This window comes from Bradyrhizobium sp. YCK136 (assembly GCF_044570075.1).
Taxonomy (GTDB): Bacteria; Pseudomonadota; Alphaproteobacteria; order Rhizobiales; family Xanthobacteraceae; genus Bradyrhizobium; species Bradyrhizobium diazoefficiens.
In genome coordinates this window covers 2,070,940-2,524,460 of sequence record NZ_CP172424.1, presented here as the reverse complement: position 1 = coordinate 2,524,460, position 453,521 = coordinate 2,070,940, and the positions used below count along the sequence as shown (strand labels likewise).

Below are 453,521 nucleotides of genomic sequence, written 5' to 3'. Positions count from 1 at the left end.
AAGTATGAAATTCCGCAGACTGCTCGCGCTCGCGGGTGTGTTCTTTGGCATGAGCACCGTTGCGCTCGCTCAAACTCAGGCCGACGATGAGTGCCTGAATCCCGGAAACGACGAACTCTTGAAGCAGGGATGCTCCTATCTCGACGAGTTCATGAAGGCGTTCAACTCGCGAGACGCGGAAGCCTGGGCCAAGACGGTCCATTATCCGCACATCCGGATCGCCGCCGGCCAGGTTCAGATCTGGAACACGCCGGAAGAATATGCGCAATCGAACGACGCGAAGCAGTTGGCGCAGGCCTCGACCTGGGCGCGTTCGGCATGGACGTATCGCAAGCTCGTGCAAGAATCCGACGACAAGCTGCACTTCATCACGCGGTTCACGCGCTATGACGCCAACGACAAGCCGATATTGTCGGCCGATTCCTTCTATGTGATCGTCAAGAAGGATGGGCGATGGGGCGCCCTGGTGCGATCGAGCTATGTCGGCATCATCGGCAAGAAGACCGCGTTCTGATGCTCCGCTGGCTTCCGCTCGAACACGGGAGCTGGCGTCGAACCGAATGCTCCTGGCTTAGGCGCGCGGCGCCACGAGCATCTTTCGTCGGGCTCCCGATCGCGGGAGCCCGCCCCTCAGGGGCCGTTCGAAACAGCCGCGCTTACGGCGGACCGGCCTTGGAGGGATCGATCGAAATCTGGCGCTTCAGGGTGCGCAGGCCGAATGTCGTTCGCGACTGCCGAATACCCGGTATCCTGTACAACGACTGTCGCAGGAAGCGCTCGTAGTGATCGGTGTCTCGCACGACGACCTTGATGAGATAGTCGTAATCGCCGGTCACCAGGTAGGCCTCCATCACCTCCGGAATCCGCGACAGGGCAGTACCGAAGCGATCGAGCACCTTATCGTCATGCTTGTCCAGCGTGATCTCGACGAAGGCGATGTTGTTGTATCCGAGATTGGCGTGATTGAGCACCGCGACATATTTCTCGATCGCTCCGTTTTCCTCCAGGCGCTTCACTCTGGTCCAGCATGGAGAACTCGAGAGCCCGACCTGCTCCGCCAGCGCACTCGTCGTCAAGCGGCCGTTCTCGCAAAGCGCAGAGAGAATCCGGCGATCCAGATGATCGAGATCCTCGACGGGGCTGCGCTTGGAGGGCACGGGTCAATCCTTCTGTCTTTTTGCATTCCGGCGGGAAACTTTTCCGCGATTCCGGCCAATACACCGGAATTTTGGGAAATTTTCTCGAACCAGAAGATTATCATTGTGCGGCGGGAGAACATGACATGCAACCTCAACAGCGCCGATCCGTCAGCGTGATCGCCACCACATCCGACCCCTTTGACGGGATCGTTCGGCTCGTCCTCGACGCGGCGCGGTTCGGCTTCGGCCTCGACCAGGTCGCGATGACGACCTGCCCCGGTGGCGGCCGGACGATACGGATGGTCCTTGAAGTCCAGCCGTCGGCCGATTGCGCTGACATCGCGGAACGGCTGTCGCGCCATCCGGCGATCACGGACCTTCGCGTCGTGGGGCTCGCGCGCGAGGAATCCGGTCGGCCAGGCGTTGTCTCTGCAGAACCGGCAAACGAGCGGATGCTTCCATGAACAGCCCCACGCCACTTCGCTTTCACGTTCCGGAGCCTGCAAGCCGTCCGGGGGGCAAGCCGGATTTCTCCGGCGTCTCGATTCCGAAGGCGGGCTCGGTCCGGCGTCCGCCGGTCGACGTGCTCCCTGAGGAGATTCGTGACCTCGCCTACTCGATCATCCGCGTGCTCAATCACGAGGGCCGGGCAATCGGGCCATGGGTGCCGGACCTCTCCCTGGACGAACTGGTCGCCGGCCTGCGCCACATGATGACCCTGCGCACGTTCGACGCGCGCATGCAGATGGCGCAACGTCAGGGCAAGACGTCTTTCTACATGCAGCACACCGGCGAGGAAGCGGTGAGCTGCGCGTTCCGCATCGCGCTCGGCCCCGACGACATGAACTTCCCGACCTACCGTCAGGCCGGCCTGCTGATCGCGCATGACTATCCGCTCGTCGACATGATGTGTCAGATCTATTCCAATGAGCATGATCCGCTAAAGGGCCGGCAATTGCCCGTGATGTACTCCTCGAAAAAGCACGGCTTCTTTTCGATTTCGGGCAACCTCGCCACGCAGTTCGTCCAGGCGGTCGGCTGGGCCATGGCGTCGGCGATCAAGCGCGACAACCGCATTGCCGCCGCCTGGATCGGCGACGGCTCGACGGCGGAATCGGATTTCCATGCGGCGCTTGTCTTCGCCTCGACCTACAAGGCGCCGGTCGTCCTCAACGTGGTCAACAACCAGTGGGCCATCTCGACCTTCCAGGGCATCGCGCGTGGCGGCTCGGGCACCTTCGCGGCGCGCGGCCTCGGCTTCGGCATCCCCGCGCTCAGGGTTGACGGCAACGACTATCTCGCGACCTATGCCGTCGCAAAATGGGCGATCGAGCGGGCGCGGCTCAACCTCGGGCCAACACTGATCGAATACGTCACTTACCGCGCCGGCGCGCATTCGACGTCGGATGATCCTTCCGCCTACCGGCCGAAGCACGAATCCGAGGAGTGGCCGCTGGGCGATCCCGTGATCCGGCTCAAGCAGCATCTCATCGCAGCCGGCGCCTGGTCGGAAGAGCGCCACAAGCAGACCGAGGCCGAGATTCTTGCCACCGTCATCGCCGCGCAGAAGGAAGCCGAGACCTTCGGCACCCTGCATTCCGGCGGCAAGCCCTCGGCGCGCGATATCTTCGAGGATGTCTATGCCGAGCTACCGCCGCATCTGCGTCGGCAGCGCCAGCAGATCGGAGTCTGAGCCATGCCGCGCATGACGATGATCGAGGCAATCCGCTCGGGGCTCGACGTCTCGATGGCTCGCAACGACGACGTCGTGGTCTATGGCGAGGACGTCGGCTTTTTCGGCGGCGTGTTCCGCTGCACGCAGGGCCTGCAGCAGAAGTACGGCGTCTCGCGCTGTTTCGATGCGCCGATCAGCGAATGCGGCATCGTCGGCACCGCGATCGGCATGGCCGCTTATGGACTGCGCCCCTGCGTCGAGCTTCAGTTCGCCGATTACATGTATCCGGCCTACGACCAGATCGTCTCGGAGGCAGCTCGCCTGCGTTATCGTTCGGCTGGCGACTTCACCTGCCCCCTCGTCATCCGCATGCCGACCGGCGGAGGCATTTTCGGTGGACAGACCCACAGCCAGAGCCCCGAGGCACTCTTCACCCATGTCGCGGGACTGAAGACCGTAGTGCCGTCCAATCCCCATGATGCGAAGGGCCTCCTGATCGCGGCCATCGAGGATCCGGATCCCGTCATCTTTCTGGAGCCAAAGCGGCTCTACAACGGCCCGTTCGACGGTCATCACGATCGCCCGGTCACCGCATGGGCCAAACATGAGCTCTCCGAAGTGCCGGAGGGACACTACACCACGCCGCTCGGCAAGGCGGTGACGCGGCGCGCCGGAGAGGCCGCCACCGTCCTGACGTACGGCACCATGGTTCACGTCGCGCTGGCGGCAGTCGAGGAGACGGGCGTCGATGCCGAGGTGATCGACCTGCGCACCCTGCTTCCGCTCGATCTCGAGACGATCATCGCTTCCGTCGCCAGGACCGGCCGCTGCATCGTGCTGCACGAAGCAACCCTGACCTCCGGCTTCGGCGCGGAGCTCACGGCGCTGGTGCAGGAGCACTGCTTCTATCATCTCGAAGCGCCGGTGATGCGCGTCACCGGCTGGGACACGCCCTACCCGCATGCCCAGGAATGGGACTATTTCCCCGGTCCTATCAGGCTCGGGCAAGCGCTGCGCGACATCATGGAGACACGCTGATGGGTGAGCGCAGCGTCAAGCTTCCCGATATCGGGGAAGGCATCGCCGAAGCAGAACTCGTCGAGTGGCACGTCAAGGAGGGCGATCTTGTTCGCGAGGACGACCTGCTCGCCACCGTGATGACCGACAAGGCCTCGGTCGAGATTCCCTCGCCGCTCGCAGGCGAGGTCAGCTGGATCGGCGCCCGGATTGGCGATGCGGTGGCGATCGGCTCGACGCTCGTGAAGCTCAAGGTCGCAGGCGATGATACCTCGGAGCCGGTAGACGAGGCACCGACGGAAGACGTCGCCACACCATCGGCCGTGACGAACGCCGAAACCCCGGATGCTGTGCCAACGCCCCCTGCCCGCATCCGCCCCGCGGCCATCGAGGCCCGGCCGGCGACCACGTCTGCGGTCCGCCGCACGCCGGGCGAGAAGCCGCTGGCCTCGCCCGCCATACGCCTCAAGGCGCGGGAAGCCGGCCTGGACCTGCGCCAGGTCCACGGCACAGGCCCCGCCGGACGCATCACCCACGAGGACATCGACGCCTTCCTGTCGCGCGGGCCGGCACCGACCCATGGTCGCGGCATGGCTCCGAAGACCGCCGTCACCGACGTCAAGGTGGTGGGCTTGCGCCGCCGCATTGCCGAGAAGATGGCGCTGTCGAAGTCTCGCATCCCGCACATCACCATCATCGAGGAGGTCAACGTCTCGCCGCTGGAGGATCTGCGCGCGACGCTGAACAGGAAGCCTGCGCCGGAGCACCCGAAGCTAACGCTGCTGCCGTTCCTGATGCGGGCGATGGTCAAGGCGCTTACCGAGCAGCCCGCGCTCAACGCTCTCTATGACGACGAGGCCGGCATCGTCCACGAGCATGCCGGCATCCATATCGGCATCGCAACCCAAACTCCGTCAGGCCTCGTCGTGCCCGTGGTGAAGCATGCGGAGGCGCGCGACCTCCGGGACTGCAGCATCGAGCTGAACCGTCTCGCGCAGCGCGCCCGCGAGGGCACCGCGACGCGCGAGGAGCTGACCGGCTCGACAATCACCATCACCTCGCTCGGCGCGCTCGGCGGCCTTGCGACCACGCCGGTGATCAATCATCCCGAGGTCGCCATCGTCGGCGTCAACAAGATCGCGATACGTCCAGTCTGGGACGGCACGCAGTTCGTGCCATGCAAGATGATGAACCTCTCCTGCAGCTTCGATCACCGCGTCATCGACGGATGGGACGCCGCCGTCTTCGTGCAGAGGCTCAAGGAGCTACTGGAGAACCCGGCGACGATCTTCGTCGACCCCTAAGGCAGAGCAAGCAATGACCGAAATCACCTGTCAGCTCCTCGTGGTCGGTGCCGGGCCCGGCGGCTATGTGTGCGCGATCCGCGCCGGCCAGCTCGGCCTCGACACCGTTCTCGTCGAACGCGGCAAGCTCGGCGGAAGCTGCCTGAACGTCGGCTGCATTCCTTCGAAGGCGATGATTCATGTTGCCGAGGAATTCGAGAAGCTGGCGGAGGCAGCTGATGGCAAGACCCCCTTTGGCCTGACGGCGGCGCAACCTGCGCTCGACTTCAAGCAGGCGATCGCCTGGAAGGACGGCATCGTCCATCGGCTGAACAACGGCGTCGCTGCGCTGCTCCGCAAGGCCAAGGTCAAGATCGTCCAGGGCCATGGACGCTTCCGCGACGGCAAGACGATCGTCGTCGAGACCGAGACCGGCCCGAAGACGATCAAGGCCGAGACGGTGGTGATCGCGACCGGCTCGGCTCCTGTCGAGCTGCCGACCCTGCCGTTCGGCGGCAGGGTCATCTCCTCGACCGGTGCACTCTCGCTCGCGGAGGTGCCAAAATCCCTCGTTGTCGTCGGCGGCGGCTATATCGGGCTCGAGCTCGGGACCGCCTTCGCCAAGCTGGGGAGCAAGGTTGCGGTGGTGGAAGCGCAGGACAACATCCTGCCGCTCTACGACGTCGAGTTGACGGCTCCGATCGCCAGACGCTTGACCGCGCTCGGCGTCGAGGTGCTGACCGGTGCCCGGGCGCTCGGCCTGACCGCTCAGGGCGACGGATTGCGCGTCGAGACGCCCGATGGCCAGGAGAGCAGCCTGGCGGCTGACAGGATTCTCGTCACGGTCGGGCGCACGCCGGTCACCGAGGCATTGGGGCTGGAGCAACTCGTCCTCGACATGGATGGTCGCTTCATCCGTATCGGCCAGCATTGCGAAACCTCGATGCGCGGCGTCTACGCGATCGGCGATGTCACGGGAGAGCCGATGCTGGCCCATCGCGCCATGGCGCAGGGCGAGATGGTGGCGGAAATCGCAGCCGGCATGCCACGCGCGTGGGACAAGCGCTGCATCCCGGCGATCTGCTTCACCGATCCTGAGATCGTCTCCGCGGGCTTGTCGCCGGACGAGGCTCGCCGGGCCGGCATCAACATCAAGGTTGGACAATTTCCCTTTGCAGCCAATGGCCGCGCGATGACGCGCCATGGCGAGCCCGGCTTTGTGCGCGTCGTCGCCAGGGCCGACAATCAACGCGTTCTCGGTATCCAGGCGGTTGGACAGGGCGTCTCGGAGCTTTCTGCCGCATTCGGCCTGGCGATCGAGATGGGCGCGGTCCTGCAGGACATCGCCGGCACGATCCACGCGCATCCCACGCTGGGCGAAGCAATTCAGGAAGCGGCCTTCAAGGCACTCGGCCACGCGATCCACGTCTAGGCCGTCGCGAGACGAAGAGCACGTAGGCGCCTCTAGCGAAGAACGTCCGCGGGATCGCCGTCAAAGTGATGTTGACCGAGCTTGCTCAGAGCGCTTCGGTCTTGCCGCATAAGGATTCGTTCCCGTCGAGCCAATGAGGGGAGACAGAGTCGGTGGAAAACGGCTGGCCGACCTTCCGGCCGACCACAACGCCGCGCCCACGGCGCAACGTCATATGCGCGAGGCCCGGTCCAGCATCTCACCGCGGCACTAAGGAGATATCAACCGACGGGCGCAGTTCGGCGCAGACCGCAAGCACCTCGTGGATATCGCTGGCGAGGAACTTGTCGAACGGAGTGTTGTCGCCTACCGAGGCCCCCCCGATTATGGGGAAGGCCTGTTGCTTCAGAATATAATCAAAACGCGACGCCCACTTGCGGGCGCCGAGCCGCGCCGTGGTCGAGCAATTGTCGACCATGTATGACACGCCCTTATGGCTCATATAGGGATTGAGCGAGTCGACCGCCTCGATGATTGATTCATTGGCGATCTCCGAATACGGATGGCCGTGATCCTTTAGCACATCGACCTGCGCCATCATGCAGGCTAGATAGACACCGGCGGTTTCCGGATTGACTGGCGCATAGTTGCGCTCCTTATCGACGCGCACCTTATCGCCGACGGTCCACATTTCGGTGGTGTCGATGTTGCGCATCGGATAGATGCCGTGGCGGCGGGTTGCCTGTATGACGCTGCGCACCTCGTTGCCCGAGACAACGTCGTCGTAGATCTCCTCGAGAATCTCACGGCACGGATGGTACGAGGTGTTGTAGGCGGCGCGGAACGCCGCCTTCTCCTTGTCCTCAAGCTGCTCGTACACCGCCTTCAGACCGGAGCGCGAGATCGTCTTACTGATAGGCCCGGTGATCGACTCCGCGGTGTTGAGGAAGGCGTTGTCCTTCGACATTCCCTCCCCGACAAACCGCTCGTAGAGACTCTCCGCGATGCCATGCACAGCGCCTAGCAAAGCGCGTGGACTGGCCCTCGCGGCCCGTCAGATTGTCGACCGCCGCCATCGCCTTCAGCGTGCCGATCCCCGTGACGCTTTCGACGAGGAAGGACTGGTTCTCCGCGCCGCGTTTGAATTTCTCGTCGAGACGGGCGCGCAGCGGCGGCGTCACGATCACCGAGATCGCGACATAGAGGGGGATCGACAGCGTGACGACCAGGGTCAATAGCGGACTATAGGCGTACATGACGCCGAAGAAGACGATGGTGAAGAAGAGATCGATCACCACGGTGACGGCATTCGAGGTCAGGAACTCGCGAATGCGGTCGAGCTCGCGCACGCGGGCAACGCTGTCGCCGACACGGCGTGCCTCGAAATACGACAGCGGCAGGTTGAGAAGATGCCGGAACAGCTGCGCCGAAAGCTCGCTGTCGACGCGATTGGTGGTGTGAGCAAACAGCCAGTTGCGCAGCGCCGACAATCCGGTCTCGAAGATCAGCACTGCAGAGAGCCCCACCGCCAGCACGTCGAGCGTCGTCAGCGACTGGTGGACGAGCACCTTGTCGATGACGAGCTGGAAGAAGATAGGTGAAATCAGTCCCATCAGTTGCAGGAAGAAGGACCCGATCAGCACGTCGCGCAGCGGCCCCCGGTATTTCACGAGCGCAGGAATGAACCAGCTGATGTCGAAGGGGCGCGTCGCCCCCGCCATCAGCTCGCGCGTCGTCATGAGCAGCAGCCGTCCGGCATACCGGCCGCCAAAATCGTCCGCCGACCACACCTCGGGGCGCCCGCCATTGCCGCGCTGGATCAGGAAGCGCGATCCAGCCGGCTGCTGGTCGATCTTGAGCAGAACGACGGCTTCGCCGCCCTCCAATTCGGCGAGCGCAGGCAATGGGACCTTGTGAAGCGCCTCAGTGGCCGCAGGCTTCACCTTGGCGACGATCTTCAGCCGCCTGGCGATCCGGGCGAGGTCCTCAAGCTGGTATCGCTCGCCCGGCGAGCCATGGTCGTGAGCGATCTGACCAGCGTCGGCCGGGACGCCAAGGAGTTTGGCTACCAGAATGAAGGAAAGCAGCGACGCCGGAAGATCAGGATCATTGCCGCTCGTTATGTCTGCAGTCTCGTCAGGCGCTTTCGCAATCGCAATGGTCATGACCCAGACTTCACACCCAGCCAGAACAGCCTGAATCCCAACCGGGAACCATGCAGGATTTGCCTGGTCCCGCGACTCGCGCAACAGATTGAGACAACAACTTAACCACGGATAACACGATCGCTTACATCTAACGTTGTTCAATGGGCAAGCCAAGCCCTCGTTCGTCGCCCCCGACGAAGGTCGAGGTGGCCATACGATCGGTCCGGCGGCGTGGTGGAGGCGCGGCAACGCGAATGTCGAGGTCAGGAACAATCGCGACGATACGCGGCGACCTGCATCGATCGTCCGGGCCATTGCGGGCCCGAGCCGTTCGACGACAGTATCGCTGCGGGTCGCAAACACCTTGTGATGCAGGCGGTCGTCAGGCCCGCTCCCGACGGCGCCCTGCGTGGCGCGCAAACCGGCACCGCCCGCGACGACAACCTCAAACGTATGGTCGATGAGCTCGCACGCGGGTGCCGAACTCATGTTGGCTCCCGACGCATCAGGATTGGATGCCGACAGCCCGCGATGACATTTCGTTTAGATTAGATGTTTTAACTATCATATATTGACATTATAACATGACTAGTTACGATAGAAGGATGACGTTTGGTGTTCGTTCGAATCGGGTGGTGGGGCGATCGATGATCACAGCGGCTCAATTGCGGGCGGCCAGGGTGCTCCTCGGCATCGATCAGCGACGGCTCGCAGAACTGTCCGGGCTTTCAGTGCCAACGATCCAGCGCATGGAGGCGAGTGAGGCCATGGTTCGGGGCAATGTCGATTCGCTGGTGAAGCTGATTACAGCTCTCGACACCGCCGGCATTGAGTTGATCGACGAAGGGGCTGTCAGTAGCGCCGAGGGGCGCGGGGTGCGGCTGAAAGTCAATTCCGGATCGGCAAAAATCTATTTGAACAATCAGATAGAGAACAAAGCATCAAGCGGAATGAAGGCGCGCAGGTAATGTCGGCTGTCGTTTTGCAAATGCTGTGTGTTGCCGGAATGCTTGGATCGGCAGTTCTGGCGATTGTTCTGAGCCGCTCAACGATCGCCACGACCATCATCTACGGCGCGACATTAGCCGCGTCTGCGATTGCGTTGATAGGATCCATTCACTGGTTGCTGGGCGATACCGCGAGCGCCGCCGATCTGATTCTGCCAATCGGATTGCCGTGGCTTGGCGCCCATTTCCGCCTCGACGGACTGGCTTCGTTCTTTCTCGTCGTCGTCAATCTCGGAGGGGCATCGGCAAGCCTCTATGGTCTCGGCTACGGTCATCATGAGGAGGCGCCGCAGCGCGTGTTGCCCTTCTTCCCCGCCTTCCTGGCAGGAATGAATCTTGTGGTGCTGGCGGGTGATGCGTTTTCTTATCTGCTTTGTTGGGAATTCATGTCGCTCGCGTCCTGGGCGCTCGTCATGGCGCACCATCGTGAACCGGGCAACGCGAAAGCCGGTTACGTCTACCTCGTCATGGCGAGCTTCGGCACGCTCGCCCTGCTGCTAGCCTTCGGCCTCTTGGCGGGGCCGGCGGGCGACTACGAATTTGCCGCCATTCGCACGGCTCAACATGCGCCCTACGTGGCCACGTTGGTGTTGATCCTCATGTTGCTCGGCGCCGGTTCAAAGGCGGGCCTGGTGCCGCTGCACGTCTGGTTGCCGCTCGCGCATCCCGCGGCGCCGAGCCACGTCTCGGCGCTGATGAGCGGCGTCATGACCAAGGTCGCGATCTACGGCTTCATTCGCGTGGTATTCGATCTCCTGGGACAGCCGAGCTGGTGGGCGAGTGTGATCGTGCTTTCTCTTGGCGGCCTCACTGCCGTAATGGGGATCTTGTATGCGATGATGGAAAAGGACCTCAAGCGCCTGCTCGCCTACAGTACGATCGAAAATGTCGGCGTCATATTCGCAAGCCTCGGCCTTGCATTGGCCTTCCAGGCCAACGGCCTGAAACTACAGGCCGCGCTCGCGTTTGCGGCGGCTCTGTTTCACGTTCTCAATCACTCCTTCTTCAAGAGTCTGCTTTTCTTCGGCGCCGGTGCCGTGCTGACCGCGACCGGCGAACGGGACATGGACAAGCTGGGTGGCCTCATTCATCGCATGCCGTACACAAGCTTCGCCGTTCTCGTCGGCTGTGTCTCGATCTCAGCGCTTCCGCCCTTCAACGGTTTCGTCTCGGAATGGCTCATGTTCCAGGCTGTATTGCAGAGCCCGGAGTTGCCGCAATGGGCGCTGAAGATCACCGTGCCTGCGGTCGGAGCTCTATTGGCCTTGGCGGCTGCGTTGGCAGCGGCGTGTTTCGTGAAGGCCTACGGCGTGACCTTTCTCGGGCGTCCGCGCGGCGTGGCGGCGGAAACCGCAGAGGAAGTCGACCGCTACTCGCTTTCGGCAATGTTCATCCTCGCCGCACTTTGCTTGCTGGCCGGAATTCTGCCGGGACTGGTGATCGACGCGCTTTCGCCGATCACGCTGCAGATCCTCGGCGGCCGCATGCCGATCCAGGCCAACGAACCCTGGCTTTCGATCGCGCCGATTGCGGAGAGTCGCAGTTCATACAACGGGCTGCTTGTTATGGTGTTCATCGCGATATCCGCTTCAGCGGCCGTCGTCTTTATCCATCGCTTTGCCTCTCGTGCCTTAAGGCGGGGGCCGGCCTGGGGCTGTGGCTTTTCCGATCCGACACCCGCGGCCCAATATTCGAGCGGAAGCTTCGCTCAGCCTATCCGCCGCGTCTTCGGTACGCTCGTGTTCCACGCCCGCGATCATGTCGAGATGCCGCCCCCCGGGGATATCAGGCCAGCGCGCCTGCGAATCGAATTGCACGATCTGATCTGGGAGCGAATGTATGAGCCGATAGCAGGCGCCGTTGGCTTCTCTGCCGATAAACTCAATCGCCTACAGTTCCTGACCATCCGGCGCTATCTCAGCCTGGTCTTTGCGACCCTCGTCACACTCCTTCTGGTTCTCGCGATATGGTCGTGATGTCGGACATTCTTGTGCAAGGCATGCAGATGCTTCTGGTGCTGCTGCTGGCGCCGCTGCTGACCGGCTTTGTGCGCAAGATGAAGGCCCGCCTGGTGCGTCGCCAGGGAGCGTCGGTCTTTCAACCGTATCTTGATCTCCTGCGATTGCTCCGCAAGGAAGTGGTGCTGGCGGACAACGCCTCCTGGCTGTTCCGCGTGACACCCTATGTAACCTTCGCCGCGATCTGGGTTGCCGCCGCCCTGGTGCCGACGTTCGCTACCGGCCTCCTCTTCAACTGGACGGCGGACTTGATTGCCATCGTGGCGCTGCTGGGAAGCGCACGCTTCTTTCTTGCGCTCGCCGGGATGGACGTCGGCACCAGTTTTGGCGGCATCGGCTCCAGCCGCGAAGTCATGATAGCGGCGCTTGCGGAGCCGGCGATGCTGCTATTTGTATTTTGCACGGCGCTGATTGCCGGCTCGACCCAACTTTCGACGGTCGCAAATTTCATGGCCTCGTCCTATGTCGGCTTACGGGTATCGCTGGGAATGGCGATGATCGCGCTCATCATGGTGGCGCTCGCGGAGAACGCGCGAATACCGGTGGACAATCCCGCAACGCACCTGGAGCTCACCATGGTGCACGAAGCGATGGTTCTCGAATATTCCGGTCGTCATCTCGCAATGATCGAATTCGGCGCCTTCCTCAAACTGTTGCTCTATGTCTCGCTGATCGCGTGCGTGTTCCTTCCCTGGAAGATAGCAGTCTTCGGTACCGGGCCGTTTTCCTATGCCATCGGCGCCGTCGCCTACCTCGTCAAGCTCGCGGTTGCCGGCTTTTTCCTTGCGCTGTTCGAGACCGCCACGGCGAAAATGCGGGTCTTTCGTGTTCCGCAATTTCTCGGTGCGGCCCTCATGCTGGGCCTGCTCGGCACCCTCCTCCTGTTCGTGTCAAAGAGCTTCTGATGCAGATGCACAGCCTCTCCTTCGACGTCTCGCACACGCTGGCCGGTGGGCTCGTCCTGATCAGCTTCATGATGCTGTACCAGGACAGGCTCTATTCGCTGCTCAACGTTTTTGCGCTTCATGCCCTGGTGCTCGCGCTGTCCGTCGCTTGGCAGGCCTTTGTCCAGGACGCGCCTCATCTTTACATCACGGCTGCAATCGCGCTCGTCTTCAAGGCGATCGTCATTCCGGTGGCGCTGCATCGCATCGTCAAGCAGCTTGGGATACATCGTGACATCGAGTCCGCCGTGGGGATCGGCCCGACCATGCTGGCCGGGATGGCACTGGTTGCCCTCTCAATGGTGCTGATGCTGCGGGTGACCGCGGAGGCCGATCCATTGGCGCGCGAGGATCTCGCTTTTGCCTTGTCGGTCGTACTGCTCGGACTTCTGGTCATGGTAACCCGTCGCAACGCCGTCAGCCAGGTCGTCGGTTTCATGTCGCTCGAGAATGGGCTGGTGCTGGCGGCAACCGGCGCCAAGGGCATGCCGCTGGTGGTTGAGATCAGCGTCGCCTTCTCGATCCTGATCGCATTCATCGTCATCGGCATCTTCCTGTTCCGGATCCGCGAACGTTTCGATTCCGTCGACGTCTCCGCGCTCGATGACTACCGGGGCGAACGGCGATGAACATAGCTTCCTTCGATTCGGTCGCAGCCATCCTGGTAATTCCGATCGGCTCGGCAGCGCTGCTCGCCGTTCTGCCGGGTTACCGGCTGACGGCACGGTTGAACGTCGTGGCGAGCCTGGCGACATTTCTTTCGGCCCTCTCGTTACTCGTCATCGAACGTCCGCCGCCGGGGCCGTACGTGCTCGTCGACGATCTCAACATCGTCTTCATCGTGCTCAACACCTTCGTGGGATTCACGACCAGCATCTTCAGCGCCAGCTACATCGCGCATGAACTGGAGACTGGGCGGTTGACACCGGTTTATCTGCGTTTCTACCACGCCATGTATCAGACCATGATGTTCGGCATGAACCTAGCTTTCGTGTCGAACAATATCGGGCTGATGTGGGTCGCGGTGGAAATTGCGACGCTCACCACGGTACTGATGGTCGGCATATATCGTACCCACGCCGCTCTGGAAGCGGCATGGAAATATTTCATTCTGGGGAGTGTCGGCATCGCATTCGCCCTGTTTGGTACCATCCTGGTCTATATGGCGGCGCGTCCGGTCATGGGCGAGGGGCAGGACGGCATGGTCTGGACACTTCTGATCCAACATGCCGCGAATTTCGATCCTGCGCTTCTCAACGTCGCTTTCATATTCCTGCTGCTCGGCTACGGCACCAAGGTCGGTCTGGCGCCGCTGCACGCATGGCTGCCCGACGCCCACGCCGAAGGTCCGACGCCCATATCGGCGGTACTGTCGGGGCTGCTGCTGAATGTCGCGCTCTACGCGCTATTGCGCTTCAAGATATTGCTCGCCGCCAATCCGGCGGCAATCGCTCCCGGCCCCCTGATGGTGACGATGGGCCTGGTTTCGCTCCTCTTCGCAGCTTTCATGCTCTACCGCCGACGCGACATCAAACGGCTGTTCGCCTATTCCTCGATCGAGCACATGGGCATCATCGTGTTCGCGTTCGGCATGGGCGGCCCGCTCGCCAATTTCGCAGGGCTATTGCACATGGTGATGCACAGCCTGACCAAGTCCGCGATCTTCTACGCCGTCGGGCATATATCGCAGATCAAGGGCACCCAGCGAATCTCCCGGATCCGGGGCTTGACCGCGACCCATCCGGCGCTCGGCTGGGGTCTGGTAACGGGCGTCGTCGCGATCGCCGGCTTGCCGCCGCTCGGCATCTTCATGAGCGAATTCCTGGTCGTAAGCTCGACCTTCGCACGCCAGCCGCTGCTCGCGATCGTGCTGGTGTTCGGGCTGTTGTTGGCGTTCGGCGCTTTGACGTTGCGCCTGACGAGCGTCGCATTTGGCGAACCTCGAGGCAGCACCAAGTCAGCCGAGGCTTCCTACGTGCCGATGTTTGCCCATCTCTCGCTGGTTCTGATTGCGGGACTCTATCTTCCGGCGCCGCTCGTCACATGGTTCCAACACGTGGCACGCCTTCTTGGATAGTTTGGAGATCAACAGGATATGCCATCGCTGATCGATCTCATGCTGGAGGGCCGCCCGGTCCAACAACACAGCCCGTGGCCGCGAGCTACAGTCGATGCTTCCGTTTGGACATTTGCGGCAAGCGAGCTGGCACATGGACGCTGGAGCCTGCTTGGCCTTTGGGGAGAACCCTCAACGGTGCACATGGCGATTATGGATGGACATACGGCAGAAGTCGCCACCGTCAGCCTGGACTGCCCCGACCGCACTTATCCTTCGGTCGGCAAACACCACCCGCCGGCGCTTCGACTGGAGCGCGCCATCAACGATCTGTTTGGTTTGTCAGCGGAAGGCTTGCCCGACACTCGCCCGTGGTTCGATCACGACTGTTGGGCCGTTCGCTTCCCCTTGGGAGACCGTATCAACGCGTTGTCGAAGGCATCCCCCTATCATTTCCTGCCGGTGGAGGCCGACGGTCTGCATCAGGTCGCGGTCGGTCCGGTGCACGCGGGAATTATCGAACCGGGGCATTTTCGGTTTACGGCCAGCGGTGAGACTGTGGCCCGGCTGGAGCAACGGCTGGGATATACCCACAAGGGTATCGAGGGGCTCATGACTGGAGCCAATCTTGAACGGGCTGTCCAGCTCGCCGGACGCGTGTCAGGCGACAGCACAGTCGCCTACGCGTTTGCGTTTTCGCGAGCGGCCGAAGCAGCCTTACAGCTTGTCGTGCCCGATCGCGCGGTTTGGCTGCGTGCCTTGCTCGCAGAGCTCGAACGGCTCGCCAATCATCTCGGCGACATCGGCGCAATCTGCAACGACGCCTCCTTTACGCTGATGCACGCCCTTTGCGGCGTGTTGCGAGAGAGCATCCTGCGCGCGTCCGATACCGCATTCGGCCATCGATTGATGCGTGATATCATCGTACCCGGTGGCGTGACCCGCGACCTCATTGAGGAAGGGAGAGAAATCATCCGGACGACGCTGCATACCATCCGGTTGCGCTTTCCTGCTTTGGTCGAGCTCTACGACAATACGGCATCGCTACAGGATCGTACTGTCGATACGGGCGTACTCAAGGCCGCTCTGGCTAGGCAGTATGCCGTTGGAGGCTACGTAGGCCGCGCGTCCGGCCGCTCATTCGACGCACGCAGGACACTTGGGTATGCGCCGTATGACGCACTGCGCTTCGATGTACCGGTCCTGAACGAGGGTGATGTCAACGCTCGCGTCTGGATCCGCGTGCGCGAAGTTGAACAGAGTCTTTTGCTGATCGACCAGATATTGGACCGGCTTCCCGATGGCCCGCTGGGAACGCATGCGGGGCATCGGCGGGAGGCGCGGGAAGGCATGGCGATCGTCGAGGGATTTCGCGGCGACGTTCTGGTTTGGCTCCGCTTGCGGGATGGCAAGGTCGAACGATGCCATCTGCGCGACCCGTCGTGGTTTCAGTGGCCGCTTCTAGAGGCCGCGATCGAGGGCAACATCATCGCCGACTTCCCGCTCTGCAACAAATCCTTCAATTGCTCCTATTCGGGCCACGATCTCTGAGGAACGGCACCAGATGCGCAAGCTGCTTTTTGAGAGCCTGTTTCGCCGGCCGTTCACCGAGCAAGCACCGTCACCGGACGATGCCGCGGTGACCGAGCTCGCAACTGCCGTCGGTCGCGCGGCACGACGGCGCCTCGGCCGAAGCCTCTCGATACGCGAGGTCGATGCAGGATCTTGCAACGGATGCGAACTTGAAATCCACGCGTTGAACAATGCCTATTACGACGTCGAGCGCTTCGGTCTCCGGTTCGTTGCGTCGCCGCGTCACGCCGATGTGTTGATGGTGACCGGACCGGTGACGAAGAACATGCGCGACGCGTTGGAGCGCACCTATCATGCGACCCCCGATCCGAAATGGGTCGTCGCCGTCGGAGATTGCGCCCGGGATGGCGGCTGCTTTGCCGGCAGCTATGCGGTGGTAGGAGGGGTCTCGCAGGTGGTTCCCGTCGATCTTCATATTCCCGGCTGTCCTCCGCCGCCCACCACGATCTTGCGAGGACTTCTCGCCCTACTCGATCAGGCGGCCAAGAACACCAATTCCATTTGAGGCTGTGGCGGCGCCTTCGGCTATTCCAAGCCGGCGTGATCGCAGGGCGCGTTCAGACCGGGATAGTCCTTGCGATGACGCCGATCCTTTTCGCACAGTATCGGGATGACGTTTCCACCGCGTCTAGTCGCGATCCAACGCCGTCGGCCTCATCGCTGGCTCGGCCATCGGCGGCCAGCAAAATCCGTGCGTGCTTGAGCTTGCGGGACGCATGCTTGCCGCCGCCGAGCAGCGCCCTGAGTTCGGTACGCTCGATTCGCCTGAGTTCGACCCGATAGCGTACATTCATGGCGTGCCTCCTCGTTCGAGGCACACACGAACAACTGAATCGGATGGCCGGCGTGAGTCCTGCGGCAAAAACCTTCACGCCCAAGCAGGGGCAGGATCTGGCCTTTATCCCTCTATAGCCGGCTGCATCGCGGGCCCCCGGCCGAAACCGACATGCAGGAATATTTCCGCGTCAGCACGCCGTCGGTTCACCAGATGGTGCTGACGCTGCAGCGCGCTTGCCTCGTCAGAAGGCCGCCAAGGACCTCTCGCAGCATCGAGATCCTCGTTGATCCAAAGTTGCTGCCAGAGCTACTCTGCCCCCAAGACCAACCGGTCATAATCAATGTGCAGTGCTACTAGGCGCCTCAAGGCGTGAGAAACCGCTTGCAAGTACGCTTGTCTTCAGCGTTTTCATCATCCTCGATCGAGAAACCCGTCATTCGAATGGCTCGAGGGGTCATCGCACCCGTTCCAAACTCCGCGGCGTAGAGGGCTTGGACTGCTTCATGTTCTTCATTTTCGGCTTCGCGACGTGCTCCCTGAGACGGACGCCTCGACCACCGGCCGAACTCGTAACCCCCGGATTGATCAATTCGATCCCGGCATTCTCCAGGGCAGAAACCAATTTCATCAGAGAATCGACATTCCCACGGATAACTCCGTCACTTGCTTCCATGCGCTGAATGGTGGGGACTGAGAGACCGGCGAGTTCGGCCGTCTGCCGCTGGTCTATATTCAGGAGCGCGCGGGCGGCCCTGAGTTGATTGGCCGTGATCATGAAATGGCGGCCTTCGGCAAATTTCTCATCGAATATATTTACACCATCTAAATTACCGCTTCAAGCATCAATCTAGATACAAAATATATCACCGCCAGTTCTCGCGGGCTTGAACCGGATTGCGGCCAGAAACCTGTGTCGAATTTCTATCGAAGAATACGGGAAATACTATCAACGGCACCCGAAGTGATTGGTTCTTAGCAAATTACATGATAAGAGATGTTTAAAGCATGCGTTCTAATGCCCATATCTTAAGGTCTTTGTCTGCCGTGAAACTGCTGGGGCGTTATCAAGGAACGAACGGACAGATCGACATCGTCGAGTGTTCATGGGATGGAACACGCGTGTACTTCGAGGAGGGCGTAAGGCAAAGTCAGGCCACGCCCGACGGAGAAAGTGTCTTCACCTATGTGAAGCTCATGGACGAACTTCTGTCTCGGTCCGAACAGATCCTCGTCCTGGGTTGTGGCGGCGGAAATCTCGCGACACGGCTGTGGCGTCTCGGCAAGAGATTGACCATCGTCGACATCAACCCGATCAGTTTCTGCTCGCGCACAGGTATTTCGATCTACCGGACGATCTGCCCTGCGTCGTTTCCGACTTTCGAAAATTCGTATTCGATGACCGCGCATATTACGACGGCATTGCGATCGACGTCGGTGGACCGGGATTCCGATACGCGGAGGAGTTTGACGCGGAGACCTGCGACGCCATCCGCGCCCGTCTGGCACCGGGCGGCCGGATCGTGATGAACGTAACGGTCGCACACGACATCGATCCTACACCCGACCGGATCGCAGCCAGACTCGCCGGTGAAGAATTGCGGACATGGATCGTCGATGAGCAATTCGTCGAGGATCGCAATGCCGTCATCGCCTGCGTCCCCGAGAAGACCTTGGGTTCACCGGCAGCGCTCGATCGCGTGATGCGCCATAGCCATGAACGCTGGGCGATCCGCCGCGGGAGATTGCGAAATCGCGATCTCACAAATGGATCGCGCTAATGTCGCAGCTTCCGGCAGATCGACGTGGATAACCGGCACTGGGTTCGTCTCCTCCTTGGGGAACGGTTGGACGCGAACTGGGACTCTCTCCACAGCGGCCGCGTAAGCATCGATCTGGAAAACTAAGCGCGGTGGATGGTCCACCCTTTCGCGCCACTGCTTGCCGGCAACAGATCGATCGTCCACGGCGTGTCCGGATCGTCACGGACCTTTGGTTTCGCGCGGAAGCCACGATACCCCTACGATCCGTCCTGCCATCGACGGTTCTCGCGTGCCAGATTCCGGGCCGAGAACATTCAGAGCATCGGCAACTCGCGCATGGCGTGCGACGTGCGACCAAAAAAACGTCGCACGAGACCCATTTTCTCGGCATTGCCGCTTGTAACGTATTGATGAGGAAGGATTTTTAAATGGTGGGCGCACCAGGGCTCGAACCTGGGACCCGCTGATTAAGAGTCAGCTGCTCTACCAACTGAGCTATGCGCCCGAAAGGCGGTGAATGCCTTGCGAGGCCGGTCGTTTAGCAAAGCGATCCGGGTCTGGCAAGCGATGTGGCGCATGTTTTCCAAGGTTCTTCCACAGGCCCAAAAAAGCGAAAAGCCGCTGGATTCCAGCGGCTTCGCCAAGGTTAATCCCTGGAAAGTCCAGGTTGGCTCAGAGCCGGCCCTCGCGATCCCGGTCCGGGCCGCCGTCACGGTCGAAACGGTCGCCATGGACGTGGTCCATGCCGCGCTCCATCATGCGGTCCATGCCGCGTTCCATGAAGTGGCGGGGCGGGCCGTCCTCGCCGCCGCCGAACGGGCCGCGGTGACGGGTCAGCACGGCGAGGCGCCGCTTCTGGCCCTCGTCCAGGGTCTTGTAGAGGGGATCGGCGGCATCGGCGATCTTCTTCAGGGCCGCGGAGGAAGCCGCCATGTCCTCGGCGCGCTGGCGCAGGCCGGCGACCGGATCCTCCGGCTTGTCGGCGGCGCCGGGGACGGCACTCATGCGCGCATTGGCGCGGTCGATGCGCAGCTTGGCGAATTCGCGCACGGCGGCCTCGACCGGCGGCCACAGCTTCTCCTGGTCGGCGTTGAGCTTCAGCCCGGCATGGACGGCGGCGATCCGCGCGTCGACGAAGGCGGCGCGGTCTTCCGGGTTCATCCGGACGTGGCGGAAATGCTCCATCCACGGGCGATGAAATTGGGCATAGACCGCGCCCGAGCCGGCGATACTGAGCACGGCGATGGCTGCGATGGTGAATTTCCTCATGCGAACCTCCTCTGGAAGGATGCGCTGAGGATGGGCCCGGGGCATCTGACACGCAAATTACAACTTGGACAGGGAGGGCGTCCTTACGAAGATGTAACGCCTGATTTTTACCTCCAGCCGCAACCGGAAATCATTCGCAACAAAAAATGGGCTTCCGCGCCTGGCACGGAAGCGCCTTCATTCATGCATCCTTTGGATCAGTTCGTCGTGCTCTTCGATTCCTTCAGGAATTCGTCGATCAGCGGCTGGCCGACGCGGCTCGCGGCGTCCTTGTAGACCGGCTCCATCGCCTTGCGCATCGCCTCGTCCTGCTCCGGCGTGAGCTTGATGATCTCGCTCTTGCCGCCCTTCTTGATCTCGGCGAGCGCGTCGTCGTTCTCCTTCTGCGACTGCGCGTTGTTGAAGTCGGTGGCTTCCTTCATCGCCTTCGACAGCTGGTCGCGAATGTCGGCCGGCAGGTCGTCCCAGAACTTCTTGTTCACGATCACGACGTAGCCGATGTAGCCGTGGTTGGTCTCGGTGATGTACTTCTGCACCTCGTGCATCTTCTGGGTATAGATGTTCGACCAGGTGTTCTCCTGGCCATCGACCACGCCGGTCTGCAGCGCCTGGTAGACTTCCGAGAACGCCATCACCTGCGGCAGCGAGCCAAGCGCCTTGAACTGGGCCTGCAGCACGCGCGAGGACTGGATGCGGAATTTGACGCCCTGGTAATCGGCCGGCGCGATCAGCTTCTTGTTGGCGCTCATCTGCTTGAAGCCGTTGTCCCAATAGGCAAGGCCAGTGATGCCCTTGGCGTCCAGGAGCTTGAGCAGCCGCGCGCCGAGCGGGCCTTCCGTCACCTTCCGCAGCGTCTTCAGGTCGGGAAGGATGTAGGGCAGATCGAACACCTCGAACTCGCGGATGCCGAGCGGGCCGAACTTGGAGTTGGACGGCGCCAGCATCTGCACGCTGCCGAGCTGAAGCGCCTCGAGCTCTTCCTTGTCCTTGTAGAGCGTCGAGTTCGGGTAGACCTCGACCTTGACCTTGCCGCCGGTGTACTTCTCGGCGAGCTCCTTGAACTTCTCCGACGCCTTGCCCTTCGGCGTATCGGTGGCGACGACGTGGCTGAACTTGATGATGATCGGCGATTGGGCCGATGCCGGCATGGCCAAGCCAAGTGCCAGTGCCGCGACGGACGCCGCGATCGCGAAGGTGCGCATGATCTCTCCCTGTTGTTATTCTCTTGGGCTGCCCAACGCGGGGCGCCTTATCCAATAGCCGCGAGCATCAATAGCGGCTGGGAGACCGAGCCGCTATTGGCCCTTAGCAGGGCAGCTATTCGCCACCACAACCGGCGTCATTCCGGGATGGTCCGAAGGACCAGACCCGGAATCTCGAGATTCCGGGTTCGCCTCTTCGAGGCGCCCCGGAATGACAAGCTTCGCTTGTCAGCTCGCCGCGGCGGTCGTCACCGTGTCGCGCTGGCGCTTCATGACGATCTTGTTGAGCGCGCCGAGATAGGCCTTGGCCGAGGCCACCAGCGTATCCGGATCGGCCGCGCGCGCCGTCATCGAGCGGCCGTCATGCGACAAACGCACCGAGACTTCCGCCTGGGCGTCGGTGCCTTCGGTCACCGCGTGGACCTGGTACAGCTCGAGCTTGGCTTCGTGCGGAACGAGGCGCTTGATGCAGTTGAACACCGCGTCCACCGGACCATTGCCCTCGGCCTCCTCGATCTTGATCTGGCCGTCGACGTCGAGCTTCATGGTCGCGCGCTGCGGGCCATGGGTGCCGGCGATCACGGTCAGCGAGGTCAGCTTGATGCGGTCGTGGGAGGCCGCCATCTCCTCGTCGACCAGCGCCTCGATGTCCTCGTCGTAGATGTCCTTCTTGCGGTCGGCGAGCGCCTTCATCCGCGTGAACGCATCTTCCAGCTGGTTCGGACCGAGCTTGTAGCCCATCTCCTCCAGTTTGTGCACGAAGGCATGGCGGCCGGAGTGCTTGCCGAGCACCAGCGAGGACTGCTTCAGGCCGACCATTTCCGGCCGCATGATCTCGTAGGTGGAGGCGTCCTTCAGCACGCCGTCCTGGTGGATGCCGCTCTCATGCGCGAAGGCGTTCCGGCCGACGATGGCCTTGTTGTACTGCACCGGAAACGAGGTCGCCGCCGACACCACCTTCGAGGCGCGGGTGAGCTGCGTGGTGTCGATCTTGTTCCAGTAGGGGAATTTGTCGTTGCGCACGTTGATCGCCATCACGATCTCTTCGAGCGCGGCGTTGCCGGCGCGCTCGCCGATGCCGTTGATAGTGCACTCGACCTGGCGCGCACCGCCGACGACCCCGGCCAGCGAATTGGCAACGGCCATGCCGAGATCGTTATGGCAATGGACCGAGAACACTGCCTTGTCCGAGTTCGGCACGCGCTCGATCAGCGTCTTCATGAAGTGGGTGTATTCCTCCGGCACCGTGTAGCCGACGGTGTCGGGGATGTTCACCGTGGTCGCGCCGGCCTTGATGACGGCCTCGACGATGCGGCACAGATAGTCCATCTCGCTGCGGGTGCCGTCCTCGGCCGACCATTCGACATCGTCGATCTGGTTGCGGGCACGCGCGACCATCGCGACCGAGGTCTCGATCACCTGCTCCGGGGTCTTGTTCAGCTTCACCCGCATGTGCAGCGGCGAGGTCGCGATCACGGTGTGGACGCGGCCGCGCTTTGCGAATTTCACAGCCTCGGCGCAGCGGTCGATGTCGGCGGGATGGGCGCGGGACAGGCCGGCGATGACGGCGTTCTTGGAGCGGCGGGCGATCTCGCTGACCGCCTGGAAGTCGCCCTCGGAGGTGATCGGGAAGCCGGCCTCGATGACGTCGACGCCCATATCATCCAAGAGCTCGGCGACCTCGAGCTTCTCCTCGAAGGTCATGGTGGCGCCGGGGCACTGCTCGCCGTCGCGCAGCGTGGTGTCGAAAATGATGACGCGGTCCTTGTCGGACTTGTTCACGGGGGCCATTACTAGATTTCCTTTTGAGCTTTTGCGCCGTTCAATGCTGGGCGCTTGAGGTGTCCGGTGATCTCGACCAACCCCTGAGCGCCCAGGCGCGTGGCGCCCAGCCGGCCCTCAGGGGCAAGTAAGAAGAAGGCCGCCAAGAAGGAGGGTGGGCAGCAGCGCGGCCGGGATCGTGGCGGCGGCCAGAGCCACCTCCCCCGAAATCCCATCGATTTGGCCGCGAATCAGCATTGCCAGACCCTTTTGAGCCCTCAAATCCTCGGTCAAAACCGTTGACGGTTGGTTGCCGGGAGGCCCGATACGCCTGTTTCTAGACGAGAAATGGCCGCAACTGCAACGCCAAAAGATGGTCAGGAAGACTGACCTGATCGGCATCGCGTCGCGTGACGCGCACTTCTGGCTGACGGCGAGTAGATTGCGCCTCGCTCCATCCGAACGACGGAGCAACGTCAAGCTATCCCGCGCGGCGGGCACGGGCCCTGCTCTCCCAGCGATCCAGCATCTGGCCGAGTTCGCCGGTGGCCACCTTCGCAACCGCGTTGGAATTCGCAACTTCGTTGGTGTTGGCGGGCGTCGTGGCGCGCAGCCAGCCCGGCTCGCTGTATTCCCGCCAGCGCCGCGCCTCCGCCCGACGTTTGCGGGAGGCGAGATCGCGGGTGAAATAGCCGGCGGCGAATGCGACGGCGAGCGCAATGACCAGTGCAACAACGGCTAACACAGAGAACTCCGGTATTTGCCCCGCACACCGTTCTGCCAGCATCGCGCGCGAGGTCAAGGCTTGACAGGTCTCAAAACCGGTCCCGGTTAACAGCTCGCGGGCGAGGCGAATTGTCGACTTTCACCTCGCACAGCCCCGCAATGCGGCGATGTTGCGGCGATCTCGCGGCATCGCGCGGAGGCTGCGAACCTGCCACTCGCAACCTGACGCGGACCAGACTAACCTTCGCCGCGCTCGGCCGGATCAACCGGCCAGCCGAACATGACCGGGAGGACGCGATGACACGCCAGGAGGCTCGTGACCACGAGCCGCGTGACCAGGATGCTGCGCTTTCACGACGAACACTTGTCCGGGGACTGGCGCTCGGCGCCGCGGCCACAATGGCCGGCCCCGCGCTGGCCCAGACCGGGCCTGCCGCACCGCCGACGACGATCACGACCCCGCCCCGCGATTTCGGCCCCAACGGCGCGCCGACAACCTATTTCTGGGACCCCGACATCATCGCGGTCGATCCGTCCTTCGACGATCTCGCGCAGCCCAACACGGCGATCAAGCGCCTCTACACCGGCGTGCTATGGGCCGAAGGTCCTGCCTGGAGCGCGCAAGGCCGCTATCTGTTGTGGAGCGACATTCCCAACAACCGGCAGATGCGCTGGAGCGAGGACGACGGCCGCATCAGCGTGTTCCGCTCCCCGTCCAACAACTCCAACGGCAATTCATTCGACTTCCAGGGCCGCCAGCTCTCCTGCGAGCACCTGACACGACGCGTGACGCGTTACGAGCACGACGGCACCGCCACCGTGCTCTGCGACAACTACAACGGCAAGAAGCTGAACTCGCCGAACGATGTCGTCGCGCATCCCGACGGCAGCTACTGGTTCACCGATCCGCCCTATGGCGGCCAGTTGTACGAAGGCGAGCCCGATGTCGCCGGCGGCCCGAGCAATTCGGGCGGCAAGCTCAATCCGCGGATCGGACAGCCGGCCGGCTTCACACCGGGCAAGCGCGAGCTGCCGACCAACTGCTACCGCATCGATCCCTCAGGCCGCGTCGACCTCGTCGTCACCGAGGAGCAGGTGCCGGATCCGAACGGCCTGTGCTTCTCACCCGATTTCAAGAAGCTCTACGTCGTCTCGACCGGCAAGGGACCGGGCGACAGCGGCCCCGGCGGCAAGGGCGAGATTTTCGTGTTCGACGTCGGGACGGACAACAAGCTCTCCAACCAGAAGCGCTTCTCCGACTGCACGATCGACGGCGTGAAGTGCGGCCCGGACGGCGTGCGCTGCGACGTCAACGGCAATGTCTGGGCCTCCAGCAATGCCGGGCGCGCCGTCGGCTATAGCGGCGTGACGGTGTGGTCGCCGGAGGGCAAGCTGCTCGGCCGCATCCGCCTGCCGGAGGTGTGCGGCAACATCTGCTTCGGCAGCCCCAAGCGCAACCGCCTGTTCATGGCCGCGAGCCAGTCGCTCTACGCCGTGTTTACGGCGACGCAAGGCGCGGGGCCAGGCTGAACGGCACAAGCCTTTAATTGCGACACGGCGCCGGCGTGCCTCGCCGGCGCCGAATTGTTTCCATCGCTCCGTCGATGCTTGAATCGGGCGACAAAGGGTGACTTCCGGATCGAGCGCGTGATAATTGAGCCATGGCAGACAAAATTCGCGTCGTTGTTCTCTATGGCGGCAGGTCCGGTGAGCATGAGGTCTCGCTGAAATCGGCCGCTTCGGTATTCAGGCATCTCGACCGCACCCGCTTCGAGGTGATCCCGGTCTCCATCGACAAGACGGGCCGGTGGCAATGGAACGATCTTGGTTCGCTCGATCAGGCGCACGCGGCGGCGTTGCCGATCCTGCCCGATGCGCCGGAGATGCGGCTCGCGAGGGGACCCGACGGACGCGGCGTCCTCATGCCGATCACGCAAGGCGCGGCCGCCCCGATCGAGATCGACGTCGTCTTTCCTGTCATCCACGGGCCGCTTTGCGAGGACGGCACCGTGCAGGGCCTGCTGGAATTGGCCGACGTCGCCTATGTGGGGTCGGGCGTTCTCGCCTCCGCCGTCAGCATGGACAAGGATGTCGCCAAGCGGCTCGCTGAATTCGCCGGCATTCCGGTCGCGCCCTATCGCGTGCTCACCCGCAAGGCCTTCGTCCAGGACCGCATCTCATCGCTTGCGAAGGCGGTCGAGGGCCTGAACCTCCCGGTCTTCGTCAAGCCGTGCAACATGGGCTCCAGCGTCGGCATCCACAAGGTCAAGACGCAGGATGCGCTCGAAGCGGCGCTCGACGATGCGTTTCGCTATGACGTCAAGGTGCTGGTCGAACAGGGCATCGACGCGCGCGAGATCGAGGTCGCGGTGCTCGAGGACGAGACGCTGTTCGCCAGTCTCGCCAGCGAGCTGAACCCCAACGCCCATCACGAGTTCTATTCGTACGAGGCAAAATATCTCGATCCCGATGGCGCCCGGGTCGACCTTCCGGCCAGGCTCGACGCGGCACAGATGGAGCGCGTCCGGTCACTCGCAACCCGGGTGTTCGCGGCGCTCGAATGCAGCGGCTTCGCGCGCGTCGACTTCTTCCTCGACCGGAAAACCGGCGAGTTCTGCTTCAACGAGATCAACACCCTGCCCGGCTTCACGTCGATCAGCATGTATCCGAAGATGATGGAAGCGTCGGGCGTGCCGTATGGCGAGCTGCTGAGCCGCCTCGTCGATCTGGCGCTGGACCGGCACCGGCAGCGTCAATCGCTGGAACGGGGTTACGCGAGCTAGGCGCCGGCGCGATCCGCCGGCGCCCGATCTGACCGACCCCAGGCTGACCTCAGCTGAGGTCAGCACCGGAGGCGGCACGGCCCGCTAATCATCGCCACGCTTCGGCGGCGCTGGCACAGCGGTCCGATTGGCGGGTACGATCTGCGGCTGGAACGCGAACACCTCGCGGCTGCGGTCGTCCACGAACACCTTCAGCCAATGCACGTCGTTGTTGCCGTTCGCCTGATTGTCGCCGAAGGTCTCGACGCGGACGAAGTTTTCGAGCCGCCGGCCCTTGGCATCGAGGAATGGCCGGTCGATACGGAAGTAATGGGAGTCGCCATGAACGTAGGCGACGGGCTTGCCGAAGGCGACCACCTCATCGCGCAGCGCGACCAGGAAAGCCTGGAAACCATCCGGATTGGCGTCCGTTTGCGCAAGCGTCTTCGGGTCACGCAACGGCGCGCGGGTTCCGTCCGACTGATCCCAGCCCGGGTCCGCCTGCGAGATGAACATGATGGCCGCGGCGCGATATGTTCTCGCCATCTCGAAGGTCTGCTGCATCCAGAGGATGTTGGCGTTGTTGCGCGCGGCCCATTCGGCGTCGTCCGGCAACGTATCGCAACGATTGTTGCACGATCCCTGAATGTTGAGCGTGGCGTAGACGACGCCCTTCATGATCCAGCGGCGGTTTTCGACGCACCCGGTCAGCTGGTTGTTGTGATCGAGGCACAGCTTGTCATGCTGCACCTGCTGCTTGATCGGCCGCTGGCCAAGGGAATAGTCAGTGCTGAAGAAAACCTTCCGCTCGTGGTCGAGCCTGTCGCGCGAGTTGAACGAGCCGTTCGCCGGCCGGTCGCAGTCGGTCCAGTCATTGTCGCCGGGGGTCACCATCGCAGCGGATTTCAAGGCATTGAAATATCCGAGCCCCTGCTGATACAGAGCGTCACTGCACGTCGTGGGAGTCACGGATCCCGGCGTGCCGCTGCCGGCTTTCAGGTCGCCATCATGCACCGTGAAGGCCAGCTTCTGGTCGTTCATGTCGGCGATCAGATTCGGCACGCCGACCTGCGCCTGGAGGTCGGAATATGGCAAATCGCCCCACAGCCCGATGGCATAGGCCCGGCTCTCGCCTCCCCTGCCCCGGTCGTCATCGTCAGCATGCGCGCTGACGATCGAACAAATCGCAAAGCAGGCTGCAAGCACGAGAAAACTCATCTTGCGCAGCCTGCCGTAGACGTCTTCCAACTTCCCTTCGCGAAGTCTCGTCATCGTCGCTCCCCAGAACAGCTTTGGACAGAACAAGGCTCGCCGCAGGCAGCAACGTTGAATTGTCCTGCGCCAGACCCGATCTACGAAAATGAGAAGAAGCCCCCACCTGCGGCTTCAAATTGCCGCAGTGAACGTATCCACCGGGTATGACGCCCGCGTGAAACATTTTGAAACACGGCACAGCTGATGAAGTCGCGCGCCGCGGGATCGACAAGGGAGAGAACATGCGCGTTGTGGTCTGCGGCGGCGGCGTGATCGGGGCCTGCGCGGCATATTTCCTGCGCCGCCGCGGCATCGACGTGACCGTCGTGGAACGGACCGAGGTCGTGGCCGCCGCGTCGGGCAAGGCCGGCGGCTTCCTGGCACGGGACTGGTGCACCGGCACGCCGCTCGATGCGCTGGCCCGGCGCAGCTTTGCGCTTCACGCGCAACTGCCGGAGGAGATCTCGGGCGATTGGGGCTACCGGACGATGACCGCCTATAGCGGTTTCGTTGCGTCCGACGGCGACGCGCGCCGGGATGCACCGTCCGCGCTTGGCTGGCTCAGCGACGGCGTCGTCATTGCACAGCGCATCGGCACGGCGGAGACGACTGCGATCGTTCATCCCCGCAAGTTCACGTCGGCCGTGATGAACGCAGCGCTGGCGCAAGGCGCGGAGCATCGCCCCGGCCGCGTCACCGGCATCACGCGCGGCACCGACGGAGCGACAGCCACGGGCGTCGAGATCGATGGCGACCTCATCGAGGCGGATGCCGTCGTGATCGCAATGGGGCCGTGGTCGCTGCTCGCGGCGCAATGGATGAGCCTGCCCGCCGTCTACGGCCAGCGCAGCCCCAGCATCGTCTACGACACCGCCGCCGACGTGCCAGCCGAGGCGTTATTCCTGGAGTGCGAGGAAAACGGCAGCGCAGTGTCGATCGAGGTCTTCCCGCGCGCGGACGGCAGCACGCACGTCACGGCCCTTTCCGACATCGCGCCGCTGCCGCTCGATCCCGCCGCCGTGGCGCCCGATCGCGATGCGATCGCGCGGCTGCAAACCATGTCCGAGCGGCTATCGCCGCTGTTCCGTCCCGAAAGGATCATCGCGCAGCAGGCCTGTTTCCGTCCGGTGACGCAGGACGGCTTGCCCTTGATCGGCAAGGTGCCGCGGAGCGATGGCCTCTATGTTGCGACCGGGCACAATGTCTGGGGCATCCTCAATGCGCCGGCGACGGGGGAAGCGCTGGCAGAACTGATCGCTGAAGGCGCAACGCGGGAGATTGACGTGTCGCCATTCGACCCCGCCCGGCTGACACCGCTCGATCCATCCCTGCTGCAAGCACGCTGAAGCGCTCGCCGACATCGCGGCTCCTCAACCGCCGATTGCTCTCAGCCTTTGATACTCACGCATGCCCGCCGACGGAATCTGCATGCCTGCGGCAGGATCAGTGTCTCACGCCTCTTTTGCCTGCAATTTACGCAGCGCTAGACTTTAGTCCTCTCTCATAATCCTGAACGCAGTTTCACTTGCCGGGGAAGTCTCGGCCGGTATAGTCGCGACACAATGGCTCACAAGAGGCCTGTTCAAAGGGAGAGAACAACATGAAGAAACGACTCTCTGTTGCATTGCAATTGGCGCGCGACACGGCCACGGCCGGCGCGCCGAAGGACGTTGCAAAGGCCGACGTCTGGCTTCCCAGCCTCATCAAACCCATCACAGGCTGATCGGGACTGCTCTCCGGGCGTGAGCTCGGAAGCGTTCACATGCGCTCCATACAGCACCTTCCCTAAAGGAGGCAGCTCGTCTGCCCGGCCAATCATCAATGCGAGCTTTCCAGATCCTGATCGATGGCTTTGCCATCAGCGCTCTCTACGCTCTCGGTGCCACCGGCTTCACGCTGATCTTCGGCGTCTCCGGCGTGCTCAACCTCTCCCACGGTGCCATCATGGTAGCGGCAGCCGTCGCCGCCTGGGCCGCCGCCAGCATCCTGAACGTCGGCACCTATGCCGGCGCGCTGATCGGGGTCGCGGTCGCCCTCCTTACGGCCTTCGCCACCTATTTCGCCGTGGTGAAGCCGATCCAGGATTCCCGGCGCATTCCGAATGAGGAGAAGGAAATCTTCGTCCTCACCGGCACGCTGCTATGGGGCATCATGATCCAGGAGCTGATCGCCTATTTCTTCACCAACAACGCCAAGACCGTGCTGCCGATCGTCGAAGGCGTCGTCGAGATCCTCGGCGTGCGCACGCCGAAGAACGAGATCTTCACCGCGATCGTCTGCTGCCTCGTCATCGCGCTGCTGTGGCTGCTCGTGAACCGCACCCGCACCGGCAAGGCGGTGCTGGCGGCCTCGATGAACCCGCGCGGCGTCACGCTGCTCGGGCTGGAGCTCACCAACATCTACATCGTCGTGTGGGCGATCTACGGCATCCTCGCCGGCATCGCCGGCGTGCTGCTCGGCATGTTCCTCGGCGTCAGCTCCTACAGCGTCGGCCCTCTGACGGCGAGCGCGTTCTCAATCGTCGTGCTCGGCGGGCTCGGCAGTGTCTCGGGCTCGCTGATCGCGGCCTTCGTGGTCGGCTATCTCGAAACGCTGACGGCCTATCTGGTCTCGCCGGCCTATCGCACCATTCCGGCGCTGCTGCTGCTCGTGTTCGTGATGTACATCCGGCCCCAGGGCCTTCTGGGGAGGCGCTGAGATGTCCACCTTCTTCACTTCGCGCCTGTTCTTCGTCTCGCTGGCGCTGGTCGTGATCGCGGCGACGCTGCCGCTTTATGTCTCCGGCTACGTGCTGGGCCTGCTGACCGTCGCCTTCTATTTCGGCGTGTTCGCGATGGCCTGGGACCTGCTGTTCGGCTTCGCCGGCGAGGTCAATTTCGGTCCGACCTTCCTGATCGGCGTCGGCGCCTACACCGCCGGCATCCTCAACGCCCAGTTCGGCTGGTCGGTCTATCTCTGCATCGTGCTCGGCGCGCTTGCCTCGGTCATCGCCGGCCTGGTGCTGGCGCTGCCGGCACTGCGGGTGCGCGGGCCCTATTTCGGCCTGACCACGCTGGTCGCAGTCTTGATGCTGCAAAATTTCATCGTGGTGTTCGCCGACCTCACCGGCGGCGAGATCGGGCTCACCATCCCCGACGTCATCAGCATCAATGCCGGCACGAATTACTGGATCGCGCTCGGCTTCATGACCATCTCGGCCGCGATCCTCTATGGCCTGTCGCAATCGCCGATCGGCCTCGTGCTGCAGGCGAGCGGTCAGGATCCGGTGCAGGCCGGCGCGCTCGGCTTCAACATCGTCAAGCACAAGCTCGCCGCCTTCATCGTCAGCGCCTTCTTCTCCGGGCTGTCGGGTGCGCTCCTGGTGTTCTATTTCGGCACCGCCTCGGTCGGCACCGTCGTCGACGTCGCGGTCGGCGTGAACGTGATCGTCTCGGCCGTGCTCGGCGGCCGGCGCACCGTGCTCGGCGCGGCGCTGGGCGCGATCTTCCTGATCGTCGCCGGGGAATTCCTGAGGCCCACCGGCGAGCTTGCGACCTTCATCGTCTCGGCGGTCGCGCTTCTCGTCGTGCTGTTCTTCCCCGGCGGCTTCCTCGGAGCGGCCCTCTCGCGCGAGGCTCGCTCGTGATGGATATGAGGCTTTCAAACCGGGCCGTGCTCGAAGTCCGCGGTCTGACCAAGCGCTTCGGCGGCCTGACCGCGGTGAAGAATCTCGGCTTCGAGGTCAACAGCGGCGAGATCTTTGGCCTGATCGGGCCGAACGGCTCCGGCAAGTCGACCGCGATGAAGAGCGTGATGGGCATCGAGCGCCCGACATCAGGCGAAGTGGTCTTCGAGGGCGAGGACGTCGCGGGCCTCCCCGCGCACAAGATCGCGCGCAAGGGCTTTGGCATGGTGTTCCAGCACTCGCGGCCGCTGAACCGGCAGACCGTGCTGGAGAACATCATGGTGGCGCTGCTGCCGGACAGCCTGTTCATGCTGTTTCCGGACAAGGCGCTGGTCGAGCGCGCCAAGTGGATCGCCGACCGCGTGGGCTTAGGCAACGTCATGAACCGCCGCCCGCCGACGCTGCCGTTCGCTGATCTGCGCCGGCTCGAGCTCGCCAAGGCTATCGCCCGCGATCCAAAAGTCGTGCTGGTGGACGAGCCCTTTGCCGGGCTGACGCGGGCCGAGGTCGATATCTTCTCCGACCTGATCCGCAGCTTCCGCGATGACGGCCGCGCGGTGATGCTGGTTGACCACAACGTCAAGAGCGTCGCAGCGCTGGTCGACCGCGTGCTCGCGATGTATCTCGGCGAGGAGATCGTCACCGGCAAGGCCGAGGACGTCATGAAGAACGAGACGGTGCGACGAGTCTATCTCGGCGGCGCCATCGAGACCCATGCGCGGCCCGAGACCAGCTTCAAGGACAAGGTGCCGCTGCTCCAGGTCGCGAATGTCAGCGTGTTCTACGGCAAGGCGCAGGCGCTGGACAACGTCTCGATCCACGTCCACGAAGGCGAGTTCGTCTCGGTCGTCGGCCTCAACGGCGCCGGCAAGACCACGCTGTTCAACACTATCTCCGGCTTCCTGCCCTATAGCGGCGAGATCGTGCGCGGCGGCGACAGGCTGCGCGGCACCAGCCCGGCCAGGATCGCGCGCAGCGGTCTCGTGCAGTGCCCGGAATCGCGCGAGCTGTTCGGCGAGATGAGCGTGCGCGAAAATCTCGATCTCGGCGGCCAGCATCTGTCCGACGACAAGCGCGCGGCGCAGCTCGCCTGGCTGTTCGAGCTGTTCCCGATCCTGAAGGAGCGCCAGGGCCAGATGGCGCAGACGCTATCCGGCGGCGAGCAGCAGATGCTCGCGATCGGCCGCGCCCTGATGATGCAGCCGCAGATCCTGATCCTGGACGAGCCGACGCTGGGCCTTGCCCCCGTCATCCTCGAGCAATTGTCCAAGGCGCTGACGAAGCTGCGGCAGACCACGTCGATCACGGTGCTGCTCGGCGAGCAGAACGTCACTTTCGCGCTACCGCACGCCGACCGCGTCTATGTGCTCGAACACGCCAGGATCGTCTGGGAGGGCGATCCCGGCCGCTTCGCGAGCGAGGCCGGCGCTGATTTTCTTTAAGTCCGTCAACATCAACAAAAACCATAGAAGGGAAACGACCATCGACCATCCTGAGCGGCAGCTTCCTCGCCTCCGCGCTGGCGCTGTGCCTCGCCGCCCCCGCCTACGCTCAGTCGAACGATCCGATCAAGATCGGCGTCATCGCCGAAGTGCAGTCGATCGCGGGCGCGGCGACGCCGGGCGGCGCGCAGATCGCCGCCGACGAGATCAACGCCAAGGGCGGCATCCTCGGCCGCAAGATCGAGATCGTGACCTATGACAACAAGAGCTCCTCGGCCGACTCCGTGCGAGCGTTCCAGCGTGCGGTGAGCGAGGACAAGGTCTCCGCCGTGATCGCGAGCTATATCAGCGAGGTCGTGCTCGCGCTCGAGCCCTGGGCGGCGCGGCTGAAGATGCCGCTGATCACGCCGGGCGCCGCCTCGAACGAGATCACCAAGGCAATTCACAACGACTATGAGAAGAACAAGTACACCTTCCACGGCTGCCTGACGTCGGCGGCGCAGGCCCAGCTCGTCTGCGACGCCGCCAAGGACCTGCTCGTCGACAAGCTCAAGTTCAAGACGGTCGCGATCATGAGCGAGGACGCCGCCTGGACCAAGCCGCTCGACGTCGGCTACGAGGCGTGCCTGCCCAAGGCCGGGCTGAAGGTCGTCGAGCACGTGCGCTTCTCGCCGGACACCACCGACTTCACGCCGATCTTCAACAACATCGAAGGCAAGAAGCCCGACGTGATCGTGACCGGCATCTCGCATGTCGGCGTGCAGCCGACGGTGCAGTGGAAGAACCAGCAGGTGCCGATCCCGATGTTCGGCATCAGCGCGCAGGCGCTGAGCGACCTTCTGGAAGGACACCAATGGCGCCGCTGACGGCATCCCGTCGCTGGCGGTGGCCACTCCGGATGTCGCCGTGACCTCCAAGACGAAGCCGTTCGCGGCCGCCTTCAAGGCCAAGTTCGGCTCGCCGCCGGCCTATACCGGCTACACCGCCTATGACGAGGTCTACTTCATCACCGAGGCGATCAAGCGCGCGGGCTCGACCGATCCCGACAAGATGGTCGCCGAGATCGAGAAGACCGATTACGAGGGCACGATCGGCCGCATCCAGTTCTACGGCAAGGACGACGAGTTCACCCACGGCATCAAGTCCGGCCCCGGCGCCGTGACCGGTCTCGTCTTCCAGTGGCAGGACTCCAAGCAGGTCGTGGTCTGGCCCGAGAAGATCGCGGAAGGTAAGCTGAAGTTTCCGAACTTCGTGAAGCTGTCGCAGTAACCAGCTCGCACCGGCATCGGGCCCATCGCTCCGCAGGGAGCGGTGGGCTTTTTGCTGTCTTTCGCAGATGCGTTGTGCGGCGGAGCACCGCGTATCGACCTTGGGCGATGTTGACTTTCCGCCCTCCCCATACTTCGCAAAAGGATAACAACCAATCATAAGACGGTCTTGAGGGAGGATAGGATGCCGACTTCACGCAGGCAGCTGCTGAAGAGCTCGGCGGCTGCCGCCGCCGCACTCAGCCTCGATTGGACAAGGGCCCAGGCGCAAGCCGAGACATTGCGCATCGGCCTGATCTACGACCTCACCGGCCCGTTCGCCGCCGGCGGCTCGGTCGCCTCGTCAATCGGCGCGCAGATCGCGATCGATCTCGTCAACGAGAAAGGCGGCATCGGCGGCAAGACCAAGATTGCTCCAGTCGCTGCGGATTCCCAGAGCAAACCCGACGTTGCGATCAACGAGGCCGAACGCCTGATCAGCCAGGAGAAGATCGACATCATCAACGGCGTCTATGCGAGCTCGCATGCGGTGCCACTCGCGGCGAAGGTCGAGCAGCAGAAGAAGATCCTCTGGATCACGACCGCGGTCTCGACCGCCGTGTTCAAGGACAAGAACCTGCAATACGTGTTTCGCGCGCAGATCCATTCCGACCAGTATGGCCAGGCTTTTGCCGGTTTCCTCGCCGAGCATGCGAAAGCAAAACTCGGAATGGATCCCAAGGAGGTCAAGGTCGCACTGATCCATGAGGACGGCCCCTACGGTGTTGGCGTCGCCGCCGCCGACGAGGCCTACGCCAAGGAGGCCGGCATCCAGGTGGTGCTGCGTGAGGGCTATTCGGCCTCCGCGCCCGACCTCTCGGTGCTGGTGACCAAGATCAAGCGCGCCAAGGCCGACGTGATCTCTCATGCCGGCTACAACCCCGACATCACCCTGTTCCTGCGCCAGGCGCGCGAGAGCGGATTGCGCTTCAAGATGCTGTTCGGCGCCGGCGCCGGCTACAGCCAGCTCGACAAGCTGCGCGCCACCTTCGGTCCCGACATCGACAATTTCTGCAACATCGATCCCGTGCCGGCGCAATTGCTCGATCCGGCAAAGCTCGCACCGGGTATCGGCGATCTGACCAACGCCATGGTCACGCGCTACAAGGCCAAGACCGGCGCCACCGACGTGCCGCCGCACTGCTCGATGGGCTTCAACCAGACCTGGGTGCTGCTCAACAACGTGCTGCCGGTCGCCAAGGAAAAGTACGGCAGCTTCGAGCCCGAGGCGATCCGCAAGGCCGCGCTCGACGTCGACATCCCCGCCGGCGGCACTATCCAGGGCTATGGGGTAAAGTTCTTCCCGCCGGGCACGCCGCTCTCCGGCCAGAACGAGCGCTCGACGCCTGTCGTGATGCAGAACGCCGGCGAGCACATCTCGGTGGTGTGGCCGACCAACATCCGCACGCAGGACCCGGTGTTTCCCCTGCCGAAGGGCTCGACTTACGGGGCGTGAGGGGGTTCTTCGCCTCTCCCCGCTTGCGGGGAGAGGCCGGAATACGCGCGATGCGCGCGGATTCCGGGTGAGGGGGAGTCTCCGCGAACTCCGCTGTCACAGTCCCCGCGGAGACTCCCCCTCACCCCAACCCTCTCAGCGCGAGCGAAGCTCGTCGCGGCCCCGCAAGCGGGGCGAGGGAGCTCGGTCCCGCCGCGGTAACGATCTCCCCTACAACACCACCCGCCGTCCCTCTTCCGCGGCCCAATACCCCGCGTAGTTCACCTTGATCGTCTCATACGCCAGCGCGAGGTCCGACAGCGGCTGCCGGCCGGTCGCGGCGCATTCCATGAAGTCCTGGATTTCCTGCAAATAGCCGCGCGTCCACTCCTCCTCGATGCAGACATATTGCCAGCCGGTTTTGCGGTCGACCTTTTCGGTGATGTAGACGTTTGCGAGGTTCTCCTCGGAGGTCTGGTAGCTCATCAGATGCGTGTTCGGGGTGATGTTGGCGAACAGCGAGCCGCCGCTCGTATAGGTCTCGATCAGGTTGCGCACGCCGCCCATGATCATGTCGCCGGAGAACACGGTGGCCTTGGTGCCGTCGGAGAACGTCGCCGTCAGCGTGCCCCAATCCTCGACATCGACGGGGTTGGCCTTGATGTAGGTGCGCTCCTCCGGCTTCAGGCCAGCGGTGACGTTGCCGACATCGCCGGTGACGCTGGCGACGCGGATGATTTCACCGCGCGCCCTGGCCTCGACCTGCTTGAGATAGAGCACGGCGGAGAGCGGATGGCAGCCCATGCGGATAAGCGAGCCGCCGCCGGTCATCGCCCATTGCGCGGCGTGGGCCGCGTGCGAACCGGAATGGCTCTCCTCGCCCTTCATGAACAGGATCTTGTCCTTGGTCGCCTTGATGATCTCGGCGGTCTTGGTCACGGCCGGCGCGTAGATCCAGTCCTCGGCGTACATGAAGAGCTTCCCGGTGCGCTCGATCGCGGCGCGCGTCCTGTCCATCTCTTCGATCACGCGCTCATACATCAGCGCCTTCGGCACGTGCTTGCCGATCGGCTGCGTGTCGCCCTCGCGGCCGAAATAGCCGGCGAACGGCTTTTCGCAGATCACGTGCTTGCCGGCCTGCATGCTGGCGACGATCATCTCCGCATGAAGGTTCGGCGGCGTGCAGATGTCGATGACATCGAGCTCGCCGTCCGCGATCAGCTCGGCGAAGCTCCGATAAACACGCGGGATATTGTGATGCTGGGCGAACGCGACGACCTTGTCGCCGCGCGCAGCCACCGCCGCGACCTCGACGTCCACGCCATAGACGCGCCGGAACGCATACATGTGCAGCTCCGACACGAAGCCGCAGCCGACGAGTCCCACCCTGATCCTGGCCATAGCGCCCCCCTGCTTTGGGCGGCACTATAGCGCGCCCGGAGGCCTATTCCACCGAGACGCGCACCACGCCCGCGCTCATCATGCCGAGCGCGCGGGCGGCGGGCACCGAGAGATCGACGATACGGCCGCGGATGAACGGGCCGCGATCATTGACGCGACACTGGATCGAGCGGCCGCCGTAGGACACCCTGAGCACGCTGCCAAACGGGCGCGTGCGGTGGGCGCAGGTCAGGTCGGCGCCTTTGCCTTTTCCGTACCCGTAATATGAGGCAAGTCCGCTTTCGGCATGCGCCAGAGAAAATGTGGCAAGACAAAACAATAAAGTGGTCAGCGCTCGCACGGCACCGCTCCCCGGTTGGCCCTGCCCCGCGCTGCAAACGTCGCCTTGTTCCCCTAAGTTCCGGGAACACTGCCGGGTCACCCCGGCAGTGCCATCACACATTGTTACTGTTTGTGGAACACCAGCGTGCGCAGCTCGATGCTCTCACGTGGCGGCGCATCGGCGGGCGTGGTCGGATCGACAAAGGCGGTATGCGGCCCGAAGCGGGTGCGGCCGTCCGTTGCGGAATCGTAGCACTTGAGCAGAAGCGCCTCGTCCGGCGTCATCTCCGGGAAATAGAACCAACGGTGGTTCGGATTGTATTTCACCGAATAGGTCTCGCCGCGGCGATTGGGATAGATCAGGTCGGAGGCGATGAGATCCTCAGGCGCCACCGTGGTGCCGTCGGCCATCGCCAGCGGTGAATCGCGCAAGGGGCCGCGGATCGGCCGCCAGAGATTGATCACCTGCACACGCCCCTTCAGAAGCTCGTCGGCCTCGTCAGGCAGATGCTCGCGCACGCGGTTGGCGCCGGAGACGGCGGTCTGGTCGACATGGACACGCGTCGCCGGCTGACGCGGGCCACCATCGCGAATATCCGGGGCGCCCTCGACGCGCTTGCGCACGGTATGGTCGAAGATCAAGACGCGATCGGCCTTCAGCGTGGCACGCAGGAACGCCTCGACCGCGGGATAGTAGACCGCGCGTATTTCCTCGTCGTTGTAAAAATCCTTCACCTGGGTCGGATGGCGCACCAGCGCAAAGCCTTCGCCGTCGAGCGAGATATTGTTCGCGATCAGCCGCGCGTCGAAGATCGGCACCTGATGCGGCTCCGGCAGCGACGTGCTCTTCGGCTCGCCCGGCGGCGGATCGAACGCGTAGGTGCGCGGCTTGCCCCGAATCGGCGCGAGATAGTTGAGTTCGGCGGTGACGAAGGGAAGCGATTCGATTCTTGTTTCTTGCAGGCCCATGGCCGGTCTCCCGATGTGGTCGTGGGATTGATTTTTGACGGGGTAGAGCGCGCCGCAAGGGAGGTGACGCAAATAGCAATGCAGCTGTTGTTAAGCGGAGGGAACGCAGAACGAATCTGTCGAGAACGGCGGTCGCTCTGGCTACGTTCTTCTCGCTTCACGGATGCTTGAGGGCTTCGTCAGCCCTCGTACCCCGCCGCCGTCATTCCGGGGCGCCCGCAGGGCGAGCCCGGAATCCATCGGGCCGCAATCTTTGTAGATCAATGGATTCCGGGCTCGCGACTTCGTCGCGTCCCGGAATGACGCCGGTGCAGCACTTCACGCCAGAGCGCGTCCGGGACACGCGAGTGTGCCTAGCAGCTACAGCCCCGCCTTCGCGATCGCATCCGCAAAGGAGCGGTCGACGATCTCCGCCGCATCGAGCTTCTGCTTGATCAGGCCCCAGCGGAGGTACAAATCGATCGTGCCCTGCTCGTCCGCGACCACGCCGTCGTCGATTGGCGCGATGCGGATTTTTGCACGCGACAGCCAGTTTAGCGGCACGGCGGTCGGGATGTTCATCAGCCTGCCCCAGGTCGCGGCATAGCTATCAACGTTGTTCAGCGACCACGCCCGCGCGGCGGTGAGGCGGCGGATGAAGTCGGTCAGTTCGGCACGCTTGTTCCTGATAGCGTCGGGCCGCGCCACCTGAAAACTCAGGCCCGGCGTCAGGCCCTCCGAGGTGATGATGCGGCGCGATTTGAACAGTACCTCTTCCTGGCTCACATAAGGCTCCCAGGTCGACCACGCATCCACGGAGCCGTGCGTGTAGGCGATCTTGGCATCCGAGGGCGCGAGGAACGCGATTTGCACGTCGCTCTCACTCCAGCCGCTTTTCTCCAGCGCGGCCAGGATCAGCTGATGGCCGATCGAGCCGCGGCCGGTTGCGATCTTCTTGCCGCGGAGGTCGGCAAAACTCCTGATCGGCGAATTCTCGGGCACCAGGATGGCGAGCCCCTCGCGCGTCTGCCGGATCGCGGCGATCGCCTTCACCGGCGCGCCGGAGGCGGCAGCGAAGGTGAAGGGCGCGTCACCAACGAGGCCGGTCTCGATCGCGCCGGCGCTGAGCGCCTCCAGCAGCGGTGCGGCGGCCGGAAACTCCTTCCACTCGATCTTGTAGGGGACATCCTTGAGCTGGCCTGCCGCTTCCATCACAGCCTGCGCATTGCCCTTCTGGTCGCCGACGCGGAGCGTGGTTTGCGCTGCCGCCAGTTCCAACGAACCGAGCAGCAGCGCGCCGGCCAACATGAGGCGGATCATTCTGCCGCCTCGCTGCGAACGGCCCGGCGCTTGGCCACCAGCTCGCGCGTCAGCGGGATCAGCTCGCGGCCATATTCGATGGCGTCGATCAGGGGATCGAAGCCGCGGATCAGGAAATGGCTGATGCCGAGGTCGTAATAGTCGCCGAAGACTTCGGCCACCTGCTCGGGCGTTCCGACCAGCGCGGTGGTGTTGCTGTTGGCGCCGGTGAGCTTTGCGATCTCGGTCCAGAGCCGCTTGTCGATCCGGCTGCCCTGGTCGGCGAGCGCGAGCAGGCGCCGCGCACCGGCGGTGGCGTGGCCGTTGGCGGGCTTGCGATAGCCGGTCTTGTCCTGAAGCGCAGTGGCGCGCGCCAGGATTTCTTCCGCCTTCTCCCAGGCCTGCTTTTCGGTGGGCGCAATGATCGGGCGCACCGAGAGGCTGAAGCGCGGCGTCTGCCGGCCCTGCCGGACCGCGGCATTGTGAACGCGGGACGTGACGTCGCGCACCTGCGCATAGGATTCGCCCCACAGCGCGAAGGTGTCGGCGTGCTTGCCGGCGACGTCGATCGCCGCGTCCGAGGCGCCGCCGAAATAGACACGGATGCCCTCGGGACGATACGGCTTCACCTGCGAGAAGGCATTCTCGACCTGGTAGTACTTGCCCTTGTAGGTGAACGGCTTGTCGCTGGTCCATTCCAGCTTGAGAACATCGAGGAACTCGGAGGTGCGGGCGTAGCGCTCGTCCTTGTCGTCGAGCGTGTTGCCGTCCTGCCGGAGCTCGGTGGCGTTGCCGCCGGTGATGACGTGAAGCGCGACGCGGCCGCGGGAAAACTGGTCGAGCGCTGCGAACTGCCGCGCCAGCAGTGTCGGCGCGGTGAAGCCGGGCCGCTGCGCGATCAGCACGTTGAGGCGGCTGGTCGTGTTGAGCACGTGCTGGGCGACCTGGAGCGCGTCCGGCGTCGTCGAATGAAACGCCAGCAGCGCACGATCGAAGCCGGCATTCTCATGCGCCTTGGCCACCGTCTCGATGTGGGTGGGGTTGAGGACCGGCCCCTCGCGGACGACAGTTTCGGACGAATTGTTGTTGCTGATGAAGCCGATGAACTCGATCGACATGATCGTCTCCCTGATTGTTTTGCGGAAAAGCTAGAGGTCCAATGCGGCGCGGCCGAGGCCGGTGCGCGTGGAATCGTCCTGCGGCGTGTGCACGCGACCGCACAGCACGTCGCGATAGTGCCGCTCCAGTGGATTGGTGCGAGAGAGGCCGTGATTGCCGGTAAGCGACAGCGCGTCCTCGACGGCGGCCACGGCATTGTTGGTGACGGTGAGCTTGATCACGTTGGACTCGGCCGCCGAGAGCTCGACACCGTCGTCGAAGTCGCCGGCAAAAGAGGCGATCAGCCGCGCATTGACCGCGAGCCGGGCCTCGACGGCGCCGAGGATCTCCTGCGCACGCGGCAGAGTCGCGAGCGGCGCGCCAAGGCTGGCGGGGACGCGTTGCTTCAGGAACGAGATCAGCCAGTCGCGCGCGGCGCGGGCGACACCGTCATAGATTGCGGCAACGAAGATGGTGTGCACGGTCGCCTGCGTGACGTCAGGTCCGCGCCAATCGGTGGGCTTGCGGACATCGACCTCGGAATCGAGCGGGATCACGACGTCATCGAAGATGACGTCATGGCTGCCGCTGGCGCGCAGGCCGTGATGGTCCCATGTCTCGACGATGCGCGTGCCCGGCAGGCCCGCCGGCACCAGGAACTGTCCGACCCGCGGCTCCGCCTCGTCGGTCCGGGCCCAGACCAGATACCATTTCAGGATCGGCGATCCCGTCGAATAGATCTTGTGGCCGGTCAGGCGCCAGCCGGTCTCGGTGCGCCGCGCGATCGTCGCCGGCAGGCCGCCGCGCGCAGGCGAGCCGAGCTCGAGACGCGCAGCGCGTTGACGAGTGCAAGGCCTTCGACAGTCTCACGCGCAAGCTTGCGCGACAACCGGGCGGGCTAGGTCGGACTGCGCGCCATGACGAGATGATTGATGTAGTGCATCGACAGTACCAGCGCGGTCGACGGATCGGCCTTGCCGATGATGCCGATGACGCGCGCGGCGTAGCGCGCACCGGCGCCGGCCCCACCATGGACTGCGGGAACCGTCAGCGACAGCAGGCCGGCCTCGGAGAGCTCGCGAAAGTTCTCGAACGGAAAGCTGCCGGTGCGGTCGTGCTCGGCCGCGCGCGCGGCGAAGGCCTCGGCCAGCGCCTCGGCGCGGGCGACGTAGTCGGGTTCGCTATGAGCCAAGCGGCCTTTGGCTATGGAGGTCACCATGTCGCATCCAGTCCCAGAAGGCCGAGGATCTGGCGCCGCAGGTCGGCCAGATACGGATCGCCGCGATGGCGTGGATAGGGCCGGTCGACGCGGATGTCGGCCTTCACCCGCGCGGGACGGTCGCTGAAGACGATGACGCGGTTGGCGAGCACCAGGGCCTCCTCGGCGTCGTGCGTCACCAGCAACGTGGTAAAGCCCTTGCGCTGCCAGAGCGCGACGATCTCGGCCTGCATGGTGATGCGGGTGAGCGAGTCGAGCTTGCCGAGTGGCTCGTCAAGGATCAGGATTTTGGGATCGTTGACCAGTGCACGCGCCAGCGCGACGCGCTGCGCCATGCCGCCGGAGAGCTGGTGCGGATAGGCGTTGCGGAATGGCGCAAGCCCGACCAGGTCGAGCGCGTCATCCACGCGCTGCCGCTGACTCTTGAGGATGCCCTGGGCCTCGAGGCCCAGGGCGACGTTGTCCCAGACCGACCGCCAGGGAAACAGGGTCGGATCCTGGAACACGACGACGCGCGAAGGATGCGGCCGGGTGATGCGGCTCTCGTCTTCCCGCAAGCTTCCCGCCTTGGGCTTGTCGAGGCCGGCAACGAGCCTCAGCAAGGTCGACTTGCCGCAGCCGGACGGGCCGAGCAGCGCGACGAATTCGCCGGGCTCGACCGAGATGCTGACGTCGCTCAACACCGGCAGCTCGGCACCGTCGATGTCGAAGGCATGGCTGACCTGCTCGATGTCGAGCGCGGCGCCCGCGGCGGGATGCGTGGCGACTTCGGCCAGTGCGGCTGCGGCTACCATTTCACGGTCCCCTTCTGCCAGACCAGAAGGCGATCGCGGATCGAAAACAGCAGCGTGATCGCGCCGGAGCAGAGCAGCGACATCACGATCAGCGCCGCATACATGTTGGCATAGGCGGCCCAGCCCTGCGCCCATTGCAGATACCAGCCGAGGCCGGCCTTGACGCCGATCATCTCGGCGACGACGAGCACGGCAAAGGACGAGCCGAGCCCCATGAACAGGCCGACGAACACATGCGGCAGTGCCGCGGGGATCGCGACCTTCAGCACCAGGAAGGACGGCTTTGCACCCAGCGTGCGCGCGACGTCGTAATAGGCGTTGCTGACGCTCGCGACGCCCGACCAGGTCAGCACGGTGACGGGAAAGCCGGTCGCCAGCGCGATCAGGAAGGTCGAGGCGCTCCAGCTCGACGGGAAGGTGAAGAAGGCAATCGGCAGCCAGGCGGTCGCCGGCAGCGGGCCGATGAAGCGCAGCACCGGATGCACCCAATAGCCAACCGCACGCGACCAGCCGATCGAGACGCCGGTCAGGAATCCTATCGTGGCGCCGATCAGATAGCCGCCAAGCTGGAGCTTGACCGAGGCGAACACGCTGTCGAGCAGCTTGGGCAGATCGTCGGTATAGACCTCGATGATCGACTGCGGCGGTGGAAAGAACGGCAGCGGCAACCAGGCGAATTTTGCGGTGGCGACTTCCCACAAGGTCAGGAAGGCACCGAGCGCGACGAGCCAGGGCGCGCGCTTATGCAACGCCTTGCCCGCCGAGCCGAGATAGTCGGCACCGAAGGTGCCGAACAGCGCGACGGCCGCGATGACGAAGGCGGCGATGCCGAGCGAATGCGTGCGCGACCAGTCGCCGACATCTTCCCACCACAGGCAGGACAGGCCGAAGGCGATCCAGGCGACGCTGGCAAGAATACCGACACCGGATTCACGGACCCAGCTCGCAAGCAGCGGCGCGCGGGCGAGGCGTGGTGCGCCGGAGGCAAGGCCGTCAGACAGCGAATACGTCGACATAGATGCGCTCCGCGAATTTGGCAGTATCGGTGCTCTGCTTGAAGACCTGCACGCTCTTCAGGTCGTCGGCATAGGCCTTGAGCTCGCGCTTCAGCACTTCGCCGACGGGATGATGGTGGTGGGTGTGGTAGCGCACCATGCCCTCGATATCGGCGAGCGTCGCCGCTTTCGGTGCGTAGGGCTGGAACGATTTCGCGGCCACCGTCGGGTTCTGCGAGGTGAACATCGCGGCATCGAGCAGCGCCTGCGTGATGGCACGGGCGACCTGCGGCTCCTCGCGCACCAGGCTGCCGCGCAGGCCGACGATGCAGCAGCTCTTGTCGCGGTATTCGCCGTCGAGATTGGAGGCGACTTCCTTGTACTGGCTGTCCTTCAGCCAGAGATAGGCGAGCGGATCGGACGACAGGAAGGCCTGAACCTCGCCCTTCTCGACCGCGACGTTGAGGAGATTGCCGGGATAGGCGCGCCAGTCGACGTCCTTGACCGGATCGATGTCGAGCTTTGCCAGCTGGATCGAGAAGAAGTTCTTGTCGGGACCGGCGAGATCGCCGACCGCGACGATCTTGCCCTTGAGATCGGCGAGCCTGGCGACGCCGGAATCGGTGCGCGTCAGCACGCGCATGCAGCCTCCATGGGTGCCGGCGGCGATCTTGACGTCAAAGCCCTGCTCCAGCGGCTTCAGCCAGCGCAGCGCCATGCCGAGACCGGCATCGCTCTTGCCGGTCGCGATCGCTTCAAGGAGCTGGTCGGTCGAGCCGGAATAATTGACGAGCTCGACGTCGAGATTCTGCTTCTGGAAGAAGCCGTGCTCGATGGCGACGGGCAGCGGCGCGAGGCAGACCGCGCCGGCATTCCACGACAGCTTTAGCTTACGCGGGGCACCCGTCAGCGCGGGCGCGTCAGATGCCGTCCGGCACAACGGGAACTCGGAGAAATCGATGCCGGATCCGATCGGCTGCGGCGCGAAGGCCTGTGCGCCGAGCGCACCGAGCGGTGCGGCGAAAGCCGCAGCCAATCCCGCCTGGAGCAGATGGCGACGGTCGAGACTCGATCCGCCGCGCTTGTTCTCGTTGTTCATCGGCCCCTGGCTCCTGCGCTGGCACGTCTCCGCCGTTTGCGCAACGAATGTCGTTGCGCATGTTCCGTACGGAGCTGCGTTGAGAGAAAGTTTTTCCGTCGGCGCTTCCGGCACCGCGTTGATGCGATGCGCAAATCATGCGGCGCGCTCGCCGCATCGTCAATGAAATGGAATTTCGAATGTTGCGCGCAGCGAAGTCATTCTCTCCATCGTCGCGTGCAGGAACGGTGAAAGGATTTTCGCGGCCGGGTCCGTTTGTAATCTCCATCACGACTGCGGCATCCGCATCGTTGCAACACTGCTTTGCGCCGGCGCACGTCGCTTTCTCGAAAGCGATCGTTCGTTGAAACGTCCTTGCCGATCGCGCGCGCAATACGGTTGGCCATTTCATTGACTGCGCATCGCGCGCTCATAGACTTGATCGTCCCGCTGCATCGTTCGCTCACGCGCCGTGAGCAAACCAACAAGACAGATCACATGAGCATCAACTCTTCCTCTCTCGATCATTCCCTGACGCGCTGGCTTGCGGCGTCGCTGCTGGCGGCCGCCATCACCTTTTCGACGGCGGCCGCATCGCTCGCGGCCGACACCGTCGTGCTGCGCGTCGGCGACCAGAAGGGCGGCAACCGCTCGCTGCTGGAGATCTCCGGCTACGCGAAGGACCTGCCCTACAAGATCGAATGGTCGGAATTCCCGGCCGCAGCTCCGATCCTGGAAGCGCTCAATGCGGGCGCGCTCGACGTCGGCTACACCGGCGATCTGTCCTTCCTGTCGGTCTATGCGGCGGGTGCGCCGATCAAGGCGATCGGCGGCACGCGCTCGGATGCGAAGACGCAGGCGATCCTCGTGCGGCAGGATTCGCCGATCAAGTCGGCGGCCGACCTCAGGGGCAAGCGCCTCGCCGGCACGCGCGGCGGCTGGGGGCAGTTTCTGATCGACGCGACGCTGGAGAAGGCGCAGATCAAGCTGGAGGACGCGACCTTCGCGCCGCTCGGCCCCGTGGATGCCAAGATCGCGCTGGTGGCGGGCTCGATCGACGCCTGGGCGGTGTGGGAGCCCTACGTCTCCTACGCGACGCTGAAGGACAAGGCCCGCGTGATCGCCGACGGCGACGGCCTGACGCCGACGATCACCTTCATCGTCGCCTCCGACAATGCCATCGCCACCAAGCGCGCGGCGGTGCAGGACCTGGTGCAGCGGTTGAACAAGGCACGGCTGTGGTCACTGGATCATGTTGCCGAATACGCCAGGAGCACGGCCGAGCTGACCAGGCTGCCGGAGGACGTGCTGCAGTCGGCCTACACCGCGCAACGCACCAGCCCGATCGTGATCGACGAGAACGTGTTGAAGGAGATCCAGGCAGCTTCGGACCGCTCGACGCGCTACGGCATCCTGCCGAAGAAGCTCGACGTCAACCAAGCCGTCGACCGCAGCTTCACCGCGGCGGCCGCCGGGTCGAACTAGGCGGAGGCGGCGGGATGCACAGGCTTCGCCTCAAGGCCGGCCCGCTGCATCTCGCCGCCATCGTGCTCGCGCATCTCGCCTGCATGAGCCTGATCGTGTGGCTCTCGCTTTAACCGCGATCACCAATATCCGCGGTAGTACGGGCGCGCATACGGCCGGTAATAGCCGTAATAGGGCCGATAGACCCGGCGGTAGCCATAGTATCGCGGATAGGCATAGGCCGGCCCGTAGCCGTAATAGGCCGGCGCATAACCATAGCCATATCCAGGATAACCATAGCCACCGTAATACGGGCCGCCGCCGTAATAGCCGTAGCCGTAAGGCGCGCTGCTGGCGATGGCGCCGCCGATGATCGCGCCGACCGCGAGGCCGCCGAGGCCCCATCCCCAGCCGCCGCCGCGCCAATGCACCTGCGTGACGTCGTCGCCGGCCGCAGCCTTCATGGCCGCGACATTGGTCGGCATCGGGGCTGCTGCGGCCTGCCCGATTTGGCCGGCCATGACCGCACCTGCCAGCGAACAGGCAATTGCCGTTGTCCAGATCCTCATCGTCTTGCTCCCTCTCGGACGTTTCGCCTGGAAAAAGGATCGCAGGCGTATGATCGGGCATCCTTGCGCCAAGTCAAACGCTCGATTCTGCGTGCGGCGCACAAGAGAGCCCATGCATGCCTCAATTGTGGTCAGGCTCGCCGCGCCGGGATGACACCGATGCGACGGCACCTGCGCCGCGCACGACGGCAAAGCATTAAGCTTCCCGCGCGTTCGCAACCAACAACCACCTTCCCGATTTACTATTCGTACCGTTACTATTGGTTCCAATGGTGCGCGGCCGAGAGGCATCTCGCGAGGGCTCCGACTTGCGCCAGAAGAGTGGGAGGATGACATGAGTGCCGTCGGAAATGAGCCGCTCGCCCGTCAGGCGCTGGCGTTCGTCCTGGCTGGCGGACGCGGTAGCCGGCTTCTGGAGCTGACCGACCGGCGCGCCAAGCCGGCGGTCTATTTCGGCGGCAAGTCCCGCATCATCGATTTCGCGCTGTCGAACGCGGTGAACTCCGGCATCCGCCGCATCGCGGTCGCCACCCAGTACAAGGCGCACAGCCTGATCCGGCATCTTCAGATGGGCTGGAACTTCTTCCGCCCGGAGCGCAACGAGAGCTTTGACATCCTGCCCGCGAGCCAGCGTGTCTCCGAGAACATGTGGTATGTCGGCACGGCGGACGCGATCTACCAGAACATCGACATCATCGAGTCGCACAACGCCCGCTTCATTGTCGTGCTCGCCGGCGACCATATCTACAAGATGGATTACGAGGTGATGCTGCGCCAGCACGTCGATAGCGGCGCCGACGTCACGGTCGGCTGCCTCGAAATGCCGCGCGCGGAATCCTCCGGCTTCGGCATCATGCATATCGACGAGAACGGCTGGATCCAGGAGTTCCTGGAAAAGCCGGCCGATCCGCCGCCGATGCCGGGCAAGCCGGACGTCTCGCTCGCCAGCATGGGCATCTACGTGTTCGATGCGAAATTCCTGTTCGACCAGCTCAAGCGCGACGCCGAGGACCCGAGCTCGAACCACGATTTCGGCAAGGACATCATTCCCTACATCGTCAAGAACGGCCGCGCGATCGCGCACCAGTTCTCGACCTCCTGCGTCCGCTCCGGCGACGATCCCCGCGCCTACTGGCGCGACGTCGGCACGGTCGACGCCTATTGGGCGGCCAACATCGACCTCACCGACGTGGTGCCGGAGCTCGATTTGTTCGACCGCGCATGGCCGATCTGGTCCTACTCGGAGATCACGCCGCCCGCCAAATTCGTCCATGACGAGGAGAGCCGGCGCGGCCAGGCGGTGAGCTCGCTGGTCTCGGGCGGCTGCATCATCTCCGGCGCCTCGCTGCGCCGTTCGCTGCTGTTCACCGGCGTGCGCATCAACTCCTATGCCAATGTCGAGAACGCCGTGATCATGCCCTATGTGAATGTCGGGCGCGGGGCGCGGCTGAAGAACGTCGTGATCGACCGCGGCGTCGAGATTCCCGAGGGGCTCGTCATCGGCGAGGATCCCGAGCTCGATGCAAAACGCTTCCGAACCACCGAGCAGGGCATCTCCCTCATCACCCAACCGATGATCGACAGGCTGAATACATGACGCCTGCTCGCGTCCTCGCGGTCGCCTCCGAAGTCTATCCCATCGTCAAGACCGGCGGCCTCGCGGATGTCGCCGGCGCGCTGCCGATTGCGCTGAAGGCGCACGGCGTCGAGATGCGCACCCTGATGCCGGGCTATCCCGACGTGATGCGGCTACTCTCGGGCGCGGAGGAGATCCGGCGCTGGCCGGATTATTTCGGCGGGCCGGGCCGGCTGCTCGCCGGCGCGCATGACGGGCTCGACCTGTTCGTGCTCGACGTGCCGCATCTCTACGCGCGGCCGGGCAACCCATACGTCACGGCAGAGGGGGTCGACTGGCCGGACAACGGCGTGCGCTTTGCGGCGCTGTCGCGCGTGGCGGCCGACATCGGCCACGGCCTCGTTCCGGCCTTCGTGCCCGGCATCGTGCACGCCCATGACTGGCAGGCCGGGCTCGCGCCCGCTTATCTGCGCTACGACAATCGTCCGCGTCCCGGCACCGTGATGACGATCCACAACATGGCCTATCAGGGCAAGTTCGCTCCTGAGCTGATCGGTGCGATCGGCCTGCCGTGGAGCTCCTTCGACGTCAACGGCCTCGAATATTTCGGCGGCATCAGCTTCCTGAAGGCCGGCCTGCAATTCGCCGATCGCATCACGACGGTGTCCCCGACCTACGCGCGTGAGATCCAGAGCGACGAAGGCGGCATGGGGCTCGGCGGCCTGCTGCGCGCGCGCGCGGGCGCATTGAGCGGGATCCTCAACGGCATCGACATCGCGGTGTGGAATCCGCAGACCGATTCGCACATCGCCTATCGGTTCGGCGCGGAGGACCTTACGTTCCGCGCTGCGAACAAGGCGGTGCTTCAGCAACAATTCAATCTCGATTCCTCGGACGAAGCCCCCCTGCTCGGCGTCATCAGCCGGCTGTCCTGGCAGAAGGGGCTCGATCTCCTGCTCGAGGCCATTCCGACCATTTTGGGCGAAGGCATGCAGCTCGCGCTGCTCGGCAGCGGCGACCGCGATCTCCAGGATCGCTATCAGGCCGCGGCCCGCGCGCATCCCGGCCGGATCGGGGTCGTGATCGGCTACGACGAGATCCTGGCGCATCTGATCCAGGCCGGCTCGGACGCGCTCATCGTGCCGTCGCGGTTCGAGCCGTGCGGCCTGACCCAGCTCTGCGCGCTGCGCTATGGCGCCGTGCCGATCGTCTCGCGTGTCGGCGGCCTCGAGGATACCATCGTCGATATCGGCGAGGCGGACGCGTCCGGCCGCGAGGCCACCGGCTTCAAGTTCGGCCCGGTGACGGCGGATGCCCTCGCCGGCACGCTGCGCAAGGCCAACACGGCTTTCCACGACAAGCTGACCTGGCGGCAGCTGCAACGAAACGGCCTTGCGACCGACGTCTCCTGGCGCAGCCGCGCCGGCGACTATGCAGCGCTGTATCGGAGCCTGATCGAATCGCGCCGCGCCTAGCACGTACCGGCTGAGCCCACGCCGAATCCATGTTATAGGATCGGCATGGACCCGTTCTTGATCAAGCTGATCGGCTTTGCTGCCGCCACCTGCACCACCGTCGCCTACGCGCCGCAGTTCATCAAGGTCTTGAAGACCCGCTCGGCGCGCGACATCTCGCTCGGCATGTTCCTGGTCATGGTGCTGGGCCTGGCGCTCTGGCTGATCTACGGCCTGCTCAGCGGCGACGCGCCGCTGATCGCCTCGAACGCCGTCACCATGCTGCTCGCCGGCGGCATTCTGGTGATGAAGCTGAGATACGGCTGAGCTTCCTGATGCCTCGGATTCTTGTTCAGTCGGAAAAACGAAGCCGCTGGTATTGCAACTTCACCGCACGGTAGCATTCGCAGGTGGCCTTGTTGAGCTCGGCGACGTTGACGATCTCGATGTGGCCGCGGCTGAATCGAATGACGTTCGCCTCCTGAAGGGCATGGGCGACGAACGAGACGCTGTTCCGGCGAACCCCGATCATCTCGGCCATCAATTCCTGCGTAAGCTTGAAGCGATCGCGGCCGGATAGATCCCGAACGCGCAAGAGCCATCGCGCCAATCTCGCCTCGACGGAGTGGGATGCATTGCAGCCCACGGATTGCTGGGCCTGAACGAACAGGGCCTGGCTGTGACGCGTCAGGCCATCCCGGAACTCGACACTCCGCTGTGCGAGAGCGCGAAGGCGAGCAGCTTCGATCTGCAAAGCCAGACCCGGCACCAATACGACAGCGTGCACCAGTGCGACGGGTTCTCCCAATACGCCAAAAGTACCCAAAATGGTGTCGGAGCGCCGGCACCATCAATTTCTTCGGAAAAATCTTAGAGCAATAGACACAACCATAGAGCGAATGTGAATCGAGCGATACGGTCAGAAGCAAGCACCCGCATATGCACTGTGGCGGGCGGATGGGCTACGGGAGGGCGCGTGCGAATGTCACCCCGCCGTGAGGGCTCGTTACGAACAGCTCTGGGAACGGATCATGCCAGCAGGATCGACGCGACGTCGGCGTGAACCTTGATGCTTGCAGCCGCGCGGTTCAAGGCTGACCACCGAACATGTACGACGCCATCGCGACGCTTGCGACCTCGTCCACGAAGACACGATGGCCGACGTCGTTGCCGGCAGCGCCGGCCGCGACCATCAGCGGCAGCAGATGGTCCTCGCGCGGATGCGCCAGGCGCGCGCTCGGCGCGTTCTCCCAGTCGACCAGCATCGCGTTGCGGCGCGCCGCATCCGGCGCGCTGATCGCCTCGTTCAGATAGGCCTCGAAATCGTAGGAGACCGGCTTGGATTCCGGCCGGTTGAAGCCGCGCATGTTGTGATAGGTGAGTCCGCTGCCGACGATCAGAATACCTTCGTCCCGCAGCGCGGCGATCGCCTGCCCGGCCTTGATGTGCTCGGCCGCATCGTAGCTCGATCTCAGCGACAGCAGCACGATCGGCATGTCGGCGTTCGGGTACATCAAGCCGAGCGGCACGAAGGTGCCGTGATCAAAACCCTGATTGGCATCTTCGCGGCAATCGAGGCCGGCGTGCGCGAGCAGCGCCTTCACCTCCGCGGCGAGCTCGGGCTTACCCGGTGCCGGATATTTGAGGCGGTAAGTATGCTCCGGGAAACCGTAATAGTCGTACACCATCGGCGGATGCGCCGAGGTCGACACGGTGAAGGCGTCCGCCTCCCAATGTCCGGTGATGACGAGCACGGCTTTTGGTCTCTCGGGGAGAAGCTGTGGCAGCCGCCCGAACTCCTCGGCGGTCCTGGCATATTGCACCCGCCGGTCCTCCATGAACGGCCAGGGGCCGCCGCCGTGGGACAGGAACAGGGTCGGAAATCGCGTCATGGGCGAAAGCTCGTCTCGTTGGCAACATGCGCGTGCGAGCTGCCCGCGCAACCGGCGGCGAGCATAGGCAAACCCCTATGGTTAGCAAGTCGTTAACGATTTGCCTTCCAGAATCCCCGCCATGGTCGAAGGAGTCGGCCAGAAGACGAGGACGTGAGATGAGGAAGTTTGCGCTGGGGGACGTCGTCAACAGTGACAAGGGCCGCCGCGGCGTCGTCCGCGCCGCCTACAAGTCGCGGGAAGGCCAGCAGTTCTATGCCGTCGAGAAGGACGGCGCGATGGACTATCTGGAGGAAGACCGGCTGAGCCCGGCGCCGCGCGTCGAGCTCGCGGCCTAAGTCCAACTCATTTTCTGCTCTCACTTGCGAGCCGGTCGAGACGCTCCGCGAAGGGATCGTCTCCGCTCGCGGTGCGATCATTCGTGATCAGCAGCAGGCGATCGCCGCCTGCCGCCGCGTCCCAGCGTGGCAGGTCGGGACCGTTGGGATCGCCGCTCCTGGCGAAGTTGATCCAGTAGCTGCGCATGCGGCTTGCGAGCTCGCGATCGCGCCGTGAGAAGATGCCGGCACCGGGCACGCCTTCCACGCCGAAGATGAACTGCAATTCCCGACCGTGACCGCCGTCCGGGTTGGTGCGCCGGGCCTCCGGCACGTAGGCGAAGCGATAGCGGAAGGTCGGCGCGCCGCTTGCGGCGTGCAGACGAGCCAACAATCTCACCGGCTCGGAGAAGACCTTGTCGGTATAAAACCTTGCCGCGAGGTCCGAAGCTTTGGCGAGGTCGGGATAGAGCTTGCGCAGGTCGTCGACGGCGGTGCCAGACGATGCAAGCGCCTCGGCGATTTCAGGTTCGCTGTCGAAATCCGTCTCGTCATCGTTGGAGCCGATGATCAGGGGAATCTGCCCTTCATGCCCGGCCGCAAAACCCGCGGCGATATCTTCCCTCACGAGGCTTCCATCGATCGTTGGCGCAAAGCCGAGCGGGACTTTCGCGAGCAGCTTCTTTTCGGCGGCAAGCAGCCGTGCAGGCCCGATCGCACGCGCGTTGGTTTCCTGGGCATCCGGTCCGAGCGTCGCGACGAATTGCAGGCCCCAGGCCTCCGCCTCCTGCCGCGAGCACAGGCGCACGCGGCCGGGCACCGATTGCAGGATAGCTTTCTGAAACAGACCACGCACCTCGTCGCACAGCATCAACAGCGCGATCGACGTCGCGCCCGCACCATTGCCGAACAGGGTGACGTTCCCGGGATCGCCGCCGAACGCCGCGATGTTGTCGTGGACCCAATGCAGCGCCGCGATCTGGTCCATCAGTCCGTAGTTTCCGGAGCCGTCTTCCGAGAGCGCCGGATGAGTGAGCCAGCCGAGCGCGCCGAGGCGGAAATTCACGGTCACCACGATGAGGCCGGCCTGCGCGAGTTTCGCGCCGTCGAACATAGGATCGTTCGCGGTGCCGCCGACGAAGGCGCCGCCATGAATGAACATCATCACCGGCAGCGGGCCGTCGACGCCGAAGGGGCGGAACACATTGAGCGTGAGGCAATCTTCGCTCGCCTTTGGCAGCGACGGCTGTAGGCAGGGCGCGCCGTACTCGTAGGCGGTGCGCATCTCAGAACTCTCGGCCGTTGCCTCCGGCGGGCGCCAGCGCAGCGGGCCGACCGGCGGCGCTGCATAAGCGAGCCCCTTGAAAAACGCCACCTCGCCTTCGACGCCGCCGAGCATCTGGCCTTCGCGCGTCAACGCGAATGGAAACTGTCCGATCGGTTGGGCCATGGCCGAACCGGCGAGGCAAAGGAATGCGGAAACCACGATGAGCGCAAGCAGGGACCGCATCTTGGGGATCTCAATGCGCGGAGAAGTTCCCCGGAAGGTTACGTCTACGGCTGACGGAGAAGCAAGCTCCGGTCTTACCTCTCCCCGCGACAGCGGAGCGAGGGAGCGCACCTGCGCTGCGGCCAGAGCTCAACTCATTTACGGCCTCCGGCTAGCTGCCCTTGGCAATGATCTCCGCCAGCGCGCGCCGCGCGACGATGCCAAGCTCACCAAGCGTGGAGTGACCGGCCTGCGCCGCCTCGATCAGGCGCTCGGCGATGAATTTGCGGCTGTCGTGATCGCCACCATGCGGCAGTTGGCGGCACGTCTCCTCCAGGACGACGTCCATGTTCGCTTTCGTCCGCTCACTCAACTCTGTCATGACGCCCGGTCGGTACGCGTGGCTTGTAATCGCAAGCATACACAGAAGGATGTGGTCTGATTAGACCGGACAATCCCGGCGATTGTGCATCGCGGTGCGTGTATCGCCGCAACCTTCGCGCGGCCAAAATCACGCCGCGATCGACTACCGAAGATTGCACTTGTCCTGATGACAAGCCGAGCCTGCAGCGTTAGCCTGCCGGCAAAACAAAATACACGGGAGGAATGCCATGCCTGACGCAATGGTCGCCGCACGCGAGTCCAAAGCGGCCAGTGGAACAGCCCAGCAAGTCGACGTTGCGGTGGTCGGCGCCGGATTTGCCGGCCTTTATTTGCTTCATCGCCTGCGCCAGGCCGGCTTCACGACCGTCGCCCTTGAAGAGGCCGGCGATGTCGGCGGCACCTGGTACTGGAACCGCTACCCCGGCGCGCGCTGCGATATCCAGACCATCGACTACAGCTACACCTTCGATCCGGAACTCGAGGCGGCCTGGGCCTGGTCGGAGAAATACGCGACCCAGCCCGAGATCTTGCGCTATCTCGGCTTCGTCGCCGACCGCTACGAGCTGCGCCGCGACATCCGCTTCGGGACCAAGGTCACCGAAGCCAAATGGAACGAGGCGGCTGAGCGCTGGCAGCTCACCACCGACAATGGCGCACCGGTCTCCTGTCGCCATTACATCATGGCCACGGGCTGCCTCTCCGCACCAAAGCCGCCGGAGATCGACGGGGTCAAGGACTTCAAAGGCGAAGTCTATTTCACCGGCCGCTGGCCGCATGACGGCGTCAATCTTGCGGGCAAGCGCGTCGCCGTGATCGGCACAGGCTCGTCAGGCATCCAGTCGATCCCGCTGATCGCCGAACAGGCCGCGCATCTGACCGTGTTCCAGCGCACGCCGAATTTCGCGCTGCCGGCGCACAACGGCCCCGCGCCCTCCGATCGCATGAGCCTGCTGCAAGGCGACCGCGCGGCCTATCGTGAGCAGGCGCGCCAGTCGATGGCCGGCGTGCCCTATCCGCAGCAGACGGCCGTCAGCTGGCAGCTCAGCGATGCCGAGCGCCGCGCACGGTTCGAGGAGGCGTGGGGCAAGGGCGATCTCGTCTATATCCTCACCCAGCTCTGGGCCGACCAGGCGGTCGATGTCGACGGCAACAAGCTGATCTGCGACCTCATCCGCGAAAAGATCTCGGCGACCGTGAAGGATCCCGAGACGGCGGCGGCGCTGATGCCGCACGACCATCCCTTCGGTGCAAAACGCCCCTGCCTCGACACCAACTATTACGCGACCTACAACCGGCCGAACGTCACGCTGGTCAATCTGCGCCAGGAGCCGATCAAGGCGATCACCGCAACCGGCATCACCACGGCCAGGCGCAGCGTGGACGTCGACGTCATCGTGTTCGCGACCGGCTTCGACGCCATGACCGGCGCGATCCGCGCGGTGCATCCGATCACCGGGCGCGGCGGCAAGTCGCTATCGGATGTCTGGGCGCAGGGGCCGCAGACCTATCTCGGGCTCACGGTCGAGGGCTTCCCGAACTTCTTCATGATCACCGGTCCGGGCAGCCCATCGGTCTTGTCGAACATGGCGGTGTCGATCGAGCAGCATGTCGACTGGGTCGTGGACCGGCTCAAGACTTTGCGCGGTGCCGGCTTCACCACCATCGAGCCGACCGAGATGGCGCAGGCCGGCTGGGGCCAGCACATGGCCGACTGCGCGATGCTGACGCTGCACCGGCTCGCCAACACCTGGTACACGGGCGCGAACGTACCCGGCAAGGTGCAGGGCCTGATGCCCTATACCGGCGGAGTCGGCCCCTATCGCAGCATCTGCGATGAGGTCGTCAGCCGCGGCATGCTCGGGTTCAAGCTCACCGGCCCCGATGTCGCCGCGCAGTGCAATGACGGCGAGGTGGTGCGGCTGCAGCCGGATGTGCGGCTGGTGCTGAACCTGCTGGCAACGCTGAACCTGCCACCGATCGAGTCGATGGGCGCGCTCGGCGCCCGCGCCTTCGTCAACGAGTTCAACAAGGGCCGTCCGGCGGGACGACCGATCGGCGATGTCGTCGACGGCACGCTGCCGGGCACCGACGGCCCGCTTCCCTATCGTGTCTACAAGCCGGCAACTCCGGGGCCACATCCGGTCGTAGTCTATTTCCATGGCGGCGGCTGGGTGCTCGGCGACGAGCAGTCGGACGATCCGTTCTGCCGCGACATGGTGCGACGAACCGGGATGATGTTCGTCAGCGTCGGCTATCGCCACGCGCCGGAGCATCGCTTCCCGACCGCGGCTGAGGACGGCTATGCGGCGACGCGCTGGATCGCCGAGCACGCCGCCGAGCTCGGCGGCAAGCCGGGCCCGGTGCTGGTCGCGGGCTGGAGCGCCGGCGGCAACATCGCCGCCGTCACCTGCCAGCTCGCGCGCGATCGCGGCGGGCCCGATATCGCCGGTCAGCTCCTGGTGTGCCCGGTCACCGACTGCGACTTCGATCGTTCCTCCTACAACGACAATGCGACCGGCTACTTCCTGACGCGCTCGCTGATGTACTGGTTCTGGGACCTCTACTGCTCGCCGGCCGACCGTACTGATCCGCGTGTCTCGCCGCTCCGCGGCAAGGTCTCGGGCCTGCCGCCGGCCTTCGTCGTCACCTGCGAGTTCGATCCGCTGCGCGACGAAGGCATCGCCTATGCCGAAGCAATGGCCGCTGCCGGCGTCCCGGTCGAGCAGTTCACGGCGCGCGGCCATTTCCACTCGTCCTTCGCGATGGTCGACGTGGTGATCACCGGAGTGCCAGGCCGGGTGCAGATGGCCGAGGCCCTGCGGCGTTTTGCCGGGCTTCCGCCGGAGGTCAGCCTCGGCGACGAGCACAGCCACGGTCACACCAGCCCGGGACACAAAATCGCAGCGGCCGCGAGCTAGTCGCGACAAGGCAGCCGGGAACCTTTTCCCGGCCGCCGCGTTGGGAGATGTGGCATCGAGATGCAGCGATAGGTATGGGCCCCGGAGCGCAAGTCTGCGCGCTGGGGTTCTTTTTGCGTGAGGCGAGGCGATGGGGGACGTGGTTGCGGATTCAAAGGTCGATTTCGGAGCACGTGCAGCGCTGTATAAATGGCCGTCACTTGCCAACCAGCGCCGGCCGGACCGCGAGTCCTACCAGGTAAGCGAGGGCACGCTCGACGAATGCATCTCGGCGTTCATGGACAAGCCGGCGGCGACCCGGCATCTCTATGAGATCCGCACGGCGGCGCAGCCGCCGCTAGTCACGGATATCCTCTCGCCCGAGCACGTCATCGAGCTATCGCGCCTGAGAGAATTTCTCTGATTGCGTGCAGACGCCAGGGCTGCACGTGCCAAGGCTGCACGTGCACGACAAGCTTTTCCCACACATAGGAACCTTCTTCCGGTTTTTCCCGTTAACGGAGATCGGAAGCCAAGGCGTGAGTGTCCAAGATGCCGAGACCTGGCGTGCCATCCACGGTCGTGCCTTATGGCGCAGACCAGACCCTGTTCGTGGTGATCGATCGCCGCGACGAGGCGACCGAAATCCGCGTCGAGCGAAGCGATCTCGAGACCACGATCGGCGAGCTCGTCGCCGGCTGCTTCAACGACCCGATCAAGGTGATCTCGTTCAACACGCTCGAACACTGGATGAAGGACATCTCGACCGACGTCGCCGGCGAGATTCGGGCGCGATGCGACATCGATGGCGTGACGCTGCCCGACTATCTCAGCGATTTCGTCGAGAGCCACACCTGACCGCGCGTTATCGTTGTTGATACGCCGCAATTCGCAGGCAACAAAAAAGCGCCGCTTCCGCGGCGCTTTTCGTGTGGCAACCTCAGTGATGCCAGAACAATGCCAGCAGCAGAATGATCAGCAGCGGCACGCCAAGCAACCAAAGCAAAGCACCTCGTCCAAAACCCATGGCTCTCTCCTCCTCTTGCATCACGGACATGACGCGGGAAATGAGAGGAAGTTCCGAGCGCTGCAGTGAGGGCGAATGCGCTCAGAGCATGGTTTATGAGGGTTGGGCGCGCCGATACTTGCCGGCGATGACCTCGATCTCGCGGCGGCGTTCGTCGGCGAAGGCCAGGAGCTTTTCGATCGTCAGCGTATCCGTGATCCGTTTGGCGAGCCGCTCGGCACGCGCGGCCTGATCTTCGAGATACTGGATCGTGTTCAAGCGCCCGCCTCCCCAAAAGCCCCGAATTGTTTGGGCACCCATGGTGCTTGAGAAGCGGCTAACAGACGGTTAAGTGGCGGCTCGCATCGATGAATCGCCCCTCACCGCACGACGTCGAGCCTGACATTGGCGATGCCCTTGTCCACCATGCCGAGCGCCTCGGCCGCAGAAGGCGAGATGTCGACCACGCGTCCGCGAACATAGGGCCCGCGATCGTTGACCCTGACGGTCACGAAGCGGCCGGAGGAAACATCGGTGACGCGCAGCTTCGTGCCGAACGGCAGGCTGGGATGCGCCGCGGTCAATTCGTTCTTGTCGAACCTCTCGCCGCTCGCGGTCTCCGTATCCGAATAGAAGCTGGCAACGCCATGTGAGGCGGTTCGCTTGTCATCACCGTTGGGGACACGCGCCCGGCTGATCGGCCGTGGATGCAACGCCGCCACGCGATGCGGCCGCTCGATTGCGGCCTGCCGGCCGGTGCCGGCGAGATCGGCCTTCTGGCGGCCGACCGGAGATTGCGCGCAGGCGGCGAGCGAGGCCGCGCCAATGATGGCGAGCAGCAACCGGCACGAGGTCGCGGGGGAAATCCGGGCACTTTCGGCACGTGCAAAGCGAGACATGATACGCCCCTCCGAACGGCCTCAAGTTCGGTGGGCAATGAGGGCAGAACCTTGTCGGAACAAAAGCGGGCCTGAGGCCAGGGCTTTTTCCCAACCGGCTGTGACGATTCCACCACACTGGCATGTCCTGAATCGGGACAAATCAGCGAGAAATCAGCTTGATACGGCGCGCTTGGCGATCGGGCGCGCCCCCGGTTGAGTACCGTCCGGATCGGCCTCACACTTGTCCGTCACCCGGATCGCGCCGGACGATGCTGCGCGTTGCCTGATCCGCCCCTCCATCCTCTCTTTCGTTCTTACAGGGAGCGAGGGGCCGCCTCCGCGCGTTCGCCTCAGTATTTCGGCTTGTACATCTGCGACTGGACCAGAGCCTTCACGTCGTTGGGCGCGGGGCCGTCGGCGAGCCCGCGCTGATAGGCAACGTCTGCCACTGCGGCGGCAATGCGGGCCGAGACTTCGCGGATGCGGGGGAGTGCCGGATAGAGGCTGCCCTGCGCGAGGTCTTCCTTACCGACGCAATCGGCGAGCGAATGGGCGGCGGCCATGAACATCTCGTCGGTGACGAGACGCGAGCGGGTGGCGATGACGCCGAGGCCGACGCCGGGGAAGATGTAGGAGTTATTGCCCTGGCGCGGCACGAAGGTGCGGCCATTGAGCTTCACGGGGTCGTAGGGGCTGCCGCAAGCGAACAGCGCGCGGCCCTCGGTGTAGCGATAGGCATCCTCCGCCGAGCATTCGGCCTTCGAGGTCGGGTTGGACAGCGCGAACACGATCGGATGCTCGTTGAGCCCGGCCATCGCCTTGAGCACGTCGGGCGTGAAGGCGCCGCCGACCGCGGCGACGCCGATGATCGCCGTCGGCTTCAGCGTCTTGATCGCGGTGAGGAAGTCGGAGATCGGCGCCTGGCCGGCATGCGCGTAGCGGAGCTTGTGGCCGGACAGACCATCCCGGCCGCTGACGACGAGGCCGCGGGAATCCACCAGCCAGTTGCGGCGGAGCGCCTCGGCCTCAGTGGCGCCCTCGGCCATCATGGCGGAGACCACGAGATCGGCGATGCCGGTCGCCGCCTCGCCCGCACCGAGGAAGAGGATCTTCTGATCTTTCAGCTTGCCGCCGGAGATGCGCAAGCCTGAGAACAGGCCGGCAAGCGCCACCGCCGCGGTGCCCTGGATGTCGTCGTTGAAGACGCAGGCTTCATCGCGATATTTGTGCAGCAGCTTGAACGCCGAGTGATTGGCAAAATCCTCGAACTGGATCAGCACACCCGGGAACGTCTTTCGCGCGGCGACCATGAACTCGTCGACGAAGCTGTCATAGGCCTCGCCGGTGAGCCGCCGCTCGCGCAGGCCGAGATAATAGGGATCGTTCAACAGCTCTTCATTGTTGGTGCCGACGTCGAGCACGATCGGCAGGCAATGCTCGGGATGCACGCCGGCGCAGGCCGAATAGAGCGAGAGCTTTCCGACCGGAATACCCATGCCGTTGGCGCCGAGATCGCCGAGGCCCAGGATGCGCTCGCCATCGGTGACCACGATCAGCCTGGCCGGATAGGGCCAGTTCTTCAGGATCTCCGCGATCTGGCCGCGATCGCGCGAGGAGATGAACATGCCGCGCGGCCGCTGGAAGATCAGGCCGTACTTCTGGCAGGCGAGCCCGACGGTCGGCGTGTAGATGATCGGCTGGATCTCGTCGATATTGTCTACGACGACGCGGAAGAACAGCGCCTCGTTGCGGTCATGCAGCGCATTCAGCGCGACATATTTTTCGAGATCAGTCGGCAGCATACGCAGATTGGTGAGCACACGATCGACCTGCGTCTCCATCGTCAGCACGCAGGGCGGCAAGAGGCCGCGCAGGCCGAGCGCGGCGCGCTCCGCCTCAGTGAAGGCGGTGCCCTTGTTGAGCAAGGGATCGCGCAGCAGCGTCATGCCGTGCGATTGATCGGACGATGGCGACTGGGCAGCGACCCGGGCAGGTCTATTCACGAATTCCCCCAAGGAGTTTCTTATTGAACAACAAGCATTGTCGGCCAGCGCTCCCCGGAGATCAAGGACATAGGAAGTTCATGTGTCGAGCCTTGATCGCACCGTTCTTGTATTGCGGCAGCGAGTTCGAGGCCTGATCGAACATGATGTCGATCTGGCCTGCCACGAGATCGATCATTGCGGGCCCCGCGCCGCGATAGGGCACGAACTGGAAGTCGGTGCCGGTCCTTTCCTTGAAGAAGACGCCGGCCACATGGGCGCCGGTGCCGGCGCCGGCCGTCCCGGCAGTGGCCTTGCCGGGGTTGGCCTTCAGCCACGCGATCATGTCCTTCAGATTGTTGGCCTCGAGCGACTTCCGGCCGACGATGAGCTGCGTCCCCATCGCAATCGTCGCGACCGGCTCGAAATCGGCGATGACGTCGTAGGGCAGCTTGAAGATGGCACCATTGAGCACATGGGTGCCCCAATGGCCGATGGTGATCGTCGTGCCGTCAGGGGTTGCACGCGCGACGCGGGCGCCCGCGATGCTGCCGGAGGCGCCGGCGACGTTCTCGACCACCACCGTCGTGTGCAGCTCGGCAGCGATCCGCTCGGACAGGATGCGCGCCAGCGTGTCGGTCGGCCCGCCCGCTGCAAACGGCACCACGAGCGTAATGGGGCGCGATGGAAAGGGCTGGGCGCCTGCCGGCGCGGCCGCTGCCGCGCATCCGATCAACACGCCAATGACGATCAGGTGACCGCGCAATCCGGCCCACAGCCCCCGCATCGTTCTCTCCCACCCTTTTTGCCGCCCGCATGTTGTCAGCGCGCTGGAGCCGGAGTGAACGCTGCCGGAGGAGTGGAGGCAAGGGGGAAGTTTGTCGAGCCGTTATCCTGCGGCTCGCCGCGGCGTGAGGTTTGCGGCACTGTCAGCCGGCGGCGCGACGTGCATCAGAATGGTCTGGGTCGCCGATGCGACCTCGATGCCGTTCTGCTGGAAGCGCTGCTTCATGCGGCGGTTGAACTCGCGCTGGACCGGCCAGCGCCCGGCCTCGGTGCAGCGGATCTGGCCGACGATCGACACCATCGCGCCATCGACCTTGTCGACGCCCCAGAGCTCGAGGTCGCCGCGGATCAGCGCGCGGAATTCACTCTCGCGGCGCATCTCGTCGACGATGTCCTTGAGGATTTGGCCGGCGCGGTCGGTGTCCTCCTTGTAGGCCACGTTGACGCTGACGGACGCATTGCCCGCGCCGCGGCTGGCATTGGTGATGGTCGTGACCGCGCTGAACGGCACGATGTGCACGGCACCGTCGCCTGCGCGCAGGCGGATGGTGCGGATCGAGACGTTCTCGACGACGCCTGAGAGCCCCGACACGCTGACATTGTCGCCGACCTGCACCGTGTTCTCCAACAGCAGGAACAGGCCGGTGATGAGATCCTGCACCAGTTTTTGCGAACCGAAACCGATGGCGATGCCGACGATGCCGGCGCCTGCGAGCAGCGGGGCGACATTGACGCCGATCTCACTGAGCGCCGTGAGGCCGACGACGGCGGCGATCACGCAGAGCAGCGCGGTGCGCAGCATCGGCTGGAAGGTCCGCAGGCGCGCGGCGCGGGCGTAGTGCCCGTCGCGGGACAGCGCATTGATCTGGCGATCCAGCAGCGCGTTGCTGATCTCCCAGATAGCCGCAGCGACGAATACGGCAACGCCGATCGTCACCACGGCCGAGATCAGCCGTCCGCCGATCTGGCCGCCATAGAACCAGACGATGGCGTCCACGCCCCAGACTTCGAGCACGGCCACGAAGCCGATGAAGGCGATCACGCTGGACACGATCTTGCGCAGCAGCGGCAGATAGCGGTTGGCCCGGATTTCCAGCCCCGGAAAGCGCTGGAGGATCTCCGGCTTGATGCGGAAGCCGCGGTCGATCAGGCCCAGCGTCAGCATGATGGCAACGCGCGTGATCAGCGCCACCGCGATGGTGCCGACGAAATATTGCAGCAGCAGCGCATAGCCGTTGCGGATGTTCAGCGCCCACACCGCCCACAGCGCAAGATCGAGCGCGATCGCAAGATAATGCCAGCCACCGGCGATGCGGTTGCGCAGGCGCGCCGCAATCCCCGGCCGCTCGGCGGGCGCGCGAATGGCTTCGGCGACCTGGCGGCGGCATTGCAGGATGATGACGACGACGAAGAGATGCACGACCAGCATCACCATGCGCAGCAGCGCGGCGTAGCCGGCGCGATGCAGACCGAGCAGCAGCGCCACATTGGCAAAGGCGATGCCGGAGACGCCGACGCCGACGATGCGGCGCGCCCAGATCTCGATATAGGCCGCGGTCTCGGCCCGAACCGGAAACAGGCCGGACGGCCCCGCCAGCGCACGGACCACGCAGATGAGCCCGCGCGAGAACGCATAGGCGTTGACGACCGCGAGGATCACGAGGCGGACGGTCGTGGGCTCGCCGATCTCCGTTCCGAGCAGCGCGGTGGCGATGCCCACGAAGACGAACACGGGAAGCAGTTCGAACACCAGGCGCGCCAGCACAAAGGGCAGCCGCAGCACGACCTGCCAGATCCGCACGAGGCTGTGGCGGCGCTTGTGCAGTTCGGGCTCCGGGGTGACATCGGTCACCGATGACGGCGGATCTGCAATGGGCAGCGCCTGCGCCGGCAGATGCGCGGCCTGCGGCACGCGTCCTTCCAGGAACACGACCGGGCGGCGGATCAGACGAAAGATCACCCACTCGGCGGAGAGGGCGCAGCCGAGCACCAGCGCGAGCTTCCAGGCGATCTCGATCAGGAGGTTGTAGGCCGCGGGATCGTTCGCGGTTCGCATGATCCAGTAATAGAAGGCCGGGAAGTGCGTGAGCGTCCGCGCCACGCCGGCGATCTCGCCCGATATCTCGCCGATCTGCTCCGATACCGTGAGCAGGAGCTGCGCACCGAGGCCATCGGCCGAAAGCGGGATCGGCGATTTCTGCTCTGGCGCGGACGGCGCAGGCTGCTGCTGACCTGATACATTCGCGATCGCGCGCAGCGTGTCGATCATCTGCGCGCGTTTCTGGTCGTCCTGCAGCGTCTCCAGCGCGCGCCTGGCCTCGTCCGGCGACAGCGTGGCCGCACCATTGGTCGCCGGCGCACGCGCCTCGGCCTGGGCGCCGGAGAGAGATGAGATGGCGAGGAAGAGCGCTGCGAGAAGCGCCGAGGCAAGCTTATGCGACACGAGGATTCCTTGAAAAAATGAATGCGCAGGCGGCGACGGGGCCGTCACCGCCGAAGCACGTGCGTCATGTCGGATGGTCGTTATTCGCCCCGGCGCTGTGTCGGAAGTTGGCCAAGGAGGCGACATTCTCTTGGCATTTGCCGCGATGCAGGAAGCAGGAACCCCGTTTCCGACACGGCGAAATACCGGCTCGCGGGCGCGCGTCGATACAGCACGATGCTCACGCCAAAACCTCTCCCGTCATTCCGGGATGGCTCCGGAACGACGGTGAGGAGGAGGAGGAGAAATGAAGCGTGATGCCAATCGCTCTGCGAAGCACAGCGCCGGGCAGGTAGGGGCCTTGCCTCACTGATGGAGCCCTCTAAACCTTGACCCGGCGTGCCGTTCGCGGTTTCTGCCGCTATGCGATAGTCCGAACGAGCTCCATCGCACTTAACGCGGCTGGATCTGCGGAGGTGGTGTCATAGACCTCCCCTTGCTCATGAGGTGGACGTTGCGCGTCGCGTATTCGCGACCAACGTCATGCTCCTCCCGTGACATAGAACTGTCAAGCAGGATCAATGGCTTTGAAATCACATTTGAGGGCGTGTTCCAGGCCGTTCCCGCGACAGATTGGTCGCATGAGGCGACGGAATAAATCCCTTCCAGCAGCGTTTGTATCGAAGAGATTGTCCGTCCTCATTATTTCCAGAAAGCCAGAGATGAAAGCATTGACTTGCATGGCCGTTCTCGCTGCCCTCGTGACCGGATCGGCATTCGCGCAAACCCCGCCGCAGACCTCCACCAGAAAGGTCGACGGCACCGACAATGTCTACATCTTCCGCTATGGCGGCCATCAGTCGATGTTCGTGGTGACGCCGAAGGGCGTGATCGCAACCGACCCGATCTCCTACTTGCGACCCGCCAAGCCCTATATCGACGCGATCAAGGCGGTCACCGACCAGCCGATCAAATACGTCGTCTACAGCCATCATCACTACGACCACATCGCCGGCGGCCAGCCATTCAAGGATCTCGGCGCCACCTTCATCGCGCATCGGCGGACCAAGGAGCGCCTGCTCGAGCTGAAGAAGCAGAATGCGCTGCTCGCCGACGTCGTGATGCCGGATCAGGTGGTGGACGACAAGAAGAGCATCACGCTCGGCGGCACCACGCTGGAGCTGAACTATGTCGGCCGCAACCATTCCGACAATTCGCTGGTGATGCGGCTGCCGAAGGAGAAGATCGTCTTCGTCGTCGATTTCGCGCCGATCGAGTCCGTCCAGTTCCGCAACATCCCCGACAATGTCTCGCCGCTGGAATATATCGCTTCGCTGAAGAAGCTGGCGTCGCTCGACTGGGAGCGGATGATCCCCGGCCACCCCAATGCCGGCGGGCGGCTCGGCACCAAGAAGGACGTCGAGGACGACATCGCCTACATGGAGGATCTCTCCGCCGAGGTGAAGAAGGCGGCGGACGCCGGCAAATGCATCGATACCGCGATGAAGGAAGTGAAGCTGCCGAAATACGAGAAGTGGGCGAATTACGAGACCGCGCTGCCCGCCAATGTCGAGCGCTTCTGCTACTGGTGGGGCCGCGGGTACTAGCAAGCCGCTTGCAGAGAAACTCGTAGGGTGGGCAAAGCAACGAGACGCGCAAGGCGCGGCTCGTCGCGTGCCCACCATGCCAGCCGCGATCGTGGAGAGACGGTGGGCACGGCGCAAGGGCGCCTTTGCCCACCCTACGAGATCAGAGATCGCAGCTACGACCTGCGGCAGACAGGTCGCTTTGCCCGCCCGGCCCGGTCTGCGGCGATGATGACATCATGCCCCTGTCTTGCCCGACGGGTCAAACGGACATCTTTAAATCCGAACAACAGCGACCGTTCGCCAAGCCATTGATTCCACTGGCACCGGCTACTGTGCATGGGGTTGTTTTCGTACTTTTTCGATGACCGGCTCGGCTGGCCTAGAGAAACATGTCTGCCAGGTCGACCGTCGAGGACTTTCCGATCTGGTCGAAGTTTCGCGCCAGCCAGCTTCGCGCCGCCTCGCGGCCCTCGTCGCGCAGGCGACACAACAGGCTCCATTCGGGGTGGAACTGCGTGGCCGTGCCGAGCTGCGACATCAACTGGTCGTTGCCAATCCAATGTATGTACATGCGGCTATGCCTGCTGCTGTCGAGCTCGCCGTCGTCGATCAGCCGCGTGGCGAAGGCGATCGCGCGCATCTCGCGCATCAAGGACGAATTGAAGCTGATCTCGTTGATGCGGTGGAGGACATCGGCTGCACTGGTCGGCAGCTCGTTGCGCCGGATCGCCGTGACCTGCACGATGACGACGTCGTGACTGCCCTTGCGGTAGATCAACGGATAGATCGCGGGATTGCCGAGATAGCCGCCATCCCAATAATGCTCGCCGTCGATCTCGACGGCCTGGAAATACGGCGGCAGGCAGGCCGAGGCGAGCACGGTTTCCGCCGTGAGCAGCGGGCTCTGGAATACCTTGATCTTGCCGGTGCGAACGTTGGTGGCGTTGAGAAACAGCTGCGGCGCCTCGGGCGAGGAATTGAGCCGGTCGAAATCGACCACGCGCTGCAGCAGCGAGCGGAGCGGATTGAAATGAAAGGGATTGAGCAGGCCCGGCGGCAGCGTGTGCGTCAGCGTGTGGATGATTGCGTGGACCGGATGATATTCCGGCGGCAGCCTCAGGGCCTGTATCCACTGGTTCAGCGGCGACATCAAATCGTACGCCATGTCCATACGCGACACTTCGTACCAGAATGCGTGCAGGCTCTCCCGGGCGGCCTCCGCGCCGCCGTGCGCCATGCCGGAGGCCATCGCCACCGCATTCATGGCGCCGGCACTGGTCGCGCTGACGGCCTCGATCGCCAACCTGCCGTCTTCGAGCACCTGATCGAGCACGCCCCAGACGAAGGCGCCGTGCGCGCCGCCGCCCTGGAGCGCGAAGTTGACGGTCTTGCGATCCGCGGTCCTGTTGGCTGTCACTTTGCTTGCTTCTTGCTTCCCGTCGCTTCTTTCTCCAGCGCCTTGCGCACCTCCTCGAACTCCTCCAGCGAGGCCTTGTCGGCGCGGGGAAAGCGCAGGTCCAGCTTTTCGAGCGCGGCATTGATCACCGAGCCAATCACGACGCGCGCGAACCATTTGTGATCGGCGGGCACGACATACCACGGCGCATGCGGCGTTGCCGTGTGGCGAACGATGTCTTGATAGACCGCCTGATAGCGCGGCCACAGCGCGCGCTCCTTGATGTCGTCCATGGAGAATTTCCACTGCTTGGCGGGCTCCTCCAGCCGGTCGAGGAAGCGCTGACGCTGCTCGTCCTTGGACAGGTTGAGAAAAAACTTCAACACCACGGTGCCGTTGCGCGTGAGGTAACGCTCGAAGGCGGAGATGTCCTCGAACCGCTCCTTCCAGATGTTCTTGGTCACGAGCTTCTGCGGCAGCTTCTCCTTGGCGAGGATCTCCGGATGCACGCGCGTCACCAGGCACTCCTCGTAATGCGAGCGGTTGAAGATGCCGATATGGCCGCGCTCCGGCAGCGCGGTGACGTGGCGCCAGAGGAAGTCGTGGTCGAGCTCCTTGCTGCTTGGCGCCTTGAAGGCGTGGACATCGCAGCCCTGCGGGTTGATGCCCTCGAAAATCGCCTTGATCGCGGAATCCTTGCCGGCCGCGTCCATGGCCTGGAACACGATCAGCACCGACCAGCGGTCCTGGGCGTAGAGTTTCTCCTGGAACTCGATCAGCCGCTTCTTGTTGGCGTCGAGAATCTCCTGCGCCCTCTCCTTGTCGAGATCGCCCTTCTCGTTGGTCTTGTGCGCCTTGAGGTGAAACTTGCCCGAGCCGTCGTAGCGGAACGGCGTGATGTAACGGTCAAGTTCCTGGGCGAGCGATCTGGACGGCTTCTTGTTCATGGGCGCGGGGCACCTTGCGTTGCGGCTTCAGTCGGTCGAGCACGCTACCAAGGATACCCTTGGGAAGGAATATGATGAAAAGCACCAGCAGCACGCCGTAGACGAGATTGTCCCAGCCGACCGCCTTGGTGCCGAAGCCGATGCGCAAGCTCTCCGCCAGCAGGATCGTGATGATGGCACCGAAGGTCGGACCGAGGGAGACGAACAGGCCGCCGACGATGGCGGCAAACACCATCTGGAGCGACACCGCGATGCCGCTGACCGTGTCGGGCGTAATGAACATCTGGTACTGGCAGTAGATGGCGCCCGCGAGCGCCGTCATCAGCGCGCTGAGCAGCGTGATCTTCAGCTTCTCCGCGGCGACGTCGACGCCGGCGGCGGCCGCGGCGTCCTCGTCCTCCGAGATCGCCTCCAGCGCGTAGCGGCTCATGCTGCGGTCGACCCAGTGCCAGACCACGATGCCGAACAGCCAGACCCCGAGCGCGATCAGGTACCAGGTCGTCTTGTCGTCGAATTGCAGCGCCAGCAGCTTGTTGCCCGAGGCGCGGTTCGGCGTGTAGCCGAGCGAGCCGCCGGTATAGTCACGTGTGGCGGTGATGACCTGGAGCACGATGCCCGACAGCGCCAGCGTCACCAGCACGAAATAGTGACCGGTGATGCGGAAGCGGAAGCAGGGATAGCCGACGATCAGCGCCAGCGTACCCGCCGCAGCCATGCTGATGGGAATGCCGATCCAGGGCGACCAGCCCAGATGATTCCACAGCAGCGCGGTGACATAGGCGCCGATGCCCATGAAGCCGCCATGGCCGAGCGAGACCAAGCCGAACCGGCCCATCATCGACCAGGACGTGTAGGCGAACGACCAGATCAGGATCAGCACCAGGATGTGCAGATGATAGGGATCGCGATAGACGAAGGGCAGCGCGACCAGCGCCGCCAGTCCCACCACCCATGCCGCAAGCCGCCCCTGCCCCGTCATCGGCGCCTCGCAAGCAGGCCCGCGGGCCGGATGAACATCATGACGATGAAGAAGGCGAACGCGAGCACATAGCCCCATTCAAGGTCGGAGAACAGGCCGCCGAGCGAGATGATCTCGGCGAACACGAAGGCGGCGATGAAGCCGCCGATGAAATTGCCGAGGCCCCCGAGCACGCAGATCAGGAAGGTGATCGGCCCGAAGGACAGGCCGACGAAGGGGTGCACGTCGTATTGCAGCACCAGCAGGCAGGCGGCGAGGCCTGCGAGCGCGCCGCCGAGCGCCGAGGTGATGAGGTAGAGCTTCTTCGTATCGACGCCCATCAGCGCCATGATCTGCCGGTCCTGCGAGATCGCGCGGATCGCGGTTCCCGTGAAGGTGCGCGTCATGAATAAGTAGACGGCGACCATGCCGACCAGCGCAGCCAGAAACGACAGGAGTCGTGCGTAGCTGAAATTCATGTCGCCGAAGGCGAGCACCGGCAGGCGGATGCCGAGATTGCGGAAGTCGATGCCGAAGGCGACGGTCGCAAAACTCTGGAGCACGAACAGCACGCCACCGGTTGCGAGCAACTGGTTGATCGGCGGCGCGGTGAGCAGCGGCGCGATCACGAGGTAATGCAGCGCCGCGCCGAGCAGCGCGACCAGAAGAATGGTGAACGGCGCCGCGACGAAATAGCTGACGCCGTAGTACTGCACCATGAAATACATCGCGTACATGCCGATCATCACGAGCTCGGCATAGCAGATCCAGGTCACGTCGATGACGACGAAGATCAGATTGAGCCCAAGCGCAAGCAGCGCCAGCACGCCGCCGAGCAGGATGCCGTTGATCACGGCCTCCAGCAGGTAGATGTCGAAAATGTCCAGGAATGCCTGCATGCCCCTGCCCGCCCCTCACACCCCGAGATACGCTTCCTTGACCGTGTCGCTCGCGAGCATCTCGGCCGAGGTGCCTGAGCTGCGGATCGTGCCGGCCTCGATCAGATAGGCACGGTCGACCACCCGCAGCACCTGCTGCACGTTCTGCTCGACGATCAGCACCGTCAGCCCGCGGGCGCGGATCCGCTTCACCAGCTCGAACACCTGCTGCACCACGACCGGCGCAAGTCCCGCGGAGGGCTCGTCGAGCAGCAGCAGTTTTGGATTGGACATCAGCGCGCGCCCGATCGCGCACATCTGCTGCTCGCCGCCGGACATCGTGCCGGCCATCTGGTGGCGGCGCTCCTTCAGGCGCGGAAACAGGTCGAACACCACCTCCAGCCGCTCGGCATGGTGGCCGCGCGCCTCCTTCATGAATGCGCCCATCTTCAGATTGTCGTCGACCGTGAGCTGCGGAAACAGCCGCCGGTTCTCCGGCACATGTGCGATCCCAAGGCTGACGATCTTGTGCGGCGGTGTCGCGACGACATCGACGCCTTCCATCCTGATCGAACCGCGCGAGGGACGGATCAGGCCGGAGATGACGCGCATCAGGGTGGTCTTGCCGGCGCCGTTCGGGCCGATGACGCCGACCGCCTCGCCGGCCCTCACGTCGAGATCGACGTCGAACAGCGCCTGGAACGTACCGTAGCCGGCGTTGACGGACCGCAGCTCCAGCATCGGCTAGCCTCCCGCGCGGCGGCGCGCTTCGGCAGCCGCGGCCTGCGTGGTCTCGGCATCGGTGCCGAGATAGACCTCGATGACCCGGGGATCGCCCGCGACCTGGCTCGGCAACCCTTCCGAGATCTTCTCGCCGTGATCGAGCACCATGACGCGATCGACCACCCGCATCAGCACGCCCATGATGTGCTCGACCCAGATGATGGTGATGCCGAGCTCGTCGCGGATGTTGCGCAGCATGTCGGCGGCCTGGTCCATCTCGGTCTCGTCAAGGCCGCCGAGGCTTTCGTCGGCGAGCAGCAGTTTTGGCGCGGTGGCGAGCGCTTTCGCCAGCTCGAGCTTCTTCAGCCCGGCAGCGCCGAGGCCGTCGACGCTGGCATGGCGGTCGGTCGGCAGGCCGACCATGGCCAGCGACCGCTCGGCCGCTTCCTCGGCCTTGATGCGGCTATGGCGGCCCTGGCCGTAGAAGCCGGCGAGCGCGACGTTCTCGAAGATGGTCAGGCGGCGGAAGGGGCGCGGAATCTGGAAGGTACGGCCGATGCCGCGGTTGATGATCCGGTGCGGCGCGAGGCCCGCGATCTCGTGCCCGGCGAACAGGATCGACCCGGAGGTCGGCGCCAGCGTGCCGGAGAGCATGTTGAAGATCGTGCTCTTGCCCGAACCGTTCGGACCGATCAGGCCGAGGATCTCGCCCTGGTCGACCCGAAACGATACGTTGTTCACGGCGGTGAAGCCGCCAAACCGCTTCACCAGCCCGCTGACTTCCAACACAAAAGCTCTCCGTTTCTTCGCGTGTTGCGCTACTGGTTGCTGTAGGTGGTGCCCTTCGGCAGTGGCAGCACGGCCTCGCGCTGCGCCTGGCTCTTGGGCCACACCACATGGGACTTGTCCTCGAGATACTGGATCACGACGGGGAACGAGCGCTCGTTCTGCCCTGCCATCGGCGTGCCTTCGCCGTAGAACTTGACGCCGAAGCCGAGCATGGTGCCGCCCTCGGGAATGTCGGTGTCGAGCGCCGCCTTGCGCAGCGCGTCGGGATCGACCCCGCCGTATTTTTTGATCGCGCGCGGCAGCACATCGCTCATGAACACATAGGTATTGGACGCACCGATGCCGACATGGGCGGAGCGGATGGCGACGCCGGGCCTGATCTTGTCGAACTCCTCGCCGACCATCTTGATCACGGGGGGAAGCTTCGGATCCATGGTCTTCTGGTTGGCGAGCCAGATCGAGATCGGGTCGGTGTTGAAGATGTAGGTGGCATCCGCGCCCATGCCCTCCTTCAGCTTCTCATAGACGCCGTAGCCGGCGCCATGCCCCATCAGCGCGCCGAACTTCAGCCCCTGCTCGCGGGCCTGCCGCAGCAGCAGCGTGATGTCGGGGTTGTAGCCGGTGTGGAAGATTACGTCGGGCTTGGCGCGCTTCAGCTTGGTCACCAGCGACGAGAGATCCGGCGCGGTCGCCGAATAACCTTCCTTGATCACGACGTTGAAGCCGGCCTTCTTGGCGCCCGCCTCGTTACCCCTGGAGACGTCGACGCCATAGGCGCCGCCCTCATGGATGATGGCGACGCGCAGATCCTTCGGCTCCTTGTCGAACTTCGCCTTGGCGTTCTGGGCGATGAAATCCATCGTCATCATGCCGAACTGATCGCCGCTCGCCTGCGGACGGAAGACGTATTTGTAGCCCTTCTCGTTGAACACGGCGGACGAGATGCAGGTCGTCATCCACATGAACTTCTTGAGCTGCTCGACACGGGCCGCGACCGGCACGCATTGTGCCGAGGAGAAGAAGCCGAGCACCATGTCCACCTTCTCCTGCTCGAGCAGGCGGACGGATTCGTTGATGGCGACGTCGGGCTTGCTCTGCGCATCGGCATAGACCGCCTCGATCTTGTAGCCCTCGACGCCGGTCCTGGCGAAATGGTCGAGGATGATCTTTGCACCGATATAGCCGAGCTCAGAGCCGCCGCCCGCGAGGGGGCCGGTCAGGTCGAACACCACGCCGATCTTGATCTTCTTCTCCTGGGCCTGGGCGGAGACCGCCCAGCCCGTCGCTGATATCGCGACCATAAGCCCCCGTACCAAGCGGGCAGCCATGCGCAGGCGCATCTAAACCTCCCTGGACGATTGTGCATTGCATTCGTCTTGCTTTTGCTTTTTCGCCCATCACATGGGCTGCGCGCAGCGATGTCAAGCCTCGCGCGTCAGCGCGAGGCGAACTGCTGCGCGACGAAGGCCGTGACAAATCGCGGCATGGTAGGTGTGAGATCATCCATCCCGCGCACGAGATGAATGGCCGACAACTCAGGTTCGGTCTCGCGCGCGAGATTGGCTTCGATCCGGGCACGGATCGCCTCGCCCGGCATGTCCAGGTTGATTATCTGAATCATTGCAATCGCATGGCCACTGACGACGCAGTGCCAGTCGGTTTCCGCCGCGTAGTCGGCCGCGGTCAGGCCGGTCTCCTCGGCGAGCTCGCGGACGACGCTGCCGGGAATGTCGAGCACACCGTCCCTGACGTCGTCGAGATCGGGCGTGCCGGAGGGGAAATAGATGCGGCCGGCATTGGCGGTGTGCTGCGCCATTTCGCCCATCACGAAGGCGCCGTCGGAGGCGCGCAGCGCGCCCATGCCGAAACCGTTGAACACGGCGGTGTCAGGGAAGCCCCAGTCGCGCCAGGCGAGGAAGCTCGCGAAATCGGTCTCGAAATAGGTCGCGGCGAGATGGCCGTCCGCGAACACGGCATCGCGCCCGAGCAGGACGCGGCCGTTCCAGATTTTCGGACGCTCGCGCTGCTTCTCGGCAAAGTGCGCCGCGATCTCGGCGCGCCGTTCCTCGGCGAACGGCCAGATGATTGGCCGCACGGCGAGATCAAGCGTCGTGACGCGATGAATGACCGGGGACGTCATGAAGCCTGGTTACCACGCCTTCGCGTCAGTTATTTGGCGCTCCCCGTGGTCTTCTTGGCCTGCTCGACATACCTGTTGGTAAAGGTCTTGCTGACGTCGATCTTGGCGTTGGCGACCTCGGGCGAGCCGACGCTGAACACGGCGAGCACGGCGTCCGCGCCCTTCGGGTCCATCTTGCCGGTCTCGGAGAACATCGGGATCGTGTTCTTCAGCGCGGCGAGATAGAGGTCCTTGTTCTTGCCGACGGTCTCTTCCGGCATCTTCGCCATGATCTCCTCAGGCGAGTGCGAGTGAATCCAGGCCAGCGTGGCGAGGATCGCATTGGTGAGCGCCTGCGTCTCCTTCTCGTGGCCGTTGACCCAGGCCGCGGTCGAATACAGCGCGCCGCCCGGATATTCGCCGCCGAACGTCTCAAGCGTGTCCTTCTGGGTGCGGGTGTCGCTGAGAATGCGCAGATCCTTGTGGCTGCCCTGGAGCACCGTGACGGAGGGATCCAGCATCACGGCTGCGTCGATCTGCCCCTGCTCCATCGCGGCCACCGCGGTGGCACCGAGGCCGACGCCGATCACGGCGGTGCCGGCGGGATCGAGGCCATTCCTCTTGAGCATGTATTTGAGGAAGAAGTCGGTGGAGGATCCGGGGGCGCTGACGCCGACCTTCTTGCCGGCGAGATCCTTGATCGACTTGATTTCGTTCGTGTGCGCGGGCGAAACCACCAGCACGAGGCCGGGATAGCGGTCATAGACGACGAAGGCCTGGAGCTCCTGCTTCTTGGCCGCCAGGTTGACGCAATGGTCGAAATAGCCGGAGACCACGTCGGCGCTGCCGCCGAGCACGGCCTTGAGCGCATCCGAACCGCCCTTGAGGTCCACGAGTTCGACATTGAGGCCGGCCTTGTCGTATTCGCCGAGCTGCTTGGCCAGCACCGTGGGCAGATAGCACAGGCAGGAACCGCCGCCGACCGCGATGGTCACCTTGCTTTGCGCCGCGGCAAGACCGGTGGTGAGCGTCAGCGCAAGCAGCGCGCCGGCGAGCCTGGCAATCGTGTTCTTCATTGGTTTCCTCCGTTCGGCCGGCGGCACCATAGAGCAGCGGGACAGGCTTGAGAAGCACTGCCTAAGTGCGACTCGCCATCAGCCTTTGGGCGCAATAGCATGGCCAAACAAGAACAATTCCTGATGGGGAGAATCATCCATGAATCGCCTTGCCGCCGGACTGTCGATCGCCGCCGCCTTTGCCGCCGGATGCGGCGCAAACCAGTTGCTCCGGCCGGCGCTGGCCGCCGAGAACGTCACCGCACAGATCATCCACACCGGCGAGATGGAAGGCGACGCGCTCGGGCCCGCCAACAATGTCGGCTATCGCTCCAAGATGTTCGCAAGCGCCGACGGCGCCACCATCTCGATCCAGGTCGGCAATGTGCCCAAGCACCTGCATCCCAACACCAACGAAATCCAGTACATCCTGGACGGGACCGGGACGATCTGGCTCGGCGACAAGGAGGTCACGGTGAAGCCGGGCGACCTCGTCATCATCCCCAAGGGCACGCCGCATGGCGGCACTAAGCCGATCAGCGGCCAGGTTAAGGCAATCGCGATCAAGACGCCGCCGCAGGCGCCCGACGATACCAAGCTGCTGGATTGAGCATTCGCGCTGCCGGGGCTCGCGCGACGCGCGGGCCCGTCCACTGAATGTCCCGGCTAGATCGGGCGCGCCTGCTTCCTGATCTCGTTCGCGATCGGCTTGAGCGTGTCCGTCGGAAGCTCGCCGACGAGCGTATAGCCCATGCCGCCGTCCGCCCAGGCGAAACCCGCGACATCACCGATCGATTGCGGCAGCATCGGCGTATCCTGTCCACCGCGGCTCATCGGGCGCGTCAGCACGACAAGGCGATCGCCGCGATCGTCGTCGTACATGAACATCGCGGCCGGACCGTGCGAGGTCGCAACGAGACGACCTCCCATCAGCCGATAGCCGGACACGGAAAGATCCGGCACCTTGACCGGCTGCTTCAGCCGGTTGGAGACCCATTGCGTGAGCTCGGCACTGTCGGACGCACGTATCTCGACCGGCCGCACGCGGTCCGGTGCATAGACGCCGTAAGAGTAGGCCGCCTCCTGCGCCAATGCGGACAGTCCGTTCGAGCCATCCTGCAACAGGCTGCGCATGGTCCAGCCGCCGAGACCGCCGATGCTCAGGAGCAACAGCGCCGCGATTGCCCACCATGCGTGCAGAGGGCGCCGCTTCCGGCTCTCGATCATGTGCGACAGGTTCAACTCGGCCGGCAATGGTTCATCGGCGATTGACGCCAGCGCGCTGCGCAACTGCTCGCGCTGGGCGGCAAAGGCCGCGACGCGCCCGGCGACATCCGGGTGATCGTCCAGATAGGATGCGACCTCCGCACGACGCTCAGGCTCGAGCGCGTGGTCCACAAAGGCGTGGAGATCGTTTTCCGTGATCGGCCGTTGGCTCATTTCATGCTCCGCAATGCCACGACGTTCCCCGGTGCAACGCCGTCCATCTCCTGCAGCAGCCGCTCCCGCGCACGCGACAGGCGCGACATCACTGTCCCGACCGGGACGTTCAACACGTCCGCGGCGGCGGCGTAGGAAAGATCCTCGACTGCAACAAGCAACAACACAGCCCGCTGCTCCTGCGGCAGTCTCGCAAGCTTGTTCAGGACATCCTGATAGATCAGCCTGTGCGCCTGCGCTGCCGCACTGACAAGCTCGCGCTCGCCGGCATCGTCGATCGGCATATGCCTGCCCCGCGCTGTTGTCTGGCGAAATTGAGTGACCGCCAGATTGTGGAGGATCGTGAACAGCCAGGCGCGCACGCTGCCGTCGCGCCGCTGGTGCCAGCGGCCGAGGGCCCGCTCCAGGCAATCCTGAACCAGATCGTCGGCGGCCGCGATCGCGTACGAGGGCGCGCGCATAGCGGCGGAGCGTGGGGATCAGTGGCTCGACCTGAACCAGCATGTCCTTCATGAGGCGCTCCGCCTGCTCTTCGTTGCCGCCCGACGGTGCGTCATTGCGTCTCGATCTGGACCGCCTCGCCGGGCCCGGCCGCGTCTCCGGAGGCGATCACCAGATATCGCTTTCCAGCTACGGCGGACTGATCGACGATCTGCCGGATCGGGCCGGCCGCGTTGACGATGGCCGATCCGGCCGGATTGGTCATGAACGCCGCCAATGGCTGTAGCGGGCCGCTTCCGTCACTGCGTTCCGCCAGCGCCAGCACATATTTCTGCCTGGGCTCAAGTCCCGTCACCGAAGCCTGCAAGATCTGGATCAGGCCCTGATCGAACAGCGAGACGCTGGTCGGCGCCTTTCCGTCCTTCGAACCGTCCCTGGATGCAAGCGCGAGATGAGCGACCTTGCCGGCAACGCCGAGGAGCTGCAGGTTCTGGTGGTCATCCGGATTGGGAGCCGCGCCCGGAACGTAGGCAATGGCCTGCGGCGCCTGGCCGATCGGGACATTCGCCACCACGCTGTTGGTTGCGGTGTCGATCGCCGCGAGCGCGTCGGCGTTCTCAAGCCCGACATAGATGCGCGTGCCGTCACCGGACGGCCAGACGCCGTGCGGCAGATTGCCGACCGGGATCGTCGCGACTTGCGAGAAGTCGTCGGTGCGGAACACCTTCACCTGGTTCAGGCCACCAATAGTGACGTAGGCAAATGTCCCCCTGGCAGTGTGCGCGAAATTGACGTGGTTGGTGATCGGACCGGTATCGATCGTCCTGATCGGGTTGAACGGCGGCCTGGCGTTGAACACCTGCGTCCTGCCCGTATCCTTCAGCGTGAACCACACCTGGTTTCCATCCGGCGTCACCGCGATGTTCGGGCAGAACGGGCTCTCCTGCTTCACCCTGGCGATGATCTTGTGCTCGGCGACCGCGACGACGTCGGTCTCGGGATTGAAGGACGAGCAGATGTAGGCGTATTTGCCGTCCGGTGAAAACATCTGCATGCCCGGCCCGCTGGGGGTGGTGATGCGGCGTTTTTCCTCAAAGCTCTGCGGGTCGATCACGGAGATGTAGTTTTCGCCGCGAACGGTGACCCACACCTCCTTGCCGTCCGGCGTGAAGAACGCCTCGTGCGGCGACCGCCCGATATAGGTCGTGTGCTTGACCGCATTGGTCGCGGTGTCGATGAAGGTGACCGAGTTTGAGCCGATCGACACCACGGCAAGCGTCTTGTGATCGGGCGAAAAGCCCATGCCATGCACGAGAACCTGGCCCTTGTAGAGCGGGCTGAAATTGCCGGGCTGCGGGTCGCCGAGCCGGATCACCCCAAGCAGCTTGTTGTCGACCGGGTCGGTCACCGAGACCGTGTTCGAGAGCTGCTCCGCGGCATAGACGCGGTCGTGATGGCTGATCGGAATATCGGGTGAGGACAGCGCACCCGGCGCCTGCCCTGCCCATGCGGCTGAACCGGTTGCAAGCATGGTGGCCGCCAGGAAGATGCTCTTCCCGATGCTGCTTCTCGACGTCTTCATGTGGCGCTCCTACTTCTTCATTCCGGCGGACATGTCCATCTGCATGTCCGGGTGATGATGGACGCTTGCAACGGGGCCAGACGGCGGCTGGGTCGGGGCGGGCGTCGTATCGGTTGCCGGTTCGCCGATCGCGAGCTTCATGGCCGCGATCTCCTGCATCTGGTCGACGATGATTTCCTGGGCAATGCGCCGCAACTGCTCGTTCTTGCCGTAGCGCAATTCGATGACCGCCATGTCGATCGCACCCTGATGATGCGGATTCATCATCGCGACGAAGTCGCGATCGACGTCGCCCGTCGGCTTGGCAGCCATGTCGTTCATCATCTTGGCCATGGCGGATTCGTTTTCTTCCAGGAACGCACGCTCCTCCGCGCTCAGCGCAGCCGGCGGGTTGGCCGGATGGGCTTCATGCGCGAATACGAGCGGAGGAATTGCGAAGGCGACGAGAATGCGTGCGCCGATGAGTGCCATGCCAAGGCCGGGCCTTGGCCATCGGCATCTGCCTGCGAGCGCCGCAACGAGGCGATGAAACTGTGACCGGTGCATCCTGAACTCCCATGCAGGTGGTTGCATGGGGGTATGACGCGTGGGCGCGCGTTCTATTCCGGCCGGTCAATCACATAAATGTCAGCAGGACAACGCGGCGGCTAGCCACGTCCATCCAACGCTGTTGGCCGCCACACCAGCAAGCGCCGCTCCACCAGCGTGACCCCGAAGTCGATCAGGATGACGAAGGCCGACAGCACGAACATGCCGGCGAACACGCCGGCGACGTCGAACACGCCTTCGGCCTGCTGGATTAGATAGCCGAGGCCGGCCGCCGATCCCAGATACTCGCCGACGACGGCGCCGACCACGGCGAAGCCGACCGAGGTGTGCAGCGAGGAGAACATCCAGGACAGCGCCGACGGCCAATAGACGTGCTGCATCAGCTGCCGCTCGCTCATGCCGAGCATGCGGCCATTGTCGAGCACGGTGCGACTGACCTCCTTGACGCCCTGATAGACGTTGAAGAACACGATGAAGAACACCAGCGTCACGCCGAGCGCGACCTTGGACCAGATGCCGAGGCCGAGCCACAGCGCGAAGATCGGCGCCAGCACCACGCGCGGCAGGGCGTTGACCATTTTCACGTAAGGGTCGAACACCGCGGCGACCAGCGGCTGGCGCGCGAACCAGAAGCCGATCAGCACACCGCCGAGCGATCCGATCACGAAGGCAAGGATCGATTCCGCGAGCGTGATGCCGAGGTGCTTCCAGATCACGCCGGAGGCAAACCACTTCACGATCTGGCTGAACACGTCGAACGGGTTGGAGAAGAAGAACGGCGGCAGCACGATCTTGCCGAACACGGGGACGGTCGACAGCACCTGCCACAGCACAATGCAGACGACTGCGACCAGGACTTGCAGCGCAAGCAGCGTCGGGCGCGACATCAGACCGCCTCCGCCGCTTGGGTGGATTGCGCGTAGCCCTTCATCACCTCGTCCTTGAGCACGCTCCAGATCTCGCGGTGGAGCGCATGGAATTCCTTGTCCAGGCGCACCTCGAAGATGTCGCGCGGGCGCGGCAAGCCGACGCGCCAGTCGCCGATGATGCGCGAGGACGGCCCCGCCGACATGATCACGACGCGGTCGGCGAGCGCGATCGCCTCTTCGAGATCATGGGTCACGAACAGCACCGCCTTGCGGTCGGCGTTCCAGAGATCGAGCAGCAGATTGCCCATCACCTGGCGGGTCTGTGCATCGAGCGGCCCGAACGGCTCGTCCATCAGCAGGATCTTGGGATCGCGGATCAGAACCTGCGCCAGCGCCACGCGCTTGCGCTGGCCGCCCGAGAGCATGTGGGGATAGCGGCCCGCGAAGGCGCCGAGGCCTACGGACGTCAGCCATTTCTGCGCCCGCGGCAGCGCCTCGGCGCGCGGCGTGCCCTTGATCTCGAGCCCGATCGCGACGTTGTCGAGCGCGGTCTTCCAGGGGAACAGCGCATCGGCCTGGAACAGATAGCCGGCATCCCGGTTCAGCCCCGCGAGCGGCCGGTCGAAGATCTTGACGCTTCCGGCCGCCGGCTTCAGCAGCCCGGCCGCGACGTTGAGCAGCGTCGATTTCCCGCAGCCGGTCGGGCCGACGATGGCGACGAACTCGCCCTGCGCGACCGAAAGATGCGCCTTCTCCACCGCCGTATAGACCCGTCCGTCCCCCAGCCGGAACGCAACCTTGGCATCTTCCAGCGCCACCGCCGTAGGCGTTGTCATGTGTTCCCTCCGAATTTGGTCCGATGCCTTAACCGCTCGCGCGGCCAAGTTCAATCAATCCGCCAAGCGTGCTACGCATGGGCTTCGTCGCCTCCTTCACCCTCCCCTGGAGGGGGAGGGTAAGGAAGAGTGAGCCCCGTCCTGATGCTTTCCAAGCCCGCCATCAGCTATTCCCATGTCACCAAGAGCTTCGGCTCCCTCAAGGCCGTGGACAACGTGTCGCTGGACATCGCCGAGGGCGAGTTCGTGGCCATCGTCGGCGGCTCGGGCTCGGGCAAGACCACGCTGCTGCGGCTTGCCAACCGGCTGATCGAGGCGGATCTCGGCACCATCACGGTCGAGGCCGAGGACGTGCAAAACATCGATCCGGTCGCGCTGCGGCGCCGGATCGGCTACGTCTTCCAGAGCGGCGGGCTGTTCCCGCACTTGAGCGTCGCCGACAATATCGGGATCACGCCGAAACTGCTGGGCGCACCGGCAGCGGATATCGCAGCGCGGGTCGACGAATTGCTGGAGCTCGTGCAGCTCGACCGTGCCGCGCATCGTGACCGGCTGCCCGAGGCGCTCTCGGGCGGCCAGCGCCAGCGCGTCGGCGTGGCGCGGGCGCTCGCGGCAAAGCCCCGCATCGTGCTGATGGACGAGCCGTTCGGCGCGCTCGATCCCCTCACCCGCGACGCGCTCGGCGACGACTATCGCTCGCTGCATCGCAGGCTCGGCCTGACCACGGTCATGATCACGCATGACATGACTGAGGCGATCCTGCTCGCCGACCGCATCGCGGTGATGCGCGGCGGCAAGCTGCTCGCGCAGGGCACACCCGCGGAGCTCTCCACGAGCACCGACGCCTATGTGCTGGAGCTGCTGCGCACGCCGCGGCGCCAGGTCGAGCGGCTGAACGCGCTGCTGCCGCAGAGCGGTGCGGCATGAGCCTCTTCACCGATCCACGCTGGGGCGAGGCGCTGTCGCACCTGCCCGACTATCTCGGCAACCATGTGCGGGTGAGCCTGGCCGCGCTGGCGCTCGGCCTCGCCATCAGCCTGCCGCTGGCGATCCTGACACGCAACCGCCCGGCGCCGCGCGGCATCCTGCTCGCGCTCGCCAGCATCGTGCAGACCGTGCCGGGACTGGCGCTGCTCGCGCTGTTCTATCCGTTGTTGCTGGCGGCGGCGTCCCTGACGCTCGCCTGGTTCGGAATCTCCTTCTCGGCGTTCGGCTTCCTGCCGGCGATGCTGGCGCTGGCGCTGTATTCGATGCTGCCGGTGCTGCGCAACGGCATCACCGGGCTGAACGGCATCGACCCGGCGCTGATCGAAGCCGCTGAGGGCGTCGGCATGACCGCGCGGCAGTCGCTCGTCCTGGTCGAGCTGCCGCTGGCGCTGCCGGTGATGATGGCGGGCATCCGCACCGCCGCGGTCTGGGTGATCGGCACCGCGACGCTCTCGACCCCGATCGGGCAGACCAGCCTCGGCAACTACATCTTTGCCGGGCTCCAGACCCAGAACTGGGTATTCGTGCTGTTCGGCTGCCTTGCCTCCGCCCTGCTGGCGCTCGCCGTCGATCAGTTGCTCGGCCTGATCGAGAGCGGCCTGCGCCGCCGCAGCCGCCTGCGCACCGGGTTCGGCGCGGTCGGGATCGCGGCACTGGTCGCCGCAACGCTGGTGCCGACGATGGGCCGCTCGTCGCAGGGCTATGTCGTCGGGGCCAAGACGTTTGCCGAGCAATATGTGCTGTCCGCGTTGATGAGGGACCGCCTCCAGGCGGCGGACCTGCCGGCCACCGCGCGGTCCGGCCTTGGCTCCAGCGTGATCTTCGAGGCGCTGAAGGCCGGCGACATCGACCTCTATGTCGATTATTCCGGCACGCTCTGGGCCAACCAGCTGCATCGCACCGACATCAAGCCGCGCGCCGAACTGCTCGCGGAGCTGAAGACAGCCCTCACGAAAGAGAACATCACCCTGCTCGGCGAGCTCGGCTTCGAGAATGCCTATGCGCTGGTGATCCCGAAAAAGCGCGCCGGGGCGCTTGGCATCCGCACCATCGCCGATCTCGCCGCGCACGCATCGGCGCTGTCGATCGCCGGCGACTACGAGTTCTTCTCGCGCCCCGAATGGGCGGCGCTGCAAAAGGCCTACGGCCTTCAATTCCGCGCCCAGCGCCAGATGCAGCCGGATTTCATGTATGCGGCGGTCGCCAGCGGCGAGGTCGACGTCATCGCCGGCTACACCAGCGACGGGCTGATCGCGAAGTACGACCTCGTTGTGCTCGACGATCCCAGGCACGCGATCCCGCCCTACGATGCGATCCTGCTGCTCGCACCCAAGCGCGCCGGCGACGAGCGATTGCAGGCCGCGCTCAGACCGCTGCTCGGCAAGATCGACATCGCCACCATGCGCGAGGCCAATTTGCGCGCCAGCGGCAACGACGCGAATTCGTCGCCGGATGCGGTGGCGAAATGGCTGTGGGGGAAGGTGGGCGGGCGGTAGGCCTGCGCTATTTATTCGGTGTCGTCCTGGCGAAGGCCAGGACCCATTCCCCAAGGCTTGGTTATGTGGACGGTACTAGCAGCTCGCTCGATTTGATAGATCACGCGGTATGGGTCCTGGCCTTCGCCAGGACGACATTGGAGAGACATGGACGCTCCAAGAAACGCCCCCTCGCAAAACGCGTCAGAGCGCTACAGCCCCCGGATCATCCCCGCATTGATCAGCAGCCGGTTGAGCCGCCGCGCCTCGGCGCCGTCCTTGCAGCCGTAGAAGATGCCCTTGCAGCGGAGCATGATGTCCTTTTGCACGGCGAAGGACGGGTCGAGCGGGATGCCGGCCGCTTCCTGGATCACCAGCGGCAGATAGGGCCCGTCGATCGTGTCCATCACGGCTTCGCTCTTCACTGGCTCGAAATTGACGGCGTCGATTGCGTAGTAGGTCGCGTAGAGACGCGGATCGTAGGCGTCGAGCTTCTTGCCGATGGCGCCTTCGTCGAGCCCGGGCTCGAGGATGTTCGGCGCAAACTCGGGCTGATGGTCGCCATAGCGCACGATCAGGAAGGGCTCGCCGGGAAACGTCTTCTTCAGCCCGGCGACGAAAGCCTTGTACTGCTCGGCGCTCATCGCCTGCCGGCGCAGATATTCGTCGATGGACGCCACATTGCCCGGCGCGCGCCAGTTCGGCAGCAAATCGGGACGGAAGCGCGTCTCCCAGGGGAAATGATTGGCGCCGAGATAGATGAAGGTGAACAGCGGCTTGTTCGGCGTCCGCTCACCCATCAACCGGAGCGCCTTGTCGTAGAAGAACGAGTCCGGCTCGACGTCCTTGGCGCCGAGGTCCTTGGAATCGAGGAAGCGTTCGACGCCGGTCGTCATCTGGAAGCTGCGTGCGCCCATGAAACCGCCATAGGCGGGATAGAGCGACAGGGTGTCGTAGCCGCAGCGGCGCAGCGCCAGCGGCAGGCCGCGCTCGACGCGGCCGGTTGCGATACGCGTCACGAAATACGCGAAGCGGCCGAACGAGCGCGAGGAGAGGCCGGCGAGCACGTTGTATTCGGTGAACCAGCTCGGCCCGCCATTGCTCTCGGCCAGAAAAGTGCGCTGTTTGCCGTCCCATGACTTGAAGTGGCTGCCATAGCCCTGCGGCACCTTGATGCCCTGGGCGGCGCGGATGTCGAAGCTCGATTCATCATGGATCATGATGATGTTCGGCCGGCGGCCCGTGGGATGGCAGGCGTCCACCAGCGGCATGTTGAGCCGCTCGTTGGTCGAGGCGGCCGATTCCATGAAGCCGTACTGCGCGAAGTCGGACACCGCGCTGACGCCGGAGCGGAAGAACTTCGAGAGATAGCCGTCGTCGTAATAGCCCCGCCAGGCCTCGTCCGGATGATAGAGCGAATAGCCGACCAGCGCGGCAAGACAGGCGAGCTTGCAGGCGAGCGCCGGCAGGCGGCGGATGCGGAACGGATCGAGCCACCACAGCGCATACATAAGCGGCAACGTGACGAGACCGGCCAGGATCACCGACCAGCGCAAATTCGGGAAGATAGTGAACAGGAACGCGACGGTGTCGCGGTCGATCATCATCAGGTCGATGAAGTTGACCGTCATCTGCACGACGTCGTGCTTGAGCCGCGACAGCAGCACCAGCACGACGACCAAGGTCAGCGACAGCGCGCCCGACAGCGCCGGCCGGCGCAGCAGCGTGATCCAGAAGAAATTGAGGATGCCCCAGGCGAGCACGAAGGAGAGGCGCGAGCCGAAATCGGTCTCGGTCTCGTACATCAGCGCGAGCGCCGCCAGATGCGGCGCGGCGACCGCGAGCAGCCGCCAGATGCCGAGCGCGGCAACGCTCGCGAGCACGGCAGTCGTGGCAGAAGGACCTGGATTGGGCGCGGACGCCATCGACGACACGCAACAGCTGGTCCGGCACGATGATCCTAGCCGTCTGGCCGGCCCGAAGGCGACTAGGGCGTCCGGCGCAGCCGGAAGCCTGCACCGTGTCATAAAACTGTAACGGAACAGTCAAGGACAGGCAACGCGCGCCGCGATCCGACCTTCGCTTATTCCTGGCGGCGGGCGACGCTAGTACCCGGAATCAGAGCTGAGTGATACGGCGGCCTTTGAAACGGCGTTGACGGACCTTTTTCTTGGTCCAGACGAAGGGCTCGGCTCTGTCGTTGTATGCGTTGACGTAGGCATCGATGTGTTCCTGAAGCTGCTTGAGGCTCGTGAAGGAGGTGCCGCTGAGCGACTGCCCCTGCAAGATGGAAAACCATACTTCGACCTGATTGAGCCATGACGCACTTGTCGGCGTGAAATGAAATTGCACGTTGGGGTGGGCCTTGAGCCAGTCCTCGTTCTTTTTATGGGTGTTGAGGTTGTCGAGGATGACGTGAAGCTTGCGGTTCGGAAAAGCCGCGGTGACGCTGTTCATGAAATCGAGAAACTCGACGCGGCGCCGGCGTTTTGAATGGGTCGCGATGATCTTTCCGGTGGCGACTTCGAGCGCCGCAAACAATGTTGTGGTGCCATGCCGCTTGTAATCGTGGCTTTGGCCGGTCAAGGCGCGGCCATTGGGCAACTTCAGATAACCCTGCGCTCGCTCCAAAGCCTGGATCGAGGGCTTCTCGTCCACGCACAGCACAATGGCCTTCGCCGGCGGCGCGACATAGAGGCCGACAACATCGGCGGCTTTGGCCGTAAAGTTCGGGTCGTTGCTCTCGCACCAGGACTTGCGAGCCACCAGGTCAATCTTGTGGCTGCGCAGGAACCGCCAGACATATTGGACATCGACATCGCCCAGCGCCTCGGCCAGCAGGGGGCCGGTCCAGCGCGCAAACCCTTGCGGTGGCGGCTTATCCAGCAGCTTCAGAATCCGCTTGTCGGTCGTCTTCGTATAGATCGGCTGCTTGCCAGGCCGCGGCTTGTCTTGCAGCCCTTCAAGGCCATGGTCGGCATAGCGATGCCGCCAAAGGCTGACAATCCGCGGCTGGACCCCAACTTCCTTGGCGATCGACCGGGTGCTGCGCCCATCCGCCGCCAACAGAACTATCCGCGCCCGCTTCAAATCGCGCTGCAACGTCACCGGTGAGCGACAGCACGCCTCAAGCACCTTGCGATCTTTCCTCGAAAGGTGGACTTCTCTTGCTTCGGGTATCATCCCGACCTTGAATCACGACTCACGTTCCAAGAAAAGTGGGTACTAGCGCCTGGCAATCCCGGCGATGAACAGGTCGATGACCCCTTCCGCCATCCGCTCGACCTCCCCCTCCTCCACGCCCCAGCGCGGAAAGTGGCCATCGAGATTCATCCGGGCAAAACCGTAGACCAGGGCGCGACCGGCGATCTGGATGCGCTTGAGGTCGGCCGACGGCAGCAGGCCCTGCTCCGCCGCCTCGGCCAGCATCTGCTCCGTCAGGGCGATTAGCTCGGCATTGTCGCGCGTCAGCTCCGCGGAGCTGCCATGGGCGAAATAGCGCCCCGTGGAGATGATCTCGAAATGTGCGGGATTGCGCATCGCCCAGCGCAGATAGGCAAGGCCGAAGGCGCGGAAGCGGCCGAGCGGATCGGCGGCCGGAGCCTCGCCCAGCGCCTTCTCGATCTCCGCACGAAAGCGCCGCTGCGCCTCCCCGGCCACCGCCGCCATCAGCGCGTCGCGGTTGGGGAAGTGCCGGAACGGCGCGCCCGGCGATACCGCGGCCCGGCGCGCGGCCTCGCGCACGGAGACCTCGGCGCCTTCGGCCGCCAGTTGCAGCGCAGCATCGATCAGCACGCGGCGAAGGTCGCCGTGGTGGTACGGCCGGACCTGGGATGTTTGGCGGCGGGTGCGCGGCCTGGAGGTCTGACGGGCGGGCATCCGGCCTTCTAGCATCACCCGAACGTGAATGTAAGCAGCGATTACACCATTGACGGATATGCCGGCCATAAATGTAATCGATGATTACATAAGGGAGGAAACCACCATGTCACAACGTCAAAGCTGGCTCGAAGGCTGGAGGCTGCTGGCCGCCCTCACCCTCAGCCTGATCGTCCTCAGCCTGTGGATCGCCTCGATGCGGCAGTTCGAGATCGAGGGCGTGCAGATGGTGATCCGCTTCACCGCGCGCAGCTCGCTCATGCTGTTCTGTCTCGCCTTCAGCGCCGCGGCTCTCGCCCGGCTCTGGCCCAATGCCTGGACGCGCTGGCAGCGCCGCAACCGCCGCTATCTGGGCTTGAGCTTCGCGGCCTCCCACGCAATCCACGCGGTTGCGATCGTCGCGTTCGCCAACATGGATCCGGCCGGCTTTGCGGAGGCGACCTCGGCCGCCTCCTACATCTTCGGCGGCATCGGCTATGCCTTCATCATCGCGATGAGCGCGACCTCGTTCGACCGCACCGCCGCGCTGCTCGGGCCCCGCGCCTGGCGCGCGCTGCACCTCACAGGGGGCTATTACCTCTGGCTCCAGTTCATGGTGTCCGTTCGGCAAGCGCGTGCCGGCGATGCCGCTCTATGCCGCTTTCCTCCTTCCGCTGCTCGCCGTGATTGCGCTGCGGCTGATCACGATGGCCGCCCATCCGCGCGGACGGACCGTCGCGGCGCGCTGAAGCGGGGCGTCACCCCTGCGGCAACAGCCCAAGCTGCTTGGCGATGATCCGATCGAGCGTCCGTTTCGGCAGCACGGCCCCGATCAGATGCCGCATCGGGTTGGGCGTGATCTGGTAGCGCACCTTGGGGCTTGCCGCGGTCAGCGCCTCGAACACGATCTCGGCGATGCGCTCGGCGGGCAGGCCCTTCGCGCCGAGCGCCATCATGAACGCCATGACCTTGTTGAGCGCCGGCAGATAGGGCGAGTTCTTGTAGACGGAGAGATCGATCTCCTCGGCCTTGCTCCAGATCGGCGTCTTCACCGCGCCGGGGGCGACGATGATGACGTCGATGCCGAACAGCATCAGCTCGCGGCGCAGGCTCTCAGAAAGGCCCTCGATCGCGTGCTTGGAGGTGCAGTAGGGCGCCGACAGCGGATTGCCGTTCTTGCCTGCGACCGAGCTGATCATCACGATCCGCCCCTTCGGCCCCTTCAGCGACGGGTCTGCGCCGAGCAGCGGCCCGAAAGCCTGCGTCGCGATCACTGGGCCGATGACGTTGATGTCCATCTGGCGGCGGAAATCATCGGCCGACAATTCGAGCACGGGACCGGCCACGGCGACACCGGCATTGTTGACGAGGCCGGCCAGCGTCTCGCCGCCCAGCGCCTCGCGGACTTTTCGCGCAGCAGCGAGGACCGCCGCCTCGTCGGTGACGTCGAACAAGAGCGGCGTGAAGTTGGCGCCGAACTCACCCGTGAGCCGGTCGGCGTCGGCCTGCTTGCGGACGCTGCCGAACACGCGATAGCCGTGCCCGACCATGAATTTCGCAATGGCCCAGCCGATGCCCGTGGACGCGCCGGTGACGACGACAGATCGCATGGTCATTCCCCCAAAAGTTCCCGCGATCATGCAGGAGGAAGGCACCGGTGCGCAATGCCGCCCAGCTCTCAAGCAGGCGCGGCAGATGTCGGTTCTTAGGATGAAGCGGCGCGCGAACGTCGGGAAATGAGATTGTTTGCGCCTTGAAAAGGCGGATGAAGAGCCGAATCCTTGTCTCTGAAGGCGCCGAGCTTTTGGCGATCGCGAAATTCTGAAAAAATCTGAAAAACGGCGCGAGACCAGGAATGTGGTTTGGGTTCGCGTCCGCTAGTGGGCAGGACCCTGGCCGGCCCGCTCGCGGAGCCGGTAGAATTGGAGCGCGGCCTTCGCGGTATTTGGCTTCAACCGGAGGAAGCTTGCAAAGCACTGCTCCAATCGTTCTTTCGCCTCGTGGGGTGAACCGGGCTGAAACGTCAAGATCGCCTTCGTCGTGTCCCAGGACAGACCGATCGCCTTCGCAAGAATGAGAATCTGCTCGGGCTCGGAGCGGACCAGCGCGCGCTCGATCGCTCCGATCGGCAGATCGCTCATGAGCGACAGCGCGACGGCGGTCTTGTCGAAGCTCCGCTCGCCGATGAAGTCGAGCACGTGTGCCTCGTCGAGTTGCCCACCCGAATGTAGCGACCTCACCTCGGCCAACGCCCGGGCATGTTCGCTCGAGCCTGCCCGGGCCATCGTATGAAGCTCATCGGAGCTCTCCGCAATGGCACTCCGGATCAGCGCCGCCTGGCGCGGATCGGCCGCCTCCAGCTTGCGCCTCACCATCTCGGACGCATGGACGAACAATTTCAGCAAGCTCGCGCGCGGGATATCGGGGCGAGCCCAGATGCAGATGGCGAGCGCGCCATGGTCCCGGGCCCGGCCGGTGAGCCGGGACATTCCCTGGACCGAGAACCTGGCCCCACCGTTACCGGCAGTCCGCACCGCGACGTCGCTGTTGCCGCGTTCGACCAGGACATCGGTGACGGGTTCCGTCAACTGGCTGCGGCCGGCGATGGCCAGCAGGTGATCCTGGCTCTTGGTCCGCGCGTTCTCCGCCAACGTCACCTCGTCGAGCCGTGGTGAGTGCTCCAGCACCGGCGCGGCCACCTCGGGCGCATCGTCAAACGCCAGCAAGCGGATCGTCCGCAGTGGCGCGTCAGGCAATCTGGAAAGCCGGCCCCCGAAGGTCGCCCGGGCGGTGCATTCGATATTCTTGAGAAGCGTGCTCATCACCCCGTCGAACAGATCGATCTGCACGTCGCTGAACTTGCCCGAGCCCAACACGAAGAGATCGGCGACCTGGCGCAGGAGCTCGGCGCGCTTCGACAGTTCCGGGCTCGCCAGCGCGATCTCGAGTTGATCGATCAGGCCGTTCGCCAAATTCATCTCTCGTGACCCTGGGGTTGAGTTGCCTGTGTTCCGACGGAGGTCATGAGATCACGCGACGTTTTGTGCCGGCAACGGCAAATCGAAACTGATTTCAAAGTTCGGCACGGGTCGCCCGAATAGGTATCCCTCGACGAAGTCCACACCCGCTGCTTGAAGAGCCTCGAATTGCGAAGGGGTCTCGACGCCCTTGGCGACCGTGGCGACACCGAGACCGCGCGCCAATGCGACCGCGGAGGCAATGACCGCGGCGCAATCCCTTCGCGTCGTGCAGTCCTTCACGATCGCGCGGTCGATCTTGAACTTGTCGAATGGGAAGCTCTGGAGGTAGCTCGCCGCGGAATAGCCTACACCGCAATTATCGAGGACGACGCCGACACCGAGGTTTTTCAGTTGCCGGACCGTCAGCAGGTGGGCCGCAAGATTCCCGTCCAGGAGCGCAGCGTCCGGTATTTCGAGTTCGAGCCGCTCGGGCGACAATCCCGACTCGACCAGCGCGCACAGGACGACGTCGAGCACGTTGCTCCTGTGGAACTGGGCGGCGCTCATGTTGACGGCGACCCTGATGTGCGCTGGCCAGGCAGCCGCGTCCAGGCAGGCCTGTCGCAATATCCATTCACCGAGCGGCACCATCAGTCCGGCCTGCTCGGCGACACCGAGGAACAGGAAAGGCGCCAGCACCCCCTTCGAAGGGTGATGCCAGCGCACGAAACATTCCAGGCCCGTCATCGCGCGCGTTCTGGCGTCGATCACCGGCAGGTAGTGCAGCTCGAACTCGTTGCGGGCCATCGCTTCCCGCAGTTCGCCTTCCATCGACTTCTGTGTGTCCGCAGCTTCCGTCATTTCGGGCTGGAAGATGCGGAAATCGTTTCGGCCGGCAGACTTCGTCGCGTAGAGCGCGACATCCGCCTTCTGCAGCAACGTCTCGGCGTCGGCGCCGTGCTCCGGCGCGAAGGCGATGCCGACGCTGGCGCCGACGCTGACGCGATGGCCGTCAAGATCGACGGGTTGCTCGATCAGGCCGATGATCCTCAGAGCGAGAGCAATCGCGCCCTCGCTCTGATTTTTTTCGTTCTCCTGGATGATCGCGAATTCGTCACCGCCGAGCCGCGCCAGCACATCGGTATCCCGCAACGACGAACTCAGCCGCCGCGCAACCTCGACCAGCAACTGGTCGCCCGCGGCGTGACCGAGCGTATCGTTGACGGCCTTGAACCTGTCGAGATCCAGCATCAGCACGCTGAACGTCGTGCCATGACGCTGCGACCGCTTTGCAGCATCGTCGAGCTTTTCGGAGAACACGGCGCGGTTCGCAAGACCCGTGAGCAGATCGTGCTGCGCCAGATAGGCGATACGCTTCTCGTTTCTCGCCCGATCGGTAATATCCTCGTGGGTCGTGAGCCAGCCGCCATCCTGCATCATGTGGCGCGCGATCGCGACCACCCTGCCGTCGGCAAGTTCCCGGATCTCGCTCAGCTGCTTCACGTTCTGGCTGAGATAGACGTCCGGCGCGACGTCGGCAAAATACGTCCCTTTTTCGCGCCGATATTCGAGAATCTGCGCCAGCGAAGTGCCAGGCCCGATCTGATCGCCGCTCAGATGATAAATTTCGGCATAGCGCGCGTTCGAGACCACGATCCTCTGGTCCGCATCGAACATGCAGAGCCCCTGGGACAGGTTGTTGAGGGCAGCATCGAAGCGCATATTGATCGCCTCCAGCTCCACTGCCTTCTGGGCCAGCATCTGCTCGCCGCGCTTTTGCTCGGTGACGTCTTCGTGCGTCGCAACCCAGCCGCCATCCGGCAGCGGCTTGCGCTGGATCAGGATCTGGCGGTGGTCTTTCAACGCGTAGTCCTGCTGTCGCTGGGTCGGCATGATCTGGACATGCTGGTCGACCGACAGCGAGCTGGTTTCACCGCGATCCGCATAGTGCTGCAATATCCGCTGCAGCGGCGTGCCTGGCTGTACCAGTTCGTCCGGCAGATCGTACATCTGCTGGTAACGGCTGTTGGAGACGACCAGGTTCTTATCGGCGTCAAACAGGCACAGGCCCTGATTCATGTTGTTGATCGCGACATCGAACCGCGTGTTGATGAGCCTCAGCTCGGCGGCATTTTCGGCCAGCAGGATCTCGTCTCGCCGTCTCTCGGTGATGTCCTGATGAGTCGCGACCCAGCCGCCATCGGCCATGGGCGTTCGCAGGATCGAGATGATCCGGCCATCGGCAAGCGTGAGGATCCGCGGCGCCCGGTGCTTTGCGCCCTCGAGGAATTCCTCCGCGTCCAGTTCGGCTCCCGTCGCCTTGTAGTGGCCGACGATGCTGCTGAGCGGCGTTCCAGGTTCGACCTGCGACTCCGTGAGATCATACATCTCGCGGTAACGGCTGTTGGCGACCAATAGCCTCTCGTCGGCGTCAAACATGCTGAGCCCATGCGGCATGTTGCTCAACGCAGCATCAAACCGGGCACTCGCAGCCGCAAGCGCATTCGTTTGCCGCCGCAGCAGGAATGTGCCGATCAGAATAATGGTGACGATCGCGGCAGCCAGCGGGCCGAAGGTGTAGAGATGCCGGTACAGCGGCTGCAACACGTAACTACGCGAGTAAGTCACCACCAGAACCAGCGGCAGGCCGGACACGGCCTTGTACCCTGCGATGCGCGTGACGCCGTCGACGGGGCTGGTGAGCTCGTATGAGCCCGACTCGGAGACCGGCAGATACTGGGTGAAGAGCGGGCCGCCCGCAACCGACATGCCCAAAACGTTGCTCTGTTCCGGAACGCGCGCCAGGATCCGCCCGACGCGATGGAGCAGGACGACCGAGCCGTCCTGCCCCAGATCTATCTTGCGGTAGATCTTGAGGAGAAAAGATTGATCGAGCGGTGCAGTGACGATGCCCGCAAAGCTCCCGTCCGGGTTGTTCAACCGGCGCGACGCCGCGCTGAACCACTTGTCGCCGCCGGCCGAACGATAGGGTGGCGCAACGAACAATCCGGTGCCGGCGCCATCGCGCTGCGCGATGAAGTGCGACATGTCGGAGATGTTGCTGCGCGGCGGCGCGTGCTCGTAGGAATGCGCAACGACCGCGCCGGACGCATCGGTCCAGCCGACCGCGACGAGAATCGACGAGCTCTTGACCAGTTGACGCAACGCGGCATTGGCCGCACCGGGATCGGCGTATTTTCCGGACAAGGCGCCCTTGCGGATCGCCTGCGCCTCGAGCAGCACTCGATCGATGTCTTCGAACGTCACCGCGGCATGCTCGGCAAGAATGGCCGAGAGATTGAGCGCGTCGGTTTTCGCTGATGCGACCGCTTCTCGATAACGGATGCCCAGATCAACGAGAAACAGAGCGACGACAACGAGCGAAAACAGCAAGCCCAGGATCGTGACGGACGATCCCGGCGATCCGGCCAGCCTTCGCCAAGCGTTCAGCATTGTCCATCTGCAGTACGAGCAATGGCTCACCCTCGCTCGGCCGCGCTAAGATTTGGTTGATCTGCCTATCGCAATTCGATCCCGTAGTCGTACGGAAATCAGGTCAGCAACGGTGCCCTAATACTTGGGGAGCGCTGAAAAACATCCATGCTGCTGCAAAACCGAGGTCGGTTTCGGCCGGAGCTTCGCGCCGCGCGGGGGGAGCGGCGCGCACGATCAGCGAGATCACACCGGCGCGAGGCGGACATCACCTGGCCGCTTCAGACCGGGACTGCTCCATGCCCCGGAAGCTGGTGAATATGGATCGAGTTCCGGGGGGCGCGACTTCGTCACGCCCCCCGGAATGACGGTGCTTAGTTCTTGCTCTTGTCGACCAGCGCGCCCTTCTTGATCCAGGGCATCATGTCGCGGAGTTTCGCGCCGACTTCCTCGATCGGATGCGCGGCGAGCTTGGCGCGGGTCGCCTTGAACGAGGTCTGGTTGACCTTGTTCTCGAGCATCCAGTCGCGGGCGAACTTGCCGCCCTGGATGTCGGCGAGAACGCGCTTCATCTCGGCCTTGGTCTCGGCAGTGACGATGCGCGGACCCGTGACGTACTCGCCATACTCGGCGGTGTTGGAGATCGAGTAGTTCATGTTGGCGATGCCGCCTTCATAGATCAGGTCGACGATCAGCTTCACTTCGTGCAGGCACTCGAAATAGGCCATCTCCGGGGCGTAGCCGGCTTCGACCAGGGTCTCGTAGCCGCCCTTGATCAGCTCGACCAAGCCGCCGCAGAGCACGACCTGCTCGCCGAACAGGTCGGTCTCGCACTCTTCCTTGAAGGTGGTCTCGATGATGCCGGCGCGGCCACCGCCGACCGCAGAGGCGTAGGACAGGCCGAGGTCGTGGGCGTTGCCCGAGACATCCTTGGCGATCGCAATCAGGCAGGGCACGCCGCCGCCGCGCTGATACTCCGAGCGCACGGTGTGGCCGGGGCCCTTCGGCGCGATCATCAGCACGTCGAGGTCGGCGCGCGGGTCGAGCAGGTTGAAGTGGACGTTGAGGCCGTGGGCGAACACGAGGGCGGCGCCCTTCTTCATGTTGTCGTGCAGGTGCTCGCGATAGATATCGCCCTGGAGTTCGTCCGGGGTCAGCATCATAACGAGGTCGGCCCATTTGGCGGCTTCGGCGACATCCATCACCTTGAAGCCGGCAGCTTCCGCCTTCTTAACCGAGCTCGAGTCCTTGCGCAGCGCAATGGCGACTTCCTTGACGCCGGAATCCTTCAGGTTGAGCGCATGGGCGTGGCCCTGGCTGCCGTAGCCGACGATGGCGACCTTCTTGCCCTTGATCAGGTTCAGGTCGGCGTCGCGATCGTAATAAACACGCATAGGTCGTTTCCTCGTTCAGGGCCGAAATCGGCCGATGGTCAGTGTCCGAAGGGTGAAATTTGCGGATTTCGGGGGCTGTCTAGAGCATTTTCAGCCCTGAGGGAAACCCGTTTCTGCATGGAAATCCGCGACATCATGCATCCATGAAAACGGGGTAGAGGGAGGCCAGCAGCAGGATCGCCATCAGGATATTGAAGGCGCGGACCAGCCGCTCGGAGGTCAGGATCGGCCGCAATGCAGTGCCGAACAGCGCCCAGACCACGGTCGAGACCGTGCCGACGAGCAGGCTGATCAGGGTCTGGATCACGATGTTGATGGGAAACCGGGCAATTGCCGCATAGGCGGTGATGGTGCCGATCACGATCACCCAGCCCTTGGCGTTGATCCATTGGAACATGGCCGCGCCCCACAAGGTCATCGGGCCGCGGCCATCTTCCTCGCCCGGCTTGGTCGGGCCGGACATGGCGATCACGGCGGCAAGATAGATCAGGTAGACCGCCCCGGCATATTTCAGAATGGTCTGGAGGATCGGATAGGCCAGGAACACGGTGCCGAGCCCGACGCCGACGGTGGCGACCATGAAGGCAAAGCCGATGACGATGCCGACGATGTGCGGGATGGTGCGGCGGAAGCCATAGGTCAGGCCCGACGCCAGCAGCATGATGTTATTCGGCCCGGGGGTGAAGTACATCACCACCATGAAGGCGAGGAAGGCATAGAAGAGCGAGTAGGCCATGTTCACCTCACGCCGTCTTCGGCAGGATTTGCGGACGCCTCGCCAGCACCATCACGGCGATTCCGCCGATCACGGTCAGCATGCCGGCGAGGCGCAGCGGGCCGAACCGTTCGCCGAATACGATGCTGGAGGCGGCGGAGCCGACGAACGGCACCAGCAGCGCGAATGGCACCACCTGGGCCGCGGGATAGTCGCGCAAGAGGCGGCCCCACAGCCAATAGGCGATGCTGGTGGAAATGCCGCCGAGCATCAGCATGCAGAGCGCCGATGTCAGGGACATGTGCATCAGCGACGTCCAGGTCGACGCCGGCCCGTTGGCGATCAGCGCTAGCACGAACAGCGGCACGGCCGAGGCGACGCACAGCCAGGCGAACAGATCGAACATCGGCACGCCGCGAGCGCCGCGCAGCAGCAGATTGCCGATGGCAAAGCTGATCGGCGAGATCATCAGCACCGCAAAGGCGGCAACGCTGAAATCGTAGCCGACGGTGCCGCAGATCATCAGCAGGCCCGCTGCGGCGATGACGATGCCGAGCGTCTGCACTTGTGTCGGCCGCTCGCCGAAGGCGATCGCGGCGAAGCCGATCGTGAACAGCGCCTGGCTCTGCACGACGACACTGGTCAGCCCCACCGGCACGCCATGGGCGATGCCATAGGCCTGGCTCAGGAACTGGCCGAGAAACAGCGTGAAGCTGATCGCGATCAGCAGCGACCATGCGACCTTCGGCTTGGGAATGAACAGGCACGGCACCGCAGCAATAATGAAGCGCATCGCCGTCATCAGTTCCGGCGAAAACTCGTCGAGCGCGATCCGGCTCGCCACGAAGGCAAGCCCCCAGATGATCGCCACCAGGAGGGCGATGAGGATGTCGGCCGGCTTCATTGTTGTTTCCGGTTCTGCCCTGTCGTGCAGCCCTGTTTCTTGTTCTGGTCTAGCCTTGCTCGCCGGCCTTTACGTGGAAGGATTGGGTTTCCGCAGCAGATAAGTGCCGTGCATCGGCGCGTGATAGTCGGCCGAGACCAGCGTGAAGCCGACATCGGACAGCATCCGCTCCATCACCCAGCCGAAGGTGGAATATTCGTCGCGCATATGCGTGACCACGCCCTCGCGCGAGAAATCGTGGTTCTTGATCTGGAATTCTGCCCACTGCTCGACGTCGCGCTCGACCGCGTCGGGCATCGAGGCATAGACGATGTCGCGCAGATAGAAGCTCGCCCCCGGCTTCAGCGCGCGGAAGATCCGCGACATCGCCACCACCTTCCAGAAATCCGGCAGATGATGCAGCGTGAACTCGCTGACGATCAGATCGTAGGATTCCGGCCGGTAGGCGAAGCTGAGCAGGCCGGCCGACTGCGTGCGCACGGGCGCCTTGCGGTCCCGGGCATAGATCTCGGCGAGCGCCAGCATCGCCGGCGAGATGTCGATGGCATCGACCTCGGCGCCCATCAGCGCAGCTTCGGTGGCGAGCACGCCGTTGCCGCAGCCGATGTCGGCGATGCGCCAGCCGCGCTGGACACCGAGCATTTTCAGGGCGGCGCGCGCCCGCAGATCGGCATCGTCGTGGCTGTCGTAGATCGACGCCACCGCGGGCTCGATGCCCATCCGGTTCCGCTCGTTGTAGTACCAGTCGCGCGCCAGCATGGTTCACATCCCTTCAGGCCCGCGGCCGATCGCGGCAACGCCCGTGCGCGACACCTCGACAAGGCCGAGCGGGCGCATCAGGTCGATATATTGATTGATCTTGTCCGTATTGCCTGTGATCTCGAACACGAAGCTCTCGGTGGTGGCGTCGATCACGCGGGCGCGGAATGCATCCGCCAGCCGCAGCGCCTCGACCCGGTGCTCGCCCTGCCCGCGCACCTTCACCATCGCCAGCTCGCGCTCGATCGAGCGCTTGGTCTGGGTCATGTCGACAACGCGGTAGACCGGGATCATGCGGTCGAGCTGGTGCTTGATCTGCTCGATCACCATCGGCGTGCCCGTGGTGACGATGGTGATGCGCGATAGATGCTTCTGCGCCTCGGTCTCCGAGACCGTGAGGCTCTCGATATTGTAGCCGCGCCCGGAGAACAGGCCGATGACGCGCGCGAGCACGCCGGGCTCGTTCTGCACGAGCACCGAAAGCGTATGCGTCTCGTTGGGATCGTGGCGATCCTCGATGAAATAGGCCGATGCGGGCTGGTTCATTGTCGTCCCCTCTATTCTTCCATGTCATGCCCCGCGAAGGCGGGGCATCCAGTAACCACCGGCGCCGAGATTCCCACGACGGCCGCGGCGTACTGGATCGTCCGGTCAAGCCGGACGATGACAGCGGAGCTCTTGGCAAATGCTGGGGTCATCACGCGACCACTCTCTGGGGCGGCGCATCCGCCATCACCCATCGCTTGAACAGGTCGAAATCGATATTGCCGCCGGACAGCACGAGACCGACGCGCTTGCCTGACAGTTTTGTCTTTTCCCGAAGCGCCGCGGCGAGCGCGGCGGCACCGGCGCCTTCGGCGAGATTGTGCGTATCAGTCCAGTAGGCGCAAATCGCGGCGGCGACCTCGTCGTCGGTGACCTGCACGATGCGCGAGGCGCCCTTCCGGATCAGCGCGAACGCGTCTGCGTCGGGAATGCGCGTTGCCAGGCCGTCGGCCAGCGTGTTGCTGGTCTTCGTCGTCACGATCTTGCCGGCCGCGAACGACAGCGCATAGGACGGCGCTTCGGTCGACTGCACGCCGACGATCTCGGTCTTCAGGCCCAGGAGGTCGCGTGCCATGATGCAGCCGGAGATGCCGGAGCCCTGCCCGATCGGCACATAGAGAACATCGAGATCTGGCGCCGTCCGGAACAGTTCGAGCGCATAGGTGGCGACGCCGAGCACGAGATCCGGATGGAACGACGGCACCATGTGCAGGCCGGTAAATTGGGCGCGCCGTTGCGCCTCCTCGGCGGCCGCTTGAAAATCCTCGCCATGCTCGACGAGTTCGGCGCCAAAGGCCTTCATCGCCCGGTTCTTCTCGACCGAGTTGCCGCGCGGCACATAGATCACCGCAGGCACGCCGTGGCGGCTCGCCGCGAACGCCAGGCTCTGGCCGTGATTGCCGCGCGTCGCCGAGATGATGCCCGGAATGTTCGGCCGCTCGCGCTTCAGCCGTTCGAGATACACCAGCCCGCCGCGCACCTTGAAGGCCCCGATCGGCGTGTGGTTCTCGTGCTTGACGACGACCTCGGTGCCGAGACGCTGGGCGAGCAGCGGCCAGGCGTGCGCCGGCGTAGCCGGCACCGCCTGCCCCACGATCGCATGTGCGCGCTCGAGCTCCTTCAGGTCGAACATGGTAGCCCCGCAAATGATCTGCTCCCTCGCCTCGCTTGCGGGGAGAGGGTTGGGGTGAGGGGGAGTCTCTGCGCGGACGGTGAGAATTTGACTCGCGGAGACTCCCCCTCACCCGGATTGCGCTCACGCGCAATCCGGCCTCTCCCCGCAAGCGGGGAGAGGCGAAGGGAGACCGCTCGTCGCTGCTGCGTCATCGCCCTACCAGCTCACACCAGCGCCTTGCCGCCCGCGAACGCCTTGGCCGTGGCCTCGTCGTTCGCCTGCTCCGGCAACAGCATCTCGTTGTGCGCCTTGCCGGAGGGGATCATCGGGAAGCAGTTTTCGAGCGCAGCGACGCGGCAGTCGAACAGCACCGGGCGCCTGACCGAGATCATCTCCTGGATGGCGCCGTCGAGATCTGAAGGCTTGTGCACCTGGATGCCGACGCCGCCATAGGCTTCCGCGAGCTTGGCGAAATCCGGCAGCGCCTCCGAGTAGGAATGCGACAGGCGGTTGCCGTGCAGCAGCTGCTGCCACTGCCTCACCATGCCCATGTACTGGTTGTTCAGGATGAAGATCTTGATCGGCAGCTCGTACTGGACCGCCGTCGACATCTCCTGGATCGTCATCTGCACCGAGGCATCGCCTGCGATGTCGATGACGAGGCTGTCCGGGTGCGCCACCTGCACGCCGACCGCGGCAGGCAGGCCGTAGCCCATGGTGCCGAGCCCACCCGACGTCATCCAGCGATGCGGCTCCTCGAAGCCGTAGAACTGCGCCGCCCACATCTGGTGCTGGCCGACCTCGGTCGTGATGTAGGTATCCCGGCCGCGCGTCGCCTCGAACAGGCTCTGGATCGCGTGCTGCGGCAGGATGATGTCGTTGCTCTTCTTGTAATAGAGCGAGTTGCGGGCGCGCCACTGCGCGATCTGCTGCCACCACGCCTTGACGTCCGGCTTCTTCGCCTCCGCCTTGAACACCTGGAGGATGTCGCCGAGGATGTTGCCGCAATCGCCGATGATCGGCACGTCGACACGGATGTTCTTGTTGATCGAGGACGGGTCGATGTCGATGTGGATCTTCTTCGAGCCCGGCGAGAACGCGTCGACACGGCCGGTGATGCGGTCGTCGAAGCGCGCGCCGACGCACAGCATGACGTCGCAATCATGCATCGTCATGTTGGCCTCATAGGTGCCGTGCATGCCGAGCATGCCGAGCCAGTTCTTGCCCGACGCCGGATACGCGCCCAGGCCCATCAGCGTCGAGGTGATCGGAAAACCGGTGACCTCGACCAGCTCGCGCAGCAGCTTGGTCGCCTCCGGGCCGGAATTGATCACGCCGCCGCCGCTGTAGATCACGGGACGCTTGGCGTTCGCGAGCAGCGAGACGGCCTTGCGTATCTGCGTCGCATCGCCCTTCACGCGCGGCGCGTAGGAGCGGTGCACGTCGGACTTGCGCGGCGGATGATAGGTGCCGGTCGCGAACTGCACGTCCTTGGGCACGTCGACCAGCACCGGGCCCGGACGGCCCGTGGTCGCAACGTAGAACGCCTCGTGCAGGACCTTTGCGAGGTCGTTGACGTCGCGCACCAGCCAGTTGTGCTTGGTGCAGGGACGCGTGATGCCGACCGTGTCGCATTCCTGGAACGCGTCGTTGCCGATCAGATGCGTCGGCACCTGGCCGGAGATGCAGACCAGCGGGATCGAGTCCATCAGCGCGTCGGTCAGCGGCGTCACCATGTTGGTGGCGCCGGGACCGGAGGTCACCAGCGCAACGCCCGGCTTGCCGGTCGAGCGCGCATAGCCCTCGGCGGCGTGGCCCGCGCCCTGCTCGTGGCGGACCAGGATGTGCTGGACCTCGCTCTGCTGGAAGATCTCGTCATAGATCGGAAGCACCGCGCCGCCGGGATAGCCGAAGATGTCGGTCACGCCGTGATCGATGAGCGCGCGAACGATCATCGCGGCGCCGGTCATCTGGTTCGGATCGTGGCTCTTGTCGCTCATTGGCTTGCTCCGGATGCGCTGTTGCCAGCGGCTTCATTCATGTCGGGTTCGGGAAATAAAAAAGGCCCCGAAGAGGGCCCATGCACACCGCCTGTCATGTGGATGGCAGCTAGCCATCCCCGGCGGTGTGCCTGGGTACGACGGCGATAAGGAGCTTGGTAATAATGTTACGCATGGCAGGCGCCCGGCTTCCCAAAGGTTGCGCGAAACATAGCGGCCAAAGCCCGGATGTCAAGGCGATGCGGCCGTCCCCGCGCGATTTTGGCAGTGTAGCGGTGTTCCCGGGGTTCGGCGAGAGGTAAATTCGGGGAACCCGGCGCAAAAGCACGTCGCCTACGCCGTCATTCCGGGATGGTCCGCAGGACCAGACCCGGAATCCCGAGATTCCGGGTTCTCGCTTTGCGAGCCCCGGAATGACAGCGCATAGGAGGCCTCAACCCTCGTCCTGCGCCGCATTCGCGATCGCCGCGAGCCAGCCCCTCGCCTCCTCCGGCTTCACCCATTCGAACTCCGGCAATTGGTGCCGGAACCAGGTGAATTGCCGTTTGGCGTAATGGCGGGTGTCGGCGCGGCCGATCGTGGCCGCCTCGTCCAAGCAGAGCTCACCGCGCAAATGCCGGATCAGGGCCGGCACGCCATGGGCCTTCATCGCCGGCAGCAGCGGATCGAGCTGCCGGGCGGCGAGGCGCTCGACCTCCCTCAAGGCGCCGGCGCCGAGCATGGCGTCGAAGCGGGCATCGATGCGGGCATAGAGCTCGTCGCGCCCGGGGGCGAGAAATACCGCGTGAAAACTGTCCCTGGGCAACAGCGGCGGCTGGCCCTCCTGGTGCCAGTCCAGCAGCGAGCGCCCGGTCGCCCCGATCACTTCGAGCGCGCGCGCGATCCGCGTGCGGTCACGCAGGTTCAATCGCCCGGCCGCACGCGGATCGCGGGCCGCGAGTTCCGCATGCAGCGCCTCGACGCCGTTCCGCTCCAGCCGCGCGCGCACGTCTTCGCGCACCTCGGCAGGGATCGGCGGCACCACAGAGAGGCCCGCGGTCAGCGCCTTGAAATAGAGTCCGGTGCCGCCGATGAAGATCGGCAGGCGGCCTTCGGCTCGCGCCCCTTCGAGCGCCTTGGCTGCATCGCTCACCCAGGCACCGGCCGAGAAATTCACGGCGGCATCGACATGGCCGTAGAGGTGATGCGGCACGAGCGCCTCGTCTGCCCGTGTGGGGCGCGCCGTGATGATGCGCAGGTCGCGGTAGACCTGCATGGAATCGGCATTGATGACGACGCCGCCGGTGGCGAGCGCCAGCTCGAGCGCCAGCGCCGACTTGCCGCTGGCGGTCGGGCCTGCGATAAGCACGGCCTTGCCAATAGGCCTTCTGCCGACTTGCCCCTCGCTCACGAAAACCTCAAATGTCCCTGGTCGCCACGCTGATCTGCAATCCCGATAGTCCCGCGCTCGACTCTACCATCGTCGACGGCGCCCGCGCCGTGCTGCCTCAGGCGGCGCCCGCGCACTGGCTGTTCGACGGGGTTGCGGTCGATATTCCCTTCGGCGCCGACAGTAACCTCGAAGGCGACCGTCACGCCATCGAACAGCGGTTGCGCGAGCTTCGCGGCGACCTGCCGATCGACATCGTCGTGCAGCCTGCCGGCGTTCGGCGCAAGAAGCTTTTTCTCGCCGACATGGATTCCACCATGATCGGCCAGGAATGCATCGACGAGCTCGCAGATCTCGTCGGGATGAAGGCCCATGTCGCCGCCATCACCGAACGCGCGATGCGCGGCGAGATCGAGTTCGAGCCGGCGCTGCGCGAGCGCGTTGCGCTTCTGAAGGACCTTCCCGCCAGTGTCGTCGACGAGGTGCTGGAAAAGCGCATCACGCTGACGCCGGGCGGCCGCACACTGGTCGCGACCATGCGGGCGCACGGCGCCTATACCTGCCTCGTCTCCGGCGGCTTCACGCTGTTCACGAACGCGGTCGCCGCCAGGATCGGTTTCCAGGAGAACCGCGCCAACGAGCTGATCGTGCGCGACGGCAAGTTCACCGGCGAGGTCAAGGAGCCGATCCTGGGCCGCGCGGCCAAGCTCGCGACGCTGGTGGATCTGATGGAGTCGTTCGATCTCGACGACGTCGACTCGGTCGTGGTCGGCGACGGCGCCAACGATCTGGCGATGATCCAGGCGGCGGGACTGGGCGTGGCCTATCATGCCAAGCCGGCGGTGGCCGCTGCGGCTGCTGCAAAGATCGACCACGGCGATCTCACCGCGCTGCTCTATGCGCAGGGGTATCGGCGCGAGGAGTTTGTGGAGGGGTAGCCTCCTCCCCGCTGTTATCGCCCGCGAAGGCGGGCAATCCAGTATTCCAGAGACAGTGCGGCTAGAACCGAGAGGCCGCGGCGTACTGGATGCCCCGCCTTCGCGGGGGCACGACAGTTGAGTGCGGGGCGTATCGCCCCTTACTGCACGCTCAGCGCCACGAACCGCAGCTCGCCGTCGGCGTTGGAGACCAGCAGCAGCACCGACTTCTTGCCGTCCTTCTTGAGCTGGTCGACCCGCTTCTGGATGTCGGCGCCGCTGGAGACGACCTCCTGTGCCACCTCGACGATGACGTCGCCGGCGGACAGGCGCTTCTCGGCGGCGTCGGAATTGGCGTCGACATTGGTGACGACCACGCCCTTGACGCTGTCCTTGATCTTGTAGCGCGTGCGCAGGTCCTTGTTCAGCACGGCGAGATCGAGGCCGAGCGCCTTCTGCGTCACCGGCTTCTCGGGCGCGGGCTCGTCGGTCTTCACCGCGGCCTGCACTTTGTCGGGATCCTGGAGGCGGCCGAGCGTGACCTTCTTGGTCTCCTCCTGGCCTTTGCGGATGATGATGACGTCGACCTCCTTGCCGACCGCTGTGTCGGCGACGACGCGGGAGAGATCCTTCGGGTCCTTGACGTCCTTGCCGTCAAACTTGACGACGACGTCGCCGGGCTCGATGCCGGCCGGCTTGGCCGGGCCCTTGTCGTCGACGCCGGCAACCAGCGCGCCGCGCGGCGGCTTGATGTTGAGGCTCTCGGCAATCTCATCGGTGACGCTCTGGATGCGCACCCCCAGCCAGCCGCGGCGCAATTCGCCGAACTGGCGGAGCTGGTCGACGACGCCCATGACCGTCTTCGACGGCACGGCGAAGCCGATGCCGATCGAGCCGCCGGAGGGCGAGATGATCAGCGTGTTGACGCCGATGACGTCGCCATCGAGATTGAACAGCGGACCGCCGGAATTGCCGCGGTTGATGGCGGCGTCGGTCTGGATGTAGCTGTCATAGGGACCCGAGGAGATGTCGCGGTTCTTGGCCGAGACGATGCCGGCCGTCACCGTGCCGCCCAAGCTGAACGGGTTGCCGATCGCGACCACCCAGTCGCCGAGACGCAGCTTGTCGGAATCGCCGAACTTCACCGCGACCAGCGGCTTCGTCGGCTTGAACTTCAACACGGCCAGGTCGGTCTTCTTGTCGACGCCGACCAGCTCGGCCTTGATCTTGGTGCCGTCGTTGAGGATGACGTTGATCTCGTCGGCATCCGCAATGACGTGGTTGTTGGTGACGACGACGCCTGATGTGTCGATGATGAAGCCGGAGCCGAGCGAGTTGGTCTTGCGGGGCGGGCCGTTGTCGCCGCCCTTGCCGCCACCGGGGCCGCCGGGACCCCTGCGGTTCTTGAAGAAGTCGTCGAAGAACTCCTCGAAGGGCGAGCCGGGCGGCAGTTGCGGCATGGTGTTGCTGCCGCCGCCCTTGGCTTCGACGGTCTGCGAGGTCGAAATGTTGACGACCGCGTCGATCACCTTCTCGGCGACGTCGGCGATGCCCTCCGGTCCGCGCGCCTGAGCTGGCGTGCCGAACGCGCCGAAAGCACTGACGGCGAGCGCGGCCAGCCCAATTCTCACGCCAAGTCGCGCACGATGGCGCAAGCGGGACGGGGCAATGATGGCAGCGGTCATTGTGATCTCCAGAAAAAGGGATTCGGCGTCAAGACTGCGCTCGAACGGGGGGACGGCGCAAGCGCGGAGCTTCACGGGCCTCAAGACCCGGATAATACGGCGAAAACCGGTCCCTTGCCTTCACTTTGGCGTTGGCGCGAGGCCTAAATCGGACGCCGCATCACCCAGATCAGGATCAGGCCGACCACGGCCGAACCGATCCCGACCGCCCGCAGGACGTTGTCCGGCGTGGCGATGGCGCTCTTCATGGCCTTGCGCATCCAGTTCGGACTCGCCGCGAACATCAAGCCTTCCAGCACGAACAGGATGCCTAAGCCGATGAGGAAGTCGGCGAACGCAATGGACCTCATCGGATTGGAACCTCCCGTGGTGCTGTTCTTGTCTGGACGAAGGGCGGCCAGACCTGCCGCCGCCCTTGTCTAGCTTACGGCTTTGCCGGCGTCGCGGTCGCCGCCTTGCCGGACGGGTTACCAAAGAACCGGAAGAAATCCGAGTCCGGCCGCAGCAGGAAGCGGGTGTCGTTCGACTTCAGCCCGTTCTCATAGGCCGTCATCGACCGGTAGAAGGCGAAGAAGTCAGCATCCTTGCCGTAGGCTTCCGCAAACAGGCGGTTGCGCTCGGCGTCGCCGACGCCGCGGGTCTGCTCAGCCAGCGATCTGGCTTCCGCCTCGATCACGGTCGCCTCGCGGTCGGCCTTGGAGCGGATCTCCTGCGCCTTCTGGCCGCCCTGCGCCCGGAACTCGGCGGCTTCCCGCTCGCGTTCCGTCTTCATGCGCTGGTAGACCGCCTGGCTGTTCTGCTCCGGCAGGTCGGCGCGGCGAATCCGGACGTCGACAACCTGGATGCCGTAACCGTCGGCCTCGCGATCGAGCTGGTCGCGGATACGCAGCATCAGCTTCTCGCGGTCGTCGCGCACCACGTTGATGAAGGTGACCTCGCCGAGCACGCGGCGCAGCGCCGCGTTCAGGAGCGTGGTGAGCTGGATGTTGGCAGCCTGGATCGAGCCGACACTCTGATAGAAGCGCAGCGCGTCCTTGATGCGGTAGCGCGCGAAGGCGTCGACCACGAGCCGCTTCTGGTCGGATGCGATCGCTTCCTGCGACGGGTTCTCCAGATCGAGGATCCGCTTGTCGATGTTGATCACCGAATTCCACGGCGCCTTGAAGTGCAGACCGGGATCGGTGACGACGTCGACGGGCTTGCCGAACTGAAGCACGATGGTCTGCTCGGTCTGCTGCACCGTGAATAGCGACATGTAGCCGACGATCACGACGAGCAGGAGCCCGAGGAGGGTGACGATACCTGTGACCGGAGACCTCATCGGCTGCCTCCGCTCGATTGCTGACCGGCGGCGGGCGGCCGCTTCGTCGTCAATTCGCCCAGCGGCAGATAGGGCACAACGCCCTGGCCCGAGGGGCCGCCGTCATAGACGAGCTTGTCCGCGCCGCCGAGCACGCGCTCCATCGTCTCCAGATAGATCCGTTCACGCGTCACTTCGGGCGCCTTCTTGTATTCCTCGTAAACCTTCAGGAAGCGCGAGCTCTGGCCCTTGGCCTCGGCAACCGCCTGCTCCTTGTAGCCTTCGGCGGCCTGCATGATCTGCGCCGCACGTCCGCGCGCCTGCGGCACCACCTGGTTGGCGTAGGTCTGTGCTTCGTTCTGCAGCTGCTCGAGATTGGCGCGTGCCGCCTGCACGTCGCGGAAGGCGTCGATCACCTGCGCCGGCGGATCGACCTTCTGCATCTGCACCTGGCTGATCTGAATGCCGGCGCCGTAGCTGTCCAGAGTCTTCTGGATCAGTTCCTGCACGCCCTGTTCAGTGACGTTGCGCGCGCCGGTGAGGATCGGCTGGATCTGCGAGCGGCCGATCACCTCGCGCATCGCGCTCTCGGCGACCGCCTTCACGGTGCCTTCGGGGTTCTGGATGTTGAAGAGGAAGTCGCCGACGCCGCCGGTGTCGGGCTTGATGCGCCACAGCACGGTGAAGTCGACGTCGACGATGTTCTCGTCACCGGTGAGCATCAGGCTCTCTTCGGGCACGTCGCGAATGGAGCGGCCGCGCCGTGCCGGATCGTCGATCAGCGTCATGCCGATGGAGATGGTGTTGACGCGCAGCGCCTTGGGCAGCAGCACTGTCTCGATCGGATAGGGCAGATGATAGTTCAGGCCCGGATCCACGGTGCGGACATGCTTGCCGAAGCGCAGCACGACGCCGCGCTCCTCGGACTGCACGCGGAAGAAGCCCGACAGCAGCCAGAACGCGATGATGATCAGGATGATCAGCGTGATGCCGACGCCGGAGAAATAGCCACCCGGCATGATCTGCTGAAGGCGGTCCTGGCCGCGCCGCAGAAGGTCTTCCAGATCCGGAGGCCTCGGCCCGACCGGTTGCGGGCCTGAGCCCCATGGTCCCTTTGGACCCGAGCCCCATGGGCCACCGCCCTGATTCTTCCACGGCATTCGACGCTCTCCTCGGCAGGGTGGAACTGCCCCTGCCCGCTTTGTCCGGTCCGGCTTTATAGGGGACAGGCAGGTCCCTTACAACGCAGCCCGGGCTGTCTTTGCAGCTAAGCCCGGGGGCAGAAAAGTCAATGTTAACATTGGCGAATGCGGTTAATGGCGCGGCCGCCGACGATATGTCACATAGGAGTAATCGGCGCTGTCGTTCGGTCCGGCAGGATGACGGATGCGCGCCGTCTCCTCCCATTCTGCCTTGTCGATGCCGAAATGCGTGTCGCCGTCGGGGCGCGCATGCACTTCGGTGATTTCGAGCCGATCGGCACGACCGAACCATTGCCGATAGATCTCGGCGCCGCCGATCACCGCGATCTCGGTGACCGAACGCCGCAGGGCATCGCCGCGCGCAATCGCCTCCGCATCCACGGCTGATGTCGTGACGACGGCACCGGCGGCGCGATAAGCCGGATCGCGCGTGATCACGATGTTGGTGCGGCCCGGAAGCGGCCGGGGCAGGGATTCGAAGGTCTTGCGGCCCATGATCACGGGCTTGCCGATCGTGAGCGCCTTGAAGCGCGCCATGTCGGATTTCTGCCGCCATGGAATCGCGTTACCTGCGCCGATGACGCCATTCTCCGCGACCGCCACGACGAAGACGATCTCCATCAGACAGAGCTCCCCGCAAGCCGCGTCAGCGCAGGACCGGTGACGCGGCACAGCGTCCAGTCGTCCATCATGACGGCACCGAGCGACTTGTAGAACGCGATCGACGGCGCGTTCCAGTCGAGCACCGCCCATTGCAGACGCGACCAGCCGTTCTCGACGCATTCCTTTGCGAGATAGACCAGCAGCGCCTTGCCGAGGCCTTTGCCCCGATGCGACGGCCGCACATACAGATCTTCGAGATAGATGCCGTGACGGCCGCTGAAGGTGGAGAAATTGGCGAACCAGACCGCAAAGCCGACCGCCTCGCCGTTCCACTCGGCGATCGCACAATAGAGCCGCGGTCGCTCGCCGAACAGCGCGTCCGCGATGTCAGCCTCGGTCGCCTCGACCTCGTGCGAGAGCTTTTCGTATTCGGCGAGCTCACGGATGAAGGCAAGAACCAGCCCGGCTTCGCCAGGACGCACGCGGCGGATGTTGAGCGACATCTGCGTCAGACCGCGACTTCCGCCTTGATGTGTGGGTGCGGATCGTAGCCGACGAGCTCGAAATCCTCGAAGCGGAAGGAGAAGATGTCCTTCACGTCGGGATTGATCCGCATCACCGGCAACGCACGCGGTGCGCGCGTGAGCTGGAGCTTCGCCTGCTCCAGATGGTTGGAATAGAGATGGGTGTCGCCGAACGAATGCACGAAGTCGCCGGGCTTCAGGTCCGTGACCTGCGCCACCATCATGGTGAGCAGCGCATAGGAGGCGATGTTGAAGGGCACGCCGAGGAACACGTCGGCCGAGCGCTGATAGAGCTGGCACGACAGCTTGCCGTTGGCGACATAGAACTGGAACAGGCAATGGCACGGCGGCAACGCCATCTTGTCGACCTCGGCCGGATTCCAGGCCGAGACGATCAGGCGGCGCGAGTCCGGGTTGCGCTTGATCATATCGACGACGTTGGCGATCTGGTCGATGCTGCGTCCGTCCGGCGCGGGCCAGGAACGCCACTGATGACCATAGACCGGGCCGAGATCGCCATTGGCGTCCGCCCACTCGTCCCAGATGGTGACGCCGTTGTCGCGCAGATATTTGATGTTGGTGTCGCCCTTCAGGAACCACAACAGCTCGTGCACGATCGCCTTCAGCGGCAGCCGCTTGGTGGTCAGCATCGGGAAGCCGGCCGACAGATTGAAGCGCATCTGATGGCCGAACACCGAGAGCGTGCCGGTGCCGGTCCGGTCGGTCTTCTCGGCGCCGTCTGAGAGAATCCGCTCGAGCAGGTCCTGATACTGGTGCATGTGTCGTGTGCCTTTGGGGAGGCCGCGAACTTAGCGGCCACCTCCGCGCTGCGACAGCGGCGATTCGCTGCCTGCACCGATTATACCCGGAAAAAGTGAGCGTTTCCGGTGAAACGGCAAGGGGCGGAACTCGCGTCCCGCCCCCGCCTATCGGCTTGATTGTGCTGGTTAACTGGCCGGCTTGAGCACCGGGGTCCATTTCGCGATCTCGTTCTTCACGAGGGTCGCGAGCGCCTCCGGCGTCCGGTCCTTTGGGCCCGGGATGACGCTGCCGAGCTCGAGCAGGCGCTTCCTCACCGTCGCGTCGTCGAGCGCTTTGACGGCGGCGGCGTTCAGGCTCGCCACGATGGCCGGCGAAGTTCCCTTCGGTGCGAACATCGCGTTCCAGGCCTGGGCCTGGAACGCAGGCAGGCCGGCTTCCGTCGTCGTCGGCACGTTCGGCAGCGACGGATTGCGCTCGGCCGTTGCGATCGCATAGGCCTTGATGGTGCCGGCGTTGATCTGTGGCACGGCGTTGACGATCTGGTCGCACATGTAGTCGACCTGCCCCGCCACCAGCGCGTTCATCGCGGGGCCGGTGCCGTTGAAGGGCACGCCGACCGGCTTGATGTCGAGGATGGAGTGCAAGAGCTCGCAGGACACGTGCGAGACCGAGCCGACGCCGGCATGCGCCGCGTTCACCTTCTCGGCATTGGCCTTCACATAGGTGACGAACTCCTTCAGGTCCTTCGGCGGAAAATCCTTGCGCGCCAGGATCAGGATCGGCGTGCCCGCCAGCAGCGCGATCGGCTCGAAGTCTTTCTCCGGATGATAGGCAAGCTTCGGATAGAGCGGCACGGATGCGGCGTGCGTGCCCATATGCCCCGTGATCAGCGTATAGCCGTCATTGGCCGCGCGTGCGGCCCGCGCGGTCGCGGTGGTGCCGCCGGCGCCGACCACGTTCTCGATGACGATGCTCTGCCCCAGCGTCTGCGCCATGTGCGCGGTGACGATGCGCGAGATCACGTCGGTCGGGCCGCCGGCCGCGAACGGCACGATCATGGTGATGCCGCGCGTCGGATAGGTCTGCGCCTGAGACGGTGCGACAAACGCGCACAGCGATGCGGCCGCCGCGGCACATGCGCCCGCGAGCGCGCGAATAAAGGTCATGTCGATCTCCTTGTCGGTCCCAGGTCGGTTCCTTGTCGACTCCTTGGGACACAAACAAAAATGCCGGCCACAAGGGCCGGCATTTTCATTTCACGAAGACATCACACAAGTCGATTCGACTTCCGAATGCGGCGCGCGGACGCAGGGCGCCGCGCCGACGCGATCAGTTCTCGGATTCGGTGAACACCTCGTCGCGCTTGGCGCGCAGCGCGGGCAGCACCGTGAGGATCAACAGGCTCGCCGCGATCGCCAGCAACACCGCCGACAACGGACGCGTCAGGAACACGCTCCAGTCGCCGCGCGAGATCAGCAGTGCGCGGCGCAGGTTCTCTTCCATCAGCGGTCCGAGCACCATGCCGAGCAGCAGCGGTGCCGGCTCGAAATCGTGCTTGATCAGCCAGTAGCCGACGAGACCGAACACGCCGGCGAGGATGACGTCGACCGGTGCGTTGTTCACCGAGTAGATGCCGATCGCGCAGAAGATCACGATCGAGGGGAACATCAGCCGGTAAGGCACGCGCAGCAGGCGGACCCAGATTCCGACCAGCGGCAGGTTGATGATGATCAGCATCAGGTTGCCGATCCACATCGAGGCGATCATGCCCCAGACGAGATCCGGCTGCTTCTGCATCACCTGCGGGCCCGGCACGATGCCATGGATAGTCATCGCGCCCACCATCAGCGCCATCACCGCGTTCGGCGGGATGCCGAGGGTGAGCAGCGGGATGAAGGAGGTCTGCGCCGCCGCGTTGTTGGCGCTTTCCGGCGCCGCCACGCCCTCGATCGCACCGCGGCCGAACCGCGACGGGTTCTTGGCGATCTTCTTCTCGAGCGTATAGGCCGCAAAGGACGCGATCACGGCACCGCCGCCCGGCAGGATGCCCAGGATCGAGCCGAGCACGGTGCCGCGCAGGATCGCAGGCGCGGAGTCGCGCAGATCCTTCCTGGTCGGCATCAGGCCGGTGATCTTCTGCTGCACGAGGTCGCGGTTCATCTCGGCGCCGGCGTCGAGGTTGCGGATGATCTCGGCAAAGCCGAACACGCCCATCGCGACCGTTGCAAAGCCGAGACCGTCGGCGAGCTCCGGAATGTTGAAGGCCATGCGCGAAGCGCCGGTCTCGATGTCCGAGCCGACCATCGACATGAGCAGGCCGAGCACGATCATCGCGATCGCCTTCAGCACCGAGCCCTTGGCCAGCACGACCGCGAAGATCAGACCGAGCACCATCAGCGAGAAATACTCGGCCGGACCGAACGCCAGCGCGAGCTTGGTCAGCGGCGCGCCGAGCACGGCGATGAGCACGGTCGCGACGCAGCCGGCGAAGAACGAGCCGATCGCCGCGATCGCCAGCGCCGGGCCGGCACGGCCCTGCTTGGCCATCTGGTGACCGTCGATGGCGGTGACGACCGATGTCGCCTCGCCGGGTATGTTGACCAGGATCGACGTGGTCGAGCCGCCATATTGCGCGCCGTAATAGATGCCGGCGAGCATGATCAGCGCGCCGACCGGCGGCAGTCCGAAGGTGATCGGCAGCAGCATCGCCACGGTCGCGATGGTGCCGATGCCCGGGAGAACGCCGACCAGCGTGCCGACGAGGGCGCCGATCAGGCACATCAGGAGGTTGATCGGAGAGAGCGCGACGGCGAAGCCGTGGGCGAGGTTGGCAAAAATATCCATCACGCCCTCACTGGATCAGGAAACGCGGAAACATCGGCATCGGTAGCCCGAGCACGTAAGGGAAGAGCAGCGCGCAGCCGAGCGTCAGGCAGGCGCCGACGATGGCAGCCTCCAGCCAGCGCGTCTCATGCGAGCCCATCGCCGCGATCATGAAACTCGCGAAGGCGGAGACCACGAGGCCCAGCGGCCGGATCGCGAGCGCGAAAAACACGATCGAGACCATCACGAACAGCGGCCCGCGCCAGGAATAATGGGCCATCGCCGGCCCGTCGGTCAGAAGGCCGGTCAAGGCAATGCCGGCGGACAAGGCGACCAGCAGCCCGCCGAACATGCGCGGCGCGGTGCCCGCACCGAAGGAGAAGCCGCGCATGCCCTGCAAATCGCTCGAGGCCCACAGCGCGAACAGCGCGAGTGCCATCAGGATGACGCCGCCGACATAATCCTGGGCCGACCGGATGGTCATGAACAGCGTGACGATCGCCACCGCTAAGACCGGATAGGAATAGATCAGCGCCAGCAGCACGTCGGATGACGCCTTCTTGGTCTCACCGCCGACCGATCCGATCAGTGCCGCGGGAGCGCCCGCGACCAACGCGGTGGCATGGCTGATGAGAACGGTGGCCGGGCCGCGTCCCGCGCCCCAGCCAAAGATCGTCCCGATCGACCAGATGAATTCGAATATCTGCGGCGCAACGGCCAGCAGACAAAAACCGATCGCCACCGAGGTGTTTCGGGTGGCTGTCGCTGAGTGGCCCATCGTATCGGCCATGCATGTCTCCTCCGCGACCCGTAAGTCACGCGCAGTGTTGTTCTAATCGGCTGGAAATGGATCCCTCGCCCGGATCACTGCCTAGCGATTTTCATTACACAATGCCAGCAAAACCCAACAAGCCCCCGGCGAGCAGGAGCCATAGTGGATTGATGCGCGAGACCGCTGCGAGCACCGCAACCATCGCGGTCAGAAGCACCGCAGCAATCGTGCGATCGGTCGCGTTGGCCAGGATCAGGGCACTCGCCGCCATCAATCCGATCGAGAGCGGAACCAATGCAGCCTGGATCAGGCCGGGCCAGCGCGATTGGCTCGGCCGGTTCAAGAGCCGGCTAACATAGTAGGCAACCAGCGCGGTCGGCAGGCACATGGCCAGCGTCGCTGCCAGCGCGCCGGGGATGCCGGCGACGGCATAGTAAGCACGTTCGGACCTGGCGAGAGCTGCGCGATCGCATAGGCATCAGTGAACTGCTTGTCGGTCATCCAGTGATGCACGTCGACCGCGATACGGTGCATCTCGGGCACCGCGGCCGCGGCGCCGCCGACCGCGAACAGCGACATCAGCGCAAAGGTGGAGATCAGCGCCCAGATCGGGTTCTCGGCGTTCACGCTGCTACCTTCCGCCGCAGGAGGAAGGTGGCGCCGACACTCACGGGGATCGCGACCAGCAGCACCGCCTGGAGCGGCAGGCGGAGCACGCCGATGGCGAGGAACACGCCGAGCATCAGGATGAGCGCAACGGCGTCCATCCGCTTGAGCAGCGGCGTCATCATGCGGAAGACGACCGCGATCAGGAGGCCGACCGCCGCGCAGGAGATGCCTGCGAGGATGCGGCGCAGCACCTCCACATCGCCGAACCGGGCGTAGATGATCGCAAGCACGGTCATGATCAGCGTCGGCGGCAGCAGCAGCCCGGCAAAGGCGGCAACGCCGCCCGCGATCCCGCGCAGCCGTGCGCCAAAGACCATCGACAGATTGACGATGTTGGGCCCGGGCAGGAAATGGCAGAGCGCGAAGGTTTCGTTGAACTCGTCCGCCGTCATCCAGCGGTGCTGCTCGACGATCGCCCGCCGGGCGAACACCAGAACTCCGCCGAAACCGGCCAGGGACATCCGGGCGAAGGCCACAAACAGCGCGGTCAGGCTGGGCGGAGGGCCGCTGGTCGCGGCACGATCCGGCCCTTGGGCGGCCGGTGCTGAATCCGGGGACATGTCAGGAGCTTAGAACGAGGGCCGCCGCGAGGCCAAGGCTATCCGGAACCTATCCAAAGGGAACCGCGCCATGCCGCGCCAAACCCCTGTCTTTCTAAACCTTTGCCCCCTATATTGGGGGTGCCGGTTCGCCGGCTATGGAAATAAACGGTCGTCGTAATAAACCATTCGGACCCGGGGGCGGTACCCGGCGCCTCCACCAAAGCCCACCAGCGGGCAGGCCCTAGAAGCGGGTTTTGGCGGGGGCGAAATAGGATCGACGAGGGCGTAAAGGGCGTGCTTTTTCCCGGTATTGTTCCGCCGTTATCGGGCTACTGCAATAGTTGCCAACGACAACTTTGCTCCGGTTGCTCAGGCTGCGTAACGCAGTTTGAAAGACCATCTTAAAGTCCTAACGGGTTAAGCTCCGTTAGGCGGGGTTCGGAGGCACCTGGCAACAGAAGCCTCCACTTACCTTCGATTTCCTTCCCCACGGGGACTCCTGCTGACCCGTCAGGCGCGGTACTATTGCGGCTTGGCGAGTCGGGCCGGCAGGGCCCAACTCCTGGAATGCAACAGGACCACCATGGCGACCGATCATATCCGATACGATGTGCTGGCCCGCGACGCGCTGCGCGGCGTGCTGCGGAAGGTGCTGACCGACGCCGCGTCGCATGGACTGCCGGGCGAGCATCATTTCTTCATCACCTTCGTGTCGAAGGCCGAGGGCGTGAAGCTGTCGTCGCGGCTCCTGGCGCAATATCCGGAAGAGATGACGATCATCCTGCAGCATCAGTTCTGGGATCTGACCGTGCTCGAGGACCGCTTCGAGGTCGGCCTGTCGTTCGGCGGCATTCCGGAGCGGCTGGTGGTGCCGTTCAGCGCCATCAAGAGCTTCCTCGATCCGTCCGTGAAGTTCGGCCTCCAGTTCGACACGTCCGATGTCGCCGAGGTCGCGCCCGAGACGTTGCCCGCGGCCCCTGCCCCTTCGGCCCTGTCGGTGCCCACGCCCGCCACGGACAAGGCGGAGACCGCGGAAGAGCCGACCCCGCCGAACCAGGGCGGCGCCGAAGTCGTGCGGCTCGATCGTTTCCGCAAGAAATGATCTAGGCTACCGCGCGAGACCGTCGCGTCCGGCCAAACTGCCTATATAGAGGAGCACATGAAGAGGCCGCGCGGCATTTCGCGCGGCGGAATGGATGTGCTCATGGCCAAATCTGCACGCACGAAGACCGCTCGCCCCGCGACCCGCACCGAGACCGACAGTTTCGGTCCCATCGAGGTCCCCTCCGATCGCTATTGGGGCGCGCAGACCGAACGTTCGCGGCAGAATTTCCGCATCGGCACGGATCGCATGCCGATCGCGCTCGTGCATGCGCTCGGCATCGTCAAGCTCGCCGCGGCGCAGTCCAACCGCGAGCTCGGCCTGCTCGACCAGCGCCGGACCAGCGCCATCATCCGCGCCGCACGCGAGGTGATCGACGGCAGCCTCGACGATCATTTCCCGCTCGTCGTGTGGCAGACCGGCTCGGGCACACAGACCAACATGAACCTCAACGAGGTGATCGCCAACCGCGCCAATGAGCTGCTCGGCGGCGAGCTCGGCGCCAAGAAGCCGGTGCATCCGAACGATCACGTCAACATGAGCCAGTCGTCGAACGACTCTTTTCCCACCGCAATGCATATCGCGGCGGCGAGCCGCATCACCGCCGATCTCGTTCCTGCCCTTGGCGAACTGCTCCGTGCGCTGCGCAAGAAGGAGAAGGAGTTCGCCAAGATCGTCAAGATCGGCCGCACCCACACCCAGGACGCGACGCCGCTGACGCTCGGCCAGGAATTCTCCGGCTATGCCGCGCAGGTCGAAAGCGGGATCGCGCGACTGAAGGTCGCGGTGAAGGAGCTCTATCCGCTGGCGCAGGGCGGCACCGCCGTCGGCACCGGCCTCAACGCGAAGCCGCGCTTTGCAAGACTGTTCGCAAAGCACGTTGCCGGAATCACCAAACTGCCCTTCACCAGCGCCGCCAACAAATTCGAGGCGCTGGCCTCGAACGATGCCTATGTGCTGGCGCACGGCGCCATCAATTCGGTCGCGACAGGCCTGTTCAAGATCGCCAACGACATCCGCCTGCTCGGATCGGGTCCGCGCTCAGGGCTCGGCGAGCTGATCCTGCCGGAGAACGAACCGGGCTCGTCGATCATGCCGGGCAAGGTCAATCCGACGCAGTGCGAGGCGATGACCATGGTGTGCTGCCAGGTGTTCGGCAATCACACCGCGATCACGGTCGCCGGCAGCCAGGGCCATTTCGAGCTCAACGTCTACAAGCCCGTGCTAGCCTACAACATGCTGCACTCGATCCGCCTGATGGCCGATGCCGCGCGCTCCTTCACCGAACATTGCGTCAGCGGCATCCGCGCCGACGAAAAGCGCATAAGTGAGCTGATGCAGCGCTCGCTGATGCTGGTGACCGCGCTCGCGCCGAAGATCGGCTACGACAACGCCGCCAAGGTGGCCAAGACGGCGCATGTCAACGGCACCACGCTGAAGGAGGAGGCGCTGCGGCTCGGCTTCGTCACAGCGGACGAGTTCGACCGTTTGGTGCAGCCGGAGAAGATGACGAAACCGGGGTAATTCCTAATTCCGATAGTCATCCGTAATGATACGGAGCCAAAAAGCTCATAATTGTAAGGCTTAAAGGACAGGATTTGATTACCGTCAATGTTCCGGAAAGACGGCGTGCTACGCAGCTATTCTGCCCTTGGCGGGGCGAAATTCATCGTTTGATGGCCCAAGGGGCCGATTGACGAGGACGAGCAAATGACAATCAAGTCTTGTGGGGCGCGACGCGGCCCCCTGTTTCTGAATGTTTCATCCTGCCTGAAGAGGATCGGATGATGGAGACGCGGCATGGGGAACGTCATCAACCTGAATCGTTTCCGGAAGCGCGCCGAGCGGGAAGCCTCGGCGAAGCAGGCGGACGCCAATCGAGCGAAGTTCGGCCGCACGAAAGCGGAGCGGTCGGCGGAGGAGACGCGCGCGGACAGGGCGAAGGAGCACCTGGACAAGCATCAGATCGATCGCGAGGAGCAGCCATGAAGTCGCCCGTCGTGAAACGATCGATCGTCGTCGCCGGTCACAAGACCAGCGTCAGCCTGGAAGAGGCGTTCTGGAACGGCATGAAGGAGATTTCGGGCCTGCGCAACATGACGCTGTCCGAGCTCGTCGGCGAGATCGACGGCAACCGCCAGCAGGGCAATCTGTCCTCGGCGATCCGCCTGTTCGTGCTCGACTACTTCAAGAGCCGCGCCATGGCCGTCCAGCCGGACAAGGTCCCGGCCCAATAGCCGGCAAGGCGTCTTTTCGGCGCGTCGGGGCGTTCGCACTTTAAAATCACTCTAAGGTGCAGCTTCCGGCGAGCAAGCGCGCTTGACCTCAATGCCCTGCGTTGAAAATACAGGGCATGACCGACACCAATGATACGCGCCCTCACATGCCGCTGGGTCTGGCCCTGCGCGGCTACACCGGCGTCATCCAGCACCTGTCCGCCAGGGACACCGGTTCGGCGCTCTCGGACATCGAGCTCGAGAGCCGGCTGATCGAACTCGGCTTCGTCGAGGGGGCCCGGGTCGAGGTCCTGCATGAGGGGCTGGTCGGGCGCGATCCCATCGCCGTGCGGGTCGACAGCATCACGATCGCGGTCCGTCGGCGCGAAGCCATGGCCATCATCGTCGCCTGAGGCGGCCGCCCCCTGACCTCAGGCCTTTGATCCCAGATCGTTGAAAATCATGGAAGCACCCCTCCTGCATCTCGCCCTGGTCGGCACGCCAAACAGCGGCAAGACCTCGCTGTTCAATGCCCTGACCGGCAGCCGGCAGAAGGTCGCGAACTATCCGGGCGTCACCGTCGAGCGCAAGGAAGGCTTCTTCGTCACGCCCCAGGGACGCCAGGTCTCGGTGGTCGACCTGCCCGGCACCTATTCGCTGCGCGGCCGCAGCCCGGACGAGGAGATCACCCGCGACTTCGTGCTCGGCAAGGCCTCTGGCGAGACCGTGCCCGACCTCGTGCTGTGCGTGGCCGATTCCACCAATCTGCGCTTGACCATCCGCCTGCTGCTGGAGCTCAAGCGCACCGGCCGGCCGATGATCCTCGTGCTCAACATGTTCGACATCGCCGCGCGCCGCGGCATCACGGTCGACGTCGAGCGGCTCGCCAAGGAGCTCGGCGTGCCCGTGGTCACCTCGATCGCGGTGCGCAAGGGCGGCACGGCCGATCTGTTGACGCTGACCGACGAGATCTCGGCCAGGCTCGCCACCGAGCCTGCGGAGAACACCTGGCGCGCGCTCAGCGTCGGCGAATTGCGCTCCACCCAGCGCGAGGCCGACCGCATCATCGCCGACTGCGTCAGCCTGCCGAGCCGGCCTGACACCTGGACCGCGCGGATCGACGCGGTGGTGCTGCATCCCGTCGGCGGCCTCATCGTGCTGGCGCTGATCCTGTTCGTGATGTTCCAGGCGGTGTTCGCCTGGGCGCAGCCGCTGATGGAGCTGCTCAATTCCGGCTTCGACGCGCTCGGCGAGTTCGTGCACACCACCCTGCCCGCCGGCCTGCTCCAGAGCTTCCTCCAGAACGGCGTGATCTCGGGCGTCGGCAGCGTGATCGTGTTCCTGCCGCAGATCATCATCATCTTCCTGTTCATCCTGCTGCTGGAAGATTTCGGCTACATGGCGCGCGCCGCGTTCCTGATGGACCGCATCATGGGCGGCGCCGGCCTGCACGGCCGCGCCTTCATCCCGCTGCTGTCGAGCTTTGCCTGCGCCATTCCCGGCATCATGGCGACGCGCGTGATCGACAACAAGCGCGACCGGCTGACCACGATCCTGATCGCGCCGCTGATGACCTGCTCGGCGCGCATCCCGGTCTACACGCTGATCATCTCGGCCTTCATTCCGGCGAAGGACGTCTGGGGCTTCATCAACCTCCAGGGCCTCGTGATGTTCGGCCTTTACGCCGCCGGCATCATCAGCGCGCTTGCCGTCTCGTTCCTGATCAAGTTCTTCATGCTGCGCGACTACGCGCCGGCACCGTTCATGCTGGAGCTGCCGGACTACAAGATGCCGCGGCTGAAATCGATCGCGATCGGCGTCTACACGCGGGCCAAGATGTTCCTCCACCGCGCCGGCACCACGATCTTCTCGATGATGGTGCTGATCTGGTTTCTGGCCTCGTTCCCGCAGCCGCCGGCGGGCGCCACCGAGCCCGCCATCGACTTCAGCCTCGCCGCCATCATCGGCAAGGCGCTCGAGCCGCTGCTCGCCCCCGTCGGCTTCAACTGGCAGATCGCGGTCGCCCTGATCCCGGGCATGGCGGCGCGCGAGGTCGCGGTCGCAGCGCTCGGCACGGTCTATGCGATCGAAGGCGGCAAGGAAGCGGCCGAGCAGATCGGCCAGGTGCTGGCGACGAAATGGTCGCTCGCCACCGCGCTGTCGATGCTGGCCTGGTACATCTTCGCCCCGCAATGCGCCTCGACGCTGGCCGTGATCCGGCGCGAGACCGGAAGCTGGCGATGGATGGCGGTGACCTTCAGCTACATGCTGGTGCTGGCCTATGCCGCGAGCCTCGTGACGTACAACGTCGCGGTGGCGTTGGGGGCGGGATAGAGTCCCCTCTCGAAACCAAAAACTGCGAAAACAACCCCATGCACAGTAGACGGGGTCGTGAAATCAATGGCTTACGAATTATCCGAATTCGCTTGACCCGTCGGGCAAGACACCGGCATGATGGCATCATCGGGAAGCGTCCGCCAACGATTGATCGCGGCCCGCATCCTCGACAAGTCCGCACAATTCACTCGCGCCTGGCCTTGCGACATCGCAGGAATTGATGCCGGACCTCCATCGTTTTCTTCGGCTTCCCATGAAAAGGCCCCGGTCGATGCCGGGGCCTGAGTTCACCGGGAAGACACACACACTCAATAGCGAGCAGCGACCGGAGCACCGAAACCACCGAAGCGGTAGTTCAACCGAAGCGTAACCATGTCCACATCCTGGCTGATCCCGCTGCCGGTGAGCGCCAACCCGCCGGGCGTGACCACGCCTGCGAAGCCGAAATTGTCGCGTCCCATCCAGAGATGGTCGTACTCGATACCGGCCGACCAGTTCGGCGCAAAACCATATTCCCAGCCGACACCCAGGGCGCCGCCCCAGCGCGTGTGACCTGCCGAAGCCAGTCCGACGCCGGTGACGTTGTTGAATATATCGAATCGATTGCGGGTCACGGCAGCGCCGCCCTTCACGTAGAACAGCGAAGCGTTCCATGCCCAACCGAGCTGGGCTGTGAACAGCCCAATGGCGTCGGTCTTGCCTGTGGTCGAGATCAACGGATCGATCAGGCTGACGCGCGTGTTCTTGATCTCGGCCCAATCGCCCTGAGCTTCCAGACCAAGCACAAACTGATTGGTTTGCCAGCGGTACCCGATCTGTCCACCCGCAAGACCACCGGAGCGATCGGCGCAGCCACCTGCTACCGTCCCAGCGGGCGTTACGAAGTCGACGCAACCATGGCTTTGCCCCCAGCCACCGTTGGCCCCGATGTAGAATCCGCTCCAGTTGTAGACCGCCACCACTGGTGCCGGCGGCGGCGCCTTGACGGCCATGTCGGCCGCCATGGCCGGAGCCGCCATACTCAGTGCCACGAAGCCGATCGCAGCAGTTGAAAACTTCCTCATGGTCTCGTCCCCTTTTTTGCTCTTTCGTTCAAATTCGCTGTCTCGTCCAGAAATGAGCACCCATGCTGACCAGGTGCATAAGGTTCGCGAATGTGAGGAACTTTACGCGGGCAGGAGTCCTGAAGCCCGTATCAAAATGGCAACACCCAAGCGCCATCTCTATGCACTGTAGCGTGCTTAATCGATGCCCGACGCTTCTGACGGTAGAGAGCCGCCGTCATCGTTGAGCCACGCATGGATATCTGGCGCCGGAATGAGCCGCCTCGGAACGTGAGGATTGATCGTACCTGCAAAAACAGAAAGGCCTTCATCGAGCTTTGCGCGCGCGAACAACTTGGCTTCGTCCTCGGTCGCGAACGTCCGCGTCTCGCGCGGACTGCGCTGCCTCGGCAAAACGCCACGTTGTCGAATTTCAAAGCTGACGTACCAAGTCGGGATCATCGCACCTGTCAACCTGTGAGCCTCGAAGTCGGGTTGTGGCGCGATCGTCATCCGCGTATTTGATGCAGATCAAACCCCGCGCGTCACACCGGCGATCGGGAGGTTGAGTAAGACGTCGGCAGGACGGCATCGTCGGCGCAACAATCGATGCTCACTTCGAACGCCGCTAACCTCATTGGATCACTTCCGCACCAACAGACTGACCGCCGAGAAACTGCGCGACGATGATCTCGCCGACCTCGTCACACTCCATCTCGATCCCGACGTGTCCCGCTATCTCGGCGGTGTCCGTTCGGCGGAGGCGACGAAGACTTATCTCGCCGTCAACATGGCCCATTGGGACCGGCACGGTTTCGGGCTCTGGGTGCTGCGAACGAGAGACGGAGCATTCGCCGGACGGGCGGGGATCAGGCACATCCTCGTTGATGGTATCGACGAGATCGAGATTGCCTATACGTTCAAACGCGACCTCTGGGGCCAAGGATTTGCGAGCGAGACCGCCGCGGCGCTGACGCATATCGGGCTGTCGCAACTCGCGCTGCCGTCGCTCATCGGCCTGGTCTTCGTCGAACATGGTGCGTCGCGCCGCGTGCTGGAGAACTCCAATTACATTCTGGAGAAGAGCACGACGCATCACGGCGAGGACGTCGTGATCTACCGGATCCGGCGGTGAGCGACGCCCCAACGCTCAGCCGGTGCGCAGCCGAATGGCCGATCGCGGCAATGAGGCCAGAAACAGAACGGCGCAGACGCACAGCAAGACGATGTCCTTGAACAGGAACTCGCCGGTCAGATTCCACGCCATGGGATCGGATGACAGGCTCCATGTGACGACGCCCGGCGTCGTGAAGAAGAACGACCATGTGATCGCGAAGGTCACCACGCCCATGAATGAGCCGACGGCGGACAAGACCGGGCTGAAGCTACCTGCCGCCAGCAGCGCCGCAATCGCGAATTCGGCAACACCGAGAACATAGGCCTCTCCCCTCAGGCCGAAGATCGACAGCCAGGAGATGAACGGACTGTTGGTGATGAACTGCGCGATGCCCTGCGCGGATTGCAGTGTGAATTTCTGCATTCCGAAGGACACGAATATGACCACCATGACCCAGCGGAGAATGGCGAGCGGACGATACGAACCTCCACCATTCTCGGCAACGTTGAATTCCATCATGTGACGATCTCTCCCCGGAATGCGCGTCCATCAGCGTGCGAAGAAAATACGTTCGCTGAAAGCTGTACGAAGAGATCCTTCCGCCGTTACCTGCATCCGGAGTTCCACTGATCACAGGTGCGTGCAACGGCGTGTGTCGGCGCCATGATCGAAGGCAATTCCGAGAAGCTACCAGCAGCGCTCCGCGACGGATCGCAGCGCCCAAGCGGCGCGAGGCCCGTCAGGCCGAGATGATTGCCACCACTTCAATCTCGACGCGGGCCGATGTCGGCGTCAGGGCGCTGACCTGGACGAGCGTGCTGGCCGGGCGCACCGCATCGAAGGCTTCAGAGTGGGCGCGCGCCACATGCTCGGTGTCCGCCATATCGATCACGTACACCACGGTACGGACGACATGCCGCATATCGGCGCCAGCCTCGGCCAATGCGTCGGCGATCAATGCGAGTATCGCCCTGGCTTGCAGGTAGGCGTCGCCGTCGAGGTGCGGCGGGCGAGCCGTCGTGCCGGAGACAAAGACCTGGTTTCCGACGCGCACGGCGCGGGAGTAGCCATAAGCGTCTTCGAACGCATACCCCGATGAGATATTTTGCCTCGTCAACGACGCGCTCCCATGGTTTCCCTGCCGCAACACCGAACTATCACCACTGCCCTCTTCCGGCAAAAGCCGCAAATGCCATCGCGGCGTGCAGCAGCCACGCGCAATCCATCAGGTCCCGCAGCAACCTCACGGCTCCAGCGTGTAGGAGCGTCCGGGTTCGAGCACGTAGATGGTCAGGAAACGGAGCGGACGTTCCGGATCACAATTGCGAAATAGGGTGTGTGGAAGATCCGCCCGATCCTGCAACGTCTCGCCCGCCCGGTACTGTCGCGGTTCGTCGCCGCCATAAGCGGACTCGGCGACACCTTCGACGATGTAGATCGCGCCCGCAACGGGATGCCGGTGAAGCGGCGCGACGCCACCCGGCGGATAGGTGACCTCGACGACCATGAGTTCCTGTTGATTGCCCGGCAATGGCAGACGTTCGAGAACCTTGCGCGTAACACCGGCAAACCCTGCTTGTTGAGCGCTCGCCTGACCGTCGGTACGTTCATCCATGGAGCACCTGTCTCGTTCGAGAGTTGCAGCCGTCGCGCCAGATCGCGGTGAACGACAATGGAATGCCTGAAGCGACAAGGTTGAAGGCTGAACCGCTCTCACAGCATTCTGCCTCATATGCGACAGCCCCGTTCAAAGCCTCGTGTCATGGGACCACTTGAAACAGAGGGACTCGCCTGACGCAGTTCCATCTGGCTGCTTCGATGATGTTCCTGAATGCAACCGACCTGAACAGTCATTCAAGAAAGTTTCTTGCCCGTTCCTGCAACAGGTGGTGACGGCAGTCGTTGACCCCCGACGACGCGAACAGGAGGAACAGATGAAGAAGCTGACTTACGCTCTTGCAGCGGTAGCGACGCTTGCAATCGGTGCCCCGACCATCGCCAATGCGGCCGGCGTCGGCATCTATGTCGGCGGCGACAGGGACTATTATGACGGCCCCCGCGCGCGCGTTTACGAGCATGACCGCGGCTGGCACCGTGGCTGGTACAATCACGACCGCGATTACGACCGCGGCGTCGTGATCCGTCGTTATCATCATTGGGACGATTAGTGCGAGCCAGCACGATCGAACAAGGAGGCCTCGCTTCGGCGAGGCCTTTTGCATGTCGGCCGCCCCGCCACTTTCTCACTCGCCGCGATGGCGCAGCGCGTCGACGATGACCTTGAAGGCGGGCGAGTTCTGGCGGCGGCTCGGATAGTAGATGTGGTATCCGTCGAACACCGGCGACCACTTGTCCAGGACCAGCGCGAGGTCCCCCGACATGATGTGCCGTTGCACGACATTCTCCGGCACATAGGCGATGCCGTATCCTTTCAGCGCGGCATCGGCCTGGGCGTAGGAGGTGTTGAACGTCAATTGCCCGTCCACTCGAACGCGAAGTTCTTGGCCGTCCTTCGCGAACTCCCACGCGTAAAGCCCACCTGCCCTTTCCAGCCGCAGGTTGATGCAATTGTGCCGCACGAGGTCGTGGGGGTGCTCCGGCACGCCGTGTTCGGCGAAGTAGCCGGGTGAGCCCACGGCCACCAGCCGCCAATCCGGTCCGATCCGCACGGCGACCATGTCCTTTTCGACGCTTTCTCCGAGACGGACGCCGGCGTCGAATCCGTCCTCGACAATGTTGCGAAATCCGTTGTCGAGACTGAGCTCGAGCTTGATGTCGGGATAGTCCTTCAGGATCGGCTGCAGCTTGGGCCACACCACGCTCTGGAGCGCGTGCTCCGACACCGTCATCCGGATCCGCCCCGAGGGCTTGTCGCGGAACGCCATCAGGTCGGCAATCTCGGCCTCGATCTCGGCGATGCGCGGAGCCATCGACAGCCTCAACCGTTCGCCGGCTTCGGTGAGACCGACGCTGCGTGTCGTGCGCGTCAGCAGCCGGATGCCCATCTGGTCTTCCAGCCGCTTGATGGTGTGACTCAAGGTCGATTGGCCAATGCCGAGCTTCGCGGCCGCCTTGGTGAAGCTGCGCTCCTTGGCGACCGTGAGGAACCAAAGAAGGTCGTTGAAGTCTTGCTTGGCCATCGTTCTCCGCCGCCGACCGTCCCCATTTATGCCGCCCATCGATTAATGCAAGCGGATTACTCCATCTAATCCGATTGCTCGCTATCGGCTATCTCCGGCGGTGCGGGTGGTCTTCGCTGTGCCCCGCGCCGTCCTGGCCCGACTACAGGAACGCACCATGCCCAGACATCGCCCGGTGCGCCGGTCCGTTCTTGGAGGTCTCCTGGCCATGGCCGCCGTTTCCAGGCCGGTGGCCGGCCTGACCGCGACGAACGCTTCCTGGCACACGGGAGCCGCGACCATGCGGATACGATGCGCCTTCGATCGTCACAGCTTTACGGTGGTCCTCTTCGACGGCCCGTCAGCACGCGAACTCGTCTCGCGCCTGCCGCTCGACCTGGCGATCGAGGACTATTCGACCAACGAGAAGATTGCCTATCTGCTGCGCAAGCTGACCGAGGACGGCGGCAGCCCGTTCGCGGACGAGGCGCCAGGCGATCTCTGTTACTACGCGCCCTGGGGCAATCTCGTCTTCTTCCATGACAGCTATCGCTACTCGAAAGGGCTGATCCGTCTCGGCCGACTCGAGGATGGCATTCAGCCCCTGCTCGCGAGAGGGAAATACCCTCTTCGCATAGAGCTTCTCACCTGACGTTCAAATTTGGAGGTTCAGCAATGCTGGCAACACTCATGTACGGTCCCGGTGATGTCCGGTGCGAACAGGTCGACGACCCCAGGATCCTCAAACCCACCGATGCCATCATCAAGCTGTCGGCCACCTGCATCTGCGGCTCGGATCTCTGGCCCTACCGGGGTCTGCAGCCGATCGACGGCCGCGCCCATATGGGCCACGAATATTGCGGCGTCGTCGTGGAGGTCGGACGCGAGGTGACGACGGTGCGGCCCGGACAGTTCGTCGTCGGCTCGTTCTGCATCTCGGACAACACCTGCCCGCATTGCCGGTTTGGATTTCATTCCTCATGCGTCCAGCGCGAGTTCATGTCCGGCGCACAGGCGCCGTACGCGCGGGTGCCGCTCGCCGACGGCACGCTGGTTGCGACCGCGGAGCTGCCTTCGCCCGATCTCATCCCCGATCTGCTCGCGACCTCCGACGTGCTGGGCACGGGATGGTACGCCGCCGACGCCGCGAACGTCCGTGAGGGATCGACCGTCGTCGTGGTCGGCGACGGCGCCGTCGGGCTGATGGGCGTGCTGTCGGCCAAAGCGATGGGGGCCGAGCGGATCATCGCCATGAGCCGCCACGAGACCCGGCAACGGCTCGCCATCGAGTTCGGGGCGACCGACATCGTGGCGGAGCGCGGCGAAGCGGGCATTGCCCGCATCAAGGAGCTGACGCGCGGCGTCGGCGCCGATTCCGTTCTGGAGTGTGTCGGCATGCAGGAGTCGATGACGCAGGCCATCGAGTGCACGCGGCCCGGCGGCTCGATCGGCTATGTCGGCGTGCCCCACGGCGTGACCTTCGACGGCCAGGCGATGTTCTTCGCGCAACGCCGCATGCTCGGCGGACCGGCCCCCGTCCGGCGCTTCCTGCCGGACCTGATCGACCGCGTCCTCGCCGGCAAGATCAAGCCCGGAAAGGTCTTCGATCTCAAGCTGCCGCTGGCCGACGTGGCCGAGGGCTACCGCGCCATGGACGAGCGACGCGCGATCAAGACGATGATCACCGTCTGAGGTCGTATGCATGATCTCGCGGCGCCGCGTGATCGCGGGAGCAGGCTCCTTCGCCGTCGTCTCCGCGTCGCGATCGGCAACAATGAGCGAAACCGGCGTGTCGAAGCAAGGGAGTCAGTCGATGCAGATCAAGCGTAGTGGAGATCAGCCGTCCCAAAAAGGCCCGGAAGCGTGGTTCACCGGACAAGTGCGCAACGATCCGCTGCACACAGCCGTCGCGCCGGCGCACGCGAACGTCGCCAGCGTCACCTTCGAACCGGGTGCCCGGACGGCGTGGCACATCCATCCGCTGGGCCAGACGCTGATTGTGACAGCGGGGGCGGGTCGCGCACAGACATGGGGCGGCCCGATCGAGGAACTACGGCCCGGCGACGTGGTCTGGTTTTCGCGGGCGAGAAGCACTGGCACGGCGCGAGCGCCACGACGGCGATGACGCACACCGCCATACAGGAGCAGCTGGACGGCAAGACGGTCGACTGGCTGGAGAAAGTCAGCGACGAACAATATCGCGGCTGAAAAGTAACGAGGTGCGTCCTGCGCCGTCATTGCGAGCGCAGTGACTTGTCCCGCCGAAGCTTTGGCGAAGGCGGGAGCAATCCAGGCTGTCTCCGCGGAAAGATTCGGGATTGCTTCGTCGCATCGGCGCAAAATTGCTTCGCAATTTTGTCGCGAGCTCCTCGCAATGACGGTGGAAGCCGTTGTGTAACGCGGATGGAATCCTACCTGAAATACCCCAGCACCAGATCGATATCCGAGCTGCCGGCGACCGCGCCGTTCAGCTCGGCGTCGATGACGCGGCGGCAGGCTTCGATCGCGGCGTGATCGCCGAGATCGTTGGCGGCTTCCAGCACGAGCCAGGCGGCGTCGACCGAGGCCTTGTCCGGAGCTCCGCCGCCGACATCGGCGCCGAAGGCATTGTTGAGGTTCTTCTTGCGAACGGCGGTGCCGAATTGAGGCAACATTTGCAAATACTCCCCTGCCAATTCCCGGGTGATCTCAGTGGACCTGCTTAGTGGACTTGCTCAGTGGACCAGGAGTTCGGGCTGACGGCCCGCATCGGCACCCGCGCCGGTCTTGCGCGACTGGTAGAACTTCAGGATGCTGCGCGAGGTCTCGATCTTGAGCCGGCTGAACTCGCGCTCGTTGTCCTGGAGCTCGCGCGCGGTGATCAGATGATCCTTGGCGCCGAGGAACAGCAGCGACATCGTCGTGTCCCAGGAGAAGTTGAGCGCCTTGCACAGCACCAGGATCATCTCGCGGTTGCGGTCCATCAGCGCGCGCTCGATCACGTCGACCGGCAGCGCCGACAGCAGCGACAGGCCGATCTGCACCTCGTCGAAGCGGTGCTGGCGCGCATAGTTCGAGATCGAGTCCTGGTTGAGGTTGCCCTGGCGGTACTGCGTCGTCACCACGCGCTTGGCGACGAAGTAGCTGCGCGAGGACGGGCCGAACTTGGATTGCAGATCGCCGGTGACCTCTGTCACCGAGCTCTGGATCTGCGCCATCATCTCAGGGCGCTCGCTCTCGAGCCGGCGGCGGACGTCTTCCGACGCTTTCGAGATGAGCTGCTGGAAGATGTGGCGCGGCACGTCCTTGCGCAGGCCAAGCTGCTCGGCAAGAATCGAATCGCCCTCGGCGCGGCGGACCATGTGCAGCAGGCCCGAGCCGGAGAAGCGCGCGCCCTCGTTCCTGGCGACCGACGTCACGACCTCCTGGTCGCCGCGCTTGACCAGCACGTCGGTCACGGCCTCGCCGATGGATTTACGCTGGGCAATCGCGAGCAGATGCGACTGGCTCTTGGTCAGGGCGCTCTCGACCAGCATCTTCTCGTCGAGACGGGTGGAGTCGCGCAGCACGGGACCGGCGACCGCGATCTCGTCGTCGAGAGCGAGCTTTTCGATGACATTGAGCGGAGCGTGATCGCAGGCCGCCATCAATTCGGAGAGCTGCGTCCGCGCGGCAACCTCGATCTCGTCGGCAAGCCGGCCGATGACCTCGCCGAACATGCTGATCTCGTCGTCGCTGTAGCGGCCGGTGATCAGGATGTCGGTCGCATGCCACAGCGCGCGTGCCCGGCTTTCGTCGGTGCCGCGCGCGATCGCGTCGTCCAGATCCTGTAGAAGCGTTTTCGCCCCGTTCATGTCGATCACCCCAGTTCTTGGTCGTTCTTTGGCGAGCCATCCCGCCTGTGCTGGCGCGACGCCGAATTCCTCTGACACCCGACACTAGGGAGCAAACGCGAGAATCCGGTAAAGTCGGCAGATCAGTTTTGCCGACGAGAATTCATTCAAATGCGATGGAATGGGTTTACCGGCGGGCAAGGGAGAAGGTGCGCTCCCTCTCCCGCTTGCGGGAGAGGGCTGGGGAGAGGGTGTCTCCGCAGAGCGACTCCCTTAATGGAAAGAACCCTCACCCGGCGCTTCGCGCCGACCTATCCCGCAAGCGGGAGAGGTTAAGAGGGCCCGCGGCCCGATCTCTCCAAACGAACTCGCGCTTACGGGTTCGACGGCGTCAGCACCAGCGGCGGCTTCGGCTTGGGCTTTGCGGGCGCGGGGCCCGGCGCCGGTCTCACCTCGATCGGCGGCGGCAATGGCGCGACCTGCTGACTTGCGAGCGGCGGGCTTGGAGCTGCGGGCGCGGCCAGCGGCGCTTTCGGCGTCGGCGCGGCTTTCGGCCTTGGCGTCGCGCGGCGTGGATCCTGGCCCGGCAGCGGCACGTTGGCCGGCACCTGCTCGGGCGCCGCATCCGGAGACACCAACGTCGGTAGCGCCGCGGTCGCCGGCGGCGGCTCGCCGCGCTCGATGGCATCGAGCCGGCGCGTCTCGCGATCGATCGTGCGCACCGCGAGCCACGAAGACAGCGGCGCAAGATCGACGGTGCGGTTGAGCTTGTCGGGGGGGCCCGCCGCGAACAACTGGATCTCCGGCGGGGCGCCGGAGAGCCCGGTCATGATCGGCGTCAGGCTGGCGCGGATGTCGGCCTGGTCGGCGGGAATGTCGTAACCGCCGGAGACAATGGCGCGGGCGTTCTTCGCTTCAAGCGGCGTGGCACCAACGCGCAGCCGTCCGTCGCGGATCGTGAACGGGATCTGCGCCGAGGCGACCGCAATGGGACCCGCCGCCAGCGCGGGTTCGACCAGCTGCCGCAGCCTGTTGTCGTCGGCGACCTGACCGCCGTCGCTGGCGCGGATGGCGATCTCGAACGCACGCGGGTTGAGGCCGCTGATTTCCGCAGAGTCCAGCGTCACCGTGCCATTGCCGGCGAGCGCGCCGGTCAACGCCGCGACGCTGCGGCCCTGGCTGGTCAGTGCAATCTGCACCGAGGCGCGTCCCTTGGGCAAAGCAAGATCACGGTAGCGCAGCGTGGTCGCATCGACATTGCTGAGCTCGATACGTGCATTCAGCGCAACGCCACTCGCGCCGTTGCGTGCGTCAAAACTCGCCGAGATCTCGCCGCCGCCGACGCCGCCCTTGAGCGCATCGAGCGCGAGCGACTGGCCGTCGCTCCGGATCGTCCCACCGATGGGACGCAGCTCGACGCCGCCTGGCAACGTGCCGCGCAACGCCTGGAAGGCGATGCGGCCGCGCCAGCCACCGAGGAGCCCCGCGCTCAGCGGCTCGCCGGCATCGCGTCCGGCCGCGCCGACGGCAAGCGCGAGCGCCGGCGCAAGATCGAGCGTGTCGAGGCCTACCTCGCCGTCGATGCTCTTCTCCTGGTCGAGCGTGACCGCCAGACGACCGCGCAGATGCGAGCCGGCCGCGCTGCCGTCGAGATCGTCGAAGGTCAGGCGATTGCCGGACAGAGAGAGCCGGGAGGACAGGCTGACGGTCTGCGCCGATTTGCCGGCCGGGCCGGTTCCGAACAGCGGCGCGAGGTTGACGTTGCGCACGCGCAGATTCACGGACGCCTTCGGCTCCGGCGCGGACAATTCGACGCTGCCTTGCGCGTCTGCGTCCAGCCCGCCGCCGCTCAGTTTTGCGTTCAATTGCAGCGGACGGCGCCAGGCACCGCTTAACCGGCCTTCGAACTGCGAAGCGCCCTCGCCCGCGGCCACCACGCGATCGAGGCCGAGCAAGGCCAGCAATGCGCCGGCCTGCGGGGTCGAGACTTTCGAGTCCAGCGTGAAGTCGCTGTTGCGCAGGCGGTCGATGTCGATGCCGTTGACGGCCGCTACCGGCGTCTGTGCGGCCAGCGTCGCGGTGGCCTTGAGCTGCGGCGCGTCGAGATCGAACACGGCGCGGGCGTCGCTGCGATCGGCATGCTCGGCGTTCCTGTCGAGGCTGAGGTCGAGCTTCAGGCGGGTCGCACCGGGCAGCGGCGCGATCGCATCGAAGCGCGTACGCACCGAAGGGGCAAACGGCTCGATCAGCGCGGTAAGCTCGCGCAGCGAATTGGCTGAGGATTTCAGCGCGAGCTTGCCGGTGGCTTTGGTACGGTCGAAGCTGCCGCTCGCCTCGGTGGTCACGCCGCTGGTCTGACCGAACCGCAACTGCTCCAGCGACAGCGACGCCGGTCCATAGCCGAGCTTCGCCGCGAACGGCCGCAGCTCCTGGCCGGCGGAGATCGCACGGCCGACATCGAGCGAGAGTCTTGCCTCCTCCGGCCATTCGCCTTGCGGCCCGCCGAGCGCGCGCACAAAGCTCGCAGCGGCGTCGAGATCGAGACGGTCGGCCTTGAGCTCGGCATCGATCCGCGAGCCCTTGCTCGCGCCGGTCTGGACGAAAGCAATTCGTCCCTCGATGGCGCCGCCTTCGATGTCGGCCTTCAGCTTGTCGATGGCGAGATGGTTGGCGGCGATCGTCACGTCGCCGGCAAGCCGCAGCGGCCGGGTGCTGCGGCGGTTGACCTCGCTGCGGCCCTGGAGCCAGGCCACCAGCGTATCGGGATCGGAGGATTCGACGCTGAGCCGGCCGCTGAAGCTGTCGGCGCCGGGCGCCGCGCCGTTGAGCGAGAGCTGCGTCATGCCGGGCGCGCGCAGCTCGAGCCGCTGGAAGGTCCAGGACCGGCCGTCGGTCTTGAGCTCGGCGGCGATGTTCTGGAGCGGCCGGCCGCCGAGCATGATCTGGTCGGAGTTGAACTCGATCTGCGCCGGGATCGGCGCCTGCGGGATCGCGGCAAGGCCGGCGCGCAGTGCCGGCAGGATGCGCAGCGGCTCGGCGTCGTCCTTGCCGGCCAGCTTGTCGGCATCGATCTGGCGCGCCGACAGCACCGCGCGCAGCAGCGGCGAGGCGCCGAACCTGAGATCGCCGACGCCGCCGACTTTCAACGCATTGTCCTCGGCGCCAAAGCTTGCGTCGATCTGGTCGAACTTGGCGCCGGCGGGATCGGCCTTGAGTTTTGCGGTGAGCTTCCAGGGCGTCGGCCCGGCCTCGCCGGCCTTCTTCGCCGCCGGCACGGCCAGCGTCAGCGCGCCGTCGAATTTCGGCAGGCGGTTGTCGAAGGCGAGCACGCCTTCGAGATCGGCGAGGATGGCGCGCTCGCCGGGGTCGATGTTGAGGTGGAGACGCGTGGCGCTGCCGTCGGCGCTCGGGCCGGAGGAGATGCGGAACGGGTAGCGCGTGCCGCCCGCGGTGAAACGGCCGTCGCCGCGCACCGAGCCGGCCAGCGAGCGGACGTCGCCGGAGAAGGCGATGTCGGTGAGCTCCAGCGTCGAGCGGCTGGCGGCATCGTGCAGGGCGATGCGGCCGGTGAGATTGAGGCGCTCGATCGCCAGCGAAGCCAGATTGAAGGTGCCGCTCGCGGTGGACGGCAGATCGACCCGCCCGCGCGCGTCGAGGCCGAGATCGACCGCCATGCCATTGACAGTCAGCTCGGTGGCGCGCCATTCGCCGCGCATCAGCGCGCTCAAGCTGAACTCGACGTCGAGCTTGTCGGCGCGCAGGCGGCCGAGATCGTTGTTGCCGCCGAAGGTGACCGAGCGCAGCCGCAACGTCGGCGCCGGCAGCAGCCGCGCGTCGAGCTCGCCCGCCACCCGCACCGGCACGCCGATGATCCGGCCCGCCTCCGCCTCGAACTGGGGCCTGAACTGGTTCCAGTCGATGAAGTAGGGCCCGATCAGCGCGGCCAGAAGCGCAATGATGAAGGCAATCGCCAATCCGAGCAGCGTCGTCTGCACGGGTCTCCCCTCGGCCAAACCGGCACCCGGGCCAAACCTTGCCCCATGGAAGGCTTCAGGCGCGCCGGAACAGCCCCTTATATAGGGGGAAGTGTGGCGAAGTCACAGCGACTGTTGCGCGCGGAGGTTAACGCGCGCCGCCGCCTCACCAGCTCGCCGGCAAGCTCTTCAGGCCGCGCAGCACGAAGGTCGAGCGCCATTCCGGGTTCTCGACGTCGTCGATCCGCAGATCCGGCAGCCGGCGCAACAGCGTGGCGATGGCGATCTCGGCCTCGATCCGCGCCAATTGGGCCCCCAGGCAGAAATGGATGCCGCCGCCGAACGACAGCGGCTTGACGTTGGGACGGGTGACGTCGAGCCGGTCGGGGCGATCGGGATAGACCGCCGGATCGCGGTTGGCCGAGCCGAGCAGGCACAGCACGGTCTCGCCCTTGGGGATTTTCCTGCCGCCGAGATCGTCGATATCCTCGAGCGTGACGCGCCCGGTCATCTGCACCGAGGAATCGTAGCGCAGGAACTCCTCGATCGCATTGACCATCAGCTCCGGCCGGGCCTTGAGCAGCGCGAGCTGGTCCGGGTTGCGATGAAGCGCCAAGAGGCCGTTGCCGATCAGATTGACGGTGGTCTCGTGGCCGGCGCCGAACAACAGGATGATGTTGGCGGTCAGCTCCTCGTTGGTGAGCTTGTTGCCGTCTTCCTCGGTCTGCACCAGCTGGGTGGTGAGGTCGTCGGCGGGATTGCGGCGGCGCAGCTCGAACAGCTGCTGGAAATACATCTGCGCCATCATGTTGCCGGCGTTGCCCTTCGCGATCTCCTCCGGCGTGAGCGGCACGGGGTCGAGCAGCCGCCCGCCGTCGCGCGAGCTCTTGTAGAAGACCTCGCGATGGTCCTCGGGGATTCCCAGCATGTCGCAGATGATGGTGACAGGCAGGCGGAAGGCGAAATCCTCGATCAGGTCCATGTGGCCGCGGTCGATCACGGCATCGATGGCCTGGTCGACGATCTCCTGAATGCGCGGCCGCATGTCCTCGACGCGCCGCGCGGTGAAGGCCTTCACCACGAGGCCGCGCAGGCGGGTGTGGTCGGGCGGATCGGCCTGCAGCATCCAGTGGCTCATGCTGCGGAACACCGGCTCGTCCATGATCTTTTCGCTGTAGCGGCGCTTGGACCGCTCGACGAAATCCTTGCCGAAGCGCTTGTCGCGCATCACGAGGCTGACATCGGCGTGGCGACTGGCGACGAACTGGCCGAACGGCGTCACATGGATCGGATCGATCGCGCGCAGCCGGTCGTAATGCGGATAGGGGTTGCGGATGAAGTCCGGCGACAGCGGATTGAACAGCGGATCGCCGCCGGCAGGTTGCGCTTGCTCGTTCATGGTGACCTCAAATCGGTTGCCGCATGACACGAATACGCCGATCGCAGCCCCACTGCCCGGCGTAACCATCCCCTGAAATTATCAACTCGATACATTGTTGTATCGAGTTGCATTCTGCCCTAACCTGGTCCGATGTCAAGGGTGAGAACCAGGCCGACCAGGGACGACACGCGCGACAGACTGTTCGAGGCGGCCGCGCGGGTGTTCGAGGAAGACGGCATCGGCGGCGCCAGCATCGAGGCGATCGCGGCCGCGGCCGGCTTCACCCGCGGCGCGTTCTATTCCAACTTCAACAGCAAGGACGAATTGATCATCGCCATGCTCGAGGACCATGTGGAGCAGTCGATCCGGCGCAATATGGACATCCTCGCGCAGCACGACAATCTCGACGATTTCATCGCGGCGCTGCGAACGATGGACCGCAGCCGGCAGGATCCGCTCGGCCGCTCGCCGCTCTTGCACATGGAGATGATCCTCTACGTCGCGCGCGCCGAGAAGCGCCGGCCGGAGCTTGCCAAACGCCTGCGCGCGCGGCGCAAGCTGATCGCCGACATCGTCGAGGCGACGTTGAAGAGCAACGGCAAGAACAACACGCTCAACCCGCCGTGGATGGCCTCCGTCGTGCTGGCGCTGGAAGACGGCTTTCGCCTGCACCGGCTGATCGATCCGGAGACGACGCCGGCCGACAGTTTTCTGCGCGCGATTACGGATTTGCGGCGGAGGACGGGGCTGGCGGCGGGGTGACAGCGGCTGCGGCGATTGTCCAAGCGACAACTTGAGAGAGGCTTGAACTTGTCAGCAACCTTGACCAACCCAAAGCCGCGAAAATCTGCTAGTTTTTGGAATCCGGACGTTTGGCTCCTGCGCGGAGGCAACGATGACGAACTCGGAAGTCTCCACCGATCTACCGGACAAACCGACATCCGATAACGAGCAACCGGACAAAGCGACATCCGATAAGGAGCAATTGGGGAAACCACCATCCGATCGCGATCTAAAGAGTCGCCTCCGGGCGCGATTGCAGTTGATCGGCGGAGCGCTCGCCTCGATCGCCGCTATCGGCGCGATCGCGGGTGGTCTCGTCGGCTACTGGACTGTGTGGAAGACGCTCCGCACCGATGTGTTTCCGGACAAGCAACAGACGCAAAGAGAGGCTACGGCCCGGCCTGACGTTGCTCCCCGGTTGTCTCTCGTCGTCCTGCCATTTGCAAACCTCAACAACGATCCGGAGCAGGACTACTTCGCCGATAGTATTACGACCGATCTGACAACCGATCTCGCGCAAATGCCCGGCGCTTTCGTCATCGGACGGGGAACGGCCTTTACATTCAAGAACAAGCAGATCGACTTTAAGACGCTCGGCAAGGAGCTCGGCATCCGATGGGCGGTACAGGGCGCGGTGCGGCGCAACGGAGATCAGATCCGGGTCAACGTGTCGCTTACGGATGCCGCAAGCGGTCGCGACATCTGGTCCGATCGCTTCGACGGCGATCGCACGAACCTCGCCGCCTTGCAGGACCAGATCACGGGACGGCTCGCACGCTCGCTAAACATTGAACTCATGCAAGCCGAAAGCCGCCGCAGCGAAAAGGACCAATCCAGAAATCCAGACGCCATGGACTTCACGATGCGCGGCTGGGCAAAGTTCTATGAGCCCCGGTCGAAGACGGAAATTGCGCAGGCAAAGGACCTGTTCGACCGTGCGTTGCATCTCGATCCGGATAACGTCGATGCAATGATCGCGAAAGCATGGTGCTTAGCCATTGCTGCGGGCTTCAGGTGGTCGACGTCCATGGCCGAAGATAAAGAAATAGCGACTGATCTCATCGACAGGGCTCTTGCGAAAAGCTCGTCAAACGCGTTGGCTTACGTGGTAAAGGGGGACACTCTTCGAGTATTTGGGCGCCCTGAGGAGGCGTTGCCTGAATACGACGCTGCGCTTGAAATCAATCCAAATTTCCCGATCGCCTACGCTCAGAAAGGACTTGCACTCATCCTCTCCGGGCGGGCCCGCGAAGCGTTCTCGCCGCTTCAGCTGGCACTCCGCCTCAGCCCGAAAGATCCGATTGCCGTCTCTTGGTATTACAACCTTTGCCATGCACACCTGCACCTTCAGGAATATGAAGAAGCCACCAAGGACTGCAGGCGAGTGATCAACATAAACAACGCATTCTGGTACGCCTATGTAGATCTGGTCTCGGCTTACGGAGCCAGCGGGCAGTTGGAGCCGGCGCGGCAGAGCTTGACTGAATTGAACAAGATCCGACCAGATTTCACGATCCAGTGGTTCCGTGAGTTTGGCTACGGATACTCAAGCAACCCGCAGTTTCGTCGGGAATTTGATGAAATTCTCGATGGGCTAAGGAAGGGAGGCGTGCGGGAGCAATAACGTGAAGGCTATTCGCTTGCCGACATTGGCGACCTTCCTACTCGAATGTCACCTATTGGCCCGTTTGAGACAAGCTGACCAGCGCTGATCATGTCAGTTCACCAGGCTTGACCGGAAGTCCTCGGTGTCCTCTCGAACCGACGCGACTGGACCCGAAGCGGACATTCTTTTTCGATCGGTCGTTCGCTCGCATTGCAATACGGAACTGAAGGGTGGTCCAGCCTGTTTGTTACATTCAGCCAAGCGGAGGTCGCCGTGAGGATTATTCTGATAACGACGATTTGCTGGGCCGTGTCGTGCGGATTTGCGACAGCGCAAGCCGATCCGAAGAAAGACTTGAACACGCCGACCGGGCGCTCGGCGCCGGAAGAAAAAGGTCAATTGCAGCCGCAAGGTTGGACCGGACCGATTGAAACAAAGTCGGGTGGTGCGCAGCCGGAAAGTCCGCAAGGTCAAAGCCCACCGGGGATGCAGGCAGCGCCGGACGGATCAACAAAGACAGTCGTTGAGCCCCGGAAGTGAGCCACTCCCTGGTCGGCGAGCGATCCGACTTCGCTCAGGGCGAGCCGGACCGTAAGGGCTGCTTTTGGCCCGTTCCTGCCGATCGTCATGCTCACAGCCGGCTCGGCGTCTTGGGCCGAGCGGCGATCCTGACCGTAGCGGAAACGCCCGGGCAGCGTCGCACCGCGTCAGGCGGAGCGCTGGCTGCGTCGCGAGGAGAGATCCGGGCACAGCACGAGCTTGCCCTCGAGACCGCCAGCCTCGAGGCGACGGTGAGCTTCGGCGACCTCGTCGAAGGAGATCCGCTCGGCGATGCGCGGCCGGATGGCACCTTCTGCCAGAAGCTCGAACAATTCCTCCAGGTCCTCCTTGAACCAGGTGGGATGTCGCGCCCGCATGGCATTTACCGAGTAAAAGCGGGCTCGCTTGCCGCCGGGCAATAATCTCCACAGATAGAGGCGCGCGATCTCCATCACGATGGGGAGCATCCGACGCCGTGCCTGCACGCTCGCCGAGAAGCCGATGGCGCAGAGCAGGCCGCCTGGCTTGAGCGCGGCGTATGAGCGGCGATAGCCGTCTTCGCCGACGCCGTCGACGATGACGTCGAACCCGCCCGGCAGAACCCGCGTGAAGTCCTCATGCTGGTAGTCGATCGGCGTTGCCCCGAGCTCCCGGACGAGCGCCATGTGCTCGCCGCGCACCGTGCCCCACAGCTCGACGCCCGCCAGTCTCCCGAGCACGAGCAGCGCCTGGCCGACCGCGCCGGCGGCGCCGTGCACGAGCACACGTTGGCCTCGCTGAACCTTGGCCGCGCGGTGCAGAAGCTGGTACGCGGTCGTCCAGCTCAAGATCAGCGCGGCCGCTTCAGCGGCGTCCACGCCAACCGGCACGCGGGCCAGGTCGTCCGCCCGAAGCGTGCGATACTCGGCGTTTGACCCGACCACCGTCATGTCGGCCACACGGTCGCCAATCTGAAAGTCGTGCACGCCTTCGCCGAGCTGATCGATTGCCCCCACCACGTCGTATCCCATGACGAATGGCGGCCGGAGGCGCATCGTTTGCGGGTACAGATGCCGCCTGATCAATACCTCGGTGTAGCTGAGGCTCGACGCGAGTACGCGAACGCGCACCTCGCCCCGGCCGGCGGTCGGCAGGCGGGTATCGACAACTTCCAGTGTCTCGGGATCACCGAAGCGGCTGACCTGAACAACTCGATTGCGCTGCTCGATCATGGGCGATCTCCATGCAATGCCGCGGCGCAAGAGCGGGCAGCCTGCCGTCAGGCTGGAGAAATTGAGTTGATCCAGATCAAGCGCGAGAGCCGCGCTGTTTGGAATTCTCCTCGGACCAAATGACCAGCCGGGTCGTTTGGCGCCATCATTTTTCATTGGAGGGGAAAATGCCTGCAGTTGTCATGCAGTTCGTTTCGCATCCAAGGCCCGGTAGCGATCTCGCGACTATCTTACAGCTTGCAAAGGACGGCGCGACACTTTGGAAAAAACACGGGGCCGATGTCAGCTATTGGTCGGTGATCGGTGGCGAGGTCGGGAACTACGCCTTCGTCGCTCGCTTCGATAGCGTAGAAGCTTATGGGCGCACCTTGGCGGCACTAGTTCAAGGTCGGGATGATACCCGAAGCAAGAGAAGTCCACCTTTCGAGGAAAGATCGCAAGGTGCTTGAGGCGTGCTGTCGCTCACCGGTGACGTTGCAGCGCGATTTGAAGCGGGCGCGGATAGTTCTGTTGGCGGCGGATGGGCGCAGCACCCGGTCGATCGCCAAGGAAGTTGGGGTCCAGCCGCGGATTGTCAGCCTTTGGCGGCATCGCTATGCCGACCATGGCCTTGAAGGGCTGCAAGACAAGCCGCGGCCTGGCAAGCAGCCGATCTATACGAAGACGACCGACAAGCGGATTCTGAAGCTGCTGGATAAGCCGCCACCGCAAGGGTTTGCGCGCTGGACCGGCCCCCTGCTGGCCGAGGCGCTGGGCGATGTCGATGTCCAATATGTCTGGCGGTTCCTGCGCAGCCACAAGATTGACCTGGTGGCTCGCAAGTCCTGGTGCGAGAGCAACGACCCGAACTTTACGGCCAAAGCCGCCGATGTTGTCGGCCTCTATGTCGCGCCGCCGGCGAAGGCCATTGTGCTGTGCGTGGACGAGAAGCCCTCGATCCAGGCTTTGGAGCGAGCGCAGGGTTATCTGAAGTTGCCCAATGGCCGCGCCTTGACCGGCCAAAGCCACGATTACAAGCGGCATGGCACCACAACATTGTTTGCGGCGCTCGAAGTCGCCACCGGAAAGATCATCGCGACCCATTCAAAACGCCGGCGCCGCGTCGAGTTTCTCGATTTCATGAACAGCGTCACCGCGGCTTTTCCGAACCGCAAGCTTCACGTCATCCTCGACAACCTCAACACCCATAAAAAGAACGAGGACTGGCTCAAGGCCCACCCCAACGTGCAATTTCATTTCACGCCGACAAGTGCGTCATGGCTCAATCAGGTCGAAGTATGGTTTTCCATCTTGCAGGGGCAGTCGCTCAGCGGCACCTCCTTCACGAGCCTCAAGCAGCTTCAGGAACACATCGATGCCTACGTCAACGCATACAACGACAGAGCCGAGCCCTTCGTCTGGACCAAGAAAAAGGTCCGTCAACGCCGTTTCAAAGGCCGCCGTATCACTCAGCTCTGATTCCGGGTACTAGTTTCTTGGAACGTGAGTCGTGATTCAAGGTCGGGATGATACCCGAAGCAAGAGAAGTCCACCTTTCGAGGAAAGATCGCAAGGTGCTTGAGGCGTGCTGTCGCTCACCGGTGACGTTGCAGCGCGATTTGAAGCGGGCGCGGATAGTTCTGTTGGCGGCGGATGGGCGCAGCACCCGGTCGATCGCCAAGGAAGTTGGGGTCCAGCCGCGGATTGTCAGCCTTTGGCGGCATCGCTATGCCGACCATGGCCTTGAAGGGCTGCAAGACAAGCCGCGGCCTGGCAAGCAGCCGATCTATACGAAGACGACCGACAAGCGGATTCTGAAGCTGCTGGATAAGCCGCCACCGCAAGGGTTTGCGCGCTGGACCGGCCCCCTGCTGGCCGAGGCGCTGGGCGATGTCGATGTCCAATATGTCTGGCGGTTCCTGCGCAGCCACAAGATTGACCTGGTGGCTCGCAAGTCCTGGTGCGAGAGCAACGACCCGAACTTTACGGCCAAAGCCGCCGATGTTGTCGGCCTCTATGTCGCGCCGCCGGCGAAGGCCATTGTGCTGTGCGTGGACGAGAAGTCCTCGATCCAGGCTTTGGAGCGAGCGCAGGGTTATCTGAAGTTGCCCAATGGCCGCGCCTTGACCGGCCAAAGCCACGATTACAAGCGGCATGGCACCACAACATTGTTTGCGGCGCTCGAAGTCGCCACCGGAAAGATCATCGCGACCCATTCAAAACGCCGGCGCCGCGTCGAGTTTCTCGATTTCATGAACAGCGTCACCGCGGCTTTTCCGAACCGCAAGCTTCACGTCATCCTCGACAACCTCAACACCCATAAAAAGAACGAGGACTGGCTCAAGGCCCACCCCAACGTGCAATTTCATTTCACGCCGACAAGTGCGTCATGGCTCAATTAGGTCGAAGTATGGTTTTCCATCTTGCAGGGGCAGTCGCTCAGCGGCACCTCCTTCACGAGCCTCAAGCAGCTTCAGGAACACATCGATGCCTACGTCAACGCATACAACGACAGAGCCGAGCCCTTCGTCTGGACCAAGAAAAAGGTCCGTCAACGCCGTTTCAAAGGCCGCCGTATCACTCAGCTCTGATTCCGGGTACTAGTACCCACTTTTCTTGGAACGTGAGTCGTGATTCAAGGTCGGGATGATACCCGAAGCAAGAGAAGTCCACCTTTCGAGGAAAGATCGCAAGGTGCTTGAGGCGTGCTGTCGCTCACCGGTGACGTTGCAGCGCGATTTGAAGCGGGCGCGGATAGTTCTGTTGGCGGCGGATGGGCGCAGCACCCGGTCGATCGCCAAGGAAGTTGGGGTCCAGCCGCGGATTGTCAGCCTTTGGCGGCATCGCTATGCCGACCATGGCCTTGAAGGGCTGCAAGACAAGCCGCGGCCTGGCAAGCAGCCGATCTATACGAAGACGACCGACAAGCGGATTCTGAAGCTGCTGGATAAGCCGCCACCGCAAGGGTTTGCGCGCTGGACCGGCCCCCTGCTGGCCGAGGCGCTGGGCGATGTCGATGTCCAATATGTCTGGCGGTTCCTGCGCAGCCACAAGATTGACCTGGTGGCTCGCAAGTCCTGGTGCGAGAGCAACGACCCGAACTTTACGGCCAAAGCCGCCGATGTTGTCGGCCTCTATGTCGCGCCGCCGGCGAAGGCCATTGTGCTGTGCGTGGACGAGAAGCCCTCGATCCAGGCTTTGGAGCGAGCGCAGGGTTATCTGAAGTTGCCCAATGGCCGCGCCTTGACCGGCCAAAGCCACGATTACAAGCGGCATGGCACCACAACATTGTTTGCGGCGCTCGAAGTCGCCACCGGAAAGATCATCGCGACCCATTCAAAACGCCGGCGCCGCGTCGAGTTTCTCGATTTCATGAACAGCGTCACCGCGGCTTTTCCGAACCGCAAGCTTCACGTCATCCTCGACAACCTCAACACCCATAAAAAGAACGAGGACTGGCTCAAGGCCCACCCCAACGTGCAATTTCATTTCACGCCGACAAGTGCGTCATGGCTCAATCAGGTCGAAGTATGGTTTTCCATCTTGCAGGGGCAGTCGCTCAGCGGCACCTCCTTCACGAGCCTCAAGCAGCTTCAGGAACACATCGATGCCTACGTCAACGCATACAACGACAGAGCCGAGCCCTTCGTCTGGACCAAGAAAAAGGTCCGTCAACGCCGTTTCAAAGGCCGCCGTATCACTCAGCTCTGATTCCGGGTACTAGGTGCCGATCCAGCTTTCGCAGAATTCCAGGCTAAGCGGCTAAAGGCTGGGCAATCCGATTGGGTACGCTCCAACATGGCCATCCAGGTTGATATCTGACGGAACGCCTTCTCTCCCGAGTGCGAGACCGCCTTCGGGCGGTCTCTTGCTGCCCGGCCGATGTCGCCCTGCCCCGCGCACGCCACGGCGGTGGCGTTCGCGAGCGCGCCGGGCTATACGCGGACGGGTGACGTCCTTTGCCTGGTGGCGCGGCGCGGTCGCGCATCTCACGTGGAAACGTCACAAGGGGGCCAAATTGGACCGAATGAGTCTTCACGATCCCCTTTTCGCCACGTATGTCGTTGCCGCCACCCTGATGATCTTGAAGGCCGTGGCGATGTCATGGCTGACCGTGATCCGTATGGTGCAAGCCAAGGGGGGCTACCGTTCGCCGGAGGATATCAAGAAGACCCCGATGAATCCTGCGCCAGATCCAGCGCAGCTTCTTCCCAACGAACGTGTCGAGCGGATCCGCCGGATCCAGATGAACGATCTCGAGAGCTTGCCGTATTTCCTGGTCGCGGGTCTGCTCTATATCCTCACGCAGCCGTCGCTGCGGCTCGCGCAGTGGCTGCTCTACGGCTACGTTGCCTCACGCCTGCTGCATTTTCTGGCCTATCTCACGGGACAAATCCACGAAGTTCGCGCGACACTGTGGACGGTCGGTTCGCTCATCCTCGTCTTCATGACCGGTCGCACGCTTCTCGTTGCACTCGGCGCTTGACGCTCAATCGGCCACACCGGCAACCTGCTGGGCCGAAAGGTAGCGTTCGAGAGCATCGTTTTGCTTGAAAAAGCGCATGGCGCGCAGATCGCGGATCGTTGTTTTTTGTGTTGCATCGCGACGCCGCGTGATCTCGCGGGCTTCTTCCAGGCGGCCGGCGGCAACCAGATTGGCCGCCAGCATACGATGGCCGGTGCCATTGCCCGGATTGTGCTGAACCGACTTGCGTGCCCAGGCGATGCCATCCTCGTGGCGCCCGAGCGCAAAGCAAGACGCCGTCAATCCTGTCATCCACAAATGCAGCATGCTGTCGTAGGGACTGAGGACGAGAGAACGATGAAGGCATGTGACTGCGTTCTCGTAATCGCCTGCCATGCTATCGATCATTCCGAGCGTACCCCACGCGAAAGCCGAACTGGGATTGAGCCTCACGGCCTCGACGGCATGAATACGCCCCTGATCGTTGTCGCCGGCCGGCCCAAACAGTGTGAAGCCATACACCGCATGGGCAAAGGCGTCCGTACCGTCCTGCTCGACCGCGCGACGCGCGAGACTGAGCGCCTCGGTCGTGGCGTCCGGCGACGTGTGTGCGCCAAGCGGCGAAGCCATGACGAGTCCCCAGGCGAGCGCCGCGAGCGTCGGCGAGCGCGCCTCATCAAGGCTGAGAGACTGTCGAAGCAGGTCGATCGCCTTGGTGATATCCTCACGGGTGCCGCCCCAGAGGTGGTGAAGGGCACGCAAGTAGAGATCGTAAGCAGAAAGATTGGTTGGCGGCTTGCGACGCGCGCGTTCGATTTCGGCGCTGCGAACGGCGGGATCGACGACCGCAGCGACGCTGCTGCTGACGTCATCCTGCAGATCGAAGATGTCGGTCAGTGGGCGGTCATAGCGATCGGACCAGACCTGAGCCTCGCTGCCGCTATGGGTCAGCTCGGCCGACACGCGAATGCGGTTGCCGGCCTTGCGAATTTGGCCGCTCAAGACGTATTGGACACCGAGTTGTTGCGCAATCTGCTGGCTGGTCATTCCCTTGTCCCGGAGGGCAAAGCTCGTCCCGCGTGCAATCACCACAAGGGCGCGAAAGCGCGACAAGGCCGTGATGATGTCCGCAGTGACGCCGTCGGCGAAATAGTCCTGCTCGGGGTCACCGCTCATGTTGCTGAACGGCAGAACCACCAAGGACGGCCTCTCGCCGTGCATGACGAGCGCCGGCGGGGGTGAGGCCTCCGGCGCGACCTCACCGGCAGCCGGCGCGGCGTTCTGCGGGTGATTGCTGCGCAGTTCCGCGGCCAGCGACCTGGTTGCCAGATCGGGCTCGGTGCTCAGCTCGCGCTTCAGCAAGGCAACGACGTCCCGATAGTATTTGAGCGCCTCGGCGTTACGTCCCGTTGCGGACAAAGCGCGCATGATCAAGCGATGCGAATCTTCGCGCAGGTTATTGAGTGCATTGGCGCGCTGGCCGGTTCGCAGGGCTTGCTCCGCACGCCCCTCAGACAGCTCATGCCCGCCGAGCGTCACCATAGCGCCCAGAGCCAGCTCCGATAACCGCTCGCGTTCGCCGGCTACCCATTCGCTCCAGCTTTCTTCGCCGACGCTGATGTCATCAGCCAGGCGCCCACGATAGAGGTCCGCCGCCGCACTCAATGCATCACGGCTGCCGTCCTGGACAAGCTCCTCAAACTGGCTCACATCGCATGCGATCACCATGGCATTCAGCGACACGAGTTCGCCATCGCTCCTCAGCGCATCCTGACCCAGGATTTGACGTAGCTTGAAGAGCGCTTGTCGCAGATTTTGCTTCGCTTGCGCATCGAGGTGAGATCCCCACAGCAAGGTCGACAGTTTTTCGCGTGACTGCGGGTCAGGAGCCATGCAGGCCAGAAAGGCCAGCAACCCCGCGAGCTTCTTGTTCGGCAGGCTGACGGCGCCATCCGGCCCTGTCAGTACGAAACGTCCCAGAAGCGAGAGACTAAAGATTGGGCACGCCGCAGATGTAGTTGTGGCCACTCCGCCTCCGATTCAATCAGACGCACCCATTTGGTATACACTCTACAGCAATTGCCACCCTTGCGAACATTATTAACGCGCCGATGACGATTGAATAACGCCGGCGAAGACCCCTGCAGGTTTTGATCGCATTGCGACGGGATGCCGAATGGTGAACCGACGCTCGGCAATTTCATCCGGAAAGCGGTCATGCGCGCGCGTCACCTCCTAGCGGCGGTCGCAGTTCTTTTCGTGGTCCTTGCGGGGATCGACGTCGCGCTGACGGCCCTTGCCGCTCCGAGTGCCGGGGCGGCTTCGGACTCGGCACCTCCGGTCGCACCGCTCCTTTTCGGAGACGACTGATGGACTCCGGCTTCACAACGGCCATCAAACAGGAGATCGCATTGACCCATCTGGACGATCAAATTCACGATTGGGGTAAAGCAACAAAGCCCAGAGGTCGTCGCGCGTCATTTCATGAAGCCGCGACTGCGCCCCGGACAAAGTCCCAGGTGCGCATCTCCGACACTATTCCCCCCGCAAAGGATTTTCATCTGCGCGGTCTGGCGCCCCTCACGCTGTTCGTCACCTGGTACCAGCGCGCCCGCTTCAGGGCGGAGCTGCTTGCCGACCTCAGGCGCAAGCCCGAATACCTCAGAGACATCGGGATTTGCCCGCACGAGGCGACGTCCGAAACCACTCGATTCTTCTGGGAGCCGATCCTGCTCAGGCGCAGCCCGGCCGGATGCGACCAGCAATCGCCGCCATTCTTTTTGTCGCCCTCGCCGGGATCGGCGTCGCGCTGACGGCCTTTGCCGCTGCGAGAGCCGGAGCCGCGGCAGATTTCGATGCAGGTTTCAATCGTCTCGGGCGGGCCCGGTGCGCGCGCCCACCTGCGCCATGCCGCGCAGCATCAGGAGAATAGCCATGAAGATCAACGTCTCCGCGCCACTTCGGAGCTCCCTGGCGTCAACGATCGTTGCTGCGCTTCACGAATCTCGGCGCCGAGAGGCCATCAACGTCATTCATCGCTACCGGCATCTCGGTTTCGATCGTGTCGAAACCAACCTTTGCGACCCGACGCCATCGCCGGATACGAAAACGCTCGCTCGTCAGATGCTGAGCAAGCGAAGGGGCAAGAACGCGGGACGATTGAGCGAAACACAGCTGATGGTCCTCGTTCTTCTAGGATTCGGCGTCGTTCACGTGATTGGCGGCGTCCTCATCGCGCGCGCGGCACCCGCGCAAGGTGATCCTCCCTTGGTCGTCGCGGCCTGGGGCGACTGACGGTGCCGGCGGCGGAAGCTGCTTCATTGAGTGTGAAAGATCGAGAGGCCGACGTGACAGCAATCATAAACGCGATTTCCCGGACGGTCGTCTCGGTCACCCGCGCCGACGTGGCGAAACACGCGCTGCTGCTGGCCGGAGCGTGCGCTTTCGTGTTCGTGCTCTCGCTCACCGATGGCCTGGATTTGAGCCCCGGATTGTTTTGATCACCGCGGTGGCGTGAACCACGATCGCCGCCCGGCGCTGTGCGCCGACGCCGGCGGCCCGTCTTCGGCGGATGTCGATTGGTGCCACGCGAACGATGCACCGCACATTTGGACATGGCACGCCTTCGCGGGCCGATTAGTGAGGAGTCCACGCTCTACGCCGAGCGCTTCACCACGTCGCGATCTGCCGGCGCAACATCGAGCCGCCCCAGCATCGCCCTCGCCTGCTCGGCGCAGTGCTCGATCAGCCAGCGCTCGAACGCGACCGGGGGAAGCGCGGGCGCGTAGAGGAAGCCTTGCACGACGTCGCAACCGAGATCGGCCAGCAATTTGCGCTGCGCCTCGGTCTCGACGCCTTCGGCGACGACGGTCATGCCGAGGCCCTGCCCCACGCGCACCACGGCGGTGGCGATCGCGAGCGCGCCGGCGTCCGTCTCGATGTCGCGCATGAAACTGCGGTCGATCTTGAGCTCGCGGATCGGCAGGTGCGCGAGACGGCTGAGACTCGAATAGCCGGTGCCGAAATCGTCCACCGAGAGCCCGACGCCGAGCTCGCGGATCGCGTTCATCGTCTCGAGCGCGGCGACGCTGTCCTGCATGAACGCGCCCTCGGTGATCTCCAGCATCAGCGCGTCCGGCGGCAGCCCGTATTCGGCGAGAATGTCGGCCAGCCGCGCCGCCAGCGTGACGTTGCGGAAATTGATCGGCGACAGGTTCACCGACACGCAGGGAATGCTGAGCCCGGCGCGGCGCCAGCTCGCCATCTGCCGGCATGCCTCGCGCACCGACCACAGGCCGATCTGCTCGATCAGGCCGCATTCCTCGGCGAGCGGGATGAACTTTGCCGGCGAGACGTCGCCGAGTTCGGCATCGTGCCAGCGCGCCAGCGCCTCGAGGCCGTGGATCGCGCCGTCGCAGCTGCGGATCTGCGGCTGGTAGCTAAGCGTGAGCTCGCCCTCCGCAATGGCGCGGCGCAGCGCCGCGATCAGCGCCAGCCGCTGCTCGGTCAACCCGTTCATCTCGGCGCTGAACAGCCGATGGGTCGAACGTCCCGCCTGCTTGGCCATGTACATGGCGGCGTCCGCCTGCTGCATCAAGGTGTCGATGTCGGTCGCATGATCGGGATAGAGGCTGATGCCGATGCTGGCCGACATCTGCATCTGCCGGGAGCCGAGCCGCAACGGCGCAGCCAGCGCCTCGGTGATCCCGGTCGCGACACGCTCCGCACCCTCGGCGTCGCGATGGGGCAGCAGCACGACGAATTCATCGCCGCCGAGCCGGCCCAGGATGTCTTCCGGCCCGATCTGCTCGCGCAGGCGCTGCGCGAGCTGGATCAGGAGCTCGTCGCCGGCGGCGTGGCCGAGCGTATCGTTGACGTCCTTGAAATGGTCGACGTCGAGGAAGGCCAGCGCGACGTGGCTGCCGGTCGGACAGGCGTCGATCGCGGCCGAGATCAGGTGCCGCAGCTGCGCGCGGTTGGGCAGGCCGGTGAGGATGTCGTGATAGGCGAGCCGCGCGATCTCCGCGCGTGCCTCCTTGCGCTCGATCGCAAACGCACCGAGGTTGACGCAGGCATCGACGATGCGCCGGTGCCAGTTGCTCGGCGCGCGCGGCTCCCGATAGTAGAAGGCGAAGGTGGCGATGACCCGGCCGTCCTTGGCCTTGACCGGGGTCGACCAGCAGGCGCGCAGGCCAATCCCGAGCGGCATCGCCTTGTAGGGCTGCCAGCGCGGATCGGTGTCGAGATCTTCAGCCAGAACCGGCTCGCCATAGTAGGCAGCCGTTCCGCAGGAGCCGACATTGGGGCCGATCGCAACGCCGTCCAATGCGCGACAATAGTCCTCGGGCAAGCTGGGACCGCCGAGCGGGTGGATCAGGCCCGCGGCATCGACGTGAAGCAGCGAGCAGACGACGTCGGGCGCAATCTCCTCGACGCGGCGACACAGCCGGTCGGCGATCTCGGCGATCGGGACCTCGTCGGCCAGCGCACCCATGATGAGCTGCTGGAGCGAGCGGAGCTGCTTGGTCTCGGTGATGTCCTCGAGCAGCGCGAAGATGTGCTTGACCCGGCCCTTCTTGTCGCGGAAGGCATCGATCCGGGCGCAGACCCAGATCTCCTCGCCGTCCTTGTCGTAGGCGAGTACCTCGGCCTCGCCGCGGCAGTCGCCATGCATCAGACGCTTGACGAGTTTGGCGACGGCCTTGCGATCGGTGTGGCGGCCGGCGATGAGCTCGCCCGCGCGGCGACCTTCGGCCTCCTCGCTGGTATAGCCGAACAGCGAAGTGAACGCCGAATTGACGTAGACAATGTTCTGCTCGGTGTCGGTGATGATCACCACGCGGTTGGTCTGGTCGGAGACGGCGTGGAGAAGCGCGATCCGCGCACGGCGCTCGGCCTCCGCGGTGACGTCGCGTGCGAACACGATGCGATGGACCGCGCCATCGATGGTCGCGGAGGACAGCGTGATGGCTACCTTGATGCGGCTGCCGTCGCGCCGCATGAGGCTGATCTCGTCGCGGAAATCCGTGACCGCGTCGGCCTGGAGGCATTTGAGCGTGAGAACGGCGGCATCGCGACCGAGCACCTCGGTGCGCGAAAGCTTCCAGATCCGCTCCGCGGCGGTGTTGAAGTGGATGATGCGCTGCGTGTCATCCACGATGACGACGCCATCGTCGGCACGTTCGAGCGCAGCCAGCAGCAGTTGCGGAGTTTCTGTCACGAGACAATCGGAGGCAGACATCGTTGGACCCGGCGGAAATCGGTCGAGGCTAGCGCTTCGATGGTGTCCAAGACGTTTTTGCGGTCCCGCCGCGCCCCGCCAAGGCGCGACATGCTTAACGGTCCGCCAAAGAGACGAAGGCAATCCGATGTGTGCGGAACCTACTCTGCGCGTCCGCCCTGGAGCTTATGCAGCCGTCCGGCCACGGCCCGCACCTTGCCCGGCGATGCCCGCCATACCGACAGCGCCGACAAGCCGCTCACGACCATGGCGATCGCGAAGGCGAGCGTGTAATCGCCCGTGCGATCATGGAGAAAACCCGTGAGCCAGGGACCGGCCGCGCCGCCGGCCAGGGCCGCCAGCATGATCGTACCGAAGATGCTGCCCTGGTGTTTGCCCTGGAAGATCTCGAACACCACCGCGCCCATGATCGAGGTGAGGCCGTAGCCGAGCGCGCCTTGCGCGAACACCATGAGATAGACGAGCCAGAGCGAAGGCTGGAACTTCAGCGCCATCAGTGCCGCGAAACAGATCGCAAAGCCTGCGCAGCTGATGGCCCAGACCCATTCCCGTCCAATGCGATCGGAAACATGGCCCAGCACGATCTGGCCGGGAATGCCGAGCAGGCTGACGATGCCGAGTGCCCACACCGCGACACCGGGGCTGAAGCCGATATCGAGCAGGAACTTAGTCTGGTGCACCTGCACCGCGTGCCGACCGCGATCCACCAGAACCGCGCCGTCCCGACCGCGCGCTTGAGCGTCCACTCGGTGCCGACCCAGACGGGATCGACGATGTTGGAGACCGGCTTTGCAGCGCCTGCGACCGGTGCGGCGTCGCCATCCGGCCGACGGCCGATATCCTCGGGGCGTTTGCGCAGGAACAGATTGATCGGCGCCAGCACAATCAGGATGAGGAGGCCCATCGCGGTGCAGGCCGTGCGCCAGCCGGTCTCCTCGATCATGAGCTGCACCCATGGCAGCAGCGTCACCGAGCCGATGCCGACGCCGGCAAAGGCGATGCCGATGGCGAAACCGCGCTTGCGGATGAACCAGTTCGGCAGGAACAGCGACTGGCCGGAATAGCCGAGACAGACGCTGCCGGCGCCGACCATGACGCCGATGGTCACGTAGAGATGCCAGGGCTCGCTGGTGAGCGGAGCGAGCAGCAGCCCGCCGCCCATCAGCGCGACGCCGAGCTCCATCACCGCGCGGGGACCGGCGCGGTCCATCAGGCGACCGATCAGCGGGCTGACCACGCCCGACACCACGAAGCCGAACGAGAAGGCGCCGGCGGTGACGCCGCGCTCCCAGCCGAATTCGGAGATGATCGGCGGAAAGAACAGCGAGAACGCGGTGCGCGCGTTGACGCCGATGGCCATGGTGACAAACGTCACCGCGACCACGACCCAGCCGTAGAAGAACGGAAGCCGCATGTTGTGTTTATTTCATCCCTAGACGATCCTACCGACCATCCGGCGATGCCTGGGTCAAGCGCTTTTCGCGGATACCCGTCCGGCGCAATCGCATTCGAGAGAACGCGGCTGCTTGCGGCACATCCTTCGAGGCGAACGCTCAGGCGGCGTCGCGCTGCGAAGGCCGGACGGACTCGTCGAATGCGATCTGGCCGACCGGCTGCGGACGCCCGAACAGATAGCCTTGCGCGAAATTGACGCCGAGCGCCTTCAGCCGCTCGAACTCTTCACATGTCTCGACGCCCTCGGCGGTGACCGACATGTCCAGCCCGCGCGCCAGCGTCACGATCGAGGCGATGATGGCGGAGCTGCGCGGCTGATGCGTGAGGTTGCGGATGAACGACTTGTCGATCTTGATCTTGTCAAACGGGAACGTGGTCAGATAGCTGAGCGACGAATAGCCGGTGCCGAAATCGTCGAGCGCGAGCTCGATGCCGAGCTGCTTCAGCCGCTCCATGAAAGCGAGGTTCTCGACGCCGCGTTCCAGCAGCACGGATTCCGTGATCTCGATCTCCAGCCGCTCGGGCGGCAGGCCGGAATCGGCGAGCGCCGCGCAGATCATCTCGAACAGCTCGGCCTCCTTGAACTGGATCGGCGACAGGTTCACCGCGACCGCAAGCCCGGAGGGCCAGCCGGCCGCATCCTCGCAGGCGCGCCGCAGCACGAATTCGCCGAGCGGCACGATCAGCCCGGTCTCCTCGGCCAGCGGAATGAACTGGTCCGGCGGGATCAGGCCGCGACTCGGATGCCGCCAGCGCACCAGCGCCTCGAAGCCGCGCCGCTCACTGCTGTGGGCATCGACGAACGGTTGGTAGTGCACCTCGAGCTGGCAGAGCGCGATGGCGTCGCGCAAGTCACCTTCCAGCGTGTTGCGCGCCTCGAGCTCGGCCGACATCGCCTCGTCGTAGATGGTGAAGCAGTTGCGGCCCGCCGATTTCGAGCGATAGAGCGCAAGGTCGGCTTTCTTGAGCAGCTGTTCCTGGTCGCTGCCGTGGTCCGGTGCGATCGCGATGCCGATGCTGGTGCCGATCTCCACGCGATGTCCGGGCAGGAGGAACGGTTCGGCCACGAGTTTCGCGATCCGCGCCGCCAGCTCGGTGGAGCAGGTGCGTTGATCCTCGCCCCCCTCCTGGATGATGGCGAATTCGTCGCCGCCGAGCCGCGCCAGCACGTCGGTGGCGCGCAGCGCCGATTTCAGCCGCTGCGCCACCTGGCGCAGCAGCGCATCGCCGGCGCCGTGACCGAGGGAGTCGTTGACGTTCTTGAAGCGGTCGAGATCGAGCATCAGGATCGAGAAGGTCGAACCGCCGTCGTTGAGCTGGCCGTTGAGATCGTCGAGCCGGGCGAGGAAGAAGGCGCGGTTCGGCAGGCCGGTCAGGATGTCGGTCTGGGCGAGCTCGAGCACCCGACGGTTCGCCAGCGACAGCCGCCGCGAATTGCGGCTTGCCAGCATCAGATAGGCCGACAGCGACAGCGTGAGCAGCATGCCGACGACGAGGACCGCGGCCGCGCGGTCGTATGACGTCTCCAGCGCGCCGCCGGCCGTCGGCATGGCGCGCACCTGCCAGTCGGTGTCGCCGATCTTGAGACTGCCCGACCAGTGCAGGGCCCGTGCCACGTCCCGCATCGACTGCGGCGCCGCGGCGGCCGACGCATAGTCCGGCAACATTTCTTCCAGGCTGACGATCTGCCCCGTGAAGGGCGGATAGACGTTCACGCTGACCGCGGGGCTTGCGCCGGTGGTCACGCGAATGGACTGGATCAGCATCGGCAGGTCGAAGATGCCGACGACGAAGCCGGCCAGATTGCGGCGCCGGTCCGCGACCGTCTCGCGCGACGTCCCTTTGGCGTAGACGGGAATGGCCACGAGGACGTCGGGCAGCCGGCCGCCCTCCTTGGGTTCGAACAGGTGGGTGCGGATGGCCGCGATCCGATCGTTGTCGCGCGCCCGCTCCAGGGCCGCACGACGTTCCGGGACGGTCGCGTAATCCATGCCGTAGACCTGTGACGTCTTCGGCTGGGTCGAGTAGAACACCGGGAAATATTCGTCGCTCTGCGGCGCCGTCGCAAAGCCGTCGCCCTGAAGCGACTTGATGCGATAGCCGGACACGCCGTCCGTGATCGCGGCAGCCTCGTATTCGGCGCGCTCCTTGCGGTTGACGCGCGGCAGCCAGGCGATGCGCAGCATGCCCGGATGGCGCTCGAACAGGCGGGTGCTGAAGGTCTCGAATTCGCTGCGGGTGATTTCCTCGTTGGTCGATTCGAACAGCGTGCGCAGCGCGACGAGCCTGCTGATATACTCACTCATGCCGTTCTGCATGACGATCGCTTCGGTTTCGGCCGCGTTCTCGAACTCGATCCTGGTGACGCGGTTTTCCCACCGCGCGACGGCCGCCGCGCCCACGATCGAGAACAGCAGGCCGACGGCAACCGCGACCAGCGCAGGGCGATACAGTCCGAGCAGCGGCGCGGCCCGCCACCATCCGGTCATCCGTTTCCGATCCTGATCGTTCTGATCGCGACCGCCCATCTTGATCCGCAAGTCCCCATCGGCGCGGCGCGCTCGAACCTCTGGTTGAGCCGCCGGAACCACTATCGGACAGGGATCGGGGTTAAGAACTGCGAAATTTCGGAACCTGGTCGTCCGGCATTGCGCGGCTTAGTTAACGATTGCCCCAGCGAGTTGCGGCAGAGTGGTAGTAAGTTGCCGGTTTTACCCGGAGTCTTACGGATCGTCGTCGCGGCGCGGGTTAGCGACCTGTTCAGCCCGCAGAACTATCGTTTCCCCAACGCGTCCAGCATCCGACAAGCATCCACATGACACGATCGCGCTCCGCGACATACCTCGCCTTGACCGTCGCATTGCTGACCGCGGCCATGCTGCCTGCGAAAGGCGATGAGGTCGGCGTCAGCGACGATGCGATCCTGTTCGGCCAGGTGGCCGCACTCGAAGGCCCCTCCTCGGCGCTCGGGCAGCGCATGCGGCAAGGCATCGTCGCGGCGTTCACCGAGATCAACGGCAAGGGCGGCGTCCATGGCCGCAAGCTCCAGCTCATCAGCCGCGACGACGGCTATGACCCCGATCGTTCCGTGGCGCAGACGCTGCAGCTGCTCGAGGACGACAAGGTGTTCGCGCTGATCGGCGCGGTCGGCACGCCGACCGCGATGGCGACGATACCGATCACCAGCGCCAGGAAAGTCCCTTTCATCGGTCCGTTCACCGGCGCCGAGTTCCTGCGCGACCTCGAGCTTCCAAACGTCGTCAACATCCGCGCGAGCTACGGCGCGGAGGCCGAGGCATGGATCAAGCACCTCACCGAGGACCGCCGGTTCACCCGCATCGGCATCTTCTATCAGGATGATTCCTTCGGCCGCGATGGACTTGTCGGCGTGAAGCGCGCGCTTGCCAGGCGCGGCCTCGAGCTCGCCGCCGAAGGCACCTTCGAGCGCAACACCCGCGCCGTCGCCGCGGCCTGGCGGATGATCAAGCGCGCCGAACCCGAGGCCATCGTCATGGTCGGGACCTACGGTCCCTGCGCCGAGTTCATCAAGCTCGCACACCGCAGCGGCTCGTATCCGACCTTCGTCAACATCTCCTTCGTCGGCGCCAATGCACTCGCCAGGGAGCTCGGCCCCGAGGGCGAAGGCGTCATCGTCTCGCAGGTCGTGCCGTTTCCCTGGGATCGCTCGCTCAAGCTCGTCGCCGACTACCAGGCGGCGCAGACGGCGTTCGACCCGACGCTGACGCCGGACTTCGTGTCGCTCGAAGGCTATCTCTCCGGCCGCCTCGCAGCCGCGGCGCTGGAAAAGGCCGGACCGCAACCGACGCGCGAATCTCCTGCGCGCCATCAACGACGTCGGCCGCTTCGACATCAGCGGCAGCATCGTCACCGTCGGCATGCGCATGATCGACGCCCCGCCGAAGGTGTTCCTGACGGTGATCCAGAAGGACGGGACGTTCAGGGCAGTGGACCGGTTTTAGGGTCGCCGCGTCCAGCGATCGGCATTGACGGCGCCCGGCGGGGCCTCGCCTTTGACGATCGCTTCCACCTGCCGCACGGTTTCCAGCGACTGGTATTCGATCGCCTGCGGCGTCAGCCCGCCGACATGCGGGGTGGCGATGACGTTGGGCAGCCTGGCCAGCTCCGGCGTCGGCATCTGGTCGGGCGCGCGGCCGACATCCATTGCCGCGCCGGCGATGCGCCTCTCGCGCAACGCGCGTGCCAGCGCCGCCTCGTCGACGAGATTGCCGCGCGAGAGATTGATGAAGACCGCATGCTTCTGCATGCGCGCCAGCGCCGCCTCGCCGATCAAGTTCTCGGTCTCTGCATTGGCGATCGCAAGGCAGACGACATAGTCGGATGCGGCGAGGAGCTCGTCGAGGCCGACCTGCCTGATGGCGCTGTCGCTGACATCAGCGAAGGGGTCGGCGACCAGCACCTCCATGCGCATCACCTTGGCGATCTCGGCGAGATAGCGCCCGATGCTGCCATAGCCGATGATACCGATCCTGCTACCGGCGAGCTGGCGGCCCATCCGCGCCTCGGGTTTACGTCCGGCCTGGTATTCCGCCGTCGTCCGCGACACGCCGCGGGAGAGATCGACCATGAAGCCGAGCGCGAGCTCGGCCACCGCCTGAACGAAGCCGGGGCCGGCGCGGGTCACCAGCACGCCCGCCTTCGAGGCCGCATCGACGTCGACGTTGCGGATGTCGACGGCGCAGCGGACGAAGGCGCGCAAATGCGGCAGCTGCGGAAAGATCTCGCCGCGTCCCTCGGTCATGCGATCGGCGACGACGATATCAACGTCCCTGGCCGCGCGGACGAGGCCGGCCGCATCGAGCGGCTGATCGCCCTCGTGCAGGATCACCTCGGCGGCCGCGCGCAGGCCGTTCAGGCTGCGATCGCCGTAGTAGTTCCGCCGCATCTCCGGCGTGTGGGCGAGCAGGACTTTCACGGCAAGACTCCTTCAGTAGCCGAATGCCCGCGGCAGCGCGGTCGAGAGCCATGGCACGAAGGCAATGACGAGCAGGCAGAGGAACAAGAGGCCAAGATAACCCATGATCGGCTTCACCGTCTGCTCGATCGGCACGTTGCCGATCAGGCAGGCGCCATAGAGTCCGAGCCCGAGCGGCGGAGCGAACAGGCCGATGCCCATCGCGATGACCAGCACCACGCCGAAATGCAGGGGATCGATGCCGAGCTGCACGGCCACCGGCAAGAGCAGCGGCCCGAAGATGATCAGCGCGGCCGCACCTTCCAGCACCGAGCCCATCACGATCAGCACGGCGATCGCGAGCAGGATGAACAGCCAGACGCCGCTGGTCTTCGATAATCCGAGCATGAAGTCGCCGACCGCGTGCGGCACCTGCTGCAAGGTCAGCGTGAAGGCCAGCGACTGCGCGGCGGCGACGATGAACAGCACGAGCCCTGCGCGCGTTGCGGCCTGCACGAAACTGTGCGCGGCCGATTTGAAGCTGAGCTCGCGGAACACCAGGCTGCCGACGACCAGCGCATAGGCCACGGCGAACGCGGAGATTTCGGTGGCCGTGGCAAAGCCGCTCTTGAAGCCGAAGAAGATCATGAAGATCAGGCCGAACGAGGCGATCGCGCCGCTCCACAGGCCCGACACCGGCATCTGCGGCGCAACGTCCTCGGCCTCCGCCGGCCGCTTGCCGAAGATGATGGACACCGCGATCAGGACCAGCGCCATCAGCGCCGCCGGCGGGAGCCCTGCGACGAACAGGCCGCCGATCGACAGGTTCGCCACAAAGCCGAGGATGATCAGGTTGATGCAAGGCGGAATGGTTTCCGCCATCACCGCGGACGCCGCCAGCAGCGCCACCGCGCCGCCCGGATTCTGCTTCGAGCGGCGCGCCGCCGGAATCAGCACCGAGCCGACCGCGGCGACGTCGGCCATCTTAGAGCCTGAGATGCCGGAGAACAGCACCATCGAGGCCACCATCACGACGTTCAGCCCACCGCGCATGCGGCCGACCCCGCGCTGCAACAGCTCGATCAGGCGCACCGACATGCCGTTGGCTTCCATGAGGTAGCCGACGAGGATGAAGAAGGGGATCGCGAGCAGCACGAAATTGTCGATGCCGCGCGCCATCTGCTGGGCGAAGATCACACCCGGCAGCGCGCCCTCGACCCAGATGAAGATCAGCGCGGCCAGCGCCAGCGCAAAGCCGATCGGCAGGCCGCCGAACAGCGTTGCGAAGAAGCCGATCAACATCAACGTGCCCGCCGACGGCACCGAGGACGGCGACAGATAATCCCAGGCGAGATAGAGGCCGGCGACGACGGCGACGGCAACGAGACCCCTGACGATATCCGGCAGCGGCCTTGCGCAGAGCTGATCGATCGCGAACACCGTCATGAACAGCGCGCCGATGCCCATCGGATAGAAGGTAAGCTCCAGCGGCAGGCCGGAGCCGGTGGTCTGGCCTGCCGTCAGCGAGCCCAGCTTGATGGCGTTGTAGGCGACATAGAAGGAGATCAGCACGACGAGCACGGCGCTCGCGGCGTCGACCAGCGTACGCAGGCGCAGGGGCAGCAGATCGCGGAAGAAGGACACGCCGACGTTCTCGCCGCGCGCAAGCGCGCTCGCCGCGCCGAAGAAGGCCGAGCCGACCATCAATCCGCGCGCGACATCGTCGGACCATTCGACCGGCGCATTGAAGCAGAAGCGCAGCAGCACGGACGCGCAGACGACCACGAGATCGGCGGCCAGGAGGATGGCCGCGATCGCGTCGCTGAGGCGAAGCAGCAGCGTAATGCTCCCGTGGCGGCCGCCCGAGACGGGCACGGCGGCTGTCATCGTCATCTCAGGCTTGCGTCGCGCGAATGATGTCGATGACGGCCTTGGATTCCGGCCGCGCCTTGATGAAGTTCTCGTGCTGCGGCGCGACGCGCTTCTTGAACGCCTCGCGGTCGCATTCGGCCACCGTCACGCCCTTCTCGGTCAGGGCCGCCAGCGCCTCCTTCTCGACCGCAAGCCCATGGGCACGGGTGTCGATTGCGGCCTTCTTCGCGGCATCGAGAAAGCCGTCGCGCAGCTTCGGATCCATGCGGTTGTAGGTCATGTCGCTGAAATAGATCGCGAGCGGCGAGAAATTGTGCTGCGTCAGCGCGTAGAACTTTGCGGTCTCGAAGAACTTGCTGGCGAGGATCGTCGGCGGATCGTGCTCCAGCCCATCCAGCACGCCGGCCTGGAGCGCGGTGTAGATTTCGCCGAACGCCAGCGGCGTCGCGGCGGCGCCCATCAGGCGCAGGCATTCGGTGATGACGGGATTTGGCAGGGTGCGGATCTTGAGGCCGGCGAGATCCTCCGGCGTCTTCACCGGCTTCTTCGCCAGTACGCTGCGCGAGCCGAAATTATAGGCCCAGGCGATGATGCGGATGTTGCTGCCCTTGAGCAGCGCGTCCTCGATCGGCTTGGCGGCGCCGGCGTCGAACGCCTTGGTCTGTTGCGGGAAGCTCGAGAACAGAAAGCCGAGGTCGAAGGTACCGACCAGCGGCGTCAGATTGGCCGAGATCGACGAGCCCGACACCATGAGGTCGATGACGCCGAGCTTCACCGAATTGATGACGTCGATCTCCTGGCCGAGCTGGTTGTCAGGGAAGAACGCGACCTCGACCTGCTCGCCGAGCCCGTTGCCCTTCAGGTTCTTGACGAGGTTGTCATAGTAGACGCGGCCGTTGGCATATTTGGGATCGTTCGGCAGCGAGGAGGAGCATTTCAGCTTCAGCGTCGCGGCTTCGGCGCGGCCGATGATGGCGGGAGAGAGCACGAGGCCGGCGGTGACCGCCGCCGATGACTTGATGAACGCGCGACGGTTCACGGGCACGATGGTCATGGTGCGGTCTCTCCCGGTATTTTTTGTTCGCGTCCGCGATCGTTGCGTGCGGCCTTTGCTTGGTACTGTATGGCCAAAGCGACGGCACAGGCAAGGGACGCGGCCGGGGCTGCCGTAATGACACGAGCGGCAGGCGCGTCGGCAGAAACCGCGGCGGAACGCCTGTATTTGTAGGCGTTTTCGATCATGCCGCACGGCAGCGACAAGACCTGCCATGCAAGATTGACGCGGATCGATCCAATTCAGGTATGGATCAATGCCGAACGCAGATTGATTGGCCGCATGTGAAGCGGACAAAACGAAAGCCGCGGGATCTTGATCCCGCGGCTTCGCGTTTGAGCAGATGCCGTGACCTCAGCGCGAATGCGCGCCGCTGAGCTCGCCGGGTGCCGCCGCGACATCGCGGGACGGACGCAGCGCGTAGGCGCCGTCGCCGAGCAGGGCCTGCGCCGCGAGCGCGATCGCCCAGAAGGCGGGATATTCCCAGCCGCCCTTCGGATTGGTGAAGAAGAAGCCGGCGGCGCCGTGCACGGTGAAGATCGCGCCGAGCAGGATCGGGATGCCGGCCAGTGCCGCATAGCGGGTCCAGACACCGAGGATCAGCGCGACGCCGCTGAGAACTTCCACCGTCATGATGAGGTAGGCGAGTTCGGGCGGGAAGCCGAGGCTGCCGAAGAACTTTGCGGTCCCGGCCGGGGTGAAGACGAACAGCTTCAGGCCGGCGTGGGCGAGGAACAGCGCGCCCAGCGTCACGCGCAGCACGAGCGCGGCATAGGGAGCGGTACGGGAATCGATCATGGCGGTCTCCTTGTTGGAGACAGCTATGATCTATTCTCAATTGAATGATAATCCGCTATATTGGAATTATACCTCACACCATTAGAGTGAGATCAATGCTCGACCGGCTGACCAGCCTGGAAGTCTTCGCCAAGGTGGCGGCGATCGGCAGCCTGTCGGGCGCGGCCCGGGCCATCGGCTTGTCGCAGACCATGGTGACCAAGCATGTTGCCGCGCTCGAGGCCCGGCTCGGCACAAAACTGTTCCACCGGACCACGAGGCGGCTGTCCATCACCGAGGCCGGACGAAGCTATCTGGAATCCTCCGAGCGCATCCTCGCCGACATGGAGGCCGCCGACGCCGCGGTCGCGCGCGAGCGCGTCGAGCCGCGCGGGCTGCTGCGGGTCAACGTGCCCGTCGTGTTCGGCACGCGGCAGATCGCGCCGGCGATCGCCGAGTTTTCGGAACGCCATCCCGAGGTCACCGTCGAGCTCGGCCTCAACGACCGCCTCGTCGATCTCGCCGAGGAAGGCTGGGACCTTGCGATCCGCATCGGCAAGCTGCGCGACTCCAGCATGGTGGCGCGAAAGCTCGCGCCGAACCGCCTCGTGGTCTGCGCCGCGCCGTCCTATCTGGCGAAACACGGCACGCCGCGCCGCGTCGCCGACCTCGCCGCGCATAACTGCCTCGGCTACACGCTTTCGCAGCAGGCGAGCGCGGCGGAATGGCTGTTCGGCGTCGACGGCGAGATCCGTGTCCAGGTCAGCGGTACCTTGCGCGCCAACAATGGCGATGCGCTGCGCGCGGCCACATTGGCGGGCCTCGGCCTCGCCCGACAGCCGACCTTCATCATCGCCGACGACCTTCGCGCCGGCACGCTTCTGGCGCTTCCGCTCGACCAGCCGGAGATCCAGACCTCGGCCGTGCACGCGGTCTACCTGCCCGACCGCCGTCCGCCGGCCAAGGTGCGCGCCTTCATCGACTTTCTCGCCGCGCGTTTTGCGCCTGACCCGCCCTGGGACCGCGGCCTGTTCTGACGACGCACGGCCTGACGCGCCAGCTCCGACAGCTCCGCTGCCCATTTTGCCGCAGCGCGCAGCGTGATCCAGTGCACAGACAGGGTCATGGCGGACGACTAGAAAAGGTGACATCGTCGCGCCCATTGCCGATGGAGGTGACACCATGCGCCGTCCAGTGCTTCGTAATTTGTTCCTTGCCAGCAGCCTGCTTGCGCTCACGCAACTGATGACGCCGACGGAGGCCGCGGCCGAAGCGCGGCTCGCCCTCGTGATCGGCCAATCCGCCTATCGCACGGTACCGGAGCTGCCCAACGCCGCCAACGACGCCAAGGGCATGACCGAGCTGCTCGGCAATGCCGGCTTCACCGTCACCACAGCGGCCAACCTCGCGCAGAACGAGATGCGCACGGCGATCTCGGATTTCGCCGGCAAGGTCAGCGCCAGCGGCGCCGACACCGTCGCGCTGGTGTTCTACGCCGGCCACGGGCTTCAGATCGACGGCGAGAACTATCTGGTGCCGGTCGATCTCGATCCCAAGCGCGAAGCCGACATTCCGCTCCAGGGCGTGCGGCTGAACGACCTGCTCAACACGCTCGGCGCGCTGCCGACGCGGGCGCGCATCTTCATGCTCGACGCCTGCCGCAACAACCCGTTCCCGGCGCTGAGCGGCGCGGGCCACGGGCTTGCGATCGTCGACACCAAGGCGGGCGCACCCGGCTCGTTCATTTCCTATTCGACCTCGCCCGGCGCGGAAGCCGAGGACGGCTCCGGCATCGACAGCCCCTACACCACCGCGGCGCTCTCGGTCGCAAAGCAACCGAACCTGCCGATCGAGGAAGTGTTCAAACGCATCCGCATCGCCGTGGCGCAATCGACCGACGGGCGGCAGATCCCGTGGGAAAGCTCCTCGCTGACGACCGACTTCAAGTTCTTCGGCGGCGAGAGCAGCAGCCAGCAGCCTGCCATTCCGGGCGCTTCCGCGATGGCGCTCGCCGGCGGCACGCGCAGCGTCGCGGACTGGCGCAAGGATCTGCAGGGCAAGGAGCCGAAGGTCGCCTATGAGCTCGTGATCGCCGACGACACCGCCGAGGCGTACCAGGCCTATATCGAGCTGTACACGCAGGACGCCCGCACGCCGCGCCTGCGCACGGTGCTGGAGCGCCGGCGCCAGATGCTGGCCTGGGAGCGCGCGGTGGCGATCAACACCCGCGCCTCGTTCGAGGCCTACCTCGCGAACTGGGACAACAGCGACCTCGCCGCAACCGCGCGCAGGCTGCTGCTCCGGGTGCAGAACCGCAACTACGTCCTGCCCGCGACGGTCGCAGCCACGCCCGCTCCGGTCGCCGTTGCAATGGCGCCGACCTGCCCGTGCACGGCGCCATCGACACCGGCAACGCCGGTCAACCCGGCAGTGGCGCCCATTATCAAGAAGCGCGTCGACGACACCCCGCCGAAGCGCAAGGTGGTCGAGACGCCGCCGAAGCCACGCCGGCCGCCGCCTGACGAAGTGGTCTACGAGCGCGCGCCGCCGCCGGATCGTGGCCCGCCGCCCGGCGCCGTGATGCAAGGTATCGGCATCGGAATTGGCATCGGCATGGGCATGGGTGGCGGCGGCCGCGGCGGCGATTATCACAACGACCGCGGCCGGTACTGAAGGGGACTCGCGCGATACGGAGGACAGATATGTCCTCCGTCATTGCGAGCGAAGCGAAGCAATCCAGACCGCCGCCGCGGTGGGATTCCGGATTGCTTCGCTTCGCTCGCAATGACAACGGATGTAGAGAAATTGCGTCTGCCGCCTTCCAATCCGGAAATGCTGTAGTCTAATCGATCGACACAGGCTTTCCGGGGACCTCGATGCCGCACGATTCTCACGCCAAGCACGCATGGCCGCTCTTCCGCTCGCTCGCCTCTTACTCTCTGCCCGGCGACCTCATGGCGGGGCTGACCTTGGCGGCGATCGCGATCCCCGAGCAGATGGCCACCGCGCGGCTCGGCGGCTTCGCGCCGCAGATCGGCTTCTTCGCCTTCATGGCGGGCTCGCTCGGCTTTGCGCTGCTCGGCGGCAACCGCTTCCTGTCCTGCGGCGCGGACTCCACGATCACGCCGATCTTCGCCGGCGGGCTCGCGGCGCTCGCCGCAGTCGGCTCGCCGCAATATCAGGGGTATGCGGTCGCGCTGGCGCTGATGGTCGGCGTGATGATGCTCGCCGGCGGCGCCTTCCGACTTGGCGGCATCGCCAACCTCCTGTCCGTGCCGGTCATGGTCGGCTTCCTCGCCGGCATCTCCGTCCATATCATCGTGTCGCAATTGCCCGGCGTGCTGGGACTGAAGTCACCGAGCGGGCCGACGCTCGATCGCATCGGCGTGCTCGCCGGCGAGCTCAGTCGCAGCAATCCCTTCACGCTGTGCATCGGCCTCGGTGTGCTCGCAACGGTCTTCGTCTCGGAGAAGATCAGCGCAAAGATTCCGGGGGCGCTGATCGGGCTCGTCGCCGCGACGCTGGCCACGATCGGTCTCGGCCTCGAAGGCGAGGGCGTCAGCGTCGTCGGCAGCGTGCCGGGGACGCTGCCGCGGCTCACCCTGCCCGAACTTGCGCCGGAGCATTGGGTGCATCTGGTATCGCTCGCCTTCGTGATCACGGTCGTGGTGATGGTGCAGACCGCCGCGACCACGCGCTCGTTCCCGTCCGATCCCGACAAGCCCGCCGATGTCGACCGCGATTTCCTCGGCGCCGGCGCCGGCAGCGTGCTGTCCGGCCTGTTCGGCGCCTTTCCCGTCAATGCCAGCCCGCCGCGGACGGGCATCGTCGCCGAGACCGGCGGGCAATCGCAGCTCGCCGGACTAGCGGCCGCGGCAATCGTGCTGGCGCTGCTCGCGTTCGGCACGGGACTGTTGCAGCACGTTCCTGACGCCGCGCTCGGCGGCATCCTGCTGTTCGTCGCGCTACGCATCATCCGCGTGAAGCAGATCGTCACGATCTACCGCCAGTCCTTCAGTGAGTTCCTGCTGATCGCCGCCACCGCCGCGCTGATCATCGTGCTGCCGATCCAGCAGGGCGCGTTCCTCGGCATCATGCTGTCGCTGCTGCACGGCATCTGGAGCACCACGCGCGCCAGGCTGGTCGAGTTCGAGCGCGTGCCGGGCACCACGATCTGGTGGCCCGCGCATCCGCACATCGCCGGCGAGCGCATCGAAGGCGTTGCCGTGATCGGGCTGCAGGCGCCGCTGTCCTTCCTCAACGCCCCGGGTTTCCGCAGCGACGTGACCAAGGTGCTCGGCGCGGCGACGCCGCAACTGCTGGTGCTGGAAGCGAGCGGCATGGTCGAGATCGACTTCACCGCCGCGCAGATTTTGCTCGACGTGTTCAAGGCGTGCAGCGAACAGGGCGTCACGGTCGCGCTGGCGCGGCTGGAATCGGTCCGCGCCCAGAACGCGTTCGAACGCTTCAGATTGTTCGACGCCCTGCCCCGCGAGCACGTCTTCCACAGCGTGGATGAGGCGGTGCGCAAGCTGGCGAAAGTGCAATAGGCGAGATCGAGCAGCGGGCTCGATGCACCTCTCCCGCTTGCGGGAGAGGTCGCCACGCTCGCAAGAGCGTGGCGGGTGAGGGCTCTATCCTCTTGGGGAGTCCCACCGTGGAAACACCCTCTCCCCAACCCTCCACCGCAAGCGGGGGAGGGAGCGCACCTTCAATGCGTCAACAGTCAGCCATCACTGCAGCAGCGTGGGGTGATCCCGCTGGATCGTTTCGCGGATCCAGCTGGCATGGATCGCACGGAACAGGATCTGCGCCGTCTTGAGATCGTTCGCCATCATGCAGAGATCGACGATGCGATGGACCGCATCATCGCGCATCAATCCGTCCGAGATCTTCATCGCGATTTCCATCGCGACCTTGGCCGCGCGCTCGTAACGCCCGCTCTCGCGCTTGTCGTTGCGCGCGGAACCCGCCGCACTCGTGGCCGCGGCCTCACAGATGGCGCGGATACGCGCGGCGGCCTCGATGTCGCCGAGCGGCCCTTCGATCGTCTCGTCCCAGATGTCCGCCGCGTTCTGCCTCGCGAACCACTTCATCGCCCCACCACCCACGGTCTTCCAGCCGCTGTATTACCGCTCCTCAGGCTCGCTTGAGCATAGAGAGGCCTATCGAGATCGGCGAGGCAATTTTTCCACCACGCTCCCTGGCTCGATCCGCATTCACGACGTCCGACGTGGCCCGATGGCCTCGAACTGCGCCTTCTGTTCGTCATTCAGCGTGCCGTAGAAATCCTCCAGCGCTGCGCGAACCGACTTGACGCCGTCGAGCATCAGGTCGAGCCGCTTGCGTACCGCAGCCATTCGCGCCGGCGGCGTCATCACCTCGTTGGGCTGGCAGGCCGCCTTGAGCGATGCACTGACCTTGGCGCTGGTATCCTGGAGCACCTGTAGCGCCGCGCGCTGCGTGTCGTTGGGGTGCAGCCTCGCCTCGATGTCGGCGCCGGGCCAATCGAGCGCAGCCGCCGCACCGCAATTCTGGACCAGCGATCCCTCGGTGTTGCTGGAAGCCGTCGCACGACGCTGGTCCTCGGCCAACGCATTGAAGCGCGCCTTCTGCTCGTCCGTGAGCGAGCCGTAGAATTTATCCAGGGCGGGCTGAACGAGATCGACCGCCTTCGTCATCGCCTCGATGCGCTGCTGCATCGCCGCCAGCCGACCGGGCGCCGTCGCCGCGACCTGCGCCGGGCAGGACGCGCGGATCATGCCCGCCGCCAGGATCGAGGCGTTGCCGAGTTCGTCGAGGCTTGCGCCTTGCGCCTCGCTCGGCTGCACCGCGGCGGCGATCTGGTCGATCGGCAGACCGACGATCTCGCGGCGGTCGCTGCCGCAAAGCTGATCCAGCGCAACGCCGCGCGCTTGCCGCCGTCCCGGCGGCCGCTGCGGCAGATAGGCCGAAAGACCGTCATAGCCATAGGGCCCGAAGATGCCGGCATAGATGTCCGGGTAGCCGTAGCCCCAGAAGCCGAGACCGTCGCCCCAGATCGTGTAGTCGTAGAGATCGTTATAGGCGAACGGCCAGAACAGCGGTCCGACCCAGCCATAACCGCCGCCCGGATGTTGCCACCATCCGCTGCTGGCGCCATGCCAGCCGGCGAGCGCGGCCGCCGCTGCGATCTGGGCTCGCGCCGCCGGATTACCGATCAGACGGCCGTTGCGGAAGGCGCTGGAATGCGCGTTGAGGGCGTTGCGGAAATTCGCCGGGCGCACGGCCGCATTGCGCATCTGACCGAAGTTCGGACCACCATGCCGAGCTCCCGTTGCGAAGCGCGGTCCGCCATGATGTCCGCCGCCATGCGCATGCCCGAAGCCATGACCGCCAAAATGGCCGCCGCCACCATGGTGGCCACCGCCATGCCCGCCGCCATGACCGCCTCCGTGCCCACCGCCATGACCGCCACCGCCATGGCCGCCACCGCCCTTGCCCAGAGCCGTGCCCGCCAGCATGCAGGCAAGCGCCATCACGGCAATTCCAATGACCGGTCGCAACATCGCATCCTCCCCGCAGAGCCGCGCCATTGAGGCATCGGAAGTTGACGGGAATTGGAACCAGCCTGGCGGCCGAAAGTTCCGCGACCGCGACGCAGCAGGCGCGCGCTACGCCTCCGGCACGATCTTGCCGGGATTGAAGATATTCAGCGGGTCGAGCGCCTGTTTCAGCGCCCGCATCGCGTCGAGCGCCTCGGGGCCAAGCTCGGCCTTGAGATATTTCTGCTTGCCCTGGCCGATGCCGTGCTCGCCGGTGCAGGTGCCGTCCATCGCCTGCGCGCGCTCGACGAGGCGATGCATGAACTCCTCGCCGCGCGCCATCTCGTCGGCATCGTTGGTGTCGCAGACCAGCGAGCAGTGGAAATTGCCGTCGCCGACATGCCCGACGATCGGCGACAGCAAATTGAGCCGCTTGAGATCTTCCTCGGTTTCGCCGACGCATTCGGCGAGCCGCGAGATCGGCACGCAGACGTCGGTTGCGACCACGCCGATGCTGTCGCCGGGCCGCAGCGCCTTGACGGACCAATAGGCATCGTGCCGGGCCTGCCACAGCTTGGTGCGATCCTCCGGCTTGGTGGTCCAGGAGAAGTCGCCGCCGCCGCATTCCTTTGCGATCTCGCCGAAGGCCTTGGACTGCTCGGCGACCTCGATCTCGCTGCCGTGGAATTCCATCAGCAGCAGCGGCGTCTCCGGCAGCGTCAGCTTGGAATAGGCGTTGCAGGCCTTCACCTGCGCGGCGTTGAGCAGCTCGATGCGCGCAACGGGAATGCCGGTCTGGATCGCCAGGATCACGGCCTGACACGCCCCATGCACCGTCTCGAACGACACCGCGCCGGCCGCGATGGTCTCGGGGATGCCGCGCAGGCGGATGGTCAGTTCCGAGATGATGCCGAGCGTGCCCTCGGCGCCGACGAGCAAATGCGTCAGGTCGTAGCCGGCGGATGATTTCTTGGCGCGTGTGCCTGTCGTGATGATCTCGCCGTCGCCGCGCACCACCTTCAGCGCCAGCACGCTGTCGCGCATGGTGCCGTAGCGCACCGCATTGGTGCCGGAGGCGCGCGTCGAGGCCATGCCGCCGAGCGAAGCGTCCGCGCCGGGATCGATCGGGAAGAACAGGCCCTGGTCGCGCAGATGCTCGTTGAGCGCCTTGCGGGTGACGCCGGGCTGGATCACACAGTCGAGATCCTCGGCGTGCACCGCGAGCACCTTGTTCATGTCGCGCAGGTCGATCGAGATGCCGCCGGCGGGCGCATTGACCTGGCCCTCCAGCGAGGTGCCGGTGCCGAAGGCGATCACGGGCACGCGGTTCCTGGCGCAGATGCGCACCACGTCCTGGATGTCGGCGGTCTCCTGCGCCATCACCACGCCGTCGGGCGGCTGGTTGGGAATCCATGTGGTGGTATGGCCGTGCTGCTCGCGGACGGCCTGCGAGGTGATGAGGCGGTTGCCGAAGCGTGCGGCAAGCTGCTCCAGTGCGCTCGCGAGGGCTTTCGGCTCCGGCCGCGGCGGATTATTGGTGATGGTCGTACCCACGGAAATTCCTCCGACAGAAGAACCGTGGCAAAGGACATCTAACCGGTCAAGTCAAGCGACCGGACGCATAGCTGGGGAAGGACACATGCCGGAGAGTGCCACTGCTGCGCCCAAGGCCGAGCCGTTCAGCGCCTCGATCATGCAGATCGAGCCGCAATGGATCGACTATAACGGCCATCTCAACATGGCCTATTACAACGTGATGTTCGACCGGGCGATCGACGAGTTCTGGCTCGAGCTCGGCATCGGTCCTACTTACAAGAAAGAGCGTCACGGCTCGACCTTCACCGCCGAATGCCATGTGCGCTACCTGCGCGAGATCCATCTCGGCGATCCCGTGCGGATCCTGGTGTGGCTGCTGGAGGCCGACGACAAGCGGCTGCATACGTTCGAGGAGATGAGGCACGCCACCGAAGGCTGGCTGTCCGCGACGTCCGAAAACATGTCGCTGCACATGGACATGAAGGCGCGGCGCGTTGCGGCGTTTCCGCCCGACATCCAGCAGCGCATCGCCGGGGTGGCAAGGGCCCACGGCGCCTTGGCCCGGCCCGAGGGCATCGGCCGGAGCGTGGCGATGCCCTCGAAGCGTTAGGCGCCTATATCCTGGTGCGGCCGCGGGCGAGGCCGACCACGGCCGAAACCAGGAACAGCACGACCGCGATGAAGAAGATGATCTTGGCGATTTCGATCGAAGCGCCGGCGATGCCGCCAAAGCCCAGGATACCGGCGATCAGTGCGATAACCAGAAACGTCACAACCCAGCCAAGCATGGTCAAATCCTCGTCTTGATGTTTGTCTGCGTCGGCGCGGCTGGCCGCGCCACCTGTCCAGACAATCTCGACGCGGGAACGATGGTTCCTGCCCACGCTAGGCGGAAATTCGCAGGGTCGGAGGAACAAATCGGCCCCCCGCGTACGTGGAAAACCCTGCACCGCCGCCCCATATAGGGACCAATCCCTGTTATGAAGGCTCCCTCCCGTCACCCCGCGGTGCCATCGTGGGGCCAAATGATTCGCATGACCGAGCCGAGCAAGATCACAAGCGTCCCCGACCACCAGCCCGCAGCCGGCGGCATCGCCGCGCGTGCGCGCGCCTCGGTAGGCCCGAAATATCTGTCCGGGCTCAATCCCGAGCAGCGCGAGGCGGTGGAGACGCTGGACGGCCCGGTCCTGGTGCTGGCCGGCGCCGGCACCGGCAAGACGCGCGTGCTGACCACGCGCATCGCCCACATCCTGAGCCAGGGCCGCGCCCGCCCCGCCGAGATCCTGTCGGTGACCTTCACCAACAAGGCCGCGCGCGAGATGAAGCACCGGCTCGGCCAGATGCTCGGCCACGCGGTGGAAGGCATGCCGTGGCTCGGCACCTTCCACTCGATCGGCGGCCGCATCCTGCGCACCCATGCCGAGCTGGCGCAGCTCAAGTCGAACTTCACCGTGCTCGATGTCGACGACCAGGTCCGGCTGCTGAAGCAGCTGCTTCAGGCCGAGAACATCGACGACAAGCGCTGGCCGGCGCGCATGCTGGCCGGCCTGATCGACGGCTGGAAGAACCGCGGCCTGACGCCGTCGCAGGTGCCCTCGGGCGAAGCCGCAGTCTTCGCCAACGGCAAGGGCGGCAAGCTCTATGCGAGCTATCAGGAGCGGCTGAAGATCCTGAACGCCGCCGATTTCGGCGACCTGCTGCTGGAGAACATCCGCATCTTCCGCGAGCACCCGGATATCCTGCGGCAGTACCAGCAGCGCTTCAAATACATCCTGGTGGACGAATATCAGGACACCAACGTCGCGCAATATCTGTGGCTGCGGCTGCTGTCGCAGGCGCCGGCGGCGACCAAAGCCGTCATTCCGGGGCGGCTCGAAGAGCCGAACCCGGAATCTGGAGATGAGTCCACAGTTCGAGATTCCGGGTTCGATGCTCCGCATCGCCCCGGAATGACGGAGCAAACGGCCGGCACGCCGACAGCCACGCCTCACGTCAAAAACATCTGCTGCGTCGGCGACGACGACCAGTCGATCTATGGCTGGCGCGGCGCCGAGGTCGACAACATCCTGCGCTTCGACCACGATTTCCCCGGCGCCAAGGTCATTCGCCTCGAACGCAATTACCGTTCGACCGGCCACATCCTCGCCGCCGCCTCGCACCTGATCGCGCACAACGAAGGCCGGCTCGGCAAGACGCTGCGCACCGAGGACCAGGACGGCGAGAAGGTCACGGTGACAGGCTCGTGGGATTCGGAAGAGGAAGCGCGCGGCATCGGCGAGGAGATCGAGCAGATCCAGCGCCAGGGCGAGAAGCTGAACGAGATCGCGATCCTGGTGCGCGCCTCCTACCAGATGCGCGAGTTCGAAGACCGTTTCGTCACGCTCGGCCTGCCCTATCGCGTGATCGGCGGCCCGCGCTTCTACGAGCGCGCCGAAATCCGCGACGCGCTGGCTTATCTTCGCGTCATCAACTCGCCGGCCGACGATCTCGCCTTCGAGCGCATCGTCAACACGCCCAAGCGCGGCCTCGGCGATGCCACCGTGCAGATGCTGCACGACCACGCCCGTAAGCGCCGCATTCCGCTGTTCGAGGCGGCGCGTGCGGTGGTCGAGACCGACGAGCTGAAGCCGAAGGCGCGCGGCTCCTTGCGCGACCTCGTCGCCCAGTTCGACCGCTGGCGCGCCCAGCGCGAAGTCACCGCGCATACCGACCTCGCCCAGATCGTGCTCGACGAGAGCGGCTACACCGAGATGTGGCAGAAGGACCGTTCGGCGGACGCCGCGGGCCGGCTCGAAAACCTCAAGGAGCTGGTGCGCTCCATGGAGGAGTTCGAGAACCTGCAAGGGTTCCTCGAGCACATCTCGCTGGTGATGGACCGCGACGGCGGCGCCGAGGAGGACGCGGTGTCGCTGATGACGCTGCATTCGGCCAAGGGCCTCGAATTCGACAACGTGTTCCTGCCGGGCTGGGAGGAAGGCCTGTTCCCGAGCCAGCGCACGCTGGACGAACAGGGCCGCGCCGGCCTCGAGGAAGAACGCCGGCTCGGCCATGTCGGCATCACCCGCGCCCGCCGCCGAGCCATGATCTATTTTGCGACCAACCGGCGCATCCATGGCACCTGGACGACCACGATCCCGTCGCGCTTCCTCGACGAATTGCCGGCGGCCAATGTCGAGATCACGGAATCCAAGGGCGGCTCGGCCTGGGGCGGAACCGGCGGCTACGGCGCCTCCCGCTTCGACGACATGGAGGCGTTCGGCTCCAGCTATACGACGCCGGGCTGGCAGCGGGCGCAGGCCAACCGCAACCGGGGCGGCGGCCGCACCGGCGCCGGCGGCCACGGCAGCTTCGAGGAAGAGGCCGCGACGTTCTCGTCCTCCTCGTCCTCCGGCCCCGATTTCGGCAGCTTCTCCTCGCGCCGGCGCGGGCCGATGACGATCGAGGGCGAGCTGGTCGCCAAATCCACCGGCACGACCTCGGAATTCTCGCTCTCCGACCGCGTCTTCCACCAGAAATTCGGCTACGGCCGCGTCACCAAGATCGACGGCAACAAGCTCACCATCGCCTTCGACAAGGCCGGCGAGAAGAAGGTCGTGGACAGTTTTGTGCAGCGGGCGTGAGGCAGGCCTTGCGGTGTTGCGGCGGCGTTACGCCGCCGCGTTTCTTCCCACCACGCCCCTTGACCACCGCGAACTTCCCCGTATCAGATGCGCCCATGGTCCGGGGCTCCATCACACTGGTCTTGCTGGCATTGGGTATGCCGTCGCTCGCGGCGGCGGAGACCATGAGCTTTGGCGATTCGATCGGGCTCCTCGCCAAGAGCTGCGGCGCGGAAATCGTCGCCAATTGCCGCGGCGTCAATCCGGACTCGACCCGGCTGAAGGAGTGCCTGTCCCGCAACCGGGATGTGCTCTCCCAGCAATGCCAGAGTGACTATCTCGGCGCCTTCGACGCCATCCAGAAGCGCGTCGCCGCACGCGTCACGGTGGCGAACGCCTGCCAGCGCGAGATCGTCAAGGTCTGCGGCGGCTCGACCAAAGAGACCAGCAGGTCGATCCCCTGCCTGGTCTCGACGCCCAAGGGCATCAGCAACAACTGCCTGAAGGCCGTGGACGACGCGGGGTATCGATGATGCGCGCGAAGGGGCTCTCCACCGCCGGACTAGGCATCGCGTTCGGCATGGCTTTGCTCGCGGGCGCAGCCAGCGCGCAGACGACGCCGCCGACCCGTGACGACATCGTCGGCAAGCTGAATCATTTCGAAGAGGCCGCCGAAATCGACCTTCCCGCGCTGAAGCAGCAGGTGATGGAGCGCGCCAAGGCCAGGATCAAGAACGATCCGGGTCCGGTGAACCGGCCGCCGATTGCGCCGGATCTCGCCAAGCTGCCCGCCTTCAACGCGCAGATCCAGTTCGACGCCGACACGCCGATCATCCAGCCGGCGTCCTACCAGACCGTCGGCCGCATCGCGGATGCGCTGGTTCATGCCTCGCTGCTGCCCTACACCTTCCTGATCGTCGGCCATGTCGAATCCAACGCGAAGACGCGCGAGGCCAACGCGATCCTGAGCCAGCGCCGGGCGGACGCGATCCGCGACGTGCTGGTGAACACGTTCAAGATCTCGACCAAGCGGCTGCATCCGATCGGCCTCGGCGAGGAGCAGTTTCTCGACCGCGCCAAGCCGACCTCGGCCGCCAACGGCCAGCTGCAAATCCTGACCTTTGCCAAGGTACCGGAGGAGGCACCCGCGCATCCGGCTGCGGCACCTGCGCCTGCGGCGAAAAAGCCCGCCAAGAAGCGCTGACGAGGCGCGCCTCGACGCCTGACGGAACCCATTGAAGTCCTGACCGTTTTGTGACCTGTTTCACAGTGCGACAGCACGGTTTTGCGCGACAATAGTGCCGGTTTGTGCACTGCTCTATCAGGTGCTATAGGCTCTGGTTCGTCCTTCCCCAACCCTGTGCTGCATGAGACCAAGATGGGTGGCTTGTTCCAACGCCAACTTGCCGTTTACGTCGAGTACCATCGCGATCCCCGGAATACGGCGATGCACGTGGTCGGCATCCTCTTGCTGTTCACGGGCGCCGTGCTGCCGCTGACGTTGGTGAAGGTGCCGCTGTTCGGAACGGAACTCAGCCTGGCGGTCATCCTGGCATTGCCGGTTCTGATCTATTGGCTGATGCTCGACATGGCGCTCGGGGTCGGCATTCTGGCCGTCTCCGTCGTGCTGTTTTCGATCGCGACGACCATTTCGACGCAAGTCAGCACCATGACGATGTGGGCGATTTTCGCCACGCTGGTCGTGCTCGGCCTCGCCGCGCAGACCATCGGCCACAAGGTTTTTGAGGGGCGCGAAGCCTCGTTATTCACGTTTCCGTCGCATCTTTTGCTGGGACCGATGTTTGTCATGGCAAAATTATTCATTGCACTGGGCTTCCGTCGCGACCTTGCCGCGATTCTGGCGCCTCTTCCGACCAATTCCCTTTCAACCCGATAGCTCTAGAAGCGAAACAGCAAACCTTCTTCATGGCTCTCGTACTGGTTACCGGTGGCAGCGGCTTCATCGGACATCATCTCGTAGAATCGCTCCGCGCCCGTGGGCAGCGGGTGCGTGTTCTCGATGTCCGGCCGCCGGCCGCCGCCAATACCGACGTCGACTATGTTCACGGCTCGGTGCTGGACGGCGCCGCGGTCGATGCCGCGCTGGCCGGCGTCGATCAGGTCTATCACCTCGCCGGCCTGCCCGGCATGTGGGTTGCCAACAAGCAGGACTTTCACGACGTCAATTTCCGCGGCACCGAGGTCGTGCTGGCGGCTGCGATGAAGCGCGGCGTGTCGCGCTTCCTGCATTGCTCGACGGAATCGATCCTGTTCCCCTATGCCGACCTCGACGGCGTTCCCGCCGAAGAAGCGCTCCAGCCGGCCGACGCGATGCCCGGCGCCTATACGCGGTCGAAGTCGCTCGCCGAGCATCACGCCGCGAAGGCCGCGGCCAGTGGCTTTCCGCTCGTGATCGGCACGCCGACCATGCCGATCGGAGCTGCCGACCACAACCTGACGCCGCCGACGGCGATGCTCTGGTACTTCCTCCAGAAGAAGGTGCAGCCGCACCTCAACTTCCTGGTCAATCTCGTCGATGTCCGCGACGTCGCCATGGGCCTCGTGCTGACCATGGAGCGCGGCCGCATCGGCCAGCGCTACATCCTCGGCGGCGACTGCGTCCCGCTCGGCCGCATCCTGCGGATGATGTCGGCGATGAGCGGCCGCCGCCAGTTCCCGATCGTCGTGCCTGGCAAGATCGCCGAGCTCTCCGGCATCATGCTCGAATATCTATCCGACAACTTCACGCGCCGGCCGCCCAACGGCACCGCCGAGGGCGTGCGCATTGCGCTCGCCGCGAGCGATCTCTCGATCGGCAAGGCGCGAACCGAGCTCGGCTACTCGCCGCGCCCGATCGAGCCGGTCCTGCGCGAAACCATCACCCATCTGCTCGCCCGCGGCGGCGTGCAGCCCTCCGGCGCCATCAAGCAACACGCGCTCTCCTCGCGCGCTGGCTAAAGCCGCCGCCTAACGCAAAGAACCTTCATGTCCTTCGATTTCAGCAAGCTTCTCTCTGTCGCCTGGGGTGGCTGGACCACGACCTGGCCGACGCAACTGCTCGCCCTGATCTGGCTCGCCTGGCTCGCCAGCTGGGTCGGCGCCTCGTTCTGGCAGGGCCGCACGCAAAAGCAGGTGATGACCCTGGAGTCCGGCCGCTATCGCATCCCGATCCTGGTCGGCGGCATCCTGTTCACGCCGTGGACCGCCGAAGTGCTCGGTGAGAAGCCGCTCTGGGTGTTCAGCAACACCGGCGTCTACGTCGTCGCGCTGATCGTGCTCGCCGGCATCTCCTTCACCTGGTGGGGACGGCTGCATCTCGGAAAATTCTGGTCCAACACCATCACCCACAAGGAAGACCACCGCGTCATCGACACCGGCCCGTACGGCATCGTGCGTCATCCGATCTACACCGGCCTGATCGCCGGCATGCTGGCGACCGGCATCGCGGTCGGGACGGTGACCGCGATCCTCGGCGCGATCCTGATCTCGCTCGGCATGTGGCAGAAGGGGCGGATGGAAGAGGTGTTCCTGTCGAAGGAGCTCGGCGAGGACGCCTACGGCGCCTATTGCCGCCGCGTGCCGATGATCATCCCGTTCCTGTCGCCGCGGTGATGTAACAAGCCCGCCATATCCTCCGATGTCGTCCTGGCGAAAGCCAGGACGACGTTGAGGAGGCAGCGTGCGCCACTGCATCGGCGCCTGCATCCTTGCCATGCAAATTCGGCGTGCTGCCATCCGCGCCATAAACGGCCCGATCCGAGCCCGCACAGGTTGACCTTTTTACCGCCACCCAGTTGGATGCGCGCGCAATGAGGCACGACGACACCCATCGTTGACCTGGAGAGGTCGACGATCAGGCCTGGGCCCGCGCGGGGCCTGGAGCAATCCGGCGTTGGACTGTGCCGCAGGTTCGACAGGGGCTTCTCATGACCTTTTCCAGCATTTTTGCGCAGTTCGTTGCGCTTCTCGGCGGCATCGCTCTGCAATGGCGGAAGCTGTCCGGCACAGAGCCTGCGCCCGCATGGGGCCAGACGCCCGCCATTCCCGAGGCAAAGCCGCAAGGCGCGATCCCGACGCTGAAGATGCCGACCGCCCGCGGCTGGAGCGAGGGCCAGAAGCCGACCGTCGCGCCCGGGCTCAAGGTCAATGCGTTCGCAACCGGCCTCGACCATCCGCGCTGGATCGAAGTGCTGCCCAATGGCGACGTGCTGATCGCGGAAGCGACCCAGATCGCGGGGCCGCCGCGATCCGTGTTTCACTACGCGATGCAGGCGACGATGCGGCGCGCCGCCGCGCTCGGCGTTTCCGCCAACCGCATCACGCTGCTGCGCGACAAGGACGGCGACGGCGTCGCCGAAGTTCGCGGCGCCTTCATGGAGAACCTCAGCCAGCCGTTCGGCATGGCGCTGGTCGGCGACACCTTCTATGTCGGCAACACCGACGGCGTGATGGCCTTCCCCTATGTCGCCAATGCCGACCGCATCACTGCACCGGGCAAGCGGCTCACCACGTTCAAGCCGAGCGGCCACTGGACGCGCAGCCTGCTCGCCAGTCCCGACGGCAGGAAGCTCTATGCCGGCGTCGGCTCGCTCAGCAACATCGCCGAGATGGGCATGGAGGTCGAGGAAGGCCGCGCCGCGGTCTATGAGCTCGACCTCGCCGCCGGCACGCATCGCATTTTGGTGCCGGCCTGCGCAACCCAGTGGGCCTTGCCTGGGAGCCAACGACCGGCGTGCTCTGGACCGTCGTCAACGAGCGCGACGGGCTCGGCGACGAGACGCCGCCGGACTATCTCACCTCGGTGCGTGACGGCGGCTTCTATGGCTGGCCCTATTGCTACTGGGGCAAGACGGTGGACGACCGCGTGCCGCAGGATCCGGCAATGGTCGCCAAGGCGCTCACGCCGGACTATGCGCTCGGCGGCCACACCGCTTCGCTCGGCCTGTGCTGGATGCCCGCAGGCACGCTGCCGGGTTTCCCCGACGGCATGGTGATCGGCCAGCACGGCTCGTGGAATCGCAGCAAGCTGTCCGGCTACAAGCTGGTGTTCATCCCGTTCGAGAACGGCAAGCCTTCCGGCCCCGGTCGCGACATCCTGTCGGGCTTCCTGTCCCCGGACGAAAAGGAATCCTACGGCCGCCCGGTCGGCGTCGTGATCGGCCCCGACAAGAAATCGCTGCTGATGGCCGACGACGTCGGCAACGTGATCTGGCGCGTGACGGGCGCGTAAAGGTTTACGTCCCGACGCACAGTGTGGCGCGCTGCTTGCGCAGCAGCGCGATTACCGACAGCGCGGTGATGATCCCGGTCTTGGGATTTTCGGACGGGATGTTCTCGATCGACATCGAGAAGCGCGCCGAATCCGCCTCGACCTCGATGCGGTGAACGTTGCGCGTGACGGTCGGATCGGCCCAGATCTGCACGGAGGTGCGATCAGGCCCGACACCCGCGAGCGACAGCGCGACCGCGACGTTGAGATTGGCCGGGAAGCCTTTCGCGGCCTCGCGCGCCGTGCCCTCGAACAGCTTGAGCGGCTCCCGCAGCTTGTCGATGTCGATGTTGTTGTGAACGATGAAGGGCGCACCCTTCAGCCCGTCGATCGGCTTGCGCGTCACCATCTTCACCGAATGAATGGTGCCGATCGCAGCGGCGTTGACGGCATCGAGTCCGATCAGCGCGCCGGTCGGCACGATGATGCGGCCGCCATTGGCCCGGGCGAGATCGACGAGATCGAAATTGTCGAGCAGCCCGCCGACGCTGACGACGACCGCGGCCTTGCCGCGCTTCACTGCCGGCTCGACGATCGCGCGCAGCTGGCTGCTCGGTGCGCACTCGACCACGATGTCGGCGGCCTCGCCGAGCTGGTCGATCGGCAGAACCTGCGGCGGGCGACGCAGGCCGTTGAGAAATGCCTGATGCTTGGCGGGATCGCGCACGGCGACGGCGGACAGTGTCAGCCCCTCGATGCCCTGATCGAGCGCGGCCGCGATCTTGGTGCCGATCGAGCCCAAGCCTGCGATGGCCACCCGCAATTCGCTCGAAGCTTTCTGATCCGTCATCACCTTCCACCTTCTATCCAAGCCAATGTCATAGCCCCTCAGGCCTCGCGCGCATAGCTGCGCAGGCGGGCCTCGAGCACCGCCAGCATGGCATCGCGGGCCGGATCGCGCGAGCCGCGCAGCCAGGCGGCGGCGAGCGGCAGCCGGCCGACCGGGCCGCTCTGCTTCGGCCGGAGCGGCACGAAGCGCACGCCCGATACCGCCATGCGCGTGGTCCAGCGCGGCACGATCGCGACCCCGAGCTTCGTTGCCACCAGATGGATGATGGTTTGCTTCTCGTCGGCGACCTGCACGATACGCGGCGTCAGGCCGGCCTGCTCGAACAGCTTGATCGTGAGGTCATGGCTGTGCGGCCGCGAGCGGCGGTCCGGCACCAGCATGGCCTCGTCGGCGATCTGCGCCAGCGTGATCGACTTGCGCTCCGCGAGCGCGTGGCGCTGCGGGAACGCCACGATGGCGGTCTCCTGGAGCAGGTCGCGGAATTCGAGCCGCTTGTCCGCGCTGTCGGGCGGGCGGACGAAAGCGAGATCGAGCGCGCCGGTCAAAATCTTCGGCAGCAGCCGGACCGTCTTGTCCTCCAGAAGCTGCACCGCGATGTCGGGATGCTTGTCGCGAAAATCGCGCAGCAGCGGCGGCAGCAATCCCGCCGCCGCGCTGTCGATGGCGCCGACCCGCAGCCGCCGGGCGGCCCCGGCACGCGAACGGTTGCGCAGATTATTCTCGACCGCCTCGACCTTGGCGAGGATGGCGCGGGCATCACGCAAAAGCGTCGCGCCGTCCTCGGTGAGCGAGACCGCGCGCGTCGTCCGCGCGAACAGCCGCGTGCCCAGGTCCTCTTCCAGCAGCCTGATCTGGCGCCCGAGCGCAGACGGCAGCATCTGGAGCTGCTGCGCCGCATGGCCGAAATGCAACTGCTCGGCCGCCGCCACGAAGCATCGAAGCTGATGCAATTCCATCCAGGGTCCTCTCGCCTCTCCTCGCGAGGATTATATCATTTTTTTGTATAAACCAGCGCCAATTGAGTCCCCCTTCTCCTCCCGACTACGCTCGTTGCCGGCATGGACCTCCGGGTCCGCCGACACAACAACAAGCCGGAACTTGAGGAGGCCAGGGTGGCGAGCGAGATTCAGACGCGCGTGCTGCGCAAGATCACCTGGCGCATCGTTCCCTTCATCATGCTGCTCTACTTCGTGGCCTTCATCGACCGCGTCAATATCGGCTTCGCCTCGCTGACGATGAACAAGGACATCGGCCTGTCGCCCGCGGTCTACGGCTTCGGCGCCGGCATCTTCTTCTGGGGTTATTTCCTGTTCGAGGTGCCCTCCAACATCATCCTGCACAAGATCGGTGCGCGGATCTGGATCGCGCGGGTGATGATCACCTGGGGCATCGTGTCGGCGGCGATGGCGTTCGTGCAGGGGCCGACCGGCTTCTACATCCTGCGCTTCCTGCTCGGCGTCGCCGAAGCCGGCTTCTTTCCCGGCATCATCATCCTCTACCTCTCCTACTGGTTCCCGGCGCGCCAGCGCGCCGCGGTGACCGCGCTGTTCATGGCGGCAGCGCCGCTCTCCACCGTGCTGGGCTCGCCGATATCAGGTGCGCTGCTGGAAGATGGACGGCCTGCTCGGCTTCAAGGGCTGGCAATGGCTGTTCGTGCTGGAGGCGCTGCCGGCCGTGCTGCTCGGCTTCGTCGTGCTCGGCTTCCTGACCGACCGCCCCGAGAAGGCGAAATGGCTCACTGATGACGAGCGCCGCTGGCTGGTCGAGACCATGAACGCGGAGACCACCAGCAAGGCCGCAACCGCGAGCCACAGCATCTGGCGCGGGCTTGCCGATCCGCGCGTGCTGGCGCTGGCGCTGATCTATTTCGGCACCTCGGCCGGCCTCTACACGCTCGGCGTCTGGGCGCCGCAGATCATCAAGCAGTTCGGGCTGTCCTCGCTCCAGGTCGGCTTCCTCAATGCATTGCCGGCGACCGCCGCGGTCGTCGCCATGATCCTGTGGGCGCGGCATTCGGACCGCACCGGAGAGCGGACCTGGCACGTGGTGTGGGCTTGCCTGATTGCGGCCGCCGGGCTCGCCTATGCCGGGCTTGCGGCCGGCGTCGTCGCCGTGCTGGTTGCGCTCGCGCTCGTCAACATCGGCATCTCCTCGGCAAAGCCGCCGCTGTGGAGCATGCCGACGCTGTTCCTGTCCGGTCCCGCGGCCGCAGCCGGCATCGCCACCATCAACTCGATCGGCAATCTCGGCGGCTTCGTCGGGCCCGCCATGATCGGCTGGATCAAGGACCAGACAGGCAGCTTCGTCGGCGGGCTCTACTTCGTCGCCGGCCTGCTCGTTCTCTCCGCGGTCCTCACCCTGCTATTGTCGCGCGCGCAAACCGCGCTCGTCGAACCCGTCCCGCAATCCCGCTGACATCCCAAACGGAGCATTTTCATGCGCACCCATTCGATCGCAGCCATCCCCGCCGACGGCATCGGCCCCGAGGTCATCTCGGCCGGCGTCCGCGTGCTGGAGGCGCTGGCCAGGCGCAGCGGCGACCTCGCCTTCAACGTCAAGACCTTCGACTGGGGCTCGGACTACTACAAGAAGCACGGCGCGATGATGCCGGCCGACGGCCTCGCGGAGCTGAAGAAGTTCGACGCGATCTATTTCGGCGCGGTCGGCGCCCCCGACGTGCCCGATCACATCACGCTGTGGGGCCTGCGCCTGCCGATCTGTCAGGGCTTTGACCAATACGCCAATGTGCGGCCGACAAAAATCCTGCCGGGCGTCGCCTCGCCGCTGCGCAATGTCGGCGTCGGCGATCTCGACTGGGTGATCGTGCGCGAGAACTCCGAAGGCGAATATGCCGGCATGGGCGGCCGCGCGCACAGAGGTTTGCCGGAAGAGGTCGGCACCGAAGTCGCCGTCTTCACCCGCGTCGGCGTGACGCGGATCATGCGCTACGCATTCCAGCTCGCGCAGTCGCGTCCGCGCAAGTTCCTGACCGTCGTGACCAAGTCGAACGCGCAGCGCCATGGCATGGTGATGTGGGACGAGATCGCGGCCGAGGTCGCCGGCGAATTCCCCGATGTGACCTGGGACAAGATGCTGGTCGACGCCATGACGGTGCGCATGACGCTGCATCCGAAGAGCCTCGACACCATCGTGGCGACCAACCTGCACGCCGACATCCTCTCCGACCTTGCCGGCGCGCTGGCGGGAAGCCTCGGTGTCGCGCCGACCGGCAACATCGATCCGCAGCGCCGCTTCCCCTCGATGTTCGAGCCGATCCACGGCTCGGCCTTCGATATCACCGGCAAGGGCATCGCCAACCCCGTCGCGACCTTCTGGACCGGCGCGCAGATGCTCGAGCATCTCGGCGAGAAGGACGCAGCAATGCGGCTGATGACGGCCGTCGAGCGCGTCTGCGCGGCCGGTGTGCTGACGCCCGATGTCGGCGGCAAGGCGACGACGAAGGAGGTGACCGACGCCGTCATCGACGCGATCCACGGTTCGAACGTGTAGTGGGTTCAGCAACGCCGGCGCGGCGACCATGGTGGGCTCCGACGGCGTTGCCGGCGGCGCCCGGCGCCTGACCTTGGTCGCAGGCACGACCCCCTCCCTCCGCGAGGCGCGGGAGGGTCCAAAATTTTTGGCCTCCCTCTTGAAACCAAAACTGTGTTTTTTTATTTTTTCGGTGCCGCCGAGAGGTGGCGTCCCCGACGCCTCATGGGTCGGGAACGACTGAGACGGGCACCGGTCGTGTCCGGTGCCGCTCGTATCCATTTTGCTCCTTGGAGGATTTGGCTATGCGCACTTACGACTTCTCTCCCCTGTGGCGTTCGACCATTGGCTTCGACCGCCTTTTCGACCTCGTTGAAACGGCACAGCGTGCCGGCGAGGATAATTATCCCCCCTACAACATCGAACGCGTCAGCGAGGATCGCTACCAGATTTCGCTCGCGATCGCGGGCTTTTCGCCCGACGAGGTCTCCGTGACTGCCGAGCAGAATGCGGTGATCGTCGAGGGAAACAAGGCGGACAAGGCCGAACGCGAGTATCTCTACCGAGGCATTTCCGCGCGGCCCTTCAAGCGGCAGTTCAACCTGGCCGACTATGTTCAGGTGCAGAGCGCCGCGTTCGAGAACGGTCTGCTCAAGATCGAACTGATCCGGGAGATTCCTGAAGCCATGAAGCCGCGGCGAATTGCCATCAATGGCGCGCCGTCCGGCACCGTGCATCAGATCGAGGGCAAAGCCGCCTGATTTTCGTTTGTCGAGGGCCTGGTGATCCCGCCTGATCGTCGGGCGGGATCGACCGCGGCCTTCGGCCGCGTACCCCAATGCAAACAGAGGTTTTAGCGAAAGGAGAAGGAGGGCCTCTCATGATCGATCGTGCTGACAACATCATCGACCTGAACGCAATACTGCACCCCGGCTCTGTCTATGCTCATCCCCGCGACGTCGTCGAGGATCCCGCTCTGTCGATCGGCGAGAAGCGAGCGATCCTCGCGTCCTGGGCTTCAGACGCCGCCAGCGTTGCCTCAAACCCGGCGCTGAGAGAACTGCCGGGCTCGGACAAGCCCGTCACCATCGACGAGATTCTGGAAGCGCTCGCGATGCTGGACCACCATCCAAAGGGTCCTCCGGGCGGCAAGCCGGTCCGCACGCGGTCCATCTTGCGAACCGGTCTCGCAGCCTAGGCAACGACCGCTCAAGGGGGATTGCGATGATGATTGATGAAGAGCTGGCCTTGTTGCGCGCACACCGCAACAACATCGGCCGTTACCAACGATTGCTCAAGACCGAACTGACGGAGGTCGAGCGGCGGTTCATTGAAAGGCGCCTGTCCGAGGAGCGTTCCGCGATCGAAAAGCTTGCAGCCTCTGCGTTTCCTCTCACGCTTCGAGCTCCAAAGAGGACGATCGGGAAGGCAGCCCTGCTCATGACACAAGCTGACACGGCGAATTGAAATGCCCGATAACCTCCCCACCTTCGAAATGTTCTTGAGAAGATATGGCCGAAGGACATGGCGCTGGCGTGTCTGCACGACCGAAGGTCACCTCGTCATGCACGGGTCCGAAAATGGCCGGCCTGCGGCGAAATATGCGGCGGAAAGGGCATTGTTTCTGATGCTTCTCGCCGCGCCCTATCGACCGGCGAGCCAAGCTTCCGCCATGGCTCGCTCGTCCTTGGCGACACCAGCACCAAGATGGCTGCCGCGGCAGCGGTTGCGTGAATGACAAGGCAACACACGGAATGGCGCTCGGCGTCAGGCCACGTCCGTCCCGGCGATCTCCGCTGCTAACCGCTTACCGCCGCGCCGGAGGCGGCGGCGTCGTCAGCGCTGCCGTCGGCTCGGGCGGCGTCAGATGGCGCGGGACGACGATGGACTGGCCGGGCGTGAGGGTCGCGTTCTCTGCAAGCGAGTTGCTCTGCGCGATCGACCACAGCGGCACGCGATTGGCTGCGGCGATGCTCTCCATGGTGTCGCCTCGGCGTACCGGCACCCGCACGCCGGAGTCCCACAATTCCACCAGCGTATTCGCAGGCACGAGATAGCGCAGCGGCACGGCATCGCCCTGGGCCTGCGCGGGAATGCGCGGCAACTGCGTCACCATCTCGACGATCTGGCGATGGATGTCGTCGGACTTCTCGATGTTGATGTGCGAGACGCGGCTGTTCTCCTTGAGATCGTAGCTCGCGTAATGGCCGCGATAGCCGGGCACGGCCACGACATCGCCGCCGCCGAGCACGCTGTCGGACAGGAAGATGTTGATGAAGCGCTCGACATTGAGCGGCACGTCGCCGGTCGCATGCGCGGGATCGATGGCGATGACGAGGCTGATCGGGATGTTCTCCTTGGCCGCCATCTCGGAGATGACGACCGAGCACAGCCCGCCCATGGAGTGACCGATCAGCACGATCGGCGCCGGCGTTTCCTTGTAGCTGGAGATGGCACGATCGCCGATCCATCGGCAGATGGTGAATTCGTAGACGTCGGCGGAGAAGCCGGCCTTCGTCAGCTTCTCGCCAAGCCGGTCCATGCCGGTCGAGAAGATCGGCCCCATGGCGCCGCGGAACAGGTAGATCTTCGGCGGCGGCAGCGGCTCGGCCGGCGGAGGCGGCGGCGCAACGGGCGCGGCCGCGGCAGGCTTTGACTTGGCGGGTGAGGCAACGGCCGCACCGATGCTCAAGGCGAGCAGCGCAACCGCTGCCAGCACGAGGATTCGCCTTAGATCAAGCATCAGTCCAGCAGTCCCACCACGGAAGGCAAACGCCGTCCCCCGGTTGCTTAGTGACCACCGATTGGGTGGAATTTGGGGCACGGAACGCGGTCGCGACACGCGGTCCCTCCATCAGGATCCCATGATCTGCCGGACGCGCCCAACACGGCAGCACGAAGCGACCACCTGCCTGCCCTCGTCACTGCCTGCTCTTGAGCCGATTGCGGTGTGCGGCCTGCTTGGCGCGGTTGCCGCAGACCGCCATGATGCACCATCGCCGCGCGCGCCTGCGGGTGTGGTCGGCGAACAGCATCGTGCAGTTGTGGCCCTCGCACGCCTTCACGTCGGAAAAGTCCTCGTCGCAGACGAACGTGGCCAAGGCCTCGCCGACCGGCAGCAGCAGGGATTCGGCCGAGCGCCAGCGCCGCTTCGTTTGCAGCTTCAGAACGCCGCCAACATCACCGTGTCCCGGCTCGATCTGGCGGAATGACTCCTCGCGCTCCAGCAGGCCGTTCAACGGACCGAGTTCGCGCAATGCATCCGCGGTGAGCGGCCGACCGGCATGCTCCAGAACGAAACCACGAAACCATTCGCGCAGGGCACGCGCCTGATCCGCGACCTCATCCAGCTCACCCGGCGCCGCGCGCGCCTTCAGTGCGTGCAGTTCATCCGCCGGCACCAGCTTCGCCTGCTCCAGCCAGTCGATCAGGCCATCGCCATCGTCGATCCAATCGACGGGCGTATCGACCGGCGTCGCCACCGAATTCAGGAAATCGAGGCCAAGCGAGTCGGCGATGAACATGGCGGGTGGGCGGTCCATGAGCGGTCCTTGGCCGGTCTGAAGAGGCAGGGCAGAAGTAACCTGATAAATACCAATTGACAAGTTACTCGCCAACGACGTAACCTTATTAATGACATTAAACAGGTTACTTGGACGAACGGAGACTGGTGATGGCCCCGACCACCTATCGCACCGCAGACGTTGATGGCTTCAAGGTGTTCTATCGGGAGGCCGGCACTGCTCGCGCGCCAAAGCTCCTGCTGCTGCACGGCTTCCCGAGCGCCGGCCACATGTTCCGCGATCTGATCCCGCTGCTCGCGGACAGGTTCCACATCGTGGCACCGGACCTGCCCGGCTTCGGCCAATCCGACATGCCCTCGCGCGAAACCTTCCGCTACACGTTCGACAACATCGCTAAGGTGATCGAACGCTTCACCGAGGTGATCGGCTTCGATCGTTTCGCGGTCTACGTCTTCGACTATGGCGCGCCGACCGGCTTCCGGCTCGCGCTGAATCACCCCGAACGGATCACGGCGATCATCTCGCAGAACGGCAATGCCTATGAGGACGGTCTCAGCGACGGCTGGACTCCGATAAAGGCCTATTGGCAAGATCCTTCGCCCGCCAACCGTGAGGCGCTGCGCGGCTTGCTCAGGCCGGACGCGACGCGTTGGCAGTACACGCACGGTGTCCCCGATCCGTCCCTGGTGTCGCCGGACGGGCAGAACCTCGACAATTTCTACCTGGCTCGCCCCGGCTCGGACGACGTGCAACTCGACCTGTTCGGCGACTACAGGAGCAACGTCGCGCTCTATCCGTCATTCCAGGACTATTTCCGCACCTACAAACCACCGTTCCTGGCCGTCTGGGGCAAGAACGATCCGTTCTTCATCCCGCCCGGCGCCGAGGCGTTCAAGCGCGACAATCCCAACGCAGTGGTTCAGTTCTTCGACACCGGACATTTCGCACTGGAAACGCACGCGAGGGAAATCGCGGAGAGCATTCGCGCGTTCTTGGTGTGACGATGTGAGCGCGCCATGACGCGCGTCCGCTCACTTCCGCTCTTCGCGATCTCTGAGCTTGCCGGTCAATGCAGAGAGATAGCTGCGCGGTCGAACAACATGGCTCGCCGCGCAAAGCTCCTCAGTTCCGCGGCGCCGCCGCCGCTGCCGAGCGCGCCTGCCGGGGGGCGCCGGGTTCGGCCGCAACCGGTGCCGCGGGCGCGCGCGAGCGCATGATCGCGGCGTCGATCTCGGCGATCACGCGGCGCTGGATCGCCTCGTTCTTGTCGATCGAAATGTGGCCGACGCCGGTGCCGCGCACGTCGACATTGTCGAGCTTGCCGCGCAGGCCGGCCGCCGGCCGCACCGGCTCGCCGGGACCATCGCCGATATAGATGTTGATGTAGCGTTCGGCGCCGGTCGAGAGCCTGGTCTTGAACACGGAATCGAGGCCAATCGCGAGCTTCACGGGCACGCCGAGCTGGTTGAGCTTGGCGATCATGTCCGGCAGCGCGGTCGCGCCCGAGGAATGGCCGACCAGGATGATTGTCTTGATGCGGCCGGCCCTGTAGGCGGTCGCAGCTTCATTGGCGAGTGAGGACCAGGAGACGAAGTTCGCGACCGTCACCGGGATGCCCTGCGCCTCGAGCCGGGCGCCGATGGTGTCGAGCCCGAGCGAGAAGATGTTGAGCACGCCACGGAGCAGGTAGACATGCGTGGTCGCGGCCGCGGCCTGGCTCGGCGCCGCCCTTGCGGTGGTCGGGCTCATGGCGACAGCTGACAGCAGGAGCAGGCACATCGCCCACACACGGATGGCGGGCAATTGGCTGGCGCCGGCGGTGTGACGGCCGTTCGGTCTCATCGATGGTTTCCCTGGGGACAATACGCTTTGCGATTGGCCGGAATCGTAGCCACGGCCTGCTCGCAGACGCAACAAAGAGCCGCGTGAGCGACAATCTTAGCAGCAAGCCGTGACCATCGCGCAACACTTGCCCGAAACCTGCCACCGAAGGGCCTGTTTTGAGACCATTTTTCTCCGGTCAATTGCGACCGGGCAATGGCATTCCTATCTCAGGGCACCGCTGACCGGCCCGCCTGGGCGGGTTCCAGCTCCATTCCACAGCCTTTCCCCCTCAGACTTGCGGCCATCATGTCTTCCATCATTTCCGTCGCCAATTTGTCGAAGACCTATGGGTCCGGCTTCAAGGCGCTCAAGAACGTCAATCTGGATATCGAGCGCGGCGAGATCTTCGCCCTGCTCGGGCCGAACGGCGCCGGCAAGACCACGCTGATCTCGATCATCTGCGGCATCGCCAATCCGAGCGAGGGCCGCGTTCTCGTCGGCGGCGAGGACATCCAGACCTCCTACCGCAAGGCGCGCTCGCTGATCGGCCTGGTGCCGCAGGAACTCCATACCGACGCCTTCGAGAGCGTCTGGGCGACCGTGAGCTTCTCCCGCGGCCTGTTCGGCAAGCCGAAGAACCCAGCCCATATCGAGAAGGTGCTCAAGGACCTCTCGCTGTGGGACAAGAAGGACAGCAAGATCATCACGCTCTCCGGCGGCATGAAGCGCCGCGTGATGATCGCCAAGGCACTGTCGCACGAGCCGCAGATCCTGTTCCTGGACGAGCCCACCGCCGGCGTCGACGTCGAGCTGCGCAAGGGCATGTGGGAGGTGGTGCGCACGCTCCAGCAGTCCGGCGTCACCATCATCCTCACCACGCACTACATCGAGGAAGCCGAGGAGATGGCCGATCGCATCGGCGTCATCAACAAGGGCGAAATCGTGCTGGTCGAGGACAAGGCGACCTTGATGCAGAAGCTCGGCAAGAAGCGGCTGACGCTGCACTTGCAGAACAAGATCTCCTCGCTGCCGGAGAGCCTTGGCCATTACGAGCTCGACCTCTGCGATTCCGGCGCGACGCTGGTCTACGACTACGACACCAAGGGCGAGCGCACCGGCATCACCAGCCTGCTGAGCGACCTCCGCACCGCCGGCATCCGCTTCAACGATCTCGACACGACGCAATCGTCGCTCGAGGACATCTTCGTCGACCTCGTGAGGACGTCATGAATCACCGCGCCATCCGCGCCATCTATCTGTTCGAAATGGCGCGCACCTGGCGCACGCTGCTGCAAAGCATCGTCTCGCCGGTGGTCTCCACCTCGCTCTATTTCGTGGTGTTCGGCGCCGCGATCGGCTCGCGCATCAGCCAGGTCGAGGGCGTCAGCTACGGCACCTTCATCGTGCCGGGCCTGATCATGCTCTCGGTGCTGACGCAGAGCATCGCCAACGCCTCGTTCGGCATCTACTTCCCGAAATTCACCGGCACGATCTACGAGATCCTGTCGGCGCCGATCTCCTATTTCGAGATCGTGCTCGGCTATGTCGGCGCCGCCGCGACCAAGTCGATCATCCTCGGCCTGATCATCCTGGCCACCGCCGGGCTCTTCGTTCCATTGCATATCCACCATCCGGTCTGGATGCTGGCCTTCCTGGTGCTGACGGCGGTGACGTTCAGCCTGTTCGGCTTCATCATCGGCATCTGGGCCGACGGGTTCGAGAAGCTGCAGATGATCCCGATGCTGGTGGTGACGCCGCTGACCTTCCTCGGCGGCAGCTTCTATTCCATCGACATGCTGCCACCCACCTGGCGCACGGTGGCGCTGCTCAACCCGGTCGTCTATCTGATCTCCGGCTTCCGCTGGAGCTTCTACGAGATCGCCGATGTGAGTGTGGCCGTCAGCATCTGCATGACGACGGCGTTCCTGGTGATCTGCCTGGTCGCGATCTGGTGGATTTTCCGCACCGGGTACCGGCTGAAGAATTGACCCCTGTCGTCATTCCGGGGCGTGCGAAGCACGAGCCCGGAATCCATTGTGCGACAGAGCTGGTGGATGAATGGATTCCGGGCTCGCGACTTCGTCGCGCCCCGGAATGACAATCACCGATAGCAATGGAAGCGGTGATAGCCGTTATAATACCCGCGGCAGTGACGGTAGTGACGGTGGGGAATGCCCAGCACGCCCTCGACCGCGCCCACAGCGCCGCCGACGCCGGCGCCGACCGCGCCTCCGACCACACCGCCCACCGGGCCGGCAATGCGGTTGCCTTCATGGGCGCCTTCCTGAGCACCGCGCACGATGCCCTGGGCATGGCCAGCTTGCGGCAGCGATAACAGCGCGAGCAGAATGGCGGCGGCCGCGAAAAACAGGCGGACAGGTAAACCGGCCGGCAATTGAACGGCGGCGATGCGAGCTTTGTTCATCTTCAGTCCCAGGGAGATACAAGAGGGAGATACAAGAGGGAGATACAAGAGGGAGATACAAGAGGTAAACGGCGGCGAAAACCGCCTATCGAGGCAGGCCATCATCAACGCCCGGAGCGGCCAAATGGTTGCGCCTTTGTGACGAATTGTCGGCGTCGTGAACGCATCTCCGCTCGCGAAAATGTCAATGCCGCCAGAGCCAGCGCGGCACAAAGCGGCCTTGCTTACATCAGACATCACGTTAACGATGGCCGGGCCGGCTGCTGGAACGAAAGCCGGATTGCAGGCATAGTGCACGCCGGGGGACGGAGAGCCGCGGCGCTTAGCGTGAACAGGCCGGAGGCCAGAACTCAAATGCGTTTTCAGATGCGTTCGTTTTTCATTACTTTCACCTCCCTGCTGCTTTTGAGCGCGGGCACCGCGCAGGCCAAGGTCGAAATCACCATCGACAAGGACAATCAGCAGATGACCGTCGCCGTCGACGGCGTCGCGCGCTATCACTGGCCGGTGTCGACGGGCATTCCCTCGCGCGAGACGCCGAACGGAGCGTTCCGCACCTTCCGCATGGAAGAGGACCACTACTCCAAGGAATTCGACGACGCGCCGATGCCGCACGCGATCTTTTTCACCAAGGTCGGGCACGCCATTCACGGCACCGACTCGGTCGGCCGTCTCGGCACGCCGGCATCCCATGGCTGCGTGCGGCTGTCGCGCCAGAACGCATCGACGCTCTATGCGCTGGTGCAGCAGCAGGGCGTGCTCAACACCACGGTGACGCTGACCGGCTCGGCGCAGGTGGCGCTGGCGCGCAATCCGCGCGGCCGCACCAACAATGCGGTGGCACGCGCACCGCAGCCTGCGGAAGAGCAGTACGCCACATCAGGCGATCCCGTGAATCTGACGCCGCCGGCGCAGCCCGCCCGCCGCTACATGCCGCAAGACGACAATTACATCTACCCTGCCGACGGCAGCGACACCGGTGCGCGCTATCCGGCGCCGCGTCCGGCCAGCCGCCCGCTCTATGACGCGCAGGTCTATCAGCAGCAGCCGCAGCAATATTACAATCAGGGCTACGGCCAGCAGGGCTACTATCAGCCACAGCCCCGCCAGTACTACCAGCCGCGCGGCTACTACTATCAGAACTGACGCTACCTGAACTGACGCTATCGCGGCGTCGCCGCGTTCGACGATCTTTCGCGCAGCATCGACGAAAGCGCGGGCGACCGGCTCGAGGATCTCGGGGCCGGTCGCGCCGAGATCGTCCGACGGCGTGTGGAACGTGCGATGGCGGCCGGCCATGCCGAGGAAATTGGGATAGCCCGCCGCGTGCACGTCGCGCAGCTCGCCGACCGCCTGCTTCTCCGTCACCAGACGTTTTGCCGCGACCCCGGCGAAGGCCTCGTCCGTCAGCGCAACGGCGGATTTGCTCAGCACGAGATAGCGCTCTTCCTCCGGCCGCTCGGTGCGGGCGCCTTCCGCAAAGCCATAGCACGCGTTCGACGAACCGAAATGGATCCACGCCAGCGTGTCCTTCGGCGCCGGCGCGCCGTGCTTCAGGAACAGCTCCATGCCGCCGTGACCGATTTCATGGCCTGCGGTGGCGATGAAGACGAGATGCGCCGGCCATTTTTCGGCAGCGACGGTGCGCGCCAGCGCGAGGAAGTTGGCGATGCCGGGGCCACGCTCGCAGACGCAAGAGTACCAGCCGGTCATCGGCGTCGAGACGACGATGGTCGGCCCGCGGCCGGCGCCGGTCTCGGCGATCACGTTGCGGCCGGCGACATCGCGCTCATAATGCCCTTTGACGTCGAAGGTGACGGGTTCGCCCGAGGCGATTGCGCGCTCGAATGTCGCGCGCGACCTGGCGCCGACCACCATCACCGGCACCGGCCAGGGCACATCCTCCTGCGTGACGTTGTAGGCGAAACGATCGTCCGCAGGATTGCCGATCGTCAGCAGGATGGCCGCCGGCTTCCTCGCCGCCGCTTCCGCGATCGCGGCGCGATGGGCGGGGCCGAGATAGGCGCCGCGATCGAATGGCAGCTCCAGCCAGAGGATCTTGCCGGCAACGTCGCCTTCGCGCGCAAGCAGCGCGGACAGATGGAAGCTGGCCTTGTCTTCCGGCGGCCACCAGAATGGCGTCGCCTCGATGCTCGTGCCGCTCGCCTCGGCGCTGGCCTGCTCGACGACATATTGCCGGCCGAGCACGACGGGCTGGAAGCTGACCTCGAACCCGGCCTGCTTCATCTCGCCGGCAATCCAGTCCGCCGTCGCGCGGTCGCCGGGCGAGCCGAAGCGGTGCAGGCCGAAGGATTCGTAGCGCGCGACGTCCGCATAGAGGCTCGCGCCCGAAAGCACATCCTTGGCTGCCGCCTGCCCGACCATGAGAACCGCCATCGTTGCGATGAAGATAAGCCGCATATGAATCGTCCCCGGACCGATCCTTTTTTTGGAGGGCCAGTTTCGGCCTTCCACGGCCTCCGTCAACCGCCTGTCGACCACGGGACTGGACGAACAAGCGAAGATTTCATATGCTTTCCTTTCCCTTGGTCCTTTCACTTGGGCTGCGAACTGTGATGCCGTCACGTGCCGCGACGATCCTGACCGTGCTCTCGGTTCTCACAGCAGGAGAAGCCATGGCCTTGGATCTCGAGGCGCATCGCGGCGGGCGGGCGCTGCTGCCGGAAAACACCCTGCCGGCCTTCGCCAACGCGCTGTCGATGGGCGTGGATACGCTGGAGCTCGACGTCGGCGTCACCGCCGATGGCGCGGTCATCATCTCGCATGAACGCGGGCTCAATCCCGATCTGGCACGGGATGCGAACGGCGCCTATGTCGCTCCGCCCGGCACGCCCTTCGTACGACTGCGGCTCGAAGAGGTCGGGACCTATGACGTCGGCCAGCTCCGTCCGGACAGTGCCTACGCCAGGCAATTCCCCGAGCAGCGCGCCGTCCCGGGGACACGCATTCCCACCTTGAGGCAGCTGTTCGCGCTGGTGCGCAAATCCGGCAACGATCGCGTGCGCTTCAACATCGAGACCAAGATCGATCCGAACCATCCGGACGAATCCCTCGACCCGCAAGGTTTTGTCACCAAACTGCTCGGGCTGATCGAGGCCGAGACGTTTTCCGAGCGCGTCGTGATCCAGTCGTTCGACTGGAGGACCCTGCAGCTCGTCCAGCAGCAGGCACCGACCATCCCGACCGTGTACCTGACGCTCCAGCGCGGTTCAGGCCAGACCGTGGTGCTGGACAAGGCCACCAACTGGACCGCGGGTTTCAGCCCCGCCGATCACGGCGGCTCGCTGCCGCGAACCATCAAGGCTGCGGGCGGCGCGATCTGGTCGCCCTATTTCGGCGATGTGACTGCGGCCCTCGTCTCGGAGGCTCACGGGCTCGGGCTGCGCGTCGTGGTCTGGACGGTCAACAAGCCCGAGGACATGACGCGCATGATCGAGATCGGCGTCGACGGAATCATCTCGGATAGGCCCGACCTGTTGCGGCAGGTTGCGGGCGAGAAGGGACTTGCGCTGCCGGCGGGAACGCCGGTGGCGCCTTGAGCGGTCTCGTGCTCCCGGACGCAGCGCAGCGTGCAACGCTGCTCTGCAGAGCCGGGACCCGGAATGATGGGCCCCGGCTCTGCAGCGCACCGCTGAAGAAGCGCTGCGCTGCGTCCGGGGCACGAGACATCGCAAAAACCTACTCCCCATCCCTCAAGCGCCGGTACAGCGCGCCCAGAATGTTGGAATAATCGTCGGTCCAGACCCGCACCCTGTCGTCGGCTTCGGTCTGCTCCCAGACCTTGGACGAGGCGATCTTGCCGACGTCGGCCTCCTCGCGCGCGGAGATGACGACGTCGGTCGAGAAGATGTAGTCGGCATCCCGCCCGGAATCCTCGTTGAAGACCCAGCTCTTGAGATCGTTGGCATCGGCGATGCCGACCACGACGGTTTCGAGATCGAGATGCCGGTTGGACACGTGCATCACCACGGCGCCGTGCGGAGCGAGCTTGTCCTTGTAGATCTTCATCGCCTCCTCGGTCGCAAGATGGATCGGGATCGCATCCGACGAATAGGCATCGACGATGATCAAGTCATAGGCGCCGTCCGGCTCCTTCGCGAAGGTCAGACGTGCGTCCCCGATCACCGGCTTCAGGTCCGGCAGACAGCTCGAGATGTAGCGGAAATTCTTCGGGTCGCGCGCCGCATCGACCATCGACTGGTCGATCTCGAAGAATTTCCAGCTCTCCCCTGGCTCGGCGGCACAGGCGAGCGTGCCCGATCCGACGCCGATCGCGGCGACCTTCAGCGGCGCGCCCTTGCGCTCGCGGAGCGCGGTGATGGCCTGACCGATGCCGCCGTCCTTGTGATAATAGGTGATCGCCTCGGGCCGCCCGGTGACCGGCGTGCCGTCATTGTTGCGGAAGCGCTCGGCGCCGTGGATCGTGGTGCCGTGCATCAGCACGTGGAAATAGCCGCCGGGCGTCTCCACGATCTTGTGGACGCCGAAGAAGCTGCGCACGGTGGTGACGCGGCCCTCATCCGCCGGATAGACACGGATCAACGCCAGCGCGAGCGCAACCGTGGCAAAGATCTTCCAGCGGCCGGCATTGAGCGCCAATGCCAGCAGCGCGGCGAGCACGCCGACGGAGCCGGCGACCCAGACGCGGTGATCCTCGAACCAGGTCGAAAGGCTGCCTGTGGTGTAGGACGGCGCAACGAGCGCCACCGCGAGCGCGGCGAGCGCCAGCCAGTACCATTTGACGATGCCGGCAAGACGCTCGTTGGCGGACGGGCGGCACAGCGCCGCGAGCGCGATCAGGATCGGATATTCGGCGATCCACGAGAAGGTGAATGGAGCAACGAGGCCTGCAAAGAGGCCGCCGACCATGCCGCCGAACGACAGCGCGACATAGAAGCCGGTGAGATATTTGGCGGCCGGCCGGGTCCGCGCCAATTCGCCGTGACAGGCCATGGCGATGACGAAGAAGCACAATTGATGACCGCCGAGCGTCAGCAGCAGATTCTGTTCGCCCCCGAAGGCCAGCAGGAAGACCACGCCCGCGATCGCCACCGGCTGGAGCATCAGCATCCATTTATGCGGCAGCAGCGGCCGCGACTGGAACACCACCACCCAGGTGAGCAAGTACAGCGACAGCGGCAGCACCCACAGAAGCGGCGCTGCCGCGACGTCGGTGGAGATGTGCGCGGTGACGGCGATGAGCAGTCCCGACGGCACCGCGGCGAGGAAGATCCAGCGCAGCCGCGTCACGAGGCCGGGGGCCGGCGCATTGATCTCCTCGGTCCGCGCATCGACCACCGCCAGTTTTGGCGAGCGCAGCAGCAGCACGCCACAGGCGGCGATCAGGAGAATCAGGAGGCCATAGCCGCCGGTCCAGAACCGGTTCTGCGTGTGCAGCGTGAACATCGGCTCCAGCAGGAACGGATAGGACAACAGCGCCAGGAAGCTGCCGATGTTGGAGGACGCATAGAGGAAATAGGGATCGTGTCCGGCGGGATGGCCGGTGCGGACGAACCAGGCTTGCAGCAGCGGATTGTTGGCGGCGAGCGCGAAGAACGGCAGCCCGATCGAGACCACGAACAGGCCGAGCAGCCAGACCGCATAGCCCGACGCGGGCGGCTCGCCATAGGCGGTGGCGATGCCGAGCGGCAGCGTGGCGAAGGCCAGGGCCAGCAACACCAGATGCACCACCACCGGAACGATCCGGTTCCGGACCTGCATCAACAGATGCGCATAGGCGTAGCCCGCCAGCAGCAGCGACTGGAAGAACACCATGGCGACCGACCACACCGCCGGCGAGCCGCCCAGACGCGGCAGCACCATCTTCGTGAACAGCGGCTGCACCGAGAACAGCAGCAGCGCGCTGACGAAGATCGCCGCGGTGTAGACCGCCAGCAGCAGCCAGTTGCGCGACGACGACGGCTGCTCCGTGGCGGCGGGTTGCACGATCGAATCCATGAAAGCTCCGGCAAAAGCGTTTTCCGGCGAAGTGGGCACCGGTTCGCGCGAGAAGACGCGTCGGATAGTTCCTCCGGCGGGCGCCGGACGGGGCGCAATGGAGCACAAGGCGCCTGAACGGGCAATAAAGGGGCTCGTGATGTTGCAGCGAGGAATGCTTGATATAGAGATGTCATTCCGGGATGGTCCGAAGGACCAGACCACGGGTGCGCAGTTGCGCACCGGGGAATCTCGAGATTCCGGGTTCGATGCGACGGGCCGCGCTACGCGGTCCCGTCGCATCGCCCCGGAATGACTGTGGAACATTCAGAAGCTCCCATGACCGAAACCGACGTCGTCATCATCGGCGCTGGCCATAACGGCCTCACCTGCGCGGCCTATCTCGCGATGGCGGGGCTGCGCGTGCGCGTGGTCGAGCGTCGCAAGGTGGTCGGCGGGGCGGCGGTCACGGAGGAGTTTCATCCGGGTTTCCGCAATTCTGTCGCAGCCTACACCGTGAGCCTGCTCAATCCGCAGGTGATCCGCGACCTCGGGCTTGCCGAGCAGGGCCTGCGTATCGTCGAACGGCGGGCGCAGAATTTTCTGCCAGCGCCGGACGGCAGCTATCTGCTCACCGGCGAGGGACGGACAAAAGCGTCAGTCGCGCGGCTGAGCGCGCATGATGCGGACGCACTCGACGGCTTCTCGCGCGAGCTGGAAGACATCGCCGACGTGCTGCGGCAGTTCGTGCTGCGCGCGCCGCCGAACCTGCTCGACGGTTTTGGCACCAACGCGATCCGCGAGGCCGTGAACGCATTGCAGAGCGCCAACATCCTGCGCGGCCTCACGCTGGAGCAAAGCCGCAGCCTGCTCGATCTCTTCACCCGCTCGGCCGGCGAGATGCTGGACGAGCGCTTCGAGCACGATCTGGTCAAGGCGCTGTTCGGCTTCGATGCCATCGTCGGCAATTATGCGAGCCCCTACGCCGCCGGCTCGGCCTATGTGATGCTGCATCACGCCTTCGGCGAGGTGAACGGCAAGAAGGGCGTCTGGGGCCACGCCATCGGCGGCATGGGCGCGATCACCCAGGCGATGGCGCGCGCCGCGCAGGGCCGGGGCGTCGCGATCGACACGGACGCCGGCGTGCGCGAGGTGATCGTCGAACGCGACCGCGCCGTCGGCGTCGTGCTGGAGAACGGCGCGACGATCCGGGCGAAATACGTAGCGGCCAACGTCAATCCAAAGCTGCTCTATACGCGGCTGATCGCGGCCGACGCCCTGCCGAAGGACTTCCTCGCCCGCATCCGGCACTGGAAGAACGGCTCCGGCACCTTCCGCATGAACGTGGCGCTGGACCGCCTGCCCTCCTTCACGGCGCTGCCGGATGACGGCGATCACCTCACCTCGGGCATCATCCTGGCGCCGAGCCTCGGCTACATGGACCGGGCCTTTCTCGATGCGCGCGCGCACGGCTGGAGCCGCGAACCCGTGGTCGAGATGCTGATCCCCTCCACGCTCGACGACACGCTTGCGCCCGAAGGCAAGCATGTCGCGAGCCTGTTCTGCCAGCACGTCGCGCCGGAGCTTCCCGACGGCAGATCCTGGGACGACCATCGCGACGAGGTCGCCGATCTCATGATCGCGACGGTGGACAGCTACGCGCCGGGTTTTGCGTCAAGCGTGCTCGGCCGCCAGATTCTCTCGCCGCTGGATCTCGAACGGCAGTTCGGCCTCCTCGGCGGCGACATCTTCCACGGCGCGCTGACGCTGAACCAGCTGTTCTCGGCACGGCCGATGCTGGGCCATGCCGATTATCGCGGCCCCCTGAAAGGCCTCTATCACTGCGGCTCCGGCGCCCATCCCGGCGGCGGCGTCACCGGCGCCCCCGGCCACAACGCAGCACAAGCGATCCTGCGGGATCACCGGTCGCTGTTCGGAAGCCGTGGATAGGTCTGTGGATGGGCTGTGGACAGGCTGTCGAGAGGTGTGTGCCCGGGAAGAGGATGGCGGCACCGGACCATCGGGACAAGTCTGGGGAAAGGCGGTGGAAAACCGCTGGCCAACGACGGGACGAGCCGGTGGATAACGCTCTGGCAAATGGCGGACAACCCGTGGACACCGGCCGGGAATCGCACGCGGGAAAATGACTTCGCCCGCCAGGAGCAATTCCCGAGCGGGCGCTAGTCAGACATTGCCTACGAAGAAAGGTGCCCCCGCTGGGAAATGGGAGGCGGAAATTACTTCAAGGAGGTGCTAATCGAAGTGAACTTTTCGTTCATCGTGGTGCCCAGGCCGTTCACCACGGTGATGATCGCCAGCGCGATACCGGCCGCGATAAGGCCGTACTCGATTGCGGTCGCACCAGATTCATTGGACCAGAACTTCAAAATCATGCGCGTCAAGACTCGCCTCCATTTCTATTTCAAGCTGCGTTGGTTCGCCCCCACATCCGAAAATCTACGGAGCGCAACCTTCGGACGGGTTAATCCCGGAACCGCAAGTTATGCGGAAAATTGGGAACAAAAGTTCCAAAAATTGAACCTGACGGAACCCTAGCATGCAGCCTTCCCCCACCCATCGCGCCAGCTTTTCGATCGGCAGCGAGGCCGCCGCCCGGCGCGTCGTCGACGTGCTCACCGAGGTGTTTTTCGAAGGCGATGCCGCGGTCGCCGCCTTCGAACGGCCGGACGGACAATGGGACGTCACGCTGCATTTTGCGGATGCGCCGGACCAGGCTTGGCTGCGCGAACTCGTTGTAAATTCAGCAGGAAATGAGATCGCCGACACGCTTTCCTTCGACACAGTCGAAGCCAAGGACTGGGTCAAGGCCAGCCTGGAAGACCTCGTCCCGGTGCCGGCCGGACGCTTCGTCGTGCACGGCAGCCATGACCGCGACCGCGTCGCGCCGAACAAGCTCAAGATCGAGATCGAGGCGGCGCTCGCCTTCGGCACCGGCCATCACGGCACCACGCGCGGCTGTTTACTCCTGCTTGACCATGTCCTGAAGAGTTCCCGCCCGAGCAACGTGCTCGACCTCGGCACCGGAACCGGCGTGCTGGCCATCGCGGCGGCGAAGGCACTGCATCGCGCCGTGCTTGCCTCCGACATCGACCCGCCCTCCGTGCGGGTGGCGGCCGAGAACGGCCGGCTGAACGAAGTCGGTCACCATGTGCGGGTGATCCGCGCCACCGGCTTCGCCGCGCCGGATTTTGCCCGGGCGGGCCCGTTCGACCTGGTGCTGGCCAACATCCTTGCCAATCCGCTGCGGCACCTGGCGAGTCCGATGGCGCGGCACCTGGCGCCCGGCGCGCGCGTCATCCTCTCCGGCCTGCTGACGCACCAGGCCCCCGCCGTGATCGCCGCCTATCGCGCACGCGGCCTCGTGCCGCTGCGGCATTTGCGGATCGAGGGGTGGAGCAGCCTGCTGCTGCGGAAGGTAGGGTAAGCTGATCAAGCATCCGCGACGGCGGTGTGCTCCCTCGCCCCGCTCTTGTCCGCCGAAGCTGTGGCGAAGGCGGATGCGGGGCCGCGACGAGCTTCGCTCGCGCTGAGAGGGTTGGGGTGAGGGGGAGTCTCCACGGGGGCGGTGAGAACTGGACTCGCGGAGAGTCCCCCTCACCCGGATTGCTTCGCAATCCGACCTCTCTCCGCAAGCGGGGCGAGGTGAACAAACACCGCCTACTCCGCCGGCTTCTCGTCCCGGCGCATCGCGCGCTCGCCCTGCAAGGCGCGCCGGGCGCGGCGCTCGGCGAAACGGTCGATCATCTGGCTGATGAGACCGCGCGGCTTCTTCGGTGTGGTTGCGGCCGGGGCCCGGCGGGCCGGCGGCGAAATCTTCTCAAACGTGAACGCTGGCATCGTGTGTCCCCTCGCCGTTGAGTAGAAACACTTGCTCGAATTTCCCTGTTATCCGGACGGAGCTCAAAGGCCGCATCCCTTTACTCCACTCGACTCAAGCGGAACTTTTTCAAGCACAGTCCATGCCAGATGCGCCGCGAATGCGTCCACATTGCGGAGCGATCCCCATAATCCTAAAGTGGTCCACCATGTTCGAAGCACACTTCCAGACATTCGAAGAGCCCGAGGCTGGCGTCGCATTGACGGCGCGCCTTGCGGCGCTCCGCGAAGAACTCGCCCGCCGCAAGCTGACCGGCTTCGTCATTCCGCGCGCCGACCAGCAGCAGAATGAATATGTGGCGCCCTCGGAAGAGCGGCTCGCCTGGCTGACCGGCTTCACCGGATCGGCGGGACTGGCGGTGGTGCTGACCCGCGAGGCCGCATTGTTCGTGGACGGCCGCTACACGATCCAGGCGGCCAAGCAGGTCGATGCAAAGGCCTGGGCGGTGGAATCGCTGATCGACCCGCCGCCGGAGAGCTGGGTGTCGGCGCATCTGAAAGCCGGCGACCGCCTCGGATTTGATCCATGGCTGCACACTTTTGCGGCAGCCGAGCGCCTCGCCGCCGCCTGCACCAGGGCCGGCGCCGAGCTGGTAGCGGTCGACAGCAACCCGGTGGACGCGGTCTGGCACGACCGGCCGCAGCCGCCGCTTGCTCCCGTCGCCGTGCACGGAGTGCAACATGCCGGCATCGGCGAGGCCGAGAAGCTGGCGCAGATCAAAAGCGAGATCACCAAGCTCGGCGCCGATGCGCTGGTGCTGTCGGACAGTCATGCGGTGGCCTGGACTTTCAACATCCGCGGCGCCGACGTCGCGCATACCCCGCTGCCGCTGTCCTACGCACTGGTGCCGAAGGACGGCCGGCCGACCATCTTCATCGACCACCGCAAGCTCTCCAACCTGACGCGCGACCATCTCGAGCAATCGGCCGACGTGCGCGAGCCCGATGCGATGGCGCCGACGCTGATGGCGCTGGCCAAGAGCGGCGCCGCGATCGCGCTCGACAATGCCACCGCGGCCGACGCGCTGAGCCGGCTGATCGCCGGCGCCGGCGGCAAGCCGGTGCGCGGCAGCGATCCGATTGCGCTGCTCAAGGCGGTCAAGAACGCGACCGAGATCAAGGGCACGCAGACGGCGCATCGCCGCGATGCCGTGGCGCTGGCGCGCTTCCTCGCCTTCATCGATCGCGAGGCGCCCAGCGGCAAGCTCACCGAGATCGACGCGGTGGAGGCGCTGGAGACATTCCGCCGCGACACCGGCGCGCTGAAGGATGTGTCGTTCCCGACAATATCGGGCACCGGCCCGAACGGCGCCATCGTGCACTACCGCGTCACCCGCAAGAGCAACCGGCGCATCGCGCCCGGCGACCTGCTGCTGATCGATTCCGGCGCGCAATATGAAGACGGCACCACCGACGTGACGCGCACCATGGCGGTCGGCGAGCCCACGGGCGAGATGCGCGACCGCTTCACCCGCGTGCTGCGCGGCCACATCGCGATCGCGCGCGCGATCTTCCCCGACGGCACCAATGGCGCGCAGCTCGACACGCTGGCGCGGCAATATCTCTGGGCCGCCGGCGTCGATTTCGAGCACGGCACCGGCCATGGCGTCGGCAGCTATCTCAGTGTTCACGAAGGACCGGCGCGGATCTCGAAGCTCGGCACCACGCCGCTGAAGCGCGGCATGATCCTCTCCAACGAGCCCGGCTACTACAAGACCGACGGTTTCGGCATCCGCATCGAGAACCTCGAGCTGGTCGTCGCCGCCGACATCAAGGGCGCCGAGAAGCCGATGAACGCGTTCGAGACGCTGACCCTGGCACCGATCGACCGCCGGCTGATCGATGTCGCCATGCTGACCAAAGACGAGCTCGACTGGCTCAATGCCTACCACGCGCGTGTGCGGGCCGAGGTAGGGCCGGCGCTGGACGAGGCAACGAAGGCGTGGCTCGATCAGGCGACGGCGGAGCTGAAGGCGTAAGGTCGTCATTCAGAGTGCAGCGCATAGCACTACGCGATTTGTGCAAGGCTATTCCCTCACCCACAGCCGTCATGCCCCGCCACCGGGTCTCGCCTTCGGCGAGCCCGATGACAGGCTCCGGCGGGGCATCCAGTACGCCGCAGCGTCTCCTTATCCCACTTCCGTCCCTGAATACTGGATTCCCCGCCTTCGCGGGGAAAGACACCGCATTTGTGGAACGAGACGTGCGCCCAGTCGGTCTCCATCGCGCTGTTATTATAACCGTCCCAAAATCCGAATAGCCGCATTCCGAAACGCCGATATCCGTCTTGTGCGAGCACGCTACAGTCCGATTCGAACTGTCAGAGACGGACACGCATGCACGGCATGATCAGCAGGCCGCCGGAAGCGGCAATGAAGACCATCGCGACCTCGCGCGTGGTGTTGCTGCTGCTCGTCGTCATGACCGGCATTGCGCCGATCTCGCTCTACATGCTGGTTCCGGCGCTGCCGGTGCTGGCGACGAACTTCGGCAGCGACATCTCGATCGCGCAGATGACGGTGTCGCTCTTCATGGTCGGCATCGCCTGCTCGCAGCTGATCATGGGGCCGCTGTCGGACAAGTTCGGGCGGCGCCCGGTGCTGCTCGCAGGGCTCGCGCTGATGGTGGCGGCGAGCGTTGCCTGCATCTTCGCGTAGAACCTGCCGCAACTGATCGCCGCACGCTTCTTCCAGGCGCTGGGCGGCGCCACCGGCATGGTGGTGAGCCGCGCCATCATCCGCGACATCTACGAGCGCCAGCGCGTCGCCTCCATGATCAGCCTCGTCGTCGCGGCCCTGATGATCGGACAGATGCTCTCGCCGCTCACCGGCGGCCTGATCGAGACCGCGTTCGGCTGGCGCGCGATCTTCTACGCCATCACCATCGGCGCAGTTGCGGTCGCCGTCGGCATCGCCGTGGCGCTGCCGGAAACGCGTCGCAGCCGCGCCGCCGGCAGCGGCTTTCGCGCCGACATCGGCACCCTGATCAGGAACCGCGCCTTCGTCGGCTTCGTGATGTGCCAGGTGCTGGCCTCGCAGATCATCTTCACCTTCGCCGGCGGCGGCCCCTACATCGTGGTGACGCAGATGGGCCGCAGCAGCGCCGAATACGGCGCGTGGTTTGCTACGTCAGGCTTTGCGTATCTCGTCGGCAATCTGCTCTGCGTGCGCTTCGCGCCGCGCCATTCGCTGGAAAAGCTGATCTGGTTCGGGCTCGGCCTTCAGCTCGGCGGCAGCCTTTTGAACCTGTTCTGGAGTTTCGCCGGCTGGAATGAAGCGCCCGCCTGGCTGTTCGGCACGCAGATGATCGTGATGGCCGGCAATGCCTTCGTGATGGCGAATTCCGCCGCCGGTGCGATCAGCATCCGCCCCGAAGCGGCCGGTACCGCGTCGGGCGCGATGGGCTTCCTCCAGCAGGGCATCGGCGCGCTGATGTCGCAATTCGGCGCCTATCTCGGCGGCCACTCCTCAACGACACTGCCGCTGACCTCCGCCGTGCTCGCGATCTCGCTGCTCTGCGCCTGCATGATGATCTTCGTCGTCCCTCGCCGCGAGGTCGTGGTGAGCGACACGCTGATCGAACAGGCGGAGGAGGAAGAGAGCGGGATGATGTAGAGGGATTTTTCTCCGTCATTCCGGGGCACCTCAAAGAGGCGAACCCGGAATCTCGAGATTCCGGGTTCGATGCTTCGCATCGCCCCGGAATGACGGAATCAAGATCACTCCCCGATCAGCTTCAGCCACTCGTCTTCGGTCAGCACCTTGACGCCGTGCTTGTTGGCCTCGGCGAGCTTCGAGCCGGCGCCCGGGCCGGCGACGACGAGATCGGTCTTCTTCGACACCGAGCCCGACACCTTGGCGCCGAGCCGCTCAGCGGTGGCCTTGGCTTCATCCCGCGTCATCTTCTCCAGCGAGCCCGTGAACACCACGGTCTTGCCGGCGACGGCCGAGTTGCTCTTCGGCTTCTCGGCGTCGACGATCTCGACCTCCTTGGTCAGGCGCTCGACGATGCCGCGGTTGTGGCTCTCGCCGAAATAATCGGCGATGCTCTTGATCACGGTGTCGCCGATCTGGTCGAGCGCATCCATGTCCGCCATCGCCTCCTCGTCGTCCTTGGCGACCTTGAGGCAGGCGTCGTGGAACGCCTCCCAGGAGCCGTAGCCGCGCGCCAGCGCCAGCGCGGTGGTCTCGCCGACATGGCGCATGCCGAGCGCATAGACGAAGCGCTCGAGCGCGATTCTGCGCCGGCTCTCGATGGCGGCGAAGAGGTTGCGCACGGAGGTGGCGCCGTAACCCTCGATCTCCTCGAGCTTGAGTTTCGCGTTGCGCTTCTCCAGCGTGAAGATGTCGGCGGGCTCTTTCACAAAACCTTCGTCGAAGAAATACTGGAGCTGCTTCTCGCCGAGGCCGTCGATGTCGAAGGCGCGCCGCGACACGAACAGCTTGAGGTGCTCGATCTTCTGATAGGGGCAGGCGAACTCGCCGGTGCAGCGGGCCCGCGAGCCCTCTTCGCCGGCGGCCGTCTCCTCGCGCGTGACGTCGGTGTGCAGCGGGCACGGGCACGTCTTGGGGAAGTGGAATTCCCTGGCAGTCTTCGGCCGCTTGTCGAGGACGACGTCGACCACCTGCGGGATGACGTCGCCGGCGCGCTGGATCACGACGGTGTCGCCGATCCTGATGTCGCGCCCCTCGCGCAGCACCTCGCCCTTGTTGCCGATGCCCTTGATGTAGTCCTCATTGTGCAACGTGACGTTCTGCACGATCACGCCGCCGACGCCGACCGGCTCGAGCTTGCCGACCGGCGTGAACGAGCCGGTGCGGCCGACCTGTATCTCGATGTCGCGCAGCACCGTCATGGCCTGCTCGGCGGGGAATTTGTGCGCGATGCCCCAGCGCGGCGTGCGCGAGACGAAGCCGAGGCGCTCCTGCCAATCGATGCGGTCGACCTTGTAGACGACGCCGTCGATGTCGTAGTCGAGCTCGGCGCGCTCTTCCTCGATCCTCTGGTGGAACGCGATCAGCTCCTCGACCGAGTGGCACAGCCTGGTCAGCGGATTGGTCTTGAAGCCGCAGCGCTCGAACCAGTGGATCATGCCGGTCTGCGTCTCCTCCGGCATCGCGCTCATCTCGCCCCAGGCATAGGCGAAGAAGCCGAGGGGGCGCGAGGCGGTGATGGTCGGATCCTTCTGGCGGAGCGAGCCGGCCGCCGAGTTGCGCGGATTGGCGAAGATCGTATCGCCGGCGGCCTTCTGCCGCTCGTTGAGCGCGAGGAACGCCTTCTTGGTCATGTAGACCTCGCCGCGCACCTCGCAGATGTCGGGGACATTGCGGCCCTTCAGCTTCTGCGGCACGTCTTCGAGCGTGCGGATGTTGGCGGTGACATCCTCGCCCTCCGCACCGTCACCGCGCGTCGCGGCGGTGACGAGCTCGCCGCCCTCATAGCGCAGCGACATCGAGAGACCGTCGATCTTCGGCTCGGCGGAGAAGTCGATCTTGTCGTCGTCGAGCTTCAGGAAGCGCACGATGCGGCCGACGAAGTCGCGCACGTCCTCTTCGGCAAAGGCGTTGTCGAGCGACAGCATGGGGACGGCATGCCGGACCTTCCTGAAGCGGCCTGACGGCGCCGCGCCGACCTTCTGCGAGGGCGATTCCGCGCTGACGAATTCCGGAAAGCGTTTTTCGATCGCATTGAAGCGCTGGCGCAGCGCGTCGTATTCGGCGTCGGTGACGGTGGGCGCGTCATCCTGATAGTAGCGCTTGTCATGCCCTTCGAGCTCCAGCGCGAGCCGCATGAGCTCGACCTTGGCCTGCGCCTTGGTGAGCTCGGCGACGTCACGGAGCGGTTTTGATTTTGCTGCTCTTGCCATCATACTTAAGGTTCTAGCTCGTCGTTCCGGGATGGTCCGAAGGACCAGACCCGGAACCTCGAGATTCCGGGTTCGCACTTCGTGCACCCCGGAATGACGGTGGGAAGGGGCTCATGGCGTATTACGTCTATATCCTAGCAAGCCGCCGCGATGGAGCAATCTATGTCGGCATCACCAACGACCTCGTACGCCGCACCTACGAGCATCGAATCAAGGCTGTTCCCGGATTCACAACGAAATACAATATTACTCGGCTGGTCTGGTTCGAGATTTATGATGATCCGATTTCAGCGATATCGCGTGAGAAGGAGTTGAAGAAGTGGAAGCGAGCCTGGAAGGTTCAGTTGATCGAGAAAACGAACCCAACTTGGGATGATCTGTACGAATCGATTTGCAGCTAAGCCCGTCATTCCGGGGCGGCGAAGAGCCGAACCCGGAATCTCGAGATTCCGGGTTCGATGCTTCGCATCGCCCCGGAATGACAGTGTGCAACTAAGCCGTCGCCGCCTTGAGCAGCCGGTCCGCAGCCGCCCGTGCCTCGGCGGTGATCTCGGCGCCGGCGAGCATGCGGGCGATCTCCTCGCGGCGGTGGTCGGCGGCCAGCGCGTTGACGCGGGTGGCGACGCGCTTGCCCTTGTCGAGGGCGTCCTTGGAGATGAGCAAATGCTGGTCGGCCCGCGCGGCGACCTGCGGGGCGTGGGTCACGGCCATCACCTGGACCTTGCCGGCAAGCCGCGCCAGGCGCCCGCCGATGGCGTCCGCGACCGCACCGCCGACACCGGTGTCGATTTCGTCGAACACGAGCGTCGGCGCCGAGCCGCGGTCGGACAGCACGACCTTGAGCGCCAGGAGAAAGCGCGACAGCTCGCCGCCGGAGGCGACCTTCATCAGCGGGCCCGGCTTGGTGCCCGGATTGGTCTGCACCCAGAACTCGACGCGATCAAAACCTTGCGGCCCCGGCGCGGCCTCGTCGGTCTCGACCTGGGTCATGAATTTCGCGCGCTCGAGCTTGAGCGGGGCGAGCTCGGCATTGACGGCCTTGTTGAGCTTCTCGGCCGATTTCTGCCGCGCCATCGACAGTTTCTTGGCGGCCGCGGCATAGCGGCTATCTGCCTCGATCGCAGCCTGCTCCAGCTTCTTCAGGCGCGAGGCACCGGCATCGATCAGCACGACGTCGGCGGCGTATTTGGCGGCGAGCGCGGCGAGCCCGTCGACCGGCGTAGAATATTTGCGCGAGGCGGCGCGCAGGGCGAACAGCCGCTCCTCGATGCGTTCGAGCTCGGCCGGATCGAAATCGGTTGCGGCGAGCGCGGCCTGAAGATGCTGGTCGGCTTCCTCCAGCGCGTTGATCGCGGCGTCGATCGCCTTGACTGCGGGCTCGACCAGCGCCGGCGAATTGACGCCGCGGCGCTCCAGCCGGCGCACCGCGGCCGACAGCGCCGCGACCGGAGAGTGGTTGCCGCCCACCGCCTCCTGCGCCTCGCGCAGGTCGGAGGCGATCTTCTCGCCCTGCATCATCGTGGTCCGGCGGGACGCCAGCGAGGTCTCCTCGCCGTCCTTGGGGGCGAGCTGCTTCAGCTCGTCGGAGGCGTGGCGCAGATAGTCGGCCTCGCGCGCGGCCCGCTCCATGCCGGCGCGATGCTCCTCCAGCTCGGTGTTGGCGGTGCGGCGCGCATCCCAAAGCGACTCGACGACCGCAACGTCCTTCTCGAGGCCGGCAAAGGCATCGAGCAGGCGGCGGTGCGTGGCGGCATCGACCAGCGCGCGCTCGTCATGCTGGCCGTGAATCTCGACCAGAGCGGCGCCGACCGCCTTCAGCGTCTGCACGCTGATCGACTGGTCGTTGATGAAGGCGCGAGTGCGGCCGTCGGCGAGCTGGACGCGGCGGAGAATCATCTCGCCGGTGTCGTCGAGACCGTTCTCGGCGAGGATCGCCGCCGCGGGGTGATTTTTGGGGATATCGAAGACGGCCGTGACCTGCCCCTGCTCCGCGCCGTGGCGCACGAGGCCGGCGTCGCCGCGGCCGCCGAGCGCCAGCGCAAAGGCATCGAGGAGGATGGATTTGCCCGCACCGGTCTCGCCGGTCAAAACCGCGAGGCCCGTCGCGAATTCGATATCGAGCCGTTCGATCAGGACGATGTCACGGATCGACAGACGCGCTAGCATGGAACCAAATTTCCTAGCCGAGGCCCATTTTCTTGAAGGTCTTGCTGATCCAGGACCCCTGATTCTCGCTCGGCTCGAGACCACCCGATTTTACAAGATTATAGGCGTCCTTGTACCAACGGCTGTCAGGAAAATTGTGGCCAAGCACAGCGGCCGCGGTCTGCGCCTCGCCGACGATGCCGATCGCCATATAGGCTTCGGTCAGCCGGTAGAGCGCCTCCTCGACATGGCGCGTGGTCTGGTACTGCGTGACCACGGCCTTGTAGCGGTTGATCGCCGCCGTGTAGTCGCGCTTCTGCATGTAATAGCGGCCGACGTTCATTTCCTTTCCGGCGAGCTGGTCGCGCGCGCCCTCGATCTTGGCCTTGGCCGAGGTCGCGTATTCGGACGTCGGATATTTGCGGATCACCTCTTCCAGCGAGGCGATCGCCTTCTCGGTGCGGCTCTGGTCGCGGCTGATGTCCGGGATCTGGTCGTAATGCGAGGCGGCAATCAGGTATTGCGCATAGGCCGCGTCCGGGCTGCCGGGATGCAGCGTGACATAGCGGGTGGCGGCGCCGATGCAGCCGTCATAGTCGCCGCCCTGGTAGGACGCATAGGCGGACATCAGCAACGATTTGCGGGCCCAGTCGGAATAAGGATGCTGGCGGTCGACCTCTTCGAACTTCTTGTTCGCCGCCTTCATGTCCTTCTTCTCGTTCATGAGGTACAGGCCCTCATTGTAGATCTTGTCGGCGGGCTCCTCGACGAAGGTGTCGTCCTTGGCGGTGAACTTGTCCCAGAGCGCGCCGGTGCCGCAGCCGGCCAGCGGCAGCGCGAGCATGATGAAGGTGACGGCCTGAAGCCCCCCGCGCGCGCGAGGCGAGATCGAAAGATATCCGCGCGTCATACGCTGTGCCGACATGAGTTTTAAGCCCTGACGCCCTGTGATGCGGTGCCCGCCAGCCCACGAACCCCGTCATGGGCGCGAAATGATGCCGTGGTGCCTGCCATGCGACCACGCCGATGTATCCGAAAAACGATCGTTAACCAACCGTATGGGCAGGCATTTCGCCCGGATTAAGGCGAACGTGCCGCAATGCTAGTCGATCATGGTTACCAGGAGTTTCCCGGGGACAGCCGCCGCCAGACGCCCGCGGCCACAGGTGTCTTCAGGACACGTCCGGCCCGTAGGCCGCGGCAATCCGGCCGCCGACGATACCGCGACCGGTTTCGGCCACGGGACGCGTGGTGCGGCGGACCGCCTCGCCCTCGACCACCCGCCAGGCGGTACGGTCGGCAAGCAGCGCGGTCAGAACGGCGTGGTTGAGCTTGTGGCCGCCGCGCACCGAGCGGTAGGCGCCAAGCAGCGGCAGGCCGGCCAGCGCGAGGTCGCCGATCACGTCCAGCACCTTGTGGCGGACGCATTCGTCGGCGTAGCGCAGGCCCTCGGTGTTGAGCAGCCGCTCATCGTCGAACACGACGGTGTTGTCGAAGGAGGCGCCAAGCGCGTAGCCCGCGCTCCAGAGCCGGGCGACGTCGCACATCAGGCCGAACGTCCGGGCGCGGCCGACTTCGCGGCGGAAACGTTCCGGGTTGAGGTCGAAGGCGTAGCTCTGCCGACCGATGACGGGGTTGGCGAAATCGATCTCGACCTCGGCGCGGAACCCGTTGGCGTGGGGCCGGATCTCGCCGAAGGAGTCGCCGATCTTGACCGAGATCGGCTTCAAAACCTGAATGAAGCGGCGCTGCGCCGGCTGGGTGACGATGCCGGCCTGCTCGATCGCCGCAATGAAGGCCGCGGCGCTGCCGTCCATGATCGGCACTTCCGGCCCGTCGATCTCGATAGCCGCGTTGTCAACGCCCATACCCCGCAGCGCAGCAAGCACGTGCTCGGCGGTCGAGACCAGCGGACCGTCGCGGTCGCCGAGGACGGTGGCGAGATCGGTCGCGATCACCTGCTCGGCGGTTGCCTGAACTTCGCGGTCACTCCCCTCAAGGCCGGTACGGACAAAAACAAAACCTGCGTCGACGGGCGCAGGTCCAAGCGTGAGGGTGACGGGAAGACCGGAATGAACGCCGACGCCAACCACGGTGGCTTGCGCACGAAGCGTTGTTTGCCGGCTAAATTTCATCAGGAACCGCCCCACTACGACCACTGCGACTTATACAAACCTGACAGACTGGCCAAGGCCGCCGTCCGAATCCGTATCCCCAAGTCACGGCAAACCATAGTCACTGCCTCAAACAGCGCCAACTCACGCTTTTTTACCGATTGTTACCCCAAACCTGCCGTATTCGCGAAAGGCTTAACCAAATTGCACCGAGGTTTTGGGCTGCTGCCGGCGGTTTTACTGAACCACCCAATGCATAATTAATGATTTAAAATCAGTTGCTTGGCCATGCAATCCGGGCATGCCCGGTGAAAATGGAAAGGCCCCGGCAAGCTTGCTGCCGGGGCCTCTTTGCGTCTGCCTTATTGTAGCAATCCTCAGGTCGCCTGACGCCGCAGGAAGGCCGGGATATCAAGATGGTCGTCACCCTGTGGCGCCGGCGCAACAGGCGCGGAACGGCCATGCACGTCGAGGCCCTGCGGCGCGGGACGCCGCGCATACTCCGATACCGGTTCGGTGGCCGCGATCTGCTGTGCCACGCTCTTCTGCGGACGACGCTCCGGCAGCGGCGGTATCGCCGGACCAGCGGTGCGGGCGGCGACCGGCGGCTCACTCTCCTCGTCGCGGCGGCCAAGGCCGACATTGGCGAGGCGCTGGAGCAGCGACAGGCGGGTCTTCTGCGGGGTCTCTTCTTCGACTTCGCCGCGGGCCTGACGAATCTCGGCCTGGGCCGGCATCGGCAGCTCCTCGAGGCGCGGCATCCGCGGCGCACGCATCGGCGCGCGCTCGGCCTGCGGCGGGATGAAGGTTTCCGGCGTCATCGGCTCCTGCATCGCGACCGGGGCCTGCTCAGGCTCCGGGAACAAGGTCGGCTTCTGCGCGATCGGGCGCACGGTGACGTCGCCATAGGTCTGCATCGGCGCGGGCGCCTGCGGAACGTCGGCAACGGCAGCCGCGATTGCGGCGAGCGCAGCACGCTCGACGTTCGGACGCGGCGCCACCGGCGCGGCAGCGGCCGGCGCGAATCCAGACACTGGGGCCTGCGCATCCAGCTTCTGGGCACGTTCGGCCAGGCGCTGGTTGTCGGCACGCAGACGCGCGGTCAGGTCGGCGAGACGGCTCTCGGCGGCGGCGGCCGGAGCTGCGGGAGCCTGCTGCACCTGCGGCGCTGCGTTCGCGACCGGAGCGGAGGTAGCCTGGCTGTTGCGGGCGATCGCGGCCTGCTCGATGCCGGTGGCGACGACCGAGACGCGGATCAGGCCATCGAGCGCTTCGTCGAAGGTGGCGCCGACGATGATGTTGGCGTCCTGGTCGACTTCCTCGCGGATGCGGGTTGCGGCCTCGTCGACCTCGAACAGCGTGAGGTCCTTGCCGCCGGTGATGGAGATGAGGAGGCCCTTGGCGCCCTTCATCGAGCTATCGTCGATCAGCGGGTTGGCGATCGCGGCTTCCGCGGCGGTCAGCGCGCGCTTGTCGCCGGAGGCCTCGCCGGTGCCCATCATCGCCTTGCCCATCTCCCTCATCACCGCTCTCACGTCGGCGAAGTCGAGGTTGATCAGGCCTTCCTTGACCATCAGGTCGGTGATGCAGGCGACGCCCGAATAGAGCACCTGGTCGGCCATCGCGAAGGCGTCGGCGAAGGTGGTCTTCTCGTTGGCAACCCGGAACAGGTTCTGGTTCGGGATGATCAGGAGCGTGTCGACAACCTTGTGCAGCTCGTTGATGCCGGCTTCGGCGGTGCGCATGCGGCGGCCGCCTTCGAAGTGGAACGGCTTGGTGACGACGCCGACGGTGAGGATGCCCATGTCGCGCGCAGTCTTGGCGATGACGGGAGCAGCGCCGGTGCCGGTGCCGCCGCCCATGCCGGCGGTGACGAACACCATGTTGGCGCCCGAGAGATGGTCGCGCAGCTCGTCGATCACCTCTTCCGCCGCCGCGGCGCCGACGTTCGGCTGCGAGCCGGCGCCGAGACCTTGCGTGACCGCCGTGCCCATCTGCACGATGCGCTGCGCCTTCGACATCGTCAGCGCCTGCGCGTCGGTGTTGGCGACGACGAAGTCGACGCCCTGCAGGCCCGCCGTGATCATGTTGTTGACGGCGTTGCCGCCGGCGCCGCCGACGCCGAACACGGTGATCCGGGGCTTCAGTTCGTGAATGTCAGGAACATTGATGCTGATGGTCATGTTTGCCTCTCGATCACGCGCGCGTGGGTTCGCCCCGGCCGGCGGCCGCGGGAGTTGGTGAAAATGAGAAATTGCGGAAAGGAGTCATCAGAAGCCCTCGCGTAGCCATCGTCCAACCTTTCCGAAATAACCGCCGGTCCCTGTCCTGACCTGCTGCCGCGTATGCCGCGGTTCGACATGCTCCTGGTGAACATATTGCGGGTAGACGAGGAGTCCGGCGGGCACCGCGAACGCGGCGTTCTTCGCCTCGTTGGGCAGCCGGCCGAAGCCGAGCGGACGTCCGACCCGCACGGGCCGGCCGAGAATCTGTGTTCCGAGTTCGACGAGACCGGTCAGTTGCGAGGCGCCGCCCGAGAGCACGACGCGGCCGTTGGGCTCTGATGCGAAGGGCGAATCCTTCAACCGGTCCCGGACCATTTCGAAGATTTCCTCGGCACGGTGCTTGACGATGTTGGCGATGGTGGCGCGGGAGACGATCTGTGGCAGATCCTGCTCGTCACCGGCTGTCGGCACAGACATCAGCTCACGCGAGTCCGATCCGCCGGTGATGACGGTCCCGTATAACGTCTTGATTCGCTCGGCATCGGCAATGGTCGCGGACAGTCCGCGCGCTAGATCCATCGTGATGTGTTGCCCGCCGACCGCAAAACCGGCCGCGTGCACGAAGCGGCCGCCGGCATAGACCGCCATCGTGGTGGTGCCCGCGCCCATCTCGACGACGGCCGCGCCGAGATCGGCCTCGTCGTCGGTCAGCACCGACAGGCCGGCGACATAGGGGCTCGCCGCCATGGCTTCGACATTGATGTGGCAGCGCTCCACCGCGAGCATCAGGTTCCGCGCCACGGTGGCGTCACAGGTGACGACGTTCATGTCGACACCGAACTGATGCGCGACCATGCCGCGGGGATCGCGGATGCCCTTGACGCCGTCGAGCGTGTAGCCGACCGGCAGCGCGTGCAGCACGGTGCGGCCCTCGCCGGTGGCGTGGCGCATGCCGGTGGAGGTGACGCGGCTGACGTCGGCCGGCGTCACGGCGCCGCCGCGGATGTCGGCGGCGGCTTCGACCAGCTGGCCGGAGAGCCGGCCGCCGGAGACCGAGAGCAGCACGGACTCGACCCGCACCTTGGCCATCTTCTCCGCAAGCCCGACGGCCTGGCGCACCGCCTGCTCGCATTCGCCGAGATCGACCACCGCGCCGGCCTTCATGCCGCGCGACTGGATCTGGCTGTAACCGATCAGCTCCACCGCGTGGGTGCGGCCGCGCAACGCCTCGCTCGGCGCCGACGGCTTCAGCCGCGCGATCATGCAGGCGATCTTGCTGGTGCCGATGTCGAGGCAGGCGACGAGCCCGCCGCGCTTGTGCGGCATCTGGCGCGTCTTCGGCGTCTGGGTGCGATCGAGACCGGTCATGCAGCGTCCCCGGCCTTCTTTTTCTTCTTGTCCTTGAACTGCTCTTCGCGCGCCTTGGCGGCGTCCTCGGACAGCTGCACCACCAGGCGATCGGGCAGGCGCATGTCGACGGCGACGATGTCGCGGGAGAACAGCTTGTCTTCCTTGTCGAGCCTGGACAGCATCGCAAGCGCGTTGCCGACGTCCTGCTCGGGCAGGCGGATGTCGAGGCCGTCCTTGAGCCTCAGGTTCCAGCGCCGCTCGCCGACGAAGATCGCGGCCTTGGTGATCGAGTTGACCTGCGGATAGCGCGCCAGCAGCGCGAGGAAATCGCGGGCCTGCGTGTCGGCGCCCTTGCCGACCACGAGCGGCAGCGACAGGAACCGGCGCGAGACATAGGGCTCGAGCACGGCGCCGTCATCGGCGATGACGGAGAGGCGGCCGGCCTCCTGCCATAGCGCGAACGCCTTGCGCTCGGTGAGCTCGATCATGAGCTGGCCCGGATAGAGCTTGAGCACGGTCGCATCCGCGATCCAGGGATTGGCCTTGAGCTTGTCGCGCACGGCGTCGGCGTCGAGGAACAGCAGCGAGGAACGGCCGCTGACGCCGCCGATTGCGAGGATCTCGTCCTGGGTGAGCTGCTTGCGGCCGTTGATCACGACCGAGGTAATGCGGAAGCCGGCGGAATTGGCCATCGCGTTGCGGGCGTCGCTGACCGCCGTGACGAAATCCTGGAGATGGCCGCCCTTGACGATGCCGAAGCCGCAGCTGCCGATCAGCAGCAGCACGGTCATGCTGATCCCGACCCGGCGCGGCAGATAGCGCTCGACCAGCGCGACCACGCGCGGCGGCGGCTCGCGCTCGACCACGGCCTTCGCTTTGATCTTGTCCTTGGCGGCAGCGCGTGCGGCGTGAAGTCTTTCCTGGCGCTTGTCCTGCACCCACTCGCGCAGAAGCACGACCGCTCCGATAGCGGCCGCCTTCAGATCAGCTTGGGGCCTCAGCGATCTGAAAAACGACCGGGTGAGGCTTCCTGCACCATCCATTGCACGAGCTCGTCAACAGTTTGCCCGCGACATCGCGCGGGTCCTGGCGAACATGACGTCTCGGACTTGCCGGGTCGGATCAGCAGACGAAGCCTCTCCCATCAAAGCGTTCGCTGGAGGTGACATCACCCGCAACAGCTCACGCGCCGGCAGCCAAAGCGCCATATGCGCCGCCAGCGTTAACCTTCGGATGTCCTGGTAAACAAAAGGTAAAGTTCGTTAACGCGGGACGCTTTTTGCCCAGCCCTGTGAGGCATTTATGCCGCGATGTCCGGCATTTTACCGGATTTGGGGCCCAAAACGGGCCGTTTCGCCCGTTTGGCCGTTAACCAGTCCTAATTATTTCCGTACACCCCGCCCGGCGAGCTCGACCAGGCCGCGCAGGAAGTCGACGAACGCGATGCCCTCGGCCTTCAGCGCCTTGGGGTAGAGCGAGGACTTGGTCAACCCGGGGAGCGTGTTGGTTTCGAGATAGACGAGCCCCTTGGCCGAGACGATGAAGTCCGAGCGGGAATAGCCGGTGCAGGACATCGCCCGGTGCGCCAGCATCGCTTGCTGCTTCAGCGCGGCGGTGATCTCGGGCGTGAAACGGCCGGGGCAGATCTCCTGCGTCGTCGACAGAAGGTACTTTGCGGCGTAGTCGAAATTGCCCTCGCCCGGAATGATCTCGATCGGCGGCAGCGAGACGATCGAGCCGTCGGTGCGCTCCAGCACGCCGCAGGTCGCCTCGACGCCGGCGATATAGGGCTCGATCACATACTCCTCGTGCTTCGCGGCATTGCGGACGGCGACGAGGTCCTGCCTGGCGTTGACGAAGATCAGGCCGTAGCTCGACCCGTCCCGCGCCGGCTTTGCGATCAGCCGGCCGTATTCGGCGAAGGCCGCGTCGATATCCTCCAGCGCGATGTTTGCGGGCGGCGTCACGCCGCCGAGCGCGGCGAAATGCTTGGCCGCGATCTTGTCGAAGGCGAGATGCGAGGAGGCCGAGCCCGAACCGGTGAACGGCACGCCGCGCGCCTCGCACATCACCTGCAATTCGCCGTTCTCGGCACATCCGCCATGCAGGCCGAGCACCAGCACGCGATCTTCCGCCTTGGCCTGGTCGAGCGCCTGCACCAGCGGAATGCCTGATGTGCCGGGCTTGAACTCGTCCTCGAACGGACGGGCATGTTCGAGCAACTGCTTCGACTGGACGACATGCACCCTGTCCTCGACGTCCCACCACCACAGATCGGCCTCGGGCAGCGCCTGATGCAGCGCCTGGGCCGAGGCAACCGAAACCAGACGCTCCCGGTTGGAGCCGCCGAAGAGGATGGTGATGCGCATGTTCATAGTCCGCAATCTCTCTAGTTCGTCATTCCGGGGCGCGACGAAGTCGCGAACTACGATGCGCAATTGCGCATCTGAGAATCCATCTCTCCACCGTCTCTGCCGCCCGATGGATTCCGGGCTCTCGCTTCGCGAGCCACGGAATGACGGTGATCATGAAACCCCGATCCGCTTGATTTCCCAATGTAGCTCAATTCCGGAATTCGCCTTCACGCGCGCGCGCACGGTCTCGCCCAGCGTCTCGATGTCGTGCGCGGTGGCATCGCCCGTGTTGATCAGGAAATTGCAGTGCATCTCGGAGACCTGCGCGCCGCCGACGCGCAAACCGCGACAGCCGGCAGCGTCGACCAGCTTCCAGGCGGAATGGCCGGGCGGATTCTTGAACGTCGAGCCGCCGGTCTTTTCGCGGATCGGCTGCGCGGTCTCGCGATGGCTCTGCACCTCCGCCATGCGCGCGCGGATCGCGTCCGCATCCTTGACCTCTCCACGAAAGCGCGCAGACGTGAAGATGATGGAGGGATCGACGCCGCTGTTGCGATAGACGAACTTCATGTCGGCATTGGAGAAGACGTGCTTCTTGCCGTCGCGCCCGACGCCTCGCGCCTCGATCAGCACGTCCTTGGTCTCACCGCCATTGGCGCCCGCGTTCATGCGCAGCGCGCCCCCGATCGTGCCGGGAATGCCGAAATAGAATTCGAGGCCGCCGATGTTGGCGGATGCCGCCACCTCCGCCACGCGCTTGTCGAGCGCGGCAGCGCCTGCGGTGACGATGTCACCGCTCGCGCTCGCTTCGCCAAAGGCGCGCGGCGCGAGGCGTATCACCACGCCCGCGATGCCGCCGTCGCGCACGATCAGGTTGGAGCCGACGCCGACGACGTAGACCGGAATGTCGGACGCGAGATGCGCGAGGAAATAAGCGAGATCGTCCTCGTCCGCCGGCGTGAACAGCACCTGCGCGGGGCCGCCGACGCGAAACCAGGTCAGCTCGGCCAGCGACTGGTTGGCCAGCAGCCGGCCGCGCAGATCAGGCATCGTCGCTTTGAGTGAGGGTGTGATGTCGGGGAAGCTCATGCGCGAACGCTCCCCAAAAGTGAGGGACGCAGACTGCTTCCGTACCCTCCCCCCTTGTGGGGGAGGGTAAGGGAGGGGGGTAGCCCCAAGCGAAATCGGAGTTCGTGGCTACCCCTCTCCCCCACCCTCCCCCACAAGGGGGGAGGGAGCGCACCATTCCGTGTGGCAAGCAACGAGTGCAGCATCGCCGCCCTACCCCAGCGCCTTCAATTCGCCGGGCAGTGCATAAGCCCATTGCGTGATGTTGCCGGCGCCAAGGCACACGACGAGATCGCCGGACTTCGCCAGCCCCTGGACGATGCCCGCGAGCTCCGGCGCCGCCGGCAGCGGGACCACCTCGCGATGCCCGTGGGCGCGCAGGCCCGCGACGAAATGATCGCGATCGATGCCCTCGATCGGCGCTTCGCCGGCGGCATAGACGTCGGCGACGATCACCGCATCGGCGTCGTTGAAGCAGGTGCAGAATTCTTCGAACAGCGACTGCAGGCGGGTGTAGCGATGCGGCTGCACCACGGCGACGATCTTGCCGTTGGTGGATTCCCGCGCCGCCTTCAGCACCGCCGCGATCTCGACGGGGTGGTGGCCGTAATCGTCGATCACGGTGACGCCGTTCCATTCGCCGGTCTTGGTGAAGCGCCGCTTGACGCCGCCGAAGCCGGCGATCGCGCTGCGGATCGCTTCGTCCGACACGCCGAGCTCGCGCGCGACCGCGATCGCGGCCGTGGCGTTGGAGGCGTTGTGCCGACCCGGCATCGGCAGCATCAGATCGGGAATCTCGTGCACGGCACCGGTCTTGCGATCGCGGAACGCGACCTTGAACTTCGATCCACCACCCATCGGGGTGAGGTCGACCAGCCGCACATCGGCCTGCGGATTCTCGCCATAGGTGATGATGCGGCGATCCTCGATCTTGCCGACGAGACTCTGCACCACGGGATGGTCGATGCACATCACCGCAAAGCCGTAGAACGGCAGGTTCTCGACGAAATGGCGGAAGGCGTCCTGCACCGCCTCGAAGGTCTTGAAGTGATCGAGATGCTCGGGGTCGACATTGGTGACGATCGCGACATCGGTCGGCAGCTTCAGGAACGTGCCGTCACTCTCGTCCGCTTCCACCACCATCCAGTCGCCGGCGCCGAGGCGCGCGTTGGAGCCGTAGGCGTTGATGATGCCGCCGTTGATGACGGTGGGATCGAGACCGCCGGCATCGAGCAGCGTTGCAACCATCGTCGTCGTGGTGGTCTTGCCGTGCGTGCCGGCAATCGCGACGCAGCTCTTCAGCCGCATCAGCTCGGCCAGCATCTCGGCGCGGCGCACCACGGGAATGCGACGTTCGCGCGCCGCCATCAATTCCGGATTGTCGCGCTTGATCGCGGTGGAGACCACGACGACCTCGGCGCCGTCGACATTCTCGGCCTTGTGGCCGACCGAGACCTTGGCGCCCTTCTTGCGCAGACGGTCGAGATTGTAGTTGTCGGAGGCGTCCGAGCCCTGCACGGCATAGCCGAGATTGACCAGCACCTCGGCGATCCCGCTCATGCCGATCCCGCCGATCCCGACGAAGTGGATGGGTCCGATCTCGCGCGGCAGTCTCATGCTCTATCCCGTCGTTCGGTCGTCATGCCCGGGCTTGTCCCGGGCATCCACGAATCCCAGCGTCTTTCTTGCAAGACGTGGATGCATAGGCACTCGGTATACCGAGTGCCGTCATTTTTAAAAGAACCAAGTCGGATAAATCCGACTTGGTCGGACAAGCCCGGCCATGACGAGTAACATTCAAAAGTCGGCCCTTTTTCGTCATTCCGGGGCGCTCGCAACGCGCGCGAACCCGGAATCTCGAGATTCCGGATCGGTCCGCCTTGCGGCCCGTCCGGAATGACGAGTGCTAAAGGCCCGCGACCTTGACCACCAGATTGGCCAGCCGCTCGGCGGCATCGAGCCGCCCCGCCCCCTTCGCGGCCGCGGCCATGGCGGTAAGGCGCGCCGGCTCGGCGGCCAGGGCGGAGATTTCGGAAGCCAACCGATCCGAGGTGAACTCGGTCTGCGGGATGCGGATCGCGCCATCGACCTTGGCCAGCACGCCGGCATTGGCGAACTGGTCCTGGTCGATCGAGCCCGGCAGCGGCACCAGGATCGAGGGCCGGCCGATGGCGGCGAGCTCGGCGACCGTGCCGGCGCCGGAGCGCGACACCACCAGATGGTTGGAAGCGAGCCGCGCCGGCAGATCGGTGAAGAACGGCGCGAGCTCGGCGTTGATCTTGAGCTTGTCGTAGACGGCGCGCACCCGATTCATGTCCTCGTCGCGCACCTGCTGGGTGAGGATGAGCCGGCCCCACAGCGCTGGCTCGAGCCGCTCGATCGCGCCCGGCACGATGTCGGCCATGATGCGCGCGCCCTGGCTGCCACCGACGACGAGCAGGCGCAGCGGACCGTTCGCCTCGGGCGCGGCATAGGGCACGGCGGCAGCGGCAAGGACCGCCGGCCGCATCGGCGTGCCGACGGTCGTGGTCTTGCCCGATAGCGCGGGGTCGCGGTCGAGCACGCCCGGCAAGGACGTCGCGATGGCGCGGACGCGGCTCGACAGAAACCGGTTGGCGCGGCCGAGCACCGCATTGGCGTCATGGATGATGCCGGGCACGCCGGCGAACTTTGCCGCGACCAGCGGCGGCAGCGTCGGATAGCCGCCGAAGCCGACGACGGCGACGGGCTTCAATCGCTTGATCAGGCTGTAGGCCGATAGCGTGCCGGCGGCGAGCGTGAGGCCGGCATAGGCGACTTGGAACGGATTGCGGCCGCGCGCGGTCTCGCTCGAGACGACGTCGATCATATCCTTGCTGAACAGCCCGCTATAGCGCAGCGCCCGCTCATCCGTGACGAGGCGGACGCGAAAGCCGCGCCGGATCAGCTCTACGCCGAGCGCCTCGGCCGGAAACAGATGGCCGCCGGTGCCGCCCGCGGCGAGAAGAATCAAAGGGGAGGTATCCATGAACGCCCTTTTACAAGGCCTCCGCCGTCATTGCGAGCCGGGCAACGAAGGTGCTCGTGCCCCGGGCGCAGCGCAGCGCGCCGCCCCTCGCGGCGTGGTGCGCTGCTGAACCGGGGCCCACTGGTGCGGCATTCTGGGTCCCGGCTCAGCGGAGCGTCACTTCGTGCCGCACCGCGTCCGGGACACGAGAGCGGTCACGCGTAGCTGCGCATCGCCTCGGCGTGGCCGCTTGCCTCGACCTCGGTGCGCGGGCGCAGCCGCGTCAGCGCCAGCATCATGCCGACGCCATAGGCGAGCGACACGATCGAGGAGCCGCCATAGGAGATGAAAGGCAGCGTCATGCCCTTCGCCGGGATGAGCTGGAGGTTGACCGACATGTTGATCGCCGCCTGAACGCCGAACAGGATCGCAAGGCCGGAGGCCGCAAAGCGCGAGAACATGTCCTCATTGGCGTAGGCCCGCGACAGCGTGCGGATGACGACGAAGGCGAACAGCGCCAGCATGGCAAGGCACAGGATGATGCCGAACTCTTCGGCGGCAACCGCGAACACGAAGTCGGTATGACTGTCCGGCAGGCTGCGCTTGGCGATGCCCTCGCCCGGTCCGAGCCCGAACCAGCCGCCGTTGTAGAAGGCCTCCATCGCGGTATCGACCTGGAAGGTGTCGCCCGAGGCCGGATTCATGAAGCGCTTGATGCGGCCGGCGACGTGCGGGACGAACAAATAGGCGCTGAACAGCCCGGCGGCGCCGAGGCCGGCGAGCCCGAACACCCAGATCATGCGCATGCCCGCGATGAAGAACAGCGAGCCCCACACCATCAGGATCAGCATGGTCTGGCCGAAGTCGGGCTCCATCACCAGCAGCGAGACCAGCATCAGGAGCAGCAACAGCGCCATCGAGGTCGCCGGCATCTCCGGCCGCCTGGTCGATTCCGCGAACAGCCAGGCAGCAATGACGACGAACGATGGCTTTGCGATTTCGGAGGCCTGGATGTTGACGCCGAGCAGCGTGATCCAGCGCCGCGAGCCCTTCACTTCGGGGCCGATCGCGAGCGTCACCGCGATCAGGATGATGCTGACCGCGAAGATGAGCAGCGCGCTTCGCCGGATCGCGCGCGGCGACAGGAAGGAGACGCCGAGCAGCACCAGGCAGGACGGCGCCAGGAACATCACGTGCCGGCTGAAGAAATGGAAGGGGTCGAGCCCGATGCGGGTCGCAACCGGCGGGCTCGCCGCCAGCGACAGGATCACGCCGGTCAGCATCAGCGCCAGGATGGCGCCCATCAGCGGCTTGTCGACGGTCCACCACCACTCGGAAAAGGGGGTGCGTTCTTCACGGGAGAGCATGGGCGGCCGCTTTCGGACAGAGGTCGGTCCATTGGTCGCCGAGGTTGGTTACCGGGGGGTTAAGGAAAAGCGGATGTTTCGAGATAGGGGGAGCGCTCACCCCACATGCTCGTCATGCCCCGCGCAGGCGGGGCATCCAGTACGCCGCGGCCGCTCGGCTCAAGCACCGTCTCTGGGATACTGGGTCGCCCGGTCAAGCCGGACGACGACAGCGGAGATGTGGAGCCAGTGCGCCCTCACACCACCGGCTTCACGCCCGGCAGCGCCTGCACCAGTTCGCGGAACTTGGTGCCGCGGATCTCGAAGTTGCGGTACTGGTCGAAGGACGCGCAGGCCGGCGACAGCAGCACGACCGCGTCGGTGAGACCCGAGGCTTCCGCATCGCGCGCGGCGTGTTCGACGGCGACGTCAAGCGTCTGGCTGATCTCGTGCGCGACCTGTGTCCCCAGCGTGCCGGAAAACTCCTGCGCGGCTTTGCCGATCAGATAGGCCTTGCGGATGCGCGGGAAGTAGCCGGTCAGGCTGGTGATACCGCCCGCCTTCGGCTTGCCGCCGGCGATCCAGAAGATATCGGCAAAGGACGACAGAGCATGCGCGGTGGCATCCGCGTTGGTGCCCTTGGAGTCGTTGACGAACAGCACGTTGCTGCGGCGGCCGACCTGCTCCATGCGATGCGCGAGGCCCGGAAAGCTGCGCAGGCCGTCCTGGAGCACCTCAAAGCTGATGCCCATCGCGAGCGCCGCGGCGGCGGCGCAGGCCGCGTTCTGCGCGTTGTGCAGGCCGCGCAGCGAACCGATGCCGCCGAGCTTGGCGACTTCGCTGCGGGCGCCGCCCGCGGTGCGCACGATGGTACCGTGCTCGACATGGATTCCGCTCGCCAGCGGGTTCTTGACGGAAATGCGCACCACGTTCTTGCCGGCGCGGTCGAGCCGGTCGGCGATGTCGCGGCAATAACCGTCGTCGACGCCGACGATCGAGGTGCCGCCTGCCTGCACGCCCGCAACAAGGCGCTCCTTCACCGCGGCGTAGTGCGCGATGGTGCCGTGGCGGTCGATGTGGTCTTCGCTGACATTGAGCAGGATGCCGACGGAGGGATCGAGCGAGGGCGTGAGGTCGATCTGGTAGGACGACATCTCGATGACGTGGACGCGGCCCGTGCGCGGCGGCTCCAGCGACAGGATCGCGGTGCCGATATTGCCGCCCATCTGGGTATCGTAGCCGGCGACCTTGGTCAGGTGCGCGATCAGCGCCGTCGTGGTCGACTTGCCGTTGGTGCCGGTGATGGCGACGAACGGTGCATCCGGCGCGTGCCGCCGCCGCTCGCGGCAGAACAGCTCGATGTCGCCGATGACTTCGACACCGGCCTCGCGCGCCTTCAGCACGCTCCAGTGCGGCACGGGATGGGTCAGCGGCACGCCGGGTGCGAGCACCAGCGCTGCGAAACCGGCCCAGGAGACGTCGCGCAAATCAGCGGTGATGAAGCCGGCCTGCGCGGCCTTGGCGACGTTCTCGGCATTGTCGTCGGCGGCGATCACCTCGGCGCCGCCGGCCTTGAGCGCGTGACAGGACGCGAGCCCCGAGCCGCCGAGGCCGAACACCGCGACTGTCTTGCCGGCGAAGGACGTAACCGGGATCATGATTGGGTTCCTGTCATTCCGGGGCTCGCGAAGCGAGAACCCGGAATCTCGAGATTCCGGATCGCCGCTTCGCGTCGTCCGGAATGACAGCGAAAATCAACCACCATAGAAGTCACCGCAGCTTCAGCGTCGACAGGCCGGCCAGCGCCAGCATCACCGAGATGATCCAGAAGCGGATCACGATCTGCGGCTCGGTCCAGCCGAGCTGCTCGAAATGGTGGTGGATCGGCGCCATGCGGAAGATGCGTTTTCCGGTGAGCTTGAACGACACCACCTGCACGATGACGGAGACCGCCTCCAGCACAAACAGGCCGCCGATCACCGCGAGCACGATCTCGTGCTTCACCGCGACCGCGATCGCGCCCAGCATGCCGCCGAGCGCGAGCGAGCCGGTGTCGCCCATGAAGATCGAAGCCGGCGGCGCGTTGAACCAGAGGAAGCCGAGGCCGGCGCCCAGCAGCGCGCCGCAGAGCACCGCGAGCTCGCCGGTGCCGGCGACATATTTGATCTGGAGGTAGTCGGCGAACACCGCGTTGCCGGCGAGATAGGCGATCATCGCAAAGCTCGCGGTCGCGATCATCACGGGCACGATGGCGAGGCCGTCGAGACCGTCGGTGAGATTCACCGCATTGCCGGCGCCGACGATGACGAAGGCGCCGAACACGACGAAGAACCAGCCGAAATGCAGCACGGTGTCCTTCAAGAACGGAATCGTCAGCGCGGTGGACGCGGGATCGCGGTTCAAGCGCACCAGCGCGTAGCAGGCCACCAGCGCGATCGCCGCCTCGATCAGCAGGCGAAGCTTGCTGCCGAATCCGGTCGTGGTCTGCTTGGTCACCTTGAGGTAGTCGTCATAGAAGCCGACGAAGCCGAAACCAAGCGTCACCGCGAGCACGATCCAGACATAGGGATTGAGCGGGTTGGCCCACAGCACCGTGCCGACCGTGAGGCCGGACAGGATCATCAGCCCGCCCATGGTGGGCGTGCCCTTCTTGGCGAGATGCGATTGCGGGCCATCGGTCCGGATCGGCTGGCCCTTGCCCTGGCGGATGCGCAAATGATCGATGATCCAGGGCCCGAACAGGAACACGAACAGCGCGCCGGTGACCACCGCGCCGCCGGTGCGGAAGGTGATGTAGCGGAAGACGTTCAGGAAGGTGCGAAAGGCACCGAAGCCCGGAAATGTGTTGGAGAGCTCGATCAGCCAGTAAAACATTCAGACGGTCCTATGGCGCCTTTCGCACGCGGCCTTGTTATCGGCCTTGGCCTTATCGACGTGCCTCACGCGCATTCGCTGGTCTTCATCATGGGTCGGGCGACCTGTGGGAAAACGGACGGCTTCGCGCCGAAAAGGGAGGATTCGGAAACAGCGCCTTCCAAGCAGTTTACGCCTTTGCCTGCAAGGCGGCCACTAGGCCCGGCACAAACTTGTTGACCCAGAACATCTTCTTGCTGCCCTTGACAACCACCACATCGCCTGCCTTCAGCAGGCTTGCGACCTCGCCCGGCTTCAGCGTGGCGGGATCGTCGTGCCAGCCAAGCGCCTTGCCCGATGGAAGCACCTCGAAGAGGTGACGCATGAGGGGGCCGACACAGTACACACCGTCGATGCCGTCCAAATGCTTGGTGAGGCCGGTGTGGTAGCTTGGTGCGTCATCGCCCAGTTCCAGCATATCGCCGAGCACGGCAATGCGGCGGCCGCCGGTTACGTTGCGCGCCTGCAGGCTTTGCAGCGCAGCAGCCACGCTGGCCGGGTTGCCGTTGAAGCTGTCGTCGATCACGGTGACGCCGCCGACCGCCTGCTCGACGCCGCGTCCGGTCATGATGCCGACCCGATCGAGCTTGATCGCGAGCGTCGCGGGATCGAGGTTCGCCGCGCGGATCGAAGCGAGCGCGGCGAGCGCATTCTGCACGCGGTGCGGCGCGCCCGGCGTCAGGCTGAAGGCGATCTGCTTCTTGCCGATCATCGCCACGACCTGCCAGCTCTCGCCATGCGGCGCGTGCGTGACCTCGTGCACCTCGGCATGCTCGCCGAAGCGCACCACCTTGCCCTTCCATTCGGACGCCTTGAGCCCGGCGGGCAGCACCAGCACGCCATCCTCCGGCAGGCCGAGCGCGATCGACACCTTTTCGCGCCGGATCGCCTCCAGCGAGCCGAGCTTTTCCAGATGCACGGGCTGGACGTTGACGACGAGCGCAACCGTCGGCCGCGTCAACTCGCTGAGCCGCGCGATCTCGCCGGTCTGGTTCATGCCCATCTCGACGACCCAGAGGCTGGCATCGGGCCGCGCATTGCACAGTGTCAGCGGCACGCCCCAGAAATTGTTGAAGCTCGACGGGCTGGCATAGGCGTTCGGATAGGCCGCCAGAAATTCCTTGGTGCTGGTCTTGCCCGCGCTGCCGGTGAGCCCGATCACCGGCCCGTTGAAGCGCGCGCGTGCGGCGCGCGCGAGGCCCCAGAGGCCGTCGATCAGCGTGTCCTTCACGACGATCTGGGGGACGCGGATGCCCGCGATCTCGTGCGGCACGATCATCGCGGCCGCGCCCGCGGCTTCCGCCTTGTCAGCGAACTCCCAGCCGTCGCGCGCGCTGGCGAAGGCCGAGATGAAGCCGCCGCTCGGCGTGCCGCTGAGCGCGACGAACAGGCTGCCGGGCTTCACCAGGCGGCTGTCCTGCGTCACGAAGTCGATCGGCGTGTCCGGGAATGATCCGGCAGCGCCCAGCGCGCGCGCGACCTCCGCAACCGTCCATATTGGCGCGCTCATGCAACCCTCGACGCTAGGGCGGCGGCAACCGCCTCGTGATCACTGAAGGGCAACACCTCGCTGCCGACGATCTGCCCGGTCTCGTGGCCCTTGCCGGCGATGAGCAGCGCATCGCCCTGTTCCAGTTCCTCGATCGCGGTGCGGATCGCCGCGGCGCGATCGCCAATCTCGCGCGCCCCTTTTGCGGTGGCGAGGATCGCGGCGCGGATCGCTTCCGGCTTCTCGCTTCGCGGATTGTCGTCGGTGATGATGACGCCGTCGGCATTCTCCGCGGCGATCTCGCCCATGATCGGACGCTTGCCGGCATCGCGGTCGCCGCCGGCGCCGAACACGACGACCAGCCTGCGCTTGGCGTAAGGCCGCAGCGCCTGCAACGCCTTCGCCAGCGCGTCGGGCTTGTGCGCATAGTCGACGAAGATCGGCGCGCCGTTGCGCTCGCCGACGCGCTCGAGCCGGCCCTTGGCGCCCTCGAGATGTTCGAGGCTCGCGAATACGTTGGCGGCATCGCTGCCGGTGCCGATCGCGAGGCCGGCCGACACCAGCGCATTCTCGATCTGGAATTCGCCGGCCAGCGGCAGCAGGACCACATAACGCTTGCCGCGATGCTCGACCGTGAGCTTTTGCGAAGAGCCGTCGACCCCGACCTCGGTGAGGCGAATGCCCTCGCCCACCCCGTCGCCGTTGCGGCCGACCGCCATCACGCGCAGGCCACGCGCCTTCGCGGCACCGATCGCTTCGGCTGAGCAATCATGATCGGCCGAAATCACGGCGGCGCCACCCGGCGGCACCAGTTCGCGAAACAGCCGGAGTTTTGCTGCGAGATAATGCGCGACCGTCGGATGATAATCCATGTGGTCACGCGAAAGGTTGGTGAAGCCGCCCGCGGAGACGCGCACGCCGTCGAGGCGATACTGGTCGAGCCCGTGCGAGGACGCCTCGAACGCAAGATGCGTGACGCCGTCGCGCGCGATCTCGTCCAACTGCCGGTGCAGTGCGATTGGATCCGGCGTCGTCAGGGAGCCGTAGACGGTGCGCTTCGGCGAGACGAGCCCGATGGTGCCGATGCTGGCGGAGGCATGGCCCAGCCGCTCCCAGATCTGGCGCGTGAACGCGGCAACCGAGGTCTTGCCGCTGGTGCCGGTTACGGCCGCAATGGTCGCGGGCTGGTCGGGGAAGAATTTTGCCGCGGCCAGCGCCAGCGCGCGGCGCGGATTGGCAACGGTGACGAACGGCACCTTGCTGGCTTCAGGCGCGTGGTCGCCGACGACCGCCACTGCGCCGGCGGCAACCGCGGCATCGATGAAGCGTGCGCCGTCGGTCTTGCTGCCCGCGAGCGCGAAGAAGAGATCGCCGGGCCTGACCACGCGGCTGTCGAGCGCAAGCCCCGTCACCTCGAGCGCCGCGACAGCGGGCTCGATTGCGGCGTCATTGCCTATGAGATCGCGCAGCTTCATGGTCGTCCAGTCGACATGCCGGAAAGCCGAATCGCCGGAAACTCCCGACTCAGCACCGGCGATGGCCTACCCGGTTGATTACTGGGTTGTCCTGGATGCTGCAAGAATAAGGCGCTCGGACGGCGGCAGGTCGAACCGCGGCTCGACGCCCAGAAGCGGCGCGATCCGCTCGATCACCCGGCCGCCGGTCGGCACCGCGTTCCAGCCCGAGGTGATGAAACCCTTCGTTTCAGGGATCGCCTGCGGCTCGTCCAGCATGATCAGGATCTGATATTTCGGATCGTCGCAGGGCATGATCGCGGTGAACGAGTTGAGCACGCGCTTCTTGGCATAGCGGCCGTTGATGACCTTCTCGGACGTGCCGGTCTTGCCGCCGACATAGTAGCCCTTGACGTCGGCGGTCTTGGCGGTGCCGATTTCGGCGTTGAGCCGCATCAGGAACCGCATCTTGTCGCTGGTGTCTTGCTTGACCACGCGCTTGGCCAGCGCTGCCGCTTCCGCTTCGCTGCGCTTCATGAAGGTCGGCGGAATCAAATAGCCGCCGTTCACCAGCGCGTTGATGCCCATCACCGCCTGGAGCGGCGCGACCGAGAGGCCCTGGCCGAACGCGGCGGTGACCGTGTTCAACTCGCTCCAGCGGCGCGGAATCAGCGGGGCTGCGCTCTCCGGCAGCTCGGTGCGCAGCCGCGTCAGCTGGCCCATCTTGGCGAGGAACGCCTTGTGCGCCTCCACGCCCTGGCCGAGCGCGATCCGCGCGGCGCCGATGTTGGACGAGAAGGTGAACACTTCCTTGGTGTTGATGAACCGTCCGAGCGGATGGCTGTCGTGGATGGTGAACTTGCCGTAGTGCAGGTTTCCGCGCGCATCCCACGACGAGTTCAGATTGATCTTTCCGGAATCGAGCGCCATCGCCAGCGTGAACGCCTTGAACGTCGATCCCATTTCGTAGACGCCGGTGGTGAGGCGGTTGATGCGGTCGGGGTCGTGCGCTTCCTTCGGATTGTTCGGGTCGAAGTCCGGAAGCGAGACCATCGCCACGATCTCGCCGGTCTTGACGTTCGAGACGATGCCGGAGGCGGCCTTGGTGTGGTACTTCTCCTTGGCCTTCAAGAGCTCGTCGCGCAGCGCGTGCTCGACGCGCAGATCGACCGAGAGCTCGATCGGCTTTTGCAGCCGGTCGGTGGCAAAGCCGGCGCGGTGGAGATCGGCGAGCCCTTGATTGTCGAGCCACTTCTCCATGCCGGCGATGCCCTGGTTGTCGATATTGACGAGACCGATGAGGTGGGCGACCTCGTTGCCGGTCGGATAGACGCGCTTGTTCTCGCGCAGGAAGCCGATGCCGGGAATGCCGAGCTTGTGGATGTCCTGCTGCTGCTTCGGCGTGATCTCGCGCTTGAGCCAGACGAAGCCCTTGCGTGTCTTCAGGCGTTCGCGCACCTCGGCCTCGTCGAGGTCGGGCACGGTGGCGGTCAGAAGCTCGATCGCCTCGTCCTTGTCGATGATGCGGCGCGGCTCGCCGAACAGGCTCGCCGCCTTGACGTCGGTCGCAAGGATGGCGCCGTTGCGGTCGACGATGTCGGGCCGCGCGGTCGCAACCACCTCCTGCGCCGCCGCTCGGCGCGCACTGTGGGCGTCGGCACCGATCGCGAACATCACGAGCCGGCCACCGATCAGGGCGTAGACCGAGGCGAAGGCGAGCATCGCAAGTCCGACGCGCGCGCGCGCCTTCGCGGCGCGGTCGACGTTGCGCCCGTAGAGCAGGCTGCGGATTAGCCGCTGCTGCCAGGGCTCGGTGGGTTTTGCAGGCGTCGCCGGGCTCATTGCTTGTCCTCGGGCTGAGGCACGGAGCCCGTCACGGTATCGGGATCGCTCGCGGCTTCGATGGTGTTGAGCATGGCCCCGATCGGGTCAGGCTCGCCGGGCCTGAACATCCGCGGCGGGCGCTCGGGCAGGTTCTTCAGCGAGTCATATTGCGTGCCGTTGACCGGCTTGAGCGGCAGGTGCCGCTCGGACAGGCCTTGCAGGCGCAAGGGCGCATCGAGCTTGGCCCATTCGGAGCGGAGCGAGGCGATCGCATCGCGCTGCTCGCGGATTTCCGCATGCAGCCGCAACACCTTCTCCGTGCGCGCGGTGGAGTCCATCTTGATCCGGTAGACATAGGCTGCCGCGAAGATCAGCGCGCCGATGACGAGGAGGTGGATGAAGCGCATGCGCTAACCTCCCCTCATCACGTCGGAGAGTCTTGGCCAGGACGAAGACTGATCGTCCTTGTGCGCCGGCGCCGAGGTGCGCTCCGCGGCGCGCAGTTTTGCCGAACGCGCGCGCGGGTTATGCGCAACTTCGTCCTCACCGGCGACGACAGGCCGTCGCGTCAGCAGCTGGAAGCTCGGCGCGGTTTGCGCGACTTCCGGCAGGTGCCGCGAGCCGCCGCCGGTCTTCGACCGCTCGGCGAGGAAATTCTTGACGATGCGGTCTTCCAGTGAATGGAACGAGACCACCACGAGGCGTCCGCCAGGCTTGAGCACGCGCTCGGCCGCAGTGAGCGCGGTCTGGAGTTCCTCGAGCTCCTCGTTGACGAAGATGCGCAGGGCCTGGAACGTCCGCGTCGCGGGGTGAATGTCGCCGGGCTTGGAGCGAACCACCCTGCCGACGAGGTCGGCGAGCGCGCGCGTGGTCGTGAACGGCGTCTCCTGCCGGTCCGCGACGATGGCGCGGGCGACGCGGCGCGAATGCCGCTCCTCGCCGAGGAGATAGATGATGTCGGCGAGATCGGCTTCCGAGGCGCGCGCGACGACGTCGGCCGCGGTCGGGCCCGCCTGCCCCATCCGCATGTCGAGCGGACCGTCGAGGCGGAACGAGAAGCCGCGCCCGGCCTGGTCGAGCTGCATCGAGGACACCCCGACGTCCATCACGACGCCGTCCACGGCATCGACGCCTTGTGCGGCGCAGACGTCGGCGAGATGGGAGAAACGGTCCTCGACCAGTGTCAGCCTACCGGCAGAGCGCTCGACCAGCTCGGCGCCGCCTGCGATTGCGGTTCGGTCGCGGTCGATGGCGATGAGTCGGGTTCCAGGCACGTCGAGGATGGCACGGCTGTAGCCGCCGGCGCCGAAGGTGGCATCGACATAGATCCCGCCCTCGCGCGGTGCGAGATGATCGATGGCCTCGCGACCGAGCACGGGAATGTGAGGAGCGGAGCTCATGCGCCACGCCTGCCGAACAACCAAGCCAGATCCGGGGCGAGCCAGCCCATAACGCCTCGAATGATTCCGCGTCGCGGCGGTTCCACGACCCAACCCTTGTCCAGCATGGTTACCGAGCCCGGTCGTCCCGGGCCGCCAACCCAGTGTTCCCAGTGGAATTTGTCGGGCAGCCATGGGATTTCGAGCCAAAATACGCTTTGGCCGCCTCCGGACGCGGGTCGGCTCTTCATCCCTCAGTAACGGCCCTTAGCGTTAAGAAAGCGTTGATCGGCCCGTTACAAGTCGAAAAGGTGAAGCGGCAGTGATGCCTCATCCACACACCCGCCCAAAATGCATCCGTTAACCGCGACGCGCGATTGCGCACGGCGGAGGGTAAAGGAATAGTAAAGAGAAGGGCTTGGCCCTCTCCTATTCCGACTTGAGCTGTTTATGTCGTCCGGTTCGTCCACGCCATCTGGTTCTGATTCGAAGCGTCAACGCGTTCTCCCGGTTCCCAAGGCCGCGGCGAACATGCGGACGTTCGAGCCGGATTCGTCGATCGTCTCCGACATCATTCCTTCGCCGAACCATGGCGAGCGCAGCAAGGGACGCCAGCCGGACATGATCGTGCTGCATTACACCGGCATGCCCGACGTCGAGGGCGCGCTGGCGCGGCTGTGCACGGCGGGGACGGAAGTGTCGGCGCATTACGTCGTGCTCGAGGACGGCCGCATCGTGCAATGCGTGCCCGAGGCGAGGCGCGCCTGGCACGCCGGCGTCTCGTCCTGGGCCGGCGAGGACGACGTCAACTCCTGCTCGATCGGCATCGAGATCGTCAATCGCGGCCACGACTGGGGCTATCCGGAGTTTCCGCTGCGCCAGATCGCCGCCGTGATCGCGCTGTGCCGCGGCATCATGCTGCGCCGAAAAGTGCCGGCGCACCGCGTGCTCGGCCATTCCGACGTTGCGCCCGCGCGCAAGAAGGATCCCGGCGAGAAATTTCCGTGGCATTCGCTGGCCAATTCCGGCGTCGGGCACTGGGTCACGCCCACGCCCGTCGTGCGCGGCGAGAGCCTGATGCTCGGCACCATCAGCGACGAGGTGCTGAGCCTGCAGCAGGCGCTCGCGCGATACGGTTATGGCGTGCCGCTGACCGGCAAATACGACGCCGCGACCATGGAGGTCGTCACCGCCTTCCAGCGCCATTTCCGCCCGGCACGGCTGGATGGTGTTGCGGACCATTCGACACTGTCGACCTTGCAGGCGCTCCTGGCGAGCCTGCCGGACGGGACGGCGGTCGCGTCGAAGTGACGGCGTAGCCGTCATTCCGGGGCGCACGAAGTGCGAACTATGGTGCGCAATTGCGCACCTGAGAATCTCGAGATTCCGGGTTCGATGCTTCGCATCGCCCCGGAATGACGGTGCTAGTTGCCCATCTCCCTCATCCTTCGCGCATAGAGCCGCCGCAGCGGCTCCAGCTGCGTCGCTGCCGTCGCCGCGACATACGCCTCGCGCGCCTCGTCCTTGCGGCCGAGCCGTCGCAACAGATCCGCGCGCACCGCGGGCAGCAGCTCGTAGCCGCCAAGCCCGCCGCGTGCGGTGATCGCGTCGACGAGATCGAGCGCGCGCGCCGGGCCGTCGACCATCGAGATTGCGGCGGCGTGGTTAAGCTCGATCACCGGCGAAGGATTGATCCGCAGCAGCACCTCATAGAGCCCGCCGATCTGCGGCCAGTCGGTCGCCTCAAAGCTCGGCGCGCGCGCATGCAGCGCGGCGATCGCGGCCTGCACCGCATAGGGTTGCGGCCGGCCGGGTATGCGCAGTGCGTCGTCCACGAGACGCAGACCTTCCTCGATCTGCACGCAATTCCAGAGCGAACGATCCTGCTCTTCCAGCAGAACGACGTCGCCGGCTGCGGTCTCGCGCCCGGCGCGGCGCGCGTCGTGCAGCAGCATCAAGGCCAGCAGGCCCTTGATCCCGGCCCGGTCAGGCATCAGCCGGTCGAGCAAACGGCCGAGCCTGATGGCTTCGACCGCGAGATCCGGCCGCATCAGGTCTGCGCCCGAGGTTGCGACATAGCCTTCGGTGAAGACGAGATAGATGACGGCGAGCACGCCGTCGAGCCGCTGCGCCAGCGCGTCGCGTTCGGGCACCTCATAGGGAATGCCGGCGAGCCTGATCTTCTGCTTGGCGCGGACGAGGCGCTGCGCCATTGCATCCTCGCCGACGAGGAACGCGCGCGCGACCTGCGCAGTCGAGAGGCCGCAGACGGTGCGCAGCATCAGCGCGACCTGGACCTCCGGCGCGAACGCGGGATGGCAGCAGGTGAAGATCAGCCGCAGCATGTCGTCGTCGAGCGTCGCCGGAGGCTCGTCGGGCGCCTGCGCGTTGAGCTCGAACTCATGCACGAACGCCTGCTGCTTGCCGCGGAACACGGCCTGCCGCCGGATGCGATCAATCGCCTTGTTGCGGCCGACATTGACGAGCCAGGCGCGCGGATTATCGGGCACCTCGCCCGCCGACCAGCGTTCGAGCGCGACCGCGAAGGCATCCTGGAGTGCGTCCTCGGCGAGATCGAAATCGCCGACGAGGCGGATCAGCGTGGCAAGCACCCGCCCCGCCTCGTCGCGAAAGATCCGAGCGATGTCGGCAGGAGAGATCACTTGTAGATCATGACCGGCCTGACCTCGATGGATCCCTCCTTGGCCCCGGGAATCCGCGCGGCCAGCCCAATGGCGGTGTCGAGATCCTTGGCCTCGACCAGATAGTAGCCGCCGAGTTGCTCGCGGGTCTCGGCGAACGGACCGTCGGTGGTCAGGGTCTTGCCATCGCGCACGCGCACGGTGGTCGCGGTCGTGGTCGGCTGAAGCCCGTCGCCGGCCTTGAAATGGCCGCTCTGGACGATGGACTGCGTATAAGTGCCGTACTCCGCCGACATCGCCTGACGGTCTGCGGGGGTCATCTTGCTCAATTCCGCTTCGCTCCGGTAGATCAGCAGCAGATACTGCATCGCTTAACTCCTGTTGTTCGGGGGATCACCGACATCCAGTCGAACGGGGCGCACATCGAACGACATCTTCAGGATAAATTATTTGCAGATCGCGTCCGCGACGATCTCGGCTTGACGAAACCGTCCCAAATGCCCATGCCTGACCCCGTCAGTCGGCCGGACGGCCGCTCCGGCAACGGTCGAAAGGCCGCCGGGGAGGAAAGTCCGGGCTCCCTTGACATACGGTGCCGGATAACGTCCGGCGGGGGCAACCCCAGGGAAAGTGCCACAGAGAACGAACCGCCCTGCTTCGCCTTCGGGCTTCGCAGGGTAAGGGTGAAAAGGTGCGGTAAGAGCGCACCGCGGCTGCGGCAACGGAGCCGGCATGGTAAACCCCACCGGGAGCAAAACCGAATAGGGACGGCGTAGCGGGCTGTTCGCGCAAGCGATAACGCCGCGGGGCGATGTCAGGCCCGCCGTCCGGGTAGGTTGCTCGAGACCATGTGCAAACATGGCCCCAGAGGAATGGCCGTCACGTATCGTGCGCGCAAGCGGACGGTGCCCTACAGAACCCGGCTTACAGGCCGGCTGATGTTCTAAAGCGTTTTCGAGCGAAGTGGTTTTTCCGGCTCGCGTGAAGAAAACGCGTCTTACTAAGAAGTGACGAGGGGTTCGATGCTGACCGCATCGGACCCCTCACCATTTTGTCCGAGCGCGCAGCCATTCAAATGGTGTCATTCCGGGGCTCGCGAAGCGAGAACCCGGAATCCATCAGGCGGCAGAGACGGAGGAGAGATGGATTCCGGGTTCGTGCTGCGCACGCCCCGGAATGACGGCTGTGGGTCAGGCGGCGATCTCGTTCAACACGCCCATCAACGCCGCCGGCGCCGTCACGTTCGGCGCATGACTCGCGTCGAGCTCGAAATAGCGCCAGCCATCCTCGTTCTTGGTGCGCTTCGCGAACTGCCCGAACACGTCGCCCGGCGGAATGCGCGTGCAATAGATGTAGCTGCGCGGCATGGCCGGCTCGCCATGCTCCAGCTTCAACTTCGTCTCGAAGCATTTGATCGGCATGTTGATGCGGCGCGCGTTGAGCCAGTCGAGATCGGCCTGCGGCGTATCCGGCGGCGGCGGGTTTGGCGGGATGCGGTAGCCATCGCCGGCGGCCGCCGCCTTGCGCATCGGCTCGCGCCCGCTCTCGTTGAGATCGAGCAGCAACTGGCCGTTGCGCGGCACGAAGGCATCGAGATAGACCAGTTGCGTCACGCGCTCGCGTGCGCGGTCAGCAACGCCTGTCGCGACCATGCCGCCATAGCTGTGGCCGAGCAGCACGATATCGCTGAGGTCCTCGAATTTGATGACGTTGAGGATGTCCTGGATGTGCGTCTCGAGGTCAATCGAAGGATTGGCCAGATGCGAACGCTCGCCGAGCCCGGTGTAGGTCGGCGCGACCAGGCGGTGGCCCGCCTGCGCCATCAGCGGATGCATCTTCTTCCAGGCCCATCCGCCGGACCACGCGCCGTGACAGAGCAGGAAGGTCTTCGCGCGTGCGGCCATCGGCGTTTCCATCGTTCTTGTTTGTACGATGGAGTGTAGCGGCCGCGCGCGCGATGTAAACGCTACCCGCTCAGACCGCGCGCGTATTCACTTTTGCGAGGACGAGCGCACCGGCTTCGCGCCGCAACTTGCCAGCCTCAAAGCCATGCATGCCGATCTGCCATTGCAGGCCGACGATGGCGCCTTTGGTCGGTTGCAGCAACGCAAGCGAAGCGAACAGCGTCACCGGCAGCCACACGGCCAACTGCAGCCAGACCGGCGGTGCATAGGCGGTCTCGACCGCGAGGATCGCCGGGACCACGAGATGACCGAGCACGACCATGACGAGATAGGCCGGAAAGTCATCGGCGCGCTGATGGAACAGCTCTTCGCCGCAATGATCGCAGCTGTCTGCCACTTTCAGGAAGCGTCCGAACATGTGTCCTTCGCCGCAGTTCGGGCACTTGCCGCGAAAACCGCGCCACATCGCCTTTGCCAGGGAAACCGAACCGGTCGTCATGACGACACCTCTTCCGTTCTGATGATCCATACAATAATATCCTGCATCCATACATTCAAAGGATATGGGCCTAAATTGCATGGATTGGACCCCTACAATCTCGGAGCTGAGCGGGCCGCGCTACCAGCGCATCGTCGATGCCATGGAGGCCGACATCGCAGCCGGCCGGCTGGTGCGCGGCCAGCAGCTGCCGACGCAGCGCGCGCTGGCCAAGGCGCTTGACATCGACCTCACCACGGTGACGCGCGCCTACACCGAGGCGCGGCGCCGCGGCATCCTGGAGGCCCGGGTCGGCCAGGGCTCGTTCGTATCGGAGACCAGCGCGCGCCGCGCGGTCGATCTGCCGCATCCCGTCGCGATCGACCTCTCGATGAATGTGCCGCCGCATCCGCTCGAGGCACAACTCGACGAGCGCATCGTCGCAGGGCTGGAAGCTCTCCGCGCCCAATCGGGCCTGACCGCGTTCCTGAACTACCAGCCACCCGGCGGCAGCGTGCATGAGCGGGAGGTCGCAGCGCGCTGGATGCGCGCACGCGTCCCGCACGCGCATGCCGACAGGCTCGTGATCTTTCCCGGCACGCAGACCATCCTGTTCAACCTGCTCGCCCATCTCGCGCGGCCCGGTGACATCGTGCTCACGGAAGCGCTCACCTTCCCCGGCATCAAGGCCGCCGCGGCGCGGCTCGGCATCAAGCTCGTCGGCGTCGCCATGGATGACGGCGGCATCCTGCCCGATGCACTGGCGAAGGCCTGCCGTGTCCACAAGCCGAAGGCCGTCTATCTCATCCCGACGCTGCACAATCCGACCACCGCGACGCTTCTCCCCGAACGACGCAGCGCGATCGCAAGGATCATCCGCGATGCCGATACGCTCCTGATCGAGGACGACGCCTACGGGCTGCTCGACCGCTCTGCAGCGCCGATCGCCAATCTCATTCCGGAGCGGACGTATCTCGCGACCACGCTGTCAAAATGCATCGCGCCGGCACTGCGTCTCGCTTATCTCGTGACTCCCGACAACGCCGCGCAGCAGGAGATGCGTTCTTATTTGCAGGCCACCGTGCAGATGCCGGCGCCGCTGATGGTCGCGCTGGTGACGCATTGGCTCGAAACCGGCATCGCCGATCGCATCATCACCGCCATTCGCAACGAGGCAGTAGGCCGCCAGCAACTCGCGCAGCGCGCACTGAAAGGCCTTCAGTTTCTGGCCAAGCCCGCGGCCCATCATCTGTGGCTGCGGCTGCCGGAGGGCCGCCCCGATGTCGCGGCGCATCTGCTACGGAATGGACTCGCGGTCGTGGCCGGCGATGCCTTCACCGTCGACGGGACACCGCCGCATGCGGCACGCATCTCGCTGGGCGCAGCGCGCAACAGGGCGGAATTGACGGAGGCGTTGCGCATCCTGGTCGGCGCGCTGCACAAGCCCGCCGACACAAGGCAGATCGTCTAGCAGAAACCTATTGATGCTGGCGGCGATGGCGCGGGCGGACGACCGGCGTCATGCCTGACGGATAGGCCGCATAGGCCTCGCTCGGTGCCACCGTCTCGCCACGGGCTGCGCGTGCCGCGGGTGTGAGCTGGCCGCCATTGAGCACGTCGCGGTCGGGATGGGCGGCCTGATAGGCCGCGGGCTCCGAAAACTGCGCCTGTGCCAATGTCGGCATCAACGCCGCCGCCGACAGCAGCGCGGCCGCAACGGCAATGTTGGTGCGGGTCATGGTCATTCTCCACCTTCTTATTCGGGGCTGTCCGATCGGAGCGCACGATGGCGTCGGCGGGCCTTTGGATTGAAGTACGACCATCATGTAGGCATGTCTTTCCCAAAAGCCCGACGCCGCAGATCACGCCTGCGTGCAGCATGGATTGACCTGCACGGCCGCACCCGTGCTATGCGGGCGGTGGCGATCAACAGTTCGGGATCGCCGGTGGCGACAAGGACAATCCGTTGGAAACCTACGGTTACGCGCTGCTGCCGCTCGGCGCATTGGCCGGCGGCTTCGTCTCGGGCCTGGCCGGGTTCGGCACGGCGCTGATGGCGCTCGGCATCTGGCTCTACGTGCTGCCGCCCTCGCTCGCGGTGCCCCTGGTGCTGATCTGCTCGGTGATCGCCCAGACCTCGACGCTGCCGTCGATGTGGAAGAGTTTTGACCTCTCGCTGGTCTGGCCGTTCCTGATCGGCGGGCTGATCGGGGTGCCGCTGGGGACCATGATGGTCGCCTCCGCCGATCCCAAGGTGTTCAAGCTGAGCATCGGCGTGCTGCTGCTGATCTTCTCGAGCGCGCTGTATCTGAACAAGAGGCCGCTCGCCATCACGTTCGGCGGCCGGATCGCCGACGGTGCGATCGGCTTTGCCGGCGGCATTCTGGGCGGCCTTGCCGGATTGTCGGGGCCGCTGCCGATCCTGTGGGCCAACATCCGCGGCTGGAACAAGCACGAGCGGCGCGGCATCTTCCAGCTCTTCAATTTCACCGTGCTCGCCACCGCGCTGGTGTTGCAGACGGCATCGGGCCTCGTCGCCTTCAAGGTGGTCTGGCTCGCGCTGGTCGCGTTTCCCGGCACGTTGATCGGCGCATGGGCCGGCGCACGCGTCTATCACGCGCTGAGCGACAAGCACTTTGGCGATGTCGTGCTCGGTCTGCTGTTCCTGTCGGGGCTCGGCCTCGTCTGGAACAGCCTTGGTGCGCATTAGCCTTCCTTGCGTCGGCAGGTCACAAGCTGTCGCTACGCAGGGACGCGCGCAGGAGGCGTGACGGGCTCGGGCTCGACCTGCTTCGAAGCCTCGTCCTGCCGGAGCGGCGCCAGGCGTTTGTCGAACTCGCGGCGCAGCAGCCACAGGCTCAAGCCCGCTTGGAGCGTGGTCGCCGCGATCGACAGGTACCAGACGTACTCCATGCGGAAGCCCGGACGCGTCGAGAGCCAGATCGCCGGCAGCGAATAGGTGAACACGCGCGTCGCCGAACTCAGCAGTACCGGCTTGGTGTTGCCGAGGCCCTGGAACATGCTCGAGCAGGTGAAGATCAGGCCCTGCGCCACCATGTTGAGCGAGATGATCCGCAGGAACAGATAGGCGATCGCCATTGTCTCCCGGTCGTTCGAGAACCCGGCGAGCAGCAGCTCCGGCTTCGTTTGCGCCAGGATCATGAAGCCGATCATCACGGCGGAGGTGATCAACGCCGACTTGACGAAGGTCTCCCGCACGCGCGCCCCGTTGGCAGCGCCGACGTTCTGGCCGGCGATCGGCCCCGCGGCCAGCGCAACGGCAAGCGCCGGCATCTGGATCAGGGCCAGCACGCGCTGGCCGATGCCGAATCCCGCCTGAGCCGCGGCGCCGAAATCGCCCAGCACGTAGTAAACCACCGCCATGAAGATGAACATCATCGCGAATTCGCCGCCGGCCGGCAGGCCGACATTGAGGATGCGCTTCAAGTGATGCGGCTGCGGACGCCACTGCGCCGGGTTGAAGGCGACGTAGCGCTCGGCCTTGCGGAAATGCGCCAGCAGAATCAGGACACCGATGGCCACCGCGATCGAGCTCGCCAGCCCCGCTCCGGCGACACCAAGCGCATGGCCGGTGCCCCAGCCCGAGATCAGCACCGGCGCCAGTGCGATGTTGATGGCGACAGCGAGCACCCGCACCAGCATCGCGGGGCGCACGATGCCGGTCGCCCGCAGCGCCGATGCCAGCACTTGCATCGCGAATTCCAGAGCGAGCGCCGGCATGAACCATAGCAGATAAGTGGTCCCCGCCTCGATCGTGGGCTGGTCCGCGGCGATCGCACGCATGTAGGGGCGCGACAGCGCCGCGCCCATGACCAGGGTCAGCACGCCGAACAGCACCGACAGCGCGATCGCCTGGTTGAAGATCAGATTGGCATCCGGCCGATCCTTGCGGCCCACGGCATGCGCGATCAGCGCCACCGTGCCGACGCCGAGCACCTGCATCAGCGCGTTGATGAGAAAGCCCGCATTGCCGGCCGCGGCGACGCCCGCAACGGCCGCATCGCCCAGTCCCGACACGAAGTACAAATCGACCAGCTGGCAGATCATGATCGTGACCATGCCGACCATGATCGGAGGCGCCATGGCCAGGATGTGTCGCACGATGGAGCCGTTCGTCAGGTCTTTCATCTCATTCCATCCTTGGCGCATTCCGTGGGCGGCGTGACGGCGGGACTTTCGTCCCGCCGCCGCGCGCCTCTCATTCCGCTGCTGCGAGGTGCCCGAGGTCCACCACCTGGCGCTCGAACAGGCCGCGATAGATGCCGCCGGGCTTGCCTGCGAGCACGGCGTGGGTGCCCTGCTCGACGATCTCGCCGCGGTCGAACACCAGGATCCGATCGAGGCTGCGCACCGTCGACAGCCGGTGCGCGATCACGATCGAGGTGCGCCCCTTCATCAGCCGCTCCATCGCCTGCTGGATCAGCGCTTCGGATTCCGAATCGAGGCTCGACGTCGCCTCGTCCAGGATCAGCACCGGCGCGTCCGCCAGGAAGGCGCGCGCCAGCGCCACGCGCTGCCGCTCGCCGCCCGACAGCTTCACGCCGCGCTCGCCGACGAGCGTGCCGTAGCCCTTGGGCAGACGCAGGATGAAGTCGTGCGCATTGGCCAGCCGCGCCGCCTGCTCGATCGCCTCCAGGCTGGCGCCGGGCCAGCCATAGGCGATGTTCTCGGCGAGCGAGCGGTGAAACAGGATCGGGTCCTGCTGCACGATCGCGATCTGGCTGCGCAGCGATTGCTGCGTAGCGAGCGCGATGTCCTGGCCGTCGATCAGCACGCGACCACCGGAGACGTCGTAGAGCCGCTGCACCAGCTTGACGAAGGTGGTCTTGCCGGAGCCGGAGCGGCCGACCAGGCCAACCCGCTCGCCGGCGCGGATCGTGACCGACAGGCCGTCGTACAGCGGCGCGCGGTGGCCGCCATAGTGGAACGTGACGTCGTCGAACGCGATCTCGCCGCCCTCGATCGCGATCGGCCGCGCGTCCGGCGCATCGACAATCCCGATCGGCTCGTCATGGATCGCCACCAGTTCGTCCATGTCGTTGACCGAGCGCTGCAGGTTGTTGATGTGCATGCCGACGTCGCGCAGATATGCGTGGATGACGTAGTAGCTCGTCAGCACATAGGTGACGTCGCCGGGCGAGGCATGCCCGCTCATCCACAGCAGCACCGAGCCGCCGATCACGGACGCACGCAAGGCCAGCAGCAACGAGAGCTGCGCCATGGCCGTGTAGTTGTAGCGAAACCAGGTCCGCCGCACCCGAACGCGCCAGCGGTTGATGACGCGGGCGAGCCGCGTATCCTCGCGCAGCTCGGCGCCAAAGGATTTCACCACGGCGTTGCAGGTCAGCGCGTCCGCCAGCGTGCCGCCGACCTTGGTGTCCCAGGCGTTGGAGATTCGCGCGGCCGGCGCGATGTAGCGCGTCGAGAACAGCACTGTGATGGCGACGTAGAAAAGCGCTCCCACCGCGATCACCGCGCCGAGCGAGGCCCAGTGCAGGCCGATCAGGACCATGGAGCCGATCAACACCAGCAGAGACGGCGCCAACGCCATCAGGATGGTGTCGTTGAGCAGGTCGAGCGCCCACATGCCGCGGGTGATCTTGCGCACCGTGGAGCCGGCAAAGGAGTTGGCGTGCCAGTCGGTCGAGAAGCGCTGCACACGCGTGAAGGCGCCCTGGGCGACGTCCGACATGATCTTGAGCGTGAACGGGACGATCGCCTGGAGACCGATCAACCTCAGCACCACGGAGGCCGCACCGAGCGCCACGATGGCGCCGAACGCAACCAGCGCCCCGTGGCGCGCGTCAGGATCGGACGAACCGCGTGTCAGCGCATCGACCAGATGTCCGGAGAAGACCGGCATGAACAGGTCGGCGACGGTCGCGCCCAGCAGGCCACCGGCCACGATCAGGCCGCGACCGGGCTGGTTCAGCCAGTGCCGGAACACGAAGGGCAACACCACGCGTATCGCCGCGGGCCTTTTTGAGAGAGAGGTCATGACATCATCCAGCCGCTTTTGGCGCGGGCCGGCTCCATCAACGGACGCAAGTCGGCCACGAAGGGCAGACGGCGTCACTCACAGGTGATTTTGACTTGGGGAAGTGGGGCGATCGGGACTCGTGACCCGATCGAATCTGGCGGAAGAGGCCTCTAACAGGCCGCCGACATACCGAACCAGAACAACGAACGCGGGCGAACGATCTGCGAATGCGACGAAATCATGCAAATCCCTCCCGGTTCGATTGAATGAGGTGCGCTTTATAGATGTGCCGTTCGCGGTTTGCAACGGGGCCCGCGCGAGATCACGAACGAGTGTTGCAATTTGGTTCGCAGCTGCCGTCGATCTCATCTTCCACTGTCATGCCCCGCGAAGGCGGGGCATCCAGTACGCCGCAGCCTCTCGGCTCAACCACTACCGTCCCGGGCGACGACAGCGTGCGTGGCGTCAGTGCGCGTCGCCGCCGCCGGTCATCGAGGCCGGCTTGTTCAGCAGCGTGACCAACAGGCTGAGGCCGAGATAGAACAGCGTCAGCATGAAGAAGGCATCGCCGAAGCTCATCACCACGGCCTGGCGGTGCACCAGCTGCGAGAGCTGCCTCATCGCCATCAGCGCGGAATCGCCGAGCCCCTGGAACTTCTGCATGAACATGGTCAGGGTTTCGGTCGCGGTCGCATTGCCCCAGGTCACGCGCTCCTGGAGGCGCGTGATGTGCAGGTCGGTGCGGTCGTTGAGCACGGTGTTGATGACGGCGAGCCCGACCGCGCCGCCGAGATTGCGCATCAGGTTGAACAGGCCGCTTGCGTTCTTCACCCGGTCAGGGGCCAACGTGCCGAGCGCGATGTTGTTGGTCGGCACCATCGCGAACATCATGCCGACGCCGCGCAGGATCTGCGGCACCAGCAACTCGTAGAAATCGTAGTCGCGGGTGATCCAGGTCATCTGGTAGGAGCCGATCGCGAACACGACGAGGCCGAAGGCGATCATGTAGCGCATGTCGATCTTCACCATGAGACGACCGACCAGCGGCGCGACCAGGAACATGGTGATGCCCGACACGAACATGGTCTCGCCGATCATCAGCGCGCTGTAGCCGCGCACCTCGGCGAGATAGCGCGGATAGATGTAGGTCAGGCCGTAGAGGCCGATGCCGATGCAGAATTGGAGCACGCAGCCGACCGCAAAGTTGCGGTTGGAGAAGGTGCGCAGATTGACGATCGGCTCGGCCGCCGTGAAGACGCGCCAGAAGAACGCGATCGCCGAGATGGCGCAGATCCAGGCGCAGATCGCCACTGTCGTGTCCTGCAGCCATTCATATTGCGGGCCTTCCTCCAGCACGTATTCCAGCGTGCCGAGGAAGCCGGCCATGAACAGCAGGCCCCACCAGTCGAAGCGGTCGAGCAATTCGAAATGCGGCTCGTCGAAATCGACCAGCGCCAGCACGCCCAAGGTAATGGCGATGCCGGGCACGACGTTGATGAAGAACAGCCAGTTCCACGACATCAGGTCGGTGATGTAGCCGCCGACGGTCGGCCCGATCGTGGGAGCCAGGGTCGCGACCAGCCCGATGATGGGACCGACGATGTGGAATTTCGAGCGCGGGAACACGGTGTAGGCCGAGGCGAACACGGTCGGGATCATGCCGGCGCCGAGAAAGCCCTGGAGCGCACGCCAGAGGATCATCTCCTCGATGGTGGTGGCAAAGCCGCAGAGCAGGCTCGAGGCGGTGAAGCCCGCGGCCGAGATCGCGAACAAGAGCCGCGTGCCGAAGGCGCGCGACAGGAAACCCGACAGCGGGATCGCGATGACTTCGGCGATCAGATAGGCGGTCTGGACCCAGGAGACTTCGCTCGAGCTCGCCGACAGGCCGGCCTGGATTTCACTGAGGGACGCCGAGACGATCTGGATGTCCAGGATCGACATGAACATCCCGAACACCATGATGATGAAGGCGAACAGCCGCTTCGGCGCGATGCGCTCCGAAGCGGGGGCCGCCATCATCTCAGGTGAAGCAGTCGTGGCATTGGCCATGGTCCGACCTCGCAGCGTTTAAGGTGCTCTTACTGCGGATGGATCATGGTGGGATCGTCGAGATCGACCTCGCTGTCGGCGTCGGCCGCGCCCTTGTTGGTGTCGACGGTCGCGTAGACCGACATGCCGGCGCGGAGCAGGTTCTGCTTCGCCACCGACTTCGGCACGCGGATGCGGACCGGCACGCGCTGCACGATCTTGGTGAAATTGCCGGTGGCGTTGTCCGGCGGCAGCAGCGTGAACACCGAGCCCGCGCCCGCCGCGATGCTCTCGACGACGCCGGAGAACTTGCGCATGCCATAGGCATCGACCTTGATCGTCACCGGCTGGCCGGGGCGGATGCGCTTGAGCTGCGTTTCCTTGAAGTTGGCGTCGATATAGACGTCGTCGAGCGGCACGACGTTGCCGAGCCGCTGGCCGACCGCGACGAAGTCGCCGGCGCTGACGAGGCGATTCGAGAACGTGCCGTTGACCGGCGCGCGCACCGCGGTGAAGGCGAGATCGCGCTCGGCCTTGGCGAGCGAGGTCTTGAGCTCGGCAAGCTGGGCCTGGGCTTCGGCCTGCTGCGCCTTGGTGACGTCGACGTTGCTGACGGCGACGTCATAGGCGGCCTGCGCGGCCTTGACCGCGGCGGCGCCCTGGTCGCGTCCGGCTTCCGAGCTCTCGAAGGTGGCGCGCGAGGCAAAGCCCTTGCTGCTCAGCGCCTGCTGGCGCTCATAATCGAGGTCGGCGCGCTTGAGGCCCGCTTCAGCCGAGACGAGCTGCGCCTTGGCCTGGGCAACCTGGCTCTCGAGCGCCGCGATCTGGCGACCGATGCGATCGATGGTGGCCTGCTGGGTCGCGATCCTGGTCGCGGCGGCATCGACCGCGATCTTGTAGTCGCCGTCGTCGATACGGAAGATGACGTCGCCGGCGCGCACCGTCGTGTTGTCGCCAGCAAGGATCGAGGAAATGTGGCCGGCAACGCGCGCGCCGAGCATGGTGTTGTTGGCGCGGACATAGGCGTCGTCGGTGGCGATGTAGAAGCGGCCGACCAGCGTGTAATAGCCGGCATAGCCGGCTGCCGCGAGCGCCAGCACGAGACCGACGCCCATCAGGACGAATTTGCGCTTGCCGGATTTCGGCGTGCCGCTGGCAGCGGGCGCGTCTGACCCGGGTGTGGCCGGCTTGTCGGTCACGGGCTTCCCCGGCGCCTCGCTGCGGCGCTTCGCTTCCTCGGCCACATGGGAGCGCAACTGCTCGGCGAGAACGGCGGACGTCTCGGTCACAGGTTCAACGTTCGCCGAATTCGTCTCCACCGTATCCTGGCGAAGGACGCGCGCAGCCTGGTCTCTCGATACGGCCATAAAGGCCTCCTCAAAAAAAAGCGCGATGAAGGACGGCCGCCTGCGGCGTGTTCCCCTCGCTTAACCCAAATATCATTGACCGAACCGTTCGGTCAATATACATAATATCAAGCGTCGGACCCTACTGGCCCGAATCCTTTATTTGCGTTTCATAGTTCGGCACCTCGTCCAGAAACCTTCCGAGACCCTGAACCAATGGTTGTAGCTGCCAGCGAACATCTGCACGTCATCCAGGAGGAGGACAGCTCCAAGCGCCGCCAGATCCTGGACGGGGCCCGCAAGGTGTTCATGGATCTCGGCTTCGACGGCGCCAGCATGGGCGAGATCGCGCGCGCGGCGCAGGTCTCCAAGGGCACGCTCTATGTCTACTTCGCCGACAAATGCGCGCTGTTCGAAGCCATCCTCGAGCAGGAGGCGCTACAGCACGGTCAGGTCGTGTTCAATTTCGATCCCGCCCGCGATGCCGAGACCACGCTGAATGAGTTCGGCCGGGCCTACATCCATCTGCTCTGCCGGCCGGGCGGCGGATCGGCGATCCGCACCGTGATGGCGATCGCCGAGCGCATGCCCGATGTCGGCCGCCGCTACTACGCGCGGGTGCTGGACAAGACCATCAACCGCCTCTCCGATTATCTCAAAGCCCACGCCGCCGCCGGCGATCTCACGATCGACGATTGCGACCTTGCCGCCTCGCAGTTCATGGAACTGTGCAAGGCCTCGCTCTTCCTGCCCTTCGTCTTCCAGGCCGCGCCCGCGCCGTCGGAAGAGCGCATGACCGAAGTGGTCGACAGCGCGACGCGGATGTTCCTGGCGGCGTACCGGGCGAAGTAACGGCGAGCACGCCACGCGTTGCGCATGCCGGTCTCGCGGCATTATATTTGCGGCCATGTCCCGTGATCTTCGCCCGCCTGTCGATATCCTCCATTATGAGATCGTCCAGGAACAGGCCTCGGCGCTTGGACGGATGGGCCGCACACTCGAGCAGAGCCTTGCGCGCTTGCGCGAGTTCGACGCCGCCCACGCAGCCTCGGGGACGCCGGCCTCGATGCAGGCGGCGAGGCGCAAGCTGGTGATGGAAGCCGGCCAGGCGCTCTGGATGTTCGTGGTGCAACGTGAGGCGTCCGGCTTGCGCGACAGCCGCCATATCATGCGCACCTACAACGTCCCCGGCGAGGTGCAGCTGTGCATGGGGGTGGTCCCCGCACCGTCGAAGCCGGCCTCGAAATGACATTCTGACTGCGTAGGGCTACTGGCAAACGCGCCTAATCGTCGGCGTACTCTTCTTCCTCCTGCTTGCGCGTCGTTGCCTTGCGCGCTCCGAGCGAGCCGGTGACATAGGGATCGCGCCTGCCGGCGTAAGGGTTGCGCTGCTGCGCGCGCCCGGCGACCTCTTCGCCGGAGACGGCGGCCGGCTGGCAGATCAGCCGGCGGCTGGCCCGGCGCATCAGATCGACGTGGATGTGATCGTAGTGATAGACGTTCGAGCCCGGCGCGAGCACCGTGGTGAAATGCGCGCACGCCCCTGACTGCACGTCGCGCAGAAAGCCCTGCTCTTCCGGCATGCCGCGCCAACCGTCCTTCACCGTGACGCGGCGGCCGTCGGCGAGCACGAAGGCGGCGATGTCGAGCGCGTTGCCGAAGGCATGCTCGGAAATGTGGGCGTGCGGATTGCCGTTCATGCCGCGGCAGGAATAGGCCGAGATCTGCTTGAGCTCGACGACGCGGGCGCCGAACCAGCGCATCGCCGACGGCTGCACGGTGTCGGCGAGCCAGCGGTCGAGCTCGGACACGATCGGACAGGCCAGCGTCGCGGTCGGCTTCACCGCGACGGGGCCGACGGCGGTGACGGGATTGCCCTGCGCGGGACCGAGCCGCGGCAGCGGCTGCTGCGCTGGCGCCTGCGAATAAGGTGCGGGACCGGGCTGCCGCGCCGGATAGCTCGGCGCATTCATGTAGCGCGCCGCGCCCGCGGCATCGGTGCCCTCGGGCGGCAGGTCGATCTCGTCTTCCTGCGGCGCCACGCCGGGCGCGTTCAGCGACATCGGCCCGGCCGAGGCGCCATAGCCGGACGGCTGGCGCACCGCGCTCTCGGGATAGTTCGACCGCTGCGGATAGGAGGATGCCGGACTATTCTGGCTCTGCGGATAATTCGATCGCGGCTGCGCCACCGGCCAGCGCGGCTGGCTGCCGACATTGCCCGGCGGGCGCAGCTCCTCGTCGGCAAAGCCGTAGCTGCTCGAGGCTTCGCCGATGGCGGCGACCTTGAGCGGAAACTCCGCGCCGCAACTGCCGGGCCCGGAGATCGGGTCGATGCGGACGATGTCCGCACTCTCTTTCACCGCGCCGGATTTCAGGCATGCGGCTTCCGCCTCGGCCCGCCACGGTTCACGTTCGGCCTGGAAGAAGCCGCGTCCGCAACCCGCTAGCGAAACAAGGACGATGGAGCCGACGAGATACAAACGAACTCCGCGCGTCATGCACGCACGTTCGGTGAATTTACTTAAAGACTCTTCAACGTGTTGATTTCAGCCTTCCTTAACCATGCCGGCCCCCGGCCGTGCGCCGGCTCCTGGGGATGAGCGACAGCAAGGCTGACTTTTTCACAACGTGACTTTCTGTTAACCATGTTGGTTGGGCGCGCGAGCGGCGGGAGCCTGCTCCAGCGGAGCATCCTCCAGCGCAGGATTCTTGGGAGCCAGGATTCTTGGGAGCAACGGCATGACGTTCGCCGGGAGACTGAGCGTGATCACCGCGTACCTCGCCATGGCCTTCGTCGGCGCCATCGTGCTCGGCATGATCTAGTACCCACTTTTCTTGGAACGTGAGTCGTGATTCAAGGTCGGGATGATACCCGAAGCAAGAGAAGTCCACCTTTCGAGGAAAGATCGCAAGGTGCTTGAGGCGTGCTGTCGCTCACCGGTGACGTTGCAGCGCGATTTGAAGCGGGCGCGGATAGTTCTGTTGGCGGCGGATGGGCGCAGCACCCGGTCGATCGCCAAGGAAGTTGGGGTCCAGCCGCGGATTGTCAGCCTTTGGCGGCATCGCTATGCCGACCATGGCCTTGAAGGGCTGCAAGACAAGCCGCGGCCTGGCAAGCAGCCGATCTATACGAAGACGACCGACAAGCGGATTCTGAAGCTGCTGGATAAGCCGCCACCGCAAGGGTTTGCGCGCTGGACCGGCCCCCTGCTGGCCGAGGCGCTGGGCGATGTCGATGTCCAATATGTCTGGCGGTTCCTGCGCAGCCACAAGATTGACCTGGTGGCTCGCAAGTCCTGGTGCGAGAGCAACGACCCGAACTTTACGGCCAAAGCCGCCGATGTTGTCGGCCTCTATGTCGCGCCGCCGGCGAAGGCCATTGTGCTGTGCGTGGACGAGAAGCCCTCGATCCAGGCTTTGGAGCGAGCGCAGGGTTATCTGAAGTTGCCCAATGGCCGCGCCTTGACCGGCCAAAGCCACGATTACAAGCGGCATGGCACCACAACATTGTTTGCGGCGCTCGAAGTCGCCACCGGAAAGATCATCGCGACCCATTCAAAACGCCGGCGCCGCGTCGAGTTTCTCGATTTCATGAACAGCGTCACCGCGGCTTTTCCGAACCGCAAGCTTCACGTCATCCTCGACAACCTCAACACCCATAAAAAGAACGAGGACTGGCTCAAGGCCCACCCCAACGTGCAATTTCATTTCACGCCGACAAGTGCGTCATGGCTCAATCAGGTCGAAGTATGGTTTTCCATCTTGCAGGGGCAGTCGCTCAGCGGCACCTCCTTCACGAGCCTCAAGCAGCTTCAGGAACACATCGATGCCTACGTCAACGCATACAACGACAGAGCCGAGCCCTTCGTCTGGACCAAGAAAAAGGTCCGTCAACGCCGTTTCAAAGGCCGCCGTATCACTCAGCTCTGATTCCGGGTACTAGCGGCCATCGATCAACCACACCGGAGACCGCTTACCTTCCCCGGGAGGGCGAGCGTAAGCCGAGTGCATTGCTACGACCGCACACCCCACTGCCGCGGTGTCGTGGCCAACTGCTCCTGCGGCTCCTCAATGCGCATCCAGTCGTTGCCGGAGCACCAGAAGCGGCCGAGCGCGCAGGCCTCGACGTAGAGCTTGCCGGCGCTCTTCAGCGTCATTCTCGCATAATAAGTGTTGCCGGTGGAGCGGCTGTAGATGCTGCCGGTCCAGACGTCGTGTGATTTCTGCTTCATGTTGACGAGCACGCTCTCGCCCCTGCTCGACGCCTCGGTCAACGCATAGCCGCATAGCGCAGAGCCGCAGCGTTCGATGCGGACCGTGCCCTTGGCGCCGTCGCTTTCCCACTGCCCGAGTGGCATGCCGGGCGACTCGTCGTCACTGCGCTGTGCGATCGTGGTAGTCGGCTTGATCTCGAGCTTCGGCGCGACGACCGGCGGCTCCATGCGCGGCGGATCGAGCGCGATCGGCTTTGGCGGATCGACGCGCGACAGCTCGACCCGTGGCGGATTGGAGCTGAGGGCCTCGATCCTTGGTGCCTCGGATCTTGGCGCCGGCGGCAGCACAACGGGCTGCGACGTCGTCGCGGCGAGCACGGGCGGCGGCGCAGGTAGCGGCGCGACCGCAATCGCCTGTGGCGGCCGGGCCGGGGTTGCCGGATAGACCGGCAGCGGCGCCTGGACGACCGGCGGTGGGACAGGCGCAGCAGGCGTCGTGGCGACGTCCTCCGCCGGCCGAAAGCTGCGATTGGAGGAAATCGAGACGCAGGACGCGGACCGGCAATTCCTGGGCGCCTCGACATGGAACCGGTGGCCGCCGATCGAGAAGGAGTAGGAACCGGCCCGGGCTGAAGGCGCAACCGCCAGCAGCGCGATCAATATGCCAAGCGAAATCGCAAGCCGCGTCATCGGCGCCTCCCTCTCTCTGTCGCGACGAGGTTACGCGGGATGAAATGCGGCTAAGTGTGCGCTGGCTCACCCAGGCGCCACGGGTCCTTGTGATGTCCATCACGGAGGACGGGACGGGCCGGGCGTAGGGTCGAACCACGCTTCATCCACGAGCGACTTCAGTCCAGATCGGGACCACGCATTTTCCGGAGGTTGTCATGAACAAGCTCACCGTCGCCGCCACCGCACTCCTCCTCGCGTCGACCGCGGCCGCGCATGCCGGCAATTCGATCTCGTTCCAGATCGAGGGTCAGCACATCCGCATCGAGACGCCGCGCAACTGCGCCTCGCTCAACTGCGTGACCATCGTCGCGCCGGGCCTGTCGGACAAGCCGATCAAGCTGAACAACATCAACCTCAAGGGCCTTGGCTCCAAGGACGATGACGTCGACACCACGCCGGCTCCGGCCACCACCGCCGCGCAGCCCGCGCCGGCTCCGGTGCAGCCGCAGCCCGTGCAGCAGGCGCCGGTCCAGGCGACCGCGCCGGCCGCGCCTGCGGTTGCCGCCCCCGCAGCTCCCGCCACGACGGTTGCCGCCGCTCCGTCCGTCGGCTTCGACAACACGGTGCAGCCCGCACCCGCCGCGGCTCCCGTTGCTGCGCCCGCGCCGGTCGCCGTTGCTCCCGCGCCCGCTCGGGCTCCGGTGGTCGCTGCGCCGGCCCCGGTTGCCAACACGCCGATCGGCGTCTGGGCGACCGAAGAGAACAAGGGCAATGTCCGCGTCGAGCAGTGCGGCGCTAATCTGTGCGGCTACGCCGAGAAGACCAATGAGCGCATCCTGATCAACATGAAGCCCGAAGGCTCGAAGTGGAGCGGCCGCATCCACGACCCCGACTCCGGCCGCAACTACGACTCGACGATCGCGATGAAGGGCCCGAACGCGATGCGCGTGCAGGGCTGTGCCTTCGGCGGCATGTTCTGCGGCGGCCAGACCTGGAAGCGCGTGAGCTGACGCGCGGAGCGCGTCATCCCGGGGCGATGCGAAGCATCGAACTATGGTGCGCAATTGCGCACCTGAGGATCTCGCACCACAATTTCGAGATTCCGGGTTCGCGACGTTGTCGCGCCCCGGAATGACGAGCAAGAATAGACCGCCACGTCCCTGATGCGGGGACGTGGCGTTTGAACGTTCGCCCCGTCCATGCGACAGATGTTCATCCGCCATTCAGCTCAATCAGGCTGAAATCGGCCGATCTCGCCTCGCGTTTCTCACCGGGACTCCCTCGTGATTTCAATGGTGGCCTGGCGCCGCTTCGTGTTCGCGCTTCCGCTGCTGGCCTTGCCGCTGGCCGGCGCGAGCGTGGCTTGTGCATCCGATGCAATCGAGCTCGCACAGGCGCAGCCGCAGGCACAGCCGGTGCCCGCCCCCTCCCCGACGCCCGCAGCTTCGCCGACACCGGCCGCGGACGCTCAATCCGCCGTCGTCGAGCCGATCGGCAACGTTGCGACCGTCACGGGGATCGCGACCGTGATCCGCGACAAGAATTCCTATCCGCTGCGCGTGCGCGACGACATCTATCTCAACGACGTCGTGCAGACCTCGTCGAACTCCTCGCTCGGCATCACCTTCAACGATGCGACCACGTTCAACCTCTCCGCCAGCGCCAGGATCACCGTCGACAATTACGTCTATGAGGACGGCGGCAAGCAGAATTCGGCGATCTTCGACATCGGCAAGGGCACGGTTGCCTTCGTTGCGGCGGCGGTGGCAAAGACCGGCGACATGAAGATCGCGACGCCGACCGCGACGCTCGGCATCCGCGGCACCACCGGCGTCGTCGACGTGCCCGAGGGTGCGGCCGCGAGCAGCGCCAGCAACGTCAACATCAAGCTCTATCCCGACGCCGACGGCCGGGTCGGACACATCGAGGTCAACGACCGCACCAGCGGCACGCGGCTCGGCGCGCTGACGCAAGCCGCAAGCGGCTTTGCGATCCGGCCGGGCGCCGGCGGCACAAGTGGCATGCGCTTTGCGGCCGTGCCGATCACCATTGCCCCGCAGCAGATCGCGCGCGACCGCAGCTTCGTCAGCCAGGTGCACCTGGCGCAGACCACGGGCCGCCAGATCGTCACCGAGCAGCGCGACTTCCGCCGCGCCAATCCGACCGCTATCAGCCGCATTCCGCGACCGGCGCAGCCGCCGCAGCAGCAACAATTGCGGCCGACGACGGCGCCGGGCCAACAGCCGCAGCGGCCGAACGGTCAGCCTGGCCAGAACAACCGTCCGGGTCAGCAGCAGCCGGGCACGCCAAACCGGCAAGGCGCTCAGCCGCCGCAGCGGCAGGGCCAAGGACAACAAGGACAGGGCGGCGCGGTGCAGCCGGGTACGCCGCGCGCGGGCCAAGGCCAGCAGCAACAGGGTCAGCGGCAAGGTGCGGGCCGGCCCGCCGGCGCACCGCGCACCGGACCGGGCGTCCAACCCGGCGGCACGCCGCAAACCCAGCCGGCGCGCGCCGGCCAGACTCCCGCACAGCCGGGAGGAGCGGTGCCGCCGCAGCCGGGTACGACACCGCAGCCGCAAGCGCCGCGCACCGGATTGCCGCCGGGCCAGCCGCCCGCAGTCCAGCAGCCCGGCCGCATCCAGCGCCAGGGCGGATTCCAGCAGCGCCCGCCCGCCGCACAACGCCCCGCAGCGCCGCGCAAGCCGGCGCCTGCTCCGAAGGAGAGGAAAGAGCGGCGGTAGGCATCGAGTGCGCCACATCGCCGGTGCGCTCCCTCGCCCCGTTCTTACGGGGGCGCGACGAGCTTCGCTCGCGCTGAGAGGGTTGGGGTGAGGGGCTGCTTCCGCGAGCTCGATTTCAATTGTCGGCGGAGCACCCAGCTCGATAATTGTCGTGCGTGTCGGATGGACTTCCATTTTTGCAACGGTGTGCCCTGCCCCTCACCCGGATCGCTTGCGCGATCCGACCTCTCCCCCGCTGAAGGGCGGGGAGAGGTAAGAAACGACAACTCACGCCTCGCCGCGCAGCCAGGCCTTCACCTTTTGCAACAGACCGTGGCGCAGCTCGTCGACCGACGCGGCCTCGGCGGGCGTCAGCGTCTGCAAGGCTGCGTCGACGTCGTCGCTCGCCGGCCGCGGCTCGGGTGCGGCCGAAGATGCAAGGCCGGCGGCGGCGATCGCGATCGGGCCGATCTGGATCAGGAAGGCGCGCTCGTATTCGCGCGACAGGCGCACGATCGCATCGTCCAGCGTCAGCCAGTCGACCGCCTTGATGTCGTTCATCAGCTTGCGGACCGGACCGCCCTCGGCCTCCATGCGCCAGAAATGCACGACCTTTGAGCGGCCGCCCGACTGATAGACGAGCGTGCCCAGGAATTCGTGGATGGCGACCTCGTGACCGGTCTCTTCCAGCACCTCGCGGTGCGCGGCCTGTTTCGGCGTCTCGCCGTCGTCGAGCTTGCCCTTCGGCAAGACCCACTCGTTGCGCTTGCGCTGGCGCACGACCGCGATCAGCGGCGGCGCGCCACGCCGCAGCACAATACCCCCCGCCGCCATCACCGGCGCCCGCGCCATCGCCCAATCCGTATCGATCTATTCGTCCCCGCCGACCATATAGGCGGCGGGGACGGCGGATTGAAGGCTACTTTCTCCCGAGCAGCGCTTGACCGGCGCGAATGCGAGTGCCCTCGGCGATGCCGTCGCAAAACGCAAAATCGCCGGGCGCGAGGATGATGATGGTCGAGCCGTGCTCGAACCAGCCGAGCTCCTCGCCCTTGCTCACGTTGACGTCGCAGGGGAAGTTGACCGGGCCCTTCGTCTGCGCGTTCAGCACCATGTCGAGGAAGTGCAGGCGGATGCTCGCGACCAGGATCGCTGCGACCGGCACCAGCGTCACCGCCTCGCCGGTGGACAGATGCGTGCGGATCACCGCGCGCTCGTTCTTGCAGAACAGACGCTCGACCCGCTTCAGCGCGATCGGGTTGACGTTCCAGACGTCGCCATGGATCACCGTGACGCGCTCGATATGGGCGTCATAGGGCGCATGGAAGCGGTGATACATGCTCGAGGTCAGCCGCAGCGTGACGAAGGATCCGTTTCGGTGCTGGTCGACCAGGGCGGAATCGCCCAAAAGATCGAGCAGCGAATAGGGCGCGCCCTTGACCTGGAACAGCTCGGTATCCGCGATCCGGCCATGCGCGCCGACGATGCCGTCGGAGGGGCTGGCGACAATGGATGGGTCGGGATCAAACGGACGCAGGCCCGGCTTCAGCTCCCGGGTGAAGCAGTCGTGCAGGCTCTTGAAATGCGTTTTCCGCGCCTCGGACAGGTCGAGATCGGAGAACAGCTTCCACAGCGCGATCGAGAAATCCCGCACCAACGGATTCTCGATCTTGGAGAACCAGCCCATGAAGCGGGTCAACGCGGCGCGGGGGATGCGGTTGGTCAACAGGAAGTTGAGGTCTTCCTGCTGGGTGAAAGAGGCGATGAGGGCTTTGACTGTCATGAATCTGTCAGCTCGCAGTATTAGCGCTTGTTGTCATGGAAACGACACTCCCGATTCTCTCGATGTCCGTGGCCGCCGCAGCGTCCGCTGCCGCCGCCTTCCCGAAGCTCAAGGCGCGGATCGAACTCTCCCGCGCCAAGCACCGCTCGCTCGCCGGGCACTCCAAGATGTCGCGCCGGGTGGCGCGGCTGCTCCCGTTCTACGAGTTCGGAGAGAACGACTATTTCTCCTGCGACGGCGCGCCGGCGAACATCGCGGCCCAGCGCAAGGACGGCTTCTTCCGCCTCGCAAGCCGCTACGCCGAGCGCTATCCGAAGGGGCGCGCGATGACGAAGGAAGCCGCGGAAAAGATCTCCGACCTGAACTTCACCGAAAGCTACCGCGTGCCGTTCCAGTTCTCGCGCCTCGTCCGCGAGCACCTGGGCACCTCGACCTTCATGGAATCCTCGCGCGGCGTCACGGTCACCGATGTCGACGGCAACACCTCCTACGACCTCACGGGGTCCTACGGCGTCAACATCTTCGGCAACGACTTCTACAAGGAGTGCATCGAGGGCTCCGAGAAGCGGGCGCACGCGCTGGGTCCCGTGCTCGGCCCCTACCACCCCGTCATCCTCGAGAACGTGGCGCGGCTGTGCCAGATCTCCGGCCTCGACGAGGTCTCCTTCCATATGTCCGGCACCGAAGCCGTGATGCAGGCGGTGCGGCTGGCGCGCTACCACACCAGGCGCACGCATCTCGTCCGCTTCGCCGGCGCTTATCACGGCTGGTGGGGCGATGTGCAGCCCGGCGTCGGCAATCCGCTTCCCGCGCACGAGACCTATACCCTCGCCGAGATGTCGGAGAAGACGCTGCATGTCCTGCGCACGCGCAAGGACATCGCCTGCGTGCTGGTCAATCCGCTCCAGGGCCTGCATCCGAACGCCAACGCGCCCGGCGATTCCTCGCTGGTCGACAGCTCCCGCGGCGGCAATTTCGATCGCGCGGCCTACACGGAATGGCTGAAGAAGTTGCGCGAAGTCTGCACCGAGCGCGGCATCGTGCTGATCTTCGACGAGGTCTTCGTCGGCTTCCGCCTCGCCGCGGGCGGCGCCCAGGAATACTTTGGCGTGCGCGCCGACATGGTGACCTACGGCAAGAGCCTCGCCGGCGGCCTGCCGGTCGGCGTCGTCTGCGGCAAACGCGAGCTGATGCGCCGCTTCCGCGACGATCGTCCCGCCGACATCTGCTTCGCGCGCGGCACCTTCAACTCGCATCCCTACGTCATGACGGCGATGGACGAGTTTTTGAGCCGGCTCGCCAGCCCGAACTTCCGCGCCATCTACGACGGGCTGGACGCGACCTGGAACGGCCGCGCGGAAAAGCTCAACCAGATGATGGAGAGCGCCGGCCTGCCGGTGCGGTTCGCAAACTTCTCGTCGATCTGGACGGTGAAATACACCACGCCGTCCCGCTACAACTGGATGCTGCAATACTATTTGCGCGCCGAAGGCCTGGCGCTGAGCTGGGTCGGCACCGGCCGGCTGATCTTCAGCCTGAACTACACCGACGCCGACTTCACCGAGGTCGCCGAACGCTTCGTCCGTGCGGCCGGGAAGATGAAGGCCGACGGCTTCTGGTGGCACGACGGCGCGCTCACCAACAAGAACATCAAGCGGCAGATTTTGAAAGAGATGCTGGCCAAGCGTTTTGGGCGCTGAGGCTTTTCGCTGCGCCCCGAACACCGCCCTATCCTCCCCCTCTCCCCGCTTGCGGGGAGAGGGTTGGGGTGAGGGGGACTCACCGCGAGCGCGGTGAGAGTTGGCGAGCGATCGGCTAGCCACGCCCCCGCGGAGAGCCCCCCTCACCCGCCGCGCTACGCGCGTCGGCCTCTCCCCGCGCGCGGGGAGAGGCGAAAAGGCCCCCAAGACGTGGATGCCCGGGACGAGCCCGGGCATGACGCAACCATCAGACATCGGAGTGTTGTGTGTACGCAGCGCGCTCAGGCGTGCTGCTCTTCGAGCGTGGGCTCGGAGATCAGGCCCAGCGTGTGCTCGGGGTTGAGGTGCAGGCCGGGGTCCATCAGCTCGCCGCGCATCAGGGCGAGCGGCGCGCTGCGATAGAGCATCAGATCGTGGAAGGGGTCGGTCAGGATTTTGGTCATCCAGACAAGGCCGGTCTCGACGTCGCGGATGAAGAACAGGTGCACGGTACGGAACAGAAGACCGCCGCCGCCGACCACGAGCCAGATCTTGGCGACCTGCCGCATGAAGTCGGTCGCGCTCGCCCAAGGCGTGAACAGGCCGAACAGCGTCGGATCGGCAAGCAACACCAGCGGCGAGGCCGCCCAGATCGCCATCAGCACCACCTTGCGCTGAAGGTTGTAGCCGACCTTGATCTCTTCCTTGTACTCGTGCGTCGCCTGGTTGATGTGGTCGTAAGTGTGCGGCTCGAAGAAGAAGTGACCGGCCTGGCGCGAGGTCATCGAGACCAGCCAGCCGACCAGCGCCGAGATCACGGGATCGACGAACAGCCAGACATAGGCGAAGAGGAAGCTCAGTGCGCTGATGAAGTGCAGGCTCTGATTGATGCGGCTGTGGTGATAGTAGCGATGGTCGTCCCAGCGCTGGATCCGCAGCTGCTCGAGATAATTCTTGATCATGCTCTCCCCCAAAATGCTTTCGGGTACGGGATTACAGGGATTCGATGTACGCCGCGTGACATCATCATTTTGTCATGTGACGATGTGCAGCGGCGCGATGACGCACGTGTTACTCTCCCCCCTCATCCTGAGGAGCGCGGAACGCGCGTCTCGAAGGTTCTCCGAGCGATGCGAAGCATCGTCCGGGAGACGGCGCCACGCGCCTCCTCACCATGAGGAGCAGCAGTCACGCAGCCTTGGCGACGTCGACCTTGCGGAAGCGCACCAGCGAGAAATGGCCGAGCGGCGGAATCAGCCGGCGCTCGGCGAGCTCGATGCCGGGGGCGCCGGCCAGCCACTTGGCATAGCGTGACCAGGCGAACTCGGCGGTGCGGAAGCCGAGCGGACGCACCACCGGCTGCAGCTTCTGCTCGATGAAGCGGCGCATGCCGGCATCGGCGCTGACGCGGGTCAGGATGATCAGCTCGCCGCCCGGACGCAGCACGCGGGCGAATTCGTCCAGCGCCTTCTCCGGGTTCGGCACGGCGGTGACGACATATTGCGCCATTACGACGTCGAAGGAATTGTCGGGGAATTCGAGCTTCTCGGCATCCATCACCGCGAGGCCTTCGACATTCTTCAGCTTGCCTTCGGCGACGCGCTGGCGCGCCTTGTCGAGCATCGCTTCCGAAATGTCGGTGCCGAAGATGCGCAGGTTCGGGGCGTAGAGCGGCAGCGAGATGCCGGTGCCGACGCCGACCTCGAGCACGCGGCCGCCGATCTTGTTGGTGGCTGCGATCGCGGCCTGCCGGCCCTTGGCGAACACGCCGCCGAACACGAGATCGTAGACGGGCGCCCAGCGATCGTAGGCCTGCTCGACCGTGCCGCGGGTGAGGTCGAGCTGCTGGGTGCCGTCAAGGTTCATGATCTTAGCCATCGGTGAGGTTCTCGCTGGGGTTCAAAAGTGGGATCAACCGCGCACCGGCCGCCGCGCCATCACCGGCGAGGCGCGCAAGGCGCGGCTGGGCTGAAGTGAGGTGAGGTTTCCGACGAACTGGCGCGCGCTGTTCTCCCAGGAGCGCTCCAGCGCGAAGTTGCGGCAGGTCTCGCGCGACATGGTGAGCGCGCGCAGGCACGCGGTGCGCAGATCATGGTCGATCGCGCCGATCGGGTGATCGGCGATGACGTCCTTCGGGCCCGTCACCGGGAACGCCGCAACCGGCGTGCCGCAGGCGAGCGCCTCCAACTGCACCACGCCGAACGTGTCGGTCAGGCTCGGAAACACGAAGACGTCGGCAGCCGCGAGATGCGCCGTGAGATCCGCTCCCTTCTTCTCACCGAGGAAGACCGCGCCCGGATATTTCTTTTCGAGCGCCGCCTTCTGCGGGCCGTCGCCGACGACGACCTTGGTGCCGGGCAGATCGAGCGCGAGGAACGCTTCGAGATTCTTCTCCACCGCCACCCGGCCCATGGTCATGAAGATCGGGCGCGGCAGATCGAGCTTGGCCGGAGAGTCCGGGTGGAACAGCTCGGTGTTGACGCCGCGCGTCCAGAAGCCGAGCCGCTTGAAGCCGCGCTCGGACAGCTCCTGCCGCAGCGAGGGCGTCGCCACCATGGTCATGGCGGCGGCATCGTGGAAGTGGCGCAGCACGGCATAGCCGACGCTCGCGGGGATGCCGGTCCGCACCGAGACATATTCCGGAAAGCGCGTGGTGTAGGAGGTGGTGAAGGCGAGCCGGTTGCGGCGGCAATAGGCCCGCGCGGCCCAGCCGATCGGCCCTTCGGTCGCGATGTGCAGCGCTTCCGGTGCGGCCTTCTCGATCCGCCGCGCGATCTCCTTAGCGCTCGGCAGCGCAATACGCAGGCCCGGATAGGTCGGCAGCGGCCACGACGGAAAGCCTTCCGGCGTGAGGAAGTCGATCTCGACGTCGAGGGCCTTGGCGGCGCCCGCCAGCGAGGTGAGCGTCCGGACCACCCCGTTAACCTGCGGATGCCAGGCGTCAGTCGCGATTAATACCCGCATGGGGAAATCCCGAGAGTTTGATGATTCTCGGCTTTGGACCATCAACCACGGATATTTCAGGCGTGTGACGTCACAGAAGTGTCGGCCCGGTGTTTTGTTCGTTAACGGACCCACGCGGCCACGAAACTGTCATGAAACAATCCTTGCCGCGATGAAACCGTTTTCGGTTTTCCGCGCAAACGTCCCGAAACTTCTTTCCGTTAGTGATCCAGGCAACAGAGCACCGCAACGGTGCCGGGGTGACCACGAACACCCGCGCAAACAGGGGCGACCACATGTTCAATCTGGACACGTTCAAGACGTACTCGCGCGCCGTTGCTTTCAGCGCAGTGGCGATCTCCGCAATCGCATTCGCAGGTCCGGCCAAGGCCGCGCCGGTGCAGCTCTTCCCCTTCTTCCAGCCGCTGCCCCCGATGGCCGCGCCGCAGCCGATCCAGCCCTATCAGCCCTACCAGGCGCCGACCTATCAGAGCGCGCCCTCCGAGGACCAGGACGCGGTCGAGATGCCGGCCCGCTTCCGCCGCCAGACCGTCTCCTACGCGACGCGCGAAGCGCCGGGCACCATCATCATCGATACGCCCAACACCTATCTCTACTACGTGCTGGGCAACGGCCAGGCCGTTCGTTACGGCATCGGCGTCGGCCGCGACGGCTTCACCTGGTCCGGCATCCAGTCGGTGACCAAGAAGGCCGAGTGGCCGGATTGGACCCCGCCGCCGGAGATGATCGCCCGCCAGCCCTATCTGCCGCGCCACATGGCCGGCGGCCCCGGCAACCCGTTAGGGGCCCGCGCCATGTATCTCGGCGGCACCATCTACCGGATCCACGGCACCAACGCGCCGGACACGATCGGCAAGCACGTCTCCTCAGGCTGCATCCGCCTGACCAACGACGACGTCACCGACCTCTACTCCCGCGTCAGCGTCGGCACCAAGGTGATCGTGTTGCCGATGACCTAGCGACGCGCAGAGCTCGGCGCCGCGACCCGCTAAAGCGACAGGACATTGTGACGCAAACGGCCCCGGAACCCACCGGGGCCGTTTTCGTTGGCCCTCGACATCCCGATGCGCGCCTGTTGCGGCGCGATCCCCGATGGAGGCGCAGATGCAATCCCGCCTGCAAACATCGCCAAGCAGATGGCTGCGCCCGATCGCCCGCGCCGGGGCATTGACGCTGCTCCTGTCCGCGCCCTCTTCGCGCGCCCAGCAACCGGCGAACGACGAGGCAGCTCAGCAGGCGTTCAACAATTCCTGCCGCACCTGCCACTCGGTGAAGGAGGGCGACAATCGCCTGGGCCCCAATCTCAGCAAGATTGTGGGACGGAAGGCAGGCTCGCTGCCCGACTACAACTACTCTCCGTCGATGAAGGAAGCCGGCTTCGTCTGGGACCAGGACAAGCTCACCCGCTTCATGGTCAAGCCGGATGAAGTTGTCTCCGGCAACAAGATGCAGCCCTATGGCGGCGTCTCCGCGGAAGAAGCGGCCAAGGTGCTTGCGTATCTGCAGGCGGCGGGCGCGCAATAGCGGCGCCGGTGCCACGTGTTGAGGCCCGCATCGGAAATCGCAGCGCATCCTTCGAGACGCCCACAGAGCTGGCCCCGCAAATTCGGACAGTAGCTTGAGTGGATTTTCTGCCTGACAGCGGCGAGGATTCTTGCTGCGAATCAGGAGCGAAGATGACGAAGAAGAGCCGCCGGACGCATTCTCCGGCATTCAAGGCGAAGGTTGCTTTGGCTGCGGTCAAAGGCGACAAGACACTGGCGGAGCTGGCGCAGCTGTTTGATGTTCATCCGAACCAGATCACGATCTGGAAAAACCAGCTCCTGGAAGGCGCCGCCGGCGTGTTTGGGCATGACAAGACATCGGCCGAGACGCCGGTCGATTTGAAGGCGTTACATGCCAAGATCGGCGAGCTGGCGTTGGAAAACGATTTTTTGTCCGGCGCGCTCACCAAGGCGGGCCTGCTGAGCGCAAAGCGATGATCGACCGCGATCATGATCTTTCTATCGTGCGCCAGGCGAAGGTCCTGAAGCTGGCTCGCAGCACGGTCTACTATGAACCTCGGCCAGTTTCGGCCGAGGACCTTGCCTTGATGCGTCGGCTCGATGAGCTGCATCTCGATTATCCCTTCGCGGGAGCGCGTATGCTGCGATCGTTGCTGCGGCGGGAGGGCGTATACGCCGGTCGCCGCCACATCGCGACGCTGATGAAGCGCATGCGGATCGAGGCGGTCTATCGTCGCCCGAACACGAGCAAGCCGGCTCCGGGTCACAAGATCTACCCGTACCTGTTGCGCGGATTGAAGATCGAGCGGCCCGACCATGCGTGGGCAATGGACATCACCTACATTCCGATGCGGCGTGGCTTCGTCTATCTCGCGGCGGTCGTCGATGTGTTCAGCCGACGGGTCCTGGCCCATCGCGTCTCGATCACAATGGAGGCGGCCTTCTGCGTCGAAGCGGTCCAGGAGGCGTTGGCGAAGCACGGCAGGCCCGAGATTTTCAACACGGATCAGGGCAGCCAGTTCACCAGCCTCGAGTTCACCGATGTGCTGCTGGACGCGAAGATCGCCATCAGCATGGACGGCAAGGGCGCCTGGCGCGACAACGTGTTTGTCGAGCGGCTCTGGCGCACGGTCAAATACGAAGAAGTTTATCTCCGCGCCTACGACAGCGTGTCCGAGGCGCGAGCGTCAATTGCCAAGTATCTGGCCTTCTACAATCAGGGACGCCCTCACTCGAGCCTTGACGGGCGCACGCCCGACGAGGCTTACTTCGGCACGCAAGCTATGGTGATGGCCGCATGACCGTCGCCGACGGTTTTGTCGTCGCTCTGGTCGGGCTACGCCCTCCCGACGCAACGACAAAACCGTAAAGCCCCGCGTTCAGCATAACCCGGCAGGAATCCACTTAAATCCAGCGGGGCGCTGTCCAAACAACCGGGGCCAGCTCTCACCTTCGGCGGGCCCTCGGGATGAGGACTGAGTGTGTGGCTTCAAATCATTCCCGAGGCGTCCGTTAGCTCGAACAACCACGACTCATCTCTTGCACCAAGCCGCAGATGCCAGTTAGCCTCATCCTGAGGAGACCGCGAAGCGGTCGTCTCGAAGGACGAGGCGTGCACGATGACTGAAGGCGTGTGGCTCTACATTCTCAGATGCACCGATGGCAGCTACTACATCGGTACAACACGAACCGAACTCGAAATCAGGATCGCGCAGCACAACACCGGCGCGTTCGCGGGCTATACAAAGTCACGCAGGCCAGTGACGCTCGTATTCTCGCAATGGTTCGACAGGGTCACGGACGCGATCGAATGCGAACGCAAACTCAAGAAATGGAGCCGCGCCAAGAAGGAAGCCTTCATGCGCGGCGATTTTGCCGAGCTGCATGAATTGGCGAAGCGCGGATCACATCATCCTTCGAGACGCCCGCCTGCGGCGGGCCTTCAGGATGAGGGCTGAGTGTGCGGCGACACTTTGCTGAAGCACGGATGCCAGTTGATCCTCATCCTGAGGAGCCGCGTCAGCGGCGTCTCGAAGGCCGAGGCGTGCACGGGATAGCCTCTCACCCGCCTCTCACCCGCCGCCCGCCCCTCGCCACTCCGCGATCAGCCTCAGCCACGCCGCCGCATGAAACGCGCTCATCAAGAGATACATCGGCACCATGCCGCCGAGCAGAGAGCCCTGCCCGGCGCCGCACAGCATGTCCGCCGGGCCGCCGCCGAGCGCGGCGGTCAGCATGGCCATGACCGCGAAGGTCGGCGTCGCCGCCAAGGCCAGCCATCTGGCGAGGCGGCGCGCGGCAGTCACGCCATCGCAGCTGGCGGGCGCAGTTGCGCTGACGGGACTAGTACCCGGAATCAGAGCTGAGTGATACGGCGGCCTTTGAAACGGCGTTGACGGACCTTTTTCTTGGTCCAGACGAAGGGCTCGGCTCTGTCGTTGTATGCGTTGACGTAGGCATCGATGTGTTCCTGAAGCTGCTTGAGGCTCGTGAAGGAGGTGCCGCTGAGCGACTGCCCCTGCAAGATGGAAAACCATACTTCGACCTGATTGAGCCATGACGCACTTGTCGGCGTGAAATGAAATTGCACGTTGGGGTGGGCCTTAAGCCAGTCCTCGTTCTTCTTGTGGGTGTTGAGGTTGTCGAGGATGACGTGAAGCTTGCGGTTCGGAAAAGCCGCGGTGACGCTGTTCATGAAATCGAGAAACTCGACGCGGCGCCGGCGTTTTGAATGGGTCGCGATGATCTTTCCGGTGGCGACTTCGAGCGCCGCAAACAATGTTGTGGTGCCATGCCGCTTGTAATCGTGGCTTTGGCCGGTCAAGGCGCGGCCATTGGGCAACTTCAGATAACCCTGCGCTCGCTCCAAAGCCTGGATCGAGGACTTCTCGTCCACGCACAGCACAATGGCCTTCGCCGGCGGCGCGACATAGAGGCCGACAACATCGGCGGCTTTGGCCGTAAAGTTCGGGTCGTTGCTCTCGCACCAGGACTTGCGAGCCACCAGGTCAATCTTGTGGCTGCGCAGGAACCGCCAGACATATTGGACATCGACATCGCCCAGCGCCTCGGCCAGCAGGGGGCCGGTCCAGCGCGCAAACCCTTGCGGTGGCGGCTTATCCAGCAGCTTCAGAATCCGCTTGTCGGTCGTCTTCGTATAGATCGGCTGCTTGCCAGGCCGCGGCTTGTCTTGCAGCCCTTCAAGGCCATGGTCGGCATAGCGATGCCGCCAAAGGCTGACAATCCGCGGCTGGACCCCAACTTCCTTGGCGATCGACCGGGTGCTGCGCCCATCCGCCGCCAACAGAACTATCCGCGCCCGCTTCAAATCGCGCTGCAACGTCACCGGTGAGCGACAGCACGCCTCAAGCACCTTGCGATCTTTCCTCGAAAGGTGGACTTCTCTTGCTTCGGGTATCATCCCGACCTTGAATCACGACTCACGTTCCAAGAAAAGTGGGTAGTCACGACCTTCCGCGGCCTCCTCGCGAAACGCCTTCTCGCCGGCGTCCGTGACCTCGACCCATCGCTTGTCGGGCGCAGCGCCCTCGACATAGCTGTCGTGCCAGTTCCACCATTTGTAGGTCGGCGTCTGCGGATAGCCCTTGGGTGAATCCTCCCAGACCTCCTGCCGGCCGAGCGGCGTGATGTCGAGATAGTTCCAGGTGCCGCCCATCTGCTCGTCGCCGCGGCTCTTGACGAAATAGGTGCGGAAGATGCGCGTCCCGTCGCGGTAGAACACGTTGGTGCCGTGCCACTCGTCCACGCCGAAATCGGCATCGAAGCTGTCGGTGATGGTGACCCACGGCATGGTCCAGCCCATCCGCTTCTTCAGCCTGGCGATATCGGCCTGCGGCGCGCGCGAGGCGAAGACCAGCGTGGTGTCGCGGGCGTTCAGGTGCGATACATGGGCGACCTGGTCGGCGACCATCGAGCAGCCGCGGCAGGCATGATCCGGCCAGCCGAACACGCCCGGCTCGAAGAAGGCCCGGTAGACGATCAGCTGCCGCCGGCCCTGGAACAGGTCGAGCAAACTGACCTTGCCGCCGGGCCCCTCGAACGCATAGGTTTTGTCCACGACCATCCACGGCATGCGCCGGCGCTCGGCGGCCAGCGCGTCGCGGGCGCGGGTATGCGCCTTTTCCTTCACGAGCAGTTGCTGACGGGCTGCCTCCCAGTCCTGCGGCGACACCACCGGCGGTGTTTGCATGGCGGCCTGTCCGTTACTTCCTGCTTTTTCTGCTGATGTCATCATGGCTCTCCAAACCTCTCTCCTGGGCGCTCATTCCGCGTCGCGCTATGACAGACGTGGAACCGCTCGCCCCTCACCGCACATTGTCGGCCGTCAACGATTTCTGGCACCAAGCGGTTGCGTGGTGGGAGTAACAAGTGTGGCGGGATTGAAATGGAGTCGCTGATCACCGCCGCGGCGCGTGCGCTCGAAGCCGGCGATCCGCTCGGCGCACTGAATCGTGTCGCCTTGCGCAACGATGCACCGTCGCTGGCGCTGCGCGGCATCGCGATGGCGCAGCTCGGCGATCTCGCAAAGGCGAAGACGCTGCTGCGCAGCGCCGCGCGTGCCTTCGGTCCGAGAGAGGCGGTGGCACGCGCAAGATGCGTCGTGGCGGAAGCCGAGATCGCGCTCGTCTCGCGCGACCTGAGCTGGCCCGCGAAGACGCTCGCGGCCGCGCGGGCGACGCTCGAAAAGCATGGCGATCTCGCCAATGCCGCCCATGCCGGCCACATCGAGGCGCGCCGTCTCCTCCTCCTCGGGCGCATCGACGAGGCCGAGCGCACGCTGGCCGAGGTCGGCAGCGCATCGCTCCCGCCTGCGTCCCAGGTGGCGCGCGAGCTGGTGGTCGCGGGCATCGCGATCCGACGGCTCAGGACGGAAACCGCGCGCACCGCACTCAGCCGCGCGGCGAAGGCAGCGCGGCTGGCGGGAATCCCGGCACTCTCGGCCGAGGTCGACAGCGCGAACCGCATCCTCGACACGCCGGCCGCGCGCCTGATCGCGCGCGGCAGCGAACACCCGCTGTTGCTCGGGGAGGTCGAAAGACTGGCGACCTCGACGGCGCTCGTCGTCGACACCTTCCATCATGTGGTGCGCAGGCAAGGCGTTGCCGTGTCGCTCGGAACGCGGCCGGTGCTGTTCGCGCTCGCCCGTCTTCTGGCGCAGGCCTGGCCCGCGGATGTCTCGCGAGAGACGCTGATATCAGGTGCGTTCCGGGCGAAGCACGCCGATGAATCGCATCGCGCGCGATTGCGCGTCGAGATCGGGCGGCTCCGCACCCAGCTCAAGCCGCTGGCCGAAATCAGCGCGACAAAGCAGGGTTTTGTGCTGGCGCCGCGCAAGACGCGCGACGTCCTCGTGCTGGCCCGGCCCGTCGAGGAGAAGCACGCCGCCGTCCTCGCCTTCCTCTCGGATGGCGAGCCGTGGTCGAGCTCGGCGCTCGCGCTGGCGCTGGGAACGAGCGCGCGCACCGTGCAGCGCACGCTCGAGGAGCTCGCGCGATCGAACAAGGTGCAGTCGTTCGGACACGGACGGGCGCGCCGCTGGATGATCCCGCCCGTCCCGGGCTTCCCGACAGGCTTGTTACTCCCCACGCCGCTGCTGAAGACGTAAGGTGGATCAGTTCACAGGGATCACGCACATGAAACGTTCAGCCGCCGAGATCGTCAGGGAGTACGGGCCCTTTCCGGGCGTCGAGGCCGTGCACGGCGTGACCTATGACGGCACGCATGTCTGGTTCGCATCCGGCGACAAGCTGAACGCGGTCGATCCGGCCAGCGGCAAGCTCACACGCTCGATCGATGTCGCCGCGCACGCCGGGACGGCGTTCGACGGCCGGCACCTGTTCCAGATCGCCGAGGACCGTATCCAGAAGATCGACGCCGCGACGGCAAGGTGGTGAACACCATCCCGGCGCCCGGCGGCGGTGGCGATTCCGGACTCGCCTGGGCGGAGGGTTCGCTGTGGGTCGGTCAATATCGGGAGCGCAAGATCCATCAGATCGATCCGGAGACCGGGGCGGTGCTCCGCACCATCGAGAGCAAGCGCTTTGTGACCGGGGTGACGTGGGTCGACGGCGAGCTCTGGCACGGCACCTGGGAGGGCGATGACAGTGACATCAGGCGGATCGACCCGGTGAGCGGCAAGGTGCTGGAGCAGCTCGACCTGCCGGCGGGCACGATGGTCTCGGGCCTGGAGTCCGATGGCGGTGACCGTTTCTACTGCGGTGGCGGAGATCGCGGCAATGTGAGAGCGGTCCGCCGTCCGCGGCGCGGCTAGTACCCACTTTTCTTGGAACGTGAGTCGTGATTCAAGGTCGGGATGATACCCGAAGCAAGAGAAGTCCACCTTTCGAGGAAAGATCGCAAGGTGCTTGAGGCGTGCTGTCGCTCACCGGTGACGTTGCAGCGCGATTTGAAGCGGGCGCGGATAGTTCTGTTGGCGGCGGATGGGCGCAGCACCCGGTCGATCGCCAAGGAAGTTGGGGTCCAGCCGCGGATTGTCAGCCTTTGGCGGCATCGCTATGCCGACCATGGCCTTGAAGGGCTGCAAGACAAGCCGCGGCCTGGCAAGCAGCCGATCTATACGAAGACGACCGACAAGCGGATTCTGAAGCTGCTGGATAAGCCGCCACCGCAAGGGTTTGCGCGCTGGACCGGCCCCCTGCTGGCCGAGGCGCTGGGCGATGTCGATGTCCAATATGTCTGGCGGTTCCTGCGCAGCCACAAGATTGACCTGGTGGCTCGCAAGTCCTGGTGCGAGAGCAACGACCCGAACTTTACGGCCAAAGCCGCCGATGTTGTCGGCCTCTATGTCGCGCCGCCGGCGAAGGCCATTGTGCTGTGCGTGGACGAGAAGCCCTCGATCCAGGCTTTGGAGCGAGCGCAGGGTTATCTGAAGTTGCCCAATGGCCGCGCCTTGACCGGCCAAAGCCACGATTACAAGCGGCATGGCACCACAACATTGTTTGCGGCGCTCGAAGTCGCCACCGGAAAGATCATCGCGACCCATTCAAAACGCCGGCGCCGCGTCGAGTTTCTCGATTTCATGAACAGCGTCACCGCGGCTTTTCCGAACCGCAAGCTTCACGTCATCCTCGACAACCTCAACACCCATAAAAAGAACGAGGACTGGCTCAAGGCCCACCCCAACGTGCAATTTCATTTCACGCCGACAAGTGCGTCATGGCTCAATCAGGTCGAAGTATGGTTTTCCATCTTGCAGGGGCAGTCGCTCAGCGGCACCTCCTTCACGAGCCTCAAGCAGCTTCAGGAACACATCGATGCCTACGTCAACGCATACAACGACAGAGCCGAGCCCTTCGTCTGGACCAAGAAAAAGGTCCGTCAACGCCGTTTCAAAGGCCGCCGTATCACTCAGCTCTGATTCCGGGTACTAGCCCCGCGATGACGGCCTGAATGTGCGGCAACGGCGCGCACGCGGCCGTTAACACATTCGCCCCAATTCCACCCCATCGATGCGCTCTAGCGCCCTCCTCTCCCGCCCTGTAGAATCCCTCGCGGGCGGCCTGGGGGTGAGATGCGTCTGGCGTTGAATTTCAAGACTATCCTGATTGCCGTGGCGGTGCTCGCGGCGTCGTTCTTCATCAGCCTGAAGGCGATGGACTGGCTGTCGCCGCGCGCGACCAATTCCGCGCCCCCGGTCGCACAGCCGCCGCCGCTGCCGCCGGCCTCGAAGAGCTCGATCGTGGTCGCGCCGGTCGCCATCGCGATCTCGGCGATCCGCGAGCAGGCCGAGAAGGCCGCGCCGCGCAATTTCGCCGGCAAGGCCGACAATCCGATCTCGCAGATCCTGGAGAACGCCGACATCGGTTGGTCCGCCGTGCGCGGACCGATGGCGGCTGCCGGCGACAAGGACGTGCTGACCATCTCGACGCCGCTCAGCGGCAAGCTGAACGTGACGGGCTCGCTGTCGGCGAAGGCCACCGGCGCGCTGGGCGATGCGCTCGGCAGCGTGCTCGGCGGTGACGCGGCGAAACGGATCGGCGCGGTCAACATCAAGAATCTGAATGCCAGCGCCGAGATCAAGGGCAACGTGGTCGTCACCTCGCGTCCGAAGCTCGCGGCCAACTGGCATCTCGAGCCCAATCTCGGGGCGCAGGTCAATCTCGGCGACACCAACCTCAACGTCTCCGGCGCCAAGGTCAACGTGCCGGTGCAGGTCAAGCCGCTGATCGACAAGAACGTCGGCGAGCAAATCAACATCGTCTCCGAGCGCATCCGCAACGATCCGTCGCTGCGGGAGAATGCCAAGCTGCAATGGGCCAGGGCCTGCCGTACGATCCCGCTGCAAGGCTCGGGCTCGTCGGCCGCGCTGCCGCCGCTCTGGCTCGAGATGAAGCCGACCCGCGCAATCGCGGCACAGCCGCGCGTCGACGCACAGAACGTGACGCTGCTGCTTGGCCTCGAGCTGGAGACGCGCGTGACCTCGGCGCCGTCCAAGCCGGACTGCCCGTTCCCCGACAAGATCTCGATCGTGCCGCCGACCGGCACCGGCGTGAGCATCGGCGTGCCGATCGACGTGCCCTTCACCGAGATCAACAAGCTCATTGCGGCGCAGATGGTCGGCCACACCTATCCCGAGGACGGCTCGGGCCCGGTCGACGTCACCGTGAAGAGCGTCAACGTGGTTCCGTCCGGCGACCGGCTGCTGATCTCGCTTCTGGTGCGCGCCAAGGAGAAGAAGAGCTGGCTCGGCCTCGGCGCCGAGGCGACCGTGCATATCTGGGGCCGGCCGATGCTCGACCAGGCCCAGCAGACGCTGCGGCTCGCCGACATCCAGCTCGCGGTGGAATCCGAGGCCGCCTTCGGGCTGCTCGGCGCGGCGGCGCGCGCGGTGGTGCCGCAGATGCAGCAGGCGCTGGTGCTGAAGGCGACACTCGATCTGAAGCCGATCGCCGCCAACGCCCGCGAGAAGATCGCGGCCGCGATCGCCGACTACCAGAAGAGCGAGGACGGCCTCAAGGTCGACGCGAAGATCGACAGCCTGACGCTCGCCGACATCGCCTTCGATTCCAAGACGCTGCGCGTGGTCGCGGAAGCCGGCGGCTCGCTCAACGTGTACGTGACGAAGCTGTCGGGGATGTAGCGCGTCTTCACTCACCAAGCCCGCGCGTGTCTTCGTCGCTTGCGCCGCTAGCATTCTCATCGGAGGATGCTAAGCTGTTCTTCGCAACCTCGAACGAGGTCCTGACAGCACTGTAGCCGATGACGCGAGGACAACATGGAAGCCGGCATGGTCACGCTTGCGCCGGCACTGGTGCGATTTTCCGGCATACAGAAGACCTATGATGGCGAGCACCTCGTGGTGAAGAACCTCGACCTCGACATCAGGAAGGGCGAGTTCATCACCCTGCTCGGCCCGTCGGGCTCGGGCAAGACGACCACGCTGATGATGCTGGCTGGCTTCGAGGTTCCGACCCATGGCGAGATCTATCTCGCAGACCGGCCGATCAAGAACATGCCGCCGCACAAGCGCGACATCGGCATGGTGTTCCAGAACTATGCCTTGTTTCCGCACCTGACGATCGCGGAGAATATCGCCTTCCCGCTCTCCGTCCGCAAAATCAACAAGGCGGAAGCGCAGGAGCGCGTCAGGGCGGCGCTCCGCATGATCAAGATGGAAACCATGGCGCACCGGCGGCCCGGGCAGCTGTCCGGCGGTCAGCAGCAGCGCGTGGCGCTGGCCCGCGCGCTGGTTTTCAATCCGCAACTCGTGCTGATGGACGAGCCCCTTGGCGCCCTCGACAAGCGCCTGCGGGAGCAGATGCAGCTGGAGATCAAGCAACTGCACGAGACGATGGGCATCACCGTCGTCTACGTCACCCACGATCAGAGTGAAGCGCTTACCATGTCGGACCGCATTGCCGTGTTCAACGACGGCATCGTGCAGCAGATCGACAGGCCCGACGCGCTGTATGAGCATCCGGTGAACAGCTTCGTCGCTCACTTCATCGGCGAAAACAATGTGCTGGCCGGCACCGTCGAGACGGTCGACAAGGACTATTGCCGGGTCGCGCTGGCGGGTGGCGGCGCCGTCACCGCACGGGCGGTCAATGTATCAGGCGCGGGCGCATCGACCTCCCTGTCGGTGCGGCCGGAGCGCGTCGCCATTGTCCCGGACGGCACCTCCAGCGAAGGACCGAACCGGCTGCCGGCCAGGGTGCAGAACACCATCTATCTCGGCGACCACGCGCTGGCCGTGCTCGATGTCGCCGGCAACGGGGAGTTCATGGTCAAGCTTCAGCCGGGGGCGCATCACAGTCTCATTCCTGGCGAAAGCGTGTTCATCACCTTCCGGCCCGAAGATTGCCTCGCCCTCGATCCCGTTTGATCCGAACCTGCAACGATCAACGTCAACGTAACGCACATGAAGAAGGAACAAGGACCATGCTGAAGCGCAAAACTGGCAGGATTGCTCTGGGTTTCGTCGCGGCATTCAGCGCCAGCGCTGCGCTGGCCACGGTCGCACAGGCGCGTGACCTCACCGTCGTGTCGTGGGGCGGCGCGTATCAGGATGCGCAGAAGAAGGTCTATTTCGAGCCGTTCAAGAAGGCGGCCGGGGCTCCGATGAACGACGAGTCCTGGGACGGCGGTGTCGGCGTGCTGCGCGCCAAGGTGCAGGGTGGTGCCGCCACCTGGGACGTCGTGCAGGTGGAGAGCGACGAACTCGCGGTCGGCTGCGAGGAAGGCCTGTTCGAGAAGCTTGACTATTCCAGGATCGGCGGCGAGGCCGCCTATATCCCGCCATCGGTCAACGCTTGCGGCGTCGGCGCCATCCTCTACGATTTCGTTCTCGGCTACGACAAGGACAAGCTGAAGCAGGCCCCCAATGGCTGGGCCGACTTCTTCGACACCAAGAAGATTCCGGGCAAGCGCGCCTTGCGTCAGGGCCCGAAGACCACGCTGGAGATCGCCCTCATGGCCGACGGCGTCGCGCCGAAGGACGTCTACAAGGTGCTGGCGACCGACGAAGGCGTCGAGCGCGCGTTCAAGAAGCTGGACACCATCAAGGGCGACATCGTCTGGTGGAAGGCCGGCGCGCAGCCGCCGCAACTGCTCGCCTCCGGCGAGGTGGCGATGACCTCGGTCTACAATGGCCGCATCGACACCGCGAACAAGAACGAGAAGAAGAATTTCGGCATGGTGTGGGACGGCGCGCTCTTCACCCTCGACAGCTGGGTCATCCTGAAGGGTAGCCCGAACAAGGACGCGGCCTACAAATTCCTGGACTTTGCAGGCAAGGCGGAGAACCAGTCAAAACTGTCGGAGAACATTGCCTATGGCACCTCGAACAAGGACGCAGCCGCTCTGCTCGCGCCCGCCGTTCTGAAGGACCTGCCGACAGCGCCTGACAACATCAAGAACGCGGTCGAGATCAACGTTGCCTTCTGGCTCGAGAACATCGACCGCTTGACCGAGCGCTTCAACAAATGGGCCGCGAAATAGCGCGCCCCGCAAGGCTCGACCAATGACGAATGCGCTTTTGACCGGCGCCGATGCGTCGACCGAGGTGCCGCTCAAGCGCCGATTGAGGCGTGCGGAGCGGACACGCCAGGTCAAGGCATTGGCGCTGGTAGCGCCGCTTCTCGTCTTCCTGCTCTTCACCTTCGCAGGCCCGATCGCCGGCATGCTGTGGCGCGCCGTCGATGACCGGGAGGTGCGCCAGGTTCTGCCGCAGACCATAGCTGCTCTCGCCGACTGGGACGGCAAGGACCTGCCGGACGAAAAGGCCTTTGCAGCGCTGGCAAGCGACATCCAGGCGGCGCGCGCGTCCGGCACCATGGCCGTCGCGGCCAAGCGCCTCAACTACGCGCTGAACGGCTTCCGCACTATCCTGACCAGCACGGCACGCAATCTGAAGGCGGCGCCGGAGCCCGGCGCCGCCAAGGAGACATTAGCCAAGATCAATCCGGCCTGGCGCGAACGCGCCACCTGGACAACGATCAAGGACGCCAGCGGCCCAACGACCGGCTTCTACCTTCTGGCGGCGCTCGACCTGACGCGGAACGCGGACGACGCGATCGTCGCAGCTCCGCCGGATCAGGCCATCTACCGCGACGTGTTCGCCCGCACCTTCCTCATCAGCCTCAGCGTCACGGCACTCTGCCTGATCCTCGGCTTCCCGGTCGCGTACCTGCTGGCGACGCTGCCGCCGGGCCGGTCGAACCTGCTGATGATCTTCGTCCTGCTGCCGTTCTGGACATCGCTTCTGGTCCGCACCTGTGCCTGGATCGTGCTGTTGCAGAGCAAGGGCGTCGTGAACGACAGCCTGCAGTGGCTTGGCATCATCGACCAGCCGTTGCGCCTGATCTACAATCGCTTCGGCGTCTGCGTGGCCATGACCCACGTTCTCCTGCCCTTCATGATCCTGCCGCTGTACAGCAGCATGAAGGCGATCTCGCCTGCTTACATGCGCGCCGCCGCCTCGCTCGGTGCGCCACCACTCACCGCCTTCCTGCGGATCTACCTGCCCCAGACGCTGCCCGGCATCGGCGCGGGAAGCCTGCTCGTCTTCATCCTGGCGCTCGGCTACTACATCACACCGGCACTCGTCGGGGGCGCCGCCGACCAGATGATCAGCTACTTCATTGCGCTCTACACGACCGAGACGGCCAATTGGGGCCTTGCTTCGGCGCTGGGTGCGGTGCTGCTGCTCGCCACTGTCCTGCTCGCTCTCGTCTACGGCAAGCTGGTGCAGGGCCAGCAGGTCACGGGAGGAATGAAGAATTGAGCGACAATTCCACCCTCCGCACGCCCAGCCAGCGCATCGCGTGGACCGCGACCATCATCATCTCCACGCTGGTGTTCATCTTCCTGATCGCGCCAATCCTGGCGATCATGCCGCTGTCGTTCAGCTCGGGCTCGTACCTCACCTATCCACTGCCGGGCCTCTCCTTGCGCTGGTACGACGATTTCATCAATTCGCCGCGCTGGATGAATTCGCTGAAGAACAGCATGATCATCGGCGTCGCCTCGACTCTTCTGTCGATGGTGCTTGGTACGCTGGCCGCGCTCGGGCTGGCGCAATGGAAGAGCCGGCTCAAGCCGCTCGTGCTCGCGTTCGTGCTGTCGCCGGTCGTCGTGCCCGGCGTCATCACCGCGGTCGGCCTGTATTTCTTCTTCGCGCCGATCGGGCTGACCGGCAGTTACCTCGGCTTGATCCTGGCCCACACCGCGCTGGCAACGCCCTTTGTGGTGATCACGGTCGGCGCGACGCTGCAAAGCTTCGACACCAATCTGGCGCGCGCCGCCGCCTCGCTCGGCGCCTCGCCGCTTGATGCGTTCCGCCGCGTGATCCTGCCGCTGATCCTGCCGGGCCTCGCCTCAGGTGCGCTGTTCGCCTTCGCGACCAGCTTCGATGAGGTGGTGATCGTGCTGTTCATGGCGGGTCCGGAGCAGCGCACCCTGCCGCGCGAGATGTTCAGCGGCATCCGCGAGAACATCAGCCCGACCATCACGGCAGCGGCGGTGATTCTGACCACGTTATCGGTCATCCTCCTCGCCACCCTGGAAGGCTTGCGCCGACGCAACGAACGGCTCAAGGGCAGCAGCACCTGAAGGGCCCCCGCTGTCATTCCGGGGCGCGCGCAGCGCGAGCCCGGAATGACAGCGGGCCGCAGCGACGGTGGATGAATGGATTCTCTGATGCGCAACTGCGCATCAAAGCTCGCGCCCCAGAGGGCGCGCCCCGGAATGACGACAGACCCCCTCCATATTTCTCATCCCCCTCACGCATCTTTGGCTTAGCTGCCGCGACCGTTTGTCGCTAGAACAGTCCCCGCAACAACGCCCCAAACAACAACACACAGGGAGAAAACAACATGCAAAAACTCATCGCCGCCACAGCAGTCGGTCTCGCGCTCGCCGCTACATGCGGCACGGCGCGGGCGCAGATTTCCGACGATGTCGTCAAGATCGGCGTGCTCACGGACATGTCGAACCTCTATGCGGACGCGACCGGCAAGGGCTCGCTCGCCGCCGTCGAGATGGCGGTCGCCGATTACGGCGCCAAGGTCGCGGGCAAGCCGGTCCAGGTGGTTGCCGCCGATCACCAGAACAAGCCCGATGTCGGCGTCAACATCGCCCGCAACTGGTACGACAACGACAAGGTCGACGCGATCTTCGACGTGCCGACCTCATCGGTCGCCCTGCCGATCTCGGCGCTGACGCGGGAAAGGAACAAGATCAACATCAATTCCGGCGGCGGCTCCTCCGATATCACCGGCGTCGCCTGCTCGCCCAACACGGTGCACTGGACCTACGACACCTATGCGCTGTCGAACGTCGCCGGCAAGGCGATGGTGAAGCGCGGCGAGGACACCTGGTACTTCGTCACCGCCGACTACGCCTTCGGCATGGCGCTGCAGCGCGATGCCGCCAACGTGGTCAAGGAGAGCGGCGGCAAGGTGCTCGGCGAAGTCCGCCATCCGCTCAACTCGTCGGACTTCTCCTCCTTCCTGCTCCAGGCCCAGGCCTCCAAGGCCAAGGTGGTCGCGCTGGCCAATGCCGGCGGCGACACCACCAATGCGCTGAAGCAGGCCGCCGAGTTCGGCCTCACTCAGGGCGGCCAGAAGATGATCGCGCTCCTGCAGGAGATCACCGACACGCATTCGCTCGGCATCAAGGCGACGCAGGGCCTGATCGTCACCGACGCGTTCTACTGGGACATGAACGAGGAGACGCGCGCCTTCTCGAAACGCTTCAACGAGAAGGTCGGGCACATGCCGACCATGATCCAGGCCGGCCTCTATTCGGCGACCATGCACTATCTGAAGGCGATCGAGGCCATCAAGACCGACGAGGCGCCGAAGGTGATGGAGCAGATGCGCTCAACGCCGGTCAACGACTTCTTTGCAAAGAACGGAAAGATCCGCATCGACGGCCGCATGGTCCACGACATGTATCTGTTCGAGGTCAAGAAGCCCGAGGAGTCCAAGGGTGAGTGGGATCTCTACAAGCTGATCGCCACCGTGCCCGGCGACGAGGCGTTCCGTCCGCTCGACAAGGGCGGCTGCCCGCTGGTGACGCACTAAAAGTGCTCTCCCTCTCCCCGCTTGCGGGGAGAGGGTTAGGGTGAGGGAGTCTCCACAACGACGGTGACAGTTAGACTGGCGGAGAGTCCCCCTCACCCACTTCGCATCTTCGATGCGAGGTAACCTCTCCCCGCAAGCGGGGAGAGGTGAAAAGAAGAGCATGACAGCGCGCCCGGCCAAAACCGGGCGCGCGTCGTTCAAATCGTCACGCGAACCGCATTACTCCGAGTACTTGAACTCGGGCATGTTCTTCAGCTCGTCCTTGCTCGCGTTGAACACGGCGTGGTCCGGATACCACTTCGACGAAGCCGTCACGGTCGTCGCGGTCTTGTCGGTGCCGGTCGCGGCACCCGTGGTCGTGGTCGTCGCCGGCTTGGCGTTCGGATTTGTGCCGGCCGCGCCGGTATAGGCGACGGCCTCATTGACGAACTTCAGCTTGTCATAGGGCACGGCAACCAGATGCTCGCCCATGCCGAGGAAGCCGCCGACGCCGATCACGGCGATCTTGATGGCGCCGCTCTTGTCCATCAGCAGATCGTTGATCGAGCCGATGTTCTCGTTGGCGTCGTTGTAGATCTTGAGGCCCGGCATCTTCGACGTGCGCCATTCACCCGAGGCCGACGTGGTCGTCGTGGTGGTGGCCGCGGTCGGCGCCTTGTCGGTGGTAGCGGTCGGCGATTGCGCAAACACAGCAGTCGCGAGCAGCGCGGTGCCGGCAAGGCCGGCGGCGATTGATTTCATCAGCATTGTTGTCCTCTCCTTCAGCAAAAACTCGTATGGAGAGAACAGCGCCGATCACGCGCAGTTCCTAAGCTGCGGCGATTTCGTCGCACAGCGGTGGCGCTGCGTTGCAGTGAAAGTTCCTTAACTCACGCAGGAACGTTCCAATGCACAGTTCCCCGCCGACGATCATGCGCGCTGGGTGAAGCACGAGCGCGGCGGGGAACGCGCCGACCTGCGTCGCTCAGGTCAGCTCTTGTAGTCGATCAGGAGTGCGGAGAAATCCGAGTTGCTGGACGAGTTGCCGTTGGCACCATACGACGACGCCGACGATTGCGACTGCTGAAGCGCCTGGAGGAATTGCTGGAGAATCTCCGCCGTCGTCGAATAGCTCGACGTGCTGCTGGTGGAGTCCGTCGACGACGGATCCGAAGAACCGTCGTCCGGCGGCGGGCCGGGCGGCGGTCCGCCTGCGCCACCGGCTCCGCCCGCACCACCGGGACCGCTCGCGAAGGCGGACTGAAACACGCCCTTGAGCTCCTCGGCCTGGTCCGAGGTCAGCGTCCCGTTCGACACCTCGTTGGAGATGAGGTCGTCGATCTTCGACTTCATGTCGTCCCTGGAGGGACGCGTGCCGCTCGACTGGTCGCTCGAGCGGCTCTGCTGGAGCGCCGTGTCGATGTCGGTCAGCGCGGTCGAGAGCGCGGACTGGTCCGAGGACGAGATCGTGCCGGCGGAAACTTCCGATTGCAATTCCTGCTGCAGCCGCTGGAGCGGCGACTGGTAGGTACCGGCGGAGGCCGCCGAAATCGAGGTCATGATGGCTCCGTGGATCTTGCGGGGTTTATTGGATAGCCGCGCCACGGTATGGTTAACGGCCTTAACGAGACCTTGCCGCGCCAGTGCCCGGGTGTGTCCCGGCATTGCGACGGGGCCTGCAGAAACAATCCGAAACAAAAATCTTCGCCTTTTGGCCCGAATCTTGGACAAACAAAGCGCATGGCCATTCCCAATCCCAACATCCTGGTCGTCGAGGACGATCGCGAAACGCGGACGTTGATTGCGAAGTACCTGCGCAACAACGCCTGCAACGTCACCGCCGTGAGCGATGGCCGCGAGATGTCGCGCGCCATGGCCGATCATCGCGTGGACCTCATCATCCTCGACGTCATGCTGCCGGGCGAGGACGGCCTGAGCCTCTGCCGCAAGGTGCGCTCGGAGGCGCAGACGCCGATCATCATGCTGACCGCGCGCGGCGAGGACGTCGACCGCATCGTCGGCCTCGAGATGGGCGCGGACGACTATCTGGCAAAACCCTTTAACCCGCGCGAGCTGCTCGCCCGCATCAACGCGGTGCTGCGCCGCCAGGCCGCAGCCCAGGCGGCGAGCTCGATCGAAGGCGCGAGCACGCTCGCCTTCGAGGGCTGGCGCATCGACCTGCGCCTGCGCGAGCTGCGCAACCCGGAGGGCGCGCGCGTCGCAGTGACCAGCGCCGAGTTCGATCTGCTCAGGACGTTCTGCGAACGGCCGGGCCGCGTGCTGTCGCGGGACAGCCTGCTCGACCTCACGCAGGGCCGCAACACCGGCTCGTTCGAACGCTCCATCGACGTGCTGGTCAGCCGCATCCGCCGCAAGATCGAGCCCAATCCGCACGATCCGACCATCATCAAGACGGTGCGCTCCGGCGGCTATCTGTTCACGCCAAGAACTGAAGCAGCGAGAACTGAAGCAGCAAGCACCGGAGTGGTCGCGGCCCCCCTGGGCAACTGAGGGGGCGCCGACGATGAAGCCGTTCGGGTTCTTCCACCTCAAGGGTATCGGCGGGCAGATCGCAGCCCTGGTGCTGGCTTCCACCATCGCGCTCCATCTCGTCGTCACCGCCGCCTTCCTGATCAGCCGGCCGGACCGCCCGGACACGCCGCCGGACGGCGCCCATCAATTGACCGATGCCGCGCTGCTGCTCGGCTCGGCCGAGGCCGGCGAGCGGCCGCGCCTCGTCGCCGACCTCGCGCGCGCCTTTCCCAAGCTCGGCATCGAGATGCACGCGCCCGGCACGGCGGCCATTGTCGCGACGAGCGACAGCCAGCACCTGCGCGGGATGCGCCGTCACCTCGGACGCGGCTACAAGGTGGTGCAGCTCGCCGCCGACGACACCGCGCACCGCGTCGGCGTCGAATTGCCCGACGGCAGCGTGATCGCCGGCCGTGTCGATGGCGGCTCGCGGCCGTGGTTCTGGGGTGCACCGTGGCTGACGGCGCTGATGACCACCTTCATCTGCGTCACCGTGCTCGGCCTGTGGGCGGCGCGCGCGCTGGCCGCGCCGCTGTCGTCCTTCGCCGAAGCCGCCGAGAATTTCAGCCTGGACGGCGAAGCCGATCCGCTGCCCGAGCGCGGCCCGGAGGAGATCCGCTCGGTGGCGCGCGCGCTCAACCGCATGCATGAGCGGATCGCGCGGCTGATGTCGGATCGCACCAGGATGCTGGCGGCGATCAGCCACGATCTGCGCACGCCGATCACGCGGCTGCGCCTGCGCGCCGAGTTCATCGAGGACGAGGTCAACCGCAAGCGCATGCTGATCGATCTCGACCAGATGCGCTCGATGCTGGAATCCGTGCTGTCGCTCCTGCGCAACGACCGCAACATCGAGGCGGTGACGCTGGTCGACATCGCCAGCACGCTCCAGCTCATTGCCGATCAGTTCGGCGACATGGGCCATGTCGTGCACTATGACGGCCCCGCTTCGGCCACCGCGGCGGCGCGTCCCGACGACCTGCATCGCGGCGTCACCAACCTCGTCGAGAACGCCGTGCGCTACGGCGCCGAGGTCACGATCCGCCTCGACATATCCGGCACCAGGCTCGTCATCGACGTCGAGGACGACGGCCCCGGCATTTCGGATGCACGCAAGCAGGAGATGCTGGAGCCGTTCGCGCGCGGCGACGATGCGCGCACGATGGACGAGTCCACCGGCTTCGGCCTCGGCCTGTCGATCGCGCACGCGATCGCGATCGCCCATGGCGGAACGCTGTCGCTGCACGACCGCACGCCGCACGGGCTGATCGTGCGGATGGAGCTGCCGGTCTGGCAGGAGCCGCGGCTCGCCGCGTAGAGCGTCGCTTAAGCCGCGAGCGGGGTGTGCGTGACGGCGACCTCGTCGAAGATCGCCACCGCCTCGAACTGATAATTGCAGGCGCGACACGTCCAGAGATAGGAGATGCGCCCCTCGCCCGGCTCGATCCAGTCGGGCTTCGGAATCGGCGCGCCGCATTGAGCACAGGGATTTTGCCGGGGGATGTCGCCGAAATGTGCCTTGGCCAAGTCCGCGCTGACAAAGTCCGCGTTGACAAAGTCCGCGTTGGCCATGTTGGTTTTTGTCATGGCACCTCTCCCGATTTGCAGCGTTTTCATCCTCGCTTTCGCGTCTGCGCGCGAATAGACAGACGTGCTGTCGCGAGCGGGGGTCGTCCGCCCCGAAGCTCAGCTACGCCAGCATTGCGTCGTAACAGCGGCTCGGCGCCGCAAAATCGTCAGCGGCGGCGTTTGGTCACATCATCGCCGTGTTCCGGAGTCCTAAAGCATGATCCGGAAAAGTGCACCGCGGTTTTCCGAACAGATCATGCTCAAACAATAACAACAGCCGGGCGCAGGTCGCTCAGGGACGTCAGGGATATCTGATGAAAATTTTACGTGTCGCCGCGCTCATCGCGGCCGGACTGGTGTCGCCGCAGGCCGCGTTCGCGGGTGAAGCCGAGTACGCCGAGATGGTCGCGGCCCATGCCCGCGCCAACGGCGTGCCGGAAGCGCTGGTGCATCGCGTCATCATGCGCGAAAGCCGCTATCAGCCCGGCCTCGTCGGCCATGGCGGCACCATCGGCCTGATGCAGATCAAGCTCGCGACCGCCCGCGGCGTCGGCTACACCGGCGATGCCGCCGGCCTGCGCGATCCCAACACCAATCTCACTTACGCGGTCAAATACCTCGCCGGCGCCTATCGCGCCGCCAATGGCGACCACGCCCGAGCCGTGCGTTATTTCGCGGGCGGCTATTACTACGTTGCAAAGCGGCAGCGCCAGGAAACGGCGCAACAGATGGTGCGAGAGGCCAGCAACGAGGCCTGGCTGGAGCCGAACGGCAACCCGCAGCCGATGTTCGGCACCACGCCGCACAAAAAGCTCGCCCAGCGCGTCCGCAACGCGCGGGCGCAGGTTCCACACTAACCGCTGTCATTCCGGGGCAGTCCGCAGGACTGAACCCGGAATCTCGAGATTCCGGGCTCGATGCTTCGCATCGCCCCGGAATGACTGCCCTGTGGCTAACGCGTTGACCACCCCGCCCCGCTGACATACATTGGCACCGTTCCGAGGGGTGCTCCGAGGAGGAGCTGAGATACCGCTAAATGGGCAAATCCGCCCAGGACCGCGGTGACCCTTTGAACCTGATCCGGGTCATGCCGGCGAAGGGACAGGGATGTTACAGACGACCAAGCGAGCGGATTCGGCGGTATCCATCATCGGCGCAGGCATTGCGGGCGCCTGGCAGGCGCTGCTGTTCGCGCAGGCCGGCCACGCCGTGACCTTGCACGAGCGCGGCGACGCTGACATGACGGACTCCACCAGCCACTGGGCCGGCGGCATGCTGGCGCCCTGGTGCGAGGCCGAGGTCGCCGAGCCCATCATCAGCCGGCTGGGCCAGCGCTCCCTCGACATCTGGCGGCGCGAGCTGCCCGACACACCCTTCAACGGTTCCCTGGTCGTCGCCCATCCGCGCGAGCGCAACGATTTCGAGCGCTTTGCCCGGATGACCGAAGAGCACCGCCGGCTCGATGCAGCTAGCCTTGCCGAGCTCGAGCCGTCGCTGGAGGGCCGCTTCCGCGACGCGCTATTCTTCCCGACCGAGGGCCATGTCGAGCCGCGCCGCGTGCTGCCGAAGCTGCACGAGCGCATCCGTGCCGCCGGCGGCACCATCAAGTTCTCCAGCGACGTCAGCGCCGCCGATCTCGACGGCATCGTGATCGACTGCCGCGGCCTGTCCGCGCGCGACGAGCAGCCTGACCTGCGCGGCGTCAAGGGCGAGATGATCCTGATCGAGACGAGCGAGGTGCAGCTGGCGCGCCCGGTGCGGCTGATCCATCCGCGCTGGCCGCTCTACGTGATCCCGCGCGAGGACAATCTGTTCATGCTCGGCGCGACCTCGATCGAGGCCGAGGACACCGGCGTCAGCGTGCGCTCGGCGCTGGAGCTCTTGGGTGCGGCCTATACCGTGCACCCGGCGTTCGGCGAGGCGCGCATCGTCGAGTTCGGCTCGGGCCTTCGCCCCGCTTTCCCCGACAATCTGCCGCGCATCGGCATTCGCGGCGGCAGGATCACCGTCAACGGTCTCTACCGCCACGGCTTCCTGATCGCGCCGGCGCTCGCCGAGCTGACGCTGCAATACGTCCAGCGCGGCCAGATCGACAACGAGGTGATGCAATGCGGGTGATCGTGCAATGCTTGTGATCATCAACGGTGAACAGCGCGAGGTGGCTTCAGTCAGCGTGGACGCGCTGCTCTCCGAGCTCGACTACGAAGGCACCCATTTCGCGATCGCGCTGAACTACGACGTCGTGCCGAAAAGCCGCTGGGCCGAGACGAGCTTGAAGGCCGGCGACGAGATCGAGATCATCACGCCGCGGCAGGGAGGGTGAGGGGATGACCACACGCTCACTTCGCGAGGACGGCTGCATTGGCCCGTCATTCCGGGGCACGCGAAGCGTGAACCCGGAATCTCGCGCCACAACTTCGAGATTCCGGATCGGTCCGCGTTCCGCGGCCCGTCCGGAATGACGGGGAATTCGACATGGTGACCTTCTACGGCAAAACCTTCGCCTCGCGCCTCTTGATCGGCAGCGCGCTCTATCCCTCGCCGGCGATCATGCAAGGAGCGATCCGTGCCGCCGGCTCGAACATCGTCACCGTGTCGCTGCGTCGCGAATCCGCCGGCGGCAAGACCGGGGACGCATTCTGGAATCTGATCCGCGAGCTCGACGTCAGCGTGCTGCCGAACACCGCCGGCTGCCGCAGCGTGCGCGAGGCGGTGACGACCGCAAAGCTCGCGCGCGAACTGTTCGGCACAAGCTGGATCAAGCTGGAAGTGATCGCCGACAACGACACGCTGCAGCCCGACGTCGTTGGCCTCGTTGAGGCAGCAAGCCTCCTGATCAAGGACGGCTTTGAAGTGTTCCCCTATTGCACCGAGGATCTCTCGGTCGCGAACCGCCTGGTCGATGCCGGCTGCAAGGTGGTGATGCCGTGGGCCGCCCCGATCGGCAGCGCCAAGGGCATCACCAACCGCGACGCGCTGAAGCTCTTGCGCGACCGCCTTCCGGACATCACGCTGGTGGTCGACGCCGGCCTGGGCGCGCCGAGCCACGCGGCGCAGGCGCTGGAGCTCGGCTATGACGCGGTGCTGCTCAACACCGCCATCGCCAAAGCCGCCGATCCCGTCGCCATGGCCAATGCCTTCCGCCTGGGTGTCGAGGCCGGCCGCACCGCCTTTGAGGCCGGGCTGATGAACGCCCGCGACTTCGCCTCCCCGTCAACCCCTGTCGTTGGGACCCCGTTCTGGCATGCCGTATCCTGATCGCTTCTACCCTGTCGTCGACAGCCTGGCCTGGGTCGAGCGCCTGACCAAGCTCGGCGTCGGCACGATTCAACTGCGCGCGAAAGACCTGAACGACGCCGAAGCGCTGCAGATCGTCACCGACGCGCTCGCCATCACCGAGGGCACGCAGGCGAAGCTCGTGGTGAACGATTACTGGCGCGCGGCGATCGTCGCCGGCGCGAAGTATCTGCATCTCGGCCAGGAGGACCTCGCCGACGCCGATCTCAAGGCCATCCGCGAGGCCGGCTTGTCACTGGGTATCTCCACCCATGACGACGCCGAGCTTGCGACCGCGCTGGCCGCAAAGCCCGACTACGTCGCGCTGGGCCCGATCTTCTTCACCACCTTGAAGTCGATGCGCTTCGAGCCGCAGGGCGTTCCGAAGATCACGGAATGGAAAAAGCGCATCGGCACCATCCCGCTGGTCGCGATCGGCGGCATCAAGTTCGAGCACGCCGCGGAGATTTTTGCCGCGGGCGCCGATTCCATCGCCGTCGTCAGCGACGTCACGCAAAATACCGACCCCGACGCGCGGGTGCGGCAATGGCTCGGCGAGTCGAAGGAGGCGGCGTGATGCACGCTCTCTCACCCCACACTCCACTGTCATCGCCCGGCTTGACCGGGCGATCCAGTACGCCGCAGCTTCTCGACTCTAGCCGCACCGCCTCGGAATACTGGATCCCCCCCCGCGCGCAATTGCGCACTAGGCGGGGATGACAGCGGTATTTGCCTCTCGCGCAGCGACATCAACGAATTAACCGGAGGATCCCATGAACATCCGCTCCAACCCCGATAAGACCGTCCCCGCCGTCACCACCGGCCCGCTGCCCTCCTCGCGCAAGATCTTTGCCTCGCCCGATGCGGCCCCCGATCTGCGGGTGCCCCTGCGCGAGATCATCCTGTCCGAAGGCGCCGGCGAGCCGAACCTGCCGGTGTACGACACCTCCGGCCCCTACACCGATCCGTCCGTGACCATCGACGTCAACGCCGGCCTTGCCCGCAACCGCAAGCAATGGGTGCTGGAGCGCGGCGGCGTCGAGGAATATGAGGGCCGCCAGGTCAAGCCGGAGGACAACGGCAACCTCTCCACCGACAAGGCCGCGCGCGCGTTCAGCGCCTATCACAAGCCGCTGCGCGGCCTCGATGGCCACAAGATCACGCAGCTCGAATTCGCCCGCGCCGGCATCATCACCAAGGAGATGATCTACGTCGCCGCGCGCGAAAATCTCGGCCGCAAGGAGCAGCTCGAGCGCGCGGAAGCAGCGCTCGCCGACGGCGAGAGTTTTGGCGCCGAGGTCCCCGCCTTCATCACCCCGGAGTTCGTCCGCTCCGAGATCGCGCGCGGCCGCGCCATCATCCCCTGCAACATCAACCACAGTGAACTCGAGCCGATGATCATCGGCCGCAACTTCCTGACCAAGATCAACGCCAATATCGGCAACTCGGCCGTCACGTCGTCGGTCGAGGAGGAGGTCGAGAAGATGGTGTGGGCGATCCGCTGGGGCGCCGACACCGTGATGGACCTCTCGACGGGGCGCAACATCCACACCACCCGCGAATGGATCCTGCGCAACGCGCCGGTGCCGATCGGCACCGTTCCCATTTACCAGGCGCTGGAGAAGTGCAACGGCGATCCGGTCAAGCTGACCTGGGAGCTCTACAAGGACACGCTGATCGAGCAGTGCGAGCAGGGCGTCGACTATTTCACCATCCACGCCGGCGTGCGCCTGTCCTACATCCACCTCACCGCCAACCGCGTCACCGGCATCGTCAGCCGCGGCGGCTCGATCATGGCGAAGTGGTGCCTGGCGCATCACAAGGAGAGCTTCCTCTACACGCACTTCGACGAGATCTGCGACCTCATGCGCAAATACGACGTCTCGTTCTCGCTCGGCGACGGCCTGCGTCCGGGCTCGATCGCCGACGCGAACGACCGCGCCCAGTTCGCGGAGCTGGAGACGCTCGGCGAATTGACGAAGATCGCGTGGGACAAGGGCTGCCAGGTCATGATCGAAGGCCCCGGCCACGTGCCGATGCACAAGATCAAGATCAACATGGACAAGCAGCTCAAGGAATGCGGCGAGGCGCCGTTCTACACGCTTGGACCGCTGACCACTGACATCGCGCCGGGCTACGACCACATCACGTCAGGCATCGGCGCCGCCATGATCGGCTGGTTCGGTTGCGCCATGCTCTGCTACGTCACCCCGAAGGAGCATCTCGGCCTGCCCGATCGCAACGACGTCAAGACCGGCGTCATCACCTACAAGATCGCGGCCCACGCCTCCGATCTCGCCAAGGGCCACCCGGCCGCCCAGCTCCGCGACGACGCGCTCTCCCGCGCCCGTTTCGACTTCCGCTGGAGCGACCAGTTCAACCTCGGCCTCGACCCTGATACCGCGAAAAACTTCCACGACGAGACCCTGCCGAAGGAAGCCCACAAGGTCGCCCATTTCTGCTCGATGTGCGGCCCGAAATTCTGCTCGATGAAGATCACGCAGGACGTACGGGATTACGCGGCGACGCTGAACGATCCGAACTCGGTGGGAATGTCGATGAGCGGCACCGCCGAGGACGGCATGAAGCAGATGAGTGCGAAGTTCAAGGAGATGGGCAGCAGCGTTTATCTGGATGCGGAGAAGGTGAAGGAGAGCAATCGGGTGCTGTGAGCTCAAGCCTTTCCTTGGGCACCCCGCGAACATCAAAGCCGGGCATTCTGCCCGGCTTTTTGCTGAAAGAATGTTGTGATTGCCTTTCTAGCTACCTATAATTGTACTACATGATTGTTTCTCGCTGCAAGCACTCAGCTTTGACGCAATCCTTTCCATTTGAACTAGTACCCGGAATCAGAGCTGAGTGATACGGCGGCCTTTGAAACGGCGTTGACGGACCTTTTTCTTGGTCCAGACGAAGGGCTCGGCTCTGTCGTTGTATGCGTTGACGTAGGCATCGATGTGTTCCTGAAGCTGCTTGAGGCTCGTGAAGGAGGTGCCGCTGAGCGACTGCCCCTGCAAGATGGAAAACCATACTTCGACCTGATTGAGCCATGACGCACTTGTCGGCGTGAAATGAAATTGCACGTTGGGGTGGGCCTTGAGCCAGTCCTCGTTCTTTTTATGGGTGTTGAGGTTGTCGAGGATGACGTGAAGCTTGCGGTTCGGAAAAGCCGCGGTGACGCTGTTCATTAAATCGAGAAACTCGACGCGGCGCCGGCGTTTTGAATGGGTCGCGATGATCTTTCCGGTGGCGACTTCGAGCGCCGCAAACAATGTTGTGGTGCCATGCCGCTTGTAATCGTGGCTTTGGCCGGTCAAGGCGCGGCCATTGGGCAACTTCAGATAACCCTGCGCTCGCTCCAAAGCCTGGATCGAGGGCTTCTCGTCCACGCACAGCACAATGGCCTTCGCCGGCGGCGCGACATAGAGGCCGACAACATCGGCGGCTTTGGCCGTAAAGTTCGGGTCGTTGCTCTCGCACCAGGACTTGCGAGCCACCAGGTCAATCTTGTGGCTGCGCAGGAACCGCCAGACATATTGGACATCGACATCGCCCAGCGCCTCGGCCAGCAGGGGGCCGGTCCAGCGCGCAAACCCTTGCGGTGGCGGCTTATCCAGCAGCTTCAGAATCCGCTTGTCGGTCGTCTTCGTATAGATCGGCTGCTTGCCAGGCCGCGGCTTGTCTTGCAGCCCTTCAAGGCCATGGTCGGCATAGCGATGCCGCCAAAGGCTGACAATCCGCGGCTGGACCCCAACTTCCTTGGCGATCGACCGGGTGCTGCGCCCATCCGCCGCCAACAGAACTATCCGCGCCCGCTTCAAATCGCGCTGCAACGTCACCGGTGAGCGACAGCACGCCTCAAGCACCTTGCGATCTTTCCTCGAAAGGTGGACTTCTCTTGCTTCGGGTATCATCCCGACCTTGAATCACGACTCACGTTCCAAGAAAAGTGGGTACTAGGATCGGCATCCATGACCATTCCATTTGACCAAGCCATTAAGGACTCAAATGCGAACCGATCGCTGCTGATTGGAAACGGCTTCTCGATTGCACAGGGCGGCGGAAAGTTTTCGTACGGCAATCTCTTGGACCAATCAAATCTTTCAGCCGGGGGCTCCATTAGGAACGTTTTCAACACGCTGAACACGGTTGACTTCGAATTGGTCATGGAAGCGCTAGAGAGCGCAGCAAAGATCGAGGAAGCCTACGGTGCAAACGATCGAGCCGCGACATTTACTACAGATGCTGTGTCAGTTCGCGAAGCACTGATCCACGCGGTAAGAGAGGTTCATCCCGCGATCTCTTTAGATATTCCACAAGAGCAGCGAGATCGTTGCGGTCAATTCCTTCGCAAATTCGGCAACGTCTTCACCATAAACTACGACCTACTGCTTTACTGGGTCATCCTGAGCGTCGGCGGCAAGATCTTTACCGACGGATTTGGATTGGGTGATGAAGTCGATGGTTTTCGCACCTTCAGTGAGGATGGGATATGCAACACCTATTATCTTCACGGAGCATTGCATCTTTTCCTCGGAGAGGAGCGCGATACACTGAAGCGCGTTGTAACAAGGGGCGCGATAATTGATGAGATTGCAGCAACGATAAGGCGACGAAATCAACTGCCACTCTTCGTGTCAGAGGGATCGTCGACCCAAAAAATGGCTCGAATAAACTCCGTGCCTTATCTTCGGTATTGCTACGACAAGCTTAGTGAGCTTACCGGAGACCTCTTCATTTATGGCCATTCGATCGCCGAGAACGACTACCATCTCTATGATGCTGTTTTTAGAAGCAGCATCGATGAGTTGTATATTTGCGTGTACAAACCCGACGAGAATTTGCAGGCGGTCAAGGAGAGAATTGCGCCGTTTAGCACGAGGAACGGCGATATAGAGATCACTTACGTAGACGCGAGTACAGCCCAAATCTGGTAGTCGGCGTCGATCCGGGTTCAGCCTGTTGTACCTCACAATCTACAGGGTTTGATTTGCCCACCACCCTCCATCGCCTCCCCGACCAGCTCCGCCCCAACCTCCGCCTCGTCTTCGTCGGCACCGCCGCCTCTACGCGCTCGGCCGAACTCGGGCACTACTACGCCCATCCCGGCAACCGCTTCTGGCGCGCGATCCATGAGGCCGGCATCACGCCGCGGCGTTATCAGCCGGGCGAGTTCGCGTCGCTGCTCGATCTCGGGATCGGCTTCACCGATCTCTCCAAGACCGGCGCCGGGATGGATCACCAGATCGCGACTGACACGATCGACGTGCCCGGCTTCAGGGCCAAGATCGAGGAGTATCGGCCGAGGACGATTGCGTTCACGAGCAAGAAAGCGGCGAGCTTGTTTTACGGCAGGCCGTCGAGCGGGATTTCGCTGGGGCGGCAGCCGCGGGATGGAAGCTGGCCCGAGGTGTTCGTGCTGCCCTCGCCGTCCGGTGCTGCGTCCGGGCATTGGACGCTGGAGCCGTGGCGAGAACTGGCGGCGTGGATTGCTGCGCTGGACGTTCAACACCCACAGACCTCATCCTGAGGAGACCGCCACCGGGTCCGCGCAATGCGCGGCCCGATGACAGGCTCCGCAGTCGTCTCGAAGGATGGCCGCGGGCGAGATGGTGGGGCCTGCATGGTTCGAGACGGCGCTTCGCGCCTCCTCACCATGAGGAATGGACACCGTCACCCGCGCATGCGCCCTAAAGATCGAAATTGGTCGGCAGCATCACCACGTCTCGAATGGTCATGCCGCGCGGCCGCGTCAGCATGAACATCACGACCTCGGCCACGTCGCTGGCTTCCAGCAGGCTTCCCGAGTCCCTGGCTTCCTTCAGCTTCTCGGGCGGCCAGTCCGCGAGCAGCGCGCTGACGACCGGGCCGGGCGAGATCGAGCCCACGCGAATGCCATGCTTGAAGACCTGGCGCCGCACCGTCTGGACGAAGCAGTTGATCGCCCATTTGGACGACGCATAGACCGGCTCCCACGGCGTCGGAAAATGCGCCGCCAGCGAACTCGTGACGATGATGTCGCCGGTCCGGCGTTCGATCATGTGCGGTAGCACGTCGTGCACGTTTTTCATCACGACGTTGACATTCAGGTTCAGCATCCGGTCGATCGCCATGGTGTCGGCATCGACCAGATCGCCGCCGACATACGTGCCTGCGTTTGCATGCAGGATGTCGAGCTGGCCGGCCTTCTCCAAGACGCGCGGCAACAGCGTTGCGCAGTCTTCTGGATCGAGCAGGTCGACGACCAGCGGGATCACGGTGTCGCCGTGCTTGTTGCAGAGCGCCTTCAGCGCAGCCTCGTCGCGATCGACCATCACCACGCGCGCGCCCGCAGCCAGCATCGCCTCGGCACTCGCCAATCCGATGCCGGACGCGGCTCCGGTCACGGCGGCAACCTTGCCTTCCAATTCTCTCGCCATGGGGGCACCATCCTGCTGAGATTGGCAGTATAGCGATCCAAAGCGACCTGGCGAAGTGGATCACGTCGCAAAACGGTCAACGCGCGTAGGCAATGGGTTTCGCTTTGTTCTACCCATCCTACGCGCCAGAAAACGCGATAGGTTGTCGGAACCCACCCCGCCCGTTCGTCCTCTGGACAATACGCCACCACCCCGGAGCCCCCCGATGCCCACCATCACCGCCTTCGAAAGCTCGCCCGACCGCGGCAGGGGACAGGCGCGCGACATGCGGGTTCGCTGGGCGCTGGAGGAAGTCGGCCAGCCCGACGACGTCCGCCTCGTCTCGTTCGCGGCGATGAAGCAACCCGCGCATCTTGCGCTGCATCCGTTCGGGCAGATCCCGACCTTCGAGGACGGCGATCTCGCGCTGTTTGAATCGGGCGCGATCGTGCTCCATCTCGCCGAGCGTTATGCCGGCCTGCTGCCGCTCGAGGTAAATGCGAGGGGCCGCGCGATTGCGTGGATATTTGCCGCGCTCAATACGCTGGAGCCGCCGATCGTCGAGCTCGGAATGGCGCTGCTGTTCGAGCGCGACAAGAGCTGGTACGAGGCGCGCCTGCCCATGTTGCAGGATCGCGTCCGTACTAGGCTCGGCGAATTGTCGGCTCGCCTCGGCGATGCCGACTGGCTCGACGGCGCGTTCAGCGCCGGCGATCTCATGATGGTGACGGTGCTGCGCCGGCTCGACACCTCCGGCCTGCTGGACGAATACCCTGACATCGCCGCGTACGTCGCCCGCGGCGAAGCCCGGCCGGCGTTCAGGCGTGCGTTCGAGGCGCAGTTGGCGGTGTTCACCGCCGCATCGCGTTCGTAGGAGCGGCGCCCCACGCTATCGTCCTGGCTTTCGCAGGACGACAACGTGGGTTTGACGATTTCCGCCGGCCCATTGCGTCCGTCTCCCCGCCCCTGCATGCTGCCTCCGCCAACACGGAGGAGCCCGCTCATGCTGACGCTCTACTCCTACCCAAAGCTGTTCGGCGTCGCCGACAACAACGGCTACGGCCTCAAGGTCTACGCCTTCCTGAAGCTCGCCGGCGTGCCGTTCGTGCACGAGCATGTCTTCGATGCCTCCGCCGCGCCGCGCGGGCAGCTGCCCTACATCGTCGACGACGGCGAGACCATCGGCGACAGCGAGACGATCATCGCGCACGCCATCGCAAAATATCACCTGAGCATCGATGCCGGGCTTTCGCAGGACGCACGGAGGACCAATCACTTCGTCACCCGCATGCTGGACGATCTCTACTGGGTGATGTCGTACTCGCGCTGGAAGGACGAGCGCTACTATCCGGCGTTCCGCGACGCCTTCATCGCGCAGCATCCGCAGATCGACGCGGAAGGATTCGAGAAGGCGAAGGCGTACAACGCGCAGCGCTATCATTTCCAGGGCATCGGCCGCTACACGCCGGAGCAGGCCTATGCGCGGGGCCTCGCGGACCTCGAGGTGCTGGCCGAGATCGTGCCCGCCACGGGCTTCGTGCACGGCAAAGCGCCGACCAGCTGTGATGCGGGCATCTACGGCTTCATCGCCAACATTTACTACTTTCCGATCCCGACGCCGCTGAAGGCGTTCGTCGATGCGCACACCAATCTCGTCGCGCATTGCGAGCGGATTCATGCGGCGGTGACGGGAGCGTAGGGAGCCGTAGGGTGGGCAAAGCGAAGCGTGCCCACCAACTCTTGCGTCCGAGCTGACACCGATGGTGGGCACGGCGCTTACGCGCCTTTGCCCACCCTACGCACCTACCGCATCGTGATCGCAAGCCCGCTGAGATCCGCGTTCGCCATCAGGCCGGTCTGGTAGCCCGACAGCTCCAGCACCGCGCCCTTCTGGTTGGTGAGCACGATGGCGCGGGCGCCGCGGCCGACGGCAAGGCCGGCGCCGGCGGCGCCGTAGACGCCGGCGACGTCAGAGGGACGGTTGATGTTGGAGACGCGGCCGCGCAGCACGGTCTTGGAGCCGCCGAACACGAGGCCGTAATCGAGCCCGCCGGTGGAGAGCGCATAGGAGCGGCCGCGGAAGTTCAGGACGCCCGAGCCGCCGGAGCCGCCGATGATCCAGCCCGCCTTGTAGATCGTCAGCACCACGGTGCCGCCGTCGGCCAGCGCCGAGGTCGAGAGCCCGGCAAGCGCCGCGATGGCGACCAGCGCGGCGCGAAGGGTGGATGCGATCTTCATGGGGCGTCTCCGGGGGATATTTTTCAAGGGAGGGATCGAATCAGACGCAGCGAATCTATCCGATCGATCGCGGCGGCAACATGATGGGGGGCGTTAGGTGCAGCAGCGCATTCAGCTGTCATCGCCCGCGCAGGCGGGCGATCCAGTATTCCAGAGACGGCGGTGGCTGAACGGGAAGCCGCGGCGTACTGGATGCCCCGGTCAAGCCGGGGCATGACGGCGGAGCTTGGTGCCGCAGGACGGGCAACTTCATGATGCCATTCTGCCCCTGTTTTGCCCGACGGAGCAAGCGATTGCTTCGGCGTTACCGAATTCAAAAAAGCCCAATGATTTCGGCGTGATCCTACTGTGCATGGGGTTGTTTTCGCGGTTTTCGTTTTTGCCCCCCTGCGCCGCCCCCTCATGGCGATTGCAAGTCCCCCGCATGTCGCTACGCTGACGGGCCCTGCACGACCCCCGAGGTGATCCCATGCCGATCCAGCATTTCGCGCCCCCGCCGCATGTGAAGGCACCGCCGCTGTCCTTTGCGACGCGCGTCGGCGATCTCCTGTTCGTCTCCGGCATTCCCGGCTTCGACGGCAATGGCGCGCTGCCCGACGGCTTCGAGGCGCAGTTCGCCAACGTCGCCATCAACATCAAGCGCGTGCTGGCCGAGGCCGGCGCAACCGTCCGCGATCTCGTCAAGGTCAACGTGCTTCTGACCCGTGCCTCCGACGTCGCCGCCATGAACGCGCTCTATGCCGGTGCCTTCGGTCCGCCGCCCTATCCGGCACGCACCACCTGCGTGGTGCACGCGCTGCCCGATCCGCGGATGCTGATCGAGATCGAGGCGGTGGCGTCGCTTTCGAAGTGAGCAGTGTGACTTGCCGGGCACGCGGCCAAACCAAGTGCCCTGCATCGCCTGACATGTCCGTGAACGGCGGCTCCCCGGCTTGCAAAGGACCGGCTTTTACCGCACGAATTTTCGGGTCACACTTCCCCACAAGGAGATTTTTCATGCGTCGCGTTCTCGCCCTCTGTGCCGTTGCCGGCATCGCCACCTCCGTCTTTGCCGTACCGGCCTTGGCAGCCCCCGGCTATTACGTGATCCGCTGGGACAACACCGGCATCTGCCAGGTCTGGAACGAGGACCTGAAGTACAAGCCGTTCCAGTGGGGCGCCTCGACCTACAAGGTCGTCAGCAAGCCGCTCCCGACCTTCACGGCCGCCTCCGACCTCCAGATCAAGCTGCGCGGGGAGCGCCGCTGCACGCTCTGAGCCTGACGCGACAGACGGGATTTGAAAGGGCGGATCGCGCGAGCGATCCGCCCTTTTCTTTTGGCGCGCGGCCGCTCATTTTCCGGCCGAAATCCCGCATTTCCGGCGCACGCGCCTTGAACCTGATCAGCAGGCGGAACTACTCACATCTTGTCCGGGGCGCGCTCCCCCAAAGCGCCCCGCACCACCCCTCCCGTCATTGTCGGGAGGCGCATCACATCTTTCATTTGAGGAGCTGATCATGCGTCGTATTTCCGTGCTGTGCGCTGCCGCCGGTCTTGCCGTCACTGCCTGCGTCGCCGCGAGCCCCGCGGAGGCCAGCTATCACCTGATCCGCTGGCAGGACACCGGCTTCTGCCAGATCTGGGACGAGAGCATCCCGACCACGCCGTGGCCCTCCGACTACGCCCGCGTCAGCGCCACCGTGCCGACCTTCGTCGACGCACTCGCGCTGAAGGACCACGCGTTGAGAAACGGCCACTGCACCTGGTAGGATTCGATCGGCGGACGACAAGGGTCGGGCAAGGATGCGATGCCAGCATCCTTGCCCGATCGCGTTTCCATCCAGCGTTTCTATTCAGCTCCCGCGGGATCAATCGATGCGCACGCTCATCACGACGGCAACCATCCTCGCTGCATCGCTCGCACTCGTCTCCACATCGCCGGCGCAGGCGCCGCAATCCTTCCGCGTGATCTCGCCGATCTTCGGCCAGCTCGTCAGCTTCGCGATGCCGTCGAACTTCGTCGCGGTGTTCGAGAACACCAAGGGCGGCCACTACATCCGCGAAGCCGTGCTGAGGGGCGAGACGCCGGAACGCTGGACGCAGATGATCACGGTCACCGGCGAGAAGGGCATGACGCTGACTCAAGGCACCTCGCCCGAGGCACTCGCAGGCTCCATCGCCGGCGGCTTCAAATCGGCCTGCCCCGACAGCTTTGCGGCACAGCCGCTCGGCGCCACGAATTTCGGCCGCTTCGAGGGTTTTGTCGCGGTGATCGGCTGCGGCCGCGTCGACAGCGGCCCGACCCGCCACAGCGAGACCGCGCTGCTGGTCACGCTGAAGGGCACGACCGACTACTACACCATCCAATGGGCCGAACGCGGCCCCGAGAGCGACGAGCCGCCGGTCAATGACGAACGCTGGCAAATCCGCCTGCGCGAGCTCGGCCCGATCGAGCTCTGCCCGATCGTACCAGGTGAAGCGGCGCCCTATCCGAGTTGCGTGAGCAAGAGCTGAGATTAGAAACAGCGCAGACGCCGTAGGGTGGGCAAAGCGAAGCGTGCCCACCATTCCATCCATCGCGAAGATGGTGGTCACGGCCCAAATGCGTCTTTGCCCACCCTACGAGATCTCGTCTGAGCGCTCTCACGCGTCCTTGTGCGCGCCGGGATGGATCAGGAGGTCGCGCGCGGCGGCGAGGTCGATGAAGGCTTCCGCGCTGCCGCCGCGGTCGGGATGCATGCCCTTGGCGGCGCGACGGTAGGCCTGGTTGATGTCCTCGCAGGTGAGCTGCACCGCGAGCGGCAGGCCGAGCACCTTGCGGGCGCGATCCTCGCTCGAGAGTTTCTTCGGCGTCGCGTTGCGGCGGCCGAAGCGCGGCGCGGTCAGACCATGAACGACATCGAGGACCACGCCGAGGCGGCGCTGGGCTGCCAGCATGACGCTGCGATCGTCATTGTCCACAGCCTGGCGCAGCACCGGAAGCGCCTGCTCGGCGGCCTGTCGCAGCGTGACATCGGTGCTCATCCGCGCGATCTCGGCTATGAGCCGGCCCGCCTCGGCCCAATCGACCGGCTCCGCCGACCGCAGGCGCTCGAGCGCCAATTTCCAGGATTCAAGCCGTTCCATCATGCGCGCAACGTTTAGCAATGAGAATCAGTATGCCAAGGCCGCCGTTTCCGACCCCTTAATTTCGAGTTAGCCTTTCATGAAATTTCGAAACGAATCCGGGAGGAAAATGTCATGGCATTGCTTGCAAATCACATCGCCGTCGTCACCGGCGCCGGTTCCGGCATCGGCCGGGCGATCGCGGCCGGCTACGCGCGCGAGGGCGCACAAGTGGTGCTGCTCGACGTCAACGCCGGCACCGTCGCGGAAGGGGCGCAGGAGATCCGCAAGGCCGGCGGCAGGGCCGAGAGCTTCGCGCTCGACGTGACCCGGCGCGACGACTGCTTTGCGCTGGCCAGGCAGGTCGCCGACAAGGTCGGGCAGGTCTCGATCCTCGTCAACAATGCCGGCATCACCCGCCGCAACGCCTTCACCGCGGAGACGGAGACGGTGGCGAAGGACTGGAACGACATCATCTCGCTCAACCTCAACGGCGTCTTCAACATGACGCAGGCCTTCCTCGCTCCCTTGCGCGCAGCCAAGGGCCGCATCGTCAATATCGGCTCGATCCAGTCCTTCGTGCATCTGCGCACGCCGAGCTCGGCGGCCTACACCACCTCCAAGCACGGCGTGCTCGGCTTCACCAAGGCGCTCGCGGCCGAGCTCGGCAAGGAAGGCGTGCGCGTCAACGCGATCGGGCCGGGCTTCATCGAGACCAACATCAACGCCAATGCGCGCGCCACCAATCCGGCGCTGGTGCAGGCCTTCGTCGATCACACCCCGCTGGCGCGCACCGGCAAGCCCGAGGACATCGTGGGTCCCGCGATCTTCCTAGCGTCGGATATGTCGGCCTACGTCACGGGAACGATCGTGATGGTGGACGGCGGATATCGGACGGTGTGAGGGGGACGCTTTCACCACCCGCTCAGTGTCATCGTCCGCCTTGTGCGCAATTGCGCACTGGGGCGGGGCATGACACCGAGTGCGGCGCAAGATACGTCCGCATCACCATGCATCTCGCGCCAATCGCGGCGGCTTCGCGGCAATCCCAAGGTCAATTGGTGCGATCGCCCGCGGTTAACCTTTCATTAACCAAACCCGCCCACCGTGGATTTACGGCTTGGGGGTCGTTTGTTCTCGATCCGCTTCCAACGATGGAAGCGGGCGTTGGTCGGGAGGTATATTGATGACCACTGTTCATGTCGCCGCGCCGCAGGGCGCAGAATTCCTTGCTCCAAACCAGATCGTTCCGCTGCTGATCGGTGCGACCGTCGACGAGGTCGAGCGCGAGCTCGTGCTCCAGACGCTCGCCCGCTGTGACGGCAATCGCACACGCGCCGCGCGCGTGCTCGGCCTGTCGGTACGCACGCTGCGCAACAAGATCAGGCTCTATGCCGCCTCCGGCATCGTCGTGCCGGCCTATCAGGACTAACCAGCGCGTGGCCGCGCGGAGGTCGATCAGTCCGCCGGCGGCGGCGCGCGGCGCGACGATGTGCTGCGAAACAGCCAGCGCAGCTCCTGCTGCAGGTACGCGCCGGCGAGAACCGCGAGCGCGATGATCGCGACCGCGGCCGCGATCAGCTCGATCGCGCGGAGAACGAAGGCCGTCATGACAGCCCATGACCCCTGCGGCTCTTCGGCGAAAGCAACCGGCACGATATCGGGCACCAACAGCTGGGCAAGGCCGAGCGCAGCGGCAAAAGTGACTGCAGACAAGCAGAACATTTTCCACGCTTCGCGCATCGGTCGCTCCTCGTGAGGTTGTGGCCGCGCGCCCTTCAGTGACACGCCATCGCGTGCCGCCGGTTGATGTTGATCAAGCGTGGTGCGATGCGCGGACAGAATTGCTGCTGTCGTCAAACGACGCTAAGTAGCTTGCTTCCGGTCAAGGGAGCAGTGGCGTGGCAGACGAACAGAAACGGCAGGGACCCCAGGGTCCGCGCGGGCGGCAAGGCGAGCCGGGACGGCCGGGACCGCAGGGTCATCCGGGCCGGCGCGGCCCGGACGGCGCGCGCGGCAAGCCGGGACCGCAAGGCAAGCCGGGACCGATCGGAAAGGCTGGCCCCGCAGGCAAGCCCGGCCCGCAAGGCAAGCAGGGCGAGGCCGGTCCGCGTGGCACTGCCGGGGCGCAGGGACCTGTCGGACCGCAAGGCCCAGTGGGTCCGCAGGGCCCGCGCGGCGAGGCCGGCCCGCCCGGCCAGTTGCCGTCGATCGAGCAGGTATTGCCCTGGCTCGAACAGCTCTTCGACGCCTGGGACGAGCGCCGCCGCCAGCGCGAGCGTGAAGCCGCCGAGCGCGAGGCGCTGGAGGCCGCCGTGCAGGAAACCGACGAGCCGATCGCCGGTGACGAGAGCGACGACGGCGAAGACGACGACCACAAGAAAAAGAAGAAAAAGAAGAAGCACGGCAACAGGGATTAGTGGCCGCGGCTCAGCAAGAGCGGGTCCCGGCTCTGCGGCGCACCGCTGAAGAAGCGCCGCGTCCGGGACACGGGCCCGGATCAGGAAGCCCTTGAGGAATCATCCTTGCGTGGCAGCATGCCCATGCGCTCGAACTGCCAGCGCATGGCGCGATACCAGAGATAGCCGACCGCCGCGCCGCACAGCGCCAGGATGACGACGCTCGCGCTCGAGAACGAACCGCCCCACCACATCATCCACGCAGTCCACAGCAGCGTGAAGATGATGGCACCTGCTTTGAGCGGAAGAAGGGGGCGGGTCATGGTCGTGCTCCGGGTTGGCAAAACCCCGGCAGACATCATCGCAAGTCGAGGTGCCCCATACCGTGAGCCAGATCACGGAACGGGACAGTGGATCCGCTAGCCAAAGCGCAGCCGCGAGCGCTCCTTGGCCCTTTCCGCCTCGACCTCGCGGTCGCGCGCCGGCGCAAGGGTGTGCAGCGAGGTGAGGAGCTTTCGCGCCGCCTCCGAGACCTCGGCCACGGCGCGGTCGAACGCCGCCTCGTTGGCCTGCGACGGCCTGTTGAAGCCCGACAATTTGCGCACGAACTGCAAGGCCGAGGCATGGATCTCGTCCTCCGTCGCCGGCGGCTCGAAGTTGAACAGCGTCTTGATGTTGCGGCACATGCAGTCTCTCCCGATGTTTTCCTCGAGGACGATCGGCGGAACCAAAATCCTACATCCTTCCGGAGAGTTTTGCTAAGATCGCCGCAACGCGGCCGCCGGATACGAGCCGCATGGGGAGAGAAACATGAAGACTTCTTGCGCGGCGCTGTCGGCCATTCTGCTGTCCATCTCGGCGTCGGCGATGGCTGCCGATTATCCTGCACCGAAACAGGGCGACTGGATCGCCAGGGATTTCAAGTTCCACACCGGCGAGGTCATGCCGGAGTTGCGGCTGCATTACACCACCGTCGGCGAGCCGAGCGGGCAACCGGTGCTGGTGCTGCATGGCACCGGCGGCTCGGGCGCAAGCATGCTGACGCCAAGCTTCGCCGGCGAGCTGTTCGGCGCGGGCCAGTCGCTCGACGCCACCAAATACTACATCATCATTCCCGACGGCATCGGCCATGGCAAATCGTCAAAACCGTCCGACGGCATGAAGACCGGCTTTCCGAAATACGACTACGACGACATGGTCGAGGCGCAGTACCGCCTCGTGACGGAAGGACTCGGCGTCAAGCATCTGCGGCTCGTCATCGGCAATTCGATGGGCGGCATGCACACCTGGCTGTGGGGCGAGAAATATCCGAAGGCGATGGACGCGCTGATCCCGATGGCCTCGCAACCGACCGAGATGGCATCGCGCAACTGGATGCTGCGGCGGATCATGCTCGACACCATCCGCAACGACCCCGACTACAATGGCGGCAACTACACCAGCCAGCCGCGCATGATGAAATACGCCGTCACCGCCTACGGCATCGCGAGCATCGGCGGAACGCTGGCCTATCAATCGCAGGCGCCGACGGCGGCCGAGGCCGACAAGATCGTCGACGAGCGGCTCGCGACGCCGATCACGGCCGATGCCAACGACTTCGTCTACCAGTGGGAGTCCTCGCACGACTACAATGCCGGGGAGAAGCTGGAGCAGATCGAAGCCTCGTTGCTCCTGATCAACTCCGCCGACGACGAGCGTAACCCGCCGGAGACCGGCCTCACGGACGCGGCGATGAAGCAGGTCAAGAACGGCCGCCTGTATCTGATCCCCGCCAGCACCGAAACGCGCGGTCACGGCACCACCGGCAATGCAAAGTTCTACAGCGAGCAGGTCAGGCAATTGCTGCAAACCGCGCCGCAACGGACGATGTAGAATCGGCGGGCTGCACGTCCTCATATCGCAATGCATCATGTGCGGCGCCTCTCGCACCGCATATTATTTGAGCATGCAATGCGCTGACAGCTCGGGCTTAATCGCGTCAACGACACGAATCGAGGCGCGGAGCGATCGCGCGCCATTGGCACGACACGCGATGAGGAGGATCGCATGCGCAGGCTCGCACTGTGCGTTTGGCTGGCTGCGATGACGGCGCTGACGAGCGCGGCGCTTGCGTTCGACAACGGGCAATATGATCACGTCTCGCCCGACATCCGCGCTTGGTTCAAGAGCGTGATCGCGCCGAACGGCGTGCCCTGCTGCGACATCTCCGACGGTCATCGCACGGACTATGACGTGCGCAACGGCGCCTATTGGGTACCGATCGAGGGACAGTGGATGGCAGTGCCCGAACGCGCCATCATCCGCGACCGCGGCAACCCGGTCGGCCAAGCCGTGGTGTGGTACGTCCACCATCGCGGCACCATCATCATCAGCTGCTTCGTGCCCGCCGATGCAGTGTAGCGCGTCGTGATGGATTTCATTGGCTGGGGCGGCCCGATCGGGTAGCTTGCCCCCAAGCTGATGCGGAGGCACGCCGTTGACCGATCTTTGCGCCGAAGACCTCGCCACCATCTATGCCAAGCCGAGCCCGCGCGTGATCGCGAAGGCACGTCCCGCGATCGATGCGCATGCAAAGAAGTTCATCGAGATGTCGCCGTTCTGCGTGCTCGCGACGTCAGGCGCGGACGGCAGCGTCGACGCCTCGCCGCGCGGCGGCGGCATCGGCTTCGTCCACGTCGCCGGCCCCAACCAGCTGCTGATGCCCGACCGCTCCGGCAACAACCGGATCGACAGTTTTCGCAACGTCGTCGAAGGCTCGGGCTTCGTGCATCTGCTGTTCTTCGTCCCCGGCATCGACGAGACGCTGCGCGTCGGCGGGCGCGGCACGCTGTCCGCCGATCCGGATCTGCTTGCCTCGATGGTGGAATTCGGCAAGCCACCGCGCGCGGTGCTGAACGTCGCGGTCAGCGAAGTCTATTTCCATTGCGGCAAGGCGCTGATGCGCTCGAAGCTGTGGTCGCCGGAGAAGGTGCAGCGCTCGGTGATGCCGAGCATCGTCGAGGTCATTCACGACCAGACGGGCTTGGGCGAACCGGAGAGTCAGGAGATCGTGGAAGAGCGCTACAAGCAGCAGCTGTAGGCGCGCTTTCGTTCCGCAAACAGATCGTCATGCCCGGGCTTGTCCCGGGCATTCACGTCTTCATTGCGCGCAGCACGGGGATGGCCGGGTCAAGCCCGGCCATGACGAATGGAGAGCCCGCGGTCGGAGCTTAATGCCCCTCGCCCTCGAGCCCGCCGACGTGCTTCTGGGTGTAGAGCTCGAGGCCGATGCGGCCGATCAGGTCGAGCTGGGTTTCGAGGAAGTCGATGTGGTGCTCCTCGTCGCTCATCAGCTTCTCGAACAGGTCGCGCGTGACGTAGTCCTTGACGCCGTGGCAGTAGGTCGCCGCTTCCTGGTAGAGCGCCCGCGCGCTCATCTCGGCGGCGAGATCGCACTCGATGATCTCCTTGACGTTCTGGCCGATGCGCAGGGGATCGAGCACCTGCATGTTCGGGAAGCCGTCGAAGAACAGGATGCGCGCGGTGAGCTTGTCAGCGTGCTCCATCTCCTCGATGGATTCCTTGCGCCAGACCTTGGCCATGTCCAGCAGGCCCCAATTGTCGAGGAAGCGGTAGTGCAGCCAGTACTGGTTGATCGCAGTCAGCTCGTGACGCAGTGCCTTGTTGAGGTAGTCGATGACTTTTGCGTCGCCCTGCATGGTTCACTCCAGCTCTTGCAGTCCAACTCGATCCTAAACCGAATTTAGAATGCTTCTAAATGAGATTGCGGAAGGGGGCAACCGGCTACGGGGACGCAGCGGGGGAAAAGCTCAGCCGACAGCGCGGAAGATTTCAGCAGGCCGCGAGCGCGAACTGGGCGGACTCGGCCGTCTCGTCATTGGCGGCCACGGTGTGGCTGTGCGGGCAGCCGGAGCAGCAGGACTTGGCGCACGGGCCAAGCGCTTCATCGATGATGGTCTTGATCGTCCGCGCGCAGCGGCCGCATTCGGCGCTACAGCCGAGGCAGCCATAGACCTGCTTGGCATGGCGCACGGCGTCGTCGGACTCGGCCACAGCGGCGCGGATGTCGTCATCGCTCAGCACGTTACAGGAACAAACGATCATGGAAGCGGCAGGCCCTTCGGTGATGCGCCATCATCGATATTTAACGGGCCAGCCGGATGCAAAGGGAAAAACCGGTATCTGAAGCTATTCCAAACTGACCCGGAAACAGCCTAGTACGGCTCTAAAACAGGGTGTTGCGCTGGATCAAGATGGCGGCCGGATCTAGTCGCCGCCACCGCCTCCCCCACCGTCGCCGCCGCCTCCGCAATCCCCGCCGCTGCTGCCGCTATCGCTGCTGGAACAGCTGCCGGTGTCGGTCGAGTTCCCCGAGCTGTCGCTGGAAAACCAGCTTCCCAGCGAGAAGCCGTCGCTGGTCCCCGAATAGCTGTCGCCGCCGCCATCGCTGCCGGCCCCTGCGCGGGAGCGGCGTTGGCCGCGATTCTGGAGGTGGGTGATCCAGCCGTAGCCGATGGCGAAGACGATCCCGGCAGCAATCAATGCATTGATCATCGCGTTGCCCATCATCGCCTCCCTGGCGGAGCTGCGGTCCACACCAATTCGTCGCACCCGGCCAAGGTGCCGTTCATTGATCATTCAAACGAAGTATGGAACTTTACCCCCCAAAGAGTTCCCGCGTGTTTGTGCGAAAGGTCAAGCCAATGAAGAAGTCGCTCCTGGCAGTCGCTGCCCTCACCGCTGTGGCCCTGACGGCCGGGACGCCGGCCCATGCGCAGCGCGGCGTCGCTGCCGGCGTGGCGGCTGGGATCATCGGCGGCGCCATTGTCGGCGGCGCGCTCGCTTCCCCGTATTATTACGGACCCGGGCCGGGCTACGCGTATGGTCCGGGTTATGGCCCTGGTTACTACCCGCCCCGCTACTACGCGCCGGGCCCGGGTTATGCCGCCGACGACTATTACGGCGGTTGCGTCTGGCAGAGGCAGCGCTTCTGGGACGGCTATGGCTGGCGCGTCCGCCGCGTCAGGGTCTGTGGCTGAGGCGCCAAAAGCCGGTTCACGACGGATGCGCCGTTCATCTCGGAGCCCGAAAAAGACCGCTTTTTCTCGTCACAGCTCTGTGTGCGTTTACCGTGGATTGACCATTTGCGCGCTTCCTAGCTGCAAGGCTAATTCCATCAGAGTGTGCGTGAACCTTTGAACCCCGGGCGCCTCTAACAAGGGGACCCATCTCCCAGGAGAGCCAAGAGCATGAAGAAGACTTTAGTTGCCGCCCTCACGGTTGCGACGGTCGCCGGTTCGCTGGTGACCGCTGCTCCGTCCGCAAAGGCCCATGACGGCGTCGGCGCGGGCATCGCGGCCGGCCTGATCGGCGGCGCCATCGTCGGCGGCGCGATCGCCTCGAGCCGTCCGGCCTATGGCGGCCCCGTCTACGTCGCCGAGCCCCCGCCGCCCGCGCCCTGCTACTGGCAGCGCCAGCGTTACTGGGACGGTTACGGCTGGGTCATCCGCCCGGTTCGCGTCTGCTACTGATCTGATCGCCATGGCGCTCGTGAGCGCCGCGATCGAAGCCCGGCCGAGACCATCGGCCGGGCTTTTTCTTTTGGTCCCGCGCGCTATCGCGCCGCCTCGATCGAGCGCAGCACCTCTTCGCTCGGCCAGCAATCGACCTTCAGGCCCGCCGACTTTTGATAAGCACCGAGCGCTGCGCGCGTCTGCATGCCGGCCTTGCCGTCGATCTTGTCCTTGTAGAGCCCGGCGCGCGTGAGCCCGCGCTGCATGGTCTCGACATCCCTGGTGCGCAATTGCTTCGAGGCCGACCACGGCGTTGCGAAGGGCAACGGGCTCGTCATGCGGTCGCTGAGATGACCGACGAACAGCACGTAGAGGTCGGAGAAATTGTATTCCTTGATGACGAAGTAGTTCTTCGTGGTCAGGAACGACGGGCCGTAGATCCCTTCCGGCTGCAGCAACGAGGCCGGCTGCGCCTGCTCCGCGGCGCTGAGCTTTTGTCCACGCACCGGCACGAAGCCTTCGCGCAGCCATTGGCTGATCGGCTTCGTCACCTCTGGCACCCCGGTGGTGCAATCGACCTTCGCCGGCGCCTGCACCTCGTAGGTCCAGCGCACGCCGCTCTGCCAACCCTTGTTGACGAGTTGCTGGGCGGCGGAGGCGAGCGCATCCGGCACCGAGTGCCAGATGTCGATGCGGCCGTCGCGGTCGAAGTCGACGCCGTGCTTGTAATATTCGGACGGCAGGAATTGCGTGAGCCCGGTGGCGCCGGCCCAGGACGAGCGCATGTCCTTGCGCGTCACCACGCCCTCGCCGAGGATCTTCAGCGAGAGGATGAACTCGTTGCGATAGGTGTCCTTGCGGCGGCCGACATAGGCCTGCGTCGCCAGCACGCGCACCAAATCATACGGCAGCGTGTAGCGGCCGTAGTCGGTCTCGCGGCCCCAGATCGCGAGCATGACGGTCGCCGGCACGCCGGAGGTCTTCTCGATCTCGGTCAGCGCGGGACGATATTTCTGCAGGAGCCGCTGCCCCTCGCCCGCAAGGCGCGCGATCGAGGCGTCCCTGACGTAGTCGGCCGGCACCTGCACGAACTCGGCCTGCGACGGCGCACCGGTCGCCGGCCGGCCCGGCAGGATCAGATCCGGCAGCTTGTAGTCCGGCTCGAGCCCGCGCGTCTCTTGCTCGAACGTCGCGCGCGACACGCCGGCCGCCTGCGCCTCCGGCCAGAGCGAGGCGATGAACTGCGTGAAGGCGGCGTCGGCGGCGCGGGCGGACGACCAGCCGCAGGTGACAACGATCACCGCAGCGATGAGCGCCCGCCGCATCATGCCGCCATCACCGCGTCAGCTTCTTGTACTTCACGCGGTGAGGAATGATGCTGTCCTGGCCGAGCCGGCGCATCTTGTCCTTCTCGTAGTCCTGGAAGTTGCCTTCGAACCATTCGACATGGCTGTCGCCCTCGAAGGCCAGGATATGGGTCGCGATGCGGTCGAGGAACCAGCGATCATGGCTGATGATGACGGCGCAGCCGGCGAAATCCTCCAGCGCCTCTTCGAGCGCGCGCAGCGTGTCGACGTCGAGGTCGTTGGTCGGTTCGTCGAGCAGCAGGACGTTGGCACCGGACTTGAGCATCTTGGCGAGATGCACGCGGTTGCGCTCACCGCCGGAGAGCGCGCCGACCTTCTTCTGCTGGTCGGCGCCCTTGAAGTTGAACGACGAGCAATAGCCGCGCGAATTGACTTCCTTCTTGCCGAGCAGGATCAGCTCGTTGCCGCCGGAGATCTCCTCCCACACGTTCTTGTTGCCGTCGAGCGCGTCGCGCGACTGGTCGACATAGCCGAGATGCACGGTCTCGCCGACCGTGATAGTGCCCTTGTCTGGCGTTTCCTGCTTGGTGATCATCTTGAACAGCGTGGTCTTGCCGGCGCCGTTGGCGCCGATCACGCCGACGATGCCACCAGGCGGCAGCTTGAAGGTGAGATCGTCGATCAGCAGGCGATCGCCGTAACCTTTGCTGAGGCCTTCGAAATCGACCACGTTGGCGCCGAGCCGCTCGGCGACGGGGATGATGATCTGCGCGGTCTGGGTCTGCTTCTCGCTCGCCTGCTTCAGCAGTTCCTCGTAGCGCTGGTAGCGCGCCTTGGACTTGGCCTGGCGTGCCTTCGGCGAGGACGCGACCCATTCCTGCTCGCGCGCAATCGTCTTCTGGTGCGCGGCGTCCTCGCGGCCTTCCTGCTCCAGCCGCTTCTGCTTCTGCACCAGCCAGGACGAGTAGTTGCCCTCGTAGGGAATGCCCTTGCCGCGATCGAGCTCGAGGATCCAGCTGGTGACATTGTCGAGGAAGTAGCGATCGTGGGTGACGATCAGGATCGCGCCGGGATAGTTGCGCAGATGGCCTTCCAGCCACGACACCGACTCGGCGTCGAGATGGTTGGTCGGCTCGTCCAGCAGCAGAAGCTCGGGCTGGTCGAGCAGCAGCCGGCACAGCGCGACGCGGCGGCGCTCACCGCCGGAGAGTTTTGTGACGTCGGCATCGTCGGGCGGGCAGCGCAGCGCGTCCATGGCCTGGTCGACCTTGCTGTCGAGATCCCAGAGGCCCTGGGCCTCGATCTCGTCCTGCAGCTTGGTCATCTCGTCGGCGGTCTCCTCGGAGTAGTTCATCGCCAGCTCATTGTAGCGATCGAGGATGGCCTTCTGCTTGGCGACGCCCAGCATGACGTTCTCGCGCACGGAAAGCTTGGCATCGAGCTGCGGTTCCTGCTCGAGATAGCCGACGCGGGCGCCCTGGGCGACCCAGGCCTCGCCATTATACTCCTTGTCGAGGCCGGCCATGATCTTGAGCAGCGTCGACTTGCCCGAGCCGTTGACGCCGAGCACGCCGATCTTGGCGTCCGGGTAGAAGCTCAGATGGATGTTATCGAGCACCTTCCGGGTCGGGTAGCTCTTGGTCAGGCCCTGCATGAAATAGATGAACTGGCGCGCCATCGGTCCCGTGAAACCTTCGATTTGAGGAAATTTGCTTGCCGCCGATGTAGCGATCCCGCCCCCAAAGGGCAACGTTTTCCCTCCGTTCACCACGGATGAATACGGGACGGACACCATGCTGACGCCAATCCGGACAATTGAAACCATTTTTTAATAAAGCAGGCCAAAGCTCGTCACGGCGCCGAAAAAGACGCCACCCGCGGCAGAAGCGGCGGGGAGAACAGCGAGGCCGCACCATGGCTCTGACCGAGACCAATTCCTTTCCCGTTCCGGCAGAAGCCGGCAGCACCTCCGCGCTCGTCGCGGAGATCAAGGGCTTCTGGAAGGGCTTCTTCGCCACCGCCTTCAACCCCTACCGGCCCGAGCTGCACTACATGCGCGGCCCCGGCCCCGCCTGGCGCGCCAAGCACGGCATGGATGCGCCGGTCCGGTTGAAGCCCCGCGACCTCTGAGCCCTTTCCCCGCTATCGGATTTTTGAAGACGCGAGCTGCTTGCGCGCAGGTGTGATTGCGCGCAACCATGGCCCGGTTCCGACGATGGCCCCCGCCTGGCGCCATCACCTCTCGCCATGGATGAACGCTGATGACGCGGCTGCGCTGTGCAATTCTCGACGACTATTTCAACATCGCCCTCGACGTCGCCGACTGGCCGAAACTGTCCGACCGCATCGACGTCACCGTGTTCAGCCATCCCTTCACCTCGGAGCAGGCCGCGGCCAGCGCGCTCGCCGATTTCGAGATCGTCTGCGCGATGCGCGAGCGCACGGCGTTCCCCAAGAGCCTGTTCGATGGCTTGCCGAAGCTGAAGCTGCTGCTGACGTCAGGCATGCGCAACGCCTCGATCGACATGGAGGCCGCGAAGGCGAAGGGCGTTGCGATCGGCGGCACGCAATATTCCCGCGATCCCACGGCACCGCTGACCATGGGCCTGATCCTGGAGCTGACCCGCGGCATCGGCCGGGAGAATGCGCGCATGCATGCCGGCGAGCCCTGGCAGACCTTTGCCGGCGTCGAGATCGAGGGGCTGACGCTCGGCATCGTCGGGCTCGGCAAGCTCGGCAGCAAGATGGCGGGCATTGCGAAAGCATTCGGCATGAACGTGATCGCCTGGAGCCCGAACCTCACGCCGGAGAAGTGCAAGGCGGCCGGCGTCGGCTACGCCACCAAGGAGGAGCTGTTCGCCAAGGCCGACATCGTCACCATCCATGTGGTGCTGAGCGAGCGTTCGCGGGGACTGGTCGGCGCTGCGGACCTCGCGCGGATGAAGCCGACGGCCTTCCTCGTCAACACCGCGCGCGGGCCGATCGTGGACGAGCAGGCCCTGCTGGAGGCCTTGCAGCAGCGGAAGATCGCGGGCGCCGGCTTGGATGTGTTCTCGGTCGAGCCGCTGCCGGTCGACCATCCCTTCCGCAAGCTCGACAATCTCGTGCTGACGCCGCATCTCGGCTACGCCACCGAGGACGGCTTGCGCATCCATTACGGCCAGATGGTCGAGGCGATCGACGCCTGGACCAAAGGCGGCGAGCTGCCGCGCAAGCTGGCCTGAAACGAAAAGGGCGCGCCGACGGCACGCCCTTTTTTGATCTGAATTGTCTCGAAGCGCCTTAGCGCACGGTGACCGGTGCGGGCAGCGGCGGCACCACGGTCGGCTGCGTACCCGGGACGGGGCCGGCCTGGGCCGCCATCGGGGCCGGCGCACCGGGGGTGGGTGCGGCGGACGCAGTCGCCGTTCCCGGCGCCGGACCACCCGGCATCACCACCACGCGCGTGCCGACCTTGACCCGGTCGAACAGGTCCGAGACGTCCTCGTTCAGCATGCCGATGCAGCCGGAGGAGACGAACTTGCCGATCGTCGAGGGCTGGTTGGTGCCGTGGATGCGGTAGACGGTCGAGCCGAGATACATCGCGCGGGCGCCGAGCGGATTGCCGGGGCCGCCGGCCATGAAGCGCGGCAGATAGGGCTGGCGCTCGATCATCTCGGTCGGCGGATGCCAATCCGGCCACTCGGCCTTGCGGGTGATCTTCTGCACCCCGGTCCAGGTGAAGCCGTCGCGGCCGACGCGGACGCCGTAACGAACCGCGCGGCCATTGCCGAGGACGTAGTACAGATAGGTGTTCGGGGTATCGACGATGATCGTTCCGGCCGGCTCCTTGGTCGCGAGCGAGACCTCCTGGCGGCGCAGGTTCGGCGGCAACTGTGCCGGCGCGGCGTCGGGCTGCTCCTCGGGCGGGAGCGAGGCGATCGCCATCGGCCGGCCATCGGCGCCAACCGGCGGCTGCCCTGCCTGGACCGCTCCGGTCGCGGCGGGACCACCGACGGCTTCCGGCGGACGCAGGCCGTCGCTGCCGGGGGCCTGCTGAGCGGGACGGTCGGCATAGATCACAGCGGGCGGGCCGGCGGGGCGGCCGTAGCGGGGATCGTCGGGCGACATCACCGGCCCCTGCGGCGGCGCAGCCGAGTAGACGGGAGCGCCGGCGGGACGGCCATAACGGGGATCATCCGGCGACATCACCGGCCCCTGCGGCGGCGCAGCCGAATAGACCGGAGGACCAGCGGGGCGGCCGTAGCGGGGATCGTTGGGCGAGATCGGACCGCCCGGGCCGGGCGGCGGCAGCGATGCCTGCGGCAGCGCGTCGTCGTCATCTTCCAGCGCGTCGAAACTCGGCGTGCGGTCGCCGGGGCGGTATTCAGCCGGAGCGCCGTAGCTCGGCGCCTGCTGGACCGGATAGCTCTGGGCCTGTGCGAGCGAGGTTCCCGCCGCAGCGACTGTTGCGGCAGCGCATATCGTCAGAAAATGTTTGATCATCATCGCTCTTGTATAGTCCCCAGGCCCTATCGGACCGCTAACGGCCAGATGACCGAAGATAGCGGCACATTCAAGACATTACAGGCCGATTTGCGCCGGATTTGCCGATTTGTGATCCGCAAGACTACCGTTGCTCCGTTGCATCACGGGGGCGGAAATCGCATTCCGCCGTGGATTGCCGGAGTCATCGACCCCGATTTTAAGGGAACGGCGCGGAGGGGTTGCGATATGTTCGAATCAGCCTGATTCGCCGCCGCTTTGAGCTCCGATTCCGCGTGGCGAACGCGGCAACCAGTACCGTCACCGCGTTCAGATGGCTCATTGGCCCTGGCCAGCTCGCCGCCGGGGCGGAAATTCGCAATCCCTCGATGCTTCCCGGCTTTCGCTTCCTGCTTGCCGCGATCCTGCTGTCAACCTCCATCCTGGTGTTCGGCTTGGGCACCGCCGCGCTGCTGCGGGCGAGCCACGAGCAGTATGTCAGCAACCCCTCCTGGCGGAACGGCCCGCAGGAGCGGATGTTTGCCCAGGCGTCCGAGCCGGCCCAGCCGGTGCTCGCGGCCTTGCGGGCGGAGCCGGAGCCGGCCGAGCCCACCGCGCCGTCGCTGCGCGACCAGGTGCCGACCATCGCCCTGCCGGTGAGCGAGCCCGATCAGGTCGCGGCGGTGACGAGTGAGGCTGACGCTCAGCCCCAGGTCGCTACACCTTCGGCTGACACCTCGGCCGCCGAACCGGCCAAGGCCGAGACGACGACGGAAGCCACGGCACCAGCTCCCACCGACACGCTCACCCCTGCCGACACCACGGCATCGATCCCCGAGGCCCCCCCTGTCCCGACCGCCGGCGCGCCGGCCCCGGCTGACCCTAGCCTCGCCCTGGAATCCTCGGCGCTCGATGCCGCCTCAGCCAGGATGGCTGCACTGAACGATCCCGCGACCACGGCCTGGAAGGATCCGCCGGCCAAGGCCAAGGCGGACAGCAGCGCACCGGACAGCAAGGCGACGAAGCCGCGGGCGAAGGCGAAGAAGCGGCACCGCGTGGTGCGGCGCCCGCCGCCTCAACAGCTGCAGCAGTCGCTTGACCCGTTTGGACAGCCGCAGCAGACCTTCGCTACGACGACCACGCGCGCGCGCCAGTAAGCTTACGCCGGCCCGGTCGCGACCGGCGGGCCGCCGGCCTGGCCCCATTCCGACCATGAGCCGTCATAGAGCGCGGTATCGGTGATACCGAGGCGATAGAGCGCGAGCGTCAGCACGCCGGCCGACACACCCGAGCCGCAGCTCGTCACGATCGGCGCATCGAGCTTGACGCCGGCACCGGTGAAAGCGGCACGCAGATCGTCGAGCGGCTTCATCGTTCCGGTCGCGGCATCGAACAGGAGATTGTAGGGCACGTTGCGGGCGCCGGGGATGTGGCCGGAGCGGATGCCCGCGCGCGGCTCGGGCGCGCGGCCCTCGAAACGGTCGGCGGCGCGTGCGTCGATCACCTGCTCTTTGTTGCTTTCGACGTTGGCGATGAGCTGCTGCATGCTGCGCACGCGTTTTGAATCATAGCTCGCCTTGAACGTCGCAGGCTTTGGCTTCACCTCGCCGCTCTCGACGGGACGCCCCTCGGCGCGCCACTTCTTCAGGCCGCCATTGAGGATGCGTACATTGCCGTGGCCGAAAGCCAGGAACATCCACCACGCGCGCGGCGCGGCGACCCAGCCGCCGGCATCGTAGATCACGACCGTGTCGGCATTACCGATGCCGAGATTGCCGACGTCGCGGCCGAACTGCTCGGCGCTCGGATACATATGCGGCAGCGGGTTGGAATGATCCGACACCGCGTCGACGTCGAAGAACACCGCGCCGGGCAGATGCGCGGCGAGATAGTCGTCCTTCGGCAGCGGCAGCACGCCCGGCAGCTTGAAGCTGGCGTCGAGCACTTTAAGGTTGGCGTCGTTGATATGGGCGGCGAGCCATTCGGTGGACACGAGGGGGTCGGGGGTCATCGGTCTTTCCTTGTCATTCCGGGGCGCGCGTAGCGCGAGCCCGGAATCTATCGCGCGGCAGAGATGGTGGATGAATGGATTCCGGGTTCGCGCTACGCGCGCCCCGGAATGACGAAGGGAGAGATCTAACCCTTCTTCTTCGGCTCCCACTGCTCCGTCGGGCCGCCGGCGTCGCGCCAGGCGGCGTAGCCGCCGGCGATGTGGGCGACGGGCTTGAGGCCCATGTCCTGCGCGGTCTTGGCAGCGAGCGCGGAGCGCAGGCCGCCGGCGCAGTGGAAGACGAACTTCTTGTCTTCCTGGAAGATCGGCTTGGCATAGGGGCTCTGCGGATCGATCCAGAATTCCAGCATGCCGCGGGTGCAAGCGAACGCGCCGGGGATGCGGCCGTCGCGCTCGATCTCGCGGGGATCGCGGATGTCGACGATGACGACGTCGCCGTTCTTGGAGATCTCGATGGCGTCCTTGGCGGTGAGCGTCTCGATCTCGGCATTGGCCTCGTCGATCAGCGCCTTGATGCCGCGGGTGATGGTCTGGGGCATGGGTCTTCCCTTCTTCTCTTCCGTCGTTCCGGGGCGATGCGAAGCATCGAACCCGGAACCTCGATCGTCACACTCCATCTCGAGATTCCGGATCGGCCGCTTTGCGGCCGTCCGGAATGACGGTGGAGGGCGCTAGTGCGTCAATTCCTTCATCGCACCCTCCAGCCCCTCGATCGTGATCGGGAACATGCGATTGGTGAAGATGCGCTTGATGATGGTGGTCGATTCCGAATAGTCCCAGTGCTTCTGCGCGACCGGATTGAGCCACACCGTATGCGGATAGGTGCGGATGATGCGGTCGAGCCAGACCGAACCCGGCTCCTCGTTGACATGCTCGACCGAGCCGCCCGGCACCATGATCTCGTAAGGCGACATCGAGGCGTCGCCGACGAACACGACCTTGTAGTCGTGCGGGTATTTGTGCAGCACGTCCCAGGTCGGCGTGCGGTCGGTGAAACGGCGCTTATTCTGCTTCCACACGCCTTCATAGAGGCAGTTGTGGAAGTAGAAATACTCCATGTGCTTGAACTCGCTCTTCGCCGCCGAGAACAGCTCCTCGACCTGCTCGATATGCGAATCCATCGAGCCGCCGATGTCGAAGAACACCAGGAGCTTCACCGCGTTGCGCCGCTCGGGCCGCATGTGCACGTCGAGATAACCGTGATTGGCGGTCTCGCGGATGGTGGTGTCGAGATCGAGCTCATCAGGCGCGCCGGTGCGCGCGAACTTGCGCAGGCGCCGCAGCGCCACCTTGATGTTGCGGATGCCGAGCTCGACATTGCCGTCGAGATCCTTGAACTCGCGCTTGTCCCACACCTTCACGGCGCGGTTGTTGCGGTTCTTCTCCTGACCGATGCGGACGCCCTCGGGATTATAGCCGTGGGCCCCGAACGGCGAGGTGCCGGCGGTGCCGATCCACTTCGAGCCGCCCTGATGCCGCCCCTTTTGCTCCTCGAGGCGTTTCTTCAGGGTCTCCATGAGCTTGTCCCAGCCCATGGCCTCGATCTGCTTCTTCTCTTCCTCGGTGAGATACTTCTCCGCGAGCTTCTTCAGCCACTCCTCGGGGATCTCGGCCTTGTCCATGGCCTCGAGCAGGCTCTCCAGCCCCTTGAACACGGTGCCGAAGACGCGGTCGAACTTGTCGAGATTGCGCTCGTCCTTCACCAGCGAGGCGCGCGACAGATAGTAGAAATTCTCGACGGTGTAGTCCGCGAGGTCAGCGTCGAGCGCCTCCATCAGCGTGAGGTATTCGCGCAGCGTCACGGGGACCTGCGCATCGCGCAGAGAAGTGAAGAATTGCAGGAACATGGGTGACAGATTGCCCGTCGGGGGGCGGACGTCAAGGGGCGCTTCATCTCTCCCATTGGGAGAGGTGAAGCGAGATCGCGAACGCTGCTGGACCGGGAGGCTTTTTGCTCTAGAATTGGCCACCTCACGGGGTTGTTTTGGGGACGTTTGCAATGGGAATTCTCGCAGCACTCATCATCGGCGCGATCGCCGGCTGGCTCGCCGGCAAGATTGTCCACGGGGCGGGATTTGGGCTGATCGGCAACATGGTCGTCGGCATCATCGGCGCGCTGGTGGCGGGCTGGGTGCTGCCTCAGCTGCACATCCAGCTCGCCACCGGCACGGTCGGCGCCATCGTGGATGCCACCATCGGCGCGGTGATTGTGCTCGTCATCCTTTCGCTGATAAAACGGGTCTGAAAGCCTGACCGAACCAGGAACGGCCGCCATGAGCGGCCGTTCCGTTTGTTGGACCAGGGCGATGCCTGCAGGGCAAGATCTGGGACGACGACCAACAAGGACGCGCGATGAAATTTACCGGCACCAAGGACTATGTTGCGACCGACGATCTCAAGGTCGCCGTCAATGCCTCGATCGTGCTGGAGCGCCCGCTCCTCATCAAGGGCGAGCCCGGCACCGGCAAGACGGTGCTGGCGGAGGAAGTGGCCAAGGCGCTGAACGCGCCGCTTCTGACTTGGCATATCAAGTCCACCACCAAGGCACAGCAGGGCCTCTACGAATACGACGCGGTGTCGCGCCTGCGCGACAGCCAGCTCGGCGATGCCCGCGTCTCCGACATCAGGAACTACATCAAGCGCGGCAAGCTGTGGGAGGCGTTCACCGCCGAACAGCGCCCGGTGCTGCTGATCGACGAAATCGACAAGGCCGACATCGAGTTCCCGAACGATTTGCTGCTCGAGCTCGACCGCATGGAATTCCATGTCTACGAGACCAGCGAGACGATCAAGGCGAAGCAGCGCCCGATCATGATGATCACCTCCAACAACGAGAAGGAGCTGCCGGACGCGTTCCTGCGCCGCTGCTTCTTCCACTACATCAAGTTCCCCGACGCCGACACCATGGGCCGCATCGTCGACGTCCACTTCCCCGGCATCAAGAAGCGCCTGGTGGAAGAGGCGCTGCGCATCTTCTTCGAAGTGCGCGAGGTGCCCGGCCTGAAGAAGAAGCCGTCCACCTCGGAGCTTTTGGACTGGCTCAAGCTGCTGCTCAACGAGGACATGAGCGTGGAGCAACTGCGCGAGCGCGATCCGCGCAAGCTGATCCCGCCGCTGCACGGTGCGCTGCTGAAGAACGAGCAGGACGTGCATCTGTTCGAGCGGCTGGCGTTCTTGAGCCGAAGGGAAGTGTAGGTCGGCGCGCCGCCAACCACACGCCCGGTGTCGTCCCGGCCTAGTACCCGGAATCAGAGCTGAGTGATACGGCGGCCTTTGAAACGGCGTTGACGGACCTTTTTCTTGGTCCAGACGAAGGGCTCGGCTCTGTCGTTGTATGCGTTGACGTAGGCATCGATGTGTTCCTGAAGCTGCTTGAGGCTCGTGAAGGAGGTGCCGCTGAGCGACTGCCCCTGCAAGATGGAAAACCATACTTCGACCTGATTGAGCCATGACGCACTTGTCGGCGTGAAATGAAATTGCACGTTGGGGTGGGCCTTGAGCCAGTCCTCGTTCTTTTTATGGGTGTTGAGGTTGTCGAGGATGACGTGAAGCTTGCGGTTCGGAAAAGCCGCGGTGACGCTGTTCATGAAATCGAGAAACTCGACGCGGCGCCGGCGTTTTGAATGGGTCGCGATGATCTTTCCGGTGGCGACTTCGAGCGCCGCAAACAATGTTGTGGTGCCATGCCGCTTGTAATCGTGGCTTTGGCCGGTCAAGGCGCGGCCATTGGGCAACTTCAGATAACCCTGCGCTCGCTCCAAAGCCTGGATCGAGGGCTTCTCGTCCACGCACAGCACAATGGCCTTCGCCGGCGGCGCGACATAGAGGCCGACAACATCGGCGGCTTTGGCCGTAAAGTTCGGGTCGTTGCTCTCGCACCAGGACTTGCGAGCCACCAGGTCAATCTTGTGGCTGCGCAGGAACCGCCAGACATATTGGACATCGACATCGCCCAGCGCCTCGGCCAGCAGGGGGCCGGTCCAGCGCGCAAACCCTTGCGGTGGCGGCTTATCCAGCAGCTTCAGAATCCGCTTGTCGGTCGTCTTCGTATAGATCGGCTGCTTGCCAGGCCGCGGCTTGTCTTGCAGCCCTTCAAGGCCATGGTCGGCATAGCGATGCCGCCAAAGGCTGACAATCCGCGGCTGGACCCCAACTTCCTTGGCGATCGACCGGGTGCTGCGCCCATCCGCCGCCAACAGAACTATCCGCGCCCGCTTCAAACTAGTGCGCAATTGCGCACGGGGGCCGGGACCCATACCGCGTGATTTATCGATAAGACTCCGGGGCCAGTACCGCCCACCAAACCACTCCCTGGGGTAATGGGTCCTGGCTTTCGCCAGGACGACGTTGGGGAGGCATTTGCGCGCTGCCTCAACCTCGTCATTGCGAGCTTCGCGGGCGATGACAGCGAGTGTGTGGTCGCAGACACGCCTTCGCAGCCTCGCGGCGCATTTCGCCCGAGCTTTGCTCTCTCCATCACACCCTCCAGGAAAGAGGGCGCAGGGAAGGCCGGGTGCCGGCTGGCACCCACGGTCCGCCGTGCGAAGGCACACGCAGAAAAACTGCACAGCGGCATACAGGTGAAGCCCAACACACGGCCTTCCCTGCGCAGTGGTCGGACGGCTTATGCCGTGCTCTCCCGGGAGCCGAGTTCGTTCTGGCCTCCCTCGTCCTCGCGGAATTCACCGACACCGCGCCGGTTGACGCGACTGTCGCATCCGCAAGAGCTTGACCGTAGCAACGACGGCCAGGACCACACGGTTTTGCCGTACGCACGCAGCGCCGTTCGTCCGCACGAAGTTTTGGGCTCACGGAGAGCAATCCGCCCTGCCCTCAGCCTCTCGCACACGACGCTGCCGCGTCCACCGCAACCCGGCCCGCGTTTCGAACGACTCGCGAACCGCCCCTCTTCGTCGGGCCGGGCTGGCTCGATGTATGCCGCAATTCCGAATTTCGGTAAAGTGGAATATTTTTGCGGGGAGGGATTGACGGGTGAGCGACACAGCAAATCTAGTAGGGTGGGTTAGCAACAGCGTAACCCACCTCTTTTGTCTCCGCGTCCAGAGAAGTGGTGGGTTACGCCGCGCGGACTGCTCTTCGCGCAGCCGCTAGCTAACCCACCCTACGAAGATCTCACGCCACCGCCGCATCCGGAATCCGCGCGGCTTCCATCGGCACCTTGCCGCGGATCAGGTCCGAGGCACGGTCGGCGATCATCATCGTGGATGCGTTCAAATTCGCCGAGATCATGCGCGGCATCACGGAGGCATCGATCACGCGGAGGCCCTCCAACCCGTGGACGCGAAGTTGGTCGTCGACCACTGCCCACGTGCTGTCCGCCGGACCCATGCGGCAGGTGCAGCCGGGGTGGAAGGTGGTGGTGCCGCGTTCGGTGGCGGCGGCGAGGAATTCGTCGTCGGTGTTGATGTTGGGGCCGGGGAAATCCTCGTAGGCGTAATAGGGCGACAGCGGCGCACTCTTCAAAAGGCGCCGTGCGAGCTTCATGCCGCCGACGATGACGCGGCGGTCGAGCTCGGCGTCGAGGTAATTGGTCTGGATGATCGGCGGCGCGAACGGATCGGCCGAGCGAATGCGGACATAGCCGCGGCTCTCGGGGCGCTGCTGCCAGGAGGCCACCGTCATGCCGGGCTCGTCCTCGAGCTGGCCCTGCACGCCTTCCTTGTAGCTTGCCGGTGTGAAGGTGAGCTGCAGGTCGGAAGACTCGGCGCTCTCGCCGGAGTGCCAGAAGCAATAGACCATGGTCGGCGACAGCGAGAGCAGGCCGCGGCGCGCGGTTGCCCATTTCAGCGCCTCGATCCACAGCGAGAAGCCGCGGCGGAGTTCGTTGATGGTCTTGATGTCTTTTACGCGCGCCACCGTGCGCGGCGCGTAATGATCCTGGAGGCCTTCGCCGACCGGCAACGCATGGCGCACCGCGATGCCATGGGCGGCCAGCAGGTCCGGCGAGCCGACGCCGGAGAGCTGGAGCAGTTGCGGCGAATTATAGGTGCCGCCGGACAGGATCACTTCCTTGTTGGCGCGCACCTCGACCGGCGTGCCGCCGCGGCCGCCCTTGGTGTAGCGCACGCCCACCGCGCGCTTACCCTCGAAGATGATCTCGGTCGCGTGCGCGTGGGTGTGCACATGCAAATTGGGGCGCTTCATCGCGGGCTTCAGGAACGCGGTCGAGCCGGAGACGCGCAGGCCCTTGTCGATGGTGCGCTGGCAGTAGGAGACGCCTTCCTGCTTCGCGCCGTTGTAGTCGGGGTTACGCGGGATGCCGAGCGAGACCGCGCCCTCCATGAAGGCCTCGCAGAGCGGATCGCGCCAGTCCATGGTGGTGACGATGAGGTTGCCGTCGCGTCCGCGATAGGTGTCCTCACCCTCGCCGACCCGCTTCTCCAGCCGCTTGAAGTAAGGCAGCACGTCGGCATAGCCCCAGCCGCGATTGCCCATCTGCGCCCAGGTGTCGAAATCCATGCGCTGGCCGCGATTGTAGATGTGGCCGTTGATCGAGGACGAGCCACCGAGCGTCTTGCCGCGCGGCGCGTAGATGCTGCGCCCGCCGGTGTAGGGCCCCGGCTCCTGCTGGTAGGCCCAGTTGATGCTCTTCATGTGGAAGGTCTTGATGAAGCCCGCCGGCAGATGGATGTACGGGTGCCAGTCGCTCGGGCCCGCCTCCAGCACGCAGACGCTAACGTTCGGATCTTCGCTGAGCCGGTTGGCAAGCACGCAGCCGGCGGAGCCCGCGCCGACGATCACATAATCAAATCTGTCCATGGTGCCTCGGCCGCTCAGCGCGGCTTGTCGTTGAGTTGAAATTCGAGATGCGCCTGCACTGTCGGCCATTCGGCGGCGGTAATGCTGTAGACCACGGTGTCGCGCAGCGTGCCGTTCGGCGCGACCTGGTGGCTGCGCAGAATGCCGTCCTGCTTGGCGCCCAGGCGCTCGATGGCGCGGCGGCTCTGGTGGTTGAAGTAGTGCGTACGGAATTCGACCGCGATGCAGTTCAGCGTCTCGAAGGCGTGCCGGAGCAGCAGCAGCTTGCACTGCGTATTGAGCGGGCCGCGCTGCGCGCTCTTGCCATACCAGGTCGAGCCGATCTCGACGCGGCGGTTGGCGGCATCGATATTCATGTAGGTCGTCATGCCGACGATGTTGCCGCCGGCGTCGAACACGGTGAACGGCAGCATCGAGCCTGCGGCTTGCAAGGCCAGGCGGCGGTCGATCTCCTTGCCCATGTTCTCAGGCAGGGGAATCGCAGTGTACCAGAGTTTCGAGAGCTCGCCGTCCTTCACGGCCTCGGTCAGCCCCTCGATATGCTGACGCGACAGCGGCTCGAGACGGGCGTGCTGTCCACGCAGGGTGATGGGATCAGGCCAGGGCATTGAATCGTTCCTCATGAATGTCATTCCGGGATGGTCCGAAGGACCAGACTATGGTGCGCAATTGCGCACCTGAGAATCTCGAGATCCCGGGTTCTATGCTCCGCATAGCCCCGGGATGACAATCGCGTTTTACGCGATTGTCACTTGTTCAAGAAGTTCAACGGCAAACCGCCGCGCGGCCAGTCCATGGCGATCAGCTCGCCCTTGCCTGACAGCGTGATGTAGGCGGTCTTCAGCCCGGGGCCGCCGAAGGCGATGTTGGTGGTGACGCGGTCGCCGGTCGGCACCTGCTCGACCAGGGTGCCGTCAGGCGCGATCACCGAGATGCAGCCGGAGACGAGGGTGGCGACGCAGACATTGCCGTTCGCCTCCACCGCAAGCGAGTCGAACATCTGGTAGCCGCCGAGGCCGCAGATCGGCTTGCCCCGCTCGCCGCGATAGATCACCTCGCGCGGCCTCAGCGTGCCGGGCGCGGAGAGCTCATAGGCCCAGAGCCGCGCCGTCGGCGTCTCCGCGATGTAGACGGTGTTCTCGTCCGGCGAGAGCCCGATGCCGTTGGCCGGCAGCACGCCGTGCACGACCTCCACGACCTCTTTCATGCCGGGCTTGAGATAATATATGCCGCCGACGTCCATCTCGCGCGCGCGGCGCTTGCCGAGATCGGAGAACCAGAGGCCGCCGTGCCTGTCGAACACCAGATCGTTCGGCCCGCGCAGCTCGTGCTCGCCGCATTTGGTCACGACGGTCTCGACCTTGCCGGATTGCAGGTCGACGCGCTGGATCGAACCGCCGAGATAGTTGTCCGGCTGCGGGCCCGGCATGATCATCTGGCCGGTCGGAATCCAGGAGAAGCCGCCATTGTTGCAGATGTAGATCTTGCCGTCGGGGCCGAGGGCGGCGCCATTCGGTCCGCCCGGCACCTTCGCCACGATCTCCTTGCGGCCGTCGGGATGGACGCGGGTCAGGCGCTGGCCGCGGATTTCCACCAGCACCACCGAACCGTCCGGCATCACGACCGGCCCTTCGGGAAATTCGAGGTCGGTGGCGAGAACGCGGACGTCAGACATTGAGACCCTCCCGGCTGCTTGTTATGGCTTGCACGGGATGTCTGGCACGGGCCCCACACGCAAGATTTGCCTGCGGTTATGACAAAGTCACCGGGGCTTGCCAAGCAAGCGGGACGGTATGCCAGCGTTGCGCCGCAAGGCGCGACTAAGGGTCCTCGCGGATCGTGCTACCCGCGCACCGGCACCCAGATCTCGAAGCCGCCATTGCCGGTCGCGGGATCGAATTTTTCGTCGTAGCGCTCGAAGCTCGGCGCGTCCGCGGCCTTCAGGCCGGAGGCGGGCAGCCACTGATTCCAGATCGTGTTGACGGTGCGCCTGATCGAGGCGACGTGGTCGGTGTGGGCGAACACCGCATAGCGCTGCTCGGGGATGCGGATGCGGCCGAAGCGGCGCGGCAGGTCGGAATAATCGTTGACCTCGACACCGGCGATGTAGTCGAAATTGCCGGCATCGTCGCCGTTGCAGCAAACGCCATAGGCGACGTTGCCGACACGCGCCGGAATGTCGGCGACCTCCTGGTGGAAGCGCTGCCACATCCCCGGGATGATCGCGCCGTTGTCGCAGGAGATGCGTTCACTGATGCCGGCGACAAGGAAGGCCGTTGCGGTCTCGAAACGCGGCGGGGCGAGAGTGTCTGAGATGGTGGAGTCCATGAGGATCGGCTCCTGAAGCTTGAGATGGCCGGTGCACGTCGCGACCCGCACCGCTTCGGGTGTGGTGCCGAACTGGTCGCGGAACGCGCGGGTGAATGCTTCGTGCGAGCCGTAATCCGCCTCCAGCGCCAGCGACAGGATGTCCGGCGCGCCGTTCGCAAGGCTGCGCGCCGCCTCGGTCAGCCGCCGTGCACGCACGTAACGCATCACCGGCAGGCCGGTGGCTGCGGCAAACGCGCGCACGATGTGGAACCGCGACACGCCCGATATCGCAGCGATCTCGTCGAGCGTCATCGGCTCGGCCAGATGGCTCTCGATATACCAGAGCGCGCGCTGGGCTGGATTCATGCTGGTTCGGGCCCTCGTTCGAAGCGCGACCATGATGCACGGAACGCCGCGGGCTTCGCTTGATCGGCGTTGCGGTCCCGCGAGAGAATAACGCCGGCACAGCTACTGGCAACGTCCGGGCATTCATGGCTACACTCGGGACGTCCTTGAAACCGCTCACAAGAAAGCAGGAGGAACCGCGTCATGAAGATCACCGATGTGCGGGCGCACCAGATCCGCATCCCCTATGACGCCGGTGTCGCGAGCTTCCGCCAGGGCGCCTCCGCCATCACCGCGCTCGACATGGTGATCGTCGAGGTCACGACCGATGCCGGGTTGACCGGCTGGGGCGATGCCTTCGCCTATGTCTGCCCCCGCACCACGCGCAGCGCCGTCGAGGAGATGATCGCACCGCAGGCACTTGGGCTTGAGGTTCCCGATGCCGCCGGCATTCCCGCGGTGATGGAGCAGATCCAGCGCAATCTGCATCTGTTCGGCCGCTACGGCATCACCATGTTCGCGATCTCCGGGCTCGACATCGCGCTGTGGGACCTCGCCGCGAAGATCAAGGGCGTGCCGGTGCACCGCCTGCTCGGCGAGACCAGGCGCCCGGCCATTCCGGCCTATGCGAGCCTGTTGCGGATCGGCTCGCCCGACAACATCGCGGCCGAATGCAAGAAGGCGCTCGCGCTCGGCTATGGCGCCATCAAGCTGCACGAGACCACGGCGCCGGCGGTCTATGCCGCGCGCGAGGCGATCGGGCCGGGCGTACCGCTGATGGTGGACATGAACTGCCCGCTGTCGGGCGAGCAGGCGATCGCGTTCGCCGGGACGCACAGCCGATGTTCCTGGAGGAGCCGGTCTGGCCACCGGAGGATTTTGCCGCGCTCGCCGAGGTCCGCAGCAAGGGCGGGCTCGGCGTCGCCGCCGGCGAGAACGCCTGCACGGAATATCAATTCCGCCAGATGATGAATGCGGGCGCGGTGAGCCACGCCCAGCCGTCGGTGATCAAGGTCGGCGGCATCACGGAGTTCCTGAAGGTCGCGGCGCTCGCCGATCGGCTCGGCGTCAAGATCGTCCCGCACTCCCCGTATTTCGGCCCCGGCCTGCTTGCGACCTTGCATCTGCTGGCGGGGCGCGACGACGGGTTCGTCGAGATGTTTTACCTGAAGCGCGAAGCCTGCCTCTGGGGCGGCCGCGCCGACGTCGATGCCACCGGCCACGTCGCGGTGCCGACTGGGCTTGGGCTCGGCTATGAGCCCGACCGCGGCGTGATGGAGCGATATCGCGTCGCGTGAGCGCGGCGCCTATTTCGCCGCGTCCTTGGCCGGCGGCGCGTCCTGCTTCTTCTTGACGTCCTCCGCGATCTTCGTCTGCGCGGCCTGGAGATCGCCGAGCGTCTTCTGCAAGCCGGCAAGGCTCGTCTTCAACGCGTCGATCTGGCGATTGGCGGCATCCAGCTTCTGCTGGTGATCGAGGTTGAGCTTGGTGATCGTCTTCTGGAGGAAATCGACGTTGCTCTGGAGGCAGCTCGTGCGCCGCTCCATGGTCTTCTCGACGGTGCAGATCTCGATGCCGGGCACGTCCTGCGCGCGGAGCGGCGCGATCGCCAGCGTGGCGAGCAGCAACATCACGACACAGACGCCGGCGCTTCGAAACGGCATGCAGGTTCCTCGTCAAATTGATCACGGCAATGTGCGCTGTTTGCGCACAGCCGCCGGACGCTACCACACTCGTACCGCATTCTCGCGTTGAGCTTGGCTTGTTCCCTTGGGACAGGGAGCAGTGAACCGCGCGCGGAAGAAATGGGCGCTCTTTCCGCGGCTTTGATTAGGGGAGATTTTTGGAATGGCAACGCGCGATAGACGTCTGGCGGAATTCGACGGAGCCGGTGAACCGCCTCCTGGCTTGCCGGTCGAAGTGCTGTGCGAGGATCACAGCGGAACGTATCAACTGCCGTTCGCCTGCCGCTATGTCGAGGGACGCTGGCAGAACCACGAGGCCGGCATCGCGGTCGAAGCGACCGTGATCGGCTGGCGCTTGCCGCGTGTGAAGCACTCCGGCGTCGCCTGACAGCGGCTTCTGTTCCAAAATGCAACGGGGCCGCGCTCCGCCTTAACCTTCGGAACGCGGTTCGAACGAATCGCGTCCGAATCAGCCGAATCGCCTCGTCCACGCCTGTTCACGGCTAGATGTCGACGCGGGTCTGTTTTCGCGCACAATATCTGCGCGACGGCCGGGTGGGCTCGAGCCTGGAGCCGGCGCCAAAGGTTAACGGTGGACCGCCGCCCCAGCCGGTCCCCGCCCCCGAAACAGGCAGGCCACCGCAACGCCTGCCTAATATTCGACCTCGAGCTCCTCGATCTCGGCCGGCTCTTCCTTGGCCGCCGCGATCCATTCCTGCATCTCGGGCATGGCCATGATGGTATCGGCGTAGGCCTTCAGACGCGGGTCGAGCTTGACGTCATAGGTCACGAAGCGCGTCACCACGGGCGCGTACATCGCATCCGCCATGGTGCGCCTCTCACCGAACAGGAACGGGCCGCCCGATTTCTCCAGGCAGTCGCGCCAGATGGACCAGACGCGGTCGATGTCGGCCTGCGCGCGCGACCAGATCTTGAAGCCGGGGAAGTGTCCCTTCAGATTGACCGGCAGCGAGGCGCGCAGCGTGGTGAAGCCGGAATGGATTTCGCCGCAGATCGAGCGGCAATGAGCGCGCTGGACGCGGTCATCCGGCAACAGGCCGGCGTCCGGCATCACCTCGTTGAGGTATTCAGCGATCGCCAGCGTATCCCAGACAGTCGCGCCGTCGTGGCGCAGACATGGCACCAGGATCGACGACGACAGCAACAGGATTTCGGCACGCGCGGAGGCATCGTCGGGCGCGGTCACGATCTCCTCGAAATCGAGCCCGGAAAACTTCGTCAGCAGCCAGCCACGCAGCGACCAGGACGAGTAGTTCTTGCTGCTGATGGCTCGACGACTACACTGATCATCTCATCGACTTCCTCGGCCAGCTCGGCCCGCGCCCGCATATGGTGGCGATCTGCCAGCCGTCGGTCTCGGCGCTCGCGGCCGCCGCCGTCATGTGCGAGGGCAACCATCCCTCGCGGCCGGCCACGCTGACGCTAATGGCAGGGCCGATCGACACGCGGATCCAGCCGACCAGGGTGAACGAATTCGCCAAGAGCAGGCCGATCGACTGGTTCGAGCAGAACCTGATCAACTACGTGCCGGTGCAGTGCCGCGGCGCGCTGCGCAAGGTCTATCCGGGCTTCGTGCAGCTCACGGCCTTCGTCTCGATGAATCTCGAGCGGCACATCAAGCAGCACATGGACCTCGCCAACCACATCGCCAAGGGCGAGAAGGAAAAGGCGGCAACCATCAAGACCTTCTACGACGAATATTTCGCGGTGATGGATCTGCCCGCGGAATTCTACATCGAGACCGTGCGCGACGTATTCCAGGAGCATCTGCTGCCACAGGGCAAGCTGATGCATCGGGGACGGCCGGTGAACACCAAGGCCGTCAGCCGCATGGGGCTGATGACGGTCGAGGGCGAAAAGGACGACATCTGCTCGATCGGCCAGACGCTCGCCGCGCAAGACCTCTGCACCGGCGTGCGCGCCTATCGCCGCGTGCACCACATGCAGGCCGGCGTCGGCCATTACGGCGTGTTCTCCGGCAAGCGCTGGAACAACGAGATCTATCCGCTGCTGCGGGATTTCGTGCACGTGAATTCGTGAGGCGCACGCCGCGCCGCGCTAGGGCTGCTCTTCAAGCCCGTATCGAGCCCGGCCACGCGACGACTTGCCCTGACATCACAAGGCGGTTGCGTCCGCTCTCCTTGGCGGCGTAGAGCGCTTTATCCGCAGCCACAATCAACGACGTGCAATCCGCCTTGTCGCCGAACGACATATGTGTGGCGCCACCAATACTGAGGGTGACCTGCTTGGATGGCGGGTTGAGCGCGTGGAGGATGCCGAGGTCCTGAATCGCTTGCCGGATTCGCTCGCCGACCTGCTCGCACCCTCCCATGTCGGTGTTTGGCAGCAGCAAGGCGAATTCCTCACCACCATACCGAGCGGCTACGTCTGCAGGCCGTCTGGCCTGCTCTGCCAGGACCCCGGCGACCGAGCGAAGACATGCATCGCCCGCCTGATGCCCGTACTGATCGTTGAAACGCTTGAAATGATCGACGTCCATCAGCAACAGTGACAGAGGCGTTCCTTCGCGCCTCGCCCGGTCCCATTCCGCCTCCAGCCGCTCGTCGAAGTGTCTGCGGTTTGCCAGGGCCGTCAGGCCATCCGAACTGGCGAGAGCCGACAGCTTATCCTCCAGGTCCTTACGTTCGGTCATGTCGCGCGAGATCGCCACCACGCCGTTGATGTCTCCACTCTGCGCACTCCTTGCGACGCGCAGCGCGGTTTCGATCCAGACCTCGCCTTTCTCGCGATGCCGAGTGCGATAAGTGATTCTAGCCTCCTCGGCTTCGCCGTTCATCAGCGCGGAGATCGTTTGCTCAACCCGGGCCAGGTCCGCGGGATTTATGCCGGCAAGGGCCGACGTATCCACCAATTCGTTCGGAGCCCAGCCGAGAACCCGCGCGCTGGACGGCGACGTATAGAGGATGCGTCCATCGAGCGCGATGCGCATGACCATGTCTCCCGACTGCTCCGCAAGGAGGCGAAAATCCGCCTCCTTGGCGATCAGGGCGGCGGCCATCTTTTGCCGCAGGTGCAACTGGCGCACCAGCAAAAGCCCCGCAACAGCGAGCCCTCCTATCAGTCCCAGCACCGCAGCCATGCGCATCAGCGCGGCCCTGCGCCATGGCGCCAAGACGTCGTCTTCCGATTCCGTCGCAACCACGAGAACGGGGTAGCGACTGCTCAGTTGATAAAAGCTCAGTCGCCGAACGCCGTCGAGAGGCGACGTGAAGTAGTAGACGCCCGCAGCCGGCCGCTCGCGGAAATTCCTAAAGAGCGGTGCATTCGACAGATCGCGGCCCGTGTATCCGTTGTCCGGGCTACGCGCGAGGACAATGCCTTTCGCTGTCGCCAGTGAAATTGAGCCGTTCTGGCCAACGTCGAACCCGCGATAAAATTGCAGAAAGTAGTCGACATCGATCGTGGTAAGAGCCACTCCGGCAAAACTGCCGTCAGGATGATTAAAGCGCCTTGACGCGGTGATGATGATCCATTGCCCGCCCGACCTGCTCCTCACTGGAGGCCCGATGAAGGTTCCCCGGTCAGCCATGGCGCGATGATGCTGGAAATACTCTCGGTCGCTGTTGTTGAGACTGGCGAAATCCACAGGCTCGCTGGTCGCGAGCCAGCGGCCGGTCTCGTCATAGACGAACACGGCGCGGATCCGGTTCGCGGCTTTGCGCCGGGAAAGAAAGGTCTGAATCTTGGCGATTGCCGCCGGGCTGGTTCCCTCGAGTTCGAGTGGCCAACCAACACATTGAGAACGGTGTCCGCGAGTTCGAACGTATCGTCCGCGTGTTGCGTCACCGACCGGGCCAGATTGGCCATGTCCGTTTCGGAGCCCTTCAGCAGCGTCTGTCGCGAGGACCACTCCCGCCAGCCGCTGAGCGCGACCATCGCCAAGCAAGCGACCGCCACAAATGCGGAGGCCCAGAGCGTCAGACGCCCCTGGCGAACATCACTACGGTGATCGATCAAGAGACGCTCCCTCCACCCTCAACCCCGTAAACGCCTTGGGCTAAGGAATGGTTGCTCGTTCCGGTTGAGGTTTTTGGCAGAGCACCGGAAGGAGACTGACGGCATCGATGAACGGCCTGACCGTCGATCGATAGCCCATGGACTGGTCGGACGAGAAGGATAACACAGCAATCAGCTCAGCTTGACGGCCTCGAGCACTGTGCCGGCCACTCGACCAAAGTGAGGTTCAGTAAAGCTCGCCGGATGACGGCTTCGAACTCCGGCAAGATGTGCCAAGTCGTCGATCCGCGGTTGGGGCCGAATGACCAGGCTCTCTGCCGGCAGACGTTCGGTCGGCGAAAACGACGCGGGCTTCGCGCCGCCTGCAACAATGTGGGGCAACGGCGCGGCCATTGACCAGATGTTCTTGAGCATCGCCCTGTTCACCGAGCACGCGATGACGCCGTTGCCCCTCAGGCGGGCGACGGTAAAGAGCTTCCGGATCAGCAGGTCTCGTTCAAGCGACTGCGGCAAATGGAACTGCAGCCCGACGAGATGGCCTCTTTGTTGCACGACCATCGCGTCGATCCACCCCACCTGCGCGATGTGCACGCGCAGCGGTTCTCCAGCGCGAGGACAGTCAATGCCGGCGCCGAGCAGAACGCCGGCGCCAGAGAGGGAGACGTTGCTCACGCGCCCAGAAAGCACCTCGCCGGTCCCAGTCAGGATCAAGACTGATTCATCGACATCGAAACGCTCCTCGGCACGTCCCATCCGCGCCTGCAGCGAGGTCATGCAGACGAAGAAGAGCACGACGATGTTCACGACCGACCAGAAGGCGACCATCGGTAAAGCGCCCGGATGATCGATGATCCGCCATTCCGGGATGGTGTTGAGAACCACGCCGACGACCGTCAACGCCATCAGAACCGCCGATGGCCAGAATATCTCCGCGGCGTAGCTTGCGCGTCGCGCGGCAGCGCCCTTGGGCGTCACCCTGAACGCATGCCCCGTCGGCTTGACGAGAGTCCCGAGCACCGTTGGCAAGATCTTGAAGCTCTGGATAGTCGCCGATACCTGAGCGGCGAGCGGAAAGTGCTCGTGCGGCGCGAACCAGGAGATGCCGCCGTTAAGCGCCAGGATCGCGGGAAACAAGTAATAGAAGACCGACTCAGGAGTGACGTCGACGACAGGCGCTAGCCCAGTCCACATGAACACGATCGGAACCAACACGACCGCGAGCGCCCGCAGGCCCATTGAGAGCCAATGCGTCGGAAAGAAGAGGAGCCGATGCATCAAGCCCAGTCCGGGGCCGAGCGGGCCGTCGGCGAGATACAGCGTCTGGATCGCGCCACGCGCCCAGCGTTGCCGCTGCACGAAAAAGGCGTCAAGGCTTTCCGGCGCCAGTCCAATCGCCAGCGGCTCGCGTAGATAGCGAGTGACGTACCCCTTGCGCAGCAGGACCAGCGTCAGCAACATGTCTTCCGTAATGGACTGGGTCGGCAAGGCATCGCCCACCGCGCGGAGTGCTGCGCGACGCGTGACGGAGTTGGAACCACAACAAAAGGCACCATCCCAGCCGTCGCGCGCCGGCATGATGGAATCGAAGAAGAACCGTTGCTCGTCCGGCAGTCCCCTGTGCAGGCCGAGATTCGCCTGCATCGGGTCCTCATTGTAGAAGGTGTGCGGGATCTGAACGATTCCGATCTTTGGATCGGCGAAGAAGCCCATCGTGCGCATCAGGAAATTGCGCTGCGGCACGAAGTCCGCATCAAAGATCGCGAAGAATTCGCCGCTCGTCTTCGTCAGGGCATGATTGATATTGCCGGCCTTGGCATTCAAGTTGTCGGCGCGCGTGAGATAGCCCGCGCCCTTTTGCTTGCAGAGTTCCCTGAGCCAAGGCCTGCGACCATCATCCAAGACCCAGACCTGGAAATTTGGATAGCCCAGGCACAGCGCGCCAGTGATCGTCTTTTCCAGCACCTCGAATGGCTCGTCATAGGTCGGAATAAAGACGTCGACCGAGGGCAGCTCGTCATCCGGCAGGCTGCGAAGCCGACGCTCGTGCTGATCTGCTTCGCTGCGGCGATCGGTCCTGCGAAGGAAAGTCAGATAGAGAATGAACTGATCTGTGAAGGTCAGAAGCTCGACGAACAGACAGAGCCAGATCCAGCCGACCTGATACCAGCTCCCGCTTGCCGGCAGCACGGTGGTGCAAATACGCCATTCGAGATAGCGGGCGACCACGAGCCAAACCACGACAAAGACCGCGACTCGCGCCCAAGGGCGCGCGACTGGAAAGGTCGGCGCCAACAGGTACATCGCCGCAAAGATGCCCAGCATCGGCGCGAACAGCTGAGAGAGAGGCAGAGTCATGGCCTGCATGGAACATCTCGCTTACAGGGACGACTGGTCGAGCTCCAGGCGAGCGGTCAGCCATTTCAACTTCGAGCTGACCAATCGTAGCAGGCCGTCGGCGCTGCGCTCGAAGCGCACCTCAGCCAACCGTCCGATATCGCAGGAGCCGTTGCGGTCGGCCGACGTCTCATTGGGCGGAAGCGATATCTCTACGGTGATGTTGCCCGGATCAGGCCGCGGCACCCGAGCCGCAAGCAGCCGATCATCGCCGTAGGCTGCCGATCCGCGGACTTGCCGGATCTGGCCGGTCTTCCATTCGCGGCTCCCAATCAGGCGGACGGTAGCCGCATCTCCGGCCTTGATCTTCTCGAAATCACGCTCGGGGAGTTCAACAACGATGAACCGGCGCTCGCAATCTGCAAAATCGAAGACCGATTGCCCTTCCGTGACCATCGAGCCCGGGCTGGCCGCGACCGACCAGACCACATGGGCTGCGGGCAAGGACAGATCGTAGTGATCGAGACGATCAAGTCGAGTGCGTTCCTCTGCGATTTCCGCGGCCAGCTGCGCGGCGCGTGAGCTGTTCTGCAACAGGTCCGTCTCGAGCTCCTGGCGGCGGAGGACAAGCCGCTCGCGCTGCTGCTGAGAATAGGGCACGTCATTGGCATCGCCACGAAGATAGATGCCCTTCTCGACCGCCCCCATCTCGGTCTTGAGGCGCTGCAGGCGTTCATCGGCCATCTGGCACCGCGTTGCGGTTGCCTCCTGCGAGGCCTGGGCCTCACCGGAGCGGATCTGCGAACTGATGCCGAGCTTCACGAGCCTCTCCATCCGGCCCGCGACATCGTTCCGCTGCCGCGCCTCGGCGAGACAGCCGCCTTTTTCAGCTTCCGTTTCGCCGATCTCGTGGCTCAGGCGTGCCACCATCCCCAAACGATAGTCCTCGCTGCGCTCGCCGAGCTTGCGATCGAGCTCGGCGATTTCCTCCAGTTGCCGACGTGCGAGCTCGGCGCGTTTGGTGGACATGGCAAGCTGCTGATCAAGGTCCATGAGGTGCCGGCGATCCGGCGAACGCGCCTCGACCAGCGGCACCACCCGGGTGCGCTGGAAATATTCACCCTTGCGTGGAAGATCTGACGAGAGCTGACCCGCCATCGGTGCAGTCACCCGCATGAGCTCGGCATTGACATAGGCGGAGGGAGCGATTCGGTAGGTCACATACGGCAACAGGGTCCATCCGCTCAGAGCGATGATCCCGAGCGCCAAGGATCGGCGAACAATCCGGCTGCGAATGAAACGTTCGACATGCAAGCGAACCACGACTGGATCTCCAATGGGCTTTGGTCGCTGCGCCTGCCCCGGCGAAGGCAAGCCAATCGCCGCATGGCCCGGCCCTGGGATGGAGTCTGCGCCTTGAGTCACTGAGCAATCCGACAACATTGGTGCTAGCCGAGATCGGGATTCGCCGCCGCAGCAGACTCGCGTTCACAACCAAGAGAAGCGTATTTAGCTTTCACCACATTAGGTTAAGCTGTGTCAAAACCGGAAGACTACGGCTCCCCGAATCGAAGACCAGGATGCCGATCTATTCCGGCTTGAAGTCGGCGCGCCGGTTGCGCCGATCGAATGGCGGCGCGGCTAACGCCCATTCCTAAGCAGCTCTTTCGCTTCTTCGACTTCGGGAAGATTTCGTTCCGCCTCGAATTCGGCGAGGACGGGAGCGAGCAGTTCGAAAACCGCGCCCGCTCGGCCATTTGTCTTGTGCAGGCGCGCAAGTCCAATGGCGCTGCGCAGCTCGAAAGTCTTCGCCTGTTGGTGGCGTGCGATTTCCAGTGCCCGGTTGAAGGCATTTTCGGCCCCGGAATCGTCCGGAGGGTCATGTCGCGACAAAAGCTCGCCCTGGACGCGATGCAGCTCGGCATCAAGCCAATGCTGACCGGATTGTCCCGCCCATGCGATCAATTCGCTCAAGATCTCCAGCCCGGTTTCGAGTTGGCCCACCTCTGCATCGGCCATCGCGACCTGCATCCCCCAAAACGGTTCACAGAGGTAGCAGTCATTCTCGCGCAGCATGGTCCATCCGCGACGCATTTCCGTCAGTCCGGCCATCCGGTCGCCGGCACGCCACTTGGCGAGGCCATTCAGATAGGTACCGGCGGCCACATACAGCGGCATCGTGTGGTCGCGCGCGAGACCGAGCGCCAGGATGGTATCCGTCTGCTGCAACATGCCCCCGCACAGTCCGTCGAACACGGCCCGATGAACAAGCGCATTAGCCCGGGACAGCGCCCGTTGTTCTCCTGAAGCGCTCACCGCTTCGGCTGCGAGCCGGCGCGCGCGAGCGATGCTGCCAAGCGGCCAAAGCACCAGAGCAAGAAACCTCATGATCACGAACGGCAGATCCAGCGCCGAGGGCCTGAACGTCGCGGGATCCGGCTCGGCACCATAGATCGCCAGTGCCCGCTCGAGATGCGTTCTCGCGTTCAAATAGTCGCCCCCGAACCAGCAGGTGACGCCGCCTGTCCAATGCGCAACGACGGCGGCCACCGGCGCGTCCGGTCGTCGCTCCGCGGCACTCATGATGGCGTCGGCCAGTTCCCGCATTGGAGCAAGTTCGCCGTGTGTCAGACAGGCATTGAAGAGGCCCGAATGTATCGGCGCAAGTTCCACCGGATCATTGATGTCGGCAGCGAACTGCCGGGCGCGCGTCCATGCGGCTACCGTTTCGGGGGCGCTGTGCCCGAGGCCGCCCCTTAACGCGCGGCCATATGCGATTTGAAGATGCAGCCTGCTCATCATCCGGCGAGGCTCGTCAGGCAACTCATCGGCGATGGCAATCGCCTTGCCGAGATGCGCAATTGCCTCGGAATAGGCCGAGCGTTTCAGCGCCTGCTGGCCCGCCTTGCGCCACCACTCGAGGGCGACCTCGTTCAGCCCAGCCTCGGTGAAGTGGTGTGCCAGAACTTCCGGCTCGGTCTCGGCGACGACTGGAAACTTTTCGCGCAGGACATCGCCGATGCGCGTGTGAAGCACCTGCCGTTTGCTCTTGAGCAGGCTCTCGTAGGCCGCCTCCTGAACGAGAGCGTGCTTGAAACTGTAGTTTGCCTCGGGCGGAGCCCCGCGACACACCAGCAGTTCGGCCTCCTCGAGTTGCCCCAGCGCAGCGCTCAGCGTCAGATCATCGCGTCCCGCCACATACCTCAGCAGCGCGTACGAGAAGTCGCGGCCGATGGCGGCGCCTATCTGCGCCACCTCCTTGACCGGAGCCAGCCGGTCGAGCCGCGCCATCAGCGAATCCTGCAGCGTCGCGGGAATAGCCAGCGGCGGGAGCGGACTTTCGAGGCGATAGCGCCCGGCACCTTCGACGAGCCATCCGGACTCCAGCACCATCTTGGTCAATTCCTCGACGAATAGCGGGACGCCATCCGTCCTGTCGATGATCTGCTTCATCATCTCGCGTGGCAGCTGGCGACCGACAGTCACCTGCTCGACCAGCGCCCGCGTGTCCTGCCGATCGAGCCGGTCGAGCCGCAACAGAGTGACGTTGGCAAGGCCCGACCAGGAGGGCTCGAACTCCGGCCGCGACGTCATGAGCACGAGTATCGGCAGTCGCCTGATCCGGTCGACCGTGAGATCGAACAGTTCAAGTGTCGTGGCATCGGCCCAATGCATATCCTCGCAGATGATCAGCAGGGGCTGCTCTCGCGCCAATCCCTCAAGCTGATCGAGAAGGGTGGCAAAGGTCTGTCGCCGCAGCTGCGCCGGGCTCAGACCGAGCGGCGGATAGCGGTCGCCGGTTGGGATCGAAAGCAGTGCCGCAATGAGCGCTGTCGCCCGGGCAACCTGCTGCGTTCCAAGCGCCAGCATCGCCTCGAGCTTGTCGAGCTTTTGCCCGGGCGTGTCGTGCGAGCAAATGCCGGCAGCGCGCTCGAGTTGCGCGACAAAGGGATGAAGCGCACTGTTGGTGTGGTACGGCGAGCACTGATATCGCACGCGGCGGTGCGCCCCCAGCACGGGGCTTTCGGACAGCATTGCGACCATGCGCGACTTGCCGATGCCGGCTTCGCCGGAAATCAGCACCATCTGCCCTTGCCCCTGCCATGCCAACCGCTGGCGCGAGAGCGTGAGTTCGATCTCCTCCTTGCGGCCGACAAAGCCGATCGAGCGCGCCGCGTGGACCGCCTCGAAGCGACTTTCCGATGCGGGCGCACCCTCGACCGCCCAGACCGCGATGGGTTCGGATATCCCCTTGACCTCGCGGCGGCCGAGGTTGCGAAAAGTGAAGAGATCACCGAGCAGCCGGCGCGTCGACGAGGCAACGACGACCGCTCCCGGCTCCGCCAGGCTCTGGAGCCGGGCAGCGAGGTTTGGTGTATCGCCGACCGTTGCGCTCTCCTCTGACGCATCTCCGCTGATGAGGTCGCCGACCACCACAAGCCCGGTCGCGATTGCGATCCGCAACTCAACCCGTTCGTCGCCGCTCGTCTTGAGCTGTCGCATCGCAGAGATGGCGTCGAGGCCCGCGCGCACTGCGCGCTCCGCGTCATCCTCGTGGGCGCGCGGATAGCCGAAATAGACGAGTATTCCGTCGCCGACGAACCTCGCTATGCTGCCGTCATAGGCGGAAATGACCCTCGCGCAGGCAGCGCGATAGGCCCGGATCACTTCCCACATATCCTCGGGATCGAGACGCGCCGAGAGTGCAGTCGAGCCGACCAGATCGCAAAACATGACGGTGAGGTGGCGCCGCTCGGCGTCATGAGGAGGAGCCGGCGATGCGATCAACGCGGCGGGGTCGAGGTCGGCAATAGCACGCAGCATTTTGCGGCGATGGCCGAGCAGGACTCCGAGCTTATCGAAGTCCTCGTCCATCAGCTCGGGAAGGACGCCCATGTCGACGCCATTTTGGACAAAACGCTCTGCGTACTGCCCAAGTCCCAGCTTCTCGAGCCACTCCGCAATCTGCATTGGCTCCACCGATCCTGTGGTTGGCGGTTAGCAGAATTTTGGACCACGGCGCGGGGACGATATCCCAACATCATCATGATGGCACGTCTTGTTTGTTGCGCGATAAACTCAGGTTGCTCAGCACCGATACGGCTTCCAAGCAGCGGCATTGCCCGATGCGAACGGCAGCGCCACCAAAAATCGTCAGCACGCAGCGTTGAACGACGGAGGTTGCGATGATTCGTGGCTACTCCCCCCGTACCTGAGGCCCCCTCCAACACTGCGGCTCGTGCCCGCGTCACCACGCCTGGAAGACGCTTTCCGTGAGCGCAGTCCTTCATTCCTTGTCCATCGACGCTTCGTAGCTGCGAGCCATCGTGCCCGCCGCAACTTGAAGCGAAGAGCCAACCACCCAACAGCCGGCAACAAAGCCTATCAGGCCGTTGGGGAGATTTTGATCAAGGACAAGGATGCTGACTGACAGGGTTGCGGCAATGGCGGCGACGAACGTTCCGGCCGCGCTCATGATCTCAACCGCCTCGGAACCGGTGTATTCTTCCGAGAGGCTCGAGATCGACTTCCGAGCGACACTGCGAGACAAATCAATTCCGACATAATAGCTGAGAGCTCCGTAGAGCGTGGTCATCAGCACAATCCAGCCGCTTTCAAACAGTCCGTCTCTCTGACGCAACAGGGTCGCGCCCACATAGAGGCCGCAAGAGGCCCCAACGGCTGCGAGCCCAATTCTTTCAAGAAGATGGGCCGATTTGATCAGGCTGGAACGAGCGATCCGAAGATTGCCGGCTTGCCTCGTTTCGGACACTGCACTGGAAACTGCATCGCCTAGCTTCATTGGTGAGCTCCTTCTTGGGTAAGTAGCAGCCTACCGGCCGACCCCGAATAGAGGCAGCCTCGTGGACGCGTCTTGCGATTCCCCTGATTCCAATTTCTGAAAAATCTGTGCTGAGTGATGGGGCTGGCTTGCTCGCGAGCAAGACGAGAGCCAATCCAAAGCTGCGAGCACGCGGCTTCGCAGGCATTGCATCTCACCCGTGTCTGTCAGTTAGCTTCGGGTGCGGCAATTTCTTGCGGAATTGGTAGCTCGAGAAGAGTGATGGAATATGAGATCGTTCACATTCCGCAGCTCCCTGTCGTTCGATCCGGTCACGATTTCCGGAGGACGAGTCTGCATCTGCCCGGCGCTTTCGCCGACATCAAACCTATCTACACTTGCCTGCTTCGTACACGTCAACTCATGCGTTCGGTCACGTCATCGGAAACGTACCGCATCCTGCGCGCCTCAGGCCGACCACTCCTCGCCCCACACCTGGACGACGTGACCAGGCGAGACCTCGCGATATTGCCGCACCGGCGGCTGGTAGTCCGGCGCGCGCACCGGGCTCCTGATCTCGTCGTTGGAGGCCTCGCGCTTGGTGCCGCGGCGCGCGGGATCGGGGACCGGCACGGCGGCCATCAGCTTCTTCGTATAGGGATGTTGCGGATTACCGAACAGGGCTGCGCGCGGGCCGATCTCGACGATCTCGCCGAGATACATCACCGCGACCCGGTGGCTCATGCGCTCGACCACCGCGATGTCGTGGGAAATGAAGAGGTAGGCAAGGCCCATGCTGGCCTGAAGGTCGAGCATCAGGTTGACGACCTGCGCCTTCACCGAGACGTCGAGCGCCGAGACCGCCTCGTCCGCGACGATCAGCTTCGGCGCGAGCGCGCGCGCAATGCAGATGCGCTGGCGCTGGCCGCCGGAGAATTCATGCGGGAAGCGCGCGGCCATGTCGGCGGTCAGGCCGACGCGCACGAGCAGGTCGGCGACCTTGTCGCGCCCCTGCGCAGCGGTGGCGAGGCCGTTGGCCAGCAGCGGCGCTGCGATCGCCGTGCCCACCGACATGCGCGGATTGAGGCTCGCGAACGGATCCTGAAACACGATCTGCATCTGCTTGCGGAAGTCGCGCAAGGTGCGGCCGTTCATCGCCAGCACATCCTGGCCGTCGAGCAGAACCGTCCCACTGTCCGGCTCGAGCAGCTTGAGGATCGAGCGGCCGGTCGTCGACTTGCCGCAGCCGGATTCGCCGACCAGCGCCAGCGTCTCGCCGGCGTGCAAGGTGAAGGAGACGTTCTCGACCGCGTGGACGCGGCCGGAGACCTTGCCGAACAGGCCCGAGCGGATCGGAAAGCGCGTGGTGAGGTTCGAGACTTCGAGCAGCGGGCGCTCGGCAGTCGAGACCGTATCCGGTGTCTCGGTCGGCTCATCCGAGGTGCCGGTGACCTTGTCGACAATCGGAAACCGCATCGGCCGCGGACGCCCGTCCATCGAGCCGAGGCGAGGCACCGCCGCGAGCAGCGCGCGGGTGTAGGGATGCGAGGGCGCGGCGAAGATGCGCGACGTCGCATCGGTCTCCACCGCCTGCCCGCCATACATCACGACCGTGCGGTCCGCGATCTCGGCGACCACGCCCATGTCGTGGGTGATGAAGAGGATCGACATCCCCTCTTCCTGCTGGAGCTCCTTCAGGAGCTCCAGGATCTGGGCCTGGATGGTGACGTCGAGCGCGGTGGTCGGCTCGTCGGCGATCAGGAGTTTCGGCTTGCAGGCCAGCGCCATCGCGATCATCACGCGCTGGCGCATGCCGCCGGAGAAGCGGTGCGGATGCTCGTGGAAGCGAGATTTCGCGGCAGGGATGCGGACGCGGTCGAGCAGCCGGACGGTCTCGGCCTCGGCCGCCGCCCGCGACGTGCCGCGATGCTGGATCAGCGCTTCCGCAATCTGGAAGCCGATGGTGAGCACCGGATTGAGGCTCGTCATCGGCTCCTGGAAGATCATGGCAACGTCGTTGCCGCGGATGTCCTTCATGCTCGCTTCGGGCAGCGCGAGGAGATCGCGGCCGGCGAGCGTGACGCGGCCTTCGATCCGCCCACTCTCCTTCGGAATGAGCCGCATGATCGACAGCGCAGTGACACTCTTGCCCGAACCGGACTCGCCGACGATCGCCACGGTCTCGCGCGGCGCGACGTCGAACGACACGTTGCGGACGACAGGGATCCATTGCCGCTCGCGCATGAAGGACGTGGTCAGGCCCGCGACCGACAGCACCGGCCCCTGCGCTTCGGCAATGACTTGGTCAGATCTGCTGGCGCCGATGCTCATGCGAGTGTCCTAGTAGCCGCGCGTACGATCGACACGCCCCGGCAGATCCTCGCCGCGACGGTGACGTGCGATGACGTCGAGCACATAGTCGACGGCCGTATCCGGCGTGGTCATGCTGGCGTTGTGCGGCGTCAGCAGGATGCGCGGATGGCTCCAGAATGGATGGCCCGCCGGCAGCGGCTCGGGATCGGTGACGTCGAGGATAGCCCCCGAGAGTGCGCCGCTGTCGAGAGCCGCGAGGATATCGGGCTCGACGAGATGCGGGCCGCGCCCGACATTGACCAGGGAGACGCCGCGCGGCAGGCGCGCGAACAGGTCCGCGTTCAGGATCCCGCTTGTCTCATCGGTCAGAGGCAGCAGGCAGACGAGAATGTCGGTCTGCGCAAGGAAGTCGGGCAAGGCGTCCATGCCCGCATGGCAGATAACGCCCTCGATCTCGCGCGGCGAGCGATTCCAGCCGAGACGCGGGAAGCCGAACGCCTTGAGGCGTTCGAGCACGGCCTGGCCGAGCTGGCCGAGCCCCATCACGCCGACACGCCGCCGCTTCGCCGGCGTGATCCGGATCTCGCGCCAGACCTGTTCCTTCTGCTGGGCGATGAAGTGCAGGAGATCGCGATGCAGGGCGAGCACGGCCATGGTGACGTATTCCACCATGGTCTCGGCAATGCCGGGCTCCAGCATGCGCACCAGCGGGATGTGCGGTGGAAGTTTGCTGGCGTCGAACTGGTCGACGCCGGCGCCGACCGAGAAGACCAGCTCGAGGTTTGGAAAGGTCGCCGCGATGTTGTCAGGCGGCACCCACGCCACGAGATAGCGCACCTCGGCGGGATCGCCGATGTCGGGCCAGAGCCGGAACGGCAGATGCGGCGCGCGCTCCGCGAAGAAGCGCGCCCACTCCGCGCCGCGCACCATGTTGGCCTTGTAGAGAACCGTCATGCGGCCAAGGCCCTCAGAACGGGCTGACCGGCGCGAGCCGGCGGCCGTCGATCATGCGCTTGTGGCTGTAGGGCTCAGGATCGACCAGCGGCGTCGAGCCGGTCACGATGTCGGCGGCGAGCTTGCCGGCCGCAGGGCCGATGCCGAAGCCGTGGCCGGAGAAGCCGGTGGCGAGGAAGAAGCCCGGCAGCGCATCGACCGGCGAGATCACCGGGATCGTATCGGGCGTGCAGTCGATCGTGCCGCCCCAGGCTTCCGCGATCTTGATGTCCTTCAATTCGGGGTTGGACTTGATCAGCGCTGATAGCGCCGCATTGACCAGCGACATGTCGGGCGCGGGATCGCGCACCCGTTCGGTCTCGAACGGCGACGGCTTGCCGAGGCTCCAGCTGGTGCCGCGCATGAGCTGGTCGAAGAACGACTTGCCGAACGACATCTTCAGTCCGTTGCGGCGATGCAGATAGGTCGGCCAGAAGGTGCGCGCGTAGCGGAACAGATCGGGCGAAAGCTCGACCGTGCCGCGGTTACGCAGCGCCAGCGTGAAGCCGCCGTCGAGCCGGCGGCGGATGCAGTAGAAGTCGGTGCCGAGTGCACCCGACGTGATCTCCGGCCCGGGCGTGGTCCGGCACGCGGTGGCGTTGACGAGACCGATCGGCAGCTCGATGCCGTGACGGCGGCAGAACAGCGACGACCATGCCCCGCCCGACAGCAGCACGGATTGCGCGCGGATGGTGCCCTTCTCAGTGACGACGGCGCTGACCCGCCCGCCGGTCGTCTCCAGCCCGCGCGCGGCGCAGCCCTGGTGGATCGTAACGCCGTGCTTTCGCGCGGCAGTCGCAAGCGCGGGCACGGCCATCGACGGCTCGGCGCGGCCGTCGCTCGGCGTGTGCAGGCCGCCGACCCACTTGTCGGCATTGCCTGGCATGCGCTCGGCGACCTCCGCCGGCGTCAGGACGGTGGAATGCACCTGCTGCTCGCGCGCGATCGCGGCCCAGCGTTCCCAGCCGGCGAGCTCGTCCTTGCTCTTGGTCAGGAACAAGACGCCGGTGCGGCGGAAGCCGGCATCGACGCCGGCGTCGTTCTGCATGTCCTCCCACAGCCGCAGCGCCTCGCGCGCCAGCGGAATCTCCTCACGCGCGCGGCCCTGCTGGCGGCACCAGCCCCAATTGCGGCTCGACTGTTCGCCGCCGACATGCCCCTTCTCGACGAGCGCGACGGAAAGCCCCTTCTTCGCCAGATGATAGGCAGCCGAGACGCCGATGACGCCGCCGCCGATGACGACGACGTCGGCCTGCGCCGGCAGGCGTTCGTCGCTATTTATACGGTTGAGCGGCGGGGACATGGGGCACTCCTGGACTTCAGTTCGATCGAGCTCTTGCTCGTCATGGGATGTTCATTCGCGGGTCGAGCGCATCGCGCAGGCCGTCGCCGAGGAAGTTGAAGCTCGTCACCGCGAGCGTGATGGCAAGGCCCGGCGCAATGGCGAGCCACGGCGCGCTGGTGAGATAGATCTGCGCGTTGTTGAGCATGTTGCCCCAGCTCGCGGCCGGCGGCTGGATGCCGTAGCCGAGATAGCTGACATAGGATTCGAGCAGGATCGCCTTGGCGACGTTCAGCGTCGCCGCGACCACGATCGGCGCGATCGCGTTGGGCACGAGCTCGTGGAACATGATCCGCAGGTTCGACGAGCCGAACGCGACGGCGGCGACCGCGAACTCGCGCTCCCTGAGCGAACGAACCTGGGCCTCGACGACGCGGGCAACGCTCATCCAGGCGGTCGCCGCGATCAGCACGGTGGTGGTGACGAGGCCGGGCTCGGTCAGCGCGGCGAGCGCAAGCAGCAGGAAGATGGTCGGAAAGCACAGCACGGCGTCGACGAGCCGCATCAGGACCGCTCCGACCACGCCGCCATAGAAGCCGGCGAAGGCGCCGACGGCGATGCCGACCGCCATCGCGATCACCATCGCGACGATGCCGATTGAGAGCGACACCCGTCCGCCCATCATCAGCCGCGCCAGCACGTCGCGGCCGAGCTCGTCGGTGCCGAGGATGTGCGCGCCCGAGAGCGGCGGCGCGAACCGCTTCATGATGTCGATATAGGTGTCGTCGAACGGCAAGAGATATGGACCCAACGCCGAGCCGAGGACGAGAACGAGGATGATCACGGCGCCCGCAAGCGCGAGCCGGTGCCGGCGGAATCGCCGCCAGGCGGCCTGGCCGGGCGCGAGCTGGTCGGTGGAGAGAACCGCGCTCGTCATCGCTAGCCCACCCGGATGCGCGGATCGACGACGGCATAGAAGATGTCGGCGAGCAGCGAGCCGATCAGCACCATGGTCGCCGAAAACATCAGGATGCCCATCACCACGGGATAGTCGCGGTAGCCGATGGAATCGAGGAACAGACGCCCCATGCCGGGCCAGGTGAACACGGTCTCGGCGACCAGCGCGCCGCCGAGCAGCGTCGGAAACTGGAGGCCGGCCACCGTGATCATCGGCAGCAGCGCATTGCGAAGCGCGTGCACGGTGAGGATCCGCCATTCCGGCATGCCCTTGGCGCGCGCGGTACGGATGTAATCCTGGTTGATGACCTCGAGCATCGAGGAGCGCATGAAGCGGCCCCACATCGCGGTCTCGACCAGCGCCAGCACCAGGGCGGGCGCGATCAGATGATGCAGCAGGTCGAGGAAGGAGCCGTCGCCGACGGTCTCGCGGTTGCCGGCCGGCAGCCAGCCGAGCTTCACCGAGAACACGTAGATGGTGACGAGGCCGAACCAGAAGGTCGGGATCGACAGCGCGATCATGGCGCCGACGGTTGCGAGCGTGTCGAACAGCGAATAGCGGCGCAGCGCGCCAAGGATACCGATCCAGCAGCCGAGCAGCACCGCAATGATCGTCGCGGTCGCCATCAGCTCCAGCGTTGCGCCGAGATGCGAGGAGATCACCGACAGCACCGCCTCGCCGTCGCGGTAGGACTTGCCCCAGTCGCCCTTCAGCATGCGGCCGAACCAGTCGAGATACTGGATCGGCAGCGGCCGATCGAGGCCGAGCTGCCTGGTGACGCGGTCGAGATCCTCCTGCGTCATCTGCGCGGAGGCGGCAAATTGCGAGAGCGGACCGCCCGGCGCCAGATGCAGCAGGGCGAAGCCGATCGCCGAGACGATCACAAGCAGCATGATCGCCTGCGCCAGGCGATTGACGACATAGCGGGCCATCTCAGCCGATCCAGCGAGCCGGATCCATCAGGCCCAGTACCATTCGCGGATGTTCCAGCAATTGATGGAGGTGTTGATGTTGGGACGGAAACCCTGCAGCCCTTCCTTCACGCCTTCGGCGATGAAGCCCTGGAACATCGGCAGGATCGCGAGGTCGTTGCGGATCAGCTTTTGCAGATCGCCATAGGTGGTCTTGCGCTGCGACAGATCGAACTGCTTGGCGCCTTCGGCGAGAAGACGATCGGCCTCCGGGCTCTGGTACTGATAGGTGTTGTAGCCGCGGCCGCCCTTGGCGGGAATGGCGCCGGAGCCGAAGCGCGGCGTCACGTCGGGGTCGCTGCCCAGCATGAAGTTCACCGACACCAGCACCGAGTTGAACTTCGACTGCTGCCAGAAGTCGCCCCAGATCACCGCCGCCGGCATGTTGTTGACGCGCATCGCAGCACCAATCGCGCGCCAGTCCTGGACCAGGAGCTGCTGGGTCTGCTCGCGCACCGCATTGCCTGACGTCGTCGAGTTGGTGAATTCGAGCTTGATGCCGCCCTTCTCGCGAACGCCGCTGGAGCTGCGAACCCATCCCGCCGCATCGAGCAGCGCATTGGCCTTGGCGGGATCGTATTTGTGCTGCGGCAGGCCCTTCTGGAACGACCACGCCTGCTGCGGCACGAAGCTCTCGGTCTGCGTCGGCAGGCCGTAATAGAGCGCGTCGATGATCGCCTGCTTGTTGATGGCGAGGTAGAGCGCCTCGCGCACCGCGCGGTCGGCGAAGGGACCGAAATCCAGGTTGGGCGCGATATGCTCCACCGAGGACGTCGCCGAGGCGAAGATCTTGCGGCCCTTCAGCGTCTTCGCCTCCTGCACGAAGTTCGGCAGGATGCCTTGCAGGCCGGTGTAGTCGACCTGGCCGGTGCGGAACTGGGTGTAGAGCACGGTGAGGTCGGGGATGTATTTGAAGACCACGCGTTCGACGTACGGCCCCTTGCCGTGATAGCCGGTGTGGGCATTCAGGAGGATGTGGTCGCCGGGCACGCGCTCACCCCAGCGGAACGGTCCGGTGCCGACAGGCGCATTGTGGAACGGCGAGGCGTTCGGATCGGACACCTTCTCCAGGATGTGCTTGGGCACGATGAAGGTCAGCGATCCCAGGATCGACATATAGGGCGAATAGGGAGCTTCCATTCGCCAGTGGATCTCGTCCACCGCGACGACCTTGATGTCCTTCACGAGGCTGTGGCCGACGCGGCTGCGCGCGCGGAAATCGGGATTGTTGATCAGCTCGAGCGAGAACTTCACGTCGTCGGCCGTGAACGGCGTGCCGTCATGCCACTTCACGTCGCTGCGCAGCTTGATCTTCCAGGTCAGGCCGTCGGCCGACAGGCCGCCATTCTCGATGGTCGGGACCTCGCGCGCCAGATCGGGAACGAAATTGCCCTCGGGATCGATGTACCAGAGCAGCGAGAACACCTGCCACCAGACGCCCTGATCGACCTCGATGCCGGGCATCAGCGGATGGAAGACGGTCGGCTCCTGCGACAGCGCCGCAATCACCTGCCCGCGCGGCTTGTCCGGCGGATTGGTCGGGCGCTCGGTCTGGGCGAAGGCATTGCCTGCGAGGCTCCATCCCGCCGCGGCGCCGGCCCCGAGCTGGAAGAATTGACGGCGATTCGGACTACCGAGATGCACTGCCCCAACGCCGAACCTGCCGGTGTCGTTTGCCATGACCCACTCTCCGTTGTCGCACACGGCACCGTCTCCCGCGCCCCGAGACCCCGGCAGGGGACAGGAGTGGGCTTTAGTGCTTCTAAATTTTTCGATCAAAAGTTCATCATGACTAAATACAGCTGTCAATCGCATTGCTAGTATGCGCGACCTTTTCACTCCGACTGAAGCCTCGGACCGATGCGGTCCAAGGCTGAGATGATGCATGGGAGAGCGACATGGATGGTCGCGGCGATACCAACGGTCCGAAGGACGCTCCGACGATCGAGACCGACGATGCGGTCGACCAGCGCCTTGGCGAAACCGTGCGGCTGCTGCGTCAGCGCGCCGGCCTCTCGATCCAGGACGTCGCCAACAAGACCGGCCTGTCGAACGGCATGATCAGCCAGCTCGAACGCGCGCGCGCCATGCCGTCGATCCGCACGCTGCGCCTGCTCAGCATCGCGCTCGACGTACCGATCTCCTATTTCTTCGAGACCACCGATCCCGGCGACGTGCAGCGCTACATCGTGCGCAAGAACAGCCGCCGCCTGCTGCGCCTCACCGCCAGCGGCGTCGTCAAGGAAGCCCTCACCCCCGACGGCAAGGGCCAGCTCGAACTCTACGAGCTCACGCTCAATCCCGGCGCCTCGTCCGGCACCGACTTCCTGCAGCACACCGGCGAGAAGGCCGGCTACGTCCTGTCCGGCAGCCTGCGGCTGTGGCTCGACAACCAGGCCCACGTGCTCGAGGCCGGCGACAGTTTTCGTTTCCCGAGCATCGTGCCGCACATGTTCGACAACCCGACCCAGCAGGCGGCGCGCGTGATCTGGGTGACGACATTGCGCCAGACCGATTCGCCGGCGGGTTGAAGCCCGCAGGCCGGGCCTCGTTTCCGGGACGGCCGGCCGTCCCGCGCCACCTGAAATTGCCCCTCGACGGAAACGCACGGAATCTGTAGCTCACATAATGCCGGACTCCTCGACAGGACGGGGCCGGTACGGTCCGCGGCTGGCGTCTTGGGTGTGAGGCCATGAAACTCAGCGGGGTTGTGACATTTGCGATGGCCACCCAGGTCGTCGTGACCGCCGCACTCCTCCTCGCTTCCTATGCCATGACCGGCACCGCCGGCCCGCGCGGGTTCGGCATGGCCCAGCTCATCGCCCTGATGGCGAGCGGTGTCGTTGCGGTGCTGCTCGCGCGTCTCTGCACGCGCGCGATCGAGACGTCGCAGACCGAGCGGGCTGCCGCGCAACTGGCCGATCGGGCGAAGGCCGTCGCCGAGAGCGCACAGATGACGCAAGCCGTCATCAAGACCGCGCTCGACGCCTTCATTCAAACAGATGAACGCGGCATCGTCGTGGAATGGAGCTTTCAGGCCGAAGCCCTGACCGGATGGTCGCGGCAGGAGGCCATCGGCGCCGACGTCGTCGACCTCCTCGTCGCCGAGCCGCTCCGCGCCGGCTTCAGGCAGCGCATGATGCGGCTGCTGCCAGAACTGTCGGATACGCCGATCGGCATTCGCTTCGAGGTGAGCCTGCTGCACAGGAACGGCGATGCGATCCTGGTCGAGGCGTCGGGCACGGCACTCCGGCTCGGCGGGCGCACCATCATCAACAGTTTCGTCAAGGACATCACCCAGAAGCGCGCCGCCGAGGAGCAGCTGATACAGGCCCAGAAGATGGAGGCGGTCGGGCAACTCACCGGCGGCATTGCGCACGAATTCAACAACATGCTCACCGTGATCACCGGCACGATCGAGATCCTTGCCGACGCCGTGAAGGACAATCCGCCGCTTTCCACCATCACCAAGCTGATCAGCGAGGCCGCCGATCGCGGCGCCGCGCTGACCTCGAGCCTGCTGTCCTTCGCAAGAAAGCAGGCGCTGCAGCCGACGGAGATCGACGTCAACGAGCTGCTCGAGGAGCTGGCCAAACTGCTGCTGGCGACCTTCGACAAGAAGATCGAGATCGTGACGAAGCTCGACAGCAAGGTCTGGCTCGCCCTCGTCGACCGCGGCCAGTTGAGCTCGGCACTGCTCAACCTTGCGATCAACGCCCGCGACGCCATGCTGGACGGCGGCAGGCTGACCCTGACGACACGCAACGTCGTGTTCGGCGTGCGCGAGGCCGTGGCGGTCGGCGCCGGCTATGCCGGCGACTATGTCGAGATCGAGATCGCCGACACCGGCACGGGCATCCGGCGGACCATCCTGGAACGGATCTTCGATCCGTTCTTCTCGACCAAGGAGGTCGGCAAGGGCACGGGGCTCGGGCTCAGCATGGTGTTCGGCTTCGTCAAGCAATCCGGCGGCGGCATCAAGGTCGCATCCGAGGAAGGCTGCGGCACGACATTCACGATCTACCTGCCGAAGGCCGAGGCCAGCACGCTGCGCCCGGCCGGCTATGACGATCGCAAGGTCGTGGGCGGACGGGAAACCATCCTTTGCGTCGAGGACGATCGCGACGTCCGCCAATACGTCACGGTCCAGCTCGAGAGCCTCGGCTACAAGGTCATCCCCGCCGCCAACGCGACCGAAGCGCTCGCCATCGCCGCGGAGGGCAATGCGTTCGACCTGCTGTTCACCGACATCGTGATGGCCGGCGGCATCAACGGACGCGAGCTCGCCGAGCAGATGGTGGCCGCGCGGCCATCCCTGCGGGTGCTGTTCACCTCCGGATACGCCTACGACTCGATGCACGCGCAGGGCCACGCCACGAAGGGCGCACCGCTTCTGACCAAACCCTATCGCAAGGCCGAGCTCGCGCGCATGCTGCGCCGCTCTCTCGACACCGCCGTCGATTCCGTGGGCGACCCGATCCCGACGCCCTACTCGGTGCAGGCCGATGTCGAGGGCTTCCTGCGCAGGCAGGCGGCTGAAGACAGCGGCACGACGCGGTCGCGAAAGTAGCTCTTTCGCGCTAGCTCATCCTTCGCCGCAGCGTTGCCGACGGCGTCTCGCCGAATTTTTCACGGTAGGCGCCGGCCATGCGGCCGAGATGAGTGAAGCCGAGATCGAAGGCGATCTCGGTGATGGAGGCATCGGGCGCGGCCTGCGCCAGCCGGGCGTGCAGACCAGCGAGGCGCATGTCGAGCAGCATCTCCGAGATCGAAACCCCGAAATGACGGCGGAAGCCGAGCTGGAGCGCGCGGATGCCGATCCCGGCGGCGCAGGCAAGCCCCGCAAGGTCGAGCGGCTCGCCGGCATTGTCCGCAAGACGGTCCCGCGCCACGCGAAGCGCACGCGGCAGACGCTCGGCTTGCCCCGAGAACGTCCTGATTGCATCCGACAGGCCGTGACGCTGGCCGTTGAGGAGGTGATCGAGCAGCGCCTCCCGCCAATCGGCAGTGGCGACCGGTGAAAGCCTGCCGGTGGGGCCAAGACGTTCGGCGAGCGTCATCAGCCCGCCAAGGCTGGTCCGCAAGGCCCGCCCGGACGGCGCGTCCAGGTCGATCACAGGATCGAACTCGACCGTGCCCGCCACCCTCCCCGACAAGGCCGCGGCGCGCTGTTCGACCATGCGGCGCTCAAGCAGCAGGATCACTTGGGCACAGTCGCTCCACATCATCCGGGTCGGGATCGTCGGCGACAGCAGCGACGCCGTCCGGTCCGGTACGGCATCGAATTCGCCGGCGCCGGCACGAATGCGGGCGGAGCCCGTGAGCGGAACCTGCAGCAGGAAGAAGCGCTCGAGGCAGCCGGGATCGATGCTGACCGATCCGCCATAGGCAACGTAGTTGATGGAAAAGCCGTCGAACGCCGCACAATTGTGCCGGGCGGAGAAGCCGGCCGCCCGCGCCTGTGCCGGCTTGAGATCGTGCGGACAGAAGATGCGTCCGATCTGCTCGGCCGCCTCGTCGACATCATCGGTGGCGACGCGGGCGAAGCCCGCAAGCCGTTCCGCTGCGGGCACACTTGCGCTCATTTCCAGCACGGCTGCGGACATCGTCGACCACGCTTCGCGTCACGGAATTGCTTTAAGCCTATAATAGTTCCCCGGACGCGGAAAGGCCCGCGTCGCAAAATCGTCGTGCTGCATGGCAAAAGCTCCACCCGGATTCGTTTAGCGGATAGACAGGCAGCCGGTCGCCGGCCGAAGCTCCATCCTCGCCGGAATCCATGAGGAGCGAGCCATGACTGCACTCGAAAAGGGCATAACCGCTGTTGGCACGGGCTATGGCGGCAAGAGCTGGAACATCCTTGGTCAGGTCTATTTCCCCAAGGCCGTCACCGACTCCACCTTCGCGTTCGAGACCAACAGCGATCCCGGCCAGTTCGTGCCGGTGCACATCCATCCGACCCAGGACGAGTTCATCCTGGTGCAGGAGGGCACGCTCGACCTCAAGCTCGACGGCGTCTGGGTCAAAGCCCATGCCGGCGACCTCGTGCGCATGCCGCGCGGCATCCCGCACGGCTATTTCAACAAATCCGACAAGCCCTGCCGCGCGCTGTTCTGGGTCTCGCCGATGCAGAAGCTCGAGGCGCTGTTCAACCAGCTCCACAATCTGACCGACCCTGCCGAAGTCGTGCGCATCTCGGCACTGCACGAGGTCGACTTCCTGCCGCCCGAGGCCAACGACTAAAGCGCGATCGTCGCGCTTTAGTTGTTGTTTGAGCATGATCTTTTCGGAACACCGCTTCACACTTTTCCGGATCATGCTCGAGGCAGCCGCCTCCCCGTCGCCTTTCATCAGCTTGCAGCCCCGCCGGCCGCACCTTGCGGCCGAACGTGGCCGCTTGCGCGCGAAACACCCTGATTGCGAGCAATCCCATGGTCAGTCCCAAGCATGTTTGCGTGATCGGTGCCGGAGTCTCCGGTCTCGCCGCCGCAAAGGCATTCTCCACCCGCGGCCACCGCGTCACCATTCTCGAGCGCAGCGGCGATCTCGGCGGTGTCTGGGAGCCTGCGCGCTCCTATCCTGACGTGCAGACCCAGAGCCCGAAGGATCTCTACCGCTACACCGATCGCGCCATGCCGGACGCTTATCCGGAATGGCCGACCGGGCCGCAGGTCCACGCCTATCTCGCCGACTACGCCAAAAGCTTCGGCCTCGACCGCATGCTGCGCCTCAACACCGAGGTCGCCGGCATGGCGCGCCGCGCCGACGGGAAGCCGGGCTGGACGCTCGCGCTGACCACCAAGGACGGCAAGGCGACGAACGAGGATTTCGATTTCGTCGCGGTCTGCATCGGGCAGTTCAACGAGCCGCGTGAGCTGCATTGCCCGGGCGAGGACGGATTTCTGGCGCAGGGCGGCCAGATCCTGCATTCGTCGAAATACAGCGATCCCGCGCTGGCGAAAGGACGCCGCGTCGTCGTGCTCGGCGGCTCGAAATCGGCGACCGACATCGCGGTGAACGCGGTGAAATCAGGCGCACGCGAAGTCACCATCGTGATGCGCGAGCCGGTCTGGCGGATCCCCTATTTCATCGGCGGCCTCGTGAACTTCAAGCGCATCCTCTACATCCGTGCGCAGGAGGAGATGTTTCCGGGCTGGGGCGCCAGCGCGATGGCGCGGCTCGCACACCGCATCGCAGCGCCCCTGATCTGGGCGAACTGGCGCGGGCTGGAGAGCCTGTTGAAGGCGCAGCTCAAGCTTGGCCCGTGCAAGATGGTGCCGAAAGAGCGGATCGAGGACGGCGTCAACTGCTCGGTGCCGATCGCAACGCCCGGCTTCTATCCGATGGTCGCGGACGGTCGCATCAAGGCGGTGTTCGGCACGTTCGATCATTACGAGGGCGACAGCATCGTGATGAGCGGCGGCGAGCGCGTCGGCGCCGACGTCGCGGTGCTCGCGATCGGCTACAAGCTCGGCGTGCCGTTCCTGCCCGCGGCCTATCAGCAGAAACTGGTCGATGCGGACGGGCAGTACCGGCTCTACCGGCTGATCGCCAACCCTGATCTGCCGGAGCTGGGCTTCGTCGGCTTCAACTCCTCGTTCTGCACCGTGCTGTGCGCCGACCTCGCCGCCAACTGGCTGGTGCGCTACGCCGACGGCCAGCTCGCCAACCAGCCGACGGCGCAGGCGATGCGCGACGACATCGAGATGATGCTGCACTTCAAGCGCGTCGAGCGGCCGGCCGCCGGCGTCTATGGCGGCTTGTGCGTCGCGCCCTATCACTATCGCCATTTCGACGAGCTGATGGCCGATATCGGCGCCAGGAACCAGAAGCGCGGCGGGCTCAAAGGACACTTCCAGCCGCCGGATGCAGATGCCTATGCGAAGTTCCTGGCGACGGCGCCGGACTACCGGGGCCACAGCGTAAGGTCGGAGAACCCGGGCTGAGCGGGATTTGCAACTCGCCAGTCCGCGCGTTTGATGTTTACGATCCCATGATCGACGAATCTCCGGCACACGGGAACCCGCCATGGGACGACGATGTCACGCCGCCGCAGCCCTGGCGGTGCTTGGGCTGATCCTCACGACGTTCACGGCGAGCCAGGCACAAACGCTCACGGCGAGGCAATCGGAGGCGCTCGCCACCTACGATCGCGCGCTCGGCGATTTCAAATCCATCCTTGCCGAGCGGCGCCGACAGATCGCGGCGAAGGAGCCGCTGCCGAACCTGCCGGGACAGGCGCTCTATCTGGCACGCGTCGCGGTCATCAGTGCTTACAAGGATCTCACCGACGCCATGCCGTCGCGGATCGGAAAGCCCAACAAGTTCGAGATTCCGCCGGCCTATTTCGACGCCGACATCGAGCCGCTGGTCGACGAATATGCTGGACTCTTCGAGATCATGGAGGCGCCGCCCGCCGGCGCGCAGAACTCGCCGACGCCGTTCAAGGACGTCGTCGATCTCGCAGTCGCTATCGCGCGCGCCAAGGGACTTGCGCCTGGCCACGCCGAAGCTGCGGGACGTATCAGCCTCGGGCTGTTCTTTGCCGAGACCAACGGCAAGCAGAACGTCCGCAATGCGCGCTCGAACACCTATATGGGCAGCTTCCAGACCGGCCCGTCCGAGGACCGCAACGGCCGCAGGAAATGGGAGTCTATCAAGAGCGAGATCGCGGCGGCCGATCCCGCGCTGGCCGCGCGTGACGACAGGGAAGAGGCACGCGCCCGCGGCACCGATCACCGTTTCAATCACTGGACCAATGTGCGCGACGGCCTGATGAACGCGCATGCCGATCTGTTCCGGGAGATCCCGGGAATCGTGAAGACGCTGCCCGACCCGATCGACCAGATGAAGCTGTTCGAGCTGATCCAGATCGTTCCCACCCCGACGCGGTCCGCGCTCAAATCGGGCGATCTCCTGAACTACCGGGTGTCGAGCCCCACGATCATGAGGCACTTGCGCAACAACAGCATCTTCGCGTTCGGCCAGGCCGACAGATCGCGCAGCTCGGCAAGCTTCCGCGAGATTCTCGCTGCGATGTGGCTGTTCAACCGGAAGTTCGAGAAGGCGATGGCGAAATACGCGGAGATCAGGGCGCACTGAGGCATCGGTTGTAACCGCTACCGGACGTAGTAGGCTCGTGATCTCATCAGCAGCACGGGCAGTTTCATGCGCATCCTCATCCTTGGCGGCAGCCAGTTTCTCGGACGCGCGATTGCGGCCCATGCCTGCGCCAACGGTCACGACGTGACCTGCGCCGCCCGCGGTCTCGCCGGGCCGATCGCGGCAGGCAGCCGACTGATCCGGATCGATCGCGACGTCGCGGACGGTCTCGCGCCGCTCGCGGGTGAGACATTCGATGCCGTCGTCGACGTCTCGCGTCATCCCGGCCAGGTTCGCCGCGCCGTCGCGGCGCTGAAGCGGCCGGGCATGCACTGGACCTTCGTCTCCACGATCAGCGTCTACGCAGACAACCGCATACCGGGACAACGCGCCGACACGGCGCCGCTGCGCGAGCCCATGGCCGAAGACGTCGAGCACAGCACCGACGCCATTTATGGCGCCGCCAAGGTCGCGTGCGAGCAGGCCGTCGGCACTGATGCCTTCATCTGCCGGGCCGGCCTCATCGCCGGGCCGGAGGATCCGACGGGACGGTTCGCGTACTGGCCGGCCCGGCTTGCGCGCGGCGGCGAGGTGCTGGCGCCGGGAGCGCCTGACGATGCCGTCCAGTTCATCGACGTGCGCGATCTCGCACAATGGATCGTGCATGCGGCCGAGGTTGGCCTGACCGGCATCTATGACGGGATTGGACCGGTGCGCACGCGCGGCGAATTCCTGACCGAATGTGCATCCGCGCTGAACTCCGCCTGCACCTTCACCTGGGTCGATCGCGCCTTCCTGGAAGCGCATGACGTACGGCGCTGGGCAGGTCCGCGATCACTGCCGATGTGGCTGCCCCTGCCCGACTTCGCCGGCTTCCTGACACGCGACACCTCGCCGGCACGCGAGGCCGGATTGACCTCGCGCCCGGTGGCCGCCACCGTGCGCGATACGTTCGACTGGCTCCGCGCCGGCAACGGGCCGGTCATCGGTCTCACCAGCGACGACGAGAAGGACGTGCTCGCCGCGTGGCACGCGGGCATGACGAGCTAGGGCAGACTCATAATCTTGATATCGTCTTGTGACCGACAGCGGTCGTTCCTTGGTAACGACGACATGCAGAAGGGCGAGATCACCCGCCACAATGTAGAGTGTGAGCTGGTTCATATCGGCGGCCCCATGCCGCGCGTAGCTTGGCGAGAAGATGTCTCGCTTCCCGGCGCCAAGTCGTCATGGGTTTCCGGACGTCAAGTCGAGCGAACATCTGTCAACCCATAGGAGGACAGGTCATGAAGTTCGCAGCACTGCTTTTGATCTTTGCTCTCGCCGCATTCGCGACGGCTATTCCGGCAGATTCGGCCAACGCATGCGCGCGCCCCTGCGGAAACTATTGTTGCGGATAATCGGCGGAGAATTCCAATGCGCCCATTGATCAAGTGGGGGGCATTAGTGACGATCGTGAGCATCGCACCACTGGCATCCGTGGCTGCGATACGTCACCACACGCCCCCAAATAAACTCAACGAAGCAATCACCGCTATCGGCTTTCACCCGATAACGCCGCCGGTGCTCCTGCGCGCTCCAGGCTCCATCTATCATGTCTCTCCGAACGGCCAGGATTACGACATGCTGTGCGAAGTCTCGCCTGAGCGACTGGTTGGCGTCACCCGCACGTCATCTTCTGCAACCCAAGTCACCTCCGAACTACGAAAGACGCAATATTCGCTCGACTCAAAAGTCGTGCGTTCGATTCAGTCACATACCGATGCAAAATTGGCGGAAGCTGTAAAGCTGGAGCTCGATGACGTTCAAGTGCTGGAGATCTCACTTGAAGACCTATCAATCATCGCTGAGGAGCTGTTCCGTCGCGAGTCCTGTGATCGGGAAGTGAAACGGTATCTGGAAAACGGCGAGTACGTTTGCCAGGGACAGCGGGTCCTCAAGGCGTCGACGAAATACGTGGCGGCCTACGACAATTCAGCGGCGGGCTCCGTGGAACAAACGACAGACCTGATAAAGAATAATTTCGATCCGACTGTCAGCATACAGGGCGGTCAGAGCGTCTCCGGAGCGAACCTTTATTACGGGATGAGACTGGCACCGCGGTGTCTATCCCTCTCAGGGATGCCAAAAGGCAGCCACGGCCACCGTTCTCGCTCTGGGACAGACTGGTCAATCACTTTCCTTCGCTCGAGTTCTTTTGAATATAGCCGCGACACGCCGTGGCAACGGCCAGCGTGTTCATGCAGGCGACAACCGACTCTTTTGGCTCAACCGCGGCGACCACGGCCGAGGCCTTGGTGGCGCCGGCGCCCCCCGCACGCCCAGACCGCTTTTATACACACACGCCCTAATTTTCCGGCTTGTATCCGTCCGTCAGGGTCTTCAGGAACGCGATGATGTCGGCCTTGTCCTGCTCGGTCATCGCCGGCCTGTCGCCGGGGTGACGATCGAAGGGCGGATCGATGACGTCGACATTGGCGTGATATTTTTGCGGCAGGTCGTCGTACTTCAGCACGGTGCCGTCGGCGGCGCGCGGAAACACCTTCTCCGGATTGGTGTCGCGGAAATTGTAGAAATCCAGCACCTGCTCGAGGTTGCGGAAAACGCCGTTGTGGAAGAACGCGTGGCGCACTGCGGTGTTGCGCAGCGTCGGCGTCAGGAACATGCCGCAATATTGCGTCTGCTCGGGCATGTCGGTGCGATGCGGGCCGCAAACGCCGAGGTCGAAATAATTGGGGTCGCGATTCTTAGCGAGCGCGGCGTTGCGCGGGGCGCCGAGCGCCTCGTATTGGTGATCGGTGAACAGCGGCGGCAGGCCGTCGCGGGTCGGTGCCGAGGTGTGGCAGCCGGCGCAATTGGCCTTGTCGGGATCGTTGAACGCTTGCAGCCCGCGCAGCTCGCCCTCGGACAGCCGCGCCTTGCCCTCGAGCCAGTAGTCGTACTTGCTGGTGTAGGGATGGAAGCTCGGCTCCTCGACCTGATAGCGCGCCACCGCGAACATCGCTTCCGCGATCAGCAGCCGCTGATTGTCGAGCACGCGGGCGCTGAACAGCTCGACGAAGCGGCTGGCGTAAGAGGCGCGGCGCAGCTTGCCTGCGACGATCTCGGCGCTGCCGCCGTCCATCTCGTTGGGATCGAGCAGCGGAAACAGCGCCTGGTCCTGCAACGTATCGGCGCGGCCGTCCCAGAACAGGCCGCCTTGCGGCACGATGTTCGCCGACGCGCCGCTACCGCCCGCGGTCTTGGTGGTGCGCGCAGCCTGCTGGCCGAGCGCGGCCATCTGCGCGAGGTCGATGACGTTGTCGTCGTCGCCCCTGTCGGGGCCGATGCTGAAATTCGGATGGCGATCGAGATATGTCAGCGACGGCACCGCGCGTGCACCCGGGCGCGACAAGGTCGCGCCGCCGAGCATGACCGGCCCGTCATTGGGCGGACCGTAGGCGTGATCCGGGCTGTGACAGGACGCGCATGACAGCGCGCCCGAGGACGACAGCGAAGCGTCGTAAAAAATTTCCCTGCCGAGCTGCGCCATCGCCGAGAGCGGAGCGGCCGGCGGACGCATGAGACGAACCGGGTTCGGATTCGCACCCGCGGGATTTGCTTCCGCAAATCCCTGCGTCGCGACGGCAAGGACGGCGCCGGCCAGACAAAGCAGACCGGCGCCGAAAAGCCACATGGTGCGGCTGTTCATATGACCTTGCGTCTTAGTGATGGTGATGCTCGTCCGGCGGGCTGGTCATGACAGTGCCGGAGGTCGGGTCAAGGAACAGCGCGTCCACCCGGAGATCGTGGCGATGATCATGATCGAAGTCGAACAGGTCCATGATCGACCCGGCGCTGGCGTCGAACGAGCCGCCGCCGAGACGCTGGCCGCGCAGCCAATTGTCCTCGATGAACCGCACCACCGAGGCCTGCGAAATGTAGGTGTGGCTGACGAAGTTCGTCCTCGCATAGGGCGAAACCACGATGAAGGGAACGCGGGTGCCCGGACCGCAGCGGCCGTTCACCGGCTTGCCGCTAAGCCCCTTCGGCGCCGGCTGCTTCTGCGGGCCGAGACCGCACAGGCCCGGACCGTTGACCTGGTCGGCGGTCGGATCGTAGGAGGCGCTCTTCGGCGCGACGTATTGGTGATCGTACCAGCCGTCGGAGTCGTCATAGGTGATGATGACCGCGGTCTCGCGCCACTCCGGTTGCTTCTGGAGGAAGTTGATCAGCTCGACATTGCCGACCTGCTCGTCGAGCGGGTCGGAGTAGCCGGCGTGACCGTCCTGGAAGGCCGGCATCTTGATGTAGGACACGGCCGGGAAATGGCCGGCCTTCACCGCGGCGTAGAAGTCCTCGAGATCGTAATTGTGGTTGGCCGGATCGACCTTGCCGTTGAAGTCGTGGGTATGGCCGATCGCGTGGACCGAGCTCGGCCGCGCATGGGTCGGGTTGGCGGTCGACTTGTAGTACTGGAACCAGGCATGGTGCGGAATGTAGTCCGCGGTGGTGCCGTTGACGGTGCTGGAGAACGTGCTGCGCGCGCAGCCCGTTGTACCATTGGCGTTCTTGAGCGTCAGGTCGAAGCCGCCCATGAAGCTGCCCCAACTGATGTGCTCGGCGTTGAGCAGGTCGCCGATGTTCTTGCCGTCCATCAGGATCGTGCTGGTCGTGCTCGAGCAGGCGTCGATGCCCGGATCCGTGTCGCCGACCAGCGTCAGGCCGCCCTGGCCGTCGGGAACGGTCTGCGTCGAGATGCCGACGATGTTCTTGGCACCGTTGGTCTGGCCGGAGATCACCTCGAGCATGCCAGGCGTCGACGGACCAAAGGTGTCGGTCCAGTGATTGTCGCTCATGGCGAAGTGCTGGGCGTAGTTCCAGAAGGCCGTGACGGTGTTGCCGTCGAAATAGCCCATCACCTGGCCGTTGGTGCCGAACGCGCCGGCGCCGCCGGCCGTGCCGCGGCCGGTGAATTTCGGGAACAGGTCTTCCTTGCCGTTGTCCACCGCCTGCTGCTCGGGCGTGTAGGCATGGTTCTGCGAGCGCGTGTTGGCCTGGGTGCGGTCGAGACGGAACGGATCCGTCGCGCCGGTGCCGTTGGCCGGGCTGTTGTTCGGGTTGTTGACCAGCAGGTTCGCCGTGACGAGGTTGTTGACCTTCGGCGTGTGCGGCTTCGGCACGAAGGGTATAGAGCCGGACGGATTGGCCGCGTTCGGATAGGTCGCGAAATAATGGTCGAACGAGCGGTTCTCGTTGAAGATGATCACGAGATGCTTGATCGGCGTCTCGGTGTGGATGTCATGCGGATGACGGTGACGATCGTGATCATGATCGCGGTCCCGACCGAAATCGTCCGCGAGAACAGGCATGGCGCATGCGAGTGCCGTCGCGGCCGCGAAAATCGCGGCCGTCGTCAGAAATCTGGATTTCATTGTTGTGTTGCCCCGAAGGATTGACGCCGACCCCGGGAACGTTAATGGCGCGCGATGACAGAGCTGTGTCAGTTTGACGCAAGAGACACTTTGCGCAGTTGTTCAGACAAGATTTTCTACACGGGCGATTTGCCCGAAGCTGCCTTCCTCGACCCTCATGGTGAGGAGTCCGCCACAGCGGGCGTCTACTCGGTGCGGATCGGAGAATCCTTCAGGCCATTGTTGTCATAGGCCTTGCGCAAGGTGCCGTTGATCGTCGCCTCGTTCATGAATTTGGTGACGAAGGTCAGCGCCAGGCTGTGGCCGAGCGGCACCGCGACGGCTGTCACCGTCTTCTTGAACGTCTCGTCCAGCACCTTTGTACCGGGAATCTTCTGCGCCATCTTGTTGAGCTGGTCGCGCGACAGCGCGAAGGCGTCGATCTCGCCGCTCTTCAGGAGGCCGAAGATCTCGTCATAGGTCTGATAGCCGGTGACCTCAGCGTTCCTGAGATGCGCGACAGCGCCACGCATGGTGGTGGTGGCGTTGACGGCCGCGACCTTGATGCCGGGCTGGCGAGCGAGGCAAAATTGGTCACGTTCGAACCAGCCTTGACGATGTAGGTGGCGTCCGCGACCTCGTAGATCGGCCCGAACATCATCTTGCTCTCGCGCTCGGGGTCCTTTGGCAGCCAGGTGACATCCCAGGTGCCTTTGCTGGCCGCATCGGTGATCTGTCCGGAATTTTGGTGCACGACATATTCGACACCAACGCCGAGCTGGGCCGCCATCTCCTTGCCGAGGTCCACCGGCACGCCGGCATAGCCGGTTTCCGTCCTGGTCGACCAGAATGCGCCGCCTGCGGGGCTGATTGCGATCGCGACCCGCAGCTTACCGGTCGGCGCGATCTCGTCCTTCAGCCCATCGGCTAGCGCGGGCATGGCAACCGCCGCCGCGAGAACGAGACCGGAGAGGGCCGATTGGACGGACGCGGACATGTCATGTTCTCCTCGCGTTTTCTTGTTCTCGTCGTCCCGACCGCTTCGCTTCCGCCACACGACCTTTGACACAATTCTGGTCGATCGTGCGCGCGGTGAAAAGCGGTTTGTCATGACAAACCTGTCAAAGGCCACACCGCCGTTCGCCGTGCAAGGCCGACGACCGCCATGGCTATGGTGTTCCACGGCCGGACATTTGTTGGTAGCCTGCCGCACCGACAGACAGCAATCGGGGGCCACCGAATGACGCGCGCGAATCCCGCATCTCCCGCACATCGCAATGGAGCGTGGAGACATGTTGGACGGGCGCTAGCCGCCACGGCCGCCGTGATCGCGCTCGCCGGCTGCGAGGACAAGAACGCCTACGTGGCTCCGCCCCCGCCCAAGGTGGACGTGGCGACGCCCGTGCAGCGGCCGGTGACGCGCTATGTCGAGGCCACCGGCAACACCGCGCCGATCAAGAATGTCGACTTGGTGGCGCGCGTGCAGGGTTTCCTGCAGTCGATCGACTACCAGGACGGCACCTTCGTCAAGCAGGGCACCCAGCTCTTTACCATCGAGCCCGAGACCTACAAGCTGAAGCTCGAGCAGGCCCAGGCGGCCGAGGCCGGCGCCCAGGCCTCGCTCCGGCAGGCGGAGGCCGACTTCAAGCGGCAAAGCGATCTGGTGCAGCGGCAGGCGGTCTCGCAGGCCACCCTCGACACCTCGACGTCAACGCGCGAAAACGCGCAGGCCAATCTCCTGCAGGCGCAGGCCAACACCAGGATCGCCGAGGTCAACTACGGCTACACCAAGGTCACCGCGCCGTTCGACGGCGTCGTCAGCGCCCACATGGTCTCGATCGGCGAGCTCGTCGGCGTCTCCTCCCCGACCCAGCTCGCGACCATCGTCGCGATGGACCCGATCTGGGTGAACTTCACCGTCAACGAGCAGGACGTGCTACGCATCCGCGCCGAAGCGGCCCGCCGGGGACTGACGCCCACCGACCTCAAGCAATTTCCGATTCAAGTCGGCCTCCAAAACGAAACCGGCTATCCGCATGAAGGCAAGCTCGACTACGTCTCGCCGACTCTCAACCAGTCGACCGGTACGCTTGCCGTGCGCGGCCTCGTCCCCAACGACAAGCGGGTGCTGCTGCCCGGCTATTTCGTCCGCGTCCGCGTGCCCTTCGACCAGGAGAAGGGCGCGCTCCTCGTTCCCGATACCGCGCTCGGCAGCGACCAGGGCGGCCGCTATCTGCTGGTGGTCAATGGCGACAACGTCGTCGAGCAGCGCAAGGTGCAGATCGGCCCCACCGATAACGGCCTGCGCGTGATCGAGAGCGGGCTGAAGCCGGACGACCGCGTCGTGATCGCGGGGCTGCTGCGGGTGATCCCGGGCCAGAAGATCGACCCGCAAGTGACGAAGATCGAGCAGCCGCAGGCGTCTGCCAAGTAGGAGCTGCCTGCCATGATCTCAAAATTCTTCATCGAGCGGCCGGTCCTCTCGAACGTCATCGCACTGCTGATGATCCTGATCGGCGGCGTCGCGCTGTTCAACCTCGCGATCGCGCAATACCCCGACGTGGTGCCGCCGACCGTGCAGGTCACCACGCGCTATCCCGGCGCCAGCGCCAAGACCGTGATCGACACGGTAGCCCTGCCGATCGAACAACAGGTCAATGGCGTCGAGGACATGCTCTACATGCAGTCCTACAGCGGCTCCGACGGCACCTATACGCTGACCGTGACCTTCAAGATCGGCACCGACCTCAACTTCGCGCAGGTGCTGGTGCAGAACCGCGTCTCCAGCGCGCTGTCGCAACTGCCGACGTCCGTGCAGAACCAGGGCGTCACCGTCCAGAAGAAATCGACCTCGATCCTGCTGTTCGTGACACTGACCTCGCCGGACTCCCGGTTCGACAGTCTCTATTTGAGCAACTACGCCACCATCAACATCCGCGACGAGCTCTCGCGCCTGCCCGGCGTCGGCAACGTCACGGTGTTCGGCGCAGGCCAGTATTCGATGCGGGTGTGGCTCGACCCGAACAAGCTGCAAGTCCGTGGCCTCGTGCCGCAGGACGTGATCCAGGCGATCCAGCAGCAGAGCCAGCAGGTCTCCGCCGGCCAGGTCGGCGCGCCGCCGACGCCGCCGGGCCAGGCGTTCCAGTACACGCTCAACGTCAACGGCCGGCTCGACGACACCAGCCAGTTCGAGAACATCATCGTCAAGTCAGGCACCAGCGGCGACGTCACGCGGGTGCGCGACGTCGGCTGGGTCGAACTCGGCGCGCAGACCTACAGCCAGATCTTCTCGCTGAACAAGCAGCCCGCCGTCGGCATCGGCGTGTTCCAGTCGCCGGGCGCCAACGCGCTCCAGGTCGAGCAGGCCGTCGAGAAGAAGATGGCGGAGCTCGCCAAGCGCTTCCCGGAAGGCATCAAATACGACACGCCGTTCGACACAACCAAATTCGTCGAGGCCTCGGTGCACGAGGTCTACATGACGCTGATCGAGGCCGGCCTGCTCGTGCTGGTCGTGATCCTGGTGTTCCTGCAGGACTGGCGCGCCATGCTGGTGCCGGCAACGACCGTGCCGGTGACCATCATCGGCGCCTTCGCCGCGATGGCGGCGCTCGGCTTCACCATCAACATGTCCACGCTGTTCGCGATCGTGCTGGCAATCGGCATCGTCGTCGACGACGCCATCGTGGTGGTCGAAGGCGCCGCCCACAATATCGAGCAGGGCATGAACGGCCACGACGCCGCGATCAAGGCGATGGACCAGCTGTTCGCGCCGATCGTCGGCATCACGCTGGTGCTGATCTCGGTGTTTTTGCCGGCCTCGTTCCTCGCGGGCCTCACGGGCCGCATCTACTCGCAATTCGCGCTGGTGATCGCGGCGACCGCGCTGCTCTCCGCCATCAACGCGGCGACCCTGAAGCCGACGCAATGCGCGCTGTGGCTGCGGCCGGCGGTGCCGCCGGAGCGGCGCAACTTCTTCTATCGCGGCTTCAACAACGTCTATGACCGCGTCGAGCGCGGCTACACGCGGCTGATCACCTTCCTGGTCAGGCACGCCACGGTGTCGGTCGCGGTGGCGCTGGTGCTGATCGGGATCGGCGGCTACGGCCTGTCGCGGGTGCCGACCGGCTTCCTGCCGATCGAGGACCAGGGCTATCTGATCGCCGCCATCCAACTGCCCGACGGCGCCTCGCTGGAGCGGACCCAGAAGGTGCTCGACCGGGCCAGCGAGATCATCAAGGAGACGCCGGGCGTCCAGCAGGTCATCACCATCGCCGGCATCTCCGCGCTCGACAGCAGCGCGAGCCTTGCCAATGCCGGCGTCGCCTACATCATCCTGAAGGATTGGGACGCGCGCAAAAGTCCCGGCGAGGATCTGCGCTCGCTGGTCTACGGGCTGAACGACAAGCTCGCTGTGATCATGGAGGCGCGCACCATCGTGCTGCCGCCGCCGCCGATCCAGGGCATCGGCAACGCCGCCGGCTTCTCGATGCAGGTCGAGCTGCGCGACGGCAACAGCGATTTCGCCAAGCTGCAGGCCATCACCGGTGCGATGGTCAGCAACGGCCAGAGCCAGAGCGCGCTGCAGCGCGTCCAGTCCTCGTTCCGCTCGTCGGTGCCGCAATTCAACGTCGAGATCGACCGCATCAAGACCCAGACGCTGCACGTGACGACGGATCAGGTGTTCTCGGCGCTGTCGACCTATCTCGGCTCGTCCTTCGTCAACCAGTTCAACAAGTTCGGCCGCGTGTTCCAGGTCTACACGCAAGCCGATCCGGCCTTCCGCGTCACCGAGCGCGATATCGCCAACATGCAGGTGCGCAACTCGAACGGCGACATGATCCCGATCGGCACGGTGGCCACGATCACGCCGGCCACCGGCCCGTCGCTGATCAGCCTCTACAATCTCTATCCCTCCTCGACCATCATCGGCCTGCCGGCGCAGGGCTATTCGTCCGGCCAGTCGCTGAAGCTGATGGAGGAGATCGCGGACAAGACGCTGCCGCCCGGCACCGGCTATGAATGGACCGCGATGTCGTACCAGGAGAAGGCGGTCTCGAACCAGATCTACTGGGTGTTCGGCCTCGCCATGCTGCTGGTCTATCTCGTGCTCGCCGGCCAATACGAGAGCTGGTACGCGCCGATCTCGGTGATCCTCGCCGTGCCGCTGTCGCTGATCGGGCCGATGCTGATCCTCAACGGCCTCAAGATCGACAACAACCTCTATTGCCAGATCGGCCTGATCCTGCTGATCGCGCTGTCGGCCAAGAACGCCATCCTGATCGTCGAGGTCGGGCTGGAGCTGCACGGCCGCGACGGCAAGCCGATCCTGGAGTCGGCGATCGAGGCGGCCCGCGCCCGCTTCCGCCCGATCCTGATGACCTCGTTCGCCTTCATCCTCGGCGTGGTGCCGCTGGTGATCGCGACCGGCGCCGGCGCCAGCGCCCGCAAGTCGATCGGCATCACCGTGTTCTCGGGCATGCTGGCCTCGACCTGCCTCGCGGTGCTGTTCGTGCCCGCGTTCTTCGTGGTGGTGCAGCGGTTCGAGAACTGGCGGGCGTCGAAGAAGGCGCCGAAGGTGCAGCCGGCCGTGGAGGTGAAGCCGTAGGCTTCTTCTGCGGAGGCCCGCTCCGATAAAAAAGTCGAAAACAACCCCATGCACAGTAGAACGGCGTTGATGGCGTTGAGTTTTTTTCAGCGACGCCAGCGTTTGACCCGTCGGGCAAGACACTGGCAGAATGGCATGATGGGTGGCATGCACGATGTGCCGCCATCTCCCCGTCATTGCGAGCGCAGCGAAGAAATCCAGAGTCCCGCCGCGGAACGATTCTGGATTGCTTCGCTACGCTCGCAATGACGAGGTTGAAGCAGCTGCGCGCATCTCTTCTGTCATTCCGGGGCGCGCCGACAGGCGCGAGCCCGGAATCCATCGGGCGGCAGAGGCTGCGGGTAGATGGATTCCGGGCTCGTCGCTGCGCGACGCCCCGGAATGACGGGGTGGCGCGAGCCGCCCGCCTCACTGCCCCTCACGCCGCTTGCGGCGTCCGGATCTCGCGCGGCAGGATCAACGCGGCGGCGATCGCGAGCAGGCAGAGCGCGGCGAAGGCGTGCAGCATGGTGACGAACCCGCCCTGCTCGTAGAGCCAGGCGACCAGGCCGACGGAGGCGCCGGCGGCGGTGAAGCCGACGAAATAGCGCACGGCATAGGCGCGCGAGCGCCACTCTTCCGTGGTGTATTTGCCGACCATGGCATCGTTGACCGTGACCTGCCCGAACGCGCCCATGACGATGCCGATCGAGACCAGGATCAGCGGCAGATTGGACAGGCTCGCAGCCAGATACAGGAACGGCGCCAGCATGAAGGACAGCGGCAGCGCCACCGTCTTCAGCGAATAGCGGTCGAGCAGCCGGCCGATCGTGTACTGGGTCATCGCGCCGAACACGTAGACACAGGCCGCGATGACGCCGAGCAGCGCCGGGCTCCTGGTGAGATCGGCGAGCCGCTCCGCGAACAGCTTCGGCAGCGCGACGGTGACGGCGTTGAAGGTCGTGGAGATCGCGATCACCACGATCAGCAGCGCCAGGATCACGCGCCACATGTCCTGCTTGGCGACGCGCGCCTGCGCCGCCGCCTGCTTCGAGCCCTTGCGGTCCTCGTGCACGACCATCATCGCAAACGCGATGCCGATCAGGATGGTGACGACGCCGGGGACGATGAAGGCAAAACGCCAGCCGAGATACTGGCCGATCACGCCGGTCACCAGCGCGGAGGAGGCCACGCCGAGATTGCCCCAGACGCCGTTGATGCCCATCTCGCGGCCGAGCCTGTCGGCATAGGACACGATCATGGCGGTGCCGACGGGATGGTAGATCGAGGCAAAGATGCCGATCGCCAGCAGCGCCGCGCCGAGCTGAACCGGGGTCTGCACGAAGCCGACCGAGATCATGGAGAGGCCAATGCCGATGAAGAAGATCAGCATCATGTGGCGGCGGCTCCAGCGGTCCCCGAGCCAGCCTGTCAGCAGCGAGCCCGCGCCGAACGCGATGAAGCCCGGCGTCGCGTAAGGCAAGAGTTCCGAATAGGCCATGCCGAGCGCCGGCCCCATGATGATCACGGCGGCGGCGAAGATCAGCATCGCATAATGGTCGATGAAATGGCCTGCGTTGACGAAACTGATGACCCGGCTGGGGCTGTTCATACGAATCCTCTCCTGCTCCGAAATGAGTTATATTTCGGGCAAATGACGGGATGCAGCCAATGACTGTCTTGGAAACGCCAATCCTCCGGGAGGTCCGGAGCAACCATCGCTCGCCTGCGGGCGTGCATCTGGTCGCGCGTGACTACCCCAGGGGCCTGCGGCTCGATCCGCACATGCACCGCGAGGCGCAGCTCGTCTATGCCGCCAAGGGCACGATGCAGGTGACGACACCGAAGGGCCGCTGGCTGGTGCCGCCGGACCGCGCCGTCTGGGTTCCGGCCGGGCTCGAGCATGCCATCGACCTGCTCGCCGACATCGAGTTGCGCACGCTGTATTTCGACCTGCCCTGGCTGAAGCGCGAGCAACGCTATGAAGGCCTGACCAAGGAATTCGTGGTGCGGGTCTCGCCGCTGCTCAACCAGGCGATCCTCGCGCTGTTCGACGCGCGCAACACGGAAGAGCGCACCGAGCTGCTGGTCCGCCTCGTCATGCTGGAATTGCACCAGGCCGAGGATTCCGCGACCTTCGTGCCGCTGCCGCGCGAGCCGCGCTGCCGGCGCGCCGCGATGATCGTGCTCGACGACCCAACCGGCCTGCACGACATCGATACGCTGGCGCGCGAGGTCGGAACCTCCGCGCGCACGCTGTCGCGGCTGTTCTCCACGGAGACGCAGCTGAGCTTCAAGAGCTGGTGCCAGCGCGCCCGGATCGCCGCGGCGATCCAGCGGCTGTCCACGGATGCGAACGTCTCGGTGAAGCAGCTCGCGACCCAGCTCGGCTATGCCAGCGTGCCGGCGTTCTCGGCGGCGTTCCGCCAGGTGACGGGGCGGACGCCGACGGCGTTTGCGGGGAAGGGGTAGCGGCAACCTCGGTGTCGTTGCTCGCCGCTCCACTCCCGGTGTCATTGCCCGCGAAGGCGGGGAATCCAATACTCCGAGACGGCGCGGCTAGAACCGAGACGCCGCGGCGTACTGGATGCCCCGCCTGCGCGGGGCATGACAGCGGTTGTGAAGCGCGGCGGTCTTCGCGGGCATGACAACGTTCCTGAGTCGCCTGCCCTGACTAAAGTTGCCAAATTCGCCTGCTTGATTGTGATCGGCTTCTGCCTAAATCCCGTGTAAGCTTCCGCACCGCACAAACCGGTTTCGAAAGGCCCAGATGGCTAACGCCTTCTTCTCCGATCTCCTCGCCACCATCTCCGAGCGCGGCCGTACGCTGCTTCGTCGCGATTCCGCGGATACCAAACAGGACGCCGACGGCCTGATCGCGCTCTGCGGTGCGCTGCTGTCGGGCCGGGGCGAAGCCTCCGGCACAGCCATGGCGCGCGAGGTGCTCGATCTCTACCAGGACCTGGATGCGGCAGGACGCCGCGCCTTCTTCGAGGCGCTGGTGCGCGATTTCGGCCCCGACCGGGAACGCCTGTCCAAGGCGATAGAGAAATGGCGCGCCAAGCCCAGCGACGAGGACGCGAGCTCGCTGCATTTCGCCTCCGAGCCGCGCCGGCAGGAGCTGATCCGCCGCCTCAACCGCGCGCCCGGCGGCACCGGCGACCTCGTCAACATGCGTGCCGACCTGCTCGGCATGATGAACGGACACACCGATCTCGCCGCGCTCGATCGCGACGTCTCGCATCTGCTTTCTTCGTGGTTCAACAGGGGGTTTCTCGTGCTGCGCAGGATTGACTGGTCAACCCCGGCCAACATCCTCGAAAAGATCATTCGCTATGAAGCCGTCCACGAGATCAGCGACTGGGACGATTTGCGCCGTCGCATCGATCCGGTCGACCGCCGCTGCTACGCCTTCTTCCATCCGGCGATGGTGGACGAGCCCCTGATCTTCGTCGAGGTGGCGCTGACCGAGACGATCCCCGGCGCGATCGCGCCGCTACTGGCGGTCGACCGCCAGCATCTGCCGATCGAGCGCGCGCGCACCGCCGTGTTCTATTCGATCTCCAACACCCAGCGTGGCCTCGGCGGCATCTCGTTCGGCAGCTTCCTGATCAAGCAGGTGGTGGAAGAGCTGCGCCGCGAATTGCCGAAGCTCGACAGCTTCGTGACGCTGTCGCCGGTGCCGGGCTTCATGCAATGGGTCAAGCAGGACAAGGAGCTGCCGCTGTCGGACGAGGATCGCGAGGTGCTGAAGCGCCTCGACGATCCCAAATGGTTCGAGAACCCCGAGACGACGGCACTGCTGCGCGGCATACTGGAGCCGCTCGCGGCGCACTACTTCCTGAAGGCCCGCACGGCGAAGGGCCGGCTGATCGACTCCGTCGCCCGCTTCCATCTCGGCAACGGCGCGCGGCTCGAGCGCATCAACTGGCTCGGCGACCTCTCGCCCAAGGGCGTGCGCGAGTCGGCCGGCGTGATGGTCAACTACCTCTACCGCCTCGACGACATCGAGAAGAACCACGAAGCCTACGCCAATGACGGCGAGATCGTTGCCTCGAGCGCGGTGAAGAAGCTGCTGAAGGGCGAAGGACGGCGGCTGCTGGATATGCGGCTGTCGTAGGGTTCTGTCGTCCTGGCGAAAGCCAGGACGACGTTGGGGAGAGTTCTCGCGACTATCGCAACGATACATGCGCGGCGTGGAGTGAATTACTCCGCCAGCGCCTTCATCTCCTTGTAGAGATCCGACTTGCCTTCGAAGCCGATGCCCGGAAGGTCCGGCATGGTGATGTGGCCGTTCTCGACGCGCACGCCGTCGGGGAAGCCGCCGTAGGGCTGGAACAGGTCCGGGTAGCTTTCGTTGCCGCCGAGGCCAAGGCCGGCGGCGATGTTGAGCGACATCTGGTGGCCGCCATGCGGGATGCAGCGGCTTGGCGACCAGCCATGGGTCTTCAGCACTTCGAGCGTGCGCTGGTATTCGCAGAGGCCATAGGACAGCGCGCAGTCGAATTGCAGCCAGTCGCGGTCCGGGCGCATGCCGCCATAGCGGAGCAGGTTGCGCGCGTCCTGGTGGCTGAACAGGTTTTCGCCTGTCGCCATCGGGCCGGGATAGAATTTGGCGAGCGCGGCCTGCAGCGCGTAGTCGAGGGGATCGCCGACCTCCTCGTACCAGAACAGCGGATAATCGCGCAGCATCTTGGCATAGGCGATGCCGGTCTCGAGGTTGAAGCGGCCGTTGGCGTCGACGGCGAGCTGCGCGTCCTTGCCGATCTCCTCCAGCACCGCCTCGATGCGCATGCGATCCTCCTCGATCGGCGCGCCGCCGATCTTCATCTTCACGACGTTGTAGCCGCGGTCGAGATAGCCACGCATCTCGCCGCGCAGCATCGAGAGCCCCTTGCCGGGATAGTAGTAGCCGCCGGCGGCATAGACGAACACGCGCGGGTTGGCTTTGACGCCGTGACGTTCGGCGAGCAGGCGAAACAGCGGCTTGCCCGCGATCTTCGCCACCGCGTCCCACACCGCCATGTCGATGGTGCCGACCGCGACCGAGCGCTCGCCATGGCCGCCCGGCTTCTCGTTGATCATCATCGCGGCCCAGACCTTGTCGGGATCGAGATTGTCGCCGGCCTCGTTCAGAAGCTTCTTCGGATCGGCCTCCAGGATGCGCGAGGCGAAGCGCTCGCGGATCAGGCCGCCCTGCCCGTAGCGGCCGTTGGAATTGAAGCCGTAGCCGACGACGCGCTTGCCGTCGCGCACAACGTCAGTGACGACCGCGACGAGGCTCGTCGTCATCTTGGTGAAATCGATATAGGCGTTGCGGATCGGCGATGAGATCGGCTTGGTGATCTCGCGGACGTCGACGATGCGGACGGACATGGGGTTGGCTTTCTCTTATCGTCATTCCGGGGCGATGCGCAGCATCGAACCCGGAATCTCGAGATTCCGGGTTCTCGCTTCGCGAGCCCCGGAATGACAGCATGTTACTTCTTATCCCTGAAATACGGCTCGACCGGCCCGTGCACCTTGATGGTCAGCGGGTTGCCGTGGCGGTCCTTGGCGTTGCCGGCGGTGACGCGGACCCAGCCTTCGCTGATGCAGTACTCCTCGACATTGGTCTTCTCGATGCCCTTGAAGCGGATGCCGACGTCGCGCGCCAGGATGTCCGCGTTGTAATAGGGGCTGTTCGGATCGACCGACAGGCGGTCCGGAAATTCGTCGCTCATGATTGTCTCGCTCATAACAGGGTCTCGATTTGCTGCCGCAATCCTTCGGGCCGCGCGGTCGGCGCGTAGCGCGCGATCACCCGGCCGGCACGGTCCACCAAGAATTTGGTGAAATTCCATTTGATGGAGGCGCCGAGGAGCCCGGATTGCTGGCGTTTCAGATACTCATACAAGGGATGCGCGTTGGCGCCGTTGACGTCGATCTTCTCGAACAGGGGAAAGGTGACGTCGTAATTGGTCGAGCAGAATTCCTGGATCTCGCTCGCCTGCCCCGGCTCCTGCGCGCCGAACTGGTTGCAGGGAAAGCCGAGCACCGCGAAGCCGCGCGGCGAGAGATCGCGGTAGAGATCCTCAAGGCCGCGATATTGCGGCGTGAAGCCGCATTTGCTCGCGGTGTTGACGATCAGGAGCACCTGCCCTTCGAACCGGCGCATGGGCACTTCCTCGCCGAGCAGCGAGTTGGCCTTGAAGTCGTAAATCGCCGACATCGCTAACCCACGGGATCGATCGGCGACGGCGGCACGCCGCCCGCCTCGATCGCTTCGCCGGCAAGCAGGCACAGATCCTCGCGGTAGCGGCCGGACACGATATGCACGCCGACCGGCGCCTTGCCGACGAGGCCGGTGGAGACCACGAGGCCTGGCAGACCCATGAAGGGAATCGCGATCTGGGGCAGCTGCGCCTCCCAGACCCGCTTGAAGGATTCGTCGTCTTTGCGGTCGAGATGATCCGGGAACGGCAATTCGCCGGAGACCGGCGTCAGCAGCACCGCATATTTTTCGAAGAACAGCATCCAGTCGCGGGTCAGCGTGGCGCGGCGGGTCAATGCCTTCGCGTAATTCGCCTGGTCCATCGGCGTCACCCTGCTGCGGTTGCCGCGCAGGCACGCCAGCGCACCGGGATCGCCTTCGCGCTCTGCCATCTCGAGCTGCGCCTCATAGCCGTCGCCGAGCCAAAGCTTGATCTGCCACTCGACCGCCTCGCGCATCGGCGGCGTGTTCTCGATCACGTCAACGGTCCACCCGGCACGCTCGAGGCGCTTGCCGGCATCGGTCACCGCCGCCTTCACCTCCGGCGTGGTCGCAAGGCCGTCCGGGTTGAGGCAGAGCGCGGCGCGCTTCGGCCGCGCGGGACCTTCCAGCGGCGCCGGCACATACCAGGGGTCGCGGATGTCGCGCGCCGACATGGCCGCGAGCGAAATCCTGATGTCGTTGACGGTGCGCGCCAGGGGTCCCGACACCGCCATGATCTGCGGGCCGATCGGGCGTTCCGGCAGCGCCGGATTGAAGGCGGGGATGCGGCCCAGGGTCGGCCGCAGGCCATGCACGCCGCAGGCATAGGCGGGATAGCGGATCGAGCCGGCGATGTCGGTGCCATGGGCGATATGGCCGATGCCGGCCGCGACCGCCGAGCCGGCGCCGCCAGACGAGCCGCCCGGCGTCAGCGAGGCATCGCGGGGGTTCTTGGTGTCGCCGTGGACCAGGTTGGTGGTGAACCAGCGATAGGAGAAGGCCGGGCAATTGGTGCGGCCGAGCAGGATGGCGCCCGCCTTCCGAAAGTTGGCGACCACCGGATTGTCCTCGCGCGCGATCAGGTCGCGCTGGAGTTTTAAGCCGTTGGTGGTGGCAAAGCCCTCCTGGTCGACATTGGCCTTGATGGTGACGGGCACGCCGGCCAGCACGCCGGGGTCCTCGCCCCGGCTAATTGCGGCATCGACGGCGTCAGCCTGCTTGAGCACGTCCTCCGGCCGGTGGTCGATCACGGCGTTGAGCTGGGGATTGACGGCGTCCAGACGGGCGAGGCCCGCCTTGGCCGCCTCCCTGGCGGACACCTTTTTGGTCTTGACGAGGGTGGCGAGGTCGGCAGCCGACAGGCGCCAGAGATCTTGCATGGCTTGCTCCGTGTAACCGGCGTCTTTTAGCGCCGGGAACGCGGTAAAGCCATGCGGATTTCGCAGGGCGAAGGGCTCGGATTGCGGCATCTTTCGGCATTGCGAGCGCAGCGAAGCAATCCAGACTGTCTCCGCGGAACCGGTCTGGATTGCTTCGTCGCATCAGCGCAAAATTGCTTCGCAATTTTGTCGCGCGCTCCTCGCAATGACGTGGAGAGAGCGGCGGACCTCTCTAATGCCTCGTCGCGGACTGATCCGGCATGTCCAGCAGCGCTTCGGTGAAGGGAAACTCCAGCACGACTTCGCCGTCGACATCGGTGACCTCGATCACCGCCTCCAGCAGCGCCGGCTGGGTCCCTTCCGATCTCAGGACCTCCAGGATCATCTGGCGGGCGACCTCCCAGGCGCGATCGGGATTGCGCAGATCCTCGCCCTCGGGATCCACGATCAATTCATCGCCGATGCGGGTGTTGAAGAAATATTTGGGCATCACCGAGGTCCAGATTGGGTCGCCTGTAGCCGATTGGAAGCCGTTCCATACTCACAACTGGTTTATCCCGACAGGGATCACGACCTATCGGCAATTTTTCTTATGTCATTCGCTCAACTTTACGGCCGCAATACGCTCTCTTTGCAGTGCAACAATTCGGCCAGCCTACTACTTAGGTCGGGAAAATTTCACTGGCGAACTTTTCCACCCGCAGTAATTTAACCCGTGGGCGGATGCGTCCGAATTCACGAAAATGGAGAGCCAAATGGCCTGGAAAGCCCCGAAGATCGTCGAAGTGCCCTGCGGCATGGAAATCAACATGTATGTGAGCGCCACCCGCAAGTAAGCGGTTGGTGAGTTTGCGTTTGCGCAGGTGGTTCTTTCGGTCGGGCACTCTCGGCTACGATGTCTTCCGGTCACGATGCATTTCCGGAAGATAGATTTCGTGTCGGCCTGAGATCCACCTCGCGACGTTGCCTCCAGGAGACGGATCATGCTTCGCGTCGTCGTCCTGGGCGCCGGGGCCGGCGGCGGAGTGCCGCAATGGAATTGTGGCTGCGAAGGTTGCCGCACGGCCCGTGCCATCGGCGATGAGCTCTTGCGAACCCAGGCCTCGGTCGCCTTCAGCGGCGACGGCGAGCATTGGTTCCTGATCAACGCCTCCCCCGATCTGCGCCAGCAATTGAATGCCACGCCGCAACTGCACCCCAAGCCGGGCGCGCTGCGTCATACGCCGGTCGCGGGCGTGATCCTGACCAATGGCGAGGTGGATGCCGTGGCAGGCCTGCTGTCGATGCGCGAGGGCTCGCCCTTCACTGTCTATGCGCATGAGAAGGTGCTGGCGATCCTCAGCGCCAACAGCATCTTCAACGTGCTGAACGAGAAGAACGTGCGGCGCCAGCCGATCGCCATCAGCGAGCCGTTCGAGCCGCGGCTGGTTGACGGTGTGCGGTCTGGAATCGAGGTGTTGCCGTTCGCGGTCCCCGGCAAATCGGCCTGGTACCTGGAAGGCAAGGCGCATCCGGGCGGCGAGACCGGCGACGGCGATACGCTGGGGCTCAAGATCACCGACAAGACGACCGGCAAGTGCTTCTACTTCATCGCCGCGTGCGCCGAAGTGACCGACGCGCTCAAGGCCGAGATCGACGGCGCCGCGCTGGTGTTCTTCGACGGCACGGTCTGGCGGGACGACGAGATGATCAAAGCCGGGCTCGGCCACAAGACCGGCAAGAGCATGGGGCATGTCGCCATGTCCGGCGAGGACGGCGCGATCGCGCGGCTCGCCGATCTCGATATCGACAGGAAGCTGTTTCTGCATATCAATAACTCGAACCCGGCGCTGCTGCCCGCTTCACCCGAGCGGAAAGCGGCCGAGCAGGCGGGCTGGCAGATACCCGCGGATGGAACGGAGATCGTGCTGTGAATGCCGCATCACTGACTGGAATAACCGCGCTCTCGATCGGCAAGGACATCAAGCTCAACTCGGCCGAGGAGCTGGAAGCGGCGCTGCGCCATATCGGCGCGACCCGCTATCACAGCCTGCATCCGTTCCATAAGCTGCTGCACGGCGGCAAGCTGAACAAGGGCCAGGTGCAGGCCTGGGCGCTGAACCGCTACTATTACCAGAGCACGATCCCGATCAAGGACGCGGTGGTGATCTCGCGCTTCCGCGACCGCGCCACGCGCCTGGAATGGCGCCACCGCATCGAGGACCATGACGGCGATGTCGGCTCCGAAGGCGGCATCGAGCGCTGGCTGAAGCTGACCGAAGGCCTCGGCCTCGACACCGCCTATGTGGAATCCACCGAAGGCATTCTCCCCGCTACGCGCTTCGCGGTGGAGGCCTATGTCCACTACTGCCGCGAGAAGAGCCCGCTGGAGGCGATCGCCTCCTCGCTCACGGAACTGTTCGCGCCAAGCATCCACGAGGAGCGCATCGCCGGCATGTTGCAGCATTATGATTTCGTCAATCCTGATATCATGAGCTACTTCAAGCGCCGCCTCACGCAGGCGCCGCGCGATGCCAATTTCGCGCTCGAATATGTCAGGACGCACGCGAGGACGCCGGAGGAGCGAGCCTCCGTGTGCAATGCGCTGATCTTCAAGACCAACGTGCTGTGGGTGCAGCTCGACGCGCTCCAGCACGCCTATGTCGAGGGCCACATTCCGCCGGGCGCGTTCGTGCCCAAAGAAAACTAAAAAGGCGAGCTGAAGAGGAACTGTCATGGCCGGGCCGCGTCATATCAGCGTCAGCGAGGCGAGCCGCCCCGTGCTGCCGCGGCATGCCAAGCTGAAATACGACGAGACGCGCAAAGTGTGGGTGATCCTGGCGCCGGAACGCGTGCTGGCACCGGACGAGATCGCGGTCGAGGTCCTGCAGCTCTGCAACGGGGAGCGCAGCGTCGGCGACGTTTCCGACCAGCTGGCGGCGAAATACGCCGCGCCGCGCGAGGCGATCCTCACCGATGTCGTCGCCATGCTCCAGGATCTCGCCGACAAGGGCTTCCTCACCGAGGCCCGGGAGAAGACGTCATGAGCGATGTGCTCGGTAATCCCAAAATCCCGCCCGGGACAAGTGACAGCCTCGCGGTGCTGGAGAAGCAACGCTCGACGGCGGAGACCTTCGGCATTCCGCTCGCCGTGCTGCTCGAGATCACCCATCGCTGTCCGCTGCAATGTCCCTATTGCTCCAACCCGGTCGAGCTCGATCGCTCGGGCAAGGAACTGACGACCGAGGAGTGGAAGAAGGTGTTGAGCGAGCTCGCCGAGATCGGCGTGCTCCAGGTGCATTTCTCCGGCGGCGAGCCGACGGCGCGGAAGGATCTCGTCGAGCTGGTGAAGCATGCCAGCGACGTCGGCCTCTACACCAACCTCATCACCTCGGCCGTGCTGCTGACGCGCGAGCGGCTGAGCGAGCTGGCGGACGCCGGGCTCTGCCATGTGCAGATCAGCTTCCAGGGCGTCGAGGAGGGCCTTGCCGATCGCGTCGCCGGCTACCGGAACGCGCACCGCAAGAAGCTCGAAGTCGCGAAGTGGACGCGCGAGCTCGATCTGCCGCTCACCGTGAATGCGGTGATGCACCGGCAGAACCTGCACCAGCTCCCCGACATCATCCAGATGTCGATCGATCTCGACGCCGACCGGCTCGAGGTCGCCAACGTGCAATATTACGGCTGGGCGCTGAAGAACCGCGCCGCCTTGATGCCGACGGTGGCGCAGCTCGACGAATGTACCCGCCTCGTCGAGGAAGCGCGGGAACGGCTGAAGGGCCGGCTTTCGATCGACTACGTCGTGCCGGACTATTACGCGCTGCGGCCGAAGAAGTGCATGGGCGGCTGGGGCCGGCAGTTCTTCAACATCTCGCCGGCCGGCAAGGTGCTGCCCTGCCATGCCGCCGAGAGCATCACCGGGCTCGACTTCGAATCCGTGCGCTCCAACCACTCGATCGCCTGGATCTGGCAGAACTCCGAGGCCTTCAACCGCTATCGCGGCACCGGCTGGATGAAGGAGCCGTGCAAATCCTGCGAATTCCGCGAGATCGATTTCGGCGGCTGCCGCTGCCAGGCCTTCGCGCTGACGGGCGATGCCGCCAACACCGATCCGGCCTGTGCGCTGTCGCCGCTGCACGAGACCATCTTCAAGCAGGCCGAGCGCGAGGCCGAGGGCGAGACCAACCGCTTCCTCTACCGCAACTTCGCCGGCGGTACCCTGGAACCCGAGAATGACGCCTGACGCCGACGCGGCCAGCTCACTCAGGCGTGCCGATCCCTTTGCGCCGCTGACCTCCGACATGCTCGACGTCGGCGACGGCTTTGAGCTCTATGTCGAGAGCGTCGGCCGCGCCGGCGGAATCCCTGCGATCTACCTGCATGGCGGGCCCGGCAGCGGCTGCCAGCCCGATCATCGCCGGCTTTTTGATCCTGAGCGCCTCCATGCCGTGCTGTTCGACCAGCGCGGCTGCGGCCGCAGCCGGCCGAAGGGCTCGCGCGAGCACAACACCACGGCGCATCTGATCGCGGACATGGAGAAGATCCGCGAGAAATTCGGCTTCGAACGCTGGATCGTGGTCGGCGGCTCCTGGGGCGCGACGCTGGCGCTGGCGTATGCGCAGGCGCATCCCGAGCGCGTCTCCGGCATCGCGCTGCGCGCGACCTTCCTGGGCACGCGGGCGGAAGTCGTCACCGGCTTCACCGTGCGCCTGCCGCATTTCTATCCCGGGCTGCACGAGGATTTTCTCAGCGTGCTGCCGCCCGAGGAGCGGGACCGGCCGGTGGACGCCTATTGGCGCCGCATCCTCGATGCCGATCCGGCCGTGCATGGACCGGCGGCGCGGGCCTGGCACGATACCGAGCGCATCTTGTCCGAGCACAAGCCCGCACGGACGCGGCTCGACCTCGCCTCGCTGAACGTCTGGCGCACATTGCCGGCGACCCCGTTCATGGAAGCGCACTACTTCGTCAACGACAGCTTCATGACCGCAAACCATCTTCTGCAGAATGCAGGGAGGCTCGCCGGCATTCCCGGCATCATCATCCAGGGCCGCTACGACCTGCTGTGCCCGCCCGAGACAGCGCATGCGCTCGCGAAAGTCTGGCCGGGTTCCGAGCTTCGCATCGTGGAAGAAGCCGGGCATTCGCTCTATGATACCGGCGTGAGGGACGCGGTCATGAAGTCGATCGCGGACCTTGCCTCGAAGTCCGCGCGATGAGAGGACAAGAAAAATGCCGCTCGCCGGGAAAGGCATGCTGCTGACGTCGATGAATATCGACGCGGCCGATGAGGCCGATTTCAACCGCTGGTACGATCGCGAGCATCTGGAAGAGCGTGTCGCGATCGAGGGATTCCTGGAAGCGCGGCGCTATGTCGCGCACGCCGCCAATCCCAAATATCTCTGCCTCTATTCGACCGCGACGCTCGACGTGCTCGACAGCCCTACCGGGCGCGGCTCGCGAGCCCGACCGACTGGTCGCGGCAGACCATGGCGCGTTTCAAGGACATGCTGCGCGTCGTCGCGCGCGTCACCATCAGCAACGGCAGCGGACGCGGAGCTGCGCTCGGCGTGGTGCGGCTGCGGCCGACGCCCGACAACGCCGCGCCATGGCGTGATGCGCTGCAAGAAAGGCTGGCGCCGGAAAAGCGCGACGGCATCATCTCGATGCATCTGCTCGAGAGCGAGCCGGAACTGTCGGGCGCAGCGCCCGGGATTCCGGCAGTGCGCAACGAAGGTGCACGCGACTGGTTCGTGCTGATCGACGGCACGCATGTCGGCGCGGTCTCGGCTGTCATTGCCGAACGCTTCACCGGCCCCGCCGCATCGCCCTTCCCGCTTCCCGTCTCCGTCGGCACCTACACGCTGATGTGGGACCTCGCGAAGAGCGACATCGCGCACCGCTGACGCGACTCCATGCACCGCAACATATTGCACCGCCGCATTGCTGCGCGCAGCCGTTAATGCTGTGCACGCGCAGCTCCCATGAAAGCGGGTGATCCCCCAAATTTGCCGTTGTACTTCGGAAGAGTTCTAATAAGCTAACCCAATGACGTCATTCAGAAACCAGATCGACGCGCGTTAAGCGTTCGCCAAGCTCAGAAGAGGCCGCCGGGTCTTTGGGCCTGCGCGGACAGGGTAGGAATGAAACCGACCGATATCGCGGCCCCCGACTACTTTCACAAAGTGGTCGACTGTCAGTGGGCCTGTCCTGCACACACCCCGGTTCCCGAATACATCCGACTGATCGCCCAAGGCCGCTACAGCGACGCCTACATGATCAATTGGAAATCGAACGTGTTTCCCGGCATTCTGGGACGCACCTGCGATCGTCCTTGCGAGCCGGCGTGCCGCCGCGGACGCGTCGAGGAAACACCGGTCGCGATCTGCCGCCTCAAGCGCGTCGCAGCCGACTTCAAGGACGACATCACGCAGCGCCTGCCGCGCCCTTCGCCGAAGAACGGCAAGCGCGTCGCGCTGGTCGGCGGCGGTCCGGCCTCGCTGACGGTGGCGCGCGATCTGGCGCCGCTCGGCTATCACTGCACCGTGTTCGATGCCGATCCGGAAGCCGGCGGCATGATGCGCTCGCAGATCCCGAAGTTCCGGTTGCCCAATTCCGTGATCGACGAGGAGACCGGCTACATCCTCAATCTCGGCGTCGAGTTCAAAGGCGGTCACCGCATCGAGAGCATGAAGGCGCTGCTCACGGAGAAGTACGACGCGATCTTCGTCGGCTCCGGCGCGCCGCGCGGCCGCGAGCTCGACATTCCCGGCCGGAAGGAGGCCGCCGCCAACATCCATATCGGCATCGACTGGCTGTCCTCCGTTTCGTTCGGTCACACCGACAAGATCGGCAAGCGCGTGATCGTGCTCGGCGGCGGCAACACCGCGATGGATTGCTGCCGCACCGCGCGCCGCCTCGGCGGCGAGAAAGTCACGGTGATCGTGCGCTCCGGCTTCGAGGAGATGAAGGCCTCGCCGTGGGAGAAGGAAGACGCGATCCACGAGGATATTCCGATCCTCAACTACATGGTGCCGGTGGCATTCAAGCATGTCGCCGGCAAGCTCATCGGCGTCACCTTCCAGCACGTCAAAGCCGAATACGACGCCAAAGGCCGCCGCAACCTGGTGCCTTCGGGCGACCCCGAGCAGACCATTCCCTGCGACGACGTGCTGGTCGCGGTCGGCCAGGAGAACGCCTTCCCCTGGATCGAGCGCGACTGCGGCATCGCGTTCGACAAGTGGAATATGCCGCAGGTCGACCCCAAGACCTTCGTCTCGACCAACCCCAAGGTGTTCTTCGGCGGCGACGCCGCTTTCGGCCCGAAGAACATCATCTGGGCGGTTGCGCAGGGCCATGACGCCGCGCTGTCGATCCACAGACTGCTGTCGGGCGAGGACATCACCGAGCGGCCGCTGCCGGAGGTGCACGTCTCCTCGCAGAAGATGGGCATCCACGAATGGAGCTATGACAACGACATCTCCGTCGACAAGCGCTTCAAGGTGCCGCATCGCGACAAGGTGATCGCGCTGAAGGACATCCGCACCGAGGTCGAGCTCGGCTACGACGTCAAGCTCGCGCTCGGCGAAGCCCATCGCTGCCTGAACTGCGACGTGCAGACGGTGTTCTCGACCTCGCTCTGCATCGAGTGCGACGCCTGCGTCGACATCTGCCCGATGGACTGCATCACCTTCACGGAGAACGGCGAGGAAGCCGATCTGCGCCAGCGACTGAAGGCGCCGTCACTGCACCCCGACCAGGATCTTTACGTGTCCTCCGATCTCAAGACCGGGCGCGTGATGGTGAAGGACGAGGATGTCTGCCTGCATTGCGGGCTGTGCGCCGAGCGTTGTCCCACCGGAGCCTGGGACATGCAGAAATATTTGATCGAAATGACTCACGCAGGTTCAGCATGTCCGACAAAAAGCCGATCAGCAGCGTAAACGACTTCGTCGTCCGCTTCGCCAACGTCAACGGATCGGGCTCGGCCAGCGCCAACGAGATGTTCGCGCGCGCGATCCTGCGCCATGGCGTGCCGGTCTCTCCGCGCAACATCTTCCCCTCCAACATCCAGGGCCTGCCGACCTGGTACGAGGTGCGGGTGACGGAGGACGGCCATCTCGGCGCCCGCGGCGGCGTCGACATGATGGTGGCGATGAACCCGCAGACCTGGGACAAGGACGTCGCCGGTATCGAGCCCGGCGGCTATCTGTTCTACGATTCCACCAAGCCGATGCCGTCGACGAATTTCCGCGACGACATCACCGTGATCGGCGTGCCGCTCACCGCGATCACCAACTCGACCTACACCGATCCGCGCCAGCGCCAGCTGTTCAAGAACATCATCTATCTCGGCGCGCTCTCGGCGCTGCTCGACATGGACGCGAAGCTGATCGAGCAGCTGATCGGCGAGCAGTACAAGGGCAAGGAGAAGCTGCTCTCCTCCAACGTCCATGCGCTGCATCTCGGCCGCGACTGGGCCTTGCAGAACCTGAAATGCCCGATCGGGCTGCGGGTGAAGAAGTCCGACAAGGTGGGCGACCGCATCTTCATCGAGGGCAACAGCGCCGCCGCGCTCGGCGCGGTCTATGGCGGCGCCACGGTGTGCGCGTGGTATCCGATCACGCCGTCCTCGTCGGTGGCGGAAGCCTTCACCGCCCATTGCAAGAAGTACCGGCACGATCCCGAGACCGGGAAGGCGAAATACGCCATCGTGCAGGGCGAGGACGAGCTTGCCTCGATCGGCATCGTGATCGGCGCCTCCTGGAACGGCGCCCGCGCCTTCACCGCGACCTCCGGCCCCGGCATCTCGCTGATGACCGAGTTCATCGGCCTTTCATATTTTGCCGAGATCCCGGCCGTGATCATGAACATCCAGCGCGCCGGGCCTTCGACGGGCATGCCGACCCGCACCCAGCAATGCGACATCATCGCCTGCGCCTATGCTTCGCACGGCGACACCAAGCATGTGCTGCTGTTCCCGGAAGATCCCGCGGAGGCGTTCGAGTTCGCAGCCGCCGCCTTCGATCTCGCCGAGCGGCTGCAGACCACGATCTTCCTGATGCTCGACCTCGACATCGGCATGAACCACCGCCTCTGCCGCCCGCTGAAGTGGGACGATGCGCGGCAGTATGACCGCGGCAAGATCATGACCGCGGAGATGCTGGAGGAAGGCCGCGACTTCGGCCGCTATCTCGACGTCGACGGCGACGGCATCCCCTACCGCACCTATCCCGGCACGCATCCGACCAAGGGCTCCTATTTTACCCGCGGTACGTCCCGGGATCGCTATGCGCGCTACTCCGAGGAGGGCCCGGTCTACGCCGACAACATGCAGCGCCTGGTGCGCAAGTTCGAGACCGCGCAGGACCTCGTGCCGCGGCCGCTGCAGGCCAATGCGGAACGGCCGACCAAATATGGCGTGATCTATTTCGGGTCCACCTCCCCCGCGATGGACGAGGCGATCGGATTGCTCGAGGCACGCGGGCATCAGCTTGATCGCCTGCGCATCCGTGCCTTCCCGTTCCACTCGAGCGTGGCGAGCTTCCTCGCCGAGCACGATTTCGTCTACGTGGTCGAGCAGAACCGCGACAGCCAGCTCCGCCAGCTCATCGTCAACGAGAACGGCATCGATCCCGTCCGCCTCGTGCCGATCGTGCATTACGACGGCTCACCAATCACCGCCCGTTTCATCGCAAAAGCCATTGGCGATCACCAGGATCAACTCAAGGTGACCCCGCTCCGCAAGGCCGTATCATGACCTATATTGCCAAGCCGAAATTCCATCATCCGGGCCTCAAGAAGAACGAGCTCGGCTACACCCATCGCGACTACGAGGGCAAGATCTCGACGCTGTGCGCCGGCTGCGGCCACGATTCGATCACGGCCTCGATCATCGAGGCCTGCTATGAGCTGTCGATCGAGCCGCACCGGGTGGCGAAGATCTCCGGCATCGGCTGCTCGTCGAAGACGCCGGACTATTTCCTCGGCAATTCGCACGGCTTCAACTCTGTGCACGGCCGCATGCCCAGCGTGCTGACCGGCGCCAACCTCGCCAATCGCGACCTGATCTATCTCGGCGTGTCCGGCGACGGCGATTCCGCCTCGATCGGCTTCGGCCAGTTCGCGCATTCGATCCGGCGCGCCGTCAACATGACCTATATCGTCGAGAACAACGGCGTCTACGGCCTCACCAAGGGCCAGTTCTCGGCGACCGCCGACCGCGGCTCGAAGTCCAAGAAGGGCGTGACCAACACCGACAACGCCATCGACCTCGTGGCGATCGCGCTGCAACTGGGCGCAACCTTCGTGGCGCGCTCGTTCTCCGGCGACAAGACCCAGCTCGTGCCGCTGATCGCGGCCGCGATCCGCCACAAGGGCGCGTCCTTCATCGACGTCATCAGCCCCTGCATCGCCTTCAACAACCATGCCGGCTCGACCAAGAGCTTTGACTATGTCCGCGAGCACAACGACGCGGTGAACCGGCTCGACGTGCTGGTCGGTCGCGATCCGATCGCCGTGGACTATGCGCCGGGCACGGTGCAATTGGTCGAGCAGCATTACGGCAGCAAGATCGCGCTGCGCAAGATCGACGCGGACTACGATCCGCATGACCGGCTCGGCGCCCAGACCTTCCTCGCGAAGCACGCCGCCAAGGGCCAGATCGTCACCGGCCTGCTCTATGTCGATCCCGACGCGGAAGACCTGCACGCGCATCTCAACACGGTCGAGACGCCGCTCAATACGCTGGAAGCGGACACGCTGTGCCCGGGCTCGGCGGCCCTGGACAAGTTCAACGCCAGCCTGCGGTGATCATCTGCCGCGCTGAGGCAGCGGCCTGACGCGCACGGTGATCTTGTCCGACACGACAGGCGGCTCGAACGGATAGTGCTTCGCGTCGCCCAGCACCAGTTGAAGGGTATGGGTCCCGGGCGGAAGCTCGAGAAATGTTTCGGTCTGCCCTGCCCCGAAATGCAGATGCGACTTGTCCTGCGGGATCGGCTCCTTCGGATCGATGGGGTCGCTGACGTCCACCAGCAAATGATGATGGCCGGCGTTCTGGTAGTCGTCGCCGGCATGCGTCACGCCCATGTTGCGCAAGCCGAACCGGACCAGGAAACCGGCGCGCACCCTTTGCCCGTCATACGGGGTGATGAAATAGACCTTTGCGTCCTTTGGAGCAGCCTTACCCTGCGAGAAGGCCACGCCCGGGAGCAATGCGAGCACCGCCGACAGCGCAACGCAGCGAAGGATTTGCATCGGATCTACTCCTGCACTCAAGGACCGAGCGCGACGCGGAATCCATGCGTCGGGTAACGAACATTGGTATCGTAGCCGTCGCGGTTGGACGGCCGCACGTATCTCGAATCGTTCTTCCAGGAGCCCGAGCGCAGGACGTGCGAACTGCAGTCCCCACCGCTCCATGCCGAACCGTCATTGGGCGCGCCTTGATAAGTCCTGTGCCAGCAATCGGCGACCCACTGATCGACGCCGCCGCCCATATCGTAGAGTCCAAATGGATTGGGTTTGAAGCTGCCGACCTTCGCCGGCTGCTCGCCGGCTGCGTCACCGCAATCCTTGCACCCGGCCATGCCCGGCTGGAGCTTGTCGCCCCACCAATATTTGCTCTGCGTTCCGCCGCGCGCCGCATATTCCCATTCCGCTTCGCTCGGAAGCCGGTACGGCTTCTTCGTCGCCTGCGCGAGCCAGGCCGCATATTGCTGGGCATCGGTCCAGCTTGCATTCGTGACGGGGGCGTCGTCCTTCCCGATCGCCGTAAAGCCACACGCCTTTGCGGCGGCGCATTCATTCCACTCCCGCACCGTCACAGGGTATTTGCCGATCGAGAATGGCTTGATCGCGACCTGGTGAACAGGGCGTTCGGTCGGATCGTCGTTGCTTCCCATCGTGAAGCTACCGCCGCGAATGGCGGTCATGTCCGGCTCGCTGGCGGGCGTCGGCGATTGGCTGGGCGTCGGCGTCGGTGCCGGCGGCGCAGGTGAAGCCAACGAGGGCGACGGTTGCGGCGTCGGCACGGCCGATTCGCGCGCCGGAGGCTGCTGGACAGGAGATGCGACCGGAGAGGCAGTCGGCGTGGCGGCCTGCTCGCTTCCCTTGCCGGGCGGCTGCGCCAGAAGATACCAGAGCACGCCGGCTGCGCTGACCAGCAACGTCAAGCTGAGGAGAAAGATCAAGGTATTCTCGCGCCGGCCTCGCGTCCCGCCGACGGCATCTGCGTCGGGCAGGACGCGATAGATGCGTACGGGGTCGGTGATGTTCTTCACCTTGCGGTCGCCAAGGGCCTCGTAGCCGCACACCACCTTGTGCTTGATCTGCTCGTAGATCGCGCCCGAGATGTAGACCTGACCGGGCTCGGCAATGCCCTCGATACGCGTGGCGATGTTGACGCCATCGCCGTAAACGTCGTCCGGCTCGATGATGACATCGCCGAGATTGACGCCAATTCGGTACTCGATCCGGGAGTGCTTCGGAAGCGAGGCATTGCGGCCGATGAGATTCTGCTGGATGACGATGCTGCAGCGAACGGCCTCAACAGGGCTATCGAAGATAGCGATGAAGCCGTCGCCCGTCGTCTTCACCAGGCTTCCATGGTGCTCGACGATACTGGGCTCGATGAGGTCCCGCTCGATCCGCTTGACGCGGACATGCGTGCCTTCCTCGTCGGCCTGCATCAAGCGGCTGTAGGAAGCGATGTCACCGACAATGATTGCTGCGAGACGACGAGGCATGGCGCCGTGCGAAGGCGGCTCGTTCTGATTCCCGGATCTGAAGTTGCGAATTTCGCCCATTGCGCGGGGACTCCACAAACTTACAAAGGCGGCCCCACCCTACGATTTCGAGAAGCAATTGTCTGTGAAGGCTATCACATTGACAAACTGGGACAATGTCGAAGGACTCGCGACATCGAGTTCCAGGGAGCGAGGACCTTGAACCCTTCTGGCCCAACCAGCGACTAAAGCACCGCTCGGAACATCCATCTCATGTCGGTCCAGTGATGACGATGTCTGGGAGGAGCGAACGTGAACGCGCCACGCTTGCCCTGCGACTAACGGCCCGCCTGGGCTTCCGCTATCGCCATCGCAGCGGCGATTTCGACTCCAGCGGGTCGTGCGGCAGCCACGCGGTGCTTCTCACTCAGGGCGACGAAGTCCGCCACTGGTTCAGCCAAGACACATCGGGCTTTAATGGACAGGCTCGGGCTCAGCTGCGGCGCGACCCGAATATGCCAACCGGCCGGCCGTCCAGTATTGCTTGCAGGTCTCGAACAGCGTTTCGCCGTCCATGGTCAGGCCGCCCGTGACGAGCACGCCGTCCGCGCCAATGGGCTTGTTCAGCAGCGACAAGACGCGCTTCAGAAAGCCGCCTTCGAACCGCCCGGCAAGAAGAGGATCGACCTGAAGAACGACGATCTTCTGGCTGCGATACCGAAAGATCGATATGTCCCTCACCGATCTCCACGAGATGGTGTCATCGGCGATCCTGGTGTCGCGAATGCCGATACGGGTGATGAAGCCCCGCGGGTCACTTCAAATTCCTCCGGGTGTGGTCAGTCAAATTCCTCCACCCGCGAGGCAGGACAAGGGACTGTTAGTTTGAGTTTGTTTCCCGGGCAAGAGCTTCAGCGGCTTCTTTGAGCCGATAGCTGCGTCCGTCGAACTCAAGCAGATGGCAATGATGCATAAGGCGATCGAGGATCGTCGTGCTCATAGTGTTGTCCCCAAGGTATGCCCCCCAATCCTGCACGACGCGATTGGAGGTGACGATGACGCTGCGGCGCAGTTTGTAACGCTGATGGATCAGGGTCTGCAGCAAAGTGCCGGCGTCGTCGGGGATGGCGCGTGCGAGGAATAGATCGTCCAGCACGAGGAGATCGCAGTCGATGATGGTTCGCAGCCGGGCCTCGCGTTGTGCCGGAGAGTTCAGGGCGTAGCGGTGAAAGAAGTCGTCGGTCTCAAGATACTGGACCTTGTGGCTTTGCAGGATCGCCTGATAGGCAATCGCCTTGGCGATGTGCGACTTCCCGGTGCCAGGTTTGCCAACAAGCAGAGCGTTCTCGCCAGCGGCAATGAACGCCAGGGTGTGGAGCTGGAAGCAGGTCTGACGTGGCAGTTTGGGATTGAAGGACCAGTCGAACTCGGCGAGCGTCAGCTTTTCGTCGAGCCCGGATTGCTGGTATCGCCGCTCGATAAGACGGGACTGACGACGGTCCAGTTCATCCTGCAGGATAAGGGAGAAGGTCTCGAGGAAGGGCTGGTTGGCGCCCTGCGCCTGGAGCACGCGCGTCTGCAGCGTGTCGCGGACACCCGACAGGCGCAGCTGTCGTAGGCAACGCTCAATTTCCGGCATGGTCATCATGTGGCTAGGTCTCCAGTTTAAGGTGAGAAGGTGCAGCGGGAGCGCTCGTGGCGCCGGAGTTGGCCGGGGTTGCGCAGGCGACACGAGCGCGGATTGCCGTGGCGTGATCGTCGTGAGCCTCGGCCTGCCGACCATTGTCGTCGGCATCGCGCCGCACAGCGCGGCTGAAGAGGTCGCCGTATTCCGCGGGGGTACGGATCAGCGGATGATCCTGGGTGAGCGGCGATGCCGGCTGTGGCGTCACTCCAACCTGCTCGATCGCCTGTTCGAACAACCGCTCGACGGTCGCACGCACGTGCTTGTAGCGGTAGATGCGGTTGTCGATGGCGTGCGCGCAGGCCTGCTCGACCAGCCGCGCCGGATACTTCCGGCCCAGCCCGACAATGCCCCACATCGCGCGCTGTCCGGGGCGCCCTTCGGTGTCGAACACCTGCTGGCACAAGGCCCTGGTCTGCGGTCCGATGCGCTCGGCGCTCGCCAGCAGCACGGCGGTTTGCCGCGACGGGTTGAACGGCCGTTCGCTGGTCGGCAGGACGACAGAACCGGGGTGCGCCATCCGGGAATGAACACGCAGCAGCGCACGGGTGTGGCGATCACGGATCTCGATCGTGGTGGTGTAGATGCGCACGACGACCTGGCTGCCGATCGGCGCGGGCCGCGCGGCGTAATAGCTGTTGTCGACGCGTACGGTGGTGTCGTCGCAGACAGTCCGGACGACTTCGGTGAAGATGCGGAAGGGAGCGACAGGCAGCGGCCGCAGGTGCGGCTTCTCTTCCTGGAACATCGCCTCGACCTGACGGCGCGTGCTGCCGTGGATGCGTTTGGAAGCCCAGTTCTCCTCCCAGTGCCTCAAGAACTCGTTTTGCGCCTCCAGCGTCTCGAAGCGCCGTCCGGCCAGCGCAGTGCCCTGGGTATGTTGAATCGCATTCTCGACGCATCCTTTCCGATTTGGATCGGCCACGCGCGCGGGATCGGCGACCACGGCGTAATGAGCCAGCATCGCGCTGTAAATCGGGTTGAGCTGGGGCTCGTACAAATCCGGCTTGAGGACGCCTTCCTTCAGGTTGTCGAGCACGACATAGCTGGGGACCCCGCCAAAATACCGGAACGCCTCTTCGTGGAGCTGCGCCCAGACTTGTTGGCTGGACTTCCAGACTACCCGCCGGAAGCTGCGCCGCGAGTAGCGTAGCGTCATCACGAACAGGCGGGGACGACGGTACCGCCCGCTCTTCGGATCAACCGTCGGCGCGCCCTCGCCATAGTCGACCTGAGCTTCCTCGCCGGGGAGGAACTCAAGACGATCAAACTGCTCAGGATCAGCGTGCCGCAACCGGCGCACAAACCGCTTGACACTCTGGTAGCTGGACGGAAAGCCAAATTGATCAACCAGGTCCTGGTAAATCGCCTGCGCGTTCCGCTTCAGCCGGACCTGTTCTTCGATCCACGTCCGATGCGCTTCGCAAGCCGAACGGGCCAGGCTGCTGGTGACCGTCGCTTCCGATGTCCCAAAAGCCGGTGGTCGGGGTGGAGGAATTTGGCCGTCCGCGCTCACCGAGCCGGTGGTCACTTCCCCGGGGGAATTTGCCTCCGCACCGGCCCGCAGCGCCTGATAACGCCGGATCGTCTTGCGATCGACACCCGTCAGCCGGTGAATCTCGCGCTGGCTGGTGTTGCGATCAAGTAATGTAAGTACGGTGCTTTGCAGATGTCGCTTCAAGACGTTCAACTCCCCGGCCCCTTGCTGGCTAAAGGGGTCGAACATAAACGTCCTGCCTGACCGGCTACTGCTGTTCAGCGGCGCTGACGGCGATCATCAGGTGGGGGAGTTTCAAGTGACCATACCCGGGGGATTTTGACCGACCCACGGGGGAAGAGGACCGGCTCCCTGGCGGAGATCAATGTCGAGAGCGTCTTGCAGGTGGTCAGGCCGAAAAACACGATGCCGAAATAGCTGAGCGCGATCTGGATCGTGGCGATGTCCTTGCCATAGTGCCAGCTGAATGCGAGCGCGCCGCACAGCAGCGTCGCCAGCAGGCTGGCTCCCAGCAACTTGAACAGCCGCGCAAGGGAATAGCCGATCGCAAGGTTGGGCAAGTTCTGACTTATGGACATTTTGACCGCCACCAGTCATCTGCAACAACCAGGGGCTTACCAACCCCCCTCCTTCCAAATTGTTACAGCGGGAACCTTGCGCGAGGCTGCCCGCGAGGCGTGCGGCCAGGAACGCTTGAACGCAACGCTTTCCGCCCGCGACTAACGGCCAATCGGCCCTGACCGTCCCGCCGCGGGCCGTCAACGGCTCACGCGTTCGGTGCGACCATGAAGCTTGCCCTCCTCCTGCCGCTTGTCCTTGCCGCATTCACCGGCCTCGCCCACGCCGATGAGGCCGATAAAGTCCGGGAAACCACAAAGGCCGAAGCCGACGCCTTCACGGCCCGAATCTATGCGGGGGCGCCGGGTGACAAGGCCTATGCCTGCTTCGTCCGCCGCTACGATGCCGAGCACCTGGCGCGACATCCCAAGCAGAAGGTCGCGTCGATGAAGCTGCTGATCTCCGCGGAAACCGACAAGGAGGACAAGCAACTCCACAATTCCTTTCGCCTGGGCTTCCGCTATCGCCATCGCAGCGGCGATTTCGACTCCAGCGGGTCGTGCGGCAGCCACGCGGTGCTTCTCACGGAGGGCGACGAAGTCCGCATGGGCTGCGGGGTCGACTGCGAAGGCGGCGGCATCGAAGTGGCGCTGTCCAAGGACAACAGGTCCGCCATCATTCGGCTCGAACAGGTCAGGGTCTGGCAGAACAACAAGCCGGATGACGAGGCCGAGCAATCGCTGGTCGCCGGCGCCGACGACAAGATTTTCCGCCTCGACCGCACCGACAATGGCGAGTGCGCCTCGCTGGTGACCGACCGCAAGGAACTCGCCGCGCTCCGCCACAAGTGATATGTGTCCGGCAAATTCGGGCGTAGCCGAGGGAGATCGCCATGAACCGCCGGAACATCCTGTGGAGCGCCGTTTCAGCGCTAGGTGCGGCGCTCGGCGCCTCCCGCGCACAGGCCGCGACCGAGGCTCCGCCGTCGAACAGGCTCAAGGTCGTCTATCACCTCAGCGACGCCGAGAAGGTCAATTTCGTGCTCGGCAACATCCAGAACCACATCGACGGCGTCGGCGGCCCCGAGCACGTCACGATCGCGCTGGTGATCCACGGGCCGGCGCTGAAGGCGTTTCACTCGGCGCAGGCCAACCCCGATGTCAGCAAGCGCGTCGGCGAGTTCTCCAAGGACGGCGTCGAGCTCGCGGCCTGCGGCAACACGATGAAGGCGCAGAACGTCACGCTGACGGATCTGCTGCCGGGCTTCGTCAGCGCGGAGAAAGGCGGCGTGGTCCGCTTGGCCGAGCTCCAGTCGCAGGGATATCTCTATCTGCGGCCTGAGCGCGGATCTGAACGCGCCAAAACTGCTCGCATCGCGCTTGACTTACCCATAACCCTGCGGTTATGAATTGATCCATAACTGAATGGTTATGGAATTTGCATGTCCACCGCCCCCGACCTCCTGTTCAGGACGCTCGCCGATCCGACCCGGCGGGCGATCTTCGAGCGGTTGTGCCGCGAGGGCGAGCAGACGGTCGGGGCACTGACGGCACGGTCGGGCGTTTCCCAGCCGGCGGTCTCGAAACATCTCGGCGCGCTGAAGCACGCCGGCCTCGTGCGCGACCGCCATGAAGGACGCCAGACCCATTACAGCGCCCAGCCCGGTGCGCTCAATCCGCTGCTCGACTGGACCAGCCAGATGGCCGGGTTCTGGCAGAACCGGCTCGACGCACTCGACGATCTCCTGAAGAGGATGGACCAATGACCGAAACCTCAAGTGAGACCCGCGCCGTCGTCATCGAGCGCGAATTTGCCTTTCCGGCCGAGCGGATCTGGCGCGCGCTGACACAGCCGCATTTGATCGAGGAATGGCTGATGAAGAACGACTTCAAGCCGTCAGTCGGCCATCGCTTCAATCTTCGCGGCGAATGGGGCGGCGTGCTGGACTGCGAGGTGCTCACCATCGAGCCGCAGAAGACGCTCGCCTACACCTGGAATTTCGCGCATGAGGACGCGGCGTTCGACTTGCGAAGCGTCGTCACCTTCACGCTGACACCGACGAATGCGGGCACGCATCTGCGCGTCGAGCAGGCGGGCTTCAGCCCGACGCAGAAGCAGGCCTATGGCGGTGCGCATGCCGGCTGGAAGCAGTTTCTCACCAAGCTGGACGAGCTGCTGGCGCGACCGGATTGAGCCGGCGGCGTACATCCATTCCGACCATTGCAAAGGAGGTCTCGTTGAACATTCGACAAATCCATCGCTGGCTGTCCATCGCCTTCACGATCGCCGTCATCGCGAACATCGTCGCGATGACCATGCAGATCCAGGCCGTGTGGATCGGTTTCCTGGCGCTCGTCCCGCTGATCCCGCTGCTCGCGACCGGGCTGTATCTGTTCGCGCTGCCCTATCTTGACCGGCGCAGCGGCGTGCAGCGCGAGGCGCGGTCATGAAGAAGGCCGCCGCGATGAAGACAAGCAGCCCGAAGGACGCGGACGGAGCGTCGGCGTCCAAGCTGATCGACGGCAGGATCAAGGAGCTCGGCGACTGGCGCGGCGAGATGCTCGGGCGGATTCGCGCCCTGATCAAGGACGCCGACCCTGACGTGGTCGAGGAATGGAAGTGGCGCGGCGTTCCCGTGTGGGAGCACGACGGCATCATCTGCACCGGCGAAACCTACAAGGCCGTCGTGAAGCTGACCTTTGCAAAGGGTGCGGCGCTCGATGACCCGGCCGGCCTGTTCAATTCCAGCCTCGACGGCAATGTGCGGCGCGCGATCGATATTCGCGAGGGCGAGAAAATCAACGAGAAAGCGCTGAAGGCGCTGATCCGCGCAGCCGTGGCCCTGAACGCGTCCAAGGTGAAGAAGAAGCCAGCGAAGACGAAAGCGTGATGAGCTGAGGTCAAATCGAGTCTGGCCAGGGCAAGGCAACGCTCTCTCCGTTCCCTCCCCCCTTGTGGGGGAGGGAACGCACCTTCGTCGGCGCACTAGTAGGGACTCATCGTCAAGCGCCAGAAGTTGCCGGCGCCTCAGGCCACCGCCGCCGGGATCGGGCGCGGGCTCACGACATATTCGCGCAGGACCTTGTCGTTGGCATCGACCTCGATCAGCGCGACGTCGTAGGTCCAGAGGTCCGCCAGATGCTGGAGCACCCGCTTGGCGTCGGTCTCGTTGAGCTGTGCGCCCTTGATGACGTGGTGATGCAGGATCAGCCGGCGGTCGCCGGAGAGATCGACGTCGACCACCTCGATATTGGCGTCGATGTAGCCGACATCGTGCTGCCGCGCCAGCTCGCGCCGGACGCGGCGGAAGCCGCGCTCGTCGTGAATGGCATCGACGCGGATGCCGGCACGCTCCTCGGGGTCGTCGTGCAGATGGAACATGCGGAGCTGTCGCATCAGCTTCGGGCTCAGGAACTGGCCGATGAAGCTCTCGTCGCGGTAGTTGGCCCAGACGTCGCGCAGCACGCCCATCACGTCGTTCTTGCCGGCGATGTCAGGGAACCACTCGCGGTCCTCGTCCGAAGGGCTGGTGACGATGCGCTCGATGTCCTGCATCATGGCGAAGCCGAGCGCGTAGGGATTGAAGCCGGAGAAGCGCGGATCGTCGAATTCGGGCTGGAACACCACATTGGTGTGCGATCCCAGGAATTCGAGGAAGTTGCCGTCGGTGATGCGGCCCTGCTGGTGCAGCTTGGTCATGATGCGATAGTGGACGTAGGTCGCCGTCCCCTCGTTCATCACCTTGGTCTGGCTCTGCGGATAGAAATATTGCGCGATGTGGCGGACGATGCGCAGCAATTCGCGCTGCCAGGGCGCCAGCCGCGGCGCGCTCTTTTCCAGGAAGTAGAGCAGGTTTTCCTGCGGCAGGCCGAGCAGCTTGCGGCGCCGCTCGACGCTGAGCGCGGAACGGCTCTTGCTCTTGCCCGCCGGCACGGTGCGCCAGAGGTCGTTGAAGACCTCCTCCTCGTGCTGGCGGCGACGCCCTGCCCGCTTCTCCTCGGCGCGCAGGTCGAGCTTCTTCTTGCCCGGGTAGCGGTCGATGCCGTGCGACATCAGCGCGTGCGCGGCATCGAGCGTACGCTCGACCTCGGCGCGGCCGTAGCGCTCCTCGCACTGCATGACGTGGTTCTTGGCGAAATCGAGATAGTCCAGAATGCCGTCGGCGTCGGTCCACTGCTTGAACAGATAGTTGTTCTTGAAGAAGTGATTGTGGCCGAAGGCGGCGTGCGCGATCACCAGCGTCTGCATCGTCGCCGTATTCTCCTCCATCAGATAGGAGATGCAGGGCGAGGAGTTGATCACGATCTCATAGGCGAGGCCCATCAGGCCCTTGCGGTAGGAGGCCTCGTGGTAGGCGAAGTGCTTGCCGAAGGACCAGTGCTTGTAGAACAGGGGCATGCCGACCGACGAGTAGGCATCCAGCATCTGCTCGGCGGTGATGACCTCGATCTGGTTCGGATAGACGTCGAGCCCGAGATCGTTCTTCGCCACCTCCTCGCAGGCATCGGTGATGCGCTGCAAGGTGTGGAAGTCCCAATCCGCGCCTTCGAACAATCTTTCCGTCATGGAGCGGCTTTCTCCTGAGAGGTTTCGCGGCGCTGGAACAGGTCGTGGAACACCGGGAAGATCTCGCTGCGCTCGCTGACCTTGCGCATCGAGAGCGGTGCGCCGCTGTTGCGCAGGCGCTCATAGAGGGTCCAGAGCGAGGAGTCGGAGAGATCGAAGGCGCTGCCGCCGGACTCGCCGACCTCGAGATAGGCAAAGAACTGGCAGACCGGCAGGATCTTGTCGGTCAGCAGAAGCCCAGTGAGCTCGCCGTCGGAATAGGAGTTGTCGCCGTCGGAGGCCTGCGCTGCGTAGATATTCCAGTCCGACGGATTGAAGCGCTCGCGCACGATGTCGTGCATCGCCTGGAGCGCGCTGGAGACCAGCGTGCCGCCGGAGGCCGGGCCGTAGAAGAAGGTCTGCTCGTCTACCTCCTCGGCGCGGTCGGTGTGGCGGATGAAGACGATCTCGACGTGCTTGTAGCGGCGCTTCAGGAACACGTAGAGCAGCATGTAGAAGCGTTTGGCGAGATCCTTCATGTGCTCGGACATCGAGCCGGAGACGTCCATCAGGCAGAACATCACGGCCTGCGCGACCGGCTTCGGCACCGTCTCGAAGCGGCGGTAGCGGATGTCGAGCGGATCGATGAACGGAATCCGCTTGGTCTTCGCCATCAGCTTTTCCAGCTCGGCGAGAAGCACCACACGCTCGTCCTCGTCGGTGCATGCCGCGATTGCGGCTTCGAGCTCTTCGATCTCGTCCTTGCGGGGACGCTTGAGCGCGATGCGGCGGGCGAGCGCGAGCTTCACCGTCCGGCTCACCGAGATGTTGGCGGGCGAGCCCGACGTGGTGTAGCCGGCGCGCTGGATGCCCTCGCTCTCGGTCTGCGCGATCTTGCGCTTGGCAAGATCCGGCAGCTCGAGGTCGTCGAGGAAGAGATCGACGAATTCGTCGCGGCTCAGCACGAAGCGGAAGGCGTCCTCGCTGTCGCCTTCGCCGGGACCGGAATCCTTGGCGCTGCCCTGGCCGGAACGCTGCAGATAGTCGCCCTCGACGAACTTCTTGTTTCCGGGCAACACCATGTCGCGCGTTCCGCCTTCGCGCCGGAAACGCGGCTCATGCATCCCGTCGAGCGGGATCGTGACCTCACCACCCTCCAGGACGTCCTTGATGTCGCGTTCCTGCGAGGTCTTCTTGACGGCGCCCTGCACCAGGGATTTGGCCCGACGCAAGAACCGCTGGCGGTTCTCAAGACTCTTGCCGCCTGGATTCAGGCGCCTGTCAATAATGTGAATGGGCACTTTTCCATCCGCCTCAACCGGCCTGCTTCACACGCATATACCATTCGACGAGCCGGCGAACCTGACGCTCGGTGTAGCCGCGCTCCACCATGCGTGCGACGAACTCGCCGTGCTTCTTCTCCGTCTCGCCGTCCTTCTTCGACCCGAAGGAGATGACCGGAAGCAGGTCCTCAACCTGGGAGAATATCCGCTTTTCGATCACGTCGCGAATCTTCTCGTAGGAGGTCCAGGTCGGATTCTTGCCGCCGTTCTGGGCCCGCGACCGTAACGAGAATTTGACCACCTCGTTGCGGAAATCCTTGGGGTTGGCGATGCCCGCCGGCTTCTCGATTTTGGTCAGTTCCTGGTTCAACAATTCGCGATCCAGGAGCTGTCCCGTATCGGGATCCTTGAAGTCCTGGTCCTCGATCCAGGCATCGGCATAGTCGACGTAGCGATCGAACAGGTTCTGGCCGTAATCCGAGTAGGATTCGAGATAGGCTTTCTGGATCTCGTTTCCGATGAACTCGGCATAGCGCGGCGCGAGGTCCGCCTTGATGAATTCGAGGTACCGTTTCTCGACTTCCTCGGGCAGCTGCTCGCGCTTGATCGACTGCTCCAGCGCGTACATCAGATGCACGGCGTCGGCGGCGACTTCCTGCGGATCGTGGTTGAACGTCGCAGCCAGGATCTTGAAGGCAAAGCGCGTGGAGACGCCGTCCATGCCCTCGTCGACGCCGGCGGCATCGCGATATTCCTGGACGCTGCGCGCCTTCGGATCGGATTCCTTCAGGCTCTCGCCGTCGTAGACCCGCATCTTGCCAAACACGGTGGAATTCTCGTGCTTGCGCAGGCGCGACATCACCGAGAAACGCGCCATCGTCTCCAGCGTCGACGGCGCACACGGCGCCGACGCCAGCTCGGAGCCCTGGATCAGCTTCTCGTAGATCTTCTGCTCTTCCGTGACCCGCAGGACATAGGGCACCTTGATCACGCAGATGCGGTCGATGAAGGCTTCGTTGTTCTTGTTGGCCTTGAAGCTCGCCCACTCCGCCTCGTTGGAGTGCGCGAGGATGATGCCGGTGAACGGGATCGCACCGATGTTCTCGGTGCCGATGTAGTTGCCTTCCTGCGTCGCCGTGAGCAGCGGGTGCAGCATCTTGATCGGCGCCTTGAACATCTCGACGAATTCGAGGATACCCTGATTGGCGCGGTTGAGACCGCCGGAATAGCTGTAGGCGTCGGGGTCGTTCTGCGCGTAGGTCTCGAGCTTGCGGATGTCGACCTTGCCGACCAGCGAGGAGATGTCCTGGTTGTTCTCGTCACCGGGCTCGGTCTTGGCAATCGCGATCTGGCGCAGCCGCGACGGCTGGATTTTTGCGACCCGGAACTGGGAAATGTCGCCGCCGAAGGCCTCAAGCCGCTTGTAGCACCACGGGCTCATCAATCCGGTGAGGCGCCGGCGCGGAATGCCGTATTTCTCCTCCAGCATCGGCCCGAGCTGATCGGGATCGAACAGGCTGAGCGGGCTCTCGAACACGGGCGAGAGTTCGTCGCCGGCCTTGAGCACGTAGATCGGATGCACTTCCATCAGCGACTTCAGCCGCTCGGCGAGCGAGGATTTGCCGCCGCCGACGGGGCCGAGCAGATAGAGGATCTGCTTGCGCTCCTCCAGGCCCTGCGCCGCGTGCCGGAAGAAACCAACGATGCGCTCGATGGTTTCTTCCATGCCGTAGAAGCCGGCGAAGGCCGGATAGGTACGGATGGTGCGGTTCAAAAAAATACGGCCAAGGCGTGGGTCCTTGGCCGTGTCAATCGTCTGGGGTTCACCGATCGCTGCTAGCAGTCGTTCGGCCGCGTTCGCGTATTTCATGGGATCGCTTCGACACGATTCCAGATATTCCGCCATCGACATGTCGTGCTGGCTTCTCGCCTCGAACGACCGAGCGAAAGCGTTGAATAGAGAATCGTTGTACATGATCCCTCTCCGCGTGAGTTCCGCTACAAGCTGAAACGAAAGCAGTTACCGGACCGTTCCTCAGGCCGTTTCGAATCAGCGTGAGCACATGACGATCATTGGACACCCGGGGGCCGACTCGACGCAACGCACAACGTAGGCAACCAGGTGAGTTACGAACAGGCACCTGCCTGTTATTTATGCGAATCTATGTATATCTTCGCTCATTTCCAGCAAATGTCACTCGGCCGCAACATCCGGGCGTTACCGGGGATCAGCCTATCCGGCGGTGCAGCATAGCCGTCAGCCGGCGGCAGCTTTATGACGCTTGTGCGGCCAAGCCTTGTGAGACCGGACCCGAGCCTTCCGCGCCTTGATCGCGGTCCCGCCGCAATGCGGTGCGTGAATCGCTGGCGGCGTGACAGTCGCGGCAGGCGCGCAGCAATGTGTCAAAATCGGTCGCCAGTCCGTCGGGGCGTATGATGATGCGATCGTCCTGCACGCCGCGCGACGTCGACCGGATGTTGGCGCGGATACAGGAGAGCTGCCGCTGCAAGCCCGGCGTCGGCGTCAGCACGATCGTCTTGCGGCCGCGCCGTTCCTCGGTCGAAACCTCCGCAATCGACTCCCACAGCAGAAATTCATTGCCGATGCGGAGATCGCGGATGCCATAGGGGGTGACGATCACCACCGGCCCGCGTTCGGCGGGGAGCATCCAGATCAGCCGGCTGGTGACCAGGCCGAACACCGCGACGCCGGCATAGCCGACCGTCGTGTCGTAGTCGCCGAGGCCGTCCCACCAGTCGACGGCAAGGCCGGCGCCGAGCAGGGTCATCGCAAAGCCCGCCGCGACCAGCAGCCGCAGATACGTCGTGCATGGGTTGATTTCGAGATCGTGGGCCGCGTCGATACCTACGGCCGGCACGACTGATTGCGATCCGTCGGTGACGGCGAGCGGTGGGCCGTCAGGATGTGCGTGCATGCCTTCCCCCAGCATGGCCATTCGCGACCGGGCGATGAAGCATCAGGCGGATCGGAATCCGCCGATGCACTCTGTGCAGCGGCCGGCAGACGTTACGCAACGAGACCTCGACCGAACCTCCTCGGCCAGCGACTTTTTACGCAACACGACCACAACCGCCTGGATCGCCATGATCGCGACGGAGTTACACTGGAGGGTATGACGCCTATTCCCTTGATTGGTTCCCTCCCGGGAGCATGTAAGCTAGAGGATAGCGCGTCAGGACCGGCGCGGAAACCCCTCGCCCGCAGGCTTGGAGATAAATAAGTATCATGAATCCCGTCAAAGAACTGGAAAAGCACGGACAAGCCGTCTGGCTGGACTTCCTGGCCCGTGGCTTCATCGCCAAGGGCGACCTCAAGCGGCTGATCGACACCGACGGCGTCAAGGGCGTCACCTCCAATCCGTCGATCTTCGAGAAGGCGATCGGCAGTTCGGACGAGTACGACGCCCCGATCGGCAAGGCGCTGAAGCGCGGCGACCGGAGCGTGGCCGACCTGTTCGAAGCCGTCGCGGTCGAGGACATCCAGAACGCCGCCGACGTGCTCCGCCCGGTCTATGACCGCCTCAAGGGGGGCGACGGCTATGTCAGCCTGGAGGTCTCGCCCTATCTTGCGATGGACACCGCCGGGACGGTCGCCGAGGCACGGCGGCTCTGGAAGGACGTCAACCGCAAGAACCTGATGGTGAAGGTGCCGGCGACGCCGGAAGGCCTGCCGGCGATCGAGACGCTCATCGGCGAGGGCATCAGCATCAACATCACGCTGCTGTTCTCCAGGGACGTCTACCTCCAGGTCGCGGAGGCCTATCTCGCCGGCCTCGAGAAATACGTCGCAGGCGGCGGCGATCCGTCGCATGTCGCGAGCGTCGCGAGCTTCTTCGTCAGCCGCATCGACTCGGTGGTCGACAAGCAGCTCGACGAGAAGATCGCGCGCGCCAACGACCCCAGCGAGAAGGAACGGCTGGCCGCGCTGAAGGGCAAGGTCGCCATCGCCAACGCCAAGGTCGCCTACCAGGATTACAAGCGCCTGTTCTCCGGTTCCCGCTGGGAGAGGCTCGCCGCCAGGGGCGCCAAGCCGCAGCGCATGCTGTGGGCCTCGACCGGCACCAAGAACAAGGATTACAGCGACGTCCTCTATGTCGAGGAGCTGATCGGCCCTGACACCATCAACACCGTGCCGCCGGCGACGCTGGATGCGTTCCGCGACCACGGCAAGCCGCGCGACAGCCTGGAGGAGAACGTCGACGACGCAAGGCGCGTGCTGGAGGAGCTGGAGCGCTCCGGCGTCTCGCTCGACGCGATCACCGAAGAGCTGGTCAAGGATGGCGTCAAGCTGTTCGCCGACGCCGCCGACAAGCTCTACGGCGCCGTTGCGCACAAGCGCGCCACCGTGCTCGGGCCCGCGCTTGACCGCCAGCAGTTGTCGCTCGGCGACGGGCTCGGCAAGGCGGTGGCGAAGAGCACCGAGGAATGGCGCGCGTCGGCCAAGATCCGCAGGCTGTGGCAGCGTGACAAATCGGTCTGGACCGGGGCCGACGAGGACAAATGGCTCGGCTGGCTCGACAGCGCCGCCAAGGCGGACGTCGCCGACTATGAGGACTATGCGAGCCGCGTGAAGGGCCAGAAATTCTCCGATGCGGTCGTGCTCGGCATGGGCGGATCGAGCCTCGGGCCCGAGGTGCTGGCCGAGACCTTTGCGCGAAAGTCAGGCTTTCCGAAGCTGCATGTGCTCGATTCCACCGATCCCGCCCAGGTGCGGGCGATGGAAGCGAAGATCGACATCGCCAACACCGTGTTCATCGTGTCCAGCAAGTCCGGCGGCACCACCGAGCCGAACGCGATGAAGGACTATTTCCACGACCGCGTCGCGCAGGCGGTCGGCCCCAAGGTGAAGACCGGCCACCGCTTCATCGCGGTGACCGATCCCGGCTCGTCGCTGGAGAAGTCGGCCAAGACGCTGAACTACGCCCGTATCTTCCACGGCGAGCCCTCGATCGGCGGCCGCTATTCGGTGCTCTCGCCGTTCGGCCTAGTGCCGGCGGCGACCGCGGGCATCGACGTCAAGACCTTCGTCAAGCATGCGCTCGCGATGGCCCGCTCCTGCGGACCGGACGTGCCGCCAAGCGAGAATCCCGGCGTGCAGCTCGGCCTTGCCATGGGCCTCGCCGGCCTCGAAGGCCGCGACAAGGTGACGATCCTGTCGTCGAAGAAGATCACCGATTTCGGCGCCTGGGCCGAGCAGCTGATCGCGGAATCGACCGGCAAGGAGGGCAAGGGCCTGATCCCGATCGACGGCGAGCCGCTGGGCGAAGCCGCGGCTTACGGCAACGACCGCTTCTTCATCGACATCCGCACCGAGGGCGAGGCGGACGCTGCCCATGACTCGAAGCTTGCCGCGATCGAAGCGGCCGGCCATCCCGTCGTGCGCATCGTCATGAAGTCGATCGACCATCTCGGTCAGGAGTTCTTCCGCTTCGAGATGGCGACGGCGGTGGCAGGCAGCATCCTCGGCATCAACCCGTTCGACCAGCCGGACGTGGAAGCGGCCAAGATCAAGACCCGCGAGCTCACCGCGTCGTTCGAGAAGACCGGCGCGCTGCCGGCGGAGCAGCCGGTGGTCAGCACCGACGAGGCCGATCTCTATACCGACGAGGCCAACGCCACGGCACTGCGCGCCGCCGGCGCCAACGGCGACCTCACTTCCTGGCTGAAGGCGCATCTCTCGCGCTCGGGCCATGGCGATTATGTCGCCCTGCTTGGCTACATCGCGCGCGACAAGGCCACCATCGACGCGCTTCAGGCGATGCGGCTCGAGGTGCGCGAGAAGCGCCATGTCGCGACCTGCGCCGAGTTCGGACCGCGCTTCCTGCACTCGACGGGACAGGCCTACAAGGGCGGGCCCGACAGCGGCGTGTTCCTCCAGATCACCGCTGACGACGCCAAGGACCTGGCCGTGCCGGGCCAGAAGGCCAGCTTCGGCGTGATCAAGGCGGCGCAGGCGCGCGGCGATTTCGATGTGCTCACCGAGCGCGGGCGGCGCGCATTGCGCGTCCACCTGAAGGGCGGACTCAAGAAGGGTCTCGCGGCGCTCAACGCGGCGCTTAACGACGCGCTGAATTAAGGGAATCTCTCAGATGCAACTCGGCATGATCGGCCTCGGCCGGATGGGCGGCAACATCGTTCGCCGGCTGATGCGCCACGGCCATTCGACCGTGGTCTATGACAAGGACGCCAAGGCCGTCGCCGGCCTTGCCGCAGACGGCGCGGTAGGCTCGGCGACGCTGGAGGAGTTCGTCGCAAAGCTGGAGCGGCCGCGAACGGCCTGGGTGATGCTGCCTGCGGGGCGCATCACCGAGACGACGATCGACACGATCGCGGGCGTGATGCAGGAAGGCGACGTCATCATCGACGGCGGCAACACCTTCTGGCAGGACGACGTCCGCCGCGGCAAGGCGCTGAAGGCACGCGGCATCCACTATGTCGACGTTGGCACCTCCGGCGGCGTCTGGGGTCTCGACCGCGGCTATTGCATGATGATCGGCGGCGAGAAACAGGTGGTGGACCGGCTCGATCCGATCTTCGCCGCGCTCGCGCCCGGCGCCGGCGACATTCCGCGCACGGAAGGACGTGAGGGGCGCGATCCCCGCATCGAGCAGGGCTATATCCACGCCGGCCCCGTCGGCGCCGGCCACTTCGTCAAGATGATCCACAACGGCATCGAATACGGCCTGATGCAGGCCTATGCCGAAGGGTTCGACATCCTCAAGAACGCCAACATCGATGCCTTGCCGGCGGACCATCGCTACGATTTCGATCTCGCCGACATCGCAGAAGTCTGGCGGCGCGGCAGCGTGATCCCGTCCTGGCTGCTCGATCTCACCTCGACGGCGCTCGCCGACAGCCCGGCATTGGCGGAATATTCCGGCTTCGTCGAAGATTCCGGCGAAGGCCGCTGGACCGTGAATGCGGCGATCGACGAGGCGGTGCCGGCCGAAGTCCTGACCGCGGCGCTCTACACACGTTTCCGTTCCCGCAAGGAACACACCTTCGCCGAAAAAATTCTCTCCGCGATGCGCGCGGGTTTCGGCGGCCACAAGGAGCCAAAGCAGCCGGGCGCTTCGAAGCCCAAATAAAAGGCGAAGTATCAAGTAACAGAGCGAAGGCCGATTATTCGTGACAAAAGACCCGCAAGCCAAGCGCAAGCCGGAAAATTGCGCCTTCGTCATCTTTGGCGTGACCGGAGACCTTACTCATCGCCTTGTGATGCCCTCGCTCTACAATCTCGCGGCCGAGCACCTGTTACCGGAAAAGTTCTGTGTCGTCGGCGTGGCCCGCAAGGGCCAATCGGATGACGAGCTGCGCAGCAGCCTGTTGAAGGGCCTGCGCCAGTTCGCGACGCGACCCGTGGACGACGATATCGCCCAGAAGCTGCTGCAATGCCTGACCTTCGTCGAGGCCGACCCGAAGGACCCGCCGTCCTTCGACCGCTTGCGCGAGCATCTGGATTCGCTGGAATGCGCGCAGGACACCGGCGGCAACCGGCTGTTCTATCTGGCAACGCCGCCCGCCGCGTTCGCGCCGACCGCGCGTGAGCTCGGCCGCACCGGCATGATGGAGGAGAACGGCGCCTGGCGACGCCTCGTGATCGAAAAGCCGTTCGGCACCGACCTCGCCTCGGCACGCGCGCTGAATGCCGAGCTGTTGAAGTTCATGGACGAGCACCAGATCTACCGGATCGATCACTATCTCGGCAAGGAGACGGTGCAGAACATTTTGGTGCTGCGCTTTGCCAACGGCATGTTCGAGCCGATCTGGAATCGCAACCACATCGACCACATCCAGATCACGGTGGAAGAGAAGCTCGGCGTCGGCCATCGCGGCGGCTTCTACGACGCCACCGGCGCGCTGCGCGACATGGTACCGAACCATCTGTTCCAGCTGATGTCGCTGGTCGCGATGGAGCCGCCTGCACGATTCGACGCGCATTCCGTGCGCTCCGAGAAGGCCGACGTGCTCACCTCGATCCAGCAGCCCAGCCGGGAAGAGGCGCTGAAGAATTCAGTGCGCGCGCAATATCTCGCCGGCCGTATCGGCGACGAGGAGATCACGGACTATCGCAAGACCGAGGACGTCAAGCCCGGCAGCACCACCGAGACCTTTGTCGCGCTCAAGCTGATGATCGACAATTGGCGCTGGGCCGGCGTCCCCTTCTACTTGCGCACCGGCAAGGCGCTGGGTCACAAGCGCACCGAAGTCGCGATCAAGTTCAAGCAGGCGCCGCTGTCGATGTTCTCGGGCACGGACGTCGACCGCCTGTCGCAGAACTTCCTCACCATCGGCATCGCGCCGACCGAGACCATCGAGCTTCAGTTCAACGCCAAGATTCCGGGCCCGAGCATCACCATCGACGGCGTCGAGATGAAGTTCCGCTATGGCGACTATTTCCGCGTCGATCCCTCGACCGGCTACGAGACGCTGATCTACGACTGCATGATCGGCGACAACATACTGTTCCAGCGCGCCGACGGCATCGAGGCCGGATGGCAGGCGGTGCAGCCGTTCCTGGACGCCTGGAAGAGCGAGGGCACCAACGGCATCGAGACCTATGAAGCCGGCAGCGACGGCCCCGCCTGCGCGGACGAGCTGCTCCGGCGCGACGGACGAAGCTGGCGGAAGTTTTCGTGATGGCGGCGGCCGGCCAGCCGAAGCTGATTGTCGCGGCCGACGCCGAGGCCCTTGCGCAGGCCGCGGCGGAACGGGTGATGGCGCGGATTGGCGCCAATCCGGGGCGTATCGCGATCTGCCTGACCGGCGGCTCGAGCCCGAAAAAGCTCTATCAACTGCTCGGCGGCGATTCCTGGCGTGGAAAAATCCCGTGGGATCGCGTGCACTGGTTCATCGGCGACGAGCGCTTCGTGGCTGAGAGCGATCCCCTCAACAACATGGCGGTCGCGCGCGCGGCCTTTCTCGACCGCGATGCGCCCTCCGGCCATGTCCACCCGATCCCGACCGCGACTGAGAACCCGGATCAAGGCGCCGCCGCCTATGCGCGCGAGCTGCAGGCCTTCTATGGTTCGGAAAGCCTCGATCCGGCCCGGCCACTGTTCGACCTGGTCTTGATGGGCGCCGGTCCGGACGGTCACACCGCCTCGCTGTTTCCCGGCTACCCCGAAATCGAGGAAATGCAGCGCTGGGTCGTCGGGGTGCCCAAGGCCAATGTGGCACCCTTCGTGCCGCGGGTCTCCCTCACCCTGCCCGTCCTTGCGTCCTGCCGCGAAATGCTGTTCGAGATTGCGGGACATGACAAGCAGCCGATCTTGACGCGCCTCCTCAATGGCGAGACTCTGCCGGCTGTACGCGCGCGCTCGAATGGTGAGACCGTCTGGCTGGTCGACCAGGCCGCGCTTCCGGAGGAAATTCGTGGGCCGCGTTGAAGCACCTTGTGCGTTGATCGTGATGGGCGTGTCGGGTTCGGGCAAGAGCACGGTTGCGGAGGCGCTGGGCGAGCGGCTCGGCTGGCGCTTCGAGGACGGCGACAGCTTTCATCCCGCCAGCAATGTCGAGAAGATGAAGGCCGGCCATCCCCTCACCGACGAGGACCGCTGGCCCTGGCTCAACGCCATCGCCGACGAGATCGAACGGGTCTGCAAGAGCGGCAAGCACGTCATCATCGCCTGCTCGGCGCTGAAGCACACCTATCGTGACGTACTGCTGCGGGGGCGCGACGACGTCCGCTTCGTCTTCCTGAAGGGCACGAAGGAGCTGATCGCCGAACGCCTCGCGCACCGCAAGGGCCACTTCATGCCGCCAGGGCTGCTGACGAGCCAGTTCAACACGCTGGAAGCCCCGGAGGCGAGCGAGCACGTCGTCACCGTCTCGATCGACGAAACCGTCGAGGCGATCGTGGACGGCGTCGTGCGGCAATTGAAACTGGGCGGCGCAATACCCAAGGTTCTGCCATGACGCCAATCTCACTCGTGGTCTCCGACGTCGACGGCACGCTGCTGACCAAGGACAAGACGCTGACGGAACGTGCGAGGTCCGCGGTGCAGCGGCTGCACCAGGCCGGCATCGGCTTCACCATCACCTCCAGCCGCCCCGCCATCGGCATGCGCTTCCTGATCGAGCCGCTGGCGCTGTGGCTGCCGGTCGGCCCGTTCAACGGCTCCTCGATCGTCGATCCCGAGATGAAGCCGGTCGAACAGCACCTCATCCCCGCAGGCGCGGTCGAGCGGTCCTTGCAGATCCTCCGGGAGTTCCGCGCCGACATCTGGCTGTTCACCACCGACAAATGGCTGATCGACAACCCTGGCGGTAAATACGTTGCCCATGAGCAGCACACCATCCGCTCCGATCCGACCATCGTGACGGATTTCTCGCGGTACCTTGCGAGCGCCTGCAAGATCGTCGGCGCCAGCGCCGACGCCGCCGGACTCGCCGCTTGCGAGAAGGCGATGCAGGAGGCGCTCGGCAGCGAGGCGACCGCGGTGCGCTCGCAGACCTATTATCTCGACATCACCCCGCCCGGCTTCGACAAGGGCACCTTCGTCGAGGCGATGGCCAAGCGCCTCGACATCTCGACCGACGCGGTCGCGACCATCGGCGACATGCAGAACGACCTCGCGATGTTCCGCGTCAGCGGCACCTCGATCGCCATGGGCAACGCCACCGACGACGTCAAGGACCAGGCCACCCACGTCACCGCCACCAACGAGCAGGACGGCTTTGCCGAGGCGATGGAGATGATCTTGAAGCGGAACGGGGTCGGCTAGGGCTTGATGGCCTCAACTATCGCCTGCCGCTGGGTACCCACCTCTCCCCAGCGGGGAGAGGTGAAGAACCTGCCGCGCCGATCTACTTCGACCGCTGCATCGCGGGCTTCTCGCTCTCCTGCCTTGCCGCCGATAGATTATGCGCGGTGTTGACCAGCGCGATGTGGGTCAGCGCCTGCGGGAAGTTGCCGGTCTGGCGGCCCGCCACGGAATCGTATTCCTCGGCCAATAGCCCGACGTCGTTGGCAAGGGCGGCCACGCGGTCGAACAGCACCTGCGCCGTGTCGAGATCGCCCGACAGCACATAGGCATCGGCGAGCCAGAGGGTGCAGGCCAGGAACGCGCCCTCGGTCGGCTGCTTTTCCTCGGACACTTCGCGCGGATCGTGCCGCAGCACGAAGCCGTCGCACATCAGGTGCTTTTCGACGGCTGCGATGGTGCCGCGGATGCGCGGGTCCTCCGCCGGCAGGAAGCCGACCGCCGGCACCAGCAGCACGCTGGCGTCGAGCAGCTTTGAGCCGTAGGACTCGACGAAGGCATTTTCCTCCGCGTCGAAGCCATTGTTGCAGACGTCGCGGTGAATGGCCTCGCGCAGCGCGCGCCAGTGCAGCAGCGGCGCCCTGAAGCCAAAGGTCTCGGCGCTCTTGATGCCGCGGTCGAAGGCGACCCAGGTCATCACCTTGGAGAAGACGTAGTGCTTCGGCTCGCCGCGCCGCTCCCAGATGCCGTGGTCGGGCTGGTCCCAGACCTCGGCGAGATGATTGAGCACCGCGCATTCCAGCGCCCAGGTCGCTTCGTCATTGAGCTTGAGCCTGGCCATGCGCGTCTGGTGGAAGGCGTCGATCAGCTCGCCATAGACGTCGAGCTGCAGCTGTGCATGCGCGGCATTGCCGACGCGGACCGGCTGGGCGCCCTCATAACCGTCGAGCCAGCCCGCCTCCCATTCCAGCAGGCGCCGCTGGCCCCAGATGCCGTACATGATCTGCATGTTCGCCGGCGAGCCGGCGGCGGCGCGCAAGAGCCAATTGTGCCAGGCCAAGGCCTCCTCGGTATAACCCGAGTTCATCAGCGCCAGCAGCGTGAAGGTGGCATCGCGCAGCCAGCAGAAGCGGTAATCCCAGTTCCTGCTGCCGCCGAGCTTCTCGGGCAGCGAGGTCGTGGGCGCCGCGACGATGCCGCCGGTCGGGCCGAAGGTCAGCGCCTTCAGCGTGATCAGCGAGCGCATGATGAGATCGTGATACTCGCCGTCCCGCGTGCAGCGGCTGCACCAGTCCTTCCAGAATCTTTCGGTCTCCCGGAGCGCGATCTCCGGGTCGATCGGCTCGGGCGGATCGAGGTGCGAGGGGCCGTAGGTCAGCACGAACGGCACGGTCTCGCCGGCCTTCACCTCGAATTCGGCAACCGTCGTCAGGTCCTCGCCGCGGGTCCCGACCGGCGTGCGCAGCACGGTCATGTCCTGGCCGGCGACCGCGAGCAGCGAACCGTCCTTGCAACGGCGCACCCAGGGAATGTCGATGCCAAAGCCGAAGCGGATCACGAGCTCCATCCGCAGCTTCACCGTACCGCTGACGCCGCGGACCAGCCGCACGACGTCGGACGCCTTGCCGCGCGGCGGCATGAAGTCGATCAAGGCGACAATGCCGCTCCTCGTCTCAAACCGCGTTTCGAGGATGAGGGTATCGCCGAGATAGCGGCGTGACGTCGTGGTGACGTCCCCGGCCGGCGCGATCTGCCAGCGGCCGTTCTTGCGCGTGCCGAGGATTGCGGCAAAGCAGGCGTCGGAATCGAAGGCGGGCCAGCACAGCCAGTCGATCGAGCCGTTGCGCCCGACCAGCGCCGCGGTCTCGCAGTCGCCGATCAGCGCATAGTCCTCGATCCTCTGAGACACTGTCGTGCGAGCCTAAAAACCCCGGCGGATTAACTCCCGCCGAGCAACGAACGTTCCCGCGTCGCCGCTCTCAAGGCCGTGAGATCGACCTTCGAGGCGATCTTGTCGAGCGTGACAGGCAGGCGCTGCCGCCAGTTCGGATGCTCGTCGATCGTGCCGGGAATGTTGGGCTGGTCGATCACGCCGAGCAGATCCTCCAGCGACACCGCGAGCAGCCGCGAGGGCGTGCGCGACAGGAAGGCGAGCACCGAATAGAGATCGTTGGCGTTGATGCCGTTCTGGCGCAGGATCTCATCGAGCATGCCGAGCGCATGCCAGCGGGCCTTGTCGTCCTCGCCGGGATCGAGCCCGAGCGACAGCTTCATCTTGAGATCGCTGAAGGAGCGCCAACCCGCATAGGTGCAGAGATCGTGCGTGTTCAGCGTCACCAGCGCGTTCGGCCGGTAATAGTCGATGTTGCGGAAGTGGCCGGCATCGTCGCGCTCGAACATCATGACGAGGTAGGACCAGATGCCGAAATCCTGCATGGTCTCGCGGAAACCTTCCGGCACCGTGCCGAGGTCTTCGCCGATCACGATGCACTTATGGGCCGCGCTCTCGCGCGCCACGGCGCCCAGCAGCGCCTCGAACGGCATCTGCACATAGGCGCCGTTGTCGGGCTTGAAGCCGCGCGGCACGAGATAGAGCCGCTTCAGCCCGAGCACGTGATCGATCCGGATGGCGCCGGCATGGCGCATCGAGGCGGCCAGCATGTCGGCGAACGGCACGAAGGATTGCGCCTCTAGGCCGCCGGCGTTGAAGCCGGCAAGACCCCAGTCCTGGCCGACCGTGTTGAGCACGTCGGGCGGCGCGCCGACAGCGAGATGACGCGAAATCGCCGTCTGCTCGTTCCAGGCATCGAAGCCGTTGGACTGCACGCCGACGGCAACGTCGAGATAAAGCCCGACCCGCATGCCGAGCTGGCCGGCCAGCTCCTTGGCCGCGTGCAACTGGCTATCGGCGGTCCATTGCACGAATTCGACGAACTCGACCTCGCGCTTGTCAGGACCGTTGCGCAGCTGGGCGCATTTTGTCTCGTCGGGCTGCCGCCACTCGGGCGGCCATTCCCACCACGGCCCGGCGAAGCGATGCCGCAGCACCTCGAAGCAGGCAAAGCGGGACAGCAGCGGCGCGCGATCCGCGCGGAAGGCGTCGAACTGATTGCGTCGGACGCCGCTCGCGCTCCGCACGAAGCTGTTAAAGGCAGCGCGCAAGGCCAGCCATTTCAGCGCCGCCATGTCGGCATAGGGGACGCGGTCGCCTTCGCGCAGCCGCGCGGCGGTCGCGGCCGCATCGGGGACGAGGTCCGCGGAAAATTCCGGGATCGCCTCGACGTCGATGTAGAGCGGATTGAGAAACAGCCGGCTGTTCGGCGAATAGGGGCTGCAATCGGCCGGGTGGTCGTCGAACAACACGTGCAGCGGATTGAGGCCGACGCCGTCGGCCCCGAGCTGTTTTGCGAGCCGGACGAGATCGGCAAGGTCGGTGAAATCGCCGATGCCCCAGTTGCGCTCCGAGCGGACGCCGTAGAGCTGCACGGCGAGCAGCCAGCCGCGGTCGAAATCGCCGCCGAAGGCGCGCTCGGGCGCCACGATCATCGGCACCTCTTCGGTCACGCCTTCGGCATCGGTCAGCGTCAAGCGGTGGTAGCCGAGCGGCAGGCCGGCGGGCCAGGCGATGACGGGCTCGCGCGTCTCGCCTTGTGCGATCACGTTGCCGTTGCCGGCGATTTTCCATTGCAGCGGCGGCGCGCCGGTGGCCGCCAATTCCGTCCGCGGATGTCCCAGGGCGCGAACCACCACGGGCCCGCTGACGAAGCGATAAACCCGCTTCTCCGGCAGGGCGTCGAGGATGGATTTGAGGGCCACGGGATCGGTGACCCGCAGCTTTCCGAGGGCGTCCACGAATTCGGACTGAACACCCTTGATCTGGGCTTGAGCTAAAAGATCCATTCGGCACGCAGCTTGCAGGCCATTGTGTGGCCGGGGGCAGGGATTTTAACGAGGTGGCGGAAGACGTTAGTCAGGGGTAACTCAAAAACGGGCCTGCCGTTCCCAGGCGGAACTAATGACACACAAGCGGCTTTCTATATAGGTATCAAGCGTAGGTTCCCGACAAGGGAAACGGGCCCTGCTTTCTTGTCAATGGCATCACCGTGAACAAGACAATTCAAACTGTCGAAAGTGCCGCAGCCGGCAGCGCTTTCCTCATCGAAGACGTCTACCCCTTGATCGACGGCGGCCGTTTCGCCGTGAAGCGGATCGCGGGCGAGCGTGTCGAGGTGTGGGCCGACATCTACCGCGACGGCGAGGCCGTGGTCGGCGCCGCGCTGATCTGGCGACGCGAGCAGGACCGGGAATGGCGGAGCGAGCCGATGATCCATCACGGCAATGACCGTTGGTCCGGCGCGTTCACGCCCGTCGAGCCCGGCCAATATCTCTACGCGATCGAGGCCTGGACCGACGAGTTCGCGACTTGGTCTCACGCGGTCGCGCGCAAGCGGCTGTCCGGCGCCGATGTCAGCCTCGACGCCATCGAGGGCGCCGGGCTCCTGACCAAGGCGCATGGCGCGCGGCAGGACGCCGCGGCGGTGATCGTCAGACAATGCGAGGACTATCTTCAGACCGGCGATGTCACCCCGCTGCTCTCAACCGAGCTCGGCAGCGCCATGGCCGAGAGCCAGTCGCGGCCCGACCTCACGCGCTCGCCGCTCTTCCCGCTGATCGCCGACCGCGACAAGGCGCGCTTTGGCGCCTGGTATCAGATGATGCCGCGCAGCCAGAGCCGGATCCCCGGCCGGCACGGCACGCTGCGCGACTGCATCGCGCGCGTGCCCGATATCGCCGCGATGGGCTTCGACGTGCTCTACTTCACGCCGGTCCACCCGATCGGGCATAACAGGCGCAAGGGCCGCAACAATGCGCCGGTGGCGACCGCAGGCGAACCCGGCTCGCCCTATGCGATCGGCACCGCCGAGGGCGGACACGATGCGCTGCATCCCGAGCTCGGCACCATCGAGGATTTCCGCGCGCTGGTTGCGACCTGCCTGGAATACGGCCTCGAGCTCGCGCTCGATTTCGCCGTGCAATGCTCGCCGGACCATCCCTGGCTGACGCAGCATCCGGAATGGTTCAAATGGCGGCCGGACCGCTCGGTGCGGACGGCTGATGGCCCCTATTCGGACATCGTCATCCCCGATTTCGCCTCCGTCGACCGGGCCGGGCTGTGGAATGCGTTCCGCGACGCGATGTTGTTCTGGATCGACCATGGTGTCACCATCTTCGCCATCGACAATCACGATACCGCGCCGCTTCCGTTCTGGGAGTGGCTGATCCGCGACATCCGCCGCCGGCATCCCGAGGTGATCCTGTTCTCGAAGACGTTTGCACGGCCGAAGCTGATGAATGGCCTCGCCAAGCTCGGCTTCGCGCAGTCCTTCACCTATTTTCCCTGGCGCACGTCGAAGTGGGAGGTGGAGCAATATCTCGGCGAGCTGACGCGTTATCCCGAGCGCGACTTCTATCGCCCGAACCTGTTCGTGAACACGCCGGACCTGCTGCCCTTTCATCTCCAGAGTGGCGAAGCCTGGGCCTTCAAGTCGCGGCTCGCGCTGGCCGCGACGCTGTCGGGCAATTACGGGATCTATAGCGGCTTCGAATTGCTCGAACACGAAGCCATCCCCGGCCGCGAGGAATATCTCGATTCCGAGAAGTACCAGATCAAGCAGCGCGACTGGGACAAGCCGGGCAACATCAAGCCCTACATCGCCGCTCTCAACCGCATCCGCAACGACAATGCGGCACTCCAGCAGACGGCGAATTTGCGGTTTCTCGGCATCGAGGACGGCGAGACGATCAGCTTCGTGAAAGAGGCGACCGATCCGGCCAACACCGTCGTCGCCGCCATCGCCCTCTCGCGCGATGCGCGCGAATTCTGGTTGCCGCTCGGCGACCTCACCATCGACGCCGGCGGCGAGCGCCGCCACGTCACCGCACTCGAAAATCTCCTCACCGGCGAACAGTCCCGCATCGAATGGGGCGGGATCAGGTTGCGTATCGATCCCGACCGCGATCCAGCGCTGCTGTTCCGCTGCCTGGCGTAAAGGCTTAACGCCATGAATGTTCTGTCTTCCGTCGATACCAAGAAGATTGAGGCTGCCGAGGTCGTGGATGAGCTCTGGTACAAGGACGCCATCATCTACCAGCTGCACGTCAAGGCGTTTGCGGACAGCAACAATGACGGCATCGGGGACTTCGCCGGCCTGACCGAGAAGCTGCCCTATCTCCAGGAGCTCGGCGTCACCGCGCTGTGGCTGCTGCCGTTCTATCCCTCGCCCGGGCGCGACGACGGCTACGACATCGCGGACTACGGCTCGGTCAATCCCGATTTCGGGACGATGAAGGACTTCAAGCGCTTCATCCAGGAGGCGCAGAAGCGCGGCCTGCGCGTCATCACCGAGCTCGTCGTCAACCACACCTCGGACCAGCACAAATGGTTCAAGCGCGCGCGCCGCAGCCATCCGGGCTCGAGCGCTCGCAACTGGTATGTCTGGAGCGACACCGACCAGAAATACCAGGGCACGCGCATCATCTTCACCGACACGGAGAAGTCGAACTGGACCTGGGATCACGAGGCCGGCGCCTTCTACTGGCACCGCTTCTTCTCGCACCAGCCGGACCTCAATTTCGACAATCCGCGCGTGGTCAGCGCGCTCATCCAGGTGATGAAGCGCTGGCTGGACGCCGGCGTCGACGGCTTCCGGCTGGATGCCATTCCCTATCTCTGCGAGCGCGAGGGCACTTCGAACGAGAACCTCCCCGAGACGCATGCGATCATCAAGCGTCTGCGCCAGGAGCTGGATTCCTACTCCAAGGGCAAGCTGCTGCTGGCCGAGGCCAATCAATGGCCGGAGGACGTGCAGGAATATTTCGGTCGTGGCGACGAGTGCCACATGGCCTACCACTTCCCGCTGATGCCGCGCATCTACATGGCGATCGCGCAGGAGGACCGCTTCCCGATCACCGACATCCTGCGCCAGACGCCGGACATTCCGGCAAGCTGTCAATGGGCGCTGTTCCTGCGCAACCACGACGAGCTGACGCTGGAAATGGTCACCGACGTCGAGCGCGACTATCTCTGGACCACCTACGCCAACGACCCGCGCGCCCGCATCAATGTCGGCATCCGCCGGCGCCTCGCGCCGCTGATGGACAACGACCGCCGCAAGATCGAGCTGATGAACTCGCTCCTGCTGTCGTTCCCCGGTACGCCGATCATCTATTACGGCGACGAGATCGGGATGGGCGACAACATCTATCTCGGCGACCGCAACGGCGTGCGCACGCCGATGCAGTGGAGCCCGGACCGCAACGGCGGCTTCTCGCGCTGCGACCCGGCCCGTCTCTACGCGCCGCTGATCATGGATCCGGTCTACGGCTATGAATCGGTGAACGTGGAGGCGCAGTCGCGCAGCCTGTCCTCGCTGCTCAGCGCCACCAAGCGGCTGATCTCGGTGCGCAAGTCGACGCTCGCCTTCGGCCGCGGCACCATGACCTTCATCCGTCCCGCCAACCGCGCCGTGCTGGCCTATGTCCGGCAGTACCACGACGAGGTGATCCTCTGCGTCGCCAACCTCTCGCGCGCAGCGCAGGCGACCGAGCTCGATCTGTCGCCGTGGAAGGACCGCATTCCGCAGGAGATGCTCGGCCGCACCCGCTTCCCGCCGATCGGCGAGCTGCCCTACATGATCACGCTGGGGCCATACGGCTTCTACTGGTTCCATCTCATGGAGCGCGACAAGTCCGAGCCGGTGACGCCGCGCGCGGTGCCGGAATTCGAAACGCTGGTGGTGCCGGTCAACTCGACCTGGGTGTCGCTGGCGCGCGAGCGCGGCGTGTTCGAGCACGATGTGCTGCCGGGATTTCTGTCGCGGACACGCTGGTATCCCGAGCACAATCCCAAGCACATCAAGCCGACGCTGACCTCGGCGGTGCCGTTCTGCGACATCGGCGACAACCGGCCCTGGATCGCGTTCTTCGAGGCGGCGCAACAGGACGCCGTTGCGACCCGCTACGTGCTGCCGATGCAGATCGAATGGGTGCGCTTCGACCGCGAGCGCTTCAACCCGAAGGCGCTCGCCGCCGTGCGCCAGGGCGCGCGCGAAGGCACCCTGCTCGACGTCGCGACCGACCAGATCTTCATCGGCTTGTTCCTGCGCAACCTGTCGCAGAACCTGGTGGTGGAAGAGAACAATCTGCGGCTGGAGTTCAAGGCGACCAGCCGGTTTGCCGACTACACCATCAAGGAGCCCGGACGCATCCGCGCGATCGAGCAGTCGAACAGCACCGCGCTGGTCGACAACCAGTACGTCGCCAAGATCTATCGCCAGCTCGAAGGAGGCACCAATCCCGAGATCGAGATCGGCCACTACCTCACGGAAGTCGCCCGCTTTGCCAATACGCCGGCGCTGCTCGGCAGCGTCGAGCTGGTCGAGGGCGATCAGCGCAGCACACTCGGCGTGCTGCATGCCTATGTCGAGAACCAGGGCGACGGCTGGGCGGTGACCACGGGCTATCTCGACCGCTATATCGACGAGCAGCGCGTCTTGTCGGCGGGCGAAGCGCCGCGGGAGACTCAGGAGCAGTCGCCCTACCTGCACTTCGTCATGCAGATCGGCCGGCGCCTCGCCGAGCTGCATGTCGCTCTGGCCGCGGCAAGGCCTGACGATCTCGCTCCGGAGCCGATCGGCTCCGCCCACATCAGGCACTGGGTCTCCGACCTCAAGGCACGCGCCGGGCGGGTTTTCGAGCGACTGGCCGACAGCCGCGACGGCCTGCGGGAAGCGGACCGGCCGCTGATCGACCAGCTCACGGCGCTGCGCACGAGCCTGCCCGACCGCCTGAATGCGCTCTTGCCATCCGACATCGACGGGTTGAACATCCGTCATCATGGCGACTTCCGCCTCGGGCAAATTCTGATCGTGAAGGACGATATCTGCATCATCGACTTCGACGGCGATCCGCGTCTGCCGCTGGCCGACAAGCGGCGCAAGCTGCCTGCCGCGCGCGACGTCGCCGGTCTGATCCGCTCGATCGATCTTTCGGTGAACGTGGCGCTTGGCCGGGCCCTGTCAGGAGGCACTGACGAGCAGAGCCGGCTTGTAGCCGCGCTCAGTGAATGGCGCGAGCGCGCCACCACGACCTTCCTGTCCGCCTATCGCGAGGCCATGACCGATCGGCGGCTGTGGCCGGAAGATCCGCAATCCGCGGAAGGCCTGTTAAGGTTTTTCCTGCTTGATCAAGCGTTCGACGAAGTAGAGTACGAGCTGTCCCACCGGCCTGAGGGGCTCCATGCGCCGCTGACCGGACTGCTTCGCATTCTGTCCAATGCCGAGAGCGAAGCCCATGCCTAAACTACCTGCCGAGGCCTACGCGATCATCGAGGGCCGCCACGCCGACCCCTTCCACTATCTCGGGCTGCATCCCGAGGGCGGCAAGAGCGTGGTGCGCGCCTTTCTGCCCGAGGCCTCCAATGTCGAGGCGGTTGGCGAGCACGGCGAGGTCGCCCGGCTCGACCGCGTCCACGACGCAGGCCTGTTCGTCGGCGCCTTGCCGAACGGCTCGAAGCATTACCAGCTACGCGCCAAATTCGGCGACAGCGTCGTCGAGTTCGAGGACGCCTACCGCTTTCCGCCGATCCTGACCGATTTCGACCTCTATCTGCTCGGCGAAGGCACCCATCAGCGCCTCTATGACAAGCTCGGCGCGCACCCGATGACGCTCGACGGCGTCGACGGCATCGGCTTCGTGGTGCTGGCGCCGAATGCGCGGCGCGTGTCTGTCGTCGGCGATTTCAATTTCTGGGATTCGCGGCGCCATCCGATGCGGGTGCGCGGCAGCGGCTATTGGGAATTGTTCATCCCGCACGCCAAGCGGGGCGATCACTACAAATTCGACATCGTCGGGCCGCACGGCCATCAGCTGCCGCTGAAATCCGATCCGATGGCGTTCGCGAGCGAGGTGCGTCCGAAGACGGCCTCCATCGTGTTCGACGAGGCGCACCTGCCGCGGCCGCGCCCGGCGCCTGACGGCATCAATGCGCTGTCGGCGCCGATGTCGATCTACGAGGTCCATCTCGGCTCGTGGCGACGCAAGGGCGACAATGAATGGCTCACCTACCGCGAGCTGGCCGAGCAGCTGCCGGCCTATGCCCGCGACATGGGGTTCACCCATCTCGAATTCCTCCCCGTCAGCGAGCACCCGTTCGACGGCTCCTGGGGCTATCAGCCGACCGGGCTCTATGCACCGACCAGCCGGTTCGGCACGCCGGAGGATTTTGCCGCACTGGTCGACGCCTGCCACCGCGAAGGCGTCGGCGTGCTGCTCGACTGGGTGCCCGGCCATTTCCCGGACGATCCGCACGGGCTCGGCAGCTTCGACGGCACCTCGCTGTACGAGCACGCCAACCCGCTGCAGGGCCGGCACCTCGACTGGGGCACGCTGATCTACAATTACGGCCGCACCGAAGTGACGAACTTCCTGGTGTCGAACGCGCTGTTCTGGCTGGAGCGCTACGCGATCGACGGCCTGCGCGTCGATGCCGTCGCATCGATGCTCTATCTCGACTACAGCCGCCCGCCCGGCGCCTGGATTCCCAACCAGTATGGCGGACGGGAGAACATCGAGGCGATCGCGTTCCTGCGCCGCTTCAACACCGAACTGTTCGCCCGCTTTCCGCAGGCAACCACGGCGGCAGAAGAATCCACGGCGTGGCCGCAAGTCTCGCGCCCGGTCGAATTCGGCGGGCTCGGCTTCGGCTACAAGTGGAACATGGGCTGGATGCACGACACGCTGAACTACATCAGCAAGGATCCGATTCACCGCAAGCATCATCACGGCGAAATCCTGTTCGGCCTGCACTATGCCTTCTCGGAAAATTTCATCCTGCCGCTGTCGCATGACGAGGTCGTGCACGGCAAGCGCTCGATCCTGGGCCGCATGCCCGGCGACGAATGGCAGCGCTTCGCGAACCTGCGTGCCTATTACAGCTTCATGTTCGGCCATCCCGGCAAAAAGCTCTTGTTCATGGGCGCCGAGATCGCGCAAAGCCGCGAATGGAATCACGACCAGTCGCTCGACTGGCACCTGCTCGAATACAAATATCACTCGGGCATCCAGGCGCTGATCCGCGACCTCAACCGGCTCTATCGCGCGGTGCCGGCGCTGCACCAGATGGACTGCGACCAGGCCGGTTTCGAATGGCTCATTACCGACGACGCCAATCGCAACGTGTTCGCCTGGCTGCGCAAGGGGCTCGACGAGCACGCGCGCTGCCTGGTGATCGTCAACTTCTCCCCCAACGTCTATCGCAACTATCGCGTTCGCGTGCCCTTTGCCGGCAAGTGGAAAGAGGTGCTCAACTCGGACTCCGCCCATTATGGCGGCAGCAATGTCGGGAACATCGGCGAGGTTCATGCCGTCGACGGCAAGACGCCCGAGCTCCGCCTCACCATTCCGCCGCTCGCCGCGATCTTCCTCGTTCCGGAAAGCTGACCGATGCGCCTGACTGCCGGATCGCCCGCACGCCTCGGCGCAAGCTGGGACGGACGCGGCACCAACTTCGCGCTGTTCTCGGCCAACGCGCAGAAGGTCGAGCTCTGCCTGTTCGACACGCAAGGCCGCCGCGAGCTCGAGCGCGTCGAATTGCCGGAACGGACCGAGGACGTCTGGCACGGCTATCTCAACGACGTCTCGCCGGGCCAGCTCTATGGCTATCGCGTGCACGGCCCCTACGAGCCCGAGCACGGCCACCGCTTCAACGCCAACAAGCTGCTGCTCGATCCCTATGCCAAGCGGCTCTCCGGACGACTGGTCTGGAGCGATGCGCATTTCGCCTACCGCACCGGCTCACCGCGCGAGGACCTGTCCTTCGACCGGCGCGACAATGCGCGCGGCATGCCCAAGGCCGTCGTGGTCGACGAGACCTTCAACTGGGGCCGGCGCGAGATCCGCCCCAACGTCGCCTGGGAAGACACGATCATCTACGAGGCCCACGTCAAGGGGCTGACGCAGAAGCGCGACGACGTCCCGCCGAACTTGCGCGGCACCTATGGCGGCCTGTCATCGCCGGCGATGATCGAGCATCTGAAGAAGCTTGGCGTCACCACGATCGAGCTGCTGCCGATCCACAGTTTCGTCGACGACCGCATATTGGTCGAGAAGAAGCTCGCCAATTACTGGGGCTACAACACGCTGTCCTTCTTCGCGCCCGAGCCGCGCTACGCCCAGGACAACGCGCTCGATTCCTTCCGCACCACGGTCGCGCGCCTGCACGATGCCGGCATCGAGGTGATGCTCGACGTCGTCTACAACCACACCGCCGAAGGCAACCACCTCGGCCCGACGCTGTGCTACCGCGGCATCGACAACGCCTCCTATTACTGGCTGAACCGCGAGAACCCGCGCTATTACGACGATTTCACCGGCTGCGGCTCGTCGGTGAACCTCACCCATCCGCGCGTGCTGCAGATGGTGATGGATTCCCTGCGCTACTGGGTCGAGGTCTGTCATGTCGACGGCTTCCGCTTCGACCTCGCCACGACCCTCGCGCGCGGGCCCAACGGTTTTGATCGCGGCAGCTCGCTCCTGACCGCGATCCGGCAGGATCCGGTGCTGGCCGCCGTCAAGCTCGTCGCCGAGCCGTGGGACCTCGGGCTTGGCGGCTACCAGGTCGGGGCGTTCCCCTCGCAATGGTCGGAGTGGAATGATCGCTATCGCAGCGCCATGCGCCGCTACTGGAGCGGCGAAGGCAGCCTGATCGGCGACATCTCCAGCCGCATGACGGCATCGTCCGACCTGTTCAACCACGACGGACGTCGGCCGCGCGCCAGCATCAACCACATCACCGTGCATGATGGCTTCACGCTGGCCGACCTGTTCAGCTACAACGAGAAGCACAACGAGGCCAATGGCGAGGACAATCGCGACGGCTCCAACGACAACCACAGCAACAATTGCGGTGTCGAAGGGCCGACCGACGATCCCGGGATTCTCGGTCTGCGCCGCCAGCTTCGCAAGAACGTGCTGGCCTGCCTGATGCTGGCGCAGGGCGTTCCCCTGCTTCTCGCCGGCGACGAGGTCGGCAATTCGCAATCCGGCAACAACAACGCCTATTGCCAGGACAACGAGGTCGGCTGGGTCGGCTGGGGCAATCTCGGCAAGGACGGCGACGACATGGTCGATTTCGTCGCCGGTCTCGCCGACATCCGCCGCCGCTTCTCGCAGCTTCGCAGCCATCGCTGGCTCGACGGGCGCCCCAAAGACGGCCTCTCCTACGGCGCGCTGTGGCTGACGCCTGCCGGAGAGGAGATGACGGAGAACGACTGGAAATTCCCGGAAGGGCGGTTCCTCTCCTATGTGATGGGGCCGATGGAACCGGGCGGGGCCGCGATCTTTATCGTCCTGAACGCCGCTCCCGAAGAGATCGCATTCAAATTGCCCAAGATGACCGAATACAAGAGTTGGCAGCAGATCCTCAACACGACCGATGCCAAGCTGAACACGATCGACTTCCAGCCCGGAAGCGACAGCAAGGCGCCGCCGCGCTCCGTGCTCGCCTTCGCGGGGGCGCTATGAGGCCGTCCTTCGGCGCGAGGCCGACGAAGGAGGGCGTGTCGTTCCGCCTGTGGGCGCCCGGCGCGCGACGGGTCGATCTCCTGCTCGACCGAAGGCACGCGATGCAGCGCCGGCAGGACGGCTGGTATGTGGCCGAGATCGCCGACCTGACCACCGGCAGTCCCTACAAGTTCAGGATCGATGACGAGATCGACGTGCCCGATCCGGCCTCCGCATTCCAGCCCGAGGACGTGTTCGGCCCGAGCGAGGTGATCGATCACGACGCCTTCGCCTGGCGCGCGCGCGACTGGCGCGGCCGTCCCTGGGAGGAGACGGTGCTGATCGAGAGCCATGTCGGCACCTTCACAGCGGAAGGCACCTACCGCGCCATGATCGACAGGCTCGATCATCTCACAGCGACCGGCATCACCGCGCTTGAGCTGATGCCGCTGGCCGATTTCGCCGGCTACCGCGGCTGGGGCTATGACGGCGTGCTGTGGTACGCGCCCGACAGCGCTTACGGTCGGCCCGAGGACCTGAAGACGCTGATCGACGAGGCGCATCTGCGCGGGCTGATGGTGTTTCTCGACGTCGTCTACAATCATTTCGGCCCCGAAGGGAATTACCTCGGACGCTATGCGCCGGGCTTCTTCACCGACGCGCACACACCCTGGGGCAGCGCCATCGACTATCGCGTGCCGCAGGTGCGAGCCTTTGCGGTCGAGAACGCACTATCCTGGCTCAGCGATTATCGCTTCGACGGACTGCGACTCGATGCCGCCAACCACATCATGGCGCTGCCCGGCGAGCAGTCGATGCTGCAAGACCTCAGCGTCGCCGCCGGCGAGCTTGCCAAGGCCACGGGGCGGCACATCCATCTGGTGCTGGAGAACGGCGACAATCGCGCCAGCCTGCTCGACGCCGCGCAGGAGCCGCCGAACGGCAAATATCGCGCGCAGTGGAACGACGACTATCACCACGTCTGGCATGTGATGCTGACCGGCGAGCTCGCCGGCTACTATGCCGACTACCAGACACCGCGCATGGATCTCGCACGCGCGCTCGCCTCGGGCTTCGTCTACCAGGGCGAGATCTCGGAGTTCTGGGGCAAGAAGCCGCGCGGCGAGCCGAGCCGCGAGCTGCCGCCGGCGACCTTCGTCAACTTCCTGCAAAACCACGACCAGATCGGCAACCGTCCGCTCGGCGAGCGGCTCGAAAGCCTGGCATCGCCGCGGCAGATCGAAGCCGCGCTCGCAGTCACGCTGCTGGCGCCGATGGTGCCGATGCTGTTTCAGGGCGAGGAATGGGGCTCGAAGGTCCCCTTCCCGTTCTTTTGCGACTTCCAGGGCGGGCTGGCCGACGCCGTGCGCAAGGGACGCAGGCAGGAATATGCCTGGGCCTATGAGAAATACGGCGCCGAGGTGCCCGACCCGCTCGATCCGGCAACACTGCAATCGGCCGTGCTCGATTGGGGCGGCCGCACGCCGGAGCAGGATGCGCGGCTGGCTCTGGTGCGTGACCTGCTCGCGCTCCGCCGCAAGGAGATCATGCCGCGGCTGAAAGGCGCGCGCTTCGGCGACGCCGAGGCGACCGATAGCGGCTTGCTCCGCGCGCATTGGCGCATGGGCGACGGCACGACGCTGCGCCTCGTCGCCAATCTCTCGGATCACGAGATCATTTCCACTGACAATGCGGGCACGCCGATCTGGGGCGGCGCGGCCGGCGATCGGCTTCCGCCCTGGTCGGTGGTCTGGCGCCTCGGAGGTTGACATGCCTCCGGCCATTCCTCTCGCGACCTACCGGCTTCAGCTCACCGCGGATTTCGACTTCGACAAGGCTGCCGCAGTGGTGCCTTATCTCAAATCGCTCGGAATCACGCATCTGTATGCCTCGCCGGTGATGAAGGCGCGCAAGGGCTCGACGCACGGCTACGACACCGTCGATCACAGCCAGTTCAATCCGGAGCTCGGCGGCGAGGCCGGCTTTGCGCGGCTGAGCGAGGCACTCGGCAGGAACGACCTCGGCCTCATCATCGACTTCGTGCCGAACCATGTCGGCGTGCACTTTGCCGACAATCCCTGGTGGCTTGACGTGCTGGAATGGGGACCGACTTCGCCGCACGCGGCCGCCTTCGATATCGACTGGGATCTGCTGCCCCACCGCGCCCGCGGCGGCGTGCTGCTGCCGATCCTCGGTTCGTCCTATGGCGAGGCGCTGGAGCGCGGCGACATCGAGCTGCGCTACGATGCCGGCGAAGGCAGCCTTTCTGCCTGGTATTTCGAGCATCGCCTGCCGATCGCCCCGGAGCGCTATGGCGAAATGCTGCGGATGTTCGTGAAGGAAGCCGATGCCGCCGAGACGGAGGCCGGCAAGCGCCTGCTCGCGCTCGCGGCCCGCTACACCGGCCTTCGCCGTCCCAACCGCAAGGAAGCCCCTGGCTTCAAGGCGGAGCTGAAGGAGATCGCGGGCGCGGCCGACATCATCGCGAGCGGCCTTTCCGCCTATCGTGCCGCCAAGGATCGTCCGGCGCAGACGCTGGCGCTGCATCATCTGCTGGAGCGCCAGCACTACAAGCTCGGTCATTGGCGGCTCGCCTCCAGCGACATCAACTACCGCCGCTTCTTCGACGTCAACGGGCTCGCCGGCCTGCGCGTCGAGGACCCCGGCACGTTCGCTGCCACGCACCGGCTGGTGAAGCAGCTCGTGGCCGACGGCAAGCTGCACGGCATCCGGCTCGATCACATCGACGGCCTGCGCGATCCCGCCCAGTACTGCCAGCGGCTGCGCCGGCTGGTGCGCGACGCGCAAGGCAACACCAAGCCGTTCTACACCGTGATCGAAAAGATCCTGTGCGAGCACGAGCACCTGCCGCATTTCGCCGGCATCCAGGGCACCACCGGCTATGAGTGGATGAACGTCATCACGCAAGTGCTGGTCGACGCCAAGGGGCTGGAGGCGCTGGACGAGACCTGGCGGCAAGTCAGCAATCGCCCACCGCGGCTTGCGCCTTACGTCAAGGAGGCCAAGCGGCGGGTGCTGGAGACGCTGCTCACCAGCGAATTCATCGTGCTGACGCGCCTGCTCGCACGCATTGCCAACGGGCATTACTCGACCCGCGACTTCTCGGCCGACAGCCTGCGGCAGGCGCTCGAGCTCTACGTGCTGCATTTCCCGGTCTATCGCACCTATCTCACGTCCGGCGCGCCTGCCGCGCACGATCGCAAGCTGATCGACGATACCATCGCGCGTGCCCGGGCAGAGTGGTTCGCCGCGGACGAGGGCATTTTCGATTTCCTGCGCGATGCCCTCACCATGGACCTGCTCAAGCCCGGCCGGCCCCCGCACAGTGCCCCACGCGTGCGCCGCTTCGCGCTAAAGGTGCAGCAGTTCACCGGGCCGGTGATGGCGAAGTCGCTGGAGGACACCGCGTTCTACCAATTCCACCGGCTGCTCGCGCTGAACGAGGTCGGCGGCGATCCCGCGAGCACCGGCCTTGCCATTCCCGCCTTCCACGAGGCCATGCGCGCGCGCGCCAAGGAATGGCCGCAAGGGATGACGGCAACCGCCACCCACGACACCAAGCGCGGCGAGGACGCCCGCGCCCGGATTGCAGCGCTCAGCGAAATTCCCGGCGAATGGACCAGCGCAGTTTCACGCTGGAAAGTGCTGAACGCGCCGCATCTCGCACTCCACGGCCATCTGCGCGCCCCGTCGGCGACGTTCGAATACATGCTCTACCAGACCCTGCTCGGCGCCTGGCCGCTTCAGACACCCGCGGACGCCGGCTTCGTCGAGCGTATCCAGGCCTATGCGCTGAAGGCCGCCCGCGAGGGCAAGGAAGAGACGAGCTGGCTCAACCCGCACGAGACCTACGAGACCGGACTACGAGACTTCATCGCGAAGATCCTCGATCCCGCGCAGTCGCGCGAATTCCTGGAGGCGCTGCAAACCCTGGCGCGCCGCGTCGCGCTGCTCGGCGCGTTGAACTCGCTGAGCCAGCTCACCCTCAAGGCAACGCTGCCGGGCGTTCCTGACTTCTACCAGGGCACCGAATTCTGGGATCTGTCGCTGGTCGATCCCGACAACCGCCGTCCGGTGGATTTTTCCGCGCGGAATACGGCGCTTGGTTCGCTGTCCGGTCCGGATTGGAGCAGCCTTATCAAGGCCTGGCCGGATGGCCAGCTCAAGCTGGCCTGGACGCGGCACCTCCTCAAGCTGCGCAACGAGCTCGCCGGCGTTTTTACGCAAGGCGACTACCAGTCGCTGGACGTCCATGGCGCGCACGCCGATCATGTCATCGCTTTCGCCCGTCGCCACGACCGCGCTGCGGCGATTGTCGTGGTCGGGCGATTGTTCGCGCCATTTTCGCAAGGCGGCCGGGAATGGCCCGCGCTCGAAGGTTTTGACGCCACCATCGACATCACCGGCTACGCCGCGCCGGGACTTGCGGGTAACGAGCTGCCGGTCGCGCAGGCTTTTCGTGATTTTCCCGCGGCCGTCATCGAGGCCCGTACAGCGGGCGCCATCAGGCCTGCGCGGCAGCGCGTGCGCGCCTGAAACTCACTTTCCCCCGTCCTTGGTCAGCAGCAACTGCCCGCGCTTGCGGATCGTCGCCTGCGCCATCTCCGCAAAGCGCTGCAACAGCCAGGGCAGCACGACTTGCACCTTGACCTGGTCGTCGGCGACGTCGACCTGACCGGTGGCAATCTGCCCGAGTGCGCGGATGCGAAAGGTCATGCTGTCGCCGCTCCAGCGCTCCTCCTCCACCTGCATCACGGGAATGCTCGCCGCCGCGCGGCCAAGCCCGGACTTCAGCCGGCGCACCGCTTCCTCGCGGCCGAGACGATGGGGGATGGAAACGACAAGCGGTGCTGACATGGCCGTGCCCTACGCTGATTGAATCTCATTCATCATGCCGGCCCGAGCGGCAAAGGTTCCATGCAACTTGCACCTGTCGCCCCGTTTCAAAACCGGAACTTTAAAACCTGCGGCAAGTTGCCCCCGCATCAAAGGGACAGGTGCAAACGACCCTTTCAACAGAGGGCTGGAGGAGACTAGCATGTCTATCGGCACGATCATTCTGATCATTTTGGTCATCGCCCTGCTCGGCGGCTTCAGCGGCATCGGCGGCGGGCCGTTCTACGGCACCGGCTATTACGGCGGCGGCGGCCTCGGGCTCGTCATCGTCATCCTGCTGATCCTGCTGCTGCTCGGACGGATCTAGCCAAGTCGGTCATTCCGGGGCGCGCGCAAGCGCGAACCCGGAATCTCGCGCCGCAAACCTCTGGATTCCGGGTCTGCGCTTCGCGCAGCCCGGAATGACGTTTACAAGAGCGACTACTTCATCTTCCCCGCAAGCTTCTTCATCGCGGCCTTGATCGACGCGGCCGCATCGTCATAGCCCTCCCACGCCTTGGTACGCGCCAGCAGGCCCGGCACCGTCCGCACCGTATATCGCTTCGGATCGAGATCGCCCTTCACCTGCGCCCAGGTGACAGGCATCGACACGGTCGCGCCGTCGCGGGCGCGGGGCGATAGCGGCGCCACCGCCGTCGCCAGGCGATCGTTGCGCAGATAGTCCAGAAAGATCTTTCCGTTGCGCAGCTTCTTGGACATGTTGAGCAGATAGCGCTCGGGCTCGTCATCCGCCATCCATTGGCAGATTCCTTGCGCGAACGCCTTGGCCTCCTTCCAGCTCACCTTGTCGCGCGCGCCGTGGAGCAGCGGCACCACCACATGCAGGCCCTTGCCGCCGGTGGTCTTGCAGTAGCTCTCCATGCCAACGTCAGCGAGCCGCTGCCGCATCTGCTTGGCCGCCTCGACGACATCGGCGAAACCGACATCAGGCGCGGGGTCGAGATCGAACACCAGCCGGCCCGGCGTATCATAAGCATCAGGCGCGCAATTCCAGGGATGCAGCTCGAGGCCGCCGATCTGCGCGACCGCGGCGAGGCCCTCGACGCGATCGATCTGCAAATACGGCTTGCGATCGCCGGACACCTTGGCGAGCTCGAGCAGGTCCGAGGTGCCCTGCATGGCATGGCGCTGGAAGAATGTCTCGCCGCCGATGCCGTCGGGCGCGCGCAGGATCGAGCAAGGTCGCCCCTTCAGGTGCTCGATCATCCAGCCGCCGACCGCCTCGAAATAGCGCGCGAGATCGAGCTTGGTAACGCCCTCGCCGTCGCCGCCATCCGGCCACAGCTCCTTGTCTGGCTTCGAGATCACGACGCCCATGACCTCGGCAGCGCCGGCATCTTTCTTCTTTCCGGACTTCGCAGGAACGCGCTTTCCAGCAGACGGCCTGGCGAGCTCGGTATCGGCGGGCGTCTCCGCCTCGACCTCCTCGGCCGGCTTGTCCTGCCGCAGACCCTTGAAGGCGGCCTGACGAATGTTGCCGTCGGCGGTGAAGCCGGCGAACTCGATTTCGGCGACGAGCTCCGGCTTCAGCCAGTGCACGTCCCGCGTCTTCTTCGGCGCGTTCTTGCCGCTGAACGGGTTGTCCTTGGCCTCCATGGCTTTAAGGGACGGCATGATGCGCTTGACCGTGTCGGCGCCGAAGCCGGTACCGACCATGCCGACGAAGACGAGGTGATTGCCGCGATGCACACCGGCCATCAGCGAGCGGAATTTGCCGTTGGTGGTCTTCCAGCCGCCGATCACGACCTCATGGCCGGCCCGGCATTTGGCCTTGGTCCAGCTCTCCGTCCGTCCCGACCGGTACGGCGCGTCCAGCTTCTTCGACACCACGCCTTCAAGCTCGAGCTTGCAGGCCGATTGCAGCACGGCGTCGCCGCCGCTCTCGAAATGCTCGACATAGCGGATCTGGTTCGATTTCCGCTTTTGTGCCTCCAGCAGCTCCCTGAGCCGCGACTTACGCTCCCTGAGCGGAAGGCGGCGATAGTCGCGGCCTTCGGCGAACAGGAGATCGAAGGCAAAGAAGATGAGGTCCTCGGTCTTGCCATCCGAGAGCGCCGCCTGGAGCGAGGAAAAGTTCGGCGCGCCGTTGTGGTCAAGCGCGACGATCTCGCCGTCGATCATGGCTTCCGGCAGCGAATTCGCCTCCTTCGCGATTGAGCCGAACTTGTCGGTCCAGTCGAGACCCTTGCGGGTCTTCAGCGTCGCCTTGCCGTCCTCGATGCGAAGCTGCACGCGGTAGCCATCGAACTTGATCTCGTGGCACCAGCCGTCGCCGGCCGGCGGACGCTCGACCGGCGTGCAGAGCTGCGGCGCGACGAAATCCGGCATCTCCGAGACCGTCTTGGCGTTCGTAGCCGCCGTGGCACTCTTCTTTGCGGCCTTGTTTACGGTCTTGCCGCCCTTCAACGCCGCGCGTGGCGCCGGCGCGACGGTCCGCCCCTTCGTCTCCTCGATGCGGTTGGATTGCCACACAGCATCGGCCTTACCCTTGGCACCCTTCGCCAGCATGAACGGCTTTGGCGCGCGGCCCTTGCCTTCGGCGATCTGCGCCATCGCGCGGCCGGAGGCGACCGACTTGTCCTCGGCAAGGATGTCCTCGCCCTCGCGGGCAAATTCGTCGCGATGCTTGATCAGCAGCCAGTTGGTGCGCTTGCCGCCATCGCGATCGTTGCGCATGCGGACCAGCACCCAGCTTCCGTGCAGCTTTTCGCCGTGCAGCGTGAACTTCAGGTCGCCCTTCCGAAAACCACGCTCGGGATCATCGGCCTCCCAGGTGCCGCGGTCCCACAGCATGACCGTGCCGCCGCCATATTGGCCTTCCGGGATCGTTCCTTCGAAATCGCCATAGTCGAGCGGATGGTCCTCGACCTCGACCGCCAGCCGCTTGTCGTGCGGATCGAGCGAGGGGCCCTTCGTCACCGCCCAGGACTTGAACACGCCGTCGAACTCGAGGCGGAAATCATAGTGCAGCCGGCTGGCGTCATGCTTCTGGATCACGAAGCGTCGCTGTTTCGAAGAGGCTACCGCGGCCTCGCCGGAGGGCTCAGGGGTCTTCTCGAAGTCCCGCTTCTGTCGATAGGTGGAGAGTTTTCGCAGCACGACCGGTCCCGCATCTCTTTCGGCTTCAAGCCTATCACGGCAAAAGTCCCATCCGGAACCAAAACCCGACGCGCCGGTTGGAGTTCCAAAACGCCTTGAAAACGCTGGAGAATGGAATGGCCCCCCGCGCCTATTGGAAGGGAACGTTGAAGCTGTCGCTGGTCAGCTGCCCGGTCGTGCTCTATCCCGCAACGACCGCCGCCGAGAAGACCCGGTTTCACATGATCAACCGCGAAACCGGCAATCGCCTCAAGCAGCAAATGGTCGATTCGGAAACCGGCGACGTCGTCGAGAGCGACCAGAAGGGACGCGGCTACGAGCTGCGCAAGGGCAAATATGTCGAGATCGAACCGGAGGAGCTCGAGGCGGTCCAGATCGAGAGCAACCACACCATCGACATTGAGAGCTTCGTGCCGAGCGACGAGATCGACCAGCGCTACCTGGACCATCCCTATTACATCGCACCAGACGGCAAGGCCGCAATCGACGCCTTTGCCGTGATCCGCGACGCCATGAAGGACCAGGAGCGCGTCGCGCTCGCAAAAATCGTGCTTACCAACCGCGAGCATGTCATGGCGATCGAGCCGCTCGGCAAGGGCCTGCTCGGCACCACGCTGCGCTATCCTTATGAGCTCCGCGACGAGGACCAGTTCTTCGACGACATCAAGAGCCCGAAGATCACCAGGGACATGGTCGAGCTCGCCGGTCACATCCTGCACACCAAGGCCGCGCATTTCGATCCGAGCAAGTTCAAGGACCAGTACGAGACCGCGCTGAAGGCGCTGGTGAAGCGGAAGGCGAGCGGCAAGACGATCGAGCTGCCGGAGCCGGAGGAGCGGCCGAGCAATGTCGTCAGCCTGATGGATGCGCTGAAGCAGAGCCTGAAGGGGCGCGGCGGGGGACGGACGTCGGCCAAGTCGCATGGGCGGCGGACGACAGGACGGGGACGAGCCGCGAAGAAGGTGCACCGGTCGACGGCGCGACAGAGGAAGGCGGGTTAGCTTGTCATTCCGGGGCGCCTCGAAGAGGCGAACTATGGTGCGCAATTGCGCACCTGAGAATCTCGAGGTTCCGGGTTCGATGCTTCGCATCGCCCCGGAACGACGGCTTAGTCAATCCCCCGCCTTCAGCCGGTACCCGATCCCCGTCTCCGTCAGCACATATTGCGGACGTTCCGGATCGGCTTCGATCTTCTGGCGGAGCTGGCGGACATAGACGCGGAGATATTGCGCATCCGTCAGCTCGTCCCAAAGCTCCTTGAGCAGGAAGCGGTGGGTCAGCACCTTGCCGGCATGCTGCACCAGCACGCGCAGGAGGTCGTACTCCTTCGGCGACAGCTTGACCTCGCGCTCGCCGACCTTGACGATGCGGCGGACGAGATCGACGGAGAGATCGCCGGTGCGGAATATCGGTCGCTCGCCCTGGACCTGGAGCTGGTGCCGCAGCGCGGCGCGCAGGCGCGCCAGCAACTCGTCCATGCCGAACGGCTTGGTCAAATAGTCGTCGGCGCCGAGATCGAGCGCCTGCACCTTGCCGGCCTCGTCGCCCCGGCTCGACAGCACCACGATCGGCACCGCTTCGTTGCGGGCCCGGATGGTGCGGAGCAGCTCGTGGCCCTGGATGTCGGGCAGGCCGAGATCGAGGATGATCAGCGCAGGCTCCTCAGTGAGCTTCTCCAGCGCAATCTTGCCGCTTGACGCTTCCAGGATCTCATAGCCCTGCGTCGTCAGCCCCATCCGCAGCAGTTTGCGGATCGGTGGTTCGTCGTCGATGACCAGAACCTTGATCGGGGCGGCACTCATGCGGCGGTATCCAATGCGTGGGTCTGTGCCGGAACGGGCAAACGGATGGTGAGGACCGCGCCGCTCCGGTCGCTGCGGTTGGCGGCCGAGATCGTGCCATGCATTGCCTCGACGAAGCCGCGGGAAATGGCGAGCCCGAGCCCGGTGCCGGGACGAACGTGATCGCCCTTCTGCACGCGATAGAACTTGTCGAACACGCTCTCGACCTCGTCCGGCGGAATGCCGCTCCCCTCGTCGGCGATCTGGAGCACCACTTGATCTCGCTCGCGCTGGCTCTTGATCGAGATCGTCGTCTCCGCCGGCGAATACTTCGCGGCGTTGTCGAGCAGGTTGAACAGCACCTGCTCGAACAGCACGGCATCCAGCTGGAGCATCGGCAGATCGGCGGCCAGCACCAGCTCCACCTTGTGTGCGGTGAGGATCTTGGCTGCCCGCCGAAGCGCGCTGCCGACGATCTCGCTGAGATCATGCAGCGCCGTGTTGGGCACGATGGCGCCGGATTCGAGTTTCGTCATGTCGAGCAGATTGGCGATGAAACGGTTGAGTCGCTCGGACTCGTCGATCACGGTGGCCAGCAGGTCGCGCTTCTCGGTGTCGGACAAGGCACCTGCCAGATCGCGCATGGTGGAGGCGGCCCCCAACACGGAGGCGAGCGGCGTCTTGAGGTCATGCGAAATCGACGTGAGCAGTGCCGAGCGCAGCCGCTCGGATTCGACGGTGCGCTTGACGCGGTCCATGTCCTCGACCAGCAGCACGCGCTCGATCGCGAGCGCGCCCTGGTCGACCAGCGCGTCCAGCAGCCGGCGCTGGTCCGGCGTCAGCAACGGGCCGGTACGGTCGTTGTCGATGCCGATCACCCCGATCGGGCCGCGGCCGGTGCGCATCGGCAGGAACAGCCGCTTCGCGCCCGGCAGCGTGTCCGAGCCGCGACCGGCTGGGCGATCATTGCTCCAGGCCCAGTTGGCGGCGGCAAGGTCCGCCTGGTCGAGCTGGTCCTCCGGCGGATAGCCGGACTTCACCGTGAGCAGCCCATCCTCCGGCAGCAGCAGCACCACGCGAACCTTCAGCATCAGCGCGATCTGATAGGCCGTCGCCCACAAGACGTCGTCGAGCGTGGCGGTGCCGGCAAGCTTGCGGCTGAAAGCATAGAGCTGCTCGGTGGTCCTGATCCGGCCGATCGCGGTGTCGGCCTGCGTGCGCACGCGCGCGGCGACATTGGAGACGATCATCGCCACCACCATGAACAGGACAAAGGCGGCGACGTTGGTCGGATCGGTGATCGTGAAGGTGTAGATCGGCGGCAGGAAGAAGAAATTATAGGACAGCGAGGCCGCGACGGTGGCGAGCAGCGACGGCCACAAGCCATAGCGGACCGCGACCGCCACCACGGCCGTGAGCAGCACGAGGTCAACGTTCTCGATGCCGAACCTCGGCTGAATCAGCTCGGCAGCGCCGAGGCCGATCAGCACGATGCCGAGCGCCTTCAGATACGGCAGCGGATCGAACGGCTCCGTCCGCGCCGCGGTCTGCACCGCGGTCTTGGGCGCCGCCTCGCCCGGCACATCGTCGCCGGCGATGACATGAACCGTGATATTGCCGGCACGGCGCACCAGGTCATGCACGACGGAGCCGCGCGTGATCTCGAACCAGCGCGAGCGCGTCGACTTTCCGATCACGATCTGGGTGACGTTGTTGCCCTGTGCGAAATTGACGACGTCGTCGGCGATGCGGCGGCCGACAGCGGGAATCGTCAGTGCCTCGCCGCCCAAGGCTTCGGCGAGCCGCAGCGTGTCGGCGAGCCGGTCGCGCTCCTCATCGGAAAGCTGGAGGGAGCGCCGCGTCTCGATCGAAATCGCGGTAAACGGCGCATGCAGCCGGTCGGCCAGCCGCTTGGTGTAGCGCACGAGGCCGGCGGCGCGCGGATCCTCGCTGACGCAGACGAGAATACGCTCGCCCGCGGCCCAGGGGCCGGCGATGGCGTTCGCCTGCATGTGGGTGAGGAGCTGCTCGTCGACCCGTTCGGCTGTCCGCCGCAAAGCGAGCTCGCGCAGCGCGGTCAGATTGCCCGGCGAGAAATAATGCTCCAGTGCCCGCTCGGCCTGCTTGGGGACGTAGACCTTGCCTTCCCTGAGCCGCTGGATCAGGTCATCGGGCGTGAGGTCGATCAGTTCGATCGCATCCGCGCGGTCGAACACCGAGTCCGGCACCGTCTCACGCACCCGGACATGGGTGATCTGGGCGACGACGTCGTTCAGGCTCTCGATGTGCTGGATGTTGACGGCGGTGTAGACGTCGATGCCGTGGGAGAGCAGCTCCTCGACGTCGAGATAGCGCTTGGGATGGCGGCTGCCGGCCGCGTTGGTGTGGGCGAGCTCGTCGACCAGCGCGATTTGCGGCCGGCGCGCGATCACCGCGTCGAGGTCCATCTCCTCGATCGTCTGGCCGCGGTAGTCGAGCCTCTTGCGCGGGACGACTTCGAGCCCCCGCACCAGCGCCTCGGTCTCGGCGCGGCCATGGGTCTCGACGAAGCCGACCACGACGTCGATGCCGGCCTTGCGCTTGGCATGGGCACTTTGCAGCATCTCGTAGGTCTTGCCGACGCCGGGAGCCGCGCCGACGAAAATCTTCAGCTTGCCGCTCGCGCTTTCCTCCCGGCGCGCGGCTTCCAGCAGTGCCTCGGGAGACGGACGTTGTTCGGAATCGCGGCGCTCTCGGACCATTTTGCCAATATAATCATCTGCGCACCGGGAGCCTAGTACCCACTTTTCTTGGAACGTGAGTCGTGATTCAAGGTCGGGATGATACCCGAAGCAAGAGAAGTCCACCTTTCGAGGAAAGATCGCAAGGTGCTTGAGGCGTGCTGTCGCTCACCGGTGACGTTGCAGCGCGATTTGAAGCGGGCGCGGATAGTTCTGTTGGCGGCGGATGGGCGCAGCACCCGGTCGATCGCCAAGGAAGTTGGGGTCCAGCCGCGGATTGTCAGCCTTTGGCGGCATCGCTATGCCGACCATGGCCTTGAAGGGCTGCAAGACAAGCCGCGGCCTGGCAAGCAGCCGATCTATACGAAGACGACCGACAAGCGGATTCTGAAGCTGCTGGATAAGCCGCCACCGCAAGGGTTTGCGCGCTGGACCGGCCCCCTGCTGGCCGAGGCGCTGGGCGATGTCGATGTCCAATATGTCTGGCGGTTCCTGCGCAGCCACAAGATTGACCTGGTGGCTCGCAAGTCCTGGTGCGAGAGCAACGACCCGAACTTTACGGCCAAAGCCGCCGATGTTGTCGGCCTCTATGTCGCGCCGCCGGCGAAGGCCATTGTGCTGTGCGTGGACGAGAAGCCCTCGATCCAGGCTTTGGAGCGAGCGCAGGGTTATCTGAAGTTGCCCAATGGCCGCGCCTTGACCGGCCAAAGCCACGATTACAAGCGGCATGGCACCACAACATTGTTTGCGGCGCTCGAAGTCGCCACCGGAAAGATCATCGCGACCCATTCAAAACGCCGGCGCCGCGTCGAGTTTCTCGATTTCATGAACAGCGTCACCGCGGCTTTTCCGAACCGCAAGCTTCACGTCATCCTCGACAACCTCAACACCCATAAAAAGAACGAGGACTGGCTCAAGGCCCACCCCAACGTGCAATTTCATTTCACGCCGACAAGTGCGTCATGGCTCAATCAGGTCGAAGTATGGTTTTCCATCTTGCAGGGGCAGTCGCTCAGCGGCACCTCCTTCACGAGCCTCAAGCAGCTTCAGGAACACATCGATGCCTACGTCAACGCATACAACGACAGAGCCGAGCCCTTCGTCTGGACCAAGAAAAAGGTCCGTCAACGCCGTTTCAAAGGCCGCCGTATCACTCAGCTCTGATTCCGGGTACTAGACCGCTACTTGGCGGCGGCGCGATCGAGCGCGAGATTCAACGCCAATACGTTAACGCGCGGTTCGCCAAGCAGGCCGAGCAGACGGCCCTGGACGTTGGAAGCCACAAGCTGCTTCACCGCCTCTTCCGGCATATTCCGGGCCTTGGCAACGCGCGGCACCTGGAATTGCGCGGCTTCCGGCGAGATATCCGGATCGAGGCCGCTGGCAGAGGTGGTGACGAGGTCGACCGGCACGGCCGCGTTCGGATTCTCCGCTTTCAGCTTGTCCACGTCTTCCTTCAACCGGTCGGCCAGCGCCTTGCTGGTCGGGCCGAGATTGGAGCCGCCCGAGTTGGCGGCGTTGTAGGGCGCCGACACCGTCTTGGTAGAATCATTCGGGTCCGGCGCCAGGGTCGCCGAGGGGCGGCCGTGGAAATATTTGTCGTCCTTGAACTCCTGCCCGATCAGGGCGGAGCCGATCACCTTGCCATCCCTCTCGATCAGGCTGCCTTGCGCCTGCGCGGGGAAGAGCATGCCGACGATGCCGGTCATCGCGAGCGGATAAGCAAGGCCCGTGATGGCGGTTAACACCAGCAGGAGGACGATGGCGGGGCGGATTTCTCTGAGCATATCAAATCTCCAGTTATTTCGTCATTGCGAGCGAAGCATCTCTGTCGTCGTTCCGGGGCGATGCAAGGCATCGAACCCGGAACCTCGAGATTCTCAGGTGCGCAATTGCGCACCATAGTTCGCCTCTTCGAGGCGCCCCGGAATGACAGAGAGAATTTGCTCCTCGCATGACAACGATCAGGCCAGGTGCAAGGCGACGACGACGAGGTCGATCGCCTTGATTCCGATGAAGGGAATGACGATGCCGCCAAGCCCGTAGATCAGCAGGTTACGTCGCAACAGTGCGCCGGCACCGACGGCGCGGTAGGCGACGCCCTTCAGCGCGAGCGGAATCAGCGCGATGATGACAAGCGCGTTGAAGATGATCGCCGACAGGATGGCGCTCTGCGGGCTCGACAGGTTCATGACGTTCAGCACGTTGAGCTGCGGGTAGAACGCCAAAAACATCGCCGGGATGATCGCAAAGTATTTTGCGACGTCGTTGGCGATCGAGAACGTCGTCAGCGCGCCGCGCGTCATCAGCAGTTGCTTGCCGATCTCGACCACTTCGATCAGCTTGGTCGGGTTGGAATCGAGATCGACCATGTTGCCGGCCTCGCGGGCCGCCTGCGTGCCGGTGTTCATGGCGACACCGACATCGGCCTGCGCCAGCGCCGGCGCGTCATTGGTGCCGTCGCCGCACATCGCCACCAGCTTGCCCTTGGCCTGCTCGTCGCGGATCAGCTTGAGCTTGTCCTCGGGCGTTGCCTGCGCCAGGAAATCGTCGACGCCGGCTTCCGCCGCGATCGCGGCGGCCGTCATCGGGTTGTCGCCGGTGATCATGATGGTGCGGATGCCCATGCGGCGCAGCTCGGCAAAGCGCTCGCGGATGCCGCCCTTGACGATATCCTTGAGCTGGATGACGCCGAGCAGCTTGCCGTCCTTCGCGACGGCCAGCGGCGTGCCGCCGGCTTTCGAGATCTCGTCGGCGATGATCTGGATCTCGCGGCCGACCTCCGAGAGCTCCGCAGGCTGGATCGCGCGGGCGGTGTTGCCGGAGGCAACGGCCAGAGGCGCGCCGCCGCCGACATAGTTGAGCATGGCATCGACCGCGCCCTTGCGCACCGACGAGCCGCCGGCATCGACGCCGCTCATGCGGGTCTGCGCCGTGAACGGGATGAAGGTTGCCCCGAGCTCGGCCATGTCGCGGCCGCGGATGCCATACTTCTCCTTCGCCAGCACGACGATGGAGCGGCCTTCCGGCGTCTCGTCGGCGAGCGAGGCGAGCTGAGCCGCGTCCGCCAGCTCCTGCTCGGTGACGCCGCGAACGGGGCGGAACGCGGTCGCCTGACGATTGCCGAGCGTGATCGTTCCGGTCTTGTCGAGCAGCAGCGTGTCGACGTCGCCGGCCGCCTCGACGGCGCGGCCCGACATCGCCAGCACGTTGAAGCGCACCAGGCGGTCCATGCCGGCAATGCCGATCGCCGACAGCAGCGCACCGATCGTAGTCGGAATCAGCGTCACGAACAGCGCGACCAGCACGACTACCGAGATCGAGCCGCCGGCATAGGCCGCATAGCTCGGAATCGTGACGGTGGCGAACACGAAGATGATGGTGAGGCCGGCGAGCAGGATGTTGAGCGCGATCTCGTTCGGCGTCTTCTGCCGCTCGGCGCCCTCGACCAGCTTGATCATGCGATCGATGAAGGTCGAGCCCTGCGCGGCGGTGATGCGGACGCGGATCCAGTCCGACAGCACCTGCGTGCCGCCCGTCACCGCCGAGCGGTCGCCGCCGGACTCGCGAATGACGGGCGCGGATTCGCCGGTGATGGCGGCCTCGTTGACGGAGGCGACGCCCTCGATCACCTCGCCGTCGGAGGGAATGGTGTCCCCCGCTTCGACCAGCACGATGTCGCCGACCTTCAGGCTCGTGCCCGGAACCAGCTTGAAGGCCTGGCCGGTGCCGGTGAGCAGCTTGGCTTGGCTCTCGGTGCGGGTCTTGCGCAGCGATTCAGCCTGCGCCTTGCCGCGGCCTTCGGCGACCGCCTCGGCGAAGTTCGCAAACAGCACGGTGAACCAGAGCCAGAGGATGATCTGGAACGTGAAGCCGAGATTCGCGCCGCCGGTGACGAGGTCGCGCAGGAAGATCACGGTGGTGAGCGCGGCCACGATCTCGACCACGAACATCACGGGATTCTTCACCATCAGTCGCGGGTCGAGCTTGGTGAAGGAGGCGCGGATCGCGGGCACTACGATCCTGGGATCGAGCATCGCCGATACGGCAGCACGTTTTTGCAGTTTCATCGTATCCATGGAGGTCACTCCAAACCAATCGGAAGATTGTCGATCAGAAGACTTGCGGTCAGAAGACTTGGCCGGCGTTCATCGCGAGGTGCTCGACGATGGGGCCGAGTGCGAGGGCCGGAAAGAACGTCAAGCCGCCGATGATCAGGATGACGCCGACAACAAGGCCGACGAACAGCCCGCCCGTGGTCGGGAAGGTGCCCGCCGACGGAGGGATCGATTTCTTGGCGGCGAGCGAGCCCGCGATCGCCATCGCCGGAACGATCATGAAGAAGCGGCCGACGAACATCGCGCTTGCCAGCGTGAGGTTGTAGAAGAGGGTGTTACCGGTCAGGCCCGCGAAGGCCGAGCCGTTGTTGCCGGTCGCCGACGTGAAGGCATAGAGCACCTCGGTGAAACCGTGCGGGCCGGCATTCGCCATGGAGGCAACCGCCGCCGGATAGACCACACCGACCGCGGTCCAGCCGAGATACATCAGCGGCAGCACCAGGATCGCGAGCATCGCCATCTTGACCTCGCGCGCCTCGATCTTCTTGCCGACATATTCCGGCGTGCGGCCGACCATCAGGCCGGCCACGAAGATCGCGAGCACGACGAACAGCAGCATGCCGTAGAGGCCTGCGCCGACGCCGCCGACGATGATCTCGCCGAGCTGCATGTTAATCAGCGGAATCATGCCGCCGAGCGCGGTAAAGCTGTCATGCATGGCGTTGACGGCGCCGCACGAGGCGGCCGTCGTGATCACGGCGAACAGGGAGGACGCGACGAGGCCGAAGCGAACCTCCTTGCCTTCCATGTTGCCGCCGGTCAGGCCCAGCGCATGCATGGTCGAGGTGCCGTTGGCTTCCGCCCAGTAGGTGACCGCGACACCGGCGACGAACAGCACGCCCATCACGGCGAGGATCGCCCAGCCCTGGCGCTGGTTGCCGACCATGCGACCAAACACGTTGGTGAGCGCAGCCCCGAGCGCGAAGATCGACAGCATCTGCACGAAGTTCGACAGCGCGGTCGGGTTCTCGAAGGGATGCGCGGCATTGGCGTTGAAGAAGCCGCCGCCATTGGTGCCGAGCATCTTGATCGCGACCTGCGAGGCGACCGGGCCGACCGCGATGGTCTGCTTGGCGCCTTCGAGCGTGGTGGCCTCGACATAGTCGCCGAGCGTCTGCGGGATGCCCTGCCAGACCAGGAAAAGCGTGTAGACGACGCAGATCGGCAGCAACACGTAGAGGGTACAGCGCGTCACGTCGACCCAGAAATTGCCGACCGTGCGCACCGAGGCGCGCGAGAAGCCGCGAATCAGGGCCATCGCCAGCGCGATGCCGGTGGCCGCCGACAGGAAGTTCTGGTGCGTCAGGCCGAGCATCTGCACGAGATAGGACAGCGTGCTCTCGCCGCCGTAGTTCTGCCAGTTGGTGTTGGTGATGAAGGAGATCGCGGTATTGAAGGAGAGATCCTGCGCAACCGCCGACTGCCCGGCCGGATTGAAGGGCAGCACGGCCTGGAGCCGCATCACGCCGTAGATGATCAGGAAGCCGCCGACATGGAACAGCAGCATGGCGACCGTGTAGGTCAGCCAATGCTGCTCACGACGCTCGTCGACGCCGGAGATCCAGTAGATCCCGGCTTCGATCGGACGCAGCACCGGCGACAGGAAGGTCCGCTCGCCGTTGAACACGCGCGTCATGTACCAGCCGAGCGGCTTGGTCAGCGCGACGATAATGACGCAGAAAAGAATGATCTGGAGCCAACCGATCATGGTCATGGCATTAACCCTTCAGGCTTTGTGTCCGGCGCAAGAGCGGCAGGAGCAGCGCAAGCAGGCCCGCGACGAGTGCGACGTCCGCCAGCAGCAATTCGGCAAGCAGCAGCACGGCTCAGAACCGCTCGGGCCGCAGCAGTGCATAAGTGAGGTAGAACAGGAGGCCGAAGGAGACGGCACCGGCGAGCGCATAATCGAAGATCATGGTGTGCTCCATCACAGCCGTTCGCAGGCGTAGGTGTAGCCGATCGCGAGGGCAAAGAAGACGAAGCCCAGCGCCAGCATCAGAATGTCCATCATGGCGATACTCCTCAATGCGAGACGATCTCCGGCATTGCCCGCCGGCGGGCCGCTTGCTGCGAGCGAATGCAACACGTGTCTCTCCCGGCCGGGAAACGTCACCGCGCCGAAGTGCCACCGCGCACATAGGTTTTCGAGATGAGGCCTATGGCGACGTTATAGGAATCTCATAAAGGCCGGCCCGTCGTAGCCGCCGGCCGTACGACACGGACGACGCATTCCAGGCGATCGTTCCAGGCAGGCCGCGCAGCGACGCGATCCACCAACGCTTTCGCCTCCCGTTGTTACGGCGGGCCGGCGCCGAGGTCTTTTCAAAAAGCCCTGCTTCTATAAGCCTCCACCTACGACCGAGACGGCAGGCGAGGATCTGTCGGTCTTACACGGAAGAATCCGGGCACTTATGAAATCCCTATATCTCTCGCCCGATCCCCATCTCGTTTTCAAATGCCCTCCCGGCCATCTTGGCAATGCCGGCCGACTGACCGACGCCAACTCCGGGAGGCCTGACATGACCGCCGCTCTCCGACGTCTCGACCCACCATCCCTCAGCCAGCGGCTTCACGCGGCGCCGGCGATGACGCGACCGCTGATGCACGACGTCATCGATTATGCTTGCCGGCGCATCCCCTCGCTCGGCCAGAACGAACGCACCACGCGCGTCATGCGCCTGATCGACGCCGAGGCCTGGGCCGATGCGGCGCTGGCGCTGATCGAGCTCGAGCTGCCGCTATGGCAGGTCCGCCGCATCGCCTATGACGAGGGCGAGTGGCACTGCGCGCTCTCGCGCGAGCGTGAGCTGCCGGACTGGCTCGACGCTGCGGTCGAGGCACGCCACGCCGACCTCGCACTGGCCTTGCTGTCGGCCTTCGTCGAGGTCCGGGCATTGGCCGTGGACGTATCGCGGCCGAGCGTTCCCTCCGTTCGTCCTGTGCCGGATCCGCTCTACGAGCCGGTCGCCTGCGACAATTTCGGCTAGAGCAGCCTGACGGGTTCACAACTTGTCGCAAGCTCCGGACATGCCGCACAAGCTGAGCCCGGCGCGCGTGATCGCACGCTTCGCCGTCCGCATCGCGCTGCTCGCCGCCTTTGCCGCATTCGGTAGCGTCGGTTTCGGCCGAAGCCTTGCCGTTCTGCTCTGGATGTCGATCATCCTGTGCGCGCTCGCCGGCCTCGTCAGACGCGAAGCGCTGTTCGGCCCTGCCCTCAATCATTGGGACGAAGCTGCTGCATTCGGTGCGCTCTTCGCGCTGGTCCACATTGCCAATGATGTGACCTGAGCGGTCGGCTTTATGACCTTCCTATGAGATCACCGCGCACCCGCCCTCGAAATCATATTCGCGAGACGGGATATTGAGCGCGCAGGCAGGGACGTGCATCCCGCGCCAGCGTCGTTCAGAAGGAATACATCCGTGAAACTCGTCGACCCTCCCTCGTGCACCTCCACCTCAACCATCGTCCTCATCGGCCGCAACCGCCGGGGACAATGGGTCGCGCAGGAGCAGAACGGCCTCTATGGCGGCTTGTTCGTCAGCCGCGCCCAGGCCGTCAAATATGCGCTGTTCGAGAACGGACAGCATCCGGAGACCATCGTCGAGCTGCCGCGCGAGATCGAGCTCGACATGGGCAAGAGCCCCAACGCCATCGTCTCGCAGCGCGCCGCCTGAGCCGGCGCCATCCGGCGGAAAAGCCATGTTCACTCCTCCTGCTGCCTGGTTCACAGGCTTCATTCCGGACCTGCCGACGCCGCTCGACGCGGCTGACACAATCGATCTCAAGGCGTTCACCGCGCTCTGCGAGCGCCAGATCGCGGCTGGCGTCCCCGCGATCGTGGTCTGCGAGACGGCCGGCGAGGCGCCGACGCTCTCCCCGGCCGAGCAGGAGCTCGTCATTCGCGCCGCGGTGGACGTCGCCCGCGGCCGGGTGCGGATCATCGCCGGCGCGATGTCGAACGCGACCAGCCAGGCCATCGCGCTCGCGCGGCGTGCGGAGGCCGCCGGCGCCGATGCCGTGATGGCGGTGGTGCCGGCCTACAACAAGCCGATGCAGGAGGGGATGCTCGCGCATTTCCGGGCCATCGCCGGTGCAACCGGCCTGCCCGTGATCCTGCACGATATTCCCTCCCGCACGCTGCGCCCGCTCGCCGACGAGACGCTGGTGCGTCTCGTCGAATCCCGCCAGTTCGTCGGCCTGCGCGATGGAAGCTGCGACATCGCCCGTCCGATGCGCCTCGCCCGGTTGCTCCCGGCCGGCTTTCGCCTGCTCTCCGGCGACGACGTCACCGCGTTCGGCTACATCGCAAGCGGCGGCGACGGCGCGATCTCGGAAGTCTCCAACATCGCCCCCGATCTGTGCCGCATGATCTTCTCGCAGGTCAGGCAAGGCCGCTTGCAATCGGCACGGTACCTGCACAGGCGCCTCATCCCGCTCATCACATGCCTCTCCAAGGACGGCCCGGCGGCGCTCAAGAGCGCGCTGAGCGTGCTGGGCCTGATGTCACCGGCGACGAGGCTGCCGATCGTGCCGCTGGACGCGGCCGCGCAGCGGGAGGTGGTACGCGCCTTCGCCGCGATCGCCGACGAGGAGTTGATCGACCGCGTCGGCGCCTGACGCCTCGCGCAGTCGTTCGGATCTCGCATGCCGCCATCAGTTGAAGATCATCGGAGGCTGCTCGGCGCCTGGCAGCTGGCGATCCTGCGCTTTGCCGTGACGCTGAGCGACTCCGACAGGCACAATGTCGCCGCACTCGCGGTTGAACTCGATCGTCTCGGCGGCCGGCGCAGCGGCGAGGACTCGCTGCACTTCTTCCGGCGCACCAGCTCCCGTCTCTGCGCGGCCATCGACGGCCGGCAGCAAGACGCGGAGGCGCCCCTGGACTGCTTCTGCAAGCAGATCGAGGAGCCGCGGCTGCGGCTCGCCTTCGCCGCCGCCGTCGGGCTGGCGCGTTCGAAGCCTGCGCGATCCAAACCGCAACCGAAACGCGACAAAAACCTCTTCAGAGTACTACTGGCGCGACCGCCGGCGCCTTTATGACTTTCCTATACGGCAACTGCGGCGGTCACCTCGCAATCATACGCAGCGGTGGCCATCATACGGGACAGATCGGAGCGGCCGTCTCGCCACTCCGGATAAGGACTGAAAAAATGTCGATCCTGACACATGGCCTTGACCGCCCCTTCGTGCCTGGGCGTTCGGCGCGCATCTCCGAGGCACGCAAGGCGCAGCTCAAAGGTTTCGCTCTCGGCACACTGACGCTGCTCTCGATGGGTAGCGTGCTCACCGCGTTGATCGCGCTGAGGACCGCAATCTATGTCTGGCACATGCACGGCTGACCCGCAGGGAGGCCCCTATGACCTTGCAGATGTGTGAGGAAGCCGCCATGGCCGCAATTGCGCTTCAGGCTTCCCGTCGCCGCCCCGACACCAGGCAGGCGGCGGCGCTCAAGCCACTCGATCCGGATGTCGTCAGCGCCGCCATTCCCGCGTTCTTCATTGGACGCAACAGCGCCGGCCTCTGGGTCGCGCGCGAAGCGAACGGACGTGTCGGCGGCCTGTTCCTGTTCAAGAGCTCGGCGGTGGATTTCGCCAACCGTCAGAGCGCGCCGGCGCGGTGCGCGCTGGTGTTTCCCGCCGAGACCTTCGAGCTCGACATCGAGAACCGCGGCAATCCGCTGATCGTGCTTGCGGAGGGAGCGAGGCAGCTTCTTGCACGCGTGACCGCGAGGCGGCGGACATGATCGAGCTCAAGATCGCGATCCTGGTTGTGTTGATGGGAGCATTGCTGCTCGGCATGCGCATCGGCGCGGCGCCCGCCCCGGACAAGTAGCGTGCAGCTCCTCAAGGGAAATCTCGAGCACGCAGTCACCACGACGATCCTGACCATGACGCTGAGCCTGGTCTGGGGCGCGGTCCTGACGATCGTGATCACGCTCGTCGCGCGGGGGCTCGGGGTCTAGCCTTTACCTCTTCACGCGCCAGTTCCGCCGCCGTGACCTCGATCGGCCGGCCGCTGCGTTCGACGCGCGCCTGGATCAGCGCGCCCTGGAGCGCCGACGTGCAGAGCACGGCAAGCGCCTGCGCCAGCCGGCCATGGACGCCATGCGGACGGCGATCGAGCGTGAATTGACCATGGCTGCCTACGAGGCGAGCAGCCGTGCCCGCAAGGAGGTCGCGATGCCGGCTTGAGGCCACGTATCCCGCGGAAAATACCCGGCCGATCTGGCGCAATTTCACGGAACCGTGTAGAGCGGTTTCATGAGCACAAGCAGCGTCAACGTCGTCGCCCACCCTCTGGTCCAGCACAAGCTCTCGCTGATGCGGGAGAAGGACCGCTCGACCAAGAGCTTTCGCGAGATCCTGAACGAGATCGGGATGCTGCTCGGCTACGAGGTGACGCGCGACCTGCCGCTGGAGCTGGTCGAGATCGAGACGCCGATCGCATCGATGCGGGCGCCGAAGATCGCCGGCAAGAAGCTCACGCTGGCGCCGATCCTGCGCGCCGGCGTCGGCTTCCTCGACGGCATGCTGGCGCTGATGCCCTCGGCGCGCATTGCCCATATCGGGCTCTACCGCGACCCCGAAACATTGCAGGCCGTGGAATATTACTTCAAGGCGCCGCAGGACCTGTCCGACCGCACCGTGATCCTGATGGACCCGATGCTGGCGACCGGCAACTCGGCCTGCGCCGGCGCGTCCCTGCTCAAGAACCGCGGCGCCCGCGACATCCGCTTCGTGTGCCTTCTGGCCGCGCCGGAAGGCATCGCGCAGTTCCAGAGCGAACATCCCGACGTGCCGATCTGGACCGCCGCAATCGACGAGCGGCTCAACGACCACGGCTACATCGTGCCGGGCCTGGGCGATGCCGGCGACCGGATGTTCGGCACCAAGTAGACAGTTTTGCGCGATCGGGTTACTCCGGGCGCCATGAGCTCCAACGAATTTTCGCTGCAATCGCTGATCTGCACCGAGGCCTTCGCGGATCCCGCCTTCGTGTTCGACGGCACGCCGGTCTCGCGCGCGGAATTCTCGGCAAATATCGAAAAGACCGCGGCCTGGCTTGCTGCGCAGGGCGTCGGCAAGGGCGACGTCGTCGCGGTCTGGCTGGTCAACCGGATCGAATGGGTCGCGCTGCTGTTCGCCGCCGCCCGCCTCGGTGCGATCGTCTCCGCCGTCAATACCCGCTACCGCAGCGCGGAAGTCGCCCATCTGCTTTGCTTGTCCGGCGCCAGGCTGATGGTGGTCGAGGCCGCGTTCCGCTCGATCGACTTTGCCGCCATCCTCGCCGATATCGCCAAGGACGAGGTGCCCGCGCTGCGACAGCTTGCAGTGGTCGGCGCGGATACGATCCCGGCGCACTGGCCGTGTGTACGGTTCGATGCGTTCGACCAACCCTATCCGCCGGCCCCGCCCGCCCAGGATGACGTCGACCTCCCCGTGCTGCTCTACACCACGTCGGGCCCGACCAAGGGACCGAAGCTCGTCGCGCATTCGCAGCGGACGCTGGCCGCGCACGCCGCCGCCGTCGCCAGGGCGCTAAGCCTCGCGCCGCAAAACCATTCGCTCCTCGCCATGCTGCCGTTCTGCGGCACCTTCGGCATGACGAGCCTGCTCGGCTTCATCGCGGCGGGCGCGACCATCCATGTGCTCGACGCCTTCGAAGCGGCGCCGGCGCTGAAGATCCTCGGCGAGCATGAGATCACCCACGCCTTCGGCTCCGACGAGATGTTTCGCCGCATCCTCGCCCTCACCGACGTGGCCCGTCCCTTCCCCCGTGCCGAGGTGTTCGGCTTCGCTGCGTTCCAGCCCGGCTGGCGTGAGCTTGCCGCGGAGGCCGAGGCGCGCGGCATGCCGCTTTACGGCCTCTACGGTTCGAGCGAGGTGCAGGCCCTGTTCTCGATCGGCCGCGCCAGCGACGCGTTCGCCGACCGGATCGAGGGCGGCGGCCGGCCGATGTCGCCGGAGGCCGGGGTCCGCGTCCGCGACACCGAGACCGGCGAACTCGCAGCTCCCGGCGTCTCCGGCGAGATCGAGATCAGCGCGCCGTCACGCTTCCTCGGCTACTTCAACAATCCCGACGCCACGCGCGACGCGATTACCGCGGACGGCTTCTTCCGCACCGGCGACATCGGCCGGCTGCGCGGCGACGGCTCCTTCGTCTACGAGACCCGCGCGGGCGATGCGATGCGGCTCGGCGGCTTCCTTGTCGCGCCCGGCGAGATCGAGGACGAGCTCAAGTCCTGCGCAGGTGTTGCCGACGCCCAGGTCGTCGCGGTCGACCTGAAGGGAAACGCACGCTGCGTCGCTTTTGTGATTCCAGCAGGGGAGCCGCCTCAACAGGAGATGCTGGTCGCGCACCTGCGCGAACGGCTCGCCGGGTACAAGGTGCCGGCACGAATCTATATCGTCGATGCTTTCCCCGTCACCGACAGCGCCAACGGTGTGAAAATCCAGCGCGCCCGGCTTCGTGCCATGGCGATGGAGCGGATTGCCGCCGAATAGGCCGGCCACCTCCTCGACGATCTCGTCATGGACGCTCGCGATGATGAACTGAGCTAGCGCGCGGGCCCGCGAAGCCGCGCCGAAAGCGCGTCGCGATGCTCAGGCGCCGCGATCGCGATCATGCGGCGCGCGCGCTCGGCAAGGCCGCAGCCACGCAGCTCCGCAACGCCCCATTCGGTGACGATGGCATCGACATCGGCGCGCGGTGTCGTCACCGTCTCGACGTCAGCGACGATCCGGCTGGTCCCGTCGGAGGCCGTCGCCGGCAGCGCGATGATCGCCCTTCCGCCGCAAGAGGCGTTGGCGCCGCGCACGAAATCGAGCTGCCCGCCGATGGCGCCGATCGCGACGCCATTCAGCGTCTCGGAATTGACGCTGCCGTCGAGGCCGACCTGAAGCGCCGAATTGATCGCGACCAGCCGGTTGATCCGCGCCAGCACGTTCTGGCTGTGCGTATAGGACGTCGGCCGCACCGCCACCGCCTTGTTCTCGTGCGCGAAGCGATAGAGCCGCCGGGTCCCGATCACCTGGTTGGTGACGGTGATGCCGGCATCGATGCCCTTCTCCGCATTCGTCACCGCGCCGCGCTCGATCAGGTCGACGACGGCATCGTTGATCAGGCCGGAATGGATGCCGAGACGGCGCGCATGCGACAGCGAGGACAGGATCGCATCCGGAATTCGGCCGATGCCGAACTGGAGCGTGCTGCCGTCGGCGATCAGGCCTGCCGCATGCGCGGCGATGCGGCGCGAAACGTCATCGAGCGGCGTCGAGGCCAATTCAACCGGCGGCCTGCGGGCTGCCACGCGAACATGGATCGGCACATCCTCCGGCCATTCGGCGCCGAACGTAAAGGGCGTATCCGGATTGATCTCGGCGATGACGAGGCGTGCGCCGCGCGCGGCATCGATGACGTAGTCGTTGGAGAGGCTGGCGCTGAGCCGCCCTTCGAGCTCCGCAAGCTGCACCAGAACGACATCGGCCTTGTAGCGGCGCGCCGCGAAGTCGGCACAGAAGGCGCTGTAATTGCTCGGGATCACGTCGAGCCGCCCCGCTTTCGCGAGCCGCCGCGAATTGCCGATCACGCCGTAGCTCTGGAACGACACATTTCCCGCGCACGACGCCGAAAACGTCTCCGAGACACTGGCCCGATTATCATGCGGAAGGGCGGAAGCTGTGCTGCCTGCGCCATCAGCGCTTCCGTCAGCGTGACCGGCTCCGCCGTCGCCTGCCCGCACACGACCAGATCATCGTTCCGGACCAGGCCGGCAAAATCGATCGGCGAGCTGTCCTCGGGCATCGGCAATCCTCCCGACCGATCCGCGGGCAACCTAGTACCCACTTTTCTTGGAACGTGAGTCGTGATTCAAGGTCGGGATGATACCCGAAGCAAGAGAAGTCCACCTTTCGAGGAAAGATCGCAAGGTGCTTGAGGCGTGCTGTCGCTCACCGGTGACGTTGCAGCGCGATTTGAAGCGGGCGCGGATAGTTCTGTTGGCGGCGGATGGGCGCAGCACCCGGTCGATCGCCAAGGAAGTTGGGGTCCAGCCGCGGATTGTCAGCCTTTGGCGGCATCGCTATGCCGACCATGGCCTTGAAGGGCTGCAAGACAAGCCGCGGCCTGGCAAGCAGCCGATCTATACGAAGACGACCGACAAGCGGATTCTGAAGCTGCTGGATAAGCCGCCACCGCAAGGGTTTGCGCGCTGGACCGGCCCCCTGCTGGCCGAGGCGCTGGGCGATGTCGATGTCCAATATGTCTGGCGGTTCCTGCGCAGCCACAAGATTGACCTGGTGGCTCGCAAGTCCTGGTGCGAGAGCAACGACCCGAACTTTACGGCCAAAGCCGCCGATGTTGTCGGCCTCTATGTCGCGCCGCCGGCGAAGGCCATTGTGCTGTGCGTGGACGAGAAGCCCTCGATCCAGGCTTTGGAGCGAGCGCAGGGTTATCTGAAGTTGCCCAATGGCCGCGCCTTGACCGGCCAAAGCCACGATTACAAGCGGCATGGCACCACAACATTGTTTGCGGCGCTCGAAGTCGCCACCGGAAAGATCATCGCGACCCATTCAAAACGCCGGCGCCGCGTCGAGTTTCTCGATTTCATGAACAGCGTCACCGCGGCTTTTCCGAACCGCAAGCTTCACGTCATCCTCGACAACCTCAACACCCATAAAAAGAACGAGGACTGGCTCAAGGCCCACCCCAACGTGCAATTTCATTTCACGCCGACAAGTGCGTCATGGCTCAATCAGGTCGAAGTATGGTTTTCCATCTTGCAGGGGCAGTCGCTCAGCGGCACCTCCTTCACGAGCCTCAAGCAGCTTCAGGAACACATCGATGCCTACGTCAACGCATACAACGACAGAGCCGAGCCCTTCGTCTGGACCAAGAAAAAGGTCCGTCAACGCCGTTTCAAAGGCCGCCGTATCACTCAGCTCTGATTCCGGGTACTAGTACGACTTCGCCAGCCCCAGCACCTTTTCCGCGATGAAGCTGAGCGCGAGCTGCGGGCTGACCGGCGCGATGCGCGGGATCAACACTTCACGCAGATAACGCTCGACGTGGAACTCCTTGGCATAGCCGAAGCCGCCATGGGTCATCACGGCCTGCTCGCAGGCATGGTAGCCGGCTTCGCCTGCGAAATATTTCGCGGCATTCGCGCCAGCGCCGCAGGGCAACCCCTTGTCGTATTGCCAGGCCGCCTGCATCACCATCAGCCAAGCCGCCTCGAGCTCGACCCAGTTCACCGCGAGCGGATGCTGGATGCCCTGGTTCTTGCCGATCGGGCGGTTGAAGACGACGCGGGTCTTGGCGTATTCGGTCGCGCGCGACAGCGCGAGCTTGCCGAGGCCGACGGCTTCCGCCGCGATCAGGATGCGCTCGGGGTTCATGCCTTCGAGGATGTACTGGAAGCCCTTGCCCTCTTCGCCGATGCGGTCCTCCATCGGGATCTCGAAATCCTCGAAGAACAGCTCGTTGGAATCGACGACCTTGCGGCCCATCTTCTCGATCTCGTGAACCTTGATCTTCTTGCGGTCGAAGTCGGTGTAGAACAGGCTGAGGCCGTGGGTGGGCGAGCGCACCTCTTCCAGCGGCGTGGTGCGCGCCAGCAGCAGGATCTTGTGCGCGACCTGCGCGGTCGAGATCCATACCTTCTGGCCGTTGACGATGTAGCGGTCGTTCTTGGCGACCGCGCGGGTCTTGAGCTGGGTGGTGTTGAGGCCGGTATTGGGCTCGGTGACGGCGAAGCACGCCTTCTCGCGGCCCTCGACCATCGGCGGCAGCATGCGCTTGCGCTGCTCCTCGGTGCCGAACACGACGACGGGATTGAGCCCGAACACGTTGATATGCACGGCGGAGGCGCCGGACATGCCGGCGCCGGATTCGGCAATGGTACGCATCATGATCGCCGCTTCCGTGATGCCGAGCCCCGAGCCGCCATAGGCCTCCGGCACGCAGATGCCGAGCCAGCCGGCGTCGGCCAGTGCCTTGTGGAAATCGTGCGGGAAGCCGCCGTCATGGTCCTTCTTTAGCCAGTAGGCATCGGGAAAGCCTTCACAGATCTTGGCGATGGCATCGCGAATGGCTTCCTGCTGATCGGTGAGCGCGAAATCCATGTTCTTGATCTCCTTATTGGGAGCCGCCAGGGCTCCGATCCTAGCGCCCCATCTGCGAGGGCAGCCAGAGAATGATGCTCGGAAACGCCACCAGGATCGCGATCGCGATCAGATGGGCGATGAAATGCGGGAAAGTGCCGTGGAACACTTCCGCCACCGGCCGCTTGGCATAGCGGGCGACGATGAAGCAGTTCAGCCCCACCGGCGGCGTGATCATGCCGACCTCGGCGGTGACGATCTTGATGACGCCGAACCAGATCGGATCGAAGCCGAGCGTCTTGATCAGCGGCAGCACGATCGGCACGGTCAGCACCAGAATGGCGATCTGGTCCATGAAGGAGCCGAGCACGATGTAGCCGCACAGGATAAGCGTGATGATCACCCAGCGCGAAGTCGGCAGACTGCCGATCCAGGCGACGAGGTCCTGCGTGACGTGGGTGAGCGTAAAGAAGTAGCCGAAGATCGAGGCGCCGACGAGGATCATGATAATCATGCAGGTGCCGTGGCAGGCCCGCAGCAGCGTCCGGTAAAGCGATGACGGCGTGATCTTGCCCTTGACGATCGCGAGCAGGAAGGCGCCGAACGCGCCGAAGGCGGAAGCCTCCGTCGGCGTGGCGACGCCGAGATAGATCGTGCCCGTCACGATCGAGAACAGCACCACCATCGGCGAGACTTGCCACAACAGCGCGAATTTTTCGCGCCACGGCACCGATTTCGCAGCGGGGGCGCGCGAAGGATCCTGCCAGACCAGGAAGTAGATCGTGGCCATGATGGTGATGGTGACGAGGATCGCGGGGATGATGCCGCTGATCAGGAGCTTGCCGATGTTCACCTCGGCGAGCAGGCCGAAGATGACGAGCGCGACGCTGGTCGGCAGCAGCATCGACAGCGTGCCTGATATCGCGACCACGCCGGCGGCCATCTTGGGCTCATAGCCCTGGCGGATCATCGCGGGAAGGCTGGTTGAGGACAGCGTCGCGGCGGAGGCCGTCGAGGTGCCGCAGATCGCGCCAAAACCTGCGCCGGCCAGTGCCGTCGCCATGCCGAGCCCGCCGGGAATGCGCCCGACCCAGGCCGACGCCGTCTTGAACAGGTCGTCCGCGACACCCGACAGCAGCACGAGGTCCGCCATCAGCAGGAACATCGGGATGGTGATCAGCTCGTAGGACGAGACAGTCGACAGCGGCGCGGTTTGCAGGATGCCGAACAATGTGCCCCATCCGCCGACCATCACGAGGCCGACCGAACCGGAGAAGGCCATGGCGAAGCCGACGGGCGTGCCGAGTGCCAGCAGGCCGAACAGCAGGGCGAGAACGATGAAAGGTGTCATGGATGCCTGCCGTTACTCAAAGCTTCGCGTTTCGCCGACGCCGGTCACCGGCGGCAGCGGATAGAGGTCGCGCCCGCTGACGAGGCTCAGCACATTGCCGACGAGCTGGAGCGCCAGCCGCAGCACCAGCACGCCGCAGCCGAACGGCACCAGCGCCGCCGATATCCAGGTCGGCCAGGCGATCGCACCGGCCAGCACGTCGTGCTGCTCGTAGTTCTCGAGCGCACGCTCGAACCCGACCTTGCAGATCAGGACGAACACGAACAGGCCGGCGAGCGCGGTGATGATCTCGGACAGTCGCCGTCCCGCCGGCGAGAAGCGCGACAGAAGGATATCGACGCCGACATGCGCATGCTCGCGCAGCCCGTCCGACAGCGTGAAGAAGAACACGCCGGCCAGAAGATAGAGACCGATCAGATCATAGGTGAAGGCAAACGGACGGTTCAGCGCGTAGCGCATGAACACGTCGGTCACGACAAGCAGCATGATCACGAACAGGAACACCACCGCGATCACCGTCAGCGCGCGCTCCAGCGCGCCGAGCACATCTCCCGCCCGCTTGATCACCTCCAGCGCCTCCCTTTGCCGTATTTCATGGACGGTTACTTGGCGCCACCGGAGGCGAGCAGATCTTCAAACTCCTTCAGCGCGGCGGACGCCTGCTTGCCGCGGCTGTCGAGCCCGCTCGCCCACTCCTTGCCGACGCCCTTCAGCTTGTCCTTCATCTCGGCACGCGTCGCCTCCGGCAGCGGCTCGAAGCTGACGCCCTGGTCCTGAAGGTGCTTCCTGGTGGTCTCCGTCTCCTTGTCGACCTGCGCACAGGCGGTCGGCTCGATCGCCTCGGACGCCTCGTTCATCGCCTTCTTCACGTCGTCGGGCAGCTTGTCCCAGACCGACTGGTTGATGGAATAGGCGACGATGAAGCTGCCGAAGCTGACGCCTTCGGTGGCGTGCTTGACCAGCTTGTCCAGCCCATAGGCCACGACGCTTTCCATCGGGAACAGCAGGCCGTCCATGGTACCGCGCGACAGCGATTCATACGCATCGGGTGCCGCCATGCGCACCGGCACCGCGCCGAGCGCACGCAATGTCAGATCCTGCGCGCCGCCGGTGGTGCGCAGCTTCAGGCCCTGCATGTCCTTGGTCGTGTCGACCTTGGTTTTTGCGGTCCACACCTGATAGGGCGGCAGCACCACCTCGAACAGCAGCTTGATCTTGTTCGGCGCGTATTCCTGCTTGGCCAAAACGCCTTCGCGCGCGGTCTTCCAATAGGCGAGCGTGCCCTGGCAGCTCGTCTCAAAGGCCCCCGGCAACTGCGCGACTTCCGACAGCGGCATCTTGTCGGAGACATAGGACGGCCCGATGTAGCCGATGTCGACCACACCGGACTGCGTCAACCGCAACATGTCGGCGGCCTTGCCGATCTGCTGGTTCGGATAATAGGTGAAGGTTACCGCGCCATTGGTGCGCTTGGTGACGTCGTCCATCCAGGGCTTGAGCAGCAGGCGAACCAGATAGTGGCCGGCGGGGAAGCTATCGGCGACCTTCAGCTCCAGCGCCTGCGCCTGAAACGTCGAGACCGGCAGCGCGAGCGCGAACACTGCTGCGGCCCAGACCTTGTTCTTCTTCATTTCGTTCTCCCTGACGCGTCCCATGCCGAAGGCGGCAGCCTTCGGCTGCCATCCGTCCGGCCCTCACTCCACTTCTTGCTTGAGGAAAATGTACATATACGTGAATTTATAAGTCAAGTATATGAACTGTGCATGGGCCCATGCACGGAACATCGGGACGGTCGAATTGACACCTCATATTTATGAATTCTAACTCCACGAATATGAATGCACCCAACGAGGCCCCATGGGACCGCTCGCCGGCTTCACCGTTCTCGACCTGACCTCCGTCCTGATGGGCCCGTACGGCACCCAGGTGCTGGCGGACATGGGTGCCGACGTCATCAAGGTCGAAAGCCCCGAGGGCGACATCGTCCGCCAGATCGGTCCCGGCCGCACGCCCGGCATGGGCGGGATGTTTCACAACGCCAATCGCGGCAAGCGCAGCATCGTCCTCGACCTCAAGAAGACGGAAGGCCGCGACACGCTGCTGCGGCTGGCGAGGCGCGCCAACGCGCTCGTCTATAATGTGCGCCCGCAGGCGATGGCGCGGCTCGGCCTCGACTACGAGACGCTGGCCGCGGTCAATCCCGCCCTCGTCTATGTCGGCGCCTTCGGCTACGGCCAATCCGGCCCCTACGCCGCAAAGCCCGCCTACGACGATCTGATCCAGGGCGCAGCGACCATTCCGACGCTGCTCGCGGCCGCCGGTGACGGCACGCCGCGCTACGTCCCTGTGACCATCGCCGACCGCGTCGTCGGTCTGATGATGGTCAACGCCATCATGGGCGGGCTGATGCACCAGCAGCGCACCGGCCAGGGCCAGCGCATCGACGTGCCGATGTTCGAATCGATGACCGAGTTCGTGCTGGTCGATCATCTCGGCGGCCTCACCTACGATCCGCCGCTCGACCATGGCGGCTATGTCCGCCTGCTCTCGCGCTACCGAAAGCCCTACAAGACCAGCGACGGCTATCTTTGCGTCCTGATCTACAACGACAAGCACTGGCGCAGCTTCTTCGAGGCGATCGGGCAGCCGGAATTCCTGCAGCAGCCGCGCTTCGCCAACCACGCGTCACGCACGAAACATATCGACGAGATCTATGAGGAGATCGGCCACATCTTCCTCACCCGCACCACCGCGGAGTGGCGCGAGCTGCTGGAGCACGCCGACATTCCGGTGATGCCGATGCACACGCTGGAGACGATTCTGGACGATCCGCATCTCAACGCGGTCGGCTTCTTCAGGACGGTCGATCACCCCGTGGAAGGCCGCATCCGCCAGATGCGGGTGCCTTCGACCTGGAGCGTGACCCAGCCGGAGCCGGCCGGCCCGGCGCCGACGCTCGGCCAGCATGGCCGCGACATCCTGCACGAGGCCGGCTTCTCGGCAGACGAGATCGAAGCGCTCGCGCAGCAAAAAGCAGTTCATCTGGCGGCGCCGCCTTAACGGCAGCGCCAGCCAAACCGCACGATACAGGGAGGAAATCGCGATGGCCGGACTTTATTTCGAGGACTTTTCCGTGGGCCAGGAGTTCAGGCATCCGCTGACCCGGACCGTCACGGAGATGGACAACACCATGTTCAGCCTGCTGACGCTCAACCCGCAGCCGCTGCATATCGACGCGCATTTCGCCGAAAAGACCGAGTTCGGCCAGCGCATTTTCAACAGCCTTTACACTCTCGGCATCATGATCGGCATGACGGTCTATGATACGACCATGGGCACCACCGTCGCCAATCTCGGCATGACCGACGTCACCTTTCCGAAGCCGGTCTTCCATGGCGACACCTTGCGGGCGACGACGAAGGTGCTTTCGTTGCGGGAATCCAAATCGCGCCCCAAGGCGGGCATCGTCGAGTTCGAGCACCACGCCCTGAACCAGAACGACGAGATCGTCGGAAAATGCCGCCGCATGGCGATGATGCACAAGAGGCCGGTCTGATGCGTTCGATGCTGTTCGTGCCGGGGGATTCCCCGCGCAAATTCGAGAAGGCGAGCGAAGGCAAGGCCGACGCGCTGATCATCGATCTCGAGGATTCCGTCGTCACCGAGAAGAAGGCGGAAGCACGCGGGTTGACGCTGGCGATGCTGAAGAGCCGTCCCGGCCCACACCAGCTCTATGTCCGAGTCAACGCGCTCGACACCGGCATGACGCTGGCCGATCTCGCCGCGGTGATGCCGGGCAGGCCCGACGGCATCGTGCTGCCGAAATCGCAAGGCGGCGACGATGTGCGGCAGGTCGCGACCTGGCTCGAAGCACTCGAGGCGGCGGCCGGTATCGCGGTCGGCGCAACCCGCATCGTCTGCGTCGCGACGGAGACCGCCGGCTCGATCTTCGGGCTCGGCAGCTACAAGGGCTGCTCCCCTCGCCTCGCCGGCCTGATGTGGGGCGCGGAGGATCTCTCCGCCTCTTTGGGTGCCACAGAGAAGTCCTCGGGCGGCGTGTTCCACAGTCCCTATCGCCTCGCGCGCGATCTCTGCCTGATGGCAGCCGCCGCGGCCGAGGTCGCGCCGATCGACACTGTCTATACCGACATCGACAATCTGGCCGGCCTCGAGCAGGAAACCCGGGCGGCGCGGCGCGACGGGTTTTCGGCGAAGGCGCTGATCCATCCCAAGCATGTCGATGTCGTCAACGCGGCATTCGAGCCGACGGAAGCCGAGCGCAGCTGGGCGGAGAAGGTGATCGCGGCGTTCGCGAGCAATCCCAATTCCGGCACGCTGCGGCTCGACGGCCAGATGATCGACAAGCCGCATCTTCGCGCCGCGAAGAAGATCCTCGGCCAGTCCTAGATCAAGGGCATCGCGCTGCGACAGACGGGACCGGATCATGATCGTTCGCCAAGCCGCAAACGTCCTGGAGATCATGGAATTCTTCGCCCAGACGAGGAAGCCGGCGACGCTTGCGGAGATCGCCGATCATTTCGGCTGGCCGCGCTCGTCGACCTTCAACCTGCTCGCGACGCTCTCGGAGAAGGGCTATCTGTACGAGCCGCGGCCGCGCGCCGGCTTCTATCCGACACCGCGCTGGCTCGCCATGGCGCGGATGATCTCGGAGGTCGAGCCGCTGCCGCCATGGACGCATACGCTGGTTGCCGATCTCTCGGCCGAGACCGGCGAGACGGCGTCGATCGTGGCGCCCGCGGGCGTGATGGCCGTGTTCATCGACGTCGTCGAGTCCAAGGCGGCGATCCGCTATTTCGCGACCATCGGCCACCGCGTGCCGATCCACGCGACCGCGAGCGGCCGCGCGCTGCTGCTGCAATATTCGCAGGAGGAGCGCGACTCCGTCTATCGCAAGATCGAGTTCAAGCAGTACGGTCCGTCAACGCCGATCAGCATCGATGCGGTGGAAGCCGAACTGCGCAACTCGATCGAGCGCGGCTATTGCCAGAGCTTTGGCGACTACAGCCGCGACCTCGCGGGCGCTGCGATTCCATTGCCGATCGGCGACCGCAGGCTCTCCGTCGTCGTCGCGGGGCCGGAGTTCCGGATTGGGCCGAAGGTCGCCGAGGTGGCGGCGCTGATCGCGCGCACGGTCGACCGGCTGCGGCCGAAGACCACCGCGGCCTAAAGCCGAAGCTTCATTCGAATCCCTGAATCGGCGGCGCCGAAGTCTGTACCGGCGCAGCCGGTGCAGCTTCAACAGGCTGCTCCGCAGGCGCGGCTTGGGCCGGCGGATTGCCGGCAGCCCTGATTTGGCCGTTGGCATTCATCGCCTCACGTGCGCGCGGCGGAGTTCCGGTTGCGGCTGCGCGATACGCCTCGCGGCGCGGCGGCTGCCGATGTCTCGCCGAACGTGAATCTCTCGCGCCCCAGGACCGGGCGATTGCAGGTCCGGCGGTATAGCCCACCACCGCGCCCGCGACGGCACCGATCGGCCCCAGCACCACAGCGCCTGATACGGCTCCGATTGCTGCAGCACCGGCGCGCTCTTGCGCGGCGGCGCTTGCAGGCACGCCAGCCAGCAGCACGACGGCAGTGATCAAAGCTTTGTTCATCGGAGCGCCTCCCTCACGGGAGATCACTTCTTACTGAAATATGGCTGCAGAACGTTTGTTCGTTGCCAAACACGGGGCAATCGCCGATGGAACTCCGGCAATTCAGAGGCCTCGCCTTCAAACCGCGGTTCCAGCGGAGGTCGCGCGGCGCAACTACGGCGCGACCTTGTCGCTGGTAAACCCGTTAGCGTCGAGCGCGCGACGCGGATTGCATCTGACGGTGCAATCCGGCCTCTCCCCGCACGCGGGGAGAGGCGAAGACAATCAGACGATCTTGATCGACATGTCCGGCAGTCCCTCGAGCTTGCACAGCAGCACGTCGCCCTTCACCACCGGGCCGACATTCTCCGGCGTGCCGGAATAGATGATGTCGCCGGCCTTCAGCTCGAACGCTTCCGAGAGCTTTGCGATCTGCTCGGCGACGCTCCAGATCATCTTGCTGAGATCCGAGCTCTGCTTCACGGTGCCGTTGATTGCGAGCGAGATCGCGCCCTTCTCGAAATGGCCGGTCTTGCTCGCGGGGTGGATCGGACCGAGCACCGCGGCGTGGTCAAAGCTCTTGCCGATTTCCCACGGCTTCTTCTCCGCGGCCATGCCGTTCTGGAGATCGCGCCGGGTCATGTCGAGACCGAGCGCGTAGCCATAGACGTGGTCGAGCGCCTTCTCGGCCGGGATATTGGTGCCGCCGGATTTCAGCGCGGCAACCAGTTCGACCTCGTGATGATAATTCTTGGTCAGCGACGGATAGGGATGGTCGGCGACCTCGCCGACCGCGACGTTCTGGATCGCGTCCGTCGGCTTCTGGAAAAAGAACGGCGGCTCGCGGTTCGGATCCGAGCCGCGCTCGATCGCATGCGCCGCATAGTTGCGCCCGATGCAATAGATGCGGCGGACCTGGAACACCTGGGTCTCGCCGACGATCGGGATCGCGACCATCGGCACCGGGAAGATCGGCTTCGGTCCGGCCTGCGCTGCGGCGGGCGCAACCTCCGCGATGGAAGCTGCGGTGGCTGCGGCGGCTGTTGCGAGCAGATCCCGGCGCGTGGTCTTTTTCATCTTTTGTGCTCCCTTTTTGCTTCGCAGGTCGGCGTTCATGCGCGCCGATCCGTCTGCTTAGACGATATTCAATATGCCAGCAACGCTGGACGGGCGCGACGAGACATCGTCTTATTGATGAGCCAACTTCAACCGCATCCAACCCGTCATGCGGCAGGACGGACATTGTCAGCGCCTGCGTTGACCTCCACTTTTGGGCCATTCCATAAGTAGGCCCTAGTCCGGCAGCGGCCCGGTATGCTTTGATGCGTGGGGGAGGAACCGAGACGCAAGGGTGGCCTGATGTACATACTCATTCGAAAATACACCAAGGTTCGTTCGGTCGCGGATGCTGCCCGCCGCGCCAAAAGCGGCGTCGGTCAGATCCTGAGCGAGTCGCGCGGCTTCAAGTCTTACTATGTGCTGGATGGGGGCGAAGGCGTTGGTGTCGCCGTGATGATATTTGAGGACCGCGAATGCGCCAATGCGGCGAACGATAAGGTGATGGAGTTCGTTCAAGCAAGCATGCATGACCTTGATCTCGGGGATCCCGAAATCATCGCCGGAGAAGTCCTGGTGAATATAGAATCTGCCGCGTAGACGCTCGCATGGCTACTCACGCCTTGACATGCGCCAGGCTCTGCTCGCGCAACGCCAGCTATGGCCAGAACTTTGCCCAGGGCTGCGCCGCTTCGAACGCGGCGGGGCTAATGGTTCGGGCGGCTGCATTTGCTTTTGGCAGCACGCATAAGAAGGCGTCAGGACGTGCATACAAGACGGCGAATGCCACGCGGCGGGCTTCTTGACGCAGCACGGGTGACAGGGCTTGCGCTGCTCGCGGCCGGGACATCGTGCGCCGCGCACGCCGGCACGGTGTCGATCGCGCCTGCGGGGCTGCGAGCGATCGGTACGATCGATCCCCGCTTTCAGTCCTACAACATCGAGATGGTGGAGGTGACCGGCGGGCGGTTCTGGAAGCCTTATCCGCAAGCGATGCGCGCGTGGGCCGACAAGGATCGCTACAGTTACAGGCCTCCGATCGATCTCGGCAACACGCGTCTGCGCAAGCTCGCGGCGGCGTTGTCGCCGGCTTATCTGCGCGTGAGCGGCACCTGGGCCAATGCGACGTTCTTCGCCGACACCGAGAGTGCGCCAGCCGCGCCGCCACCGGGGTTCAACGCGGTGCTAAGCCGCGCGCAGTGGCGCGGCGTCGTCGACTTTGCGCGCGCGGTCGATGCAGAGATCGTCACCTCCTTTGCCATCAGCCCGGGCAGCCGCGATGCGGATGGCCTTTGGAGGCCGGATCAGGCGCAACGCCTGATCGACTATACGCGCTCGCTGGGCGGCCACATCGCCGCCGCCGAATTCATGAACGAGCCGACGCTCGCGGCGACCAGCGGTGCGCCGCCTGGATACGATGCGAAGGCTTATGTCCGCGATGTCGGGATCTTTCGCGAGTGGATGCTGCGCGCCGCGCCGCAGACGCTGATCGTCGGACCAGGCTCGGTCGGCGACTCAGCTTCCACCGGCGCGTCCGGCCTCCGCACGCGCGACCTGCTCGCCGCCTCGGGCGCCGGTGTCGATCGCTTCTCCTATCATCACTACAACACGATCTCGCCGCGCTGCGGCGGCCGCGACGAGCCGGCACGTGCGCTCTCCGAAGCGTGGCTCGCCCGCACCGATGCCGCGCTATCGACCTACAAGTCGCTGCGCGACGAATTCGCGCCGGACAAGCCGATCTGGCTGACCGAAACCGCGGACGCCGCCTGCGGCGGTAACCGCTGGGACAAGACTTTCCTCGATACGTTCCGCTATCTCGACCAACTCGGACGCCTGGCCAGGGCCGGCGTTCAAGTGGTGATGCACAACACGCTGGCCGCAAGCGACTACGGATTGCTGGACGAGAAGACGTTCCGCCCGCGGCCGAATTATTGGGGCGCGCTGCTCTGGCGTCGGTTGATGGGTACGACGGTACTCGACGCAGGCGCCGCGATGGCGTCCGGCCTCCATGTCTACGCGCACTGTCATCCGTCGAAGCGCGGCGCCGTGACCGTGCTCGCGATCAATATCTCGCGCAGCACAGCGCGCACGATCATGATGCCGCTACCCGCCGAGCGCTATACCTTGCAGGCCGCAGGGCTGAAAGGCGCAACCGTGCAACTGAACGGCAAGACGCTGGCGCTGACCGACGGAGATGGGCTGCCGCACCTCGCCGGGCGCACGATCGAGGCCGGCCCGGTGCACCTTGCACCCGAAACCATCACTTTCCTCGCCATTCCGGGCGCCGCGAATTCCGCCTGCCGATGACGGCGCTCACTATTTGAGCGCGTCGCGCGCCGTCTCCGGCGCCATCAGCGTCGCGACGATCGTGATGATCGACAGCGCGATGATGTAGACCGACACCGCCCAATAGGAGCCGGCCCACGCGAGCAGCGCGGTTGCGATCAACGGCGAGAAGCCGCCGCTGAGCGCGGCCGCGACGTTGGCACCAAGCGACGCGCCGCTGTAGCGCACCTGGCTGCGGAACAGTTCCGGCATGAACGCGGCCTTCGGCCCGAACAGCAGCGCATGCGTCAGCGTCATCGTGACCACGAGCGCGAGCGTGATCAGCGCCGGGTCCCTGGTGTCGAGGAACCAGAACAGCGGAAACGCCAGCGCCACCGAGAACACGCCGCCGGCGAGATACAGTGCCTTGCGGCCGAAGATATCGGACAACCAGCCTGCAAGCGGCAATGTGGCGAATTCGACGATCGCCGCATAGACCACCGCATCCAGGATAACCTGGCGCGGCAGGCCGAGCTTTGTCGTGGCGTAGACCACGGTGAAGACGGTGAGGAGGTAGGCGAGCCCGACTTCCGAGACCGTGATGCCGATCGCCAGCAGGAAGCTGCGCCAGTCGCGGCGCAGCACTTCCCAGACCGGCTGCGCCAGCACCTCCTTGCGCTCGACCACCTCCTTGAAGTGCGGTGTCTCCGCAAGCTTCAGCCGCACGATGAAGCCGACACCGACGAGCACAATGCTGATCAGGAACGGCACGCGCCAGCCCCAGCTCAGGAAGTCGGCCTCAGGCAGCTTCGTCATCAGGGCGAAGATGCCGGTGGATGCGGCAACGCCGACAGGAAAGCCGATCTGCACCAGGCTGCCGTAGAAGCCGCGGCGATTGCCGGCATGCTCGATCACCATGACGACCGCGCCGCTCCATTCGCCGCCGAGCCCGATGCCCTGGACGAAGCGCAGGACGATGAGCAGGATCGGCGCCCACACGCCGATCTGGCTGTAGGTCGGCAGGCAGCCGATCAGGAAGGTGCCGAGCCCCATTGCGATCATGGTCGCGACCAGCATTGTCTTGCGGCCGAGCCGATCGCCATAATGCCCGATGATCGCGCCGCCGATCGGCCGCGCCACGAAGCCGACCGCATAGGTCGAGAATGCCACCAGCGTGCCGACAAAGGGATCGAAGCTCGGAAAGAACAGCTTGTTCAGCACCAGCGCCGCCGCCGTGCCGTAGATCAGGAAGTCGTACCACTCGATCGCGGTGCCGAGCGCGCTCGCCCACACCACATGCGCCGTCGTCGATCGCTCCGTCGCGCCGGAGACCCCCGTTGCTGCCGTCATTCCATGCCCCAAAGATTCCCGGCGGCATCATGGCCAATCGCGATGGCGGTTGCAACCTGCGGGGGTGTTGCTGCTGGCGATGACCACAGCGGGAATGGTGGCGCACAACTGCATCAACACCGTCATTGCGAGGAGCTCGCGACAAAATTGCGTGGCAATTTTGCGCTGATGCGACGAAGCAATCCAGACTGCCTCCACGGAGAAAGTCTGGATTGCTTCGCTCCGCTCGCAATGACGGGTGTTGAGGCAGTTGCGCTTCCCGTCGTCCGCCAGCACGGAGGAACCTTCCGGGCTTTAATTCGCCATTGACAAACTTATTCGCTAATATCTAACTTGCCGCCATGATAATCGGCCGCGCCAAGCGGCCCACAAAGAGAGGGAACGACGATGAGAGGGTTTTTGGCCTGCGCCATGCTCGCGGCCATGACTTCGGCTGCCATGACGTCAACCGCGACCGCGCAGGTCTCCGACGATGCGGTGCGGATCGGCGTGCTGACGGACCTGTCAAGCTGGGGCCGCGACAACAGCGGGCCGGGCTCGGTCGAAGCCGCGAAAATGGCGGTCGAGGAATTCGGTCCCACCGTGCTCGGCAAGCCGATCGAGATCATCAGCGCCGACCATCAGATGAAGACCGACGTCGGCGTCCAGATCGTGCGCGGCTGGTTCGACAACGGCAAGGTCGACGCCGTCGTCGACATCCCCAATTCCGGCATCGCGATCGCCGTGCACAACATGGTGCGCGAGCGCAACAAGATCGCCCTGCTCTCCGGCCCCGGCGCGAGCTCGCTGACCGACGAGCTGTGCAGCCCGAACACCGTGCATTTCACCTACGACACCTACGCCCTGTCGAAGGTGACCGCCTCCGCCGTGATCAAGGAGGGCGGAAAATCCTGGTACTTCATCACTGCGGACTACGCCTTCGGCCAGCAGCTCGAGAAGGACGCCACGCGCTTCATCAACGAGATGGGCGGCAAGGTGCTTGGTGGCGTGAAGCACCCGACCAACACCGCGGACTTCTCCTCCTTCGCCCTCCAGGCACAGAGCTCGAAATCCGACGTCGTCGCCTTCGCCAACGCCGGCCAGGACACCGACAACGCCATCAAGCAGTCCGGCGAGTTCGGCCTGGTCCAGGGCGGCCAGAAGCTCGTCGGCCTCCTGATGTTCGACACCGACGTGCATGCGATCGGCCTCAAGGCCGCGCAGGGCACCTACATGACCACGGCCGCGTACTGGAACATGGACGAGGCAACCCGCGCCTGGTCGAAGAAGTTCTACGAGCGCACCAAGGTCATGCCGACCATGATCCACACCGGCGTCTACGGCTCGGTGTTGCATTACCTGAAAGGCATCAAGGCGGCCGGCACCGACGATCCCGCCAAGGTGATGGCCAAGATGCGCGAGCTGCCGATCGAGGATATCTTCGTCCATGGCGGCAAGTTGCGCGAGGACGGCCGCGTCATCCGCGACATGTATCTGGCCAAGGTGAAGTCGCCCGAGCAGTCCAAGGAGCCCTGGGATTACCTGGAGATCATCAAGACGGTGAAGGGCGAGGACGCCTTCCGTCCGGTCTCCGAGTCCAAATGTCCGCTGCTCAAGAAATGAGGCACGCATGACC

General features: G+C 64.8%; 399 protein-coding genes, 1 tRNA gene, 2 other RNA genes, 22 pseudogenes and 1 riboswitch (1 of these 425 running past the window's edge). Of the genes and pseudogenes, 206 read left to right on the top strand and 218 right to left on the bottom strand.

All coding sequences use genetic code 11. The features are described 5' to 3' along the window. The first annotated feature begins 4 nt into the window (after positions 1–4). Positions 5–514: a hypothetical protein gene (locus tag ACFLEY_RS11865; RefSeq protein ID WP_060908509.1), complete on the top strand. Its 510-nt coding sequence runs from the start codon at positions 5–7 to the stop codon at positions 512–514. A gap of 142 nt (positions 515–656) precedes the next feature. Here ACFLEY_RS11865 and ACFLEY_RS11860 read toward each other — a convergent pair whose 3' ends face one another. Next, positions 657–1,157, bottom strand: a complete 501-nt coding sequence (locus tag ACFLEY_RS11860; protein WP_011089070.1) for an Lrp/AsnC family transcriptional regulator — start codon at positions 1,155–1,157, stop codon at positions 657–659. On the opposite strand from ACFLEY_RS11860, the gene ACFLEY_RS11855 reads away from it, so the two are divergent. From ACFLEY_RS11855 to lpdA, 6 genes are read left to right on the top strand one after another with little or no spacing between them, the layout of a single operon-like run. Continuing rightward, positions 1,119–1,316 carry a hypothetical protein gene (locus ACFLEY_RS11855; RefSeq protein ID WP_171901082.1) on the top strand — a complete coding sequence of 66 codons (198 nt, stop codon included), beginning with the start codon at positions 1,119–1,121 and terminating at the stop codon, positions 1,314–1,316. The two genes, ACFLEY_RS11860 and ACFLEY_RS11855, sit on opposite strands and share 39 nt — an antisense overlap. Further along, a complete protein-coding gene (locus tag ACFLEY_RS11850) occupies positions 1,313–1,603 on the top strand; it encodes a hypothetical protein (protein WP_244647664.1) in 291 nt (96 codons plus the stop codon). Before ACFLEY_RS11855 ends, ACFLEY_RS11850 begins: the two co-directional genes overlap by 4 nt. Then, a complete protein-coding gene (locus ACFLEY_RS11845) occupies positions 1,600–2,832 on the top strand; it encodes a 3-methyl-2-oxobutanoate dehydrogenase (2-methylpropanoyl-transferring) subunit alpha (protein WP_060908510.1) in 1,233 nt (410 codons plus the stop codon). The genes ACFLEY_RS11850 and ACFLEY_RS11845 overlap by 4 nt, the downstream gene beginning before the upstream one ends. Before the next feature lie 3 nt (positions 2,833–2,835). Next, positions 2,836–3,852, top strand: a complete 1,017-nt coding sequence (locus tag ACFLEY_RS11840) for an alpha-ketoacid dehydrogenase subunit beta (RefSeq protein ID WP_060908511.1) — start codon at positions 2,836–2,838, stop codon at positions 3,850–3,852. Further along, positions 3,852–5,135 carry a dihydrolipoamide acetyltransferase family protein gene (locus tag ACFLEY_RS11835; protein ID WP_060908512.1) on the top strand — a complete coding sequence of 428 codons (1,284 nt, stop codon included), beginning with the start codon at positions 3,852–3,854 and terminating at the stop codon, positions 5,133–5,135. Before ACFLEY_RS11840 ends, ACFLEY_RS11835 begins: the two co-directional genes overlap by 1 nt. Positions 5,136–5,148: 13 nt before the next feature. Then, complete coding sequence (gene lpdA / locus ACFLEY_RS11830) at positions 5,149–6,546, top strand: dihydrolipoyl dehydrogenase (RefSeq protein WP_060908513.1); 1,398 nt, start codon at positions 5,149–5,151, stop codon at positions 6,544–6,546. A gap of 238 nt (positions 6,547–6,784) precedes the next feature. On the opposite strand, the gene ACFLEY_RS11825 is transcribed toward lpdA, so the two are convergent. Together ACFLEY_RS11825 and ACFLEY_RS11820 are read right to left on the bottom strand one after the other, a co-directional pair. Beyond that, positions 6,785–7,540, bottom strand: a complete 756-nt coding sequence (locus ACFLEY_RS11825; protein WP_211433583.1) for a hypothetical protein — start codon at positions 7,538–7,540, stop codon at positions 6,785–6,787. Beyond that, positions 7,434–9,161: an ABC transporter transmembrane domain-containing protein gene (locus ACFLEY_RS11820; protein WP_211434659.1), complete on the bottom strand. Its 1,728-nt coding sequence runs from the start codon at positions 9,159–9,161 to the stop codon at positions 7,434–7,436. The genes ACFLEY_RS11825 and ACFLEY_RS11820 overlap by 107 nt, the downstream gene beginning before the upstream one ends. A 158-nt stretch (positions 9,162–9,319) precedes the next feature. Here ACFLEY_RS11820 and ACFLEY_RS11815 point away from each other — a divergent pair, with 158 nt between their 5' ends. Genes ACFLEY_RS11815 through ACFLEY_RS11785 form a run of 7 tightly spaced genes read left to right on the top strand, consistent with a single transcriptional unit; the run spans position 9,320 to position 16,795 of the window. Next, positions 9,320–9,640 carry a helix-turn-helix domain-containing protein gene (locus tag ACFLEY_RS11815; RefSeq protein WP_028176116.1) on the top strand — a complete coding sequence of 107 codons (321 nt, stop codon included), beginning with the start codon at positions 9,320–9,322 and terminating at the stop codon, positions 9,638–9,640. After that, positions 9,640–11,655: a hydrogenase 4 subunit B gene (hyfB, locus tag ACFLEY_RS11810; protein ID WP_060908516.1), complete on the top strand. Its 2,016-nt coding sequence runs from the start codon at positions 9,640–9,642 to the stop codon at positions 11,653–11,655. The genes ACFLEY_RS11815 and hyfB overlap by 1 nt, the downstream gene beginning before the upstream one ends. Further along, positions 11,646–12,602, top strand: coding sequence for a respiratory chain complex I subunit 1 family protein (locus ACFLEY_RS11805; protein WP_028176117.1), 957 nt, complete (start codon positions 11,646–11,648; stop codon positions 12,600–12,602). The genes hyfB and ACFLEY_RS11805 overlap by 10 nt, the downstream gene beginning before the upstream one ends. A gap of 5 nt (positions 12,603–12,607) precedes the next feature. Next, positions 12,608–13,270, top strand: a complete 663-nt coding sequence (locus ACFLEY_RS11800; protein WP_027548289.1) for a hydrogenase-4 component E — start codon at positions 12,608–12,610, stop codon at positions 13,268–13,270. Further along, positions 13,267–14,718, top strand: coding sequence for a hydrogenase 4 subunit F (locus tag ACFLEY_RS11795; RefSeq protein WP_060908517.1), 1,452 nt, complete (start codon positions 13,267–13,269; stop codon positions 14,716–14,718). Before ACFLEY_RS11800 ends, ACFLEY_RS11795 begins: the two co-directional genes overlap by 4 nt. A gap of 18 nt (positions 14,719–14,736) precedes the next feature. Next, positions 14,737–16,248: an NADH-quinone oxidoreductase subunit C gene (locus ACFLEY_RS11790; RefSeq protein ID WP_211433580.1), complete on the top strand. Its 1,512-nt coding sequence runs from the start codon at positions 14,737–14,739 to the stop codon at positions 16,246–16,248. Between the two features lie 13 nt (positions 16,249–16,261). After that, on the top strand, positions 16,262–16,795 hold the full coding sequence (locus tag ACFLEY_RS11785) for an NADH-quinone oxidoreductase subunit B family protein (RefSeq protein ID WP_060908519.1): 534 nt from the start codon (positions 16,262–16,264) through the stop codon (positions 16,793–16,795). Positions 16,796–16,880: 85 nt separating this feature from the next. Here the strand turns inward: ACFLEY_RS11785 and ACFLEY_RS11780 are convergent. Both ACFLEY_RS11780 and ACFLEY_RS11775 read right to left on the bottom strand, forming a co-directional pair. Further along, a pseudogene (locus tag ACFLEY_RS11780) lies at positions 16,881–17,084 on the bottom strand (IS630 family transposase); the annotation flags it as partial. Between the two features lie 438 nt (positions 17,085–17,522). Beyond that, complete coding sequence (locus tag ACFLEY_RS11775; protein ID WP_011089086.1) at positions 17,523–17,843, bottom strand: helix-turn-helix domain-containing protein; 321 nt, start codon at positions 17,841–17,843, stop codon at positions 17,523–17,525. A 493-nt stretch (positions 17,844–18,336) separates the two neighbouring features. On the opposite strand from ACFLEY_RS11775, the gene ACFLEY_RS11770 reads away from it, so the two are divergent. Beyond that, positions 18,337–18,846, top strand: coding sequence for a hypothetical protein (locus ACFLEY_RS11770; RefSeq protein ID WP_396604641.1), 510 nt, complete (start codon positions 18,337–18,339; stop codon positions 18,844–18,846). A 411-nt stretch (positions 18,847–19,257) separates the two neighbouring features. Here ACFLEY_RS11770 and ACFLEY_RS11765 read toward each other — a convergent pair. From ACFLEY_RS11765 to ACFLEY_RS11745, 5 genes are all read right to left on the bottom strand, one after another. Further along, positions 19,258–19,333, bottom strand: a tRNA-Lys gene (locus ACFLEY_RS11765). A 167-nt stretch (positions 19,334–19,500) separates the two neighbouring features. Further along, positions 19,501–20,097 (bottom strand): Spy/CpxP family protein refolding chaperone, encoded by a 597-nt coding sequence (locus ACFLEY_RS11760; RefSeq protein ID WP_060908522.1) that lies wholly within the window; start codon positions 20,095–20,097, stop codon positions 19,501–19,503. A gap of 197 nt (positions 20,098–20,294) precedes the next feature. Beyond that, a complete protein-coding gene (locus ACFLEY_RS11755) occupies positions 20,295–21,299 on the bottom strand; it encodes a TRAP transporter substrate-binding protein (protein WP_060908523.1) in 1,005 nt (334 codons plus the stop codon). Between the two features lie 228 nt (positions 21,300–21,527). Then, entirely contained in the window at positions 21,528–23,090 is a 1,563-nt protein-coding gene (locus tag ACFLEY_RS11750; RefSeq protein WP_011089175.1) for a 2-isopropylmalate synthase, read from the bottom strand. A 451-nt stretch (positions 23,091–23,541) separates the two neighbouring features. Further along, the gene (locus ACFLEY_RS11745; protein WP_028176124.1) at positions 23,542–23,805 is read right to left on the bottom strand and encodes a hypothetical protein; all 264 of its coding nucleotides are present in this window, start codon (positions 23,803–23,805) and stop codon (positions 23,542–23,544) included. A 278-nt stretch (positions 23,806–24,083) separates the two neighbouring features. Between ACFLEY_RS11745 and ACFLEY_RS11740 the strand changes: the two genes are divergently transcribed. Both ACFLEY_RS11740 and ACFLEY_RS11735 read left to right on the top strand, forming a co-directional pair. Continuing rightward, positions 24,084–25,316 (top strand): SMP-30/gluconolactonase/LRE family protein, encoded by a 1,233-nt coding sequence (locus ACFLEY_RS11740; RefSeq protein ID WP_060912657.1) that lies wholly within the window; start codon positions 24,084–24,086, stop codon positions 25,314–25,316. A gap of 131 nt (positions 25,317–25,447) precedes the next feature. Then, positions 25,448–26,569 carry a D-alanine--D-alanine ligase family protein gene (locus tag ACFLEY_RS11735; RefSeq protein ID WP_060908524.1) on the top strand — a complete coding sequence of 374 codons (1,122 nt, stop codon included), beginning with the start codon at positions 25,448–25,450 and terminating at the stop codon, positions 26,567–26,569. An 84-nt stretch (positions 26,570–26,653) separates the two neighbouring features. Here the strand turns inward: ACFLEY_RS11735 and ACFLEY_RS11730 are convergent, their stop codons facing one another. Continuing rightward, positions 26,654–27,820, bottom strand: coding sequence for a hypothetical protein (locus ACFLEY_RS11730; protein WP_060912658.1), 1,167 nt, complete (start codon positions 27,818–27,820; stop codon positions 26,654–26,656). A gap of 224 nt (positions 27,821–28,044) precedes the next feature. Between ACFLEY_RS11730 and ACFLEY_RS11725 the strand changes: the two genes are divergently transcribed. From ACFLEY_RS11725 to ACFLEY_RS11695, 7 genes and pseudogenes are all read left to right on the top strand, one after another. Beyond that, the gene (locus tag ACFLEY_RS11725) at positions 28,045–29,148 is read left to right on the top strand and encodes an FAD-binding oxidoreductase (protein ID WP_060912659.1); all 1,104 of its coding nucleotides are present in this window, start codon (positions 28,045–28,047) and stop codon (positions 29,146–29,148) included. A 254-nt stretch (positions 29,149–29,402) separates the two neighbouring features. Beyond that, positions 29,403–29,525, top strand: coding sequence for a hypothetical protein (locus tag ACFLEY_RS11720; RefSeq protein WP_256380425.1), 123 nt, complete (start codon positions 29,403–29,405; stop codon positions 29,523–29,525). Between the two features lie 98 nt (positions 29,526–29,623). After that, a complete protein-coding gene (locus ACFLEY_RS11715) occupies positions 29,624–30,499 on the top strand; it encodes a branched-chain amino acid ABC transporter permease (RefSeq protein ID WP_110117013.1) in 876 nt (291 codons plus the stop codon). A 1-nt stretch (position 30,500) separates the two neighbouring features. Beyond that, on the top strand, positions 30,501–31,427 hold the full coding sequence (locus tag ACFLEY_RS11710) for a branched-chain amino acid ABC transporter permease (RefSeq protein ID WP_011089184.1): 927 nt from the start codon (positions 30,501–30,503) through the stop codon (positions 31,425–31,427). Further along, positions 31,427–32,908, top strand: coding sequence for an ATP-binding cassette domain-containing protein (locus tag ACFLEY_RS11705; RefSeq protein ID WP_060908525.1), 1,482 nt, complete (start codon positions 31,427–31,429; stop codon positions 32,906–32,908). Before ACFLEY_RS11710 ends, ACFLEY_RS11705 begins: the two co-directional genes overlap by 1 nt. A 50-nt stretch (positions 32,909–32,958) precedes the next feature. Further along, positions 32,959–34,177 (top strand): annotated as a pseudogene (locus ACFLEY_RS11700) (ABC transporter substrate-binding protein). Positions 34,178–34,360: 183 nt separating this feature from the next. After that, positions 34,361–35,671, top strand: coding sequence for an ABC transporter substrate-binding protein (locus ACFLEY_RS11695; RefSeq protein ID WP_028176130.1), 1,311 nt, complete (start codon positions 34,361–34,363; stop codon positions 35,669–35,671). Positions 35,672–35,881: 210 nt separating this feature from the next. Here the strand turns inward: ACFLEY_RS11695 and ACFLEY_RS11690 are convergent, their stop codons facing one another. From ACFLEY_RS11690 to ACFLEY_RS11650, 9 genes and pseudogenes are all read right to left on the bottom strand, one after another. Continuing rightward, positions 35,882–37,051 (bottom strand): Gfo/Idh/MocA family protein, encoded by a 1,170-nt coding sequence (locus tag ACFLEY_RS11690; protein ID WP_060908526.1) that lies wholly within the window; start codon positions 37,049–37,051, stop codon positions 35,882–35,884. A gap of 43 nt (positions 37,052–37,094) precedes the next feature. After that, complete coding sequence (locus ACFLEY_RS11685; RefSeq protein ID WP_060908527.1) at positions 37,095–37,391, bottom strand: septal ring lytic transglycosylase RlpA family protein; 297 nt, start codon at positions 37,389–37,391, stop codon at positions 37,095–37,097. 104 nt (positions 37,392–37,495) lie between these two features. Next, on the bottom strand, positions 37,496–38,341 hold the full coding sequence (locus ACFLEY_RS11680; RefSeq protein WP_211433579.1) for a CmcJ/NvfI family oxidoreductase: 846 nt from the start codon (positions 38,339–38,341) through the stop codon (positions 37,496–37,498). Positions 38,342–38,701: 360 nt separating this feature from the next. Beyond that, the gene (locus ACFLEY_RS11675) at positions 38,702–39,640 is read right to left on the bottom strand and encodes an ABC transporter substrate-binding protein (RefSeq protein ID WP_060908529.1); all 939 of its coding nucleotides are present in this window, start codon (positions 39,638–39,640) and stop codon (positions 38,702–38,704) included. Further along, a complete protein-coding gene (locus ACFLEY_RS11670; RefSeq protein ID WP_060908530.1) occupies positions 39,637–40,737 on the bottom strand; it encodes an LLM class flavin-dependent oxidoreductase in 1,101 nt (366 codons plus the stop codon). Before ACFLEY_RS11670 ends, ACFLEY_RS11675 begins: the two co-directional genes overlap by 4 nt. Positions 40,738–40,767: 30 nt before the next feature. After that, a pseudogene (locus ACFLEY_RS11665) lies at positions 40,768–41,936 on the bottom strand (acyl-CoA dehydrogenase family protein). After that, positions 41,930–42,730: an ABC transporter ATP-binding protein gene (locus ACFLEY_RS11660; protein ID WP_060908531.1), complete on the bottom strand. Its 801-nt coding sequence runs from the start codon at positions 42,728–42,730 to the stop codon at positions 41,930–41,932. Before ACFLEY_RS11660 ends, ACFLEY_RS11665 begins: the two are co-directional and overlap by 7 nt. Further along, on the bottom strand, positions 42,724–43,746 hold the full coding sequence (locus ACFLEY_RS11655; RefSeq protein ID WP_060908532.1) for an ABC transporter permease: 1,023 nt from the start codon (positions 43,744–43,746) through the stop codon (positions 42,724–42,726). Before ACFLEY_RS11655 ends, ACFLEY_RS11660 begins: the two co-directional genes overlap by 7 nt. Further along, the gene (locus tag ACFLEY_RS11650; RefSeq protein WP_060908533.1) at positions 43,724–44,824 is read right to left on the bottom strand and encodes an ABC transporter substrate-binding protein; all 1,101 of its coding nucleotides are present in this window, start codon (positions 44,822–44,824) and stop codon (positions 43,724–43,726) included. The genes ACFLEY_RS11655 and ACFLEY_RS11650 overlap by 23 nt, the downstream gene beginning before the upstream one ends. 477 nt (positions 44,825–45,301) lie before the next feature. Here ACFLEY_RS11650 and ACFLEY_RS11645 point away from each other — a divergent pair, with 477 nt between their 5' ends. Continuing rightward, on the top strand, positions 45,302–46,288 hold the full coding sequence (locus ACFLEY_RS11645; protein WP_060912660.1) for an ABC transporter substrate-binding protein: 987 nt from the start codon (positions 45,302–45,304) through the stop codon (positions 46,286–46,288). A 119-nt stretch (positions 46,289–46,407) separates the two neighbouring features. Here the strand turns inward: ACFLEY_RS11645 and ACFLEY_RS11640 are convergent, their stop codons facing one another. Continuing rightward, positions 46,408–46,836, bottom strand: a complete 429-nt coding sequence (locus ACFLEY_RS11640) for a hypothetical protein (RefSeq protein WP_038966491.1) — start codon at positions 46,834–46,836, stop codon at positions 46,408–46,410. A gap of 334 nt (positions 46,837–47,170) precedes the next feature. Here ACFLEY_RS11640 and glgC point away from each other — a divergent pair, with 334 nt between their 5' ends. From glgC to ACFLEY_RS11625, 3 genes are read left to right on the top strand one after another with little or no spacing between them, the layout of a single operon-like run. Next, complete coding sequence (glgC, locus tag ACFLEY_RS11635; protein ID WP_011089198.1) at positions 47,171–48,433, top strand: glucose-1-phosphate adenylyltransferase; 1,263 nt, start codon at positions 47,171–47,173, stop codon at positions 48,431–48,433. Further along, the gene (gene glgA / locus ACFLEY_RS11630; RefSeq protein ID WP_060908534.1) at positions 48,430–49,887 is read left to right on the top strand and encodes a glycogen synthase GlgA; all 1,458 of its coding nucleotides are present in this window, start codon (positions 48,430–48,432) and stop codon (positions 49,885–49,887) included. Before glgC ends, glgA begins: the two co-directional genes overlap by 4 nt. Before the next feature lie 45 nt (positions 49,888–49,932). After that, on the top strand, positions 49,933–50,193 hold the full coding sequence (locus ACFLEY_RS11625) for a SemiSWEET transporter (protein ID WP_011089200.1): 261 nt from the start codon (positions 49,933–49,935) through the stop codon (positions 50,191–50,193). Between the two features lie 25 nt (positions 50,194–50,218). Here ACFLEY_RS11625 and ACFLEY_RS11620 read toward each other — a convergent pair whose 3' ends face one another. Further along, the gene (locus ACFLEY_RS11620) at positions 50,219–50,476 is read right to left on the bottom strand and encodes a helix-turn-helix domain-containing protein (protein WP_074076694.1); all 258 of its coding nucleotides are present in this window, start codon (positions 50,474–50,476) and stop codon (positions 50,219–50,221) included. A gap of 39 nt (positions 50,477–50,515) precedes the next feature. Here ACFLEY_RS11620 and ACFLEY_RS11615 point away from each other — a divergent pair, with 39 nt between their 5' ends. Continuing rightward, a complete protein-coding gene (locus tag ACFLEY_RS11615; RefSeq protein WP_396604640.1) occupies positions 50,516–50,740 on the top strand; it encodes a hypothetical protein in 225 nt (74 codons plus the stop codon). A 214-nt stretch (positions 50,741–50,954) separates the two neighbouring features. Here the strand turns inward: ACFLEY_RS11615 and ACFLEY_RS11610 are convergent, their stop codons facing one another. Next, a complete protein-coding gene (locus tag ACFLEY_RS11610; protein ID WP_211433577.1) occupies positions 50,955–51,758 on the bottom strand; it encodes a class III extradiol ring-cleavage dioxygenase in 804 nt (267 codons plus the stop codon). Positions 51,759–51,916: 158 nt separating this feature from the next. On the opposite strand from ACFLEY_RS11610, the gene ACFLEY_RS11605 reads away from it, so the two are divergent. Continuing rightward, on the top strand, positions 51,917–52,096 hold the full coding sequence (locus ACFLEY_RS11605; RefSeq protein WP_028176145.1) for a hypothetical protein: 180 nt from the start codon (positions 51,917–51,919) through the stop codon (positions 52,094–52,096). 7 nt (positions 52,097–52,103) lie between these two features. On the opposite strand, the gene ACFLEY_RS11600 is transcribed toward ACFLEY_RS11605, so the two are convergent. Further along, the gene (locus ACFLEY_RS11600; protein ID WP_060908535.1) at positions 52,104–53,585 is read right to left on the bottom strand and encodes a carboxylesterase/lipase family protein; all 1,482 of its coding nucleotides are present in this window, start codon (positions 53,583–53,585) and stop codon (positions 52,104–52,106) included. 151 nt (positions 53,586–53,736) lie between these two features. Next, positions 53,737–53,985: a hypothetical protein gene (locus tag ACFLEY_RS11595; RefSeq protein ID WP_011089204.1), complete on the bottom strand. Its 249-nt coding sequence runs from the start codon at positions 53,983–53,985 to the stop codon at positions 53,737–53,739. A gap of 190 nt (positions 53,986–54,175) precedes the next feature. Here ACFLEY_RS11595 and ACFLEY_RS11590 point away from each other — a divergent pair, with 190 nt between their 5' ends. The 3 genes from ACFLEY_RS11590 to ACFLEY_RS11580 all read left to right on the top strand — a co-directional run bounded on the left by ACFLEY_RS11590 (position 54,176) and on the right by ACFLEY_RS11580 (position 57,703). Continuing rightward, positions 54,176–56,866, top strand: coding sequence for an alpha/beta hydrolase fold domain-containing protein (locus ACFLEY_RS11590; RefSeq protein WP_060908536.1), 2,691 nt, complete (start codon positions 54,176–54,178; stop codon positions 56,864–56,866). A gap of 130 nt (positions 56,867–56,996) precedes the next feature. Beyond that, the gene (locus ACFLEY_RS11585; protein WP_011089206.1) at positions 56,997–57,269 is read left to right on the top strand and encodes a hypothetical protein; all 273 of its coding nucleotides are present in this window, start codon (positions 56,997–56,999) and stop codon (positions 57,267–57,269) included. A gap of 128 nt (positions 57,270–57,397) precedes the next feature. Beyond that, the gene (locus tag ACFLEY_RS11580; RefSeq protein WP_028176148.1) at positions 57,398–57,703 is read left to right on the top strand and encodes a hypothetical protein; all 306 of its coding nucleotides are present in this window, start codon (positions 57,398–57,400) and stop codon (positions 57,701–57,703) included. A gap of 262 nt (positions 57,704–57,965) precedes the next feature. Here the strand turns inward: ACFLEY_RS11580 and ACFLEY_RS11575 are convergent, their stop codons facing one another. From ACFLEY_RS11575 to ACFLEY_RS11555, 5 genes and pseudogenes are all read right to left on the bottom strand, one after another. Beyond that, positions 57,966–58,130, bottom strand: coding sequence for a hypothetical protein (locus ACFLEY_RS11575; RefSeq protein WP_166466032.1), 165 nt, complete (start codon positions 58,128–58,130; stop codon positions 57,966–57,968). A gap of 101 nt (positions 58,131–58,231) precedes the next feature. Continuing rightward, a complete protein-coding gene (locus ACFLEY_RS11570; protein ID WP_011089208.1) occupies positions 58,232–58,750 on the bottom strand; it encodes a septal ring lytic transglycosylase RlpA family protein in 519 nt (172 codons plus the stop codon). A 332-nt stretch (positions 58,751–59,082) separates the two neighbouring features. Then, positions 59,083–60,678 carry an NAD-dependent malic enzyme gene (locus tag ACFLEY_RS11565; RefSeq protein ID WP_060908538.1) on the bottom strand — a complete coding sequence of 532 codons (1,596 nt, stop codon included), beginning with the start codon at positions 60,676–60,678 and terminating at the stop codon, positions 59,083–59,085. Between the two features lie 145 nt (positions 60,679–60,823). After that, positions 60,824–61,501 (bottom strand): annotated as a pseudogene (locus ACFLEY_RS11560) (tripartite tricarboxylate transporter substrate-binding protein); the annotation flags it as partial. 102 nt (positions 61,502–61,603) lie between these two features. Then, positions 61,604–63,943, bottom strand: coding sequence for a mechanosensitive ion channel domain-containing protein (locus tag ACFLEY_RS11555; RefSeq protein ID WP_060908539.1), 2,340 nt, complete (start codon positions 63,941–63,943; stop codon positions 61,604–61,606). A gap of 701 nt (positions 63,944–64,644) precedes the next feature. On the opposite strand from ACFLEY_RS11555, the gene ACFLEY_RS11550 reads away from it, so the two are divergent. After that, entirely contained in the window at positions 64,645–65,529 is an 885-nt protein-coding gene (locus ACFLEY_RS11550) for an MBL fold metallo-hydrolase (protein ID WP_028176150.1), read from the top strand. Between the two features lie 361 nt (positions 65,530–65,890). Here ACFLEY_RS11550 and ACFLEY_RS11545 read toward each other — a convergent pair whose 3' ends face one another. From ACFLEY_RS11545 to ACFLEY_RS11505, 9 genes are all read right to left on the bottom strand, one after another. Further along, complete coding sequence (locus ACFLEY_RS11545; protein WP_060908540.1) at positions 65,891–66,928, bottom strand: patatin-like phospholipase family protein; 1,038 nt, start codon at positions 66,926–66,928, stop codon at positions 65,891–65,893. Beyond that, on the bottom strand, positions 66,925–67,854 hold the full coding sequence (locus tag ACFLEY_RS11540; protein WP_011089214.1) for a polyphosphate kinase 2 family protein: 930 nt from the start codon (positions 67,852–67,854) through the stop codon (positions 66,925–66,927). Before ACFLEY_RS11540 ends, ACFLEY_RS11545 begins: the two co-directional genes overlap by 4 nt. Then, positions 67,814–68,833: a branched-chain amino acid ABC transporter permease gene (locus ACFLEY_RS11535; RefSeq protein ID WP_060908541.1), complete on the bottom strand. Its 1,020-nt coding sequence runs from the start codon at positions 68,831–68,833 to the stop codon at positions 67,814–67,816. Before ACFLEY_RS11535 ends, ACFLEY_RS11540 begins: the two co-directional genes overlap by 41 nt. Continuing rightward, complete coding sequence (locus ACFLEY_RS11530; protein WP_060908542.1) at positions 68,830–69,711, bottom strand: branched-chain amino acid ABC transporter permease; 882 nt, start codon at positions 69,709–69,711, stop codon at positions 68,830–68,832. Before ACFLEY_RS11530 ends, ACFLEY_RS11535 begins: the two co-directional genes overlap by 4 nt. 15 nt (positions 69,712–69,726) lie before the next feature. Next, positions 69,727–70,431: an ABC transporter ATP-binding protein gene (locus tag ACFLEY_RS11525; protein ID WP_060908543.1), complete on the bottom strand. Its 705-nt coding sequence runs from the start codon at positions 70,429–70,431 to the stop codon at positions 69,727–69,729. Between the two features lie 3 nt (positions 70,432–70,434). Then, complete coding sequence (locus ACFLEY_RS11520) at positions 70,435–71,202, bottom strand: ABC transporter ATP-binding protein (RefSeq protein WP_063921642.1); 768 nt, start codon at positions 71,200–71,202, stop codon at positions 70,435–70,437. Positions 71,203–71,231: 29 nt separating this feature from the next. Then, the gene (locus ACFLEY_RS11515) at positions 71,232–72,542 is read right to left on the bottom strand and encodes an ABC transporter substrate-binding protein (protein ID WP_060908545.1); all 1,311 of its coding nucleotides are present in this window, start codon (positions 72,540–72,542) and stop codon (positions 71,232–71,234) included. A 95-nt stretch (positions 72,543–72,637) separates the two neighbouring features. Then, complete coding sequence (locus ACFLEY_RS11510) at positions 72,638–73,342, bottom strand: hypothetical protein (protein WP_060908546.1); 705 nt, start codon at positions 73,340–73,342, stop codon at positions 72,638–72,640. 29 nt (positions 73,343–73,371) lie between these two features. Continuing rightward, the gene (locus ACFLEY_RS11505; protein ID WP_028176158.1) at positions 73,372–74,397 is read right to left on the bottom strand and encodes an ABC transporter substrate-binding protein; all 1,026 of its coding nucleotides are present in this window, start codon (positions 74,395–74,397) and stop codon (positions 73,372–73,374) included. 139 nt (positions 74,398–74,536) lie between these two features. Between ACFLEY_RS11505 and ACFLEY_RS11500 the strand changes: the two genes are divergently transcribed. Continuing rightward, positions 74,537–74,986 carry a cupin domain-containing protein gene (locus ACFLEY_RS11500; RefSeq protein WP_028176159.1) on the top strand — a complete coding sequence of 150 codons (450 nt, stop codon included), beginning with the start codon at positions 74,537–74,539 and terminating at the stop codon, positions 74,984–74,986. A 56-nt stretch (positions 74,987–75,042) separates the two neighbouring features. On the opposite strand, the gene ACFLEY_RS11495 is transcribed toward ACFLEY_RS11500, so the two are convergent. From ACFLEY_RS11495 to ACFLEY_RS11470, 6 genes and pseudogenes are all read right to left on the bottom strand, one after another. Continuing rightward, a complete protein-coding gene (locus tag ACFLEY_RS11495; RefSeq protein ID WP_060908548.1) occupies positions 75,043–75,816 on the bottom strand; it encodes an anti-sigma factor in 774 nt (257 codons plus the stop codon). Next, positions 75,813–76,329, bottom strand: a pseudogene (locus ACFLEY_RS11490) (sigma-70 family RNA polymerase sigma factor). Before ACFLEY_RS11490 ends, ACFLEY_RS11495 begins: the two are co-directional and overlap by 4 nt. A gap of 40 nt (positions 76,330–76,369) precedes the next feature. Next, the gene (locus tag ACFLEY_RS11485; RefSeq protein WP_060908549.1) at positions 76,370–77,839 is read right to left on the bottom strand and encodes a YncE family protein; all 1,470 of its coding nucleotides are present in this window, start codon (positions 77,837–77,839) and stop codon (positions 76,370–76,372) included. Between the two features lie 9 nt (positions 77,840–77,848). Then, complete coding sequence (locus ACFLEY_RS11480; RefSeq protein WP_211433574.1) at positions 77,849–78,385, bottom strand: DUF305 domain-containing protein; 537 nt, start codon at positions 78,383–78,385, stop codon at positions 77,849–77,851. Between the two features lie 101 nt (positions 78,386–78,486). After that, positions 78,487–79,275, bottom strand: coding sequence for an ABC transporter permease (locus tag ACFLEY_RS11475; RefSeq protein ID WP_011089227.1), 789 nt, complete (start codon positions 79,273–79,275; stop codon positions 78,487–78,489). Then, entirely contained in the window at positions 79,275–80,093 is an 819-nt protein-coding gene (locus ACFLEY_RS11470) for an ABC transporter ATP-binding protein (RefSeq protein WP_011089228.1), read from the bottom strand. Before ACFLEY_RS11470 ends, ACFLEY_RS11475 begins: the two co-directional genes overlap by 1 nt. A gap of 144 nt (positions 80,094–80,237) precedes the next feature. Between ACFLEY_RS11470 and ACFLEY_RS11465 the strand changes: the two genes are divergently transcribed. Together ACFLEY_RS11465 and ACFLEY_RS11460 are read left to right on the top strand one after the other, a co-directional pair. Further along, positions 80,238–81,020, top strand: a complete 783-nt coding sequence (locus ACFLEY_RS11465) for an ABC transporter ATP-binding protein (protein WP_060912661.1) — start codon at positions 80,238–80,240, stop codon at positions 81,018–81,020. Continuing rightward, on the top strand, positions 81,017–82,576 hold the full coding sequence (locus tag ACFLEY_RS11460) for a glycine betaine ABC transporter substrate-binding protein (RefSeq protein ID WP_060908551.1): 1,560 nt from the start codon (positions 81,017–81,019) through the stop codon (positions 82,574–82,576). The genes ACFLEY_RS11465 and ACFLEY_RS11460 overlap by 4 nt, the downstream gene beginning before the upstream one ends. 191 nt (positions 82,577–82,767) lie before the next feature. Here ACFLEY_RS11460 and ACFLEY_RS11455 read toward each other — a convergent pair whose 3' ends face one another. From ACFLEY_RS11455 to ACFLEY_RS11445, 3 genes are all read right to left on the bottom strand, one after another. Further along, on the bottom strand, positions 82,768–84,480 hold the full coding sequence (locus ACFLEY_RS11455; protein ID WP_060908552.1) for a sulfatase-like hydrolase/transferase: 1,713 nt from the start codon (positions 84,478–84,480) through the stop codon (positions 82,768–82,770). Between the two features lie 193 nt (positions 84,481–84,673). Then, positions 84,674–85,738 (bottom strand): IS630-like element ISRj1 family transposase, encoded by a 1,065-nt coding sequence (locus ACFLEY_RS11450; protein ID WP_026192128.1) that lies wholly within the window; start codon positions 85,736–85,738, stop codon positions 84,674–84,676. 42 nt (positions 85,739–85,780) lie between these two features. Further along, a complete protein-coding gene (locus ACFLEY_RS11445) occupies positions 85,781–86,503 on the bottom strand; it encodes a TetR/AcrR family transcriptional regulator (protein WP_082755369.1) in 723 nt (240 codons plus the stop codon). Between the two features lie 37 nt (positions 86,504–86,540). Here ACFLEY_RS11445 and ACFLEY_RS11440 point away from each other — a divergent pair. Continuing rightward, positions 86,541–87,162, top strand: a pseudogene (locus ACFLEY_RS11440) (hypothetical protein). A 9-nt stretch (positions 87,163–87,171) separates the two neighbouring features. On the opposite strand, the gene ACFLEY_RS11435 reads toward ACFLEY_RS11440, so the two are convergent. From ACFLEY_RS11435 to ACFLEY_RS11425, 3 genes are all read right to left on the bottom strand, one after another. Next, positions 87,172–88,023: an SDR family oxidoreductase gene (locus tag ACFLEY_RS11435; protein WP_060912662.1), complete on the bottom strand. Its 852-nt coding sequence runs from the start codon at positions 88,021–88,023 to the stop codon at positions 87,172–87,174. 267 nt (positions 88,024–88,290) lie between these two features. After that, positions 88,291–89,391, bottom strand: a complete 1,101-nt coding sequence (locus tag ACFLEY_RS11430; protein WP_060908554.1) for a DUF2336 domain-containing protein — start codon at positions 89,389–89,391, stop codon at positions 88,291–88,293. 51 nt (positions 89,392–89,442) lie between these two features. Next, positions 89,443–92,313, bottom strand: coding sequence for a PAS-domain containing protein (locus tag ACFLEY_RS11425; RefSeq protein ID WP_396604639.1), 2,871 nt, complete (start codon positions 92,311–92,313; stop codon positions 89,443–89,445). Between the two features lie 147 nt (positions 92,314–92,460). Between ACFLEY_RS11425 and ACFLEY_RS11420 the strand changes: the two genes are divergently transcribed. Continuing rightward, entirely contained in the window at positions 92,461–92,694 is a 234-nt protein-coding gene (locus tag ACFLEY_RS11420) for a hypothetical protein (RefSeq protein ID WP_396604638.1), read from the top strand. Positions 92,695–93,179: 485 nt separating this feature from the next. Here the strand turns inward: ACFLEY_RS11420 and ilvC are convergent, their stop codons facing one another. From ilvC to miaA, 8 genes are all read right to left on the bottom strand, one after another. Further along, positions 93,180–94,199 carry a ketol-acid reductoisomerase gene (ilvC, locus tag ACFLEY_RS11415; RefSeq protein ID WP_011089237.1) on the bottom strand — a complete coding sequence of 340 codons (1,020 nt, stop codon included), beginning with the start codon at positions 94,197–94,199 and terminating at the stop codon, positions 93,180–93,182. Between the two features lie 133 nt (positions 94,200–94,332). Further along, positions 94,333–94,935, bottom strand: coding sequence for a LysE family translocator (locus ACFLEY_RS11410; RefSeq protein ID WP_060912663.1), 603 nt, complete (start codon positions 94,933–94,935; stop codon positions 94,333–94,335). Positions 94,936–94,942: 7 nt separating this feature from the next. Beyond that, complete coding sequence (locus ACFLEY_RS11405) at positions 94,943–95,818, bottom strand: EamA family transporter (RefSeq protein WP_028176171.1); 876 nt, start codon at positions 95,816–95,818, stop codon at positions 94,943–94,945. 69 nt (positions 95,819–95,887) lie between these two features. Next, positions 95,888–96,577: a class I SAM-dependent methyltransferase gene (locus ACFLEY_RS11400; protein WP_011089240.1), complete on the bottom strand. Its 690-nt coding sequence runs from the start codon at positions 96,575–96,577 to the stop codon at positions 95,888–95,890. A gap of 3 nt (positions 96,578–96,580) precedes the next feature. Then, complete coding sequence (gene ilvN, locus ACFLEY_RS11395; RefSeq protein ID WP_011089241.1) at positions 96,581–97,123, bottom strand: acetolactate synthase small subunit; 543 nt, start codon at positions 97,121–97,123, stop codon at positions 96,581–96,583. 151 nt (positions 97,124–97,274) lie between these two features. Beyond that, complete coding sequence (locus tag ACFLEY_RS11390) at positions 97,275–98,255, bottom strand: threonine dehydratase (RefSeq protein ID WP_396604637.1); 981 nt, start codon at positions 98,253–98,255, stop codon at positions 97,275–97,277. 206 nt (positions 98,256–98,461) lie between these two features. Next, positions 98,462–100,237: an acetolactate synthase 3 large subunit gene (locus ACFLEY_RS11385; protein WP_060908557.1), complete on the bottom strand. Its 1,776-nt coding sequence runs from the start codon at positions 100,235–100,237 to the stop codon at positions 98,462–98,464. A gap of 433 nt (positions 100,238–100,670) precedes the next feature. Beyond that, positions 100,671–101,627, bottom strand: a complete 957-nt coding sequence (gene miaA, locus ACFLEY_RS11380; RefSeq protein ID WP_060908558.1) for a tRNA (adenosine(37)-N6)-dimethylallyltransferase MiaA — start codon at positions 101,625–101,627, stop codon at positions 100,671–100,673. Positions 101,628–101,638: 11 nt separating this feature from the next. On the opposite strand from miaA, the gene serB reads away from it, so the two are divergent. Beyond that, positions 101,639–102,544 carry a phosphoserine phosphatase SerB gene (gene serB / locus ACFLEY_RS11375; RefSeq protein ID WP_211433852.1) on the top strand — a complete coding sequence of 302 codons (906 nt, stop codon included), beginning with the start codon at positions 101,639–101,641 and terminating at the stop codon, positions 102,542–102,544. Between the two features lie 140 nt (positions 102,545–102,684). On the opposite strand, the gene ACFLEY_RS11370 is transcribed toward serB, so the two are convergent. The 12 genes and pseudogenes from ACFLEY_RS11370 to ACFLEY_RS11315 form a co-directional block, all read right to left on the bottom strand. After that, positions 102,685–104,208: a Do family serine endopeptidase gene (locus ACFLEY_RS11370; protein ID WP_011089246.1), complete on the bottom strand. Its 1,524-nt coding sequence runs from the start codon at positions 104,206–104,208 to the stop codon at positions 102,685–102,687. A 143-nt stretch (positions 104,209–104,351) separates the two neighbouring features. Further along, positions 104,352–104,558: a DUF2065 domain-containing protein gene (locus ACFLEY_RS11365; RefSeq protein ID WP_011089247.1), complete on the bottom strand. Its 207-nt coding sequence runs from the start codon at positions 104,556–104,558 to the stop codon at positions 104,352–104,354. A gap of 74 nt (positions 104,559–104,632) precedes the next feature. Further along, positions 104,633–105,529, bottom strand: a complete 897-nt coding sequence (gene hflC, locus ACFLEY_RS11360; protein ID WP_011089248.1) for a protease modulator HflC — start codon at positions 105,527–105,529, stop codon at positions 104,633–104,635. Continuing rightward, positions 105,526–106,668, bottom strand: coding sequence for an FtsH protease activity modulator HflK (gene hflK, locus ACFLEY_RS11355; protein WP_011089249.1), 1,143 nt, complete (start codon positions 106,666–106,668; stop codon positions 105,526–105,528). Before hflK ends, hflC begins: the two co-directional genes overlap by 4 nt. A gap of 153 nt (positions 106,669–106,821) precedes the next feature. Beyond that, positions 106,822–107,331, bottom strand: a complete 510-nt coding sequence (locus tag ACFLEY_RS11350; protein ID WP_011089250.1) for a dihydrofolate reductase — start codon at positions 107,329–107,331, stop codon at positions 106,822–106,824. After that, a complete protein-coding gene (locus tag ACFLEY_RS11345; RefSeq protein WP_011089251.1) occupies positions 107,331–107,816 on the bottom strand; it encodes a GNAT family N-acetyltransferase in 486 nt (161 codons plus the stop codon). Before ACFLEY_RS11345 ends, ACFLEY_RS11350 begins: the two co-directional genes overlap by 1 nt. A gap of 5 nt (positions 107,817–107,821) precedes the next feature. Next, positions 107,822–108,616, bottom strand: a complete 795-nt coding sequence (locus ACFLEY_RS11340) for a thymidylate synthase (RefSeq protein ID WP_060908560.1) — start codon at positions 108,614–108,616, stop codon at positions 107,822–107,824. A 168-nt stretch (positions 108,617–108,784) separates the two neighbouring features. Beyond that, complete coding sequence (locus ACFLEY_RS11335) at positions 108,785–109,765, bottom strand: tripartite tricarboxylate transporter substrate binding protein BugD (protein ID WP_060912664.1); 981 nt, start codon at positions 109,763–109,765, stop codon at positions 108,785–108,787. A gap of 163 nt (positions 109,766–109,928) precedes the next feature. Further along, a complete protein-coding gene (locus ACFLEY_RS11330) occupies positions 109,929–111,443 on the bottom strand; it encodes a tripartite tricarboxylate transporter permease (protein ID WP_027544749.1) in 1,515 nt (504 codons plus the stop codon). 7 nt (positions 111,444–111,450) lie between these two features. Continuing rightward, the gene (locus ACFLEY_RS11325) at positions 111,451–112,212 is read right to left on the bottom strand and encodes a tripartite tricarboxylate transporter TctB family protein (protein WP_028176176.1); all 762 of its coding nucleotides are present in this window, start codon (positions 112,210–112,212) and stop codon (positions 111,451–111,453) included. Positions 112,213–112,306: 94 nt separating this feature from the next. Beyond that, positions 112,307–112,821, bottom strand: a pseudogene (locus ACFLEY_RS11320) (chromate transporter). Further along, the gene (locus ACFLEY_RS11315) at positions 112,818–113,423 is read right to left on the bottom strand and encodes a chromate transporter (protein ID WP_060908561.1); all 606 of its coding nucleotides are present in this window, start codon (positions 113,421–113,423) and stop codon (positions 112,818–112,820) included. The pseudogene ACFLEY_RS11320 and the gene ACFLEY_RS11315 overlap by 4 nt, the downstream one beginning before the upstream one ends. An 83-nt stretch (positions 113,424–113,506) precedes the next feature. On the opposite strand from ACFLEY_RS11315, the gene ssrA reads away from it, so the two are divergent. The 7 genes from ssrA (at position 113,507) to ACFLEY_RS11280 (ending at position 119,057) form a co-directional block, all read left to right on the top strand. Next, positions 113,507–113,874, top strand: a transfer-messenger RNA (tmRNA) gene (ssrA, locus tag ACFLEY_RS11310). A 114-nt stretch (positions 113,875–113,988) separates the two neighbouring features. Beyond that, complete coding sequence (locus ACFLEY_RS11305) at positions 113,989–114,507, top strand: SspB family protein (protein WP_060908562.1); 519 nt, start codon at positions 113,989–113,991, stop codon at positions 114,505–114,507. A 90-nt stretch (positions 114,508–114,597) separates the two neighbouring features. Next, a complete protein-coding gene (fumC, locus tag ACFLEY_RS11300; RefSeq protein WP_060908563.1) occupies positions 114,598–116,031 on the top strand; it encodes a class II fumarate hydratase in 1,434 nt (477 codons plus the stop codon). 276 nt (positions 116,032–116,307) lie between these two features. Then, complete coding sequence (locus ACFLEY_RS11295) at positions 116,308–116,496, top strand: DUF4169 family protein (protein WP_011089260.1); 189 nt, start codon at positions 116,308–116,310, stop codon at positions 116,494–116,496. Beyond that, the gene (locus ACFLEY_RS11290) at positions 116,493–116,744 is read left to right on the top strand and encodes a ribbon-helix-helix domain-containing protein (RefSeq protein ID WP_011089261.1); all 252 of its coding nucleotides are present in this window, start codon (positions 116,493–116,495) and stop codon (positions 116,742–116,744) included. Before ACFLEY_RS11295 ends, ACFLEY_RS11290 begins: the two co-directional genes overlap by 4 nt. 116 nt (positions 116,745–116,860) lie before the next feature. After that, a complete protein-coding gene (locus tag ACFLEY_RS11285) occupies positions 116,861–117,136 on the top strand; it encodes a FeoA family protein (RefSeq protein WP_011089262.1) in 276 nt (91 codons plus the stop codon). Between the two features lie 49 nt (positions 117,137–117,185). Beyond that, complete coding sequence (locus ACFLEY_RS11280; protein WP_060908564.1) at positions 117,186–119,057, top strand: ferrous iron transporter B; 1,872 nt, start codon at positions 117,186–117,188, stop codon at positions 119,055–119,057. Positions 119,058–119,368: 311 nt separating this feature from the next. On the opposite strand, the gene ACFLEY_RS11275 is transcribed toward ACFLEY_RS11280, so the two are convergent. Both ACFLEY_RS11275 and ACFLEY_RS11270 read right to left on the bottom strand, forming a co-directional pair. Then, entirely contained in the window at positions 119,369–120,124 is a 756-nt protein-coding gene (locus tag ACFLEY_RS11275) for an outer membrane protein (protein ID WP_060908565.1), read from the bottom strand. A 177-nt stretch (positions 120,125–120,301) separates the two neighbouring features. After that, the gene (locus tag ACFLEY_RS11270; protein ID WP_038966475.1) at positions 120,302–120,565 is read right to left on the bottom strand and encodes a hypothetical protein; all 264 of its coding nucleotides are present in this window, start codon (positions 120,563–120,565) and stop codon (positions 120,302–120,304) included. A gap of 175 nt (positions 120,566–120,740) precedes the next feature. Here ACFLEY_RS11270 and ACFLEY_RS11265 point away from each other — a divergent pair, with 175 nt between their 5' ends. Continuing rightward, complete coding sequence (locus tag ACFLEY_RS11265) at positions 120,741–121,238, top strand: GNAT family N-acetyltransferase (RefSeq protein WP_060908566.1); 498 nt, start codon at positions 120,741–120,743, stop codon at positions 121,236–121,238. Positions 121,239–121,253: 15 nt separating this feature from the next. On the opposite strand, the gene ACFLEY_RS11260 is transcribed toward ACFLEY_RS11265, so the two are convergent. The 3 genes from ACFLEY_RS11260 to ACFLEY_RS11250 all read right to left on the bottom strand — a co-directional run bounded on the left by ACFLEY_RS11260 (position 121,254) and on the right by ACFLEY_RS11250 (position 122,835). Continuing rightward, on the bottom strand, positions 121,254–121,739 hold the full coding sequence (locus tag ACFLEY_RS11260) for a YkgB family protein (RefSeq protein ID WP_011089267.1): 486 nt from the start codon (positions 121,737–121,739) through the stop codon (positions 121,254–121,256). A gap of 220 nt (positions 121,740–121,959) precedes the next feature. Then, on the bottom strand, positions 121,960–122,337 hold the full coding sequence (locus ACFLEY_RS11255; RefSeq protein WP_028176183.1) for a RidA family protein: 378 nt from the start codon (positions 122,335–122,337) through the stop codon (positions 121,960–121,962). Between the two features lie 126 nt (positions 122,338–122,463). After that, entirely contained in the window at positions 122,464–122,835 is a 372-nt protein-coding gene (locus ACFLEY_RS11250; RefSeq protein ID WP_211433851.1) for a cupin domain-containing protein, read from the bottom strand. A 319-nt stretch (positions 122,836–123,154) separates the two neighbouring features. On the opposite strand from ACFLEY_RS11250, the gene ACFLEY_RS11245 reads away from it, so the two are divergent. Continuing rightward, entirely contained in the window at positions 123,155–123,388 is a 234-nt protein-coding gene (locus ACFLEY_RS11245; RefSeq protein ID WP_038966470.1) for a hypothetical protein, read from the top strand. Positions 123,389–123,463: 75 nt separating this feature from the next. Here the strand turns inward: ACFLEY_RS11245 and ACFLEY_RS11240 are convergent, their stop codons facing one another. Then, positions 123,464–124,360 carry a LysR family transcriptional regulator gene (locus tag ACFLEY_RS11240; RefSeq protein ID WP_011089270.1) on the bottom strand — a complete coding sequence of 299 codons (897 nt, stop codon included), beginning with the start codon at positions 124,358–124,360 and terminating at the stop codon, positions 123,464–123,466. Positions 124,361–124,568: 208 nt separating this feature from the next. Here ACFLEY_RS11240 and ACFLEY_RS11235 point away from each other — a divergent pair, with 208 nt between their 5' ends. The 3 genes and pseudogenes from ACFLEY_RS11235 to ACFLEY_RS11225 all read left to right on the top strand — a co-directional run bounded on the left by ACFLEY_RS11235 (position 124,569) and on the right by ACFLEY_RS11225 (position 126,547). After that, a complete protein-coding gene (locus ACFLEY_RS11235; RefSeq protein WP_249163080.1) occupies positions 124,569–124,991 on the top strand; it encodes a cyclophilin-like fold protein in 423 nt (140 codons plus the stop codon). Between the two features lie 23 nt (positions 124,992–125,014). Beyond that, positions 125,015–126,031, top strand: a complete 1,017-nt coding sequence (locus ACFLEY_RS11230; protein WP_011089272.1) for a zinc-dependent alcohol dehydrogenase family protein — start codon at positions 125,015–125,017, stop codon at positions 126,029–126,031. A 121-nt stretch (positions 126,032–126,152) separates the two neighbouring features. Beyond that, a pseudogene (locus ACFLEY_RS11225) lies at positions 126,153–126,547 on the top strand (cupin domain-containing protein). A 203-nt stretch (positions 126,548–126,750) separates the two neighbouring features. Here the strand turns inward: ACFLEY_RS11225 and ACFLEY_RS11220 are convergent. The 4 genes from ACFLEY_RS11220 to ACFLEY_RS11205 all read right to left on the bottom strand — a co-directional run bounded on the left by ACFLEY_RS11220 (position 126,751) and on the right by ACFLEY_RS11205 (position 133,524). Further along, the gene (locus ACFLEY_RS11220) at positions 126,751–126,993 is read right to left on the bottom strand and encodes a hypothetical protein (protein WP_011089274.1); all 243 of its coding nucleotides are present in this window, start codon (positions 126,991–126,993) and stop codon (positions 126,751–126,753) included. 60 nt (positions 126,994–127,053) lie between these two features. Next, the gene (locus ACFLEY_RS11215; protein WP_060912666.1) at positions 127,054–128,172 is read right to left on the bottom strand and encodes a DUF2336 domain-containing protein; all 1,119 of its coding nucleotides are present in this window, start codon (positions 128,170–128,172) and stop codon (positions 127,054–127,056) included. A gap of 353 nt (positions 128,173–128,525) precedes the next feature. Continuing rightward, entirely contained in the window at positions 128,526–132,146 is a 3,621-nt protein-coding gene (locus tag ACFLEY_RS11210) for an AsmA-like C-terminal region-containing protein (protein WP_060908568.1), read from the bottom strand. A gap of 145 nt (positions 132,147–132,291) precedes the next feature. Beyond that, positions 132,292–133,524: a cytochrome P450 gene (locus ACFLEY_RS11205; protein ID WP_060908569.1), complete on the bottom strand. Its 1,233-nt coding sequence runs from the start codon at positions 133,522–133,524 to the stop codon at positions 132,292–132,294. Between the two features lie 132 nt (positions 133,525–133,656). Here ACFLEY_RS11205 and ACFLEY_RS11200 point away from each other — a divergent pair, with 132 nt between their 5' ends. The 3 genes from ACFLEY_RS11200 (at position 133,657) to ACFLEY_RS11190 (ending at position 136,435) form a co-directional block, all read left to right on the top strand. Further along, positions 133,657–134,268: a TetR/AcrR family transcriptional regulator gene (locus ACFLEY_RS11200; RefSeq protein ID WP_028176191.1), complete on the top strand. Its 612-nt coding sequence runs from the start codon at positions 133,657–133,659 to the stop codon at positions 134,266–134,268. A gap of 133 nt (positions 134,269–134,401) precedes the next feature. Further along, positions 134,402–135,913 carry a tetratricopeptide repeat protein gene (locus ACFLEY_RS11195; protein WP_211433849.1) on the top strand — a complete coding sequence of 504 codons (1,512 nt, stop codon included), beginning with the start codon at positions 134,402–134,404 and terminating at the stop codon, positions 135,911–135,913. A gap of 255 nt (positions 135,914–136,168) precedes the next feature. After that, a complete protein-coding gene (locus ACFLEY_RS11190; protein ID WP_129557363.1) occupies positions 136,169–136,435 on the top strand; it encodes a hypothetical protein in 267 nt (88 codons plus the stop codon). A 167-nt stretch (positions 136,436–136,602) separates the two neighbouring features. Here ACFLEY_RS11190 and ACFLEY_RS11185 read toward each other — a convergent pair whose 3' ends face one another. Next, positions 136,603–137,646, bottom strand: coding sequence for a medium chain dehydrogenase/reductase family protein (locus tag ACFLEY_RS11185; protein ID WP_060908570.1), 1,044 nt, complete (start codon positions 137,644–137,646; stop codon positions 136,603–136,605). A gap of 167 nt (positions 137,647–137,813) precedes the next feature. Here ACFLEY_RS11185 and ACFLEY_RS11180 point away from each other — a divergent pair, with 167 nt between their 5' ends. The 5 genes and pseudogenes from ACFLEY_RS11180 to ACFLEY_RS11160 all read left to right on the top strand — a co-directional run bounded on the left by ACFLEY_RS11180 (position 137,814) and on the right by ACFLEY_RS11160 (position 142,111). Continuing rightward, the gene (locus ACFLEY_RS11180; protein WP_396604636.1) at positions 137,814–138,095 is read left to right on the top strand and encodes a hypothetical protein; all 282 of its coding nucleotides are present in this window, start codon (positions 137,814–137,816) and stop codon (positions 138,093–138,095) included. After that, entirely contained in the window at positions 138,040–139,104 is a 1,065-nt protein-coding gene (locus ACFLEY_RS11175) for an IS630-like element ISRj1 family transposase (RefSeq protein WP_026192128.1), read from the top strand. Before ACFLEY_RS11180 ends, ACFLEY_RS11175 begins: the two co-directional genes overlap by 56 nt. Positions 139,105–139,151: 47 nt before the next feature. After that, positions 139,152–140,216: pseudogene (locus ACFLEY_RS11170) on the top strand (IS630-like element ISRj1 family transposase). 55 nt (positions 140,217–140,271) lie between these two features. Further along, on the top strand, positions 140,272–141,336 hold the full coding sequence (locus ACFLEY_RS11165) for an IS630-like element ISRj1 family transposase (protein WP_026192128.1): 1,065 nt from the start codon (positions 140,272–140,274) through the stop codon (positions 141,334–141,336). A gap of 316 nt (positions 141,337–141,652) precedes the next feature. Beyond that, positions 141,653–142,111: an MAPEG family protein gene (locus ACFLEY_RS11160; RefSeq protein WP_244647681.1), complete on the top strand. Its 459-nt coding sequence runs from the start codon at positions 141,653–141,655 to the stop codon at positions 142,109–142,111. A 3-nt stretch (positions 142,112–142,114) separates the two neighbouring features. Here ACFLEY_RS11160 and ACFLEY_RS11155 read toward each other — a convergent pair whose 3' ends face one another. Further along, complete coding sequence (locus tag ACFLEY_RS11155) at positions 142,115–144,118, bottom strand: BTAD domain-containing putative transcriptional regulator (RefSeq protein ID WP_060908572.1); 2,004 nt, start codon at positions 144,116–144,118, stop codon at positions 142,115–142,117. 341 nt (positions 144,119–144,459) lie between these two features. Between ACFLEY_RS11155 and ACFLEY_RS11150 the strand changes: the two genes are divergently transcribed. The 3 genes from ACFLEY_RS11150 (at position 144,460) to ACFLEY_RS11140 (ending at position 145,590) form a co-directional block, all read left to right on the top strand. After that, positions 144,460–144,903 (top strand): hypothetical protein, encoded by a 444-nt coding sequence (locus ACFLEY_RS11150; RefSeq protein ID WP_060908574.1) that lies wholly within the window; start codon positions 144,460–144,462, stop codon positions 144,901–144,903. Positions 144,904–145,024: 121 nt separating this feature from the next. Beyond that, positions 145,025–145,384 (top strand): hypothetical protein, encoded by a 360-nt coding sequence (locus ACFLEY_RS11145; protein ID WP_060908575.1) that lies wholly within the window; start codon positions 145,025–145,027, stop codon positions 145,382–145,384. A 2-nt stretch (positions 145,385–145,386) separates the two neighbouring features. Next, a complete protein-coding gene (locus ACFLEY_RS11140) occupies positions 145,387–145,590 on the top strand; it encodes a hypothetical protein (RefSeq protein WP_129557364.1) in 204 nt (67 codons plus the stop codon). A 155-nt stretch (positions 145,591–145,745) separates the two neighbouring features. On the opposite strand, the gene ACFLEY_RS11135 is transcribed toward ACFLEY_RS11140, so the two are convergent. The 3 genes and pseudogenes from ACFLEY_RS11135 to ACFLEY_RS11125 form a co-directional block, all read right to left on the bottom strand. Then, a complete protein-coding gene (locus ACFLEY_RS11135) occupies positions 145,746–148,331 on the bottom strand; it encodes an EAL domain-containing protein (protein WP_211433514.1) in 2,586 nt (861 codons plus the stop codon). A gap of 140 nt (positions 148,332–148,471) precedes the next feature. Beyond that, a pseudogene (locus ACFLEY_RS11130) lies at positions 148,472–149,745 on the bottom strand (MFS transporter). 139 nt (positions 149,746–149,884) lie between these two features. Continuing rightward, the gene (locus tag ACFLEY_RS11125; RefSeq protein ID WP_060912667.1) at positions 149,885–152,275 is read right to left on the bottom strand and encodes an EAL domain-containing protein; all 2,391 of its coding nucleotides are present in this window, start codon (positions 152,273–152,275) and stop codon (positions 149,885–149,887) included. A 326-nt stretch (positions 152,276–152,601) separates the two neighbouring features. On the opposite strand from ACFLEY_RS11125, the pseudogene ACFLEY_RS11120 reads away from it, so the two are divergent. Further along, positions 152,602–153,766, top strand: a pseudogene (locus ACFLEY_RS11120) (ABC transporter substrate-binding protein). Here ACFLEY_RS11120 and ACFLEY_RS11115 read toward each other — a convergent pair. From ACFLEY_RS11115 to ACFLEY_RS11100, 4 genes are all read right to left on the bottom strand, one after another. Continuing rightward, positions 153,763–154,740, bottom strand: coding sequence for a hydroxyacid dehydrogenase (locus ACFLEY_RS11115; protein WP_060908578.1), 978 nt, complete (start codon positions 154,738–154,740; stop codon positions 153,763–153,765). The pseudogene ACFLEY_RS11120 and the gene ACFLEY_RS11115 overlap by 4 nt on opposite strands. A gap of 12 nt (positions 154,741–154,752) precedes the next feature. Then, complete coding sequence (locus ACFLEY_RS11110; RefSeq protein ID WP_396604967.1) at positions 154,753–156,606, bottom strand: TRAP transporter large permease subunit; 1,854 nt, start codon at positions 156,604–156,606, stop codon at positions 154,753–154,755. Between the two features lie 7 nt (positions 156,607–156,613). Continuing rightward, the gene (locus tag ACFLEY_RS11105; RefSeq protein ID WP_028176203.1) at positions 156,614–157,645 is read right to left on the bottom strand and encodes a TRAP transporter substrate-binding protein; all 1,032 of its coding nucleotides are present in this window, start codon (positions 157,643–157,645) and stop codon (positions 156,614–156,616) included. Between the two features lie 354 nt (positions 157,646–157,999). Beyond that, the gene (locus tag ACFLEY_RS11100) at positions 158,000–158,443 is read right to left on the bottom strand and encodes a DoxX family protein (protein WP_060908579.1); all 444 of its coding nucleotides are present in this window, start codon (positions 158,441–158,443) and stop codon (positions 158,000–158,002) included. A 95-nt stretch (positions 158,444–158,538) separates the two neighbouring features. Between ACFLEY_RS11100 and ACFLEY_RS11095 the strand changes: the two genes are divergently transcribed. The 3 genes from ACFLEY_RS11095 (at position 158,539) to ACFLEY_RS11085 (ending at position 162,972) form a co-directional block, all read left to right on the top strand. Continuing rightward, positions 158,539–159,459, top strand: a complete 921-nt coding sequence (locus ACFLEY_RS11095) for a LysR family transcriptional regulator (protein WP_396604635.1) — start codon at positions 158,539–158,541, stop codon at positions 159,457–159,459. A 145-nt stretch (positions 159,460–159,604) separates the two neighbouring features. Further along, positions 159,605–161,095, top strand: a complete 1,491-nt coding sequence (locus ACFLEY_RS11090; RefSeq protein WP_060908581.1) for a caspase family protein — start codon at positions 159,605–159,607, stop codon at positions 161,093–161,095. Positions 161,096–161,298: 203 nt separating this feature from the next. Continuing rightward, positions 161,299–162,972: a SulP family inorganic anion transporter gene (locus tag ACFLEY_RS11085; protein WP_060908582.1), complete on the top strand. Its 1,674-nt coding sequence runs from the start codon at positions 161,299–161,301 to the stop codon at positions 162,970–162,972. 183 nt (positions 162,973–163,155) lie between these two features. Here ACFLEY_RS11085 and ACFLEY_RS11080 read toward each other — a convergent pair whose 3' ends face one another. Together ACFLEY_RS11080 and ACFLEY_RS11075 are read right to left on the bottom strand one after the other, a co-directional pair. Continuing rightward, on the bottom strand, positions 163,156–163,518 hold the full coding sequence (locus tag ACFLEY_RS11080) for a hypothetical protein (RefSeq protein WP_038966457.1): 363 nt from the start codon (positions 163,516–163,518) through the stop codon (positions 163,156–163,158). A gap of 123 nt (positions 163,519–163,641) precedes the next feature. Next, positions 163,642–164,703 (bottom strand): Spy/CpxP family protein refolding chaperone, encoded by a 1,062-nt coding sequence (locus ACFLEY_RS11075; RefSeq protein ID WP_396604634.1) that lies wholly within the window; start codon positions 164,701–164,703, stop codon positions 163,642–163,644. 54 nt (positions 164,704–164,757) lie between these two features. On the opposite strand from ACFLEY_RS11075, the gene ACFLEY_RS11070 reads away from it, so the two are divergent. Then, on the top strand, positions 164,758–165,000 hold the full coding sequence (locus ACFLEY_RS11070) for a hypothetical protein (RefSeq protein WP_396604633.1): 243 nt from the start codon (positions 164,758–164,760) through the stop codon (positions 164,998–165,000). A 75-nt stretch (positions 165,001–165,075) separates the two neighbouring features. Here ACFLEY_RS11070 and ACFLEY_RS11065 read toward each other — a convergent pair whose 3' ends face one another. Continuing rightward, positions 165,076–166,500 carry an FAD-binding oxidoreductase gene (locus tag ACFLEY_RS11065; RefSeq protein ID WP_060908583.1) on the bottom strand — a complete coding sequence of 475 codons (1,425 nt, stop codon included), beginning with the start codon at positions 166,498–166,500 and terminating at the stop codon, positions 165,076–165,078. 85 nt (positions 166,501–166,585) lie between these two features. On the opposite strand from ACFLEY_RS11065, the gene ACFLEY_RS11060 reads away from it, so the two are divergent. Beyond that, positions 166,586–167,092 (top strand): thioesterase family protein, encoded by a 507-nt coding sequence (locus ACFLEY_RS11060; protein WP_060908584.1) that lies wholly within the window; start codon positions 166,586–166,588, stop codon positions 167,090–167,092. A gap of 4 nt (positions 167,093–167,096) precedes the next feature. On the opposite strand, the gene ACFLEY_RS11055 is transcribed toward ACFLEY_RS11060, so the two are convergent. Next, a complete protein-coding gene (locus tag ACFLEY_RS11055) occupies positions 167,097–167,270 on the bottom strand; it encodes a DUF1328 domain-containing protein (protein ID WP_011089300.1) in 174 nt (57 codons plus the stop codon). A gap of 237 nt (positions 167,271–167,507) precedes the next feature. On the opposite strand from ACFLEY_RS11055, the gene ACFLEY_RS11050 reads away from it, so the two are divergent. The 7 genes and pseudogenes from ACFLEY_RS11050 to ACFLEY_RS11020 all read left to right on the top strand — a co-directional run bounded on the left by ACFLEY_RS11050 (position 167,508) and on the right by ACFLEY_RS11020 (position 175,311). Beyond that, a complete protein-coding gene (locus ACFLEY_RS11050; RefSeq protein WP_060908585.1) occupies positions 167,508–170,102 on the top strand; it encodes an ATP-dependent helicase in 2,595 nt (864 codons plus the stop codon). 95 nt (positions 170,103–170,197) lie between these two features. Next, positions 170,198–170,614: a hypothetical protein gene (locus ACFLEY_RS11045; protein WP_060908586.1), complete on the top strand. Its 417-nt coding sequence runs from the start codon at positions 170,198–170,200 to the stop codon at positions 170,612–170,614. Further along, entirely contained in the window at positions 170,614–171,285 is a 672-nt protein-coding gene (locus ACFLEY_RS11040; protein WP_060908587.1) for an OmpA family protein, read from the top strand. The genes ACFLEY_RS11045 and ACFLEY_RS11040 overlap by 1 nt, the downstream gene beginning before the upstream one ends. Before the next feature lie 174 nt (positions 171,286–171,459). Then, positions 171,460–171,978, top strand: a complete 519-nt coding sequence (locus ACFLEY_RS11035) for a DUF962 domain-containing protein (protein ID WP_028176215.1) — start codon at positions 171,460–171,462, stop codon at positions 171,976–171,978. A 29-nt stretch (positions 171,979–172,007) separates the two neighbouring features. Continuing rightward, entirely contained in the window at positions 172,008–173,039 is a 1,032-nt protein-coding gene (locus tag ACFLEY_RS11030; RefSeq protein WP_060908588.1) for an NAD-dependent epimerase/dehydratase family protein, read from the top strand. Between the two features lie 27 nt (positions 173,040–173,066). Beyond that, positions 173,067–173,693 (top strand): isoprenylcysteine carboxylmethyltransferase family protein, encoded by a 627-nt coding sequence (locus ACFLEY_RS11025; protein ID WP_060908589.1) that lies wholly within the window; start codon positions 173,067–173,069, stop codon positions 173,691–173,693. Positions 173,694–174,007: 314 nt separating this feature from the next. Beyond that, positions 174,008–175,311: pseudogene (locus ACFLEY_RS11020) on the top strand (PQQ-dependent sugar dehydrogenase). Between the two features lie 4 nt (positions 175,312–175,315). On the opposite strand, the gene ACFLEY_RS11015 reads toward ACFLEY_RS11020, so the two are convergent. Together ACFLEY_RS11015 and ACFLEY_RS11010 are read right to left on the bottom strand one after the other, a co-directional pair. Next, a complete protein-coding gene (locus ACFLEY_RS11015) occupies positions 175,316–176,140 on the bottom strand; it encodes an aspartate dehydrogenase (RefSeq protein WP_060908590.1) in 825 nt (274 codons plus the stop codon). 38 nt (positions 176,141–176,178) lie between these two features. Further along, a complete protein-coding gene (locus ACFLEY_RS11010; protein WP_028176218.1) occupies positions 176,179–177,096 on the bottom strand; it encodes a LysR family transcriptional regulator in 918 nt (305 codons plus the stop codon). A 156-nt stretch (positions 177,097–177,252) separates the two neighbouring features. On the opposite strand from ACFLEY_RS11010, the pseudogene ACFLEY_RS11005 reads away from it, so the two are divergent. From ACFLEY_RS11005 to ACFLEY_RS10985, 5 genes and pseudogenes are all read left to right on the top strand, one after another. Next, positions 177,253–178,555: pseudogene (locus ACFLEY_RS11005) on the top strand (MFS transporter). Between the two features lie 21 nt (positions 178,556–178,576). Then, positions 178,577–179,650 carry a tartrate dehydrogenase gene (locus ACFLEY_RS11000; protein WP_060908591.1) on the top strand — a complete coding sequence of 358 codons (1,074 nt, stop codon included), beginning with the start codon at positions 178,577–178,579 and terminating at the stop codon, positions 179,648–179,650. 284 nt (positions 179,651–179,934) lie between these two features. Continuing rightward, positions 179,935–180,390, top strand: a complete 456-nt coding sequence (locus ACFLEY_RS10995) for an Hsp20 family protein (RefSeq protein WP_060908592.1) — start codon at positions 179,935–179,937, stop codon at positions 180,388–180,390. 119 nt (positions 180,391–180,509) lie between these two features. Continuing rightward, a complete protein-coding gene (locus ACFLEY_RS10990; protein WP_060908593.1) occupies positions 180,510–180,827 on the top strand; it encodes a hypothetical protein in 318 nt (105 codons plus the stop codon). 26 nt (positions 180,828–180,853) lie between these two features. Then, entirely contained in the window at positions 180,854–181,096 is a 243-nt protein-coding gene (locus tag ACFLEY_RS10985) for a hypothetical protein (RefSeq protein WP_060908594.1), read from the top strand. Positions 181,097–181,436: 340 nt separating this feature from the next. Here the strand turns inward: ACFLEY_RS10985 and ACFLEY_RS10980 are convergent, their stop codons facing one another. Both ACFLEY_RS10980 and ACFLEY_RS10975 read right to left on the bottom strand, forming a co-directional pair. Then, on the bottom strand, positions 181,437–182,372 hold the full coding sequence (locus tag ACFLEY_RS10980; RefSeq protein ID WP_060908595.1) for a LysM peptidoglycan-binding domain-containing protein: 936 nt from the start codon (positions 182,370–182,372) through the stop codon (positions 181,437–181,439). Positions 182,373–182,550: 178 nt separating this feature from the next. Beyond that, positions 182,551–183,171 (bottom strand): ABATE domain-containing protein, encoded by a 621-nt coding sequence (locus ACFLEY_RS10975; RefSeq protein WP_161533709.1) that lies wholly within the window; start codon positions 183,169–183,171, stop codon positions 182,551–182,553. 131 nt (positions 183,172–183,302) lie between these two features. Between ACFLEY_RS10975 and ACFLEY_RS10970 the strand changes: the two genes are divergently transcribed. Further along, positions 183,303–184,154, top strand: coding sequence for an alpha/beta fold hydrolase (locus ACFLEY_RS10970; RefSeq protein WP_060908596.1), 852 nt, complete (start codon positions 183,303–183,305; stop codon positions 184,152–184,154). A gap of 121 nt (positions 184,155–184,275) precedes the next feature. On the opposite strand, the gene ACFLEY_RS10965 is transcribed toward ACFLEY_RS10970, so the two are convergent. Next, positions 184,276–184,995 (bottom strand): hypothetical protein, encoded by a 720-nt coding sequence (locus tag ACFLEY_RS10965; protein WP_211433518.1) that lies wholly within the window; start codon positions 184,993–184,995, stop codon positions 184,276–184,278. Positions 184,996–185,283: 288 nt separating this feature from the next. Here ACFLEY_RS10965 and ACFLEY_RS10960 point away from each other — a divergent pair, with 288 nt between their 5' ends. Beyond that, on the top strand, positions 185,284–186,207 hold the full coding sequence (locus ACFLEY_RS10960) for an ABC transporter ATP-binding protein (protein WP_060908597.1): 924 nt from the start codon (positions 185,284–185,286) through the stop codon (positions 186,205–186,207). Beyond that, entirely contained in the window at positions 186,204–186,965 is a 762-nt protein-coding gene (locus ACFLEY_RS10955; protein WP_011089319.1) for an ABC transporter permease, read from the top strand. Before ACFLEY_RS10960 ends, ACFLEY_RS10955 begins: the two co-directional genes overlap by 4 nt. A gap of 113 nt (positions 186,966–187,078) precedes the next feature. Here the strand turns inward: ACFLEY_RS10955 and ACFLEY_RS10950 are convergent, their stop codons facing one another. Further along, positions 187,079–187,402: a hypothetical protein gene (locus tag ACFLEY_RS10950; RefSeq protein ID WP_060908598.1), complete on the bottom strand. Its 324-nt coding sequence runs from the start codon at positions 187,400–187,402 to the stop codon at positions 187,079–187,081. A gap of 354 nt (positions 187,403–187,756) precedes the next feature. Here ACFLEY_RS10950 and ACFLEY_RS10945 point away from each other — a divergent pair, with 354 nt between their 5' ends. Together ACFLEY_RS10945 and ACFLEY_RS10940 are read left to right on the top strand one after the other, a co-directional pair. Next, positions 187,757–188,548 (top strand): L,D-transpeptidase, encoded by a 792-nt coding sequence (locus ACFLEY_RS10945; RefSeq protein WP_171901122.1) that lies wholly within the window; start codon positions 187,757–187,759, stop codon positions 188,546–188,548. A gap of 1,430 nt (positions 188,549–189,978) precedes the next feature. Beyond that, a complete protein-coding gene (locus ACFLEY_RS10940; RefSeq protein WP_060908599.1) occupies positions 189,979–190,962 on the top strand; it encodes a glycerophosphodiester phosphodiesterase in 984 nt (327 codons plus the stop codon). 139 nt (positions 190,963–191,101) lie between these two features. Here the strand turns inward: ACFLEY_RS10940 and ACFLEY_RS10935 are convergent, their stop codons facing one another. Further along, entirely contained in the window at positions 191,102–193,381 is a 2,280-nt protein-coding gene (locus ACFLEY_RS10935; protein WP_060908600.1) for a spermidine synthase, read from the bottom strand. A gap of 318 nt (positions 193,382–193,699) precedes the next feature. Here ACFLEY_RS10935 and ACFLEY_RS10930 point away from each other — a divergent pair, with 318 nt between their 5' ends. Next, on the top strand, positions 193,700–195,310 hold the full coding sequence (locus ACFLEY_RS10930; protein WP_211433519.1) for an NAD(P)/FAD-dependent oxidoreductase: 1,611 nt from the start codon (positions 193,700–193,702) through the stop codon (positions 195,308–195,310). 287 nt (positions 195,311–195,597) lie between these two features. On the opposite strand, the gene ACFLEY_RS10925 is transcribed toward ACFLEY_RS10930, so the two are convergent. Then, the gene (locus tag ACFLEY_RS10925; RefSeq protein ID WP_011089327.1) at positions 195,598–195,753 is read right to left on the bottom strand and encodes a Flp family type IVb pilin; all 156 of its coding nucleotides are present in this window, start codon (positions 195,751–195,753) and stop codon (positions 195,598–195,600) included. A 164-nt stretch (positions 195,754–195,917) separates the two neighbouring features. Between ACFLEY_RS10925 and ACFLEY_RS10920 the strand changes: the two genes are divergently transcribed. Further along, on the top strand, positions 195,918–196,805 hold the full coding sequence (locus ACFLEY_RS10920) for a 50S ribosomal protein L11 methyltransferase (RefSeq protein ID WP_060908602.1): 888 nt from the start codon (positions 195,918–195,920) through the stop codon (positions 196,803–196,805). Positions 196,806–197,038: 233 nt separating this feature from the next. On the opposite strand, the gene ACFLEY_RS10915 is transcribed toward ACFLEY_RS10920, so the two are convergent. After that, a complete protein-coding gene (locus tag ACFLEY_RS10915; protein ID WP_038966433.1) occupies positions 197,039–197,218 on the bottom strand; it encodes a hypothetical protein in 180 nt (59 codons plus the stop codon). A 188-nt stretch (positions 197,219–197,406) separates the two neighbouring features. Between ACFLEY_RS10915 and ACFLEY_RS10910 the strand changes: the two genes are divergently transcribed. Together ACFLEY_RS10910 and ACFLEY_RS10905 are read left to right on the top strand one after the other, a co-directional pair. Next, positions 197,407–199,236: an aminopeptidase P family protein gene (locus ACFLEY_RS10910; RefSeq protein ID WP_038966432.1), complete on the top strand. Its 1,830-nt coding sequence runs from the start codon at positions 197,407–197,409 to the stop codon at positions 199,234–199,236. Positions 199,237–199,593: 357 nt separating this feature from the next. Continuing rightward, positions 199,594–200,871 (top strand): annotated as a pseudogene (locus ACFLEY_RS10905) (multidrug effflux MFS transporter). Between the two features lie 104 nt (positions 200,872–200,975). On the opposite strand, the gene ligA reads toward ACFLEY_RS10905, so the two are convergent. Next, positions 200,976–203,123: an NAD-dependent DNA ligase LigA gene (gene ligA / locus ACFLEY_RS10900; protein ID WP_060912670.1), complete on the bottom strand. Its 2,148-nt coding sequence runs from the start codon at positions 203,121–203,123 to the stop codon at positions 200,976–200,978. 113 nt (positions 203,124–203,236) lie between these two features. Between ligA and ACFLEY_RS10895 the strand changes: the two genes are divergently transcribed. Then, entirely contained in the window at positions 203,237–203,524 is a 288-nt protein-coding gene (locus ACFLEY_RS10895) for a GIY-YIG nuclease family protein (protein WP_011089332.1), read from the top strand. 91 nt (positions 203,525–203,615) lie between these two features. Here the strand turns inward: ACFLEY_RS10895 and recN are convergent, their stop codons facing one another. The 18 genes from recN to rsmH all read right to left on the bottom strand — a co-directional run bounded on the left by recN (position 203,616) and on the right by rsmH (position 227,791). Then, positions 203,616–205,289: a DNA repair protein RecN gene (recN, locus tag ACFLEY_RS10890; RefSeq protein WP_011089333.1), complete on the bottom strand. Its 1,674-nt coding sequence runs from the start codon at positions 205,287–205,289 to the stop codon at positions 203,616–203,618. Between the two features lie 13 nt (positions 205,290–205,302). Next, entirely contained in the window at positions 205,303–206,193 is an 891-nt protein-coding gene (locus ACFLEY_RS10885) for an outer membrane protein assembly factor BamD (protein ID WP_028176240.1), read from the bottom strand. A gap of 247 nt (positions 206,194–206,440) precedes the next feature. Continuing rightward, the gene (gene lpxC / locus ACFLEY_RS10880; protein ID WP_011089335.1) at positions 206,441–207,403 is read right to left on the bottom strand and encodes a UDP-3-O-acyl-N-acetylglucosamine deacetylase; all 963 of its coding nucleotides are present in this window, start codon (positions 207,401–207,403) and stop codon (positions 206,441–206,443) included. 356 nt (positions 207,404–207,759) lie between these two features. Continuing rightward, positions 207,760–209,565 carry a cell division protein FtsZ gene (ftsZ, locus tag ACFLEY_RS10875; protein WP_011089336.1) on the bottom strand — a complete coding sequence of 602 codons (1,806 nt, stop codon included), beginning with the start codon at positions 209,563–209,565 and terminating at the stop codon, positions 207,760–207,762. 87 nt (positions 209,566–209,652) lie between these two features. Next, positions 209,653–210,975, bottom strand: a complete 1,323-nt coding sequence (gene ftsA / locus ACFLEY_RS10870) for a cell division protein FtsA (RefSeq protein ID WP_011089337.1) — start codon at positions 210,973–210,975, stop codon at positions 209,653–209,655. Next, entirely contained in the window at positions 210,972–212,000 is a 1,029-nt protein-coding gene (locus ACFLEY_RS10865) for a cell division protein FtsQ/DivIB (RefSeq protein ID WP_028176241.1), read from the bottom strand. Before ACFLEY_RS10865 ends, ftsA begins: the two co-directional genes overlap by 4 nt. Before the next feature lie 339 nt (positions 212,001–212,339). Next, on the bottom strand, positions 212,340–213,326 hold the full coding sequence (locus ACFLEY_RS10860; protein ID WP_060912671.1) for a D-alanine--D-alanine ligase: 987 nt from the start codon (positions 213,324–213,326) through the stop codon (positions 212,340–212,342). 156 nt (positions 213,327–213,482) lie between these two features. Beyond that, entirely contained in the window at positions 213,483–214,400 is a 918-nt protein-coding gene (gene murB / locus ACFLEY_RS10855) for a UDP-N-acetylmuramate dehydrogenase (protein WP_211433520.1), read from the bottom strand. Between the two features lie 192 nt (positions 214,401–214,592). Further along, positions 214,593–215,996: a UDP-N-acetylmuramate--L-alanine ligase gene (murC, locus tag ACFLEY_RS10850; protein WP_060908604.1), complete on the bottom strand. Its 1,404-nt coding sequence runs from the start codon at positions 215,994–215,996 to the stop codon at positions 214,593–214,595. A gap of 289 nt (positions 215,997–216,285) precedes the next feature. Next, entirely contained in the window at positions 216,286–217,386 is a 1,101-nt protein-coding gene (gene murG, locus ACFLEY_RS10845) for an undecaprenyldiphospho-muramoylpentapeptide beta-N-acetylglucosaminyltransferase (protein ID WP_211433521.1), read from the bottom strand. Between the two features lie 194 nt (positions 217,387–217,580). Next, positions 217,581–218,732, bottom strand: a complete 1,152-nt coding sequence (gene ftsW / locus ACFLEY_RS10840; RefSeq protein ID WP_060908605.1) for a putative lipid II flippase FtsW — start codon at positions 218,730–218,732, stop codon at positions 217,581–217,583. A 236-nt stretch (positions 218,733–218,968) separates the two neighbouring features. Beyond that, complete coding sequence (gene murD, locus ACFLEY_RS10835) at positions 218,969–220,369, bottom strand: UDP-N-acetylmuramoyl-L-alanine--D-glutamate ligase (protein WP_060908606.1); 1,401 nt, start codon at positions 220,367–220,369, stop codon at positions 218,969–218,971. A gap of 112 nt (positions 220,370–220,481) precedes the next feature. Further along, positions 220,482–221,585 carry a phospho-N-acetylmuramoyl-pentapeptide-transferase gene (gene mraY, locus ACFLEY_RS10830; protein ID WP_011089345.1) on the bottom strand — a complete coding sequence of 368 codons (1,104 nt, stop codon included), beginning with the start codon at positions 221,583–221,585 and terminating at the stop codon, positions 220,482–220,484. A 169-nt stretch (positions 221,586–221,754) separates the two neighbouring features. Beyond that, entirely contained in the window at positions 221,755–223,134 is a 1,380-nt protein-coding gene (gene murF, locus ACFLEY_RS10825; RefSeq protein WP_060908607.1) for a UDP-N-acetylmuramoyl-tripeptide--D-alanyl-D-alanine ligase, read from the bottom strand. Further along, positions 223,131–224,588, bottom strand: coding sequence for a UDP-N-acetylmuramoyl-L-alanyl-D-glutamate--2,6-diaminopimelate ligase (locus ACFLEY_RS10820; protein ID WP_396604632.1), 1,458 nt, complete (start codon positions 224,586–224,588; stop codon positions 223,131–223,133). Before ACFLEY_RS10820 ends, murF begins: the two co-directional genes overlap by 4 nt. A 78-nt stretch (positions 224,589–224,666) precedes the next feature. Continuing rightward, on the bottom strand, positions 224,667–226,409 hold the full coding sequence (locus ACFLEY_RS10815) for a penicillin-binding protein 2 (RefSeq protein ID WP_060908609.1): 1,743 nt from the start codon (positions 226,407–226,409) through the stop codon (positions 224,667–224,669). After that, complete coding sequence (locus ACFLEY_RS10810; RefSeq protein WP_011089349.1) at positions 226,406–226,798, bottom strand: hypothetical protein; 393 nt, start codon at positions 226,796–226,798, stop codon at positions 226,406–226,408. The genes ACFLEY_RS10815 and ACFLEY_RS10810 overlap by 4 nt, the downstream gene beginning before the upstream one ends. Positions 226,799–226,801: 3 nt before the next feature. Then, positions 226,802–227,791: a 16S rRNA (cytosine(1402)-N(4))-methyltransferase RsmH gene (gene rsmH, locus ACFLEY_RS10805; RefSeq protein WP_038966431.1), complete on the bottom strand. Its 990-nt coding sequence runs from the start codon at positions 227,789–227,791 to the stop codon at positions 226,802–226,804. 510 nt (positions 227,792–228,301) lie between these two features. On the opposite strand from rsmH, the gene ACFLEY_RS10800 reads away from it, so the two are divergent. Then, entirely contained in the window at positions 228,302–229,081 is a 780-nt protein-coding gene (locus ACFLEY_RS10800) for an N-acetylmuramoyl-L-alanine amidase (RefSeq protein ID WP_039185808.1), read from the top strand. A 113-nt stretch (positions 229,082–229,194) separates the two neighbouring features. Here the strand turns inward: ACFLEY_RS10800 and ACFLEY_RS10795 are convergent, their stop codons facing one another. After that, a complete protein-coding gene (locus tag ACFLEY_RS10795) occupies positions 229,195–230,433 on the bottom strand; it encodes an RNA polymerase sigma factor (protein WP_082755391.1) in 1,239 nt (412 codons plus the stop codon). Then, positions 230,430–230,780: a YciI family protein gene (locus ACFLEY_RS10790; RefSeq protein WP_011089353.1), complete on the bottom strand. Its 351-nt coding sequence runs from the start codon at positions 230,778–230,780 to the stop codon at positions 230,430–230,432. The genes ACFLEY_RS10795 and ACFLEY_RS10790 overlap by 4 nt, the downstream gene beginning before the upstream one ends. A 148-nt stretch (positions 230,781–230,928) precedes the next feature. Here ACFLEY_RS10790 and rnpB point away from each other — a divergent pair. Next, positions 230,929–231,355, top strand: an RNA gene (gene rnpB / locus ACFLEY_RS10785) — RNase P RNA component class A. Between the two features lie 247 nt (positions 231,356–231,602). On the opposite strand, the gene ACFLEY_RS10780 is transcribed toward rnpB, so the two are convergent. Next, complete coding sequence (locus tag ACFLEY_RS10780; RefSeq protein WP_060912673.1) at positions 231,603–232,316, bottom strand: alpha/beta fold hydrolase; 714 nt, start codon at positions 232,314–232,316, stop codon at positions 231,603–231,605. 70 nt (positions 232,317–232,386) lie between these two features. After that, positions 232,387–232,815: a DUF983 domain-containing protein gene (locus tag ACFLEY_RS10775; RefSeq protein ID WP_060912674.1), complete on the bottom strand. Its 429-nt coding sequence runs from the start codon at positions 232,813–232,815 to the stop codon at positions 232,387–232,389. Positions 232,816–232,894: 79 nt separating this feature from the next. Here ACFLEY_RS10775 and ACFLEY_RS10770 point away from each other — a divergent pair, with 79 nt between their 5' ends. After that, positions 232,895–234,265, top strand: a complete 1,371-nt coding sequence (locus ACFLEY_RS10770) for a PLP-dependent aminotransferase family protein (RefSeq protein ID WP_060908610.1) — start codon at positions 232,895–232,897, stop codon at positions 234,263–234,265. Between the two features lie 7 nt (positions 234,266–234,272). On the opposite strand, the gene ACFLEY_RS10765 is transcribed toward ACFLEY_RS10770, so the two are convergent. After that, entirely contained in the window at positions 234,273–234,533 is a 261-nt protein-coding gene (locus ACFLEY_RS10765; protein WP_039186092.1) for a hypothetical protein, read from the bottom strand. A 227-nt stretch (positions 234,534–234,760) separates the two neighbouring features. Here ACFLEY_RS10765 and ACFLEY_RS10760 point away from each other — a divergent pair, with 227 nt between their 5' ends. Then, positions 234,761–235,504 (top strand): sulfite exporter TauE/SafE family protein, encoded by a 744-nt coding sequence (locus ACFLEY_RS10760; RefSeq protein WP_028176257.1) that lies wholly within the window; start codon positions 234,761–234,763, stop codon positions 235,502–235,504. Positions 235,505–235,536: 32 nt separating this feature from the next. On the opposite strand, the gene ACFLEY_RS10755 is transcribed toward ACFLEY_RS10760, so the two are convergent. The 4 genes from ACFLEY_RS10755 to ACFLEY_RS10740 form a co-directional block, all read right to left on the bottom strand. Next, entirely contained in the window at positions 235,537–236,943 is a 1,407-nt protein-coding gene (locus tag ACFLEY_RS10755) for an MATE family efflux transporter (protein WP_060908611.1), read from the bottom strand. 70 nt (positions 236,944–237,013) lie between these two features. Next, entirely contained in the window at positions 237,014–238,813 is a 1,800-nt protein-coding gene (locus tag ACFLEY_RS10750) for an ABC transporter ATP-binding protein (RefSeq protein ID WP_060908612.1), read from the bottom strand. 447 nt (positions 238,814–239,260) lie between these two features. Continuing rightward, positions 239,261–240,844 (bottom strand): DHA2 family efflux MFS transporter permease subunit, encoded by a 1,584-nt coding sequence (locus tag ACFLEY_RS10745; protein WP_060908613.1) that lies wholly within the window; start codon positions 240,842–240,844, stop codon positions 239,261–239,263. A 29-nt stretch (positions 240,845–240,873) separates the two neighbouring features. Then, complete coding sequence (locus ACFLEY_RS10740) at positions 240,874–242,190, bottom strand: HlyD family secretion protein (protein WP_060908614.1); 1,317 nt, start codon at positions 242,188–242,190, stop codon at positions 240,874–240,876. A 195-nt stretch (positions 242,191–242,385) separates the two neighbouring features. Between ACFLEY_RS10740 and ACFLEY_RS10735 the strand changes: the two genes are divergently transcribed. Together ACFLEY_RS10735 and ACFLEY_RS10730 are read left to right on the top strand one after the other, a co-directional pair. After that, positions 242,386–243,021, top strand: a complete 636-nt coding sequence (locus ACFLEY_RS10735) for a TetR/AcrR family transcriptional regulator (protein WP_060908615.1) — start codon at positions 242,386–242,388, stop codon at positions 243,019–243,021. A 55-nt stretch (positions 243,022–243,076) separates the two neighbouring features. Continuing rightward, on the top strand, positions 243,077–243,418 hold the full coding sequence (locus tag ACFLEY_RS10730) for a DUF6665 family protein (RefSeq protein ID WP_028176263.1): 342 nt from the start codon (positions 243,077–243,079) through the stop codon (positions 243,416–243,418). Between the two features lie 34 nt (positions 243,419–243,452). Here the strand turns inward: ACFLEY_RS10730 and ACFLEY_RS10725 are convergent, their stop codons facing one another. Further along, the gene (locus ACFLEY_RS10725) at positions 243,453–244,667 is read right to left on the bottom strand and encodes an extensin family protein (RefSeq protein ID WP_060908616.1); all 1,215 of its coding nucleotides are present in this window, start codon (positions 244,665–244,667) and stop codon (positions 243,453–243,455) included. Positions 244,668–245,034: 367 nt separating this feature from the next. Here ACFLEY_RS10725 and ACFLEY_RS10720 point away from each other — a divergent pair, with 367 nt between their 5' ends. Further along, positions 245,035–246,099 (top strand): IS630-like element ISRj1 family transposase, encoded by a 1,065-nt coding sequence (locus ACFLEY_RS10720; protein WP_026192128.1) that lies wholly within the window; start codon positions 245,035–245,037, stop codon positions 246,097–246,099. A gap of 83 nt (positions 246,100–246,182) precedes the next feature. Here ACFLEY_RS10720 and ACFLEY_RS10715 read toward each other — a convergent pair whose 3' ends face one another. Continuing rightward, on the bottom strand, positions 246,183–247,073 hold the full coding sequence (locus ACFLEY_RS10715; RefSeq protein WP_060908617.1) for a DUF2147 domain-containing protein: 891 nt from the start codon (positions 247,071–247,073) through the stop codon (positions 246,183–246,185). 197 nt (positions 247,074–247,270) lie between these two features. Here ACFLEY_RS10715 and ACFLEY_RS10710 point away from each other — a divergent pair, with 197 nt between their 5' ends. Next, positions 247,271–248,065, top strand: a complete 795-nt coding sequence (locus ACFLEY_RS10710) for a DUF2147 domain-containing protein (protein ID WP_211434353.1) — start codon at positions 247,271–247,273, stop codon at positions 248,063–248,065. Positions 248,066–248,347: 282 nt separating this feature from the next. Continuing rightward, positions 248,348–249,796, top strand: coding sequence for a FecR domain-containing protein (locus tag ACFLEY_RS10705; protein ID WP_060908618.1), 1,449 nt, complete (start codon positions 248,348–248,350; stop codon positions 249,794–249,796). Positions 249,797–250,063: 267 nt separating this feature from the next. On the opposite strand, the gene ACFLEY_RS10700 is transcribed toward ACFLEY_RS10705, so the two are convergent. Both ACFLEY_RS10700 and asd read right to left on the bottom strand, forming a co-directional pair. Then, positions 250,064–250,627: an NUDIX hydrolase gene (locus ACFLEY_RS10700; protein WP_060908619.1), complete on the bottom strand. Its 564-nt coding sequence runs from the start codon at positions 250,625–250,627 to the stop codon at positions 250,064–250,066. Positions 250,628–250,694: 67 nt separating this feature from the next. Continuing rightward, on the bottom strand, positions 250,695–251,558 hold the full coding sequence (asd, locus tag ACFLEY_RS10695) for an archaetidylserine decarboxylase (RefSeq protein ID WP_060908620.1): 864 nt from the start codon (positions 251,556–251,558) through the stop codon (positions 250,695–250,697). A 35-nt stretch (positions 251,559–251,593) separates the two neighbouring features. On the opposite strand from asd, the gene ACFLEY_RS10690 reads away from it, so the two are divergent. Then, positions 251,594–253,258 (top strand): aminotransferase class III-fold pyridoxal phosphate-dependent enzyme, encoded by a 1,665-nt coding sequence (locus ACFLEY_RS10690; protein WP_396604631.1) that lies wholly within the window; start codon positions 251,594–251,596, stop codon positions 253,256–253,258. A 281-nt stretch (positions 253,259–253,539) separates the two neighbouring features. Here ACFLEY_RS10690 and ACFLEY_RS10685 read toward each other — a convergent pair whose 3' ends face one another. The 3 genes from ACFLEY_RS10685 to ACFLEY_RS10675 form a co-directional block, all read right to left on the bottom strand. Further along, a complete protein-coding gene (locus ACFLEY_RS10685) occupies positions 253,540–254,199 on the bottom strand; it encodes a hypothetical protein (RefSeq protein WP_060908622.1) in 660 nt (219 codons plus the stop codon). A gap of 226 nt (positions 254,200–254,425) precedes the next feature. Then, positions 254,426–255,115, bottom strand: a complete 690-nt coding sequence (locus ACFLEY_RS10680; RefSeq protein WP_011089374.1) for a methyltransferase domain-containing protein — start codon at positions 255,113–255,115, stop codon at positions 254,426–254,428. A 33-nt stretch (positions 255,116–255,148) separates the two neighbouring features. Then, a complete protein-coding gene (locus tag ACFLEY_RS10675) occupies positions 255,149–256,201 on the bottom strand; it encodes a glycosyltransferase family 1 protein (protein ID WP_060908623.1) in 1,053 nt (350 codons plus the stop codon). A 275-nt stretch (positions 256,202–256,476) separates the two neighbouring features. On the opposite strand from ACFLEY_RS10675, the gene ACFLEY_RS10670 reads away from it, so the two are divergent. The 4 genes from ACFLEY_RS10670 (at position 256,477) to ACFLEY_RS10655 (ending at position 259,664) form a co-directional block, all read left to right on the top strand. Then, a complete protein-coding gene (locus ACFLEY_RS10670; protein ID WP_060912675.1) occupies positions 256,477–257,160 on the top strand; it encodes a L,D-transpeptidase in 684 nt (227 codons plus the stop codon). A gap of 145 nt (positions 257,161–257,305) precedes the next feature. Further along, positions 257,306–257,725: a cytochrome c family protein gene (locus ACFLEY_RS10665; RefSeq protein ID WP_060912676.1), complete on the top strand. Its 420-nt coding sequence runs from the start codon at positions 257,306–257,308 to the stop codon at positions 257,723–257,725. Between the two features lie 152 nt (positions 257,726–257,877). Continuing rightward, positions 257,878–259,007 (top strand): IS3-like element ISRj2 family transposase gene (locus ACFLEY_RS10660; RefSeq protein ID WP_085967151.1). Its coding sequence is split into 2 segments (ribosomal slippage): positions 257,878–258,130 and positions 258,130–259,007, totalling 1,131 coding nucleotides; the frame shifts between segments, so codons are not numbered across the junction. Positions 259,008–259,325: 318 nt separating this feature from the next. Then, the gene (locus ACFLEY_RS10655) at positions 259,326–259,664 is read left to right on the top strand and encodes a GIY-YIG nuclease family protein (RefSeq protein ID WP_011089378.1); all 339 of its coding nucleotides are present in this window, start codon (positions 259,326–259,328) and stop codon (positions 259,662–259,664) included. Positions 259,665–259,778: 114 nt separating this feature from the next. Here ACFLEY_RS10655 and ACFLEY_RS10650 read toward each other — a convergent pair whose 3' ends face one another. From ACFLEY_RS10650 to ACFLEY_RS10640, 3 genes are read right to left on the bottom strand one after another with little or no spacing between them, the layout of a single operon-like run. Further along, positions 259,779–260,063, bottom strand: a complete 285-nt coding sequence (locus ACFLEY_RS10650) for a hypothetical protein (protein WP_060912677.1) — start codon at positions 260,061–260,063, stop codon at positions 259,779–259,781. Next, positions 260,063–261,127: an IS630-like element ISRj1 family transposase gene (locus ACFLEY_RS10645; protein WP_396604630.1), complete on the bottom strand. Its 1,065-nt coding sequence runs from the start codon at positions 261,125–261,127 to the stop codon at positions 260,063–260,065. Before ACFLEY_RS10645 ends, ACFLEY_RS10650 begins: the two co-directional genes overlap by 1 nt. Positions 261,128–261,139: 12 nt before the next feature. Then, positions 261,140–261,961, bottom strand: coding sequence for a DUF899 domain-containing protein (locus tag ACFLEY_RS10640; RefSeq protein ID WP_396604629.1), 822 nt, complete (start codon positions 261,959–261,961; stop codon positions 261,140–261,142). A gap of 150 nt (positions 261,962–262,111) precedes the next feature. Between ACFLEY_RS10640 and ACFLEY_RS10635 the strand changes: the two genes are divergently transcribed. From ACFLEY_RS10635 to ACFLEY_RS10595, 9 genes and pseudogenes are all read left to right on the top strand, one after another. Next, positions 262,112–263,332 carry a hypothetical protein gene (locus ACFLEY_RS10635; RefSeq protein ID WP_060908625.1) on the top strand — a complete coding sequence of 407 codons (1,221 nt, stop codon included), beginning with the start codon at positions 262,112–262,114 and terminating at the stop codon, positions 263,330–263,332. A 28-nt stretch (positions 263,333–263,360) separates the two neighbouring features. Beyond that, positions 263,361–263,998 (top strand): annotated as a pseudogene (locus ACFLEY_RS10630) (glutamine cyclotransferase). Between the two features lie 42 nt (positions 263,999–264,040). Then, positions 264,041–265,105, top strand: coding sequence for an IS630-like element ISRj1 family transposase (locus ACFLEY_RS10625; protein ID WP_026192128.1), 1,065 nt, complete (start codon positions 264,041–264,043; stop codon positions 265,103–265,105). Positions 265,106–265,258: 153 nt separating this feature from the next. Further along, a complete protein-coding gene (locus tag ACFLEY_RS10620) occupies positions 265,259–266,827 on the top strand; it encodes a DUF4403 family protein (RefSeq protein ID WP_060908626.1) in 1,569 nt (522 codons plus the stop codon). Between the two features lie 135 nt (positions 266,828–266,962). Next, entirely contained in the window at positions 266,963–268,072 is a 1,110-nt protein-coding gene (locus ACFLEY_RS10615) for an ABC transporter ATP-binding protein (RefSeq protein ID WP_060908627.1), read from the top strand. 56 nt (positions 268,073–268,128) lie between these two features. Further along, entirely contained in the window at positions 268,129–269,187 is a 1,059-nt protein-coding gene (locus ACFLEY_RS10610) for an ABC transporter substrate-binding protein (RefSeq protein WP_028176283.1), read from the top strand. A gap of 22 nt (positions 269,188–269,209) precedes the next feature. Further along, complete coding sequence (locus ACFLEY_RS10605; RefSeq protein WP_211434281.1) at positions 269,210–270,472, top strand: ABC transporter permease; 1,263 nt, start codon at positions 269,210–269,212, stop codon at positions 270,470–270,472. Further along, positions 270,469–271,299, top strand: a complete 831-nt coding sequence (locus ACFLEY_RS10600) for an ABC transporter permease (RefSeq protein WP_060908629.1) — start codon at positions 270,469–270,471, stop codon at positions 271,297–271,299. The genes ACFLEY_RS10605 and ACFLEY_RS10600 overlap by 4 nt, the downstream gene beginning before the upstream one ends. A 263-nt stretch (positions 271,300–271,562) precedes the next feature. Beyond that, positions 271,563–272,774, top strand: coding sequence for an ABC transporter substrate-binding protein (locus ACFLEY_RS10595; RefSeq protein WP_060908630.1), 1,212 nt, complete (start codon positions 271,563–271,565; stop codon positions 272,772–272,774). A 219-nt stretch (positions 272,775–272,993) separates the two neighbouring features. Here the strand turns inward: ACFLEY_RS10595 and ACFLEY_RS10590 are convergent, their stop codons facing one another. After that, positions 272,994–273,521, bottom strand: coding sequence for a PRC-barrel domain-containing protein (locus ACFLEY_RS10590; protein ID WP_028176286.1), 528 nt, complete (start codon positions 273,519–273,521; stop codon positions 272,994–272,996). A 222-nt stretch (positions 273,522–273,743) separates the two neighbouring features. Continuing rightward, positions 273,744–274,313: a hypothetical protein gene (locus ACFLEY_RS10585; protein ID WP_060908631.1), complete on the bottom strand. Its 570-nt coding sequence runs from the start codon at positions 274,311–274,313 to the stop codon at positions 273,744–273,746. Between the two features lie 180 nt (positions 274,314–274,493). Between ACFLEY_RS10585 and ACFLEY_RS10580 the strand changes: the two genes are divergently transcribed. Beyond that, on the top strand, positions 274,494–275,264 hold the full coding sequence (locus tag ACFLEY_RS10580; RefSeq protein ID WP_060908632.1) for a response regulator: 771 nt from the start codon (positions 274,494–274,496) through the stop codon (positions 275,262–275,264). A 13-nt stretch (positions 275,265–275,277) separates the two neighbouring features. Beyond that, positions 275,278–276,603 carry an ATP-binding protein gene (locus tag ACFLEY_RS10575; protein WP_060908633.1) on the top strand — a complete coding sequence of 442 codons (1,326 nt, stop codon included), beginning with the start codon at positions 275,278–275,280 and terminating at the stop codon, positions 276,601–276,603. A gap of 8 nt (positions 276,604–276,611) precedes the next feature. Here the strand turns inward: ACFLEY_RS10575 and ACFLEY_RS10570 are convergent, their stop codons facing one another. Beyond that, positions 276,612–276,902: a pentapeptide repeat-containing protein gene (locus tag ACFLEY_RS10570; protein WP_110117131.1), complete on the bottom strand. Its 291-nt coding sequence runs from the start codon at positions 276,900–276,902 to the stop codon at positions 276,612–276,614. A gap of 266 nt (positions 276,903–277,168) precedes the next feature. Between ACFLEY_RS10570 and ACFLEY_RS10565 the strand changes: the two genes are divergently transcribed. From ACFLEY_RS10565 to thiC, 6 genes are all read left to right on the top strand, one after another. After that, a complete protein-coding gene (locus ACFLEY_RS10565; RefSeq protein WP_060908634.1) occupies positions 277,169–277,711 on the top strand; it encodes a lytic transglycosylase domain-containing protein in 543 nt (180 codons plus the stop codon). A 134-nt stretch (positions 277,712–277,845) separates the two neighbouring features. Further along, a riboswitch (TPP riboswitch) is annotated at positions 277,846–277,974 on the top strand. Next, on the top strand, positions 277,962–278,972 hold the full coding sequence (locus tag ACFLEY_RS10560) for an FAD-dependent oxidoreductase (RefSeq protein WP_060908635.1): 1,011 nt from the start codon (positions 277,962–277,964) through the stop codon (positions 278,970–278,972). (Overlaps the previous riboswitch by 13 nt.) A gap of 7 nt (positions 278,973–278,979) precedes the next feature. Further along, positions 278,980–279,177, top strand: a complete 198-nt coding sequence (gene thiS, locus ACFLEY_RS10555) for a sulfur carrier protein ThiS (protein WP_011089396.1) — start codon at positions 278,980–278,982, stop codon at positions 279,175–279,177. Between the two features lie 152 nt (positions 279,178–279,329). After that, the gene (locus ACFLEY_RS10550; protein WP_060908636.1) at positions 279,330–280,112 is read left to right on the top strand and encodes a thiazole synthase; all 783 of its coding nucleotides are present in this window, start codon (positions 279,330–279,332) and stop codon (positions 280,110–280,112) included. Then, positions 280,099–280,707, top strand: a complete 609-nt coding sequence (locus ACFLEY_RS10545) for a thiamine phosphate synthase (RefSeq protein WP_060908637.1) — start codon at positions 280,099–280,101, stop codon at positions 280,705–280,707. Before ACFLEY_RS10550 ends, ACFLEY_RS10545 begins: the two co-directional genes overlap by 14 nt. Before the next feature lie 196 nt (positions 280,708–280,903). Then, on the top strand, positions 280,904–282,802 hold the full coding sequence (gene thiC / locus ACFLEY_RS10540; RefSeq protein ID WP_060908638.1) for a phosphomethylpyrimidine synthase ThiC: 1,899 nt from the start codon (positions 280,904–280,906) through the stop codon (positions 282,800–282,802). Positions 282,803–282,979: 177 nt separating this feature from the next. Here thiC and ACFLEY_RS10535 read toward each other — a convergent pair whose 3' ends face one another. Next, on the bottom strand, positions 282,980–284,044 hold the full coding sequence (locus ACFLEY_RS10535; protein ID WP_396604628.1) for an IS630-like element ISRj1 family transposase: 1,065 nt from the start codon (positions 284,042–284,044) through the stop codon (positions 282,980–282,982). A 57-nt stretch (positions 284,045–284,101) separates the two neighbouring features. On the opposite strand from ACFLEY_RS10535, the gene ACFLEY_RS10530 reads away from it, so the two are divergent. Together ACFLEY_RS10530 and ACFLEY_RS10525 are read left to right on the top strand one after the other, a co-directional pair. Then, a complete protein-coding gene (locus ACFLEY_RS10530) occupies positions 284,102–285,067 on the top strand; it encodes a DUF4917 family protein (RefSeq protein WP_060908639.1) in 966 nt (321 codons plus the stop codon). 53 nt (positions 285,068–285,120) lie between these two features. Continuing rightward, a complete protein-coding gene (locus tag ACFLEY_RS10525) occupies positions 285,121–285,660 on the top strand; it encodes a mismatch-specific DNA-glycosylase (RefSeq protein ID WP_060908640.1) in 540 nt (179 codons plus the stop codon). 160 nt (positions 285,661–285,820) lie between these two features. Here ACFLEY_RS10525 and ACFLEY_RS10520 read toward each other — a convergent pair whose 3' ends face one another. Then, positions 285,821–286,549, bottom strand: coding sequence for an SDR family oxidoreductase (locus tag ACFLEY_RS10520; RefSeq protein ID WP_028176297.1), 729 nt, complete (start codon positions 286,547–286,549; stop codon positions 285,821–285,823). Between the two features lie 205 nt (positions 286,550–286,754). Between ACFLEY_RS10520 and ACFLEY_RS10515 the strand changes: the two genes are divergently transcribed. Next, complete coding sequence (locus tag ACFLEY_RS10515) at positions 286,755–287,402, top strand: glutathione S-transferase family protein (RefSeq protein WP_211434166.1); 648 nt, start codon at positions 286,755–286,757, stop codon at positions 287,400–287,402. A gap of 129 nt (positions 287,403–287,531) precedes the next feature. Next, complete coding sequence (locus ACFLEY_RS10510; protein ID WP_060908641.1) at positions 287,532–288,227, top strand: glutathione S-transferase family protein; 696 nt, start codon at positions 287,532–287,534, stop codon at positions 288,225–288,227. A gap of 104 nt (positions 288,228–288,331) precedes the next feature. Here the strand turns inward: ACFLEY_RS10510 and ACFLEY_RS10505 are convergent, their stop codons facing one another. After that, entirely contained in the window at positions 288,332–288,766 is a 435-nt protein-coding gene (locus tag ACFLEY_RS10505) for a hypothetical protein (RefSeq protein WP_060908642.1), read from the bottom strand. Positions 288,767–289,235: 469 nt separating this feature from the next. Between ACFLEY_RS10505 and ACFLEY_RS10500 the strand changes: the two genes are divergently transcribed. From ACFLEY_RS10500 to ACFLEY_RS10485, 4 genes are all read left to right on the top strand, one after another. Continuing rightward, complete coding sequence (locus ACFLEY_RS10500; RefSeq protein ID WP_011089407.1) at positions 289,236–289,619, top strand: RidA family protein; 384 nt, start codon at positions 289,236–289,238, stop codon at positions 289,617–289,619. A 143-nt stretch (positions 289,620–289,762) separates the two neighbouring features. Then, positions 289,763–290,023 (top strand): hypothetical protein, encoded by a 261-nt coding sequence (locus ACFLEY_RS10495; protein WP_060908643.1) that lies wholly within the window; start codon positions 289,763–289,765, stop codon positions 290,021–290,023. Positions 290,024–290,264: 241 nt separating this feature from the next. Beyond that, entirely contained in the window at positions 290,265–290,516 is a 252-nt protein-coding gene (locus ACFLEY_RS10490; RefSeq protein ID WP_060908644.1) for a hypothetical protein, read from the top strand. 106 nt (positions 290,517–290,622) lie between these two features. Beyond that, positions 290,623–291,261 (top strand): hypothetical protein, encoded by a 639-nt coding sequence (locus ACFLEY_RS10485; protein ID WP_060908645.1) that lies wholly within the window; start codon positions 290,623–290,625, stop codon positions 291,259–291,261. Between the two features lie 129 nt (positions 291,262–291,390). Here ACFLEY_RS10485 and ACFLEY_RS10480 read toward each other — a convergent pair whose 3' ends face one another. Continuing rightward, a complete protein-coding gene (locus ACFLEY_RS10480; RefSeq protein ID WP_060908646.1) occupies positions 291,391–291,876 on the bottom strand; it encodes a molecular chaperone DnaJ in 486 nt (161 codons plus the stop codon). Between the two features lie 111 nt (positions 291,877–291,987). Between ACFLEY_RS10480 and ACFLEY_RS10475 the strand changes: the two genes are divergently transcribed. Both ACFLEY_RS10475 and ACFLEY_RS10470 read left to right on the top strand, forming a co-directional pair. Further along, positions 291,988–292,755, top strand: a complete 768-nt coding sequence (locus tag ACFLEY_RS10475) for an SDR family NAD(P)-dependent oxidoreductase (protein WP_060908647.1) — start codon at positions 291,988–291,990, stop codon at positions 292,753–292,755. A 283-nt stretch (positions 292,756–293,038) separates the two neighbouring features. Beyond that, positions 293,039–293,284 (top strand): helix-turn-helix domain-containing protein, encoded by a 246-nt coding sequence (locus ACFLEY_RS10470; protein WP_011089412.1) that lies wholly within the window; start codon positions 293,039–293,041, stop codon positions 293,282–293,284. A gap of 26 nt (positions 293,285–293,310) precedes the next feature. Here the strand turns inward: ACFLEY_RS10470 and ACFLEY_RS10465 are convergent, their stop codons facing one another. Beyond that, complete coding sequence (locus tag ACFLEY_RS10465) at positions 293,311–293,595, bottom strand: hypothetical protein (protein WP_060908648.1); 285 nt, start codon at positions 293,593–293,595, stop codon at positions 293,311–293,313. 158 nt (positions 293,596–293,753) lie between these two features. On the opposite strand from ACFLEY_RS10465, the gene ACFLEY_RS10460 reads away from it, so the two are divergent. Continuing rightward, entirely contained in the window at positions 293,754–294,272 is a 519-nt protein-coding gene (locus ACFLEY_RS10460; protein WP_060908649.1) for a collagen-like protein, read from the top strand. A gap of 80 nt (positions 294,273–294,352) precedes the next feature. On the opposite strand, the gene ACFLEY_RS10455 is transcribed toward ACFLEY_RS10460, so the two are convergent. Then, positions 294,353–294,574: a hypothetical protein gene (locus ACFLEY_RS10455; protein WP_028176308.1), complete on the bottom strand. Its 222-nt coding sequence runs from the start codon at positions 294,572–294,574 to the stop codon at positions 294,353–294,355. A 96-nt stretch (positions 294,575–294,670) separates the two neighbouring features. Continuing rightward, complete coding sequence (locus ACFLEY_RS10450; RefSeq protein ID WP_060912679.1) at positions 294,671–294,937, bottom strand: DUF2277 domain-containing protein; 267 nt, start codon at positions 294,935–294,937, stop codon at positions 294,671–294,673. A gap of 124 nt (positions 294,938–295,061) precedes the next feature. Here ACFLEY_RS10450 and ACFLEY_RS10445 point away from each other — a divergent pair, with 124 nt between their 5' ends. From ACFLEY_RS10445 to ACFLEY_RS10435, 3 genes are all read left to right on the top strand, one after another. Continuing rightward, positions 295,062–296,123 carry an alpha/beta fold hydrolase gene (locus tag ACFLEY_RS10445; RefSeq protein ID WP_060908650.1) on the top strand — a complete coding sequence of 354 codons (1,062 nt, stop codon included), beginning with the start codon at positions 295,062–295,064 and terminating at the stop codon, positions 296,121–296,123. A 174-nt stretch (positions 296,124–296,297) separates the two neighbouring features. Continuing rightward, positions 296,298–296,651, top strand: a complete 354-nt coding sequence (locus ACFLEY_RS10440) for a hypothetical protein (RefSeq protein ID WP_060908651.1) — start codon at positions 296,298–296,300, stop codon at positions 296,649–296,651. Positions 296,652–296,727: 76 nt separating this feature from the next. Next, entirely contained in the window at positions 296,728–297,330 is a 603-nt protein-coding gene (locus ACFLEY_RS10435) for a pyridoxamine 5'-phosphate oxidase family protein (protein ID WP_038966396.1), read from the top strand. A 130-nt stretch (positions 297,331–297,460) separates the two neighbouring features. Here the strand turns inward: ACFLEY_RS10435 and bfr are convergent, their stop codons facing one another. The 3 genes from bfr to ACFLEY_RS10420 all read right to left on the bottom strand — a co-directional run bounded on the left by bfr (position 297,461) and on the right by ACFLEY_RS10420 (position 298,820). Next, positions 297,461–297,949 carry a bacterioferritin gene (bfr, locus tag ACFLEY_RS10430; RefSeq protein WP_011089420.1) on the bottom strand — a complete coding sequence of 163 codons (489 nt, stop codon included), beginning with the start codon at positions 297,947–297,949 and terminating at the stop codon, positions 297,461–297,463. A gap of 133 nt (positions 297,950–298,082) precedes the next feature. After that, positions 298,083–298,355, bottom strand: a complete 273-nt coding sequence (locus tag ACFLEY_RS10425; RefSeq protein WP_011089421.1) for a bacterioferritin-associated ferredoxin — start codon at positions 298,353–298,355, stop codon at positions 298,083–298,085. A 162-nt stretch (positions 298,356–298,517) separates the two neighbouring features. Continuing rightward, complete coding sequence (locus ACFLEY_RS10420) at positions 298,518–298,820, bottom strand: hypothetical protein (protein ID WP_028176313.1); 303 nt, start codon at positions 298,818–298,820, stop codon at positions 298,518–298,520. A gap of 134 nt (positions 298,821–298,954) precedes the next feature. Between ACFLEY_RS10420 and ACFLEY_RS10415 the strand changes: the two genes are divergently transcribed. Both ACFLEY_RS10415 and ACFLEY_RS10410 read left to right on the top strand, forming a co-directional pair. Further along, positions 298,955–299,290: a hypothetical protein gene (locus ACFLEY_RS10415; RefSeq protein WP_038966395.1), complete on the top strand. Its 336-nt coding sequence runs from the start codon at positions 298,955–298,957 to the stop codon at positions 299,288–299,290. Positions 299,291–299,500: 210 nt separating this feature from the next. Next, positions 299,501–299,782 carry a hypothetical protein gene (locus tag ACFLEY_RS10410; RefSeq protein WP_011089423.1) on the top strand — a complete coding sequence of 94 codons (282 nt, stop codon included), beginning with the start codon at positions 299,501–299,503 and terminating at the stop codon, positions 299,780–299,782. A gap of 83 nt (positions 299,783–299,865) precedes the next feature. On the opposite strand, the gene ACFLEY_RS10405 is transcribed toward ACFLEY_RS10410, so the two are convergent. Together ACFLEY_RS10405 and ettA are read right to left on the bottom strand one after the other, a co-directional pair. Beyond that, positions 299,866–301,092, bottom strand: a complete 1,227-nt coding sequence (locus ACFLEY_RS10405) for a lytic murein transglycosylase (protein WP_060908652.1) — start codon at positions 301,090–301,092, stop codon at positions 299,866–299,868. A gap of 7 nt (positions 301,093–301,099) precedes the next feature. Then, positions 301,100–302,749, bottom strand: coding sequence for an energy-dependent translational throttle protein EttA (gene ettA / locus ACFLEY_RS10400; protein ID WP_011089425.1), 1,650 nt, complete (start codon positions 302,747–302,749; stop codon positions 301,100–301,102). Positions 302,750–302,985: 236 nt separating this feature from the next. On the opposite strand from ettA, the gene ACFLEY_RS10395 reads away from it, so the two are divergent. Together ACFLEY_RS10395 and ACFLEY_RS10390 are read left to right on the top strand one after the other, a co-directional pair. Next, complete coding sequence (locus ACFLEY_RS10395) at positions 302,986–303,201, top strand: hypothetical protein (RefSeq protein WP_060908653.1); 216 nt, start codon at positions 302,986–302,988, stop codon at positions 303,199–303,201. A 131-nt stretch (positions 303,202–303,332) separates the two neighbouring features. Further along, entirely contained in the window at positions 303,333–304,295 is a 963-nt protein-coding gene (locus ACFLEY_RS10390; protein ID WP_060908654.1) for a D-2-hydroxyacid dehydrogenase family protein, read from the top strand. A gap of 58 nt (positions 304,296–304,353) precedes the next feature. Here the strand turns inward: ACFLEY_RS10390 and ACFLEY_RS10385 are convergent, their stop codons facing one another. Next, complete coding sequence (locus ACFLEY_RS10385) at positions 304,354–305,556, bottom strand: L,D-transpeptidase (RefSeq protein ID WP_039185840.1); 1,203 nt, start codon at positions 305,554–305,556, stop codon at positions 304,354–304,356. A 368-nt stretch (positions 305,557–305,924) separates the two neighbouring features. Between ACFLEY_RS10385 and ACFLEY_RS10380 the strand changes: the two genes are divergently transcribed. Continuing rightward, positions 305,925–306,692 (top strand): hypothetical protein, encoded by a 768-nt coding sequence (locus ACFLEY_RS10380; protein WP_211434168.1) that lies wholly within the window; start codon positions 305,925–305,927, stop codon positions 306,690–306,692. 2 nt (positions 306,693–306,694) lie between these two features. Here ACFLEY_RS10380 and sseA read toward each other — a convergent pair whose 3' ends face one another. The 3 genes from sseA to ACFLEY_RS10365 all read right to left on the bottom strand — a co-directional run bounded on the left by sseA (position 306,695) and on the right by ACFLEY_RS10365 (position 309,393). Then, complete coding sequence (sseA, locus tag ACFLEY_RS10375) at positions 306,695–307,546, bottom strand: 3-mercaptopyruvate sulfurtransferase (protein WP_028174595.1); 852 nt, start codon at positions 307,544–307,546, stop codon at positions 306,695–306,697. 125 nt (positions 307,547–307,671) lie between these two features. Beyond that, positions 307,672–308,085, bottom strand: a complete 414-nt coding sequence (locus ACFLEY_RS10370) for a rhodanese-like domain-containing protein (RefSeq protein ID WP_018641027.1) — start codon at positions 308,083–308,085, stop codon at positions 307,672–307,674. Between the two features lie 132 nt (positions 308,086–308,217). Then, entirely contained in the window at positions 308,218–309,393 is a 1,176-nt protein-coding gene (locus ACFLEY_RS10365; RefSeq protein WP_011089432.1) for a VWA domain-containing protein, read from the bottom strand. Positions 309,394–309,545: 152 nt separating this feature from the next. Between ACFLEY_RS10365 and ACFLEY_RS10360 the strand changes: the two genes are divergently transcribed. Both ACFLEY_RS10360 and ACFLEY_RS10355 read left to right on the top strand, forming a co-directional pair. After that, positions 309,546–309,791 (top strand): GlsB/YeaQ/YmgE family stress response membrane protein, encoded by a 246-nt coding sequence (locus ACFLEY_RS10360; protein ID WP_011089433.1) that lies wholly within the window; start codon positions 309,546–309,548, stop codon positions 309,789–309,791. A 107-nt stretch (positions 309,792–309,898) separates the two neighbouring features. Beyond that, positions 309,899–310,741 (top strand): MoxR family ATPase, encoded by an 843-nt coding sequence (locus tag ACFLEY_RS10355; protein WP_060908657.1) that lies wholly within the window; start codon positions 309,899–309,901, stop codon positions 310,739–310,741. Between the two features lie 53 nt (positions 310,742–310,794). On the opposite strand, the gene ACFLEY_RS10350 is transcribed toward ACFLEY_RS10355, so the two are convergent. The 5 genes from ACFLEY_RS10350 to ACFLEY_RS10330 form a co-directional block, all read right to left on the bottom strand. Continuing rightward, positions 310,795–311,802, bottom strand: a complete 1,008-nt coding sequence (locus ACFLEY_RS10350; protein WP_082755408.1) for an IS630 family transposase — start codon at positions 311,800–311,802, stop codon at positions 310,795–310,797. A gap of 877 nt (positions 311,803–312,679) precedes the next feature. Then, positions 312,680–314,326, bottom strand: coding sequence for a GMC family oxidoreductase (locus tag ACFLEY_RS10345; RefSeq protein WP_211433794.1), 1,647 nt, complete (start codon positions 314,324–314,326; stop codon positions 312,680–312,682). Between the two features lie 14 nt (positions 314,327–314,340). Beyond that, a complete protein-coding gene (locus tag ACFLEY_RS10340; protein WP_038967669.1) occupies positions 314,341–314,934 on the bottom strand; it encodes a GNAT family N-acetyltransferase in 594 nt (197 codons plus the stop codon). Positions 314,935–315,074: 140 nt separating this feature from the next. Further along, positions 315,075–316,001: an SMP-30/gluconolactonase/LRE family protein gene (locus ACFLEY_RS10335; protein ID WP_211433795.1), complete on the bottom strand. Its 927-nt coding sequence runs from the start codon at positions 315,999–316,001 to the stop codon at positions 315,075–315,077. A 167-nt stretch (positions 316,002–316,168) separates the two neighbouring features. Next, a complete protein-coding gene (locus ACFLEY_RS10330; RefSeq protein WP_060908658.1) occupies positions 316,169–317,002 on the bottom strand; it encodes an AraC family transcriptional regulator in 834 nt (277 codons plus the stop codon). Between the two features lie 183 nt (positions 317,003–317,185). Here ACFLEY_RS10330 and ACFLEY_RS10325 point away from each other — a divergent pair. Continuing rightward, positions 317,186–318,279, top strand: a pseudogene (locus ACFLEY_RS10325) (mandelate racemase/muconate lactonizing enzyme family protein). Between the two features lie 9 nt (positions 318,280–318,288). Here the strand turns inward: ACFLEY_RS10325 and ACFLEY_RS10320 are convergent. After that, entirely contained in the window at positions 318,289–318,645 is a 357-nt protein-coding gene (locus ACFLEY_RS10320) for a hypothetical protein (RefSeq protein ID WP_038967667.1), read from the bottom strand. Between the two features lie 184 nt (positions 318,646–318,829). Between ACFLEY_RS10320 and ACFLEY_RS10315 the strand changes: the two genes are divergently transcribed. Beyond that, positions 318,830–319,054: a hypothetical protein gene (locus tag ACFLEY_RS10315; protein ID WP_011089440.1), complete on the top strand. Its 225-nt coding sequence runs from the start codon at positions 318,830–318,832 to the stop codon at positions 319,052–319,054. 264 nt (positions 319,055–319,318) lie between these two features. Here the strand turns inward: ACFLEY_RS10315 and ACFLEY_RS10310 are convergent, their stop codons facing one another. Continuing rightward, positions 319,319–319,954, bottom strand: a complete 636-nt coding sequence (locus tag ACFLEY_RS10310; protein ID WP_060908660.1) for a glutathione S-transferase family protein — start codon at positions 319,952–319,954, stop codon at positions 319,319–319,321. 2 nt (positions 319,955–319,956) lie between these two features. Between ACFLEY_RS10310 and phaZ the strand changes: the two are divergent. Then, positions 319,957–320,727 (top strand): annotated as a pseudogene (phaZ, locus tag ACFLEY_RS10305) (polyhydroxyalkanoate depolymerase); the annotation flags it as partial. Positions 320,728–320,758: 31 nt separating this feature from the next. Here phaZ and ACFLEY_RS10300 read toward each other — a convergent pair. The 11 genes and pseudogenes from ACFLEY_RS10300 to ACFLEY_RS10250 form a co-directional block, all read right to left on the bottom strand. Then, a pseudogene (locus ACFLEY_RS10300) lies at positions 320,759–322,584 on the bottom strand (diguanylate cyclase domain-containing protein). Between the two features lie 252 nt (positions 322,585–322,836). Next, entirely contained in the window at positions 322,837–325,029 is a 2,193-nt protein-coding gene (locus ACFLEY_RS10295; protein WP_060908661.1) for a glycosyltransferase, read from the bottom strand. A 12-nt stretch (positions 325,030–325,041) separates the two neighbouring features. Next, entirely contained in the window at positions 325,042–326,322 is a 1,281-nt protein-coding gene (locus ACFLEY_RS10290) for an HlyD family efflux transporter periplasmic adaptor subunit (protein ID WP_236842121.1), read from the bottom strand. Between the two features lie 318 nt (positions 326,323–326,640). Beyond that, positions 326,641–329,970, bottom strand: a complete 3,330-nt coding sequence (locus tag ACFLEY_RS10285) for an adenylate/guanylate cyclase domain-containing protein (RefSeq protein ID WP_060908663.1) — start codon at positions 329,968–329,970, stop codon at positions 326,641–326,643. A 316-nt stretch (positions 329,971–330,286) separates the two neighbouring features. Next, the gene (locus tag ACFLEY_RS10280; RefSeq protein ID WP_028174581.1) at positions 330,287–330,802 is read right to left on the bottom strand and encodes a hypothetical protein; all 516 of its coding nucleotides are present in this window, start codon (positions 330,800–330,802) and stop codon (positions 330,287–330,289) included. 447 nt (positions 330,803–331,249) lie between these two features. Next, positions 331,250–333,112: an ABC transporter ATP-binding protein gene (locus ACFLEY_RS10275; protein WP_082755411.1), complete on the bottom strand. Its 1,863-nt coding sequence runs from the start codon at positions 333,110–333,112 to the stop codon at positions 331,250–331,252. 9 nt (positions 333,113–333,121) lie between these two features. Next, positions 333,122–334,048: a glyoxylate/hydroxypyruvate reductase A gene (locus ACFLEY_RS10270; RefSeq protein WP_060908665.1), complete on the bottom strand. Its 927-nt coding sequence runs from the start codon at positions 334,046–334,048 to the stop codon at positions 333,122–333,124. Positions 334,049–334,061: 13 nt separating this feature from the next. Then, positions 334,062–335,390: an NAD(P)/FAD-dependent oxidoreductase gene (locus ACFLEY_RS10265; protein WP_396604627.1), complete on the bottom strand. Its 1,329-nt coding sequence runs from the start codon at positions 335,388–335,390 to the stop codon at positions 334,062–334,064. A gap of 40 nt (positions 335,391–335,430) precedes the next feature. Next, positions 335,431–336,306, bottom strand: coding sequence for an ABC transporter permease (locus ACFLEY_RS10260; protein WP_011089451.1), 876 nt, complete (start codon positions 336,304–336,306; stop codon positions 335,431–335,433). Between the two features lie 2 nt (positions 336,307–336,308). Next, complete coding sequence (locus tag ACFLEY_RS10255; RefSeq protein ID WP_011089452.1) at positions 336,309–337,259, bottom strand: ABC transporter permease; 951 nt, start codon at positions 337,257–337,259, stop codon at positions 336,309–336,311. A 27-nt stretch (positions 337,260–337,286) separates the two neighbouring features. Then, complete coding sequence (locus ACFLEY_RS10250; RefSeq protein WP_060908667.1) at positions 337,287–338,978, bottom strand: peptide ABC transporter substrate-binding protein; 1,692 nt, start codon at positions 338,976–338,978, stop codon at positions 337,287–337,289. A gap of 218 nt (positions 338,979–339,196) precedes the next feature. On the opposite strand from ACFLEY_RS10250, the gene ACFLEY_RS10245 reads away from it, so the two are divergent. Next, a complete protein-coding gene (locus ACFLEY_RS10245; RefSeq protein ID WP_060908668.1) occupies positions 339,197–339,829 on the top strand; it encodes a cupin domain-containing protein in 633 nt (210 codons plus the stop codon). Positions 339,830–339,990: 161 nt separating this feature from the next. Beyond that, the gene (locus ACFLEY_RS10240; RefSeq protein WP_396604626.1) at positions 339,991–341,868 is read left to right on the top strand and encodes a PAS domain S-box protein; all 1,878 of its coding nucleotides are present in this window, start codon (positions 339,991–339,993) and stop codon (positions 341,866–341,868) included. 10 nt (positions 341,869–341,878) lie between these two features. Here ACFLEY_RS10240 and ACFLEY_RS10235 read toward each other — a convergent pair whose 3' ends face one another. Continuing rightward, a complete protein-coding gene (locus ACFLEY_RS10235; protein ID WP_060908670.1) occupies positions 341,879–342,904 on the bottom strand; it encodes an AraC family transcriptional regulator in 1,026 nt (341 codons plus the stop codon). Positions 342,905–343,091: 187 nt separating this feature from the next. Between ACFLEY_RS10235 and ACFLEY_RS10230 the strand changes: the two genes are divergently transcribed. From ACFLEY_RS10230 to ACFLEY_RS10215, 4 genes are all read left to right on the top strand, one after another. Continuing rightward, complete coding sequence (locus tag ACFLEY_RS10230) at positions 343,092–343,541, top strand: cupin domain-containing protein (RefSeq protein WP_011089457.1); 450 nt, start codon at positions 343,092–343,094, stop codon at positions 343,539–343,541. Positions 343,542–343,729: 188 nt separating this feature from the next. Further along, positions 343,730–345,244: an NAD(P)/FAD-dependent oxidoreductase gene (locus tag ACFLEY_RS10225; RefSeq protein WP_060908671.1), complete on the top strand. Its 1,515-nt coding sequence runs from the start codon at positions 343,730–343,732 to the stop codon at positions 345,242–345,244. Between the two features lie 82 nt (positions 345,245–345,326). Beyond that, positions 345,327–346,400: a hypothetical protein gene (locus ACFLEY_RS10220; RefSeq protein WP_060908672.1), complete on the top strand. Its 1,074-nt coding sequence runs from the start codon at positions 345,327–345,329 to the stop codon at positions 346,398–346,400. Positions 346,401–346,466: 66 nt separating this feature from the next. Further along, a complete protein-coding gene (locus ACFLEY_RS10215; RefSeq protein WP_060908673.1) occupies positions 346,467–347,450 on the top strand; it encodes an SDR family oxidoreductase in 984 nt (327 codons plus the stop codon). 1,297 nt (positions 347,451–348,747) lie between these two features. Here the strand turns inward: ACFLEY_RS10215 and ACFLEY_RS10210 are convergent. From ACFLEY_RS10210 to ACFLEY_RS10200, 3 genes and pseudogenes are all read right to left on the bottom strand, one after another. Continuing rightward, on the bottom strand, positions 348,748–350,091 hold the full coding sequence (locus ACFLEY_RS10210; protein WP_060908674.1) for a cytochrome-c peroxidase: 1,344 nt from the start codon (positions 350,089–350,091) through the stop codon (positions 348,748–348,750). Positions 350,092–350,104: 13 nt separating this feature from the next. Beyond that, positions 350,105–351,814, bottom strand: coding sequence for a phospholipase C (locus tag ACFLEY_RS10205; protein ID WP_060908675.1), 1,710 nt, complete (start codon positions 351,812–351,814; stop codon positions 350,105–350,107). Positions 351,815–351,999: 185 nt separating this feature from the next. Next, positions 352,000–352,790 (bottom strand): annotated as a pseudogene (locus tag ACFLEY_RS10200) (ABC transporter substrate-binding protein). Between the two features lie 243 nt (positions 352,791–353,033). Between ACFLEY_RS10200 and ACFLEY_RS10195 the strand changes: the two are divergent. Both ACFLEY_RS10195 and ACFLEY_RS10190 read left to right on the top strand, forming a co-directional pair. After that, positions 353,034–354,227 (top strand): efflux RND transporter periplasmic adaptor subunit, encoded by a 1,194-nt coding sequence (locus ACFLEY_RS10195; protein WP_028174566.1) that lies wholly within the window; start codon positions 353,034–353,036, stop codon positions 354,225–354,227. A 12-nt stretch (positions 354,228–354,239) separates the two neighbouring features. Continuing rightward, on the top strand, positions 354,240–357,398 hold the full coding sequence (locus ACFLEY_RS10190; protein WP_060908676.1) for an efflux RND transporter permease subunit: 3,159 nt from the start codon (positions 354,240–354,242) through the stop codon (positions 357,396–357,398). A 418-nt stretch (positions 357,399–357,816) separates the two neighbouring features. On the opposite strand, the gene ACFLEY_RS10185 is transcribed toward ACFLEY_RS10190, so the two are convergent. Further along, positions 357,817–358,989 carry an MFS transporter gene (locus ACFLEY_RS10185; protein WP_304567362.1) on the bottom strand — a complete coding sequence of 391 codons (1,173 nt, stop codon included), beginning with the start codon at positions 358,987–358,989 and terminating at the stop codon, positions 357,817–357,819. A gap of 59 nt (positions 358,990–359,048) precedes the next feature. Between ACFLEY_RS10185 and ACFLEY_RS10180 the strand changes: the two genes are divergently transcribed. Next, positions 359,049–359,849: a helix-turn-helix transcriptional regulator gene (locus ACFLEY_RS10180; RefSeq protein WP_038967656.1), complete on the top strand. Its 801-nt coding sequence runs from the start codon at positions 359,049–359,051 to the stop codon at positions 359,847–359,849. A gap of 298 nt (positions 359,850–360,147) precedes the next feature. After that, positions 360,148–361,497, top strand: a complete 1,350-nt coding sequence (locus tag ACFLEY_RS10175) for a malonyl-CoA decarboxylase (RefSeq protein ID WP_011089468.1) — start codon at positions 360,148–360,150, stop codon at positions 361,495–361,497. 86 nt (positions 361,498–361,583) lie between these two features. Here ACFLEY_RS10175 and tarD read toward each other — a convergent pair whose 3' ends face one another. The 5 genes from tarD to ACFLEY_RS10150 form a co-directional block, all read right to left on the bottom strand. Continuing rightward, entirely contained in the window at positions 361,584–362,753 is a 1,170-nt protein-coding gene (gene tarD, locus ACFLEY_RS10170) for a D(-)-tartrate dehydratase (RefSeq protein ID WP_396604625.1), read from the bottom strand. A gap of 104 nt (positions 362,754–362,857) precedes the next feature. After that, entirely contained in the window at positions 362,858–363,115 is a 258-nt protein-coding gene (locus ACFLEY_RS10165) for a DUF3297 family protein (protein WP_011089470.1), read from the bottom strand. After that, positions 363,112–363,588 (bottom strand): glutathione peroxidase, encoded by a 477-nt coding sequence (locus ACFLEY_RS10160; protein ID WP_011089471.1) that lies wholly within the window; start codon positions 363,586–363,588, stop codon positions 363,112–363,114. The genes ACFLEY_RS10165 and ACFLEY_RS10160 overlap by 4 nt, the downstream gene beginning before the upstream one ends. A 2-nt stretch (positions 363,589–363,590) precedes the next feature. Further along, positions 363,591–364,991: an amidase family protein gene (locus ACFLEY_RS10155; RefSeq protein WP_011089472.1), complete on the bottom strand. Its 1,401-nt coding sequence runs from the start codon at positions 364,989–364,991 to the stop codon at positions 363,591–363,593. Between the two features lie 232 nt (positions 364,992–365,223). Further along, positions 365,224–365,481, bottom strand: a complete 258-nt coding sequence (locus ACFLEY_RS10150) for a DUF6894 family protein (protein ID WP_028174561.1) — start codon at positions 365,479–365,481, stop codon at positions 365,224–365,226. A gap of 265 nt (positions 365,482–365,746) precedes the next feature. On the opposite strand from ACFLEY_RS10150, the gene pqqA reads away from it, so the two are divergent. From pqqA to ACFLEY_RS10100, 10 genes and pseudogenes are all read left to right on the top strand, one after another. Further along, positions 365,747–365,827 (top strand): pyrroloquinoline quinone precursor peptide PqqA, encoded by an 81-nt coding sequence (pqqA, locus tag ACFLEY_RS10145; RefSeq protein ID WP_007595659.1) that lies wholly within the window; start codon positions 365,747–365,749, stop codon positions 365,825–365,827. Positions 365,828–365,974: 147 nt separating this feature from the next. Continuing rightward, positions 365,975–366,904 carry a pyrroloquinoline quinone biosynthesis protein PqqB gene (gene pqqB, locus ACFLEY_RS10140; RefSeq protein WP_060908678.1) on the top strand — a complete coding sequence of 310 codons (930 nt, stop codon included), beginning with the start codon at positions 365,975–365,977 and terminating at the stop codon, positions 366,902–366,904. Continuing rightward, entirely contained in the window at positions 366,901–367,680 is a 780-nt protein-coding gene (pqqC, locus tag ACFLEY_RS10135; RefSeq protein ID WP_011089476.1) for a pyrroloquinoline-quinone synthase PqqC, read from the top strand. Before pqqB ends, pqqC begins: the two co-directional genes overlap by 4 nt. A gap of 25 nt (positions 367,681–367,705) precedes the next feature. Then, positions 367,706–368,017: a pyrroloquinoline quinone biosynthesis peptide chaperone PqqD gene (gene pqqD, locus ACFLEY_RS10130; protein WP_060908679.1), complete on the top strand. Its 312-nt coding sequence runs from the start codon at positions 367,706–367,708 to the stop codon at positions 368,015–368,017. Next, positions 368,014–369,213, top strand: a complete 1,200-nt coding sequence (gene pqqE / locus ACFLEY_RS10125; RefSeq protein ID WP_060908680.1) for a pyrroloquinoline quinone biosynthesis protein PqqE — start codon at positions 368,014–368,016, stop codon at positions 369,211–369,213. Before pqqD ends, pqqE begins: the two co-directional genes overlap by 4 nt. Continuing rightward, entirely contained in the window at positions 369,203–370,189 is a 987-nt protein-coding gene (gene pip / locus ACFLEY_RS10120) for a prolyl aminopeptidase (RefSeq protein ID WP_060908681.1), read from the top strand. Before pqqE ends, pip begins: the two co-directional genes overlap by 11 nt. Positions 370,190–370,202: 13 nt before the next feature. Beyond that, a pseudogene (locus ACFLEY_RS10115) lies at positions 370,203–370,876 on the top strand (hypothetical protein). Positions 370,877–371,113: 237 nt separating this feature from the next. Then, positions 371,114–372,913 carry an FAD-dependent oxidoreductase gene (locus ACFLEY_RS10110; protein ID WP_060908683.1) on the top strand — a complete coding sequence of 600 codons (1,800 nt, stop codon included), beginning with the start codon at positions 371,114–371,116 and terminating at the stop codon, positions 372,911–372,913. Beyond that, complete coding sequence (locus ACFLEY_RS10105; RefSeq protein WP_060908684.1) at positions 372,883–374,730, top strand: 2-oxoacid:acceptor oxidoreductase subunit alpha; 1,848 nt, start codon at positions 372,883–372,885, stop codon at positions 374,728–374,730. The genes ACFLEY_RS10110 and ACFLEY_RS10105 overlap by 31 nt, the downstream gene beginning before the upstream one ends. Next, the gene (locus tag ACFLEY_RS10100; RefSeq protein WP_060908685.1) at positions 374,727–375,782 is read left to right on the top strand and encodes a 2-oxoacid:ferredoxin oxidoreductase subunit beta; all 1,056 of its coding nucleotides are present in this window, start codon (positions 374,727–374,729) and stop codon (positions 375,780–375,782) included. Before ACFLEY_RS10105 ends, ACFLEY_RS10100 begins: the two co-directional genes overlap by 4 nt. Here the strand turns inward: ACFLEY_RS10100 and ACFLEY_RS10095 are convergent, their stop codons facing one another. The 6 genes from ACFLEY_RS10095 to ACFLEY_RS10070 form a co-directional block, all read right to left on the bottom strand. Beyond that, positions 375,783–376,229, bottom strand: coding sequence for a DUF4399 domain-containing protein (locus tag ACFLEY_RS10095; RefSeq protein ID WP_060908686.1), 447 nt, complete (start codon positions 376,227–376,229; stop codon positions 375,783–375,785). A gap of 17 nt (positions 376,230–376,246) precedes the next feature. Beyond that, positions 376,247–377,779 (bottom strand): SUMF1/EgtB/PvdO family nonheme iron enzyme, encoded by a 1,533-nt coding sequence (locus tag ACFLEY_RS10090; protein ID WP_396604624.1) that lies wholly within the window; start codon positions 377,777–377,779, stop codon positions 376,247–376,249. A 393-nt stretch (positions 377,780–378,172) separates the two neighbouring features. Further along, entirely contained in the window at positions 378,173–378,454 is a 282-nt protein-coding gene (locus tag ACFLEY_RS10085; RefSeq protein WP_396604966.1) for an STM3941 family protein, read from the bottom strand. Between the two features lie 124 nt (positions 378,455–378,578). Then, entirely contained in the window at positions 378,579–379,346 is a 768-nt protein-coding gene (istB, locus tag ACFLEY_RS10080) for an IS21-like element IS1631 family helper ATPase IstB (RefSeq protein WP_396604475.1), read from the bottom strand. A 4-nt stretch (positions 379,347–379,350) separates the two neighbouring features. Continuing rightward, the gene (gene istA, locus ACFLEY_RS10075; RefSeq protein WP_100214066.1) at positions 379,351–381,108 is read right to left on the bottom strand and encodes an IS21-like element IS1631 family transposase; all 1,758 of its coding nucleotides are present in this window, start codon (positions 381,106–381,108) and stop codon (positions 379,351–379,353) included. A gap of 29 nt (positions 381,109–381,137) precedes the next feature. Further along, positions 381,138–381,440, bottom strand: coding sequence for a hypothetical protein (locus tag ACFLEY_RS10070; RefSeq protein WP_396604623.1), 303 nt, complete (start codon positions 381,438–381,440; stop codon positions 381,138–381,140). 225 nt (positions 381,441–381,665) lie between these two features. Between ACFLEY_RS10070 and ACFLEY_RS10065 the strand changes: the two genes are divergently transcribed. From ACFLEY_RS10065 to ACFLEY_RS10040, 6 genes and pseudogenes are all read left to right on the top strand, one after another. After that, entirely contained in the window at positions 381,666–382,289 is a 624-nt protein-coding gene (locus tag ACFLEY_RS10065) for a hypothetical protein (RefSeq protein WP_028174551.1), read from the top strand. 41 nt (positions 382,290–382,330) lie between these two features. Then, positions 382,331–382,777, top strand: a pseudogene (locus tag ACFLEY_RS10060) (DsrE family protein); the annotation flags it as partial. Positions 382,778–382,879: 102 nt separating this feature from the next. Continuing rightward, positions 382,880–383,203 carry a helix-turn-helix transcriptional regulator gene (locus tag ACFLEY_RS10055; protein WP_060908689.1) on the top strand — a complete coding sequence of 108 codons (324 nt, stop codon included), beginning with the start codon at positions 382,880–382,882 and terminating at the stop codon, positions 383,201–383,203. After that, positions 383,200–383,631 carry an SRPBCC domain-containing protein gene (locus ACFLEY_RS10050; RefSeq protein WP_011089490.1) on the top strand — a complete coding sequence of 144 codons (432 nt, stop codon included), beginning with the start codon at positions 383,200–383,202 and terminating at the stop codon, positions 383,629–383,631. The genes ACFLEY_RS10055 and ACFLEY_RS10050 overlap by 4 nt, the downstream gene beginning before the upstream one ends. 44 nt (positions 383,632–383,675) lie before the next feature. Continuing rightward, complete coding sequence (locus ACFLEY_RS10045) at positions 383,676–383,888, top strand: hypothetical protein (protein WP_082755416.1); 213 nt, start codon at positions 383,676–383,678, stop codon at positions 383,886–383,888. Further along, a complete protein-coding gene (locus ACFLEY_RS10040) occupies positions 383,885–384,328 on the top strand; it encodes a DUF1801 domain-containing protein (protein WP_011089492.1) in 444 nt (147 codons plus the stop codon). Before ACFLEY_RS10045 ends, ACFLEY_RS10040 begins: the two co-directional genes overlap by 4 nt. Positions 384,329–384,465: 137 nt before the next feature. Here ACFLEY_RS10040 and ACFLEY_RS10035 read toward each other — a convergent pair whose 3' ends face one another. The 4 genes from ACFLEY_RS10035 to ACFLEY_RS10020 all read right to left on the bottom strand — a co-directional run bounded on the left by ACFLEY_RS10035 (position 384,466) and on the right by ACFLEY_RS10020 (position 390,223). After that, positions 384,466–386,004 carry a SpoVR family protein gene (locus tag ACFLEY_RS10035; RefSeq protein WP_060908690.1) on the bottom strand — a complete coding sequence of 513 codons (1,539 nt, stop codon included), beginning with the start codon at positions 386,002–386,004 and terminating at the stop codon, positions 384,466–384,468. Further along, positions 386,001–387,278 carry a YeaH/YhbH family protein gene (locus ACFLEY_RS10030; RefSeq protein ID WP_028174548.1) on the bottom strand — a complete coding sequence of 426 codons (1,278 nt, stop codon included), beginning with the start codon at positions 387,276–387,278 and terminating at the stop codon, positions 386,001–386,003. The genes ACFLEY_RS10035 and ACFLEY_RS10030 overlap by 4 nt, the downstream gene beginning before the upstream one ends. Positions 387,279–387,297: 19 nt before the next feature. Continuing rightward, entirely contained in the window at positions 387,298–389,241 is a 1,944-nt protein-coding gene (locus tag ACFLEY_RS10025; protein WP_011089495.1) for a PrkA family serine protein kinase, read from the bottom strand. 298 nt (positions 389,242–389,539) lie between these two features. Continuing rightward, positions 389,540–390,223 carry an STM3941 family protein gene (locus ACFLEY_RS10020; RefSeq protein ID WP_060908691.1) on the bottom strand — a complete coding sequence of 228 codons (684 nt, stop codon included), beginning with the start codon at positions 390,221–390,223 and terminating at the stop codon, positions 389,540–389,542. Between the two features lie 290 nt (positions 390,224–390,513). Between ACFLEY_RS10020 and ACFLEY_RS10015 the strand changes: the two genes are divergently transcribed. From ACFLEY_RS10015 to ACFLEY_RS09990, 6 genes are read left to right on the top strand one after another with little or no spacing between them, the layout of a single operon-like run. Further along, positions 390,514–393,363: a bifunctional transaldolase/phosoglucose isomerase gene (locus ACFLEY_RS10015; protein WP_060908693.1), complete on the top strand. Its 2,850-nt coding sequence runs from the start codon at positions 390,514–390,516 to the stop codon at positions 393,361–393,363. 13 nt (positions 393,364–393,376) lie between these two features. Further along, positions 393,377–394,375 (top strand): phosphogluconate dehydrogenase (NAD(+)-dependent, decarboxylating), encoded by a 999-nt coding sequence (gnd, locus tag ACFLEY_RS10010; RefSeq protein WP_011089498.1) that lies wholly within the window; start codon positions 393,377–393,379, stop codon positions 394,373–394,375. 40 nt (positions 394,376–394,415) lie between these two features. After that, positions 394,416–395,927 carry a glucose-6-phosphate dehydrogenase gene (gene zwf, locus ACFLEY_RS10005; RefSeq protein ID WP_211433954.1) on the top strand — a complete coding sequence of 504 codons (1,512 nt, stop codon included), beginning with the start codon at positions 394,416–394,418 and terminating at the stop codon, positions 395,925–395,927. Beyond that, positions 395,927–396,676 carry a 6-phosphogluconolactonase gene (pgl, locus tag ACFLEY_RS10000; RefSeq protein WP_060908695.1) on the top strand — a complete coding sequence of 250 codons (750 nt, stop codon included), beginning with the start codon at positions 395,927–395,929 and terminating at the stop codon, positions 396,674–396,676. The genes zwf and pgl overlap by 1 nt, the downstream gene beginning before the upstream one ends. Continuing rightward, complete coding sequence (locus ACFLEY_RS09995) at positions 396,663–397,205, top strand: gluconokinase (RefSeq protein WP_011089501.1); 543 nt, start codon at positions 396,663–396,665, stop codon at positions 397,203–397,205. The genes pgl and ACFLEY_RS09995 overlap by 14 nt, the downstream gene beginning before the upstream one ends. Continuing rightward, complete coding sequence (locus ACFLEY_RS09990) at positions 397,202–398,014, top strand: Cof-type HAD-IIB family hydrolase (protein ID WP_060908696.1); 813 nt, start codon at positions 397,202–397,204, stop codon at positions 398,012–398,014. The genes ACFLEY_RS09995 and ACFLEY_RS09990 overlap by 4 nt, the downstream gene beginning before the upstream one ends. A gap of 82 nt (positions 398,015–398,096) precedes the next feature. Here the strand turns inward: ACFLEY_RS09990 and ACFLEY_RS09985 are convergent, their stop codons facing one another. Beyond that, the gene (locus tag ACFLEY_RS09985; protein ID WP_060908697.1) at positions 398,097–399,902 is read right to left on the bottom strand and encodes a glycoside hydrolase family 15 protein; all 1,806 of its coding nucleotides are present in this window, start codon (positions 399,900–399,902) and stop codon (positions 398,097–398,099) included. 29 nt (positions 399,903–399,931) lie between these two features. Then, complete coding sequence (malQ, locus tag ACFLEY_RS09980) at positions 399,932–401,893, bottom strand: 4-alpha-glucanotransferase (RefSeq protein WP_060908698.1); 1,962 nt, start codon at positions 401,891–401,893, stop codon at positions 399,932–399,934. Between the two features lie 203 nt (positions 401,894–402,096). Between malQ and ACFLEY_RS09975 the strand changes: the two genes are divergently transcribed. The 6 genes from ACFLEY_RS09975 to treY are packed head-to-tail and all read left to right on the top strand — an operon-like array spanning position 402,097 to position 416,110. Further along, complete coding sequence (locus tag ACFLEY_RS09975; protein ID WP_060908699.1) at positions 402,097–404,043, top strand: maltotransferase domain-containing protein; 1,947 nt, start codon at positions 402,097–402,099, stop codon at positions 404,041–404,043. Between the two features lie 12 nt (positions 404,044–404,055). Further along, on the top strand, positions 404,056–407,352 hold the full coding sequence (gene treS, locus ACFLEY_RS09970) for a maltose alpha-D-glucosyltransferase (RefSeq protein ID WP_060908700.1): 3,297 nt from the start codon (positions 404,056–404,058) through the stop codon (positions 407,350–407,352). Continuing rightward, the gene (gene glgB / locus ACFLEY_RS09965) at positions 407,345–409,492 is read left to right on the top strand and encodes a 1,4-alpha-glucan branching protein GlgB (protein ID WP_060908701.1); all 2,148 of its coding nucleotides are present in this window, start codon (positions 407,345–407,347) and stop codon (positions 409,490–409,492) included. Before treS ends, glgB begins: the two co-directional genes overlap by 8 nt. Positions 409,493–409,495: 3 nt before the next feature. Then, positions 409,496–411,574 carry a glycogen debranching protein GlgX gene (glgX, locus tag ACFLEY_RS09960; RefSeq protein WP_060908702.1) on the top strand — a complete coding sequence of 693 codons (2,079 nt, stop codon included), beginning with the start codon at positions 409,496–409,498 and terminating at the stop codon, positions 411,572–411,574. Next, positions 411,571–413,322 carry a malto-oligosyltrehalose trehalohydrolase gene (gene treZ / locus ACFLEY_RS09955; RefSeq protein ID WP_060908703.1) on the top strand — a complete coding sequence of 584 codons (1,752 nt, stop codon included), beginning with the start codon at positions 411,571–411,573 and terminating at the stop codon, positions 413,320–413,322. The genes glgX and treZ overlap by 4 nt, the downstream gene beginning before the upstream one ends. A gap of 1 nt (position 413,323) precedes the next feature. Next, positions 413,324–416,110 (top strand): malto-oligosyltrehalose synthase, encoded by a 2,787-nt coding sequence (treY, locus tag ACFLEY_RS09950; protein WP_060908704.1) that lies wholly within the window; start codon positions 413,324–413,326, stop codon positions 416,108–416,110. 3 nt (positions 416,111–416,113) lie between these two features. On the opposite strand, the gene ACFLEY_RS09945 is transcribed toward treY, so the two are convergent. Continuing rightward, positions 416,114–416,431: a polyhydroxyalkanoic acid system family protein gene (locus tag ACFLEY_RS09945; protein WP_038965696.1), complete on the bottom strand. Its 318-nt coding sequence runs from the start codon at positions 416,429–416,431 to the stop codon at positions 416,114–416,116. A gap of 181 nt (positions 416,432–416,612) precedes the next feature. Between ACFLEY_RS09945 and ACFLEY_RS09940 the strand changes: the two genes are divergently transcribed. Beyond that, on the top strand, positions 416,613–416,777 hold the full coding sequence (locus tag ACFLEY_RS09940; RefSeq protein ID WP_007595743.1) for a DUF3309 family protein: 165 nt from the start codon (positions 416,613–416,615) through the stop codon (positions 416,775–416,777). Between the two features lie 113 nt (positions 416,778–416,890). Here the strand turns inward: ACFLEY_RS09940 and ligD are convergent, their stop codons facing one another. Then, a complete protein-coding gene (gene ligD, locus ACFLEY_RS09935; RefSeq protein ID WP_060908705.1) occupies positions 416,891–419,569 on the bottom strand; it encodes a DNA ligase D in 2,679 nt (892 codons plus the stop codon). A gap of 116 nt (positions 419,570–419,685) precedes the next feature. Here ligD and ACFLEY_RS09930 point away from each other — a divergent pair, with 116 nt between their 5' ends. Continuing rightward, positions 419,686–420,570 carry a Ku protein gene (locus ACFLEY_RS09930; protein WP_060908706.1) on the top strand — a complete coding sequence of 295 codons (885 nt, stop codon included), beginning with the start codon at positions 419,686–419,688 and terminating at the stop codon, positions 420,568–420,570. Positions 420,571–420,681: 111 nt separating this feature from the next. Here the strand turns inward: ACFLEY_RS09930 and ACFLEY_RS09925 are convergent, their stop codons facing one another. Both ACFLEY_RS09925 and ACFLEY_RS09920 read right to left on the bottom strand, forming a co-directional pair. After that, positions 420,682–421,371 carry a response regulator gene (locus ACFLEY_RS09925; protein WP_060908707.1) on the bottom strand — a complete coding sequence of 230 codons (690 nt, stop codon included), beginning with the start codon at positions 421,369–421,371 and terminating at the stop codon, positions 420,682–420,684. Next, a complete protein-coding gene (locus tag ACFLEY_RS09920; protein WP_060908708.1) occupies positions 421,368–424,091 on the bottom strand; it encodes a sensor histidine kinase KdpD in 2,724 nt (907 codons plus the stop codon). Before ACFLEY_RS09920 ends, ACFLEY_RS09925 begins: the two co-directional genes overlap by 4 nt. 78 nt (positions 424,092–424,169) lie before the next feature. Between ACFLEY_RS09920 and ACFLEY_RS09915 the strand changes: the two genes are divergently transcribed. Then, positions 424,170–425,234: an IS630-like element ISRj1 family transposase gene (locus ACFLEY_RS09915; RefSeq protein ID WP_026192128.1), complete on the top strand. Its 1,065-nt coding sequence runs from the start codon at positions 424,170–424,172 to the stop codon at positions 425,232–425,234. Between the two features lie 17 nt (positions 425,235–425,251). On the opposite strand, the gene ACFLEY_RS09910 is transcribed toward ACFLEY_RS09915, so the two are convergent. The 5 genes from ACFLEY_RS09910 to ACFLEY_RS09890 form a co-directional block, all read right to left on the bottom strand. Beyond that, positions 425,252–425,857 (bottom strand): K(+)-transporting ATPase subunit C, encoded by a 606-nt coding sequence (locus ACFLEY_RS09910; RefSeq protein ID WP_060908709.1) that lies wholly within the window; start codon positions 425,855–425,857, stop codon positions 425,252–425,254. 177 nt (positions 425,858–426,034) lie between these two features. Continuing rightward, positions 426,035–428,149, bottom strand: a complete 2,115-nt coding sequence (kdpB, locus tag ACFLEY_RS09905; protein WP_028174534.1) for a potassium-transporting ATPase subunit KdpB — start codon at positions 428,147–428,149, stop codon at positions 426,035–426,037. Between the two features lie 49 nt (positions 428,150–428,198). Beyond that, the gene (gene kdpA, locus ACFLEY_RS09900; RefSeq protein WP_060908710.1) at positions 428,199–429,902 is read right to left on the bottom strand and encodes a potassium-transporting ATPase subunit KdpA; all 1,704 of its coding nucleotides are present in this window, start codon (positions 429,900–429,902) and stop codon (positions 428,199–428,201) included. A 112-nt stretch (positions 429,903–430,014) separates the two neighbouring features. Next, positions 430,015–430,104, bottom strand: coding sequence for a K(+)-transporting ATPase subunit F (locus tag ACFLEY_RS09895; protein ID WP_038965694.1), 90 nt, complete (start codon positions 430,102–430,104; stop codon positions 430,015–430,017). Positions 430,105–430,115: 11 nt separating this feature from the next. Next, complete coding sequence (locus tag ACFLEY_RS09890) at positions 430,116–430,274, bottom strand: hypothetical protein (RefSeq protein ID WP_162494044.1); 159 nt, start codon at positions 430,272–430,274, stop codon at positions 430,116–430,118. Positions 430,275–430,707: 433 nt separating this feature from the next. Between ACFLEY_RS09890 and ACFLEY_RS09885 the strand changes: the two genes are divergently transcribed. From ACFLEY_RS09885 to ACFLEY_RS09840, 10 genes are all read left to right on the top strand, one after another. Next, positions 430,708–431,175 (top strand): hypothetical protein, encoded by a 468-nt coding sequence (locus ACFLEY_RS09885; protein ID WP_060912682.1) that lies wholly within the window; start codon positions 430,708–430,710, stop codon positions 431,173–431,175. Between the two features lie 40 nt (positions 431,176–431,215). Next, the gene (locus ACFLEY_RS09880; RefSeq protein WP_060908711.1) at positions 431,216–431,476 is read left to right on the top strand and encodes a hypothetical protein; all 261 of its coding nucleotides are present in this window, start codon (positions 431,216–431,218) and stop codon (positions 431,474–431,476) included. Between the two features lie 132 nt (positions 431,477–431,608). Then, the gene (locus ACFLEY_RS09875; protein ID WP_060908712.1) at positions 431,609–431,863 is read left to right on the top strand and encodes a hypothetical protein; all 255 of its coding nucleotides are present in this window, start codon (positions 431,609–431,611) and stop codon (positions 431,861–431,863) included. A 25-nt stretch (positions 431,864–431,888) separates the two neighbouring features. Continuing rightward, positions 431,889–432,806, top strand: a complete 918-nt coding sequence (gene dapA / locus ACFLEY_RS09870; protein WP_060908713.1) for a 4-hydroxy-tetrahydrodipicolinate synthase — start codon at positions 431,889–431,891, stop codon at positions 432,804–432,806. Positions 432,807–432,833: 27 nt separating this feature from the next. Beyond that, the gene (locus ACFLEY_RS09865) at positions 432,834–433,229 is read left to right on the top strand and encodes a hypothetical protein (protein ID WP_396604622.1); all 396 of its coding nucleotides are present in this window, start codon (positions 432,834–432,836) and stop codon (positions 433,227–433,229) included. A 110-nt stretch (positions 433,230–433,339) separates the two neighbouring features. Beyond that, the gene (locus ACFLEY_RS09860) at positions 433,340–433,528 is read left to right on the top strand and encodes a hypothetical protein (RefSeq protein WP_028174527.1); all 189 of its coding nucleotides are present in this window, start codon (positions 433,340–433,342) and stop codon (positions 433,526–433,528) included. Positions 433,529–433,545: 17 nt separating this feature from the next. Further along, a complete protein-coding gene (locus ACFLEY_RS09855) occupies positions 433,546–433,932 on the top strand; it encodes a hypothetical protein (protein ID WP_028174526.1) in 387 nt (128 codons plus the stop codon). A gap of 90 nt (positions 433,933–434,022) precedes the next feature. Continuing rightward, a complete protein-coding gene (locus ACFLEY_RS09850) occupies positions 434,023–434,151 on the top strand; it encodes a hypothetical protein (RefSeq protein WP_018641127.1) in 129 nt (42 codons plus the stop codon). Positions 434,152–434,449: 298 nt separating this feature from the next. Further along, complete coding sequence (gene upp / locus ACFLEY_RS09845) at positions 434,450–435,085, top strand: uracil phosphoribosyltransferase (RefSeq protein ID WP_028174525.1); 636 nt, start codon at positions 434,450–434,452, stop codon at positions 435,083–435,085. A gap of 33 nt (positions 435,086–435,118) precedes the next feature. Then, positions 435,119–436,693, top strand: coding sequence for an AMP-binding protein (locus ACFLEY_RS09840; RefSeq protein ID WP_060908716.1), 1,575 nt, complete (start codon positions 435,119–435,121; stop codon positions 436,691–436,693). 53 nt (positions 436,694–436,746) lie between these two features. Here the strand turns inward: ACFLEY_RS09840 and ACFLEY_RS09835 are convergent. Next, a pseudogene (locus ACFLEY_RS09835) lies at positions 436,747–437,993 on the bottom strand (acetyl-CoA hydrolase/transferase family protein). Positions 437,994–438,070: 77 nt separating this feature from the next. Between ACFLEY_RS09835 and ACFLEY_RS09830 the strand changes: the two are divergent. Further along, positions 438,071–439,135 (top strand): IS630-like element ISRj1 family transposase, encoded by a 1,065-nt coding sequence (locus tag ACFLEY_RS09830; protein WP_026192128.1) that lies wholly within the window; start codon positions 438,071–438,073, stop codon positions 439,133–439,135. A gap of 9 nt (positions 439,136–439,144) precedes the next feature. On the opposite strand, the gene ACFLEY_RS09825 is transcribed toward ACFLEY_RS09830, so the two are convergent. The 4 genes from ACFLEY_RS09825 to dctP are packed head-to-tail and all read right to left on the bottom strand — an operon-like array spanning position 439,145 to position 443,272. Beyond that, complete coding sequence (locus tag ACFLEY_RS09825) at positions 439,145–440,311, bottom strand: acyl-CoA dehydrogenase family protein (RefSeq protein WP_028174522.1); 1,167 nt, start codon at positions 440,309–440,311, stop codon at positions 439,145–439,147. Positions 440,312–440,351: 40 nt separating this feature from the next. Beyond that, positions 440,352–441,641, bottom strand: a complete 1,290-nt coding sequence (locus ACFLEY_RS09820) for a TRAP transporter large permease (protein WP_011089531.1) — start codon at positions 441,639–441,641, stop codon at positions 440,352–440,354. Between the two features lie 12 nt (positions 441,642–441,653). Further along, positions 441,654–442,208: a TRAP transporter small permease gene (locus tag ACFLEY_RS09815; protein WP_011089532.1), complete on the bottom strand. Its 555-nt coding sequence runs from the start codon at positions 442,206–442,208 to the stop codon at positions 441,654–441,656. Positions 442,209–442,243: 35 nt separating this feature from the next. Continuing rightward, positions 442,244–443,272, bottom strand: a complete 1,029-nt coding sequence (dctP, locus tag ACFLEY_RS09810) for a TRAP transporter substrate-binding protein DctP (RefSeq protein ID WP_211434260.1) — start codon at positions 443,270–443,272, stop codon at positions 442,244–442,246. A gap of 226 nt (positions 443,273–443,498) precedes the next feature. Between dctP and ACFLEY_RS09805 the strand changes: the two genes are divergently transcribed. The 4 genes from ACFLEY_RS09805 to ACFLEY_RS09790 are packed head-to-tail and all read left to right on the top strand — an operon-like array spanning position 443,499 to position 446,829. Beyond that, positions 443,499–444,701, top strand: coding sequence for a CaiB/BaiF CoA-transferase family protein (locus tag ACFLEY_RS09805; protein WP_211434259.1), 1,203 nt, complete (start codon positions 443,499–443,501; stop codon positions 444,699–444,701). A 43-nt stretch (positions 444,702–444,744) separates the two neighbouring features. Further along, entirely contained in the window at positions 444,745–445,197 is a 453-nt protein-coding gene (locus ACFLEY_RS09800) for a MaoC family dehydratase (RefSeq protein WP_011089535.1), read from the top strand. Then, the gene (locus ACFLEY_RS09795) at positions 445,197–446,048 is read left to right on the top strand and encodes a CoA ester lyase (protein ID WP_060908719.1); all 852 of its coding nucleotides are present in this window, start codon (positions 445,197–445,199) and stop codon (positions 446,046–446,048) included. Before ACFLEY_RS09800 ends, ACFLEY_RS09795 begins: the two co-directional genes overlap by 1 nt. A gap of 37 nt (positions 446,049–446,085) precedes the next feature. After that, a complete protein-coding gene (locus tag ACFLEY_RS09790) occupies positions 446,086–446,829 on the top strand; it encodes an IclR family transcriptional regulator (RefSeq protein ID WP_060908720.1) in 744 nt (247 codons plus the stop codon). Positions 446,830–446,839: 10 nt separating this feature from the next. Here ACFLEY_RS09790 and ACFLEY_RS09785 read toward each other — a convergent pair whose 3' ends face one another. Beyond that, entirely contained in the window at positions 446,840–447,256 is a 417-nt protein-coding gene (locus tag ACFLEY_RS09785) for a hypothetical protein (RefSeq protein ID WP_060908721.1), read from the bottom strand. A 264-nt stretch (positions 447,257–447,520) separates the two neighbouring features. Beyond that, entirely contained in the window at positions 447,521–448,312 is a 792-nt protein-coding gene (locus ACFLEY_RS09780; RefSeq protein WP_028174516.1) for a fumarylacetoacetate hydrolase family protein, read from the bottom strand. Between the two features lie 282 nt (positions 448,313–448,594). On the opposite strand from ACFLEY_RS09780, the gene ACFLEY_RS09775 reads away from it, so the two are divergent. Both ACFLEY_RS09775 and ACFLEY_RS09770 read left to right on the top strand, forming a co-directional pair. Further along, complete coding sequence (locus ACFLEY_RS09775) at positions 448,595–448,891, top strand: hypothetical protein (protein WP_060908722.1); 297 nt, start codon at positions 448,595–448,597, stop codon at positions 448,889–448,891. Between the two features lie 183 nt (positions 448,892–449,074). Further along, on the top strand, positions 449,075–450,598 hold the full coding sequence (locus ACFLEY_RS09770) for a hypothetical protein (RefSeq protein WP_211434258.1): 1,524 nt from the start codon (positions 449,075–449,077) through the stop codon (positions 450,596–450,598). 9 nt (positions 450,599–450,607) lie between these two features. On the opposite strand, the gene ACFLEY_RS09765 is transcribed toward ACFLEY_RS09770, so the two are convergent. Together ACFLEY_RS09765 and ACFLEY_RS09760 are read right to left on the bottom strand one after the other, a co-directional pair. Then, complete coding sequence (locus ACFLEY_RS09765; protein ID WP_060908724.1) at positions 450,608–451,906, bottom strand: MFS transporter; 1,299 nt, start codon at positions 451,904–451,906, stop codon at positions 450,608–450,610. 27 nt (positions 451,907–451,933) lie between these two features. After that, entirely contained in the window at positions 451,934–452,182 is a 249-nt protein-coding gene (locus tag ACFLEY_RS09760; RefSeq protein ID WP_060908725.1) for a hypothetical protein, read from the bottom strand. Between the two features lie 111 nt (positions 452,183–452,293). Between ACFLEY_RS09760 and ACFLEY_RS09755 the strand changes: the two genes are divergently transcribed. Then, positions 452,294–453,508, top strand: a complete 1,215-nt coding sequence (locus ACFLEY_RS09755; RefSeq protein WP_011089543.1) for an ABC transporter substrate-binding protein — start codon at positions 452,294–452,296, stop codon at positions 453,506–453,508. Positions 453,509–453,515: 7 nt separating this feature from the next. After that, positions 453,516–453,521 carry the 5' end (the start) of an FAD-dependent oxidoreductase gene (locus tag ACFLEY_RS09750; protein WP_211434257.1) on the top strand. 1,728 nt of this gene lie beyond the right edge of the window, so only the first 6 of its 1,734 coding nucleotides appear in the window; its start codon is at positions 453,516–453,518; its stop codon lies off the right edge, out of view.

What these genes read in the sequence shown, in the direction of transcription:
- ACFLEY_RS11865 (WP_060908509.1), top strand. Translation starts at nt 5, where the DNA reads ATGAAATTCCGCAGACTGCTCGCGCTCGCGGGTGTGTTCTTTGGCATG.
- ACFLEY_RS11855 (WP_171901082.1), top strand. Translation starts at nt 1,119, where the DNA reads ATGATCGAGATCCTCGACGGGGCTGCGCTTGGAGGGCACGGGTCAATC.
- ACFLEY_RS11845 (WP_060908510.1), top strand. Translation starts at nt 1,600, where the DNA reads ATGAACAGCCCCACGCCACTTCGCTTTCACGTTCCGGAGCCTGCAAGC.
- ACFLEY_RS11840 (WP_060908511.1), top strand. Translation starts at nt 2,836, where the DNA reads ATGCCGCGCATGACGATGATCGAGGCAATCCGCTCGGGGCTCGACGTC.
- ACFLEY_RS11835 (WP_060908512.1), top strand. Translation starts at nt 3,852, where the DNA reads ATGGGTGAGCGCAGCGTCAAGCTTCCCGATATCGGGGAAGGCATCGCC.
- lpdA (WP_060908513.1), top strand. Translation starts at nt 5,149, where the DNA reads ATGACCGAAATCACCTGTCAGCTCCTCGTGGTCGGTGCCGGGCCCGGC.
- ACFLEY_RS11820 (WP_211434659.1), bottom strand. Translation starts at nt 9,161, where the DNA reads ATGAGTTCGGCACCCGCGTGCGAGCTCATCGACCATACGTTTGAGGTT.
- ACFLEY_RS11815 (WP_028176116.1), top strand. Translation starts at nt 9,320, where the DNA reads ATGATCACAGCGGCTCAATTGCGGGCGGCCAGGGTGCTCCTCGGCATC.
- hyfB (WP_060908516.1), top strand. Translation starts at nt 9,640, where the DNA reads ATGTCGGCTGTCGTTTTGCAAATGCTGTGTGTTGCCGGAATGCTTGGA.
- ACFLEY_RS11805 (WP_028176117.1), top strand. Translation starts at nt 11,646, where the DNA reads ATGGTCGTGATGTCGGACATTCTTGTGCAAGGCATGCAGATGCTTCTG.
- ACFLEY_RS11800 (WP_027548289.1), top strand. Translation starts at nt 12,608, where the DNA reads ATGCACAGCCTCTCCTTCGACGTCTCGCACACGCTGGCCGGTGGGCTC.
- ACFLEY_RS11795 (WP_060908517.1), top strand. Translation starts at nt 13,267, where the DNA reads ATGAACATAGCTTCCTTCGATTCGGTCGCAGCCATCCTGGTAATTCCG.
- ACFLEY_RS11790 (WP_211433580.1), top strand. Translation starts at nt 14,737, where the DNA reads ATGCCATCGCTGATCGATCTCATGCTGGAGGGCCGCCCGGTCCAACAA.
- ACFLEY_RS11785 (WP_060908519.1), top strand. Translation starts at nt 16,262, where the DNA reads ATGCGCAAGCTGCTTTTTGAGAGCCTGTTTCGCCGGCCGTTCACCGAG.
- ACFLEY_RS11775 (WP_011089086.1), bottom strand. Translation starts at nt 17,843, where the DNA reads ATGATCACGGCCAATCAACTCAGGGCCGCCCGCGCGCTCCTGAATATA.
- ACFLEY_RS11760 (WP_060908522.1), bottom strand. Translation starts at nt 20,097, where the DNA reads ATGAGGAAATTCACCATCGCAGCCATCGCCGTGCTCAGTATCGCCGGC.
- ACFLEY_RS11755 (WP_060908523.1), bottom strand. Translation starts at nt 21,299, where the DNA reads ATGCGCACCTTCGCGATCGCGGCGTCCGTCGCGGCACTGGCACTTGGC.
- ACFLEY_RS11750 (WP_011089175.1), bottom strand. Translation starts at nt 23,090, where the DNA reads ATGGCCCCCGTGAACAAGTCCGACAAGGACCGCGTCATCATTTTCGAC.
- ACFLEY_RS11740 (WP_060912657.1), top strand. Translation starts at nt 24,084, where the DNA reads ATGACACGCCAGGAGGCTCGTGACCACGAGCCGCGTGACCAGGATGCT.
- ACFLEY_RS11735 (WP_060908524.1), top strand. Translation starts at nt 25,448, where the DNA reads ATGGCAGACAAAATTCGCGTCGTTGTTCTCTATGGCGGCAGGTCCGGT.
- ACFLEY_RS11730 (WP_060912658.1), bottom strand. Translation starts at nt 27,820, where the DNA reads ATGACGAGACTTCGCGAAGGGAAGTTGGAAGACGTCTACGGCAGGCTG.
- ACFLEY_RS11725 (WP_060912659.1), top strand. Translation starts at nt 28,045, where the DNA reads ATGCGCGTTGTGGTCTGCGGCGGCGGCGTGATCGGGGCCTGCGCGGCA.
- ACFLEY_RS11720 (WP_256380425.1), top strand. Translation starts at nt 29,403, where the DNA reads ATGAAGAAACGACTCTCTGTTGCATTGCAATTGGCGCGCGACACGGCC.
- ACFLEY_RS11715 (WP_110117013.1), top strand. Translation starts at nt 29,624, where the DNA reads ATGCGAGCTTTCCAGATCCTGATCGATGGCTTTGCCATCAGCGCTCTC.
- ACFLEY_RS11710 (WP_011089184.1), top strand. Translation starts at nt 30,501, where the DNA reads ATGTCCACCTTCTTCACTTCGCGCCTGTTCTTCGTCTCGCTGGCGCTG.
- ACFLEY_RS11705 (WP_060908525.1), top strand. Translation starts at nt 31,427, where the DNA reads ATGGATATGAGGCTTTCAAACCGGGCCGTGCTCGAAGTCCGCGGTCTG.
- ACFLEY_RS11695 (WP_028176130.1), top strand. Translation starts at nt 34,361, where the DNA reads ATGCCGACTTCACGCAGGCAGCTGCTGAAGAGCTCGGCGGCTGCCGCC.
- ACFLEY_RS11690 (WP_060908526.1), bottom strand. Translation starts at nt 37,051, where the DNA reads ATGGCCAGGATCAGGGTGGGACTCGTCGGCTGCGGCTTCGTGTCGGAG.
- ACFLEY_RS11680 (WP_211433579.1), bottom strand. Translation starts at nt 38,341, where the DNA reads ATGGGCCTGCAAGAAACAAGAATCGAATCGCTTCCCTTCGTCACCGCC.
- ACFLEY_RS11675 (WP_060908529.1), bottom strand. Translation starts at nt 39,640, where the DNA reads ATGATCCGCCTCATGTTGGCCGGCGCGCTGCTGCTCGGTTCGTTGGAA.
- ACFLEY_RS11670 (WP_060908530.1), bottom strand. Translation starts at nt 40,737, where the DNA reads ATGTCGATCGAGTTCATCGGCTTCATCAGCAACAACAATTCGTCCGAA.
- ACFLEY_RS11660 (WP_060908531.1), bottom strand. Translation starts at nt 42,730, where the DNA reads ATGGTAGCCGCAGCCGCACTGGCCGAAGTCGCCACGCATCCCGCCGCG.
- ACFLEY_RS11655 (WP_060908532.1), bottom strand. Translation starts at nt 43,746, where the DNA reads ATGTCGACGTATTCGCTGTCTGACGGCCTTGCCTCCGGCGCACCACGC.
- ACFLEY_RS11650 (WP_060908533.1), bottom strand. Translation starts at nt 44,824, where the DNA reads ATGAACAACGAGAACAAGCGCGGCGGATCGAGTCTCGACCGTCGCCAT.
- ACFLEY_RS11645 (WP_060912660.1), top strand. Translation starts at nt 45,302, where the DNA reads ATGAGCATCAACTCTTCCTCTCTCGATCATTCCCTGACGCGCTGGCTT.
- ACFLEY_RS11640 (WP_038966491.1), bottom strand. Translation starts at nt 46,836, where the DNA reads ATGAGGATCTGGACAACGGCAATTGCCTGTTCGCTGGCAGGTGCGGTC.
- glgC (WP_011089198.1), top strand. Translation starts at nt 47,171, where the DNA reads ATGAGTGCCGTCGGAAATGAGCCGCTCGCCCGTCAGGCGCTGGCGTTC.
- glgA (WP_060908534.1), top strand. Translation starts at nt 48,430, where the DNA reads ATGACGCCTGCTCGCGTCCTCGCGGTCGCCTCCGAAGTCTATCCCATC.
- ACFLEY_RS11625 (WP_011089200.1), top strand. Translation starts at nt 49,933, where the DNA reads ATGGACCCGTTCTTGATCAAGCTGATCGGCTTTGCTGCCGCCACCTGC.
- ACFLEY_RS11610 (WP_211433577.1), bottom strand. Translation starts at nt 51,758, where the DNA reads ATGACGCGATTTCCGACCCTGTTCCTGTCCCACGGCGGCGGCCCCTGG.
- ACFLEY_RS11605 (WP_028176145.1), top strand. Translation starts at nt 51,917, where the DNA reads ATGAGGAAGTTTGCGCTGGGGGACGTCGTCAACAGTGACAAGGGCCGC.
- ACFLEY_RS11600 (WP_060908535.1), bottom strand. Translation starts at nt 53,585, where the DNA reads ATGCGGTCCCTGCTTGCGCTCATCGTGGTTTCCGCATTCCTTTGCCTC.
- ACFLEY_RS11595 (WP_011089204.1), bottom strand. Translation starts at nt 53,985, where the DNA reads ATGCTTGCGATTACAAGCCACGCGTACCGACCGGGCGTCATGACAGAG.
- ACFLEY_RS11590 (WP_060908536.1), top strand. Translation starts at nt 54,176, where the DNA reads ATGCCTGACGCAATGGTCGCCGCACGCGAGTCCAAAGCGGCCAGTGGA.
- ACFLEY_RS11585 (WP_011089206.1), top strand. Translation starts at nt 56,997, where the DNA reads ATGGGGGACGTGGTTGCGGATTCAAAGGTCGATTTCGGAGCACGTGCA.
- ACFLEY_RS11580 (WP_028176148.1), top strand. Translation starts at nt 57,398, where the DNA reads ATGCCGAGACCTGGCGTGCCATCCACGGTCGTGCCTTATGGCGCAGAC.
- ACFLEY_RS11570 (WP_011089208.1), bottom strand. Translation starts at nt 58,750, where the DNA reads ATGTCTCGCTTTGCACGTGCCGAAAGTGCCCGGATTTCCCCCGCGACC.
- ACFLEY_RS11565 (WP_060908538.1), bottom strand. Translation starts at nt 60,678, where the DNA reads ATGACGCTGCTGCGCGATCCCTTGCTCAACAAGGGCACCGCCTTCACT.
- ACFLEY_RS11550 (WP_028176150.1), top strand. Translation starts at nt 64,645, where the DNA reads ATGAAAGCATTGACTTGCATGGCCGTTCTCGCTGCCCTCGTGACCGGA.
- ACFLEY_RS11540 (WP_011089214.1), bottom strand. Translation starts at nt 67,854, where the DNA reads ATGAACAAGAAGCCGTCCAGATCGCTCGCCCAGGAACTTGACCGTTAC.
- ACFLEY_RS11535 (WP_060908541.1), bottom strand. Translation starts at nt 68,833, where the DNA reads ATGACGGGGCAGGGGCGGCTTGCGGCATGGGTGGTGGGACTGGCGGCG.
- ACFLEY_RS11530 (WP_060908542.1), bottom strand. Translation starts at nt 69,711, where the DNA reads ATGCAGGCATTCCTGGACATTTTCGACATCTACCTGCTGGAGGCCGTG.
- ACFLEY_RS11525 (WP_060908543.1), bottom strand. Translation starts at nt 70,431, where the DNA reads ATGCTGGAGCTGCGGTCCGTCAACGCCGGCTACGGTACGTTCCAGGCG.
- ACFLEY_RS11515 (WP_060908545.1), bottom strand. Translation starts at nt 72,542, where the DNA reads ATGCGCCTGCGCATGGCTGCCCGCTTGGTACGGGGGCTTATGGTCGCG.
- ACFLEY_RS11510 (WP_060908546.1), bottom strand. Translation starts at nt 73,342, where the DNA reads ATGACGTCCCCGGTCATTCATCGCGTCACGACGCTTGATCTCGCCGTG.
- ACFLEY_RS11505 (WP_028176158.1), bottom strand. Translation starts at nt 74,397, where the DNA reads ATGAAGAACACGATTGCCAGGCTCGCCGGCGCGCTGCTTGCGCTGACG.
- ACFLEY_RS11500 (WP_028176159.1), top strand. Translation starts at nt 74,537, where the DNA reads ATGAATCGCCTTGCCGCCGGACTGTCGATCGCCGCCGCCTTTGCCGCC.
- ACFLEY_RS11495 (WP_060908548.1), bottom strand. Translation starts at nt 75,816, where the DNA reads ATGAGCCAACGGCCGATCACGGAAAACGATCTCCACGCCTTTGTGGAC.
- ACFLEY_RS11485 (WP_060908549.1), bottom strand. Translation starts at nt 77,839, where the DNA reads ATGAAGACGTCGAGAAGCAGCATCGGGAAGAGCATCTTCCTGGCGGCC.
- ACFLEY_RS11480 (WP_211433574.1), bottom strand. Translation starts at nt 78,385, where the DNA reads ATGCACCGGTCACAGTTTCATCGCCTCGTTGCGGCGCTCGCAGGCAGA.
- ACFLEY_RS11475 (WP_011089227.1), bottom strand. Translation starts at nt 79,275, where the DNA reads ATGTCGCGCCCGACGCTGCTTGCGCTGCAAGTCCTGGTCGCAGTCGTC.
- ACFLEY_RS11470 (WP_011089228.1), bottom strand. Translation starts at nt 80,093, where the DNA reads ATGACAACGCCTACGGCGGTGGCGCTGGAAGATGCCAAGGTTGCGTTC.
- ACFLEY_RS11465 (WP_060912661.1), top strand. Translation starts at nt 80,238, where the DNA reads ATGCTTTCCAAGCCCGCCATCAGCTATTCCCATGTCACCAAGAGCTTC.
- ACFLEY_RS11460 (WP_060908551.1), top strand. Translation starts at nt 81,017, where the DNA reads ATGAGCCTCTTCACCGATCCACGCTGGGGCGAGGCGCTGTCGCACCTG.
- ACFLEY_RS11455 (WP_060908552.1), bottom strand. Translation starts at nt 84,480, where the DNA reads ATGGCGTCCGCGCCCAATCCAGGTCCTTCTGCCACGACTGCCGTGCTC.
- ACFLEY_RS11450 (WP_026192128.1), bottom strand. Translation starts at nt 85,738, where the DNA reads ATGATACCCGAAGCAAGAGAAGTCCACCTTTCGAGGAAAGATCGCAAG.
- ACFLEY_RS11445 (WP_082755369.1), bottom strand. Translation starts at nt 86,503, where the DNA reads ATGGCCGGCATATCCGTCAATGGTGTAATCGCTGCTTACATTCACGTT.
- ACFLEY_RS11435 (WP_060912662.1), bottom strand. Translation starts at nt 88,023, where the DNA reads ATGCGATCTGTCGTCGTCACCGGCGCGTCCACGGGCATCGGCTGGGCC.
- ACFLEY_RS11430 (WP_060908554.1), bottom strand. Translation starts at nt 89,391, where the DNA reads ATGAATTTGGCGAACGGCCTGATCGATCAACTCGAGATCGCGCTGGCG.
- ACFLEY_RS11420 (WP_396604638.1), top strand. Translation starts at nt 92,461, where the DNA reads ATGCGCAACGACCGCGCCGGACGCATCGGTCCAGCCGACCGCGACGAG.
- ilvC (WP_011089237.1), bottom strand. Translation starts at nt 94,199, where the DNA reads ATGCGTGTTTATTACGATCGCGACGCCGACCTGAACCTGATCAAGGGC.
- ACFLEY_RS11410 (WP_060912663.1), bottom strand. Translation starts at nt 94,935, where the DNA reads ATGGCCTACTCGCTCTTCTATGCCTTCCTCGCCTTCATGGTGGTGATG.
- ACFLEY_RS11405 (WP_028176171.1), bottom strand. Translation starts at nt 95,818, where the DNA reads ATGAAGCCGGCCGACATCCTCATCGCCCTCCTGGTGGCGATCATCTGG.
- ACFLEY_RS11400 (WP_011089240.1), bottom strand. Translation starts at nt 96,577, where the DNA reads ATGCTGGCGCGCGACTGGTACTACAACGAGCGGAACCGGATGGGCATC.
- ilvN (WP_011089241.1), bottom strand. Translation starts at nt 97,123, where the DNA reads ATGAACCAGCCCGCATCGGCCTATTTCATCGAGGATCGCCACGATCCC.
- ACFLEY_RS11390 (WP_396604637.1), bottom strand. Translation starts at nt 98,255, where the DNA reads ATGTTCGACCTGAAGGAGCTCGAGCGCGCACATGCGATCGTGGGGCAG.
- ACFLEY_RS11385 (WP_060908557.1), bottom strand. Translation starts at nt 100,237, where the DNA reads ATGAGCGACAAGAGCCACGATCCGAACCAGATGACCGGCGCCGCGATG.
- serB (WP_211433852.1), top strand. Translation starts at nt 101,639, where the DNA reads ATGTCCCTGGTCGCCACGCTGATCTGCAATCCCGATAGTCCCGCGCTC.
- ACFLEY_RS11370 (WP_011089246.1), bottom strand. Translation starts at nt 104,208, where the DNA reads ATGACCGCTGCCATCATTGCCCCGTCCCGCTTGCGCCATCGTGCGCGA.
- ACFLEY_RS11365 (WP_011089247.1), bottom strand. Translation starts at nt 104,558, where the DNA reads ATGAGGTCCATTGCGTTCGCCGACTTCCTCATCGGCTTAGGCATCCTG.
- hflC (WP_011089248.1), bottom strand. Translation starts at nt 105,529, where the DNA reads ATGAGGTCTCCGGTCACAGGTATCGTCACCCTCCTCGGGCTCCTGCTC.
- hflK (WP_011089249.1), bottom strand. Translation starts at nt 106,668, where the DNA reads ATGCCGTGGAAGAATCAGGGCGGTGGCCCATGGGGCTCGGGTCCAAAG.
- ACFLEY_RS11350 (WP_011089250.1), bottom strand. Translation starts at nt 107,331, where the DNA reads ATGGAGATCGTCTTCGTCGTGGCGGTCGCGGAGAATGGCGTCATCGGC.
- ACFLEY_RS11345 (WP_011089251.1), bottom strand. Translation starts at nt 107,816, where the DNA reads ATGTCGCTCAACATCCGCCGCGTGCGTCCTGGCGAAGCCGGGCTGGTT.
- ACFLEY_RS11340 (WP_060908560.1), bottom strand. Translation starts at nt 108,616, where the DNA reads ATGCACCAGTATCAGGACCTGCTCGAGCGGATTCTCTCAGACGGCGCC.
- ACFLEY_RS11335 (WP_060912664.1), bottom strand. Translation starts at nt 109,765, where the DNA reads ATGACCTTTATTCGCGCGCTCGCGGGCGCATGTGCCGCGGCGGCCGCA.
- ACFLEY_RS11330 (WP_027544749.1), bottom strand. Translation starts at nt 111,443, where the DNA reads ATGGATATTTTTGCCAACCTCGCCCACGGCTTCGCCGTCGCGCTCTCT.
- ACFLEY_RS11325 (WP_028176176.1), bottom strand. Translation starts at nt 112,212, where the DNA reads ATGGCCGATACGATGGGCCACTCAGCGACAGCCACCCGAAACACCTCG.
- ACFLEY_RS11315 (WP_060908561.1), bottom strand. Translation starts at nt 113,423, where the DNA reads ATGTCCCCGGATTCAGCACCGGCCGCCCAAGGGCCGGATCGTGCCGCG.
- ACFLEY_RS11305 (WP_060908562.1), top strand. Translation starts at nt 113,989, where the DNA reads ATGGCGACCGATCATATCCGATACGATGTGCTGGCCCGCGACGCGCTG.
- fumC (WP_060908563.1), top strand. Translation starts at nt 114,598, where the DNA reads ATGGATGTGCTCATGGCCAAATCTGCACGCACGAAGACCGCTCGCCCC.
- ACFLEY_RS11295 (WP_011089260.1), top strand. Translation starts at nt 116,308, where the DNA reads ATGGGGAACGTCATCAACCTGAATCGTTTCCGGAAGCGCGCCGAGCGG.
- ACFLEY_RS11290 (WP_011089261.1), top strand. Translation starts at nt 116,493, where the DNA reads ATGAAGTCGCCCGTCGTGAAACGATCGATCGTCGTCGCCGGTCACAAG.
- ACFLEY_RS11285 (WP_011089262.1), top strand. Translation starts at nt 116,861, where the DNA reads ATGACCGACACCAATGATACGCGCCCTCACATGCCGCTGGGTCTGGCC.
- ACFLEY_RS11280 (WP_060908564.1), top strand. Translation starts at nt 117,186, where the DNA reads ATGGAAGCACCCCTCCTGCATCTCGCCCTGGTCGGCACGCCAAACAGC.
- ACFLEY_RS11275 (WP_060908565.1), bottom strand. Translation starts at nt 120,124, where the DNA reads ATGAGGAAGTTTTCAACTGCTGCGATCGGCTTCGTGGCACTGAGTATG.
- ACFLEY_RS11270 (WP_038966475.1), bottom strand. Translation starts at nt 120,565, where the DNA reads ATGATCCCGACTTGGTACGTCAGCTTTGAAATTCGACAACGTGGCGTT.
- ACFLEY_RS11260 (WP_011089267.1), bottom strand. Translation starts at nt 121,739, where the DNA reads ATGATGGAATTCAACGTTGCCGAGAATGGTGGAGGTTCGTATCGTCCG.
- ACFLEY_RS11250 (WP_211433851.1), bottom strand. Translation starts at nt 122,835, where the DNA reads ATGGATGAACGTACCGACGGTCAGGCGAGCGCTCAACAAGCAGGGTTT.
- ACFLEY_RS11245 (WP_038966470.1), top strand. Translation starts at nt 123,155, where the DNA reads ATGAAGAAGCTGACTTACGCTCTTGCAGCGGTAGCGACGCTTGCAATC.
- ACFLEY_RS11240 (WP_011089270.1), bottom strand. Translation starts at nt 124,360, where the DNA reads ATGGCCAAGCAAGACTTCAACGACCTTCTTTGGTTCCTCACGGTCGCC.
- ACFLEY_RS11235 (WP_249163080.1), top strand. Translation starts at nt 124,569, where the DNA reads ATGGCCGCCGTTTCCAGGCCGGTGGCCGGCCTGACCGCGACGAACGCT.
- ACFLEY_RS11230 (WP_011089272.1), top strand. Translation starts at nt 125,015, where the DNA reads ATGCTGGCAACACTCATGTACGGTCCCGGTGATGTCCGGTGCGAACAG.
- ACFLEY_RS11220 (WP_011089274.1), bottom strand. Translation starts at nt 126,993, where the DNA reads ATGTTGCCTCAATTCGGCACCGCCGTTCGCAAGAAGAACCTCAACAAT.
- ACFLEY_RS11215 (WP_060912666.1), bottom strand. Translation starts at nt 128,172, where the DNA reads ATGAACGGGGCGAAAACGCTTCTACAGGATCTGGACGACGCGATCGCG.
- ACFLEY_RS11205 (WP_060908569.1), bottom strand. Translation starts at nt 133,524, where the DNA reads ATGAACGAGCAAGCGCAACCTGCCGGCGGCGATCCGCTGTTCAATCCG.
- ACFLEY_RS11200 (WP_028176191.1), top strand. Translation starts at nt 133,657, where the DNA reads ATGTCAAGGGTGAGAACCAGGCCGACCAGGGACGACACGCGCGACAGA.
- ACFLEY_RS11195 (WP_211433849.1), top strand. Translation starts at nt 134,402, where the DNA reads ATGACGAACTCGGAAGTCTCCACCGATCTACCGGACAAACCGACATCC.
- ACFLEY_RS11185 (WP_060908570.1), bottom strand. Translation starts at nt 137,646, where the DNA reads ATGATCGAGCAGCGCAATCGAGTTGTTCAGGTCAGCCGCTTCGGTGAT.
- ACFLEY_RS11180 (WP_396604636.1), top strand. Translation starts at nt 137,814, where the DNA reads ATGCCTGCAGTTGTCATGCAGTTCGTTTCGCATCCAAGGCCCGGTAGC.
- ACFLEY_RS11175 (WP_026192128.1), top strand. Translation starts at nt 138,040, where the DNA reads ATGATACCCGAAGCAAGAGAAGTCCACCTTTCGAGGAAAGATCGCAAG.
- ACFLEY_RS11165 (WP_026192128.1), top strand. Translation starts at nt 140,272, where the DNA reads ATGATACCCGAAGCAAGAGAAGTCCACCTTTCGAGGAAAGATCGCAAG.
- ACFLEY_RS11160 (WP_244647681.1), top strand. Translation starts at nt 141,653, where the DNA reads ATGAGTCTTCACGATCCCCTTTTCGCCACGTATGTCGTTGCCGCCACC.
- ACFLEY_RS11150 (WP_060908574.1), top strand. Translation starts at nt 144,460, where the DNA reads ATGGACTCCGGCTTCACAACGGCCATCAAACAGGAGATCGCATTGACC.
- ACFLEY_RS11145 (WP_060908575.1), top strand. Translation starts at nt 145,025, where the DNA reads ATGAAGATCAACGTCTCCGCGCCACTTCGGAGCTCCCTGGCGTCAACG.
- ACFLEY_RS11135 (WP_211433514.1), bottom strand. Translation starts at nt 148,331, where the DNA reads ATGTCTGCCTCCGATTGTCTCGTGACAGAAACTCCGCAACTGCTGCTG.
- ACFLEY_RS11125 (WP_060912667.1), bottom strand. Translation starts at nt 152,275, where the DNA reads ATGACCGGATGGTGGCGGGCCGCGCCGCTGCTCGGACTGTATCGCCCT.
- ACFLEY_RS11110 (WP_396604967.1), bottom strand. Translation starts at nt 156,606, where the DNA reads ATGACAGCCGCCGTGCCCGTCTCGGGCGGCCGCCACGGGAGCATTACG.
- ACFLEY_RS11105 (WP_028176203.1), bottom strand. Translation starts at nt 157,645, where the DNA reads ATGACCATCGTGCCCGTGAACCGTCGCGCGTTCATCAAGTCATCGGCG.
- ACFLEY_RS11100 (WP_060908579.1), bottom strand. Translation starts at nt 158,443, where the DNA reads ATGATCGATTCCCGTACCGCTCCCTATGCCGCGCTCGTGCTGCGCGTG.
- ACFLEY_RS11095 (WP_396604635.1), top strand. Translation starts at nt 158,539, where the DNA reads ATGCTCGACCGGCTGACCAGCCTGGAAGTCTTCGCCAAGGTGGCGGCG.
- ACFLEY_RS11090 (WP_060908581.1), top strand. Translation starts at nt 159,605, where the DNA reads ATGCGCCGTCCAGTGCTTCGTAATTTGTTCCTTGCCAGCAGCCTGCTT.
- ACFLEY_RS11085 (WP_060908582.1), top strand. Translation starts at nt 161,299, where the DNA reads ATGCCGCACGATTCTCACGCCAAGCACGCATGGCCGCTCTTCCGCTCG.
- ACFLEY_RS11080 (WP_038966457.1), bottom strand. Translation starts at nt 163,518, where the DNA reads ATGAAGTGGTTCGCGAGGCAGAACGCGGCGGACATCTGGGACGAGACG.
- ACFLEY_RS11075 (WP_396604634.1), bottom strand. Translation starts at nt 164,703, where the DNA reads ATGCGCAATGCGGCCGTGCGCCCGGCGAATTTCCGCAACGCCCTCAAC.
- ACFLEY_RS11070 (WP_396604633.1), top strand. Translation starts at nt 164,758, where the DNA reads ATGATGTCCGCCGCCATGCGCATGCCCGAAGCCATGACCGCCAAAATG.
- ACFLEY_RS11060 (WP_060908584.1), top strand. Translation starts at nt 166,586, where the DNA reads ATGCCGGAGAGTGCCACTGCTGCGCCCAAGGCCGAGCCGTTCAGCGCC.
- ACFLEY_RS11055 (WP_011089300.1), bottom strand. Translation starts at nt 167,270, where the DNA reads ATGCTTGGCTGGGTTGTGACGTTTCTGGTTATCGCACTGATCGCCGGT.
- ACFLEY_RS11050 (WP_060908585.1), top strand. Translation starts at nt 167,508, where the DNA reads ATGATTCGCATGACCGAGCCGAGCAAGATCACAAGCGTCCCCGACCAC.
- ACFLEY_RS11045 (WP_060908586.1), top strand. Translation starts at nt 170,198, where the DNA reads ATGGTCCGGGGCTCCATCACACTGGTCTTGCTGGCATTGGGTATGCCG.
- ACFLEY_RS11040 (WP_060908587.1), top strand. Translation starts at nt 170,614, where the DNA reads ATGCGCGCGAAGGGGCTCTCCACCGCCGGACTAGGCATCGCGTTCGGC.
- ACFLEY_RS11035 (WP_028176215.1), top strand. Translation starts at nt 171,460, where the DNA reads ATGGGTGGCTTGTTCCAACGCCAACTTGCCGTTTACGTCGAGTACCAT.
- ACFLEY_RS11030 (WP_060908588.1), top strand. Translation starts at nt 172,008, where the DNA reads ATGGCTCTCGTACTGGTTACCGGTGGCAGCGGCTTCATCGGACATCAT.
- ACFLEY_RS11025 (WP_060908589.1), top strand. Translation starts at nt 173,067, where the DNA reads ATGTCCTTCGATTTCAGCAAGCTTCTCTCTGTCGCCTGGGGTGGCTGG.
- ACFLEY_RS11015 (WP_060908590.1), bottom strand. Translation starts at nt 176,140, where the DNA reads ATGACGGATCAGAAAGCTTCGAGCGAATTGCGGGTGGCCATCGCAGGC.
- ACFLEY_RS11010 (WP_028176218.1), bottom strand. Translation starts at nt 177,096, where the DNA reads ATGGAATTGCATCAGCTTCGATGCTTCGTGGCGGCGGCCGAGCAGTTG.
- ACFLEY_RS11000 (WP_060908591.1), top strand. Translation starts at nt 178,577, where the DNA reads ATGCGCACCCATTCGATCGCAGCCATCCCCGCCGACGGCATCGGCCCC.
- ACFLEY_RS10995 (WP_060908592.1), top strand. Translation starts at nt 179,935, where the DNA reads ATGCGCACTTACGACTTCTCTCCCCTGTGGCGTTCGACCATTGGCTTC.
- ACFLEY_RS10990 (WP_060908593.1), top strand. Translation starts at nt 180,510, where the DNA reads ATGATCGATCGTGCTGACAACATCATCGACCTGAACGCAATACTGCAC.
- ACFLEY_RS10985 (WP_060908594.1), top strand. Translation starts at nt 180,854, where the DNA reads ATGATGATTGATGAAGAGCTGGCCTTGTTGCGCGCACACCGCAACAAC.
- ACFLEY_RS10980 (WP_060908595.1), bottom strand. Translation starts at nt 182,372, where the DNA reads ATGCTTGATCTAAGGCGAATCCTCGTGCTGGCAGCGGTTGCGCTGCTC.
- ACFLEY_RS10975 (WP_161533709.1), bottom strand. Translation starts at nt 183,171, where the DNA reads ATGGACCGCCCACCCGCCATGTTCATCGCCGACTCGCTTGGCCTCGAT.
- ACFLEY_RS10970 (WP_060908596.1), top strand. Translation starts at nt 183,303, where the DNA reads ATGGCCCCGACCACCTATCGCACCGCAGACGTTGATGGCTTCAAGGTG.
- ACFLEY_RS10965 (WP_211433518.1), bottom strand. Translation starts at nt 184,995, where the DNA reads ATGAGACCGAACGGCCGTCACACCGCCGGCGCCAGCCAATTGCCCGCC.
- ACFLEY_RS10960 (WP_060908597.1), top strand. Translation starts at nt 185,284, where the DNA reads ATGTCTTCCATCATTTCCGTCGCCAATTTGTCGAAGACCTATGGGTCC.
- ACFLEY_RS10955 (WP_011089319.1), top strand. Translation starts at nt 186,204, where the DNA reads ATGAATCACCGCGCCATCCGCGCCATCTATCTGTTCGAAATGGCGCGC.
- ACFLEY_RS10950 (WP_060908598.1), bottom strand. Translation starts at nt 187,402, where the DNA reads ATGAACAAAGCTCGCATCGCCGCCGTTCAATTGCCGGCCGGTTTACCT.
- ACFLEY_RS10945 (WP_171901122.1), top strand. Translation starts at nt 187,757, where the DNA reads ATGCGTTTTCAGATGCGTTCGTTTTTCATTACTTTCACCTCCCTGCTG.
- ACFLEY_RS10940 (WP_060908599.1), top strand. Translation starts at nt 189,979, where the DNA reads ATGCCGTCACGTGCCGCGACGATCCTGACCGTGCTCTCGGTTCTCACA.
- ACFLEY_RS10935 (WP_060908600.1), bottom strand. Translation starts at nt 193,381, where the DNA reads ATGGATTCGATCGTGCAACCCGCCGCCACGGAGCAGCCGTCGTCGTCG.
- ACFLEY_RS10930 (WP_211433519.1), top strand. Translation starts at nt 193,700, where the DNA reads ATGACCGAAACCGACGTCGTCATCATCGGCGCTGGCCATAACGGCCTC.
- ACFLEY_RS10925 (WP_011089327.1), bottom strand. Translation starts at nt 195,753, where the DNA reads ATGATTTTGAAGTTCTGGTCCAATGAATCTGGTGCGACCGCAATCGAG.
- ACFLEY_RS10920 (WP_060908602.1), top strand. Translation starts at nt 195,918, where the DNA reads ATGCAGCCTTCCCCCACCCATCGCGCCAGCTTTTCGATCGGCAGCGAG.
- ACFLEY_RS10915 (WP_038966433.1), bottom strand. Translation starts at nt 197,218, where the DNA reads ATGCCAGCGTTCACGTTTGAGAAGATTTCGCCGCCGGCCCGCCGGGCC.
- ACFLEY_RS10910 (WP_038966432.1), top strand. Translation starts at nt 197,407, where the DNA reads ATGTTCGAAGCACACTTCCAGACATTCGAAGAGCCCGAGGCTGGCGTC.
- ligA (WP_060912670.1), bottom strand. Translation starts at nt 203,123, where the DNA reads ATGGCAAGAGCAGCAAAATCAAAACCGCTCCGTGACGTCGCCGAGCTC.
- ACFLEY_RS10895 (WP_011089332.1), top strand. Translation starts at nt 203,237, where the DNA reads ATGGCGTATTACGTCTATATCCTAGCAAGCCGCCGCGATGGAGCAATC.
- recN (WP_011089333.1), bottom strand. Translation starts at nt 205,289, where the DNA reads ATGCTAGCGCGTCTGTCGATCCGTGACATCGTCCTGATCGAACGGCTC.
- ACFLEY_RS10885 (WP_028176240.1), bottom strand. Translation starts at nt 206,193, where the DNA reads ATGTCGGCACAGCGTATGACGCGCGGATATCTTTCGATCTCGCCTCGC.
- lpxC (WP_011089335.1), bottom strand. Translation starts at nt 207,403, where the DNA reads ATGAAATTTAGCCGGCAAACAACGCTTCGTGCGCAAGCCACCGTGGTT.
- ftsZ (WP_011089336.1), bottom strand. Translation starts at nt 209,565, where the DNA reads ATGACCATCAGCATCAATGTTCCTGACATTCACGAACTGAAGCCCCGG.
- ftsA (WP_011089337.1), bottom strand. Translation starts at nt 210,975, where the DNA reads ATGACCGGTCTCGATCGCACCCAGACGCCGAAGACGCGCCAGATGCCG.
- ACFLEY_RS10865 (WP_028176241.1), bottom strand. Translation starts at nt 212,000, where the DNA reads ATGGATGGTGCAGGAAGCCTCACCCGGTCGTTTTTCAGATCGCTGAGG.
- ACFLEY_RS10860 (WP_060912671.1), bottom strand. Translation starts at nt 213,326, where the DNA reads ATGCGCATCACCATCCTCTTCGGCGGCTCCAACCGGGAGCGTCTGGTT.
- murB (WP_211433520.1), bottom strand. Translation starts at nt 214,400, where the DNA reads ATGAGCTTCCCCGACATCACACCCTCACTCAAAGCGACGATGCCTGAT.
- murC (WP_060908604.1), bottom strand. Translation starts at nt 215,996, where the DNA reads ATGAGACTGCCGCGCGAGATCGGACCCATCCACTTCGTCGGGATCGGC.
- murG (WP_211433521.1), bottom strand. Translation starts at nt 217,386, where the DNA reads ATGGATACCTCCCCTTTGATTCTTCTCGCCGCGGGCGGCACCGGCGGC.
- ftsW (WP_060908605.1), bottom strand. Translation starts at nt 218,732, where the DNA reads ATGCTCTCCCGTGAAGAACGCACCCCCTTTTCCGAGTGGTGGTGGACC.
- murD (WP_060908606.1), bottom strand. Translation starts at nt 220,369, where the DNA reads ATGATCCCGGTTACGTCCTTCGCCGGCAAGACAGTCGCGGTGTTCGGC.
- mraY (WP_011089345.1), bottom strand. Translation starts at nt 221,585, where the DNA reads ATGTTTTACTGGCTGATCGAGCTCTCCAACACATTTCCGGGCTTCGGT.
- murF (WP_060908607.1), bottom strand. Translation starts at nt 223,134, where the DNA reads ATGAGCGCGCCAATATGGACGGTTGCGGAGGTCGCGCGCGCGCTGGGC.
- ACFLEY_RS10820 (WP_396604632.1), bottom strand. Translation starts at nt 224,588, where the DNA reads ATGAAGCTGCGCGATCTCATAGGCAATGACGCCGCAATCGAGCCCGCT.
- ACFLEY_RS10815 (WP_060908609.1), bottom strand. Translation starts at nt 226,409, where the DNA reads ATGAGCCCGGCGACGCCTGCAAAACCCACCGAGCCCTGGCAGCAGCGG.
- ACFLEY_RS10810 (WP_011089349.1), bottom strand. Translation starts at nt 226,798, where the DNA reads ATGCGCTTCATCCACCTCCTCGTCATCGGCGCGCTGATCTTCGCGGCA.
- rsmH (WP_038966431.1), bottom strand. Translation starts at nt 227,791, where the DNA reads ATGAGCTCCGCTCCTCACATTCCCGTGCTCGGTCGCGAGGCCATCGAT.
- ACFLEY_RS10800 (WP_039185808.1), top strand. Translation starts at nt 228,302, where the DNA reads ATGCGGACGTTCGAGCCGGATTCGTCGATCGTCTCCGACATCATTCCT.
- ACFLEY_RS10790 (WP_011089353.1), bottom strand. Translation starts at nt 230,780, where the DNA reads ATGCAGTATCTGCTGCTGATCTACCGGAGCGAAGCGGAATTGAGCAAG.
- ACFLEY_RS10780 (WP_060912673.1), bottom strand. Translation starts at nt 232,316, where the DNA reads ATGGCCGCACGCGCGAAGACCTTCCTGCTCTGTCACGGCGCGTGGTCC.
- ACFLEY_RS10775 (WP_060912674.1), bottom strand. Translation starts at nt 232,815, where the DNA reads ATGACGACCGGTTCGGTTTCCCTGGCAAAGGCGATGTGGCGCGGTTTT.
- ACFLEY_RS10770 (WP_060908610.1), top strand. Translation starts at nt 232,895, where the DNA reads ATGGATTGGACCCCTACAATCTCGGAGCTGAGCGGGCCGCGCTACCAG.
- ACFLEY_RS10765 (WP_039186092.1), bottom strand. Translation starts at nt 234,533, where the DNA reads ATGACCCGCACCAACATTGCCGTTGCGGCCGCGCTGCTGTCGGCGGCG.
- ACFLEY_RS10755 (WP_060908611.1), bottom strand. Translation starts at nt 236,943, where the DNA reads ATGAAAGACCTGACGAACGGCTCCATCGTGCGACACATCCTGGCCATG.
- ACFLEY_RS10750 (WP_060908612.1), bottom strand. Translation starts at nt 238,813, where the DNA reads ATGACCTCTCTCTCAAAAAGGCCCGCGGCGATACGCGTGGTGTTGCCC.
- ACFLEY_RS10745 (WP_060908613.1), bottom strand. Translation starts at nt 240,844, where the DNA reads ATGGCCAATGCCACGACTGCTTCACCTGAGATGATGGCGGCCCCCGCT.
- ACFLEY_RS10740 (WP_060908614.1), bottom strand. Translation starts at nt 242,190, where the DNA reads ATGGCCGTATCGAGAGACCAGGCTGCGCGCGTCCTTCGCCAGGATACG.
- ACFLEY_RS10735 (WP_060908615.1), top strand. Translation starts at nt 242,386, where the DNA reads ATGGTTGTAGCTGCCAGCGAACATCTGCACGTCATCCAGGAGGAGGAC.
- ACFLEY_RS10730 (WP_028176263.1), top strand. Translation starts at nt 243,077, where the DNA reads ATGTCCCGTGATCTTCGCCCGCCTGTCGATATCCTCCATTATGAGATC.
- ACFLEY_RS10725 (WP_060908616.1), bottom strand. Translation starts at nt 244,667, where the DNA reads ATGACGCGCGGAGTTCGTTTGTATCTCGTCGGCTCCATCGTCCTTGTT.
- ACFLEY_RS10720 (WP_026192128.1), top strand. Translation starts at nt 245,035, where the DNA reads ATGATACCCGAAGCAAGAGAAGTCCACCTTTCGAGGAAAGATCGCAAG.
- ACFLEY_RS10715 (WP_060908617.1), bottom strand. Translation starts at nt 247,073, where the DNA reads ATGACGCGGCTTGCGATTTCGCTTGGCATATTGATCGCGCTGCTGGCG.
- ACFLEY_RS10710 (WP_211434353.1), top strand. Translation starts at nt 247,271, where the DNA reads ATGAACAAGCTCACCGTCGCCGCCACCGCACTCCTCCTCGCGTCGACC.
- ACFLEY_RS10705 (WP_060908618.1), top strand. Translation starts at nt 248,348, where the DNA reads ATGGTGGCCTGGCGCCGCTTCGTGTTCGCGCTTCCGCTGCTGGCCTTG.
- ACFLEY_RS10700 (WP_060908619.1), bottom strand. Translation starts at nt 250,627, where the DNA reads ATGGCGCGGGCGCCGGTGATGGCGGCGGGGGGTATTGTGCTGCGGCGT.
- asd (WP_060908620.1), bottom strand. Translation starts at nt 251,558, where the DNA reads ATGACAGTCAAAGCCCTCATCGCCTCTTTCACCCAGCAGGAAGACCTC.
- ACFLEY_RS10690 (WP_396604631.1), top strand. Translation starts at nt 251,594, where the DNA reads ATGGAAACGACACTCCCGATTCTCTCGATGTCCGTGGCCGCCGCAGCG.
- ACFLEY_RS10685 (WP_060908622.1), bottom strand. Translation starts at nt 254,199, where the DNA reads ATGATCAAGAATTATCTCGAGCAGCTGCGGATCCAGCGCTGGGACGAC.
- ACFLEY_RS10680 (WP_011089374.1), bottom strand. Translation starts at nt 255,115, where the DNA reads ATGGCTAAGATCATGAACCTTGACGGCACCCAGCAGCTCGACCTCACC.
- ACFLEY_RS10675 (WP_060908623.1), bottom strand. Translation starts at nt 256,201, where the DNA reads ATGCGGGTATTAATCGCGACTGACGCCTGGCATCCGCAGGTTAACGGG.
- ACFLEY_RS10670 (WP_060912675.1), top strand. Translation starts at nt 256,477, where the DNA reads ATGTTCAATCTGGACACGTTCAAGACGTACTCGCGCGCCGTTGCTTTC.
- ACFLEY_RS10665 (WP_060912676.1), top strand. Translation starts at nt 257,306, where the DNA reads ATGCAATCCCGCCTGCAAACATCGCCAAGCAGATGGCTGCGCCCGATC.
- ACFLEY_RS10655 (WP_011089378.1), top strand. Translation starts at nt 259,326, where the DNA reads ATGACTGAAGGCGTGTGGCTCTACATTCTCAGATGCACCGATGGCAGC.
- ACFLEY_RS10645 (WP_396604630.1), bottom strand. Translation starts at nt 261,127, where the DNA reads ATGATACCCGAAGCAAGAGAAGTCCACCTTTCGAGGAAAGATCGCAAG.
- ACFLEY_RS10640 (WP_396604629.1), bottom strand. Translation starts at nt 261,961, where the DNA reads ATGATGACATCAGCAGAAAAAGCAGGAAGTAACGGACAGGCCGCCATG.
- ACFLEY_RS10635 (WP_060908625.1), top strand. Translation starts at nt 262,112, where the DNA reads ATGGAGTCGCTGATCACCGCCGCGGCGCGTGCGCTCGAAGCCGGCGAT.
- ACFLEY_RS10625 (WP_026192128.1), top strand. Translation starts at nt 264,041, where the DNA reads ATGATACCCGAAGCAAGAGAAGTCCACCTTTCGAGGAAAGATCGCAAG.
- ACFLEY_RS10620 (WP_060908626.1), top strand. Translation starts at nt 265,259, where the DNA reads ATGCGTCTGGCGTTGAATTTCAAGACTATCCTGATTGCCGTGGCGGTG.
- ACFLEY_RS10615 (WP_060908627.1), top strand. Translation starts at nt 266,963, where the DNA reads ATGGAAGCCGGCATGGTCACGCTTGCGCCGGCACTGGTGCGATTTTCC.
- ACFLEY_RS10610 (WP_028176283.1), top strand. Translation starts at nt 268,129, where the DNA reads ATGCTGAAGCGCAAAACTGGCAGGATTGCTCTGGGTTTCGTCGCGGCA.
- ACFLEY_RS10605 (WP_211434281.1), top strand. Translation starts at nt 269,210, where the DNA reads ATGACGAATGCGCTTTTGACCGGCGCCGATGCGTCGACCGAGGTGCCG.
- ACFLEY_RS10595 (WP_060908630.1), top strand. Translation starts at nt 271,563, where the DNA reads ATGCAAAAACTCATCGCCGCCACAGCAGTCGGTCTCGCGCTCGCCGCT.
- ACFLEY_RS10590 (WP_028176286.1), bottom strand. Translation starts at nt 273,521, where the DNA reads ATGCTGATGAAATCAATCGCCGCCGGCCTTGCCGGCACCGCGCTGCTC.
- ACFLEY_RS10585 (WP_060908631.1), bottom strand. Translation starts at nt 274,313, where the DNA reads ATGACCTCGATTTCGGCGGCCTCCGCCGGTACCTACCAGTCGCCGCTC.
- ACFLEY_RS10580 (WP_060908632.1), top strand. Translation starts at nt 274,494, where the DNA reads ATGGCCATTCCCAATCCCAACATCCTGGTCGTCGAGGACGATCGCGAA.
- ACFLEY_RS10575 (WP_060908633.1), top strand. Translation starts at nt 275,278, where the DNA reads ATGAAGCCGTTCGGGTTCTTCCACCTCAAGGGTATCGGCGGGCAGATC.
- ACFLEY_RS10570 (WP_110117131.1), bottom strand. Translation starts at nt 276,902, where the DNA reads ATGAAAACGCTGCAAATCGGGAGAGGTGCCATGACAAAAACCAACATG.
- ACFLEY_RS10565 (WP_060908634.1), top strand. Translation starts at nt 277,169, where the DNA reads ATGAAAATTTTACGTGTCGCCGCGCTCATCGCGGCCGGACTGGTGTCG.
- ACFLEY_RS10560 (WP_060908635.1), top strand. Translation starts at nt 277,962, where the DNA reads ATGTTACAGACGACCAAGCGAGCGGATTCGGCGGTATCCATCATCGGC.
- thiS (WP_011089396.1), top strand. Translation starts at nt 278,980, where the DNA reads ATGCTTGTGATCATCAACGGTGAACAGCGCGAGGTGGCTTCAGTCAGC.
- ACFLEY_RS10550 (WP_060908636.1), top strand. Translation starts at nt 279,330, where the DNA reads ATGGTGACCTTCTACGGCAAAACCTTCGCCTCGCGCCTCTTGATCGGC.
- ACFLEY_RS10545 (WP_060908637.1), top strand. Translation starts at nt 280,099, where the DNA reads ATGCCGTATCCTGATCGCTTCTACCCTGTCGTCGACAGCCTGGCCTGG.
- thiC (WP_060908638.1), top strand. Translation starts at nt 280,904, where the DNA reads ATGAACATCCGCTCCAACCCCGATAAGACCGTCCCCGCCGTCACCACC.
- ACFLEY_RS10535 (WP_396604628.1), bottom strand. Translation starts at nt 284,044, where the DNA reads ATGATACCCGAAGCAAGAGAAGTCCACCTTTCGAGGAAAGATCGCAAG.
- ACFLEY_RS10530 (WP_060908639.1), top strand. Translation starts at nt 284,102, where the DNA reads ATGACCATTCCATTTGACCAAGCCATTAAGGACTCAAATGCGAACCGA.
- ACFLEY_RS10520 (WP_028176297.1), bottom strand. Translation starts at nt 286,549, where the DNA reads ATGGCGAGAGAATTGGAAGGCAAGGTTGCCGCCGTGACCGGAGCCGCG.
- ACFLEY_RS10515 (WP_211434166.1), top strand. Translation starts at nt 286,755, where the DNA reads ATGCCCACCATCACCGCCTTCGAAAGCTCGCCCGACCGCGGCAGGGGA.
- ACFLEY_RS10510 (WP_060908641.1), top strand. Translation starts at nt 287,532, where the DNA reads ATGCTGACGCTCTACTCCTACCCAAAGCTGTTCGGCGTCGCCGACAAC.
- ACFLEY_RS10505 (WP_060908642.1), bottom strand. Translation starts at nt 288,766, where the DNA reads ATGAAGATCGCATCCACCCTTCGCGCCGCGCTGGTCGCCATCGCGGCG.
- ACFLEY_RS10500 (WP_011089407.1), top strand. Translation starts at nt 289,236, where the DNA reads ATGCCGATCCAGCATTTCGCGCCCCCGCCGCATGTGAAGGCACCGCCG.
- ACFLEY_RS10495 (WP_060908643.1), top strand. Translation starts at nt 289,763, where the DNA reads ATGCGTCGCGTTCTCGCCCTCTGTGCCGTTGCCGGCATCGCCACCTCC.
- ACFLEY_RS10490 (WP_060908644.1), top strand. Translation starts at nt 290,265, where the DNA reads ATGCGTCGTATTTCCGTGCTGTGCGCTGCCGCCGGTCTTGCCGTCACT.
- ACFLEY_RS10485 (WP_060908645.1), top strand. Translation starts at nt 290,623, where the DNA reads ATGCGCACGCTCATCACGACGGCAACCATCCTCGCTGCATCGCTCGCA.
- ACFLEY_RS10480 (WP_060908646.1), bottom strand. Translation starts at nt 291,876, where the DNA reads ATGATGGAACGGCTTGAATCCTGGAAATTGGCGCTCGAGCGCCTGCGG.
- ACFLEY_RS10475 (WP_060908647.1), top strand. Translation starts at nt 291,988, where the DNA reads ATGGCATTGCTTGCAAATCACATCGCCGTCGTCACCGGCGCCGGTTCC.
- ACFLEY_RS10470 (WP_011089412.1), top strand. Translation starts at nt 293,039, where the DNA reads ATGACCACTGTTCATGTCGCCGCGCCGCAGGGCGCAGAATTCCTTGCT.
- ACFLEY_RS10465 (WP_060908648.1), bottom strand. Translation starts at nt 293,595, where the DNA reads ATGCGCGAAGCGTGGAAAATGTTCTGCTTGTCTGCAGTCACTTTTGCC.
- ACFLEY_RS10455 (WP_028176308.1), bottom strand. Translation starts at nt 294,574, where the DNA reads ATGACCCGCCCCCTTCTTCCGCTCAAAGCAGGTGCCATCATCTTCACG.
- ACFLEY_RS10450 (WP_060912679.1), bottom strand. Translation starts at nt 294,937, where the DNA reads ATGTGCCGCAACATCAAGACGCTGTTCAACTTCGAGCCGCCGGCGACG.
- ACFLEY_RS10445 (WP_060908650.1), top strand. Translation starts at nt 295,062, where the DNA reads ATGAAGACTTCTTGCGCGGCGCTGTCGGCCATTCTGCTGTCCATCTCG.
- ACFLEY_RS10440 (WP_060908651.1), top strand. Translation starts at nt 296,298, where the DNA reads ATGCGCAGGCTCGCACTGTGCGTTTGGCTGGCTGCGATGACGGCGCTG.
- bfr (WP_011089420.1), bottom strand. Translation starts at nt 297,949, where the DNA reads ATGCAGGGCGACGCAAAAGTCATCGACTACCTCAACAAGGCACTGCGT.
- ACFLEY_RS10425 (WP_011089421.1), bottom strand. Translation starts at nt 298,355, where the DNA reads ATGATCGTTTGTTCCTGTAACGTGCTGAGCGATGACGACATCCGCGCC.
- ACFLEY_RS10420 (WP_028176313.1), bottom strand. Translation starts at nt 298,820, where the DNA reads ATGATGGGCAACGCGATGATCAATGCATTGATTGCTGCCGGGATCGTC.
- ACFLEY_RS10415 (WP_038966395.1), top strand. Translation starts at nt 298,955, where the DNA reads ATGAAGAAGTCGCTCCTGGCAGTCGCTGCCCTCACCGCTGTGGCCCTG.
- ACFLEY_RS10410 (WP_011089423.1), top strand. Translation starts at nt 299,501, where the DNA reads ATGAAGAAGACTTTAGTTGCCGCCCTCACGGTTGCGACGGTCGCCGGT.
- ACFLEY_RS10405 (WP_060908652.1), bottom strand. Translation starts at nt 301,092, where the DNA reads ATGATGCGGCGGGCGCTCATCGCTGCGGTGATCGTTGTCACCTGCGGC.
- ettA (WP_011089425.1), bottom strand. Translation starts at nt 302,749, where the DNA reads ATGGCGCGCCAGTTCATCTATTTCATGCAGGGCCTGACCAAGAGCTAC.
- ACFLEY_RS10395 (WP_060908653.1), top strand. Translation starts at nt 302,986, where the DNA reads ATGGCTCTGACCGAGACCAATTCCTTTCCCGTTCCGGCAGAAGCCGGC.
- ACFLEY_RS10390 (WP_060908654.1), top strand. Translation starts at nt 303,333, where the DNA reads ATGACGCGGCTGCGCTGTGCAATTCTCGACGACTATTTCAACATCGCC.
- ACFLEY_RS10385 (WP_039185840.1), bottom strand. Translation starts at nt 305,556, where the DNA reads ATGATCAAACATTTTCTGACGATATGCGCTGCCGCAACAGTCGCTGCG.
- ACFLEY_RS10380 (WP_211434168.1), top strand. Translation starts at nt 305,925, where the DNA reads ATGCTTCCCGGCTTTCGCTTCCTGCTTGCCGCGATCCTGCTGTCAACC.
- sseA (WP_028174595.1), bottom strand. Translation starts at nt 307,546, where the DNA reads ATGACCCCCGACCCCCTCGTGTCCACCGAATGGCTCGCCGCCCATATC.
- ACFLEY_RS10370 (WP_018641027.1), bottom strand. Translation starts at nt 308,085, where the DNA reads ATGCCCCAGACCATCACCCGCGGCATCAAGGCGCTGATCGACGAGGCC.
- ACFLEY_RS10365 (WP_011089432.1), bottom strand. Translation starts at nt 309,393, where the DNA reads ATGTTCCTGCAATTCTTCACTTCTCTGCGCGATGCGCAGGTCCCCGTG.
- ACFLEY_RS10360 (WP_011089433.1), top strand. Translation starts at nt 309,546, where the DNA reads ATGGGAATTCTCGCAGCACTCATCATCGGCGCGATCGCCGGCTGGCTC.
- ACFLEY_RS10355 (WP_060908657.1), top strand. Translation starts at nt 309,899, where the DNA reads ATGAAATTTACCGGCACCAAGGACTATGTTGCGACCGACGATCTCAAG.
- ACFLEY_RS10350 (WP_082755408.1), bottom strand. Translation starts at nt 311,802, where the DNA reads ATGGGTCCCGGCCCCCGTGCGCAATTGCGCACTAGTTTGAAGCGGGCG.
- ACFLEY_RS10345 (WP_211433794.1), bottom strand. Translation starts at nt 314,326, where the DNA reads ATGGACAGATTTGATTATGTGATCGTCGGCGCGGGCTCCGCCGGCTGC.
- ACFLEY_RS10340 (WP_038967669.1), bottom strand. Translation starts at nt 314,934, where the DNA reads ATGCCCTGGCCTGATCCCATCACCCTGCGTGGACAGCACGCCCGTCTC.
- ACFLEY_RS10335 (WP_211433795.1), bottom strand. Translation starts at nt 316,001, where the DNA reads ATGTCTGACGTCCGCGTTCTCGCCACCGACCTCGAATTTCCCGAAGGG.
- ACFLEY_RS10330 (WP_060908658.1), bottom strand. Translation starts at nt 317,002, where the DNA reads ATGAATCCAGCCCAGCGCGCGCTCTGGTATATCGAGAGCCATCTGGCC.
- ACFLEY_RS10320 (WP_038967667.1), bottom strand. Translation starts at nt 318,645, where the DNA reads ATGCCGTTTCGAAGCGCCGGCGTCTGTGTCGTGATGTTGCTGCTCGCC.
- ACFLEY_RS10315 (WP_011089440.1), top strand. Translation starts at nt 318,830, where the DNA reads ATGGCAACGCGCGATAGACGTCTGGCGGAATTCGACGGAGCCGGTGAA.
- ACFLEY_RS10295 (WP_060908661.1), bottom strand. Translation starts at nt 325,029, where the DNA reads ATGCAGGCCATGACTCTGCCTCTCTCTCAGCTGTTCGCGCCGATGCTG.
- ACFLEY_RS10285 (WP_060908663.1), bottom strand. Translation starts at nt 329,970, where the DNA reads ATGCAGATTGCGGAGTGGCTCGAGAAGCTGGGACTTGGGCAGTACGCA.
- ACFLEY_RS10280 (WP_028174581.1), bottom strand. Translation starts at nt 330,802, where the DNA reads ATGAAGCTAGGCGATGCAGTTTCCAGTGCAGTGTCCGAAACGAGGCAA.
- ACFLEY_RS10275 (WP_082755411.1), bottom strand. Translation starts at nt 333,112, where the DNA reads ATGAGCATCGGCGCCAGCAGATCTGACCAAGTCATTGCCGAAGCGCAG.
- ACFLEY_RS10270 (WP_060908665.1), bottom strand. Translation starts at nt 334,048, where the DNA reads ATGACGGTTCTCTACAAGGCCAACATGGTGCGCGGCGCGGAGTGGGCG.
- ACFLEY_RS10265 (WP_396604627.1), bottom strand. Translation starts at nt 335,390, where the DNA reads ATGTCCCCGCCGCTCAACCGTATAAATAGCGACGAACGCCTGCCGGCG.
- ACFLEY_RS10260 (WP_011089451.1), bottom strand. Translation starts at nt 336,306, where the DNA reads ATGACGAGCGCGGTTCTCTCCACCGACCAGCTCGCGCCCGGCCAGGCC.
- ACFLEY_RS10255 (WP_011089452.1), bottom strand. Translation starts at nt 337,259, where the DNA reads ATGGCCCGCTATGTCGTCAATCGCCTGGCGCAGGCGATCATGCTGCTT.
- ACFLEY_RS10250 (WP_060908667.1), bottom strand. Translation starts at nt 338,978, where the DNA reads ATGGCAAACGACACCGGCAGGTTCGGCGTTGGGGCAGTGCATCTCGGT.
- ACFLEY_RS10245 (WP_060908668.1), top strand. Translation starts at nt 339,197, where the DNA reads ATGGATGGTCGCGGCGATACCAACGGTCCGAAGGACGCTCCGACGATC.
- ACFLEY_RS10240 (WP_396604626.1), top strand. Translation starts at nt 339,991, where the DNA reads ATGAAACTCAGCGGGGTTGTGACATTTGCGATGGCCACCCAGGTCGTC.
- ACFLEY_RS10235 (WP_060908670.1), bottom strand. Translation starts at nt 342,904, where the DNA reads ATGTCCGCAGCCGTGCTGGAAATGAGCGCAAGTGTGCCCGCAGCGGAA.
- ACFLEY_RS10230 (WP_011089457.1), top strand. Translation starts at nt 343,092, where the DNA reads ATGACTGCACTCGAAAAGGGCATAACCGCTGTTGGCACGGGCTATGGC.
- ACFLEY_RS10225 (WP_060908671.1), top strand. Translation starts at nt 343,730, where the DNA reads ATGGTCAGTCCCAAGCATGTTTGCGTGATCGGTGCCGGAGTCTCCGGT.
- ACFLEY_RS10220 (WP_060908672.1), top strand. Translation starts at nt 345,327, where the DNA reads ATGGGACGACGATGTCACGCCGCCGCAGCCCTGGCGGTGCTTGGGCTG.
- ACFLEY_RS10215 (WP_060908673.1), top strand. Translation starts at nt 346,467, where the DNA reads ATGCGCATCCTCATCCTTGGCGGCAGCCAGTTTCTCGGACGCGCGATT.
- ACFLEY_RS10210 (WP_060908674.1), bottom strand. Translation starts at nt 350,091, where the DNA reads ATGAACAGCCGCACCATGTGGCTTTTCGGCGCCGGTCTGCTTTGTCTG.
- ACFLEY_RS10205 (WP_060908675.1), bottom strand. Translation starts at nt 351,814, where the DNA reads ATGAAATCCAGATTTCTGACGACGGCCGCGATTTTCGCGGCCGCGACG.
- ACFLEY_RS10195 (WP_028174566.1), top strand. Translation starts at nt 353,034, where the DNA reads ATGACGCGCGCGAATCCCGCATCTCCCGCACATCGCAATGGAGCGTGG.
- ACFLEY_RS10190 (WP_060908676.1), top strand. Translation starts at nt 354,240, where the DNA reads ATGATCTCAAAATTCTTCATCGAGCGGCCGGTCCTCTCGAACGTCATC.
- ACFLEY_RS10185 (WP_304567362.1), bottom strand. Translation starts at nt 358,989, where the DNA reads ATGAACAGCCCCAGCCGGGTCATCAGTTTCGTCAACGCAGGCCATTTC.
- ACFLEY_RS10180 (WP_038967656.1), top strand. Translation starts at nt 359,049, where the DNA reads ATGACTGTCTTGGAAACGCCAATCCTCCGGGAGGTCCGGAGCAACCAT.
- ACFLEY_RS10175 (WP_011089468.1), top strand. Translation starts at nt 360,148, where the DNA reads ATGGCTAACGCCTTCTTCTCCGATCTCCTCGCCACCATCTCCGAGCGC.
- tarD (WP_396604625.1), bottom strand. Translation starts at nt 362,753, where the DNA reads ATGTCCGTCCGCATCGTCGACGTCCGCGAGATCACCAAGCCGATCTCA.
- ACFLEY_RS10165 (WP_011089470.1), bottom strand. Translation starts at nt 363,115, where the DNA reads ATGAGCGAGACAATCATGAGCGACGAATTTCCGGACCGCCTGTCGGTC.
- ACFLEY_RS10160 (WP_011089471.1), bottom strand. Translation starts at nt 363,588, where the DNA reads ATGTCGGCGATTTACGACTTCAAGGCCAACTCGCTGCTCGGCGAGGAA.
- ACFLEY_RS10155 (WP_011089472.1), bottom strand. Translation starts at nt 364,991, where the DNA reads ATGCAAGATCTCTGGCGCCTGTCGGCTGCCGACCTCGCCACCCTCGTC.
- ACFLEY_RS10150 (WP_028174561.1), bottom strand. Translation starts at nt 365,481, where the DNA reads ATGCCCAAATATTTCTTCAACACCCGCATCGGCGATGAATTGATCGTG.
- pqqA (WP_007595659.1), top strand. Translation starts at nt 365,747, where the DNA reads ATGGCCTGGAAAGCCCCGAAGATCGTCGAAGTGCCCTGCGGCATGGAA.
- pqqB (WP_060908678.1), top strand. Translation starts at nt 365,975, where the DNA reads ATGCTTCGCGTCGTCGTCCTGGGCGCCGGGGCCGGCGGCGGAGTGCCG.
- pqqD (WP_060908679.1), top strand. Translation starts at nt 367,706, where the DNA reads ATGGCCGGGCCGCGTCATATCAGCGTCAGCGAGGCGAGCCGCCCCGTG.
- pqqE (WP_060908680.1), top strand. Translation starts at nt 368,014, where the DNA reads ATGAGCGATGTGCTCGGTAATCCCAAAATCCCGCCCGGGACAAGTGAC.
- pip (WP_060908681.1), top strand. Translation starts at nt 369,203, where the DNA reads ATGACGCCTGACGCCGACGCGGCCAGCTCACTCAGGCGTGCCGATCCC.
- ACFLEY_RS10110 (WP_060908683.1), top strand. Translation starts at nt 371,114, where the DNA reads ATGAAACCGACCGATATCGCGGCCCCCGACTACTTTCACAAAGTGGTC.
- ACFLEY_RS10105 (WP_060908684.1), top strand. Translation starts at nt 372,883, where the DNA reads ATGTCCGACAAAAAGCCGATCAGCAGCGTAAACGACTTCGTCGTCCGC.
- ACFLEY_RS10100 (WP_060908685.1), top strand. Translation starts at nt 374,727, where the DNA reads ATGACCTATATTGCCAAGCCGAAATTCCATCATCCGGGCCTCAAGAAG.
- ACFLEY_RS10095 (WP_060908686.1), bottom strand. Translation starts at nt 376,229, where the DNA reads ATGCAAATCCTTCGCTGCGTTGCGCTGTCGGCGGTGCTCGCATTGCTC.
- ACFLEY_RS10090 (WP_396604624.1), bottom strand. Translation starts at nt 377,779, where the DNA reads ATGGGCGAAATTCGCAACTTCAGATCCGGGAATCAGAACGAGCCGCCT.
- istB (WP_396604475.1), bottom strand. Translation starts at nt 379,346, where the DNA reads ATGATGACCATGCCGGAAATTGAGCGTTGCCTACGACAGCTGCGCCTG.
- istA (WP_100214066.1), bottom strand. Translation starts at nt 381,108, where the DNA reads ATGTTCGACCCCTTTAGCCAGCAAGGGGCCGGGGAGTTGAACGTCTTG.
- ACFLEY_RS10065 (WP_028174551.1), top strand. Translation starts at nt 381,666, where the DNA reads ATGAAGCTTGCCCTCCTCCTGCCGCTTGTCCTTGCCGCATTCACCGGC.
- ACFLEY_RS10055 (WP_060908689.1), top strand. Translation starts at nt 382,880, where the DNA reads ATGTCCACCGCCCCCGACCTCCTGTTCAGGACGCTCGCCGATCCGACC.
- ACFLEY_RS10050 (WP_011089490.1), top strand. Translation starts at nt 383,200, where the DNA reads ATGACCGAAACCTCAAGTGAGACCCGCGCCGTCGTCATCGAGCGCGAA.
- ACFLEY_RS10040 (WP_011089492.1), top strand. Translation starts at nt 383,885, where the DNA reads ATGAAGAAGGCCGCCGCGATGAAGACAAGCAGCCCGAAGGACGCGGAC.
- ACFLEY_RS10035 (WP_060908690.1), bottom strand. Translation starts at nt 386,004, where the DNA reads ATGACGGAAAGATTGTTCGAAGGCGCGGATTGGGACTTCCACACCTTG.
- ACFLEY_RS10025 (WP_011089495.1), bottom strand. Translation starts at nt 389,241, where the DNA reads ATGTACAACGATTCTCTATTCAACGCTTTCGCTCGGTCGTTCGAGGCG.
- ACFLEY_RS10020 (WP_060908691.1), bottom strand. Translation starts at nt 390,223, where the DNA reads ATGGCCATGCTGGGGGAAGGCATGCACGCACATCCTGACGGCCCACCG.
- ACFLEY_RS10015 (WP_060908693.1), top strand. Translation starts at nt 390,514, where the DNA reads ATGAATCCCGTCAAAGAACTGGAAAAGCACGGACAAGCCGTCTGGCTG.
- gnd (WP_011089498.1), top strand. Translation starts at nt 393,377, where the DNA reads ATGCAACTCGGCATGATCGGCCTCGGCCGGATGGGCGGCAACATCGTT.
- pgl (WP_060908695.1), top strand. Translation starts at nt 395,927, where the DNA reads ATGGCGGCGGCCGGCCAGCCGAAGCTGATTGTCGCGGCCGACGCCGAG.
- ACFLEY_RS09990 (WP_060908696.1), top strand. Translation starts at nt 397,202, where the DNA reads ATGACGCCAATCTCACTCGTGGTCTCCGACGTCGACGGCACGCTGCTG.
- malQ (WP_060908698.1), bottom strand. Translation starts at nt 401,893, where the DNA reads ATGGATCTTTTAGCTCAAGCCCAGATCAAGGGTGTTCAGTCCGAATTC.
- treS (WP_060908700.1), top strand. Translation starts at nt 404,056, where the DNA reads ATGAATGTTCTGTCTTCCGTCGATACCAAGAAGATTGAGGCTGCCGAG.
- glgB (WP_060908701.1), top strand. Translation starts at nt 407,345, where the DNA reads ATGCCTAAACTACCTGCCGAGGCCTACGCGATCATCGAGGGCCGCCAC.
- glgX (WP_060908702.1), top strand. Translation starts at nt 409,496, where the DNA reads ATGCGCCTGACTGCCGGATCGCCCGCACGCCTCGGCGCAAGCTGGGAC.
- treZ (WP_060908703.1), top strand. Translation starts at nt 411,571, where the DNA reads ATGAGGCCGTCCTTCGGCGCGAGGCCGACGAAGGAGGGCGTGTCGTTC.
- treY (WP_060908704.1), top strand. Translation starts at nt 413,324, where the DNA reads ATGCCTCCGGCCATTCCTCTCGCGACCTACCGGCTTCAGCTCACCGCG.
- ACFLEY_RS09945 (WP_038965696.1), bottom strand. Translation starts at nt 416,431, where the DNA reads ATGTCAGCACCGCTTGTCGTTTCCATCCCCCATCGTCTCGGCCGCGAG.
- ACFLEY_RS09940 (WP_007595743.1), top strand. Translation starts at nt 416,613, where the DNA reads ATGTCTATCGGCACGATCATTCTGATCATTTTGGTCATCGCCCTGCTC.
- ACFLEY_RS09930 (WP_060908706.1), top strand. Translation starts at nt 419,686, where the DNA reads ATGGCCCCCCGCGCCTATTGGAAGGGAACGTTGAAGCTGTCGCTGGTC.
- ACFLEY_RS09925 (WP_060908707.1), bottom strand. Translation starts at nt 421,371, where the DNA reads ATGAGTGCCGCCCCGATCAAGGTTCTGGTCATCGACGACGAACCACCG.
- ACFLEY_RS09920 (WP_060908708.1), bottom strand. Translation starts at nt 424,091, where the DNA reads ATGGTCCGAGAGCGCCGCGATTCCGAACAACGTCCGTCTCCCGAGGCA.
- ACFLEY_RS09915 (WP_026192128.1), top strand. Translation starts at nt 424,170, where the DNA reads ATGATACCCGAAGCAAGAGAAGTCCACCTTTCGAGGAAAGATCGCAAG.
- ACFLEY_RS09910 (WP_060908709.1), bottom strand. Translation starts at nt 425,857, where the DNA reads ATGCTCAGAGAAATCCGCCCCGCCATCGTCCTCCTGCTGGTGTTAACC.
- kdpB (WP_028174534.1), bottom strand. Translation starts at nt 428,149, where the DNA reads ATGGATACGATGAAACTGCAAAAACGTGCTGCCGTATCGGCGATGCTC.
- kdpA (WP_060908710.1), bottom strand. Translation starts at nt 429,902, where the DNA reads ATGACCATGATCGGTTGGCTCCAGATCATTCTTTTCTGCGTCATTATC.
- ACFLEY_RS09895 (WP_038965694.1), bottom strand. Translation starts at nt 430,104, where the DNA reads ATGATCTTCGATTATGCGCTCGCCGGTGCCGTCTCCTTCGGCCTCCTG.
- ACFLEY_RS09885 (WP_060912682.1), top strand. Translation starts at nt 430,708, where the DNA reads ATGACCGCCGCTCTCCGACGTCTCGACCCACCATCCCTCAGCCAGCGG.
- ACFLEY_RS09880 (WP_060908711.1), top strand. Translation starts at nt 431,216, where the DNA reads ATGCCGCACAAGCTGAGCCCGGCGCGCGTGATCGCACGCTTCGCCGTC.
- dapA (WP_060908713.1), top strand. Translation starts at nt 431,889, where the DNA reads ATGTTCACTCCTCCTGCTGCCTGGTTCACAGGCTTCATTCCGGACCTG.
- ACFLEY_RS09865 (WP_396604622.1), top strand. Translation starts at nt 432,834, where the DNA reads ATGCCGCCATCAGTTGAAGATCATCGGAGGCTGCTCGGCGCCTGGCAG.
- ACFLEY_RS09860 (WP_028174527.1), top strand. Translation starts at nt 433,340, where the DNA reads ATGTCGATCCTGACACATGGCCTTGACCGCCCCTTCGTGCCTGGGCGT.
- ACFLEY_RS09855 (WP_028174526.1), top strand. Translation starts at nt 433,546, where the DNA reads ATGACCTTGCAGATGTGTGAGGAAGCCGCCATGGCCGCAATTGCGCTT.
- upp (WP_028174525.1), top strand. Translation starts at nt 434,450, where the DNA reads ATGAGCACAAGCAGCGTCAACGTCGTCGCCCACCCTCTGGTCCAGCAC.
- ACFLEY_RS09840 (WP_060908716.1), top strand. Translation starts at nt 435,119, where the DNA reads ATGAGCTCCAACGAATTTTCGCTGCAATCGCTGATCTGCACCGAGGCC.
- ACFLEY_RS09830 (WP_026192128.1), top strand. Translation starts at nt 438,071, where the DNA reads ATGATACCCGAAGCAAGAGAAGTCCACCTTTCGAGGAAAGATCGCAAG.
- ACFLEY_RS09825 (WP_028174522.1), bottom strand. Translation starts at nt 440,311, where the DNA reads ATGGATTTCGCGCTCACCGATCAGCAGGAAGCCATTCGCGATGCCATC.
- ACFLEY_RS09820 (WP_011089531.1), bottom strand. Translation starts at nt 441,641, where the DNA reads ATGACACCTTTCATCGTTCTCGCCCTGCTGTTCGGCCTGCTGGCACTC.
- dctP (WP_211434260.1), bottom strand. Translation starts at nt 443,272, where the DNA reads ATGAAGAAGAACAAGGTCTGGGCCGCAGCAGTGTTCGCGCTCGCGCTG.
- ACFLEY_RS09805 (WP_211434259.1), top strand. Translation starts at nt 443,499, where the DNA reads ATGGGACCGCTCGCCGGCTTCACCGTTCTCGACCTGACCTCCGTCCTG.
- ACFLEY_RS09800 (WP_011089535.1), top strand. Translation starts at nt 444,745, where the DNA reads ATGGCCGGACTTTATTTCGAGGACTTTTCCGTGGGCCAGGAGTTCAGG.
- ACFLEY_RS09795 (WP_060908719.1), top strand. Translation starts at nt 445,197, where the DNA reads ATGCGTTCGATGCTGTTCGTGCCGGGGGATTCCCCGCGCAAATTCGAG.
- ACFLEY_RS09790 (WP_060908720.1), top strand. Translation starts at nt 446,086, where the DNA reads ATGATCGTTCGCCAAGCCGCAAACGTCCTGGAGATCATGGAATTCTTC.
- ACFLEY_RS09785 (WP_060908721.1), bottom strand. Translation starts at nt 447,256, where the DNA reads ATGAACAAAGCTTTGATCACTGCCGTCGTGCTGCTGGCTGGCGTGCCT.
- ACFLEY_RS09780 (WP_028174516.1), bottom strand. Translation starts at nt 448,312, where the DNA reads ATGAAAAAGACCACGCGCCGGGATCTGCTCGCAACAGCCGCCGCAGCC.
- ACFLEY_RS09775 (WP_060908722.1), top strand. Translation starts at nt 448,595, where the DNA reads ATGTACATACTCATTCGAAAATACACCAAGGTTCGTTCGGTCGCGGAT.
- ACFLEY_RS09770 (WP_211434258.1), top strand. Translation starts at nt 449,075, where the DNA reads ATGCCACGCGGCGGGCTTCTTGACGCAGCACGGGTGACAGGGCTTGCG.
- ACFLEY_RS09765 (WP_060908724.1), bottom strand. Translation starts at nt 451,906, where the DNA reads ATGACGGCAGCAACGGGGGTCTCCGGCGCGACGGAGCGATCGACGACG.
- ACFLEY_RS09755 (WP_011089543.1), top strand. Translation starts at nt 452,294, where the DNA reads ATGAGAGGGTTTTTGGCCTGCGCCATGCTCGCGGCCATGACTTCGGCT.